The organism is Aquihabitans sp. G128 (assembly GCF_019048865.1).
In the GTDB taxonomy this organism is placed as follows: Bacteria; Actinomycetota; Acidimicrobiia; order Acidimicrobiales; family Iamiaceae; genus Aquihabitans.
Genome location: NZ_CP077604.1, coordinates 1,027,126 through 1,483,479 on the forward strand (window position 1 = coordinate 1,027,126; position 456,354 = coordinate 1,483,479).

421 protein-coding genes, 4 tRNA genes, 1 other RNA gene and 17 pseudogenes (2 of these 443 cut by a window edge) are annotated in these 456,354 nt (G+C 73.3%); 203 read left to right on the top strand and 240 right to left on the bottom strand.

All coding sequences use genetic code 11. From position 1 onward, the window contains the following. Positions 1–1,109, top strand: the 3' portion of a protein-coding gene (locus KSP35_RS04780; protein ID WP_216999396.1) for an AMP-binding protein. The gene continues 391 nt to the left of window position 1, outside the view; 1,109 of the gene's 1,500 nt are visible here — the last part of the coding sequence; its start codon lies off the left edge, out of view; its stop codon occupies positions 1,107–1,109. On the opposite strand, the gene KSP35_RS04785 is transcribed toward KSP35_RS04780, so the two are convergent. Next, entirely contained in the window at positions 1,015–2,334 is a 1,320-nt protein-coding gene (locus KSP35_RS04785; protein ID WP_216999398.1) for a DivIVA domain-containing protein, read from the bottom strand. The genes KSP35_RS04780 and KSP35_RS04785 overlap by 95 nt on opposite strands. 175 nt (positions 2,335–2,509) lie before the next feature. On the opposite strand from KSP35_RS04785, the gene KSP35_RS04790 reads away from it, so the two are divergent. Next, a complete protein-coding gene (locus KSP35_RS04790) occupies positions 2,510–4,195 on the top strand; it encodes a hypothetical protein (protein ID WP_216999400.1) in 1,686 nt (561 codons plus the stop codon). A 24-nt stretch (positions 4,196–4,219) separates the two neighbouring features. On the opposite strand, the gene KSP35_RS04795 is transcribed toward KSP35_RS04790, so the two are convergent. From KSP35_RS04795 to KSP35_RS04835, 9 genes are all read right to left on the bottom strand, one after another. Beyond that, entirely contained in the window at positions 4,220–5,062 is an 843-nt protein-coding gene (locus KSP35_RS04795) for a HEAT repeat domain-containing protein (RefSeq protein ID WP_216999402.1), read from the bottom strand. A gap of 36 nt (positions 5,063–5,098) precedes the next feature. Beyond that, the gene (locus KSP35_RS04800) at positions 5,099–6,040 is read right to left on the bottom strand and encodes an aminoglycoside phosphotransferase family protein (RefSeq protein ID WP_216999405.1); all 942 of its coding nucleotides are present in this window, start codon (positions 6,038–6,040) and stop codon (positions 5,099–5,101) included. A 49-nt stretch (positions 6,041–6,089) separates the two neighbouring features. After that, entirely contained in the window at positions 6,090–7,328 is a 1,239-nt protein-coding gene (locus KSP35_RS04805) for a cytochrome P450 (RefSeq protein ID WP_216999407.1), read from the bottom strand. A gap of 7 nt (positions 7,329–7,335) precedes the next feature. Then, complete coding sequence (locus KSP35_RS04810) at positions 7,336–8,466, bottom strand: nitronate monooxygenase family protein (RefSeq protein WP_216999409.1); 1,131 nt, start codon at positions 8,464–8,466, stop codon at positions 7,336–7,338. A gap of 55 nt (positions 8,467–8,521) precedes the next feature. After that, a complete protein-coding gene (locus KSP35_RS04815) occupies positions 8,522–9,739 on the bottom strand; it encodes a cytochrome P450 (protein ID WP_216999411.1) in 1,218 nt (405 codons plus the stop codon). Continuing rightward, entirely contained in the window at positions 9,736–10,365 is a 630-nt protein-coding gene (locus tag KSP35_RS04820) for a TetR/AcrR family transcriptional regulator (protein WP_216999413.1), read from the bottom strand. Before KSP35_RS04820 ends, KSP35_RS04815 begins: the two co-directional genes overlap by 4 nt. 176 nt (positions 10,366–10,541) lie before the next feature. Continuing rightward, positions 10,542–13,430 (bottom strand): arylsulfotransferase family protein, encoded by a 2,889-nt coding sequence (locus tag KSP35_RS04825; RefSeq protein WP_216999415.1) that lies wholly within the window; start codon positions 13,428–13,430, stop codon positions 10,542–10,544. A gap of 225 nt (positions 13,431–13,655) precedes the next feature. Continuing rightward, a complete protein-coding gene (locus KSP35_RS04830) occupies positions 13,656–15,335 on the bottom strand; it encodes a DEAD/DEAH box helicase (protein ID WP_216999417.1) in 1,680 nt (559 codons plus the stop codon). Positions 15,336–15,617: 282 nt separating this feature from the next. Then, a complete protein-coding gene (locus KSP35_RS04835; RefSeq protein WP_216999419.1) occupies positions 15,618–15,842 on the bottom strand; it encodes a hypothetical protein in 225 nt (74 codons plus the stop codon). 133 nt (positions 15,843–15,975) lie between these two features. Here KSP35_RS04835 and KSP35_RS04840 point away from each other — a divergent pair, with 133 nt between their 5' ends. The 3 genes from KSP35_RS04840 to KSP35_RS04850 all read left to right on the top strand — a co-directional run bounded on the left by KSP35_RS04840 (position 15,976) and on the right by KSP35_RS04850 (position 19,031). Further along, entirely contained in the window at positions 15,976–17,481 is a 1,506-nt protein-coding gene (locus KSP35_RS04840) for an AlkA N-terminal domain-containing protein (protein WP_216999421.1), read from the top strand. A 92-nt stretch (positions 17,482–17,573) separates the two neighbouring features. Beyond that, positions 17,574–18,047 carry a nuclear transport factor 2 family protein gene (locus KSP35_RS04845; protein ID WP_216999423.1) on the top strand — a complete coding sequence of 158 codons (474 nt, stop codon included), beginning with the start codon at positions 17,574–17,576 and terminating at the stop codon, positions 18,045–18,047. Positions 18,048–18,128: 81 nt separating this feature from the next. Beyond that, the gene (locus KSP35_RS04850) at positions 18,129–19,031 is read left to right on the top strand and encodes a 1,4-dihydroxy-2-naphthoyl-CoA synthase (RefSeq protein WP_216999425.1); all 903 of its coding nucleotides are present in this window, start codon (positions 18,129–18,131) and stop codon (positions 19,029–19,031) included. A 4-nt stretch (positions 19,032–19,035) separates the two neighbouring features. Here KSP35_RS04850 and KSP35_RS04855 read toward each other — a convergent pair whose 3' ends face one another. From KSP35_RS04855 to KSP35_RS04865, 3 genes and pseudogenes are all read right to left on the bottom strand, one after another. Further along, positions 19,036–20,697, bottom strand: coding sequence for an EAL domain-containing protein (locus KSP35_RS04855; RefSeq protein ID WP_216999427.1), 1,662 nt, complete (start codon positions 20,695–20,697; stop codon positions 19,036–19,038). Between the two features lie 61 nt (positions 20,698–20,758). After that, positions 20,759–21,658: a 5'/3'-nucleotidase SurE gene (locus KSP35_RS04860; RefSeq protein WP_216999429.1), complete on the bottom strand. Its 900-nt coding sequence runs from the start codon at positions 21,656–21,658 to the stop codon at positions 20,759–20,761. Between the two features lie 145 nt (positions 21,659–21,803). Next, a pseudogene (locus KSP35_RS04865) lies at positions 21,804–23,520 on the bottom strand (amidohydrolase family protein). A gap of 103 nt (positions 23,521–23,623) precedes the next feature. Between KSP35_RS04865 and KSP35_RS04870 the strand changes: the two are divergent. Both KSP35_RS04870 and KSP35_RS04875 read left to right on the top strand, forming a co-directional pair. Further along, positions 23,624–24,190: a TetR/AcrR family transcriptional regulator gene (locus KSP35_RS04870; protein WP_216999431.1), complete on the top strand. Its 567-nt coding sequence runs from the start codon at positions 23,624–23,626 to the stop codon at positions 24,188–24,190. Positions 24,191–24,240: 50 nt separating this feature from the next. Then, positions 24,241–25,317 carry a M14 family metallopeptidase gene (locus KSP35_RS04875; RefSeq protein WP_216999433.1) on the top strand — a complete coding sequence of 359 codons (1,077 nt, stop codon included), beginning with the start codon at positions 24,241–24,243 and terminating at the stop codon, positions 25,315–25,317. Between the two features lie 20 nt (positions 25,318–25,337). Here the strand turns inward: KSP35_RS04875 and KSP35_RS04880 are convergent, their stop codons facing one another. Both KSP35_RS04880 and KSP35_RS04885 read right to left on the bottom strand, forming a co-directional pair. After that, the gene (locus KSP35_RS04880; RefSeq protein WP_254126991.1) at positions 25,338–27,215 is read right to left on the bottom strand and encodes a carboxyl transferase domain-containing protein; all 1,878 of its coding nucleotides are present in this window, start codon (positions 27,213–27,215) and stop codon (positions 25,338–25,340) included. A 579-nt stretch (positions 27,216–27,794) separates the two neighbouring features. Next, positions 27,795–28,442 (bottom strand): RNA polymerase sigma factor, encoded by a 648-nt coding sequence (locus KSP35_RS04885; RefSeq protein ID WP_216999437.1) that lies wholly within the window; start codon positions 28,440–28,442, stop codon positions 27,795–27,797. A gap of 113 nt (positions 28,443–28,555) precedes the next feature. Here KSP35_RS04885 and KSP35_RS04890 point away from each other — a divergent pair, with 113 nt between their 5' ends. Beyond that, on the top strand, positions 28,556–29,272 hold the full coding sequence (locus tag KSP35_RS04890; RefSeq protein WP_254126992.1) for a PIG-L deacetylase family protein: 717 nt from the start codon (positions 28,556–28,558) through the stop codon (positions 29,270–29,272). Positions 29,273–29,282: 10 nt separating this feature from the next. Here the strand turns inward: KSP35_RS04890 and KSP35_RS04895 are convergent, their stop codons facing one another. Further along, positions 29,283–30,596 carry an alpha/beta hydrolase gene (locus KSP35_RS04895; protein WP_216999441.1) on the bottom strand — a complete coding sequence of 438 codons (1,314 nt, stop codon included), beginning with the start codon at positions 30,594–30,596 and terminating at the stop codon, positions 29,283–29,285. Between the two features lie 58 nt (positions 30,597–30,654). On the opposite strand from KSP35_RS04895, the gene KSP35_RS04900 reads away from it, so the two are divergent. Further along, complete coding sequence (locus KSP35_RS04900) at positions 30,655–35,094, top strand: EAL domain-containing protein (RefSeq protein ID WP_216999443.1); 4,440 nt, start codon at positions 30,655–30,657, stop codon at positions 35,092–35,094. A gap of 37 nt (positions 35,095–35,131) precedes the next feature. Here KSP35_RS04900 and KSP35_RS04905 read toward each other — a convergent pair whose 3' ends face one another. Further along, positions 35,132–35,962 (bottom strand): GntR family transcriptional regulator, encoded by an 831-nt coding sequence (locus tag KSP35_RS04905; protein WP_371748675.1) that lies wholly within the window; start codon positions 35,960–35,962, stop codon positions 35,132–35,134. Between KSP35_RS04905 and KSP35_RS04910 the strand changes: the two genes are divergently transcribed. The 4 genes from KSP35_RS04910 to KSP35_RS04925 all read left to right on the top strand — a co-directional run bounded on the left by KSP35_RS04910 (position 35,947) and on the right by KSP35_RS04925 (position 39,981). After that, positions 35,947–38,223, top strand: coding sequence for an aconitate hydratase (locus KSP35_RS04910; RefSeq protein ID WP_216999447.1), 2,277 nt, complete (start codon positions 35,947–35,949; stop codon positions 38,221–38,223). The genes KSP35_RS04905 and KSP35_RS04910 overlap by 16 nt on opposite strands. Next, positions 38,223–38,747, top strand: coding sequence for a hypothetical protein (locus KSP35_RS04915; protein WP_216999449.1), 525 nt, complete (start codon positions 38,223–38,225; stop codon positions 38,745–38,747). The genes KSP35_RS04910 and KSP35_RS04915 overlap by 1 nt, the downstream gene beginning before the upstream one ends. 70 nt (positions 38,748–38,817) lie before the next feature. Next, positions 38,818–39,432 (top strand): hypothetical protein, encoded by a 615-nt coding sequence (locus tag KSP35_RS04920; RefSeq protein ID WP_216999451.1) that lies wholly within the window; start codon positions 38,818–38,820, stop codon positions 39,430–39,432. Positions 39,433–39,513: 81 nt separating this feature from the next. Continuing rightward, positions 39,514–39,981: a hypothetical protein gene (locus KSP35_RS04925; RefSeq protein WP_216999453.1), complete on the top strand. Its 468-nt coding sequence runs from the start codon at positions 39,514–39,516 to the stop codon at positions 39,979–39,981. Here KSP35_RS04925 and KSP35_RS04930 read toward each other — a convergent pair. Then, entirely contained in the window at positions 39,978–41,396 is a 1,419-nt protein-coding gene (locus KSP35_RS04930; protein WP_254126994.1) for an HAD-IB family hydrolase, read from the bottom strand. The genes KSP35_RS04925 and KSP35_RS04930 overlap by 4 nt on opposite strands. Positions 41,397–41,571: 175 nt before the next feature. On the opposite strand from KSP35_RS04930, the gene KSP35_RS04935 reads away from it, so the two are divergent. After that, positions 41,572–42,636, top strand: coding sequence for a hypothetical protein (locus KSP35_RS04935; protein ID WP_371748957.1), 1,065 nt, complete (start codon positions 41,572–41,574; stop codon positions 42,634–42,636). Positions 42,637–42,643: 7 nt separating this feature from the next. Here the strand turns inward: KSP35_RS04935 and KSP35_RS04940 are convergent, their stop codons facing one another. Then, the gene (locus KSP35_RS04940) at positions 42,644–43,372 is read right to left on the bottom strand and encodes a sulfite exporter TauE/SafE family protein (protein WP_216999457.1); all 729 of its coding nucleotides are present in this window, start codon (positions 43,370–43,372) and stop codon (positions 42,644–42,646) included. A 260-nt stretch (positions 43,373–43,632) separates the two neighbouring features. Between KSP35_RS04940 and KSP35_RS04945 the strand changes: the two genes are divergently transcribed. From KSP35_RS04945 to KSP35_RS04960, 4 genes are all read left to right on the top strand, one after another. Continuing rightward, positions 43,633–44,583, top strand: a complete 951-nt coding sequence (locus KSP35_RS04945; protein WP_216999458.1) for a LysR family transcriptional regulator — start codon at positions 43,633–43,635, stop codon at positions 44,581–44,583. A gap of 148 nt (positions 44,584–44,731) precedes the next feature. Next, positions 44,732–46,000 carry a citrate synthase gene (locus KSP35_RS04950; RefSeq protein ID WP_371748678.1) on the top strand — a complete coding sequence of 423 codons (1,269 nt, stop codon included), beginning with the start codon at positions 44,732–44,734 and terminating at the stop codon, positions 45,998–46,000. A 291-nt stretch (positions 46,001–46,291) separates the two neighbouring features. Then, on the top strand, positions 46,292–47,254 hold the full coding sequence (locus KSP35_RS04955; protein WP_216999469.1) for an RDD family protein: 963 nt from the start codon (positions 46,292–46,294) through the stop codon (positions 47,252–47,254). A 1-nt stretch (position 47,255) separates the two neighbouring features. Beyond that, positions 47,256–48,056: a rhomboid family intramembrane serine protease gene (locus KSP35_RS04960; RefSeq protein ID WP_216999471.1), complete on the top strand. Its 801-nt coding sequence runs from the start codon at positions 47,256–47,258 to the stop codon at positions 48,054–48,056. Between the two features lie 6 nt (positions 48,057–48,062). On the opposite strand, the gene KSP35_RS04965 is transcribed toward KSP35_RS04960, so the two are convergent. The 3 genes from KSP35_RS04965 to KSP35_RS04975 form a co-directional block, all read right to left on the bottom strand. Next, positions 48,063–49,043 (bottom strand): NAD(P)H-quinone oxidoreductase, encoded by a 981-nt coding sequence (locus KSP35_RS04965; protein WP_216999473.1) that lies wholly within the window; start codon positions 49,041–49,043, stop codon positions 48,063–48,065. A 41-nt stretch (positions 49,044–49,084) separates the two neighbouring features. Then, the gene (locus KSP35_RS04970; protein ID WP_216999475.1) at positions 49,085–50,227 is read right to left on the bottom strand and encodes an acyl-CoA dehydrogenase family protein; all 1,143 of its coding nucleotides are present in this window, start codon (positions 50,225–50,227) and stop codon (positions 49,085–49,087) included. Positions 50,228–50,311: 84 nt separating this feature from the next. Beyond that, positions 50,312–52,987, bottom strand: a complete 2,676-nt coding sequence (locus KSP35_RS04975) for a GNAT family N-acetyltransferase (RefSeq protein WP_216999478.1) — start codon at positions 52,985–52,987, stop codon at positions 50,312–50,314. 54 nt (positions 52,988–53,041) lie between these two features. Between KSP35_RS04975 and KSP35_RS04980 the strand changes: the two genes are divergently transcribed. The 4 genes from KSP35_RS04980 (at position 53,042) to KSP35_RS04995 (ending at position 56,865) form a co-directional block, all read left to right on the top strand. Then, on the top strand, positions 53,042–54,466 hold the full coding sequence (locus KSP35_RS04980; protein ID WP_216999480.1) for an RNB domain-containing ribonuclease: 1,425 nt from the start codon (positions 53,042–53,044) through the stop codon (positions 54,464–54,466). Positions 54,467–54,544: 78 nt separating this feature from the next. Continuing rightward, entirely contained in the window at positions 54,545–54,844 is a 300-nt protein-coding gene (locus KSP35_RS04985) for a putative quinol monooxygenase (protein WP_216999482.1), read from the top strand. Between the two features lie 66 nt (positions 54,845–54,910). Further along, entirely contained in the window at positions 54,911–55,810 is a 900-nt protein-coding gene (locus tag KSP35_RS04990; RefSeq protein WP_216999484.1) for an FhaA domain-containing protein, read from the top strand. Then, the gene (locus KSP35_RS04995; protein ID WP_216999486.1) at positions 55,807–56,865 is read left to right on the top strand and encodes an LCP family protein; all 1,059 of its coding nucleotides are present in this window, start codon (positions 55,807–55,809) and stop codon (positions 56,863–56,865) included. Before KSP35_RS04990 ends, KSP35_RS04995 begins: the two co-directional genes overlap by 4 nt. A 16-nt stretch (positions 56,866–56,881) precedes the next feature. Here KSP35_RS04995 and KSP35_RS05000 read toward each other — a convergent pair whose 3' ends face one another. Continuing rightward, the gene (locus tag KSP35_RS05000) at positions 56,882–57,562 is read right to left on the bottom strand and encodes a M15 family metallopeptidase (RefSeq protein ID WP_216999488.1); all 681 of its coding nucleotides are present in this window, start codon (positions 57,560–57,562) and stop codon (positions 56,882–56,884) included. Between the two features lie 35 nt (positions 57,563–57,597). Between KSP35_RS05000 and KSP35_RS05005 the strand changes: the two genes are divergently transcribed. Beyond that, a complete protein-coding gene (locus tag KSP35_RS05005) occupies positions 57,598–59,388 on the top strand; it encodes a helicase HerA-like domain-containing protein (RefSeq protein ID WP_216999490.1) in 1,791 nt (596 codons plus the stop codon). A gap of 23 nt (positions 59,389–59,411) precedes the next feature. Then, on the top strand, positions 59,412–60,149 hold the full coding sequence (locus KSP35_RS05010; RefSeq protein ID WP_216999492.1) for an SDR family oxidoreductase: 738 nt from the start codon (positions 59,412–59,414) through the stop codon (positions 60,147–60,149). 41 nt (positions 60,150–60,190) lie between these two features. Here the strand turns inward: KSP35_RS05010 and KSP35_RS05015 are convergent, their stop codons facing one another. Then, positions 60,191–61,108, bottom strand: coding sequence for a ribokinase (locus tag KSP35_RS05015; RefSeq protein WP_216999494.1), 918 nt, complete (start codon positions 61,106–61,108; stop codon positions 60,191–60,193). A gap of 31 nt (positions 61,109–61,139) precedes the next feature. Between KSP35_RS05015 and KSP35_RS05020 the strand changes: the two genes are divergently transcribed. The 10 genes from KSP35_RS05020 (at position 61,140) to KSP35_RS05070 (ending at position 71,257) form a co-directional block, all read left to right on the top strand. Then, the gene (locus KSP35_RS05020; protein WP_216999496.1) at positions 61,140–62,102 is read left to right on the top strand and encodes a nucleoside hydrolase; all 963 of its coding nucleotides are present in this window, start codon (positions 61,140–61,142) and stop codon (positions 62,100–62,102) included. A gap of 85 nt (positions 62,103–62,187) precedes the next feature. Then, the gene (locus KSP35_RS05025) at positions 62,188–64,524 is read left to right on the top strand and encodes an arylsulfatase (RefSeq protein WP_216999498.1); all 2,337 of its coding nucleotides are present in this window, start codon (positions 62,188–62,190) and stop codon (positions 64,522–64,524) included. 443 nt (positions 64,525–64,967) lie between these two features. Then, positions 64,968–65,180: a hypothetical protein gene (locus KSP35_RS05030; protein WP_216999500.1), complete on the top strand. Its 213-nt coding sequence runs from the start codon at positions 64,968–64,970 to the stop codon at positions 65,178–65,180. After that, a complete protein-coding gene (locus tag KSP35_RS05035) occupies positions 65,180–65,833 on the top strand; it encodes a response regulator transcription factor (RefSeq protein ID WP_216999501.1) in 654 nt (217 codons plus the stop codon). Before KSP35_RS05030 ends, KSP35_RS05035 begins: the two co-directional genes overlap by 1 nt. 130 nt (positions 65,834–65,963) lie before the next feature. Beyond that, positions 65,964–66,719 (top strand): hypothetical protein, encoded by a 756-nt coding sequence (locus tag KSP35_RS05040; protein ID WP_216999503.1) that lies wholly within the window; start codon positions 65,964–65,966, stop codon positions 66,717–66,719. Positions 66,720–66,789: 70 nt separating this feature from the next. Further along, the gene (locus tag KSP35_RS05045; RefSeq protein WP_216999505.1) at positions 66,790–68,058 is read left to right on the top strand and encodes a sensor histidine kinase; all 1,269 of its coding nucleotides are present in this window, start codon (positions 66,790–66,792) and stop codon (positions 68,056–68,058) included. Then, a complete protein-coding gene (locus KSP35_RS05050; protein ID WP_216999507.1) occupies positions 68,046–68,690 on the top strand; it encodes a response regulator transcription factor in 645 nt (214 codons plus the stop codon). The genes KSP35_RS05045 and KSP35_RS05050 overlap by 13 nt, the downstream gene beginning before the upstream one ends. Continuing rightward, complete coding sequence (locus tag KSP35_RS05055) at positions 68,690–69,502, top strand: DUF4097 family beta strand repeat-containing protein (RefSeq protein WP_216999509.1); 813 nt, start codon at positions 68,690–68,692, stop codon at positions 69,500–69,502. Before KSP35_RS05050 ends, KSP35_RS05055 begins: the two co-directional genes overlap by 1 nt. A gap of 887 nt (positions 69,503–70,389) precedes the next feature. After that, entirely contained in the window at positions 70,390–70,806 is a 417-nt protein-coding gene (locus KSP35_RS05065; protein ID WP_216999511.1) for a nitroreductase family deazaflavin-dependent oxidoreductase, read from the top strand. A gap of 55 nt (positions 70,807–70,861) precedes the next feature. After that, a complete protein-coding gene (locus tag KSP35_RS05070; protein ID WP_216999513.1) occupies positions 70,862–71,257 on the top strand; it encodes a DUF2237 family protein in 396 nt (131 codons plus the stop codon). Positions 71,258–71,284: 27 nt separating this feature from the next. Here KSP35_RS05070 and KSP35_RS05075 read toward each other — a convergent pair whose 3' ends face one another. The 3 genes from KSP35_RS05075 to KSP35_RS05085 all read right to left on the bottom strand — a co-directional run bounded on the left by KSP35_RS05075 (position 71,285) and on the right by KSP35_RS05085 (position 74,090). Further along, entirely contained in the window at positions 71,285–73,510 is a 2,226-nt protein-coding gene (locus KSP35_RS05075; RefSeq protein WP_371748958.1) for a heavy metal translocating P-type ATPase, read from the bottom strand. Positions 73,511–73,608: 98 nt separating this feature from the next. After that, complete coding sequence (locus KSP35_RS05080; RefSeq protein ID WP_216999517.1) at positions 73,609–73,809, bottom strand: hypothetical protein; 201 nt, start codon at positions 73,807–73,809, stop codon at positions 73,609–73,611. Continuing rightward, positions 73,806–74,090 carry a metal-sensitive transcriptional regulator gene (locus KSP35_RS05085; RefSeq protein ID WP_216999519.1) on the bottom strand — a complete coding sequence of 95 codons (285 nt, stop codon included), beginning with the start codon at positions 74,088–74,090 and terminating at the stop codon, positions 73,806–73,808. The genes KSP35_RS05080 and KSP35_RS05085 overlap by 4 nt, the downstream gene beginning before the upstream one ends. 87 nt (positions 74,091–74,177) lie before the next feature. Here KSP35_RS05085 and KSP35_RS05090 point away from each other — a divergent pair, with 87 nt between their 5' ends. Continuing rightward, complete coding sequence (locus KSP35_RS05090) at positions 74,178–74,849, top strand: NAD(P)H-binding protein (RefSeq protein ID WP_216999521.1); 672 nt, start codon at positions 74,178–74,180, stop codon at positions 74,847–74,849. A 95-nt stretch (positions 74,850–74,944) separates the two neighbouring features. Continuing rightward, positions 74,945–76,108 (top strand): MFS transporter, encoded by a 1,164-nt coding sequence (locus KSP35_RS05095; protein WP_216999523.1) that lies wholly within the window; start codon positions 74,945–74,947, stop codon positions 76,106–76,108. A 45-nt stretch (positions 76,109–76,153) separates the two neighbouring features. Here KSP35_RS05095 and KSP35_RS05100 read toward each other — a convergent pair whose 3' ends face one another. The 3 genes and pseudogenes from KSP35_RS05100 to KSP35_RS05110 form a co-directional block, all read right to left on the bottom strand. Then, on the bottom strand, positions 76,154–76,936 hold the full coding sequence (locus tag KSP35_RS05100; RefSeq protein ID WP_216999525.1) for an EAL domain-containing protein: 783 nt from the start codon (positions 76,934–76,936) through the stop codon (positions 76,154–76,156). After that, positions 76,921–77,853 (bottom strand): GGDEF domain-containing protein, encoded by a 933-nt coding sequence (locus KSP35_RS05105; RefSeq protein ID WP_216999527.1) that lies wholly within the window; start codon positions 77,851–77,853, stop codon positions 76,921–76,923. Before KSP35_RS05105 ends, KSP35_RS05100 begins: the two co-directional genes overlap by 16 nt. A 101-nt stretch (positions 77,854–77,954) precedes the next feature. Then, positions 77,955–79,908 (bottom strand): annotated as a pseudogene (locus KSP35_RS05110) (M13 family metallopeptidase). A 361-nt stretch (positions 79,909–80,269) separates the two neighbouring features. On the opposite strand from KSP35_RS05110, the gene KSP35_RS05115 reads away from it, so the two are divergent. Next, complete coding sequence (locus KSP35_RS05115) at positions 80,270–80,914, top strand: exopolysaccharide biosynthesis protein (protein WP_216999529.1); 645 nt, start codon at positions 80,270–80,272, stop codon at positions 80,912–80,914. Positions 80,915–80,957: 43 nt separating this feature from the next. On the opposite strand, the gene KSP35_RS05120 is transcribed toward KSP35_RS05115, so the two are convergent. The 5 genes from KSP35_RS05120 to KSP35_RS05140 form a co-directional block, all read right to left on the bottom strand. After that, on the bottom strand, positions 80,958–81,416 hold the full coding sequence (locus KSP35_RS05120) for a hypothetical protein (protein WP_216999531.1): 459 nt from the start codon (positions 81,414–81,416) through the stop codon (positions 80,958–80,960). Between the two features lie 44 nt (positions 81,417–81,460). After that, positions 81,461–82,540 carry an alanine/ornithine racemase family PLP-dependent enzyme gene (locus tag KSP35_RS05125; RefSeq protein WP_216999533.1) on the bottom strand — a complete coding sequence of 360 codons (1,080 nt, stop codon included), beginning with the start codon at positions 82,538–82,540 and terminating at the stop codon, positions 81,461–81,463. Beyond that, positions 82,537–83,670: a DUF1611 domain-containing protein gene (locus KSP35_RS05130; RefSeq protein WP_216999535.1), complete on the bottom strand. Its 1,134-nt coding sequence runs from the start codon at positions 83,668–83,670 to the stop codon at positions 82,537–82,539. Before KSP35_RS05130 ends, KSP35_RS05125 begins: the two co-directional genes overlap by 4 nt. Before the next feature lie 169 nt (positions 83,671–83,839). Continuing rightward, a complete protein-coding gene (locus tag KSP35_RS05135; RefSeq protein ID WP_216999537.1) occupies positions 83,840–85,582 on the bottom strand; it encodes a glycoside hydrolase family 15 protein in 1,743 nt (580 codons plus the stop codon). Then, positions 85,579–85,755: a hypothetical protein gene (locus tag KSP35_RS05140; RefSeq protein WP_216999539.1), complete on the bottom strand. Its 177-nt coding sequence runs from the start codon at positions 85,753–85,755 to the stop codon at positions 85,579–85,581. Before KSP35_RS05140 ends, KSP35_RS05135 begins: the two co-directional genes overlap by 4 nt. A gap of 107 nt (positions 85,756–85,862) precedes the next feature. Here KSP35_RS05140 and KSP35_RS05145 point away from each other — a divergent pair, with 107 nt between their 5' ends. Genes KSP35_RS05145 through KSP35_RS05155 form a run of 3 tightly spaced genes read left to right on the top strand, consistent with a single transcriptional unit; the run spans position 85,863 to position 88,049 of the window. After that, on the top strand, positions 85,863–87,269 hold the full coding sequence (locus KSP35_RS05145) for an NAD(P)/FAD-dependent oxidoreductase (RefSeq protein ID WP_216999541.1): 1,407 nt from the start codon (positions 85,863–85,865) through the stop codon (positions 87,267–87,269). Next, positions 87,266–87,880, top strand: coding sequence for an SDR family NAD(P)-dependent oxidoreductase (locus tag KSP35_RS05150; protein ID WP_216999543.1), 615 nt, complete (start codon positions 87,266–87,268; stop codon positions 87,878–87,880). The genes KSP35_RS05145 and KSP35_RS05150 overlap by 4 nt, the downstream gene beginning before the upstream one ends. After that, complete coding sequence (locus KSP35_RS05155) at positions 87,771–88,049, top strand: SDR family oxidoreductase (RefSeq protein WP_254126996.1); 279 nt, start codon at positions 87,771–87,773, stop codon at positions 88,047–88,049. Before KSP35_RS05150 ends, KSP35_RS05155 begins: the two co-directional genes overlap by 110 nt. On the opposite strand, the gene KSP35_RS05160 is transcribed toward KSP35_RS05155, so the two are convergent. Further along, positions 88,042–88,632, bottom strand: coding sequence for a shikimate kinase (locus KSP35_RS05160; RefSeq protein ID WP_216999547.1), 591 nt, complete (start codon positions 88,630–88,632; stop codon positions 88,042–88,044). The two genes, KSP35_RS05155 and KSP35_RS05160, sit on opposite strands and share 8 nt — an antisense overlap. Positions 88,633–88,907: 275 nt before the next feature. Between KSP35_RS05160 and KSP35_RS05165 the strand changes: the two genes are divergently transcribed. Further along, entirely contained in the window at positions 88,908–89,603 is a 696-nt protein-coding gene (locus tag KSP35_RS05165) for a GAF and ANTAR domain-containing protein (protein ID WP_216999549.1), read from the top strand. 44 nt (positions 89,604–89,647) lie between these two features. Here the strand turns inward: KSP35_RS05165 and KSP35_RS05170 are convergent. Next, positions 89,648–89,999 (bottom strand): annotated as a pseudogene (locus tag KSP35_RS05170) (hypothetical protein). 103 nt (positions 90,000–90,102) lie between these two features. On the opposite strand from KSP35_RS05170, the gene KSP35_RS05175 reads away from it, so the two are divergent. From KSP35_RS05175 to tatB, 5 genes are all read left to right on the top strand, one after another. Continuing rightward, complete coding sequence (locus KSP35_RS05175) at positions 90,103–91,023, top strand: trans-aconitate 2-methyltransferase (protein WP_216999552.1); 921 nt, start codon at positions 90,103–90,105, stop codon at positions 91,021–91,023. Positions 91,024–91,136: 113 nt separating this feature from the next. Next, positions 91,137–91,475, top strand: a complete 339-nt coding sequence (locus tag KSP35_RS05180; protein ID WP_216999554.1) for an STAS domain-containing protein — start codon at positions 91,137–91,139, stop codon at positions 91,473–91,475. A gap of 40 nt (positions 91,476–91,515) precedes the next feature. After that, positions 91,516–92,322, top strand: coding sequence for an alpha/beta fold hydrolase (locus KSP35_RS05185; protein ID WP_216999556.1), 807 nt, complete (start codon positions 91,516–91,518; stop codon positions 92,320–92,322). After that, positions 92,319–92,948: an alpha/beta hydrolase gene (locus KSP35_RS05190; RefSeq protein WP_216999558.1), complete on the top strand. Its 630-nt coding sequence runs from the start codon at positions 92,319–92,321 to the stop codon at positions 92,946–92,948. Before KSP35_RS05185 ends, KSP35_RS05190 begins: the two co-directional genes overlap by 4 nt. Positions 92,949–92,992: 44 nt before the next feature. Beyond that, positions 92,993–93,238, top strand: a complete 246-nt coding sequence (tatB, locus tag KSP35_RS05195) for a Sec-independent protein translocase protein TatB (RefSeq protein WP_216999560.1) — start codon at positions 92,993–92,995, stop codon at positions 93,236–93,238. A gap of 99 nt (positions 93,239–93,337) precedes the next feature. Here the strand turns inward: tatB and KSP35_RS05200 are convergent, their stop codons facing one another. Then, on the bottom strand, positions 93,338–93,769 hold the full coding sequence (locus KSP35_RS05200; RefSeq protein ID WP_216999562.1) for a VOC family protein: 432 nt from the start codon (positions 93,767–93,769) through the stop codon (positions 93,338–93,340). 153 nt (positions 93,770–93,922) lie between these two features. On the opposite strand from KSP35_RS05200, the gene KSP35_RS25605 reads away from it, so the two are divergent. The 13 genes and pseudogenes from KSP35_RS25605 (at position 93,923) to KSP35_RS05255 (ending at position 103,200) form a co-directional block, all read left to right on the top strand. Then, on the top strand, positions 93,923–94,045 hold the full coding sequence (locus KSP35_RS25605) for a hypothetical protein (RefSeq protein ID WP_371748691.1): 123 nt from the start codon (positions 93,923–93,925) through the stop codon (positions 94,043–94,045). Between the two features lie 103 nt (positions 94,046–94,148). Further along, positions 94,149–94,451: pseudogene (locus KSP35_RS25610) on the top strand (hemerythrin domain-containing protein); the annotation flags it as partial. 181 nt (positions 94,452–94,632) lie between these two features. After that, positions 94,633–95,100, top strand: coding sequence for a hypothetical protein (locus tag KSP35_RS24025; RefSeq protein WP_254126998.1), 468 nt, complete (start codon positions 94,633–94,635; stop codon positions 95,098–95,100). Between the two features lie 95 nt (positions 95,101–95,195). Continuing rightward, on the top strand, positions 95,196–96,143 hold the full coding sequence (locus KSP35_RS05210) for a TIGR03557 family F420-dependent LLM class oxidoreductase (protein ID WP_216999566.1): 948 nt from the start codon (positions 95,196–95,198) through the stop codon (positions 96,141–96,143). Positions 96,144–96,202: 59 nt separating this feature from the next. After that, complete coding sequence (locus tag KSP35_RS05215) at positions 96,203–97,405, top strand: PP2C family protein-serine/threonine phosphatase (protein WP_216999568.1); 1,203 nt, start codon at positions 96,203–96,205, stop codon at positions 97,403–97,405. A gap of 48 nt (positions 97,406–97,453) precedes the next feature. Next, positions 97,454–98,194: a PIG-L deacetylase family protein gene (locus tag KSP35_RS05220; protein ID WP_216999570.1), complete on the top strand. Its 741-nt coding sequence runs from the start codon at positions 97,454–97,456 to the stop codon at positions 98,192–98,194. Then, positions 98,184–98,762 carry an SAM-dependent methyltransferase gene (locus KSP35_RS05225; RefSeq protein WP_216999572.1) on the top strand — a complete coding sequence of 193 codons (579 nt, stop codon included), beginning with the start codon at positions 98,184–98,186 and terminating at the stop codon, positions 98,760–98,762. The genes KSP35_RS05220 and KSP35_RS05225 overlap by 11 nt, the downstream gene beginning before the upstream one ends. Continuing rightward, complete coding sequence (locus tag KSP35_RS05230; protein WP_216999574.1) at positions 98,759–99,838, top strand: glycosyltransferase family 2 protein; 1,080 nt, start codon at positions 98,759–98,761, stop codon at positions 99,836–99,838. The genes KSP35_RS05225 and KSP35_RS05230 overlap by 4 nt, the downstream gene beginning before the upstream one ends. Beyond that, the gene (locus KSP35_RS05235; RefSeq protein WP_216999576.1) at positions 99,745–100,449 is read left to right on the top strand and encodes a hypothetical protein; all 705 of its coding nucleotides are present in this window, start codon (positions 99,745–99,747) and stop codon (positions 100,447–100,449) included. The genes KSP35_RS05230 and KSP35_RS05235 overlap by 94 nt, the downstream gene beginning before the upstream one ends. A 94-nt stretch (positions 100,450–100,543) precedes the next feature. Beyond that, positions 100,544–101,017: an ATP-binding protein gene (locus tag KSP35_RS05240; protein WP_216999578.1), complete on the top strand. Its 474-nt coding sequence runs from the start codon at positions 100,544–100,546 to the stop codon at positions 101,015–101,017. Between the two features lie 72 nt (positions 101,018–101,089). Beyond that, complete coding sequence (locus KSP35_RS05245) at positions 101,090–101,449, top strand: STAS domain-containing protein (protein WP_216999580.1); 360 nt, start codon at positions 101,090–101,092, stop codon at positions 101,447–101,449. Between the two features lie 220 nt (positions 101,450–101,669). After that, positions 101,670–102,131: pseudogene (locus tag KSP35_RS25615) on the top strand (Type 1 glutamine amidotransferase-like domain-containing protein); the annotation flags it as partial. Positions 102,132–102,459: 328 nt separating this feature from the next. Beyond that, positions 102,460–103,200, top strand: coding sequence for a dienelactone hydrolase family protein (locus tag KSP35_RS05255; RefSeq protein ID WP_216999583.1), 741 nt, complete (start codon positions 102,460–102,462; stop codon positions 103,198–103,200). Between the two features lie 14 nt (positions 103,201–103,214). Here KSP35_RS05255 and KSP35_RS05260 read toward each other — a convergent pair whose 3' ends face one another. Further along, the gene (locus KSP35_RS05260; RefSeq protein ID WP_216999585.1) at positions 103,215–103,739 is read right to left on the bottom strand and encodes a GNAT family N-acetyltransferase; all 525 of its coding nucleotides are present in this window, start codon (positions 103,737–103,739) and stop codon (positions 103,215–103,217) included. Between the two features lie 79 nt (positions 103,740–103,818). Here KSP35_RS05260 and KSP35_RS05265 point away from each other — a divergent pair, with 79 nt between their 5' ends. Both KSP35_RS05265 and KSP35_RS05270 read left to right on the top strand, forming a co-directional pair. Continuing rightward, positions 103,819–104,334, top strand: coding sequence for a pyridoxamine 5'-phosphate oxidase family protein (locus KSP35_RS05265; RefSeq protein WP_216999587.1), 516 nt, complete (start codon positions 103,819–103,821; stop codon positions 104,332–104,334). A gap of 46 nt (positions 104,335–104,380) precedes the next feature. After that, the gene (locus KSP35_RS05270; protein WP_216999589.1) at positions 104,381–105,535 is read left to right on the top strand and encodes a winged helix DNA-binding domain-containing protein; all 1,155 of its coding nucleotides are present in this window, start codon (positions 104,381–104,383) and stop codon (positions 105,533–105,535) included. A 21-nt stretch (positions 105,536–105,556) separates the two neighbouring features. Here the strand turns inward: KSP35_RS05270 and KSP35_RS05275 are convergent, their stop codons facing one another. The 4 genes from KSP35_RS05275 to KSP35_RS05290 are packed head-to-tail and all read right to left on the bottom strand — an operon-like array spanning position 105,557 to position 106,782. After that, the gene (locus KSP35_RS05275; RefSeq protein ID WP_216999591.1) at positions 105,557–105,835 is read right to left on the bottom strand and encodes a DUF6199 family natural product biosynthesis protein; all 279 of its coding nucleotides are present in this window, start codon (positions 105,833–105,835) and stop codon (positions 105,557–105,559) included. Next, complete coding sequence (locus KSP35_RS05280) at positions 105,832–106,104, bottom strand: hypothetical protein (RefSeq protein WP_216999593.1); 273 nt, start codon at positions 106,102–106,104, stop codon at positions 105,832–105,834. The genes KSP35_RS05275 and KSP35_RS05280 overlap by 4 nt, the downstream gene beginning before the upstream one ends. Before the next feature lie 47 nt (positions 106,105–106,151). After that, a complete protein-coding gene (locus KSP35_RS05285; RefSeq protein WP_216999595.1) occupies positions 106,152–106,505 on the bottom strand; it encodes an aminopeptidase P family protein in 354 nt (117 codons plus the stop codon). Then, positions 106,498–106,782, bottom strand: a complete 285-nt coding sequence (locus KSP35_RS05290; protein ID WP_216999596.1) for a DUF1543 domain-containing protein — start codon at positions 106,780–106,782, stop codon at positions 106,498–106,500. Before KSP35_RS05290 ends, KSP35_RS05285 begins: the two co-directional genes overlap by 8 nt. 231 nt (positions 106,783–107,013) lie before the next feature. Here KSP35_RS05290 and KSP35_RS05295 point away from each other — a divergent pair. Further along, positions 107,014–107,851 (top strand): annotated as a pseudogene (locus KSP35_RS05295) (alpha/beta fold hydrolase). Between the two features lie 48 nt (positions 107,852–107,899). Here the strand turns inward: KSP35_RS05295 and KSP35_RS25620 are convergent. The 7 genes from KSP35_RS25620 to KSP35_RS05330 form a co-directional block, all read right to left on the bottom strand. Continuing rightward, positions 107,900–108,496, bottom strand: a complete 597-nt coding sequence (locus tag KSP35_RS25620; RefSeq protein WP_216999598.1) for a hypothetical protein — start codon at positions 108,494–108,496, stop codon at positions 107,900–107,902. Between the two features lie 84 nt (positions 108,497–108,580). Further along, positions 108,581–109,432, bottom strand: a complete 852-nt coding sequence (locus KSP35_RS05305; RefSeq protein WP_216999600.1) for a patatin-like phospholipase family protein — start codon at positions 109,430–109,432, stop codon at positions 108,581–108,583. Positions 109,433–109,543: 111 nt separating this feature from the next. After that, positions 109,544–109,921, bottom strand: coding sequence for an iron chaperone (locus KSP35_RS05310; protein WP_216999602.1), 378 nt, complete (start codon positions 109,919–109,921; stop codon positions 109,544–109,546). Between the two features lie 72 nt (positions 109,922–109,993). Beyond that, the gene (locus KSP35_RS05315; protein WP_217002124.1) at positions 109,994–111,139 is read right to left on the bottom strand and encodes an RNA polymerase sigma factor; all 1,146 of its coding nucleotides are present in this window, start codon (positions 111,137–111,139) and stop codon (positions 109,994–109,996) included. Between the two features lie 26 nt (positions 111,140–111,165). Further along, positions 111,166–111,573 (bottom strand): YciI family protein, encoded by a 408-nt coding sequence (locus KSP35_RS05320; RefSeq protein WP_216999604.1) that lies wholly within the window; start codon positions 111,571–111,573, stop codon positions 111,166–111,168. A 429-nt stretch (positions 111,574–112,002) separates the two neighbouring features. Beyond that, positions 112,003–112,380, bottom strand: coding sequence for a hypothetical protein (locus tag KSP35_RS05325; protein ID WP_216999606.1), 378 nt, complete (start codon positions 112,378–112,380; stop codon positions 112,003–112,005). 160 nt (positions 112,381–112,540) lie between these two features. Then, complete coding sequence (locus KSP35_RS05330) at positions 112,541–114,688, bottom strand: EAL domain-containing protein (RefSeq protein ID WP_371748959.1); 2,148 nt, start codon at positions 114,686–114,688, stop codon at positions 112,541–112,543. Between the two features lie 554 nt (positions 114,689–115,242). Here KSP35_RS05330 and KSP35_RS25625 point away from each other — a divergent pair. After that, positions 115,243–115,467: pseudogene (locus tag KSP35_RS25625) on the top strand (MBL fold metallo-hydrolase); the annotation flags it as partial. 109 nt (positions 115,468–115,576) lie between these two features. Beyond that, entirely contained in the window at positions 115,577–116,575 is a 999-nt protein-coding gene (locus tag KSP35_RS05335) for a hypothetical protein (protein ID WP_254127001.1), read from the top strand. 156 nt (positions 116,576–116,731) lie between these two features. Here KSP35_RS05335 and KSP35_RS05340 read toward each other — a convergent pair whose 3' ends face one another. After that, a complete protein-coding gene (locus KSP35_RS05340; protein ID WP_216999610.1) occupies positions 116,732–117,229 on the bottom strand; it encodes a pyridoxamine 5'-phosphate oxidase family protein in 498 nt (165 codons plus the stop codon). Positions 117,230–117,415: 186 nt separating this feature from the next. Here KSP35_RS05340 and KSP35_RS05345 point away from each other — a divergent pair, with 186 nt between their 5' ends. Then, the gene (locus tag KSP35_RS05345; RefSeq protein WP_216999612.1) at positions 117,416–118,906 is read left to right on the top strand and encodes a cryptochrome/photolyase family protein; all 1,491 of its coding nucleotides are present in this window, start codon (positions 117,416–117,418) and stop codon (positions 118,904–118,906) included. 38 nt (positions 118,907–118,944) lie between these two features. Here KSP35_RS05345 and map read toward each other — a convergent pair whose 3' ends face one another. Beyond that, positions 118,945–119,697 (bottom strand): type I methionyl aminopeptidase, encoded by a 753-nt coding sequence (gene map / locus KSP35_RS05350; protein WP_216999614.1) that lies wholly within the window; start codon positions 119,695–119,697, stop codon positions 118,945–118,947. Positions 119,698–119,823: 126 nt separating this feature from the next. Between map and KSP35_RS05355 the strand changes: the two genes are divergently transcribed. The 4 genes from KSP35_RS05355 to KSP35_RS05370 all read left to right on the top strand — a co-directional run bounded on the left by KSP35_RS05355 (position 119,824) and on the right by KSP35_RS05370 (position 122,592). Then, entirely contained in the window at positions 119,824–120,375 is a 552-nt protein-coding gene (locus KSP35_RS05355; protein WP_216999616.1) for a TIGR03086 family metal-binding protein, read from the top strand. 72 nt (positions 120,376–120,447) lie between these two features. Beyond that, complete coding sequence (locus tag KSP35_RS05360) at positions 120,448–121,047, top strand: class I SAM-dependent methyltransferase (RefSeq protein WP_216999618.1); 600 nt, start codon at positions 120,448–120,450, stop codon at positions 121,045–121,047. Positions 121,048–121,166: 119 nt separating this feature from the next. Continuing rightward, the gene (locus KSP35_RS05365) at positions 121,167–121,625 is read left to right on the top strand and encodes an SRPBCC family protein (protein WP_216999620.1); all 459 of its coding nucleotides are present in this window, start codon (positions 121,167–121,169) and stop codon (positions 121,623–121,625) included. Positions 121,626–121,770: 145 nt separating this feature from the next. Continuing rightward, the gene (locus KSP35_RS05370; protein ID WP_371748699.1) at positions 121,771–122,592 is read left to right on the top strand and encodes a MarR family transcriptional regulator; all 822 of its coding nucleotides are present in this window, start codon (positions 121,771–121,773) and stop codon (positions 122,590–122,592) included. A 19-nt stretch (positions 122,593–122,611) separates the two neighbouring features. On the opposite strand, the gene KSP35_RS05375 is transcribed toward KSP35_RS05370, so the two are convergent. Together KSP35_RS05375 and KSP35_RS05380 are read right to left on the bottom strand one after the other, a co-directional pair. Then, entirely contained in the window at positions 122,612–123,100 is a 489-nt protein-coding gene (locus tag KSP35_RS05375) for a hypothetical protein (protein ID WP_216999624.1), read from the bottom strand. A gap of 101 nt (positions 123,101–123,201) precedes the next feature. Continuing rightward, positions 123,202–123,639, bottom strand: coding sequence for a VOC family protein (locus KSP35_RS05380; RefSeq protein WP_216999626.1), 438 nt, complete (start codon positions 123,637–123,639; stop codon positions 123,202–123,204). Between the two features lie 175 nt (positions 123,640–123,814). Here KSP35_RS05380 and KSP35_RS05385 point away from each other — a divergent pair, with 175 nt between their 5' ends. Together KSP35_RS05385 and KSP35_RS05390 are read left to right on the top strand one after the other, a co-directional pair. Continuing rightward, the gene (locus KSP35_RS05385; protein WP_216999628.1) at positions 123,815–124,249 is read left to right on the top strand and encodes a hypothetical protein; all 435 of its coding nucleotides are present in this window, start codon (positions 123,815–123,817) and stop codon (positions 124,247–124,249) included. Continuing rightward, positions 124,246–124,470: a hypothetical protein gene (locus tag KSP35_RS05390; protein ID WP_216999630.1), complete on the top strand. Its 225-nt coding sequence runs from the start codon at positions 124,246–124,248 to the stop codon at positions 124,468–124,470. Before KSP35_RS05385 ends, KSP35_RS05390 begins: the two co-directional genes overlap by 4 nt. A 58-nt stretch (positions 124,471–124,528) precedes the next feature. On the opposite strand, the gene KSP35_RS05395 is transcribed toward KSP35_RS05390, so the two are convergent. Next, a complete protein-coding gene (locus KSP35_RS05395; RefSeq protein WP_216999632.1) occupies positions 124,529–125,098 on the bottom strand; it encodes a dihydrofolate reductase family protein in 570 nt (189 codons plus the stop codon). A gap of 379 nt (positions 125,099–125,477) precedes the next feature. On the opposite strand from KSP35_RS05395, the gene KSP35_RS05400 reads away from it, so the two are divergent. Continuing rightward, a complete protein-coding gene (locus KSP35_RS05400; protein ID WP_216999634.1) occupies positions 125,478–125,846 on the top strand; it encodes a hypothetical protein in 369 nt (122 codons plus the stop codon). 32 nt (positions 125,847–125,878) lie between these two features. Here the strand turns inward: KSP35_RS05400 and KSP35_RS05405 are convergent, their stop codons facing one another. Further along, complete coding sequence (locus KSP35_RS05405) at positions 125,879–126,238, bottom strand: hypothetical protein (protein ID WP_216999636.1); 360 nt, start codon at positions 126,236–126,238, stop codon at positions 125,879–125,881. A 409-nt stretch (positions 126,239–126,647) separates the two neighbouring features. Here KSP35_RS05405 and KSP35_RS05410 point away from each other — a divergent pair, with 409 nt between their 5' ends. Beyond that, a complete protein-coding gene (locus KSP35_RS05410) occupies positions 126,648–126,980 on the top strand; it encodes a hypothetical protein (protein ID WP_216999638.1) in 333 nt (110 codons plus the stop codon). Between the two features lie 162 nt (positions 126,981–127,142). On the opposite strand, the gene KSP35_RS05415 is transcribed toward KSP35_RS05410, so the two are convergent. Beyond that, complete coding sequence (locus KSP35_RS05415) at positions 127,143–127,484, bottom strand: hypothetical protein (RefSeq protein ID WP_216999640.1); 342 nt, start codon at positions 127,482–127,484, stop codon at positions 127,143–127,145. 298 nt (positions 127,485–127,782) lie between these two features. Between KSP35_RS05415 and KSP35_RS05420 the strand changes: the two genes are divergently transcribed. Both KSP35_RS05420 and KSP35_RS05425 read left to right on the top strand, forming a co-directional pair. After that, complete coding sequence (locus KSP35_RS05420; protein WP_216999642.1) at positions 127,783–128,082, top strand: hypothetical protein; 300 nt, start codon at positions 127,783–127,785, stop codon at positions 128,080–128,082. Between the two features lie 247 nt (positions 128,083–128,329). After that, positions 128,330–128,716 (top strand): hypothetical protein, encoded by a 387-nt coding sequence (locus KSP35_RS05425; protein ID WP_216999644.1) that lies wholly within the window; start codon positions 128,330–128,332, stop codon positions 128,714–128,716. Positions 128,717–128,755: 39 nt separating this feature from the next. Here KSP35_RS05425 and KSP35_RS05430 read toward each other — a convergent pair whose 3' ends face one another. After that, positions 128,756–129,298: a hypothetical protein gene (locus tag KSP35_RS05430; protein ID WP_216999646.1), complete on the bottom strand. Its 543-nt coding sequence runs from the start codon at positions 129,296–129,298 to the stop codon at positions 128,756–128,758. A 152-nt stretch (positions 129,299–129,450) separates the two neighbouring features. Between KSP35_RS05430 and KSP35_RS05435 the strand changes: the two genes are divergently transcribed. Further along, positions 129,451–129,828: a hypothetical protein gene (locus KSP35_RS05435; RefSeq protein WP_216999648.1), complete on the top strand. Its 378-nt coding sequence runs from the start codon at positions 129,451–129,453 to the stop codon at positions 129,826–129,828. Here the strand turns inward: KSP35_RS05435 and KSP35_RS25630 are convergent. The 8 genes from KSP35_RS25630 to KSP35_RS05475 form a co-directional block, all read right to left on the bottom strand. Next, positions 129,808–130,224 (bottom strand): VOC family protein, encoded by a 417-nt coding sequence (locus KSP35_RS25630; RefSeq protein WP_371748703.1) that lies wholly within the window; start codon positions 130,222–130,224, stop codon positions 129,808–129,810. The two genes, KSP35_RS05435 and KSP35_RS25630, sit on opposite strands and share 21 nt — an antisense overlap. Before the next feature lie 53 nt (positions 130,225–130,277). Then, a tRNA-Val gene (locus KSP35_RS05445) sits at positions 130,278–130,354 on the bottom strand. 48 nt (positions 130,355–130,402) lie between these two features. Then, positions 130,403–133,933: a DNA polymerase III subunit alpha gene (gene dnaE / locus KSP35_RS05450; RefSeq protein WP_216999652.1), complete on the bottom strand. Its 3,531-nt coding sequence runs from the start codon at positions 133,931–133,933 to the stop codon at positions 130,403–130,405. Positions 133,934–134,066: 133 nt separating this feature from the next. After that, on the bottom strand, positions 134,067–134,462 hold the full coding sequence (locus KSP35_RS05455; RefSeq protein ID WP_216999654.1) for a response regulator: 396 nt from the start codon (positions 134,460–134,462) through the stop codon (positions 134,067–134,069). Beyond that, complete coding sequence (locus tag KSP35_RS05460; protein ID WP_216999656.1) at positions 134,459–136,576, bottom strand: ATP-binding protein; 2,118 nt, start codon at positions 136,574–136,576, stop codon at positions 134,459–134,461. Before KSP35_RS05460 ends, KSP35_RS05455 begins: the two co-directional genes overlap by 4 nt. A 271-nt stretch (positions 136,577–136,847) precedes the next feature. Next, positions 136,848–137,054: a hypothetical protein gene (locus KSP35_RS05465; protein ID WP_216999658.1), complete on the bottom strand. Its 207-nt coding sequence runs from the start codon at positions 137,052–137,054 to the stop codon at positions 136,848–136,850. Between the two features lie 784 nt (positions 137,055–137,838). Continuing rightward, positions 137,839–138,384, bottom strand: coding sequence for a proteasome activator (locus KSP35_RS05470; RefSeq protein ID WP_216999660.1), 546 nt, complete (start codon positions 138,382–138,384; stop codon positions 137,839–137,841). Next, positions 138,385–139,482, bottom strand: a complete 1,098-nt coding sequence (locus tag KSP35_RS05475; protein WP_254127003.1) for an alkaline phosphatase family protein — start codon at positions 139,480–139,482, stop codon at positions 138,385–138,387. Between the two features lie 116 nt (positions 139,483–139,598). Here KSP35_RS05475 and KSP35_RS05480 point away from each other — a divergent pair, with 116 nt between their 5' ends. Then, entirely contained in the window at positions 139,599–140,042 is a 444-nt protein-coding gene (locus tag KSP35_RS05480) for an Rrf2 family transcriptional regulator (protein ID WP_216999664.1), read from the top strand. 15 nt (positions 140,043–140,057) lie between these two features. Here KSP35_RS05480 and KSP35_RS05485 read toward each other — a convergent pair whose 3' ends face one another. The 22 genes and pseudogenes from KSP35_RS05485 to KSP35_RS05585 form a co-directional block, all read right to left on the bottom strand. Continuing rightward, positions 140,058–140,978, bottom strand: coding sequence for an RluA family pseudouridine synthase (locus KSP35_RS05485; protein ID WP_216999666.1), 921 nt, complete (start codon positions 140,976–140,978; stop codon positions 140,058–140,060). Between the two features lie 10 nt (positions 140,979–140,988). Then, positions 140,989–141,558 (bottom strand): signal peptidase II, encoded by a 570-nt coding sequence (gene lspA / locus KSP35_RS05490; RefSeq protein ID WP_254127004.1) that lies wholly within the window; start codon positions 141,556–141,558, stop codon positions 140,989–140,991. An 11-nt stretch (positions 141,559–141,569) separates the two neighbouring features. After that, on the bottom strand, positions 141,570–142,259 hold the full coding sequence (locus KSP35_RS05495; protein WP_216999668.1) for a TraR/DksA C4-type zinc finger protein: 690 nt from the start codon (positions 142,257–142,259) through the stop codon (positions 141,570–141,572). Positions 142,260–142,371: 112 nt separating this feature from the next. Continuing rightward, entirely contained in the window at positions 142,372–143,964 is a 1,593-nt protein-coding gene (locus KSP35_RS05500) for a hypothetical protein (protein ID WP_216999670.1), read from the bottom strand. Between the two features lie 70 nt (positions 143,965–144,034). Continuing rightward, on the bottom strand, positions 144,035–144,598 hold the full coding sequence (locus KSP35_RS24030) for a hypothetical protein (protein ID WP_254127005.1): 564 nt from the start codon (positions 144,596–144,598) through the stop codon (positions 144,035–144,037). Positions 144,599–145,097: 499 nt separating this feature from the next. Beyond that, positions 145,098–145,166 (bottom strand): annotated as a pseudogene (locus tag KSP35_RS25635) (hypothetical protein); the annotation flags it as partial. Positions 145,167–145,223: 57 nt separating this feature from the next. After that, positions 145,224–145,475, bottom strand: coding sequence for a YggT family protein (locus KSP35_RS05510; RefSeq protein ID WP_216999672.1), 252 nt, complete (start codon positions 145,473–145,475; stop codon positions 145,224–145,226). Positions 145,476–145,478: 3 nt separating this feature from the next. Then, positions 145,479–146,084 carry a cell division protein SepF gene (locus KSP35_RS05515; RefSeq protein ID WP_216999674.1) on the bottom strand — a complete coding sequence of 202 codons (606 nt, stop codon included), beginning with the start codon at positions 146,082–146,084 and terminating at the stop codon, positions 145,479–145,481. A gap of 56 nt (positions 146,085–146,140) precedes the next feature. Next, a complete protein-coding gene (locus KSP35_RS05520) occupies positions 146,141–146,827 on the bottom strand; it encodes a YggS family pyridoxal phosphate-dependent enzyme (protein WP_216999676.1) in 687 nt (228 codons plus the stop codon). After that, a complete protein-coding gene (locus KSP35_RS05525; protein WP_216999678.1) occupies positions 146,824–147,465 on the bottom strand; it encodes a polyphenol oxidase family protein in 642 nt (213 codons plus the stop codon). Before KSP35_RS05525 ends, KSP35_RS05520 begins: the two co-directional genes overlap by 4 nt. 22 nt (positions 147,466–147,487) lie before the next feature. Then, positions 147,488–148,624 (bottom strand): cell division protein FtsZ, encoded by a 1,137-nt coding sequence (gene ftsZ / locus KSP35_RS05530; RefSeq protein WP_216999680.1) that lies wholly within the window; start codon positions 148,622–148,624, stop codon positions 147,488–147,490. Between the two features lie 160 nt (positions 148,625–148,784). Beyond that, complete coding sequence (locus KSP35_RS05535) at positions 148,785–149,600, bottom strand: cell division protein FtsQ/DivIB (RefSeq protein WP_216999681.1); 816 nt, start codon at positions 149,598–149,600, stop codon at positions 148,785–148,787. Next, positions 149,597–150,541, bottom strand: coding sequence for a UDP-N-acetylmuramate dehydrogenase (murB, locus tag KSP35_RS05540; RefSeq protein WP_216999683.1), 945 nt, complete (start codon positions 150,539–150,541; stop codon positions 149,597–149,599). The genes KSP35_RS05535 and murB overlap by 4 nt, the downstream gene beginning before the upstream one ends. Beyond that, complete coding sequence (gene murC / locus KSP35_RS05545; RefSeq protein ID WP_216999685.1) at positions 150,538–151,968, bottom strand: UDP-N-acetylmuramate--L-alanine ligase; 1,431 nt, start codon at positions 151,966–151,968, stop codon at positions 150,538–150,540. Before murC ends, murB begins: the two co-directional genes overlap by 4 nt. Beyond that, positions 151,961–153,067 (bottom strand): glycosyltransferase, encoded by a 1,107-nt coding sequence (locus KSP35_RS05550; RefSeq protein WP_216999687.1) that lies wholly within the window; start codon positions 153,065–153,067, stop codon positions 151,961–151,963. The genes murC and KSP35_RS05550 overlap by 8 nt, the downstream gene beginning before the upstream one ends. Further along, positions 153,067–154,284: a putative lipid II flippase FtsW gene (gene ftsW, locus KSP35_RS05555; RefSeq protein WP_216999689.1), complete on the bottom strand. Its 1,218-nt coding sequence runs from the start codon at positions 154,282–154,284 to the stop codon at positions 153,067–153,069. Before ftsW ends, KSP35_RS05550 begins: the two co-directional genes overlap by 1 nt. A 110-nt stretch (positions 154,285–154,394) precedes the next feature. After that, complete coding sequence (mraY, locus tag KSP35_RS05560) at positions 154,395–155,453, bottom strand: phospho-N-acetylmuramoyl-pentapeptide-transferase (RefSeq protein WP_216999691.1); 1,059 nt, start codon at positions 155,451–155,453, stop codon at positions 154,395–154,397. Beyond that, the gene (locus KSP35_RS05565) at positions 155,450–156,895 is read right to left on the bottom strand and encodes a UDP-N-acetylmuramoyl-L-alanyl-D-glutamate--2,6-diaminopimelate ligase (RefSeq protein WP_216999693.1); all 1,446 of its coding nucleotides are present in this window, start codon (positions 156,893–156,895) and stop codon (positions 155,450–155,452) included. Before KSP35_RS05565 ends, mraY begins: the two co-directional genes overlap by 4 nt. Before the next feature lie 4 nt (positions 156,896–156,899). Then, positions 156,900–159,158, bottom strand: a complete 2,259-nt coding sequence (locus tag KSP35_RS05570) for a penicillin-binding protein 2 (RefSeq protein WP_216999695.1) — start codon at positions 159,156–159,158, stop codon at positions 156,900–156,902. Then, positions 159,155–159,655, bottom strand: coding sequence for a hypothetical protein (locus KSP35_RS05575; RefSeq protein WP_216999697.1), 501 nt, complete (start codon positions 159,653–159,655; stop codon positions 159,155–159,157). Before KSP35_RS05575 ends, KSP35_RS05570 begins: the two co-directional genes overlap by 4 nt. Next, positions 159,652–160,620: a 16S rRNA (cytosine(1402)-N(4))-methyltransferase RsmH gene (gene rsmH, locus KSP35_RS05580; protein WP_216999698.1), complete on the bottom strand. Its 969-nt coding sequence runs from the start codon at positions 160,618–160,620 to the stop codon at positions 159,652–159,654. Before rsmH ends, KSP35_RS05575 begins: the two co-directional genes overlap by 4 nt. A 55-nt stretch (positions 160,621–160,675) precedes the next feature. Next, entirely contained in the window at positions 160,676–161,053 is a 378-nt protein-coding gene (locus KSP35_RS05585; RefSeq protein WP_216999700.1) for a division/cell wall cluster transcriptional repressor MraZ, read from the bottom strand. A gap of 883 nt (positions 161,054–161,936) precedes the next feature. Between KSP35_RS05585 and KSP35_RS05590 the strand changes: the two genes are divergently transcribed. Further along, the gene (locus KSP35_RS05590) at positions 161,937–162,833 is read left to right on the top strand and encodes an IS481 family transposase (protein WP_254126950.1); all 897 of its coding nucleotides are present in this window, start codon (positions 161,937–161,939) and stop codon (positions 162,831–162,833) included. Here KSP35_RS05590 and KSP35_RS25200 read toward each other — a convergent pair. The 5 genes from KSP35_RS25200 to KSP35_RS05615 are packed head-to-tail and all read right to left on the bottom strand — an operon-like array spanning position 162,830 to position 166,286. Beyond that, positions 162,830–163,522: a hypothetical protein gene (locus KSP35_RS25200; protein WP_216999702.1), complete on the bottom strand. Its 693-nt coding sequence runs from the start codon at positions 163,520–163,522 to the stop codon at positions 162,830–162,832. The genes KSP35_RS05590 and KSP35_RS25200 overlap by 4 nt on opposite strands. Further along, the gene (locus KSP35_RS05600) at positions 163,513–164,604 is read right to left on the bottom strand and encodes an enolase C-terminal domain-like protein (RefSeq protein WP_216999704.1); all 1,092 of its coding nucleotides are present in this window, start codon (positions 164,602–164,604) and stop codon (positions 163,513–163,515) included. Before KSP35_RS05600 ends, KSP35_RS25200 begins: the two co-directional genes overlap by 10 nt. Then, complete coding sequence (locus tag KSP35_RS05605) at positions 164,601–165,098, bottom strand: HNH endonuclease (RefSeq protein ID WP_216999706.1); 498 nt, start codon at positions 165,096–165,098, stop codon at positions 164,601–164,603. Before KSP35_RS05605 ends, KSP35_RS05600 begins: the two co-directional genes overlap by 4 nt. A gap of 49 nt (positions 165,099–165,147) precedes the next feature. Then, positions 165,148–165,414 (bottom strand): hypothetical protein, encoded by a 267-nt coding sequence (locus KSP35_RS05610; protein ID WP_216999708.1) that lies wholly within the window; start codon positions 165,412–165,414, stop codon positions 165,148–165,150. Continuing rightward, a complete protein-coding gene (locus KSP35_RS05615) occupies positions 165,411–166,286 on the bottom strand; it encodes an ROK family protein (RefSeq protein WP_216999710.1) in 876 nt (291 codons plus the stop codon). Before KSP35_RS05615 ends, KSP35_RS05610 begins: the two co-directional genes overlap by 4 nt. Positions 166,287–166,393: 107 nt before the next feature. On the opposite strand from KSP35_RS05615, the gene KSP35_RS05620 reads away from it, so the two are divergent. The 4 genes from KSP35_RS05620 to KSP35_RS24045 all read left to right on the top strand — a co-directional run bounded on the left by KSP35_RS05620 (position 166,394) and on the right by KSP35_RS24045 (position 171,481). Continuing rightward, complete coding sequence (locus KSP35_RS05620; RefSeq protein WP_254127006.1) at positions 166,394–167,392, top strand: MoxR family ATPase; 999 nt, start codon at positions 166,394–166,396, stop codon at positions 167,390–167,392. Between the two features lie 5 nt (positions 167,393–167,397). Continuing rightward, entirely contained in the window at positions 167,398–168,564 is a 1,167-nt protein-coding gene (locus KSP35_RS05625) for a DUF58 domain-containing protein (protein ID WP_216999712.1), read from the top strand. Then, the gene (locus KSP35_RS05630) at positions 168,561–170,918 is read left to right on the top strand and encodes a DUF3488 and transglutaminase-like domain-containing protein (protein WP_216999714.1); all 2,358 of its coding nucleotides are present in this window, start codon (positions 168,561–168,563) and stop codon (positions 170,916–170,918) included. The genes KSP35_RS05625 and KSP35_RS05630 overlap by 4 nt, the downstream gene beginning before the upstream one ends. 245 nt (positions 170,919–171,163) lie before the next feature. After that, on the top strand, positions 171,164–171,481 hold the full coding sequence (locus tag KSP35_RS24045) for a GNAT family N-acetyltransferase (RefSeq protein ID WP_254127190.1): 318 nt from the start codon (positions 171,164–171,166) through the stop codon (positions 171,479–171,481). 1 nt (position 171,482) lies between these two features. On the opposite strand, the gene KSP35_RS05640 is transcribed toward KSP35_RS24045, so the two are convergent. The 4 genes from KSP35_RS05640 to KSP35_RS05655 form a co-directional block, all read right to left on the bottom strand. After that, the gene (locus KSP35_RS05640) at positions 171,483–171,890 is read right to left on the bottom strand and encodes a DUF3040 domain-containing protein (RefSeq protein WP_216999715.1); all 408 of its coding nucleotides are present in this window, start codon (positions 171,888–171,890) and stop codon (positions 171,483–171,485) included. Positions 171,891–171,993: 103 nt separating this feature from the next. Continuing rightward, the gene (gene dinB, locus KSP35_RS05645) at positions 171,994–173,184 is read right to left on the bottom strand and encodes a DNA polymerase IV (RefSeq protein ID WP_216999723.1); all 1,191 of its coding nucleotides are present in this window, start codon (positions 173,182–173,184) and stop codon (positions 171,994–171,996) included. 134 nt (positions 173,185–173,318) lie between these two features. Next, complete coding sequence (locus KSP35_RS05650) at positions 173,319–173,807, bottom strand: NUDIX hydrolase (RefSeq protein ID WP_216999725.1); 489 nt, start codon at positions 173,805–173,807, stop codon at positions 173,319–173,321. A gap of 29 nt (positions 173,808–173,836) precedes the next feature. Beyond that, positions 173,837–174,568: a polyprenol monophosphomannose synthase gene (locus KSP35_RS05655; protein ID WP_216999727.1), complete on the bottom strand. Its 732-nt coding sequence runs from the start codon at positions 174,566–174,568 to the stop codon at positions 173,837–173,839. A 160-nt stretch (positions 174,569–174,728) separates the two neighbouring features. Between KSP35_RS05655 and KSP35_RS24050 the strand changes: the two genes are divergently transcribed. From KSP35_RS24050 to KSP35_RS05675, 5 genes are read left to right on the top strand one after another with little or no spacing between them, the layout of a single operon-like run. Next, a complete protein-coding gene (locus tag KSP35_RS24050; RefSeq protein ID WP_254127007.1) occupies positions 174,729–174,965 on the top strand; it encodes a hypothetical protein in 237 nt (78 codons plus the stop codon). Beyond that, entirely contained in the window at positions 174,962–175,783 is an 822-nt protein-coding gene (locus tag KSP35_RS05660; protein ID WP_254127008.1) for an inositol monophosphatase family protein, read from the top strand. The genes KSP35_RS24050 and KSP35_RS05660 overlap by 4 nt, the downstream gene beginning before the upstream one ends. Positions 175,784–175,840: 57 nt before the next feature. Next, on the top strand, positions 175,841–176,521 hold the full coding sequence (locus KSP35_RS05665) for a response regulator transcription factor (protein ID WP_216999731.1): 681 nt from the start codon (positions 175,841–175,843) through the stop codon (positions 176,519–176,521). An 8-nt stretch (positions 176,522–176,529) separates the two neighbouring features. Continuing rightward, positions 176,530–178,023, top strand: coding sequence for a HAMP domain-containing sensor histidine kinase (locus KSP35_RS05670; RefSeq protein WP_216999733.1), 1,494 nt, complete (start codon positions 176,530–176,532; stop codon positions 178,021–178,023). Continuing rightward, on the top strand, positions 178,020–178,604 hold the full coding sequence (locus tag KSP35_RS05675; protein WP_216999735.1) for a GerMN domain-containing protein: 585 nt from the start codon (positions 178,020–178,022) through the stop codon (positions 178,602–178,604). Before KSP35_RS05670 ends, KSP35_RS05675 begins: the two co-directional genes overlap by 4 nt. A 9-nt stretch (positions 178,605–178,613) precedes the next feature. Here the strand turns inward: KSP35_RS05675 and KSP35_RS05680 are convergent, their stop codons facing one another. Continuing rightward, positions 178,614–179,669, bottom strand: coding sequence for a 6-phosphofructokinase (locus tag KSP35_RS05680; RefSeq protein ID WP_254127009.1), 1,056 nt, complete (start codon positions 179,667–179,669; stop codon positions 178,614–178,616). A gap of 42 nt (positions 179,670–179,711) precedes the next feature. Between KSP35_RS05680 and glpK the strand changes: the two genes are divergently transcribed. Beyond that, positions 179,712–181,208: a glycerol kinase GlpK gene (glpK, locus tag KSP35_RS05685; protein WP_216999737.1), complete on the top strand. Its 1,497-nt coding sequence runs from the start codon at positions 179,712–179,714 to the stop codon at positions 181,206–181,208. Between the two features lie 208 nt (positions 181,209–181,416). Here glpK and KSP35_RS05690 read toward each other — a convergent pair whose 3' ends face one another. Then, entirely contained in the window at positions 181,417–182,064 is a 648-nt protein-coding gene (locus tag KSP35_RS05690) for a hypothetical protein (RefSeq protein ID WP_216999739.1), read from the bottom strand. Between the two features lie 104 nt (positions 182,065–182,168). On the opposite strand from KSP35_RS05690, the gene KSP35_RS05695 reads away from it, so the two are divergent. The 3 genes from KSP35_RS05695 (at position 182,169) to KSP35_RS05705 (ending at position 184,623) form a co-directional block, all read left to right on the top strand. After that, on the top strand, positions 182,169–182,756 hold the full coding sequence (locus KSP35_RS05695; protein WP_216999741.1) for a TetR/AcrR family transcriptional regulator: 588 nt from the start codon (positions 182,169–182,171) through the stop codon (positions 182,754–182,756). A 179-nt stretch (positions 182,757–182,935) separates the two neighbouring features. Then, positions 182,936–184,084, top strand: coding sequence for a PQQ-binding-like beta-propeller repeat protein (locus KSP35_RS05700; protein WP_216999743.1), 1,149 nt, complete (start codon positions 182,936–182,938; stop codon positions 184,082–184,084). A gap of 32 nt (positions 184,085–184,116) precedes the next feature. Further along, the gene (locus KSP35_RS05705; protein ID WP_216999745.1) at positions 184,117–184,623 is read left to right on the top strand and encodes a DinB family protein; all 507 of its coding nucleotides are present in this window, start codon (positions 184,117–184,119) and stop codon (positions 184,621–184,623) included. Between the two features lie 7 nt (positions 184,624–184,630). Here KSP35_RS05705 and KSP35_RS05710 read toward each other — a convergent pair whose 3' ends face one another. From KSP35_RS05710 to KSP35_RS05720, 3 genes are all read right to left on the bottom strand, one after another. Further along, positions 184,631–185,068, bottom strand: a complete 438-nt coding sequence (locus KSP35_RS05710; RefSeq protein WP_216999747.1) for a hypothetical protein — start codon at positions 185,066–185,068, stop codon at positions 184,631–184,633. Continuing rightward, positions 185,065–185,706 carry a hypothetical protein gene (locus tag KSP35_RS05715; RefSeq protein WP_216999749.1) on the bottom strand — a complete coding sequence of 214 codons (642 nt, stop codon included), beginning with the start codon at positions 185,704–185,706 and terminating at the stop codon, positions 185,065–185,067. Before KSP35_RS05715 ends, KSP35_RS05710 begins: the two co-directional genes overlap by 4 nt. Positions 185,707–185,847: 141 nt before the next feature. Further along, complete coding sequence (locus tag KSP35_RS05720) at positions 185,848–187,023, bottom strand: aminotransferase class I/II-fold pyridoxal phosphate-dependent enzyme (protein ID WP_216999751.1); 1,176 nt, start codon at positions 187,021–187,023, stop codon at positions 185,848–185,850. 92 nt (positions 187,024–187,115) lie between these two features. On the opposite strand from KSP35_RS05720, the gene KSP35_RS05725 reads away from it, so the two are divergent. After that, a complete protein-coding gene (locus KSP35_RS05725; protein ID WP_216999753.1) occupies positions 187,116–187,622 on the top strand; it encodes an inorganic diphosphatase in 507 nt (168 codons plus the stop codon). A 120-nt stretch (positions 187,623–187,742) separates the two neighbouring features. On the opposite strand, the gene KSP35_RS05730 is transcribed toward KSP35_RS05725, so the two are convergent. From KSP35_RS05730 to KSP35_RS05780, 11 genes are all read right to left on the bottom strand, one after another. Beyond that, entirely contained in the window at positions 187,743–188,705 is a 963-nt protein-coding gene (locus tag KSP35_RS05730) for an ROK family protein (RefSeq protein ID WP_216999755.1), read from the bottom strand. Further along, a complete protein-coding gene (locus KSP35_RS05735) occupies positions 188,702–191,272 on the bottom strand; it encodes a hypothetical protein (protein WP_216999757.1) in 2,571 nt (856 codons plus the stop codon). Before KSP35_RS05735 ends, KSP35_RS05730 begins: the two co-directional genes overlap by 4 nt. A 101-nt stretch (positions 191,273–191,373) precedes the next feature. Continuing rightward, entirely contained in the window at positions 191,374–191,781 is a 408-nt protein-coding gene (locus KSP35_RS05740) for a hypothetical protein (RefSeq protein WP_216999759.1), read from the bottom strand. Then, a complete protein-coding gene (locus KSP35_RS05745; RefSeq protein ID WP_216999761.1) occupies positions 191,778–193,010 on the bottom strand; it encodes an ArsA family ATPase in 1,233 nt (410 codons plus the stop codon). The genes KSP35_RS05740 and KSP35_RS05745 overlap by 4 nt, the downstream gene beginning before the upstream one ends. Then, positions 193,007–193,459, bottom strand: a complete 453-nt coding sequence (locus tag KSP35_RS05750) for an SRPBCC family protein (protein WP_216999763.1) — start codon at positions 193,457–193,459, stop codon at positions 193,007–193,009. Before KSP35_RS05750 ends, KSP35_RS05745 begins: the two co-directional genes overlap by 4 nt. A 5-nt stretch (positions 193,460–193,464) precedes the next feature. Further along, on the bottom strand, positions 193,465–194,028 hold the full coding sequence (locus KSP35_RS05755; protein ID WP_216999765.1) for a hypothetical protein: 564 nt from the start codon (positions 194,026–194,028) through the stop codon (positions 193,465–193,467). Then, positions 194,025–195,152, bottom strand: a complete 1,128-nt coding sequence (locus KSP35_RS05760; RefSeq protein WP_216999767.1) for a glycosyltransferase family 4 protein — start codon at positions 195,150–195,152, stop codon at positions 194,025–194,027. The genes KSP35_RS05755 and KSP35_RS05760 overlap by 4 nt, the downstream gene beginning before the upstream one ends. Beyond that, a complete protein-coding gene (gene queG / locus KSP35_RS05765; RefSeq protein ID WP_216999769.1) occupies positions 195,149–196,321 on the bottom strand; it encodes a tRNA epoxyqueuosine(34) reductase QueG in 1,173 nt (390 codons plus the stop codon). Before queG ends, KSP35_RS05760 begins: the two co-directional genes overlap by 4 nt. Before the next feature lie 33 nt (positions 196,322–196,354). Beyond that, a complete protein-coding gene (locus KSP35_RS05770) occupies positions 196,355–196,594 on the bottom strand; it encodes a hypothetical protein (RefSeq protein ID WP_216999771.1) in 240 nt (79 codons plus the stop codon). 66 nt (positions 196,595–196,660) lie between these two features. Continuing rightward, positions 196,661–198,175 (bottom strand): NYN domain-containing protein, encoded by a 1,515-nt coding sequence (locus tag KSP35_RS05775; protein WP_216999773.1) that lies wholly within the window; start codon positions 198,173–198,175, stop codon positions 196,661–196,663. After that, the gene (locus tag KSP35_RS05780) at positions 198,094–198,345 is read right to left on the bottom strand and encodes a hypothetical protein (RefSeq protein ID WP_216999775.1); all 252 of its coding nucleotides are present in this window, start codon (positions 198,343–198,345) and stop codon (positions 198,094–198,096) included. The genes KSP35_RS05775 and KSP35_RS05780 overlap by 82 nt, the downstream gene beginning before the upstream one ends. A gap of 118 nt (positions 198,346–198,463) precedes the next feature. On the opposite strand from KSP35_RS05780, the gene KSP35_RS05785 reads away from it, so the two are divergent. From KSP35_RS05785 to KSP35_RS05820, 8 genes are all read left to right on the top strand, one after another. Beyond that, the gene (locus KSP35_RS05785; protein WP_216999777.1) at positions 198,464–200,143 is read left to right on the top strand and encodes a DEDD exonuclease domain-containing protein; all 1,680 of its coding nucleotides are present in this window, start codon (positions 198,464–198,466) and stop codon (positions 200,141–200,143) included. A gap of 82 nt (positions 200,144–200,225) precedes the next feature. Continuing rightward, positions 200,226–201,182 carry an ABC transporter ATP-binding protein gene (locus KSP35_RS05790; RefSeq protein WP_216999779.1) on the top strand — a complete coding sequence of 319 codons (957 nt, stop codon included), beginning with the start codon at positions 200,226–200,228 and terminating at the stop codon, positions 201,180–201,182. Further along, complete coding sequence (locus KSP35_RS05795; protein WP_216999781.1) at positions 201,179–202,033, top strand: ABC transporter permease; 855 nt, start codon at positions 201,179–201,181, stop codon at positions 202,031–202,033. The genes KSP35_RS05790 and KSP35_RS05795 overlap by 4 nt, the downstream gene beginning before the upstream one ends. Before the next feature lie 62 nt (positions 202,034–202,095). Next, the gene (locus KSP35_RS05800) at positions 202,096–203,286 is read left to right on the top strand and encodes a sensor histidine kinase (protein ID WP_216999783.1); all 1,191 of its coding nucleotides are present in this window, start codon (positions 202,096–202,098) and stop codon (positions 203,284–203,286) included. Continuing rightward, positions 203,283–203,906: a response regulator transcription factor gene (locus KSP35_RS05805; RefSeq protein ID WP_216999785.1), complete on the top strand. Its 624-nt coding sequence runs from the start codon at positions 203,283–203,285 to the stop codon at positions 203,904–203,906. Before KSP35_RS05800 ends, KSP35_RS05805 begins: the two co-directional genes overlap by 4 nt. 30 nt (positions 203,907–203,936) lie before the next feature. Then, a complete protein-coding gene (locus KSP35_RS05810; RefSeq protein ID WP_216999787.1) occupies positions 203,937–204,704 on the top strand; it encodes a hypothetical protein in 768 nt (255 codons plus the stop codon). A gap of 17 nt (positions 204,705–204,721) precedes the next feature. Further along, positions 204,722–205,000, top strand: a complete 279-nt coding sequence (locus tag KSP35_RS05815) for an Lrp/AsnC family transcriptional regulator (RefSeq protein ID WP_216999788.1) — start codon at positions 204,722–204,724, stop codon at positions 204,998–205,000. A 346-nt stretch (positions 205,001–205,346) separates the two neighbouring features. Beyond that, on the top strand, positions 205,347–206,243 hold the full coding sequence (locus KSP35_RS05820) for an IS481 family transposase (RefSeq protein ID WP_254126793.1): 897 nt from the start codon (positions 205,347–205,349) through the stop codon (positions 206,241–206,243). A 57-nt stretch (positions 206,244–206,300) separates the two neighbouring features. Here the strand turns inward: KSP35_RS05820 and KSP35_RS05825 are convergent, their stop codons facing one another. The 4 genes from KSP35_RS05825 to trpD form a co-directional block, all read right to left on the bottom strand. Next, entirely contained in the window at positions 206,301–207,611 is a 1,311-nt protein-coding gene (locus KSP35_RS05825) for a DUF445 domain-containing protein (RefSeq protein ID WP_216999789.1), read from the bottom strand. 71 nt (positions 207,612–207,682) lie between these two features. Beyond that, positions 207,683–208,972 carry a hypothetical protein gene (locus KSP35_RS05830; RefSeq protein ID WP_216999790.1) on the bottom strand — a complete coding sequence of 430 codons (1,290 nt, stop codon included), beginning with the start codon at positions 208,970–208,972 and terminating at the stop codon, positions 207,683–207,685. A 107-nt stretch (positions 208,973–209,079) separates the two neighbouring features. Then, positions 209,080–210,378, bottom strand: a complete 1,299-nt coding sequence (locus KSP35_RS05835; RefSeq protein WP_216999791.1) for a hypothetical protein — start codon at positions 210,376–210,378, stop codon at positions 209,080–209,082. Positions 210,379–210,523: 145 nt separating this feature from the next. Then, the gene (gene trpD / locus KSP35_RS05840; RefSeq protein ID WP_216999792.1) at positions 210,524–211,585 is read right to left on the bottom strand and encodes an anthranilate phosphoribosyltransferase; all 1,062 of its coding nucleotides are present in this window, start codon (positions 211,583–211,585) and stop codon (positions 210,524–210,526) included. 191 nt (positions 211,586–211,776) lie between these two features. Between trpD and KSP35_RS05845 the strand changes: the two genes are divergently transcribed. Continuing rightward, positions 211,777–212,772 carry a GlxA family transcriptional regulator gene (locus tag KSP35_RS05845; protein ID WP_371748724.1) on the top strand — a complete coding sequence of 332 codons (996 nt, stop codon included), beginning with the start codon at positions 211,777–211,779 and terminating at the stop codon, positions 212,770–212,772. Between the two features lie 83 nt (positions 212,773–212,855). Further along, positions 212,856–213,506: a DJ-1/PfpI family protein gene (locus tag KSP35_RS05850; protein ID WP_216999794.1), complete on the top strand. Its 651-nt coding sequence runs from the start codon at positions 212,856–212,858 to the stop codon at positions 213,504–213,506. Between the two features lie 94 nt (positions 213,507–213,600). Here the strand turns inward: KSP35_RS05850 and KSP35_RS05855 are convergent, their stop codons facing one another. The 8 genes from KSP35_RS05855 to KSP35_RS05890 all read right to left on the bottom strand — a co-directional run bounded on the left by KSP35_RS05855 (position 213,601) and on the right by KSP35_RS05890 (position 221,739). Next, positions 213,601–214,698 (bottom strand): hypothetical protein, encoded by a 1,098-nt coding sequence (locus KSP35_RS05855; RefSeq protein ID WP_216999796.1) that lies wholly within the window; start codon positions 214,696–214,698, stop codon positions 213,601–213,603. Between the two features lie 284 nt (positions 214,699–214,982). Then, positions 214,983–216,152 carry an acyl-CoA dehydrogenase family protein gene (locus KSP35_RS05860; RefSeq protein WP_216999799.1) on the bottom strand — a complete coding sequence of 390 codons (1,170 nt, stop codon included), beginning with the start codon at positions 216,150–216,152 and terminating at the stop codon, positions 214,983–214,985. Between the two features lie 20 nt (positions 216,153–216,172). After that, positions 216,173–216,676 carry an N-acetyltransferase gene (locus KSP35_RS05865; protein ID WP_216999801.1) on the bottom strand — a complete coding sequence of 168 codons (504 nt, stop codon included), beginning with the start codon at positions 216,674–216,676 and terminating at the stop codon, positions 216,173–216,175. A gap of 22 nt (positions 216,677–216,698) precedes the next feature. Further along, complete coding sequence (locus KSP35_RS05870) at positions 216,699–217,244, bottom strand: hypothetical protein (protein WP_216999803.1); 546 nt, start codon at positions 217,242–217,244, stop codon at positions 216,699–216,701. Further along, a complete protein-coding gene (locus KSP35_RS05875) occupies positions 217,241–219,871 on the bottom strand; it encodes a hypothetical protein (RefSeq protein WP_216999805.1) in 2,631 nt (876 codons plus the stop codon). The genes KSP35_RS05870 and KSP35_RS05875 overlap by 4 nt, the downstream gene beginning before the upstream one ends. 278 nt (positions 219,872–220,149) lie before the next feature. Next, positions 220,150–220,380, bottom strand: a complete 231-nt coding sequence (locus KSP35_RS05880) for a WhiB family transcriptional regulator (RefSeq protein WP_216999807.1) — start codon at positions 220,378–220,380, stop codon at positions 220,150–220,152. Positions 220,381–220,561: 181 nt separating this feature from the next. Further along, positions 220,562–221,158 carry a DUF3501 family protein gene (locus KSP35_RS05885; RefSeq protein WP_216999809.1) on the bottom strand — a complete coding sequence of 199 codons (597 nt, stop codon included), beginning with the start codon at positions 221,156–221,158 and terminating at the stop codon, positions 220,562–220,564. A gap of 161 nt (positions 221,159–221,319) precedes the next feature. Continuing rightward, positions 221,320–221,739: a rubrerythrin family protein gene (locus KSP35_RS05890; protein WP_216999811.1), complete on the bottom strand. Its 420-nt coding sequence runs from the start codon at positions 221,737–221,739 to the stop codon at positions 221,320–221,322. 238 nt (positions 221,740–221,977) lie between these two features. Between KSP35_RS05890 and KSP35_RS05895 the strand changes: the two genes are divergently transcribed. The 9 genes from KSP35_RS05895 to rnpB all read left to right on the top strand — a co-directional run bounded on the left by KSP35_RS05895 (position 221,978) and on the right by rnpB (position 232,696). Beyond that, the gene (locus KSP35_RS05895) at positions 221,978–223,693 is read left to right on the top strand and encodes a glycerol-3-phosphate dehydrogenase/oxidase (protein ID WP_216999814.1); all 1,716 of its coding nucleotides are present in this window, start codon (positions 221,978–221,980) and stop codon (positions 223,691–223,693) included. 157 nt (positions 223,694–223,850) lie between these two features. After that, positions 223,851–224,654 (top strand): ABC transporter ATP-binding protein, encoded by an 804-nt coding sequence (locus KSP35_RS05900; RefSeq protein ID WP_216999816.1) that lies wholly within the window; start codon positions 223,851–223,853, stop codon positions 224,652–224,654. A 3-nt stretch (positions 224,655–224,657) separates the two neighbouring features. Then, entirely contained in the window at positions 224,658–227,180 is a 2,523-nt protein-coding gene (locus tag KSP35_RS05905; RefSeq protein ID WP_216999818.1) for an ABC transporter permease, read from the top strand. 169 nt (positions 227,181–227,349) lie between these two features. Then, positions 227,350–228,882, top strand: coding sequence for an FAD-binding oxidoreductase (locus KSP35_RS05910; RefSeq protein WP_216999819.1), 1,533 nt, complete (start codon positions 227,350–227,352; stop codon positions 228,880–228,882). Next, the gene (locus KSP35_RS05915) at positions 228,879–229,274 is read left to right on the top strand and encodes a TIGR04086 family membrane protein (protein WP_216999821.1); all 396 of its coding nucleotides are present in this window, start codon (positions 228,879–228,881) and stop codon (positions 229,272–229,274) included. Before KSP35_RS05910 ends, KSP35_RS05915 begins: the two co-directional genes overlap by 4 nt. Before the next feature lie 7 nt (positions 229,275–229,281). Further along, the gene (locus KSP35_RS05920; RefSeq protein WP_216999823.1) at positions 229,282–230,721 is read left to right on the top strand and encodes an FGGY-family carbohydrate kinase; all 1,440 of its coding nucleotides are present in this window, start codon (positions 229,282–229,284) and stop codon (positions 230,719–230,721) included. 119 nt (positions 230,722–230,840) lie between these two features. Beyond that, complete coding sequence (locus tag KSP35_RS05925) at positions 230,841–231,557, top strand: ferritin-like domain-containing protein (RefSeq protein ID WP_216999825.1); 717 nt, start codon at positions 230,841–230,843, stop codon at positions 231,555–231,557. Next, a complete protein-coding gene (locus KSP35_RS05930; RefSeq protein WP_216999827.1) occupies positions 231,557–232,270 on the top strand; it encodes a hypothetical protein in 714 nt (237 codons plus the stop codon). Before KSP35_RS05925 ends, KSP35_RS05930 begins: the two co-directional genes overlap by 1 nt. A gap of 43 nt (positions 232,271–232,313) precedes the next feature. Next, an RNA gene (rnpB, locus tag KSP35_RS05935) (RNase P RNA component class A) lies at positions 232,314–232,696 on the top strand. Between the two features lie 300 nt (positions 232,697–232,996). Here rnpB and KSP35_RS05940 read toward each other — a convergent pair. Next, positions 232,997–233,305 carry a tyrosine-type recombinase/integrase gene (locus KSP35_RS05940; RefSeq protein WP_217002137.1) on the bottom strand — a complete coding sequence of 103 codons (309 nt, stop codon included), beginning with the start codon at positions 233,303–233,305 and terminating at the stop codon, positions 232,997–232,999. Positions 233,306–233,956: 651 nt separating this feature from the next. Here KSP35_RS05940 and KSP35_RS25205 point away from each other — a divergent pair. The 5 genes and pseudogenes from KSP35_RS25205 to KSP35_RS05960 all read left to right on the top strand — a co-directional run. After that, positions 233,957–234,433, top strand: a pseudogene (locus tag KSP35_RS25205) (type I restriction-modification system subunit M N-terminal domain-containing protein); the annotation flags it as partial. Between the two features lie 70 nt (positions 234,434–234,503). Further along, positions 234,504–235,472, top strand: coding sequence for an N-6 DNA methylase (locus tag KSP35_RS24060; protein ID WP_254127011.1), 969 nt, complete (start codon positions 234,504–234,506; stop codon positions 235,470–235,472). Next, positions 235,465–236,661 carry a restriction endonuclease subunit S gene (locus KSP35_RS05950; RefSeq protein ID WP_216999831.1) on the top strand — a complete coding sequence of 399 codons (1,197 nt, stop codon included), beginning with the start codon at positions 235,465–235,467 and terminating at the stop codon, positions 236,659–236,661. Before KSP35_RS24060 ends, KSP35_RS05950 begins: the two co-directional genes overlap by 8 nt. Next, entirely contained in the window at positions 236,658–239,759 is a 3,102-nt protein-coding gene (locus KSP35_RS05955) for a type I restriction endonuclease subunit R (RefSeq protein ID WP_216999832.1), read from the top strand. Before KSP35_RS05950 ends, KSP35_RS05955 begins: the two co-directional genes overlap by 4 nt. A 22-nt stretch (positions 239,760–239,781) precedes the next feature. Then, positions 239,782–240,819, top strand: coding sequence for an SIR2 family protein (locus KSP35_RS05960; protein WP_216999834.1), 1,038 nt, complete (start codon positions 239,782–239,784; stop codon positions 240,817–240,819). Positions 240,820–241,017: 198 nt separating this feature from the next. Here the strand turns inward: KSP35_RS05960 and KSP35_RS05965 are convergent, their stop codons facing one another. Next, positions 241,018–241,848 (bottom strand): toll/interleukin-1 receptor domain-containing protein, encoded by an 831-nt coding sequence (locus KSP35_RS05965; protein ID WP_216999836.1) that lies wholly within the window; start codon positions 241,846–241,848, stop codon positions 241,018–241,020. A gap of 204 nt (positions 241,849–242,052) precedes the next feature. Further along, positions 242,053–242,997 carry an aminoglycoside phosphotransferase family protein gene (locus tag KSP35_RS05970; RefSeq protein ID WP_216999838.1) on the bottom strand — a complete coding sequence of 315 codons (945 nt, stop codon included), beginning with the start codon at positions 242,995–242,997 and terminating at the stop codon, positions 242,053–242,055. 165 nt (positions 242,998–243,162) lie between these two features. Between KSP35_RS05970 and KSP35_RS05975 the strand changes: the two genes are divergently transcribed. From KSP35_RS05975 to KSP35_RS05990, 4 genes are all read left to right on the top strand, one after another. Continuing rightward, positions 243,163–243,474, top strand: coding sequence for a hypothetical protein (locus KSP35_RS05975; RefSeq protein ID WP_216999840.1), 312 nt, complete (start codon positions 243,163–243,165; stop codon positions 243,472–243,474). 48 nt (positions 243,475–243,522) lie between these two features. Further along, on the top strand, positions 243,523–244,887 hold the full coding sequence (locus KSP35_RS05980; RefSeq protein ID WP_216999842.1) for an MFS transporter: 1,365 nt from the start codon (positions 243,523–243,525) through the stop codon (positions 244,885–244,887). A gap of 222 nt (positions 244,888–245,109) precedes the next feature. Next, positions 245,110–245,742: a YcnI family protein gene (locus tag KSP35_RS05985; protein WP_216999844.1), complete on the top strand. Its 633-nt coding sequence runs from the start codon at positions 245,110–245,112 to the stop codon at positions 245,740–245,742. Positions 245,743–245,871: 129 nt separating this feature from the next. Next, positions 245,872–246,816, top strand: coding sequence for an MBL fold metallo-hydrolase (locus KSP35_RS05990; protein WP_216999846.1), 945 nt, complete (start codon positions 245,872–245,874; stop codon positions 246,814–246,816). On the opposite strand, the gene KSP35_RS05995 is transcribed toward KSP35_RS05990, so the two are convergent. From KSP35_RS05995 to KSP35_RS06005, 3 genes are read right to left on the bottom strand one after another with little or no spacing between them, the layout of a single operon-like run. Then, positions 246,757–247,329, bottom strand: a complete 573-nt coding sequence (locus tag KSP35_RS05995; protein ID WP_216999848.1) for a hypothetical protein — start codon at positions 247,327–247,329, stop codon at positions 246,757–246,759. The two genes, KSP35_RS05990 and KSP35_RS05995, sit on opposite strands and share 60 nt — an antisense overlap. 14 nt (positions 247,330–247,343) lie before the next feature. Continuing rightward, on the bottom strand, positions 247,344–248,057 hold the full coding sequence (locus tag KSP35_RS06000; protein ID WP_216999850.1) for a zinc ribbon domain-containing protein: 714 nt from the start codon (positions 248,055–248,057) through the stop codon (positions 247,344–247,346). Continuing rightward, positions 248,058–250,208, bottom strand: coding sequence for a transglycosylase domain-containing protein (locus KSP35_RS06005; protein ID WP_216999852.1), 2,151 nt, complete (start codon positions 250,206–250,208; stop codon positions 248,058–248,060). A gap of 121 nt (positions 250,209–250,329) precedes the next feature. Between KSP35_RS06005 and KSP35_RS06010 the strand changes: the two are divergent. After that, positions 250,330–251,073, top strand: a pseudogene (locus KSP35_RS06010) (TIGR03621 family F420-dependent LLM class oxidoreductase); the annotation flags it as partial. Between the two features lie 541 nt (positions 251,074–251,614). Next, entirely contained in the window at positions 251,615–253,807 is a 2,193-nt protein-coding gene (locus KSP35_RS06015; RefSeq protein ID WP_216999854.1) for a bifunctional diguanylate cyclase/phosphodiesterase, read from the top strand. 141 nt (positions 253,808–253,948) lie between these two features. On the opposite strand, the gene KSP35_RS06020 is transcribed toward KSP35_RS06015, so the two are convergent. Beyond that, positions 253,949–256,099, bottom strand: coding sequence for an alpha-galactosidase (locus tag KSP35_RS06020; protein WP_216999856.1), 2,151 nt, complete (start codon positions 256,097–256,099; stop codon positions 253,949–253,951). Between the two features lie 159 nt (positions 256,100–256,258). Then, positions 256,259–258,436, bottom strand: a complete 2,178-nt coding sequence (locus KSP35_RS06025; protein ID WP_216999858.1) for a glutamine synthetase III — start codon at positions 258,434–258,436, stop codon at positions 256,259–256,261. Between the two features lie 270 nt (positions 258,437–258,706). Between KSP35_RS06025 and KSP35_RS06030 the strand changes: the two genes are divergently transcribed. The 4 genes from KSP35_RS06030 (at position 258,707) to KSP35_RS06045 (ending at position 262,941) form a co-directional block, all read left to right on the top strand. Next, positions 258,707–258,780 (top strand) — tRNA-Val (locus tag KSP35_RS06030). Positions 258,781–258,929: 149 nt separating this feature from the next. Next, positions 258,930–261,308 (top strand): bifunctional diguanylate cyclase/phosphodiesterase, encoded by a 2,379-nt coding sequence (locus tag KSP35_RS06035; protein ID WP_216999860.1) that lies wholly within the window; start codon positions 258,930–258,932, stop codon positions 261,306–261,308. Positions 261,309–261,378: 70 nt separating this feature from the next. Continuing rightward, positions 261,379–262,227, top strand: coding sequence for a TauD/TfdA family dioxygenase (locus KSP35_RS06040; RefSeq protein ID WP_216999862.1), 849 nt, complete (start codon positions 261,379–261,381; stop codon positions 262,225–262,227). 417 nt (positions 262,228–262,644) lie between these two features. Continuing rightward, complete coding sequence (locus KSP35_RS06045; protein ID WP_216999864.1) at positions 262,645–262,941, top strand: hypothetical protein; 297 nt, start codon at positions 262,645–262,647, stop codon at positions 262,939–262,941. 453 nt (positions 262,942–263,394) lie between these two features. Here the strand turns inward: KSP35_RS06045 and KSP35_RS06050 are convergent, their stop codons facing one another. Then, on the bottom strand, positions 263,395–263,685 hold the full coding sequence (locus KSP35_RS06050; protein ID WP_216999866.1) for a hypothetical protein: 291 nt from the start codon (positions 263,683–263,685) through the stop codon (positions 263,395–263,397). A gap of 147 nt (positions 263,686–263,832) precedes the next feature. After that, entirely contained in the window at positions 263,833–264,351 is a 519-nt protein-coding gene (locus KSP35_RS06055; RefSeq protein ID WP_216999868.1) for a DUF523 domain-containing protein, read from the bottom strand. Positions 264,352–264,400: 49 nt separating this feature from the next. Here KSP35_RS06055 and KSP35_RS06060 point away from each other — a divergent pair, with 49 nt between their 5' ends. Continuing rightward, positions 264,401–265,105 carry a sigma factor gene (locus KSP35_RS06060; protein ID WP_216999870.1) on the top strand — a complete coding sequence of 235 codons (705 nt, stop codon included), beginning with the start codon at positions 264,401–264,403 and terminating at the stop codon, positions 265,103–265,105. Here the strand turns inward: KSP35_RS06060 and KSP35_RS06065 are convergent. The 5 genes from KSP35_RS06065 to KSP35_RS06085 form a co-directional block, all read right to left on the bottom strand. Continuing rightward, positions 265,083–267,206, bottom strand: coding sequence for a helix-turn-helix transcriptional regulator (locus KSP35_RS06065; RefSeq protein WP_216999872.1), 2,124 nt, complete (start codon positions 267,204–267,206; stop codon positions 265,083–265,085). The genes KSP35_RS06060 and KSP35_RS06065 overlap by 23 nt on opposite strands. Before the next feature lie 156 nt (positions 267,207–267,362). Then, a complete protein-coding gene (locus KSP35_RS25640; protein WP_371748735.1) occupies positions 267,363–267,761 on the bottom strand; it encodes a hypothetical protein in 399 nt (132 codons plus the stop codon). A 279-nt stretch (positions 267,762–268,040) separates the two neighbouring features. Next, positions 268,041–268,268 carry a hypothetical protein gene (locus KSP35_RS06075; protein WP_216999874.1) on the bottom strand — a complete coding sequence of 76 codons (228 nt, stop codon included), beginning with the start codon at positions 268,266–268,268 and terminating at the stop codon, positions 268,041–268,043. Positions 268,269–268,424: 156 nt separating this feature from the next. Continuing rightward, positions 268,425–268,901 (bottom strand): NUDIX hydrolase, encoded by a 477-nt coding sequence (locus KSP35_RS06080; RefSeq protein WP_216999876.1) that lies wholly within the window; start codon positions 268,899–268,901, stop codon positions 268,425–268,427. A 26-nt stretch (positions 268,902–268,927) separates the two neighbouring features. Then, positions 268,928–269,698, bottom strand: coding sequence for an inositol monophosphatase family protein (locus KSP35_RS06085; protein WP_216999878.1), 771 nt, complete (start codon positions 269,696–269,698; stop codon positions 268,928–268,930). 65 nt (positions 269,699–269,763) lie between these two features. Here KSP35_RS06085 and KSP35_RS06090 point away from each other — a divergent pair, with 65 nt between their 5' ends. The 3 genes from KSP35_RS06090 to KSP35_RS06100 all read left to right on the top strand — a co-directional run bounded on the left by KSP35_RS06090 (position 269,764) and on the right by KSP35_RS06100 (position 271,901). Next, the gene (locus KSP35_RS06090; RefSeq protein ID WP_216999880.1) at positions 269,764–270,339 is read left to right on the top strand and encodes a hypothetical protein; all 576 of its coding nucleotides are present in this window, start codon (positions 269,764–269,766) and stop codon (positions 270,337–270,339) included. 104 nt (positions 270,340–270,443) lie between these two features. After that, positions 270,444–271,139 carry a uridine kinase gene (locus KSP35_RS06095; RefSeq protein ID WP_216999882.1) on the top strand — a complete coding sequence of 232 codons (696 nt, stop codon included), beginning with the start codon at positions 270,444–270,446 and terminating at the stop codon, positions 271,137–271,139. A gap of 126 nt (positions 271,140–271,265) precedes the next feature. Continuing rightward, positions 271,266–271,901, top strand: a complete 636-nt coding sequence (locus KSP35_RS06100; protein WP_216999884.1) for a hypothetical protein — start codon at positions 271,266–271,268, stop codon at positions 271,899–271,901. A gap of 211 nt (positions 271,902–272,112) precedes the next feature. Here KSP35_RS06100 and KSP35_RS06105 read toward each other — a convergent pair whose 3' ends face one another. Together KSP35_RS06105 and KSP35_RS06110 are read right to left on the bottom strand one after the other, a co-directional pair. Beyond that, on the bottom strand, positions 272,113–272,757 hold the full coding sequence (locus KSP35_RS06105; RefSeq protein ID WP_216999886.1) for a response regulator transcription factor: 645 nt from the start codon (positions 272,755–272,757) through the stop codon (positions 272,113–272,115). Further along, the gene (locus KSP35_RS06110; protein WP_216999888.1) at positions 272,754–274,025 is read right to left on the bottom strand and encodes a sensor histidine kinase; all 1,272 of its coding nucleotides are present in this window, start codon (positions 274,023–274,025) and stop codon (positions 272,754–272,756) included. The genes KSP35_RS06105 and KSP35_RS06110 overlap by 4 nt, the downstream gene beginning before the upstream one ends. A 320-nt stretch (positions 274,026–274,345) precedes the next feature. On the opposite strand from KSP35_RS06110, the gene KSP35_RS06115 reads away from it, so the two are divergent. Beyond that, positions 274,346–274,519 carry a hypothetical protein gene (locus tag KSP35_RS06115; protein ID WP_216999890.1) on the top strand — a complete coding sequence of 58 codons (174 nt, stop codon included), beginning with the start codon at positions 274,346–274,348 and terminating at the stop codon, positions 274,517–274,519. A gap of 123 nt (positions 274,520–274,642) precedes the next feature. Next, on the top strand, positions 274,643–276,268 hold the full coding sequence (locus KSP35_RS06120) for a YdiU family protein (RefSeq protein WP_216999892.1): 1,626 nt from the start codon (positions 274,643–274,645) through the stop codon (positions 276,266–276,268). A 30-nt stretch (positions 276,269–276,298) separates the two neighbouring features. Here KSP35_RS06120 and KSP35_RS06125 read toward each other — a convergent pair whose 3' ends face one another. The 7 genes from KSP35_RS06125 to KSP35_RS06155 form a co-directional block, all read right to left on the bottom strand. After that, entirely contained in the window at positions 276,299–278,773 is a 2,475-nt protein-coding gene (locus KSP35_RS06125) for a hypothetical protein (RefSeq protein WP_216999894.1), read from the bottom strand. 71 nt (positions 278,774–278,844) lie between these two features. Beyond that, positions 278,845–278,917: transfer RNA gene (locus KSP35_RS06130), tRNA-Ile, on the bottom strand. 93 nt (positions 278,918–279,010) lie between these two features. Further along, positions 279,011–279,086, bottom strand: a tRNA-Asn gene (locus tag KSP35_RS06135). A 69-nt stretch (positions 279,087–279,155) separates the two neighbouring features. Continuing rightward, positions 279,156–280,484 (bottom strand): RNA polymerase sigma factor RpoD, encoded by a 1,329-nt coding sequence (gene rpoD, locus KSP35_RS06140; RefSeq protein WP_216999896.1) that lies wholly within the window; start codon positions 280,482–280,484, stop codon positions 279,156–279,158. Next, positions 280,477–282,243, bottom strand: coding sequence for a DNA primase (dnaG, locus tag KSP35_RS06145; RefSeq protein ID WP_216999898.1), 1,767 nt, complete (start codon positions 282,241–282,243; stop codon positions 280,477–280,479). The genes rpoD and dnaG overlap by 8 nt, the downstream gene beginning before the upstream one ends. A 127-nt stretch (positions 282,244–282,370) precedes the next feature. Beyond that, on the bottom strand, positions 282,371–283,522 hold the full coding sequence (locus KSP35_RS06150) for a TerC family protein (RefSeq protein ID WP_216999899.1): 1,152 nt from the start codon (positions 283,520–283,522) through the stop codon (positions 282,371–282,373). A 182-nt stretch (positions 283,523–283,704) separates the two neighbouring features. Next, positions 283,705–284,739 (bottom strand): TerC family protein, encoded by a 1,035-nt coding sequence (locus tag KSP35_RS06155; RefSeq protein WP_216999907.1) that lies wholly within the window; start codon positions 284,737–284,739, stop codon positions 283,705–283,707. 148 nt (positions 284,740–284,887) lie between these two features. Between KSP35_RS06155 and KSP35_RS06160 the strand changes: the two genes are divergently transcribed. The 3 genes from KSP35_RS06160 to KSP35_RS06170 are packed head-to-tail and all read left to right on the top strand — an operon-like array spanning position 284,888 to position 286,993. Then, positions 284,888–285,775 carry an RDD family protein gene (locus KSP35_RS06160; protein WP_216999909.1) on the top strand — a complete coding sequence of 296 codons (888 nt, stop codon included), beginning with the start codon at positions 284,888–284,890 and terminating at the stop codon, positions 285,773–285,775. 52 nt (positions 285,776–285,827) lie between these two features. Then, positions 285,828–286,625 carry an RDD family protein gene (locus KSP35_RS06165; RefSeq protein WP_216999911.1) on the top strand — a complete coding sequence of 266 codons (798 nt, stop codon included), beginning with the start codon at positions 285,828–285,830 and terminating at the stop codon, positions 286,623–286,625. Next, on the top strand, positions 286,622–286,993 hold the full coding sequence (locus tag KSP35_RS06170) for a tRNA-binding protein (protein ID WP_216999912.1): 372 nt from the start codon (positions 286,622–286,624) through the stop codon (positions 286,991–286,993). Before KSP35_RS06165 ends, KSP35_RS06170 begins: the two co-directional genes overlap by 4 nt. A 107-nt stretch (positions 286,994–287,100) precedes the next feature. Here the strand turns inward: KSP35_RS06170 and recO are convergent, their stop codons facing one another. Together recO and uppS are read right to left on the bottom strand one after the other, a co-directional pair. After that, the gene (gene recO / locus KSP35_RS06175; protein WP_216999913.1) at positions 287,101–287,811 is read right to left on the bottom strand and encodes a DNA repair protein RecO; all 711 of its coding nucleotides are present in this window, start codon (positions 287,809–287,811) and stop codon (positions 287,101–287,103) included. Between the two features lie 10 nt (positions 287,812–287,821). Next, a complete protein-coding gene (gene uppS / locus KSP35_RS06180) occupies positions 287,822–288,598 on the bottom strand; it encodes a polyprenyl diphosphate synthase (RefSeq protein ID WP_217002141.1) in 777 nt (258 codons plus the stop codon). Between the two features lie 66 nt (positions 288,599–288,664). Here uppS and KSP35_RS06185 point away from each other — a divergent pair, with 66 nt between their 5' ends. The 4 genes from KSP35_RS06185 (at position 288,665) to KSP35_RS06200 (ending at position 293,369) form a co-directional block, all read left to right on the top strand. Continuing rightward, positions 288,665–289,759 (top strand): YihY/virulence factor BrkB family protein, encoded by a 1,095-nt coding sequence (locus KSP35_RS06185; RefSeq protein ID WP_216999914.1) that lies wholly within the window; start codon positions 288,665–288,667, stop codon positions 289,757–289,759. Between the two features lie 106 nt (positions 289,760–289,865). Further along, positions 289,866–291,020, top strand: a complete 1,155-nt coding sequence (locus KSP35_RS06190) for a hypothetical protein (protein ID WP_216999915.1) — start codon at positions 289,866–289,868, stop codon at positions 291,018–291,020. Between the two features lie 55 nt (positions 291,021–291,075). Beyond that, on the top strand, positions 291,076–292,971 hold the full coding sequence (locus tag KSP35_RS06195; RefSeq protein ID WP_216999917.1) for an ATP-dependent DNA helicase: 1,896 nt from the start codon (positions 291,076–291,078) through the stop codon (positions 292,969–292,971). After that, positions 292,968–293,369: a hypothetical protein gene (locus tag KSP35_RS06200; RefSeq protein ID WP_216999919.1), complete on the top strand. Its 402-nt coding sequence runs from the start codon at positions 292,968–292,970 to the stop codon at positions 293,367–293,369. Before KSP35_RS06195 ends, KSP35_RS06200 begins: the two co-directional genes overlap by 4 nt. Before the next feature lie 40 nt (positions 293,370–293,409). Here the strand turns inward: KSP35_RS06200 and era are convergent, their stop codons facing one another. The 4 genes from era to KSP35_RS06220 all read right to left on the bottom strand — a co-directional run bounded on the left by era (position 293,410) and on the right by KSP35_RS06220 (position 297,348). Continuing rightward, the gene (gene era / locus KSP35_RS06205; RefSeq protein WP_254127013.1) at positions 293,410–294,252 is read right to left on the bottom strand and encodes a GTPase Era; all 843 of its coding nucleotides are present in this window, start codon (positions 294,250–294,252) and stop codon (positions 293,410–293,412) included. Positions 294,253–294,414: 162 nt separating this feature from the next. Then, positions 294,415–295,782, bottom strand: a complete 1,368-nt coding sequence (locus tag KSP35_RS06210; RefSeq protein ID WP_216999921.1) for a hemolysin family protein — start codon at positions 295,780–295,782, stop codon at positions 294,415–294,417. Positions 295,783–295,870: 88 nt separating this feature from the next. Next, the gene (ybeY, locus tag KSP35_RS06215; protein ID WP_216999928.1) at positions 295,871–296,428 is read right to left on the bottom strand and encodes an rRNA maturation RNase YbeY; all 558 of its coding nucleotides are present in this window, start codon (positions 296,426–296,428) and stop codon (positions 295,871–295,873) included. Continuing rightward, positions 296,425–297,348, bottom strand: a complete 924-nt coding sequence (locus KSP35_RS06220) for a PhoH family protein (protein ID WP_217002144.1) — start codon at positions 297,346–297,348, stop codon at positions 296,425–296,427. The genes ybeY and KSP35_RS06220 overlap by 4 nt, the downstream gene beginning before the upstream one ends. A 138-nt stretch (positions 297,349–297,486) precedes the next feature. Here KSP35_RS06220 and KSP35_RS06225 point away from each other — a divergent pair, with 138 nt between their 5' ends. Beyond that, positions 297,487–298,044: a hypothetical protein gene (locus tag KSP35_RS06225; protein ID WP_216999930.1), complete on the top strand. Its 558-nt coding sequence runs from the start codon at positions 297,487–297,489 to the stop codon at positions 298,042–298,044. 95 nt (positions 298,045–298,139) lie between these two features. Here KSP35_RS06225 and KSP35_RS06230 read toward each other — a convergent pair whose 3' ends face one another. Beyond that, the gene (locus tag KSP35_RS06230) at positions 298,140–298,382 is read right to left on the bottom strand and encodes a helix-turn-helix domain-containing protein (protein WP_216999934.1); all 243 of its coding nucleotides are present in this window, start codon (positions 298,380–298,382) and stop codon (positions 298,140–298,142) included. A 345-nt stretch (positions 298,383–298,727) separates the two neighbouring features. On the opposite strand from KSP35_RS06230, the gene KSP35_RS06235 reads away from it, so the two are divergent. From KSP35_RS06235 to KSP35_RS06285, 11 genes are all read left to right on the top strand, one after another. Beyond that, entirely contained in the window at positions 298,728–299,387 is a 660-nt protein-coding gene (locus KSP35_RS06235) for an RcpC/CpaB family pilus assembly protein (RefSeq protein WP_216999936.1), read from the top strand. Beyond that, a complete protein-coding gene (locus tag KSP35_RS06240) occupies positions 299,384–300,697 on the top strand; it encodes a hypothetical protein (RefSeq protein WP_216999939.1) in 1,314 nt (437 codons plus the stop codon). The genes KSP35_RS06235 and KSP35_RS06240 overlap by 4 nt, the downstream gene beginning before the upstream one ends. After that, entirely contained in the window at positions 300,694–301,989 is a 1,296-nt protein-coding gene (locus tag KSP35_RS06245; protein WP_216999942.1) for a CpaF family protein, read from the top strand. Before KSP35_RS06240 ends, KSP35_RS06245 begins: the two co-directional genes overlap by 4 nt. Continuing rightward, the gene (locus KSP35_RS06250) at positions 301,986–302,867 is read left to right on the top strand and encodes a type II secretion system F family protein (protein ID WP_216999945.1); all 882 of its coding nucleotides are present in this window, start codon (positions 301,986–301,988) and stop codon (positions 302,865–302,867) included. Before KSP35_RS06245 ends, KSP35_RS06250 begins: the two co-directional genes overlap by 4 nt. Next, the gene (locus tag KSP35_RS06255) at positions 302,864–303,769 is read left to right on the top strand and encodes a type II secretion system F family protein (RefSeq protein ID WP_216999948.1); all 906 of its coding nucleotides are present in this window, start codon (positions 302,864–302,866) and stop codon (positions 303,767–303,769) included. Before KSP35_RS06250 ends, KSP35_RS06255 begins: the two co-directional genes overlap by 4 nt. Positions 303,770–303,822: 53 nt before the next feature. Further along, positions 303,823–304,044: a hypothetical protein gene (locus KSP35_RS06260; RefSeq protein ID WP_216999951.1), complete on the top strand. Its 222-nt coding sequence runs from the start codon at positions 303,823–303,825 to the stop codon at positions 304,042–304,044. A 1-nt stretch (position 304,045) separates the two neighbouring features. Next, positions 304,046–304,987 carry a hypothetical protein gene (locus KSP35_RS06265; protein ID WP_216999953.1) on the top strand — a complete coding sequence of 314 codons (942 nt, stop codon included), beginning with the start codon at positions 304,046–304,048 and terminating at the stop codon, positions 304,985–304,987. 16 nt (positions 304,988–305,003) lie between these two features. Beyond that, a complete protein-coding gene (locus KSP35_RS06270; RefSeq protein ID WP_216999955.1) occupies positions 305,004–305,411 on the top strand; it encodes a hypothetical protein in 408 nt (135 codons plus the stop codon). Positions 305,412–305,477: 66 nt separating this feature from the next. Then, positions 305,478–307,367, top strand: a complete 1,890-nt coding sequence (locus tag KSP35_RS06275) for a hypothetical protein (protein WP_216999957.1) — start codon at positions 305,478–305,480, stop codon at positions 307,365–307,367. Then, complete coding sequence (locus KSP35_RS06280) at positions 307,364–308,368, top strand: LysM peptidoglycan-binding domain-containing protein (protein ID WP_216999959.1); 1,005 nt, start codon at positions 307,364–307,366, stop codon at positions 308,366–308,368. The genes KSP35_RS06275 and KSP35_RS06280 overlap by 4 nt, the downstream gene beginning before the upstream one ends. A 471-nt stretch (positions 308,369–308,839) precedes the next feature. Continuing rightward, the gene (locus KSP35_RS06285; protein WP_216999961.1) at positions 308,840–309,313 is read left to right on the top strand and encodes a hypothetical protein; all 474 of its coding nucleotides are present in this window, start codon (positions 308,840–308,842) and stop codon (positions 309,311–309,313) included. A gap of 3 nt (positions 309,314–309,316) precedes the next feature. Here the strand turns inward: KSP35_RS06285 and KSP35_RS06290 are convergent, their stop codons facing one another. Continuing rightward, positions 309,317–310,177 carry a PmoA family protein gene (locus KSP35_RS06290; RefSeq protein WP_216999964.1) on the bottom strand — a complete coding sequence of 287 codons (861 nt, stop codon included), beginning with the start codon at positions 310,175–310,177 and terminating at the stop codon, positions 309,317–309,319. Continuing rightward, complete coding sequence (locus KSP35_RS06295) at positions 310,174–311,253, bottom strand: Gfo/Idh/MocA family protein (protein ID WP_216999967.1); 1,080 nt, start codon at positions 311,251–311,253, stop codon at positions 310,174–310,176. The genes KSP35_RS06290 and KSP35_RS06295 overlap by 4 nt, the downstream gene beginning before the upstream one ends. 192 nt (positions 311,254–311,445) lie before the next feature. Between KSP35_RS06295 and KSP35_RS06300 the strand changes: the two genes are divergently transcribed. Genes KSP35_RS06300 through KSP35_RS06315 form a run of 4 tightly spaced genes read left to right on the top strand, consistent with a single transcriptional unit; the run spans position 311,446 to position 314,169 of the window. Then, positions 311,446–311,880, top strand: a complete 435-nt coding sequence (locus KSP35_RS06300; protein ID WP_216999969.1) for a hypothetical protein — start codon at positions 311,446–311,448, stop codon at positions 311,878–311,880. Between the two features lie 23 nt (positions 311,881–311,903). Continuing rightward, complete coding sequence (locus KSP35_RS06305; RefSeq protein WP_216999972.1) at positions 311,904–312,368, top strand: hypothetical protein; 465 nt, start codon at positions 311,904–311,906, stop codon at positions 312,366–312,368. Then, positions 312,365–313,078 (top strand): hypothetical protein, encoded by a 714-nt coding sequence (locus tag KSP35_RS06310; protein ID WP_216999975.1) that lies wholly within the window; start codon positions 312,365–312,367, stop codon positions 313,076–313,078. The genes KSP35_RS06305 and KSP35_RS06310 overlap by 4 nt, the downstream gene beginning before the upstream one ends. After that, positions 313,075–314,169, top strand: coding sequence for a serine hydrolase domain-containing protein (locus KSP35_RS06315; RefSeq protein ID WP_216999977.1), 1,095 nt, complete (start codon positions 313,075–313,077; stop codon positions 314,167–314,169). Before KSP35_RS06310 ends, KSP35_RS06315 begins: the two co-directional genes overlap by 4 nt. Before the next feature lie 5 nt (positions 314,170–314,174). On the opposite strand, the gene KSP35_RS06320 is transcribed toward KSP35_RS06315, so the two are convergent. The 8 genes from KSP35_RS06320 to KSP35_RS06355 all read right to left on the bottom strand — a co-directional run bounded on the left by KSP35_RS06320 (position 314,175) and on the right by KSP35_RS06355 (position 323,763). Then, positions 314,175–314,672: a DUF4395 domain-containing protein gene (locus KSP35_RS06320; protein WP_216999980.1), complete on the bottom strand. Its 498-nt coding sequence runs from the start codon at positions 314,670–314,672 to the stop codon at positions 314,175–314,177. Positions 314,673–314,695: 23 nt separating this feature from the next. Beyond that, a complete protein-coding gene (locus KSP35_RS06325) occupies positions 314,696–315,019 on the bottom strand; it encodes a hypothetical protein (protein WP_216999982.1) in 324 nt (107 codons plus the stop codon). A 47-nt stretch (positions 315,020–315,066) separates the two neighbouring features. After that, positions 315,067–317,682, bottom strand: a complete 2,616-nt coding sequence (locus KSP35_RS06330; protein ID WP_216999984.1) for a DNA translocase FtsK — start codon at positions 317,680–317,682, stop codon at positions 315,067–315,069. A 74-nt stretch (positions 317,683–317,756) separates the two neighbouring features. Then, positions 317,757–318,923, bottom strand: a complete 1,167-nt coding sequence (locus KSP35_RS06335; RefSeq protein WP_216999986.1) for a M28 family metallopeptidase — start codon at positions 318,921–318,923, stop codon at positions 317,757–317,759. Positions 318,924–318,993: 70 nt separating this feature from the next. Further along, positions 318,994–320,655, bottom strand: a complete 1,662-nt coding sequence (locus KSP35_RS06340) for a ribonuclease J (protein ID WP_216999987.1) — start codon at positions 320,653–320,655, stop codon at positions 318,994–318,996. Continuing rightward, on the bottom strand, positions 320,655–321,542 hold the full coding sequence (gene dapA / locus KSP35_RS06345; RefSeq protein ID WP_216999990.1) for a 4-hydroxy-tetrahydrodipicolinate synthase: 888 nt from the start codon (positions 321,540–321,542) through the stop codon (positions 320,655–320,657). The genes KSP35_RS06340 and dapA overlap by 1 nt, the downstream gene beginning before the upstream one ends. A 436-nt stretch (positions 321,543–321,978) precedes the next feature. After that, positions 321,979–323,124 (bottom strand): ferritin-like domain-containing protein, encoded by a 1,146-nt coding sequence (locus KSP35_RS06350; RefSeq protein ID WP_216999993.1) that lies wholly within the window; start codon positions 323,122–323,124, stop codon positions 321,979–321,981. Between the two features lie 27 nt (positions 323,125–323,151). After that, positions 323,152–323,763: a TetR/AcrR family transcriptional regulator gene (locus KSP35_RS06355; protein ID WP_216999996.1), complete on the bottom strand. Its 612-nt coding sequence runs from the start codon at positions 323,761–323,763 to the stop codon at positions 323,152–323,154. 205 nt (positions 323,764–323,968) lie between these two features. On the opposite strand from KSP35_RS06355, the gene KSP35_RS06360 reads away from it, so the two are divergent. Further along, complete coding sequence (locus tag KSP35_RS06360; RefSeq protein ID WP_216999999.1) at positions 323,969–324,448, top strand: TetR/AcrR family transcriptional regulator; 480 nt, start codon at positions 323,969–323,971, stop codon at positions 324,446–324,448. A 31-nt stretch (positions 324,449–324,479) separates the two neighbouring features. Further along, a complete protein-coding gene (locus tag KSP35_RS06365; RefSeq protein ID WP_217000002.1) occupies positions 324,480–324,944 on the top strand; it encodes a universal stress protein in 465 nt (154 codons plus the stop codon). Between the two features lie 24 nt (positions 324,945–324,968). Here the strand turns inward: KSP35_RS06365 and KSP35_RS06370 are convergent, their stop codons facing one another. Further along, entirely contained in the window at positions 324,969–325,811 is an 843-nt protein-coding gene (locus KSP35_RS06370; RefSeq protein ID WP_217000004.1) for an SURF1 family protein, read from the bottom strand. Between the two features lie 110 nt (positions 325,812–325,921). On the opposite strand from KSP35_RS06370, the gene KSP35_RS06375 reads away from it, so the two are divergent. Beyond that, entirely contained in the window at positions 325,922–326,698 is a 777-nt protein-coding gene (locus tag KSP35_RS06375) for a DedA family protein (protein ID WP_217000007.1), read from the top strand. Between the two features lie 79 nt (positions 326,699–326,777). Then, the gene (locus KSP35_RS06380; RefSeq protein ID WP_217000010.1) at positions 326,778–327,377 is read left to right on the top strand and encodes a hypothetical protein; all 600 of its coding nucleotides are present in this window, start codon (positions 326,778–326,780) and stop codon (positions 327,375–327,377) included. Between the two features lie 36 nt (positions 327,378–327,413). Here KSP35_RS06380 and KSP35_RS06385 read toward each other — a convergent pair whose 3' ends face one another. The 3 genes from KSP35_RS06385 to KSP35_RS06395 are packed head-to-tail and all read right to left on the bottom strand — an operon-like array spanning position 327,414 to position 331,275. Further along, entirely contained in the window at positions 327,414–329,297 is a 1,884-nt protein-coding gene (locus KSP35_RS06385) for a hypothetical protein (protein ID WP_217000013.1), read from the bottom strand. Next, complete coding sequence (locus KSP35_RS06390) at positions 329,297–329,464, bottom strand: hypothetical protein (RefSeq protein WP_217000015.1); 168 nt, start codon at positions 329,462–329,464, stop codon at positions 329,297–329,299. The genes KSP35_RS06385 and KSP35_RS06390 overlap by 1 nt, the downstream gene beginning before the upstream one ends. Continuing rightward, the gene (locus KSP35_RS06395) at positions 329,464–331,275 is read right to left on the bottom strand and encodes a carbamoyltransferase N-terminal domain-containing protein (protein WP_217000018.1); all 1,812 of its coding nucleotides are present in this window, start codon (positions 331,273–331,275) and stop codon (positions 329,464–329,466) included. Before KSP35_RS06395 ends, KSP35_RS06390 begins: the two co-directional genes overlap by 1 nt. Positions 331,276–331,392: 117 nt before the next feature. On the opposite strand from KSP35_RS06395, the gene KSP35_RS06400 reads away from it, so the two are divergent. From KSP35_RS06400 to KSP35_RS06410, 3 genes and pseudogenes are all read left to right on the top strand, one after another. Beyond that, entirely contained in the window at positions 331,393–332,229 is an 837-nt protein-coding gene (locus KSP35_RS06400) for a hypothetical protein (protein WP_217000020.1), read from the top strand. 197 nt (positions 332,230–332,426) lie between these two features. Continuing rightward, a complete protein-coding gene (locus KSP35_RS06405; RefSeq protein ID WP_217000022.1) occupies positions 332,427–332,786 on the top strand; it encodes a YciI family protein in 360 nt (119 codons plus the stop codon). A gap of 10 nt (positions 332,787–332,796) precedes the next feature. Beyond that, positions 332,797–333,970 (top strand): annotated as a pseudogene (locus KSP35_RS06410) (RNA polymerase sigma factor). Here KSP35_RS06410 and KSP35_RS06415 read toward each other — a convergent pair. Next, positions 333,971–334,684: a GAF and ANTAR domain-containing protein gene (locus tag KSP35_RS06415; protein ID WP_217000025.1), complete on the bottom strand. Its 714-nt coding sequence runs from the start codon at positions 334,682–334,684 to the stop codon at positions 333,971–333,973. A 142-nt stretch (positions 334,685–334,826) separates the two neighbouring features. Between KSP35_RS06415 and KSP35_RS06420 the strand changes: the two genes are divergently transcribed. Next, on the top strand, positions 334,827–335,513 hold the full coding sequence (locus KSP35_RS06420; protein WP_217000028.1) for a DUF6629 family protein: 687 nt from the start codon (positions 334,827–334,829) through the stop codon (positions 335,511–335,513). Between the two features lie 68 nt (positions 335,514–335,581). Here the strand turns inward: KSP35_RS06420 and KSP35_RS06425 are convergent, their stop codons facing one another. Next, a complete protein-coding gene (locus KSP35_RS06425) occupies positions 335,582–338,458 on the bottom strand; it encodes an EAL domain-containing protein (RefSeq protein WP_217000030.1) in 2,877 nt (958 codons plus the stop codon). 133 nt (positions 338,459–338,591) lie between these two features. Here KSP35_RS06425 and KSP35_RS06430 point away from each other — a divergent pair, with 133 nt between their 5' ends. Beyond that, on the top strand, positions 338,592–339,764 hold the full coding sequence (locus KSP35_RS06430) for a YihY/virulence factor BrkB family protein (RefSeq protein ID WP_217000033.1): 1,173 nt from the start codon (positions 338,592–338,594) through the stop codon (positions 339,762–339,764). Positions 339,765–339,803: 39 nt separating this feature from the next. On the opposite strand, the gene KSP35_RS06435 is transcribed toward KSP35_RS06430, so the two are convergent. Continuing rightward, on the bottom strand, positions 339,804–341,438 hold the full coding sequence (locus tag KSP35_RS06435; protein WP_217000036.1) for a long-chain fatty acid--CoA ligase: 1,635 nt from the start codon (positions 341,436–341,438) through the stop codon (positions 339,804–339,806). Positions 341,439–341,553: 115 nt separating this feature from the next. Between KSP35_RS06435 and KSP35_RS06440 the strand changes: the two genes are divergently transcribed. The 3 genes from KSP35_RS06440 (at position 341,554) to KSP35_RS06450 (ending at position 343,768) form a co-directional block, all read left to right on the top strand. Continuing rightward, positions 341,554–342,267 (top strand): DedA family protein, encoded by a 714-nt coding sequence (locus tag KSP35_RS06440; protein WP_217000039.1) that lies wholly within the window; start codon positions 341,554–341,556, stop codon positions 342,265–342,267. A gap of 4 nt (positions 342,268–342,271) precedes the next feature. Next, complete coding sequence (locus tag KSP35_RS06445; protein ID WP_217000042.1) at positions 342,272–342,961, top strand: DedA family protein; 690 nt, start codon at positions 342,272–342,274, stop codon at positions 342,959–342,961. A 168-nt stretch (positions 342,962–343,129) separates the two neighbouring features. Beyond that, positions 343,130–343,768, top strand: a complete 639-nt coding sequence (locus KSP35_RS06450) for a permease-like cell division protein FtsX (protein ID WP_217000045.1) — start codon at positions 343,130–343,132, stop codon at positions 343,766–343,768. A gap of 23 nt (positions 343,769–343,791) precedes the next feature. Here KSP35_RS06450 and dapB read toward each other — a convergent pair whose 3' ends face one another. Both dapB and KSP35_RS06460 read right to left on the bottom strand, forming a co-directional pair. After that, positions 343,792–344,577, bottom strand: a complete 786-nt coding sequence (dapB, locus tag KSP35_RS06455) for a 4-hydroxy-tetrahydrodipicolinate reductase (RefSeq protein ID WP_217000048.1) — start codon at positions 344,575–344,577, stop codon at positions 343,792–343,794. Beyond that, the gene (locus KSP35_RS06460) at positions 344,577–345,107 is read right to left on the bottom strand and encodes a hypothetical protein (RefSeq protein WP_217000051.1); all 531 of its coding nucleotides are present in this window, start codon (positions 345,105–345,107) and stop codon (positions 344,577–344,579) included. The genes dapB and KSP35_RS06460 overlap by 1 nt, the downstream gene beginning before the upstream one ends. 264 nt (positions 345,108–345,371) lie before the next feature. Here KSP35_RS06460 and KSP35_RS06465 point away from each other — a divergent pair, with 264 nt between their 5' ends. Further along, a complete protein-coding gene (locus tag KSP35_RS06465; protein WP_217000054.1) occupies positions 345,372–346,286 on the top strand; it encodes a DUF664 domain-containing protein in 915 nt (304 codons plus the stop codon). On the opposite strand, the gene KSP35_RS06470 is transcribed toward KSP35_RS06465, so the two are convergent. From KSP35_RS06470 to KSP35_RS06490, 5 genes and pseudogenes are all read right to left on the bottom strand, one after another. Next, positions 346,210–347,562, bottom strand: a complete 1,353-nt coding sequence (locus KSP35_RS06470; RefSeq protein ID WP_217000057.1) for a pitrilysin family protein — start codon at positions 347,560–347,562, stop codon at positions 346,210–346,212. The two genes, KSP35_RS06465 and KSP35_RS06470, sit on opposite strands and share 77 nt — an antisense overlap. Positions 347,563–347,698: 136 nt before the next feature. Continuing rightward, positions 347,699–350,156, bottom strand: a pseudogene (locus KSP35_RS06475) (polyribonucleotide nucleotidyltransferase). 248 nt (positions 350,157–350,404) lie between these two features. After that, on the bottom strand, positions 350,405–350,668 hold the full coding sequence (gene rpsO / locus KSP35_RS06480; RefSeq protein WP_217002145.1) for a 30S ribosomal protein S15: 264 nt from the start codon (positions 350,666–350,668) through the stop codon (positions 350,405–350,407). Positions 350,669–350,818: 150 nt separating this feature from the next. Further along, positions 350,819–351,964: an alpha/beta fold hydrolase gene (locus KSP35_RS06485; protein ID WP_217000060.1), complete on the bottom strand. Its 1,146-nt coding sequence runs from the start codon at positions 351,962–351,964 to the stop codon at positions 350,819–350,821. An 88-nt stretch (positions 351,965–352,052) separates the two neighbouring features. After that, complete coding sequence (locus KSP35_RS06490; RefSeq protein ID WP_217000064.1) at positions 352,053–353,003, bottom strand: bifunctional riboflavin kinase/FAD synthetase; 951 nt, start codon at positions 353,001–353,003, stop codon at positions 352,053–352,055. Positions 353,004–353,558: 555 nt separating this feature from the next. Between KSP35_RS06490 and rsgA the strand changes: the two genes are divergently transcribed. Further along, a complete protein-coding gene (gene rsgA / locus KSP35_RS06495; RefSeq protein ID WP_254127015.1) occupies positions 353,559–354,305 on the top strand; it encodes a ribosome small subunit-dependent GTPase A in 747 nt (248 codons plus the stop codon). A 78-nt stretch (positions 354,306–354,383) separates the two neighbouring features. Then, positions 354,384–356,060 carry a class I adenylate-forming enzyme family protein gene (locus KSP35_RS06500; protein WP_217000069.1) on the top strand — a complete coding sequence of 559 codons (1,677 nt, stop codon included), beginning with the start codon at positions 354,384–354,386 and terminating at the stop codon, positions 356,058–356,060. Between the two features lie 526 nt (positions 356,061–356,586). Here the strand turns inward: KSP35_RS06500 and KSP35_RS06505 are convergent. From KSP35_RS06505 to KSP35_RS24075, 6 genes and pseudogenes are all read right to left on the bottom strand, one after another. Continuing rightward, positions 356,587–358,050: an MFS transporter gene (locus KSP35_RS06505; protein WP_217000071.1), complete on the bottom strand. Its 1,464-nt coding sequence runs from the start codon at positions 358,048–358,050 to the stop codon at positions 356,587–356,589. A 56-nt stretch (positions 358,051–358,106) separates the two neighbouring features. Next, a complete protein-coding gene (locus KSP35_RS06510; protein ID WP_217000073.1) occupies positions 358,107–358,913 on the bottom strand; it encodes an enoyl-CoA hydratase/isomerase family protein in 807 nt (268 codons plus the stop codon). A 10-nt stretch (positions 358,914–358,923) separates the two neighbouring features. Then, positions 358,924–359,694, bottom strand: a complete 771-nt coding sequence (locus tag KSP35_RS06515; RefSeq protein ID WP_217000075.1) for an SDR family NAD(P)-dependent oxidoreductase — start codon at positions 359,692–359,694, stop codon at positions 358,924–358,926. A 231-nt stretch (positions 359,695–359,925) separates the two neighbouring features. Next, positions 359,926–360,162: a DUF3072 domain-containing protein gene (locus KSP35_RS06520; RefSeq protein ID WP_217000078.1), complete on the bottom strand. Its 237-nt coding sequence runs from the start codon at positions 360,160–360,162 to the stop codon at positions 359,926–359,928. 68 nt (positions 360,163–360,230) lie between these two features. After that, positions 360,231–360,933: pseudogene (locus KSP35_RS06530) on the bottom strand (SDR family NAD(P)-dependent oxidoreductase). 103 nt (positions 360,934–361,036) lie between these two features. Continuing rightward, positions 361,037–361,384, bottom strand: coding sequence for a DUF1990 family protein (locus KSP35_RS24075; protein WP_254127016.1), 348 nt, complete (start codon positions 361,382–361,384; stop codon positions 361,037–361,039). A 299-nt stretch (positions 361,385–361,683) separates the two neighbouring features. Here KSP35_RS24075 and KSP35_RS06535 point away from each other — a divergent pair, with 299 nt between their 5' ends. The 4 genes from KSP35_RS06535 (at position 361,684) to KSP35_RS06550 (ending at position 364,646) form a co-directional block, all read left to right on the top strand. After that, positions 361,684–362,394: a TetR/AcrR family transcriptional regulator gene (locus KSP35_RS06535; protein ID WP_217000088.1), complete on the top strand. Its 711-nt coding sequence runs from the start codon at positions 361,684–361,686 to the stop codon at positions 362,392–362,394. A 62-nt stretch (positions 362,395–362,456) separates the two neighbouring features. Then, entirely contained in the window at positions 362,457–363,689 is a 1,233-nt protein-coding gene (locus tag KSP35_RS06540; RefSeq protein WP_254127017.1) for a serine hydrolase, read from the top strand. Between the two features lie 109 nt (positions 363,690–363,798). Continuing rightward, positions 363,799–364,176 (top strand): TraR/DksA C4-type zinc finger protein, encoded by a 378-nt coding sequence (locus KSP35_RS06545; RefSeq protein WP_217000091.1) that lies wholly within the window; start codon positions 363,799–363,801, stop codon positions 364,174–364,176. Next, positions 364,173–364,646 carry a hypothetical protein gene (locus tag KSP35_RS06550; protein WP_217000094.1) on the top strand — a complete coding sequence of 158 codons (474 nt, stop codon included), beginning with the start codon at positions 364,173–364,175 and terminating at the stop codon, positions 364,644–364,646. Before KSP35_RS06545 ends, KSP35_RS06550 begins: the two co-directional genes overlap by 4 nt. Positions 364,647–364,753: 107 nt before the next feature. On the opposite strand, the gene KSP35_RS06555 is transcribed toward KSP35_RS06550, so the two are convergent. The 4 genes from KSP35_RS06555 to KSP35_RS06570 form a co-directional block, all read right to left on the bottom strand. Further along, a complete protein-coding gene (locus tag KSP35_RS06555; RefSeq protein WP_217000097.1) occupies positions 364,754–365,938 on the bottom strand; it encodes a hypothetical protein in 1,185 nt (394 codons plus the stop codon). Positions 365,939–366,219: 281 nt separating this feature from the next. After that, positions 366,220–366,618, bottom strand: a complete 399-nt coding sequence (locus tag KSP35_RS06560) for a hypothetical protein (protein WP_217000100.1) — start codon at positions 366,616–366,618, stop codon at positions 366,220–366,222. After that, positions 366,618–369,749 (bottom strand): DEAD/DEAH box helicase, encoded by a 3,132-nt coding sequence (locus tag KSP35_RS06565; protein ID WP_217000103.1) that lies wholly within the window; start codon positions 369,747–369,749, stop codon positions 366,618–366,620. Before KSP35_RS06565 ends, KSP35_RS06560 begins: the two co-directional genes overlap by 1 nt. A 196-nt stretch (positions 369,750–369,945) precedes the next feature. After that, positions 369,946–371,070 carry an AI-2E family transporter gene (locus tag KSP35_RS06570; protein ID WP_217000106.1) on the bottom strand — a complete coding sequence of 375 codons (1,125 nt, stop codon included), beginning with the start codon at positions 371,068–371,070 and terminating at the stop codon, positions 369,946–369,948. 104 nt (positions 371,071–371,174) lie between these two features. On the opposite strand from KSP35_RS06570, the gene KSP35_RS06575 reads away from it, so the two are divergent. Continuing rightward, positions 371,175–372,854, top strand: a complete 1,680-nt coding sequence (locus KSP35_RS06575) for a wax ester/triacylglycerol synthase family O-acyltransferase (RefSeq protein ID WP_217000109.1) — start codon at positions 371,175–371,177, stop codon at positions 372,852–372,854. 87 nt (positions 372,855–372,941) lie between these two features. Next, complete coding sequence (locus KSP35_RS06580; protein WP_217000113.1) at positions 372,942–373,928, top strand: patatin-like phospholipase family protein; 987 nt, start codon at positions 372,942–372,944, stop codon at positions 373,926–373,928. 10 nt (positions 373,929–373,938) lie between these two features. On the opposite strand, the gene KSP35_RS06585 is transcribed toward KSP35_RS06580, so the two are convergent. Together KSP35_RS06585 and KSP35_RS06590 are read right to left on the bottom strand one after the other, a co-directional pair. After that, positions 373,939–374,577, bottom strand: a complete 639-nt coding sequence (locus KSP35_RS06585; protein WP_217000115.1) for a hypothetical protein — start codon at positions 374,575–374,577, stop codon at positions 373,939–373,941. 16 nt (positions 374,578–374,593) lie between these two features. Then, positions 374,594–376,114 (bottom strand): long-chain fatty acid--CoA ligase, encoded by a 1,521-nt coding sequence (locus KSP35_RS06590; RefSeq protein WP_217000118.1) that lies wholly within the window; start codon positions 376,112–376,114, stop codon positions 374,594–374,596. 349 nt (positions 376,115–376,463) lie between these two features. On the opposite strand from KSP35_RS06590, the gene KSP35_RS06595 reads away from it, so the two are divergent. Continuing rightward, complete coding sequence (locus KSP35_RS06595) at positions 376,464–377,432, top strand: phosphotriesterase (protein WP_217000120.1); 969 nt, start codon at positions 376,464–376,466, stop codon at positions 377,430–377,432. Between the two features lie 10 nt (positions 377,433–377,442). Here the strand turns inward: KSP35_RS06595 and KSP35_RS06600 are convergent, their stop codons facing one another. Further along, positions 377,443–377,691 (bottom strand): hypothetical protein, encoded by a 249-nt coding sequence (locus KSP35_RS06600; protein ID WP_217000123.1) that lies wholly within the window; start codon positions 377,689–377,691, stop codon positions 377,443–377,445. Between the two features lie 186 nt (positions 377,692–377,877). Between KSP35_RS06600 and KSP35_RS06605 the strand changes: the two genes are divergently transcribed. After that, positions 377,878–378,618, top strand: coding sequence for a TetR/AcrR family transcriptional regulator (locus KSP35_RS06605; protein ID WP_217000126.1), 741 nt, complete (start codon positions 377,878–377,880; stop codon positions 378,616–378,618). Positions 378,619–378,624: 6 nt separating this feature from the next. On the opposite strand, the gene KSP35_RS06610 is transcribed toward KSP35_RS06605, so the two are convergent. From KSP35_RS06610 to KSP35_RS06625, 4 genes are all read right to left on the bottom strand, one after another. Continuing rightward, a complete protein-coding gene (locus KSP35_RS06610; RefSeq protein WP_371748759.1) occupies positions 378,625–379,446 on the bottom strand; it encodes a sulfurtransferase in 822 nt (273 codons plus the stop codon). Positions 379,447–379,474: 28 nt separating this feature from the next. Continuing rightward, positions 379,475–379,780 (bottom strand): hypothetical protein, encoded by a 306-nt coding sequence (locus KSP35_RS06615; RefSeq protein WP_217000134.1) that lies wholly within the window; start codon positions 379,778–379,780, stop codon positions 379,475–379,477. Between the two features lie 45 nt (positions 379,781–379,825). Then, positions 379,826–381,361 (bottom strand): glycosyltransferase, encoded by a 1,536-nt coding sequence (locus KSP35_RS06620; RefSeq protein WP_217000137.1) that lies wholly within the window; start codon positions 381,359–381,361, stop codon positions 379,826–379,828. Positions 381,362–381,444: 83 nt separating this feature from the next. Continuing rightward, positions 381,445–382,518, bottom strand: coding sequence for a DUF2855 family protein (locus KSP35_RS06625; protein ID WP_217000140.1), 1,074 nt, complete (start codon positions 382,516–382,518; stop codon positions 381,445–381,447). Positions 382,519–382,681: 163 nt separating this feature from the next. On the opposite strand from KSP35_RS06625, the gene KSP35_RS06630 reads away from it, so the two are divergent. The 6 genes from KSP35_RS06630 (at position 382,682) to KSP35_RS06655 (ending at position 386,750) form a co-directional block, all read left to right on the top strand. After that, positions 382,682–383,734, top strand: coding sequence for an LLM class flavin-dependent oxidoreductase (locus KSP35_RS06630; RefSeq protein ID WP_217000142.1), 1,053 nt, complete (start codon positions 382,682–382,684; stop codon positions 383,732–383,734). Between the two features lie 131 nt (positions 383,735–383,865). Next, positions 383,866–384,021 (top strand): GPGG-motif small membrane protein, encoded by a 156-nt coding sequence (locus tag KSP35_RS06635; protein ID WP_217000145.1) that lies wholly within the window; start codon positions 383,866–383,868, stop codon positions 384,019–384,021. Further along, a complete protein-coding gene (locus tag KSP35_RS06640) occupies positions 384,018–384,239 on the top strand; it encodes a hypothetical protein (RefSeq protein ID WP_217000148.1) in 222 nt (73 codons plus the stop codon). Before KSP35_RS06635 ends, KSP35_RS06640 begins: the two co-directional genes overlap by 4 nt. A 113-nt stretch (positions 384,240–384,352) precedes the next feature. Continuing rightward, positions 384,353–384,865: an RNA polymerase sigma factor gene (locus KSP35_RS06645; RefSeq protein ID WP_217000152.1), complete on the top strand. Its 513-nt coding sequence runs from the start codon at positions 384,353–384,355 to the stop codon at positions 384,863–384,865. Continuing rightward, the gene (locus KSP35_RS06650) at positions 384,865–385,563 is read left to right on the top strand and encodes a hypothetical protein (RefSeq protein ID WP_217000154.1); all 699 of its coding nucleotides are present in this window, start codon (positions 384,865–384,867) and stop codon (positions 385,561–385,563) included. Before KSP35_RS06645 ends, KSP35_RS06650 begins: the two co-directional genes overlap by 1 nt. Next, complete coding sequence (locus tag KSP35_RS06655; protein ID WP_217000157.1) at positions 385,563–386,750, top strand: serine/threonine-protein kinase; 1,188 nt, start codon at positions 385,563–385,565, stop codon at positions 386,748–386,750. Before KSP35_RS06650 ends, KSP35_RS06655 begins: the two co-directional genes overlap by 1 nt. A gap of 99 nt (positions 386,751–386,849) precedes the next feature. On the opposite strand, the gene KSP35_RS06660 is transcribed toward KSP35_RS06655, so the two are convergent. Continuing rightward, a complete protein-coding gene (locus KSP35_RS06660) occupies positions 386,850–387,059 on the bottom strand; it encodes a DUF6458 family protein (RefSeq protein ID WP_217000160.1) in 210 nt (69 codons plus the stop codon). Between the two features lie 159 nt (positions 387,060–387,218). Continuing rightward, positions 387,219–388,346 carry a phosphotransferase gene (locus KSP35_RS06665; protein ID WP_217000162.1) on the bottom strand — a complete coding sequence of 376 codons (1,128 nt, stop codon included), beginning with the start codon at positions 388,344–388,346 and terminating at the stop codon, positions 387,219–387,221. Positions 388,347–388,450: 104 nt separating this feature from the next. Between KSP35_RS06665 and KSP35_RS06670 the strand changes: the two genes are divergently transcribed. Further along, positions 388,451–390,955 (top strand): excinuclease ABC subunit UvrA, encoded by a 2,505-nt coding sequence (locus KSP35_RS06670; protein ID WP_217000165.1) that lies wholly within the window; start codon positions 388,451–388,453, stop codon positions 390,953–390,955. Here KSP35_RS06670 and KSP35_RS06675 read toward each other — a convergent pair. Both KSP35_RS06675 and KSP35_RS06680 read right to left on the bottom strand, forming a co-directional pair. After that, positions 390,940–392,166 (bottom strand): HAMP domain-containing sensor histidine kinase, encoded by a 1,227-nt coding sequence (locus tag KSP35_RS06675; RefSeq protein WP_217000168.1) that lies wholly within the window; start codon positions 392,164–392,166, stop codon positions 390,940–390,942. The genes KSP35_RS06670 and KSP35_RS06675 overlap by 16 nt on opposite strands. 1 nt (position 392,167) lies before the next feature. Continuing rightward, positions 392,168–392,848: a response regulator transcription factor gene (locus tag KSP35_RS06680; RefSeq protein WP_217000171.1), complete on the bottom strand. Its 681-nt coding sequence runs from the start codon at positions 392,846–392,848 to the stop codon at positions 392,168–392,170. A gap of 114 nt (positions 392,849–392,962) precedes the next feature. Here KSP35_RS06680 and KSP35_RS06685 point away from each other — a divergent pair, with 114 nt between their 5' ends. After that, positions 392,963–393,415: a hypothetical protein gene (locus tag KSP35_RS06685; protein ID WP_217000173.1), complete on the top strand. Its 453-nt coding sequence runs from the start codon at positions 392,963–392,965 to the stop codon at positions 393,413–393,415. A gap of 63 nt (positions 393,416–393,478) precedes the next feature. Here the strand turns inward: KSP35_RS06685 and KSP35_RS06690 are convergent, their stop codons facing one another. Continuing rightward, entirely contained in the window at positions 393,479–394,597 is a 1,119-nt protein-coding gene (locus KSP35_RS06690; protein ID WP_217000176.1) for a hypothetical protein, read from the bottom strand. A 68-nt stretch (positions 394,598–394,665) separates the two neighbouring features. Further along, positions 394,666–395,124 (bottom strand): SRPBCC family protein, encoded by a 459-nt coding sequence (locus KSP35_RS06695; protein ID WP_217000180.1) that lies wholly within the window; start codon positions 395,122–395,124, stop codon positions 394,666–394,668. Between the two features lie 177 nt (positions 395,125–395,301). On the opposite strand from KSP35_RS06695, the gene KSP35_RS06700 reads away from it, so the two are divergent. Next, a complete protein-coding gene (locus KSP35_RS06700; RefSeq protein WP_217000184.1) occupies positions 395,302–397,077 on the top strand; it encodes a bifunctional diguanylate cyclase/phosphodiesterase in 1,776 nt (591 codons plus the stop codon). 216 nt (positions 397,078–397,293) lie between these two features. On the opposite strand, the gene KSP35_RS06705 is transcribed toward KSP35_RS06700, so the two are convergent. Together KSP35_RS06705 and KSP35_RS06710 are read right to left on the bottom strand one after the other, a co-directional pair. After that, on the bottom strand, positions 397,294–399,084 hold the full coding sequence (locus KSP35_RS06705; RefSeq protein WP_217000187.1) for a PrsW family intramembrane metalloprotease: 1,791 nt from the start codon (positions 399,082–399,084) through the stop codon (positions 397,294–397,296). A 401-nt stretch (positions 399,085–399,485) separates the two neighbouring features. After that, positions 399,486–402,431, bottom strand: a complete 2,946-nt coding sequence (locus KSP35_RS06710; RefSeq protein WP_254127018.1) for a vitamin B12-dependent ribonucleotide reductase — start codon at positions 402,429–402,431, stop codon at positions 399,486–399,488. A 629-nt stretch (positions 402,432–403,060) separates the two neighbouring features. Between KSP35_RS06710 and KSP35_RS06715 the strand changes: the two genes are divergently transcribed. Beyond that, positions 403,061–403,567 carry a MarR family winged helix-turn-helix transcriptional regulator gene (locus tag KSP35_RS06715; protein ID WP_217000191.1) on the top strand — a complete coding sequence of 169 codons (507 nt, stop codon included), beginning with the start codon at positions 403,061–403,063 and terminating at the stop codon, positions 403,565–403,567. Positions 403,568–403,627: 60 nt separating this feature from the next. Here the strand turns inward: KSP35_RS06715 and KSP35_RS06720 are convergent, their stop codons facing one another. After that, positions 403,628–405,937, bottom strand: coding sequence for a molybdopterin-dependent oxidoreductase (locus tag KSP35_RS06720; protein ID WP_217000194.1), 2,310 nt, complete (start codon positions 405,935–405,937; stop codon positions 403,628–403,630). A gap of 37 nt (positions 405,938–405,974) precedes the next feature. Here KSP35_RS06720 and KSP35_RS06725 point away from each other — a divergent pair, with 37 nt between their 5' ends. Beyond that, positions 405,975–406,712, top strand: coding sequence for a pyrimidine reductase family protein (locus tag KSP35_RS06725; RefSeq protein ID WP_217000196.1), 738 nt, complete (start codon positions 405,975–405,977; stop codon positions 406,710–406,712). A 581-nt stretch (positions 406,713–407,293) separates the two neighbouring features. Here KSP35_RS06725 and KSP35_RS06730 read toward each other — a convergent pair. The 3 genes from KSP35_RS06730 to KSP35_RS06740 all read right to left on the bottom strand — a co-directional run bounded on the left by KSP35_RS06730 (position 407,294) and on the right by KSP35_RS06740 (position 409,916). Further along, positions 407,294–408,817, bottom strand: coding sequence for an LPXTG cell wall anchor domain-containing protein (locus KSP35_RS06730; RefSeq protein WP_217000199.1), 1,524 nt, complete (start codon positions 408,815–408,817; stop codon positions 407,294–407,296). Positions 408,818–408,973: 156 nt separating this feature from the next. Then, positions 408,974–409,456, bottom strand: a complete 483-nt coding sequence (nrdR, locus tag KSP35_RS06735) for a transcriptional regulator NrdR (RefSeq protein WP_217000201.1) — start codon at positions 409,454–409,456, stop codon at positions 408,974–408,976. 55 nt (positions 409,457–409,511) lie between these two features. After that, positions 409,512–409,916: a LysM domain-containing protein gene (locus tag KSP35_RS06740; protein ID WP_217000204.1), complete on the bottom strand. Its 405-nt coding sequence runs from the start codon at positions 409,914–409,916 to the stop codon at positions 409,512–409,514. A 212-nt stretch (positions 409,917–410,128) separates the two neighbouring features. Between KSP35_RS06740 and lexA the strand changes: the two genes are divergently transcribed. After that, positions 410,129–410,761 carry a transcriptional repressor LexA gene (gene lexA, locus KSP35_RS06745; protein WP_217000206.1) on the top strand — a complete coding sequence of 211 codons (633 nt, stop codon included), beginning with the start codon at positions 410,129–410,131 and terminating at the stop codon, positions 410,759–410,761. A gap of 51 nt (positions 410,762–410,812) precedes the next feature. On the opposite strand, the gene KSP35_RS06750 is transcribed toward lexA, so the two are convergent. The 17 genes and pseudogenes from KSP35_RS06750 to KSP35_RS06830 all read right to left on the bottom strand — a co-directional run bounded on the left by KSP35_RS06750 (position 410,813) and on the right by KSP35_RS06830 (position 427,170). Continuing rightward, positions 410,813–411,523 carry a hypothetical protein gene (locus tag KSP35_RS06750; protein WP_217000209.1) on the bottom strand — a complete coding sequence of 237 codons (711 nt, stop codon included), beginning with the start codon at positions 411,521–411,523 and terminating at the stop codon, positions 410,813–410,815. Next, positions 411,520–412,587, bottom strand: coding sequence for a succinyl-diaminopimelate desuccinylase (dapE, locus tag KSP35_RS06755; protein WP_254127019.1), 1,068 nt, complete (start codon positions 412,585–412,587; stop codon positions 411,520–411,522). Before dapE ends, KSP35_RS06750 begins: the two co-directional genes overlap by 4 nt. After that, positions 412,584–413,474, bottom strand: coding sequence for a hypothetical protein (locus KSP35_RS06760; RefSeq protein WP_217000212.1), 891 nt, complete (start codon positions 413,472–413,474; stop codon positions 412,584–412,586). The genes dapE and KSP35_RS06760 overlap by 4 nt, the downstream gene beginning before the upstream one ends. A 69-nt stretch (positions 413,475–413,543) precedes the next feature. Then, complete coding sequence (locus KSP35_RS06765; protein ID WP_217000215.1) at positions 413,544–414,647, bottom strand: pyridoxal phosphate-dependent aminotransferase; 1,104 nt, start codon at positions 414,645–414,647, stop codon at positions 413,544–413,546. 12 nt (positions 414,648–414,659) lie between these two features. Then, positions 414,660–415,691 carry a 2,3,4,5-tetrahydropyridine-2,6-dicarboxylate N-succinyltransferase gene (gene dapD, locus KSP35_RS06770; protein ID WP_217000218.1) on the bottom strand — a complete coding sequence of 344 codons (1,032 nt, stop codon included), beginning with the start codon at positions 415,689–415,691 and terminating at the stop codon, positions 414,660–414,662. Positions 415,692–415,753: 62 nt separating this feature from the next. Continuing rightward, entirely contained in the window at positions 415,754–417,208 is a 1,455-nt protein-coding gene (gene hflX, locus KSP35_RS06775; protein WP_217000221.1) for a GTPase HflX, read from the bottom strand. Beyond that, complete coding sequence (gene dapF / locus KSP35_RS06780) at positions 417,205–418,116, bottom strand: diaminopimelate epimerase (RefSeq protein WP_217000223.1); 912 nt, start codon at positions 418,114–418,116, stop codon at positions 417,205–417,207. The genes hflX and dapF overlap by 4 nt, the downstream gene beginning before the upstream one ends. Before the next feature lie 61 nt (positions 418,117–418,177). Further along, positions 418,178–418,402 carry a hypothetical protein gene (locus KSP35_RS06785; RefSeq protein WP_217000226.1) on the bottom strand — a complete coding sequence of 75 codons (225 nt, stop codon included), beginning with the start codon at positions 418,400–418,402 and terminating at the stop codon, positions 418,178–418,180. Between the two features lie 40 nt (positions 418,403–418,442). Beyond that, positions 418,443–418,883 carry a hypothetical protein gene (locus KSP35_RS06790; RefSeq protein WP_217000228.1) on the bottom strand — a complete coding sequence of 147 codons (441 nt, stop codon included), beginning with the start codon at positions 418,881–418,883 and terminating at the stop codon, positions 418,443–418,445. A gap of 29 nt (positions 418,884–418,912) precedes the next feature. Continuing rightward, positions 418,913–419,692 carry a phytanoyl-CoA dioxygenase family protein gene (locus KSP35_RS06795; RefSeq protein ID WP_217000230.1) on the bottom strand — a complete coding sequence of 260 codons (780 nt, stop codon included), beginning with the start codon at positions 419,690–419,692 and terminating at the stop codon, positions 418,913–418,915. 68 nt (positions 419,693–419,760) lie between these two features. Further along, positions 419,761–420,750, bottom strand: coding sequence for a tRNA (adenosine(37)-N6)-dimethylallyltransferase MiaA (miaA, locus tag KSP35_RS06800; RefSeq protein WP_217000232.1), 990 nt, complete (start codon positions 420,748–420,750; stop codon positions 419,761–419,763). Further along, entirely contained in the window at positions 420,743–422,539 is a 1,797-nt protein-coding gene (locus tag KSP35_RS06805; RefSeq protein WP_217000234.1) for a hypothetical protein, read from the bottom strand. The genes miaA and KSP35_RS06805 overlap by 8 nt, the downstream gene beginning before the upstream one ends. Then, a complete protein-coding gene (locus KSP35_RS06810) occupies positions 422,536–423,006 on the bottom strand; it encodes a pyridoxamine 5'-phosphate oxidase family protein (RefSeq protein WP_217000236.1) in 471 nt (156 codons plus the stop codon). Before KSP35_RS06810 ends, KSP35_RS06805 begins: the two co-directional genes overlap by 4 nt. A 51-nt stretch (positions 423,007–423,057) precedes the next feature. Further along, complete coding sequence (miaB, locus tag KSP35_RS06815; RefSeq protein ID WP_217000238.1) at positions 423,058–424,512, bottom strand: tRNA (N6-isopentenyl adenosine(37)-C2)-methylthiotransferase MiaB; 1,455 nt, start codon at positions 424,510–424,512, stop codon at positions 423,058–423,060. Positions 424,513–424,626: 114 nt separating this feature from the next. Next, a pseudogene (locus tag KSP35_RS06820) lies at positions 424,627–424,884 on the bottom strand (stage V sporulation protein S); the annotation flags it as partial. Between the two features lie 233 nt (positions 424,885–425,117). Further along, entirely contained in the window at positions 425,118–426,149 is a 1,032-nt protein-coding gene (gene recA / locus KSP35_RS06825; RefSeq protein ID WP_254127020.1) for a recombinase RecA, read from the bottom strand. Between the two features lie 271 nt (positions 426,150–426,420). Beyond that, positions 426,421–427,170 (bottom strand): sulfite exporter TauE/SafE family protein, encoded by a 750-nt coding sequence (locus KSP35_RS06830; protein WP_217000244.1) that lies wholly within the window; start codon positions 427,168–427,170, stop codon positions 426,421–426,423. 71 nt (positions 427,171–427,241) lie between these two features. On the opposite strand from KSP35_RS06830, the gene KSP35_RS06835 reads away from it, so the two are divergent. The 3 genes from KSP35_RS06835 to KSP35_RS06845 all read left to right on the top strand — a co-directional run bounded on the left by KSP35_RS06835 (position 427,242) and on the right by KSP35_RS06845 (position 430,411). Then, complete coding sequence (locus tag KSP35_RS06835) at positions 427,242–428,129, top strand: LysR family transcriptional regulator (protein ID WP_217000247.1); 888 nt, start codon at positions 427,242–427,244, stop codon at positions 428,127–428,129. Positions 428,130–428,256: 127 nt separating this feature from the next. Beyond that, positions 428,257–428,793 carry an RNA polymerase sigma factor gene (locus tag KSP35_RS06840; RefSeq protein ID WP_217000250.1) on the top strand — a complete coding sequence of 179 codons (537 nt, stop codon included), beginning with the start codon at positions 428,257–428,259 and terminating at the stop codon, positions 428,791–428,793. Beyond that, positions 428,783–430,411, top strand: coding sequence for a hypothetical protein (locus KSP35_RS06845; protein WP_217000252.1), 1,629 nt, complete (start codon positions 428,783–428,785; stop codon positions 430,409–430,411). Before KSP35_RS06840 ends, KSP35_RS06845 begins: the two co-directional genes overlap by 11 nt. A gap of 120 nt (positions 430,412–430,531) precedes the next feature. On the opposite strand, the gene KSP35_RS06850 is transcribed toward KSP35_RS06845, so the two are convergent. From KSP35_RS06850 to rimO, 4 genes are all read right to left on the bottom strand, one after another. Next, positions 430,532–431,821, bottom strand: coding sequence for a competence/damage-inducible protein A (locus tag KSP35_RS06850; RefSeq protein ID WP_217000255.1), 1,290 nt, complete (start codon positions 431,819–431,821; stop codon positions 430,532–430,534). Positions 431,822–431,930: 109 nt separating this feature from the next. Further along, complete coding sequence (locus KSP35_RS06855; RefSeq protein ID WP_217000258.1) at positions 431,931–434,339, bottom strand: immune inhibitor A domain-containing protein; 2,409 nt, start codon at positions 434,337–434,339, stop codon at positions 431,931–431,933. Between the two features lie 203 nt (positions 434,340–434,542). Then, complete coding sequence (locus KSP35_RS06860; protein ID WP_217000260.1) at positions 434,543–435,163, bottom strand: CDP-alcohol phosphatidyltransferase family protein; 621 nt, start codon at positions 435,161–435,163, stop codon at positions 434,543–434,545. Continuing rightward, positions 435,160–436,479, bottom strand: a complete 1,320-nt coding sequence (gene rimO / locus KSP35_RS06865; protein WP_217000263.1) for a 30S ribosomal protein S12 methylthiotransferase RimO — start codon at positions 436,477–436,479, stop codon at positions 435,160–435,162. The genes KSP35_RS06860 and rimO overlap by 4 nt, the downstream gene beginning before the upstream one ends. A gap of 76 nt (positions 436,480–436,555) precedes the next feature. On the opposite strand from rimO, the gene KSP35_RS06870 reads away from it, so the two are divergent. The 4 genes and pseudogenes from KSP35_RS06870 (at position 436,556) to KSP35_RS06880 (ending at position 438,763) form a co-directional block, all read left to right on the top strand. Next, the gene (locus KSP35_RS06870) at positions 436,556–437,434 is read left to right on the top strand and encodes a hypothetical protein (RefSeq protein ID WP_217000266.1); all 879 of its coding nucleotides are present in this window, start codon (positions 436,556–436,558) and stop codon (positions 437,432–437,434) included. Beyond that, a pseudogene (locus tag KSP35_RS25645) lies at positions 437,431–437,868 on the top strand (galactokinase family protein); the annotation flags it as partial. The gene KSP35_RS06870 and the pseudogene KSP35_RS25645, both read left to right, overlap by 4 nt. A 382-nt stretch (positions 437,869–438,250) precedes the next feature. After that, complete coding sequence (locus KSP35_RS25650; protein ID WP_371748960.1) at positions 438,251–438,466, top strand: hypothetical protein; 216 nt, start codon at positions 438,251–438,253, stop codon at positions 438,464–438,466. A 102-nt stretch (positions 438,467–438,568) separates the two neighbouring features. Then, positions 438,569–438,763 (top strand): hypothetical protein, encoded by a 195-nt coding sequence (locus KSP35_RS06880; RefSeq protein ID WP_217000271.1) that lies wholly within the window; start codon positions 438,569–438,571, stop codon positions 438,761–438,763. 408 nt (positions 438,764–439,171) lie between these two features. On the opposite strand, the gene KSP35_RS06885 is transcribed toward KSP35_RS06880, so the two are convergent. Together KSP35_RS06885 and KSP35_RS06890 are read right to left on the bottom strand one after the other, a co-directional pair. Next, positions 439,172–439,861: a helical backbone metal receptor gene (locus tag KSP35_RS06885; RefSeq protein ID WP_217000274.1), complete on the bottom strand. Its 690-nt coding sequence runs from the start codon at positions 439,859–439,861 to the stop codon at positions 439,172–439,174. Then, positions 439,861–440,532, bottom strand: a complete 672-nt coding sequence (locus KSP35_RS06890; RefSeq protein ID WP_217000277.1) for a PH domain-containing protein — start codon at positions 440,530–440,532, stop codon at positions 439,861–439,863. The genes KSP35_RS06885 and KSP35_RS06890 overlap by 1 nt, the downstream gene beginning before the upstream one ends. Before the next feature lie 67 nt (positions 440,533–440,599). On the opposite strand from KSP35_RS06890, the gene KSP35_RS06895 reads away from it, so the two are divergent. Both KSP35_RS06895 and KSP35_RS06900 read left to right on the top strand, forming a co-directional pair. Next, positions 440,600–442,705 carry an ATP-dependent helicase gene (locus tag KSP35_RS06895; protein ID WP_217000280.1) on the top strand — a complete coding sequence of 702 codons (2,106 nt, stop codon included), beginning with the start codon at positions 440,600–440,602 and terminating at the stop codon, positions 442,703–442,705. A 32-nt stretch (positions 442,706–442,737) separates the two neighbouring features. Continuing rightward, positions 442,738–443,226 carry a DUF2505 domain-containing protein gene (locus KSP35_RS06900; RefSeq protein WP_217000283.1) on the top strand — a complete coding sequence of 163 codons (489 nt, stop codon included), beginning with the start codon at positions 442,738–442,740 and terminating at the stop codon, positions 443,224–443,226. A 23-nt stretch (positions 443,227–443,249) separates the two neighbouring features. On the opposite strand, the gene KSP35_RS06905 is transcribed toward KSP35_RS06900, so the two are convergent. Together KSP35_RS06905 and KSP35_RS06910 are read right to left on the bottom strand one after the other, a co-directional pair. Beyond that, positions 443,250–444,044 carry a PaaI family thioesterase gene (locus KSP35_RS06905; RefSeq protein WP_217000285.1) on the bottom strand — a complete coding sequence of 265 codons (795 nt, stop codon included), beginning with the start codon at positions 444,042–444,044 and terminating at the stop codon, positions 443,250–443,252. Then, positions 444,041–444,823 carry an exodeoxyribonuclease III gene (locus tag KSP35_RS06910; RefSeq protein WP_217000288.1) on the bottom strand — a complete coding sequence of 261 codons (783 nt, stop codon included), beginning with the start codon at positions 444,821–444,823 and terminating at the stop codon, positions 444,041–444,043. Before KSP35_RS06910 ends, KSP35_RS06905 begins: the two co-directional genes overlap by 4 nt. 72 nt (positions 444,824–444,895) lie before the next feature. Here KSP35_RS06910 and KSP35_RS06915 point away from each other — a divergent pair, with 72 nt between their 5' ends. Continuing rightward, complete coding sequence (locus KSP35_RS06915; RefSeq protein WP_217000292.1) at positions 444,896–445,525, top strand: DsbA family protein; 630 nt, start codon at positions 444,896–444,898, stop codon at positions 445,523–445,525. A 66-nt stretch (positions 445,526–445,591) separates the two neighbouring features. Here KSP35_RS06915 and KSP35_RS06920 read toward each other — a convergent pair whose 3' ends face one another. Beyond that, positions 445,592–447,133 (bottom strand): S1 RNA-binding domain-containing protein, encoded by a 1,542-nt coding sequence (locus KSP35_RS06920; protein WP_217000295.1) that lies wholly within the window; start codon positions 447,131–447,133, stop codon positions 445,592–445,594. A gap of 128 nt (positions 447,134–447,261) precedes the next feature. Here KSP35_RS06920 and KSP35_RS25655 point away from each other — a divergent pair. Continuing rightward, positions 447,262–447,878, top strand: a pseudogene (locus KSP35_RS25655) (HAD-IA family hydrolase). Positions 447,879–447,906: 28 nt separating this feature from the next. On the opposite strand, the gene KSP35_RS06935 reads toward KSP35_RS25655, so the two are convergent. The 3 genes and pseudogenes from KSP35_RS06935 to KSP35_RS24085 all read right to left on the bottom strand — a co-directional run. Continuing rightward, positions 447,907–448,347 (bottom strand): limonene-1,2-epoxide hydrolase family protein, encoded by a 441-nt coding sequence (locus KSP35_RS06935; RefSeq protein WP_217000303.1) that lies wholly within the window; start codon positions 448,345–448,347, stop codon positions 447,907–447,909. 86 nt (positions 448,348–448,433) lie between these two features. Then, positions 448,434–449,984, bottom strand: coding sequence for a DNA polymerase (locus KSP35_RS24080; protein WP_254127021.1), 1,551 nt, complete (start codon positions 449,982–449,984; stop codon positions 448,434–448,436). Positions 449,985–450,378: 394 nt separating this feature from the next. After that, positions 450,379–451,113: pseudogene (locus KSP35_RS24085) on the bottom strand (5'-3' exonuclease H3TH domain-containing protein); the annotation flags it as partial. 480 nt (positions 451,114–451,593) lie between these two features. Between KSP35_RS24085 and glmS the strand changes: the two are divergent. Further along, positions 451,594–453,408, top strand: a complete 1,815-nt coding sequence (gene glmS / locus KSP35_RS06950) for a glutamine--fructose-6-phosphate transaminase (isomerizing) (protein WP_217000308.1) — start codon at positions 451,594–451,596, stop codon at positions 453,406–453,408. Positions 453,409–453,477: 69 nt separating this feature from the next. Here glmS and KSP35_RS06955 read toward each other — a convergent pair whose 3' ends face one another. Together KSP35_RS06955 and KSP35_RS06960 are read right to left on the bottom strand one after the other, a co-directional pair. Then, entirely contained in the window at positions 453,478–454,062 is a 585-nt protein-coding gene (locus KSP35_RS06955) for an ANTAR domain-containing response regulator (protein ID WP_217000311.1), read from the bottom strand. Between the two features lie 34 nt (positions 454,063–454,096). Further along, complete coding sequence (locus tag KSP35_RS06960) at positions 454,097–454,390, bottom strand: hypothetical protein (RefSeq protein WP_217000314.1); 294 nt, start codon at positions 454,388–454,390, stop codon at positions 454,097–454,099. 653 nt (positions 454,391–455,043) lie between these two features. Here KSP35_RS06960 and malQ point away from each other — a divergent pair. Continuing rightward, positions 455,044–456,354, top strand: partial view of a 4-alpha-glucanotransferase gene (malQ, locus tag KSP35_RS06965; protein WP_254127022.1) — the 5' portion only. It continues 30 nt past the right edge of the window; only the first 1,311 of its 1,341 coding nucleotides appear in the window; the start codon lies at positions 455,044–455,046; its stop codon lies beyond the right edge, outside the window.

A 456,354-nucleotide genomic window follows, 5' to 3' on the forward strand; every position in this document is an offset into this window, starting at 1 on the left:
ACTGGCTGGCATCGGCACCGGCCGGTCCGCCGGCGGACGATCGGCCGATCCCGCCGAACCTGCTCTTCACCTCGGGCACCACCGGCACGCCCAAGGCCACCGAGCTGCCGCCCAACGTCTTCCCCCGGCGACGGTCGTGGGCCGGGTTCGTCGAGGCGCTGGCCGCCAACCGGTTCGTGGGCAGGGGCCGCCACCTCGTGGTCGCTCCCCTCCACCACACCGGTCCGCTCAACGCGGTGCGGGCCCTCGCCGTGGGCACGCCCATCGGCGTGCTCGACCGGTTCGACGCCCGTCGCACCCTCGACGCCATCCGCGCCTGGGAGATCGGCTCCACCACGCTGGTCCCCACCCACCTCTCCCGCCTCGCCGCCCTGCCGGCGGACGTGCGCTCGGCCGCCGACACCTCGACGCTGCAACTCGTCTTCCAGACCGGCGCGTCGTGCCCGGTCGACGTGAAGCGGGCGATGATCGAGTGGTGGGGCCCGGTGCTGCTCGAGGCCTACGGCGCCACCGAGGTGGGCGTCACCTCCGCCATCACCAGCCAGGACTGGCTGGAGCACCCGGGCTCGGTGGGCCGGGCGGTGCCGCCCTACACCGCCGTGGTGGTCGACGACGCCGGCGACGAGGTGGAGCCCGGCGTCGAGGGACGCCTCTGCTTCCGCGACGCCACCGGGCGCGGCATCGTCTACCACGACGACCCCGAGCGCACCGCGGCAGCCCACGTGGCGCCGGGCGTGTTCACCCTCGGCGAGATCGGCAAGGTCGACGCCGACGGGTTCGTCTACGTCACGGACCGCTTCGCCGACATGGTGGTGACCGGCGGCGTGAACGTCTACCCGGCGGAGATGGAGCAGGTGCTGATCGCCCACCCGGCCGTCGCCGACGTCGCCGGCATCGGCGTGGCCCACCCCGACCTGGGTGAGCAGCTCGTGGCCCTCGTCGTGCCCGAGGACCCTGCTGCCCCGCCGTCGCCCGAGGCGCTGCAGGCCTGGTGCGAGGAGCGGCTCTCGCGCTTCAAGTGCCCGCGCCAGGTCCGCCTGGTCGCCACGCTCGACCGCAACCCGCTCGGCAAGCTCGACAAGAAGGGCCTGCGCGTCCAGCACGGCTGACGTGCCCCACGGCGCGCCGCCGCGCCGGCCCCCGTGGTCGGGCCGGCGCGGCGTCGGCGGTGCCGTGGATCGTGGGGCACGAGGGCCCGGGGCTCAGCCGGCCTCGGACGCCTTGGCCGTGGGCTCGTCGTCCGCCTCGGCCGCGTCCTGGTCGGCCACCAGGCGGGGGGGCGAACATCTCGGTCCGGCCCAGCTCCACCGGAGCGGTGCGGGCCCGGTCGTCGAGGACCTTCTGGGCCATCGTCGTGAGGGCCTGCAGCCCGTCGGCGGCCTTGGCCTCCTCGGTGCGGAGGTTGTCGAGGTCGTAGCGGGCACCGGCCAGCAGGTCGGCCACGTGGAGGCGGGTCTTCTCGTCGGCCTCGGCGAGGTGGTCGGTGGCCCGGGCCTCGGCGTCGGCGATGGTGCGCTGGGCCTCGGAGCGAGCGGCCTCGAGGACCTCGGCGGCCTTGGCGCGGTCGTCACGGGCGGCCGAGAGCCGGGCCTGCGACCACTCCTCGGCCTGGGCCCGCACCTTGGCGGCGTAGGCGTCGGCGGCCTCGGCGGTCCGGCTGGCGTCGGACTTGGCGGCGGCGAGGACGTCGTCGGCCTGGCCGTTGGCCTCCGCCAGCAAGCCCTCGGCCTCGGCCTCGGCCCGGGTCAGGATCCGCGAGACGCGGTCGCCCACGTCCTCCCACCGGCCGGTCTTGGCCTGCTCGAGCTCCCCGGCGGCCTCTTCGCGGAGCCCCTCGGCCTCGGCACGAGCGCTGGCCAGGAGCGCGTCGGCAGCCTCCTGGGCGGCCGCGATGGCGGCCGCGGCTTCGTCCCGAGCGGTCTCGCGGGCCACCTCGGCCTCGGCCTGGGCCTCGGTCACCAGGTCGTCGGCCTGGCGGCGGGCACCGGCCAGGATCTGCTCGGTCTCCTCGTCGACATCGACGGGCTCGCCCCGCTCGTCGTCCACCCGGCGGAGGTCTTCACGGGCCTGGGTGAGCTCGGCGACGAGGAGCTGGTGCTCGTGGCGGGCCGCCGCCACCTCCTGCTCGGCGTCGCGGAGCATCTCCTCGGCCTCGAGCTTGGCCTCGGCGATGATGTCCTCGCGCTCGCGGCCGATGTCGGCCATCGATCCCGTGCCGCCCGCCGCGGCCTCCTTGGCCACCCGGGCCAGGAAGCGGTCGACGGCCGCCGGGTCGTAGCCCTTGCGGGCCTGCGGGAAGGTCTGGCTGGTGATCTGTTCGGTGGTGAGGGTCACGGGTGCAGCTCCAACGGCGTCGTCGGGATGCCCCCCGGCACCCCTCTCGTCCGATGCGATTCGCCGCCGATGTCCGGTTTCCTCCCTGACCCGTGCGGATTCCGCCACGCACCGTGGCCGCGGCCACGCCGCCACCTCGCCTCGGGTCCGGGCCGGTGCCGGTACGGTCGCCGACGTGGGGGACCCGGGAGCGGCCGATGGGCGGGGCGGGCGGGTGCGGTTGGTCTCGGTGGTCGGGCACCTGGTGGTGGCCGTCGGGGTCACCGCTCCCCTCGCCTGGCACCTGGGCCGGCTTCCGCTCGGCGCCGAGCCCGTGGCCACGGTGCCGCAGCTCAACCTCTGGACGCTCCGCTGGACCGCCGACCGGGCGCCGCACCTGCTGTCGGGCTGGTGGGACGCGCCGATCTTCTGGCCCCAGCGGGGCGCCTTCGCCTTCAGCGAGCCCCAGCCCCTCACCGGCCTGGCCTACGCCCTGGCCCGCCCGGTCTTCGGCACGGTCGGCGGCTACTCGTTCCTGCTCCTCGCCACCCTGGCCCTGAACGGCATCGCCGGCGCCGCCCTCGCCCGCCGCCTCGGGGCCACGACCGTGCCGGCCTTCCTCGCCGGCGGCCTCGCCCAGGCCCTCCCGTTCGTGTTCGACCAGCTCGGCGTGCTGCAGCTCACCGCACTCTGGCCCCTGCTGGCCGCCACCTCCAGCTTGATCGCCTGGCTGGGCGAGCCCCGCCTGCGCCACGCCCTCCTGCTCGGTGCGTCCCTGGCTGCAGCGGTGGGGACGTGCGGCTACCACGCACTCCTCTTCGGCCTCTGCCTCCTGGCGGTGGCCCCGCTCGTGGTGCGGTGGGCGTGGCGGGCCGACGCCGGCGCTCGGCTCGGCAGCGCCGCCGCGGGGGTCGGGGTGGTGCTGCTGCTCGCCGGCCCGGTCGCCCTCGGCCAGCAGGAGCGCCTGCGAGGACGCCGCTGGCGGGCCGACACCATCCTCGCCGGCTCGGCCTCGTGGCACGAGTGGCTGCCTTCGGGCCCGTACTGGCCGGGCTGGCCCCTCGTCCTCCTCGCCACCACGGGGACCGCGCTCGGCCTCGCCGACGGCCGCTCCGGCCGTTCGGAGCGCACCTCCGTCACCGGCGGGGCACCGACGCCTCCGGGCGCCGATAGGCGGTCGGGGACCGTGGTGCTGCTGGTGCTGGCGGTGACCTCGTTCCTCGCGTCGCTGGGGTCGCGCCTCAGCGTGCTGGGGTGGCGGCCGTGGCCGCTGCTCGTCGACCACCTCGACGCGGTGGCCCGGCTGCGCTCGCCGTTCCGCGCCGTGGCCGTGACCCAGGTCGCGCTGGTCGGCCTCGCGGTCCCCGCCGTGGGCTGGCTCTGGGATCGCCGCCACGCGGCGGTCCGAGCCGGCGCGCCAGCGGCCGTCGCCCTGGCCGTGCTCGCCGCCGGCACCGGCAGCGGCCCGCTCGTCGAGGCCGCTCCTCCCCCGGGCCGCTGGGCCGCCTGGCTCGCCGCCCACCCCGACGGCACCCCGGTCGCCTTCCTGCCCTTCGCGCCCGGCCCCGCCGTGGAGGACTTCGCGCCGACCACCACCCGCATGCTCCAGGCCCTCGACACCGGCCACCCCATGGTCAACGGGTACTCCGGCTTCTTCCCCACCGGCCACGACGACCTCCGCGCCGTGCTCGCCGGCTTCCCCGACGGCAACAGCACCACGGCCCTCCAGGTCCGCGGCGTCCGCTACGTGGTGGTCGACACCGCCACCTTCGACCGCTTCGACCAGCGCGCCGCCCGAGACCTGGGCTTCACCACCGTCCTCCACGACGCCGACGCCCACCTCCTGCACGTGCCCGACCGCCCGAACGAGGCACCGGGCTGACCTCTACGGGCCGGTCGCCGCAGGTCAGGTCCGAGCGTCGGGCGCGCAGGCGACGAGCGCGGCCTCCAAGAGGTCGACGTCGACGTCCCACCAGCCCACCAGCCCCTCGAGCGCGGGCCGCAGCGCCGGGTCAGCCGCCTCACGAGCAGCCTCGACGGCGAGGCGGCCCACCGCCTCGGCTTCGAGGTCAGCCTGGATCGCCGACACCAGGCCGGGCACGTCGCGGCGGACGAGACCGATCAGCGCCTCGGCATGCGTGTCGTCGTCACCATCGAGGAGGCGGGCCTGCAGGGCGGCGCGCACCTCGGGCCCATCGGCCGCCAAGCGGGAGCCCAGGCCGAAGGTCGCCCAGTTGCGAACCTCGGCGTCCGGATCGGTCGTGAGCTCGAGGAGCGCCCGCAGCACTGGATCGCGGGCATCGAGCACCGCTCCTTCGCCCACGAGCGAGGGCAGGGCGCGGGCGACGGAACCGCGGACGCGGAAGGACGGGTGGTCGACCAGGGCCAGGAGCGGTTCGAGCGCAGCCTCGTCCCCGAGGAAGCCAAGGGCGGCGGCGGTCGAGTCGATCACCAGCGGGTCGGCCTCGCCGCCCCCGAGCAGCGCGAGCAGGCGCGGCACGCTCGTCGAGGCGAACGGCGAGCCGTCCGCCTCGCCGAGGCGGCCGAGCACGTCGGCGCCCAGGGCTCGGGCTTGGGGGCGGGCGTCACCCAGCAGGTCCGTGGCGCGGTCTCGGATGCCGGCGGTGCCCCGGTGCTGCAGCTCGGCCACGCAGCCGTCGTAGACCTCGCGGTCGTCGCCGGCCAGCAGGTGGACGGCCAGGGCGTGGGCCACCAGCTCGTCGTCGGAGAGGTCAGCAGGCCCGGTCACGGCCGCCGAGGCTACCGACCGCGCCGTCCACCGCGGTCAGCGCTCGTCGTCGAGGAGGAGGGTGCGAAGGGTGTGGCGGGCGACGGCGCGGAGGGGGTTGGTGGTGGTCGAACCGGCGAGGAGGGCGACGGCGAGGCAGAGGGCCCAGGCCTCGGCGCGCCGCCACGTGTCTGGGTCGATGCCGGCACCGGCCCAGATGGCGGCGCCCGCGGCCGCGGTGCGGAACGCGGGGCGAGCGGCGGCGGGCAGCAGCGGCCAGGCCACCGAGAGGTCGGTGGCGGGGTCCCCAGCGGTGAGGTCGCCGAAGTCGAGCACGCCGCTCAGCACGCCCCCGTCCACCAGCAGGTTGGCGAGGTGGAGGTCGCCGTGGATCCACTGCGGCGCGCGATCCCAGGCCGGCGTGCCCACCAGCGCGGCCCAGCGGGCCTCGACCATCGACCGGTCGACGCCCGGCCCGAGGGCGAGGCCCTCCGCCGCGATCCGATCCAGCCCTTCGGCCAGCTTCACGGAGCGGTCCGCCAGGGGCACGCCTCGGTACGGGTTCGCCGGGGCGTCGACCGGCGCGCCGCGGTGGAAGGCGGCGAGGAAGCGACCCAGCCGACCGGCGGCGTCGAAGGGGTCGGCGATGGTCGACCGGGCGGCGATGGCGCCCGGCAGCCAGGGCCCGACCGACCACGGCCACGGGTATCCGCAGCCCGCCACCCCGGTGCGCAGGGGCGAGGAGGTGGCCAGGCCGCCGTCGGCGACCGCCGGCAGGTCGGCGAGGAGCTCGGGCACCCAGCGCTGCTCGTGGCGGACCAGCGCCACGCCTTCGGTCCGCCTCGGCAGGCGAGCCGTCAGGTCGGACCCCACGCGGAACACGGTGTTGTCCCAGCCCTCGGCCACCCGCTCGACCGGCAGACCCGCCAGGTCCGGGTGCTGCTCCGCCAGCAGGGCGCGCACCAACTGCGCGTCGAGCTGCAGGGGCCCCGCCGTCACGTCCACCCTCCGAGGATGCCAGACGCCGGGGCCCGAGCCGTGTGGCCGCTCAGTACTTGACCGGGAGGCCCTTGATGCCGTTGAGCCAGGCGCTGCGGAGGCGGCGGGGCGGTCCCAGGGCGGTGATGTCGGGCAGGTGGTCGGCGATGGCGTTGAACATGAGGTCGATCTCCATCTTCGCCAGGCTGGCGCCGATGCAGTAGTGGGCGCCGCCGCCTCCGAAGCCCACGTGGGGGTTGGGGTCCCGGAGGATGTCGAAGGAGTGCGGGTCGTCGAACACGGTCTCGTCGTAGTTGGCCGACGAGTAGCAGATGCCCACCCGCTGCCCCTTGGCGATCTTGACGCCGTGCAGGTCCTGGTCCTCCGTCGCCGTGCGCTGGAACAGCACCACCGGCGTGGCCCAGCGCACGATCTCATCGGCGGTGGTGCTCGGCCGCTCGCGCTTGTAGAGCTCCCACTGGTCCGGGTGGTCGAAGAACGCCTGCATGCCGTGGCTGATGGCGTTGCGGGTGGTCTCGTTGCCGGCCACCGAGAGGATCAGCACGAAGAAGGCGAACTGCTCCGAGCTGAGCGACTCGCCGTCGAGGTCGGCGGTCACCAGCTTGGTGGCGATGTCGTCCATGGGGCACGCCTTGCGCTCCTCGCCGAGGCCCATGGCGTAGCCGAGGATCTCGGCGGCGGCGACGGCGGGGTCGATGTCGTACTCGGGGTCGTCGTAGGCGATCATCTGGTTCGACCAGTCGAAGATCTTCCTGCGGTCGTCCTGCGGGAAGCCCACCAGGTCGGCGATCGCCTGGAGGGGCAGCTCGCAGGCGATGTCGGTCACGAAGTCGCCGGTGCCCTTGGCCTTGGCTTCGGTGACGATCGACAGGGCGCGGGCGCGCAGGGCGTCCTCGATCTTGGCGACGGCACGCGGGGTGAAGCAGCCGCGAGACACGATGCCGCGGACCTTGGTGTGGCCCGGGGCGTCCATGTTGAGCAGCATCAGCTTCTGGACCTCGCGCTCGTCGGGGCCGACGTCGGCCCCGAACTTCACGATGGCGGTGTTCTCCTCGGCCGACCACCCGGTCTTGGCGCAGGAGATGGCCTTCACGTCCTCGTGGCGGCTGACCACCCAGAAGCCGCCGTCGTCGAAGCCCGACTCCTCGCGGGTCTGCGGGTTCCAGAACACCGGAGCGGTCTGGCGGAGCGAGGCGAACTCCGGGAAGGGGACGCGTGAGGCATAGAGGTCGGGGTCGGTGAAGTCGAACCCCTGGGGTACGGCGACGGCGTCGTGGACATCGGTCATGGGGTGCTCAGGCCTCCAGGCTCTGGTTCATCAGGGTGCTCATGCGCTCCATGGCGTCACCGCACTCGCTGACCATGTCGAAGATGACGTCGCGGGTGGGGCGGACCTTGTCCATGCGGCCGACGATCTGGCCCACCGGGTTGAACTGCACGTCCTTGGCCTGGTCGGGGTACTTGTGGCCGCGCTGCACGGCGTTGGAGGTGACCATGAACTGCATCGGCATCCCGAGCGGCTTGGGGTTGCCCTCGGCCTCCCAGGCGTCGGTCCACTCGTTGCGGAGCATGCGACAGGGCTTGCCGGTCCACGAGCGGCTGCGCAGGGTGTCCTTGCTGGTGGCGTCGAACAGGCTCTGCATCTGCGCCGGCGGCACGTCGGCCTCCTCGACGGTGAGCCACAGCGAGCCGGTCCACACGCCCTGGGCGCCCATGGCCAGCGCAGCGGCCATCTGGCGGCCGCTGCCGATCCCGCCGGCGGCGAGCATCGGGGTGTCGCCCAGCACGTCGAGGATCTCGGGCCACAGGACCATCGAGCCGATCTCGCCGGTGTGGCCGCCGCCCTCGGTGCCCTGGCCGATCACGATGTCGACGCCGGCGGCCTTGTGGCGAGCAGCCTGCGCCGCCGAGCCGCATAGGGCGGCGATGAGCTTGCCCTTGCTGTGCACGTTGTCGATGACGTCGGCCGGCGGGGTGCCGAGGGCGTTGGCGAGCAGGGCCACCTTCTCGTGGGAGAGGGCGATCTCGGCCTGCGGTCCGGCGATGGCGGTGCCGAAGCCGATGAGCTCGCGCATGCGCTCCTCCTCCGGCAGCTCGGGCACGTCGTGGTCGGCCAGCAGCTTCTGGACGAACTCCCGGTGGTGGTCCGGGATGAGGGCCTTGAGCTCCTCCTCGAGCTTGTCGGCGTCGGTGGCGCCCATGCCCTCGTACTTGCCGGGGATCACGATGTCGACGCCGTAGACGTGGTCGCCGATGTGCTCGTCGATCCAGTCGAGCTCGACCTCGAGCTGCTCGGGGGTGAAGCCCACGGCGCCGAGGACGCCGAGGCCACCGGCCTTGGAGACGGCCACGACGACGTCGCGGCAGTGGGTGAAGGCGAAGATCGGGAACTCGATGCCGAGCTTCTTGGCCAGGTCGGTCTGCATGTCGCGTGTCTCCAGAGAAGGGTGGGGTTGGTGGACGGGGTGGGGCTCGGCCGGATCAGCCGTTGAGCTTGACGGGCAGGTGCTTGATGCCGTTGACGAAGTCGCTGCGCATGCGCTTGTGGGGCCCGTCGGCGGCGACGTTCGGGAAGCGGCGGACGAACTCGCGCACCATGACCTTGATCTCGGCGCGGGCCAGGTTGGCGCCCAGGCAGAAGTGGGCGCCGCCGCCGCCGAAGGTGAGGTGGTCGTTGCCCTGGCGACGGGGGTCGAACGTGTCGGGGTCGGCGAAGTGCTCGGGGTCCCGGTTGGCCGCGGCGTAGTAGATGACCACCTTCTCGCCGGCCTTGATCTCCTGGCCGCCGACCACGGTGTCGACCGTGGCGGTGCGGCGGAAGTTGTGGATGGCGGCCCCCCAGCGGAGGAACTCCTCGGTGGCCGAGCTCCAGAGCTCGTCGTCGTCGATGTTGGCGGCGAGGTCGGCCATGACGTCGGGACGCTCCAGCAGGACCTGCAGCGAGTGGGCGATGAGGTTGCGGGTGGTCTCGTTGCCGGCCACGCAGAGCAGCACGAAGAACATGTTGAGCTCTTCCTTGCTGAGCCGGTCGCCGTCGACCTCGGCCTGCACCAGGGCCGTCATGATGTCGTCACGAGGGTTCTCGAGGCGATCGGCCACGATGGCGTCGCAGTAGGCGTAGATCTCCGCGGCGGCGATCTGGCCGTCCTCTTCGGAGGTGCGGAAGTCCTCGTCCTGGAAGCCCACGAGGCGGTTGCTCCAGTCGAAGACCAGGTGCCGGTCCTCGTTGGGCACGCCGATCATCTCGCAGATCACCTGGAGCGGCAGCTCGGCCGCCACCTCTTCGACGAACTCCACCTCGTCGCGCCCCTCGATGCCGGCGATGATCGCCGCGGCCTTCTCGCCGATGTGGTCGACGAGGCGGTTGATCATGCGGGGTGTGAACCCGGCGCTGACCAGGCGCCGGTAGCGCGAGTGCTTCGGCGGGTCCATGTTCAGCAGGGTCATGCGGATCAGCTCGAGGGCCTCGGGCTCGTGGTCCACCAGGAAGGTGGAGCCCAGCTCGGTGCTGAAGGTGGTGTGGTCTCGGCTGATGGCCCGCACGTCGTCGTAGCGGGTGACGGCCCAGAAGCCGGTGAACTCGGGGTGCTCGTGCCAGTGGGCGGGGGCCTCGCGGCGCAGCAGGTCGAACTGGTCGTACGGCACCTCCTTGGCCCAGGTGTCCTCGAGGAGGTCGATGTCGTTCAGGGAGAGGCTCACGGGGTGGTGGTTCCTTCGGTCTGGGGAGCGGACGGGAGGTCGAGGAGGCGGCGGAGGCCGTCGACGACGAGCTGCTGCGGGACGACGGCGGGGTCGATCCGGTACTGGAAGGCGAGGCCGATCAGGAGGGCGATGACCTGGGCGGCGAGGTCGGGGGCCGGGGCGGGCAGGGCGAAGCCGAGCTCCACCGACCAGTCGGTGAGGCCGCCGGCCAGGCCGTCGCGCATGACCTGGAAGCGCTCGGCGCCGACCACGCCCAGCTCGGGGTCGCGCACGGCGTGCAGCCAGAGCTCGAACTCGAGCAGGAGCCAGGCGTCGCCGCTCTCGCTGTCGCGCCGGACGATGCCGCCCCACAGCGCGCCGAAGCGGCTGTCGAGGTCCCGTTCGCCCTCCAGGCTGGCGGTGAGGTCGGTGATGGTCTGCTCGATCCACTGCTCGAGCAGGGCGACGAGCAGGCCCTCCTTGCCCCCGAAGTGGTCGTAGAGGGCGCCGGTGGTGCGGTCGGCGGCGGCGGCCACCGCCTCGGCGGAGCTGGCGTGGAAGCCCTTGCGGGCGAAGAGGTCGGCCGCCGCGCTCAGCAGCTGGGCGCGCGTCTCGGCCCGTCGTTCCTCCTGCGTGCGCCCCATCGCTGCGCAACGTACATCAGCGACCCAACATATGTCGAGCATCCGATGTAAGTTCGGTCACGTCCGGCGTGCGCCGTCCGGTCGCCAGCCCATCCGCTGGCGGGTGGCCGCCACGGCCGGCCCGGCGCGCCTCGACCCGCCCCGGAGGGCGGGTCGAGGCGGAGCGGACGGCGACCTCAGCCGATGTAGAGGCGCTCCATGGCCGCGCCAGGGGCGTACCAGAGCACCGAGGCCGTGCCGCCGGCCCCGACGAAGTCGCCGATCAGCGGCTGGTACCCGGCGGCGAGGGCGCCGTTGCCCGATGGCGTCGTGCTCGTGGGATCGAACGTCCAGAGCGAGGGCGCGGCGCCCGGCGTCCAGCTGAGGACCCGATCGTTGGGCCCAGCCAGGACGTAGCCCGTCCCGGGATCGGTGCTGGTGACGGTGCTCGACGTGTGGGCGCCCGAGGCGTCGAAGGACCAGAGGAAGTCGGCGCCGGGGCCGGGCGCGGAGAAGAGGAGCTCGTCGCGCTGCTCGGTCCCGGTGAAGTTGCCGACGAGCGGCGAGAACGTGCCGTTGACGGTGACGGGCAACGATCGCTGGCCGGTGGTCCCCACCGGGCCGCCGACGGTGAGCCACAGGGCGTCGCCGGCCGAACCGGGTCCGTAGAAGAACACGTCGCCCAGCCCGTCGCCGTCGAAGTCGCCGCTGACGGGCTGGTAGGTGCCGTTGATGGTGACCGAGCGGCTGGTCCGCTGGGGGCCGCCGCCCGCCGCCCAGGTGAACCGGTCGACGCGGTCCGGCGCCGTGCCCGCGGCGTACCAGAGCACCTCGTCGTAGCGGCCGCCGTAGTTCAGGCGCTGGTCGAGCACGACCGGCTTGGTCACCACCGTCGGCACGGTCACCGCCCCGGTAGCGATGACGGGCGCCCCCGTCCGAGCGCCGAGGTCGAACCGCCAGAGGTAGGCCGTGGGCTGGCCCGGCTGCCAGAACAGCACCTCGTCGCGGTCGTCGCCGACGAAGTCCCCGACCAGCGGGGTGTAGGTCCCGCTGATGGCCGGCAGGGCGAGGGAGCTGAAGCCGCCCTGCCCGTCCGCGACGTGGAGGAAGTCCCCGCCCGAGCCGGGCCGGTAGTAGAGGACGTCGTCGTTCCGGCTGCCGCCGAAGTCGCCCACGAGCGGGCGGTAGGTCTCGGTCACCGGGGGCGCCGCCGCCTCGGTGAAGGCCGTCGTGGCCCGGGCCGTGGTGCTGCGCCCGAGCAGGGAGGCCGTGGCGTCGAGCGCCTCGACGGCCACGTAGGCGGGCCGACCGGTGATGGTCGCCGTCGTCTCGAACCCGGTCCGGGCCACCGTGGCGACCGGTGCCAGGGTCCCGGGCGACGCCCCGGCCAGGATCCGCCACTGGGTGGCCCGGGTGTCGCCGTTCCAGCTCATGGCCACCGCGGTGACGACCCCGGACGGCCGCGTCGCAGCCACGGGCCGTTCCGCCGGCGCGCCGGTCCACGGGAACCGGAACTGCCGGTAGGTGCCGACGCCGGTCAGGGTGGCGTCGAGGCGCACCGCCCCGGCGGCGTCGTACTCGGTGATGGTGCCCAGGCCTCCCCAGGCCACCAGCTCGTGTCCGCCCGGGAGGCCCTGCATGGAGCCCTGCGTCGGCCCGAACAGCGCCGGGGTCCGGATGAGCTTCTTGGTGTAGGTGGCGGTGCCGGTCGCCGGGTCGAGCGTCACGACGGCCGCTCGCGACGGGCCGTTGCGCCGCACCCCGTTGTCGAAGTAGCTGTAGGACCCGCTCCCCCGGGCGGAGAAGTCGTGGGGGAAGTCCGGACCGGTGATGGCGTTGGGCTCGCCGACCAGGTTCGGGAACGAGCTGTGCTTGCCGCCGAAGCGCCACTCGATGTTCCCCGAGGTCCGATCGATCTTGTACAGCGACGACGTGATCCGGGACGACAGCAGCACGTCGCCGTCGTCGTCGAGGTCGATGGAGTTGCTGTGGAAGTAGTCCACCAGCTGACCGTCGATGGGCTGGTAGGCGTCGCTGAGCGGCACGTGGTCGAGGCTGTGCCACTCCCAGAGGACCTGCCGGGTGCTGAGGTCGACCTCCTGGAGCACGGCTTCGAGCACCGTGCTGCCGGGGGTGCAGCCGACCAGCGGGGCCACGCCGCTGCACAGGAGCGGGTTGTAGGCCATCACGTAGGCCGAGTCGTGGTCGGTGAAGCGGATGTCGTGGACGTCGGCCTGGTAGCCGTTGCCCGCATCGATGCGGGCGACCTCCCGGTAGCTGCGGTCGGCCACGATCCACGAGCCCCGGTAGCTGCCGGGCCCGTAGGGGGCGTCGCCCTCGAACCAGACCAGGGACGGCTGGCCGCCGACGGTGTCCACCTGGAGGTTGCCGGCCAGGTCGACGTCGGGCTCGGGCTTGAACCAGACCGGCTCCCCGGCGTCGTCGTAGATCATCACCCCGGCAGCGGAGTCGGCGCCGGCGCTGGGCGTGGCCATCAGGTACCCGGGTGCGGTCCCCGAGGCGGCCTGGCCGATGGTCACGCCGGGCGGGCGCAGGTCGGGCCGGCTGGCGTAGGTGGGCGCTGCGGCGGACCGGGTGCCGTTGGTGGCGACCCCGGGGGCGCCCTGCTCGTCGGCGAACAGCTGGGGGCCGGGGTGCGGGGCCGGGGTGCCGACGGTGAAGGTGTAGCTCGAGCTGGAGGCGCCGGACACGGTGGCGCCCGAGGTCACGGTCACCGTCTCGCCGGGAGCGAAGGGCGACGTCGGCGTGAACGCCACGCCCCGCCCGTCCGGCAGCGCCGCGGTGGCGCCGCGGTGGGGACCGCTGCGGCTACCGGTGGCGCTGATCGGGCCGATGGCCGCCGCCGGCGCGCCGGTGATGGTGACCGCGGTGGCCGGCGAGGCGGTCGCCGACCCCGGAGCCGGGATGGCGACGGTGGCGCCCGGCGCCGGCGCTGCGGCGCGCAGCGGTGCCGGAACGGCACCGACCACGCCGGGTCCGACGAGGCTGCCGACCACCACCGCGGCGGCCGCCACCGCCACGGCCCCCGACCGCTTGCCCGTGCCCCGCTCGCCCCGTGCTCGCATCTGCGCTCCCCTGCCCGGCGTCCCCCTGCGGACCGCGTGGGCGGACCGTAGCCGTGGGGGCCGCGGCGACCGGGGAGCTCGATGGCCAACCCGCCGAACGGGTGAGCTCGACCGCCGGTCCTCGGCGCCCGAGCGCGGCTCGACCCGCCCCGGAGGGCGGGTCGAGTCGACGTGGGGGGGCTCCGGACCGAAGCGGAGGCCGGGCCGGCTGGAGCCGGCGACGGCTCAGCCGCGGCGCTTGGCGGCCGGCGGGCGGGGCTTGCCGCTCCGGCGCTTCTTGGCCGGGCCGGCGGGGATGCCGGCGTCGACCAGCGACTCGCGCTTGGCCTTGCGGCGGGAGGCGCCGCTGGGCCGCACCTTGCCGGACCCGGCGAGGGCCCGATCGAAGGCCTCGCCGTCGGCCTGCTCGGTGCGGGCGGGGCGGTCGGCGCGCTCCTTGGCCTTCGCTGCGGCTCGCGCCTTGCGCTCCGCGCTCTCGGCCTCGCCGAAGCGGGCCTCGCGGCGCTCGGCCCGGTTGGGGCCGCCGCTCCGGGCCTTGTCGCTGTTCTTCGACGACCACGGCGAGGCCAGATCGGCGCCGTCGTCGGAGCGCTCGACGCGAGCCGGGCGCTCGCTGCGGGCGGGGCGGCCGGTGCTGCGTTCGGCGGCGGGCCGGTTCGACGGACGCGACGGCGACTCGGTGCGGAAGCGGGCGTCGGGGCGGCTGCGCCGGGCGTCGCCGTCGGCGCGGCGGCCACGCTGGTCGTTCGACTTGGGGTTGTGGCTCGACGCCGACTTGAAGGTGGCGTGGCCCTCGGGCAGCCGGGTCACGTCGGGCTCGCGCAGCTCGCCCTCGAGGCCGGCGAGCTTGCGCAGCTTGGCGGCGTCTCGCTTCTGGGCGATCGGGACCAGGGCCACCACGGTGCCGGTCTTGCCGGCGCGGCCGGTGCGGCCGGAACGGTGGATGTAGTCCTTGTGGTCCGCCGGGATGTCGAAGTGCACCACGCACAGGACGCCCTCGACGTGGATGCCGCGGGCGGCGACGTCGGTGGCCACGAGGGCCTTGACGGCCCCGCGGTGGAACTCGTTGAGCGCCCGCTCGCGCTGGCCCTGGCTGCGGCCGCCGTGGATCGGGGCGGCGGACACGCCGGCCTGGGCGAGTTGCTTGGCGATGCGGTCGGCGCCGTGCCGGGTGCGGGAGAAGACGATGGTGGGACCGGTGCGCTCGATGATCTCGGCGGTGAGCTGGGCCCGGCCCGGGCGCTCGCTGGCCCAGAAGTGGTGGACGACGTCGCCCGTCTCCTCGTCGGCGATCTCGTGGACGACCGGGTCCTTCTGGTACCCCTTCACGAGGGCGTCGATGGCGCCGTCGAGCGTGGCCGAGAACAGCAGCGTCTGGCGGTGCTCGTTGGCCATGTCGAGGATGCGGCGGACGTCGGGGAGGAACCCCATGTCGGCCATGCGGTCGGCCTCGTCGACCACCGCGAAGCGCACGTCACGGAGGTCGCAGGCGCCGCGCTCGATGACGTCGAGCAGGCGGCCGGGGCAGGCGACGACGATGTCGACGCCGGCGCGGAGCTGCTTGATCTGGGGCTCGATGCCGGCCCCGCCGTAGACGGCGAGGACCCGGAGCTCGCCGCCGAGGGCCCGCAGCTCGTCGGCCACCTGGATGGCCAGCTCTCGGGTGGGGGTGAGCACGAGGCCCTTCGGGCGCTTCGGCGCCGCCCGGGGCACGCGGGCCACCATGGGGATGCCGAAGGCGATGGTCTTGCCGGACCCGGTGGGGGCCTTGCCGCACAGGTCCCGGCCGTAGAGGGCGTCGGGGATGGTGGCGGCCTGGATGGGAGAGGGGGTGTCGATGCCGCGCTTGGCGAGGCGGCGCGCGATCTCGGCGGGGACGCCGAGCGAGTCGAAGGTGACGGACATGGAGGTGGCTCCTCAGCGCCCCGGGGGGGCGCGGATCTCGAGTTGGGGGTGCAGGGGCGGGGCCTCGACTCGGGGTCGAGGTCGACAGCCATCTCCCGCTCCTGTCGACCCCAGGGGCCGACGGGCCCACGCTGGGCCTCGGGTTCGCCTTGCGGCGTCCCCTCTCGAGATCGCTGTCCGATCGGGCCGGCGGACCGGCCCTGATCGACCCGGCGACCCTAGCAGGGCGAACGCCCGTTCCGGCAACTCCTGCAAGCAGGCCAGCTCAGCGGCCTGCGATGCTCACCCGGCGTCGACGTCGGGGTGGTCGAGGAACCAGCCGTCGAGCGCCCGGTTCCAGCGCACCACCTGGTCGGCGGTGAGGCTGTGGGCGTTCTCCTCGGTGTACACGAACCCGCACGTGCGCACGGCGTGGACGTAGGCCGGGTGGACGCCGGCCCGCTCCATCGCGTCGGTGAGGGTGCGGGAGACGTCGGCGGGCCCGGTCTTCGGCTCGTCGTCGATCATGGGCGCCAGGCTACGCCTGCGGTCCGCCGACGACGGGGACCTCGGGTCGTCGGGGCCGAGAGCCCTTGCCCGGGACGGCGTGCGTGTCCGATGCCCGCCAGTCGCGTGGCCGGCCAGAGGGCAGGATGGCCCCGTGATCGACGACGAGGAGCGCTGCTACCGGGCGGTGCAGGCCAAGGACGCCCGCTTCGACGGCTGGTTCTTCGTCGCCGTCACCTCCACCGGGATCTTCTGCCGGCCCAGCTGCCCGGCCACCACCCCACGGCGGTCGAACGTCCGCTTCTTCCGCACCGGGGCCGCCGCCCAGCAGGGCGGGTTCCGCGCCTGTCGGCGCTGCCGACCGGACACCGCCCCGGGCTCGCCGGAGTGGGACCAGCGAGCCGACCTGGCCGGCCGGGCCATGCGCCTGGTCAACGACGGCATGGTCGACCGGGTGGGGGTGGCCGGCCTGGCCAGCCGGCTGGCGGTGAGCGAGCGCCACCTGCACCGGGTGCTCGTCGCCGAGCTCGGCGCCGGACCGCTGGCGCTGGCCCGGGCCCGTCGGGCCCAGACGGCTCGCCTGCTCGTCGAGACCACGGCGCTGCCGTTCGCCGAGGTGGCCTTCGCCGCCGGCTTCGCCAGCATCCGCCAGTTCAACGACACCGTCCGGGAGGTGTTCGGCACCACCCCCACGATCCTGCGGGCCGACCGGCGCACGGCGATCCTCCGCGGCCGCGCGGGCGTGCCGGACCCCGGAGGATCGGGCTCCCCGGCGTCGCCGTCGGGGGCCGCCACGCCGATCCGGCTGCGCCTGGCCACCCGGACGCCGTTCGCCGGTCCCGAGGTGCTCGGGTTCCTGGCGCTGCGGGCCGTGCCCGGCGTCGAGGTGGCCGAGGCCGACGGCACCTACCGCCGGGTGCTCGACCTGCCCCACGGCCCGGCGACGGTGGCCCTCTCCCCCGCCCCCGACCACGTCGACGCCCGGCTGGTGCTCACCGACCTGCGCGACCTCGGGCCGGCGGTCGAGCGGTGCCGGCGCCTGCTCGACCTCGACGCCGACCCCGAGGCCATCGACGCGCTCCTCGGTGCCGACCCCTGGCTCGGGGGCCTGGTGGCCAGGGTGCCCGGCCGCCGCAGCCCTGGCGCCGTCGACGGCGCCGAGCTGCTGGTGCGGGCCATCCTCGGCCAGCAGGTGTCGGTCCCGGGCGCCCGCACGGTGGCCGGGCGGTTGGCGGCGTCGCTCGGTCGACCGCTCCCGGGTGACCTGGCGGACGCAAGCCTCACCCACCGCTTCCCCACCGCCGAGGCCATCGCCGCCATCGACCCCGCCGACCTCCCGATGCCGCGCGCTCGGGGCCGAGCGCTCGCCGCCGCCCTGGGGCGCGTGGCCGACGGTGCACTGGTCCTCGATCCCGGCTCGGACCGGGCCGAGGTGGAGGGCGGGCTGCTCTCGGTGCCCGGCATCGGTCCGTGGACGGCGGCCTACGTCGCCCTCCGGGCCCTCGGCGACCCCGACGTGTTCCTCCCCACCGACCTCGCCGTGCTGCGCGGCCTCGCCAACGTCGGCGGGCCGACCACCGCTCGGGCCGCCACCGAGGTGGCCCGTCGGTGGCGGCCGTGGCGCAGCTACGCGCTGCACCACCTGTGGCCGGCGTCCTGACCCTTCCGACCGTCCGGCCCGGTTTCTGACGGTGTGTCAGAATCGCCCGGCAGGCCGGCACAGGGGCGGCCGCCGACACCCAGGGGATCCACGTGGACGCCAACGACCTCGTCACCTACCGCGAGCTCGAGGAGCTCAAGTACCGGTACTTCCGGGCCCTCGACCACAAGGACTGGGACCTGTTCGAGTCGGTCTTCACCGACGACGCCACCGCGTCCTACGGCGGCCGGGTGTCGTTCACCGGCCCGGCCGACATCGTCGCCTACATGCGCGAGAACCTGGGCCCGACGATGATCACGCTCCACCAGGTCCACCACCCGGAGCTCACCGTGGACGGGGACGAGGCCACCGGCACGTGGTCGCTCCAGGACCGGGTGATCATGACCGAGTACCGGTTCCTGCTCGACGGCATGTCCACCTACGAGGACCGCTACCGCCGCGGCGAGGACGGCACGTGGCGCATCTCCCACACCGGCTACGAGCGGGTCTTCGAGCACATGGTCAGCTTCGACGACGTCCCCAGCTTCAACCTCACCTACAACAAGTGGGCCCCGCCCGGCGCCTGAGGCCGGTGGATCCCCGCCGGCCCCGAGGGGTGGGCTAGACCGGTCGGCGCCCTCGCCGACCCCACCCTGACGGAGCGACCCATGGTCTCGGAGCTGTTCGACCCCACCGCGTGGAAGGCCGTGCCCGGGTTCGAGGACCTGGTCGACATCACCTACCACCGGGCGGTCGACGTCGGCGTGGTGCGGATCGCGTTCGACCGGCCCGAGATCCGCAACGCGTTCCGCCCGGGCACCGTCGACGAGCTCTACCGCTGCCTCGACCACGCCCGCATGAGCTCCGACGTGGGCTGCGTGCTGCTGACCGGCAACGGCCCCTCCCCCCGCGACGGCGGCTGGGCGTTCTGCTCCGGCGGCGACCAGCGCATCCGAGGCAAGGACGGCTACCGCTACGCCGAGGGCGACACCGCCGAGACCATCGACCCGGCGCGCTCGGGTCGGCTGCACATCCTCGAGGTGCAGCGCCTCATCCGCACCATGCCGAAGATCGTGATCTGCCTGGTGCCGGGGTGGGCCGCCGGCGGGGGCCACAGCCTCCACGTGGTCTGCGACCTCACCCTGGCCAGCCGCGAGCACGCCGCCTTCCGCCAGACCGATGCCGACGTCGCCAGCTTCGACGGCGGCTTCGGCTCGGCGTACCTGGCCCGCCAGGTCGGGCAGAAGTTCGCCCGGGAGATCTTCTTCCTCGGCGACACCTACACCGCCGAGGACGCCCACCGGATGGGCATGGTGAACCGGGTGGTCGACCACGCCGACCTCGAGGCCGAGGGCCTCGAGTGGGGTCGCAAGATCCTCGGCAAGTCCCCCACCGCCCAGCGCATGCTCAAGTTCAGCTTCAACCTGATCGACGACGGCCTGGTGGGCCAGCAGGTGTTCGCCGGCGAGGCCACCCGGCTCGCCTACGGCACCGACGAGGCCGCCGAGGGCCGCGACTCGTTCCTCGAGAAGCGCGACCCCGACTGGTCCCCGTACCCCTGGCAGTTCTGAGCGCTCAGAGCCCGGGCTCGGGCACCGCCCGGCCGAACAGGTAGCCCTGCCCGAGGGGGCAGCCGAGGTCGGCCAGGGTCATGGCCTGCCGCTCGGACTCGACGCCCTCGGCGATGACCTGGAGGCCGAGCCCCTCGGCCAGGCCCAGCACCGCGTCGACGATGGCCGCCGACTGCGGGTCGTCGTCGACGCCGGCCACGAACGTGCGGTCGAGCTTCAGCCCCGACACCGGCAGGTGGCGGACGTAGGTCAGCGACGAGAAGCCGGTGCCGAAGTCGTCGAGCCAGATGGGGCAGCCCAGCGCCCGCAGGCGCCCGACCTCCGCCCGGCCGGTGCCGTCGGGCAGCAGCTCGGTGCTCTCGGTGACCTCGATGTGCACGGCCGACGCCGGCAGGGAGGCCCGCTCGAGCGCCTCGGCCACCACGCCGGTGAGCTCGTCGTGGATGAGCTGGGAGCCGGCGACGTTGATGCCCACCCAGGTGCGGTCGCCGAGGGCCCACCGCACGCCGGTGCGCCGGATGGACTCCTCGAGCACCCAGCGGCCGATGGGCATGATCAGCTCGGTCTCCTCGGCGCGGCCGAGGAAGAGCGACGGCGCCAGCAGCCCTCGCTCGGGGTGGTCGATGCGCAGGAGCGACTCGTGGCCCACGATCCGCCGGGTGCGGAGGTCGACGATCGGCTGGTAGTGCACGGTCAGCCAGCCGGCATCGAGGGCGTCCTGGATGAGCTGGTCGGTCTCCTGGCGCCGGAGCCGACCGCCGAGGCCGTCGTGGAGGTTGTGGCGCTCGACCAGCTCGGTGCGGCGCCGTTCGACGGTGACGTCCTGCACCTGCACCAGCCACCCGGGCTCGGCGCCGGGGGTGAGGTCCGGCTCCGGCTCGAGGTCGAGCGGCGAGAGGGTCAGCCGACCCCACCGCACCGCCCCCTCCGGGGTCCGGAACCGCAGGTCGAGCGGTCGGGTGACCCGTCCGCCCCATCCGGTGTTGGCCATCTGGGCCACCAGCGGCCGGTCGGGCTCGTGGACCCAGCGGCGCCAGTCGGTGCCTTCCAGTTCGGCCGGCGCTCGCCCCAGCAGGGCGGCCATGGACCGGTTGACCAGCACGGCGCGGTGGTCGAGGTCGACCACTGCGGTGGCCGCCGGGGAGCTGGCCAGCGCGGAGCGGAACCGGCGCTCGCTGAAGCGGAGCTGGTTGCGGGCCTCGACGCGGCTGGTCACGTCGCGGATGGAGCTCTGGACCTCGACGATCTCGCCCGTGTCGGGGTCGAAGATCGGCCGGCTCATGGTCTCGGTCCAGATCCAGGTGCCGTTGGCGCCGCGCGAGCGGCACACGAAGCAGGTGGGGGCGGCGTGGCCGGTCCCGAGCCCGTCGGCCATCGCCTGCTGGGTCCGCGCCCGGTCGTCCGGGTGGACCAGGTCGATCACCGAGGTGTCGATCAGGTCCCTGGCGTCGTAGCCCAGCACCGCGGCCACCGACGGCGAGACGTAGGTGATGCGCCCCATGACGTTGGCCCGGATGACCAGGTCGGTGGCGTTGGTGGCGAGCAGCCGGTAGCGGCGCTCGGATTCCGCGAGCGCTTCCTCGGTGAGGTACAGCTCGCGCTGCAGGTCTGCGTCGTTCGTGGGTTCTGCTGAGGAGGCGATGGCCAACCCGCCCGGTTCGTCCATGGTCCAGAGGTTGTTCGCCACGTTACGTGCTTTTCCTGCTGCTGACCGTGATCTTCCGGTCTCAGGGGTTGGCGGAAACGGGCGACAAGGTGGCGAAGCCGGCCGTGAACTCCGTGATGTCGCCCGCGGCCTCGTCCGCCGGGTCCGTCCCGCTGCAGTCCTGGGTGCCCTTCAGGGCGTCGCCGGCCTTGCCGTCCAGGTCGGTCTCGGTCTCCACCAGGTCGCGGACCTCGCCCGTGGCGCACGACGGGACGTTGAGGTTGGTGACCGCCGCCGGCTCGTCGCCGGCCTCGATGGCCTCGCGGTGCTGCTTGACCCAGTCGAGGACGAACGGCACCGCCGCGTCGTAGTCGACGGGCTGGCCCAGCCCGGAGCTGGTGGCCAGGGCGGGCACGCCGCGGGCGACCGCGGCCCGGGCCGCGCCGACCGTGCCCGAGGCGTTCACGAGCGGGCCGAGGTTCTGGCCCTCGTTGATGCCGGTGATGACCAGGTCGGGGTCGAGGCCGAGGTCGTCGTAGGCCGCCCGGATGGTGTCGGCGGGGAACCCGTCCACGGCCTTGGCGGCGAACCCGCTCTTCAGCTCGACGTCGGACACCGCGAGGGTGCCCTCCGTGGTCTTGCCGCCGGTGCCGCTGCGCTGGTCGAGCGGGGCGACGACGGTGACCTCGACGTCGTCGAGCGTCTGGAGCCCGTCGACCAGCGTCGAGATGCCCTCGGCGGAGTAGCCGTCGTCGTTGCTCACCAGGATCTTCAGCGGCTCGGACGCCGGAGCGGCGGTGGTGGTGGTGCTGTCGGTGGGACCGGCGGCCGTGGTGGTCGATCCGGCGGGCGCCGCTTCGGTGGTGGTCGCGGCCTTGGCGTCGCTCCCGTCGGAGCTGCACGCCCCGAGCAGGAGCAGGGCGGCCGCCGCGAACGGGGCGAGGGCACGGGTGGCCGGGCGGTGGTGGTGCAGGACGGTCATCGGGGAGCCTCCGGGAGGTGGGTCGGGTGGGCGACGGAGCGGGGGCGTCGCGGTGTCGGTTGGAGTGGGTGGACGAGGCGCGCGGACGCCGGAGCGCAGCGCCTGAGGCCGAGCCGGGCTCGCCGGGCCCGGGCGGGCCGGATGGTCAGCGGGCGCCGCGGAGGAGCCGGCCGGGGTGCTCGCCGGTGGCGACGCCGTCCTGGAACGTGACCGCCCCGGACTTCACGGTGGCCAGGTAGCCCTGGGCCTGCTGGAGCAGGCGGCGCCCGCCGGCCGGCAGGTCGGCGTGGACCCGGGGCGGGTCGAGGCGGAGGCCCTCGAAGTCGATCACGTTGACGTCGGCCACCATGCCCGGAGCCAGCACGCCGCGGTCGCCCAGGCCGTAGAGCGCAGCCGTGTCCCGGGTCTGGCGGGCCACCACGAACTCCAGCGGCAAGCGGTTGCCCCGTGGCCGGTCGCGCACCCAGTGGGTGAGCATCCACGTGGGCATCGACGCGTCGCAGATGGTCCCGACGTGGGCGCCGCCGTCGGCCAGGCCGAGCACGGCGGCGGGGTGCAGCAGCATCTCGCGTGGAGTCGGAGTGGCCGTCGCTGTAGTTGAGGATCGGCAGGTAGAGCAGGCCCTGCCCGCCGTCGGCGAGCATGGCGTCGAGCGCCACCTCCAGCACCGAGCGCCCGCTGGCCGCCGCCACCGAGGCCAAGGTGTCCTCGGGGCCCGGCTCGTACTGCGGCGGGTCGCCCAGCAGGTACGTGTTGTGCGCGGCGTGGGCGAGCTGCTCGGCGGTGGCCGGATCGGGCTCCCACCCGAGCACGGCGGCGCGGCCCTCGGCCGAGCGGAGGCGGGCGACCTTCTCCACCAGCGGCCGCCCAGCCAGCTCCTGGTAGGCGGGCACCGCGTCGAGGAAGGAGTAGGTGGTCTCGAAGCCCGACAGCAGGCCGGTGGGCCGGCCGGCCACCTGCGGGACCAGGCGCACGCCGTCGGCGGCCGCCGCGGCCGACGCGCCGAGCATCTCGCGCCAGAGCTCCGGGGCGGCGTCGACCTGGAGCATGGCGAAGGTGACGGGGCGGCCCACCCGCTCGGCGAGGCGCCGCATCCAGTCGACCTCCTTCATGGGGGCCACGATGTCCTCGCCGGCCACCCCGGTGGGCGCCAGCTCGAACACGCCGGTGCCCAGCTCACCGAGCACCTGGCCGATCCCGAACAGCTCGTCCTCGGCGGCGTAGGTGCCGGGCACCGGCTCGCCGTCGATGGCCCGGTGGGCGATGGTCCGGCTGGTGGAGAAGCCGAGGGCGCCGGCCTGCACGGCCTCGCGCACGATGGCCGCCATGGCGGCGATGTCGTCGCTCGACGCCGGCTCGTTGCGGGCGCCGCGCTCGCCCATGACGTAGGCCCGCACCGCACCGTGGGCGATCTGCGTGCCCACGTCGACGGTCCACTGCCGCCGGTCCAGGGCGTCGAGGTAGTCGGGGAACGTCTCCCAGTCCCACGTGAGGCCCTCGGCCAGCGCCGAGCCGGGGATGTCCTCGACGCCCTCCATGAGCCCGATCAGCCAGTCGTGGCTGTCCGGCTTGGCCGGCGCGAAGCCCACCCCGCAGTTCCCGGTGACGAGCGTGGTGACGCCGTGCCACGAGCTGGGGGCCAGCTCCTCGTCCCAGGTGGCCTGGCCGTCGTAGTGGCTGTGGATGTCGACCCAGCCCGGGGTCACCAGGGCGCCGTCGGCGTCGAGCTCGCGAGCCCCGCGACCGGGCACCTCGCCCACGGCGGTCACCCGCCCCCGGTCGATCGCGACGTCGGCCGTGCGCGCCGGCGCACCGGTCCCGTCGACCACGTTGCCGCCGCGGATCACCAGGTCATGGCTCATGGTTCCCCTTCTCGCCGATCCCCTGAGCGGCGCACGCTGAACAGATTACGAGATCTGTACAGTTGTGGCAATGGTCACGAGCTCGGGGCGCGAGGCTGCACGCGTGCCCACCACCGAGGAGCAGCTGCTCCACGCCGCTTCGGAGTGCATCCGCCAGCAGGGCATCCGGCGCACCACCATCGAGGAGGTCGCCCGGGTGGCGGGTGTGTCTCGCGGCACCGTCTACCGCTACTGGCCGACCAAGGAGGCGCTCGTCGCCGCCGCCTTCAGCCGGGCCACCGCCGAGTTCGTCCAGGAGAGCGTGGCGGTGATCGACGCCGAGCACACCCTCATCGACCGCATCGTCGCCAACGCCAACCTGGTGCGCACCTACGTGCCCGACCAGGCGCTGCTGGGCCTCGACGAGACCGAGCCGGAGACCGTCGCCCTCCTCCTCACCCGCGACCTCCCGCTCCTGATGGTCCCGTGGATCGAGCTGTGGGTGCCCTACCTCGAGGCGGCCCGCGACGCCGGCGAGGTGCGGGCCGACCTCGACGTCCGCCGCGCCGCCGAGTGGCTGCTCCGCGTCCTCGTCACCACCGTGACCACCCCTGCCGTCACCGTCGACCTCGACGACCCGGACGACCTCGCCGCCTTCCTCCGCGCCCACCTCGTCGCCGGCCTCGCCTGACCGGGGCTGGTCCCTGCGGGTGGAAGGAGGGATCGGTAGCGTTTCGGGGCATGAGCGTGGGCGAGGGACTGGCGGCGGGGTACGACGCAGCGAGGGCGCGGTTCCTGGCGGCGGCCGATGCCGCAGGCGCCGTGGTGCAGAGCCACCCGTTCCCCGACCGGGGCCCGTCCGGGGAGGAGCTGGCGGTCGACGTCGCGTGGCTGGGACCGGCCGACGCCGCCGACGTGATCGGCATCGTCTCGGGCACCCACGGGGTGGAGGGCTTCGCCGGCTCGCTGTGCCAGTCGCGCTGGCTCGAGGCGCACGGCCGGGCCCTGCTGCCCGACGGCACCGCGGTGCTGCTCGTCCACGCCATCAACCCCTACGGCTTCGCCTGGGTCCGCCGGGTGAACGAGGACAACGTCGACCTGAACCGCAACTTCGCCGACTTCGACGACCCCCCGGCGAACGCCGGCTACGACGAGCTGGCCGAGGCGCTGGACCCGCCGTCGCTGTCGCCCGAGGCGCTGGCCGTGGCCGACACCGCCCTGCTGGAGTACGCCGGCGCCCACGGCATGGACGGCGTGCAGGCGGCGGTCAGCGGGGGCCAGTACCACCACCCGACCGGCATCTTCTACGGCGGCAGCGGCCCGGTGCGGTCGCACCGGCTCCTGCGCGAGCTGGTCCGGACCCGCCTGTTCGACGCCCGCCGGGTGGTGCTGCTGGACCTGCACACCGGCCTCGGCGAGCGCGCCGAGGTCGAGCTCATCTCCCACGCCGTCCCCGGCACCCCCGACTACGAACGGGCGGTGGCCTGGTGGGGCGACCGCGTGGCGTCGAACACCGCCGGCGACTCCGTGAGCGCCGACCTCGCCGGACAGTGGATGGCGGCGGCGGAGGCGTGGCTGGCGCCCATCGAGGTCACGTCCATCGCCCTCGAGTGGGGCACCGTCGACTCGATCACCGTGCTGCAGGCGCTGCGGGCCGACAACTGGCTCCACCACCACGGCAACCCCACCGGTCCGGAGGCCGACCCCATCAAGGCCGACCTCCGCGCAGCCTTCGCCCCCGACGACCCCGAGTGGGTCGCCGCCGTCTACGCCTGCTTCACCACGGTCCTCGACCAGACCTTTGCCGCGCTGGCCTGACCGGTCGCCGCGCCCGCGACCTACCAGGGGTCGATGCCGGGCCGCTTCTTGCCGGTCCGGGGCGCCGGGGGCGGGGCGGCCGCGAAGGCGGCGAGGACCCGGTCCCGCGTCTCGGCGGGGTCGATGACGTCGTCGATCTCCAGGTGGGCTGCCAGGTTGAGCGCTTGGCCGTGGCGGTAGGCCGCCTCCACCATGTGGTCGAAGGCCGCCTGGCGCTCGACGGGGTCGGCGATGGCCTCCAGCTCAGCCCGGAAGCCCAGGCGGACCGCACCCTCGAGGCCCATCCCGCCGAACTCGCCGGTGGGCCAGGACACCACCGTGACCGGCGCCTTGAAGCTGCCCCCGGCCATGGCCATGGCGCCCAACCCGTAGGCCTTGCGCAGCACCACGGTCACCAGCGGCACGCTCAGCGAGGCGCCGGAGACGAACAGGCGTGAGAATCGCCGCACCTGGGCGGTCTCCTCGGCCTCGGGGCCCACCAGGAAGCCCGGCGTGTCGCACAGCGAGAGCACCGGCAGGTCGTGGCCGTCGCACAGCTGCAGGAAGCGCGCCGCCTTGTCCGCCGCCGGCGCGTCGATGGCCCCGCCCAGCACCGCAGGGTCGTTGGCGATCACCCCCACCGCCTTGCCCGCCAGGCGGACCAGGGCGGTGACGATACCGGTGCCGTACCCCCGCCGCAGCTCCAGCACGGAGCCCTCGTCGGCCAGGCCGTCGATCACCCGCCGCACGTCGTAGACGGTCTTGCGGTGCTCGGGCACGACGTCGCGCAGGGCCTCGGGGTCGGGCACCGGCCCTGCGGCCACCGGGCCCTGGAAGTACGACAGGTACTGCTTGGCGACGGCCACCGCCTCGGCCTCGTCGGCCACGGCCACGTCGACCACGCCGTTGGCCACCTGCACGTCGATCGGGCCGACCTCCTCGGGCCGGAAGACGCCGAGGCCGCCGCCCTCGATCATCGCCGGGCCGCCCATGCCGATGTTGGCGTCGGCCGTGGCGATCACCACGTCGCAGCAGCCCAGCAGCGCGGCGTTGCCGGCGAAGCACCGGCCGGCCACCACGCCGACCAGCGGCACCAGGCCGGACAGGCGGGCGAAGTGCTCGAAGGCCCGGGTGTCGAGCCCGGCGATCACCGGCACGTCGGTGTCGCCCGGCCGCCCGCCGCCACCTTCGGCGAAGAGCACCACGGGGAGCCGCAGCCGCTCGGCCAGCTCGAAGAGCCGGTCCTTCTTGTGGTGGTTGCGCTGGCCCTGGGTGCCGGCGAGCACCGTGTAGTCGTAGGCCGCCACCGCGCAGCGGGCCGCCTCGGCGCCCACCTGGGCGGCGTTCACGGTGCCGATGCCGGTGATCAGGCCGTCGGCCGGCGTGCGGGCCTGGAGGTCGTCGCGGCTGCGCCGGGCCTCCTGGGCGGCGAAGGCGAAGCCGCCGTACTCCTGGAACGAGCCGTCGTCGCACAGGTCGGCGACGTTCTCGCGGGCGGTGCGCTGGCCCCGTGCGTGGCGCTTGGCCACCGCCTCGGGGCGGGCGTCGTCGGCCAGGAGCGACCGGCGCCGCCGCAGCTCTGCCAGGTCGGCCCGCTCCCCCGCTACAGCCGCTTCTGCCGCCTGCCCGCCGGCCGCCGGGTCCTCGACGCCCACCGGGCCCAGCACCAGGAGGGCCTGCCCGGCCACCACCGCGTCGCCCTCGGCCACCGCCACCGACACCACCCGGCTGCGTGCGGGGGCGGTGACCGGGTGCTCCATCTTCATGACCTCGAGCACCACCACCGGCGCCCCGGCCTCCACCACCGCCCCCACCGCCACCGGCAGCCCCGCCACCGTGGCCGCCATCGGGCTGGCGATCGCCGTGGCGGCTTCGGTGCGGGGCGTCTCGGGCTCGGCCATGGCGGTCAGGACTACCACGCCCGCCATCGGCCCCTGGACGACGGGGCCACCCCGGCGCGACCAGAACCCCGGGCTGGGACACTGGTCGCCCTCGCCGTCCCCCACCGACCACGCACGCGACCAGAACGACCCACCGCCGTTCTGGTCGCACACCGAGCGCACCGCGAGCCAGCCGCACCGCCCCGACGCGACCAGAACCCCGGGCTGCGACACTGGTCGCCCTCGTCGTCCCCCACCGACCACGCACGCGACCAGAACGACCCACCGCCGTTCTGGTCGCACACCGAGCGCACCGCGAGCCAGCCAACCACCCCGGCGAGACCAGAACCCCGGGCTGGGACACTGGTCGCCCTCGTCGTCCCCCACCGACCACGCACGCGACCAGAACGACCCACCGCCGTTCTGGTCGCACACCGAGCGCACCGCGAGCCAGCCAACCACCCCGGCGAGACCAGAACCCCGGGCTGGGACACTGGTCGCCCTCGTCGTCCCCCACCGACCACGCACGCGACCAGAACGACCCACCGCCGTTCTGGTCGCACACCGAGCGCACCGCGAGCCAGCCGGACCGGCGGGGCGGCGACCGGTCGAGGCGGCTCAGCCGGCGAGCGGGAGGTCGAGGGCCGGGTCGGCACGGCGGGCCAGCTCGTCGACGACGCAGGCCCGGCCGCGAGCCAGGCGGGAGCGGACCGTGCCGACCGGGACCCCGAGCACCTCGGCGATCTCCGGGTACTCGAGGTTGCACAGTTCGCGGAGCACGACCGTCGACCGGTACGCCTCGGGCAGGGCGGCGAGCACGTCGTCCACCAGCAGCCGGTCGGCCACCGCTGCGCCCACCTCGCGGGCCGGGTCGGTGGGCTCGACCACCGCGCCGTCGAGCTCGGGCAGGCCCACGATCGGGCGTCGGCGGCGTCGGCGGAGCTCGTCGAGGCAGGCGTTGGTGGCCACGCGGTAGGTCCACGTGGACAGGCGGGACCGGCCGTCGAACCGGGGCAGGCCCCGGACCACGGCCAGGAGGGCCTGCTGGGTGGCGTCCATGGCATCGGCCTCGTTGCCGGCGATGCGACGACAGACGTTGGTGATCACCGGCTCGACGCGGCGGAGCAGCTGGTCGAGCGCCCGCCGGTCACCGGCCTGGGCGGCCCGCACCAGAGCCGCCTCGTCCAGGCCTCGCACGGCGCGGGCGTCGAGCGCGGACGCTGCCGGACACGGGGCAGGCGGGGCGAGCAGGGTGGTGCAGGTCATGGCTCGATCCTCCGGCGGCACAGCCGGTGGCGCCGCTGGGGGATCCCCCCAGGTCCTCCTGGGCGCCCCCCACCGTGCCAGGCTGCGACCGTCGCCGAACCAGGAGGAGCGCCGTGGCCAAGCTCGAGATCGTGCCCGAGGACTGGGAGCGGGCCCTCGCCGTCGTCGCCCACCCCGATGACCTGGAGTACGGGGCCGCCGCCGCCGTGGCCCGGTGGACCGACCAGGGCAAGGCCGTCAGCTACCTGTTGGTGACCTCCGGCGAGGCGGGCATCGACACGATGGCGCCCGACGAGTGCGCCCGGGTGCGCCAGGACGAGGAGCGGCGCTCGGCGGCGCTCGTGGGCGTCGACACCGTCGAGTTCCTCGCCCACCCCGACGGTCTCGTGGAGGCGTCGATCGCCCTCCGGCGCGACCTCGCCACCGCCATCCGCCGCCACCGGCCCGAGGTCGTCCTGTCGATCAACTTCCGCGACTCCTGGGGCGGCCCCAGCTTCAACCACGCCGACCACCGGGCCACGGGCGTCGCGCTGCTCGATGCCGTGCGGGACGCCGGCAACCGCTGGGTCTTCCCCGGAGCGGGCGGCGAGCCGTGGAGCGGCGTGCGCTTCGCCCTCTTCAGCGGGGCCCCCGATGCCACCCACGGCGCCGACGTCACGGCGACGGTCGATCGGGGCATCGCCTCCCTCCGGGAGCACCGGACCTACCTCGAGGCCCTCGATCCCGGCAGCACCGACGACCCCACGGCCTTCCTCCGGGCCAACGCCGAGGCTGCCGGCCCCCGGCTCGGCGTCGCCGCCGCCGCCACCTTCGAGCTGATCGCCCTCTAAGCGGTCCCGCTCAGCGCGTGGCCTCGGCGGTGTCGGCGGTGTCGGCGGTGTGGCCCTCGCGCACGCGGACGGCCTCGAGGAAGCGGTGCACGGCGCCGGACGAGTAGATGGTGCGGGGCGAGTCGAACACCTCGAAGGCGTGCTGGGCGCCGGGCAGCTCCGCGTAGGCCACCGGCTGCTTGGACTCGGCGCGGAGCATCGCCACGAACGAGCGGGCCTGCTCCACCGGCACGAGGCCGTCGTTGGTGCCGTGGACCACGAAGAACGGCGGGGCGTCGGGGCCCACCCAGCTCATGGTCGACGCCTGCTCCCAGCGGTCGCGGTCGTCAGCCAGCTTCGACTTCAGCACCACGCGGGCGAGCATGCCCTCCATCGACGCCAGGCCGGTGCCGTCGCGGTTGGTCCAGTCGTAGACCCCGTAGAACGGCACCGCCGCCCGGACCGAGGTGTCGGCCTCCTCGAAGCCGGGCTGGAACTCGGGCTCGTTGGCGCTGAGGGCGGCGAGCGAGGAGAGGTGCCCGCCCGCGGAGCCGCCGGTGATGCACACGAAGTCGGGGTCGCCGCCGTGGTCGGCGATGTTGGCCTTGACCCAGGCGATGGCCCGCTTCACGTCGACGATGTGGTCCGGCCACGTGGCCCGGGGGCTGAGGCGGTAGTTGATCGACACGCAGACCCAGCCCCGGTCGGCCAGGTGGGCCATGAGCGGCATGGCCTGCTGGTCCTTGTTGCCGATCACCCAGCCGCCGCCGTGCACCTGGAGCAGCACCGGCGCGCCGGCGTCGAGCGGCAGGTCGGGGCGCTTCCAGATGTCGAGCTGGTTGCGGCGGCCGGCGTCGCCGTAGCTCAGGCTCGGCCCGCTCACGTAGCCCTTGCGCCAGTTGTGCAACGGGCCCTGCACCAGCCGGCGGCGGGTGAGCTCGACCTCGGGGTGCGGGGCCATGGGCGACTCGCCCTCGTCGAGCTCGTCGCCGAGGCCCTCCTCCAGCGCGTGGTCGAAGACCTCGCCCGCCTGCATCGACGTCTTCCAGACCTCCCGGAGGGCGTACCAGGAGGCGGCGGAGAGGCCGAGGCCCAGCCACCCCTCCTTCGACCGCAGCGCGCCTCGCTTGACGAAGCCGGCGGTGGCGAGCGCCTGCCAGCCGATCACGTGCAACGGGAGCTCCGAGGTGAGCCACCCCGGGAAGAAGGTGAAGGTGCCCACCCGGCCGCGCCGCCCGAACGGCTTGCGGGCGTTGGCCGTGTTGAGCGCCCCGGCGGCGGACACCGCCAGGAAGCGCCGGCCGGTGCGCTGGACGTCGTCGGTGGTCCGGGGTGCTCGGGTCATGGGAGCCATTCTGTTCGCTCGCCTACCCTTCGCGCCCATGGGGTGGAGGAACCGAACGATGGCGGCCCACGGCACGGCGGTCGCGCTGGCCCTCGCGCTGGTGCTCGCCGCCTGCAGCTCCGGCGACGGCGGGAGCGACGCGGCTCGACCCACCCGCACCACGAGGACCACCGCAGTGCCCGACCGCCCGGCACCGCAGCCCGGACGACCGGCGCTCGATCGGCTCTCGGTCTCCACCAGCGGCCGCCCCCGCGTGGTCGACGCGAAGGGCAACACGGTCACCCTCCGGGGCGCCAACCTCAACGCCCTCGGCGACTACTACCAGGACGACCCCGACCTGCCGCCGGTGGAACCGCCGACCGCGGCCGACTGGGACGCGATGGCCGCCCACGGCTTCGACGTGGTGCGCCTGATCGTGCACTGGTCCAAGCTCGAGCCCACCCGTGGGGAGCTGGACCAGGCCTACGTTTCCCAGATCCGCCAGGCCGTCCGCTCCGCCGGCGCCCGCGGCATCTACACGGTGATCGACTTCCACCAGGACGCCTGGGGCAAGTACATCGCCAGCCCCAAGGGCACCACGTGCGGGCCGGGCACCGAGCCCGCCATCGGCTGGGACGGCGCCCCGGAGTGGGCCACCATCACCGATGGCGCCGACACCTGTCGCCCGACGGGCTCCCGCGAGGGCGCACCGGCCGTGAAGGCCGCCTTCGCCAACTTCTACCGGAACACCGACGGCATCCGCGACGCCTACGCCGCCACCGTCACGAAGGTCGCCAAGGCGTTCGCCGACGACCCGATGGTCGCCGGCTACGACCTGTTCAACGAACCGAACAAGGTGCTGAAGGACAACGACGAGAGCTCGGCGCGCTACACCGACCTGCTCGACAGCCTCATCACGGGCATCCGTGCCGCGGAAGAGGCGGCCGGCGGCTTCCCGCACCTCCTCTTCCTGGAGCCCATCGTGCTGTTCCCGCTCGGTGGCACCATGCCCACCGAGGACCTCGTGGACGACCCGAACATCGTGTTCGCCCCGCACAACTACGCCGAGGTCATCGTCGACATCCTGTCGGTGGAGCAGACCTTCTCGATCAGCGCCAGCGCCGCCGAGGACCGCGGCTGGCCGCTGTGGATCGGCGAGTACGGCGTCTTCTCGAAGAGCCCGGACGACCTGGACGTGCTGCGCCGCTTCGCCGCCGAAGAGGACCGCCGCCTCGCGGTGGGCAGCGCCGAGTGGCAGTGGCGCCAGCGCTGCGGCGACCCGCACAGCATCGGGACGCCGGGTGGCGCGCCCGGTGACCCGCAGATCCACCTCAACGTGACCCGCTGCCCGGCCGACACCGACGACGGCCCGAACGACGAGCTCTTGGCGGTGGTCGGCCGGGCCTACGCCCCGCGCCCCCGGCGAGACCACCAAGGTGGTCTCCGGCCCGGACGGCCGGTTCGCCATCGAAGGCGAGGCGGGCACCGATCCCGGCGGCCGCCTCGTGGTTTGGGTGCCCGGCAGCATCGGCGTCGCTCCGGAGGTCGACGGCCTCGCAGGCGTGAAGACCACGAAGGTGCGGGGCGGCGCTTACGTCGAGGCCACCGCCACCGGCGGGCACTGGTCCCTGGCCCTCGGTGCCGCGCCCTAGGGGACCGGGCCCCGGCCGCGTGGCCGGCGCGGTGCTGCCGAGGGCGCACGAGGTGGGCCGAAGGTGGGTTCGGGAACCCCGAACCTTCACCGGGGCAGCCCTTCAGGCCTCGGCTCCGGCGGCCGAAGGAGGTGGTGGCTCGGGAGGGGGTCACCATCACCATGCAGCTCGACCGGCCCGCCGGCTGGACCAACCCGCAAGCCACCGCCGTCGCCCGGCAGGCCGCCCGCCCGACCGGCCGGACCGCCCCGCGCCCGACGCCGCCGATCGCCGCCGGCGTCCTCGCCGCGAGCGTCCTCGCCTCCCTCGCCGCCGTCCTGGTCCCCGGTGCACCCGGTCGAGGGCCGGGGATGCTGGTCGCCCTGGCCGCCACCGTCGCGGTCGCCCTCTCGGTCCACCGGCGCCGGCCCGCCACCGCGCCGGCCTGGCTCCTCGTGGCCGCCGGGCGGCTGCTCTCGGCGGCGGCGGGGCTGGACCGACCGGGCCGGGCCGTCGACGGCTCGACGGCGCCGCACCTGCTCAACGCCGTCGGGTTCGCCCTCACCGCATGGGGCCTCGTGGTCCTGGCCCGCCACCTCACCCGCGTCTGGGACCGGACCCGTTGGATCGACTCCTGCGTCGTCGCCCTGGCCATCGGCCTCGCCGGCAGCGCCGCGCTCGCCCACCCCCACCTCGGGGCCGGCACCGGGTGGCTGGGCCAGTGGCTCACCCCGCTCCAGCCGGCGGTCGACCTGTTCCTGGTGCTCCTCGCCACCCGGTCGATCCTGGCCGTGCGATCCCGCCCCCTCGTCCTCCGGCTGCTCCTGGGGTCGCTCGTGGCGCAGGCGGTGGGCGACCTCGGCGTCCGGTGGCTCGCTCCGGCGGGCCTGGGCCTGCCGGCCCGGACCGGTACGGCCACGACCATCGTCGCGGCCGCGCTGCTCGGCGCGGCCGCCGCCCACCCGGGCATCGCCACCACCCCGAGGAGCACGGTGGCGTGGCGCCGGCTCGGCGTCGTGCGCTTCGCGGTCCTGGTGGCCAGCTCGGTGCTGCCCCTCGCCGTCCTGGTCGGCCTCGCCGCCGCGGACCGGTCGTCGACCGCCGTCGTCGCCTACCTCGCCACGGGAGCGGCCGTGATCGGCGTCCTGGTCCTGGTGCGGGTGAGCGGCCTGGTCTCCTACGCCGACGCCCTGGCCGACGATCGCCACCGCTCCCGCTTCGAAGCGCTCGTCGAGAGCTCCCACGACGCGGTGGTCGTGGTCGACCGCTCCGGGCTCGTCGGGTGGGCCTCCCCCGCCGTCACCGCCGTGCTCGGTCCGGCTCCCGACGAGGTCGCCGGCCGACCGCTCGACGCCCTCGTCGGCCACCGAGCCGCCAACGAGCTGTCCGGGTCGCTCGATCGCCTCCGCTGGACGGTGCGCGGCACCACCGTGGACGTCCGCTTCAGCCTGGACCCGGAGCCGGGCACCGACCGGGAGCGCAGCATCGAGGGCGTCGCCACCAACCTGCTCGACGACCCGGCGGTCGAGGGCGTGGTGGTGGTCGTCCGCGACGTGACCGATCGCATGGAGCTGGAAGCCCAGCTGCTCGACCAGGCGTTCGTCGACCCGCTCACCGGCCTGGCCAACCGGGCGCTGTTCCGCGACCGCGTCGAGCACCGCCAGGCCCGGGTGCGCGACGGCGACGGGCGCGGACCGGCCGTGCTGTTCGTCGACCTCGACGACTTCAAGGTGGTGAACGACAGCCTCGGCCACAGCCGCGGCGACGAGCTGCTCGCCATCGCCGGCCGGCGCATCGCCGAGGCCCTCGCCCCGGGCGACACAGCCGCCCGGCTCGGCGGGGACGAGTTCGGCGTGCTGCTGGAGGACACCACCGAGGCCGAGGCCCACCTGGTCGCCGACCGCATCCTCCAGCTGCTCGCCGTGCCGGTGCTGCTGGGCGACTTCCCGGTGGCCGTCGAGGCCAGCATCGGGGTGGCGCTCGCCCGCTCGGCGGCCGAGACCGCCTCGATCCTGCTGCGCAACGCGGACCTCGCCATGTACGAGGCCAAGCGCGAGGGCAAGGGCCGGGTCCACCTCTTCCACGAGGAGCTGCACGAACGAGAGCTCCGGCAGTTCACCTTCCGCACCGAGCTCGGCGCCGCCCTCGATCGGGCCGAGCTCTCGGTCGTCTACCAGCCGATCGTCGACATGGACACCGAGGCGCTGGTGGGCGCCGAAGCCCTGCTCCGCTGGCACCACCCCCTCCACGGCACGATCAGCCCGCTCGACTTCATCCCCGTCGCCGAGGCCACCCGGGCCATCGTCCCGATCGGCCGCTGGGTGCTGCAGGTGGCGTGCGAGCAGCTGGCCGAGTGGACCCCGACCCTGGGGCCTCTGTCGATGGACGTGAACGTCTCGGCCGTCCAGCTCCTCGACCCCGGCTTCACCGACGACGTGGCCGCCGTCCTGGCCGCCACCGGCGTCGCCCCCGAGCGGCTGGTGCTGGAGCTGACCGAGTCCATCCTGGTCCAGGACGCTCGCGCCGCCCACGACGTGCTCGACGGGCTCCGGGCGCTGGGCGTCCGCCTCGCCATCGACGACTTCGGCACCGGGTACTCGTCGCTGGCCTACCTGCAGAACTTCCCGATCGACATCGTGAAGATCGACCGCACCTTCGTGAACCAGCTCGGCCACGACGGACGCAGCCGGGCCCTGGCCCAGAGCATCATCGCCATCGCCGGGAGCCTCGGGATCGACACCATCGCCGAGGGCATCGAGACCTCCGAGCAGGCCGCTGCGGTCTCGGCGCTCGACTGCCTGCGCGGCCAGGGCTTCCACTACAGCCGCCCGGTCGAGCCCGCCGCGTTCCTGGCCCTGGCCCACGCCACCGCCGCCGTCGTCGACTGACGGGCGACACCGACACCGACACCGGTGCCGCAGGCGGCTACTCGACCAGTCGGAGGCCGCCCGGGGCGATGGACGCCGCCGGCGGGTGGGCCAGCTCGACGATGAACTCGGTGCGGTGGGCGGGGAAGACGTACTCGCCGAGCAGCACGGGCGCCCCGTCGGCGTCGACGGTGGTGCGCTGGCAGACCAGGACCGGGGCGCCGACGGGCACCGCCAGCAGGGCGGCGTCGTCGGCCGACGCGGCGTCGGCACCGATCACCTGCGTGGCGCCGCCGAAGGCGATGGGCAGGAGGTCGTAGAAGGACCGGGCCGCCACCAGCTCGGGGGTGAGCTCCGCCCCGAGCGCCTCGGGGCACCAGACCGTCACCCGGGCGAACGGCTCGCCGTCGGCCAGGTTCACCCGCCGCACGTTGAGCACGCGGTCGACGCCCAGTGCGGCACGGACGTGGGCTGGCGCCCGGACCACCGCGAAGTCGAGGATCCGTCGCTCCGACACCCGCCCCTCGGCCTCGAGCTGGGCCTCGATGGTGCCCAGCCGGGCCAGCGGCTGGCGCACCGCCTCGCCGGCCACGAACCACCCGAAGCCCTGCCGGGCATCGACCAGGCCCTCGGCCCGGAGGGCCTCCAGGGCCTTGCGGATGGTCACCCGGGAGGCGCTGTACGCTCCCGAAAGCTCGGATTCGGACGGCAGCAGCCGCCCAGCGGTGAACTCGCCACCCTCCACCCGTCCCCGGAGGTCTGCGGCGATGTCGCGGTACCGGATCGTGCGCACTTGTCTCATAGTTGTATGCTTTGCCTGGCGGCGCAAGCAGCCCCGCCGGAACCGACCCCGAAGACGCTGAGGTGAGCCTGATGGCCGTGACCGCATCCACCCCGATCGAGCTCGTCGAAGCGGTGTACGCCAAGCTCGCCGACCGCGTGGCCACGGGCCGCGAGCGCCTCGGCAAGCCGCTCACCCTCACCGAGAAGATCCTGGTCAACCACCTGCGCGACGCGCAGGACGGCGGCCTCGAGCGGGGCGTCAGCTACACCGACTTCGACCCGGACCGCGTGGCCATGCAGGACGCCACCGCCCAGATGGCCCTGCTGCAGTTCATGACCGCCGGCCTGCCGGAGGTCGCGGTGCCGTCCACGGTGCACTGCGATCACCTGATCCAGGCCAAGGTCGGCGCCCAGATCGACCTCGGCGTGGCCATCGACACCAACGCCGAGGTCTACGACTTCCTCGAGAGCGTGTCGGCCAAGTACGGCATCGGCTTCTGGAAGCCGGGCTCGGGGATCATCCACCAGGTCGTGCTCGAGCAGTACGCCTTCCCGGGCGGGATGATGATCGGCACCGACAGCCACACCCCGAACGCCGGCGGCCTCGGCATGGTGGCCATCGGCGTGGGCGGCGCCGACGCCGTCGACGTGATGACCGGCTACCCGTTCAACGTGCGCTTCCCCAAGGTCATCGGCGTGCACCTGACCGGCCAGCTCTCGGGCTGGAGCTCGGCCAAGGACGTCATCCTCGAGGTGGCCCGCATCCTCACCGTGAAGGGCGGCACCGGCGCCATCGTCGAGTACTTCGGCCCCGGCGCCGAGACCATCTCCTGCACCGGCAAGGCCACCATCTGCAACATGGGCGCCGAGATCGGGGCCACCACCTCGGTCTTCGCCTACGACGACACCATGGACGCCTACCTGCGGGCCACCCGCCGCGAGGCCATCGCCGACGCCGCCAAGGGCGCCGCCGCCGACCTGCGCCCGGACCCCGAGGTCTACGCCGACCCGGCCAGCTACTACGACCAGGTCATCGAGATCGACCTGGACGCCCTGGCGCCCCTGATCAACGGCCCCCACTCCCCCGACTACGCCCACAAGGTCTCCGAGATCGGCGCCACCGCCACCGAGAAGGACTGGCCGCTGGAGATCAGCGCCACCCTCATCGGCTCGTGCACCAACTCGTCCTACGAGGACATCACCCGGGCCGCCTCCATCGCCCGCCAGGCCTCGGCCAAGGGCCTCAAGGCCAAGACCAAGCTGCTCATCACCCCCGGCTCGGAGCAGGTCCGCGCCACGATCGAGCGCGACGGCCTCCTGGCCGACCTCGAGGCCATCGGCGGCGAGGTGCTGGCCAACGCCTGCGGCCCCTGCATCGGCCAGTGGTCCCGGCCCGACATGGACCCCGGCACGGTCAACACGATCGTCAACTCCTACAACCGCAACTTCCCGAAGCGCAACGACGGCTCGGCCAACACGCTGAGCTTCGTGACCTCGCCGGACACGGTCATCGCCATGGCGCTCGCCGGCCGGCTCGACTTCAACCCGGTCACCGACACCCTGACCACCGAGGACGGTGAGGAGGTGCTGCTCGACGAGCCCGTCGGCATCACCCTCCCGGAGGCCGGCTTCGACCCGGGCGAGGACACGTTCGTGGCCCCGCCCGCCGAGCGGTCCGACGTCGACGTCGTGGTGTCGCCCACCTCGGACCGCCTCCAGCTGCTCGAGCCCTTCCCGGCCTGGGACGGCAACGACTTCGTCGAGCTCCCGCTGCTGCTCAAGGCCTACGGAAAGTGCACCACCGACCACATCTCCATGGCCGGCAAGTGGCTGAAGTACCGGGGCCACCTCGAGAACATCTCCGGCAACCTCTTCGCCGGCGTGATCAACGCCTTCACCGAGGCCGACGGGACCGGCAAGGACCCCATCGACGGCGAGACCCGCACGTACCCCGACATCGCCAAGCACCTCCACGAGGCCGGCGTCTCCTGGGTCGCCGTCGGCGACGAGAACTACGGCGAGGGGTCGTCGCGCGAGCACGCCGCCATGGAGCCCCGCTTCCGGGGCGCCAAGGTCATCCTCGTCCGGAGCTTCGCCCGCATCCACGAGACCAACCTCAAGAAGCAGGGCGTGCTGCCGCTGACCTTCGCCGACCCGAGCGTGTACGACCAGATCGAGGAGGACGACAAGCTGTCGTTCCTCGGCCTCGCCGACCTGGAACCCGGCAAGCCGGTGTACTGCGAGATCGTGAAGCCCGACGGCACCAAGGTCGCCTTCGAGGGGCTGCACACCATGAACGACGAGCAGATCGGCTGGTTCCGCGCCGGCGGCGCCCTGAACATCATCCGGGCCCGGGCGGCCCACTGATGGCGGGCAAGCGCAACCCCTCGTCGTCCTCGGCCACCGCCGCGCCGGCGGCGGCCGACGGCACCACGCCGGTCGACCCGAACGTGGCGCTCTTCGCGTCGTACATGAAGGCCGACGCCCAGAAGGAGCGCGACGCCAAGAAGGCGGCCCGCGAGGCGCGGCAGGAGGCCGAGGCGGCCCAGCAGCTCGTGGCGGCCAAGGACGCCGCCGCCGCCGAGGTCAAGCGCCTCCGCAGCCACGAGGGCGTGAGCGCCGAGGAGCGCGCTGCGGCCGACGCGGCCTACAAGGCGGCCCTCGCTGCCGTCGTGGCCGCCGAGACCGGCGCCGCCCCCGCCTGGGCGCCCCCGCCGCCCGAGCCGGAGCCCGAAGCCGCTGCCGACACCGACGCGGCCGAGACCGATGCGGCCGACGAGGCGGAGCCGTCCAGCGACGCCGACGGCGAGGCCGACCCCCAGGCCCCCAGCGACGAGCCGGTGGCCCATGCCGAGGCGCCCGCCGAGGGCGACCCGGCCACCGACGCCTAGCCTCCGGGGTGCTCCTGCGCCGCGTGGCGCGGTCGCTAGGTTCCGGGCCTCGGCGGCCGATGGAGGACCCATGCCCACACGACGGACCACGCGGATCGGCCTCCTGGTCGCGCTCCCCCTGCTGCTCGGCGCCTGCGGGGTGTCGACCCGCGACGGCGGCGCCGCCGCGTCGGCACCGCTGGGCGGGTCCGGCTCGGCTGCGCCCGCCACCACCTCGACGGCACCCGCGCCGGACGGCGGGACCACCGGCCCCACGTCCACCACCGTCGAGCGCGGCCTCAACCCCACCCAGCGCCAGATGGCCGCCACGATGACCAAGACCTACACCGACCTCGGCCTCGACCCCGATGACGCCCGGTGCCTCGGCGAGGCCATCGCCCGCGACTACGGCGACGTCGACCAGGCGAAGGTCCTCGACCTCATCTCCTCCTGCGGCATCAGCACCTCGGACCTGGCACGGATCGCCGGCGAGATGGGCGCCACCACCCCCGCCGACGGGGCCAAGGCCGGCCTCACCGCCTCGCTCGAGAGCCAGGGGCTGTCGGAGGAGGACGCCACGTGCGTCGCCGACGCCTTCGTCGCCGAGCACGGCGTCGACATCACCGCCGCGCAGGATCCGGCCGTCGTGAAGGACCTGCTCGAGGGGTGCGACGTCGACCCGTCGGACCTCCGGCCCGGTGGCTGACGTCCCGGCACACCCCCGTCGACCTCGCCCATCGGGGCCATCGCGCCGACCTCGCTCCCTGGCGGGGCTTAGGCTGACCCCGTGACCAAGTCCGGACGAATCCCCCACCTGCTCGCCGCCTGCGCCCTGGCCCTGGTCGTCGCCGGCTGCGGCGTCGACGCCAAGGACAGCAACGTCAGCAGCAACACCACGCTGCCGAAGGTCGACCTCCCCACCACCACGGTCGACAAGGGCACCGACACCACCGAGGCGCCGGACGACACCACGACCACCGCGCCCGAGGACGAGACCACCACCACCGCCGACAAGGGCAGCGACTCCACGGTGACCATCCCCTCCGGCATGGAGGAGACGTTCAAGACCCAGCTCGAGTCCGGCTTCAAGGCCGCCGGCCTCACCGACGAGCAGGCCAAGTGCCTCGCCGACTCCTACGTCAAGGAGTTCGGCACCGACGTCGGCTCGTCGAGCGACTACACCAAGATGCTCGACCTGTTCACCAGCTGCGGCGTGTCCCCCTCGGACCTCGGCGGCTTGGGCGGCGGCAACTAGTCCCGACCGGGGCGGCGGTCGACCTCGGCATCGGGGTCGCCCTTGTAGCTGGCGGGCAGCGACCGGGCCAGCTCCTCCGGGGTCGGTTCCCGCCGCTCGCGCGCCTCGGCCGGCAGCAGGTCCACCAGGGCGTCCATGATCCGAGTGGTGTCGGCGTCGGCGCTGCGGTAGCGCAGGTCGACCGGGTGGCCCACGCGGGCCCGGACCGTGGGCGGGTGGCCGATGGCGAACACGTCCGGTGTGCGGGCGTTGCGCGGCCAGACCTTCTCGGTGCCCCACAGGCCGATCGGGATGATCGGCGCCCGGGTCTCGGCGGCCAGCTTGGCGGCGCCCCAACGGCCCTTGAGCTCCGGATCGAAGAACGCCCGCCCGCGCGGGATGGTCCCCTGGGGCATGAGGGCCACCACCTCGCCGGCCCGCAGCGCCTCGGCTGCGGCGGCCAGCGGCTCGTCGGAGCCCGAGCCCCGCTCCACCCGGATGCCGCCCAGGGCGGCGGTGATCTGGCCGACCACCGGAGCGTCGAAGACCTCCTTCTTCCCCAGGAAGCGGACGGGCCGGCCCACCCGGGCCATGACCATGCCGATGGCGAGCGGGTCGAAGTACGAGCGGTGGTTGCCGACGATGATGGCCGGGCCCTCGGCGGGGATGCGCTCGACGCCCTCGATGTCGAAGCGGACCCACGGGAACAGCTCGGGGCGGGCGAGCATCTGGATGGCCCGCTGCGGCTCGAGCCCGGCGAACTTCGGGACGCCGGCGGGCACGTCGAAGAACTGGCTGGGCCACCGGCGCAGCGCCGCCACGATCCGCAGCCGGGGGTCGGGGTTGACCGCGGTCGGGAACTTCACCGCGGAGAGCAGCGGGAGGTCGTAGATGGAGTCGGAGTAGGCGTAGCTCTTGGCCACGTCGACGCCGTTGCGCTTGGCCCACTCGCGCACCGCCGCGAGCTTGCCGGGGCCCCACACGAAGAACCCGTCGACCGAGCCGTCGTAGCGACCGGCGTCCTCGCCGTACCGGGTGGCCAGCACGTCGTCGACGCCCAGGGCGTCGGCCAGGGGCTTCACCAGGTCGTACGGCGACGTGGTGGCCATGACCACCTTGCGCCCCTCGGCGTGGTGCTTGGCGATGAGCGCCTTGGCGAACCCCGGCACCTCGTCGACCAGGCGGTCGGCGGCCAGCCGCCCGGCCTCCTGGACCAGCGAGCGGTCCCAGCCCGCCGCCGCCCGGGCCATCTGGCGGGTCACCAGCATGCTGGGCAGGGTCTCGCCCACCACGTCGAAGAACTTGAACACCAGGCCCTCGCCGGGGATGGACCGGTCCGGCAGGACGCCGACCCGCTTGAGCATGGTCGAGAACATGGGCCCGCTCGCCCCGGTGAGGAGCGTCCGGTCGAGATCGAAGAAGGCGGCGTCGGTCACCGGACCGACACTACGGGGACCGCCGGAGCGAGGCTGGCCGAGCCGTGCCCGGGTCCGGTCCCGCACTTTTTGACGGGTCGTCAGATCCGGGGCACGCTGCCGATCCGACCCACCCCCGGAGGCTGCCGTGCCGCACCCGCTCGATGAGTTCCCGATCCACCAAGCTCCCCTCTCCATGGCCGAGGTGGTCACGTCCGACCGCAACGCGTACGACCGCTACTACTTCAACGCCCACGGCCGCACCGGTGACCCCTTCGCCCTGTTCGGCATCGGCTACTACCCGAACCTCGGCGTGGTCGACGGGTACGTCACGGTCCGCACCGGCGACCGGCAGCTCACCGTCCGGGCCTCCGACGCCCTGGACCTCCAGGACCGCCTCAACCCCGAGGTCGGCCCGTTCAAGATCGAGGTGATCGAACCGCTCCAGGAGCTGCGGTTCACCTGCACGGCCGACGACCACGGCGTGGGCTTCGACCTGCACTGGCGGGGCTCGTTCCCCGCCGTCGACGAGGTGCCGCACCTCTGGAAGACCAACGGCACCGTGGTGCTCGACGCCCAGCGCTTCGCCCAGGTGGGCACGTGGGAGGGCGAGCTGCGGGTCGACGGCACCACCCACGCCGTCACGCCCGGCACCTGGCTCGGCACGCGAGACCGCTCGTGGGGCATCCGCCCCGTGGGCGAGCCCGCCGGCCCCGGCCGCGCCGCCGCCGAGCCCATCGAGGGCTTCTGGTGGAACTACGTCCCGCTGCGCTTCGACGAGTTCGCCCTCGTGGTCATCGTGCAGGAGGACCCCGACGGGCACCGCGTGCTCAACGACGCCGTGCGCATCTGGCCGGCCGAGTCGGGCAAGCGCCCGGAGCAGCTGGGCTGGCCCCGCATCGACGTGCACTACACCTCCGGCACCCGCATCCCCGAGGGCGCGACCATCCACCTCACCGAGCCCGACGGCACGCCGCTCACCCTCGAGATCGAGTGCAAGGGCTACGTCGCGCTCAACGCCGGGACCGGCTACGGCGGCGACTCGTGGACCCACGGCGGCTGGAAGGGCCGCGACTGGATCGAGGGGGTCGACATCGACCTCACCGACCCGGGCGTGGCCGCCATGGTCCCGTTCGGCCTGCTCGACCACGTGGCCCGCGCCACGATCGACGGCAAGGAGGGCTGGGGCCTCTTCGAGCTCGGCACCTTCGGCCGCCACGACCCCTCGGGCTTCGCCGACTACGGCTCCGTGGCGCCGTAGGGCACCGCTACGCGAAGACCGCGACCAGGGTGACCACGGCGGTCACGGCCAGCAGGCCCAGCACCACGCGGGCGAACTGGTCGCGGTCGATGCGGTAGGCGAGGCGGTGGCCCACGCGGTCGCCCACCAGCAGGACCGGGATCGACGCCGCCGCAGACCACCACCCGGTGGCCGTGGTGGCGCCCGACACCAAGATCAGGGGGATGGCCGCCAGGTCGCAGGTCGCGAAGAAGGCGGTGGTGGTGGCGCGGAAGCGGTGCTGCTCGGTGCCGGTCGCCTGCAGCAGCACGATGACCGGGGGTCCCCCGGTGCCCAGGCTCCCGTTGAGCAGGCCCGACAGCACGCCCGCCGCCACCTGCGTGCGGGGGGCGGTCGATGCCCGCCGGTAGCCCCCGGCCAGCACCGCCACCATCGTCAGGACGACCACCGCGAGGGCCACGCGCAGCGGGTCGTCGGGGAGCAGGCGCAGCCCGACGACACCGATCGGCAGCCCGAGGGCGGCGCCGAGCAGGAGGCGGCGCAGCTCGGGACGGTGGACCTGGGCCCGCAGCCCGTGGGCCATCTTCCCGCTCGACACCAGGCCGGCGAGCATGGCCACCGCCACCGCGTCCTTGGGCCCGACGACGAGCGACGCCAGGGGCACGCAGAGCAGCGCGAAGCCGAAGCCGGAGACCTGCTGGACCACCGTCGCCAGGAAGACCGCGCCGCACACCCCGGTCACCACCGCCCACGTCACCCCCGCACGCTACGGGCGCCGCGCCCCGGGGACCGCACGGGATCGCCGCCGTCTGCGCCGGCGGCGGGGGCGAAAATGGAGAAGGACCGGCCAGGGGAGGCCGGTCCTTCATCGGTCTGATCGGCAGGGGAACCGATCGACCCGTCGCTCGAGGCCCGGAGGGGGACCGGTCGCCTCGGCGGTCTTGATTGGCTCCACCCTCTCCCGATCGGTGCGATCTGTCCAACAGTTGTTGCCGATACCTGCCATCATGTCGGGCGATGGACCTCCGCCAGCTCGCCGCCCTCACCGCCGTCGCCGACCACCACAGCTTCTCGGCGGCCGCCCGGGCGCTGCACACCGTGCAGTCGAACGTGTCCACCCACGTCGCCCGCCTCGAGCGCGAGGTGGGCGCCACCCTGGTGCACCGGGCCAGCGGCCAGCTCACCGAGGCCGGGGAGATCGTGGTGAGCCGGGCCCGCCGGATCCAGGCCGAGCTCGACGCCCTCGTGGCCGACGTCGCCTCCTCGCTGGGCGAGATCTCCGGCCAGGTCCGGCTGGGCATCATCGGCACCACCGGCCGGTGGCTCCTGCCGCCGCTGCTCGCCGCCATGGCCGAGGCCCACCCCAAGGTCAGCCTGGTCACCATCGACGCCACCACCACGTCGCTCATCCCGCAGCTGGCCACCGGGCGCCTCGACCTCGCCATCGTGAACCTCCCGGTCACCGACCCCGACGTCGCCGTCGACGAGCTCTTCGAGGAGGAGCACGTGGTGCTCGTGCCCGGCCAGCACCCGCTCGCGGCCCACGACCGCCTCTCGCTCGCCGACCTCGCCGGCACCCCCCTCCTGCTGGAGCCCCCGGGCACCGGCTTCCGAGACGACCTCGACGACGACGCCGCTCGCGTCGGCGTCACCCTGCAGCCCCAGGCCGAGGTCGACGGCATGCGCCTGCTGGCCTCGCTCGCCTACCAGGGCTACGGCGCCGCCATCCTCCCCGCCAGCGCCATCGTCGAGTGGACCGACGGGACCTGGAAGACCATCCCGCTCGACGGCACGTCACACCGGGCCGTGGGGCTGGCCACGCCGCGCCGCGGCCGCCTCTCGGCCCCCGCCCGGGCCACCGTCGACCTCGTGCACCGCCTCGTGGCCACCCAGGTGCCGAGCCGCCAGGGCCTGCACGTCACCACCGCCGCGGCCGCCGACGATGGCGCGGGCGTGTCGCGCACGTGAACCCTCACCTGCATCGACGGCCCTTCTCGGCCGGTCGGTGCGGGGGTGCCGGCCGGACCGGTACCATCCGAGGCGTGCGAGGTGCCGGCGATCTCCGGTGACGACACGGACACCGCGCGCTGACGACGACGAGGAAAGAGCAGCAGACGTGTCCGAGAGCGTGACGATCACTGACAACCGCAGCGGGGACTCGGTCGAGATCCCCATCGTCGACGGCGGCGTCGACGCAGGAGCTTGGAAGAAGCTCCTGGGCAACATCTGGTTCGCGGACGTCGGCTTCACGCAGACCGCCGCCACCCAGTCCGCCATCACCGAGCTCGACGGCGAGGCCGGCATCCTCCGCTACCGGGGCTACCCGATCGAGCAGCTGGCCGAGAAGTCGACCTACCTCGAGGTGGCGTACCTCCTGATCTACGGCGAGCTCCCCACCACCGAGCAGTACGAGGCGTGGAAGCACGAGATCACGTACCACACGTTCATCCACGAGAACGTGCGCAAGCGCTTCATGGAGGGCTTCCACCACGACGCCCACCCCATGGGCATGCTCGTCTCGGCCGTGGCCGCGCTGAGCACCTTCTACCCGGAGAGCAAGAACATCGCCGACGAGGAGGTGCGCAACAAGCAGATCGTGCGCCTCATCGCCAAGATGCCCACCCTCGCCGCCGGCGCCCACCGCTTCAGCGTCGGCATGCCGTTCGTGTACCCGGACAACCGCCTGAGCTTCGCCGAGAACTTCCTGTCGATGATGTGGAAGATCGCCGAGCCGCACTACGAGGCCGACCCGGTCCTCGCCAAGGCGCTCGACGTGCTGTTCATCCTCCACGCCGACCACGAGCAGAACTGCGGCACCACCGCCATGCGGGTGGCCGGCTCCAGCCACACCGACCCGTACTCCGCCACGGCCGCAGCTGCGGCCGCCCTCTACGGCCCCCGCCACGGCGGCGCCAACGAGGCGGTCATCAAGATGCTCAACGAGATCGGCTCGGTCGAGAACGTGCCGGCCTACGTCACCGCCGTCAAGGAGGGCAAGGGCCGCCTCCAGGGCTTCGGCCACCGGGTCTACAAGAACTTCGACCCCCGGGCCACGATCATCAAGAAGATCGCCTACGACGTCTTCGAGGTCACCGGCAAGAACCCGCTGCTCGACATCGCCCTGAAGCTCGAAGAGGTCGCCCTGGCCGACGACTACTTCATCAGCCGCAAGCTGTACCCGAACGTCGACTTCTACTCGGGCCTGATCTACCAGGCCATGGGCTTCCCGATCGAGATGTTCACCGTCCTCTTCGCCATCCCCCGCACCGCGGGCTGGCTGGCCCACTGGCAGGAGCTCCTCCAGCAGGACCAGAAGATCGCCCGGCCGCGCCAGCTCTACACCGGTGCCGCCGAGCGCGACTACGTGGGCATCGAAGGCCGCTGAGCCAGGTCCCCCCCGCCGCCCCCTCCCCCGCCCGGCCCCCAGCCGGAGCCGGGTTGGGGCCCGGGCCCGGAGCGGCCGTCCCGCGCCCCGGACCCCTGGGCGTGGGGGCAGCCCGCCGCTCCCCCGCCACCGTCGCCGCCCACCTGGGGCCCAGCACCCGGGCCCCCGGCGCCGTGGGCGCAGCCGACCTGGGGCCCACCGAGCTGGGGCCAACCGAGCTGGGGCGCGCCGGCGTGGGGCGCTCCCGCCTGGGGCCAGGGCGGCGCCTGGTCGGCCCGGCCGGCGGGCCCGGTGGCCGACCGGGGCCCGCGGCTCGGCGCGCGGGTCCTCGACTCCATCGCCGCGCTCGTCCTGGTGATCGCCGCCCTGGTGGTGCTGGGTGACGGCGAGCGGCCCTACGCCGGCCTCGCCATCGCGTGGTTCGTCGTCTGGGCCTACGACGCGCTGACCACCGCGTGCCTCGGCGCCACGCCCGGCAAGCTCCTCGTGGGCCTGAAGGTCGTGGCCCTCGACCAGACCGGTCGGGTGCCGCCCGCCACGGCCGCCAAGCGGGGCGCCGTCGACGCCGCCTTCACCGTGCTGCCGGTCATCGGCTGGGGCATCTGGTTGAGCTCCACCCTCACCGGCGCGCTCGGCCGCGGCGTCGCCGATCGGGCGGCGGTGACCATGGTCGTGCCCAAGGCCACCGCCCTGCCCATCGCGTCAGCCGACCTGGCCGGCTACGCCGACGGTGCCCGGGCGCCGCGCCGCTCCCGGTTCGGGCGCGTCGGCGACCTCGACGTGCGGGCCCGCGCCCGGCTCCGGCGGTTGGTCGACGCCCCGCTCCTCGCCGCCGCCATCGGGCTGCTCGCCCTCGCGGTGAGCCTCCCGTTCTCCACCGCGCTGCTGATCGTGGGCAGCTCGGTCGCCTGGGTCGTGCTGTTCGTGCTCGACGAGACCCGTCGGGTCCACCGCACCGGCACCACCGCCGGGCACCGGCTGGCCGGCCTGGTGATCCGCGACGGCCGCACCGGGCAGCCCCCGAGCACCGGCCGCTCCTTCGCTCGCGCCCTCGTGCTGGGCCTCACCCTCTACGTCCCGCCGCTGTGGCTGATCCTCGGCCTGCCATCGGTGCTGATGATCCGGTTCGGCGAGACGGGCCGGGGCCTCCACGACCTCGCCGGCGGCACCTGGGTGGTGGCCGACCCCACGCTCGACCCGGAGCTGCAGCGGCAACGGTCGATGCGGATGCGACTCGGCCAGGCGGCCACCTGACGTGGCCCTCCCCCTCCGCGACGACCTCCCCACCCGCCGGTTCCCGTGGGTCACCCTGGCCCTGATCACCATCAACGTGGTGGTCTTCCTGTTCGTCCAGCCGTCGGCGTTCCAGAACCCGCCCCACGGCGACACCACCTCGTTCCGCGAGCTCGAGCGCCAGCGTGACGCCAACTCGTTCATCTTCACGTGGGGGGCCGTGCCGTGCGAGCTCCTCTCGGGCGAGCGGCTGGCCGACGGGCCGAGCGGCTGCCGCACCACGCCGCCCGTGTCGCTGCCCACCGACAAGTCCGTCTACGCCACCCTCCTGACCTGCATGTTCCTGCACGGCGGGGTGGAGCACATCGCCGGCAACATGCTCTTCCTCTGGGTGTTCGGCAACAACGTCGAGGACCGGTTGGGCTGGGCGCGGTACCTCGCGCTCTACCTGGTGGGCGGGGTGGTCGCCACGCTCGGGTTCGCGGCGTTCAACCAGCACACGTCCGAGCCGCTGGTGGGCGCATCGGGGGCCATCGCCGCCGTCATGGGCGCCTACCTCGTCTTCCACCCGAAGGGGCGCATCCTCACGGTGATCGCCACCGCCGCGTTCCAGGTGGTCTACGTCCCGGCCATCGTGGTGCTGGCCCTCTTCTTCGTGACCCAGTTCGCCACGCCCGACAACGAGGTCGCGTGGGAGGCGCACGTCGCCGGCATGGTCTTCGGCGTGGTCGCCGCCTTCGCGCTCGGCCTGCTGCCCTCGGTCCGCCGCCAGGCGGCGCTCGACCGGGCCGACGTGGCCCTGCGCGCCGGCGCCGACTTCTGAGCGGCGCTAGAGGTCGATGAGGACCTTGCCGATGCTGGCGTTGGTCTCGAGGTGGGCGTGGGCGGCGGCGATCTCGGCCAGCGGGTAGCGGCGATCGATCACCGGCCGGATCCGGCCCGCCTCGATGGCGGGGACGACCTCGGCGCCGAAGCGCTGGGTGGCGGCCACCTTCTCCTCGAGGCGCCGCGCCCGCAGCACGGTGCCCAGCAGGTGCGCCCGCTTCGGCAGCAGGGACCCCAGGTCGATGGTGGTCTTGCCGCCGCCCATCACCCCGACCTGCACGATGGTGCCGCCAACCCGCAGGGCGGCGATGTTGCGGGGCAGGTAGTCGCCGCCGATCACGTCGAGCACCGTGTCGACCCCTCGGCCACCGGTGGCGTCGGCCACCGCATCGACGAAGTCGGCCGACCCGTAGTCGACCACCACGTCGGCGCCCAGCGCTCGCACGGCGTCGACCTTGCCGGCCGAGGTGGTGGTCACCACGCAGGCGCCCATGGCCTTGACGATCTGGACCGCCATCGACCCGACCCCGGACGCACCGGCGTGCACGAGCGCCCACCCGCCGGGGGCCAGGCCACCCTGGACGACCAGCGCGTCGTGGGCGGTGATGCCCACCTCGGGCAGCGCCGCGGCATCGGCCACGCGGACGCCGTCGGGCACGCGCAGCAGCTGCCGCTCGTTCACGGCGATGCGCTCGGCGTAGGCGCCGCCGCTGACGATGGCCATCACCTCGTCGCCCACCGACCAGTCGGCCACCCGGCTGCCCACCGACGCCACCCGACCCGACAGCTCCATGCCCGGGATCTCGTGCTCGCGCTTCGGGCCGGGCTCGGGGTAGTAGCCGCGGCGCTGCAGCAGGTCGGCCCGGTTGAGGGCGGTGGCGACGATCTCGACCACCACGTCCTCCGGGCCGGCCTCGGGCTCCGGGACCTCGGCGATGGTGAGCACGTCCGGTTCCCCGTAGCTCGTGAGCACGACAGCACGCATGCCGGCGACCCTACCCACGCCCCACCGGGCAGCCCCCCGGCTCAGGCCCGGGGCAGGCCGAGGGCGCGGTCGCCGAGGATGGTGCGCAGGATCTGGGTGGTCCCGCCCATGAGCGTGTACGCCGGGGCGTAGGCCAGCCCGCGCGCCACCCGCTCGTGGAGGCCCGCCGCCTCCGAGCCGCCGGGCTCCAACGCCTGGGCGGCGGGGCCGAGGACCCGCCCGCAGAAGGCCGCCACCCGCTGCTCGTGCTCGGTGCAGAACGTCTTGGTGGCCGCCGAGAACGCCTTCGGCGCCTGGCCCAGCACCTCGCGCAGCACGAGGAGCCGGCCGAGGCGGTACGCCGACTCGAGCGCTGCCACCTCCTGGCGGACCCGGGCGTCGGCGGTGTCGGCGAGCGGCAGGCAGTCGAGGTAGAGGCGCCGGTTGCTCACCAGCCGGTCGATGCCGCCGCGCTCGTGCTCCATCTGGCGCATGACCTGGCGGAAGCTGTCGTTGGGCCGGCCGACGAGGTGGTCGCCGGGCACGGCGACGTCGTCGAAGAGCACCTCGCAGAAGTGGTCGTCGCCGGTCTGGTCGACGATGGGCCGGACCTCGATGCCCGGTGACCGCATGTCGACCACGAACTCCGACAGGCCGGCGTGGGGCGGCGCGTCGGGATCGGTGCGGGCGACCAGGTAGCACCAGTCGGCGTGGGCGGCCCCGCTGGTCCAGACCTTGGCGCCGGACACCCGCCAGTCGCCGGGCGAAGCGGCGTCGGGCGTGGCCCGCGTGCGCAGCGACGACACGTCGGAGCCGGCGTCGGGCTCGCTCATGCCGATGCACCACATGGACGTGCCGGCGAGGATGCCCGGCAGCCAGCGCGCCTGCTGCTCGGGCGTGGCGAACTGGAGCAGCGTGGGGCCGATCTGGCGGTCGGCGAAGTAGGCCGTCGCGAGCGGCGCACCCTCGGAGATGAGCGCCTCGAAGACCACGAACCGCTCGAGCATCGAGCGACCGCCGCCACCCACCGAGGTCGGCCAGGTCATGCCCAGCCAGGACCGCTCGGCCAGCTCGAGGGCGAAGTCGGGATCGTGGCCGATGAGCCACCCGTCCTCCCGATGGCGTCGGCGGGCCGCGGCGACCCGCCCCACCGCGGTGGCCTCGGCCGCCAGGGCCTGCAGGTCGCTGCTCAGCTCGAAGTCCACGTGCGGCGATCTCCTCGGACGCCCACGAGGGTCGGGCGGCCAGCGCCGAACACTGCCACATGTGCCTTGCGGGCACGGCCGCGCTCAGAGGCGGCGGACCGGGGGGCGGGTGTCGGGGGTGAAGGGCTGGAGGCCGATGCGGACGTCGGTGATGGCGGCGGAGCCGGCGACGACGAGGACCGGGTTGAGGCGCACGTTGGCGATCTCGGGGACGGCGTCGGCGAGGCCGGCGAGGCGGACCAGCAGGTCGGCCAGCGCGGCGCGGGCCCGCGGGCCCTGCTCGTCGAGCAGCGGGCCGACGACGGAGGCATCGATGAGGCGCTCGGCGTCGGCGTCGGTGAGCGGCAGGATGCGCATGACCTCGTCGGCCACCCGCTCGGCGGTGGAACCGCCGGGCCCCAGGGTGAGCACGTCGCCCAGCACGGGGTGGCGGAACAGGCCCACCCGGCACTCGGCGCCCTCGGGCACCATGGCCTGCACCACCGCCGGGTGCATGGCGTCGCCCAGCACGGCGCTCATGCGGCGGTAGGCGTCGCGCACCTCGTCGTCGCCGTGGACGTCGAGCGAGACGCCGCCGGCCTCGGTCTTCGAGAGCCGCTCCAAGCCGGAGGCCTTGAGGGCGATCGGGTAGCCGAGCCGCCGAGCGGCACCGACGGCCTCGTCCTCGTCGTCGGCGAGGGCCTGCGCCACCGGCTGCAGCCCGACGGTGGCCAGCAGGGTCGCCGCCTCCAGCGGGTCGAGCCAGCGGCGGGTCGTCGGGGGCTCGAGCGGCCCGTCGACACCGACGGCCGGGGGCGCCGGCGGGGCGGCGTCGTCGAGCCAGCCGGCCACCAGCTCGCAGGCCAGCTCGAGGCCGTCGGGGTCCAGCACCGGCAGGGTGCCCAGGGGCTGGGCCCGCCAGGCGGCGTAGGACGCGACCCGTCCGAGCGCGAGGGCCGCTTCCTCGGGGAACGGGAACTGCGGCACCCGCGTGTGGTCGCCGGTGAGCGTGCTCGGGCCGTGCTGGCCCAGGAGGCAGGCGACGGTGGTCACCGCACCGGGCCGGGCCGCGGCCTCGCGGATGGCGGTGCCGACCTTCTTGTAGTGCGTGGTCACCGCCGGGGCGTAGATCACCAGCACCGCGTCGACGTCGGGGTCGGCGTAGACGGTGGCGAGGGCCTCGGTGAACTGCTCGGGCACCGCCTCGTTGGACAGGTCCACCGGCTCGGCCGGCACCAGGCCGCTGGCCTTGAGGGCGTCGACCGCCAGCCAGGCCGGCCCCCAGGAGTTGGTGACCACCGCGACCCGGTTGCCGGCCGGCAGGGGCTGGTTGGCCAGCACGCCGGCGGTGTGGAACATCTGGGTGAGGTTGTCGACCCGGATCACGCCGGTCTGCTCGAGCAGGGCCGCCGCGGTGGCGTCCGGCGGCCAGCCCTCCGGCTCCACCCACCGGTCCCCCGCCGCTCCGCCGACCTTCACGGCCACCACCGGCTTGCGCTGGGACAGGGCGCGAGCGGTGCGGGAGAACTTCGACGGGTTGCCGAAGGACTCCAGGTAGAGCATGGCGACGTCGGTCTCGGGGTCGTCCTGCCAGTACCGGAGGAGGTCGTTGCCGGAGACGTCGGCCTTGTTGCCGACGGCGACGAACGACGAGATGCCGAGGCCGACGTGGCGGGCCCCGTCGATGATGGCGGCGCCGATCACCCCGGACTGGGCCATCAGCCCGATCCGCCCCGGGATGGGCTCGACGCCCACGAACGTGGCGTGCATGCGCACGGCCGGGTCGGTGTTGATCACGCCGAGGGCGTTGGGCCCGATGAGGCGCATGCCGTGGCGGCGGGCGTAGGACACGAGCCGGGCCTCGGCCAGCTCGCCGGCGGCGTCGGCGTCGGCGAAGCCGGAGGACAGCACGATGAGGCCCTGGACCCGCTTGACCGCGCACTCCTCGACCACCCGCAGCACCTGCTCGGCCGGCACGCAGATCACCGCGAGGTCGAGCTCGCCGGGGACGTCGAGCACCGAGCGCCAGGCCCGCACGCTCGCCACGAAGGTGGCCTCCTGGTTCACCGGGTACACCGGCCCGTTGAACCCCCGGTTCACCAGCTGGTGGAAGACCTGGTGGCCCAGCGTGCCGGGCTCTCGGGAGGCGCCCACCACCGCGATCGACGTGGGCTTCAGGATGCGCTCCACCGAGCGGGCCTCGGCGGTGGCGGCGCGCACCTCGATGGCGGCGAGGGCGGCGGGCGTGGGCTCGATGCCCAGCTCCACCTCGATCACGCCCTCCTCGAAGTGGCTGCGGGCGGTGAAGCCGGCCTGGGTGAAGACCCCGAGCATCTTGCGGTTCTGGGGCAGCACGGAGGCGGTGAAGCCCGAGATGCCCACCTCGCGGGCCGCGGCGGCGAGGTACTCGAGCAGGACGGTGGCCATGCCGCGGCCGTGGTGGTCGTCGTCGATGAAGAACGCGACCTCGGCGTCGGACCGGGCCCGGTGCCGGTCGTAGCGGGCCACGCCCACCAGGTCGTCGCCGATCAAGCCCACGAAGGCCATGCGGTCGACGTAGTCGACGTGGGTGAAGCGCTCGACGTCGCGCTCGGACAGGCGCGGCCGGGGCGAGAAGAAGCGGAAGTAGATGCTCTCGGGCGACTGGCGCTCGTGGAAGGCCAGGATGCGCTCGGCGTCGTCGGGCCGGATGGGCCGCACCGCCATGGTCCCGCCGTCGGACAGCACGACGTCGGCCTCCCACCGCTCCGGGTAGTCCGGCTCCTCGGGCGACTCGGGCATGGCGGTCACGCTACCGACCCGGTCCCGACCGTGGGACCGGGTAGAACGTCCGGCGTGGTCCTCCGACGCTTCCGCGCCCCTTCCATCCCCAGCCTCGACTTCGGCGCGATCCGCGCCGAGCTCGGCGTGCCGGGCCCGTTCCCGGCCGAGGTCGAGGCCGCCGCGGAGGCCGCGGCGGCCGAGCCGCACCTGCCCGACCACGACGCCACCGACCTCGAGCTGGTCACCATCGACCCCGCCGGATCGATGGACCTGGACCAGGCGGTGGCCATCGCGCCGGCCGACGGGGGCGGGTGGCGGGTCTCCTACGCCATCGCCGACGTGGCCTCCTGGGTGGCCCCCGGCGGCCCGGTCGACGTCGAGGCCCGGGCCCGCACGCAGACCTTCTACCTGCCCGACGGGCGCACCCCGCTGCACCCGCCGGCCCTGGGGGAGGCTGCCGCGTCCCTGCTCCCGGACGGTCCCCGGCCGGCGGTGCTCTGGACCATCGACGTCGCCGCCGACGGCACCACCCGCGCCATCGACGTCCGGCGCGCCGTGGTGCGGAGCCGCGCCCAGCTCACCTACGCCGGCGTGCAGGAGGCGCTCGATGCCGGGACCGCGCCCGAGGCGATCCGGGCGTTCCCCGACCTCGGCCGCGCCCTGCTCGCCGACGCCCGCGCCCGCAACGCCATCGAGCTGGGGCTGCCCGAGCAGGAGGTGGTGGCCACGCCGGACGGCCACTGGACCGTCGAGCTCCGGGGCGACCTCGCCATCGAGCAGTGGAACGCCCAGGTCTCGCTGCTGACCGGGCGCGCCGCCGCGTCGCTCATGCTCGGCGCCGGCATCGGCATCGGCATCCTGCGCACCCTGCCCACGCCGGACCCCGAGAGCTTCCCTCGGCTCCAGCGGGCCGCCCGCAGCCTCGGCATCGACTGGCCCGACGGCGCCCACCCGGGTGCGGTCCTCGCCGCCCTCGACACCAGCCGGCCCAAGCACGCGGCCTTCGCCGACCTGGCAGCCGAGCTGCTCCGCGGCGCGGCCTACACGGCGTTCGACGGTCCGCCACCCGCGGATCCCGGCCACGCCGGCGTCGGCGCCCCGTACGCCCACGTGACCGCACCGCTGCGCCGCCTCGTCGACCGCTTCGGCACGGAGGTGTGCCTGGCCGTCGCCGCCGGCACCGAGGTCCCGGCGTGGGCCAAGGACGCCCTGCCCCAGCTGCCCGAGTTGATGGCCGCGGGCGACAGCCGCTCGCACAAGGTCGACCGCGCGGTGGTCGACGCCACCGAGGCGTTCGTGCTGGCCGACCGGGTGGGCGACACCTTCCCGGCATCCGTGGTGGAGTCCGGCAAGGACTACGGCACGGTCGCCATCGAGGACCCCGCCATCCGGGCCCGGTGCGACGCGAAGCGCCTGCCGCTGGGCGAGGAGATCACCGTGCGCTGCACGACGGCCGACGTCGCCGCCCGCACGGTGCGGTTCGAGCGCATCGCCTGATCGCCGGGACGGGGTGCCCTCACCCGATGGTGGGCACCGCCTAGCCTCGGCGGGTCCACCCCTTGGAGGTACGAGCGCATGATCGTCGTCGCAGGCCACCTGGCCGTCAACCCGGAGCACCGTGACGCCGCCCTCGCGGCCATCGCCACCGGCGTCGCCGCCACCCGGGCCGAGCCCGGTTGCGTCGACTACCGCTTCTCGCCGGACCTCGAGGACGAGAACCGCTTCAACCTCATCGAGCAGTGGGAGAGCGAGGAGGCCATGAACGAGCACCTCGCCACCCCGCACCTGGCCGAGTTCATGACCGCGATCGTCCCGTGCCTGCTCGGCGCCGAGATCATCCGGCACGACGTCTCGTCCTCCGCACCGCTCTTCTAGCCCCGAGCACCCCGAGCCCAAGCTGCCCACCCCAACCCGCCTCCCCCTCGCCGCCAGGCGGCCGCCGTGCTGGTGAACGTCGTCGTCCTGGTGCTGTTCGCCGTCGTCGGCTTCGTCGGCTCGCGCGCCGTGCGCCGCCCGCAGCAGGCGGCCCAGGCGGCGTCGGTCGCCCGCGCCGTCGGCGGCACGCTCGGTGCCCGCAAGGGCCTGAGCGCCCCCGAGCTCCAGCGCGCCTGCTTCTCGGAGATGGTGCGCCACGTGCGGGTCACCCGCCAGGGTCGCACCCACGCGCCGTCGAGCTACGTGCTGCGCCTGCACCCGGACGACCTCGCCATCGTCGACGAGGGCCGGCGGTGGTTCACCCAGGGCCTGGTCGGCGCGCTGCGCCAGGCCGCCGCCGACAACGGGTGGGTCGTCGACGGCGCCACCGAGATCGCCTACGAGCCCGACCCGTCGCGCCGGCCCGGCGTGCCCGCCGCCCTGGCCGTCGCCCCCGAGGAGCCGGCCGGCGCCGCGCCCTCGGGTCCGCCTCCCGCGCCCACCGCGGTGGCCGGCGGTCCCGTCGCCGCCTCCGGGCGGGGGCTGGCCCTGGTGCGCAGCGACACCGGCGAGCGGATCTCCCTCGGCGCCGAGGTGGTCACCATCGGCCGGTCCCGCGACCGGGCGGTGATGGTCGACGACAGCCGGGTGAGCCGAGCCCACGCCCACATCGAGCCCCGCAAGGGCGGCTGGGCCCTCATCGACGACGGGTCCGCGAACGGCACCCGGGTGAACGGCCAGGACCTCCCCAAGAGCCGGCCGTGCACGCTGCGCGTCGGCGACGTCCTGGCGTTCGGACCGGTGGAGCTCAAGGTCGTGCCCGGTGGCGCGCCCACCGGCGCAGCCGGCACGCGCGCCCTCGACGACAGCGACCGCAACCGCATCTCCGGCGAGGTCCTGCCCCCGAAGCGCGACGGCGGCCGATGACGCTCGCCCTCTTCGCCCTCGTGGGGCTCCTGCTCGGCGTCGGTGCCGAGCGGCTGATCGGTCCCGGCCGCGACGCCCAGGACGCCGCCCTCGGCGGTGCACCCGCTCCGCCGCGCCGGCGTCGGCGGTCCAAGCGGCGGATCCTCGGCTTCGGCTCGCTGGTCGTGGTGGTGCTGCTGCTCGCCGGGACCATCGGGGGCTACCTCTGGGCCAAGTCGGTGTTCGACAAGATCGAGAAGGTCGACGTCTCGGCGCAGCTCGGCCACGGCAGCAACGGCACCAACTACCTGCTCGTCGGCTCCGACAACGGGCGCACCGCCGACGACCAGCGCGCCGGCGTGAGCGGCGCCCGGTCCGACACGATCATGGTCCTCAACATCAAGGACGGGAAGGCGAAGATGCTCTCGCTGAACCGGGACCTGTGGGTCGACAACCCCCGGACCGGCCAGAAGGGCCGCATCAACGCCACCTACCAGGACGCCGACGGCCAGGCCGATCCCGGCAACCTCATCACCGCCGTCACGCAGAACTTCGGGATCCCGGTCGACCACTACATCGAGATCGACTTCGTGTCCTTCGGCGGCCTCGTCGACTCCTTCGGCGGCATCGACGTCAACTTCCCGAACCCGGCCTTCGACCTGGCGTCGGGCCTCAACCAGCCCGAGGCCGGCCTCAAGCACCTCGACGGCGCCCAGGCCCTGGCCTACGTGCGCTCACGCCACTACACCGAGGTCATCGACGGCAAGAACGTCCAGGACCCCACCAGCGACCTCGGCCGGGTGCAGCGCCAGCAGGTGTTCCTGCGGGAGATCATGAGCAAGGCGGGCAAGAAGCGGAACCCGTTCACGCTGCTGTCGGCCGCCTCGAAGATGTCGAACGGGCTCCGCATCGACGACGACATGTCGATGCTCGACGCCGCCCGCTTCGCCTGGAGCATGGGCAAGCTCAACCCCGAGACGGTGGTGCTGCCCACCACGCCGCGCACCACCAGCGGCGGCGCCGCCATCCTCGACGTCGGCGACGGTGCCGACGCGGTGCTGGCCCAGTTCCGCTGACCAGCCCCCGCCGCGGTCAGTGCCCCGATGCGGAGAAGTGCTGGTGGTCCTTGGTCGACGACCACGAGCCGCCCCAGCCCCAGCCGATCGCGGCGAAGGCCTTGGTGGTGGCGTCGCCGGCGTGGACCATGCCGGGAGCACGGACCGAACGGTCCTTCCAGGGCCGGCCCGACGGCGGCAGCACGGTCCCGCCGGGCGTGACGTACGGGTTCTGCACCGGGTTCAGGTCGATGGCCGTGCCGTAGGCGTGCTCGGACCAGCCGCTGCCGCCGGTGACCTTGCGGCAGTTGAACGCCGAGGTGTTGTTGGCCGCCATGCTGTCGTCGTCGCTGCTGCCGTAGGCGGTGACGGGGTGGATCCGGCGGATCGGGAAGCGCTCGGCGTAGAGCCGGCCGAACACCTTCGCCACGTCGGCCGCCTCGGCCCGGGCCACGACCAGGTCGCCCGTGTGGCGCTCGCCGTCGTAGCCCCAGTAGGCCACCCACACCCGGCGCAGGCCCGACGGGCCCACGGGGCAGCCCGCCCGCCAGCTCGACCCGAGGTCCTCCGCGGTGACGGTGGCGATGCTCGACGTGTACGCCGGCACCGTGGCTCCCTTCGGGGGCGGGGTGCCGGTGGTGGGGTCGAGGCAGGCGGCGAGGAGCACCGAGAGGGCCGCGGCCACCACCAGGGGTTGCCGCAGGGGTCCACGTCGCATCGGGCCAGGGTAGGGCCGCACTACGGTCTGCGCCCATGACCGACCCCGCCGCCGGCACCGCTCCCCCCGACGAGTTCGCCGCCCGCATCGCCGTCGCCTACGCCGCCGAGGGCTCCACCATCGACATCGGTCGGGCCGTGCACGACGGCACCGCCTTCCCCGGAGCCGTGGTGCAGGTGCCCACGGCCATGTGCAACCGCCACGGGCTCATCGCCGGTGCCACCGGCACGGGCAAGACCGTCACGCTCCAGCTCCTGGCCGAGCAGCTGTCGGCCCAGGGCGTGCCGGTGTTCACCGCCGATGTGAAGGGCGACCTCAGCGGCCTCGTGAAGCCGGCCACGCCGGGCGACAAGATCACCAAGCGGGTCCTCGAGCTCGGCCTCACCTACACGCCCACCGGCGCACCGGTGCAGTTCTGGGCGCTGGGCGGGCAGGGCTCGGGCGTGCCCGTGCGGGCCACCGTCAGCTCGTTCGGCCCGCAGCTGCTGGCCAAGGTGCTCGGCGCCAACGAGACGCAGACCTCGTCGCTGGCGCTGGTCTTCTACTACGCCGACCAGCAGGGCCTGCCCCTGCTCGACCTCGTCGACCTGGTCGACCTGCTCAAGTACCTCGTGGGCGACGAGGGGAAGGCCGAGCTCAAGACCATCGGTGGCCTCTCGAGCGCCACCGCCGGGGTGCTGCTGCGCAAGCTGGTGGAGCTCCAGCAGCAGGACGCCGAGCTCTTCTTCGGCGAGCCGGAGGTCACCATCGACGACCTCATCCGCACCGCGCCCGACGGCCGGGGCGTCATCAACTGCCTCGAGCTGGCCGCCGTCCAGGACCGGCCCAAGCTCTTCTCCACCTTCCTCATGTGGCTGCTGGCCGAGCTGTTCGAGCACCTCCCCGAGGCGGGTGACCTCGACAAGCCGAAGCTCGTCTTCTTCTTCGACGAGGCCCACCTGCTCTTCGACGACGCCCCGAAGGCGTTCGTCGACCAGGTGGCCCAGACCGTCCGCCTCATCCGGTCCAAGGGGGTGGGCGTGTTCTTCATCACGCAGCTGCCCGACGACGTGCCCGACGTGGTGCTGGCCCAGCTCGGCAACCGGGTCCAGCACGCGCTCCGTGCGTACACGCCGCGGGATGCCAAGGCGCTCAAGGCGGCGGTGTCGACCTATCCCAAGACCGACGACTACGACCTCGAAGAGGTGCTGACCCAGCTCGGCACCGGCGAGGCCATCGTCACCACCCTGGCGGAGAACGGGGCGCCCACGCCGGTGGCCTGGACCAAGGTCCGCCCGCCGCAGAGCCAGATCGGTGCCGTCGATCCCGCCGAGGTCCTCGCCCTGGCCCAGGCCAGCGATCGCTGGGCCACCTACGCCACCGAGATCGACCGCCCCTCCGCGCGCGAGCAGCTCGCCGCCAAGATGGGCGTCACCCTGCCCGCCCCCGCCCCCGCCGCACCGCCCTCGGCGCCCGCCGCACCGACGGTCGCGGCCGAGCCCACCGCGCCGGTGGGGGCCGAGCCGCCGGTCGTGCGCCCCGACCTCCCCCCGCCGCCGGCCTCGGCCTACCCGGCCGGCCAGCCCAGCCCGGGCGACCTGGTGCGGGACTCCGGCGTCCGGGACGACAGCTTCGACGTCGAGGTGTCCGCCACGCCGGCCGAGCCCAAGGCCACGAAGGCCAACGCCGGCTCGAAGCCCATGCGGCGCTCGGACCCCGATCCCATCAACAAGCGCCAGAAGGACGACGGCGGCGTCGTGACCGACTTCCTCAAGTCCCGCGAGGGCCGGGCCACGGTGAACAACGTCGTCCGGGGCGTCTTCGACCTCCTCAAGAAGAAGCGCTGAGCCCGGCGGGCCAGACTGCCCGCATGGACGTTCGCTACGACGGCAAGGTCGCCCTGGTCACCGGGGCCTCGAAGGGCATCGGCAAGGCCGTCGCCGCGGAGCTGGTGGCCAGCGGGGCCTCGGTGATGCTCTCCTCTCGCAAGGCCGACGCCCTCGAGGCCGCCGCCGCCGAGATCGGTGGCGACGTCGCCTGGTTCGCCGCCAACGCCGGCGAGCCGGAGGCCGCCGCGTCGTGCGTGGCCGCCACCCTGGAGCGGTTCGGGCGCATCGACGTGCTGGTGAACAACGCCGCCACCAACCCCTACGCCGGGCCCACCATCGACATCGACGTGCCCCGCTTCGACAAGACCGTCCAGGTCAACCAGCGCGGCCCGCTGGTGTGGTCCCAGCAGGTGTGGACCCGGTGGATGGCCGAGCACGGCGGCGTGATCCTCAACGTGGCGTCCATCGGCGCGCTCTCGGTCGAGCCCACCATCGGCATCTACAACGGCACCAAGGCGGCGCTCGTGCACCTCACCAAGCAGCTCGGCGCCGAGCTGGCGCCGGGGGTGCGGGTCAACGCCGTGCTGCCCGGCCTGGTGAAGACCGACATGGCCCGGGCCCTGTGGGAGCGGGGCGAGGAGGCCATCGCCGCCCACGTCCCGCTGCGGCGCCTCGGCGAGGTCGACGACATCGCCAAGGCGGCCGCCTTCCTCTGCTCCGATGCTGCGTCGTGGATCACCGGCACGACCCTCGTGGTCGACGGCGGCATGGTCCTCTGACCTGCAGCCGCTGATCGAGCGGCCGACCAGCCCGTCCGGACTCAGTCGAGCTCGACGTCGTAGGGCATGGCGGCGACGGTGCCGACGCGGGTCACGGCGATGGCGGCGGCGCGGTTGGCCCGGTCCAGGGCGGGCTCGAGGGGCAGGCCATCGGCGAGGCCGGCGGCCAGCACGCCGAGGAAGCAGTCGCCCGCCCCGGTGGTGTCGACCACGTCAGCCACCACGCCGGCGAGGCTGACCTGACCGCCGGGGCCGGCCGCCGCGACGCCCCGGGCGCCGAGGGTCACCACCACGGTCTGGCGCAGGGCCCCGCCGCCGGCGCCGCTGGCGTCGTGGCCGGCGATGGCGAGGGCCTGGCCGATGGCGGCCACCGCGTCGGTGGCCTCCTCCCCCACGCCGGCCAGCTCGGCGGCCTCGGCCTGGTTGAGCACCACGACGTCGGCCGACGGCACGAGCGAGCGACCGGCTCCGAGCGGTGACGGGTTGAGCAGGCAGGTGGCCCCGACCGCCCGGGCCGCGTCGAACGCCGCCCGCACGGCGTCGACGGGGACCTCGAGCTGGGCGACCACGACGTCGCCCGCCTCGATGGCGAGGCCGGGACCGACGGCCAGCGTGGCGTTGGCGCCCGGGTCGACGGTGACGGTGTTGGCGCCATCGGCCGCCACCACGATCAGCGCGCTCCCGGTGGCGTGGTCGAGCGCCGTGCCCACCCCGCCCACGTCGATGCCCTCGCCGGCCGCCAACGACGCCAGCCACCGGCCGTCGTCGTCGTCGCCCACCCGCCCCACCAGGGCGACGTCGGCGCCGACGCGCACGGCCGCCACCGCCTGGTTGAGCCCCTTGCCGCCCGGCGCGGGAGCCACCACCTCCCCCAGGATCGTCTCGCCGACGTGGGGGTGGCGGGCCACCCGCCAGCCCCGGTCGACGTTCAGGCTCCCGATCACCCACACCCTCGACATGGTCCCAGCATGGCGCCTGTACGGTCGGCCGATGACCGAAGCCGCCCGCCCCCGGATCCTGATCGACTGCGACCCCGGCCACGACGACGCCATCATGCTGGTCTGCGCCGCCGCCTACGCCGACGTGGTCGGCGTGGTGACCGTCGGCGGCAACGTCGCCCTGGAGCACACCACCCGCAACGCCCTGGCCATCGCCACGCTGCTCGACTGGGACGTGCCGGTGCACGCCGGGGCCGACCGCCCGCTGCTGGCCGAGCAGGTCACCGCGCCCGAGGTCCACGGCGAGAGCGGGATGGGCGGCACCACGCTCCCCGAGCCCGATCGCGAGGTCGCCGGCTACGACGGCATCGGCTTCCTGATCGAGTCGGCCCACGCCGAGGAGGGCCTCTGGCTGGTGCCCACCGGCCCGCTGACGAACGTGGCGCTGGCCATGCGCTGCGACCGCAGCTTCTCGAGCCGCCTGGCCGGCATCTGCCTCATGGGCGGCGGCGCCGAGGGCGGCAACATCACCAGCGCCGCGGAGTTCAACGTGTTCGCCGACCCCGAGGCGGCCGCCATCGTCTTCGGCGCCGACTGCCCGGTGCGCATGTGCGGGCTGGACCTCACCCACCAGGTCACCGGCGACGCCGCCTACGCAGCCCGCCTGCGCGGCATCGGCGGTCCTGCCGCCACCCTCGTGGCCGAGGTGGTCGAGGACGAGCTGGCCAACTTCGGCCGCTACGCCACCAACACCGAGAGCCCGCCGCTCCACGATCCCGTCGCCCTCCTGGCCGTCACCCACCCCCACCTGTTCGCCGGCACGGTCACCCCGATCGAGGTGGAGACCGGCGGCCACCTCAGCCGCGGTGCCACCGTCGTCGACCGCCGCCTGGTCACCGCCCAGGGCACCGCGCCCGGCGCCACCCTCGCCGAGGTGCGCACCGAGTGGGTCCACACGGTCGACGGCCCCGCCGCCCTGGACCTCATCGCCGACGCCTGCGCCCGCTGGGCCTGACCGGTCCGGGCTACGTTGCGGGGCCGGACCTGACGAGGCGTCAGGACCGGCGCGACAGCGACCGCAGACCCAGGGGACGACGGGCATGAGCGACGACACCACCGGCACCGGCGGGCCACGGCCGGCCGGCCCCTACGAGGGCTTCGGCGGCAAGGTGGGCAACACGTTCGCCGGTTCCGAGAGCTGGTGGCCCGAGCGGCCGACCCCCGGCCCGGACGCCCCGAACGTGGTGGTGGTCATCGTCGACGACCTCGGCTTCGCCGACCTCGGCTGCTACGGCTCGGAGATCCCGACGCCCAACATCGACCGCCTGGCGGCCGGCGGCGTGCAGTTCACCAACTTCCACGTGACGCCGATGTGCTCGCCCACCCGCGCGGCCCTGCTCACCGGCGTGAACCCGCACCGGGCCGGTGCCGGCCACGTGGCCAACTCCGACCCCGGCTTCCCCGGGTACGCCGCCGAGCTGGCCGCCGACGTGGCCACCGCCGCCGAGGTGTTCCGCGACGCCGGCTACCACACCATGGCGATCGGCAAGTGGCACCTGACCAAGGACGCCGACCTCTCCGACGCCGGCCCGCGGCACTCGTGGCCGCTCCAGCGCGGCTTCGACCGCTACTACGGCGTCCTCGACGCCTTCACCAACCTGCACCACCCGCACCGGCTGGTGCAGGACAACCACACCGTCGAGCTCGACCAGTACCCCGACGGCTACTACGTCACCGACGACCTCACCGACCGGGCCATCGGCTTCATCCGCCAGCAGAAGGCGTCGAACCCGAGCCAGCCGTTCTTCTGCTACTTCGCCCACATCGCCGTGCACGCACCGCTCCAGTGCAAGGAGTCGGACCGCCTCAACCACGCCGGCAACTACGACGCCGGATGGGACGCGCTGCGCCAGGCCCGCCACGAGCGCCAGGTCGAGCTCGGCCTGCTGCCCGAGGGCACGCCCCTGCCGCCGCGCAACAGCGAGGAGGGCGACGACGTCACGCCCTGGGCCGACCTCGACCCCGCCGACCAGGCCCTGTTCGCCCGCTACATGGAGGTCTACGCCGCCATGGTCGACAGCGTCGACCAGTCGGTCGGCCGCCTCTACGCCGCCCTCGAGGAGCTGGGCGAGGCCGACGACACGATCTTCCTCTTCCTCTCCGACAACGGGGCCTCTCGGGAGGGCGAAGCCGGCGGCACCACGTCGTACTTCCGCTCGCTCGTCTCGAAGAACGTCAAGGACCTGGAGGACCGCCAGTTCGACCGCGACCGCCTCGAGCTGGCCGGCGGCCCGCGGGCGCTGGTGCACTACCCCCGGGGCTGGGCCATGGCGTCGAACACGCCGTTCCGGCTCTACAAGATCAACACCCACGCCGGTGGCCACTCAGTGCCGCTCATCCTCCACTGGCCGGCCGGCCAGCGCGACCCCGGCCGACGCGACCAGTGGTCCCACGTCACCGACCTCCTGCCCACCCTCTGCGAGCTGGCCGGCGTGCAGCGCCCCGACGTGCGGGGCGGCATCGCCCTCCAGCCCCTCAACGGCACCAGCCTCGGGCCGGTCCTCGCCGACGCCGGCGCGGCTCACGCCCGCGGCCCGCAGTACCTCGAGATGGCCGGCCACCGCGGCTACTACGACGGCGACTGGGAGGTGGTCACCCGCCACCAGGAGCTGACCGAGTTCGGCCTCCACGAGTGGGAGCTCTACAACCTCGCCGACGACCGCACCGAGACCCGGAACCTGGCCGCCGAGCATCCCGAGCGGGTGGCCGAGATGGCCGCCGGCTGGGAGGCCGCGGCCCGGGAGAACCAGGTGTACCCCCTCGACGAGGGCAGCCGGCTCCGCTACGTGGTGCGCCCGCCCTACGAGGTGCCGCTCCAGCAGCCGGTGCGCATCGTGGCCGGCACCCACACGTTGGAGCGCTACCGCTCGCAGCAGCTGATCCAGTGGCGGTCCTTCGACGTCGACGTCGAGCTCGACCACGCCGCCGGCGACCAGGGCGTCCTGGTCTCCCACGGCGACCAGGGCGGCGGCTACGCCCTCTACGTCGACGACGACGGCGAGCTGGTCTTCGTGCACAACGGCTACGGCGAGGTGCGGGAGCTGCGCTGCGGCCCCGTGCCCGACGGCGCCCGGCAGATCCGCCTCGCCGTCACCGCCCCGGGCGGCTGGCGCTGGAACGTGGCCGTCTCCGTCGACGGCGCCGAGGTGGGCACCAGCGACGACCTCGTGATGCTCGGCGCCATGGCCCCGTTCGAGGGCATCAACGTCGGCATCGACCGCCGCTCCCCCGTCTCCTGGGAGCTCGCCGAGCGCCACGGCACCTTCCCCTGGACCGGCCGCCTCGTGGCCGTCACCTACACCCCCGGCGAGCCCGCCCCCGACGCCGGCACCCGCTTCCTCGACCTCCTCCGCGAGATCGGCATGCGCTACGAGTGAGGCGCGTCCGCCGGCGCGTTGCCGAGACCAACCGGACGCGCCCGCGGACGCGTGGCGAGACCAACCGGACGCGCCCGCGGACGCGTGGCGAGACCAACCGGGCGCGCCCGCGGACGCGTGGCGAGACCAACCGGACGCGCCCGCGGACGCGTGGCGAGACCAACCGGGCGCGCCCGCGGACGCGTGGCGAGACCAACCGGGACGCGCCCGCGGACGCGTCGTCAGCACCAGCCTGGCGCGCCCGCGGACGCGTCGTCAGCACCAGCCGGACGCGCCTGCGGGACGCGTCCGTCCCACACTGCGGAGCCAGGCCACCACACCTCGTGAGCTGCTCCCTTGCGTCGGGTGCACACCCACATGGGGGACAAACCGCCGTTCTCGGACATCGCCCGTTCGGGTAGCCACCAACCGTTCCCCCCACCCCTCAGCTAGGAGCGGTTCCCATGAGCGATCCGACCGACGACCAGGTGAGCGACGCCACGCGGTCCACCGAGACCGACGACGAGCAGGTCCACAGCGGCGCCGATCGCGAGCCCACGCCCGAAGAGGAGGCCGCCGCCGACGCGCTGCCGCCCGTCGACCCGGCCGTGGCCGAGAGCTACCAGCACCAGAACGAGGTCGGGGCGGACGTCCAGGGCGAAGGCCAGATCGACTGATGGCCGACAACCCCCGCCCCCGGGTCGCCGTGGTGAACGACTACGAGGTCGTGGTGGCCGGCCTGGCCAGCATCCTCGCCCCGTTCGACGACCGGATCGACCTCGTCGACGCGTTCTTGATCGACGAGCCCATCGACGGGCCCGTCGACCTCGCGCTCTACGACACCTTCGGCCGACAGGGCCTCGAGGAGGTCCAGCTCGCCAAGCTGCTGGGCCGCCCCGAGGTCCACCGCGTCGCCGTCTACTCGTTCAACTTCGACGACGATGCCGTCGGCGCCGCCCTCGAGGCCGGTGCCGCCGGGTACCTGTCGAAGGCCACGCCCGCCAAGGAGCTGGTCGACCAGCTCGAGCAGCTCGCCAAGGGCGAGCAGGTGGTCAGCGGGCCCCACGGCCCGGGCCGCTCGCCCAAGGAGGACCGGGGCTGGCCCGGCCGCGACCTCGGCCTGTCCGAGCGCGAGGCCGAGGTCGTCGCCCTTGCGGCGCTCGGCCGGCGCAACGCCGACATCGCCGAGGCGCTCTTCGTCAGCGTCGACACGGTGAAGACCCACCTGGCCCGGTCGTTCCGCAAGCTCGGCGTGCACAACCGCACCGAGCTCTCGGCGCTCATCCACCGCCGCCAGAGCTTCCGCCGCCTGCTCCCCGACGGCGAGTAGCGAGCCCCACCCCTCGTACCGGGCTGGGACCTGGTCGCTCCGGCCGCCAGGTCCCAGCCCGGTTCGCGCCGGTGGTGGGCAGGTCGGCCGGTCGCCATCGCCGGAGGCCGCGGCCGGTAGCGTCGTGGGGATGCCCGAACCCACCTCGACCGCTCCGCGAGCCGGCGACCGGCCCCGGATCGGGCTGCTCCAGTGCGGCTACATCCCCCCGTCGCTCGTGCCCGCCCACGGCGACTACCCCGAGGCGTTCGCCGCCCTCCTGGCGCCCCACGACGTCGACCTGGTGACCTACGACGTCCAGGCCGGTCCGGTGCCCGCCACCACCGACGAGTGCGACGGCTGGATCGTCTCGGGGTCGGCCAGCTCGGCCTACGAGCCCCTGGCGTGGATCGGCGCCCTCGAGGGCTACCTGCGTCGCCTCGTCGAGGACGAAGCGCCCACCGTCGCCGTGTGCTTCGGCCACCAGGTGCTGGCCCAGGCGTTCGGTGGCCGCGTCGCCAAGTCGCCCGCCGGCTGGGGCGTGGGGGCCCACGACTACGAGCTGGTGGGCCCGGCGGCACCGTGGATGGACCCCCCGGCGAGCGGCTCGGTCCGCCTCGTCGCCAGCCACCAGGACCAGGTGGTGGAGCTGCCCGCCGACGCCGTCCTGCTGGCCCGCACCGACCACTGCCCCGTCGCCGCCTACGCCCTCGGCTCGCGCATGCTGGCCATCCAGCCGCACCCCGAGTTCACCACCGCCCTCTCCGGCGAGCTGATCGAGCTGCGTCGCGAGCGGATCGGCGCCGCGGTCGCCGACGCCGCCGAGGCGTCGCTCGACGAGCCGCTCGACCAGGCCACCGTGGCAGCGTGGATGGTCGCCTTCCTCCGCCAGGGCCACCAGGGGTAGGGACAACCCCACCCGCACGACGCCGGGCGGCAGGATGGCCGGGCGGCCCCCGTCCCCGTACGGTCGACCCATGACCTCGAGCGCGCCGATCCTCACCCGGGCCTACCGGCCCGTCGTGTCGTCGGCCACGTGGCGGGCCACCGCCAAGGTCTTCCTCGACCTGCCCGTCGTCTGGGCCACCGGTCTGGCAGTGCTCATCCCCGCCGTGGTCGCCGTGCCCACCGCGATCGTCTTCCCGGTGTCGCTCGCCTTCGCCGTGGTCAGCCTCGTGGGCAACCGACTCGCCGCCCGCTGGGACCGCCAGCGCCTCGCGGTCTTCCTGGACCTCGAGCTGCCCAGCCCGTGGCGCCCCCGCACCGGCGGTCCGTGGAAGCGCTTCACGGGCGAGCTGGGCGACGGCGCCACCTGGCGGGCCCTCGCCTACCGGGCGGCGGCGATCCCGCTGGCCGCCGTCGCCGGGCTCCTCGTGCTGGTCGCCTGGTCGGTGCCGGTCACCGCGCTCACCGCCCCGGCCTGGGTGTGGTTCCTGCCGAAGGACCGGATCGACCTGGGGCCCCTGCACCTCACCGGCCTCGCCGGCGCCCTCCCCGCGGTGCTGCTCGGCGTCCTGCTGGTGCCGGTCGCGCCGGTGCTGGTGGCGGGCGTGGCCCACGTCGAGCGCTGGGTCGGCCGCCTCCTGCTGGGCCCTCGGGGCGAGGCGGCGCTGGCCGAGCGCATCGAGCAGGTGGAGACCAGCCGGGCGCGCGTGGTCGACGCCGCCGAGGTCGAGCGCCGCCGCATCGAGCGCGACCTGCACGACGGCGCCCAGCAGCGGCTGGTCGCTCTGGCCATGAACCTGGGCATGGCGAAGGAGAAGTTCGCCACCGACCCCGCCGCCGCCCAGGCGCTGGTCGAGGAGGCCCACGCCGAGTCCAAGCGCGCCCTCGTGGAGCTGCGCGACCTCGCCCGCGGCCTGCACCCGGCGGTGCTCACCGACCGCGGCTTGGGCCCGGCGCTCTCCGCCGTGGCCGCCCGCTCCCCCGTGCCCGTCGAGGTGCGGCTCCACCTCGCCGCCCGTCCCGACGCCACTACCGAGGGCATCGCCTACTTCGTGGTGTGCGAAGCGCTGGCCAACGTGGCCAAGCACAGCCAGGCGGCCCACGCCACCGTCACCGTCAGCCGGGTGAGCGGCCGCCTGGTGGTCGAGGTCACCGACGACGGCATCGGCGGCGCCGACCTCTCGGGCTCCGGCCTGGTGGGCCTGCGCGATCGCGTGCAGGCCGTCGACGGCTGGCTCCAGGTCCTCAGCCCTCCCGGGGGCCCCACCACCATCCTCGCGGAGCTCCCATGCGCATCGTGATCGCCGAGGACGCCGTCCTCCTCCGTGCGGGCATCACCCGCTTGCTCGCCGACGCCGGCGAGGAGGTGGTGGCCGCCGTCGGTGACGCCACCGGCCTCCTCGAGGCCGTCGTCCGGCAGCAGCCCGACCTGTGCATCGTCGACGTGCGCATGCCGCCCACCCACACCGACGAGGGCATCCGCGCCGCGGTGGAGATCCGCCGCGACCACCCGGGCGTCGCCGTGCTGGTGCTGTCGCAGTACGTCGAGCAGGAGTACGCCGCGGAGCTGCTCGCCGACAACACCGAGGGCGTGGGCTACCTGCTCAAGGACCGGGTGGCCGACGTCGGCGACTTCGTCGCCGCGGTCCGCCGCGTCGGCTCGGGCGGCACCGCCCTCGACCCCGAGGTCGTGTCCCAGCTGCTGGTGCGCTCCCGGCGGCGGGACCCGATCGCCACCCTCACCGATCGCGAGCGGGAGGTGCTGGCGCTCATGGCCGAGGGCCGCTCGAACGTGGCCGTGGCCGAGGAGCTGGTGGTGAGCGCGGGCGCCGTCGAGAAGCACGTCCGCAACATCTTCACCAAGCTCGACCTCCCGCCGGACCCCGACGACCACCGCCGCGTCCTCGCCGTGCTGCGGTACCTGGGGTCCTGATGCGCCGCCTCTCGCTGCTGCTCGGCGCCGGCTGCACCCTCGTCTTCCTGGCCTACGGCGTGTTCTTCCTCGTCGACTGGCTGGCGGTGGAGCACAAGACCGAGACCCGCACCTTCGCCGCGGTGCCCACGGTCCACCTCGACGTCGACGGCGGCGGCGCGGTCCGCGTGGTGGGCGACGGCGGTGACCGCATCCGCGTCGACCTGCGGTGGCGAGAGGGCGTGCAGCGCGCCTCGGTGAGCGCCCGCCTCGACGGCGATCGCCTCGTCGTGCACACCGGGTGCCCGGCGCTGGTCAACGCCTTCTGCATCGCCGGCGCCACCGTCCACGTCCCGAAGGGCACCGTGGTCGACGGCGGCGGCTCCAGCCCCATCCAGGTCCTCGACGTGGCCGGGCCGGTCGACCTCGGCGTCTCGAACGGCTCGGTGCGCATCGAGGGGGGCCGGGGTGACGTGGAGGTGCGGGGCGACAACGGCGAGGTGACCGTGGTCGGCGGCCAGGGGCCGCTGCGCCTGAGCACCGACAACGGCAGCATCACCACCGACGCGGTGCGGGCCGACCGGGTGGACGCCCGCACCGACAACGGACGCATCCGCCTGGACCTGGCCATCGCCCCGAGGTCGGTCGTGGCCCGTGCCGACAACGGCGGCATCACGGTCCTCGTGCCCGACGACGGCCAGCCGTACGCGGTGTCGGCCCGGTCCGACAACGGGTCGGTCGACACGCCCGTCGCCACCACCACCGACGCGGCTCGCACCATCGACGCCGCCGCCGACAACGGCTCCATCTCGGTGCGCTACCGCCCGAGCTGAGCGCTCCCCCGCCACCGGACGCAGCGGTCCGCAGGCGACGTGGGGCGTCGCAGGCGAGGGCCTAGGTTGTCACCCGATGGAGATCGACGACCGACGCACGCCGGACGACGAGCTCGGGGCGCAGGTGGCGGCCGGACGAGATGCCACCATCCACGACGCCGGGCCGGGGCGGGTGCTGCGGCGGACCCCCACCGAGCGGGACCTCAGACCCGAGGCCGAGGTCATGGAGCACCTCCGACAGCAGGGCTACCCGGTGCCCGAGGTCTTCCGGGTGGGCCCGGGCGAGCTGGTGCTGGAGCGGATCGCCGGTCCCACGATGCTCGAGGACCTGGAGGCGCACCCGTGGCGGGCCCGACGCCACGCCCGCACGCTGGCCGACCTCCACACCTCGCTGCACGCCCTGCGCGCGCCGACGGGCCTGCGGCCGCACCCGGTGGCGGGCCACGCCGTGCTCCACCAGGACCTGCACCCCGGCAACGTGATCCTCGCCCCGTCCGGCCCGGTGGTGATCGACTGGACCAACGCCCGGGAGGGCGCCGCCGAGGCCGACGTGGCCCTCTCCTGGGTGCTGATGGCATCGTTCGAGCTGGACCAGGACCCGCCCACCGGCTCGGCGCTGCACCGACTGGCCACCCGGGTGGAGCGGCGGGCGACGCCGTGGATCCGCCGTCGGCTCGTCCGCGCCTTCCTGCAGGCGAGCGGCGTCGAGGCAGCGGCACGCCTGCCTGCCGGCCACCGCGAACCACCGGCTGGCCGATCGCTCGGTGCGGCCCGGGGAGGCGATCGCCATCCGGGCCATGCTCGATCGGGAGCGCTACGGCTGAGCGGCACCGCACCCACCTGCGGAGCGGGCATGCTGGGCCCTCCTGCACCAAGAGGAGGGCCCCGTGGCCGACGACAACCGAGACTTCAACGCCAAGATCATCGACGAGTTCCGCGCCAACGCCGGCCAGGTGGGCCCGCCGTTCGAGGGGGCGCCGCTGCTGCTCCTGCACAGCACCGGGGCCAAGTCGGGCCAGGAGCGGGTGCACCCGATCGTGTACCAGCCCGTCTCCGGCAGCTGGGCCGTGTTCGCGTCGAAGGCCGGTGCCCCCGACAACCCGGCCTGGTTCCACAACCTGGTCGCCAACCCCGATGCGTCCATCGAGGTCGGGGCCGACACCGTCGCCGTCCGGGCCCGCGTCCTCGAGGGAGACGAGCGGGAGGCCGTCTGGTCCAAGCAGAAGGAGCTCATGCCCGGCTTCGCCGAGTACGAGGCCTCCACCACCCGGACCATCCCCGTCGTGGTGCTCGACCCCGCCTGAGCCCCGGCGGCGGCCATGCGCCGGGCCACCGCGCCGGGGGTGCGAGACTCGCCCGATGGTCGAACGCAACGTGCTGGGTGGCGAGCTGGAGCCGTGCGGGACCGACCCCGTGACCGGCTTCTACCGAGACGGCTGCTGCAGCACCGGCCCGGAGGACCTGGGCAGCCACACCATCTGCGCGGTGGTCACGGTGGAGTTCCTCAGCCACCAGCGCAGCATCGGCAACGACCTGTCGACCCCCATGCCCCAGTACCGGTTCCCGGGCCTGGTCCCGGGCGACCGGTGGTGCGTCACCGCGGCCAACTGGCTGCGGGCCCACGTCGACGGAGCCGCCGCCCACGTGGTCCTGGCCTCCACCCACGAGCGGGCCCTCGAGCTGGTCCCGCTCGAGGTGCTCCAAGAGCACGCCGTCGACGTGCCCGGCGACGCATCGTTCCTCGACGGCCTCTGAGCTCGGCTCCCGGGGCGACGCTGCCGCTCAGGCCGGCCGGTCGGTGCGGAAGCGGAACAGCCGGAGGCTGTTGGCCACCACGAAGACCGACGACGCCGCCATCGCCACCCCGGCCAGCATCGGGTTGAGGAGCCCGGCCGCAGCCACCGGGATGGCGGCCACGTTGTAGGCGAAGGCCCAGACCAGGTTGGCCTTGATGGTGCGCAGCGTGCGGCGGCTGAGGCGCACGGCGTCGACCGCCGCCCAGAGGTCGGCGCGGACGAGGGTCAGGTCGGCCGCCTCGCGGGCGACGTCGGTCCCGGTCCCCATGGCGAGGCCCAGGTCGGCCTGGGCGAGGGCGGCGGCGTCGTTCACGCCGTCGCCCACCATCGCCACCCGGCGGCCCTCGGCCTGGAGCCGCACGACCTCGGCCACCTTCTCCTCCGGCAGCACGCCGGCCACCACCCGGTCGATGCCGACCTCGGCGGCGACCGTGGCGGCCACCGAGGCGTTGTCGCCGGTGAGCAGGACGGGGCTGAGCCCGAGGGCTCGGAGGCGGGCGATGGCCGCCGCCGAGCTGGGTCGCACGGTGTCGGCCACCACCGCCACCACCCGGACCTGGCCGTCCCAGCCCACCGCCACCGCGGTGCGGCCCTGCTCCTCGGCATCGCGGTGGGCGGCGGCCAGCTCGTCGGGGACGACGAGGCCCTGGTCCGCCAGGAAGCCGGGCCGGCCGGCCACCAGCGCCGAACCGCCGACCACGCCCGACACGCCGAGGCCGGCGGTCGATCGGAAGCCGTCGACGGCGAGCCGGTCGGCTTCGGGCACGGCATCGCGGATGGCCCGGGCGATGGGGTGCTCGCTGGCGGCCTCGAGGCTGGCCGCCAGGACCCGCGCCCGGGCGGCATCGGTGCCGTCGGCGACCACCAGGTCCACGAGGGCCATCTGGCCGGTCGTGACGGTGCCGGTCTTGTCGAGGACGATCGTGTCGATGCGCTGCGTGGCCTCGAGGACCTCCGGGCCGCGGATCAGCACGCCGAGCTGCGCGCCCCGGCCGGTGCCCACCAGGAGCGCCGTCGGGGTGGCCAGCCCGAGGGCGCAGGGGCAGGCGACGATGAGCAGCGCGACGGCCGGGGTGAGGGCGCCGGCGAACCCGGATCCGGTGCCGAGCCACCAGCCGAAGGTGGCGACGGCGAGGGTGATGACCGCGGGGACGAACACCGCCGCCACCCGATCGGCGAGGCGCTGCACCTGGGCCTTGCCCGACTGGGCGTCGGCCACCAGCTTGGCCATGCGGGCGAGCGTGGTGTCGCTGCCCACCCGGGTGGCCCGCACCACCAGCCGCCCGCCGGCGTTGACGGTGGCCCCGGTGACCGCGTCGCCCGGGCCCACCTCGGTGGGCACCGACTCGCCGGTCACCAGCGAGCCGTCGATGGCCGAGGTCCCCTCGTCGACGATGCCGTCGGTGGCGACCTTCTCTCCCGGACGGACCACGAAGCGGTCACCCACCACCAGCTGGTCGACGCCGATGCGCTCCTCGCGACCGTCGCCGTCCAGGCGCACGGCCTCCTTGGACCCCAGGTCGGCCAGGGCGCGCAGGGCGTCGCCGCCGCGCCGCTTGGCCCGGGCCTCGAACCAGCGACCGGCGAGCAGGAACAGGGTGGTGGCGCCGACCACCTCGAAGTAGAGGGCGGTGTCGGCGTGGGCCCGATCGGCGGTGAGGGCGAAGTCGTGGCGCATGCCGGCGACGCCCGCACTGCCCCAGAACAGGGCCCAGAACGACCAGGCGAAGGCGGCCAGCACGCCGACCGAGACGAGCGTGTCCATGGTGGACGACCCGTGCCGCAGGTTCGTCCACGCGGCGCGGTGGAACGGCGCTGCGCCCCAGGTGGCCACCGGGAAGGCCAGCATCAGGCTGAACCACTGCCAGTTCGTGAACTGCAGGGCGGGCACCATGCCCATGGCGATCAGGGGCACGCTCAGGACGCCCACGACCAGCACGCGGTGGCGCAGGTCGTCGACGCTCCCGTGGTCGTGGTTCTCGTGCTCGCTCCCCTGCCCGGAGCGATCCTCGGGCCCACCGCCGGACAGGACCGGCTGCGGCACCCAGGCCTGGTACCCGACGCCCTCGATGACCTCGATGGCCTGCTCGGGCCCGAACGCCGCAGGCGCGGTCACCTGCGCCGTCTCCAGCGCGTAGTTCACGGTGGCGGTGACGCCCTCGACCTTGTTCAGCTTGCGCTCGATCCGCGCCGCGCACGAGGCGCACGTCATGCCGCCGATCTCGAGGTCGTGGACGACCTCGAGGGCGGGGCCCGGGTCCGCCCGGTCGGCCTCGGCCGGGCCGGCCACCGTGGCGGTGGGGCGGTCGATCACGAGCCCATCCCCTCCATGTCGTGCGCGCCCGGAGCCACCGTGGTCGAGGTGCTGGTGGGGTGACGTTCACGCGAGGGGGCCGGATCGCTGCCGAGGGCGCTGCCGGCGACGAAGGCGCCGCCGAAGGCCACGAGCAGCACGGCGGCGAAGGCCGCCAGGCGGGCCCGGGCACCTTCCGGGACCACCGAGCGGGTCACGACCGCACCAGGCGGGCGATGGCCGCCTGGGCCTCGGCCAGCTTCTCGTCGAGGGCGGCGTCGTCTCCCTGGCGGGCGGCGTCGGTGACGCAGTGGGCGAGGTGCTCGTCCAGCAGGTTCAGCGCCACCGACTGCAGCGCTCGGGTGGCCGCCGAGACCTGGGTCAGGACGTCGATGCAGTACTGGTCCTCCTCCACCATGCGGGCCAGCCCCCGGACCTGGCCCTCCACCCGCCGGAGCGCGTTGAGGTGCTTCTGCTTCTCGTCGGAGTACCCAGCCATGGCCGCCAGGGTACCCCCTAGGGGTAGAACGACAACCCCCAGGGGGTATTCGGACCGGCGTCCGACCCAGCCCGGTACCGTGGGCCCGTGCTCGTCACCATCCTCGGAGCCCACGGCGCCATCGCCCGCCACCTCACCCGCTCGCTCGCGGCGGTGGGCGACCAGGTGCGAGGTGTCGTGCGCAACCCCGACCACCACGCCGACCTCGTCGCCGATGGTGCCGAGCCGCGCGTGTGCGACCTCGAGACCGCCGACGACGCCGCGATCGACGCCGCGCTGGCGGGCAGCGACGTCGTGGTGTTCGCCGCCGGCGCCGGTCCGGGCAGCGGCGCCGCCCGCAAGGAGGCGCTCGACCGCGACGGGGCCATCCGCGCCGCCGACTCGGCGGTGCGGCTCGGCATCGCCCGCTTCCTGGTGGTGAGCGCCATGGGCACCGACGACCCGCCCGCCGACGACGAGGTCTTCAGCGTCTACCTCCGGGCCAAGGCCGATGCCGACGCCGCGGTCCGCCGCGCCGGCCTCGACCACACGATCGTGCGCCCCGGCGGCCTCACGGACGACCCGCCCACCGGCCACGTGGCGCTGGCCCGCCACGTGGCGCCCGGCTCGGTGCCCCGAGCCGACGTCGCCGCCGTGCTCGCCGCCCTGGTCCACGACCCCGCCTCGGCCGGCCGGACCGTGGAGCTGGTGGGCGGAGACGTCCCGATCGCCGAGGCCGTCGCCGCCCTCGCGGGCTCGGTCGAGCCCGATCGGGGCTGACCATCGCCGCAGCGCGGCTGGTCCCGGCCTCGGCGTCGAGAGCCGCGGCCACCATCGTCGTCGGGCGCACCCTCCGGGGGTTCGCCGACGGCTTCGTGAGCGTGCTGCTCGCGCAGTACCTCACCACCCTCGGCCTCTCGCCGCTCGAGATCGGCGCCATCGTCACCGCCACCCTCCTGGGCTCCGCGGCGCTCACCCTCGCCTTCGGCCTGACGGCCCACCGCACGAGCCTGGCCGGCCTGCTCGTGGCGGCCTCGGTGGTCATGGCGCTCACCGGGATCGGCTTCGCGACCGTCACCGCGTTCGTGCCCCTCCTCCTGGTGGCCCTGGTGGGCACCCTGAACCCGTCGGCCGGCGACGTCAGCGTGTTCCTCCCCACCGAGCAGGCCCTGCTCGCCGAGGAGGTCGATCCGGTGGAGCGGCCGGCGCTCTACGCCCGCTACAACGTCGGCGGCACGCTGGCCGGCGCGCTGGGCGCCCTCGCCTCGGGCGGGCCCGAAGCCGTGGCGAACCGGTTCGACTGGGACGTGGCCACCGCCCTGCGGCTCGCGTTCCTCGTCTACGTCGCCGTCGCGGCCGTGATCTTCGTGCTCTACCGCCGGCTGCCCCGGGTCGCCCCCAGCGTCCCCCCGTCCGCTGCCGACGGACGGCGATCCCCGCTCGGGTCGTCGAAGCGGACCGTGCTGGGCCTCGCCGCGCTGTTCAGCCTCGACTCGGCGGGCAGCGGCTTCGTGGTGACGTCGCTCCTGGTGCTGTGGCTGCACCTGCGCTTCGACCTGTCGGCCGGGGTCACCGGCACGGTGTTCTTCGCCTCGGGCCTGCTCGGCGGCTGTTCGCAGCTCCTCGCCCCGCGGCTGGCCCGGCGCTACGGGCTGGTGCGGACGATGGCGTTCACCCACGTGCCGGCCAGCGCGCTGCTGGCGCTCACCCCGTTCGCGCCGTCGGGCGGGGTGGCCATCGCCCTGCTCCTGGTGCGGGCCCTCTTCGCCCAGATGGACGTCCCGGCCCGCCAGGCCTTCGTGATGGCGGTGGTGCCGCCGGAGCACCGCGCTGCCGCGTCGAGCGTCACCAACGTGCCCCGGAGCCTGGCCTCGGCCACCACGCCGCTGCTCGCCGGCGCGCTCCTGAGCCGCTCGCACTTCGGGTGGCCCCTGGTGATCGCCGGGCTCACCAAGCTCAGCTACGACCTGCTGCTGCTGGCCCGGCACCGCCACACGCCCACCGACGAGGCCCGGTCCACGACCTCGTCCCCCGCCTGACCGACTCCGGCTGCCTGCCGGATCGATCGCCTCGGCGACCGTCGTTCAGGCCGGGCCCGGGACCTCACGGCTGGCCCGCACCAGCTCCGCGATGCCGGCCGCCGGCTGGGGGCGAGCCAGCAAGTACCCCTGCCCTCGGGTGCAGCCGAGCTCCATGGCTGCCAAGCGCTGGTTCTCGGTCTCGATGCCCTCGGCCAGGGTGGACACCCCGATGGCCTCGGCGATGGCCACCACCGCGCTCACGATGCCGCGGAGCACCGCCGTCTCGCGCGAGTCGCCGCTCTCGCGGATCAGGCTGGCGTCGAACTTCAGGAAGTCGACGGGGAACGAGGCCAGCCGGCCGAGGGAGGAGTAGCCGGAGCCGAAGTCGTCGATGGCGATGCGCACGCCGGCGGTGCGCAGCTCGGTGAGCTGCGCGATGGCGTCGGCGAAGTTGCGGGCGATCGCCGTCTCGGTCAGCTCGAGCACGAGGTGGCGAGCGGCGATGCCCGCCCCCTCGACGGCCCCGAGCACGTCGTCGACCAGGGTGCCGGCGGCGAAGTGCTCGGCGCTGATGTTCACGCTCACGCCGAGGGGCAGCCCGGCACGCTCCCACCCGGCGCACTGCCGGGACGCGTCCTGCAGGGCCCAGCGGCCCATGTCGACGATGGCGCCGGTCTCCTCGGCGATCGGGATGAACGCTGCCGGGGTGAGGAAGCCCCGGGTGGGGTGGTTCCAGCGCATGAGCCCCTCGACGGCATCGATCACGCCGGTCGCGAGGACGACGATGGGCTGGTAGTGCAGCTCGAGCTCGCCCTCGCGCTGGGCCCGGCTCAGGCCGCCGACCACCTCGAGCCGCTGCGCGCCAGCTCGCGCAGGCTCGGGGCGAACACGTGGCTGCGGGCCTTGCCCGTCCGCTTGGCGGCGTACATGGCCGTGTCGGCGTCGTGGATGAGGTCGGCGGGACCGGTGTGGTCCGGGCTGGCGAAGGCGATCCCGATGCTGGCCGACAGCGGCAGGGCCGTGCCGGCGACGTCGAACGGGTCGGCCAACACCTTCTGGATCCGGGCCGCCACCGCCTCGGCCCGGGCGACGTCGCCCGACTCGACCACGATCACGAACTCGTCGCCGCCGTGGCGCGAGAGCAGGTCCGACGGCCGGGTGGCCCGCTGCAGCCGGTCGGCCAGGTCCCGCAGCAGCTGGTCGCCCACGGCGTGGCCCAGCGAGTCGTTGACGTTCTTGAAGCCGTCGATGTCGATGAACAGCAGCCCGACCTCGGTGCGTCCGGACGCTCGGTGGAGCTGGTCGAGGTGCTCGAGCAGCTGCACCCGGTTCGGGAGCCCGGTCAGCGCGTCCCGGCGGGCGTGCTGCCAGGAGGCCTCGGCCACCTGGGCCCGCTCGACGTCGCGGTCGCGACGCTCGTTGATGTCCCGGAAGAAGACGACCAGGCCCTGCTCGTCGGGGAAGGCGCGGATCTCGAACCAGGTCTCCAGCGGGTCGTAGCGGTAGGCGTCGACGATCGCCGGCTCGCCGGTGGCCGCAGCGTGGAGGTACTCCTTGCCCAGCAGGCTGTCGTGCACGTCCGGGAACTCCTCCCACACCGACCGGCCGAGCAGCTCGTCCGCCGGGCGGCGCAGCAGCCGGGCGGCGCTCTCGTTCAGGAACGTGAACCGCCACTCGGTGTCGAGGCAGTAGACGGCGTCGCTGGTGACGGCCAGGGCGAATCGCGCCAGGTCCCCGATCGACCGGTCACCTGGAGCTGCCATCGGGACCTCCCTCCTGGTTCGCCGGGCGCGGCCCGGCGACCCCGGTCGTTGCCAAGGGGTTCGCCGTGCGCCCCGCCCGCGCCTTCCTCACCGGTGGCCGGTCACCAGATGTCGACCCGCTCGGCCGGGTCGAGCCACAGCGCGTCCTGCTCCTCGACGCCGAACGCCGCGTGGAACCCGTCGATGTTGCGCACCACGGCGTTGCACCGGAACTCCGGCGGCGAGTGCGGGTCGATGGCCAGCAGGCGCACGACCTCCTCGTCGCGGGACTTGGTGCGCCACGCCTGGGCCCACGACCAGAAGAAGCGCTGGTTGCCGTCGAGCCCGTCGACCACCCCTGGCTCGTCCTCGCCGACCGCCAGGCGGTAGGCGGCGTAGGCGATGGCCAGGCCGCCGAGGTCTCCGATGTTCTCCCCCACGGTGAAGGCGCCGTTGACGTGGTGGCCCGGGGCCTGCTTCGGCTCGAGGGCGTCGTACTGGGCGATCAGCGCCGCGGTCCGCTCCTCGAACGCCGAGCGGTCGGCGTCGGTCCACCAGTCGTTGAGGTTGCCGTCGCCGTCGTAGCGCGAGCCCTGGTCGTCGAAGCCGTGCCCGATCTCGTGGCCGATCACCGCGCCGATGGCCCCGTAGTTGACCGCGGCGTCGGCCTCGGGGTCGAAGAACGGTGGCTGGAGGATGGCCGCCGGGAAGACGATCTCGTTCATGAGCGGGTTGTAGTAGGCGTTCACGGTCTGGGGGCTCATGAACCACTCGTCCCGGTCGACCGGCTGGCCCACGCGGGCCAGCTCGCGGTCGACCTCGAAGGAGGCGGCGCGGCGCAGGTTGCCGATGAGGTCGCCCGGTCGGACCTCGAGCTTCGAGTAGTCCCTCCAGGAGTCGGGGTAGCCGACCTTGGGGGTGAACTTCTCCAGCTTCTCCAGCGCCCGGGCCCGGGTCTCGTCGGTCATCCAGGCCAGGTTCGAGATGCTCTGCCGGTAGGCCTCGATGAGGTTGGCCACCAGGTCCAGCATCTGGGCCTTGGCATCGGCCGGGAAGTGCTCGGCCACGTAGAGCTTGCCGAGGGCCTCCGAGAGGGCGGCCTCGACCACGCCGACGCCTCGCTTCCAGCGGGCCCGCAGCTCGGTGGTGCCGCTGAGGGTGGTGCCGTAGAAGGCGAAGTTCTCCTCGACGAACGGGCTGCTGAGCAGGGCGGCGGCGTCGTGCACGAGGTGCCACCGGAGCCAGGCCTTCCAGTCGTCGAGCGGGACCTCGGTGAGGGCAGCGGCGAGGCCGGTGAGGTAGCTCGGTTCGCGGACGATCACGCGGTCGAGCAGCGTGGCGGGCGCCCCGAGACCTTCGAGCCAAGCCGACCAGTCGACGGCCGGAGCCAGCGCCTCCAGGGCGCTGCGGTCGTGGAGGTTGTAGGTGGCCTCGGCGTCGCGGTCCTTGACCTGGTCCCAGTGGTGCGAGGCGAGGCGGGTCTCGAGGGCCACGGCGCGCCGCCTGGTCCTCGGCGTCATCGGCGCCGGCCAGCGCGAGCAGCCGGCCGACGTGGCCCTGGTAGGCCTCGAGGATCGGCGCGAACTGCTCTTCGCGGTAGAACGCCTCGTCCGGCAGGCCGAGGCCGCCCTGGGCGAGGTACACGGCGTAGCGGTCGGACTCGCGGGCGTCGGCGAAGACCGCCACCCCGAAGGGGCCCGGCACGCCGGAGCGCCCGAGCTCGCCCAGCAGGCGCAGCAGTCCGGCGGCGTCGGCGACGGCGTCGATGGCGGCGAGGTCGTCCTCGATGGGCGAGAGCCCCAGGGACTCGATGTGGTCCTCGTCCAGGAAGCTGGCGTAGAGGTCGCCCACCTGCTGGGCCTCGCTGCCCGGGGCGGCCTCCTGCTCGGCCAGGCGGTCGAGCAGGGCGCGGACGGCCAGCTCGGACTCGTCCCGCAGCCGGTGGAAGGCGCCGTCGCTGGCCCGGTCGCCCGGGATCTCGGCGGTGGCCAGCCAACTGCCGTTCACGTGGCGGAAGAGGTCGTCCTGCGGCCGGACGTCGTCCACCACGTGCTCCAGATCGATGCCCGAACCCATCTCGCCAACCCTGCTTCCTGCTCGCGTCGTCGCTGCGCTGCCGACCCTACCGAGGTCCGGCGAGGGCGCGGTCGACCCGCCGCGAACGGTGGTCGCCGGTGGGCGCGTCAGCCGGCGGCGTCGTCGTCGCGCATGGGGCCGACGGGGTGCCCGGACGGGTCCCGCAAGAAGGCGAGGTCGCCCACGCCGTCGACGTGCACCGGTCCATGAGCACCACCTCGCCGGCGGCACCGCCCGCGCACCGAGCTGTGCGGCCCGGGCGACCTCGGGACCGCCCCCGACCCACGTTCGCGGAGGCCGGGGGCCGGGCCCGGCAAGCGGTCATGGGTCGCCAGGCGACGAGGAGGGTAAGGAACCGGCCATGACGGCCATCATCAAGCGGCGAGACGCCCGCAACCGCTTGCGAAGGGCCGCTCGCCGCGGGGTGAGCCACGGGCTCGAGGAGTGGCTGGAGGGCGACGAGCCCACCACGCTCGGCACCCTGAACGACGCCTTCGGCGAGAAGATCCTGGCGGCCGCCTGCCTGGCCCTGATGGCGCCGTCGGCGTTGCCGATCCCCACCGGCGGCGCCACCCACGTGTTCGACGTGATCGCCTTCCTGTTCGCCGTGCAGATGGTGGTGTCGCGCAAGAAGGTCTGGCTGCCGGTCAAGTGGCGCAAGCGGGAGCTCGGGAAGGGCACCAAGAAGGCCTTCCGCCTGCTCATCCGCTTCGTGAAGCAGTGCGAGCGGATCTCGAAGCCCCGCCTCCGGTGGATGCTCACCAGCCGGGTGGGCGAGTCGCTGCTGGGCATCGCCATCACCGTGCTGGTGGTGGGCGCCTTCATCAGCCCGCCGTTCTCCGGCCTCGACACGCTGCCCTCGCTCGCCGTGGTGGTCATCGCCCTCGGCATCCTCCTCGACGACGGGCTCTTCGCCATCGGCGGCCTCGTCATCGGCGTGGCCGGGCTCGGCCTCACCATCGGGCTCGGCCTGCAGGCCAGCCACCTGTTCGGCACCCTCTTCTGATCGGGCCGGCCGCCGGAGCCGGGGCGGCGCGCCGCGACGGCCCTCAGCGGCGGTCGGTGCGGAGGGGCTCGACCACGGCCACGTAGGCCGCGAGTCGGTCGGCCAGCTCGAAGCAGAGCTCGGGGTCGCCGAGGTCGGGGTCGATCCAGGCCTCGGAGAGCCGGCACCACCCCTTGCGGCCGAGGAAGGGCCCCGCCACCGCATCGGGCCCGAGCTCCTCCCGCCAGGAGGCCTCGGCCGCCACGAGGGGACGCAGCCCAGCGGCGTTCTCCCGGTCGTCGGGGTGCTCGAGGTGGAAGCCGACCTCGATGGCGAGCACCTCGGCCCCGGGGACGTGCTTCGCCGAGACCACCTGCGCCTCGTAGTGCGCTCGCGGGCACTCGTCGAGGTCGAACCACGCCTTGAGGCCCCAGCGTCGGGCCTGGGTGCGGAACGAGCCCAGCTCCGGCGGGACCAGGCCCCGCACCGCATCAGCCACCTGGTCGAACACCCCGAGCTCCACCGGTGCAGTCTGGCGGACCGGTGGCGGTCGGCGCCCGAGGTCGTTCAGGAGCCGGCGGCGGCTGCGCCGACGACCACCGTGGCCACGAACGGCGACGTCAGCGCCCGCACGAGGGCGCCGTAGCCGAGGCCGAACGTGAGCTCGTCGCCGGGCGCGAGCTCGTGGTCGCCGGCATCGAGCACGAGGTGGTCGCTGCTGGCACCCAGGATCGTGGTCCCGGGCGGCGGGACGAGGCCGTCGGGATCGACGTCCTGGCGACCCAGGGCGACGATCACCTGCCGGATGGTCCCGCTGCCGAGCCGCACCGGACGGTCGCCGAACGCCGTCTGGGCGAGCGAGCCCCACGGCTGCACGGGCTTGCGCTGGGCCTCGATGACCTCGGCGACGAGCGCGAACGCATCGAGGTGGAGGCCGGGGATTGGGGTCCGCTCGAGCGGTTCCGTGCCCAGCAGGATCGACTCGCCGAGGCGCAGATCGTCGATGCGCCCCACGTCCACGGTGTCGAGCGCCCACGCCAGGTTGGCCGAGTTGCCGCCGGAGACGACGGCCAGGGGCCGCCCGATCTCGACCTCGACCTGCTCCACCAACCGGGAGAGCTCGTCCATCTTCGCCTGGTCCGGCACCACGCCGCTCTGGCAGGCCAGGTTGGTGCCCAGGCCCTGGAGCACCAGTCCCGGCAGCTCCCCCACCCGGCGCGCCGCGTCGACGACGTCGACCGCAGCCAGCCCCTCACGGAGGTCGCCCAGCTCGACCATCAGCACGATGCCGTGCGACACCCGGTGCCGCTGCGCGGCGGACGAGAGCGCGGCGAGCACCGCGGCCTCGGTGTTCAGGCTCACGTCGGCCTCGCGGACCACGGCCTCGGCCTGGCTGGCCATGGGCGAGCGGATGAGGGTGAGCGGTGCGGCGATGCCCGCCGAGCGCACGCGGGCGAGGTTCTCGATCCGGGAGTCGCCGAGGCCGTGGGCCCCGCCACGGAGCATGGCGGCGGCGATGTCGGGGGACCCCAGGGCCGCCTTGGTCACGCCGGTGGCGCGGATGCCGAGCGGGGCCAGCCGATCGACGAGCACCCGGGTGTTGGCCGCCACCTTGTCGAGGTCGACCTCGACGCGGGGCGCGGTCACCGCTCGCTCAGGGCCCGTCCCGCACCGAGCTCGGGGAAGGCCAGCAGCACCATGTCGACCAGGCGGTCCAGCGGCCGCGTGAGCGGGTCGGTGGCCGGGATGCCGAGCTCGAGCTCGTGGTCGTCGATCGCGCCGCTGATCTCGTCGTCGGTCATCAGCTCGTGGTTGATGGTGATGCCGATGACCTTGGTGTCGGCGAAGGCCTCGATGAGCGCGACCTCGCTGGCGGCGGTGGGCATGGCCACCATCGGGAAGTCGCCGAGCACCTCGCGCTTGGGGGCGTGCTGGACGATCACGCCGGCGGGGCGGCTGCCGCGGAGGATGTGGGCCGAGGTGAGGTAGGCGGGGTGGCTCAGCGCGCCCTGGCCCTCGACGACGATCACGTCGGGGTCTTCGCCCTCGAAGGCCGCCACGACCTGGGCCTCCACCTCGCCCGAGCAGAACTGGGGCACCAGGGCGTCGAGGGCCACGCCGTACTTGCCGCCCTGGATCAGCGTCGTCTGGCCGGTGCCGACCATGACGGCCTTGATGCCCTGGGCGTTGAGCGCCTGCACCAGCAGGGTCGCGGTGGTCCGCTTGCCGATGGCGCCGTCGGTGCCGAGCACGGCGATGCGCGGGCACGTGACGTCGAAGATGCGGCCGGAGAAGAGCTTGAGGTCCTTCTTCTCCTTGGGCCGACGCACGTCGGTGATGGTCACCCCGGCCAGGAGGCTGGCGGCCACGAACTCGGCGTCGTCGTTCAGGAACTCGTGCAGGCCGTTGATCACGTGCATGCCGCGGGAGATGCCGTCGAGCAGCACCACCCGCTGCGCCGGCGAGAGGAGCCCGTCGGCCGGGGCCACGCCGCAGATCAGGAAGTCCGGCACCCGGCCGGCGTGGGCGATGGCCTCGGCGAGGTCGCGCAGCACCGGGATGCCGTTCGGCGTCCCGTCGAGGAAGGCGCCAGCGTCGGCCCCTGCCTGGTGGCTGTCGATGACGCTGAGCACCTGGTACTTCTCGGAGTGGCGCACCAGGCCGTTGGCGGTCTTGCCGTCCTGCTCGCCGAACTGGCCCTCGCAGTAGACGACGGCGGTGGTGCCGGTGGCCGGGCGCGCGGCGGTACTGGAAGCGGTGGGGAACAGCGGGGACATGGCACTCCTCTGAGCGGCTCAGAGGAGGCGACGGGATCGTGGCGGGGCCGGTGGGGCCCAACGGTCAACGAGGCGTCTTCCCTGGGTGCCGGCAGTGTTGCCAGCACCTGAAGGGTACCTGCCGGGCCCCGGAACCCCGCGATGCGGCGTGCGGGGGCGACCGGCGACCTCAGGCCGGGCCGTGGCGGTCGAGCAGGACCATGGCCCTCGCGGCCTCGGTGTGGGACCACACGAGCGGCACGTTCCCGAGGCCGGCGCCGGTCCGGGCATCGACCTCTTCGGGCTGCAGCGGGCCCAGCAGGGCGAGCATGGCGTCGGTCCGGTCGCACGCCTCCCGGTAGCGCCCGACCACTGCCAGGGCGCTCACCGCCCACCAGCTGGCGGGGACGAACGCCCCCTCCCCCGGGCTGAACCCGTCGTCGACCCCTGCGTCGTAGCGCCGGAGGAAGGGGCCGTCGCCGAGGACCTCGATGGTGGCGTCCACGAGGCGGGCCGCACGGGGGTCGTCGGCGTCGAGCAGGCCGTAGACCACCGCGAGCAGCCCCGAGGCGTCGTGGTGGTCGTCCCCGTAGGCCTGCGGGAGGCTGCCGTCGTCCCGGAGCGCTCCCAGCACGCGGGCGCGGACCGCCTCGGCGGCAGCGGTCCACGTGCGGATCCGGCCGGCCCAGCGAACCCGGTGGTGCCGTCGCGCCAGCTCGGCCGCCCGGTCGAGCGCCAGCCAACGGCCGATGTCGGCCGAGAGGACCTCGGCCGGGCTCCGCAGCTCCCAGATGCCGTTCGTGGGGCCGGGCACGTGGAGGGCCCGCTCGGCGAAGGCCCGGACGATCGACCAGTGGGCGGCCGTGAGGCCGTCGCCGGCGTCGTCGAACGCGACCATCGACTCGAGGACGAGGCCGAGCACGTCGTGCTGCACCTGGCCGGCCGCCCCGTTGCCGAGGCGCACGGGGCGCGACCCCCGCCAACCGGAGCGGCCGACGAGCTCGCGCTCCGAGGGCACGTCGCCGCCCCGAACGTCGAACACCGGCGACTCCAGCAGGCGGGCCGGGCCCAGCGCGCCGAGGAAGCCGAGCAGCGAGGCGGCGGCCTCGTGCTTGCCGAGCAGCGATCCCACCCCGACCGCCTGGGCGCTGTCTCGCAGCCAGCAGTAGCGGTAGTCGAACTGGCGGTCGCCGCCCACCACCTCGGGCAGGGAGGTCGTGGGGGCCGCCACGATGGCCCCGGTCGCCACCGTCGTGCAGGCGGTGAGCACGGCGAGGGCGCGCTCGCCCAGGTGGGGGTGGTGCTGCGGGAGCGTGCAGGTGTCGGCGAACTCCTCCGCCGACGTGATCGCCGCGAGCACCTCGGCGGCGGCAGCCTCGAGCGTGGGCGGGTCGGCCACGTCCACCGCGACCACGAGCCCCCTCCATCGGTCCGGGACGGCGTGCAGGCTGGTGCGAACGGTCGGGCCGTCCACCACCGAATCGCCGTCGCCCGCCACGGCCACGCGGTGGCCGCCGAGCTCCGCCACGAGGTCGTCGGCCCACGCGGCCGCCGGCCCCTCGATGTCGCCGAGCGCGAGGTGGTGCTCGATGGCCACCGGCCCGCTCGCGCTGCGGGCGAGGCGCACGAGCACGCTGCCCGTCTCGCCGCGGATCAGGCCGTCGAGCAGCTCGACGTCGTGGCCGTCGATGCGCACGGTGGAGCGCAGGCCGGGGCCAGCGACGTCGTTCGAGCGCGACACGGCCGTGGCCCCCACCCAGGTGGCCGAGGGGCCATCGACGTCGAGCAGCTGCCACAGCAGAGGTGGGTCGTCGACCTGCGGCGCGCACCACCAGTCGATGGCACCGTCGTGGCGCAGCAGGGCGCTGCTCCGGCCGTCTCCCAGCAGGCGATGGTCCTCGATCGGCGGGTGCTCCCCGTCGCGGCCGGTCACCGCTCGAGGTCGGGCCCCGCCTCGGCGAGCTCCTCGAACCCCACCGCCAGGCGGGGCTCGTGGTCGGCGATCCAGACCAGCTCGGGCCGCTCCCGGGGGAGCACGAGCAGCTCGCCGGGCAGCTCGCCAGGTCGGTGGTGGGCAGCGGCGGGGGCCTCGCGCAGGTCGATCACCGGACCGACGTACCCCGCCGCCGTGGGTCCCGGAACCGCTGCCGCCCTCGAGCCGCCTCCCCACCATCGATGGTCTGCCGGACGAGCCGTGCGGGGATGGGGGCACGATGGAGCAGTACGACGTGGTCGTCATCGGGGCCGGTACCGCAGGCGAGTCGATCGCCCGGAACGTGGCCGAAGGCGGGCGCTCCGTCGCCCTGGTCGAAGCGAACCGGGTCGGGGGCGAGTGCCCGTACGTCGCCTGCACCCCGGGGAAGGCCATGTTGCGCGCCGCGCACGTGCGCCACCTCGTCCGCCACGCCGCCGAGGTCGGCGCGGTCTCCGCACCGCTCACGCTCGACGCCGAGCGCTACGCCTATGCCGCGGCGGTGGAGCGGCGGGACGAGAAGAGCTCCCATCGCGACGACGAGGGGGCGGCCGACTCGGTCGAGGCGTCCGGCGTGACCCTCGTGCGCGGCCGGGGCGTCATCAGCGGTCCCGGCGTGGTGGCGGTCGACGGTCGGGAGCTGGGGTTCACCGACCTCGTCATCGGCAGCGGGACCAGCGCCGTCCGCCCCGAGATCGACGGCCTGGGGGACGTGCCCACATGGACCAGCGACGAGGCGCTCAGCTCCTCCGAGCTGCCGGCCTCGCTCCTCGTCCTCGGGTCCGGCGCGGTCGGCTGCGAGCTGGCCCAGATCTTCGCCCGGTTCGGGACCACGGTGACCGTCGTCGACAGCGCCGACCGGTTGCTCCCCAGCGAGGAGCCGCAGATCTCGGAGATCCTGCGGGGAGCGTTCGACGACGACGGCATCGCCGTCCGCTTCGGCATCTCGGCCCAGCGCGCCGAGGCGACCGATGCGGGCGTGGCCGTCACGTTCGACGACGGGACCACCATCGAGGCCGAGCGGCTGCTGCTCGCCGTGGGTCGCCAGCCCAAGACCGACGGGCTCGGCCTCGCGACGATCGGGGTCACCGCCGAGGACGACGGCACGCTCTCGACGGGACCGGACGGACGGGTGGACGGCCAGGAGCACGTCTGGGCCGCCGGCGACGTGACCGGTGTGGCCCCCTACACCCACACGGCGAACTACCAGGCCCGGATCATCACGGCCAACCTCCTCGGCGGCACGGCGACGGCGAGCTACGCCGCCATCCCCCGCTCGGTCTTCACCGAGCCGGCCGTCGGCTCCGTCGGCCGCACCGTCGCGGCCGCGAGCGACGAGGACCTCACCGTCGTCAGCACGTGCGCCGACCTCACCGAGACGGCTCGCTCCGGCACCGACGGCCTCGACGCCGGCGCCATCGTCCTGGTGGCCGACCCGGCACGTCGGGTCCTCGTCGGTGCCTCGGCCATCGGCCCCGAGGCCGACCACTGGATCAGCGAGGCGGTGCTCGCCATCCGGGCGGAGGTGCCGCTCGACGTGCTGGCCGACGTGGTGCACGGGTTCCCGACCTACCCCGAGGCCTACGAGCTGGCCGTCCGCCAGCTCCTCGAACAGCTCGACGGCGAGGCCGGGGACGGCGGGTCGTGATCGAGAGCGAGGCCCGACCGCTGGCGGGCCGGGTGGCCCTGGTGACCGGTGCCGGCAGCGGCATCGGCGCCGCCACGGCCATCCGCCTGGCCCGGGCCGGCGCCGACGTGGCGGTCAACGTCCACCGGCCCGGGAGCGGCGACGCGACCGTGCGGGCGGTCGAGGAGCAGGGCCGACGCGCGATCCAGGTGGTGGCCGACGTCGGCGAGGAGGCCGACGTGGCTGCGCTGTTCCGGACCGTCGAGGCCGAGCTGGGCCGGGTGTCGGTGTGCGTCAGCAACGCCGGCACCCAGGAGCAGGCCCCGTTCCTGGAGCTCGAGCTGGCGTCCTGGCGCCGCCAGCTGTCGGTGAACCTCGACGCCACGTTCCTGGTGGGCCGGGCCGCCGCTCGGTCGATGGTCGGCCACGGCGGCGGGACCATCGTGAACGTCACGAGCGTGCACGAGCACACGACGTTCCCCGGGCTATGCGGCCTACTGCACGGCGAAGGCGGGGGCCGGCATGCTCACCCGAGCGATGGCCCGGGAGCTGGCCTCGGAGGGGGTGCGCGTGGTGGCGGTCGCTCCCGGCGCGGTGGCGTCAGGGGCGAACGAGGATGCGGACGACGGTGATCCCGAGGAGCTCCGCCGCACCCTGGAGGGCATCCCCGCCGGGCGGCTGGCGCGGCCCGAGGAGGTGGCCGACCTGATCGCCTACGTGGCCTCGCCCCAGGCGGCGTACATCACCGGGACCACGATCGTGATCGACGGCGGGCTCGAGCAAGAGGTCTCGATCAGCTGACCCCACCGGCGCCGTGCTCGCGGAGGGCCGCTTCGACGGCAGCCGCGAGGTCCTCCGGGGCTCGGCTCTCGACGTCGAGCACGAGGTCGGCCAGCGACGAGTAGGTCCGGTCCCGCTCGGCCGCCTGTTCCTCCAGCACCGGCAGCGGGTCGTCGCCCAGGAGCGGGCGGTGGTGGGAGCCCGAGCGCTCGATGCGGGTCGCCAGCTCCAGGGGGTCGGCCCGCAGCCACACGGTGAAGGCGTCGGCGCCGGCCAGCGAGGCCAGCACGAGCTCGTCGTCCACCGCGCCGCCCGGCATGGCCAGCACGTCCGGCCCGCCGACGGTCAACAGGTGCACCACGATGTCGCGCTCCAGCGGGCGGTAGGCCGCCTCGCCGCCGCGCTCCCAGAGCTCGTTGACGGTCAGCCCGGTGCGCTCGTGGACCTCGACGTCGACGTCGACCAGCGGCCGACCGAGGTGGGCGGCCACCAGGCGGCCGACCGTGGTCTTGCCGGAACCCATGAGGCCCACCAGGACCACGTGGTCCGGCGAGGACGGGGCCGGGCCGGTGCGACGCGGGTCAGGCCGGTCGGGGCTCGCCACGGTCAAGCCACCGCCGCCGGGTGGGGCGTGGGCCAGGGGTTCGGTCGAGCCATCGTGATCTCCGTTCGGTCGTCGCCCGTCCCCTCTCTTCCCCCTGGCCCGCCGGCCCGGAACCCGCTGCGCATCGCCGCTGGTCCGAGCGGCGACGGCAGCAGATCGTTGGCACGCACCGGTCGGACGCCGGCTTTCGTGGGCCGCCGCCGGGCGCCGCTAGCTTGAGCGGCCTGCCGTTGTCCTTGAGACCACAGGGATGGCTCCGTCTAGGAGGCCATGTCTTGGGATCGGACCCGCGCCCAGCCGCGCTCATCGAGCTGTCGAAGATCATCGTCTCGGAGCGGCCGCTCCGCGAGACGCTGTCGCACGTCTCCGAGGTCATCACCGCCGCGCTCCCTGCCGCCTTTGCGGGCATGACGCTGATCGACGAGCGGGGCCAGCCGGTCACCACGGCCTACACCGACGAGGACTCCCCGGAGATCGACGCCGCGCAATACCGGACCGACGCCGGGCCCTGCCTGGATGCCTGGCGGCTCGCCCACGCCGTGCGCATCGCCGACACCGCCGCCGACGGCCCCTACGAGGCGTTCTGCGCCGCCGCCGTGGCCCACGGCATCCGGAGCACGCTCTCGGTGCCGCTCTGCGCGTTGGACGAACCGCTCGGCGCGCTGAACCTGTACTCCCACGAGGTCGACGCGTTCAGCGACGACGACGTGGAGCTGGCGTTGCAACTGGTGGAGGTGGCGGCGGTCGTCCTCGTCAACGCCCGGGCGTTCTGGGGCGAGCGGGAGCTGAACCTCCAGCTGAACGACGCGCTCAGCTCTCGAGCGGTCATCGAGCAGGCGAAGGGGATCCTCATGGCCCGCAACGCCACGCTCGACGCCGATGCCGCCTTCGACGTGCTCCGCAGCGCGTCCCAGCGCGAGAACGTGAAGCTCCGCGACATCGCCGAGCGCATCGTCGCCAGCCGCGCCTGAAGGAGCGGCGGGTTGCCACGGCCGTGCCGCATCGGCCGGTCGGCTCAGCCGCTCACGGCATCGAGGTGCTGGAGGAGGTCGTGGGCGGCCAGCTCCACGTCCTTGTGACGCCACTCGGCGGCGCGGTACACGCAGGCGATCAGGCCCGAGCGGTGCACCCGGCGCAGGTCGCCGCACACGAACGCGTACCGCGCCTTCGTCTCGTCGTTGGCACCGTCGGTGAGGCCGAGGTGCCAGGAGGCGTACGCCTCCCACGAGTGGCGCTTCGAGGTAGGCGTTCTGCGCCTCGGCGTCGGGCTGCACCTCACCCCAGTCACTGTCGAGGACGTACTGGCGGCGGTCGATGAGCCCACGCACGTGCTCCACCGCCTCGGCGTTCACCGCATAGGAGGCCATGGGCTCGCGCTACCCGGGTCGCCGCCGGCCAGACCCGCCCCCTTCCTTGCTGCTTCCGCAAGAGCCGATGCGTGCGGCGATGTCGCCCTCTACCGTGACCGCCATGGCTGCACAGGACCACGAAGACCAGCACGAGCACGAGCACCAGGCGGCGCACGAGCACGGCCACGTCCACCTCGACGAGGCCGACTGGGAGCGGTGGGCCGGGCAGGCGGAGCGGGAGGGCGAGGTGCTGCTCGACGTGGTGACGAAGGCGGCCAGCTGGGCCTCGGACCTGCGCGGCACCGCCGTCGGCCCCGTGCGCCACGTGGTCGACGTCGGCTCCGGGCCCGGGGTGGGCAGCTGCGAGCTGGCTCGGCTCTTCCCGGCCGCGACCGTGACCGCGGTCGACGGCTCACCGGCGATGCTGGAACGGGCTCGGGGGCGGGCCGAGCGGCTCGGGCTCGCCGAGCGGGTGACCACCCACCAGGCCGAGCTGCCCGATGGCTTGGAGGGGCTGGCTCCCGCCGACCTGGTCTGGGCGTCGATGTCCCTGCACCACGTGGGCGACGAGGTGGCCGCCCTCGCCGCGCTGCGGAGGCTCCTCGCGCCCGGCGGCCTGGTCGCCATCGCCGAGATCGCCGAGCCGCTGCGCGTCCTCCCCGACGACCTGGGGATCGGCCGGCCCGGCCTCGCCGATCGGCTCGACGCTGCCGGCTCCCGGTGGTTCGACGAGCTCCGCCGGGGGCTGCCGGGGGCCAAGGCCGCCAACTCGCTCCCGGCCTTGGTGGCCGACGCCGGCTTGCGCATCGTGGGATCCCGCATCGCCCAGGTCCGCCTCGACCCACCGCTCGCCGACGACGCCCGCCGCTTCGTGGCCGACACCGTCGACCGGTCCCGCCAGCAGTGGCAGCGCCACCTCGACGCCGACGACGTCGCCGCCCTCGAGGTCCTCGTCGATCCCGGCGACGAGCGCAGCGTCCTGCGTCGCCCCGACGTGTTCGTGCACGCCTCGCGAGAGCTCGTGATCGCCGCCCCGGCCTGACCGCCGCACCCGCCCGGCGCGCACGCGGCGCAGGCCGCGGCGGGCGGGCCTACCCTGTGCGGTCGGTGGAGCGGGCCACCGAACCAGAGGTTCCTGCACCCGAGAGGAAGACGATGGCCGAGACCGAGGGGCAGCCGGCGAACGAGGCGTTCCACGTCGCGACGCACCGCACCGGCTTCACCGAGACCGTCACCGTCACCGGCGAGCTCGACCTCGCCACCGCGCCCGCCCTCGCCGCTGCGGTCTCCGAGGCCATCGCCGCCGGGGTCGGCAAGATCGTGCTCGACGCCTCGGGCCTCACCTACATCGACTCCATCGGCATCAGCCTCCTCGTGCGGGCGTGGAACGAGATGAAGGGCCGGGCCACGATGCCCGTCGTGGTCACGAACCTGCAGCCCAACGTGCGCCGCGTCCTCGAGGTCTGCGGGATCGTCAACCTGGTCACCGAGTAGGCGGCCTCCGGATCCCCCGGCGGGGTGGCACCATGCACCGGTGCTCGTCCCGTCCGGTTCCGCCCGCATCGCCTACGACGCCGAGGGAGCAGGAGCACCGGTGCTGCTCCTGCACGCCGGCGTCACCGACCGCCGCAGCTGGCGCCCCCTCGTCGACCACCTCGGCGGAGGGTTCCGCACCATCGCGTACGACCGGCGCGGGTTCGGCGAGACCACCTACGACCCGGAGCCCCACCGCGAGGCCGACGGCGCGCTGGCGGTGCTCGACGCCGAGGGCGTCGGTTCGGCCGCGGTGGTCGGCGCATCGAACGGCGGCCGCCGAGCCATCGACCTTGCCCTCGCCGCCCCCGACCGGGTCGATGCCCTGGTGCTGATCGGCGCCGGGGTCAGTGGCGCCCCCGAGCTGGAGGTCGCCGCGCTGGCGCCGGACGTGCAGGACCTGGTGGCTCGCTACGAGGCCGCCGAGGAGGCCGGCGACCTCGACCTGGTGAACCGGCTCGAGGCCCACGCCTGGCTCGACGGCTGGACCGCCCCGGAGGGACGGGTGGGCGAGCCCGTCCGGGCCCGGTTCCTTGAGGCGAACGACATCGCCCTGCGATCGCCCGACCCCGGCCCCGAGGACCCGGTCGTGCCGGCCTGGGACCGCCTGGGCGAGATCACCGTCCCCACCCTCGTGCTGTGCGGTGAGCACGACGTGGTCGCCGTTCCGGCGGCCGAGCACCTGGCTGCCCACATCCCCGGTGCCCGCTACGAGGTGCTCGCCGGCACCGGCCACCTTCCCCACGTCGAAGGCCACCCGGAGGCCCTCCGCCTGATCACCGAGCTGCTCGAGGCGGTCGGCCCATGACCGGCGAGGGCGAGGGCCGCGGCACGATCGGGCTCGGTCCCGGCGGCGCCAGCGGCGAGCTCGCCGGCCTCGTGCAGCCCTTCCGGCTCCTGGCGCGCACCCGCCGCCTGCACGGCGCGCCGCGTGGCCACGGCTCCCGGGTGGTGGTCCTGCCCGGCCACAACTTCGGCGACGGCACGACGGCGGTGCTGCGCCGCTACCTCGCCGGGCGGGGCCACGACGTCTCCGGATGGGGCCTGGGCCGCAACGACCACGACGCCCGCACCATGGTGCAGCCGATGATCGCCGAGCTCGATCGACGGGTCGACGAGGGCGCCACCGGCCGGGCGGCGCTGGTGGGCCAGAGCCTCGGGGGGTTCCTCGCCCGAGAGGTCGCCCGGCACCGGCCCGACCTCGTGTCCCGGGTCATCACGCTGGGCAGCCCGCTCTATGCCCCCACCTCAGCCTTGCCCATCACGGTGCCGATCACCGCCCTGTGGAGCCGCTCGGACCACGTGGTCCCGCCGGGCTGGACCACCGACGACGGCCCCACGGTCGAGCTGGTCGAGGTCCGCAGCACCCACTTCGCCATGGGCTTCGACCCCGACGTCTGGCTGGTGGTGGCGGACCGGCTCGCTCGCGCCTGACCTGATCGGTCATCCGCCGCCGCCACCGGCTCCGAACTCCCTGCGTGTTCAACGTGGGCGGTCCCGAGATCGTGGTCATCCTGGTCGTCGCCCTGCTGATCCTCGGGCCCGACCAGCTGCCGAAGGCCATGCGCACCGTCGGAAACGTGATGGAGCAGGTCCGCCGGGTGTCCGGCGGGTTCCAGGCCGAGATCAAGAAGGCCATGGACGCCGCCACCGCCGAGGAGCCGGCCGCCAAGCCCGCCACGGAGCCCCGCCCCGAACCGCAGTCCGAGCCGACCTCCGCCTGACCCGCTCGGGGTCCATCTGCCCGCCGAACCCACCGAGCTCCGGGTGCGCGGCCCGTGCAGGCGAGGGCTTCAGACCCGGGGCTTGGCGCAGGGTGGGGCTCAGCCGAGCGGGGCGGTGAGCTCGATGTTGATGTCGTCGGGGTCCTGGAACGAGAGGATCGCCATGCCGGCGTCGGCGAGGTCGTTGATCTCGCCCCGCTCGATGCCGGCGCCGTCGAGGGCGGCGGCCGCCGACTCGAGCTCGCTGCGGTCGGCCACGGCGAAGCTCACGTGGTCGAGGCCGGTGTGCTCGGAGTCGAACGCCTGCGGGCCGACGGGGCGGAGCCCGAAGAGGGTGCCCTGGGGCGTCTGGTAGACGGTGCCGCCGTAGAACTGCTCCGGCGATGCGCTCACCCCCGGCTCGTCGGCGTGGTCGGAGGCGTCCACGGCGGTCGGCCAACCGAACACCTGGTCGTAGAAGGCCTTGGACCGAGCGATGTCGGTGACGGTCAGTCGGACGTGGGCGAAGCCGTTGCTGTTCACGAGTGCCATGGAGCTGCACTACCCGTGGCCGCGACCGGGACCCCACCCGATGTTGAGGGGCCTGCCGACCGGAGGCGGCGGCCGACCTAGGGTCCGGTCGTGTCCGATCCACGCGGGTGACCCTGGTGGGAGCGAGCAGCGCTGCTGGCGATCGTCGTGCTGGTGGCAGCAGCGGTGGTGCTGGTGGCGTCGGGCGAGGGGGCCGCAGGTGGTGGCCTCATCGGGGGCGCGCTGGCGATGGCCGCCAACCTCGCCGTCCAGCGACGGCGGGCGTCCCGCGCCTGACGGTTCGCGCACCTGACGGGAGGCTGGGCAAGATCACCCGAACGGAGCACGGGTCGGGGGTCACATCGGGTCCGTGCGGCGCTCGCTCGGGTAGCTCGACCGCATGGATGCCATCACCCTGCTCAAGGACGACCACCGGACCGTGGAGAAGCTCTTCAAGCGCTTCGAGAAGGCTGGTGACGGCGCCTACGCCGACAAGCGCCAGATCGCCGACCGGATCTGCGAGGAGCTGTCGAAGCACGCAGCCATCGAGGAGATGCTCTTCTACCCCGTCACCCGCGCCACCGTGCCGGAGACCGAGGACATCGTGCTCGAGAGCCTCGAGGAGCACCACATCGTCAAGTGGGTGCTCTCGGAGATCGACGACCTCGACCCCCACGACGAGCGCTTCGACGCCAAGGTCACCGTCCTCATCGAGAACGTGCGCCACCACGTGAAGGAAGAGGAGGAGGAGTACTTCCCGCAGGTCCGCGAGGAGCTCGGGCGCAAGGCCCTGGCCGAGCTCGGCGATGCCATGGTCGACGCCAAGAAGACGGCGCCGACGCACCCGCACCCCCGCGCCCCCCGACACCCCTCCCGGCAACGTCGTGGCGGGCACCGCGGCCGGCGTGGTCGACAAGGTGACCGACACCGTGAGCGGCCTGGCCCAGGGCTCGCTGGCCGTCGCCCAGGACGTCATCGCCAAGGTCAGCGGGTCGAAGACCAGCGCAAAGGCCCCCAAGGGGAGCTCCGTCGCCCGCAAGACCGCCACCAAGGTCCGCTCCGGCGCCAAGGAGACCGCCGACAAGGCCACCAAGGCGACGGCCAAGGCCAAGCGCACCGGCGAGGCCACCACCAAGGCCACCACCGCTCGGGCCAAGGCCACCGCCAAGGCCGCCACGTCCGGAGCCAAGGGGACGGCCACCTCGGCCAGGAAGGGCGCAGCCCGCACCACGACCGCGGCCAAGCGCAGCGCCAAGCGCACCGCGACCACGGCGAAGGGCGCCGCCAAGACCACCAAGGCATCCGCCAAGCGGGCCGGCACCAACACCCGCAAGGCTGCCGCCTCGCGCTGATCCTGCCGGGCCGACGGGACGAGAGCTCCCGTCGGCCGGCGACGATCACCCGGAGGGTGGGTCGGCCCCGGCCCCACCTCGGGTAGCCCCCGGCCATGGCTGAGATCGGGTACTTCCTGTCGGGTGAGGAGCACGGGCCCAACGCCCTGCTCGAGCAGGCAAAGGGGGCCGAGGCCCACGGCTTCTCGTCGGTCTGGATCTCCGACCACTTCCACCCCTGGCTCGACGAGCAGGGGTCGAGCCCGTTCGTGTGGGGCGTGATCGGCGCCATCGCCGCCACGACCTCGCTGCAGGTGACCACCGCGGTCACGTGCCCGACGATGCGCATCCACCCGGCGATCGTCGCCCAAGCCGCCGCCACCGCCTCCCTGCAGCTCGACGGCCGCTTCCGCCTGGGCGTCGGCACGGGCGAGGCCCTCAACGAGCACGTGCTGGGCGATCGGTGGCCCGGCGCCGACGAGCGCATCGACCAGCTGCGCGAGGCCATCGAGGTCATGCGGAAGCTCTGGACCGGTGAGCAGCTGTCGTTCGAGGGCGATCACTACGTGGTGGACCGGGCCCGCCTCTACGACCACCCGACCGAGACCATCCCGGTGCCGATCTCGGCGTTCGGCCCGAAGGCGCTGGACCTCGCCATCGAGGTCGGCGACGGCTTCGTGACGGCCTCCCCCGACGGCGACTCCCGCCAGCGCTACCAGGACGAGGGCGGCACGGGGCCGACCATGGCCGGGGTGAAGGTCTGCTGGGGCGCCGACGAGGACGAGGCGGCGAAGCTCGCCCACCACCTGTGGCGCAACGAGGGCGTTCCCGGCGAGCTGGCCCAGGAGCTGCCCATGCCCGGGCACTTCGCCCAGGCCAGCGAGCTGGTCACCGTCGAGGCCATCAAGGACTCGCACGCCTGTGGCCCCGATCCGGAGCGCCACGTCGAGATCCTCAAGGAGTACCTGGATGCCGGCTTCGACGAGGTCTACGTGAACCAGATCGGGCCCGACCAGGAGGGCTTCTTCGAGTTCTTCGAGTCCGAGGTCCGGCCTCGCCTCTGAACGGGTGACCGGAGGCGAGCCAGCCGGTCGCCCGCCACGGCGGCACCTAGGGTGCAGCGATGGCCGACGACGGTGGACGAACGAGCGATGCGTCGCTGCTCGCCGCGATGACCGGTCTGCTCGACGAAGCCCGCCGGCTGGCCCCCCATCGGCTGCCCGGCCTGATCGCGTCAGCGGCCGAGCAGCTCGGCGCCCGCGAGGCCCGGGTGTGGCTCTCCGATCCCCAGCAGCGGATCCTGGTGCACGTGCCCCACAGCGACCAGGCGGTGCAGCTGCCCGAGCAGCCCATCGATGCCTCGAGCGCCGGGCGGGCCTACTCCCACAGCGAGACGGTGGCGGCCGAGGACGAGGGCGTCACGCACCTGTGGGTGCCGCTCATCGATGGCGTGGACCGGATCGGCGTGCTCGAGCTGGTCGTGGCGGACCTCGGCGAAGCCGGGCGACGCCGCTTCGAGCACCTGGCGGCGGTGGCCGCCGCCGAGATCATCACGCGAGGCCAGTACAGCGACACGTTCACCCGCCGACGAAGGCGGCGATCGATGTCGCTGGCCGCCGAGCTGCAGTGGCAGGAGCTGCCGCCCACCAGCTTCTCCACCGCTGACGTGTCGGTGGCCGGCATGCTCGAGCCGGCGTACACCGTCGGCGGCGACACGTTCGACTACGCCCACGGCCCCGACCGGATGGACCTCGTCATCCTCGACTCCGTGGGCCACGACCTCGGGTCGAGCCTGATCTCCACCCTCGCGCTGGCGGCCTACCGCAACGCCCGTCGGGCGGGCGGCGACCTCGCCGACGCCGCCCGCCTCATGGATCGCGCCATCCAGGAGCAGATCGGCCGCGGGCGCTACGCCACCGGCCAGCTGGGCCGGCTCGACACCCGGACCGGCGTGCTGCGCTGGCTCAACGCCGGCCACCCGCCGCCCCTGCTGGTGCGACGCAACCACATCGCCGAGCTGGCCTGCCGCCCGCGCCTGCCGTTCGGCATCGGGCACATGGAGCCGGACCGGGTGTGGGAGATCGCCGAGGACCAGCTGGAGCCCGGCGACGGGGTGCTCTTCTACACCGACGGCGTCATCGAGGCCCAAGCCCTCGGCGGCGAGGACTTCGGCCTCGACCGGCTCATCGACTTCGTGAGCAAGGCCGTCGCCGCCGACCTCGGCCCGGCCGAGACGGTCCGCCGCCTCTCGAACGCCATCCTCGACTTCCACGGCGGCCACCTGCGCGACGACGCGACCAGCTTCCTGGTGGTGTGGACGCCCTGACGCCCGGCGCCGGGTTCTGCACGGAGGTGCGGGGGATATGCACCCGCGGTGACCGTGCGTTCGGAGACCCGCCCCGGTGATCCGGCGACCAGCGCGTTCCCCGTCCAGGCCCCGGTCGACGAGGCCACGTGGCGCCGCTGGGCCGCCCGCATCCCGCTCGCCGATCCGGCGGCGGGCCCGGTGTTGGTGGTCGCCCCCCACCCCGACGACGAGACGCTGGGCTGCGGCGGCCTGATCGCCGACCTCTGCCGGCGAGGGGTCGACGTCGCGGTCGTGACCGTCACCGACGGCGAAGGGTCCCACCCCGGCAGCCCCGGCCTCGCCGAGCTGCGACACGGCGAACAGGCTCGGGCCCTGGCGCACCTGGGGGTGCCGAGCCCGACCCGCCGCCTCGGCCTGCCCGACGGCTCGGTGCACGCCCATGCCGACGACCTCGTCGCCCGGCTCCGTGAGCTCGCGGCGGGGGCCTCGCTGGTGGTGGCGCCGTGGTCCGAGGACGGCCACACCGACCACGATGCGTGCGGCCTCGCCGCCATCTCGGCGGCCGCCGCGGTCGGCGCCGAGGTCTGGGCGTACCCCGTGTGGGCCTGGCAGTGGGCCCAGGACCACGAGCTCGACGGCCTCGACTGGGTGGGTCACGAGGTCTCGTCGAGCGCCCGGCAGGCGAAGCAGCGGGCGGTCGCGTGCTTCGCGTCGCAGACGACCGGGATGCTCGGCGCCGTCATCGTGGGCCCCGAGGCGCTCCCCCGCTTCGAGCGGACCGTCGAGGTGTTCGCCCGTGTCGGTTGAACCGTGGAGCGCCGAGGCGTTCGAGCAGCGCTACCAGGGCGACGCCGACCCCTGGGACTTCGCCGGTTCGCCGTACGAGCAGGGTCGCTACGCGTCGATCCTCGCGTCCCTCGGTCGGCCCTCGTACGGCCGGGCCTACGAGCCGGGTTGCTCGGTGGGTGAGCTGACCGCGCTGCTGGCGCCGCGCTGCGCAGAGCTGGTCGCCACCGACGTGTCGGCCACCGCCGTGGACCGGGCCCGAGCCCGCTGCCGCGATCTGGCCGGGGTGACGCTCGCGACCGGGTCGGTCACCGATGCCCCGCCGGCGCCGCTCGACCTCGTCGTGTTGAGCGAGGTCGGCTACTACCTGAGCACCGTCGAGCTCGCCGAGGTCGCCGGTGCGCTCGGCGCGGCCCTGGCTCCCGGCGGCGAGCTCGTCGCCTGCCACTGGCTCGGCGAGAGTCCCGACCACCAGCTCCACGGCACCACCGTCCACCGGGTCCTGGCCGACTCGCTCCCCTCGCGGCTCGCCCGCACCCGCCACGTGTCGGCGCCGGGGTTCACCATCGACCGCTGGACCGCGTCGTGAGCCCCGGCGGGTGGTCGGTGGGCGTGGTGGTGCCGGCGCGCAACGAGACCGCCACCATCGAGGCCTGCCTGGCTTCGATCCTCGCTGCACCGCTTCCCGCCGGGTCGGACCTCTGGATCGTGGTCGTGGCCGACGGCTGCGACGACGACACCGCCGGACGGGCCCGGCGGGCCCTCGGCGCGCGCGGCGAGGTCGTCGTGGTCGCCACCGGGAACGTCGGTGCCGCTCGCCGCGTGGGCGCACGCCGTGCGCTCGACCACCTCGACCAGACCCAGGGGCGGCCCCCGGAGCGCACGTGGCTGCTCACCACCGATGCCGACAGCACGGTGCCCGGCGCCTGGATCGAGGCCCACCTCGGCCACGCCGACGCGGGTGCCGAGGGCGTGGCCGGGACGGTGGCGGTGGCGTCCTTCAGCGAGCACCCCACCTCGGTGCCCGACCGGTTCGCCGCCGAGTACGTGCTCCACCCCGACGGCACCCACCCCCACGTGCACGGCGCCAACCTCGGCGCCCGCGCCGACGCCTACGTCGCCGTCGGGGGGTGGGCCCCGCTGCGCACCGGCGAGGACCACGACCTCTGGAACCGGCTCCGGGCCGGAGGCGCCGCCCTCGTCACGACGATCGAGGCGCCGGTGACCACGAGCGGCAGGCGGACGGGCCGTGCCCCGTCCGGCTTCGCCGCCCGCCTGCTCGAGCTCGCCCCGGCGCCCGTGGCGGTCGAAGCGCCGGACCTGGTCGGCTCGTGGCGCGCCGCGACGACCTCCACGCCCTCGTCGCATCGGGAGACCTCGACCTCCCGCCCCTCGGCGGCGGCGCCACCGCCGAGCGGTGGGCCGCGCTCGCCGCCATCGCTCGCCGTGACGTCTCCCTGGGGCGGCTCGCCGAAGCCCACGCCGGCGCGTGCCAGATCCTGGCGGAGGCGGGCCGATCGGCGCCCCCTGGCCAGACCTTGGGCGTGTGGGCGTCGGAGCACCCCGCCCACGTGGTGCGCGCCGAACGCACCGGACACGGCCTCCGGCTCACCGGGTCCAAGGGCTTCTGCACCGGTGCCGGCATCGTCGACGCCGCCCTCGTGACGGTCCCGGCGAGCGACGGTCCCCTCCTGCTCCTCGTCGACCTGGCCGACCTGGGCGAGGACCAGGTCTCCCTGGACGACTGGCGGACCCCGGCGCTCGCCGACACCCGCACCGCCACCGTGACCTTCGACGGGCTCGTCGTGGGCGAGGACGCCGTGCTCGGCGGGCCCGGCTGGTACCTCGATCGACCGGGCTTCTGGCTCGGAGCCGTGGGCCCCGCCGCCTGCTGGGCCGGCGCCGCCCAGGGCCTGGTGGACCACGCGGCGGACCACCTCGGCGACGACCCGCACCGCCTCGCCCACCTCGGCGCGCTCACCGCCGCCTCCTGGGACCTGGACGCCATCCTCTCCGCCGCCGGCGACGCCGCCGACAGGGGCGGGCACGATGTCGACGGCGCGCGGCGGCTGGCGCTCACCGTCCGCCACCTCGTCGACGACCGCTGCGAGGATGTCCAGCGGCGCTTCGAGCGGGCCCTCGGACCGCGCGCCCTCGCGGGCGATGCCGCCGTCGCCGAGCGCCATGCAGCCCTCACCCTGTACCGCCGGCAGTGCCACGCCGAGGCCGACCTCGAGGCGCTCGGCCGCATCGCCCGCGCCCGACCGGCGTCGTGAGCGATGGTCGCTCGCCCTTGCGGGTGGTTCGCGGGTCGACGTGCACCGCCGGGGTAGGCGAGGCAGCGACGGCCACGACGGAAGCCCGAGACCGATGGATCGCCTAGCCGAGTACCGCTACGAGAGCGCCGCCGAGGCCGCCGCCATCCGCACCTCGCTCCGGGAGACCGTCGCCATGGCCGGACTGTCCGGTGAGCGGTGCGACGACGTCGCCCTGATGGCCAGCGAGCTCATGGCCAACACCCTCCGCCACACCGACACCCCACAGCCACGGCTCACGCTCGATCGAACGGGAGAGCAGCTGCGGGTCACGGTGACCGACCGGGACTGCTCGCACCCCGCACCGCTGCCCCAGGACCCCAGCCGCTCCGGAGGGAACGGGCTCCGGATCATCGACGTCCTCGCCGATCGCTGGGGCACCCGTCACCACGACGGCCTCGGCAAGTCGGTCTGGTTCACGATCGCGCTGCCCGCTTGGGCCGCCCCGCCGGCGCAGCGGCCCCGAGGCGCGAGGAGCGAGGAGCGAGGAGCGCCGAAGAGGATCGACCGGACGCTCGCCACGGACTGATGACGTATCGTCTCCGAGGCCGGTGAAGCAGCCGCTGGCATTCCCGCTGAGGAAGCCCGTCCCGGAGGACCCATGGCCAGCTCCGAGTCCCGCCCCTTCGCCGCCGAGCTCGACCGATCCGGGTCGACGCTGACCGCCTACCTCAGCGGTGACCTCGACCTCGTGGGCGCGCCCCTCTTGGTCGAGGCGATGCAGGGCGCCGTCGACGAATCCGTCCAGCGGGTGGTGCTCGACCTGTCGACGCTCACGTTCTGCGACAGCCTCGGCCTCCGGGCCATGCTCACCGTCAACCAGCAGGTGCTCGACCGCGGCGGCGAGGTCGTGCTCCAGGACCCCAGCCGGACGCTGCGCCGCATGCTCGCCGTCACCGGCATCGACACGGTGCTGGCGGTGCAGGGCATCACCGAGGACCCCAGCGGCGGAGCCCCCTGACCGTCGAGGAGACCGGCCTGCGCTTTCGGGCCCAGGGTGTCGAGAGCCGGCTGCCAGGGCTGCCGACGACGGTCCGCCGGCTGTTCGTCGTGGCCGGGATCGACCAGGTGCTAGCCATCTACGGCCCCGCCAAGCAGCCGGACCGCCCCGACCGATCTGGCCCGATCGCGGTCAGCGGGGTAGGCCGGCGCCACCTCGCCACCCAACGCACGGAGCCCCCATGACCGGACCCGTCCGCACCGACGCCGTCCTCTTGTCGAACTCCTCGGACGACGACGACACGCTCTACGGCTACGCCGGCGAGGCCATCCGGGAGGCGGTCCGCGGCCGACGCGTCACCTTCGTGCCCTTCGCCCTCGCCGACCTCGAGGCGTATGCCGCCAAGGCCCGTCGGGCGTTCGCGGCCTTGGGCATCGAGCTGGTGTCGGCGCACGATGGCCGCGACGCCGCGCAGGCGATCCTCGAGGCCGAGGTGCTCATGGTGGGCGGCGGCAACACCTTCCGGCTGCTCGGCGCGCTGCTGCGCCTCGGCGTCATCCCGGAGGTCTCGGCCCGGGTGACGGCGGGGCTCACCACCTACCTGGGGGCATCGGCGGGCACGAGCATCGCCGGGCCGACCATCCGCACCAGCAACGACATGCCCATCCGCCACCCGGCCACCCTCGACGCCCTGGGCGTGGTGCCGTTCCAGATCAACGCCCACTACGTGGACCCGGACCCCCGTTCGACCTTCCGGGGCGAGCACGCGACGAGCGCCTCGAGGAGTTCCTCGAGGACAACGACGCCACCATCCTCGGCCTGCACGAAGGCTCCTACCTCCGCGTCGCCGACGGCGCCGCCACCCTGCACGGCCGGGGGCGGCTCTTCGACCGCTCGGCGACGACCGACCTGGCCGACGGCCACGTGCTCCGCTTCGCCGACCTGGCGCCAGCCCGCTTCGACGTCGGCGGCTGGAGCTCGCCGCTCGCCGCCGAGTGGGCCGCGCACTGACCGCCGCTACCGTCGCCCCCATGCCCACGATCGACCTCGAGGTGCCCACCCCCGACGGCACCGCCCCCGCCTCGCTGCACGTGCCCGAGGGCGACGGGCCCTGGCCCGGCGTGCTGCTGTACCCGGATGCCGGCAGCACGCGCCAGGTGTTTCGCGAGCTGGCCGATCGGTTGGCCGGCCTCGGCCACGCCGTCCTGCTGCCGGACGTCTACTACCGGGCCGGGAGCTACGAGCCGTTCTCGATCGCCACGGTCTTCACCGACCCGGGCGAGATGGCCCGGCTGGCCGAGCTGGCCGGGGCCCTGACCCCGGCCCGCGCCGCTGCGGACGCCAGGGCCTTCGCCGACCTCCTCGACGACCGCCCCGAGGTGGCCGACGGCCCGATCGGCACCACCGGCTACTGCATGGGCGGACGGCTGTCGCTCACCGCGGCCGGCACGCTGGGAGGTCGGGTGGGGGCGGCGGCGTCGTTCCACGGCGGCCGCCTCGCCGTCGTCGGTGATCCCGGCAGCCCACACCTCGGGGCGTCGACCACCCGGGCGGTGGTCTACGTCGCCGCCGCCCGGGACGACCCCCACTTCGACGGCGCCGAGGCCGCCCGCCTGCACGAGGCGTACCTGGCCGCCGGCGTCGACCACACCATCGAGACCTACGCCGGCGCCCACGGCTTCGCCGTCCCCGACAACCCGACCTTCGACGAGGCCGCCTCCGAGCGCCACTTTCAGGCCCTGGCGGCGCTCTTCGACGCCCACCTGGGCTGAGCCCGGCGGACGGGTCAGAGGTCGCGCCGCAGGACCACGAAGTGCAGGTCGTCGCGCTGGGGGATGCCGAAGCGCTCGTCCCCGTAGGGGAAGGGGTGCGTCTCGCCGGTTGGCTGGTACCCACGCCGCTGGTAGAAGGCGATGAGCTGGTGGCGCTGGGCGATGACGTCGAGGTCCATCGACCGGCAGGACCAGGGGCCGCGGGCCAGGTCCTCGGCGTGGGCCAGCAGCGCCGAGCCCACCCCGCCCGCCTGGCGGGTGGGGTCGACGGCGAACATGCCGAAGTGGGCCTCGGCACCCGACCGCACGACCTGCATGCAGCCGAGCAGCTCGCCGTCGCGCTCGGCCAGGAGCACGGTGCCGTCGAGATCCGTGACGGCGGCAGTGACCATGGCGGCATCGGTGCGCTGGCCCCGGAGCAGGTGGTGCTCGGTGGTCCACCCCGCCGTGCTGGCCTCGCCCCGGTACGCCGAGGTCACCAGCGCGACGACGGCGTCGACGTCGGCGACCTCGGCCGGGCGGATGGTGAGGTCGGTCACGGCGCGAAGGTAGCCAGGCCGCCGCCCGAAGCACGAGCCGATGAGCCCGCCGGCACGACGGCGTCTGCATCGATGAACGATGGACGATCGGGAGAAGAAGACCATGGCTGCCCTCACCGACGACGACCGCCGCGACCTCGCGGCCCAGGCGCGGCGGATCGTCGCCGCCAACCGCTACCTCACGCTGTCGACCGCCGACGCCGACGGCCGCCCCTGGGTGACGCCGGTGTACTTCACCCCGGAGGACGACCACCGGTACCTGTGGGTCTCCTCCCCCACGGCCCGCCACTCGCGCAACATCGAGGCTCGCCGTGAGGTCGCCTTCGCCATCTTCGACTCGACCGTGGGCATCGGGCACGGTGAGGCGGTCTACGTCGACGCCACCGCGGCGCTCGTGGCGGACGACGAGGTCGACGCGGTCACGGCCACGTTCACCGCTCGCTACCCCGAACTGGCGAGCACCACCGTCGACGACCTGCGGGGCCCCGGCCTGCTGCGGCTGTACCGGGCGGTGGCCACCGAGACCTCGGTGCTGCTCCGCGGCGGCGACCCCAGGAACGCCCACGGGATCGACACCCGGATCGTCGTGCCCTGACCGCAGGTCGGCCAACGGCGCAGCGCTCGCCGGTCATGATGGCGGCGTGCGACACGTCGGTGACGAGGAACGACGGGCCCGGCTGGCGGTCCGCCACGCGCTGGCCTCGGCGGCTCGGGTCGCCACGCCGGAGGACGCCGTCCGCGCCATGACCGTGCTGCACGCCACCGAGCCGGCGACGGTCTACCTGTCGACGTGGGCCCGGTGCGCCACGGTGACGCCGGCCGAGGTCGACCGGTCGCTCTACGTCGACCGGACCCTCGTCAAGCAGCTGGCCATGCGGCGCACCCTGTTCGTGTTCCCGCTCGACCTCCTGCCCGCCGTGTGGCCCAGCGCCTCCGCCCGGGTGGCCGGCACGGAGCGGGCCCGCATGGCCAAGGATGCGGTGGCCGCCGGGCTGGCCGACGACGGCGACGCCTGGCTCGACGAAGCCCGGGCCGCCGTGCTGGCCCTGCTGGCCGAGTCCCCCGACGGGCTGCCCGCCACCGAGGTGCGCCAGGCCATCCCGATGATCGACGTCAAGGTCGGCCCTGCCGGCGCGGTCTGGTCGGCCTCGAGGGTGCTGACCCACCTCGGCGCCACCGGCGACATCGTCCGGGGCACCAACGCCGGGGGCTGGCACACCTCCCGGCCTCGCTGGACGCGCATCGAGCGCTGGCTCGACGCCGTGCCCGACCCGGTCGCCTCCCCCGCCGATGGCTACCGCGAGCTGGTGCGGCGCTGGTTGCAGACCTTCGGCCCCGGCACCGAAGCCGACCTCGTCTGGTGGCTCGGCTCCACCAAGGCGGTCGTGCGCGCCGCCTTGCTCGCCCTGGACGCCGAAGCGGTCTCGCTGGACGGCGGCGGGCAGGGCTGGCTGCTGCCGGACGACCTCGCCGAGCCTCCCGATCCGGGTCCGTGGGCGGCGCTGCTGCCGGTGCTCGACCCCACGATCATGGGTTGGAAGGACCGTGACTTCTACCTGGGTCCCCACCGCGAGCAGCTCTTCGACACCCGGGGCAACGCAGGGGCGACCGCCTGGGTCGACGGGCGAGCGGTCGGCTCCTGGGTCCAGGACGAGGCCGGCGTCGTGCAGCTGCGACTGCTCGAGCCGGTGTCAACCCGGGCGCAGGACGACCTGCAGGCCGAGGCCGACCGGCTGACCGCCTGGCTCGGCGGCTTCCGCGTGGGGTCGGTGTACTCATCACCGGCGATGCGCTGACCAGCCGGCGGGCTCGGGTGCCTAGAGCTTGCTGATCCCGTTCACCAGGGCGGCGACGCCGAAGCAGAAGGCGACGGCACCGATCAGCCGTTGCAGGCCGAAGCCGAGGTCGCTGGGCTCCATGGCGTCCGGGTTCTTGTAGAACCGTCGGTTCAACCGCCACAGCGCCTGCGGGCGCACCACCTGGACGCCGGCGATGGCCATCATGAACAGGCCGACGCCGATCAGCAGGGCACCGTTGCCGCTCCCGCTGCCCCCGCCGCCCGTCCCGGCGGCCAGGATCGCCGCGACCACGCTCACGACCCCAGCGCAGCCAGCGCGTCGTCGTTCGCGGCCGAGAAGACGATGGCGCCGAGGACGAACCCGATGATCATGGCGACCACGGCGAACGGGAGGGCGTAGCGGGCCAGCGGGTCGCCCTTCCGCCAGCCGACCGCCGCCAGCACGATGGCCACCGGGCCGAAGAGGATCGGGAAGAACAGGATCGAGATCGCCCCGAAGACGAAGGCGAGGATCGTGCAGACCCGCGCGGTGCTGGCGCCGTTCTGGACGGTGGTGGGCTGAGCCATGGGGGTCTCCGCTCGTCAGGCCGGATCCGTCTCCGGCTGCCCGGCTCCTACCCCGCCCGTCGCCCCGGCCAGACCGCTGCCGCACCCCGCTCGGAGGTGGAAGAGGGCCTGGGCGAAGCCCGCAGCAGCCCCTGCTCTCCCTCGGTGCAGGTGCCCACCGACCGATTGCGCCTCGACCCGGGCAGCACGGAGTGCGGCCCCGACCGCACGATGCGCTTGTGCCGGTGGCGGCGGACCCCGAAGAGCTCGGCAGCCAGGTCTCGGATGGCATGGCTGGCGGCCTTGTCGGTGGTCCCGGGCCGGATGATGCCGCGGTCCTCGACCGCGACGAACAGCTGCTCGGCCTGGGCCTGGGCGTCGAGCAAGCGGGCCCGGCGCTCGGACTCGTCGTGCTCAGTCACCGGGCTCGTAGGTGGGGTCGAGGTCGACCACGTCGCCCGTCGCGCCGTCGGGCGAGGGGGTGGCGGCGATGGCATGGCCGTCGACCTGGTCGATGCGCACGATCGCATCGACGTGGCACCTGCCCTTGCCCTGCCACTTGGCCCGGCCCCGCTTGCGCACGTCTCGCACGTCGTCGCCCACCACGAAGACCACCTCGTGGTCCTCGCCGATCCGGCCCGGCGACAGGTCTCCCCCGAGGTACACCGCGTAGAGGTCCATGGCCGTCCCTTCGTCCATCGGGGCCGGTCCGATCCGGTCCGAGCCCGCCACGGTAGGGGCGGCGCCGCCGCCCTCCGGCCGAGCCGCCGCGACGGCCGGCGGCAGGCCCGGGCGTGGGCAGGAAGGGACCGAGCCTCCGCGTCCGATCACCCGGAGGGCGGAGCGAGCTCCACAGCGACCTGGGTACGACACCCGAGCGCCCGCACGGGCGCACCGCATCGAAGCGAAGCAGATCGAAGGAGCCACCCCATGGCCGAAGTCGTCGCCCACTCCGGGATCCTGACGGACACCAAGGTCCACGTCGAAGACACCGGGGGGCCGGGCCGACCGGTGGTGCTGATCCACGGGTGGCCGCTGTCGGGCGCCTCGTGGAGCGAGCAGGTGCCCGTCCTCCAGCAGGCCGGCTACCGGGTGGTGGCCTACGACCGACGGGGCTTCGGCCAGAGCGACCAGCCCTGGCGCGGCTACGACTACGACACGCTGGCCGACGACCTCGAGGGCGTGCTCTCCGAGCTCGACCTGCACGACGTGACGCTCGTGGGCTTCTCCATGGGCGGCGGCGAGGTGGCCCGCTACGCCACCAAGCACGGCGTCGGCCGGCTGCACAGCGTGGTGTTCGCCGCCGCGGTGCCCCCGTACATGCTCAAGACCGACGACAACCCCGACGGGCCGCTCACCAAGGAAGCGGCCGCCGACATGACCAAGGACCTCACCGAGGACGAGGACGCCTTCTACGACGGCTTCACCACCGACTTCTTCTCGGTCGACGGCGTCCTGAAGGTGACCGAGGGCCAGCGCCAGGACGCGCTGGCCCTGACCAAGCAGGCCGACAAGAAGGCGGCGCTGGCCTGCATGGAGTCCTTCGGCACCACCGACTTCCGCGACGACCTGCCCAACGTGACGGTACCGACCCTCGTCATCCACGGCGACGGCGACGGCACGGTCCCGTTCGAGGGTTCGGGCAAGCGGACCCACGAGGCCATCACCCACAGCGAGCTGGTCGTGGTGCCCGACGCCCCCCCACGGCCTCAACGTGAGCCACGCCGAGGCGTTCAACCAGGCGCTGCTCGACTTCCTCGCCAAGTAGCCCCTCGCCGGTCGGCCGGCGGGGCGTCGTCCCCGCCGGCCAGGACGCTCAGCGGTCCGGCGCCCAGTTCAGCCACCCATCCCCGGTCCCGGCCGCCAGGTCCTGCAACCGCACGCGGACCGATGGCGGCAGCTGCGCAGAGCGGTGCGCCCCCAGTCGTCCGATGAGCGCTCCTTGGACATCGAGCACGTCGGTGCGGAGGTCGCTCGGCGGGCGTCGGACCCGCGGCACCCAGCCGTGTGCGGGAACCACCTCGACGTGATCGCCCTCGCGCAGGAAGGCCGCTTCGCTCGGCAGCCGCCACAGCTCCCACCAGGTCCCGGACCCTCCGCCGGCGCCCCAGGAGGACGATTCGGTGCACGTAGCACCGGGGAGCGACCTCCGAGGCTCCATGATCGGCCCCTCGAAGTCGCTGGACGGGCCGGCCTCGTCCCAGGTCCACCGGCCACCGGTGCGGTGGAACCGGTGGGTCATCACGGTCAACCTCGCCCGCTTGTCCCGACGAGCCGCCGCGACCAGAGCCTCGTCGTCCAGGACGTGCCAAGCCAGGAGCTGCCAGCGGTGCCGTCGGGACGGGCGGGCGCCCACCTCCAGGCGCCCGGCTTCGAGCGCTGCCAGCGCCGCCGAGGCGATCTCGGCTTCCATCGCCCGACGGCGTTCCACGTCCGCGCTCCGCACGGTTCGGACCCTAGGAGGGACGCCCGGTGCTGGCCGAGTGCGTTCCCGGGCTCAGGGTGCGGTGGCGTGCCCTGCCGACCAGAGCTCGGCGACACCGGCTGCGGCGTCGAGGCCTTGCCGACGGCCCTCCTCGACCGCCGGGCCCCGGCGGCTCGGGTCGAGCACGTTGTCGCCGATGCGGGCGAGCGCGGCGTCGTCCGCCGAGACGACCACCACGGCCGCTCCGTCGGCACGGAGCCGCCCGACCTGGTCCTCGAGGCCCGAGGTCAGGCCCGGGGCCATGGGCGTCAGCACGAGGATGCGATCGTGGCCCGCCGCCAGGTCGGCGTTGGCCGACGAGCGCACGCCGCCGTCGAGGTACCGACGGTCCCCGATCGTCACCGGTGGCCAGATGCCCGGCACTGCGCAGCTGGCGGCCACGGCGTCGACCAGCCCGACCCCCGACGCGGCGTCGAAGGTCCGGAACCGGCCCGAGGACGCGTCGACGGCGGTGAGCACCACCGGCTGGGCCGGCCATGCATCGGTCGGCAGGCGGGCGACGATGACGTCCCGGCGCAACGCCTCGGCCACCGTCGCGGTGGCCAGGGCCCGGGCGCCCACCCGGGCGCGACGCTCGTCTGCCGGGATCGAGCGGTTGGCGAGGACGGTGAAGAGCTCGATCATCAGGTCCATGTCGAGCTCCGCCGCGATCTCCGCCGAGTGGGCCGACCGCTGCGCGGCGGCGAGCTCGTCCAGGTCGCCGGTGGTGATCTGCGCGGCGACGGTGGCCCCGGCCGACGTCCCCACCACCAGGTCCGCCTCGCGCACGTCGACCCCGGCCTCCAGCAGGCCGGAGACCGCGCCGAGCTCCCAGGCGATGCCGGTCACGCCACCGCCGCCGAGCACCAAGGCCCTCGTCGTCATCTCGAACCCCCTCGTCGACACGGCCCCGCGGCCCGGCCGGAGCTTAGGGACGCCTCGACCGAGCCCGGGGCGTGCGCAGCACGCCGGTGTCGATGCGGGGCTGGCGGCGAGCTACCAGCCGGCGCCGGTGGCCTTGAACTCCTCCAGGCGGGCCTTGATGAGCCGCTTGAGGAGGGGCACCGGGAGCTTGGTGTCGTACGGGAGCTTGATGAAGCCCTCCCCCGCCTCGTAGCCGGCTTCCTCGACCGCCTCGATCTGGGTGGCGAAGAAGCGGGTGGGGAACCGGAGGGAGCAGTGCTGCTTGTACGACTGGAGCATCAGGAGCCGGGTGCCGTCCTGCACGAAGGCGGGGTTGTTCCACTGGAGCACCTCCTCGGCCTTCGGGAGCCCCTTGGCGCACAGCTCGCGGAGGGTGGCGAGGTGCTCGACGGCGGCATCGGGGAGCTGGGCGTAGTAGTCGGCGAGATCGGCGCGCTTCGGAGATGGCATGGAGCGGGACTCTACGGACCTCGGCGCCGCCGGTCCTCGATCCTCCCGGCGACGGCGTCGACGGCGGGCCCGTCAGCCTCGCCGGGCCCGGCCGAGCCGGGCTGCCTGGCGGGCGAGGTGGTGGCGTTCGGCCAGGTTGGACGCCACGCGAGCGGCCTCGGCGTAGAGCCGGGCTGCGGTGGCCGGGTCGCCGGCCCGCTCGTGGAGGTGCGCCGCCGCGGCCGCGTACCGGGGCAGGGCCGGGTCCAGGTCCGCCAAGGCGGCGAGGCCGGCGGCACCCCCGTCGGCCTCGCCCACCGCGACGGCCCGGTTGAGGGCCACCACCGGGCTGCCGGTGAGCCGCAGGAGCTCGTCGTACCAGCTCACGATCTGCACCCAGTCGGTCTCCTCGGCCACCAGTGCGTCGGCGTGCAGCGCGGCGATGGCCGCTTGGGCCTGGTACTCGCCGAGGCGCTCACGCCCGAGGGCGTCCTGCAGGATCGCCACGCCCTCGGCCACGAGCGCCGTGTCCCAGCGGGAGCGGTCCTGCTCCGCCAGCGGCACCAGGCTGCCGTCCGGGCGGGTGCGGGCCGGGCGCCGGGCGTGGTGGAGCAGCATCAGCGCGAGCAGGCCGGCGGACTCCTCGTCACCGGTCAGCGCCACCAGCTGCCGGCTCAACCGGATGGCCTCGGCGGCCAGGTCGACCTCGCCGCTGTAGCCCTCGTTGAACACCAGGTACAGCACGCGCCGCACCGTCGCCAGGTCGCCCGGCGCCCCGAACCGGACGTCGGCGATCGTGCGCTTGGCCCGGCTGATCCGCTGGGCCATGGTCGCCTCGGGCACCAGGTAGGCCTGGGCGATCTGGCGGGTGGTCAGGCCGCCGACGGCGCGCAGGGTCAGCGCGACGGCCGACGTGGGCGACAGCGAGGGGTGGGCGCACAGGAAGAAGAGCTGGAGCGTGTCGTCGACCTGCTCGGTGGGGCCCGGCGGCGGCTCGACCTCCACCCGCTCCTCGCGGGCTCGGCGGGAGGCCGCCGAGCGCTGGGCGTCGAGGAACTTCCGCCACGCCACCGTGACCAGCCAGCCCTTGGGGTCGTCCGGCTGGCGCTCGGGCCACGCCCGCGTGGCCTGGACGAGCGCCTCCTGCACGGCGTCCTCGGCGGTCGCGAAGTCGACGCCGCGCCCCACGAGGACGTTGATCACCGCCGGGGTGAGCTCGCGAAGGAGCCGCTCGTCCAGCGCACCTCGGTGCGCAGCCGGTCCGGTCACTCGGTGACCGTCGGGGCCGACCCCATGAAGGGCCGCAGCTCCAGCCACTCGTGGATCGGCTCGCCCCCGGCCCCGGGTGCGGCCGACAGCTCGGCGGCCAGCTCGAGGGCCCGGTCGTAGCTGTCGACGTCGATGGCCATCCACCCGGCGATCAGGTCCTTGGTCTCCGCGAACGGCCCGTCGGTGACCGGAGGCCGGCCCTCGCCGTCGGAGCGCACCCAGGCCCCCTCCGAGGACAGCGCCTGGCTGTCGACGTACTCCCCCTGGTCACGGAGCCGGTCGGCGAAGTCCTCCATGTACTGGAAGTGCGCCTGGACCTCGTCCGGGGTCCACTGGTCCATCGCCACGTCGTTCACCGGCGCCGGGGCCCCTCGGTAGTGCTTCAGCAACAGGTACTTCGCCATCTCGGTCTCCTCGGTCTGGTCCGGCCACGGTGGCCGCTCCACCCCGGGGACGGAGCGAGCGGCCCGTTCTCGACATCTCCCTCGACATCTTCTCCGAGAACCTCCGCCTGCGCTCCGGGGTGGCCGGTCTCGCCCACCTCTCGCGCCGGGGTGCGATGCTGGGCCGGTGCCCCCGGACCGCTCCGCGCCTCGCCTCGACCGATCGCAGCTTCCGGCCGAGTTCACCCCGGAGACCGTGCGGGCCATGGGCATGCGCACGGCGCGACTGCTGGCCCGACCAGGCAACGGCATCCTCGACCCGAGCGAGCAGCAGGCGTTCACCGCCGCGCTGCGCGAGGTCCTGCAGTCCTCCACCGACCGCCTCGGCCAGACGTCCCGGCGTGGCCGCCACGGCGGCCCGCCCGACCTCGACCCGGACCTGCGCCGTTCCTACCAGCGGACCCAGCGGCGGCTCGAGGCCCAGGCGGGCGCGCCCGCCAGGCGTTCCCGCAGCTCACCGACGGCTGGGACGCCGAGGCGCCGACGACGCCCGAGCTCCCGGCCCCCGTCGAGGTCGAGCCCGAGCCAGAGGTCGGACCCGACTCCGGCGCCGGTCCCGAGGTCCACGATCCCGACGCCTCCGCCGACGCGCCGGGAGACGACGTGTCGATCGGGACCTTCGAGGCCGAGATCGCCCAGACCTCCGACATGATGGACATCCTCGAGCAGATCGCCGGGATCCAGCAGCAGCAGCTCGACCACCAGCGCTCGCAGCTGCTGAGCGAGACGCGGGGTCTTCTTCGCCCTCGCCGTCTCGGTGGCCGTCATCGTGGCGGGCATCGCGCCGCTGGTGCAGGCATCGCCACACGAGCGCCGGCTGATCCTGCTGTGGACGGCCCTGGTCTGCGTGGTCGCCGGGTGCGGCTACGCAGCGGTCCGCGCCGTGCAGTCTCGACCCGACTGACCGAGCCGGAGCCCGCTGAGCCCCTCAGGGCGTGGGGTCTGGTGCCGGCACGAGGTCGGCCAGGGCCCGCTGGTCGGCCTCGATGCGTTCGAGCAGCTTGCGGGCGGCACCGGCCAGGCCGTGCTCGGCCCGGGTGAGCGGCGGTCCGCCGGCGCGCCGGGCCGTCTCCACGAGCTGGGCCCGGACCCGGGGAGCGATCGCGTCCTCGAGCCCGACCAGGAGGCGTTCGAGGTGGGCCCCGGCCTCTCGCCGATCGAAGCCCCACCGGCCCGAGTAGCGCCGGTCCGAACGGGCCCCCGGCGGACCCGACGGCACGAGGTCGGTGGCGACGACGTGGGCCGCCACGGTGGGCGTGATGAGCACGACGGACCACTGGTCCCGCAGCGGGTGCGCGTCGGCCAGCTCGACGACGGTCAGGCCGTCGACGGGCGGCCCGCTCCCGGCGAAGCCGACCACCACGGTCGCACCGGCGCCGGCGAGCCGTTCGTAGCGCGCCGCCATCGGTGCGAAGTGGCGGGCGTGCTGGAACATCGTCACCAACGTCGCGTCGGCGCCGGCCGCTTCGGCCAGCTCCTCGATGACGTGGGAGAAGACGAGCAGCGTCGCCCGGCTGGTCACCTGCGGAGGACCGGACGGCGGGGCGAGGGCCGGGTGCCGGCCGACGACCAGCTCGACCTGGCGCGCCCGCTCCGCCTGCAGGCGTTCAGCGACGGCCTCGGCGGTCATCGGACGGGCGAAGAGGAAGCCCTGCGAGTACTGGCAGCCCAGCGCCCCGACCTGGTTGGCCTGGTCCTCGGTCTCGATGCCCTCGGCGACGATCTCGAGGTCGAGCTCGTGGGCCAGCCCGGAGATGGCGGTGACGATGGCGCGGGTGTCGGCCCGGTCGAGGTCGGCGATGAACGACCGATCGATCTTGACGATGTGGATGGGGAGCCGGCACAGGTAGCTGAGCGACGAGTAGCCGGTGCCGAAGTCGTCCAGCGCGAGGCGGATCCCGCGCCCGTCGAGGGCCGCGAGGACCTCGCCCGCAGCCCCGGAGTCGTCGATGAACACGCTCTCGGTCACCTCCAGCACCAGCGATCCAGGAGCCATGCCGGTGCGATCGAGGATCGCCGACACCTCGAGGTCGAACCCGGCGTCGAGCAGCTGCCTGGCCGACATGTTCACGGCCAGGTCCAGATCGAGGAGCGGGTCCTCGGCCAGCCAGCGGGCGTGGTCGCGGCACGCCCGCTCGAGGATCCAGGCACCGAGCTCGCCGATGAGCCCGCTCCGCTCGGCCACCCGGATGATGGTCGGCGGTGGGATCGGGCCTCGGGCCGGGTGCGTCCAGCGCACCAGCGCCTCCACCCCGGCGGTGGTGCCGTCCGGGGTGTGCAGGATCGGCTGGTAGTGCACCTCGATCTGGTCCTCGGCCAGGGCCCGGCGCAGGTCGTGCTCGAGCCGTTGCAGGTCCATGGTGCGCAGCGCCTCGCGCATGTCGACGACCTGGTGGCCGCTCCCCCCTCGGCGCTTCACCTGGTACATCGCCATGTCGGCCTCGACCACGAGCTGCTCGGAGATGGCCGATCCGGGGCCGGCGTAGGCGATGCCGACGCTGGCGGTGATCGTGATCGGAGCCTCGACGCCGGCCAGGAGGAACGGCTCGGCGAAGACCTCGGTCACCCGCACGGCCAAGCCCTCCGCCTCGGCCACGTCGACCAGGTCCTCGCAGAGGAACACGAACTCGTCCCCGGACACGCGGGCGAGCGTGTCCCCGGCTCGCACCAGCCCGTTCAGGCGGCGGGCGACCGCGATCAGCAGGTCGTCGCCGGCCCGATGCCCGTGCGTGTCGTTGACGACCTTGAACCGGTCGAGGTCGGCGAACAGGACTGCTGCGGTCGCGTGCGAGCGACGCGCTCGCTGGGCCGCCTGCTCGATCCGCTCCTGCAGCAGGTGGCGGTTGGGCAACGAGGTCAGGTGGTCGTGGAGCGCCCGGTGCTGGTACTGGTCGCGGCTGCGCCGAGCCTCGTCGCGGGTCCGGGCGTTGAGGAGGTACGCGGTGGCCACGTCGGCGAGCGTCTCGGCGGTGGCCAGCTCGTCGTCGTCCAGGGCTCCGGGCTGGTCGCGGTACAGGTCGAGCGCGCCCAGGCACCCGTCCTCGTGGCGCAACGGGATGGTGAAGACGGCTCGCAGGCCGGCGGCGAGCGCCTCCTCGGCGAACCGGGGGGAACTGCTGGTCGGAAGCCAGGTCGGGGATGGCGATCAGCTCGCCGAGCTCGTAGGCCGCAAGGCACGGGCCCTCGCCGGCCTCGCCCTGGGCCTGTTCGAACCGTCGGGCCGCCTCATCGGAGGCGGCGATGTAGTGCGGCTCCTTGTCGATGGCGATGAGGGTCACCCCGGCGCTGCTGACCGGCAGGACCTCGACGATCCGGTCGACGAGGTGGTCGAGGATCGACTGGATCGGAAACTCCGTGACCATGGTGTGGGCGAACTCGGCGAGCACCGCTGCGAAGCGCCCTTGGTCGACCGCCATCAGCTGCGTGCCTGGGCTTCGGCCGCGCGTGACCCCGTGCGCTCGCTTGCCACCATGGGGATCCCTGCTCTCCGGCCGTCGATGTGCTCAGGAGAAGGGTGCGTCAGGCCCGCCTCTCGGCGCTGCGTACCCCCCCCGATCGCCGGTCCAGTCCCGGTTCCGGACGAGGTGACCGCAGCGCCGAGTGGTCTGGTGGCACCTCTATGCTCCGGCCATGACGGGAACCCGGGCGGGCATCCAGTGGCTGAACCACGCCGGCTTCGCCGTGCGCTCCGAGGCCGGGAGCTGCCTCGTGGTCGACCCGTGGTTCGCGGGTGACGCGTTCAACGGGTCGTGGCGACTGCTCAGCGAGACCCGCACCACCATCGACCAGCTGGCGGACTGCCGACACGTCTGGCTCTCCCACGAGCACCCCGACCACTTCTCACCGGCTGCGCTGAAGGCCTTCCCCGAGGAGCAGCGCCGGCAGATGACCGTCTGGTACCAGGACACCCGCGACGGCCGGGTGCTCGAAGTTCTGCCGCTCGCTGGGCTTCCAGGTGCGGGCCATGCCCGCCGGCCAGGCCTTCGAGGTCGCGCCGGGCATCACCGCCACGTGCGGGCCGGTCGGGACCGACTCGTGGCTCCACCTCGTGGTCGACGGCACGTCGCTGTTCAACGTCAACGACTGCGAGTTCGCCATCTCGGGGGAGCTCGAGGGGATCGTCAGCCGGCTCGGTCGGGTGGACCTGGTGCTGCAGCAGTTCAGCTACGCCAACGGGATGTCGAACCCCGACGAGGTCGAGGCCCGCCTGCGCCACGCCGACAGCAAGCTGGCCCGCTTGGCCCGGACCATCGAGGTGGCCCGTCCGCGGGTGGTGATCCCGTGCGCCAGCCTCGTGTGGTTCTGCCACGAGGAGAACGACTACCTCAACGACTCGGTGGTCGGCGTGGACCGCGCTGCGGCAGCCATCGAGGCGGCGGGAGCCGAGGCCGTGGTGCTCTACCCCGGGGACGGGTGGGAGCTGATGGCCCCGCACGACAACGCCGAGGCGTGCGCCCGCTACGCCGAGGACGTCCGCCGCAGCGAGGATGCCCCGCGCGTCGCTGCCAAGCCGGTCGCCGACGCCGAGCTCCTCGAAGCCAGCCGCACCGCCCAGGTGCGCATCAAGGCCAAGAACCAGCTGTGGGCCATGCGGCCCTTCGCCCGGACCCGCTACCTCCGGCCGGCGGTCCTCCGCGTGCCCGGTTCACCGATCGGGACCTTCACCTACGACATGTTCCACGGCCTGCGCCCGGCACCGGGCGCCGCCGAGGTCGACCTCGAGCTGTCCGGCGAGAGCCTCCTCTTCTGCCTCCGCCACGAGTTCGGGATGAACACCCTCCTCGTCAACGGCCGCTTCACCGAGGCTCGGCCCGGTGGCCTGCTGCGGATGCGCCTGCAGTTCTCGCCCTCGATGCGCAACAACCACGGCCAGTCGTTCCCACGGGTGTTCCTCGAGCGTCGGTTCGTGCTCATGGAGCTCCGCCGGCTGCTCACCAAGAGCCGACGGTCGCTCGCCGCCTGACCCCGGCCGCCGGCCCCACCGAACCGTCACCGACCGCCGACCGGTGACGGGTGGCGAGCTGGTCCGGAGCGGATGCCAACCCTGCCCGCCTGCGCTGGTGGAGAGCTCGACCAGGCCGTACGGCGCACGTTCGCTGAGGCACGGGACGCAACGCCGTCAGCCCTGCTGGCGGCCCTCGCGCTCACGGTAGAGCTCTTCGACGGCAGTGGGCAGGGTCTGCTCGAAGTCGATGAGCTTGGCCCAGGTTGGGGTCACCACGATGCGGACCATGCCGTCGTAGAGCGACCGCACCTCGGCCTCCCACGCCACGCGCTGCTCGTCGGACATCTCGTAGGTGCCGTTCATCTGCAGGAACTCCTCCGGGATCCCCTCCACCTCGTCGAGCTCCACCCGGCCGCGGATCAAGAGGATCTTGGGCGGGTGGGACTCGGTGTCGATCGTGAGGGCGACCTGCGGGTTCTGGCGCAACGACGCCAGCTTGGGGGCGTTGGTGGGCGTGCACAGCACGACCTCGGACCCGTTCCAGCTGAACGCGATGGGCACGTTCCGGGGCGTGCCGTCGGTGGCCACGTAGGCCAGCCGGGTCAGGTCCCGGGCCAGCAGCTCCTGGCTGTAGGGACGTTCCAGGACCTCGGTGATCTCGTCGGCATCCATCGTGGGCTCCTCGGGTCGCTCGGGCGCCGGGTGCGCCTCGCACCCCTGGGACGGAGCTCCGAACGCATCCTCGACACGATCCGCGAAGAAGTTCGAGATCGTCCGGAAGGGCGGTCGACAGGAGCGGGCCGTCCGCTCGGCGCGGTGCCGCGCACGAGGCTCGAGCGGTGCGGGTAGGGGCCCGGCGTGTCGCGCACCGTGTGGGTCCTGGGTGATCAGCTGAACCGGCAGATCGGCGCGCTGGCCGATGCCGTGCCGGGCGAGGACCGGGTGCTGCTGGTCGAGAGCAGGGCCAAGCTCGACGGAGCCCGGCACCGCCAGCGCACCCACCTCGTGGTGACGGCGCTGCGCCGCTTCGCCGCCGAGCTGGCCGACGCCGGCTTCGAGGTGGACCTCCGTCCGGCGCCCACGCTGGCCGACGGCCTGGCCGCCCACCGCCGCGAGCACCGATCGGACGAGGTGGTGGCCACCGAGCCCAACTCCTGGGCAGCCCGAGCGCTGCTCGAGCGTGAGCAGGTGGCCACCGTGCCGTCGGACCAGTTCCTCTGCCACCCCAGCGAGTTCGACGCCTGGGCCGACGGGCGCGGCGCCCGCCGCCTGCGCATGGAGGACTTCTACCGCTGGCAGCGCGAGCGGCTGGGCTACCTCATGGACGGCGACCAGCCCGTCGGCGGGCGCTGGAACTACGACGCCGAGAACCGGGAGCCCCCGCCGTCGGGCAACCCGTGGCCCGACCCCGTGCGCTCCCGACTCGACGACGTCGACCGCGAGGTCCTGGCCGCCATCGGCCCGGCCGGCTTCGGCGAGGATCCGGTCGGCTGGTGGCCGACGAGCCGACGCCAGGCCCTGGCCCGCCTGCGCCACGCCGTCGAGGTGGTCCTGCCGGTGTTCGGTCCCCACGAGGACGTCATCGTCGAGCGCAGCTGGCACGTGGCGCACAGCCTGCTCAGCCCGGCGCTCAACATCGGGCTCCTCCTCCCGGGCGAGGTGGCCGACGCGGCCGAGGCGGCCCACCGGGCCGGCGACGTGCCCATCGCCTCGGCCGAGGGGTTCATCCGCCAGGTCATCGGGTGGCGGGAGTACGTCTGGGGCACCTACTGGCGCTCGATGCCCGGCTACCCCGACCGCAACGCCCTCCGCGCCCGGGCGCCGCTGCCACCGGCGTTCCGGGACCCGACCGCCACCGAGATGCGCTGCGTCCGCCACGCCGTCGAAGGCGTCCGGGACCGGGGCTGGGTGCACCACATCCAGCGGCTCATGGTGCTGGCGAACCTGTCGACCCTTGCGGGCGTCACTCCCCGGGAGGTGGTGCGGTGGATGACCGACTCGTTCGTCGACGGCGACGAGTGGGTCATGCTCCCGAACCTGATCGGCATGGGCCTGCACGCCGACGGCGGCCAGATGGCCACCAAGCCCTACGTCTCCGGCGGTCGCTACCTGGCTCGCATGACCGACCACTGCAAGCCCTGCCGCTTCGACCCGACCAAGCGGACCGGGGACGACGCCTGCCCGTACACCACCCTCTACTGGGACTTCCTCGACCGCCACCGAGACCGCTTCGGCCCCAACCCGCGGATGGCCCAGGCCGTGCGCGGCCTCGACCGCCTGTCGGACCTCCCCGAGGTCCGCATCCGCGCCCGCCAGGTGCGCCGCGCCCTCACCGACGGCACCCTCTGACGCCCGACGCCCGACGCCCGACGGCCGTCGGGTCGCGGTCAGGCGGCCGAGGCGGTGAGGACCAGCGGGTGGCCGTCGGTGATCACGACGGTGTGCTCGAACTGGGCCACCAGCCCACCGTCGTCGGTGAGGAGGGTCCAGCCGTCGTCCCCCTCGACCGTGTGGGTGGCACCCATGGCGAGGAACGGCTCGATCGCCAGCACCAAGCCCTCCCACAGGATCGTGCGGTCCGACCGGTCCTCGACGCTGGACACGTTGGGCGACTCGTGGATCGACCGGCCGACGCCGTGGCCCAGCAGGTCGGCCACCACCGTGAAGCCGTGGCGGCGGGCTCGACGCTCGACGACCCGACCGACGTGGCGCAGCGGCGCCCCGGCCACCGCGGCCGCCATGGCATCGGCCTGGGCCAGGCGGGTGGCATCGAGCAGCTCCACCGCTCGCTCGGTGGCGGTGCCCACCGCCGTGCTCGCCCCGGTGTCGGCCCAGTAGCCGTCGAGCTCGGCCGAGACGTCGATGTTCACGAGGTCACCGGACCGCAGCGGGCGGAGGCGGGAGGGCACCCCGTGGGCGGCCTCGTGGTTCACGCTGATGCAGGTGCTGCCCGGGAAGCCGTAGGCCAGCCGCGGCGCCGAACGGGCCCCGGTCGCCCGCAGCAGGCCACGCCCGATGGCGTCGAGCTCGCCCGTCGTGATCCCGGGCTCGACGGCGGCGAGCATGGCGTCGCGCACGTCGGCCACCACCCGTCCAGCCGCCGAGAGCCCCGCCAGGTCGTCCACGTCGTCGATCGTCATGTCCGCAACGCTACCGACGCGCTCCTGCCTCTCGTTCTCCCCGCGCTGCGACCGCGGTGCCCCGGAGCGGCTCGGCGGATGCCCGGACCACTTGCCCTCGGCGACCCGAGGAAGGAGCCTGGGGCGATGGACGAGACCGCCAGCAGGTACCGCCGGGTGGCCGACCCCTTCGACGCGATCGTCCACGCCGTGCCGGACGGCGCGTGGGATCGGCCGGCCCCCTGTGCGGGGTGGGTGGCCCGAGACGTCGTCCTCCACCTCGCCGAGTGGGTCCCGGCGTTCTTCGCTGCCGCCGATGGCCCGACCCTCCCGGCCGCGCCTCCCGGGGCCGACCCGATCGAGGCCTGGACGGCGCTCGACGCCGCGATCCGGGCGGCCCTCGAGGACCCGACCGTCGCCTCTGCCTCGATCTCGCACCCGCACGCCGGGACCCACACGTTCGCCGAGGCGATCGACACCTTCGTCCGCGAAGACGTGATGCTGCACACCTGGGACCTGGCCCACGCGGTCGGCGAAGAGGTGACGCTCGATCCCGAGCTCGTCCACGAGTCGCTCCTGAAGCTCGAACCGATGGACGAGGTGCTGCGCGCCAGCGGCCACTTCGGCCCCAAGGTGGAGGTGCCCGACGACGCCGACGAGCAGACCCGGCTGCTCGCCTTCGTGGGCCGCCGACCCTGACCGGCCCTGGCGTCCAGGGAGCGCCGCGCACCACGCCCCGCCGGATGCCTCGCCGCCCCTAGGGTCGGTGTCGTGGAACCCGTCGAGCAGGCCTACGGGGCCATGGCGGAGCGCTACATCGAGGCCTTCGGCCACCGTGACCAGGTGCACCCCGGCGACCTCGCCCTGATCGTGGGGCACCTCGGAACGCTCGTCGGGCCGGTGCTCGACGCGGGCTGTGGCCCCGGGCACCTCACCGCCCACCTGCGCTCGCTCGGCGTGGCGTCGACCGGCATCGACCTGGTGCCGGCGTTCCTGGACCACGGGCGCGCCGCCGATCCCGACGGGCGCCACGTCCAGGCCTCGATGCGGCGGCTCCCCCTCGCCGACGGGTGCGCCTCCGGGCTCCTGTCCTGGTACTCGCTGATCCACCTGCCGCCGGACGAGCTCGATCCCGTCCTCGCCGAGCTCCGCAGGGTGCTCGCTCCGGGGGCCACGGCCGTCGTCGGGTTCTTCCCGGGCGCCTCGCTCGAGCCCTTCGACCACAAGGTCGCCACCGCCTGGTCCTGGCCCGTCGACGACCTCTCGGCCCGCCTCGACCAGGCGGGCTTCGCCGAGCTCGAACGCCGCCAGGAGCCCGCAGGGGTCCACGGCCCTCGAGCCCACGCCGTCCTCGTCGCCACCGCGACCTGATCCGACGACCGAAGCGGCCGCCAGGCGAGCGTGGCCCGTACGGGTGATCACCGCCGCGGCGTGACCGAACGCCGCCCCCGCGGGCAGAGGGACGCGACCCCTTCGAGGAGAGCAGCCCCATGGCTACCGTCCACCACACCATCGCCCTGCCGGTCTCGGCGGTCTACGGCGCCCTGACCACGCCGGAGACCTATCCGCACTGGCTGGTGGGCTGCCGGGACATCCGCTCGGTCGATGCCGCCTGGCCTGCACCCGGCTCGAAGTTCCACCACCGCGTCGGGCTGGTGGGGCCGATCACCCTCGCCGACAACACCAAGGTCCTCGAACGGGTCGACGACGAGGTGCTCAGCCTCGAGGTGCGGGCGCGCCCGTTCGGGCGCGGGCGGGCCACGTTCACCCTCGCCGCCGGCACCGACCCCAGCTCCACCGTCGTGGAGCTCGACGAGGTCCCGATCGGCCTGCTCGCCCCGACCAAGCCGCTCGCCGACCCGCTGATCAGCCGCCGCAACGAGCGCTCGCTGTCGAACCTTGCGGCGTACCTCGAGCGCGGCGAGTCGCAGGCCGACACGCCAGGCTGAGCCCCGGTTCGGCGTCGACCCGCCGTGGTGGGCCGACCGGTCCGGCCCCGCTCGGTGGCGTCGACGCGATGAGTTCCGCGCCGGTCGGGCGTCCATGATCGTGAGCGCTCACCAGGAGCGCTCGGATCCGAGGAAGAGGTCGACCATGAACCCGATGGCACGCCAGATGTTCGAGCTCGTCGAGCCCATCGGGGTCATCCCATACTCGGCGGACGAGCCCAACGAGACGATGTTCGCGCTGGGGTTCACCAACTACTGGGACACCTACTTCGCCGGCCGGGCGGCCCCGCTGGGGCTCGTCGCCGCCGAGGTCGTCGATGCGCTCTTCTACAACTTCGGGCCGGGCGAGGTTGCCCGCCACATCCCGAAGGTGTGGGACACCACGACGCCGGAGGCGGCGATCGCCGCCCGCCGGGACGGGTGCGCCCAGGCTCTGCGGCGGATCCTCGGGGACCGGCTCGACACCCCAGAGGTCGCCCGGGCGACGGACCTGCTGCTGCAGGCGGCGGTCAGCGCACCGGTCGAGGGCCGGCCGATGTACGCCGCCCTGCGCACGATCCCGGCCCCCGACGAAGTGGTGGCACGCCTGTTCCACGCCGCCTCGCTGCTGCGCGAGCACCGGGGCGACGGCCACATCGCCGCCCTCATGGTCGACGGGATCGGCGGCCTCGAGGCCCACGTCCTGCTGGCCCTCGACATGGACGTGCCGGCGAAGAGCTTCGGACGCATCCACCACCTCCCGGACCCGCTGCTCGACGAGGTCATCGACGGGCTGCGCCAGCGGGGCCTGATCGGCGAGGACGGGTGGCTCACCGACGCCGGCCACGCCGTGAAGGACCGCATCGAGGATCGCACCGACGACCTCGCCGCCCTGCCCTACGAGGCGCTCGCTCCAGCCGAGCTCGCCGAGGTCGTGGACGTGCTCGAACCGCTCGCTGCGCTCCTGGTCGCCGCCCAGCCCTGGTGAAGACCGGATTCCGGCGGCGCTACCCGTCGATGCGCTGGTAGCTGAGCCGAAGGTCGTCCTCCCACGGCGCGCCGTCGCGCGACATCGTCCCCTGGGCTTCGAGGCTGGTGCCGTCGGCCCCGATGGTGAGGACCATGCGCTGGGCGAAGCCGGCCTCGTCGCGGTGCCAGCTCACCTCGCCGTCGGCCACCTCGACGTCGTACCGGCGGGAGATGTCGCGCTCGTCGAAGTAGATCATCGTGAAGGTGCCGGCCGCGTCGTCGGACCCGATGATCGCCAGCCCGTCGGGCACCTGCGGCTCGTCGATCTCGGAGCGCATCAAGAGGAACGCGCCGCCCTCGTGCCACTCGAACGACGTCCGTCCGTGGAAGGTGACGCCGGGGACGAGCGGGTGCGTGCCGGTGGTTCGCCACGCCCCCAGGAGCGGGGCCAGCGGCGCCAGGGCCGGGTTGGGTCGCTGCGCAACGGGACCGATCGGCGTCGTAATCGGCCCGATGGTTCCACACACCCGCCAGGGCTGCCCGTGCTCGTCTGGCGGCGGGCGGGACACCGCCGATCGCTTCGACCTCGGGCGGCCCCCGACCCGGATCGGCCCGGCGTCGCTCCGGCTCAGCCGAGCGCCTCGGCGAGGCCGACGAGGATGCCCTCGGGCCCGCGGAGGTAGCAGAGCCGGTAGGCGTCCTCGAACTGGACCACCTCGGAGCTGACCAGCTGCGCGCCGTGGGGAGCGAGCCGGGCGAGGGTGTCGTCGAGGTCGTCCACGGCGAACATGACCCGGAGGTAGCCCAGCGCGTTCACCGGCGCGTTGCGGTGGTCGGCGACCACCGCTGGTGCGAGGAAGCGCGACAGCTCGATCCGGCTGTTCCCATCCGGCGTGCGCAGCATGGCGATCTCGACGCTCTGGTCGCCCAGGCCGGTGACGCTCCCGGCCCACTCCCCCTCCACCATGGCTCGCCCCTCGAGCTCGAGGCCGAGCTCGACGAAGAACCCGATCACGGCATCGAGGTCCTCGACGACGATCCCGACGTTGTCCATCTTCAGCGCCATCCGCCGAGGCTACGAGGGTCTCGAGGCGTCAGGTCGGCGTCCTGCTTGCCACCGGCGGATCCCGGCCGTCCGCTCGACGGTGACCGCACCCACCTCCCAGCCGTGGGGCGGAGGCGGGTCCGGCCGCGCCGACGCCGGCTGACCGACACCGGGGTCCGTCTGGCATCCTCGGTCGATGGGCGATCCCGGATCGGCGACGCAGCTCCGAAGTGGCGCGACCGTCGTCACGAGGCAGCAGGTGGCGGGACGAGCGGTGTGCCGCGAGGTGCCGTGGCCGCTCGTTCGCGTGCGCGTCGACGCCGACCAGATCGACGTGCGATGCCTGGGATCGGCCTGGAGGCTCCGGCAGGAAGCGGTTCGAGGCTGCATCGTCGTGGCGAACCCTCGCTCGCTGCACGCATCGGTTGCGGTGGCGCTGGTCGAAGGCGGCTTCTGGGACCGGCTCCTCACCAGCCGACGACTGCTCAGGACCCTCGAGGCCCACGGCTGGCCGATCCAGATCGAGGGTCTCCCGAACCGTGAGCAGGTCCTGTCCGCTGCCGTTCCCGTCGCACGATCGGACGAGGTCGCTCCGATCCGCGACCCGCGCCGCGCGAGGATCGACCCATGAGCTGGAACACCGTCGAGCGCGGGTTCCTCGCCGACGGTTCTGCGTGGCGGATCGAGCGGCGCACGCTCGTCCTGCCCGTCCCCAAGAGCTCCGCCGTGCTCCCCATCCAGCTGAGGTCGTACCGCTGGTTGCTCGTCGACTCGGCCGGTCGGACCGCGGTCCGCGGACGATCCCGGGATCGCCACCAGCTCGAGGCCGAGATCGGGTCGATCGAGGCCTGACCACTGCCGCAGCGCGGCTGCCACGGCGCGCCGGCACCACGGCCCGGAGCGGCTGCGGTCAGGTCGAAGGAGCGGTCGGCCGGAACCGCATGGCGACCGTGCCCGACGCGAGCTCCTGGCGGTCCACCAGCTCGAGCTGGATGCGCTCACGGAGACCGCCGAGCAACGTCGGCCCGTGCCCGGCGAGCACCGGCTGCACGAGGAACTCGTACTCGTCGATCAGGCCGAGGTCGGCCAACGCGAGCGGGAGCGTCACACCGCCCACCCAGAGGCCTTCGCCCGGTTCCTGCTTGAGCTGCCGGACCGCGTCCCCCAGGTCGCCCTGCACCAGCTCGGCGTTCCAATCGACCCCGCTCAGCGTGCTCGACACGACGTGCTTCTCGGCCCGGTCGATGCTCTCGGCGAAGGGGACCTCCCACTCGTCCATCCAGTCGGGCCACGGTCCCGAGGCCGGCCGCCGCCACGCCGACTCCATCATCTCGTAGGTCACCCGGCCGAGGATCAGGGCGTCGGCCCGTTCCATCTCGGCGGTCCAGTACCGCATCGACTCCTCGTCGGGAGGCATCCCGGCCTCGTGGTGGCAGCAGCCATCCAGCGTGACGTTGATCGAGTATCGAAGTGGTCGCATGTCGCTGCTCTCTGTCGCGGTGGCCCGGTGCGTCCACCGGACCCTCACCCGACGCCGGCCGGCACCCGTTCTCATCGGTGCCGTCCAAGCGGTCCGGGGACGACAGGATGCCAGCCCGGCGGGGGCCACGAGCGCCGGTCGCTTCGGCCGCCCGACCGGGCCGTTCGACCGTCGCCGCCCTGGGCCCCGCCGTGCGGTTCAGCTACTGCCGGCACCCCGAACGTGTGATCTGGCGCCGGCCCGCCCCGGCCAGATTGCCCTGCTCAGGGGGTGCGTGGGAGGGTACCGAAGCGTCCTCTTCTGGACGCCAGTCGCGGCCTTGGGAGGGGTGCTCGGGACCATGTCCGACACGAGTGGCACGAGCGGAAACCTTGCCGATGTGCTCGAACGCCGACTGGTCGAACGGGAGCGGCTCGAGCGCCAGCGGCGCGAGCTGCGCGCCAAGGGCGCCACGACGGCGGAGCTCGAAGCACGGTTCCTGCTGAAGGGCTCCGACTTCCGCTTCGGCCTGGCCCAGGCCGACGCCGGCGACCGCGAGCTCTGGGTCGGGCTGATCACGATCGCTGGCCGCCCCTACCGCCTCGAGGAGGTGGAGGGCACGCTCGTGCTGCACGGGGGGCCGCACCACCACATCACCACCGTCGCCGAGCTGGCGGCCGCCATGCGCAGCCGCGACTGGACCCCGGCACCCAAGCGGTGGCCGACCTGGGAAGGTCCGTTGTCGGCCGAACCGGCGCCGTCGAACTGACACCCGCCGGCCGGCGGCCGGGCCGGGCGCAGTCAGCTGGCCGACGCGTCCGGGGGTCCGGCGGGCGCGGCCACCAGGCCGGCCTGCTCGACGAGGTCGCCGAGCGTGATGCCCTCGGCCTTCACCTCGACCCAGTCCGCGGCCCTCGCTGCAGGGATGAGGAGGTCGACCTCGGACCGCCGTGACAGGAACTCGCCCAGCTCGGCGAGGTCGGCGCCCCGCATGTCGACGTCGATCCGATCCGACAGCCGGACGGGCGCCGGCTGGTCGAACGGCTCCAGCGTGACGGCGTCCTTGCTGCACGCGCACCAGCACTCGCCGGTGTCGTGGATGTAGATCACGATGCAGCTCGCCGATGTCGGGCACACCGTCGCGCAGTTGCAATCACCCATGGTTCCCGCTCCTCGTTCCTCGCCCTGCCTTGCCTCGGCAACCTAGCAACGCGCATCCACGGGCGTCGGCGCTCGCTCGCCGGTCGAGGCCGAGCCGTCGGATGCCCGGTCTCGGGCTCCGGGACCGTGCGCTGTGGCGCGCTCGCCCGGATGCCGACTGCGCCGGGACCTCGACGACCGGGAGGTCGCCGATCGTCGCTGCGAGGCGGGCGCGTGCCCACCTGCCCCAGCCTCCACCCGGCCCGGCCTGCGCGCACCCGGACCTGGCCAGCGACCGTTCGCAAGGGCTCGCCGCACCCGACCAAGGTGGGGCTGCGGCCAGCGCTCGAGCAGGAAGGCCTTCGCCGGGCAGCCTTGCCGGAGACGGCGATCCGGCAGACTGCACCGCGACGATCCGAGCGGGGGCCCCATGGCGAACACGACGAACGACCGGATCGACGGGGAAGCGACGGTCGTCGTCGATGCGGACGCCCTCCCCGTGCACGACCCGGCGTTCGGGTACCTCGAGCTCCCCCGGACCCTGTCCTGGTGGCGGCGGCGCAGGCGAAGCATCAGCTACCCGTCCGTCGGCGACGTGGTCAACCTCCGGGTCGACGTCCGGACGGCCGGCACGGGCCGCCTCACGGACCTCGACGGCACGCTGATCCAGACCGTGCCCCTGGTGCGGGGCAGCAACGTGGTCCAGATCAGGCGGCCGGACGCCCGACGGGACGAAGCGGTCCCCCGCCGCACCCCATCGTGAGCCCCTCCGGGCCGGCGCCTTCCGCTGCCAGCCGGCCGAGCATCGCCTGCGGTGGGCGCCGTAGCGGCTCTCAACTGAACCAGTGTGCCATCGGAGGGGTCCGGTCCCCGGGGCAAGCAGGCCACTGCCCGGCACCCCGACGCAGCGCGGGTTGGTCCTCGCTCACGACGAGCAGTCGACCCGCGTTCCGAGGAGCTCGATCCGCCGGACGCAGATCGTCTCGAAGGCCACGCATCCCGAGGTGCCGATGTAGGAGTCACCGACCTGTGGGTCGAGCGGGTGATCGCTGCCCGAGTAGGGGCTCGGCCGTTGGGCCAGCGACGCACGGGTGACGATGCAGACCTCCCGTTCACCGATGAGGGCACGCCGTGCCTGGTAGCTGCCCAGCACGAGCACCCCCGGAACCAGTGGCAGGGCGAGGCCGACCAACCAGCGCCGAGAGCGGCGGCCTGGTGGGGTCACCGTCGTCGGATGATGGGGCAACCTGTCCGCGACGTCGTCCACCGAACGAAGGTACTGCGGCGCGCCTCGCCATCCTCGGGCAGCGTCCGCAGGTGCGTCCTGGGCGATCGCCATGCCCGGCCAGTCCCTCGGCGACACCTCCGCGAGCAGCCACGCTCGTGAGGAACGGTGCCGGGCGCCACCCGCTGGCGAGAGGCCACCCCGGCGACCTGCCGCCAGTAGCCTTCGAGCCTTCGTTCGCACTCGACTGGTCGGGGATGGGATGGTGCCTCAACCACGCGAGCAGGCCACGATCCTCGGTTGCGCGATCGCCGGGGTCGTGGTCATCGGCTCCCTCGGGGTGACGATCGCCCTGCGGTCGCCGAGCCACCGGACGTTGAGCCTGGCGTTCTCTGCCCCGTACGTCGTCTTGCCGATCATCTCCACGATCGGGGCCCGCCTCGCCCCCAGCCGACGCCGTGGGGTGGTCACGGCGACCGTCCTGCCCTGGCTGGCGCTGGTCCTCGTCAGCAAGCTCGGCGCCATGACCGTTTCCGTCCTCGCTGCGCAGGGCTGCCTCGTCCTGCTCTGCGTGAGCGGGGCCACCCTCGCCCAGAGCATCGCCCAACGGCCCTCCCCGGGCCGCCCCGCCTCGAGCTGACTGCGCCCCGCCGTCGACGGGCAGTCGATTGCTGGAGTGGGCACCCAACGCACGCATGACCTGCGGGCTGGTCGGTTGAGCAGCGCGCGGGCAGCAAGGGCCGCGGAGTCGACGAGCAAGACTGCACCGTCCCCTACCGGCACTTTCGCGACACCACCCACACCGGCTGGTGCAGAGGGGTCGTGCGCGTGCCCGGCTCAGCAACATCGCGGCTCCTTTCCGCATAGCTCTGAGATCATGGTCGCCCATGAACACAAAGACCGCAGAGCAGATCGCCGAGGTCGTCGAGCACGCTCGGCGTCGGCCCGGGATGTACGGGCTGAGCACCCACGGGGAGGCGACGTCATGGATCTACGGCATCGACGTAGGGACCGGGCTCTTCCCCGGACGGGAGATGACCGAGTGGCTCCACTCGGATGGCGACGCGAAGTGGGGCGGCAGGGGCGGGGCCGGCTGGGACTACCGAGTGGCACGAGTCGCCTTGTGGGGCCAACTGGATCCTCCTGCAGGGCAGCCTGTGGACTTCACCCCTGCCGATGAGGCGATCATGCGAAACGCGGTGCTCGACTTTGCGTTGGCGTGGCTTCGCGAACCTGCTGGCTCTTCGGACCAGGTCGAGCCGGGTGCCCCGTAACGCCGGGTCAGACACGCAAGCCCTGCACGTTCGTCTTGGTCACTGCCGGGGGGAAAGGTTCTCGAGCCACTCGTCTGCCTCTGCGTGGCTCCGCAGCCGCACGAACTCGAGGTGATCGAGGGCCGGTGAGGCCATCGACCGGCTGTAGCGATCCTCGTACTTGTCGTGCTGGGTCCAAGCCCAGCGGATGATCGATTCGGGGTGCCAGACCCAGAAGTTCGTCAGGGGCTCGCGATTGCCGTTCCACAGGCGCTCGCGGCGAACGGTCCGCCGCAGGGTCCGGCCGATTACCTGGCGCATGACGGCCGAGCGCGGGAGGTCCAGCCACACGACGGTGTCGGCCCGGGCCCAGACCGGACCGTCCACGACCACCGTCCGGTAGTTCCCATCGACCACCCATCGCTCGGCATGGGTGATCGCATCGACGCGGTCCACGAACTCGTCAGGGTCGATCGATTGCCAACCGGCGAGGTGGTGGATCGCGTCGAGCTCGATGCAGGGCGCATCGATCACCGCAGCGATCCGTCGGGCCAGGCTGGACTTGCCCGACCCGGCGTTCCCGACCACCGACACACGCTGCACGTGGTCCATCCTCCCCGACCGCGTGGCCCTGCCGAGAACGCGGATCGGTGTCCAGGTCTGCGACGGTCGATCGGCTCCCGGCGCGACCCACCGCAGGCCGGCACTTCGCCAAGCCGCCACGCCATCGGCCCACCGGAGTTCGGAAAGAAGGGATGGAAGAGATCTGCGATGCTTCCGCGGTGGACGATGTCGTAGCGGTCGAAGTGACGCTGGAGGATGGCGAGCATCGCTTCTTTCTGACCTTCGGGCGGCTTCACGACTCGGTCGACCCAGAGCCACTCGAAGCGCTGGTCTTGGCCAGGTGTTCGAGGTTCGCACTGGGCGGGGAGGCGGTGACCGCTCGCGTCTGCTGGACGCTGCAGGCCGCGAGCAGCGAGCCCTACTTCTACGAGTGCCTCTCGGAGATCACGGCCCGCCGTGCGGTGTTGGCGGGAAGCGACGAGCACTGGCAGGAACGCATTCGCCAGGAGATGGATGACGGTCGCCACCTCTTCTACCTCGGCAAGCCGCTACCGCCTGGTGCGTCGTGACGAGTGCCACCTAAGGCTGCGTCGAGGACGTGCGACGCCGATCACTCGAGGCAGATGCAGAAGGGGTGACCGGCCGGATCGAGTAGCACGCGGAAGGAGGCCGGACCGTTGCTCGTGCTTGGAGGCGCCCAGTCCGAGCAGCTCTTCCTCTGCGACGTCGAGATCGTCGACGAGCACGTCGACGTGCATCTGCTGGGGCCGGTCTTGACCAGGCCAGACCGGCGGGGAGTACGAATCCACTCGGTGGAAGGAGATGGCCGCGCCGTCACCGCCGCGAACGGCCGAGGCACACACGTTGTCGCTGCGAGGTGGGCAATCCGCACCGTGCGTCCCCCGGGGCGAGCACCGACCGCACGCCGCTGACGTGGGGCGCACTCGCACGAGGAGCGAGCCCACCCCGAAAACGAAGCTGACCTGCGGGGTGAACCGCAGGTCAGGTGCCGGGGCGATGGTGGGCCATGAGGGAATCGAACCCCCGACCTCCTGCGCGTCATGCAGGCGCTCTAGCCAACTGAGCTAATGGCCCCGGGACGGACGAAGGTAGCAGAGCCACCCCGTCGGCTGGAAACCCGGTTCAGAGGATGGCGCCGCTGCCCAACAGCACCCGCAGCTCGCCGATCAGGCCGTGGCTGGTGTCGACGCAGAACTGCTCCGGGAGGCGCAGGACCTTGTCCTCGCCGAGGTGCAGGAACACCTGCGACTCGCCCGGGAAGCGGGTCAGCAGGCCCTTGAGCTCGTCGACCGTGCCGGCGTCGAGCCGGTGCGGGGCGACCTTGAGCCGCAGCGGCGGGGCGCCGTCGCTGACGCCGTCGAACACCTCGACGTCCATGGCGATGAACTTGGGCGTGTCGTCGCGCTTGTCGACGCGCCCCTTCACGATGAGCACGGCGTCGTCGGCGAGCTGGTGGCCGATGTCGGTCATGGTCTTGGGGAACACCATGACCTCGATCGAGGTCTGCAGGTCCTCCAGGGTGAAGACGGCCATGAGGTCGCCCTTCTTGGTCCACTTGCGCTGCAGGCCGTTGACCACGCCACCGATGGTGCGCATGGCGCCGTCGTCGAGCTCGGCCAGCTCGGCGATGGTGTTGTCGACCTTGCGGCGCAGCGCGGCCTCGGCCCCCATGAGCGGGTGGTCGCTCACGTAGAGCCCGAGCATCTCCTTCTCGAAGGCCAGCTGCTCCTTCTTCTCGAAGCGCAGGTCCGGGATCTTGGCCCGCTCGTCGAAGCTGGCGCCCGCTCCCCCGTCGTCGAGGTCGCCGAAGAGCGTCATCACGCCCATGTCCCGCTCCTTGCGACGGGCGATGGTGTTGTCGACGATCTGCTCGAAGACCGCCAGCAGGCCCCGGCGCGGGTGGCCGACGGAGTCGAAGCCGCCGGCCTTGATGAGCGACTCCAGCGTCTTCTTGTTGAGCACGGTCATGTCGACGCGCTCGCAGAAGTCGTAGAAGTCGGCGAAGTCGCCGTTGGCCCGGCGCTCCTCGACGATCTTCTCCACCAGGGCCTCGCCCACGTTGCGCACGGCGGAGAGCCCGAAGGGGATGACCTCGGTGCCGTCGTCGAGGCGGGCGGCCACGAAGTCGACGTCGGAGCGGTTCACGTCCGGCACCAGGACCTGGATGCCCATGGTGCGGCACTCGTTCAGGTAGACCGCCGCCTTCTCCAGGCTGGTCTTCACGCTGGTGAGCAGCGCCGCCAGGTACTCCACCGGGTAGTGGGCCTTGAGGTACGCCGTCTGGAAGGTGACCACGCCGTAGCCGAAGCTGTGGCTCTTGTTGAAGGCGTAGTTGGCGAAGCCCTCGATGTTGTCGAACAGCGGGGTGCCCAGCTCGCCGAAGCCGGCGCTGGTGCAGCCCTCGACGAACTTCGAGCGCTCCTTCGCCATGAGCTCGGGCTTCTTCTTGCCACAGGCCTTGCGCAGGTTGTCGGCCTCGGCCAGGGAGTAGCCGGCGAAGCGCTGGCTCACCCGCATCACCGACTCCTGGTAGATCATCAGGCCGTAGGTGTCGCCGAGCAGCTCCTCGGCGGCGGGGTGGAAGTACTCCACCGGCTTGCGGCCGTTCTTGCGATCGGCGTAGTCGTTGTGCATGTTCACCGACATGGGGCCCGGCCGGTAGAGCGCGATGAGCGCCGCCACGTCCTCGAAGCAGTCCGGGGCCAGCGAGCGCATGAGGGCGCGCATGGCGCCGCCCTCCAGCTGGAACACGCCGATGGAGTCGCCGCGGCACAGCATCTCCAGCGTCTTCTCGTCGTTCAGCGAGATGTTGTCGATGTCGAGGTCGACGCCGCGGAAGCCCTTCACCAGCTCGAGCGCGCCGGAGATGACGTCGAGGTTGCGCAGGCCCAGGAAGTCCATCTTGAGCAGGCCCAGCTCTTCGACCACGTTCATCTCGTACTGGGTGACCACCGGGGCGTTCTCGATGTCCTGGCCGGCCAGCGGCTTGCGCTGGATGGGCAGGTACTCGGTGAGCGGGTCCTTGGTGATCACCACCGCGGCGGCGTGGATGCCGTCCTGGCGGCGCAGGCCTTCGAGGCCCTTGGCCACGTCGATGACCTTGCGGAGGTCTTCCTCCTCCTCGTACATCTTCCGGAGGTCGCCGGCCATCTTGTAGCCGTCGGCGAACTTCTCGTTGGGCTCGAGGCAGGCGTAGAGCGGCGTGTCCCGGCCCATGATCAGCGGCGGCATGGCCTTGGCCACCTTGTCGCCCACCGCGTAGGGGTAACCGAGCACGCGTGCGGCGTCTCGCACCGCGGCCCGGGCCTTGATGGTGGAGAAGGTGACGATCTGGGCGACGTGGTCCCGGCCGTAGCGCTCCGCCGCGTAGCGGATCATCTCGTCCCGGTAGCGGGAGTCGAAGTCCATGTCGATGTCGGGCATGGAGATGCGGGACGGGTTGAGGAACCGCTCGAACAGCAGGTCGTACTTGATCGGGTCGAGGTCGGTGATCCAGAGCGTGTAGGCCACCGCGCAGCCGGCGGCGGAGCCACGGCCCGGGCCGACGCGGATGTTCAGGTCCCGGGCGTGCTTGATGAGGTCCCACGTGATGAGGAAGTACGAGCTGAAGCCCATGTTCCCGATGACCTCGAGCTCGAAGGCGAGCCGCTCGACCGCGGCGTCCGGCAACGGGTCGCCCCAGCGCTTCTTGGCGCCCTCGAAGGTGAGGTGGCGCAGGTAGGCGGCGTCGTCCTCGAAGCCCTCGGGCAGCGGGAAGTTCGGCAGCAGCGGCTTGCCGAACTCGATCTCGACCTCGCAGCGCTCGGCGATCCAGAGGGAGTTGTCGCACGCCACCTCGACCTCGGAGAAGAGGTCGCGCATCTCGCGGGCGGACTTCAGGTAGTGGTCGTCGCCGTGGAACTTGAACCGGTCGGGGTCGCTCATGAGCGAGCCCGTCTGCACACACAGCAGGGCGTCGTGGGCGACGGCGTCCTCGCGGTGGGTGTAGTGGCTGTCGTTGGTGGCCAGCAGCGGTGCCCCGATCCGCTTGGCGATGTCGAACAGCTGGGGGTTGGTGCGGTGCTGCTCGGGGATGCCGTGGTCCTGGATCTCCACGAACAGGTTGTCGCGCCCGAAGATGTCCTGGAGGCGGCCGGCGGCCTTGAGCGCCGCCTCCTCGTCGCCCCGCAGGAGGTGCTGGAGCACGTGCCCGCCGAGGCAGCCGGTGGTGGCGATGATGCCCTCGGAGTGCTGGTCGAGCAGCTCCCAGTCGAGCCGGGGCTTGTAGTAGTAGCCCTCCATGAAGGCCCGGCTCGAGAGCTGGATCAGGTTCCGGTAGCCGGCGTAGCTCTCGGCCAGCAGGGTCAGGTGGTAGTAGAGCTTCTGGCCGCCGCCGGCGTCACCACCGGTGTCGTCCACCCGGCCCCGGCGGCTGGGCCGCTCGAGCCGCGAGTCGTGGGCCATGTAGGCCTCGGTGCCCAGGATCGGCTTGATCCCGTTGGCCTTGCACGCCTTGTAGAACGGGAGGATCCCGTACATGTTGCCGTGATCGGTGATGCCGATCGCCGGCTGGCCATCGGCCGCGGCGGCGGCCACGACCTCGCCGACACGGGCCGCACCATCGAGCATCGAGTACTCGGTGTGCACGTGCAGGTGGGTGAACGAGTCGCCCACGACGACATCCTTCCGACAGGCGTTCCAACGGTTTCCACAGGTGCTCCACAGGGGTTGTCCCCGATCTGTGGATGAATCACAACGCTGTGTTTTCGACGGTACCACCCGTCTCCGCGGAAGGCGCCCCGAAGGGTCAGTGCGGCAGGACGGGTGCGCCGATCCAGCGCTCGAGGGCGACCTGGAGCTCCTGCGAGCGCAGCGGCTTGGTCAGGTAGTCGTTGAACCCGGCCGACAGGGCGATCTCCCGATCGCCGTCCATGGCCCGGGCGCTGAGGCCGATCACCGGCACGTGGGGCGTGCCGTGGGCCAGCTCGTTGGCGCGGATGTTCGCCGTCGCCTGGTAGCCGTCCATGTCCGGCATCATCACGTCCATCAGCACCGCGTCGAAGCGGGTGTGGAGGCAGGCGGCGACGGCGTCGCCGCCGCCGTCGACGATGTCGACCACGTAGCCGAGCTTCTTGAGGGTGCCGGCGGCGACGACCTGGTTGATCTTGTTGTCCTCGGCGACGAGGACCCGGTGCACGTTCATGGCTGGGCAACCTTCTGTTGGTGGCCCGATCCCGGTGGCACGGGAGCGGGGTTGGTGACGAGCGCGTCGACGATGCGGCGCAGGAGGTAGGAGTTGCGGACGGGCTTGATGAGCACCGACTCGATGCCGGCGTCGTGGGCGGCCTGGCGGGAGAGGTTGGCGGCGGAGGAGAGCAGCAGGATCGCCGCCCCGGCGGTCGGCCCCTGGCAGCGCAGCACCCGGGCCAGCTCCATGCCGTCCATGCCCTCCATGCGGTGCTCGATGATGGCCAGGGAGTAGACCTCTTCAGGCGTCCCGCTCCAGGCGAACTGGTGCAGGGCCTCCTCGGCGGTGGCGGCCTGGTCCACCACGAAGCCCCAGTTGTGGAGGCTGTGGGCCAGCACCGCCCGGTTCACGGCGTTGTCGTCCACCACGAGGGCCCGCAGGCCCACGAGGGCGGCCAGTCCCTTCTCGGTGGGCTGCATGGAGCCGCGGGGCAGCGGCAGCGTGATGCGGAACACGGTGCCCACGCCCTCCTCGCTGGCCAGCTCGATGGTGCCCTGCTGGAGCTCCACCAGGCCCGTCACGATGCCGAGGCCGAGGCCCGTGCCGCCGAACTTGCGGGTGGTCGACTCGTCCAGCTGCGAGAACGGCTCGAACAGCCGGGCCTGGGCGTCCTTCGGGATGCCGATCCCGGTGTCGATCACCAGGAACGCGACCGCATCGGGATCGTCGCCCTCGGCGGGCATGGCCTGGATGGTGACCGAGCCCTCGTGGGTGAACTTCACCGCGTTGTTGGCCAGGTTGAGCAGGATCTGGCGGAGCCGGACGGGATCGCCCCGGCGATGGGTCTCGAGGCCGGGCTCGCAGTAGGCGTAGAGCTCGATGCCCTTCCGGCGGGCCGAGTCGCCCACGATCATGGCGACGTCGTCCACCAGGTCGGCGAGGTCGAGGTCGATCTCCTCGAGCTCGACCTTGGCGGCCTCGATCTTCGAGAAGTCGAGCACGGCGTCGATGAGGCCGAGCAGCCCCTCGGCCGAGGTGGCCACCCCGACGGCCAGCTCGCGCTGGTCGGCATCGAGCTCGGTGTCGAGCAGCAGCCCGGTGAGGCCGATGACCGCGTTCATCGGCGTGCGGATCTCGTGGCTCACGTTGGCCAGGAACTGCGACTTCAGCGTCGAGGCCAGGATCGCCTCGTCCCGGGCCAGGGCCAGCTCGGCGCCGAGGGTGTTGTTCTCGGAGATGACCGTCAGGTGCAGCAGCACGCTCAGGGTGAGCACGCCGATGGTGATCCAGGTGAGCTCGGCCGCCACCGGCTGGCCGGTGACCTGGCGGATGGTCGTGCCCACCACGATCAGGACCGAGAGCCCCGGCGCCGAGAGCAGCAAGATGCGGGCCCGCTCCGGGATCGGCATGGGCTCGGCGCCGGTGATCGGCAACCAGGACCGGACCGCCGCGATGGCGATCGCCGCCAGGCCGGCGGTGGTGGCCAGGTCGACGGCGTGGTGCAGGGCTGCGTCCTGGGGCTGGAGGTTGCTGGCCGCGCTCGACAGCAGCGACAGCGCACCGGTGCCGCCCAGCAGCACCACGCTCCAGCGGCCGAGGCGGGGCAGGCGGATGATGGCGAAGACCACGATCGACAGCAGCAGGACGTCGGCCAGCGGGTGGGCCAGCAGCTGGGCCCGATCGAGGGCGTCGAACCCCCGGGCGGCCTCGAACGCCGGCGGCATGACCACGACCCAGCTGGCGAAGAGGATGCTGGCCGTGAGGGTCAGCCCCTCAGCGAGGTAGCGGACCTTGGCCACGGTGCGGCGGGGAAGCTCCAGGCGGAAGGCGATGCCCAGCGTGAAGCACAGCGTGGCGGCGAGCGACGCCACCACGCCGAACGACAGGGGGGCGGTACCCCCGTCTCGGTAGGCCTCCCACACCGGGCGGGTCGAGTGCCCGACGCACCACAGGGCGGCGCCCAGGCCGAGGGCGCCCCAGGAGAGCCGGAGGCGGGTGCCGCCGGCCCGCCACACCGCGCCTGCGCACAGGCCGGACGCCAGCGCCGCCGCCACCACGGGCGGGCCGCCCCGGAACGGGCCGCCCCCCAGGACCAGGGCCACCACGGCGACCACGCCGGCGGTGGCCATCGTGGGCCACGGGACGTGGGACCAGGCTCGACGGGCCGTGGGCGGTGCTGGGGACAGCGAGCCGAGCAGGCCGACGCCGACCGCCCGGTCTGCCTCCTCGCGCGTCCACAACTTGGCTGCCACAGAGCCTGTTTCGACCACCTCGCGCCGCTTCTGTACGCCCGAATCCAGCAATGAGCCGTTCGGCCCAGCCCGATCACCCGTTTGGTGCGACATCGGTCACACCGTTCACCCGTCCGGGCGGTGCCGATCGACGGCGGGCCGGAGCGCCTCAGCCGGCCGAGACGGTGGTCAGGACGGGCTTCGAGCCCTCGCCGATGGTCACGTAGGAGGCGCTGTCGGCAGCGAAGGAGATGGCTTCGCCCTGGGCCTCGGTCCCGGCCGGCGCCTTGCACCGTGTCGCGGTGTCGGCGAGGGCCTCGGCCAGGGGCTGGTCGCGGGCCACGGGGTAGAGCCAGGCACTGTCGTAGGTGCGCACGGCGATGGCCCCCCCGGTCGGGCGCCAGCGAGGCACCGGTGACGATGCCCTTGCCGTCGACGCCGGCGCCGAAGGTGCCGACCTGGACGGCCTCGGCCTCGCCGCCGCCCTCGGGGGGGATCGACCCGCAAGATGCGCGACGGGTGCTCCCACTTCGTCAGGAGGTAGATCGACCCGTCGGTGTCGGCCAGCACGGCCTCGATGTCGACCGGCCCGTCGGGGTGGGTCACGTCGATCGCCTCGGCCGTGACCTCGGTGGCCCCCTCGTCGGGCACCGGCACGCGGTAGACGCGCGTGGTCGAGCGCTTCTTCAGGTTGTCGCCCACGTCAGCGATCCAGAGGTGGGGGTCGCTCCCCCGCTCGATGGTGAGGTCCTCCCAGTCGACGGCCTCGGCGCCCCGCACCGCCACCGCCTGCACCGACCCGTCGGCGGAGATGCCGAAGATGCGGGCCGAATCGCCCGAGTCGTTGTGGACCCAGGTCCGCCCGTCGGTGGCGACCACGCCGGACACCTCATCGAGGTCGGGATCGGCGATCGGTGTGCCGGGCCTCGCCGTCAGGCTGCCGGCACACGCTGCGGCCACCAGGCCCGTGCTGGCGGCGGGCCGGGTCGTCGTGGTGGTGCGCGCCGCCGCGGTGGTGCTGCTCCGAACCGACGCCGAGCCCGTGCTCGGGGCACCGCCGTCGCTGGCGCTCCCGCTGCAGCCGGCGGCGAGCAGCAGGGCGACGAGCGCACCGACGCCGGCACCGGCCGGCACTGACCGACGCCGGGGGCGCCGGCGCGTCACAGGTAGGTGCCGGGACGGGCGTCGCCGTCGCCCGCGCTCGCCATGCCGGGCTGACCACCGCCGGGACCTCCCCCGCCGGGGCCGAGCTGGCGGCGCATGTCCTCGAGCTGGTTGCGCGCCGCCATCTGCTGGGCGAAGAGGGTGGCCTGGATGCCGTGGAACAGGCCCTCGAGCCAGCCCACCAGCTGGGCCTGGGCCACGCGCAGCTCCGCGTCGGACGGCTGGGCGCCGCCGAAGGGGATGGTGACCCGCTCGAGCTCCTCGCGCAGGTCCGGCGACAGCGCCGTGCCGAGCTCCTGGACCGACGTGTCGTAGATCTCCTTGAGGCGGGTGCGGGCCGGGCCGTCGAGCTCCGCGGTGCGCACCTCCTCGAGCAGCTGCTTGATCATGGAGCCGATCCGCATGACCTTGGCCGGCTCCTCGACCGCCTCGCGGCGCTCCTCCTCGGCCGGTTCGACCGTGGCGCCGTCGGCGCCCGGCTCCACCAGCTCGCCGCGGGCGACCTCGGCCTCAGGGGTGGTCGCGGGCTGGGCGTCGGACATTCAGGCTTCTCCTACGAGCAGGGGGACGTACATCTCCGCCGGGGTCAGGGACCCGTGGCGGCCGATCAGGTTGAACGGGCCGGTGTCGGCCACGTCGTTGTAGGACACGGGCTCGCGCGCCACGAGGGCGACGTCGCCGAGGCGCTCGCGGGCGGCGTCGGTGACGCGCTCGCCCCACCAGCCCTCCTCGACGGTCTCCTCGCGGAGGCGGACCCAGCCGGTGTCGCTGTGGTGCACCCTCGCCGCCTCGGCCAGCGCGATGGCGCGGCCGGGTCGGGCGTGGAGCCAGCGGAACCGGCCCTCGCCCGACTGGAAGGACACCTGGGCGGCGACGTCGGGGTGCAGCTCCACCAGGTTGTCGCCGACGTCGACCTGGCCGTGGTCTGCCGTGATGACGAGCGCCGCGCCACGGGGCAGCTCGGCCAGGATGTCGCCCACCAGGCGATCGACCGATCGGAGCTCTGCGTCGTAGTGGTCGGCCAGCCCGTACTCGTGGGCCACCTTGTCGATCCCGTCGTAGTACGCGTAGACGAACGGCTCGCCGGCCCTGAGCGCCCGACGCACCTCGACCACCAGGGTCGACGGCACGCGGTAGCCGTTGAAGCGCACCTCGGAGAGGTGGGCCCCGCTGAACCCGGAGCTGACGAACTCGGCCTTGGTGACGATGCAGGGGCGCTGCGAGCAGAAGGCGGCGTTGGGCTGGAACGCGTGGGGGTCGATCCGCTTGCGGGCATCGCCGTCGGGGGTGCTCCACCGCAGGATGTTGAGGACCTCGTGGTCGACGGCCACCCGGTAGCCCACCACCCCGTGCTCACCGGGCGTCAGCCCCGTGGCGATGGACGTGAGGGCCGTCGCGGTGGTGGACGGCGAGACGCTGGTGATGCGGCTGCCGGCCATGCCCGCCAGGGTGGGCGCCAGGTGCAGGCGCTCCTGGAGCTGGTCCCAGCCGAGGCCGTCGAGCACCAGCAGCACCACCTGGTCGGCCTCCAGGGCGGCATCGGGCAACCAGGACGGCGGCTCCACGGAGCCGTCGAGCAGCGCCGGCACGATGTTGGAGATGCACGCTCCCGCGTAGTCGGGGAGCACAGGCTTGTCCACGACGGTCCTTTCGACGGTCCGCCGACAAGCTACCGCCACCGTCGTGGCCCGCCGCGACCGCCCTGCGGCCACCATCGCCGGGGGGGACGCTCCGCCCTCCCCGTAGACTCGGCCCGGTGAAGGTGTCCACACGTGGTGACTATGCCTCCCGGGCACTGCTCTCGCTCGCGCTCCACGACGACGGCACGCCCACCTCCGTGCGCGACATCGCCGATCGCACCGCGCTCCCCCAGCCCTACCTGGAGCAGATCCTCCTGGCCCTCAAGGGCGCCGGGCTGGTGCGATCCAAGCGGGGCGTCGGCGGCGGCTACGTGCTGGCCCGGCCGGCCGAGGAGATCACCCTCGCCCAGATCGTGAGCGCGGTCGACGGGCCCATCGCGGTGGGCGACTTCGGCGAACCGCACCAGAACGGTGCCTGCGACCACGAGGGCCAGTGCGTCCTGCTGGCGGTCTGGGACAACGTCGGGGAGCACATGCGCCGGCTGCTCGAGGGCCGCACGCTGGCCGACATCGCCAACATCGCCCGGGGCGAAGCCGCCTGGCCCGAGCCCGTGGGCTGAGCCTGGCGGTCCCGGTCAGCTGACCTGGGCGAGCACCGCTTGCAGGTCCGGCGGCAACGGCGCCTCGAAGCTAAGGTGCTCGCCGGTGACCGGGTGCTCGAAGCCGAGCTGCTCGGCGTGCAGGAACGGCCGGGGGGACGGCAGCGACTGGCGCACGCCGTTGTAGCGGTCGTCGCCCACCACCGGGTGGCCGATGGCCGACAGGTGCACGCGGATCTGGTGGGTCCGGCCCGTCTCGAGCCGGCACGTCACCAGCGACGTGGGGGACGGCTCCTCGAAGCCCTGCTCCACCTCGTAGCGGGTGCGGGCCTCCTTGCCGTTGGCCGTGACCGCCATCTTGGTGGGGTGCTTGGGCGAGCGGCCGATGGGCGCGTCGACCACGCCACGGGGCGAGTCGGGGTGGCCCCACACCAGGGTGCGGTAGCGACGCTCCACGGTGCGGGCCGTCAGCTGGGCCACCAGGTCGGTGTAGGCCTCGGCGGAGCGAGCGACCATCAGCAGGCCCGACGTGCCGCGGTCGAGCCGGTGCACGATGCCGGGACGCTCGGGGTCGCCCACCGAAGCCAGCTCCGGGAAGCGGTCGAGCAGCGCGCTCACGACGGTGCCGTGGACGTGGCCGGCTCCGGGGTGCACCACGAGCTCGGCCGGCTTGTCGATCACGATGACGTGGTCGTCGACGTGGACGATCGGGAGGTCGATGTCGGGTTCGGCCTGCGGCAGGTCCGCCGGCACGGGCGCCGGGACCTCGATGGCCACCTGCTGGCCGGCGTGGAGCCGATCGGCCCCTCGCGAGGCGACCACGTCGTCGGCGCGCACCCCACCGGCCTTCACCAGGTCGGTGGCCTCGGTGCGGCTGATGCCCGTGAGCATCGCCACCACGCGGTCGATGCGCTGCCCGTCGAGCGCAGCCGGAACCTCTTCGTGCAGGACGTCCATCAGGGGGCGATCACGGTGCGGGTGCCCGGAGGCTGGCGAGCACCAGCAGTCCGGCACCGACCACGATGGCGGCGTCGGCGAGGTTGAAGACGGGCCACCACTGCAGGTCGACGAAGTCGATCACCGCACCGTGCAGGAAGCCGTCGTCGCCGCGGAAGGCCCGGTCGGCCAGGTTGCCGATGGCACCCCCGGCGATCAGGCCGGCCGCGACCGCGCCGAGGCGGAAGCGGCTGGTGTAGCCGAGCGAGAGGCCCACGACCACGACGATGGCCAGGACCGAGATCCAGGGCCCGAGGCCCTTGCCGCTGCCGAGGCTGAATGCGGTGCCGGTGTTGTACGCCAGGTTGAACCGCAGCGACCCGACCACGTCGACCACGCTGCCGTCGTCCAGCCGGTTCAGGGCCCAGTGCTTGGTGAGCTGGTCGAGCAGGACCACGACGACGCCCACGGCGCCGACGAGGCCGAACTGGCGGGGACCCGGTCCCCGGGTGCCGTCGGGCGCCTCGACCTCGGGCGCCGACGCGTCGTCGGGCTCCGGCGCGGTGGCGGGGTCGTCGTCGGTGGGCTCTCGTGCTTCCACGGCGGGATCGGTCACCGGCGGCCCAGGCCGCCCGTCTTGTACTGGACCTGCACCCGCGCCCACGGGATGGCCTCGAGGCGCTCGGCGGGGATCGGGTCCCCGGACGCCTCGCAGATGCCGTAGGTCCCGAGGGGGAACTTGGCGAGGGCGTGGTCGATCTCCTCGACAGCGGCGCGGGCCTGCGCCGACAGGGCGAGGTCCCGCTCCCGCTCGCTACTGAGGGTGTCGCCCTCGCCGCCGTCCTCGTCGAACTGGGCGTCACCGGACTCGAAGTCGGCCACGAGGGCGTCGGCCTCGGCCTGCAGGCTGTCGGCCTGGCGCACGTAGGTGGCCCGCTCGTCGCGCAGCGCCTGCTCCTGGGCCTCGAGCCACTTGGCCGGGAACGGCGACCGGGCCTTCGCCTGCGTGCCGGCGGGCGCTGCCGCCTTGGTCGCAGCGGCCTTCTTGGCGGGAGCCTTCTTGGCAGGTGCCTTCTTGGCAGGTGCCTTCTTGGCGGGCGCCGCCTTCTTCGCCGGAGCCTTCTTGGCGGCGGCCGCCTGCTTGGCCGGGGCCCGGGTGCCGGCCGCCTTGGCCGGGGCCTTCTTGGCGGGAGCAGCCTTCTTGGCGGGGGCCTTCGTGCTCGTTGCCTTGGCAGCCGCCTGCTTGGCCGGGGTGGTCCGCTTGGCTGCTGCCGGCTTGGCCGAACCGTTCGTCTTCGCCACAGGAGTCCTTTCCAGCCACGGGTTGCCGGATCATACGGCAACCCCAGGGAGCGGTCAGGGTACTCCAGGCCGGCGGGCCGTCCGTGGGGAGGGGCGTCCGGGCGGGCGGCGTTCAGTCCTGGATGGTCACCGAGGACCGACGGCGGCCGAGGAACGTCCGCACCCGCGCCACGCCGTCACCCTCCGCCGCTGCTCCCCCGTCGCCGTCGCGCTCGTCGCCGTCAGCGGCCGCTGCCTGCTCGGGCTCGGCGCCGTCGTGGCGCACGCCGCTCCAATCCCATGCCGACGGCTCGTCGGCGTCCCAGCCCTCGTCATCCGGGCCGGTGATGGCCACGGGAGCGACGTCCGGGCGGTCGACCTCCGACGTGTCGACCGACGGCGCGGCCGGATCGACGTCGGGCTCGGGCAGGGTCCAGTCGAAGAGGTCGGGGTCGCCCTCGAGGTCTTCGGCCGGGTGCGGCGCGTGGTGCGCGCTCGGCGCGGCCGGCTCGTCGAGGTCCCCGAGGTCCAGGTCGGGCACCTCGGCCACGAACAGGTCGTCCTCGTCGTCGGCGGCCCCGGGCGCCGGGGCCAGCGGTGCGTCGGCGTCTTCGGGCTCGTCCTCGAGCACGAGGTCCGCTCCGTGGACGGTCCCGGGCGCCTCTGCCGGCTCCTCGTGGGGTGCGGCGACGCCGGGCGCGACGTCGTCGTCGAGCGTGAGGGACGGTCCGTCGTCCACGTCCTCGCCCTCTTCACCATCCACGGCGTCCGCCTCGGGCAGGTGCCACTCATCGACCTCGACCGCCGCCGGGGCGGGGCCGTCGTCGGGCAGCTCGGCGAACAGCTCGTCGTCGCCCGCCTTCGACCCGCCCTCGTCGTCGAGGTCGAGCCCGTCGTCTGCGGACGGGCCGGGGTCGACCTCGGACCACGCCGCCCAACGTGCTTCCTCCTCGGCCAGCTCGGCGTCGTCGATGTCGAGCGACACCGCCTCGGCGGCCGCTGCCGGAGCGGCATCGGCTCCAGCGGGCCCGTCGGCATCGGCCGCCACGTCCCTGCTGCTGCGACGAGGTGCGGGCGGCGGGACCGGGCGGCCCTCGCGGTGGGCGGCGATGGCATCGAGCACCGCAGCACGGTGGCGGCCGCCGCGCTCGCGGGCCTCGACGACCGACAGCTCGTCGGGCTCCAGTTGGGCCAGCAGCGGCACGATCTGCGACACCCAGAGGGTGTCGTACTCGGCGATCGGGAAGACCGGCAGGCCATCGCCGGGACCGTCCGCAGCGTGCTCGACGCGAGCCGCCGGCGTGGAAGCGGCGACCCGAGCGGCGCGCGAGGCCTGCCGCTCGACCGCCGGCTCCTCGGCGACCGTCGACCCCTCGGTGACCACCGGCTCGGCGGTGTCGGGCTCCTCGACCGCAGCAGCCTCGACCGGCTCGGTGGACGAGGCGGCCGCTGCCGGCTCGACCTCCTCGGGCCGCTGGTCCCAGGCGTCCTCCGCGTCGGCCGCCGGCGCGGCACCGGAGGCGAGCTCACGGAGGGGCTCGGGCTCGTCTCGGCCGGCCTCCTCGGGCGTGCTGCCGATCCACCGTGCCGCCCACAGGAGCAGCATGGAGACGACGGCGAGCGCCATGGCCGCGTAGATCAGGGCGAAGCCGCCACCGACCACGAACCAGGTGACGATCAGGATTGCTGCGACGACGACCGCAAGGGCGCTGAGGAGTATGACCACAGCCCGTTGGTTCGCCGTGCGGTGGCGCCGCTCCTGCCCTGCGGGGCCCGGAGGTGGGCGCCGGCCGAGATCAGCGGCGCTTGCCGAAGCGCCAGCCGCGCTTGTCGTCGTCCTCGAACATGGCGGCGCCATCGGTGGGGAACTGCTCGCGCGGGCCCAGGGGCTCGTCGTCGGCCATGGCCTTGCGCAGCTCCGCCAGGAAGGCGTCTTCCTCGCCACCACCGGACGCACCGCCGGCCGGCGCCTGCGCGGCGGCCGAGGGGGCGGGAGGCGGCGGATCGATGCCGAGCTCCACGGCCGACACCGGCGCGGTGGGCGGACCGGCGTCCGGGAGGTCGTTGGTGCCGGGGGCGGCGTGGTCGACCTCGGCGAACTGCAGGTCCGGTGCCGACGGCGCCTCGTCGATGACGACGGCGGCCTGCTCGGGTGCGGGGACGCGCTCGGGCTCGGGCTCCGGCTCGACGGCCGGGGCCGGCTCGGGCTCCGGGGCGGCCTCGAAGGCCGGGACCTCGGGGTCGAGCAGCACGGGGGTCGGGGCGAGGCGGAAGCCGGCCGGGTCGTCGAGGAGCCGCTGGAGCTCCCCGATGGTGCTGCCGAGCTGGCTGCGCTGCTCCTCGACGTGGCGCTCGAGCACGGTGACGTCGGTGCGGAGGGCCTCGCGCGCTCTCCAGCTCGCCGATCTCGGCGGCGAGGCGATCGTGGGCCGCCCGGCGCTCGTCCTCGATCTGGCTGACCAGCCCGGCGTGGGCGTTGGCGGCGGCAGCTTCGGCCTCGGCGTTGAGCTTGGCGGCGCGCTCCTGGGCGTCGCTCAGCAGCTTGGCGGCGTCCTCGCGCGCCTCGCGCACGGCGGCGTCGGCGGTGCGCTGGGCCAGGACCAGGGTGCGGCGCACCTCCTCCGCGGTCTCGTCCTCCGACGGCCCGCTGGGGGCGTCGTGGGCGACCGGGGCCGGAGCGGGGGCCGGGAGGTCGGCCAGCCGGGCCTGGACCCGTCGCTCGACCTCGGCCTCGAGCTCGGCGGCGCTGGGGCCCGAAGCGGACGGCGCCGCCTTCGACTGGTCGAGCGCCTGGGTCAGCCGAGCTTCGACCTTGGTGGCCATGGCCACGGCCTTGTCGAGGAAGTCATCGACCTGCCCCCGGTCGTAGCCCTTGCGCGTCTCGGTGAACTCGGCCTGCTCGAGCAGGCGCTTCAGGGTCAACTCCATGGGCGGGAGCCTACCCCCCTGGCTCGGCGTGGTCCGGAGCGGGACCCCGCCCCGCGGTCAGAGCAGGCCGCGGATCACGAACAACACCAGCAACACGAGCGTCACGGAGATGTCGATCTGGGGACCGCCGGGAGACCCGAGGGGTGGGATGACCCGACGGACCGGGTCGAGCACGGGGTCGGTGACCCGGCGCAGGAGGGTGAAGAGCTGGTCCCCCGGGCTGCCTGGCGCCAGCCGGAACCACGAGAGGACGATGACCCCGACGATGACCAGGATGTAGAGCAGCAGCAGCGCCCTGACGACGGCCACGACTCAGGTGTCGTAGCCGCGCTCGTGGAGGCGCCGACGCTCTTCCTGGGACACCTCGACGTTGGTCGGGGTCAGCAGGTACACCTGGTTGTCCAACCGCTCCATCTGCCCGCCGAGGCCGTAGCAGAGTCCGCTGGCGAAGTCGATGAGCCGACGGGAGAGCTCGCGATCGGCGGACTGGAGGTTCATCACGACCGGCTGGGTGTTCTTGAACTTGTCGGCCACCTCCTGCGCCTGGTTGAACGACGCCGGCACCACGAGGTGCGGCTTGGCGTTCGGCGTGACCGCGATGGGCCGCACCACCTGGGGCCGGGGGCGGGTGGACATGGAGGAGGGGGTGACGGTCTGGCCGGTCACGGGGGCGGACTCCCGAAGGTCGTTGGTGCGGGCGATGGGGCGGACGGCCCCGATGGCCGAGGGCTCGTCGGGATAGGCCGACACCGGGGTGACGGTGGAGACGTTGGACTGCGGTTGCGGCTGGCGCTGGGGCTGCTGCGGCTGGCGGTCCCGGGCGGTGCTGCGGTCCGGCTCGTCGTCGTAGCCCGCGTGGTAGTCGTCGTACTCCGCGTCGTCACCGAGCCCGAGATAGACCATTGCCTTGCGCCACATCGGCCGAAGCCTACCGGCTCGACCCTCGGCGACGGGGACGGGGCTCGACCGGTGCCCTACGTGGGCTCTCGCGGTGGTCGAGGCCCGAAGAGGGCGCTGCCCACCCGGATCATGGTGGCGCCCTCGGCCACCGCCGCCTCGAGGTCGCCGGACATGCCCATCGACCTCACCGGGAGGTCGAGCCGGTCGGCGAGCGAACGCAGCTCGGCGAACCCGGCGCGGGCGGCCTCGGCCGGCCCGGTCCGGCCCACCGTCATGAGCCCCTGCACGTCGAGCCCGAGGTCCCCGAGGCGGGCGACCAGCTCGGGCGCCTCGCCGGGCGCGCACCCGCCCTTCTGCGGCTCGTCGGACACGTTCACCTGCACGAGCACCGCTGCGCCCGGGGCCCGCTTGGCGATCTCGGCGCCGAGGTCGAGCCGATCGACCGACTGCCACAGGGCCACGACCCCGGCCAGCGAGCGGACCTTGTTGCGCTGGAGGCGGCCGATGGCGTGCCAGCGAACCGCCTCGAAGCCTGCCTCGGCCACCACCGGGGCCTTCGCCGCCAGCTCCTGGGCGTAGTTCTCGCCCAGGTCGACGAGGCCCGCCGCGGCGGCGGCGACCGCGAGGTCGGGGCCGAAGCCCTTGGTGACCGCCAGCAGCCGCACCCCGCCGGGGTCCCCGCCGGCGTCGGCCACGCGCGCCCAGAGCTGTTCGACGCGAGCTCGGATCGACGCGGCGTCGGTGGGCCAGGGCGCGGTCACGGCTCGAGCCAGGCCACGAGCGCTTGGCGGGAAGCGTCGGCCCGAGCGCGGTACGACCAGTGGTCCGGGCTGCAGGCCGTGCAGATGCCGCAGTCGGTGAACGTCAGGCCCAGGCGCTCGCAGGCCGTGCGCACCCCGGCCGAGACGTCGAGGGCCGGGGTGCCCCAGCCGGTGCGGGCGTGGACCGTGGGGCCGTAGCGCTCGGCGACGCGGGCCAGGTCCGCACGCCCGAACTCGTAGCAACGGGCGCGGATGCACGGTCCGAGGACCGCGGCGTACGGAGGCGCGCCCGCTGTGACGAGGGCGTCGGCCGCCGCCTCGATGACCCCCTCGACCAGCCCTCGCCAGCCGGCGTGCACCACGCCGACCCCGCCGTCGGCCACCAGCAGGATCGGCGCGCAGTCGGCGGTCTGCACCGCGATCGGCGCGCCGGGCGCGACGGTGACGGCGGCATCGGCCTCGGCGCCGGCGTGCTCGCCAGGGTGGCGCACGGTGACGACGCCGGCGCCGTGGACCTGGCGCAGCCAGGTCCACGGGGCGTCGATGATGGCGGCCCGCCGGGCGGCGAGGTCGGCGGGCTCGACCCGGAGGGCGAGGTCCCCGTGGCCCCGATCGGTGGCCAGGTAGGCGACGGTCACGCAGGGCCCGCGGCGGGTCGGGCTACTTCAGGAACGACGGGACGTCGAACTCGTCGTCGCCGTCGGCGGGGCCGTCGTCGTCGCCGTCGGGGCCGAACAGGTCGGCCGACCGCGACGGACGCTCCGGGCGGGCCGAACGGGGCTCGGGGTCGCCGGGCGCAGCGGGGGCGGCGGCGGCGGGGCGGCGGCCCTCGCGGCCGGTCTTCTCGTCCCACCGGTCGAAGCCGGCGGCGATGACGGTGACCCGCACCTCGTCGCCCATCTCGTCGTCGATCACGGTGCCGAAGATGATGTTGGCGTCCGGGTGGGCGACGCCGTGGATGACCTCGGCGGCCTCGTTGACCTCGAACAGGCCGAGGTCGCTGCCGCCGGCGATGGAGAGCAGGATGCCGCGAGCGCCCTCGATGGAGGCCTCGAGCAGCGGGCTGGAGATGGCGGCCCGGGCGGCGCTGAGCGCCCGACCCTCGCCCGTGGCGTGGCCGATGCCCATGAGCGCCGAGCCGGCGTTGCTCATGATCATCTTCACGTCGGCGAAGTCGGTGTTGATCACGCCGGGGGTGGTGATGAGGTCGGTGATGCCCTGCACGCCCTGGAGGAGGACCTCGTCGGCCATCTTGAAGGCGTTGATCATCGAGGTCTTCTCGTTCGACACGGTGAGCAGCCGGTCGTTCGGGATGACGATCTGGGTGTCGACCTTCTCCTTGAGCTTCTGGATGCCGGCCTCGGCCTGCACCGAGCGCCGCCGCCCCTCGAAGGCGAACGGGCGGGTGACCACGCCGATGGTGAGGGCGCCGATGGCCTTGGCCATCTCGGCGATCACCGGGGCCGCACCGGTGCCGGTGCCGCCGCCCTTGCCGGCGGTGATGAACACCATGTCGGCCCCCTGGAGGACCTCCTCGATCTCCTCGCGGTGCGCCTCGGCGGCCGCTCGGCCGACCTCGGGGTCGCTGCCGGCGCCGAGGCCACGGGTGAGCTCTCGCCCGATGTCGAGCTTGATGTCGGCGTCGCTCATGAGCAGCGCCTGGGCATCGGTGTTGACGGCGATGAACTCGACGCCCTTGAGCCCGGCGTCGATCATGCGGTTGACGGCGTTGACGCCGCCGCCGCCGACGCCGACGACCTTGATCACCGCCAGGTAGTTCTGCGGGTTTCCGGCCATGGGGGTTACCTCCGAGAGGACAAGGGTTGGCCGAGGCGAGCGGATGCCCGGTCGGCGGACTGGCAGAGCGTGGTGGACGCAGCAGGGCGTGGGCCCAGGGCCTCGACGACACCCTTGACCTGAGGTCGAGGGTTGTGTGAACCTCGACGGGATCGTGACATTATGCCTCAGGCCCCTTCTTGCGGGTCAAGGCTGCGGCGCCGGGGACCGTCACGTCGATGGTGGCGAGGGTGCGCCGGTCCGCTTGCTGGAGCAACCCGAGCACGGCTTCGGACTTCGCCCGCAGCCGCGTGGCGCCCCCCAGGTCAACCCGGATCCCGTCGTCGAGGAGCAGGCCGTAGCCGCCCTCCACCAGCAGGCCGCGGTCGACCTGCGAGCGCAGCGGGACGGGGAGGTCGGCCAGCAGCGCCACCAGCGGGCGGCGGGCCGCCGGCAGGAACGAGCCGGGCCCCTCGATGGGGTCGGGCCCGGCCGTGGGGAGGCCGAGGGAGCCGCCGGTGGCCGAGCCGAGGATGCGGCCGTCGCGGTCGACGAGCACGGCGCCCGGGCCGTCGCCCGCCACCGCGACGGCGACGCGCTCGGTGACGTCGATGGCGACGGTGCCGGGCCAGTGGCGGACGACGGTGGCGTCGGCCACCCACGGCAGCTCCTCGATGCGCCGCGTGGCCGCACCGAGGTCGACCGAGGTCATCGCCCGGCCGGTGGGGATCCCGGCGCGGGTCCGCACGGTGTCGGCGCCGCTGTGGGTGGCGCCCGCCACGCGCACGTGGTCGACGTCGAGGGCGGTCGACCGGGTGAGGCCGACCGCAGCGAGCACCAGCACGGTGACGACGGCCAGCGCGAGGAGGCGGCGGAGGCGACGGCGGCCCCGGTCGCGTGCCACCTCGGCGCGCCGGGCGGCGAGGCGGGGGTCGATGAGCGGGCTGGCCTCCGGCGCGCTCGGCGGGCCGCCGCGGGTGAGCAGGCCCGAGCTCACGCAGGATCCGCCATGGGGCCGAACCCGACGAGGCGGGTCTCGGGGTGGAGCACGGTGCCGGAGCTCAGGTGCACGCGGCGGCGGACCTCGACCATGAGGTCCCACACGTCCTGGGCTCGACCGCCGGGGTCGGCCTGGATGAAGTTGGCGTGCTTGGTGGACACCTCGGCGGTGCCCACCCGCAGGCCCTTGGCGCCCGCGGCGTCGATGAGCCGCCCGGCGGAGTCGCCCGGCGGGTTGGTGAAGACCGAGCCGGCGTTCTGGCCGCCGGGCTGGTTGGCCCGCCGCCAGCGCACGATCTCGGAGATCTCCGCCTCGGCCGCCTCGACGTCGCCGGGCGCCAGCTCGAGCTCGGCCCACGCGACCACCTGGTGGGCCGCCACCGCGGACGAGCGGTACTGGAGCTCGAGCGCGGCGGTGGGCACCGCACCATCCTTGTTGGCTGCGAGGTCCACGACGCGGACCCTCACCAGCGAGGCGGCCACGTCGGAGCCGTGGCCGCCGGCGTTCATCCGCACCGCGCCGCCGACGGAGCCGGGCACGCCGACCGCCCACTCGAAGCCCGTGAGCCCGGCCGCCGCGGTGCGCCGCGCCACCACCGGCAGGAGGGCGGCGCCGCCGGCGCGCACCGTGGTCCCCTCGATGGCGACCTCGGCGAAGGTGCCGGCGAGCTGGACGGCCAGCCCGTCGAAGCCGGTGTCGGCCACGAGCAGGTTCGAGCCCTTCCCCACCACCAGCACGGGCAGGGCTCGGCGCCGGGCGACCTCGGCGGCGCGCTGGAGCTCGTCGTCGCTGCCGACCGTCGCGAGCCAGCGGGCCGCGCCGCCCACCCGGTAGGTGGTGAGCGGCGCCAGCGGTGCGTGCGGCACCACCAGGTCGCCCAGCTCGGCCGCGACGACGTCGTCCGGATCGAGCGGGACCGGCCCGCCGGTCGAGCTCACGCCGGGGCGGCGGCGGCGAGGGCCGCCACCAACCGGGGACCGAGGGTGGAGACGTCGCCGGCGCCGACGGTGAGGCACAGGTCCCCGGGGCGCAGCACCTGGGAGGCCCAAGCCGCCGCGTCGTCGAGCGTGGGCACCCAGGCGACCTCGGCCCACGGCCGTCGGTCGAGCACGGCGTCGACCAGGGTGCGGCCGCTCACACCGGGCAGCGGCGCCTCGCCGGCGCCGTAGACGTCGGTGACCGCGACGACGTCGCCGAGGGCCAGGGCGGCCCCGAAGTCCTCGCCCTGGTCCCGGGTGCGGGTGTAGCGGTGCGGCTGGAAGACGACCACCACCCGGCCCCAGCCCGCCTCGGCGGCCGACGCCACGAGGGCGCGGACCTTGCCCGGGTTGTGGGCGTAGTCGTCGACCACCGTCACGCCGCCGGCCTCGCCCACCACCTGGAAGCGGCGCGCCACGCCGGCGTAGGCCGAGAGGGCGGCGACGCCGTCGGCCACCGGCACGCCGAGCGTGGCGGCGGTGGCGATGGCCACCGCCGCGTTGCGGGCGTGGTGGCGGCCGGGGGTGCCGATGGCGACCGGCCCCACCTCGACCCCGTCGACCGTCAGCCCGAAGGTGGTGGTGAGGTGGTCGATGGCGACGTCGTGGATCCGGTAGCGGGCCTCGGCGGACTCCCCCACCGTCACCGAGCCGTGGGCGGTGGCCAGGCGGAGGGCCCGCTCGTCGACGCCGACGGCCACCCGCGGGTCGTCGATGCAGACGATCCCGGTGGCCGCCTCGGCCAGGAAGCGGTCGAACCCGGCTTCGATGTGGTCGATGGTGCCCCAGTGGTCGAGGTGGTCCTCGTCGACGTTGGTGACCACGGCGGTGGCGGCGCCGAGCTCGAGGAACGAGCCGTCGCTCTCGTCGGCCTCCACCACGAACGACCCGGTCGCCCCACCCCAGCGGGCGGCGTCGCCCAGCCCGACCGGCACCGCGCCCACGAGGAACGACGGGTCGGCACCGACGCCGTCGAGCAGCGTGGCGAGCATGGCGGTGGTGGACGTCTTGCCGTGCGTGCCGGAGACGGCCACGGTGGGTCGGGCCGAGCAGATGGCGGCGAGGATGGCGGCCCGATCGACGAGCTGCTGGCCGGCCGCCGTCGCCGCGGCGAGCACCTCGGCAGTGGGTTGGAACGCCGTCGAGTGGGCCACCACCTGGGCGTAGTGGGCCGCCGCGACGGCGAAGAGGTCTCCGGGCTCGACCACCTCGGGACGGACGCCGGCGGCCTCGAGCTTGGGCCAGGCGCCGGTGCGGTTCGTGTCGGAGCCGGTCACCTGGTGGCCCATGGCCGCCAGGATGATGCCGATGGCGCTGATGCCGGCACCACCGATGCCGACGAGGTGGATGGCCCGCGGCGTGGACAGGTCGACGACGGGCTCAGCCACGGGCTGCGGCCTCGACCACCGCGGCGGCTCGCTCGGCGGCGTCGACCAGCGCCGCCTCCCGCAGGGCCCGCGACATGGCGGCGAGGCGCTCGGGATCGCCGAGCAGCGCGTCGAGCTCGGCTTCCAGCCGGTCGGTGTCCAGCTCGGCGTCGAGCACCACCACCGCGCCGCCGAGGGCTTCGACCCCCTGGGCGTTGGCGAGCTGGTGGTCCCGGGTGGCGATGGGCAGCGGGACGAGCACCGACGGCAGGCCGGCGGCCATCAGCTCGAACACCGAGCCTCCGGCCCGGGTGACGGCCAGGTCGGCGGCGTCCAGCAGGAGGTCCATGCGGTCCTCGTAGGCCACCGCTTGGTACACGAGCCCGCCCTCGGGCGGGACCGGCGCCTCGAACGAGGCGAAGTCGCGCTTGCCGATGACGTGGCGGATGGCGAGGTCGGAGCGGTGGGCCCAGCGCGCGGCCAGGCCCTGCACCGCGACGTTGATCTTGCGGGATCCGAGGGACCCGGCGAACACCGCCAGGACCGTGCGGTCGGCGGGCAGGCCCAGCGAGGCGCGGGCCCCGGCGGGATCGGGGTGCTCGGCCATGGCTCGGATCTCGGGCCGCAGCGGGTTGCCGGTCACCGTGGCGCGGGGCAGGTCGGTGCCCTCGAACGAGACGGCCGAGGCGGTGGCGAAGCGGCGCAGGACCCGGTTGACCGCTCCCGCCTTCTTGTTCTGCTCGAGCAGCACGAGCGGGACCCGGCTGAGCACGGCGCCGACCCCGCAGGCGAAGGAGGCGTAGCCGCCCAGGACCACCACGACCTCCGGGCGGTGCCGGCGCACGAGGCGCACGCCACGCACGAGGGCCTTCACGAGGTCGAGGGCGGCGGCGGCGTTGGCGGGGGTGAGCCGACGCTGGATCCCACGCCCGGGCAGCACGTCGACCGTGAAGCCGGCGGCCGGGACGATCTCGGCCTCCGGGCCGCGCTCGGCCCCCACGAAGTGGATGGTGGCCGGATCGTGGCCGGCCGCCACGAGGGCGCGGGCCACGGAGATGCCGGGCAGGAGGTGGCCGGCGGTGCCGCCGCCGGCGACCAGCAGCCAGGTGCGCTCCGCCATCAGCCGGCGATCCGAGCGAGCTCGCGGTCGCCGGCATCGGCGGGGTGGCGAGCGATGTTCAGGAGCATCCCGACCGCGGCGAGGTTCACGACGAGCGCCGAGCCGCCCGAGGAGATGAACGGGAGCGGCACGCCGGTGATGGGCATGGCACCGATGACGGCGCCGATGTTCATGATCGCCTGCACGATGATCCAGGTGGTGATGCCGACCGCCACCAGCATCGAGAACCGGTCCTTGGCCCGCGCTGCGGCCAGGGCGCCGACGGCGGCCACGGCGACGAAGAGGACCACGACGGTGAGCGCCCCGACCAGGCCGAACTCCTCGCCGATGACCGCGAAGATGAAGTCGGTCCAGGCGTACGGCAGGTAGCCCCACTTGACCGTGGAGCGGCCGAGGCCGCGGCCGAAGATGCCGCCGTTGGCCATGGCCACCATGGACTGGACGCCCTGCTGGCCGATGCCGGTGGGCGCCTTCATGGGGTCGAGGAAGCTGAGGAAGCGCTTGCGGCGGAAGGTGGTGCCGGCCACGAACAGCGTGGCGGCGGCGGCGCCGATGCCGGTGGCGAGGGACAGCGGACCGAGGCGCACGCCGGAGACGAGCAGCATCACCAGCACGATCGCCGCCACGATGATCGTGGTGCCCAGGTTGGGCTCGGCCATGATCAGCGCCGCCACGACCGCGAGGTAGGCGATCACCGGCGCCAGCGTCCAGCGCCAGTCGTCGATGTGGTCGGTGCGCCGGGCCAGGAGGTCGGCCACGAAGAGCAGCAGGGCGAACTTGGCGAACTCCGACGGCTGGATGACCACCGGTCCGGCACCGAGCCAGCGGGTGGCGCCGTTCACGGTGATGCCGATGCCGGGGACCAGCACGAGGAACAGCAGCCCGATGGCGATCAGCAGCCAGGCCCGGGCGAAGCGGCGCCAGAAGTCGATGGAGATCAGCAGCGTCGCCGCGAGGGCGACGAGGCCGACCACGGTGAACGTGGCCTGGTCCTTCACGTACATCCACGGCGCGCCGGTCTTCTTGACCGACACCACCGACGACGCCGACATCACCATGACCAGGCCGATCATGTTGAGCACGGTCACCAGCGAGGCCAGCACCCAGAAGGTGCCGGTGGCCACGCCGGGCACGACCATGCGACGCCGCGCGAAGAGGCCGGAGCGGCCCTCGGCGTGGCGGTCGCGCAGGCTGGGGTGCACGAGGGTGGAGGTCATCGGGACCCCCCGTGGCGACCGGCAGCGAGCATCGGACCAGCGTGGCCGATGGCGCCACGCCGATCGCGGACGCCGGGAGATCCCTGCACGGGCAACGCCTCAAGCACCGGTCACGACCCCGCAGACCCCGGAAGGGTGGTGAAGTCGGCGTAGAAGAGGCCGAGCGCCAGGGCGGTGGCGAGGCCGGCGATGATCCAGAAGCGCACGATCACCGTGGTCTCCGGCCAGCCGTTGAGCTCGTAGTGGTGGTGGATGGGCGCCATGCGGAAGACGCGGCGCCCGAACGTGCGGAACGAGAACACCTGGATGATCACCGACAGCGTCTCGACCACGAACAGCGCCCCGATGATGGGCAGCAGCAGGTTGGTGCTCAGGGTGAGGGCCAGTCCGGCGAGCGCGGCACCGATGGCCAGCGAGCCGGTGTCGCCCATGAAGATCTTGGCCGGGTGCGCGTTCCACCACAGGAAGCCGGTGCAGCCGCCCAACATGGCCGCCGCCACCACCGCCAGGTCGAGGGCGTGCTCGATGTCGTAGGTGCCGGGGTTCCGGAACGCCCAGAAGCCGATGATGGTGAAGGCGGCGAAGGCGAACAGCGACGACCCGGCGGCCAGGCCGTCGAGCCCGTCGGTGAGGTTCACCGCGTTGGTCATGGCCATGATCAGCAGCACCGACCACACCACGAAGCCCACCCGGCCGAAGTCGATGTCGAGCAGCGACGAGTTGGCGAAGGAGTCGTACCGCGTGAACGAGAGCGTCGTGTGCACGCCCGTGAAGGCCACGCAGGCCCACCCGAACGCCACCGCCACCGCCAGCAGGCCCAGCACCTTCATCCGCTTGTTGAGCCCGAGGTTGCGGGCGCGGGTGATCTTGATCCAGTCGTCGAGGAAGCCCACGAGGCCGGCGCCCACCACCAGCAGCAGCACGAAGATGCCCGAGCGGGTGTAGAAGACCCGGCTGCGCAGGTGGGCCACCGTGTAGCCCACGACGGCGCCCACCACGATGGCGATGCCGCCCATGGTGGGCGTGCCGGCCTTGGTCTGGTGGCCCTGGGGGCCCTCCTCGCGGATGGGCTGGCCGATGCGGTGCGCCCGCAGCCAGTCGATCAGGAAGCGGGTGAAGACGAGCGACACGGCCAGGCTGAGGCCGCCGGAGACGAGCAGCGCGATCATCGGCCATCCCCCGCCGAGGCGGCGACCAGCGCTTCGCGCAGGACCTCGCGGTCGTCGAAGGGCGTCACGATCGAGCCGATGGTCTGGGTGGTCTCGTGGCCCTTGCCGGCCACTAGCACCACGTCGCCCGCCTCCGCCGAGGCGACCGCCATGCGGATGGCCTGGCGCCGATCGGGCTCGATGCGGAGGTCTCGGGGGTCGTCCATGCCGTCGTGCACCTGGGAGATGATCGCAGCCGGATCCTCCCCGCGGGGGTTGTCGGTGGTGACAACCACCACATCGGCCAGCCGGGCCGCCACCTCGCCCATCATCGGGCGCTTGGCGTGGTCCCGCTCGCCGCCGGCCCCGAACACCAGGACCACCCGGCCGTCGCCCGCGAGCTCGCGAGCCGTGAGCAGGAGCTGCTCGAGGCCGTCGGGCGTGTGGGCGTAGTCGACCACGGCGAGGTAGGGCTGGCCGACGTCGACCCGCTCGAACCGGCCGGCCACCGTGCCGGCGGTGGCCAGGCCTCGCGCCACGTCGGCGGGCGTGACGCCGAGCGCCGCGGCGGCGGTGGCGGCGGCCAGGGCGTTGGAGACGTTGAAGCGGCCGGCGAGGTCGAGGTGCACGGCGGCGCCCCGCCAGGTGAACGTGGAGCCGTCGGGCCCGAGGACGAGGTCCTCGGCGTCGTCGAGCGAGTAGCCGACGCTCGGCACCTCTGCGGCGTCGCGGAGCAGCCGGCCGTGCGGGTCGTCGAGGTTGAGCACGGCCAGCTCGCAGCGGTCCGGCTCGAACAGGCGGGCCTTGGCCTGGAAGTAGGACGCCATGTCGCCGTGGTGGTCGAGGTGGTCCCGGCTCAGGTTGGTGAACACCGCCACCCGGAAGTGGGTGCCGTCGACCCGGTGCAGGTCCAGGGCGTGCGAGGACACCTCCATGGCCACCGCCGCCTTGCCCTCGTCGGCCATCTGCGCCAGTCGGTCCTGCAGCTCCGGGGCCTCCGGGGTGGTGCGGGCACCGGTGAGGGTGCCGATCAGCCCACAGGGCCGCCCCGCGGCCTCGAGGATGGCGGCGAGCAGGTGGGTGGTGGTGGTCTTGCCGTTGGTGCCCGTCACGCCGACCACGGCGAGGCGGTCCGACGGGCGGCCGGCCAGCTCGGCGGCCAGCGGGCCCATGGCCGCCCGGGCCGATCCGGTGCGCAGCTCCGGGACGCCGAGGCCCAGCGGCCGCTCGACGAGCAGGGCGGCGGCGCCCGCAGCGACCGCATCGGGGGCGTGGTCGTGGCCGTCGTGGACGGCACCCACCACGCAGCAGAAGAGCGAGCCGGCGGTCACGGCGCGCGAGTCGTGGGTGGCCCGGCTGAGCTCGACGTCGGCCTCGGCGGGCGCGTCGGGCGGGAGGACGAGGGAGAGGTCGCGGAGGCCGGGGCGGTCGACGACCGCGGCCACCAGTTCGGAGATGCGCACCCCGTCAGCCTTGCGTGGTCTCGCGCTCGGGACCGGGATCCTCGGCGTCGATCTCCCGGGCGGAGGCGCTGAGCTCGGGCACGGCGGCCCGAGAGGCCTGCACCAGGGCCGGCGGCGGGATCTGCTCCTTGCGGAGGGCGAGCGACGCCAGCTGGGAGAAGACGGGGGCGGCCACGTCGCTGCCGTAGATCGAGGAGCTGGGCTCCTGGACCGTGACGATGATCGACAGGTCGGCGCCGGCCACGAAGCCCACGAAGCTCGAGGCGTAGTGGTAGCGGCCGGCGGCGTCCTGGTAGGCGTCGGCCGGGTCCAGGTGCGGGCCCTTCTGCGGGATGCGAGCGGTGCCGGTCTTGCCGGCCGCCTCGTAGCCCTGGATGGCGGCGGGCTTGCCGGTGCCGTCGCTGACGACCTTGGTGAGCATCCCGGTCATCTGGGCGGCCGTGTCGGCGGAGACCACGCGGCGCCGGGCGGAGGCCGGCGTCTGGAGCTTGCCGCTGCCGTCGTCGGTGGCGGCCACCAGCTTCGGGGCCACGTAGACCCCGTCGTTGGCGATCACGTTGTAGGCGCTGAGCATCTGCAGGGCGGTCACCGAGATGCCCTGGCCGATCGGGATGGACCCGATGCTGGTGCCCGACCACTTGTCGACCGGGAGCATGATCCCGGCGACCTCGGAGGGCAGGCCGCTGCTCTGGCCGAAGCCGAAGGCCCGCAGGTACTGGTCGATCTTGTCCTTGCCCAGCTGCCGGGCGATCTTGATCGTGCCGATGTTCGACGAGGTCACGAGGATGTCCGTGGCCGACCACGCCTCCTCGGGGTGCGGGTCGTGGTCGGTGAAGTCGTGGTCGGCGATGAGCAGGTGGTCGGGCACCGAGAAGGTGGTCTCCGGGGTGATCTCGCCCTCCTGGAGGGCGCCGGCGAGGGTGATCATCTTGTTGACCGAGCCCGGCTCGAACACGGTGGAGACGGGCTGGTTGTCGCCGGTGGCGGCGATGGTGCCGTCCTTGCCCCGCGAGACCGAGGCCATCGAGAGGATCTCGCCGGTCGAGGGGCGGCTGATCACGGCCATCGCCTGCTGGGCCCCGGTGGCCTCCACCTGGTCGACCAGAGCCTGCTCCGTGGAGTACTGGAGCGACTGGTCGAGCGTGAGGTAGAGGCTGGTGCCAGGCTTGGCGGGGTCGAGCTTCTGCTGGCTGCCGGCGATGGTGCCGCCGCCGACGCCCTTCTCGAAGGTGAGCTTCCCGGGCGTGCCGCGCAGCTGGTCCTCGTAGGCCTTCTCCAACCCGGTGGACCCCTGGTGGCCGTCGGCGTCGGCGGTGCCGTTGGCGAAGGTGCTGCCGACGATCCCGCGGGCGAGGCCCTCGCTGGGGTTTCGCCGCACGTACTGGTCCTCGAACGTGATGCCGGGGAGCTTGAGCTTGCGGGCGCGGTCCGCCACCGCGTTCGAGACCGTCGGGGCCAGCAGCTGGTAGCGGTTGCCCTTCGACAGCTTGGCCAGCAGGGTGGCTTCGGGGATGCCGAGGATGGGCGCCAGCGCCTCCGCCGTCGCCTTGGGGTGCTCGACCGCCTGCGGGTCGGCCACCACGTCGGGCATCGGCACCGAGAGGGCGAACGCGACGCCGCTGCGATCGAAGATGCCGCCCCGAGCGGCGGGGAGGATGCGGTAGCCCTCCCGCTGCTTGGCGCCGTAGGCCACCCACCGCTCGCGGTCGGTGATCTGGAGGTCGGTCAGCTTGGCGCCGAGGCCGCCGGCCACCGCGACGACCGCCAGGACGAAGCCGATGAGCCGACGGTGGGTGCGCCGCCGCACCAGCTCGGGGTGCACCGGCACCGCCAGCGGCTGGAGGGGACGACGGGACGGGCGCGGCGCGTGGTCGATGGCGCCCCGGCGACCGGTGGCCAGGCCGCCGATGGCCCCGAGGGCGCTCGCGCCAGCGGCCGCCGCGGAAGGCCGGCGACGGGCCGGAGCGGGGCGGGAGGTGAGCGAGCGGTGCTCGGGCCGGGCCGACGCAGACGCCCGGACCGGGCGGTCCGAGCGGACCGGACGGGCCGAGGCGGTGCGGGCCGAGGCGGTGCGGCGGGTGGAAGCCGCGGCGGTGCGGCGGGCGGGAGCCGGGCGCGCCACGGCGCCCTGCGAGCCCCGGGGGGCGGCGGGGCGGCGGGTGCCCGTGGACCCGGCGGCGCGGCCCGACGTGCGGGGTGCGGGGCGGGTGGTGCGGGGGCCGAAGAACTCGTCGAGGTCGTCGAAGTCGTCCCGCTCGGTCATCGCTGGCCAGCCGTCCCCTCGTCGGTCGCCGAGGCGAGCTGGTCGCCGGTGCCGGCGGGGGTGGTGGTGCCGTCCGGATCGGCGTCGGTGCCGGTGCTGGTCGAGTCGTCGGCCGAGCTCGAGCCGTGCGACTCCGGCGCGATCCAGGGCGACGGGCCGCCGTCGACCATCCCCTGGTCCTCGGCGGCCTCGGCGATGCGCACCGGCGACTGGAGCTCGGCCAGGCGGAGCTGCTCGCGCTGCAGCGCCTGCTTCTCGGTGCGGATCTCGCCGTTCACCTCGTCGAGGTGGGACTGGCCGCTCACCAACATCGAGTGGGCCATGGCGGCCACGAAGAGGGCACCGAAGACCAGCACGACCGACAGGGCGAACCACACGCCGGTGCGGGCGCGACGGGCAGGTGCGCGCACCACCCGGAGGTCGGGGCGGTAGCTCGGCGCGGGCGACGCCGGGTGGGAGCGGGGCGTCGGGCGGGGGGCACGAACGGGACTGGTCATCTCTGGTCCTCGACGGGTCGGGCGGGCAACTTCTCGACCGCACGGAGGCGGGCGCTGGCAGCACGGGGGTTTCGGGCGGTCTCTTCGGCGGTGGGGGCCCAACCGCCTCGCTTGAGCAGGCGGGCCTCGGCCACCGCGCCGCAGACGCAGGGCAGGCCGGGCGGGCAGGTGCAGCCGCCGTCCTCGGCGCGGCGGAAGCGCTCCTTCACCAGACGGTCCTCGCCGGAGTGGAAGGTGATGGCCAGGACCCGGCCGCCGGGCACGACGACGTCGATGGCGGCGTCGAGGGCGGGTGGGATCACGTCGAGCTCCTCGTTGAGCGCGATGCGCAGGGCCTGGAAGGTCCGCTTGGCCGGGTGGCCGCCCTTGCGACGGGCCGGGGCCGGGATGGACTCGACCACGAGGGCGCTGAGCTGGGCGGTGGTGGTGACCGGCCGGGCGTGGACGATGGACCGGGCGATGCGGGTGGCGAAGCGTTCATCGCTGTAACGGCGGAGCAGCGACGCCAGCTCGCGCTCGTCGAGGCCGTTCACCAGGTCCGCCGCCGTGCGGGGCCGGGTGGTGTCCATCCGCATGTCGAGCGGGGCGTCGTTGCGGTACGAGAAGCCCCGCTCGGGCCGGTCGAACTGCGGCGACGAGACGCCGAGGTCGAACAGCACCCCGACGATCGGTTGGCTGGCGGCGCCGGCCGCGGCGACGACGGTCGCCAGCTGGTCGAAGCGGGCATGGACTGCCGTGGCCCGGTCGCCGAACTCGGCGAGTCGGGCCTGCGCTGCGGCCAGGGCGAAGGGGTCCTGGTCGAGACCGAGGATCCGGAGATCCGATCGGGCCTCGAGCAGGGCCGCCGCGTGGCCGGCGCCGCCAAGGGTGGCATCGACGATCGTGCCGCTGGGCACCGGAGCGAAGAGCTCCAGCACCCGGTCGAGCAGCACGGACTCGTGGACGAAGGGCCGCGGGTCGGTCATCGCCGGCCGACCCGCGGGAGCTGGGGGTGCGAGGAGGGAGCAGGGCACGGCGTGCTCACAGCCCCTCGAACCCGTCGAAGAACAGGTCGGCGTCGTCGAAGGTGGCCTCTTCGGCCTCGAAGGCCTCCGCCGACCAGATCTCGATCGTCTCGATGGCGCCGGCCAGCACGATGCGCTCGCCGAGCCCGGCCCGGGCCTTGAGCTCGGGCGGGATGACGAAGCGGCTCTGCTTGTCGATGGTCACCGGGGTGGCCGACATCGAGAGGCGCTTCCGGGTGCGGGGCGCCACCACCCCGCCGGGCTGGCTGGCGGCGAACTCGGCCAGGACGGCGTCGAAGCCGCTCGGCGTCCAGAGGTTCAGGTACTCGTCGCGGTGCGGGCGCAGGAGGCCGGTGACGTCGAACGCCCCCTTGAGCGCCGAGGGCAGGACCACGCGGCCGCTGCTCTCGAGCTTGAGCCGGAAGACCCCCCCGGAACGGGGCGTGGCCGTACGCAGGAAGGGTCGGCGTCGCCGCCGCCTCCACCGGTGCTGCCGCACCCCCGCTCACCCCATGCTCTGCCATCTGGACCCAGAGTAACCCAATCACCTCCTCGTGCCTAGAGAACAGCCGTTCGATCTCCACCGCCGTCCGCCCCCGCCCCACCACGCACCGTGAGCCCCACCCGCCCCCATCCGCCCACCCACCCGGGCCCTCCCGAAACCCCCCGCAACACCCCCTCGAACTTGTGGGCCGAGAGCGCCGAAAACGGCAGCCTCAGCCCACAAGTTCCGGGCTGGGCCGGACACCCCCGCAACACCGCCTCGAACTTGTGGGCCGAGAGCGCCGAAAACGGCAGCCTCAGCCCACAAGTTCCGGGCTGGGCCGGACACCCCCGCAACACCGCCTCGAACTTGTGGGCCGAGAGCGCCGAAAACGGCAGCCTCAGCCCACAAGTTCCGGGCTGGCCGGACACCCCCGCAACACCGCCTCGAACTTGTGGGCCGAGAGCGCCGAAAACGGCAGCCTCAGCCCACAAGTTCCGGGCTGGGCCGGACACCCCCGCAACACCCCCTCGAACTTGTGGGCCGAGAGCGCCGAAAACGGCAGCCTCAGCCCACAAGTTGCCGGGGTGCGGAGGTGGAAGGGCCCGGGGCGTTGCCGGGTGGGCTCGGGTGGGGCTAGGTGTAGTGACCACGGACCTTGTTGACACCGGTCCGAGCATGAAGTGAGCCCCCCTGGGCGAGTGTGGAGCTGTCTAGGACCCACGCTCGAACCAGGAGGCTCGAAGTGCACGGTAACGCTCGGCTCACGCCCGTTGGCCGGCTCACGTTGGTGATGCGGATCGAATCTGGCCGACCAGTCGCCCATGTGGCTGCGGAGATGGGGATCTCCCGCCCGACCGCGTACAAGTGGTGGCGGCGGTGGCAAGACGACGGCGAAGCCGGCCTCATCGACCGTTCGAGCCGGCCCCGGTCGTGTCCGCATCGCAGCCCCGTCGAGCTCGAGTCCGCAATCGAGGACCTCCGGCGGACACTGAAGCTCGGTCCGGTGCGCATCGCCGCCCGGCTCGGGGTCCCGGCGTCGACGGTCCACCGGGTGCTGTGTCGGCTCGGTCTGAACCGCCTCGCGTGGATGGACCGGCCGACAGGTCGGGTGATCCGTCGCTATGAACGGAGCGTGCCGGGCGAGCTGGTGCATGTCGACGTGAAGAAGCTTGGCCGGGTTCCCGACGGCGGCGGTTGGCGGGTCCACGGCCGAGAGAGCCGCCCGAACCGCAAGCGTGGCCCAGGATGGGACTTCATCCACTCAGCGGTCGATGACCAGTCCCGGCTCGCCTACAGCGAGATCCACCCTGACGAGAAGGCCGACACCTGCGTCGCGTTCTGGCGCAGGGCGAGAGCCTTCTACGCGGACCACGGCATCGATGTCACCGGGGTCATGACCGACAACGCCAAGGCGTACCTCTGCGCCCGCTTCCAAGACGCGATCGGCGAGGCCGGTGCTCGGCACTGGTCGATCCCGCCCTACTCGCCTCAGATCAACGGCAAGGTCGAGCGGTTCAACCGCACCTTCCTAGACGAGTGGGCCTACGTGCAGCCCTGGCCGGACAACGCCACCAGAACCGCAGCCCTGGACGACTGGCTCCACCTCTACAACCATCACCGGCACCACACCGCCGTCGGCGGCCCACCCATCAGCCGCGTCAACGACCTACCGGGTCACTACAGCTAGGGGTGGAGGCGGAGGCGGGCGAGGAGGGCGCCGACGATGGCCTCGGGGGCGACGGCGCCGAGGCCGGTGCCGGCATCGGCGAGCTCGACGACGAGGGCATGGCGCTCGGCGGCGGGGAGGGCCAAGACGGCCACCAGCGGCTCGGGGTCCCAGCGGTGCAGGACGGCGCACTGGAAGCGGGCGCCGGCTCGGGTGCGGCGCTGGGAGATGCCGACGACCTTGGCGTCGCCCAGCACCACCTCGCCGGGCGCGAGGCCGGCGAAGCACACCAGGCCGGAGTGCGGGGTGCGGACCATGGGCCCGTCGTGCACCCGGGCGTCGCGGAAGCCGAGGTCGTGCAGCGCGCCGGCCCAGGCCGTGCCGAGCCAGAGGGCGGCGCAGCTCACGTCGTCGGTCCAGCGGGGGTCGTCGTGCGGGAGGATCACGTCGATCCACGTCACCGCCCCCGGTTCGAGCCAGACGGCCCCTCCCCCGCTGCGGCGTCGCACGACCTCGACGTCGGCGGCCGCGGCGGCGACCGGGTCGACCACGTCCCACCGCTGGGTGCTCCCGAGGGCGATGGCGGCGCGGGTCACCTCGAACCACCAGACGGCACGGGCCGCGGGCTCGGGGATGGCCCGCTCGTGGAACTCGGTGGCCGACCCGGCGTAGCGGGCGACGGGCCACCGGCCGCCGATGGTCACCGGCACCGCAAGGACCGATCGACCGCCACGGCGTCGAGCCGCTCGGGGATCGGGGTGACGCCGATCCCGGGACCGGCCGGCACGAGCAGGTGCCCGTCGGCGTCGACCTCGACCTCCTCGGTGAGCTCGTGCTCGACGTAGCGGCTCGACGGGCCGAGGTCGGTGGGCAGCGTGCACGCCGGGAGGGCGGCGAGCGCCGCGGCCGCCGCCCGGCCCACGCCGGTCTCGAGCATGCCCCCCACGAACACCCCGCAGCCGGCGTCGAACGCGGTGCGGGCCAGGTCGGCCGCGACGTCGAGCCCACCCACCCGCCCCGGCTTGAGGTTCACGATCGAGCCCGCCCCCACCGTGAGCGCCGTCTCCAGGGCGCCGAGGGAGGTGATCGACTCGTCGAGGGCGATCGGCACCCCCACGCGCTTGGCCATGGCCGCCGAGGTGAGCAGGTCCTCGGCCGGCGCCGGCTGCTCGACGTAGGCGAGGTCGGACTCGGCCAGGATCGAGAGGGAGCGGTTGTCGAGGGAGCCGTTGCCGTCGACGGCGAGGGGCAGGTCGGGCCAGGCGGCGCGCACCGCCGCCACCGCTGCGAGGTCGGCCGGGTGCGGCGTCACCTTCAGCTTGACGAGGGCGACGCCCGCCGCGACGTGCTCGGCCACCAGGGCGAGCAGGTCGTCGATCGCCTCGGCGCGGCCGACGACCGCGGTGACCGCCACCCGTTCGCGCGGTCGGCCGTGCGCCGCACCCAGGTGCTCCACCAGGCGGCGGCCCCGACCTCGCAGGGCGGCGTCGAGGCGCGCCGTGGCGAGCGCTGCGGTGGCCATCGGGTGGCCGACCACGCCGGCGTCGCGGCCTTCGAGGGCGGCCGGCACCAGCTCCTCGAGCAGCACGGCCCACGCGCCGGCGGTGTGCTCGCCGGTGTAGGTGGGCCGGGCCAGCGCCGAGCACTCGCCCCACCCGGACGTGCCGTCGGCCAGCCCGGCGCGGACCAGCACCAGGTCGCGGACCGCTTCTTCGCCGTGGGCGGATCGCAGCGGCTGCCGCAGCGGCACCCGGACCCGGACCAGCTCGACTTCGACCAGGGGCTCGCTCACGCGGCGATGGGCAGCCAGGGCCGCCACTGGTCGGGGACCTGCCCGACGGCGACGGTGACCCACGAGAGGCGGCGGGGCTGGGTGGGCGGGCGGCGCAGGGAGAAGCGGGTCTCGGGCAGGAGCCGGTCGGCCTTGTCGACGTTGCAGGGGCGGCACGCGGCCACCACGTTCTCCCAGCAGTGCTGGCCCCCGCGGCTCTTGGGCACCACGTGGTCGAGGGTCTCGGCCTTGTCCCCGCAGTACTGGCAGCGGTGCTCGTCGCGCAGGAACACGCCGCGACGGCTGATGGGCAGGTCCCGGGACCGGCTCACCTTCACGACGGACCGGAGCCGGATGACCGAGGGCACCTCGAGGGCCAGCCGCTCGGCGTGCAGCCACAGCCCGGAGCCGTCGAGCGCGTCGGCCTTGTCGGCCAGGACCAGCACCACGGCCCGACGGCCGGTCACGACCGCCAGCGGTTCGTAGGTGGCGTTGAGCACGAGCGCTCGGACCATGCCGGGAGGCTACCGGTCCGGAACCCTCGGGAGGCGGCGATCTCGGGGCCTAGGAAGGGGTGCGGCCGAGGTGGCCGAACTCCCGGCACCACCCCAGGTAGACGACGACGTCGTGCGGCTCCGGCTCGCGGTCGCTGCCGTACTGCGTCTCCAGCCGGAAGCGGAGGTAGTCCGGGTCCGGCAGCGGGAGGAACGGCGGTCGTCGCCACCAGCCGGGGCGGGCGAGGCGCGCTGCCTGCTGGGCGGCCACCGGCCACAGCGCCGGGCGCCGGGCGAGGCCGACCAGCACGGCCAGCCAGAAGCGCGGCGAGGTCATCGGACGCCGACGTCGTGGCCCAGCGCGCGCCACGCCACCGCGGCGGCGCCCACCAGCGGGCCGGCGTCGCCGAGCCCGCCCGGGCGGATGGTGGTGCCCCGGGCGTGGGCGATGCAGGCCGTGCGGTCGATCTCGGCCTGGGCGGCTACGAAGAAGGCGTCACCGAAGCCGAGGGCGACCGAGCCGGCCACGCACGCCAGCTGCAGGTCGAGCAGGCTGGCCACCGATCCGACCGCCCGGCCCACCAGCGTGCCGGTGCGTCGACGGACCTCGGCCGACGCCTCCTTGGCCGGCTTGCCGGTGGTGGCGGCGATGGCCGTGCCCGAGGCCTCGGCCTCGAGGCAGCCGTGGGCCCCGCACGCGCAGAGCCGCCCGTCGGGCACGACGTTCATGTGCCCGATGTGGCCGGCGTTGCCGCCCGTGCCGTCGAGCAGCCGGCCGTCGAGGACGATCCCGCCGCCCACGCCGGTGCTCACGACCATGGCGACGTAGTCGTGGTGGCCGGCGGCGGCGCCGATCCAGCCCTCCCCCAGCGCCAGGGCCTTGGCGTCGTTGTCGACCCAGGTGGTCAGCCCGGTGTGGGCGGCCAGGCGCTCGCGCAGCGGGAACTCCCGCCACTCGCCGATGTTCAACGGCGAGACCGTCTCGCCGCCGGCGCTCATCGGTCCGCCGCAGCCGACCCCGCACCCGGCGACGTCGAGCCCGGACTCGGCCCGGACCTGGTCGACGAGGGTGGTGAGGGTGGCGAACAGGCCCTCGCCGCCGTCGCCCTCGGTGGGCACCTGGCGGCGGGCGACCACGGCTCCTGCGGCGTCGACCACCGCCGCCGCCATCTTCGTCCCGCCGATGTCGACGGCCAGCACGTGCTCCACGCCGGAAGCATGGCACGCACCCCACCGCCCGCCCGAAGCCGCCCGCGCACCGCTCGTGGCGCCAAGTACCCTGACCCCTTCTCGCCCCCGACCAGGATCGTGCACAGGTGTCCAACCAAGACGCTGCTGGGACCCCGGCGGAGCGGCCGGCCAGCTTCGCCGGCCTGCATCGGGCCATCAGCGACAACATCGGCCTGGCCATCCAGGGCAAGGACGACGCCATCGACCTCGTCCTGCTCTGCTTGATCGCCGAGGGGCACCTCCTGGTCGAGGACGTCCCCGGGGTCGGCAAGACCACCCTGGCCAAGGCCCTCGCCACGTCCATCGACTCCCCGTTCGGGCGGGTGCAGTTCACGCCCGACCTGCTGCCCACCGACGTCATCGGCGTCAACGTGTGGGACCGGGCGGCCAACCGCTTCGAGTTCCGGCGTGGCCCCGTGTTCGCCAACATCGTCCTGGCCGACGAGATCAACCGGGCGTCGCCCAAGACGCAGTCGGCCCTGCTCGAGGCCATGGCCGAGGGCCAGGTCACCGTCGACGGCGTCACCCACGAGCTGCCGCCGCCGTTCATGGTCATCGCCACCCAGAACCCGATCGAGCACGAGGGCACCTACGCCCTGCCCGAGAGCCAGCTCGACCGCTTCCTGATGCGGATCTCCATGGGCTACCCGGCCCGCGACGCCGAGCTCCAGATCCTGGAGACCCACGGCGAGGACGACCGGCTCGGCCAGCTGCGACCGGTGCTCACCGCCAGCCAGGTCAGCGGCCTGGTGGCGGCGGCCCGCACCGTGCACGTGGCCGCGCCGTTGCAGGGCTACCTCGTCGACCTGGCCGAGGCGTCGCGCCGCCACCCGTCCACCGCGGTGGGCATGTCGCCCCGTGCCACCCTCGCCCTGCAGCGGGTGGCCCGGGCCCGGGCCGCCACGCGAGGTCGGACCTTCGTGGTGCCCGACGACATCAAGGAGCTCGCCGTCCCCGTGCTGGCCCACCGGATCCTCCTCACCCCCGAGGCCCAGGTCGGCGGGACCACCGCCACCGACGTCGTCCTCGACCTCCTCGACCGCGTGCCCCTGCCGGCGCCCCAGCCCGCCGACACGGTGGCCTAGCGATCGTGATCACCCGGTCCGGCACCGCGCTGGCCGTGGCTTCGGTCGCGGTGCTGGTGGCCGGCCGCGTCTTCGGGCTGCCGGAGCTCTACCTGATGGGGGCCACCGGCCTCGTGCTGGTGGCCGCCGCCGTCGTCCAGGTGCGGCGCCCGGTGCCGCGCCTCGACGTGGAGCGGGTGGTCCACCCCCGTCGCGTCCACCTCGGCGGACAGAGCCGGGTGGAGCTGCGCATCACGAACGTCGGCCAGCGCCGGGCCCCGGTGCTCACGCTGCACGACCCGGTGGCCGGCACCATCGGCGCACGGGTGTCGCTCGCGCCCCTGGGCCCCGACGACCGCCAGGCGGCGAGCTACCGGCTGCCCACCGAGCGGCGCGGCCTGGTGCGCGCCGGTCCCCTGCAGGCCGAGCGCACCGACGCCTTCGGCCTGGCCCGCCGCCGCTTCCCGGTGGCCGAGCAGACGGCGCTCACCGTGCTGCCGGCCATCGAGCCGCTGGTGGGCCTGGCCGCCGGCGGGGGCCTCGACGATCCCCTCGCCGGCGTGGCCCACCCGGTGCTCGGCAGCGCCGGCGACGAGGACTTCGCCACGCTGCGGCCCTACGTGGTGGGCGACGACCTGCGCCGCGTGCACTGGGCGTCGACGGCACGCAGCGGCGACCTCCTGGTCCGCCAGGACGACCCGCCGTGGCAGGGCCACCTCACCGTGCTGCTCGACGCTCGCGAGGGACGCCTGAACCACGACCGGTTCGAGCAGGCGGTGTCGGCCGCCGCCAGCCTGCTGCACGCCGTGGCCGCCCGAGGCGACCGCGCTCGGCTGGTGATCACCGACGGCGTCGACACCGGGCTGGTCGATGCGCGGGCCGGGCGGGACACGCTGCTGGAGCGCCTCGCCCTGGTCGAGCGCCACCCGGGCGAGCGGCTGCCCGAGGTCGCCGCCGACGGCCGGAGCCGCACCGGCGGCCTCGTGCTGGTCACGGGCGCGCCGGACGCCGCGGACCTCGCCGCCCTGGCCGCGCACCGCTCCCGGTTCGCCAGCGTCCGGATCGTCAGCATCGCCGACCACCTCGCGGCCCCGGCGGGCCGGGCCGGCGCCCCCGACCTCGTCCCGGTGCCGCCGGGCGGCTCGTTCGCAGCGGCCTGGTCGGCTGCCCTCCGCCCGGCGGGCCGATCGTGACCGCCACCGCCGTCCGCCCCGCCTCGGCCGCCCCGGCCGGTCGCCAGCCGAACGGCGGCGGCCCGAAGCCGGCGCGGGGCGCCGCCGCCCGCATGCCGGCAGCGGTCAGCGAGACCGCGCTGCTGCTGGTGCACCTGAGCGTGGTGCTGGGCTTCTCGCGCCTCTACGAGGAGGGCTCGTTCGCCCTTCCGCTGGCCACGTTCGTCGTCGGCGCCCACGTCTTGGCGGTGGTGGCGCGCCGTCGGCGGGTGCCGGCCCCGCTCGTGGCGGTGCTCGCCGTCGTCGGCGGGGCCCTGGCCGCCACCTGGATCCTCTTCCCGGCCACCGCCCGCTACGGGCTCCCCACCACCGAGACCTGGCACGCCGCGCAGGACGCGCTGCGGCTCAGCCGGGCCCAGTTCGACGAGGTGGCGGCGCCGGCGCCGGTCACCCCCGGCTTCCAGCTCACGTCGGGCCTGGCGCTGTGGGGCGCCGTGTGGTTCTCCGACTGGGCGGCCTTCCGGCTCCGGGCCACCATCGAAGCCGTGGCGCCCCCGGCGGTGCTGTTCACGTTCTGCGCCATGCTCGGCTCGGGCGACCACCGCTTCTCGTCGGCCGCGGCGTTCACCGGCGCCGTGCTCCTCTTCGTGGCCAGCCACCGGGCGCTGCGAGCCCAGCTGGACCAGGCCTGGCTGACCACCTCACCGGTCACCGGGCCGCGCGCCATCCTGCGCGCGGGTGCCGCCCTGGCCGTGGTGGGCCTGGTGGGCGGCGCCGTGGTCGGGCCCCACCTGCCGGGCTCCGGGTCCGACCCGCTGGTCAAGTGGCGGGCCGACAACGGGAGCCGCGGCGACCGCACCACCGTCAGCCCGATCGTCGACCTCCGCAAGCGCCTCGTGAACCAGACGAGCACCCCCCTCTTCCAGGTGCGGGCCGACCGCAAGGCCTACTGGCGCCTGACCTCGCTCGACATCTTCGACGGCCAGATCTGGCGCAGCAGCAACCCGGTGGAGGAGGCCGACGGCCGGCTCGACCGCGCTGCGCCCCGCATCGAGCAGACCCGTCGCAACCGGCAGCACGTGACGGTCCAGGACCTGGCCACCACGTGGGTGCCGGTGGCGTACCAGGCCCGCGAGCTCGAGGACGCGAGCGACGACATGAGCTGGGACTCGGGCTCGGCCACCCTGGTGATCGACGAGCTCGACGACGGCACCGACGTGACGCCGGCGGGCCTGGACTACACGGTCGTCTCCGAGACCCCCGTCTTCGAGGCCGACGCCCTGCGGGCGTCGGGCGACGGCCAGCCCGACGCCATCAGCGATCGCTACCTGGACCTGCCGGCCGGCTTCCCCGGCCTGGCCCGCGAGGCGGCCCGCGCCGTCACCGCCGGGCTCGAGGGCCGCTACGACCAGGCCCTCGCCCTCCAGGACTGGTTCCGCAGCCGCTTCACCTACTCCCTCGACGTGCCCGCCGGCCACAGCGACAGCGCCATGGTCGACTTCCTCGAGTCCCGCACCGGGTACTGCGAGCAGTTCGCCGGCACCTACGCCGCCATGGCCCGCTCGCTCGGCATCCCGGCCCGGGTGGCGGTGGGGTTCACGCCCGGCGATGCGGTGAAGGGCAAGGCCGACACGTACCAGGTGCGCGGGCGCCACGCCCACGCCTGGCCGGAGGTCTACTTCGCCGGCCTGGGCTGGGTGCCCTTCGAGCCCACCCCCGGCCGCGGCATGCCCGACACCGAGCAGTACACCGGCGAGCGGGAGCAGCAGGCGGCGCCCGACATCACCATCTCCACCACCAGCACCACCACCACGGCGCCCGGCCCCACGGCCAGCTCCACCGTCCCCGGGCCGACGGCGCCCGCCACCACCGTGCCCCGCACCGCCGCCACCCCCACGACGGCCGACGACGGGTCGAGCTCCGGCCCGAGCCGCACCGTCCTGGCAGCCGTCGCGCTGGGGGTGCTGGCGCTGGCCTGGCTGCTCGCCCTCCTGCTCGCACCGGTGGTCCGCGCCCGCCGGCGCCGGCCGGTCGACCGGGCGGCCGCAGCGGTGCTCGACGGCTGGCAGGCGGCGCTGGGACCGGTCCGGTGGCTGACGGGCCTGCACCCCCACGCCGCCGAGACCCACGACGAGTTCGCGCGCCGGGCCGGCCCCGGCCTCGGCAGCCAGGCCGGCCCGTTCACCGCCCTCGCCAGCCTCGCCACCCGGGCGGCCTGGGACCCGTCGGGGTCCAGCCCGGCCGCCGCCGACGAGGCCGCCTCCATCGCCGACGCCCTGCGCCAGGAGGCCGTCGGCCGCCAGAGCACCGCTAAGCGGGTCCGGCGCCGCCTCTCCTGGCGCGAGGCCTTCGGCCGCCCCCGCCCGGCCACCTGAGCCGCCGCGGGCCGGCCCCCACCCCGTCGGCGAACGGGGCGGAACGCGCTCGCCGCGGCGGCCGCACGGCTGCCAGGCTCCGGCCATGCGGATCCGCCGGGCCGGCCCCGACGACCTCGAAGCTCCTGACCCGCCTGCGGCTGGCGTTCCTCGCCGACCACCGGGGCACCGACCCCTCGACGTGCTCCCCGGCGTTCACGGCGCGCACCGCCGGCTGGCTGGCCGAGCGCACCGAGTCCGGGCGCCTGCACACGTGGTTCGCCGAGGTCGACGACCGGGCCGTGGGCCTGGCGTCGGTGGTGCTGCACGACCTCCCACCGCGTCCAGAGGAGGAGCGGACCCTGGTGGGCCACCTGCTGCACGTGTGGGTCGACCCGGCGCACCGCCGCCTCGGCATCGGCCGCGCCCTGACCACCGCCTGCCTGGCCGCCGGGCCCGAGCTGGGCGTGCGCGCCTTTTCCCTCCACGCCACCGAGGACGGGAGGCCGCTCTACGAGCAGCTCGGCTTCGAACCGGTGCCGACCTGGATGGAGCGGCCCGGACCGCCCCCGCAGGGGCGGTAGGTCAGGCGTCGGGGCTGGTGCCGTCGGCCTCGGTGTCGCGGCGGGCCCGGCCCTTGAAGCGCTCGGAGGTCGAGCCGAGGTAGTCCCGCAGGCCGCCGGTGCGCAGCGAGCGACCCAGCTGCTCCATGCCGGCCCGGCCCATCTTGCGGAGGCTGCGCTCGAACCAGAGGGCGGCGGCCAGCATGACCACGAAGGCCCCGAAGGCGACGAGGAAGTTCGTGGCGGTGGCGAGGGCCACGACGAGGACGACCACGCCAGCAGCGAAGGCCGCCCCGGCCCACTTCATCTGGCGGAGGCAGTGGGCGTAGATGGAGTGGTTGCCCATCTCCCCGGCCAGGTGGGGGTCGTTCGCGTAGAACTGCTGCTCGATCTCCTGGAGGATTCGCTGCTCGTCCTCGGAAAGCGGCACCTTGCAGACCCCTTCGTGCCCGCCGGGCGGGCTCCCGGCTGTGGGCCAGTCTCGCACAGCCACCTCCGGGCAACAACGCGTGCCGCCCGAGAAGTCCGTTTGATCAGCCGCCCGGGCGAGGGCGGGGCTCGGCGCGCCCGCCGGCCTCGTCCGGGCCCCACTGCTGCTGACCTCGGCGAGCGATGCGGAGCCCGTCGGGGCCGGCCAGGCTGGCGGGGCCGACCGAGCGAGCGCCGAAGCGGGCGCGGATGGCGTCGACGGCCGCTTCGGCCGCCGTCCACTCGGCGGTGCCGGCCCGCACGGGCCCGTCGTCCTCCGGCGCCGCCAGGTCGTCGAAGGAGAGCTGGCGCACGGCGCCGTCGTCCAGGCCGCTCACGCTGAGTCCGAGGAGCCGGACCCCCGGCGCCGGGTCAACCGCGTCCAGCAGCGTGCGGGCCACCCGGCCGACCTCGCGGGCGGAGTCGGTGGCGCCGGCGATGGTGGCCGATCGGGTGATGGTCGTGAAGTCGCCGAAGCGCACCTTGATGGTGACGGTCCGCCCGGCCACCCCGGCCGCCCGGAGGCGGGTGGCGACGGCGTCGCTCAGGCGCAGCAGCTCGAGGCGCAGCGACTCGGGGCGGTGGTGGTCCCGGGCGAAGGTCTCCTCGTGGCCGATCGACTTCGGTGCCTGGTCGGGTTGCACCACCCGGTCGTCGATGGCGTTGGCCAGCGCGTGCAGGTGGCGACCCGACGAGGCGCCCAAGGCGCCCACGACGGTGGCCTCGGGCAGGGTGGCCAGGTCCCCGATGGTCCGCACGCCCAACCGCTCGAGCCGGGTGAGGGTGGCGGGCCCCACGCCCCACAGCGCCTGCACCGGGAGCGGGTGCAGGAAGGCCAGCTCGCGCTCGGGGTCGACCACCACCACGCCCCGGCCGGGCCGGGTGCCCTGCCGCGACGCCCGCGGCTTGGCGGCCTGCGAGGCCAGCTTCGCCAGGAACTTCACCCGGGCCACGCCCACGGTGCAGTGGAGGCCTTCGGACTCGAGCACGCTCGCCCGCAACGCCGCCGCGATCTCCGGGCCGGTGCCGTGCAGGCGGCGGGCGCCGGAGACGTCGAGGAAGGCCTCGTCGAGCGAGATCGGTTCGACCAGGGGGGTCATGGCCCGGAACAGGTCCATGACCCGCGCGCTCACCTCCCCGTAGTGGGCGTGGTCGCCGGCGAGGAACACCGCGTGCGGGCAGAGCCGCTTGGCCCGTACCGACGGCATGGCGCTGTGGATGCCGTAGGCCCGGGCCTCGTAGGACGCGGCGGCCACCACGCCCCGCTCCCCCCGTGCCACCCACCACCACCGGCTGGCCCCGCAGCTCCGGGTGCCGGAGCAGCTCGACCGACGCGAAGAACGCGTCCATGTCGACGTGGAGGATGGCGGGGTCCGCTCCGTCGGCCACCTCAGTGCAGGGCGGAGACCCGCAGGTCGCGCGGGTCGGTGCCGTCGATCCGGTAGCGGAACGAGCGGTTGCCGTCCCAGCGCTCGCCCAGCCAGGCGTGCAGTGGATCGCGGACCCAGAGCGGCGAGTGCGCCAGGTGGCCACCGCAGAGGTCCGGCGCCACGTAGCAGGCGTCGACCACGATGCCGTCGGGGTCGTCGACCACAAGCTCGCCGGCGACGTCGGTGGCCACGTGGACCTCGACCTTGAGCAGCCAGCCCAGGTCCGGGGCCTCGGCCTCGATCTCGTAGATGGGCCCCTGCCAGGCCGCCACCACCAGGCCCGTCTCCTCGGCGACCTCTCGGGTGAGGCCCTCGATGACCGTCTCCCCCCGGTCGACCACGCCCCCGGGGGTGGACCAGTCGAGGCGGCCGTCGCGGCGGCGGTTCTGCACCAGCAGGACCCCGGTGGGCCCCTCGATCACCCCGCCGGCCACCTGCCACGTCCGCATGGGGCCAGTCTGCCAGCGATCGGTGCGGGTCAGCGCCGCCGGCGGAGGCGGTTGACGCGGTCCCGCACGCCCCACCGGGTGACCAGCACGAGGGCCTCGGTGACGATGTTCGGCGACATCTTGGAAACGCCCAGGGCGCGGTCGCGGAAGGTGATCGGGATCTCGGTGATGGTCCCGCCGGCCTTGGCGACCTCGTAGGCCATCTCGATCTGGAACCCGTACCCGTCGGCCCGGACCCGGTCGAGGCCGATCTTCTCGATGATCGACCGGCGGTACGCCCGGAAGCCGGCGGTGGCATCGCGGACGGGCAGCTTCAGCATGAGGCCGATGTAGCGGTTGCCCCACTGCGACAGGAGGCGCCGGTTCCGGGGCCAGCCCGGCACCGCCCCACCAGGCACGTACCGGGAGCCGATGGCCAGGTCGAAGCCGCCCTCGCCCACCGCGGCCACCAGCTGGGGCAGGACGGCGGGGTCGTGCTGGCCGTCGGCGTCCATCTCGATCAGGACGTCGTGGCCGTGGTCCAGGCCCCACGTGAAGCCCGCCCGGTACGCCGGGCCGAGGCCCGACTTCTGCGTGCGGCGGAGGACGTCGATCTGGCCCAGCTCCTCGCCGGCGGCGGCGGCGAGGTCGGCGGTGCCGTCGGGGCTGCCGTCGTCGACCACCAGCACGTGGGCGTCTGGCACCGACACCCGGATCCGGCCCAACACGTCACGGATGTTCTCCGCTTCCTGGTAGGTGGGGAGCACGACGAGGGCAGGCATCGGGCGCTCACTCTACGCAGGCCCCGCGCGCCCGAAGGTGACGGCCCGGCTGGAGGGCGGGACCGGGCCAACCCGTACCATTGGGCCATGGCCGAGAACCGACCGATCCAATCGGCGCTGCCCTCCACGGGGGGCCCGGGCCCTCGCCCTCGCCTCCATCGTGCTCGCCGGGATCTGCGGCGGGCTGATCGGGTGGAAGGTCACGGTCCTGCAGGTCGACGACCCCGGCGCCCTCGCCGGCGTGGGCGGCCTCGTGGGTGCGGTGATCGGTGCCGGCGGCGTCGGCGTGGTCGCCGTGCTGGTCCTCCGGGCCATGGGCGAGTGGAACACGATCGTCGAGACCGGCGACCCGGCGGCGGCCCGCCGCGCCGAGCAGGCCCGACGCCGGCGCTCGTGACCGACCCGACCCCCACCGACCTCCCGACCGACCCGCGCCAGCTGCTCGCGCTGGCCCGCCCGCTCGCCGAGGAGGTCGCCGCCCGCCTGGTGGCCTCGCTCGACGGCGCCGGGCCTGCCGTCACCTCGAAGTCCACCGCTACCGACCTCGTCACCGAGCTCGACACCTGGGCCGAGGCGTTCCTGACCGAGCGGTTGCTGGCCGCCCGCCCCCACGACGCCGTGCAGGGCGAGGAGGGGGCCGACGTGACCGGCACCAGCGGCGTGACCTGGTCGATCGACCCCATCGACGGCACCGTCAACTTCGTGCACGGGCTGCCGGGGTTCTGCGTCTCCATCGCCGCCAAGGTCGACGGCCGCCCGGTCGCCGGGGTCGTGGCCTCGCCGCTGCACCGCGACGTGTTCACCGCCACCCTCGGTGGCGGCGCCTTCCGCAACGATCGGGCCATCCACGTGGCCGAGCCGGCGTCGGTGGCCCGGTCGGTGGTGGGCACCGGCTTCGGGTACGACCCGGATCGGCGCCGCCGACAGGCCGAGGTCCTCACCCGGGTCCTGCCCCGGATCGCCGACATCCGCCGGGGCGGCGCCGCAGCCGTCGACCTGTGCTCGGTGGCCTGCGGCCGCCTCGACGCGTACTGGGAGGTCGGCCTCAACGACTGGGACCACGCAGCCGGCGCCCTGGTGGCCGCCGAGGCGGGAGCCCGGGTCGGTGGCCTGGCCGGCGAGGCCCCGTCGGAGCGCTTCATCGTGGCTGCGCCGCAGGTCATCTGGGACGACCTCGTGGCCCTGCTCGCCGAGGCGGGCGCCGACGCCGTCTGAGCGAGGTCGGCCGGGCGTGCCGCGCCAGCCGGGTGCCGCTCCCCTACGCTGCCCCGGGTGGGCACCAGGATCCTGAGCGTTGAGGACGACGAGCGCATCCGCACCGCGGTGCGGCTGGCGCTCGAGGACGAGGGCTGGACCGTGGACGAGGCGGAGAACGGCGAGCAGGCGCTCGCCCTCTTCGCCCAGCGCCCCACCGACGTCGTGCTGATCGACATCATGCTGCCCGACATCGACGGCTTCGAGGTGTGCCGGGCCATCCGCCGCAGCTCCGACGTGCCGATCGTGATGGTCACCGCCCGTGACGACACCCACGACGTGGTGGCCGGCCTCGAGGCCGGCGCCGACGACTACCTGACCAAGCCGTTCGCCCCCAAGGAGCTCTCGGCTCGCATCCGCGCCCTGCTGCGCCGCGTCCGCACCTCCGACACCGTCAACCCGCACCTGCGCTTCGGCGACCTCGAGATCATCCCGGATGAGGGCGTCGTCCGCCGGGGCGGGCAAGAGGTGCACCTGACCAAGACCGAGTTCAAGCTGCTCGTCGAGCTGGCCAGCACCCCCGGCAAGGTGTTCAGCCGGGAGACCCTGCTCGACAAGGTGTGGGGCTACGACTACTTCGCCGACGGTCGCCTGGTCGACGTGCACGTGCGCCGCCTCCGCACCAAGGTCGAGGGCGACCCCGCGAACCCGCGCCACGTGGTCACCGTCCGCGGCCTCGGCTACAAGCTCCAGACCTGAGCGTGGCGGTGACCGAGCTCGTCGTCGACCCTGCGGTCGCCGCCACCGCCCGGCGGCCCTGGTGGCGCCGGGTCGCCGCCCCCCGCCTCGGGCTGCGGGCGCGCATCACGCTGGCGTTCACGCTCAGCGCGGCGCTCCTGTCGACCCTGTTGGCCGGCACCACGTGGGCCCTCACCCGCGAGAACATCGTGAACCAGCGCGAGAGCTCCGCCACGCGCCAGGCCTTCCGCAACGCCAGCGTCATCGGCGGGCAGCTCGGCCGGGACGGCGAGGTCGACGACGACCAGCTGCGCGACGCCATCAGCAACCCGGAGAGCGACAGCCCCTCGAGCGCCCTGGTCCGCGACCGCACCGGCAACTGGACCTACCAGTCCACCGCCTTCGACGAGAAGGCCCTCCCGCCCTCGCTGCTCAGCATGGTGGAGAAGGGCCAGCCGGCCCGGATGCGCATCGACATCGACGGCACCCCGGAGCTGGTCATCGGCATCCCGCTCTCCGACGTCAACGGCCTGTACTTCGAGTTCGTGTCCCTGTCCGACACCCAGTCGGCCCTGGAGTCCCTGTCGGCCTCCCTCTTCGGCGCCACCCTCGTCACCGCCCTGGCCGGGGCCGCGCTCGGCTGGTGGGCGAGCCGGCGCACCCTCCGGCCCCTGGCCGACGTCTCGGTGGCGGCCGAGGCCATCGCCGGCGGCCGCCTGGACACCCGCCTCGGCGCGGTCGACGACCCCGACCTGGGCGTCCTCGTCACGTCGTTCAACCACATGGCCCAGGTGCTCGAGGCCCGCATGGACCGCGAGGGCCGCTTCGCGTCCGACGTCAGCCACGAGCTGCGGTCGCCGCTCATGACCCTGTCGGCCTCGATCGAGGTCCTCGCCTCCCGGCGCGACGAGATGCCCGACGCCTCGGCCCAGGCTGCGGTCGACCTCATGGTCGCCGACGTCGCCCGGTTCAAGCAGCTCGTCGAGGACCTGCTCGAGATCTCCCGGTTCGACGCCGGCGCCGCCCGCCTCGACCTCTCCGAGATCCGGCCCGGCGAGCTGGTCACCCAGTCCGTGGCCTGGTCCCAGGATCCCGACCTGCCCATCGAGCTCGACAGCGAGCTGGCCGGGGTGCTGATCCGCGCCGACAAGCGCCGCCTCGTCCGGGTGATCGCCAACCTGCTCGACAACGCCCGGAAGTACGGGGGCGGCGCCACCCGCATCGAGCTCCGACGCCTCCCGGCCGGCGTGCAGATCGCCGTCGAGGACAGCGGGCCCGGCGTGCCCCTCGAGGAGCGCGACCTCGTCTTCGACCGCTTCTCCCGCGGGGCCGGCTCGAACCGGCGCGCCGGCAGCGAGGGCGTGGGCCTCGGCCTGTCGCTGGTGAGCGAGCACGTCGCCCTGCACAAGGGCCGGGTCTGGGTGGAGGACCGCCCCGATGGCGAGCCGGGCGCCCGGTTCGTGGTGGAGCTGCCCGTGGCCTGGGACGAGGTCATCGAGCCCGACGACCCGGACGTGCCGTGACCCGCCGCCTGCCTCGCCTCCCCCGCCGATCGCCTGCGCTCGCCGCGCTGGGCGCGGCGCTCCTGGTCCTGACCGTCGTGGGTGCGGCGTGCGGCGTGCCGCTCGACGGTGAGCCCCGCGCCATCAACCGCAGCACCACCACCACCCAGACCACGCTGGCGCCGAGCGCCGATCCGAAGGCCAAGACGGTGTCGCTCTACTTCCTCGACGACGACCACCTGGTGGTGCAGACCTTCCCGGTCGACGGCGATCCCGACCTCAAGACGGCCATCGGCCTCGTGCTGTCCACCACCAAGCCCGCCTCCCCCCTCACCAACCGGATCCCCACCGGCACCACGCTGCGCAAGGTCGAGGTGGTGCGGTCCGAGGCCCGGATCGACCTGTCCGACGAGATGAACGACATCAGCGGCCTCACCCAGAAGGAGGCCTACGCCCAGATCGTGTTCACCGCCCTCGAGTTCCCGGCCATCAAGAGCGTGAGCTTCTCGATCGCCGGCAAGCCGGTCGACGCGCCGACCGACAACTCGAACCTGCCCGTGGTGACCGCCGACGACTACGAGGCGCCGCTCAGCCCGCGCTGAGCCGCTCGCTCAGCCGTGGCCGCCCCGGTCCGGGTGCGGCGGGTGGAACAGGGCCCGGTCCCGAAGGAGGTCGGCGTCGACCTGCTTGAGGTGGCCGATGGCGTCCTCGACCGGGACCCGGACGATGTGGTTCTGCTGCAGGGCGACCATCGTGCCGAACGCCCGGGCGGCCACGGCATCGACCGAGGCGATCCCGAACCGGGTGCCGAGCACCCGGTCGAACGCCACCGGCGAGCCGCCCCGCTGCACGTGGCCGAGGACGGTGGTACGGGCATCGATGCCGGTGCGGTCCTGCACCTCGGCAGCCACCAGGTGGCCGATGCCGCCGAGCACCTCGTGGCCGTAGGAGTCGACGTCGGCCTTGCGGACCTCGAGGGTGCCGGGCTCGGGCCGGGCCCCTTCGGCGACCACGATGATCGTCGCCCACTTGCCGTGGTGGTGGCGGGCGACGATGCGCTCGCTGACCTCGGCGATGTCGAAGGGCACCTCGGGCACCAGGGTGATGGTGGCGCCGCCCGCCAGCCCGGCCCACACCGCGATGTGGCCCACGTGGCGGCCCATCACCTCGACCACCAGGACGCGGTCGTGGCTCTCGGCGGTGGTGTGCAGCCGGTCGATGGCGTCGGTGCAGATCTGCACCGCGGTCTGGAAGCCGAACGTCATCTCCGTGAGGGCGATGTCGTTGTCGATGGTCTTCGGGACGCCGACCACCGGGATGCCGTCGCGGTGCAGGTCCTTGGTGACGCCCATGGTGCCCTCGCCCCCGATGGCCACGATGGCGTCGAGGCCGTGGCGGGCCACCGCCGCGCCCACCTGCTCGGCGCCGTCGGGCCGCTGGTACGGCTGGTCGCGCGACGTGCCGAGGATGGTCCCGCCGCGAGGCAGGATGCCGCGGCAGCGAGCGACGTCGAGCGGCTCCCACCGATCCTCCAGCACCCCGCGCCAGCCGTCGTGGAAGCCGATGACCTCGCCGCCGTGGTCGACGTCGGCCGCGCGCACCGCCGCCCGGATGACGGCGTTGAGCCCCGGGCAGTCACCGCCGCCGGTGAGGATCCCGATGCGCATGCTGACGCACCCTACCGACCAACCTCGGTAGCCTCGCCCGCCATGGCCGTCGTCATCGCCCTCGATGCGGGCACCACCGGGGTCCGCGCCTTCGCCGTCGACGAGTCGGGCCGCTCCGTCGGCTACCGCTACCGGGAGTTCCGCCAGCACTTCCCGAAGCCCGGTTGGGTCGAGCACGACGCGGACGAGATCTGGGGCGCCATCGTCGGCACCACCGCCGAGCTCATCGCCGCCCTCCAGCAGCCCGTCGCCGCCATCGGCATCACCGACCAGCGCGAGACGGTGGTGGCGTGGGACCGCCGCACCGGCCGCCCGCTGCACCGGGCCATCGTGTGGCAGGACCGCCGCACCGCCGCCCGCTGCGACCAGCTCGAGGCCGAGGGCCGCCTGCCCCTGGTGCGCGAGACCACCGGCCTGGTGCTCGACCCGTACTTCTCGGCCAGCAAGCTCGAGTGGCTGTTCCGGGAGGGCGGCGTGGAGCCGGGGCCCGACGTCGCCGTCGGCACCATCGACTCGTGGCTGCTGTGGAACCTCACCGGCGGCGAGGTCCACGCCACCGAACCGTCGAACGCCAGCCGCACGATGCTGCTCGACATCCGCACCCTCGAGTGGTCACCCGAGCTGTGCGACCTCTTCGGCGTGCCGGCGGGCGCCCTCCCGGAGGTGCGGCCCTCGAGCGGTCGCTTCGGGGTCACCCACGAGCGCTCCGGCCTCCCGCCCGGCATCCCGATCTCCGGCATCGCCGGCGACCAGCAGGCGGCGCTCTTCGGCCAGGCCTGCTTCGCTCCGGGCGCCACCAAGAACACCTACGGCACCGGATCCTTCGTGCTCATGAACGTGGGCGGTGCGTGCCCCGACCCCGTCGACGGCCTGCTGACCACGGTGGCGTGGAGCATCCCCGACGGCAGCGGCGGCACCCGCACCGACTACGCCTTCGAAGGCGCCATCTTCTCCACCGGCTCGGCCATCCAGTGGCTGCGCGACGGTCTGGGCATCATCGGCGAGGCCAAGGAGGTCGGCCCGCTCGCCGCCTCCGTCGACCACACCGACGACGTCTTCTTCGTCCCCGCCTTCACCGGCCTCGGCAGCCCCTGGTGGGACCCGTACGCCCGGGGCACGCTCGTGGGCGTCACCCGGGGCACCACCAAGGCCCACCTGGCCCGTGCGGTGGTCGAGTCCATGGTGTTCCAGACCCGCGACGTGGTCGACGCCATGGTGGCCAGCTCGGGCCACCCCGTCGCCGACCTGCGCGCCGACGGCGGCGCCTCGGCCATGGACCTCCTCCTCCAGCTCCAGGCCGACCAGCTCCAGGTGCCGGTGCGCCGCCCCCAGGTCCAGGAGACGACCGCCCTCGGGGCCGCCTACCTCGCCGGCCTGGCCGAGGGCGTCTGGAGCTCCACCGACGACATCGAGGCCAACTGGGCCCTCGACGCCGAGTTCACCCCCGCCCCGGCCGCCGACCGCGCCGCCGTCGACCGCCACCACGCCCGCTGGCTCGAAGCCGTCGCCCACGCCCGAGGCTGGGCCCCCAAGACCTGACCGGCCCCTCCCCCACGAACCTGTCGCACTTCCCCGACGCCAGCGTCGACAACTGCGACAGGTTCGGCGGAGTGCGCGCCACCCCCACGAACCTGTCGCACTTCCCCGACGCCAGCGTCGACAACTGCGACAGGTTCGGCGGAGTGCGCGCCACCCCCACGAACCTGTCGCACTTCCCCGACGCCAGCGTCGACAACTGCGACAGGTCTCAGGCTGGTGGGACCTCGGCCCAGCGGAGGGCGACGATGCGGGCGAGGGCTTCGAGCTCGCGGCGCTCGCGGTCGCGCCAGGCGATGCGGTCGCGGCCGGCGACGATGGCGAGGCCGACGTCGGTCAGCGGCGTCCAGATGACGTCGCTGGACCCGGCGTCGGACCCGCCCAGCGACGCGGCCGAGCTGGCGCCGTGGACGAAGGCTGCCAGCCAGTCCTGGCTGGGGGCCCGGTCGCCGGCGGCGAGGGTCACGTTGGCCTCGAGGTCGACCACTGCGGTCCAGGCTGCCGAGAGCGACCGGGGCGCCTGGTCGCGCACGACGGCGAGCAGGCCCTGGCGGTCGTGGGCCTCCACCAGCTTGGCGGCGGTCTCGAGCGTGGCCCGGCGGGGATCGTGGCCGTCGGGCCCGACGGAGCGGACCTCCTCGACCTGCACGCCGTCGACCTGGCGGACCTCGGCGACCAGGAGGTCGACCAGGGTCGCGTCGGGCAGCTGGACCACGAGCTCGTCGACGGCCTGGCCGGCGCCGGTCTCGAGGATCTCGATGCCGACGACGTCGCCCTTGACCGCGCCGATGCGGCTGGCCACGGCGCCCAGCGCACCCGGGCGGTCGGGCAGCCAGACGCGCAGCACGTAGCTCTCCATGTCGGCGACCCTAGGCGCCACATGTGAACGGATCGTTTCTCCGTCGCCGCGAGACCGCTCGGGTACTTGACCGATTGGTCAAGTCCCCGTACCGTGCCCGCCCGATGGACCGCCGGCTGACGCAACGAGGTGAGGAGCGTCGCCGGCAGCTGATGGCCTACGCCGCCGATCGCTTCGCCGACAACGGCTACCACCCCACCTCGGTGGCCGAGATCGTCGAGGGGCTGGGCGTCGGCAAGGGCGTCTTCTACTGGTACTTCGACTCGAAGGAAGAGCTGCTGCGGGCCATCCTGGCCGACGGCCAGCTCGACCTCCGCCGGCGCCAGCGGGCCGCCATCGCCGGGGCCGAGGGCCCCATGGAGCGGATCGAGCGCGGCATCCGCGCGTCGATCGAGTGGAGCCTCGAGCAGCGGGTGTTCTTCCGCCTCTTCCAGTTCGCCGCCACCGACGACCGCTTCGCCGACAACCTGCGCAAGGGCGAGCAGGTCGCCGTGCGCGACGCCGCCAAGCACGTGGCCGATGCCATGGCCGCCGGCGAGATCCCCGACCGGGACCCCGTGCTGCTGGCCCACGCCATGCTCGGCGTCACCACCCACCTCGTCCAGCTCGACCACCGCGGGCTGATGAAGGCGACCCCCGAAGCCATCGACAGCTGCGTCGCCTTCTGCCTGGGTGGCATCAGCCGGGTCTGAGCTCGCGCTCGCCGCTTCGCCCGGGCCGCTCGCCTGGAGGCTCGGGTCGCTCCTGGTGTCGGAACTGATCGGTGGGGTGGGGACGTCTCGGTCGGCATGGAGACGTGGGCGGTCGCAGTGCGGTCGGACCGATGGCGGGAGGCGCGATGAGGCGGTGGGGCGCGATCTCGGTGGGGCTGGTGGTCGTCGCGCTGGTCGGGTACCTGGCGTTGCGGGACGTGCCGCTGCACCTGGCCGCGCCGACCGTGGCCGACCAGGGGTGCGGCAACGGGGCGCCGGGTGGGTTGGTGGCGCTCGACGGGCGGACCGGGGCGCTGCGGTGGTCGGAGCGCATGGGGGCGGCGGACCAGCTGCTGGCCTCGACGGGCGCCGTGGTGGCGCCGGGCGGCGACGACGTCCGTGCCGTCTCCCCCACGGACGGGTTGCTCGGGTGGTGCGGGGAGATGCGGTCCGGGAACGGGCTCGACGCCGTGCTGGTGGGAGACTCGATCGTCGCCGTGACCACCGAGGGGATCGTGGCCCGCAAGGCGCGAGACGGCGGCGTGGCCTGGCAGCGCCCCGGTGAGTGGTTCCAGCTGACGGCGTCGGGCGACGTGGCCCTCGCCGCTCGCATCGACGGCAAGGCCCTGGTGACCGAGGCCCTCGACCCCACCACCGGCGCCACCCGCTGGACCCGAGAGGACCTCACCCTCACGGTTCCGGAGCAGGACCCGTCGCCCACCTACGGGGATGCCGGCACCGGCCTGACCTACCTCAACACCGGGCGCGGCGTCGTGGCCGTCGACCGTCAAGGCAAGGACCGCTGGCGGTCCTCGGCCGGCGAGCTGCGCCACGTCTCGGCATCGGGCATCGTGCTGGCCCGCCCGGGCACGTCCCCCACCGCCGTCGCCAGCGACCTGCGGCTCGTGGTGCTCGATCCGGCGACCGGCGCCGAGCGCTGGAACCGGGTCTTCCCCGCCGAGGGGGTGGCGGCGTTCGACGACGTCCTCGTGGTGCAGGGCCGCTCGGCCAGCGACCCCGGCGACCCGGCCCCGACCCGCTTCACCGCGGTGCGCGCCTCGGACGGTTCCCGGCTCTGGACCCGCACCGTCGAGGCTGGCTTCGGCGCTCGAGCGGTGGGCGACGTCGTCCTGGTGGAGCGCCTCTTCTCCGGCGGCGTGGTCGCCCTCGACCAGCGGACCGGCAGCACGGTCTGGCGGGCCGACCCCGGCAACCCCGGTCGCAGCCGGGAGTTCCGGGACCACGGCGGCCTCGTCGACGCCGCGTCGGACCCGTCGACCGGCACCGTGTTCCTGCTGTACCGAGCCGACGTCCCCTACCGGGACTGACCGGCCCCAGCACGCCGGGCATGCTGGGGCCCATGACGTGGACCGCGCCGGAGCCGCCTCCCCTGCCCGACGGCCCGCTGGTGGGCGCCGAGCGGCCGATCCTCGAGGCGTTCCTGGCCGACCAGCGCCACGAGCTGCTGAAGGCCTGCGCCGGGCTCACCGGCGAGCAGCTCGCCACCGCCGCGCAGCCGCCGTCGAACCTCACCCTGCTCGGCCTGGTGCGCCACCTGGCCAAGGTCGAGCGCATCTGGTTCCGCCTGCGGGTCGACGCCCAGGACGTGGGGCCCCTCTACGACCCCGACCTCGGCAAGGACCACGACTTCGAGGCGCTCGACCCCGCCCAGGCTCCCGACGCGCTCGCGACCTTCGCCACCGAGTGCCGCCTGGCCGACGACGCCGCCGCCCGGTACCCGCTCGACCACACCATCGAGGTGCACGGCGAGCCGATGTCGCTGCGGGTGGTCTACGTGCACATGGTCCACGAGTACGCCCGCCACCTCGGCCACGCCGACCTCCTCCGCCAGGCCCTCCTGGCCTGACCGCGCCTCAACCGCTCGGGCACATGCCCGCCGCCAGGTCGTGGTCGAGCCGCTTCGCCGAAGCGACCACCGCGGCCGTCCGCTTCGGCACGGCCACCTCGCCCTCGAACTCCGTCGTCCACGCCAAGTTGCGTTGGACGAGGTAGTGCATCGCTGGGCCGTAGACCCCGTAGCGGACATCGCGCATCCCGAGCGACAACATGGCCACCATCCCGTTGACGAGGTCAGTTGGCCGATCGGCCTGCACGAGCTTGGTGAAGTTCAGATCCTCGCCGTGAGCTCGCCGGTCGGCCATGCCTCCCTCGATGGTGACCACGGCTTCCACGGCATCGCACGTGGCAGCCTTGGCGCCGAGCCCGATGGCCGGACCATGGGCGCTGCGGTCGACGGAGCAGCTGCACGTGAGCAGCCCGACCAAGAACGCGGCAGCGATGACGCTCCTCACGGCCGTCCGACCCTGGTCGCGCGAGCCGGCTCGGGCGGCCCCGGCATCGGAGCCATCGAGCCGGGGGGCCGATCGCCCGGGTCGTCCGGTTCACCACCTTCGACGACCAGCACGCTCCCTCGACCTGCCGGTTCCGTCGCCGCCCTGTTTGCCGTCGAGTCGACGGAGCCGAGGCGGCAACCGACGGACTTGTTGGTCCAGTTCTTGTTGTAGACGCCGTGGCTGATGATCGTGAGCGCCAGGCAGTTGTAGTTGTTCTGCGCATCGAACAACGCGCCCTTCAGATCCCAGGGGTCGCCGTAGATCCACCCGTGGATCTTGTTGTTGACATCGGTCTGGTCGAGGCACACGGCAAAGGCACAGATCGAGAACCTGGGAGCCTTCCCGTACGCCCACATCCCCGCCATCACACCGTCGATCCCAAACAGCTTCCAGGCCTGCATGAGCGCGCTCCGCGGGCTGCGGTAGATGTTCAGCGAGCCTCGCTGGGCACCCGTCTCGATGACGACGCCATGCGTGTCTCCGAGCTTCCAGGTCACCGCGGGAGTCGGCAGACAGGCGGTGGCGCTGACGGAGAGCACCGCAGCAGCGGCAACCAGCGTCACCAGGTGCCGGGCTGGACGGGCTGGACGGAACACGAGGGAGCCTCCTCGGGGGACGACGCCGGCGCACCGCGATCTGCGGCAGCCCCGCCCGGGAGTGCTACGTGACGGTAGCGACGACGGGGATCCCTGTCAACGGCTCCCGCACCTCCGATGGGCGCACCCGGCCAGGACCACCTAGGAGAGCTTGGTCAACGCCTTCTTCAGGTTGCGGACGCCCTGGTGGATGCGCTGCTCGTTCTCGATGAGGGCGAAGCGGACGTGGCCGTCGCCGCCCGGACCGAAGCCGACGCCGGGCGAGGTGGCCACCTGGGCCTCGCGCACCAGCATCGAGGCGAACTCGATGCTGCCGAGCTCGCGGTAGGGCTCGGGGATCGGCGCCCAGGCGAACATGGTCCCCTGGGGCGGGGTGATCTCCCAACCGATGCGGTTGAGGCCGTCGCAGAGCGCGTCGCGCCGGGCCTGGTAGATGGGCTGGACCTCTCGGGGGTGGCCGGGGTCCTCGTTGAGCGTCACGGTGGCGGCGATCTGGATGGGCTGGAAGGTGCCGTAGTCGAGGTAGCTCTTGAGCTTGGCCAGGGCCTGCACCACCTCGGCGTTGCCGACGAGGTAGGCCACCCGCCAACCGGCCATGGAGAACGACTTGGTCATGGAGTAAAGCTCGACGGCGCACTCCTTGGCCCCCTCGGCCTGCAGGATGCTCGGCGGCTCGTAGCCGTCGAAGCCCAGCTCGGCGTAGGCGTTGTCGTGGACGACGATCACGTCCTTCTCCCGGGCGAAGTCGACCACCCGCTGGAAGAAGTCGACGTCGACGCAGGCCGTGGTGGGGTTGTGCGGGAACGACAGCACGATCACCCGCGGCTTGGGCCACGAGTACTCGTAGGCCTCCTGGATGTTCTCGAAGAAGTCCTGGTCGGTGCCCATGGGGATCTCGCGCACGTCGGCGCCGGCGAGGTGCGGGCCCCAGATGTGGATGGGGTACGACGGCGACGGCACGAGGGCGGCGTCTCCGGGCTGCAGCAGCACCCACATCAGGTGGCTGAAGCCCTCCTTGGCGCCGATGGTGGAGATGATCTCGCGCTCGGGGTCGAGGACGACACCGAAGCGGCGGAGGTAGAGGTCGGCCACCGCCTCGCGCAGCTTGGGGATGCCGCGGCTGGAGCTGTAGCGGTGGTTGCGGCTGTTGTGGGCCGCCTCGCTGAGCTTCTCGACCGCCACCGCCGGCGACGGCAGGTCCGGGTTGCCGAAGCCCAGGTCGATCACGTCGACCCCTTTCCGGCGGGCCTCCACCTTCAGCCCGTCGATGATGGTGAAGACGTAGGGCGGCAGGTTCGTGATCCGGCGGAACTCCATGGGGCCACGGTACGCGCCCCCTCCGCAACGGCCGGGCATGGGATCGCCGTCCGAGGTGGGGCCGGTCGCCGGGGGCCTGCCATGCTGGGCCCATGACCGATGGCGAGGCCTACGTGCCCGTGGTGGTGGAGATCCCCCGCGGCAGCCGCAACAAGTACGAGATCGACCACGAGACCGGCGAGATCTGGCTGGACCGGCGGCTGTTCTCCGCCACCGTCTACCCCGCCGACTACGGCTACGTGGACCACACCCTCGGCGAGGACGGCGACCCGCTCGACGCCCTGGTCATCATGGAGGAGCCCACCTTCCCCGGCTGCCGGGTGCGGGCCCGCCCGGTGGGCGTCTTCTGGATGGAGGACGACGCCGGCCCCGACGCCAAGATCATCTGCGTCCCCCACGGCGACCCCCGCTGGGACCACGTCCAGGACATCGACCAGCTGCCGGACCACCTCACCGACGAGATCGAGCACTTCTTCGAGGTCTACAAGCAGCTGGAGCCCGGCAAGTTCGCCAACGTCAAGGGCTTCGAAGGCCGGGCCAAGGCCGAGCAGGAGATCGCCGAGTCCCTCGACCGGGCCAAGGGCACCAGCTTCGCCTGACGGGTCCTCGGCCACGGCACGTTCGCCAACGTCAAGGGCTTCGAAGGCCGGGCCAAGGCCGAGCGGGAGACCGCCGAGCCCCTCGACCGGGCCGAGGGCACCAGCTTCGCCTGGCGAGGTTCAGGTGCGGGCGGAGGCGAGGAGGGCGGCGCCCCAGGCGCCGGCGCGCTCACCGAGGGCCGCCTGCACGATCGGGACCGGCTCGCGGTGGTCCGCGCCCATCACCAGCTCGGCGTAGGCGGCGCGGATGGGGTCGAGCAGCAGGTCGCCGGCCTCGGCCAGGCCACCGCCGATGACCACGATCTCGCTGTCGAGGATGTTGACCAGGTTGGCCACGCCGAGGGCCACCCACCACGCGAACCGGCGGACCACGGCGAGGGCCTCGTCGTCGCCCTCGGCGGCCGCCGCCGTGACGTGCTCGCCGCGCACCGACTCGGGGTCTCCCCCGGCCAGCTCGACCACGCGGCGGGCGACGCCGGCCACCGCCGCCTCGCGTGCCAGCCAGCCCAAGCCCGAGCCCGAGGCGTAGCGCTCCCAGCAGCCTCGCCGGCCGCACGGGCACAGGGGGCCCGACGGATCGACCACCATGTGGCCCGGCTCGCCGGCGTAGCCGTGCGCGCCGCGCAGCACCTCGCCCTTGACGGTGATGCCGGCACCGATGCCGGTGCCGAGGGTGACGGTGACGGAGTGGTTGGCGCCGCGAGCGGCGCCCTTCTCGTGCTCGGCCCAAGCGGCGCACGTCGCGTCGTTGTCGACGACCACCGGGATGCCCAGCCGCCCACCGAGCACCTCGGCGAAGGGCAGGTCGATCACGCCGGGGATGTTGGGGCCGTAGCGCAGGGTGCCGGTGCGGTCGACGAGGCCGGGGGCACCCAGGCCGAGGGCCACCACCGGGCCGTCGACCCGCCCGATGAGGTCCTGGGCGAGGGCGACGAGGCTGTCGACCACCGCGTCGGCCCCGTGGGCGGTGGGGACCTTGTCCATCACCACCGGGCTGTCGGCGGCGGGATCGGCGACGAGGCCGAGGAGCTTGGTGCCGCCCAGGTCGAGCCCGCAGACCAGGCCGGTCCCGAGGTCGCTCACGCCGCCGCGTGGACGCCCACGCGGTCCGCACCGAGCCCGGCGGCCCAGTCGGCCACGGCGGCGCGATCGCTGATGACCACGACCTGCACGGCGCCGGCGATGCCGGCGAGGCGATCGAGGACCCGGGTCACCTCGGCGTCGTCGAGGACCGGGAAGGGGTCGTCGAGCACCAGCGGCACCGAGCCGCCGGGACCGACGGAGCGGACGCGGGCCAAGCGGCTGAGCAGCTCCCACTCGACGTCGTCGACGAGGGTGCTGCGATCGATGGCCGCGGCGGCCGCCGACACCGAGGCCTCGCGGTCGCTCGCGGCGCCCAGGGCGGCTTCGGCCTCGGCGAGGGCCGCGGCGGTGGTCTGCTCCGCGCCCGCCACCTCGGCGAGGGCGGCCTCGGCGACGCTCACCCGCTGGCCGGCGTCGGCGACCAGCGATTCGGCGCCCGACGAGCCCTGGTGGGCGGTGATCGCGGCGGTCGCATCGTCCACCGCGGCCCGGCAGCGGGCGAGGTCGGCCTCCGCCTCGGCGACCCTGGCCATGGTGGCCTCGATCTGGGCGTTGACGTCGACCGAGGCCTCGGCCTCGGCCGCGGCGAGCGCCGATGCGGCCTCGCTCTCGGCCCGGGTGTGGTCGGCGAGCTCCTGCTCGAGGGTGGCGAGCCGCTCGGCAGCCCCGGAGAGCCGGACGACCTCGGCCTCGGCCTCGGCCACGGTGGTGCGGGCCGACTCGACCTCGGCCCAGCGGGCCTCGCGGAGGGTGAGCGCCGCCGCTTCCTCGGCGGCATCGCCCGGCGCCGGCACGGGCTCGGCCAGCTCGGGCAGCGGCTCGAGGTCGGGCAGCTCGGTGACGCCCCTGCGCTGGGCGGCACGCAGGTCGTCGACCGCGGTGTCGAGGGCCGAGATGGCCTTGGTGACGTCGGTGCGCTGCGCCTCGGCGGCGCGCTCCTCGGCCAGGTAGGCCTTGGCGAGCAGCTCGACCTCTTCGCGCTCGTGCGGTGCGGGGCCGACGTCGATGCCGACCGCGGTGAGGCGCTCGGCGAGCAGGGCGAGGGCGCCCTCGTCGGCGGCCACGGGCTCGCGGAGGTTGCGCAGCTCGTCCTCGGCCTCGGGCCCGGTGGCCTCGTGGCCGAGCAGCTCGGCGACCCGGGGCGCCACGGCGTCGCGCCGCTGCAGCAGCTCGGCGCGGCGGCGGGCACGGTCGCCGGCGCCGGGCAGGGTGGTGAGCTGGCTCTCGGCGTGGCCGAGGTTGTTGCGGGCGGTCTCGAGGATGGCCCGGTTGGCGGGGCCCACCCCCCGGCTCGACGAGCTCATCATGTAGTCGGCGTAGGTGGAGAACCCGAGGCGCTCGAGCACCCGGCGCTCGTCGGAGCGCAGCTCCTCGAGGCGCTTGCGGGCCCGGCTGCCACCGAACCGCCCTTCGGAGCGGTCCTGGGCCTCGAGCACGGCGGTGTGCGAGGTCTCGACCTTGGCGATCTGCTCGGGGGTGAGGACCGGCTGGTTGAAGTCGGACTCGGCCTCGATGACGGAGCGACGGGCGGCGGCGACCCGCTCCTCGGCCTCGCGCTCCTCGCGGGACACCCCCGCCTCGAGGGCGCTGATCTGCTGGTGCAGGTCGCGCCACGTGTCGGCCAGGGCCAGCGCGGCGACGACCGGCGGCGCGTCCGAGGAGGCGCCGAGCAGCCCGTCGAGCGCCTGGGCGACCGATTCGCTGCCGCCTTCGCCCATGGCCGCCTCGAGGCGGGCCAGCTCGACGCGACGGCGCTCGAGGTCGGCGAGCCGCCGGCTCACCGGCGACTCGTCCCGGTCGGGGTCGGCGTCGGCCGCGGCCTGCTCGGCAGCCGCCAGGCGCTGGCGGGCGGCCTCGGCGACCCGAGCGGGGTCGACCAGGGTCTCCGAGCCCGAGCGGGCCTCCTCGACGGCCGCCGCGGCCTGGGTGGCGGCGGCGATGGCGGCCTGGCGCCGAGCGCGGGCGGCCTCGAGGCGGTCGTTGGCGCGGTTGCGCTCCTGGATCACGCCCTCGCGGGCGTTGACGGCCTCGGCGAGGGCCACCTCGGCCTGCTCGCACGCGCCGCGGGCGCCCTGCAGCTCGAGCTCCAGCCGGCTGCGCTCGGCGCCGGCTGCGGCGATGGCGTCGCGTGCCGGGCCCTCGCCCCGCTGCAGCTCGCCCAGCGTGGCGGCGGCGCGGTCGCGCTCCTCGACGGCCCCGCCCAGCGCGGCACGGTGGCCGTCGAGCTGGGCCGCCAGGTCGTCTCGATGGCGGCGGGCCTCGGCGTGGGCGCGCACGGCCTCGGCCAGCGCCGGGTCGTGGCCCGGCAGGTCGGCGGCGGTGACGACGGTGGGCACCGACTCGTCCAACCCGAGCAGCGCCAGGGCGTCGTCGTCGAGGTCGAAGCGGATGCCGTGGGCGTCGAGCTCGCCGGTGGCGGGCAGGCCGCGCCCACCGGCGAGTCGTCCGAGGACGTCCAGCAACCAGGCCCGGCGAGCGGGATCGAGGCCCCGGACCACCGTGATCTGGGGATGCAGCTCGACCGGGGCATCGCTTCCCGCGGCGTCACGCACATGGAGGACCTTCATCGCACCTCAGTCTCGTCGCCGCCCGGTTGGCCAGAAGCGGGCGGTTGAAGCCTCGACGGTACCCGATGGCCGGTGAATCGGACAGGACACCCAGGCCAGGGCTAGGACACGGGGATGCGCTGGACGGGCGGCTCGTCGCCGTCGTCGTCGGCGTCTCCGCCCCCCTCGTGGCCACCCGCCCACGGCTTGGCGGGACCGGCGGCGCGGGACAGGCGGGCCGCCACGTCGCCGACCGAACCGAGCAGCCCGACGAGGCCGCCGAGCGCCTTGGGGTCCTCGACGAGGTCGTCGGCGACGTCGAGCAGGGCTCGGGACGCTGCGATGACCTCGCGGGCCGCCCGCTGCAGGTGCTCGACGCCGGCCTGGACCCGCGGGTCGCCCTCGGCGAGGTCGCGCAGCCGGCCGAGCGGGTCGTCGGCTGCGCCGTCGCCGCCCCACCCGTCGTCGTCGAGGTCGTCGTGGAAGCCGAGGTCGTCGTCGCTCGGATCGTCGTGGTCGCCCGGGGTCATCGTCCGGCCCCGGCGCGCCGTGCGACCCGCCCGCCGGCCGACGAGCGGGTTCGGTCACGGTCGGCGTCGCCGGCGAAGGTCACGTGCAGGCGGCCGTCGCGCAGCGAGGCCGCCCCCACGGGACGGCGGCGCAGCGAGTCCGGGAGCAGCAGGGCGCGACGGTGGCTGCCCACCCGGATGAGCAGCTCGTCGTCTCGGCGACCCAGCTCGAGGTCGTCCTTGTCGGCGAACGGCAGCTCGAGCACCAGCTCGTAGCCGCTGCCCTTCTTGACCACCTGCAGGGGCTCCCCCGGGTGCAGCACCTCCGACGGGTCGAGGTCGCCGTAGAGGCCGGCGCCGAAGGCCCGGAGGGCCTCGATGCCCACCAGCTCGTCGGCGGCCAGCTCGGCCCGGAGGATCGGCAGCGGGGCGAAGCCCTCCTCGATGGCGGTGAGGTGCTCGGCGTGGCGGGCCTTCCACGGCTCGAACCAGGGGTCGGAGATGGCCTCGGGCAGCAGCCGGTTGGCGACCACGGCATCGACCCGGTAGCCGAACAGCGAGAGGTAGGTGTGGGTGCGGCGGGCCTCGGCCACCACCAGCCGCTCCGGGTTGACCACCAGCCGCACGCTGGTGCGCTCGGTGTCGCAGAGCAGCTCGCGCACGCCGTCGAGGCGGTCGTAGAACTTCGACGCCGAGCCGAACACGTCGTCGCCGGGCGTGGGCAGCCCCGCCACCCGACCGAGGATGGGCGACACCACCTTGTTGAGCTTGCGGCTCATCGGGAAGACGCGGTCCATGTACCAGCGCAGGATCTCCGGCAGCGAGAGCAGCCGGAGGGTCTCGGCCGTGGGGGCGCAGTCGACCACCACCACGTCCCACTCGCCGCTGTCGGCGTAGCCCTTGATGTCGCTGAGGCTGAAGATCTCGTCGAGCCCCGGGATCACCGCCAGCTCCTCGGCTTCGATGGCCGCCACGCCCGCCCACTCGAAGACCTGCATGAGCCAGGCCTGGATCTCCACCCACGTGTCCTCCATGCGGGCCTGGGTGTCGAGCTGCTGGCCCCAGAGGTTCGGCGCGACCTCGACCGGGTGGTCGCCCAGGGCGACGTCGTAGGCGTCGGCCAGCGAGTGGGCGGGATCGGTGCTGAGCACGATGGTGCGCAGGCCGGCGTCGGCGCAGCGGAGGGCGCTGGCGGCCGCGGTGGTGGTCTTGCCGACGCCGCCCTTGCCGGTGAAGAGCAGGACCCTCACGGGGCCGACGGGCCGTCCAGGCCCTCGACGCGGGCCTTGAGCTCGTTGAGGGCGGTGTGCATGATCCGGCCCTGGGTGCGGCGCTTGACGAAGCCGGGCAGCGGCACGATCAGCTCCGCCTCCAGCTCGTAGGTGACGGCGGTGGCGTCGCCCTCGGCCTGCATCTCGTAGTGGCCGTCGAGCTTGCGGACGATGTCGCCGTCGGTGAGCTTCCAGGCCACCCGAGCCGGGTCGCTGTGGTCGTAGCCCAGCGTGTACGAGGTGGACCGGCCCATGCCGGCGGCCCGGTACCGCACCGAGGTGCCCCGGCCCTGGTCGTCGGTCTCGAGCACCTCGATCGACTTGAGGTCCTTGGCCCACTCCGGATAGGTGGGGAAGTCGAGCAGGACGGCCCGGATGGTCTCCAGGGGCGCGGCGATGGTGGTGTGCTCGGTGACGCGGTCGGCCATGGAGGTCATTGTGGCCTAGAACGCCGACCCGGACCGTCCGGAAGCGGCCGGGGCGGGAACACCCCGTGCCGCGACCCCCACACCGGCAGCAGGCCGATGCCCCAGAGCCAGGCGAGCATGGCGAACGGCGGCTGCACGGTGGCCACGCTGGCCACGGCGATGGCGATCTGCGCGAACCACAGGCCCAGCAGCACCCGGCGCACCGCCTTGGGACCGGAGCCGGTCAGGTAGAAGAGCCCGGCCATGTCGACGACCTCCTCGCGGCTGCGACCGACCCCGCGGAGGAAGCCCACGGCGAAGGCCAGGCACCCGCCGAGGAACAGCACGCCGGACACCACCAGGTTGGCGAGGTCGGTGGCGTCGTTCTCCCACAGCGACGCCACCACGGTCACCGCGAGCAGCAGCAGGGTGCCGGCCAGGTCGAGCTTGAGGATGCCGGCGCCCGGCGCGTTCGACCAGGGCGAGCCCTCGACCTCGACGATCGGCGGGCGGCGGGGCCCCTGCGGCCTGGGCGCCGGGCTGGCGGTCGCGGGCTCCGGCTCGATGGCGTCGGCGGCGTCGTCGATCACGGTGCTCCCATCGATCCCAGGGCGTCGGCCAGCCGCGCGGCCAGCACGTCGTAGGAGAACTCCGCCTCGGCCCGGGCTCGCGAGGCGAGGCCCATCTCCCGGCGGCGGTCGGGCTCGGCGAGCAGCGCCCGCAGCGAGGACGCCAGCTCGTCGACCGAGGAGGGGTCCTGGACGACCAGACCGGTTCGGCCGTCGACGACCGCCTCGTGGGCGCCGCCGCTGCGCCCGGCCACCTGGGGCACGCCGCACGCCGCGGCCTCGACGAACACGATCCCGAAGCCCTCCTGCTCGAGGCCCAGCCAGCGGTTGCGACACGCCATGGTGAAGACGTCGGCCGCGCCGTGCAGCAGCGGCAGGAGGTCGTCGTCGACCCGGCCGAGGAGCCGGACCGGCGCCCGCGTCTGGCCCACCAGCTTCTGCAGCCGGACCAGGTCCCGTCCCGTGCCGCCGATGAGCACCTCGAGGTCGGGGCGGTCGGGGGCCAGCTGGGCGGCGGCCCGGATGAGCACGTCCATGCCCTTGCGGGGCACGAGGCGGCTGACGGACACCACCAGCTGGGCGCCCGGCGCGACGCCGAAGCGCTGCCGTGCGGCGGCGTGCTCGGCGGCATCGAGGGGACGGAAGCGGTCGGTGTCGACGCCCGGCGGCACCAGCACCACGGGCAGGGCCTGGTCGGCCGCCCGCTCGCCCTCGTCGGCCGGGTAGCCGCCGGCGGCGATGACGAGCTCGGCGCCGCGCAGGACCCGAGCCAGCGCGTGGCGGGGCCCGGGCACCCGACCCGGGACCGTCACCTCGGCGCCGTGCAGCACCACGCCGTAGGGCCGGCCGAGGCTGGGGCCGAGGTGCCCGACGGGCAGCGCCGGGTCGAGCAGGATCAGCTCGGCGCCCACCTCGTCGGCGAGGGCGAGGATCCGCTTCCGCAGCGACGGCGTGGGCAGCAGCACCTTCTCGGGCGTGCGGACGATCCGCAGCTCGGTCGCGGCGTCGAAGGCCTCGGCGCCCTCGTAGGGCGTGGTGAGCACCGTGGCCTCGTGCGCAGGCAACCGGCGCCACAGCTCCCACAGGTACGACTGGATGCCGCCGATCTTCGGAGGGAAGTCGTTGGTGACGAGGAGGTGCTTCACGACGCTCGCGGGGTGGGAGACGGGAGGGGCTCGGCCGGGGCGGCCAGCTCGGCTCGGACCTCGGGGTCCCGATCTTCGCTCACCGCCACCAGCAGATCGTCGCACCCCAGCCGCCGGGCCGACCACACGGCTTGGGCCCGCACCACCGGGTGGGGGTGCCCGAGCGCGGCGTGCAGCGCAGCGCGCACCTCGGGCTCGGCCCCGTCGCCGACGTTGCCCAGCACCACGAGCGCGTTGCGGCGGAGGTAGGCCGGGTCCCGGTCGGGGAAGTACCAGCGGCCGTGGCGGTCGAGCAGCTCCTCGTCCGTGGCGGCGAGCAGGGCCAGCACCCGGACCCAGGCCTGCGACGGGTCGCCGACCGGCACGGCCTCGCCCCGGCCGCCGGGCTCGGCGCGGCGCAGCTCCCGCTTGTTGGGCGGGCACACCTCCTGGCAGTCGTCGCAGCCGTAGATGCGATCGCCCAGCGCCACGCGGTGCTCGCGGGGGAACGGGCCCTTCACCTGCAACGACCACGAGAGGCAGCGGCGGGCATCGACGACGCCGGGCGCCACGATGGCGCCGGTGGGGCAGGCCGTCAGGCACCGCTCGCAGCCGCCGCACCCGTCGACCACCTCCACCTCGGCCGGGAGCCCGGCGATGGCGTCCGGGCCGGCGTCGGTCAGCACCGACCCCAGGACGTACCAGCTGCCCCGGCCGGGCAGCAGCAGGTTGGCGTTCTTGCCGAACCAGCCGAGGCCGGCGCGCTGCGCGGCGGCCCGGTCGACCAGGTGGTTCTGGTCCGACAGCACCACCGCCCGGTGGCCGGCGGCGCGGAGCGGCACGGCCATCGCCTCCAGGCCGCCCAGCAGCCGGGCCTGGTCATCGGCCCAGACGTAGCGGGCCACCCGGGCGACCGGCCCCGGCCCGTCCGGCGGCTCCGGCGGGTCCCGGTGGTAGGAGCAGGCGGCCACGAGGAGCGTGCGGGCGCCGGGAAGGGTGGCCGAGGGATCGGTCGACCGGACCGGGTTCCGGTACGTGAACTGCATGGACCCGTTGAGCCCGGCGGCCTTGCGCTCCTCGATGGCGGTGCGGGCTGCGGTGAACACCGCGGCCGAGCACGCCCCCACCACGTCGAGCCCGGCGGCGCGGCCGACCGCGGCCAGGTCCTCGTAGCGCAGCGGGCGGGTCACCGGACCATGCTCGCAGGCGGGACCGGTGCGCCGTCAGCCGGTGCGACGGCGGTGGCGCAGCGGCGGGGCGAGCCCGGCGACGTCCAGCTCGCGCAGCGCACGGGCCTCGGCCAGGTCGACCACCACCGGCGTGCTCGCCTCCATCCCGCAGAGGAAGGTCACCACGCAGTCGGCGCACGCCTCGGTGTGCTGCAGCGCGCACTCGTCGCAGTCGATCGACAGGGCCTCGGGCGGGCCGGGGTTCGATTCGGGAAGGGAGCCGGCAACGGCCATCGGGACCTCCAGGTGGGTGAGGTCCGATCATCCCCACCCCCAGTGACAACGAGGCCCGCCCGCTCCTCAGCGGCCGGCGGCGGCGAGGAAGGCCGCCGACGAGAGGACCGCGGCCCCCTGTCGGCGGGCGTCGTCGGCCACCTCGCCGTCCGACGACACCACCACCACCGGCTGGTGGGCCGGGAGCAGCCCGAGCAACGCGGCGATGGCGTCGTCGGCGGTGGTGCCCGAGGCCGAGAACCGCACGCGGATCGACCGGCTGGCGGTGGGCGCCACCGCGTCGTCCTGCCCGTCGAAGACCACTGTGACGTCGCCACCGGAACGGGCGCGCACCTCCTCGAGCAGGGCCACGGTGCGTCGTCGCTCCTCCTCCGGGGCCAGCCCCTGCCACGCCGATCGGGCGAGGTTGTAGCCGTCGACCACCAGGACCGCCTGGCCGGACGCGACGAGGTGGCGATCGGCCTCGGCCGAGCCGGCGAACGCTCCCGGGGGCAGTGGGGGCTGCGCCCGTCGGTGCTCGGGGCGGGCGCGCTCGCCCGAGCGCGCCGACCGGGGTGCGCCACGCCGGGCCCGGCGTGCGCCGACGGGCGTCGCATCCGGCGGCGGCCACCGTCCGTCCGAGCCGTCGTCGCCCGCCCCCGGAGCGGCCAGGGCCTCGGCGACGCCGGCCAGGGCCGCCGAGAGGTCGGCTGCCGCCCGGGCCGCGGCGCCGACCGCGTCCCGCGCCGCCCGCCGGTCGAAGGGTTCGGACCGGTCGGACCCGTCGGCCGGCGCCGGTCGGGCCGCCGCCGCGGGACCGCCCGGAGCAGTCGGCACTGCAGGCACCGGCACGGCCGAGGGTGCTTCGCGGTCGCCCGATGGCGGGCTCGTCGCCCGGCGGGCTGCGGCGAGGTCCGCCTCGGCCGCCACCAGGGCGGAACGAGCGGCCTTCAGGTCTCGGCGGGTGGCGGCGAGCTCGGCCTCGAGCCGCTTCTGCTCCCGCACCGCGGCGTTGCGCTCCTCCCCGAGCCGGGCCCGGTCCGCCGCATGGTCGGCGGCCGCCTCGGCCCTCCCCGTCGCCATCGCGTCGGCGAGCTGCACCTCGACCCGCGAGCGAGCGGCCTCGGCCGCCTCGGCGCGCTCCTTCCACCGGGCGGCGGCGGCCTCGGCGCCGTCCCGCTCACGGCGCAACCGAGCCTGGCCACGGCCGTGGTCGTGGTCGTCGACGGCCACCGCCAGCGACGGGTCGTCCTCCCAGCCGATGGGACGCTGCAGCCAGAGCCAGCCCGCTCGGCCGACTTCGGCCTCGGACGCCGCCGCAGCCACCCGCCCGCGGAACGCCTCGTCCTCGTCGATCGCCCGGCGGATGATGGCGTAGGCCGCCGCCGAGAGCCGGCTGAAGCCGAGGACCGTGCGCAGGCCCGACGGAGCGGGGAGGCGCGGCTCGGCCAGCTCGCCGTCGCGCGCCACCTCCACCGCGAGGCGGCAGGCGTCGCGCAGCAGCTTCGGGTCCGGGGCGATCAGCCCTCCGAGGCGGCCTCGGCGGAGGCGGAGGCCGCCGCCTCGGCGTCGAGCACCTCGACCTTGCCGGCGGTGCCGCACCAGCGGCACTCCACCGACTCGATGCGGTCCTCGAGCACCTGCTCGTCCTCGACGTGCAGCTCACCGCCGACCGTGTAGTGGTGGAAGGCGGTGGTGCGACGGGTGGACGTGACGTCGAAGCGGGTCAGGTTCCCGCAGGACGTGCACCGGTAGCGGACGAGGTTGGACACGGCGGCCACGCTACCGGTGGAGGCCGATCGCGAGCACCTCCCGGCGCTCGGCACGGGCTCGTGGACGACGCCGAAGAGAACGCTTGTTCGCAGAACGGATGTTCGGTACGGTCCCTCCATGCAGGCCAGCTTCGACGACCTCGGCACCCCCCTCCACCAGGTCACGTTCTGCGTCCTGGACCTCGAGACCACGGGCGGCACCGCCGCCGACGGGGGGATCACCGAGATCGGCGCGGTGAAGTACTGCGGCGGCGAGCAGCTCGGCACCTTCCGCACGTTCGTGAACCCCGGCCACCTCATCCCCCGCCAGATCACCGTGCTCACCGGCATCAGCCAGCGCATGGTGGACGAGGCGCCGCCGCCGGAGGTGGTGCTGCCCACCTTCCTCGAGTTCCTGGGCGATGCGGTGATCGTCGGCCACAACGTCCGCTACGACCTCGGCTACCTGAACGGCGCCATGGAGCGCACCGGGCGGCCCAAGCTGGCCAACCGGGTGGTCGACACGCTCGGGCTGGCCCGCCGGCTGGTGCGCGACGAGGTGCCGAACTGCAAGCTCGGCACCCTGGCGGACCGCCTGCGCCTCGAGCACCGGCCGAGCCACCGCGCCCTCGACGACGCCCTCGCCACGGCGGACCTCCTCCACCTCCTGCTGGAGCGGGCCGGCCGCCTCGGCGTGTGCGGGCTCGACGACCTGATCGACCTCCCGAAGATCGACGGGCACCCCCAGGCCGCCAAGCTCCGCCTCACCGACAAGCTGCCCCGCAGCCCCGGCGTCTACCTGTTCCGTGACGCCGCCGGCCGCACGCTCTACGTCGGCAAGGCGTCGAACCTCCGCACCCGGGTGCGCTCCTACTTCTCCGGCGACGAGCGCAAGAAGGTGGGCCAGCTGCTCCGCGAGACCGAGCGGATCGACCACGTCGTCTGCCCCAGCCCGCTGGAGGCGGCGGTCCTCGAGGTCCGGCTCATCCACCGCCTGGAGCCGCGCTTCAACCGCCAGCTCACCACCTGGCGCCGGTACGTGTACCTCAAGCTCACCGACGAGCGGTTCCCCCGCCTCTCGGTGGTGAAGGCCATCCGGCCTGACGCCGCCCTGTACCTCGGGCCGCTCCCCTCCACCAAGGCGGCGCGCCGGGTGGCCGAGGCCATCGAGACGGCGATCCCGCTGCGACGGTGCTCGGGCAACCCGGGGCGCCAGCTCCGCTCGGGCCCGTGCGCCGACGCGCAGCTCGGCGTCGCCGCCTGCCCGTGCGACGGCCAGCTCAGCGAGGAGGCCTACGCCGTCACGGTCGCCACCGTGCGCCGGGGCCTGCTGCACGACCCGTCGGTGCTGCTGGTGCCGCTCGAGCAGAAGATGCACGCCCTCGCCCAGGCCGAGCGCTTCGAGGAGGCCGCCGACATGCGCGACCGGGCGGCCGCGCTCACCGCCGCGCTGCGCCGCCAGCGCCGGTTCGACGCGCTGCGGGGCGCCGGGCGCGTGGTGGTCGAGCTGGGCGGGCGATCGGGTGCCGAGCTCGACCACGGCCGGCTGGTGCGGGCGTGGCGCATCGACCGCACCGGCATCGTCGCGCTCCCCCTCCCGCTCGACCTCGACCCGGCGGCACCGGACTCGCTCTCCGCGCCGCTCGGCGACGATCCCTCCGGCCCCGGCCTGCCCGTGCCCAAGGCCCTCGCCGACGAGCTGGCCTGCGTCGCCGCGTGGATGGACAAGGAGGCCGCCCGCATCCGCGTCATCCACTCCGACCGGGGCTTGGCCTCGGCGTACCCCGCCCTCCCCTCCTTCGAGCCCCTCCCCCGCTGATGACGGGCCTCCACCGAACGGTGGAGGCCCGATCCACCACAGCGTCGTTCCCGGCCGGCGACGGCGGGCGCACGCTGGTGCCATGACCCCGGAACCGGTGATCGAGCTCGAGTCCCTGACCAAGCGCTACGGCGACCACGAGGCGGTGCGCGGCATCGACCTGTCGATCTCGCGAGGCGAGGTGTTCGCCCTGCTGGGCCCGAACGGCGCCGGCAAGACCACCACGGTCGAGATCCTCGAGGGCTACCGCACGGCGACCAGCGGCACCGTGCAGGTGCTCGGCGCCGACCCCGCCACCGCCGGCGACGACTGGCGGGCACGCGTGGGGATCGTGCACCAGGAGACCAAGCTGCCCGAGGACCTCACCTGCGCCGAGCTGGTCGAGTTCCAGGCGCTGCTCTACCCGCGGCCCATCGACCCCGCCGAGGCGCTGCGCCTCGTGGGCCTGGAGCCACAGCGCGGCCAGCGGTGCAGCACGCTCTCGGGCGGGCAGCAGCGGCGCCTCGACGTCGCCCTCGGGATCATCGGCGACCCGGAGCTGATCTTCCTCGACGAGCCCACCACCGGGCTCGACCCCGAGGCCCGTCGCCAGGCGTGGGAGCTGGTCGAGCAGCTCATCGGCTCGGGCAAGACGGTGCTGCTCACCACGCACTACCTGGAGGAGGCCGAGCGCCTGGCCGACCGGCTCGCCGTCATCGTCGGTGGCCGCATCGTGGCCGAGGGGACGCCGGCGTCGCTCGGCGGCCGGGGCGAGGCCGAGACCACCGTCTCGTTCCGGCTCACCGGCGGGCTGGGCGACCCACCGGCGCTCGACGGCCTCGAGGTGGGCCCCGCCACCGCCGACGCGGCCCCCTTGGTCCGGGTCCGCACCTGGCGCCCCACCGAGGTGGTCGGCCTGCTCGCGGCCTGGAGCCGCGACGCCGGCAGCGACGAGCTGCCCGAGCTGGCGGTCACCCGCCGCTCGCTCGAGGACACCTACCTCGCCCTGGTCGCCGAGCACGGCGACCCATCCCCCGCCGACCTGGAGGCAACCCGATGACCGACGTGACCGTCCCGCACCCCGGGGCCGGCGCGGCACCCGTCGTCGACCCCTCGTGGCGCCGCACCGTCCGCCTCGGCGTCCTACTGGGCCGCCTGCAGCTCAAGGAGTTCTTCCGCTCCCGGGCCGCCCTCATCTTCGGCCTGCTGTTCCCGGTGATGCTGCTGGTGCTGCTGGCCTCGGTCTTCAACGAGACCATCAAGGGCACCGGCGGGGTCACCGTCGCCCAGTACATGACCGCCGGGGTGCTGGCCATCTCGATCGCCACCGCCGGCTTCTCCAACCTGGCCAACACGGTGGCCGTGCAGCGCGACACCGGCCGCATCAAGCGGTGGGCCGCCACCCCGATGCCGGTGGGCTCCTACCTCATCGGCCTCTTCGTGCGGACCCTGGTGATCGCGGTGGCAGGCACGGTCATCCTGCTGGCCATCGGTCTCGGCTTCTACGGCCTCCACCTCCCCGACTCCCTCGTCGACTGGGCCATGTTCGTGGCCGTGTTCGTGCTCGGCGTGGCCAGCACGTCGCTGCTGGGCATCGCCTTCTCCCGCCTGTGCAAGAACGGGGAGAACGCTCCAGCGGTGGTCACGCCGCCGTTCCTCGCCCTGCAGTTCATCTCCGGGACGTTCCTCGACTTCACCGACCTGGCGACGCCGCTCAAGGTGGTGGCATCGATCTTCCCGCTGCGGTGGATGGCCCTCGGCATGCGCTCGGCGTTCCTGCCCGACGGCTTCGCCGCCCACGAGACCGGCGGCAGCTGGCAGCGACCGATGGTGCTGACGGTGCTGCTCGCCTGGACCATCGGCGGCTTCTTCCTCGCCCGGGCCACCTTCAGCTGGCGGGAGCGGTCGTGACCGCGGTCGAGCGGATCCGCCACGCGGCTGACGGCGGCTGCGGCGTGGACGAGGATGGCACCATGACCGACCAGGGCTGCGCCACGGGCGACGCCTCGCCCCACGCCTGGGAGCGGGTGGCGTGGGCCTGGCACCTGTTCATCCCCGTGCTGCTCTGCCTCAGCCTCGTGGCGGCGCTGGGCGACCCGGACCTCTCGGGCGGCGGCAAGGTCTTCGTCGTCGGCATCTCGGTGCTGATGGTCAACTGGTACGTGGCCCTCCGGCCCGACCTGGCCCGCAACCGGGGGGCACAGCGGCGCTCGATCACCTGGGGCCTCGGCTCGGTGCTGCTCTGGCTGCCGCTGGTGCTGGTCCACCCCGCCTTCTTCCTGGTGCTGACCGCGCTGTTCTCCACCATCTTCGCCAACGTCGAGCTGCGACCGGCGTCGTGGCTGGCCGGGCTGCTCGGCATCGAGATCGCGGTGGCCAACCTCCGCTACGGCGACCCCACCCCGGGCGAGGCGGTGTTCACCCTCGTGTGGGCCATGGCCATCGTGCTGGCCGCCATCACCTTCGCCCGCTGGATCCACGGGATCATCGACCAGAGCCGGGACCGCAGCGACCTCATCGCCCAGCTCGAGTCCACCCAGGCCGAGCTGGCGGCGGCCGAACGGGAGGCGGGCGTGGCGGCCGAGCGCAGCCGGCTCACCGGCGAGATCCACGACACCCTCGCCCAGAGCTTCACCAGCATCGTGATGCTGCTGCAGGCCGTCGAGGCGGGGCTGGCGCCCGATGCCACGGCTCGCCGCCAGGTCGAGCTCGCCATCGACACCGCTCGCTCGGGCCTGGGCGACGCCCGCCGCCTCATCGCCGACCTGGCGCCCGAGGCGCTGGACGCCCGGACGCTCCCCGACGCCATCGAGCGGGTGGCCGACCGCTTCAGCGCCGAGACCGGCGTGGCCAGCACCGTGGCGGTGACCGGCGAGCAGCGGAAGCTCCCGCCGACCGTCGAGGTCGCGCTGCTGCGGGCGGCCCAGGAGTCGCTGGCCAACGTGCGCAAGCACGCATCGGCCACCGCGGTGACCATCGCGCTGCGCTACGACGGCGAGGTGACCCTCCAGGTCGACGACGACGGCACCGGCTTCGACCCGGCCGACCCGGTCGCCGGCTTCGGCCTCCGGGGCATGCGGGACCGGCTGGCCACCGTCGACGGGCGCGTGCAGGTCGACTCCGAACCGGGCCACGGCACCCGCGTCCTGGTGGCCGTCCCGTGATCCGCGTCCTGATCGTCGACGACCACCCGGTCGTGCGCGAAGGGCTGGCGGGCATGCTGGCCACCGAGGACGACCTGGAGGTGGTGGGCCAGGCCGCCGACGGGCTCGAAGCGGTGCGCCTCGCCGCCGACCTGCGGCCCGACGTCGTCCTCAGCGACCTCCGGATGCCCAACCTCGACGGCGTCGGGACCATCACCGAGATCGCCCGGGTGGCGCCCGCCTCCCACGTCCTGGTGCTCACCACCTACGACACCGACGCCGACATCCTGCGCGCCGTCGAGGCCGGCGCCGCCGGCTACCTGCTCAAGGACACGCCCCGGGCCGTGCTGGTGGACGCCATCCGCGCCGCCTCCCGAGGCGAGACCGTCCTCGCCCCGGCCGTGGCGGCCCGGCTCGTCCGGCGCCTCCGGGACACCCATGAGGCCCTGACGGCCCGCGAGATCGACGTGCTGCACGTGGTGGCCAGCGGCGCCAGCAACGCCCAGGCGGCCGCCAAGCTCCACATCGGCGAGGCCACGGTGAAGACCCACCTCCTCCACATCTTCACCAAGCTCGGCGTCGAGGGGCGCACCGCAGCGGTGACCCGGGCCATGGAGCTCGGCATCATCCCCGCCCCCTGAACGGGGCGGGACCCCCGGTACCCTTGGCCGATGGAGTGGTTGCTGGTCGCCCTCATCGCCATCCTCTGCACCGCCACCACCCTGGCGTGCATCGTGGCCCTGATCGCCCGCAACCGGGTCAACCGCCACCACCGCGTCGACCCCGCGGTGCCCACCGACGCCCCGCTCACCTGGCTCGTCGACCCGCGTGCGCCCGCCAAGCTCCACCGCCGGCTGGCCAAGGTCGGCACCAGCACCACCGCGGTGGCCGACGACCTCCGCCCCACCGGTCGCAAGGCCCGCAAGGTGGAGCCCTCGCCGCTGGTGGCCACCGCCGAGGACTTGCGCGCCCAGGCCGTGCTGCTCGACCGCCAGGTCGCCCGGCTCGCCGTCCTGGCCGCCGGGGCCCGTCGCGGCCCGCTGCACCAGCTGGGACGGTCCGTCGACGACGTCGAGGCGGCCGCCGCCCGCCTCGTGGCGCTCAGCACCCAGGTGCGCACCCCGCGGGGCCTCAGCGCCGACGACGGCACGCTGGCCGACATCACCGCCCGGGTCGACCGCCTCGCCGAAGCGCACCAGGAGCTGGTGGAGCTCGACCGGGGCAACGGCCTGCACGACCGCCCGCTCGCCGCGCCACCCCTGGTGCGCACCCCGGAAGGCGGAGCGCGGAGCCCCCTCCCGCCCCCGCCTGCCCCTCGCCCTGCCACCAGGCCGACGGCGGCCGCTCCGCCCAGCCCCGGTCCCGCCGACGACACCCGGGTCGCGCCGCAGACCGAGCCGCCGCAGCCCCAGACCTGGCCGCCGACGCCCAGCAGGTAGCCGGGTAGCCTCCGGCCATGGTCCACGCCTTCGTGTTGCTCAAGGCCGAGCCGGCCCAGATCGCCGCCCTCACCAGCGCCCTCACCGAGGTCGACGGGGTGGCCGAGGTGTACTCCGTGGCCGGCGACGTCGACCTCATCGCCATCATCCGGGTCCCGCACCACGACGACCTCGCCGAGGTCGTCACCCGCCACATCTCGTCGCTCCCCGGCATCGTCGAGACCCGCACCATGATCGCGTTCAAGGCGTTCAGCCAGCACGACCTCGATGCCATGTGGGACCTCGGGGCCTCCTAGCCGCTGACATCCCTCCGGGCGCCCAGCCGCCCACGCCACGAGGTCTTGCTCCTCGGCCAGGGCCTCGGAGAAGGGCCACCCCACCGTCCTTCCCGCTCCTGGCGCCTCCTTCGTCGGCGCCGGGCCGCTCGGGCCCAGGCAAGGCGTTCAGCCAGCACGACCTCGACGCCATGTGGGACCTCGGCGCCCCCTAGCTGTAGTGACCACGGACCTTGTTGACACCGGTCCGAGCATGAAGTGAGCCCCCTGGGCGAGTGTGGAGCTGTCTAGGACCCACGCTCGAACCAGGAGGCTCGAAGTGCACGGTAACGCTCGGCTCACGCCCGTTGGCCGGCTCACGTTGGTGATGCGGATCGAATCTGGCCGACCAGTCGCCCATGTGGCTGCGGAGATGGGGATCTCCCGCCCGACCGCGTACAAGTGGTGGCGGCGGTGGCAAGACGACGGCGAAGCCGGCCTCATCGACCGTTCGAGCCGGCCCCGGTCGTGTCCGCATCGCAGCCCCGTCGAGCTCGAGTCCGCAATCGAGGACCTCCGGCGGACACTGAAGCTCGGTCCGGTGCGCATCGCCGCCCGGCTCGGGGTCCCGGCGTCGACGGTCCACCGGGTGCTGTGTCGGCTCGGTCTGAACCGCCTCGCGTGGATGGACCGGCCGACAGGTCGGGTGATCCGTCGCTATGAACGGAGCGTGCCGGGCGAGCTGGTGCATGTCGACGTGAAGAAGCTTGGCCGGGTTCCCGACGGCGGCGGTTGGCGGGTCCACGGCCGAGAGAGCCGCCCGAACCGCAAGCGTGGCCCAGGATGGGACTTCATCCACTCAGCGGTCGATGACCAGTCCCGGCTCGCCTACAGCGAGATCCACCCTGACGAGAAGGCCGACACCTGCGTCGCGTTCTGGCGCAGGGCGAGAGCCTTCTACGCGGACCACGGCATCGATGTCACCGGGGTCATGACCGACAACGCCAAGGCGTACCTCTGCGCCCGCTTCCAAGACGCGATCGGCGAGGCCGGTGCTCGGCACTGGTCGATCCCGCCCTACTCGCCTCAGATCAACGGCAAGGTCGAGCGGTTCAACCGCACCTTCCTAGACGAGTGGGCCTACGTGCAGCCCTGGCCGGACAACGCCACCAGAACCGCAGCCCTGGACGACTGGCTCCACCTCTACAACCATCACCGGCACCACACCGCCGTCGGCGGCCCACCCATCAGCCGCGTCAACGACCTACCGGGTCACTACACCTAGCCGCTGGCATCCCTCCGGGCGCCCGGCAGCGGAGCGGCGGCGGCAGCAGCAGCAGACCTAGAGGAGCTGGGTGGCGAGGTGGATCAGGAGGCCCACGAGGCCCCCGACCACCGTGCCGTTGATGCGGATGAACTGCAGGTCCCGGCCCACCTGGAGCTCGATGCGGCGGCTGGCGTCGTCGGCGTCCCAGCGGGCCACGGTGCCCGAGATCAGGTCGGCCACCTCGTCGCGGTACTGGTCGAGCACGTAGAGCACCGTCCGCTCCACCCAGCCGTCGATCTTGGCCCGCAGCTCGGCGTCGGTCTCGAGGCTCTGGCCGAGGCGGACGATCCCGGCCTCCAGCTTGGCCCGCAGCTCGCTGTCGGGATCGGCGCTGGCGGTGATGAGCGTGGCCTTGAGGTCGGTCCACAGCGTGGAGGTCCACGCCCGCAGCGCCGGGTGGGCCAGGAGCTGGGCCTTGAGCTCCTCGCCGCGTGCCTCCATCTCCGGCGACGTGCGCAGCTTGACCGCGAGCTCGCGGATGCGGTCGTCGATCTGGTGGCGGACGTCGTGGTCGGGGTCGGCGGCCACCTCGTCGAGGAACTTCCGGCCGCCACCGGTGAGGCGGGCGACGATCCGCTCGTCGACCGCGTCGGGCACCCACCAGGGGGACTCCTTCTCGACGCGGGCCCGGATGGTGTCGGTGTTGCGGTCGAGGAACTTGGCCGTGGCCTCGATCAGCGATTCGACCAGGACCTGGTGCTGGCCGTCGGCGATGGCGGCGTCGAGCACCTTGGCGGCCAGCGCGGCGGCGGGCACGTCGGCCACCCGCTCGGTGACCATCTGCTCCACCACCGGGGCCACGTCCTCGTCGCGCAGCACCTCCACCGCAGCCTGCACGGCATCGCCGGCGTTCTCGCCGAGCTTGCGGGCGTTCGTGGGGTCGGCCAGGTAGGCGCCGATGCGGTCGGCCACGCCGACCGAGCGGATCTTCTCGGCGATCACCGGGCCCGAGAGGAAGTTGCCCTGGACGAACGTGCCCAGGCCCTTGCCGATGTCGTCCTTGCGCTCGGCGATGATCGCCGTGTGCGGGATGGGCAGGCCCAGCGGGTGGCGGAACAGGGCCGTCACCGCGAACCAATCGGCGAGGGCGCCGACCATGGCGGCCTCGGCGAAGGCCTCGACGTAGCCGGCGAGGGTGTTGTCCGGGAACTGGCGAGCCACCACGAACACCACGGCCGCCAGCACCAGCAGGCCGGTGGCCAGCAGCTTCATCTTCCCGAGGGCGCCGGCCCGCTGCTGATCATCGGCTGATCCGCCAGGCGTGGCGTCGCTCGCCGGGCGCACCGCAGGGGCCGGCACGGACGGGAGGCGATCGGTGAGCGACATCGGGGCCATCCTTACCCCGACGGGTGACGGCTCGTGCCCCGCCAGGAGTCACACACCGCCGCCTGCGCTGGTCAGCGGTAGTAGCCGACGACGTCGACGACCACGTCGGTGGCCAGGCTGGCCGAGACCTGCACGAAGGCCTGGGCGTCGAGGGCCGACACCGCGGTGAACCGGCCGGCGTCGCCGCCCCAGACCATGGTGTTGGCCTGGGGCTTGGCCACCCCGTTGGCCCACACCGTCAGGTTGCCACTGCCGGTGCTGGCGTTCACCACCAGCACGGTGAGCAGCGCGGCGGTCGCTCCCACCGGCACGCCGCTGGCGTTGGCCTTCAGGTCGAGGGACCGGGCGGCGTTCGGGCTGAGGGGCTTCTTCGTGCCCACCGCCGGCAGGGTGCCGCTGCGGGAGTCGTAGATGCGGGCGGGAGCCGGCAGCACGTGGAACGAGCCGGCGGTGTTCGCGCCGCCGAGCTTCCGCCACGTGCCCGGCGTGCCGCTGGCCAGGCACAGCCAAAGGTCGTCGCGGTCGTGCACGATGGCGCCCTTCGTGCCCGGGGTGCTGCGCTGGGGCGGCGGGTCGAGGGTGAACGGCGGGTCGAGCACCAGGTGCTGGCGGCCCGACCCGACGCGCAGCCCCAGCAGCGACCCGTACAGGGTGGCGCCCGTGTCGACGTTGCTGACCGCTACGCCCGTCCCCGTGCCGGACGAGGAGCCGAACACCAGGACGCCGGGCCCGCCGCCGAGGGCCTCGACCGCCACCCCCGCAGCCGGGCCCTCGGTCCGCACGTGGAGCCCGCTCCCTCCCCCCTCGGTGAAGATGGCCGTGCCCTCGCCGGTCGTCACCGCGATGCCGTCGCCGGCGCCCAGGGCCTTGACGGCCACCGCGGCGTAGCCCGACGAGCTGGCCTCGACCCCCAGGGCGTAGCCGCTCCCGCTGTGGCGAGCGAACACGCCGTAGGCGCCGGCGGTGCCGGTGGTGCCGTAGACGCCGCTCGCCGCCGCGGTGTCGGTGGAGCCCGACACGCCGTCGCCGCCCAAGCCGGTGCCCAGCACCCCGGGGCTCCCGCTGCCGGCCACCGTCGCGGCGGCAGCGGGCGACGCGGCCAGGCCGGCGAGAGCGGCGCCCCCGGCCACGGCACCGGCCGCCACCATGCCCGCTCGCCGCAGGGCGGCCCGCCGGTCGAGCACCTCGGGCGCCGCCGAGGCGGGCCCGTCACCGGCCCGGTCTGCGGTCGGCGGGGTGGCGGCCCCGGCTGCGGTGGGCGCCGACCGGTCTCGGTCGACGAGCGCCCGGAGGCGGGCGACCTCGGCGACGAGGTCGGCGACGGTGGCTTCGAGCGGGGAGCTGGCGGGGGCGTGGTCCATGGTGCGATCGGACCACGGAGCCGTCCGCCGATCCACGGTCCCCGCCACTCATCGACCCGCCGCCGGTACTCAATCCCGCGAGCGGCCGCCGACCGATCCTGCGCCGGTCAGCGGTAGTACCCCACCACGTCGACCACGACGTCGGTCGCCAGGTTGGCCGAGACCTGGATGCGCGCCTGGGCATCGAGGGCCGACACCGCGGTGGCGGTGAACCGGCCGCCACTCGGGCCCCACACCACGGTGTTGGCCTGGGGCTTGCCCACGCCGGCCGCCCAGACCGTGGCGTTCCCCGCTCCTGCGGGTGCGTTCACCAGGAGCACCGTCAGCAGCGCCGCGGTGGCCCCCGCCGGCACCCCGCTGCCGTTCGCCTTCAGGTCGATCACGCGCGCCTGGTTGGCGACCAGGGGCGCCTTGGTCCCGACCTGGGGCGAGGTGCCCGGCCGCGAGTCGTAGGTGCGGGCCGGCGCCGGGAGCACGTGGAACGCGCCGGCCGTGGTCGTCCCGGAGACCTTGCGCCACTTGCCCGGTGCGCCGCCCTCGACGCAGTACCAGAGGTCGACCTGGGTGCTGACGAGGCAGCCCACCTCGTAGAGGTCGCTCCGCTGCGGCGGGGGCGTGCTGGTGCCGCCGCCCAAGCGGATCTGCGCCCGGTCCGAGCGGGCCACGACCCCGTGCAGGAAGCCGTCGAACTGGGCGGCGGTGTCGGCGATGCTGTAGATCCCGAAGCTGTTGCCCGTCCCGCTGGGCACCTGGACGAAGACCCCGGCGCCGTTGCCCTGGTTGCGGACGTCCAGTGCGGCGCTCGCGGAGTTGGCCGCGACGTGCACGCCGCCGCCCTCGAAGCGCCCGGCGACCTGGCCGATCGTCGCCGCCACGAGCGCCGGGCCCTGGTCGAGATTGGTGACCTTGGCCGTCGCCACCACGGGGCCGCTGCTCTCGGCGCCGAAGGCCTGCCCGGTGGTGCCGTGGCGGGCGAAGACGCCGTACGCGTCAGCGGTCGACGTCGCGCCGTAGACCCCGCTCGCCGAGGCGGCGTTGGTGCTGCCGCTGACCCCGTCGCCCCCGAGCCCGGTGCCCACCACGCCCGGGCTGCCGGAACCCGTGACGGTCGCCGCCGCCGCCGGGCTGGCGGACGCTCCCACGATCGCCACGCCGCCGGCCACCGCCCCGGCGGCCACCGCGCCGGCGCGCTTCAGCGCGGCGCGGCGTCCGTAGACCGGCTGGGCCGCCGCGTGGCGGCCGTCGAGCGAGGTGGGAGCCACTGCGCCGCTCGTGGCCTCCGCGGCGATGGCGGGAGCGGACGCCGCCGGCGGCGCCCCCTGCGCCTCGACCAGCGACCGGAGTCGGGCCAGCTCGGCTCGCAGCTCGGCGACGTCGGTGGCCAGGTCGGCAGGGGTGTGGTCCATGCGCCGATGGGACCACGGCCCGGCCAGTCCGACCACCGTGACGGGCACTCATCGCGCTCGGTGCGGTACTCAATTCGCCGCCGAGCGCTGGTGCCCCGCTCGGTGCACGGGTGGACGGCCGGCGTCGAGCGCCCGGAGCCCGGCTTCAGAGGCCCGCGGCGCGAGCGGCCTGGGACTCGGCGATGACCGTCTCGAGGGCGGCTGCGGCCTTGCCCTCCACCAGCGAGGCCCGGGCGGCGTCGACGCCGGAGGCGATGTCCTCGACGATGCCGGCGGCCACCAGGCCGGCGGCGGCGTTGAGCGCCACGATGTCGGCCTGGGGCCCGGGTTGGCCGCCCAGCACCTGGTGGGCGAGGCGGGCGTTGGTGTCGGCGTCGCCGCCGCGCAGGTCGTCGAGCGTGCCGCCGGCCAGGCCCAGGGCCTTCGGGTCGACCTCGTACGAGCGGACCTCGCCGTCGCGCAGCTCGTGCACGGTGGACGTGGTGGTGATGGTGAGCTCGTCCAGCCCGTCGTGGCCGTAGACCACGAGGGCTCGTTCGGCGCCGTTCGCCGCCAGCACCTGGACCATGCGCTCAGCCATGGCAGGGTCGGCCACGCCGGTGACCTGCCGACGGACGCGAGCGGGGTTGGCGAGCGGGCCGAGGAAGTTGAACACCGTCGGCACGCCCAGCTCCTTGCGGGTGGGGCCGGCGTGGCGCATGGCGCCGTGGAAGCGGGGCGCGAAGCAGAACCCGAAGTCGACGGCATCGACGCAGCGGGCCACGCCCTCCGGGCCAAGGTCGAAGGCCACGCCCAGCGCCTCGAGCAGGTCGGCGGTGCCGCAGGCCGAGGACGCAGCGCGGTTGCCGTGCTTGCACACCCGGCCGCCGGCGCCCACCACCGTGAGCGCGGCGAGGGTGGAGACGTTGATGCTGTGGCTGCGGTCGCCGCCGGTGCCCACCAGGTCGATGACCCCCTCGGGCCGGGCCAGCACCACCGGAGCCGAGCGGTCGACCATGGCCGACACCAGCCCGGTCAGCTCCACGACGGTCTCGCCCTTCATGCGCAGGGCCACGATGAAGCCGGCGATCTGGGCCGACGTGGCGTTGCCGTCGAGGATCTCGGCCATGGCCGCCGCCGCCTGCTCGGCGTCGAGGTCCCTCCGGCTCGTGAGGGTGCCGAGCACCCCCGGCCACCCGCCCAGCTCGTCCAGCGTCACCCCGGTCATGGCCGCCAGCATGGCAGACCCCCTTCCCCGCCCCCGTCGAGGTTGCCGCCCGGCCCGCTCCCCCGCCCACCGACCCCCGAACTTGTGGGCCGACGCTGCCGGAAACGGCGCTGTGGGCCCACAAGTTGCGGGGAGGGGTGGCAGGGATCGTCAGGATGTTGGCATTGCGGACAGCTCCGACGGGGCGCACCATGGGCGACGTGAGCGAACGACGCAGCGTGGTCCTGGTGGCCTTCGACGAGATCCAGCTGCTGGACCTGGCCGGGCCGGTGGAGGTGTTCGACACCGCCACGCGTATCCTGGGCGACGGGCGTCGCGACCGAGCGGGCTACGACGTGCGCATCGCCACGCCGGGCGGCGCGGCCGTCACCAGCTCCAGCCGGGTGACCGTCGCCGCCGACGTCGACCTGGCGGCTGTGGCCTCCGAAGGCCTCCGCTTCGACACGCTCCTGGTGGTGGGCGGCGCCGGGACCCGCGACCCCGGCACGCTCGACGTCCTCATCGGCCCGGTGCGGGCCTTGGCCGATCGGGCCGATCGCATCGCCTCGGTCTGCACCGGCTCGCTGGTGCTGGCCGCAGCGGGCCTGCTCGACGGGTACCGGGCCACCACGCACTGGCGCTGGTGCCACCGGCTGGCCGCCCACCCGCTCGTCGAGGTGCTGCCGGACCAGATCTACGTCCACGACCGCGACCGCTGGACGTCGGCCGGCGTGACCGCCGGGATCGACCTGGCGCTGGCTCTCGTGGAGGCCGACCACGGGCCCGAGCTGGCCCGTGAGGTCGCCACCTACCTGGTGGTGTTCGCCCAGCGGCCTGGCGGCCAGGCCCAGTTCAGCGCCCAGCTGCGGGCCCAGTCGGCCCGCACGCCAGCAGTGCTGGAGGTGCAGCGCTGGCTGCCGGACCACCTGGCCGACGACCTCACCGTCGAGCGCCTGGCCGACCGGGCCGGCATGAGCCCCCGCTCCTTCGCCCGCTCGTTCAAGGCCGAGACCGGCACCACCCCGGCCGCCCACGTCGAGGAGCTCCGGGTGGAGGCGGCCCGACGCCTCCTCGAGAGCACCGACCTCACCGTCGGCGCGGTGGCCCGATCGGTCGGCCTGCGCCACGCCGAGACCCTCCACCGGGCCTTCGGTCGCCGGCTCGGCACCACCCCCGCCAGCTACCGCCAGCACTTCGCCCGCGCCTGAGCGCTCGTCCGACCGCTTCGCCCCCGACCCGCTCGACCCACCCTCACCACCCGCACCGCACGACCCCACCCAGGAGCACCACCATGCAGATCGCCATCGGCCTCTACCCCGGGTTCACCGCCCTCGACGCCATCGGGCCGTACCAGGTCTTCACCCAGGTCCCCGATGTCGACGTGGTGCTGTGCGCCGAGCGCACCGGCCGCCTCTCCGACGACAACGGCCTCCTGCACCTCGACGTCGAGCACACCTTCGCCGAGGTCACCGACCCCGACCTCCTGCTGGTGCCCGGCGGGTTCATCACCCGCAAGCTGGCGCGCGAGCGCGACCCGATCGTCGAGTGGGTGGCCGCCACCCACCCGAGCACCACGTACACCACCTCGGTGTGCACCGGCGCCCTGCTCCTCGGCGCCGCCGGCGTCCTCGAGGGCCTCGACGCCACCACCCACTGGTCGGCCTACGACGAGCTGGCCAGCTACGGCGCCCAGCCCACCGAGCAACGGGTGATCCAGCAGGGCAAGGTCTGGACCGCGGCGGGCGTCTCGGCAGGCATCGACCTGGCCCTCACGCTGCTGGCCGAGATCTGGGGCCCCGAGCTGAGCCAGGCCGTCCAGCTCGGCATCGAGTACGACCCACAGCCGCCGTACGACGCCGGCTCCCCCACCAAGGCCGACCCCGAGATCCTCGACCTCGTCCGCGCCGTCTCCGCCCAGCGCGAAGCCGACGTCCTGGCCTGACGGCCTGCTCAAGCGCCTCCCTCCCCCCCGAACTCGTCGCAGTTCCCCGACGCCCCGGTCGACAACTGCGACACGTTCGAGGGGTGGACCCTGGTCAGGGGGTGACGGCCAGGACCTCGAGGGGGCCGGCGGGGCGGAGGTCGACCACCTGCCAGGCGGGCGACACGTGGGCGAGCCGGACCGAGAGGTCGGCCGCGGCGGCGGCGTCGGGCGCCACCACGGTGAGCGAGCCGCCCTCGCCACCGGCGCCGTTGACCTTCCAGCCGTTCGCCCCGGCCGACCGGGCGACGTCGATGGCGGCGGCGTGGGCGGCGCCGACCAGGTCCGGGTGCAGGGCGCCCTGGGCGTCGGTGGCCGCTGTGAGGACGCGGGCCCAGTCGTCGACCGAACCCCCTTCGAGCGCAGCGGCCGCCTCGGGGGCCAGCGCGGACAGCCGGCCGAGGGCCGAGCGCGCCGCGTCGTGGGTCGGGCCCCCGTAGCCGACCATGGCGTCGATCACCTGGGCGTGCACCGCCGAGGAGTCGTGCGGGCCGAAGACCACCGTCACCAGGCGCTCCCCCAGCTCGGCGACCGTGTCGTCCGCCAGCGCCACGGACCGGTGGCGCACGTCGGGGTACGGGCCGATCGCCAGGAGCCCGCACCCGCCGAGCGCGGCCGCCCACTGGTCCTGGACGCCGGACTCGCGCCGTGCGCGGTCGGTCTCGACGGCGTGGGCGGCGGTGGCCAGCTCCGCGGCGGAACGCCTCCGGCCGACGAGGGCGTCGAGGGCGGCCAGCACGGCGACCACCACCGAGCCCGACGTGCCGAGCGAGGCCCCCGCCGGGACGGCCGAGGTGATGTGGAGCTCGACGGAGCGACCGGCGGGCAGCGGCACGTCCTCGAGCACCGACGCCACCGCGTGCTCCAGCAGGGGCTGGCGCCCCGGCACCGGCCACCGCCAGCCGCGGTCGGGTGACGGCCCGGCCCGGTAGTCCTCGAAGAGCAGGGGCGCCACGATGCGCACCGGCCCCAGCCCCGGCCCCGCGACCCCGTCGACGAACGCCGCCTCGACCACGACCGCAGGCCCCACCGCCAGGTGGCACACCACCCCCGGCGACCCGAACCACGTGTCGGTCCACCCCCCGACATCGCCCACCCGCACCGGCGCCCGCACCACGACCCGCCTCGCGCCATCGCCCGGCTCCCCCGTCATCCCCCCCACCCTGCCAGACCCCCCACCAACCCCCACGCCCCAGCCGAGGCGCGTCAGCGAGCAAAGCGAAGCCGTGGGGTGGTCTGGGGGGTTGGGGTTCCCGAGCGGAGCGAGCCCGGGGGGTGTGGGGGGGCGGAGCTTGCGGAGCCCCCCACGATCTGAGGGGCCGGCTCCGCCGGACCCTCAGCGAGCGAAGGCAGCCCGGCGTCAGCCGGCCGATCGAAACTCGGGCGAACGGAGCGAGCGCAGCGAGCGCAGCGAGCGAGTGAGCCCGAAGACCCCCCCTAGTCCCACCACAGGTCGTGGGCGAGGACGCCGCGGGCGATGAGGCCGAGCTGGACCTGGCTGGTGCCCTCGACGATGGTGAGCTGCTTGGCGTCGCGGTAGTACAGCTCGGTCATGTGGTCCTTCATGTAGCCGGCGGCGCCGAGCATCTGGAGGGCGACGCCGGAGGCCTTCACGGCGACCTCGCTGGCGTAGTACTTGGCCATCGACAGCTTGGGGACGAACTCCTTGGTGTACTGGCCCCGGTCGGCCATCCACGCCGCCCGGTAGGTCAGGAGGCGGGCGGCCTCGATCTCGGTGGCCACCTCGGCGATCTGCCACTGGATGCCCTGCATGTCGGCGATGGTCTTCCGGAACGCCGCCCGTTCCTTGACGTACTCGGTCGCGTACATGAGCGCGCCCTCGGCCAGTCCGATGCCCCGGGCGGCGACGATCGGGCGCATGGAGTTGAGGCCGTGCATGGCGAGCTGGAACCCGCCGACCTCGCCGATCAGGTTCTCGGCGGGCACGCGGACGTCGGTGAGCAGCAGCTCGCCGGTGTCGACGCCGCGGACGCCCATCTTGCGGTCGACCGAGGGCACGTCGACGCCGTCCCAGTCGCGCTCGACGATGAACGCGCTGATGGCGTCGTGGTTGCGGGCGGTGACGTCGTCGGAGGTCTTGGCGAAGACGGTGTACCAGTCGGCCTGCGCCACGCCGGAGATCCAGCACTTGTTGCCGTTGAGCACCCACTCGTCGCCGTCGCGCACGGCCTTGGTGCGCATGCCCATGACGTCGGACCCGGCCTGGGGCTCCGAGAGGCAGAACGCGCCGCGCTTGGAGCCGTCGGCGATGGGGGCGATGTACTTCTCGTTCTGCTCGCGGCTCCCGGCGATCATGACCGGCCCGGTGGGCAGGCGGGTGAGCAGCAGCATCAGGGCGGCGGTGTTGGAGTACTTCGCCACCTCTTCGATGGCCAGGGTGAGGCCCAGGATGCCGGCGCCGGAGCCGCCGAGGTCCTCCGGGATGCAGAGCCCGAGCAGGCCGGCGTCTCGGAAGACCTCGAAGAGGTCTTGCGGGTACTCGCCCGACTCGTCGATCTCGCGGGCTCGCGGCTTGACCTTCTCCTGGGCGATCTTGCGGCAGGTGGCCTGCAGCTCCTGCAGCTCTTCGGGCAGTTCGAAGTCCATGGCCGGACCGTACCCGGCGCTCAGAGCTCCAGGACCATCTCCACCTGGCTGATGCGGGGATCGGGCTCGTAGGGCATGGAGGTGCCCGTGGAGCTGAAGCCGGCCTGCTCGTAGAACCGACGGGCGTACTCGTTGCGCTCCACCACCCAGAGCCGCAGCCGGGTGTGGCCACCGCTGACGGCCCACGCCGCCACGGCGTCGATCAGGGCCGTGGCCACGCCGATGTCGCGGTAGCCGGGAGCCGACCAGAGGCCGACGAGGTTCACCACGCCGCTGCGGTTGGCGTAGGCGCCGACCAGGCCGATGGGCTCGGCGCGCTCGGCCTCGTCGGCCTCGGCGAAGAACGTGGCCTGCAGCGGGCCCGAGGCGTTCGCAGCCGCGGAGCTGGTCCAGTGGTCGTCGTCGTGGGCCTGGGCGCGCGCCAGCGTGGTGGTGGACTCGCCAGGGGCATCAGCCAGCGCCGCCAGGCGCGTGGCCCGCAGCACGGGCCCCTCGTCGGGTCGGATGCGGCGGACGGCGAGCATCCGCGGAGGCTAGGCGACGGCTTCAGGTCTCCGGCGCGCTGCGGTGGCTGGCCGTGGTGTCGCGGGCCCGGCGGCGGAGGGCCCAGACCTCACGGGAGGTGGGCAGCTCCTCGGGGCGGATGGCCAGCACGGACCGGAGCCGCAGCAGCTCCGTGCCGGCGGTGCCGAACGCCCAGCACGCCCCGAGCAGCCCGACGAGCGGCCAGGGGGTCGCGAGGTCGGCGGCGACCGCCGACCGCAGGGCGACGGCGATGGCGATCGAGCCGAGCAGGACGATGGTCGGCGCCGTCGGCCGGCGGACGAGCTCGACGTCGGCCCGCACGGAGAGCAGCGCACCCAGGCTGGCCACCACCCCGAGCCAGGCCAGGAAGCCCCCGGGCCGGCCGCCGAGCCCGCCGCCGCCCGAGGTGGCCAGCGTGGTCCCGCCGACGAGCAGGGCCGGGAGCACGCCCCCGATGCCGACCGCCGCCTGCCACGCCCAGCGGCGGTTGCCGCGCTCCGCCTGGCGCCACAGCTCGGCCTCGAGCGCCGCCTCGGGACCCTCGCTCGCCGTCGATCCGGTGCTCACGATGCACTCCTCTCGGCCAGCAGGCCGACCTGGCCGAAGGCATCGTCCACCACCACCTGGTCACCCACGCGGGCCAGGTCCGCCCCTCGGAGGCGCTCGTCCTGGGCGAGGGCGGTGACCGAGCCGTCGACGTCGACCCGCACCAGCAGGTCGCCGCTCACGAAGAGGGCGCCGTCGCCCACCACGTCGGGGACGACATCGGAGGTCGGCCGCACGTAGACGTCGTCGGCCTGGGCATCACCCGCCAGGAGCTCGTCGACGGTGGCCCGCACCGACTCGTTGCCGCCGGTCGCCTTCTGGCCGGCGATGCGCACCCAGCGGTCACCCTCCTGGCGGAGCACCTGGCCGTCGGCGACGACGAGGAGCGCGCCCGAGCGCGTCCGCACCACCGTCGAGGGTGCCGTGTTCGGCGAGACCGCAGCCGGCAGCGGCTGGCCGCCGACCGTCGCCCGGTCGAGCACGTCGTCGGGCGAGCCGCCGAGGATCGTCGGGGGCTGCCCGGCCGAGGTGGCGCCGAGCCAGGTGGCGTCCTCCGGCACGTCGGCGACGCGGTCGACGCGCCCGTTCTGGTGGACGTGGCCCACCCAGCCGTCGTCGGTGAGCGCCCACGCCCCGCCCTCGCCGTCGCCGACGGCCACCGTCAGGTCGCCCGGGAGGGCGATGGGCACGGGGTCACCCACCGGTCGGTTGATCTGGTAGCCGTCCTCGGCGTACCCGAAGGTGGTCCCCTTCGCGTCGAGCGGCAGCGGCAGCCCGCTGCCGAACTGGTCCTGCTCCTCGGCGAGGGCCGGGGCCTCGGTGGTGCGCAGGGCCGGGGCCACGCGGGGCCCGGGCTCGGCGCAGTCGGCCAAGCTGCCGAGCGAGGTGAGGCGGGCGATCGGGTCGTCGAGCTCCAGCAGGCGACCGCCGGCGGCGAGCAGGAGCCGGCCCCGGTCGCTCACGGCCAGGCTCGACACGTCCTCGACGCGGTGCGCCAGCCGCTCGACCTTGCCCTTGGCATCGAGGTGCACGAGGACGTCGCCGGACTGCACGCCGCCCAGCGAACCGCCGGCCTGGGCCACCAGCCAGAGCCCGCCGCGGCCATCGCCGGCCACGGGCCCGATCGACCCGAGGGTGTTCGGCGCCAGGCCGCCGCCGGGCGTGCCGCAGGGCCCCCGTGCGTCGAAGACCATCCGACCGGCCACCGGGTCGACCAGTCGGGTGCCTTCCACCACGAACAGCGGCCCGTCGTCGCCGGCGACGATGGCCTGGGCCCCGGCGGGGGTCGGCAGCTCGCCATCGCCGTCGCCGACGTCGCCGATCCTGCTGGCCGGCACGCGCTCGTAGGTGCCGGACCCGCTGTGCGGCTGGAACCGCCAGACGTGGCCCTTGCGGTCGGCGGCGAAGCCGTCGGCGCAGCACCCCTGGCCGAGCTCGTCCCGCAGGTCGTACACGCTGGCGCGGCCGGAGCCCTGGGCCACGACCCAGCGCCCGACGACCTGGCTGATCGGGGTGTCGCCGGTGCCGACGCTGAAGCGCGCTCGCACGCGCCCGTCGTCGATCGACCAGGCGAGGTCGCGCTGGTCGGCGCCGTCGTCGGGGTCGACGGCCGGGCTCGAGATGGCGCCCGGGCGCTCGCCGTCCCACCAGGCCACCAGGGTGTTGAAGCCGACCGAGCGAGCCGGCGCACCATCGACGGCGACCTCCGTGCCGTCGGCCAGCACGGTGAAGGGCCCGTCGCGGCCGGGCGCGGGCGCTCCCCGCCGACGGCCACCGCCGCCAGGGGGACCAGGGCCACCACGCTGAGGGCACGGGCCCAGGTGGGCGACCAGATCGTGGCAGCCAGCCCGGCGGCGACGGCCACGACGCCGGCCGCGGCCACCAGGGCCGGCGTGGCGGTGGCCGACCCCAGGTCGAGGCGGGTCACGTGCAGGAGGGCCCCGAGCAGCCCGGCGCCCCCCGAGCACCAGGGCCGGGAGCGCCCGGCGGGCCCCGAAGGCGGCCGCCACCAGCCAACCCAGGACCACCAGGCCGACGACGATCGCCGTGCGGCCCGGGCCGAGGAGGCTGGTGCCGCTGGCGACGGTGGTCGGCCCGTCGAGCGATCCACCGGGCCGGGGCACCACCCGAGCGCGCCACGGTGCGAAGAGCAGCAGCACGCCCACGCCGGTGGCCACGACCGACGCCAGGGCCAGCAGGTCCCCACGGGGGCTGGAGGGCCGGACGAGGTGCTGGCGCAGGCGCGCGGTGAAGGCGGCGGACTCGGCGTCGGTGAGCGGTTCCTCGACGGCGTCGCGCGGGAAGCCGAGCGTGGGGACGTCGACCTCGCCCGGCAGGCCGACCGCCGAGCCCACGAGGGCCGCGGCACCGAGCAAGCCCAGCGCCCGACCGGTGCTCAGGAACGGGAGGGGGTCGCTCGATGACCGCTCCACGATCAGGGTGCCGATGGCGGCCAGCGCGCCCGTGGCGGCGGTGAGCCCCGGCGCCGAGGAGACGTCAGCCCGCCGCAGCGGGACGAGCAGCGCAGCGAGCAGGGCGGCGAGGGCAAGGAGGCCGGGGTGGCCGAGGCGGAGCAGTCCCGCCGGCCCGTCGACGGGATCCCGCCAGGGCGCCAGCACCGAGAGGGCGAGGATGGCCGCACCCGCCATGGCGAGGCGCTCGGTGCGGTGGGGAGCCGTGGGCAGCGAGGGCCAGGCGGCGACGGACCGGAGCAGGTGGCGCTCGGCCGGGGTGCCCCGATCCGCGCCGGGGGGGTCGACGGGGGGTTCCGGCTGGCCATGGCGCTCCGACGGTGCCCGCGCCGCGATCGTTCCAAACCGACACCGATCCACCCGGACGTGGGACGGCGTGCCGGTCAGGCCGGCGGGCGAGCACCCGCCGTGGCCTCCGCCCGGACCGGGCGGTCCGGTGCAGGCGACGGGGAAGGTCAGGCCGTGCGGCGACGCTGGCGGATGATCCGCCGGCGCTCCCGCTCGGTGCAGCCGCCCCACACGCCTTCCTTCTCCCGGCGGGTCAGCGCGTACTCCAGGCACGCGCTCTGCACGGGGCACACGGCGCACACGCGCTTGGCCGCTTCGGCATCCTCGTCGGTCTCGGCGTAGAAGGTCTGGGGGTCCAGACCGTGGCACGCCGCCTTGTTGCGCCAGGAAAGGTTCATGTTCGGAGGGTCGCTCCCTCGACGGGCGGTCGGATGACGACGGTGGCCTCGGCTGGCCCCGCCTGGGGGTCGTGCGCTGGCCGGATGCGGGAGAACGAGCCCGGTCCGGGGGCGAACGAAGGGCCGAGTATGGTCGCCCGCCCCCCGGGGTGTCCACATGATCTTTTCGGCGCCCGGGGCGTCACCCGACCAGGTCGGCCACCAGCTCTGCGACGTTGTCCCCGTTCAGAGGGGTTTCGTAGACATAGTCGGGGTGATCGAGGACCAGCGACACCGGACGGGACCGGAACAGCTCGACCTGGTTCGGGGTGAGCGAGAAGTGCACGTAGTGCACCGCCGCGGTGATCTCGTCACGGGTGAGCTGCTTCTCGTGCTCGGGGTCGACGGTGCAGCGAACCCAGTCGGCGTCATCGCCCTCGCCGAGCCGGAAGACGACGCTGCGCTCGATGCCCACCAGCTTCGGCAGCCAGGTCCGCAGCTCGTCGTCGGTGGTCAGCTCGATGAAGAGGGTGGCGGCGAGGTGCCCGGGCTCGGGGATGAGCGGGTTGTAGATGTCCAGCTCGGTCCGGATCCCCTCGTCGGTGAAGATCTTCTCGGCCCGGGCCATCTCCTGGATCTGGAACCGGATGGTGTCGCGGTTCTCGAACAGCAACGTCACCACCGGCCCGACCCCGATGCGCCGCCGCTTCTTGAGGGCGATCACCTCCGTGCGGAACGCCGTGCGGCCGCGCTCGTACTCGCGCAGGTCGGCGATGTCGTCCAGGGTGAGCTTGCTCATCTCGGCGCTCCTTGGGGGCGGGGGCGGGGGCGGGGCCCGATGGTCGGCCGCCGGGGTCCCCGACGCAAGCGGGGGGACCCGGAGGTCCCCCCCGCTCATCGGGTGTTCGCCGGTCGCCCCGGTTCCAGGGGCGAGGACCGGCGGGAGGTCAGCCGGTGGGGCTAGGAGACGTTCTCGAGCCCCTTGGCGAAGCGGCCGGCGTGGGACTTCTCGGCGCGGGCGAGGGTCTCGAGCCACTCGGCCACCTCGTCGAAGCCCTCCTCGCGGGCGGTCTTGGCGAAGCCCGGGTACATCTCGGTGTACTCGTAGGTCTCGCCGGCGATGGCCGACTTGAGGTTGTCCTCGGTGGGGCCGACGGGCTCGCCGGTGGCCGGATCGCCGACCTCGGCGAGGAAGTCGAAGTGCCCGAACGCGTGGCCGGTCTCGCCCTCGGCGACGGAGCGGAACAGGGCGGCGACGTCGGGGTAGCCCTCGATGTCGGCCTTCTGGGCGAAGTAGAGGTAGCGGCGGTTCGCCTGGCTCTCGCCGGCGAAGGCCTCCTTCAGGTTCTCTTCGGTCTGGGAACCCTTGAGCTCAGCCATGTCGGGTGGCCTCCTTGTGGTGGTGGGTGTGGTGGACGCCGGGACACCGGCGGCCGGGGCTCACCCACGACGAGGTCGTGGACCCGGTCGCAGCGCTCGCACCCGCGGACGGTACCGCCGGTCGCCGCCGTCAACACCCGTTGCGCGGCAGGGGCAAGCCACGTTGATGCACCGAGTGAAGGGTCCCGAACGTCCGCCCGGGTGGGGTTGGCGAGGGGGTCGGCCGTAGGATCGGCCCATGCCTCGACGTCCCCACCTCGCCGGAGCCCCCCCGATGATCGGGCCGGGCTGGTTCGACCGCGAGGACGCCCTCCGTCGCCTGGCGGACGACCCGTTCGACGTGCTCGTCGTCGGCGGCGGCATCACCGGCGTGGGCGTGGCGCTCGACGCCGCCTCGCGTGGCCTCCGCACCGCGCTGGTGGAGCGCGGCGACTTCGCCTCCGGCACCTCGTCGAAGTCCTCGAAGCTGGCCCACGGCGGCCTGCGCTACCTCCAGCAGGGCGAGATCCGACTCGTCTACCAAGCCCTCCACGAGCGGCAGCGGCTGCGGCACAACGCGCCGCACCTGGTGAAGCTGCTCCCGTTCCTGCTCCCGGTGCTCACCGGCAAGGGCAGCGTGATCCCGAAGAAGCTGTCCCGTGCGCTGGGCATCTCCATGTGGATGTACGACCTCACCGGCGGCGCCCGCATCGGCAAGCTGCACGAGCGCATCTCCGCCGAGGAGACGCTGGCCCACATGCCGACGCTGCCCGAGGACAAGCTCGCGGCGTCGTACCTCTACTACGACGCCACCGTCGACGACGCCCGGCTCACCCTCACCGTCGCCCGCACCGCCGCCATCGAGTTCGGCGCCGTCGCCGCCAACGGGGTCAGCCTGGTGGGCATCGACAAGGACGCCAAGGGCCAGGTCCAGGGCGCCACCGTCCTCGCCGACGGCGAGGAGATCCGGGTCCGCTGCCGGGCCGTGGTGAACGCCGCCGGCGTCTGGTCCGACGAGGTCCGCCACCTCGACGAGGGCGTCGACCCCGACTCCATCCGTCCCGCCAAGGGCATCCACATCACCGTGCCGTGGGGGAAGGTCCGCAACGACGTCGCCGTCGTGGTGCCCGTCCCGCAGGACAAGCGCTCGGTGTTCGTCGTGCCGTGGGGCGACCTCACCTACATCGGCACCACCGACACCGACTACGACGGTCCCCTCGACGACCCCGCCTGCACCGAGGAGGACGTCGACTACCTGCTCCGCGCCATGAAGTTCACCGGCATCACCCGCGCCGACGTCGTCGGCACCTGGGCCGGCCTGCGCCCGCTGGTCAAGAGCAAGGGCTCGGGCAAGACCGCCGACCTGTCCCGCCGCCACAAGGTCAACCCGTCCGAGAGCGGCGTGGTCACCATCACCGGCGGCAAGCTCACCACCTACCGGGAGATGGCGGCCGACACGGTCGACGCGGTGGTCGAGCACCTCGGCTCGGCCATCGACGGCGTGGCCAAGCGCTCGCGCACCAAGAAGCTGCGCCTCCGCGGCGCCGAGGGCTACGACGCCCTCGCGCTCGACGCCGACCCGGTCATCGCCCACCTCGCCAACCGCTACGGCGGCGAGACCGCCACCGTGCTGGCCCTGGCCGATGCCGACCCGAGCCTCCGCGAACCGCTGGTGGAGGGCCTGCCCTACATCCGGGCCGAGGCCGTGTACGCCGTGCGCTACGAGATGGCCCGCAGCGTCGACGACGTCCTCAGCCGCCGCACCCGCGCCCGCCTCCTGGCCCGTGATGCCTCGGCTGCGGCGGCCGGCGACGTGGCCGACCTGATCGCCCCCATCCTCGGGCTCACCGCCGACGAGGCGGCCGAGCAGGCGGCGACCTACCGGGCCGCCGTCGAGCTGGAGCGCACCCAGGCCGGCCTGCCCGAGACCGCCCTCGAAGCCGTGTCGCTCGGGGAGGACCTGCTCGCTCCCTGAGCCACCGGGCCGACCCTGAGGTGGCCCACCCTCACCCCTAGGGGTGGGGGCAACCCCACCCCTCGACGGGTGGTGGTCGGATCGAACCGGACACCGCGCTCCTTCACGCTGGGACCTGTCGCCACACCGGCGGCGCTCCCGTTCCGAAGGACCCGCGATGCACACCCAGACCACCGCCCCTCCCCCGCCCCACACCTCCACCCCGCCCCGCCGCGGCGGTCGCCCCGCCACCCCGCCCGGCGTGGCGGCCCGGGTCGTCGACGCCGTCAAGACCTACGGCTCCGGCCCGACCGCCGTCCACGCCCTCGCCGGGGTCAGCCTCGACGTGCCCGCCGGCCGCTTCCTCGCCGTGATGGGGCCGTCGGGCTCCGGCAAGAGCACCCTCATGCACTGCCTGGCCGGCCTCGACACGCTGACCTCGGGCCACGTGCTCATCGGTGACGCCGACCTGGGCGCCCTCCGGGAGAAGCAGCTGACCCGCCTGCGCCGCGACCGCATCGGGTTCGTGTTCCAGGCGTTCAACCTGATCCCCACCCTCACCGCCCGCGAGAACATCGAGCTGCCCGCCCGCCTCGCCGGCCACCGCCCGGACGAGGCGTGGTTCCGCCAGGTGGTCGACACCGTGGGCCTGGCCAACCGCCTCGGCCACCGGCCCAGCGAGCTCTCCGGCGGCCAGCAGCAGCGCGTGGCCGTGGCCCGTGCCCTGGCCACCCGGCCCGAGCTGATCTTCGCCGACGAGCCCACGGGCAACCTCGACTCCCGCACCGGCACCGAGATCCTCAGCTTCCTGCGCGAGGCCGTCGAGGCCCTGGGCCAGACGATCGTGATGGTCACCCACGACCCGGTGGCCGCGACCTTCGCCCACGACGCGGTGATCCTGGCCGACGGGCGCATCGTCGACCACGTCCCCGCCCCGACCGTCGACTCGGTCCTGGACCGGCTCAAGGCCTTGGGGGACTGAACGATGCGCAAGGTCACCCTCAGCAACCTCCGCGCCCACAAGCGGCGCCTCGTCTCCACCTTCGCCGCCGTCGCCCTCGGCGTCGCCTTCCTCGTGGGCGTGCTCGTGCAGACGGCCACCCTGCAGACCGGCTTCGACAAGCTGTTCGACACCGAGTCGGCCAGCGTCGACGCCGTGGTCCGCAGCGACCGCACCCTCAGCGACCAGATGGACGACACCATCCGCCCCCGCATCGACGGCGGCCTCGTCGACCGGGTCCGGGCGTTGCCCGGCGTGGCCGACGCCCAGGCCGACGTGCGGGGCAAGGCCACCATCATCGGCAAGGACGGCGACGCGCTCGGCGGATTCGGCCCGCCGACGCTGGCCATGACCTGGATCGACGACCCGGCCCTCAACCCCTACCGGATCGCCTCCGGCCGTGCCCCCACCGGGCCCGACGAGGTGGCCATCGACGCCACGTCCGCCGACAAGGGCGACCTCGCCCTCGGCGACACCGCCACGATCCTCACGCCGGACCCGGTGCAGGCGACCATCGTCGGGCTCGCCCACTTCGGCGACCAGGACTCCCAGGCCGGCGTGACCGCCACCATCTTCAGCCCGTCCGGCGCCCAGGCCCACCTGGCCGGCGGTGCCGGCACCGTCGACCGGATCCTGGTCGACGCCGAGCCCGGCACCAGCCAGGCCACCCTCGTCCACGAGATCGAGCGCGTCGCGCCGAAGGACACCCAGGTCATCACCGGCGAGGCGTTCCGCCTCGAGAACCGCGACGCGGTCGACGACGTCATGGGCTTCCTGCGCCCGGCCCTGCTGTCCTTCGCGGTGATCGCCCTGCTGGTGGCGGCGTTCAGCATCTACAACACCTTCGCTATCATCGTCGCCCAGCGCACCCGGGAGGCCGCCATGCTGCGGGCCATCGGGGCCACCCGGGGCCAGACCCTGCGGGCGGTGCTGGTGGAAGCCCTGCTCGTGGGCCTGCTGGCCTCGGCGGCCGGCGTCGGCATCGGCATCGGGGTGGCAGCGCTGCTCGGCAAGGTGCTGAGCAGCGGCGGCCTCTCGGTGGGCAACGGGCTCGAACTGGTGCCCGCCACGCTGCTCGGCTCGATCGCCCTCGGGACCGTGGTCACCGCCCTCTGCGCCCTCGGCCCGGCCGTCCGGGCGTCACGGGTGACGCCGATGGCGGCCCTGCGCGAGACCGCCGTCGACCGCACGGGCGCCACGTTCGGCCGCCTGGCGCTCGGCGGGCTGCTCAGCGCGGCAGCCGTCGGCCTGGTCCTGCACGGCACCACCAGCGAGAGCATGGCGTCCGCCGCCGGCGGTGTCGGGGCGGCGGTCGTCGCCCTCGCCGTGCTCGGACCGGCGTTCGCCGGCCCGGTCGGCCGCTTCCTCGGCTTCCCGCTCCGGCTGCGGGGCGTCACCGGCGACCTCGCTCGCCAGAACGCCGTGCGCAACCCCCGGCGCACGTCGTCGAGCTCGACCGCCCTCATGATCGGGGTGGCGGTGGTGGCGCTGTTCACGGTCATCGGCGCCTCGCTGCGCTCCAGCCTCGACCACACCATCAACACCAGCTTCGGCGGCGACCTGGTGGCCACCGCCGGCACCGGCGACGCCACCTTCGACCCGAGCATCGCCCGCTCCATCGCCGACCTGCCGCAGGTGAGCGGGGCCGCCGGCTTCGGCGACGCCCCCATGCGCATCGACGGCAAGGACGAGCTGGTGGGCGTCAGCGACCCGAAGCAGGTGGCCAAGGTGCTCGACCTCGGCGTCACCGACGGCCGCATCGAGGACATGACCGGCGCCTCGCTGGCCGTGTCGACCAAGGAGGCCGAGGACAACGGCTGGAAGGTCGGCTCCAAGGTGCCGTACCAGTTCCTCGACGGGACCAAGGGCGACGCCACGGTGCGGGCCATCTTCGCCAACACCGACTTCGCCCCGGACCTCCTGGCCGACACGACCTTCACCCAGGGCCACGGCGCCCCCGTGGAGGACTTCATGGTGGCCGTCGCCCTGAAGCCCGGCGTGAGCCTGGAGCAGGGGCGCTCGGCGGTGGAGGACGCCGTCAAGTCGGTGCCCACGATCGACGTGCAGGACAAGCAGGAGTTCGCCGACGCCATCGGCGCCCAGGTCAACCAGATCCTGGTGCTGGTGTACGGCATGCTCGCCCTGTCGATCGTCATCGCCCTGATCGGCATCGCCAACACGCTGTCGCTCTCGACCTTCGAGCGCACCCGGGAGCTGGGCCTGCTGCGGGCCATCGGCCAGGGACGGAGCCAGACCCGGGCCATGGTCCGCTGGGAGTCGGTGGTGATCGCCGTCTTCGGCACCGCCCTCGGGCTGGCCACCGGCATCGTCGGGGCGTGGGCCCTGGTCCGCTCGGCCGGCGGCGGCGAGCTCTCGCAGTTCGCCATCCCCGTCGGCCAGCTCACGGTGGTGCTGGCCCTCGGCGCCCTCGCCGGCGTCGGCGCCGCCCTCCGCCCCGCCGCCCGCGCCGCCAAGCTCGACCCCCTCCAGGCCATCGCCACCGCCTGACCACATCGAGCTCGGCCCCACCCACCCCCCCAACGAACTTGTCGCAGTTGTCGACCCGGGCGTCGGCCAACTGCGACAAGTTCGGCGTGGAGGGGTCATCGGGTCTCGGGCCCGGGTCGCGTCTGGGCGGCCCGGGCCCGATCGCGTCCCCGGCCTACGATCGGCGGCGATGACCGCCGTCACGTCCACGCCCGGCTCGCCGCCCCCCGGTGCGCCCACCCCGCCGATCGCCATCGCCGGGGACCCGGCCGGGGCCACCGGCCACCTCACCGCCCCGATCGTGCTGCTGGGCGACGACTTCCTGGCCGACCTGGCCGACGCCTGCGCCGACGTCCGGCTCGACCCCGGCGCGCGGGCCGAGGCCAGCCGCGACTGGTGGCCGCTGGCCATGGTCTGGGCGACCGACGGCGAGGTCGGCCAGGTGGCCGGCGCCGTGGCCCGCCCCACGTCGGTCGACGAGGTGGCCAACGTGCTGCGGCTCTGCAACGAGGCGCGAGTCCCGGTCACGCCGGCCGGCGGGCGCTCGAGCGTGGTGGGCGGCACCATCCCCGTCCACGGCGGCGTGGTGCTCGACCTCACCGAGCTGTCCGGCATCGGCGAGGTCGACGGGCCGTCCGGCCTGGTCGAGGTGTGGGCCGGCACCTTCGGCGACGCCTTCGAGACCGAGCTGCAGGCCACCCACGGGCTCACCGTCGGGCACTGGCCGCAGTCGATGAGCCTGTCGACCGTGGGCGGCTGGCTGGCCTGCCGCGGCGCCGGCCAGCTCTCGAACCGCTACGGCAAGATCGAGGACATCGTCATCGGCCTCGAGGTCGTGCTGGCCGACGGCCGGGTGGTCCGCACCGGCGGGCAGCCCCGCCAGGCCGTGGGACCGGACCTCACCCAGCTGTTCGTGGGCGCCGAGGGCACCCTCGGGGTCATCACCCGGGCGTGGCTGCAGGCCTTCCCCGCCCCCACCCACACCGCCCGCTCGGCCTACGGCTTCAGCTCGTTCTCGGCCGCCCTCGACGCCATGCGCCAGGTCATCCAGCGAGGCGCCCAGACCGCGGTGCTGCGCCTCTACGACGGCATCGAGTCGCAGCGGAACTTCGGCGTCGACCCCTCGGTCAACGTGCTGCTGGCCTACGACGAGGGTGATCCGCTCATCGTCGATGCCGGCATGGCCGTGGTGGCCGACGCGTGCGCCGCCGCCGACCGCCTCGACGACTCGCTGGTGGAGACGTGGTTCGGCCACCGCAACAACGTCGATGCCCTCGAGGCGCTGATCTCGAAGGGCTTCGTGGTGGACACCATGGAGATCTCCGCCCCGTGGAGCACCCTCGACGCCATCTACGACGCGGCCACCACCGCCATCAGCGCCGTGCCCGGCACCATGGCGGTGTCGGCCCACCAGTCGCACTCCTACGTGACCGGCGCCTGCCTCTACTTCACCTTCGCCGCCCGGGTGGAGCCCGCCGAGCGCGACGGCTACTACGCCGCGGCGTGGGACGCCGGCACCCGCGCCGTGCTGGCCAACGGGGGCTCGCTCAGCCACCACCACGGCATCGGCCTCAACCGGGCCCGCTTCGTAGCCGACGCCCTGGGCGACGGGCTCGGCGTGCTGGCCCAGCTCAAGGCCGCGCTCGACCCGAACGGCATCTGCAACCCCGGCAAGCTCGGCCTGCCCGACCCCTTCGGCGCGGTCCGCTGGCCCGCTCCGTGAAGGTCGACCTCCTCACCGCCGCCCGAGGCGCGGCCGCCGGGACCTTCCTGGCCGTGCCCGCGGCACTGGCCAACGTGGTGCTCTCGGCCCAGGACGCCGACGACCGCTCGGCCGTCCTCTCCATCGTCACGCTCCTGGTGCTCCTGCTCGGCTTCGTGCTGGCCGGCTTCGCAGCCGGGCGCCTGGCCACCTTCGAGCGCGCCCGCCACGGCACCGCCGCCGCCCTGATCGTCTTCGTGCTGATCGAGGTCATCGCCGTGCTCGGCCGCCTCGACCGGGGCGACGGCGTCTCGCTCGGGTCCATCCTCTTCACCGGCCTGCTGGCCGCTGCCGCCGGCGCCGCCGGCGGCACCCTCGGCGCTCGCCGCCCCGTCACCCCTTCCGAACCGTGAGGACCGCATGAAGCTGCTCGTGATCGACGTCGGCACCAGTGGGGTGCGCGCCGCCGTGGTGGAGCCGGGCACCGGCGTCACCCACAGCCACCGCCAGGAGGTGCTGCCGTCGTCCCCCGCCCCCGGCCTGGTGGAGTTCGACGCCACCGAGCTGGCCGCCGGCGTGCTGGCCGTCGCCCGAGACGCGGTGGCCGAAGCGGGCGGCGTCGACGCCGTCGGCATCGCCAACCAGCGCGCCTCGACCATCGTGTGGGACCGGGCTACCGGCGAGCCCGTGGGCCCCGGCCTCGGGTGGCAGGACCTGCGCACCATCGTCGAGTGCCTCACCCTGGCCGGCCAGGGGTTCCGCATGGCGCCCAACGCCTCGGCCACCAAGGCCTCGCACCTGCTCGACCTGGCGGACCCCGACCGGACCCGGGACCTGTGCATCGGCACGGTGGACTCGTGGGTGGCCTGGACCCTCTCCCAGGGCGAGGTGCACGTCACCGACGCCAGCAACGCCGCCCTGTACGGGTTGCGGGTCGAGGACCAGACCGACTGGCACGACCCCATCCTCGAGGCGCTGCGCATCCCCCGGTCGGCGCTGCCGACGGTGGTCGACTCCATCGGCACCATCGGCGAGGCCACCGCGCTCGACGGCGCCCCGCCCATCGCCGGCATCCTCGGCGACCAGCAGGCCTCGCTGCTGGGCCAGGGCTGCGTGCTGCCCGGCCAGGCCAAGATCACCTTCGGCACCGGCGGCATGCTCGACCTCTGCCTCGACGGGCGCCCGAGCTTCGCCACCCAGGGCGAGGGTGGCACCTTCCCCATCGTGACCCGGGGCCAGGGCGGCCGGCGCCGCTGGGGCCTGGAGGCGGTGATGCTGGCCGCCGGCACCAACGTCGAGTGGCTGCGCGACGACCTCGGCATCATCGACTCGGCCGAGGCCTCCCACGAGGTCGCCGCCGCCTGCGCCGACAGCGGCGGCGTGGCCTACGTGCCCGCCCTGCTGGGCCTGGGCACCCCCACGTGGGACTACGGCGCCCGTGGCGCCCTGCTGGGCATCACCCGGGGCAGCGGCCGCCCCCAGATCGTGCGGGCCGTGCTCGAGGGCATCGCCCAGCGGGCCGCCGACCTGGTCGAGGCGGCCGAGACCGACGGCGGCCTGGCCATCCCCACCCTGCGCGTCGACGGCGGCATGTCGGCCAACCCGACCTTCGTCCAGGCCCTGGCCGACGCCACCGGCCGACCGGTGGAGGTCTCGCCCGAGCGAGAAGCGACCACGCTCGGCGCCGCCCACGCCGCCGGGCTCGCCCTGGGCGCCTGGTCCGGCGACGACGACATCGCGGCCACGTGGGCGCCCACGGAGGTCGTCGAGCCGGTCGGCAGCTTCGACCGCGAGCGGTGGGCCGACACCCTGAAGCGGGCTGCGGCCTGGTTCCCGGAACTGTCCGCCATCTCGTTCTGATGAGCCCTCGACACGACGTGGGCCGCTCACTTGGACTCGGACCACTCGCGATGACCACACTTCCCGCAGGAGAAGTGACGATGTCGGGGCCAGCGCGCCCCGATCCAGGAGGAACACGCGTGCCGATCGACAAGCCGGAGGCCGTCCCGACCACCCGACGGACGTTCCTGACCCGCGCCGCCCTCGCCGGCGCGCTGGTCGCCGTGGGCACCACGGCAGGACCGCTCACCAGCCTCCTGCCCGCCGGCGCCCAGTCCGCCGGCGACGCCCCGGAGCTCGACGACGCCCAGTTCGCCACGCTCACCCTCCCCCTCGAGCTGGCTGCGGTCCAGGTGTACCTGGAGGCGCTGTCGAACCCCGCCGTGGGCGACAGCTGGCGCGAGCAGTTCCGCACCTTCCAGACCCACCACCAGGCGGTGGTCGACACCCTCACCACCCTCCTGCCCACCACGCCGGCCCCGCCCGAGCCCGAGCCCGACAGCGACGTGCTCGACGGCACCGGCGCCACCGTGAAGGCCGCCGCCGACGAGAAGGCCGTGCTGATCGCACTGGGCGAGCTCGAGGACGTGCTCGCCGCCACCCACCTCTGGGCCCTCGGCGGCATGCAGGACGCCACCACCTCGAAGACCGTGGCGCAGGTCCTGGCCGTCGAGTCGCAGCACGCCGCCGCCCTCGGGCGGGCCGCCGGCACGCCGCTCGCCGAGCTCACCCCGCAGGTCGCCACCACCGACGGCGCCCGCACCGCCACCATCACCGAGCTCACCAACGCCACCTCCACGACGTTGGCGCCCACCACGACCACCGAAGCCACCACCACCACGGAGGCCGGGAACTGATGTCGCAGGACCAGCCCACCACCACCAGCCGTCGCAACCTGCTGCTGGCCGGCACCGTCGGCGCCGGCGCCACGTTCTTCCTCGCCGCCTGCGGCAAGAAGGACGGCCCGCCCGCCGGCCTCTCCGGCACGCCGGCTTCCAGCACCAGCTCGCCGCCGACGGTGCCCACCACGGTGCCGAGCGCCACGGCCGTCGAGAACGACGCCATCCAGCTCCGCACCCTGCGCTCGATCGAGCTCCTGGTGGCCCGGGTCTACGCCGGCAACAGCTCCCAGATCAGCGACCCCGAGCTGTCCGCCGCGGTCAAGCGCTTCGGCTCGGCCCACGCGTCGGCCGCCAAGCTGCTCACCGACGCCATCGACGAGCGTGACAAGGACGACATCGTCGACGACGCCACGGCCAACGAGTACCTCTCGGAGAACCTGGTGAAGCCCCGCGTGGCCCAGTTCACCGACGACGCCTCGATCCTCGACTTCTTCCACGACCTCGAGAGCGCCCTCACGGCCACCTACATCAACGCCGTGGGCATCTTCACCACCGCCGAGTGGCGCCAGCAGGCCATGCTCCTCGCCGCTGCCGACGCCCGCCGCGTGACGATCCTGGCCGACGGCGGCAAGGGCGCCATCCCGGAGGACCCGCTGTACCCGGGCACCGACCTCGTCCCCGGCGACGCCTTCCTCGGCCCCAAGAAGGCCCAGGCCGAAGGCAGCTGATCCGAGCTGCCGATCGCCCGCCGCCTAGGCTCGCCGACGACGGTGAGTCGGCCGGGTGACCGCGGCTTCCGCTCTGCTCCGGCGGGTCGGTGGTCGAGGAAGGTCGGGGCTCCACAGGGCGACGGTGCTGGCGAGAGCCAGGTGGGGGCGACCTCACGGATCGGGCCACAGAGAAACAGTCCGCCGATGGCTGGAGCGATCCAGCACAGGCAAGGGTGAAACGGTGCGGTAAGAGCGCACCAGCGGCCGGAGCGATCCGGTCGGCTCGGCAACCCCCACCCGGAGCAAGGTCGAACAGAGGGCAGGCTGCCCGCCGCTCCTCCCCCGGGAGGAACCCTCAGGTGGACCGCACAGATGGATGGTCACCGAACCGGACCCCCGAAAGGGACCGGGGAACAGAACCCCGCCTACAGGCCGACTCATCGTCACCCCACCTCTGACCGGGGGGAAACGTCCCTAACCGGCCGAAGCGTTTAGCGAGGAGTCCGCACCGGCCTACGCTCACGGTATGAACGACGCTGATCGCTGCCCGGTCTGTGGCGGCTCCGATGTGTCCGTGCTCGCGAACGACGAGATCCTGGGCAACCACCTTCCGGTAGGTGTCGACGGGAACCCAGCGAAGAGCTACGGGCGATGCATGGACCGGGATTGCACGGCCGAAGTCGTCCGTGATGCTGGCGGCACGATGCCGTGGCGGGAGCTCCCTCCACTCGCCCCGCCCGGGCTCTAGCCGCTCAACTCATCGCTGTCGCTCGGTGGAGCGAACACCGCCTCGACCGCCGCCCGGGTCCGGTCCTCAGAGTCCGGCCACAAGTGGCTATAGGTGTCCAGCGTTTCCGAGGCTGACGCATGGCCGAGCCGCCCTTGGACCACCTTCACCGATTCCCCGTAGCGGATCAGCGCCGACGCGTAGAAGTGGCGCAATGCGTGGAAGCCCGTCCCCGGCTCGAGGCCGACCGACTTCGCCACCGGGCGCCAGACGTCGGAAAAGCGGGTCCGCCGGAGCGCCGCGCCCTGGCCGTTCGAGAAGATCAGACGGTCGTCGCCCGCGAGAGGTACCGAACCCCGCCCACGCGTACAGACGGCTTGCGATGCACCCGAGCGCCCTGCTCATCGCGCTGCTGTGGAACGTTCAGCTCATGTGTCGCTATGCAGGGACGCTTCCCATGACAGACCCCGACGTAGGCCGCCGGCGTGCCGTCGAGCTAGCAGGAGATGCCGCTTCGTGGGTGCCCCGTACCGCCACGGCGGTCGGGGCCGTGATCGTGGCGGTTCGGCATTACCCAGCGCCGGCGGCGCCGCGAAGCCCACCAGACGGACCATTCGCGGAGCCGCCAACTTCGATGGCGACGACCAAGCTCCAAATGCTGATCCCCTGTCGGCGAAGGTGCCAGACTCCGGCAAGGATGGACGATCGTGGCTAACCCTTCAGAGATACGCCGCTGGGCACTCGAAGCCGGGTATGAGGTGGGAGACCGCGGTCGCCTGCCTGCGGCGGTGGTGGGGGCGTGGAACGCCGACCACCCTGACGACCCCCTCGTGGAGGAGGTCGAGACGGCGACGGTTCCTGCCGTCCAAACAGCGCGCCCCAAAGTGGGCTCAGCGACGCCAAGGCGGGCGACCGGGGAGCGACCGCCACGAAGCGCCAGGAGCCTGGAGGTCTTCCTTTGGGAGGCGGCCGACAAGATGCGTGGCAACCTCGAACCCGCTGAGTACAAGCACGTTGCGCTGGGTTTGGTATTCCTCAAGTACGTCTCCGACGCCTTCCAGCAGCGACATGCCTTCCTCGTGGACGCAACGGCAGACGAGACGTCCGAGTACTACGTGCCCAACGAACGTCGGCGCGAGGCAATCATTGAGTCGCGCGACGAGTACACAGCGGAGAACGTGTTCTGGGTGCCTCCTGAGGCTCGATGGGATTCGATTCAGGGGCTTGCCAAGCAGCCCAACATCGGGGTGCTTCTCGATAATGCTATGGATGCGATCGAGAAGGAGAACCCAACGCTTCGAGGTGTCCTTCCCAAGACCTATGCCAAGGCAGAGATCGACAAGCGACTCCTCGGTGAGCTTGTTGATCTGATCGGCAGCATTGGATTCACCGAGGTTGACCACGGCTCCGATGACGTACTCGGCAGGGTATACGAGTATTTCCTCGGTCGATTCGCCGCAGCCGAAGGCCGGAACGCCGGCGAGTTCTATACCCCCCCGATCCATCGTCCGGCTCCTTGTGGAGATGATCGAGCCCTTCAAGGGGCGGATCTACGACCCCTGCTGCGGCTCCGGCGGCATGTTCGTTCAGTCGGCCGAGTTCCTGGCCGCGCATGGCGGCGGTCGAGACGACCTCGCCATCTATGGCCAGGAGTTCGTCGCAGCGACCTGGCGCCTTGCCAGGATGAATCTGGCCCTGCGAGGGATCGAGGCCAATCTCGGCACACACTCGGCTGAAACATTTCACCGAGACCTGTTCCCAGATCTGCGCGCTGACTTCATCCTGGCCAACCCTCCTTTCAACAAGGACGACTGGTTCACGGAGACACTCCGGGAAGACGTCCGTTGGAAGTTCGGCGTTCCACCGACCTCCAACGCCAACTTCGCGTGGGTGCAGCACATCGTTCACCACCTAGCTCCGTCGGGAGTCGCAGGTCTTGTCCTCGCGAACGGATCTCTGTCGTCAACGCAGGGAGGCGAGGGGCCGATCCGTCAAGCTCTGGTCGAAGCGGATCTCGTGGATTGCATCGTGGCGATGCCCGAGAAGCTGTTCTTCAATACCGGCATACCCGTGTGCCTCTGGTTCATCACGAAGAACCGTGCTTCGGGATCTGGCCGGGATCGCCGCGGGGAGGTGCTTTTTATCGACGCTCGTGGGCTCGGCCATATGGAGACCCGAACGGTCCGGGCGTTTGACGACGATGACATCGCCCGTGTCGTGACCACGTATCAGGCCTGGCGCGGCAAGGATGCCGACCTCGTGTATGAGGACGTGGCTGGCTTCAGTAGGGCCGTCCCTATCGAAGAGATCGCCGAGCATTCCTTCGTACTGAACCCCGGCCGGTACGTAGGTGCCGAGCAAGCACCAATCGACACCGAGCCCACCGACGAGAAGATTACCCGCCTCCGATCCCTAATCCTGGCCGAGTTCGACGAGGCAGATCGACTGGAGAAGATGATCCGAAGCCGTCTTGAAGGGATGACGGGTGTCTGACGACACCTATGCCTCCCTCGGAGAGGTGCTCGAGCTGGTGATCGATCGTCGCGGGATCACCCCATCAAAGCTCGGCGGGCAATGGACAACGGCCGGCGTCCCGGTCATATCGGCGGTTCACGTGAAGCGCGGTCGAGTCCTTGACGACGTCCACCGCTTCGTCGATCGGCGAACATACGAGCGATGGATGCCCACACCGTTAAGAGCAGGCGACGTCCTCCTCACGTCAGAAGCTCCGCTCGGCGAGGTGGCCTTCGTCAACAACGACCTCGAGGCAGGTCTAGGCCAGCGCTTGTTCGGCCTCCGCGGCCAGGAGAGCGCTCTCGATGGCCGGTATCTCTACTATGCGCTCCGCTCGGACCCTGTGCAGAGCCAGCTTCGCGGACGCGCGACTGGCACGACCGTCAGTGGCATCCGCCAGTCAGAACTTCTCAAGGTCAAGATCAGGCTCCCTCCGCTTCACCGCCAGCAGGCGATCGGCCGGATGCTTGGGACGTTGGATGACCGCATTGATTCAGACCTACGCCTGGCGACCCTTGCAGAGCAGTTACTCACCGCGTTAATCGGTGCCGCTCTGCCAGATACTCCGACCGTAACGTTGTCAGCGCTGGTATCCGTTTCTCGAGACATGGTGGATCCTGCGAATTGGGGATCGATGGAGGTCGACCACTTCTCGATACCCGCCTTCGATACCGACAGACTGCCGGCGCGGAGCGCTGGAGCGGAGATCAAGAGCGGTAAGTTCGCTCTGACCCAACCCAGCATCCTGCTGTCACGCCTCAACCCAAAGACGCCGCGGCTATGGCATGCCGTGCCGAACAACGAAGTCGCAGCGGTGTGTTCCACCGAATTCCTAGTCTTGACCCCTCAGGACGGCGCCACGCTCGCCGACGTTTGGCTGGCATGTTGCGACCCAGTCTTTCTCGAAGTGATGCAGGGCAGGGTTACGGGTACATCTGGAAGCCACCAACGCGTGCGTCCTGACGACGTCCTGTCGCTCGAGGTGGTCGATGCGCGACATCTCTCCGAGCAGCTCCGAGCAGAAGCCACCGATCTGCTGCACCTTGCACACCACCGACGCACTGAGGCTAGAGCGCTTGGTGTGCTCCGTGATGTCCTCCTTCCAGAACTCCTGTCGGGACGCTTCCTCGCTCCCGCTGGAATGAACCACGAGGAAGAGTCGGAATGACCGAGGGCATCAGCGAGTCAGTCGTGGAGGAGGCCTGCCTCGAATGGTTTCGGGACATGGGTTACGCGACGGTGTCCGGCTCTGAGATCGCGCACGGTGTTCAGAACGAAGAGCGAGGATCGTGGAGTGATGTGATCTTGGTCCAGCGCTTGCGCTCCGCTGTGGAGCGCCTCAATCCCAGCCTCCAACAGGAGGCGATTGAGGCCGTCGTCGCAACCATCGTCCGACCGGAGACGCAAAGTCTGATAGCGGAGAACTTCCGTCTACATCGCTGCCTGACAGAAGGAATCACGGTCGATAGCCGAGCAGACGGCGGCGAGGTCCGGTACAGCCTCGCATGGGTGATCGACTTCGACCATCCGGAGCAAAACGACTGGCTCGTTGTCAATCAGATGACCATCACCGAGCTCGGCGGAAAGAGTCGGCGACCGGACGCTGTTGTGTTCGTCAACGGATTGCCGCTCGCAGTGCTCGAGCTCAAGAATGCTGGTGGGGAAAGCGCAACTGTAAAGGGGGCTTGGCAACAAATTCAGACGTACCGCCACGACGTTCCCAACCTATTCGCATCGAATGTGGTCTGTGTGGCCTCGGACGGGCTTCAAGCTCGCGTTGGTTCCTTTACAGCAGGCTGGGAGCACTTCGCGCCATGGAAGACGATCGACAGTCCTCAAGTTGCGGTAGGTCGCCCGGAACTCGAAACCCTGGTGCGAGGGGTGTTTCACCACGCTCAGTTTCTCGACATCCTTAGGCATTTCGTCCTTTTTTCTGATGAGCCGAGCGGCCTGATCAAACGTATCGCGAAGTATCACCAGTTCTGGGCGGTAAATGCAGCAGCCTCATCGGCGATTAGGGCTGCCGGACCCTCAGGCGACCGACGCGGCGGGGTGATTTGGCATACGCAGGGTTCCGGCAAGAGCATCGAAATGGTGCTACTAGCTGCGAAGCTCGCTCGCTCCCCTGAGATGGAAAACCCGACGCTTGTGTTCATCACGGATCGCAACGACCTTGATGATCAGCTGTTTGGAGAGGTCTTCAGCCCAGCCCGCATCCTTCCGGAGAATCCAGTCCAGGTGTCGAGTCGCGCCGAGCTCCGTTCGGTCCTCGATCGTTCCTCCGGTGGCATCGTGTTCACGACGATTCAGAAGTTTGCGCCCGATGTCGCCGGCGATGCTCACCCGAGGTTGACCGAGCGCCGGAACGTGGTGGTGATCGCGGATGAGGCACATCGCAGCCAGTACGACTTTCTGGATGGCTTTGCTCGACACCTTCGAGATGCGTTGCCCAATGCCACCTACCTCGGCTTCACCGGCACGCCGATCGAGTCCGGGGATAGGTCGACGGGCCAAGTGTTCGGCGACTACGTGGACGTCTACGACCTCACGCGGGCTGTTGAGGACGGGGCGACCGTCCCGATCTACTACGAGTCTCGCCTCGCGCGTGTGGGACTCGTCGAGTCAGCTCTAGACGAGATGGATGCCGCTCTCGCTCAGGTGACAGAGGGACAGGAGATCGACGAGGCCGAGCGGGCGAAATCCAGATGGTCTCGTGTGGAGGCGATAGTTGGGTCGAGCCAGCGACTTGATCTCGTTGCGGCAGACATCGTGAGCCACTGGGAGGCGAGGCGCGCCGGCTTGATCGGCAAGGCGATGATCGTATGCATGAGCCGCCGCATCTGCGTCGAGCTCTACGAACGGCTCGTCACCCTCCGCCCTGACTGGCACGACGACGATCCGGCCTCCGGCGCAATCAAGGTAGTTATGACCGGGTCTGCTGCTGACCCCCTTTCCTTTCAGCCGCACCTCCATTCCAAGGAGATCCAAAGGTCGATCAAAGCGCGGGCCAAGGATCCGAACGATCCGTTGGAGATCGTCATTGTTCGCGACATGTGGCTGACAGGCTTCGATGCTCCACCGGTCCATACGATGTACGTCGACAAGTACATGCAAGGAGCGGGCTTGATGCAGGCAATCGCTCGCGTCAATCGGACGTTTCGCGACAAGCCGGGCGGTCTGATCGTTGACTACATGGGCATCGCCCACAAACTCCGTGAAGCTCTCGCTGCGTACTCGCCCTCCGATCAGGAACAAGCAGGAGTGCCGATCGAGAAGGTCGTCGACTTGCTGCGCGAGAAGCATGACGTCTGTTCCGGGATCCTTCACGGTCACCCCTGGTCCGCAGATCCGGGGTTGTCCGCCGGGAACCGGCTACAGGAACTTGCCGGCGCGACCAACTTCGTCCTTGCTGACCCTGACCGTAAGCGCCGATTCCTCGACGAGGCGCTGGCACTTGTCAAGGCGTTCGCGCTGGCAGGAGCTCGGGACGAAGCGATTGCTCTTCGAGATGACGTTCGATTCTTCGCCGACATTCGTACGGCGGTCATCAAGCTCGAGGCTGCGGACGGCGGAGCGAGATCCATGTCGCGGGATGGCGTCGAGGTTGATACAGCTATCGCGCAGATCGTCTCGGAGGCAGTCGCGGGTCGCGACGTAGTCGATATCTACACAGCCGCTGGTCTTGCACGGCCAGATGTGTCGGTCCTATCGGACGAATTTCTGGACCAACTCGCCACGAGCGACAAGCCTCACCTGCAGATCGCGGCGTTGCGACGGCTTCTTGAGGACCAGGTGCGCTCGGTTCGACGCACCAGTGTCGTTCAAGGTCGGCTGTTCTCCGAACTCCTCGAGGAGGCGATCAACCGATACACGAATCGAGCGCTCTCGACCGCCCAGGTCATCGCGGAGTTGGTCGAGATCGCCAAGCTCATGCGAGCCGCAGGTCAACGGGCAGCGGACCTCGGACTGAGTGCCACCGAGGTGGCGTTCTACGACGCTGTGTGTCAGAACGACACAGCGATCCTCGAGCTCGGCGACGAAACCCTGAAGACAATCGCGCGATCTCTCGTGATGACAATTCGCAACTCGGCCACCATTGACTGGGCCGTCAAGGAGTCCGTGCGCGCTGCGATGCGTTCGAGAATCCGACGTCTTCTTGCTCGCTATGACTACCCACCCGACAAGGAGGCGCGCGCCATTGAGCTGATTCTGGAGCAGGCTGAGCTCGCAGCCAGGGACACCGACGCAGAATGGCCCGCGTCGTGATGGCTGCGAACGGGCGGCGACCGTGAACGACTCACGCGATGACGAGTTCGACGAGTCGCTGCGGCTGGAAGGGCCGCTGGTTGTGGCAGACGTAGAGCTCGATCCCGCGGATGCACTGTGGTCACTCGATGAGGAGAGCTACAAGGCGAAGGCACTCGACTGGCAGGACGAGCGGAGAGCAGCCCACGAGCAACGCCTGGCCGAAATCCTCCAGTTCAAGGCCAACGGAGAGCGCTACAGCGCGCTGATGAAGGCAATTGAGGAGTCGCAGGTCGTTCCGTTCGTGGGGGCCGGTCTCTCCGCGCCATGTGGCGCAGCCACCTGGGGCGAGCTCATGCAGCAGCTGATCGACCACCTCAATACTCCGCTCGAGTCTGCTTCCGCCCTTCTAAGTGAGGGCCGCTTCGAGGAGGCGGCGGAGGCGATCGCAACGGCGCTGGGAGAGCCGCTCTTCCTGGAGCGCGTTCAGGCGAACATTGGATTGGCGCGCCATCTCCGAGGGGCGGTTCGTCATTTACCGACCATCTTCGACGGTCTCACGATCACCACCAACCTCGACCGCATCCTGGAGAAGAGTGATACGGCCTTCGGCTCGCCGTACGCCGACATCTTCTACCAGGCGATTCCGGACGCGTTCCAAGACCTTGTTTCTCAGAACCACCACATGTTGCTCAAACTCCATGGTGACGAGTTGATTGCTGAGACCTGGGTTCTGCGGTCGAGCCAATACGACGAGCGATATGGTCCGATGGAAGCGCCGGACCTCGAACGCCCGTGGCCAAGTGCGCTGGCCTGGGTCTATCGGGTGAAGTCAGTTCTCTTCATCGGCTGCAGCCTGTCGGTCGACCGCACTGTTCGAGTCTTCGAGGCGGTGATTGCTAAACATGGCGCAGTCACGGTTCCGAGTCACTACGCGTTTCTTCCACGCCCACTCGACGACGTCACCTGGGATGAGCGCGAGCTTCTGCTGGCCGAGCATCGGATCTACCCGATCTGGTACCCGCACGGAGATCATGAGTGCGTGGAGTCGCTGATTTTCGGCCTCATGGAGCGCGACTAGACGAAATTCCCTCGACTGGGGATGGCGCTATCCGACCTCAGGGAATCAATGTCAATGCCCTTTCGACGGCTCTGGGGAGCTGTGACGACCCGGGCTGGGAGCCGGCCGGCAAACGGCTGACTCCGACCAGCTTCCGACACCTGCTGCCGCCCGGCGGCGATGAGGCGCGAGCCAGGGATCGGTAGGCCGAGCGTCTCGCTAGAACATGCGTAGCGGGGCCCAAGCCATCAATAGAGTCTTTTCCCCGACCGTCGAGAAATCAATCGTGACCTCTTGCTTGTCGCCTGAGCCGCGTAAGTCGAGCACAGTCCCAACGCCCCACTTCTTGTGCACGACCCGATCGCCAGGCTTTAGCTCGCTGGCGGGATTCCCATCAGCCCAGCGGCCCGCAATTTCCCACACGGCGTCGGCGTCGATCACGTACCCACGCTCGCTCCGCGACGGAGCCGAGGAGCTGAGCATGGCCTCGATGCCTTCGAGGCGGTTGTCCATAGCAACGAGTACATCCTCCGTTGAGGGAGGAGGCGGGGCTTCGTGGGTCGGCTCCGGAAGTTGGTCGAGCCGCTCACTGAACGCGGGCCATGCCGCCCCAAACGCAAGCTCGAGAATGTGGGACTCCACTTTCGCTTCCCCGAGCAAGTCGTTCAGATCCGCAACCAATCTGTAGGTCCCATCTTTGTCAGCAGAAACCGAATTGAAGTGCTGTAGCGGGCTTCCCACCTGGCCGGGAGTCACGCCTATGAGAAAGGGAATGACCCGCGCTCTTCCGAGCTCGCGGGCGATCGCTCCCGTCTCGAAGTGAATCCAACGGCTGTCCAGGTTGTCCTCCGTCAGCACGGCGACACAGAGCTCGTAGTGACCGAGAACCTCGCTGAGCTCATCGAACCAGCGAGTGCCACTGCGAATTGAGTCGCTCGAGAGCCAGGGGCTCACCATCTGAAGAGCTCGCGGCAAGAAGTCACTGAGTGCCTTAGCCGCTTCATGGGATCGGACCCCCGACCAACTGACGAAGATCGGCATGCGTTCCATCGTGCGAGGCTAGCTAGCGGTGCGCGGACAGTCCGCGAGCGACCCGGAATGGGCGAGAAGCGACGAGAAGTGACCGGCAGGAAATCAGCGGCTCAGCGGCCAGATTCCGAGGAACCCGCAGGTCACTGCTCCCCCGCTGACCGATCCCCGCCTACAGACCGGCTCACCGTCACCACACCGGCCTGACCGCCTGCAGGTTCCAGGTCAGCGGGCGGTGGCCGCGATGACGTCCGCAGCGTGGAGCATCTGGCGGCCGAACGGCTGGAGGCCGACCTCCTCGCACACGAGGCCGGTGGAGACCCGTTCCAGCACGCCCCACTCCCAGATGGCGGTGGCGTCGAGGCCGGTGCGGGCCGCGAGCACGCGAGCGCGGTCGAAGGGGTCGCCCTGCAGCAGCTCCACCGGGTCCTCGCGCAAGAGCACGCCGAGGTCGCACTCGGGCTCGGCCCGCACGCCGTCGGGGTCGACCAGCTTGAAGCCGTCGTCGGCCTGCAGCGCGTTCCACTGGTGCACGTCGCCGTGGACGAGGACGGCCCGCTCGTCGTCGTGGGCGGCGACACGTCGCTCGGCGCAGGCCAGGGCATGGGCGACCGCCGCCTCCGAGCAGGGCCGTCCCAACCGGTCCCAGCGCTCGACGATGCCCGCAGCGATCTCGCCGGCGCGCTCGGCACCGCTCGGGAGGGCGAGCCCGGCGGGAACGGGGCGCCACAGCGCCGTAGCCGCGTCGGCGAGCACCTCGAGGCGACGGCCGAGCGGCAGGTCGAGGTCGCGCAGCGACGGGCCCAGGCGCTCTACCAGCAGGGCGCCGAGCGCCTCGTCGTGGCGCAGGAGGCGGGCGCAGCCCTCGCCCTGCGCCTGGCGCAGCACGGTGGCCTCCCGCTGAGCCGCTCCGCCCGCTCTCGGGACCACTACCTTCAGGACCGCCCGTCCGCCTCCTTCCAGGTCAACCGGAGCGACGAACCCCTCCGTGGCGTCGGGGAACGGCGAGCCGATGACCAGGCCCCACCGACCAGCCAGCTGGGCCAACCGGGTCGGCAGCTCGTCGAGCCAGGCTTCGGCGCCCACGGCGATCGCCTTCCGGCGCACGGGGTCGGGCAGCGCCGCCAGGCTCGGGCTCGATGGTCGATCGTCACCGGGGACAGGGGGCACCGGACGAGCGTGGCACCGCCGCGCAGCGACCTCGCAGCGACCTCGCAGCGAGTTCGCCTTGCCCTGCACCGCTCGACCGGCTCGGCGCTCGGGTTGTCGCTGCGAGGTGGGCACGTGGACCGGCCCGGCTTCTGACGGTGGCGAGCCTGCGGGTAGGCGTCGAGCATGGGCGTGTTGGAGCGGTGGGACCGGAAGAACCAGGAGACCCTCGAGTACCACGAGGACCAGCGGCGGGAGGGGCCGAAGGGGCCCAGCGGCTGGCAGTGGGCTGGCACCTTCGGGGCCATGGCGGTACTGCGGCAGGTGCTCGACTCGGCGCTGGGGTTCGGGCCGACCATGGCCGTCCTGGTGACCTTGGCAGTCGTGCTGCTCGTGATCGGTGGGATCACCGCCCACCGCCAGCGCCAGCGCTGGCAGGCCCACCGGTCGGGCCGCAGCGCCCCAGCCCAGGGCTCGGAGCCCCGCTCCGCCTCGTAGCGGGGCCGGCGACCGGGGACGACCAGGCGGGTCCCTAGGGTTGGCCGCATGGCGGTCGACCTCCAGGCCCCGCCTCCACCCCGGGCGGCCCGTGCGGCCGTTGCCGCGCTGTTCTTCACCAACGGTGCGCTGTTCGCCTCGGCGGTGCCCCGCTACCCGGAGATCAAGGCCGACCTAGGGCTGAGCAACGGGGCGCTGGGGGCGGCGATCGCCGCCTTCCCGCTCGGCGCCCTGCTGCTGGGGCTCACCGCCACCGCCCTGGTGGGACGGTTCCGCTCTCGACGGGTGGCGGTGGTGGGCATCCTCGTCCTCGGGGCGGTGCTGGCCCTGGTCCCGTTCGCACCGCGCTGGGGCCTGCTGGCGGCCGTGCTCTTCGTCGCCGGTGGCATCGACGCCGTGGTCGACGTGGCGCAGAACGCCCACGGGCTCCGCGTCCAACGCCGCTACGGGCGCTCGATCGTGAACGCGCTGCACGGCCTGTGGAGCGTGGGCGCGGTGGTCGGCGGCCTCGTGGGCGCCGCCCTGGCCGGCCTCGAGGTCCCGCTGCCAGCCCACTTCATCGGCGCCGCAGTGGTGGCCGGAGCGATCGCCCTGGTCGCCGACCGCCACCTGCTCCCCGGCCCGGACGACCGGGAGCGGGTGCCCGGCCTGGAGGCCGCGGACGCGTCCGCGGACGCGTCCGGCACCGAACCCGCGAGCCCTCCCGACGCGTCCGCGGACGCGCCCGCCATCGGAGCCGAGAAACGACCGGACGCGTCCGCGGACGCGTCTGGCGGCGACATCGAGGCCTCCCCCGCCGTGGTCGCCGGCGGGCTGCGCACGGCCGACCGGGCGGTGCTGCTCGGTCTGCTCGCCCTCGGCCTGCTCGCTGCCTGCGGGGCGTCGGTGGAAGACGCCGGGTCGTCGTGGGGCGCGGTGTACCTGCGCGACGAGCGGGGTGCCTCGGCTGCGGTCGCCGGCCTGGCCTTCGTGGCCCTGCAGTCGGCCATGACCGTCGGCCGGCTCACCGGCGATCGGCTGATGGACCGCTTCGGTCAGCGCGCCGTCGTCCGCACCGGCGGGCTGGTGGCGGCGATCGGCATGGGGGCCGCGCTGCTGGTGCCCACCACGGCCACCACCCTGCTCGGCTACGTGGCCGCCGGCCTCGGCGTCGCCACGCTCATCCCGGCCGCCATGCACGCCGCCGACGAGCTCCCCGGACTGCCCGCCGGCCTCGGCCTGACCGTCGTGAGCTGGATGCTGCGGGTGGGCTTCCTGCTCTCGGCGCCCCTCGTCGGCGCGGTGGCCGATGCCACCAGCATCCGGGTCGGCCTGGCCAGCGTGGTCCTCACCGGCGTGGCGATCGTCGCCCTGAGCCGCACCCTCGCCCGCCGCCCGGCTGCGTCGAGCGCCCCCGCCTCGGCCGTCGCTTGAGGCGGTCCGCCACCGTCGGCGGCGCCACGGCGGCGACAGCGAGGGGACAGGACCGGGAACCGGAACGGCGGCCCAGGCGACCGATGGGCGATCCGCCGAGGACGAGCCTCGGCCCGACCAAGGAGCGCTCCCCTGCCCACCTCACGCCTCGCCGCCGCCACCGGCCTCGTCACCGCCGCCCTGCTCGCCGTCGCCACCCTCGCGGCGCCCGCCTCGGCCCACGTGACCATCCCCGACCCGGGCACGAAGGGCGGGTTCTCGATCGTGACGTTCAGCGTGCCCAACGAGCGCGACGACGCCGGCACCACCAAGGTCGAGGTGCAGCTGCCCAAGGACAGCCCGCTGCCGTTCGTGTCGGTGCAGCCCAAGCCGGGCTGGACCGCCAAGACCACCATGCGGAAGCTCGACAAGCCCATCGAAGCGTTCGGCGACTCCTACGACGAGGTCGTCGACACCGTCACGTGGTCCGGCGGCCAGATCGAGGCCGGCCAGTTCGACACGTTCTCGCTCTCGGTCGGCCCGCTGCCCGACGACGTCGATGCCCTGGCCTTCCCCACCATCCAGACCTACAGCAGCGGTGAGGAGGTCGCCTGGATCCAGGCCACGCCGGCCAACGGCGAGGAGCCCGAGCACCCGGCGCCGACGCTGCAGCTCGTCGCCGGCGAAGCCGAGGGCACCGACGGCGGCGTGGCCACCACGACGACCGCCAGCTCGTCGTCCAAGGCCACCACCGATGACGGCGACGACCGCGACGACGGCACCGACCCCGTGGCCATCGCCGCCCTCGTCGTGGCCGTGCTGGCCGCGCTCCTCGGCGCCGGCGCCCTGCTCACCGCGCGGTCGAAGGCCGCCTGACGGCCGGGCTCGCCCGGAGGCGGCGCACCTCCTGCGGCTTTCGCGGCGAACGGGCGTCTGCCCCGGGCGATCCGGGCGCAGACTGTGGTGCGCCGCCGACGGGAGCGGCCGGCACCAGGGAGCGCCACCATGACCGACACCACCGAGACCGCCGCCACCACCGGCCCCGACGGGCCGATCGCCACCCCGGCCGGCGAGCGCTCGGCCCGCTGGCAGGTGGGCGAGGTCACCATCACCGCCGTCGTCGAGAGCGAGACCGCCGGCATCCCGCCGGCGTTCATGTTCCCCGACGCCGACGAAGCACTGATCCTGGGCCACCCGTGGCTGGTGCCCACCTGGGCCGACGCCCAGGGCAACCTGGCCATGCGGGTCCAGGCCTTCGTGCTGCAGGTGGCCGGGCGCACCATCGTGCTGGACCCGTGCGTCGGCAACGGCCGCCAGCGCGAGGTGCCGTGGTTCAGCGACCTCCGGACCCCGTTCCTCGAGCGCCTCGTCGCCGCCGGCATCGACCCGGGCTCGGTGACCGAGGTGCTCCACACCCACCTCCACGTCGACCACGTGGGCTGGGGGACCCGCCGGGAAGGCGACGCCTGGGTGCCGACCTTCCCCGCCGCCACCTACCGCTACGTCGATGGCGAGCTGGCCTGGCTCAGCAGCCGGGACGACGACGATGCCCGCCGCATCCACGCCGACAGCGTGCAACCGATCCTCGACGCCGGCCTGGCCGAGTCGGTGGCCGTCGACGCCGACCTGGGTGACGGGCTGCGCTTCGCCCCGACCCCCGGCCACACGCCCGGCCACGTGTCGCTGTGGATCGAGTCGGGCGACGCCGTCGCCTTGGTCACCGGCGACACCATCCACCACCCGTTCCAGCTGGCCGAGCCGGCGGTGGCGTTCGTGTCCGACGACGACGTCGCCCTCGCGCGGACCAGCCGCGACGACGTGCTCGCCGAGGCTGCCGCCCGCTCGGCGCTCGTGCTCGGCACCCACTTCCCCACCGAGCCCGTCGGTCGCCTAGCGCCCGACGGCGAGGTCTGGCGCTTCGAAGCGGCGCCGGGCGAGCCCGTCGGCTGAACCCGGATCCGGGCCCTGGGCCGGGCCGAGTTCGCGCCAGGTGGGCAGGTCGAGGCGCCCGTCCTGGAGCAGGCGCTGGCGCTTCGCCGGGTCCCGCAGGTCGAAGAGCCGGTAGGCCCAGATCGCCACGCCGACGCCCACCAGCTCCAGGAACAGCGACACCCCGAGGTGGGAGATCTCCGGGATCTGCCCCGGCGCGAAGGACAGGCCCGACACCGGCCACCAGAAGCTGTCGACCCGCGTGAAGGAGCCGTCGAGCACGAGGTGGCACATGAGGCCGATGGGCACGCCGAGGGCCCGACGCCGCACGAGCCGCCGGTTCCGGGTGGCCAGCATCACCACGCCCAGGATGCCGACGGCTCCGACGACCGAGTGCAGCAGGCGGGGCCCGCCGAGCGCGGCCTCGACGAGCGGGAGCAGCGCACCCAGGACCACCGTGCGGTAGTCGATGGCGGGGCTGCGGAAGACGATGGCGACGAGGACGACCGAGGTCGCCACGAACCAGACGAGCACCGGGGACGACCGGCTCAGGGCACGAGCAGGCGCCCGCACTCCTCGCAGTGGGTGACCTGCTCCGGGTGCTTCCGGATGCGGGCCGCCTCCACGGCGGAGAGCGTGAGGTGGCAGCCGCCGCACTGGGTGCCGATGAGCTTGGCGACGCCGATGCCGCCCCGCCCGCCCCGCAGCGAGGTGTACTCCTGCAGCAGGTCCGGGTCGACCTGGGCGGCGGTGGCCGCCCGGGCGGCGGTCTCCTTCTCGAGCTCGGCGGCCAGCTCGGCCTCGGCGGCGATGAGGCGGACCTCGGCGTCGGCCAGCACCGTGCGGCGCTGCTCGAGCGTGGTGGCCAGCGCCGCGAGGCGGGCGTCGATCGGCTCGATCTGCTCCATGATCTCGAGGTCCTGGTCCTCGAGCTGGGTGACCCGGCGCCCGAGGGCGTCGATCTCCTTGGTGAGGTCGTTGAGCTCGCCCGCCGCGGTGACCGAACCGCCGTAGAGCGTGTCGTTGACGCTCTTGCGCTTGGCGTTGACGGTCTCGATCTCGTCGTCGAGGCGCTTCTGCTGGCGACCGAGCTCGTCCCGGGCGGCCTGCTCGGCGGCCGCCTCGGCCTCGACCGCCGCGAGGGCAGCGGCTGCGGCGTCGCGCTCCTCGCGTGCAGGGAGCTGCTCCATCAGGTGCAGGATCTGGTCGAGCCGGGTGTCGTGGCTCTGGACCTCGAGCAGGGTGTCGAACGTGCTGGTCATCTAGTTGCCTCCAGCAGGCACGGTACCGAGCGTGCCCGGGGTGGCGGTGGTGGGGGTCTGCGTCGTGGGCGTGAAGCCGGGCAGCGTGGTGGGCGTGGCGCCCGTCCCGCCCGTGCCGCCACCGCCGCCGCGGTTGGTCCGCGGGGTGCGCCGGGTGGTCCCCGACCCGCCGCCGGAGCCCCCGACCTCGTTCGGGATCTTGCCCACCGACTTGCCGCTCCGGGTGGGGTCCGCCGGCGTGAAGTCGACGACGGGCAGGCCGGCGTAGAGCAGCGAGTAGTAGCGGCCCCAGGTCAGCGCCGGGAACTTGCCGCCCGTGGCGCCGCGCAGCTCGGCGTTGGAGTCCAGGCTGATGTTGCCGTCCTTGGCGCCCATCCAGACCGCGGTGGCCAGGCGGGGGGTGAAGCCCACGAACCACACGTCGGTGGAGTCGTTGGTGGTGCCGGTCTTGCCGGCGGCCGGCTGGCCGCCCTCGATGGCGGCGTTCTTGCCGGTGCCGCGCACGACGTTGTTCAGCAGGACCTGGTCGACGAGGCGGGCCGACTGGATGCTCATGACCCGCTCGGGCTTGGCCTGGTGCTGGTAGAGGGTCTTGCCGTCCCGGGAGACGATCTTCTCGATGTAGTACGGCTCGTTGCGGACCCCGTCGTTCGCGAAGGTGGCGTACGCCGAGGCCATCTGCAGCGGCGAGACGTCGGAGGTGCCGAGCGGCAGCGACGGCACGGCGTCGAGCTTGCTGGTGATGCCGAGCTTGCGGGCCATGGCGACCACGTTGTCGATCCCGGCCACCTGGCCCAGCCGCACGAACCCGCAGTTCGAGCTGACCTGGATCATGGTGGTGATGGTGCCGGTGCCGGCCTTGCCGGTGGACGGCGAGTAGAGCTTGGTCTGGCCCGGGAACTTGAACGTGCACTTGCCGCCGCTGACGGTGTCGCTCGGGACGTAGCCCTGCTCGAGCAGCGTGGCCAGCACGATCGCCTTCATGGTCGATCCCACCTGGCGGCCGGCGAGGGCGATGTTGAACTGGACCTTGTCGTAGCCGGGGCCGCCGAGCAGGACCTTGACCGCACCGGTGGACGGCTCGACCGAGGCGATGGCCTGGGTGCCGATGGTGGGCTGGCCGGTCTTCGGGTTGATCACCTGGAAGGTGCCGTCGCCCAGGTTGCCCGGCATGGTCTCGTCCCGGGCCTGCTTGGCCTTCTCCTGCATCGCCGGGTCGTAGGTGGTGTACACCGAGATGCCGCCCTCGTAGACGGCCCGGTTGCGCTCGGCCTCGGTGCCGCCCAGGCCGTACTTCGGGTCGCTCAGCAGCTGCTGCTTGACCTCTTCGACGAAGTAGTCGTACGGCGGCTTCGGCTTGTTGGCCACCGTGGGCAGCGGGACCGCTTGGTAGAACTTGACCTCGTCCTCGGTCAGCTTCTTGGTGGCCACGAGGCGCTTGAACACCAGGCTGCGCTGCTTGAGCGCCACCTTCGGGTTCTTGAACGGGTTGTAGTAGTTCGGGCTGGAGATGAGCGAGGCCAGCGTGGCGCCCTCGGCCCAGTTCAGGTCCTTGACGCTCTTGTTGAAGTAGTACTCCGAGGCCGCCGCCACGCCGTAGGCGCCGCCGCCGAAGTAGACGCTGTTCAGGTAGTACTCGAGGATCTCGTCCTTGGACATCTGCTTCTCGAGCTCGACGGCGAGGAACGCCTCGCGGAGCTTGCGCTTGATGTCCTGCTGGTCGCCGACCAGCGAGTTCTTGACCACCTGCTGGGTGATGGTGGAACCGCCCTGGCTGACGCCGCCGGTCTCCAGGTTGGCGTTCACGGCCCGCAGGATCGACCGGATGTTGACGCCCTTGTGCTTGTAGAAGTTGGCGTCCTCGGTGGCGAGCACCGACCAGCGCACGGTGTCGGGGATGTCCTTGAGCGAGATCACAACCCGGTTCTGCGGGTCCTCGCGGTTGGTCATGGTCCCGAGCCGGGAGCCGCTGGCGTCGAAGATGTAGGACCGCTCGGCGAGGGGCTTGAGGGCGAGGGTCTGGTGATCGGACTTGTGGGCGCTCACCAGGTTCGCGACCTGCGGGCCGATGACGGCCAGCGAGGCCGCCATCACCCCGATGAGCGCCGCCATCACGACGACGAACCGGATGAAGCGCTTGAGGACAGACACGGCACGGCGATGGTACTGCGCCGGGCCGAGCGCCTGGGTGGCAGGCCGCCGTCACCCGGGCGGCCGACGGTAGGGTCACCGCAGCCCGCACCCGCCGCCGAGCACCCGAGGTCCACCACCCATGTCGCACCCCCGTCCGTTCCGGTTCGGCGTCCAGATCGCCACGGCGGGCTCGGCCGCCGAGTGGGTCGCGTCGGCCCGCCGGGCCGAGGAGCTCGGCTACGACACGCTGTTCATGCCGGACCACTTCGGCGACCAGCTGGCCCCCGTCCCGGCCCTGATGGCGGCGGCCTCGGCCACCACCGACCTGCGCGTGGGCGCCCTGGTGTTCGACAACGACTACAAGCACCCGCTCGTGCTGGCCAAGGAGCTCGCCACCATCGACGTGCTGTCGGGCGGCCGCCTCGAGATCGGCCTGGGTGCCGGTTGGATGCGCAGCGACTACGAGGAGTCGGGCATCGCGTACGACGCCCCCGCCACCCGGGTGGACCGCTTCGAGGAGGGCCTCCAGGTCATCCTCGGGTTGCTGGGCCCGGACCCGTTCACGTTCGCCGGCGAGCACTACCAGATCACCGCGCACAACGGCCTGCCGAAGCCGGTGCAGTCGCCGCGGCCTCCGGTCATCATCGGCGGCGGCAAGAAGCGCATGCTCGAGCTGGCCGGGCGCCACGCCGACATCGTGGGCGTGAACCCCACCATCCCCAACGGCGCCGTCGACGCCGATGCGGCCAAGAACGGCACCGCCGAGGAGACCGATCGCAAGCTGGCCTGGATCCGCGCTGCGGCCGGCGACCGCTACGGCGACGTCGAGATCAACCTGCTCAACTTCGGCTGCTTCGTCACCGACGACCGCGAGTCGCTCGTGGAGCAGTTCGCACCGGCGTTCGGCATCAGCCCCGCCGAGCTGCTCGAAGTTCCCCCACGCGCTCGTCGGCACCGTCGAGCAGATCACCGAATCGCTGGAGGCTCGCCGGGAGCGCTGGGACGCCAGCTACATCGTGATCCAGCAGGACGCCCTGGAGGCCATGGCCCCCGTCGTGGCGAAGCTTCGAGGGACCTGACCAGCTCCCGGGCGGACGGTCGGCGCAGGGGAGGATCGATGGACCGGAGCGGATTGGCCGACGAACCTTCCTCGGAGCGCGAGCTCGCCGGCCTGCACGCCCCGGATCGGCGGCTCGACCTGGCCTTCGCCGCGGCGCTCGCCATCCCGGCGGGCTCGTACGTCAGCTGCCTGTACGACGGGTCCGGGCCGACCCGACCGCCGCTGCTGGCCGATCGGCTCCACGACGTCCACTGGCTCCAGACCGAGGACCACCCCCTCAGCTACGTCGACCCGGAGCACCACCTCCGCATCCACCAGGCCTGGCTGACGGCGTGCCAGGGCGCCGAGCGCATGGGCCGGGCGCGTGCGGACCTGCCGGCCGCTGCCCGAGGTCGAGGCCGGCAGCCCCGAGGCCGCCGCCGGGCGCTGGTACGACGTCGACATCCTCGACCTCACCGGGGTCGACGGCGTCGACGCCGTGGTGGTCCAGCTGGTCGCCGCGCCGGCCGACGCCGACGTCCAGCTGCCCGGGGAGGTGACGGTGCCCCCGTCGTGGTTCCGGGGCACCACCAGCTTCCGGTTCCGCCTGTCGGCCGAGGGACGGATCCAGGGTGGCACGCTCAACGTCGACGAGGTGCTCGGCCGCACGCTCCCCGAGCTGCTCGGCACCGGCCTCGAGACGCTGATCCATCCCGACGACCTGCCGGCGGCCCGCCGGGCCTGGTCGCGGATCACCGGCACCACCGATCGAACCCCGCCCTGCCGCCAGCGCATGCTGCTGGCGGACGGCACCTGGCGGTGGTTCGAGTCGATGAGCTGGAACGTGCTCGACGTGCCCGACCTGGGCGTGGTGATCGCGGAGTTCCGCGACATCGACGAGCAGGTGGAGGCCGAGCGCATCCAGCACCTCGCCACCCGGGCCCACCAACGCATGGTGACCGTCGTCGACGAGGTCGACGACATGATCATGGTCGGCCGGCTCGACGTCGGGCTGGTCTACGTGAACGAGGCCGCCGCCGAGCTCGTCGGCCCGGATGCGGTGGGCCAACCGCTCCGGTCGCGGATGCGACCGGCGCTGGCCGCGTTCGCCGGTGCCGTCATCGAGCCGGCCATCCGGCGCAACGAGCGCTGGACGGGCGACATCGACGTCCTCGTCGGCGGGGAGCCGCGGACCATGGCCACCACGGTGACCCCGGTGGTCGAGGACGACGGCAACGAGGTGTACTTCGGCGTGGTCATGCACGACGTGACCGAGGCGAGGCGCCACGCCGAGGAGCTCGCGGTGCTGGCCCGCCGGGACCCTTTGACCGGCCTGCCGAACCGGCTGGCGCTGATGGAGCAGCTCGCCGAGCTGCTCGAAGGCGACCCCGACACGGTCATCACCATCGACTTCATCGACCTGGACAACCTCAAGGTCGTCAACGACGGCCTGGGCCACAGCGCAGGCGACCAGCTGCTGCGTGCGGTCGGCGCAGAGCTGCTGGCCCAGCCCGGACGGATCGTCGCCCGGTTCGGCGGTGACGAGTTCGTGGTGGTGCACGAGGGCCTCAGCGAGGTCGAGGCCGCCCGGTCGGCGCGCACGCTGTTGAGCGCCATCGAGGCGGTCACCGTGGTGGGCGTGTCCAGCCACATCTCGGCCAGCGTCGGGGTGGCGTCGTGCCGGCGGGGCGACCTCGACCCCGAGAGCGCCATCCGCGACGCCGATGCGGCGATGTACGTGGCGAAGCGCACCGGCCGCGCTCGGATCGTGGCCTTCGACGACACCATGCGCCAGGTGGTGGCCCGGCGGTTCTCGATCGAGTCGGGGCTTCGGGAATCGCTGTCCGACGGGAGGCTCGACCTGCACCTCCAGCCGGTCATCGACCTGGTCCACGGCGACGTGGTCAGCGGGTACGAGGCGCTGGCCCGGTGGCCGCTCGCGGCGCCCAGCGAGTTCATCCCGATCGCCGAGGAGTCCGGGCTGATCCTGCCGCTCGGGCGCTGGGCCCTGCACCAGGCCCTCGGTGCGCTGAACCGGATCGCGGCGATCTCCCCGGCGCTCGGCGAACAGCGGATGGGCGTGAACGTGTCCGGGCACCAGCTCGTCGAGCCGGGCTTCGCCGCGATGGTCATCGACGCCCTCGCCGAGCACGCGGTGAACCCGGAGCACCTGGTGCTCGAGCTCACCGAATCGGTGCTCATCGACTCCCGGGACGAGATCGACGACGTGCTGCGCCGGCTGCGCGACCACGGCGTGTCGCTGGCCCTCGACGACTTCGGCTCCGGCTACTCGTCGCTCGGCTACCTGCGGCGCTACCCGATCGACGTCCTCAAGCTCGACACCAGCTACACCCAGGCGCTGCTCACCGACCACGGCACCCGGATCATCGCCGAGGGCATCATCACCATGGCCAGCCGGCTCGGCCTGCGTGTGGTCGCCGAGGGCGTCGAGACGCCGGACGAGCTCGAGCTGGCCCGGGACCTCGGCATCACGTGGGCGCAGGGATACCTGCTGGGCCGCCCCGAGCCCATCGATGCCGTCGTCGAGGGCCTGCGCGCCGCCCACCCGCCGACCTGACGGGCTGGCGGGGCCGCTGGCCGGCGGATGGGGGGGAACGGACGAACGTCGCCGCGACTGGTGCCCCCTCCCCCGGCGAACGCATGCCTCCTCGTTCATATAACCGCTCAGGCATGCGTCGTGGACCGCCGTTTCCCCTGGTCAGGGGCCAGGTAGGTCAGACGGGCGCCGATTGGCGCAGATTCTGCGCAGAATCGACGCCAATCCCCTCCCGTGCGACCTAGGCGCGTGAGGGAGAGGACGGTGGCGACGGGCGGGTCGCCCGCCGGCCACGCCACCCGGCCGTCGACCAGCGTCCACGTCCGGTCCTCCGCTCGGCCCGGCGTGAGGTCCTCGACCGCCCATCCGGACCCGAGGTCGAGGTGATCGAGCACCAGGTCCGGACCCGCCCCGGCATCGTCGGGCAGGCGGTAGAGGAACACCACCGAGCGGCTCCCGTCCTTGGCCGAGAACGCCACCGCAGCCCGGCTCGACCCCCCCGGCGACACCAGCCGGTGCTGGTCCCCCCTGCTGCACCAGGTCGCGCACCCGGTGGTAGGCGTCCACGGCCTGGCGCCCCACCGCCCACTCCTCGTCGGTCACGGCCCGCAGGTCGACGTCGAAGCCGAACCGCCCGCTCATGGCCACGGCGCAGCCGAACGGGAACGGCCGTGCGCCCCACCGGGTCACGTGCGCCGCCACGACCGACGCCGGGAGCAGGTGCGACGCACCCCACTGGATGCGCACCCGGTCGACGGGGTCGGTGTTGTCCGACGTCCACAGCTCGTTGAACCAGCGCAGCGTCCCGAGCTCCGACCGCCCACCGCCCGAGGAGCACAGCATCACCTCCACCTCGGGGTGTCGGCGCCGGACCTCGGCCATCACGTCCCACGCCGCCTGGACGCGGTCCATGGCGAGGTGCGACTGCCGGTCGCCCGCCAAGGCCACCGACCCCGGCTCGGTCACGTCGCGGTTGGCGTCCCACTTCAGGTAGCTGATGCCCGTGTGCTCGGTGAGCACCCGGTCGACCACGCCCACCACGAACGCCCGCACCTCGGGCTGGAGGAGGTCGAGCACCAGCTGGTTGCGCTCCTCGCGCCGCTCCCGCCCCGGCTCGCCGATCACCCAGTCCGGGTGGGCCTCGTAGAGCTCCGAGACCGGGTTCACCATCTCCGGCTCCACCCACAGGCCGAAGCGCAGCCCCTGCTCGAGGGTGTGGTCGATGAGCGGCTGCAGGCCGTCGGGCAGCTTCGAGCGATCGACGTCCCAGTCGCCCAGCGACGTCGTGTCGTCGTTGCGCGGGTACCGCGACCCGAACCACCCGTCGTCGAGCAGGAAGAGCTCGCCGCCGAGCTCGGCTGCCCGATCGACCTGGGCGCGCAGGCCCGCCGGGTCGAGGTCGAAGAAGACGGCCTCCCACGTGTTCACCACGGTCGCCCGCAGCTCGGTCCCGTCTGGCACCACGTGCTGGCGGGCGAAGTCGTGCAGCGAGCGGCTGGTGGGCCCGATGCCGGCGTCGGACCACGTCCACAGAGCGGCGGCGGAGGTGAACCGCTCCCCCGGGCCGAGCACCCGCTCGGCCCCCCGGAACTGCTGGCCGGCCACCAGCCGCAGCTGGGCGTGGGCGGCCAGCTCGGCGTCGAAGCGGACGTCGCCGCCCCACTGCACGGCGCAGGCACCGACCTGGCCGGCGGTCTCGGTGGCCGGCCCGTCGGGTGCGAGCAGCGCGAGCGACGCCCGGTGCAGCGACGAGCGCAGCCCGCCCGCCGAGGCGACCACCTTCGTCCCCGGCGTCAGCCGCTCGGTCGTCTCCTGCCACTCGGCCGCCCAGCCGCCGCCCCAGTGCGTGAGGTGCGGATCGCTCCCCGAGAACGACGGCGCAGACGCAGCCGCCCGGTGGACCGTGAGGTCGCCCTCGCCGCGGTTGGCCACCTCCACCCACTGCTCGATGAGGTCGTGCTCCGGCCAGGTGCGGAAGCACAGCGAGACGAGGAGCGGCGCGACCCGGTCCCGCAGGTCGATGCGGACCACCTCGCCGTGGTCGTGGCCGTCACGGGTGAGCCCCTCGAACACCAGCCGCGTCGACGTCGCCCCGTCGACCTGGGTCACCCGCAGCGCCGGCTCCCGCAGGACCTCCTCGCCGAACGTCGGGTACGCCAACGGGTACAGCGCCACCGGCAGCTCGGGTCGGCGAGCGGCCACGCCCGCCCCGAAGGCGATCTGGTGGAGCCGCCCGTCCTCGCCGACCGCCAGCACGAGCCCGGTGCGCCCGGCCTCGATCACGATCACGTCCACGTCCCGGTCCCCCGACATGGCGTCGGACCGTAGCCCCGCCCGCAGGGACCACCCGCGGCTGCGCCGCCGAGCTGCCTGCACCGCTGGCCGGACCGCCGACCCCCGCACCCCAACGGTGCCGGAGCCGACGGCCGAGACCAGGCGGCGGGCCAGGCGGGCCCGCCCGGCCGAGGGGGCTCAGAGGATGAAGAGCATCTCCTGGTAGGTCGGCAGCGGCCACAGGTCGTCGGCCACGAGCGACTCGAGCTCGTCGGCGGCCACGCGGACCGCAGCCATGGCCGGCAGCAGCTCGAGGCCGGCGTGGGTGGCCTCGGCCTCCACCGAGTCGGCCCCGTCGTGGCCCAGGGCACCCTTCAGCGCCGCGATCCCGCCGCGCAGCGCCTGGATCGACGCCGACACGCCGTCGAGGTCGCTGGTGTCGACCTCGACGTCGAGCGCCTTGAGGCTGGCCAGGTTGGTGGCCAGCTCCGTCTGGTAGCGCAAGGCGGCGGGCAGCACCATCGTCGACGCCATCTCCAGGGTGGAGCGGGCCTCCACGCCGATGCTCAGGGCGTACTGCTCCATGGCGATCTCGTAGCGGCTGTGCATCTCCCGCTCGCTGAACACGCCGTAGCGGCTGAACAGCTCGAGCGCCTCGGGGGTCACGAGCTGCGGCAGGGCGTCGAGCGTGGTGCGCAGGTTGAGCAGGCCCCGGGCCTCGGCCTCCACCTGCCAGTCCTCGGAGTAGCCGTCGCCGTTGAAGACCACCGCACCGTGGTCGGTGATGATCGCCTCCAGCACCTTCTGGACCGCGACGTCGAAGTCGGCGCCGTCGGCCATCGACGTCTCGATCTCGGTGGCGATGTGGTCGAGCGCCTCGGCCAGCATGGTGTTGATCGTGACCATCGGTCCGGCGATGGACTGCAGCGAGCCGGGCGCCCGGAACTCGAACCGGTTGCCGGTGAAGGCCATGGGGCTGGTCCGGTTGCGATCGCCCGGGTCGGTGGGCAGCACCGGGAGCGTGTCGGCGCCGATGATGATCGTGCCCTTCTCCTTGGAGCTGGTGGCCCCGCCCTTCGCAACCTGGTCGAACACGTCGGCCAGCTGGTCGCCCAGGAAGATCGAGATGATCGCCGGCGGGGCCTCGTTGGCACCGAGGCGGTGGTCGTTGGTGGCCGAGGCCACCGAGCAGCGCAGGAGGCCGCCGTACTTGTGCACGCCCCGGATGACCGCGGCGCAGAACACCAGGAACTGGGCGTTCTCGTGGGGCGTGTCCCCGGGGAGCAGGAGGTTGCCCTCGCTGGCGTTGCCCAGCGAGAAGTTCACGTGCTTGCCCGAGCCGTTGATGCCGGCGAAGGGCTTCTCGTGGAAGAGGCACTCCATGCCGTGCTTGTTGGCCACCTTCTTGAGGGTGACCATGAGCAGCTGCTGGTGGTCGGCAGCAACGTTCGAACGCTCGAACATGGGGGCGATCTCGAACTGGCCGGGGGCCACCTCGTTGTGGCGGGTCTTGGCCGGGATGCCGAGCTTGAAGAGCTCCCGCTCGCAGTCGAGCATGAACGCCAGCACCCGGTCGGGGATGGCGCCGAAGTAGTGGTCGTCGAACTCCTGGCCCTTCGGCGGCGCGGCGCCGAAGAGGGTGCGACCGCTGTTGAGCAGGTCAGGCCGGGAGAACACGAAGCTGCGGTCGATCAGGAAGTACTCCTGCTCGGCCCCGGCGAAGGACACCACGGCCTCGGGCTTGGCGTGGCCGAAGAGCTTCAGCACGCGCTCGGCCTGGGCGGCCATGGCCTGCTGCGAGCGCAGCAGCGGCGTCTTGTGGTCGAGCGCCTCGCCCGTCATCGACACGAACACCGTGGGGATGCACAGCGTGTTCCCGTTGGGGTTCTCGAGGATGTAGGCGGGGCTGGTGACGTCCCAACCGGTGTAGCCCCGGGCCTCGAACGTGGCCCGCAGCCCGCCGTTCGGGAAGCTCGACGCATCGGGCTCGCCCTGGGTCAGCGTCTTGCCGGCGAACTCGGCGATCGAGGCGCCGTCGTCACCCGGCTCGAAGAAGCTGTCGTGCTTCTCCGCCGTCAGGCCGGTGAGGGGGTAGAAGACGTGCGCGTAGTGCGTGGCCCCCTTCTCGAGCGCCCAGTCCTTCATGGCCGAGGCCACGATGTCGGCCACCGCCGGATCGAGCGCCTTCGACCGCTCGATGGTGGCCATCACCGACTTGAAGACCGGCTTGGGCAGCCGCTTCTGCATGACGGCCTTCGTGAAGACGTTCTGGCCGAACACCTCCCCCGGCGTCTCGTCGGTCGAGAAGAACGCCTCCGGGGACCGGTGCTCCTTCACGTTCTCGATCGCCTGCAGCCGTGCCTTGCTCCCACTCATGTGCGCTTCCCTCTCGGTCGGTGGGCCCACCCCTGGGCCGGCCCCGACCGTACGGAGCACGAAAGTCCGCAACGTTTCCCCACCGTGACCACCCGAAGATGTCCCCCACCCGCCCCGATCCCGCCCTGCCTCCGCCCGACACCGGCAGACCCCACCGAAGTCGTTGCACCTTCGCACCGCATGCGTGCAGACGTGCAACGACTTCGCGGTGGAAGCGGGGCCGAACGCGTGGAGCCGTGCGGCACGGGCCAGGTAGGGTCGCCCCCTTCCGGGCGCATAGCTCAGTTGGCTAGAGCGCTGCCCTTACAAGGCAGATGTCGGGGGTTCGAGTCCCTCTGCGCCCACCGGTGCCGCTGACCCGCCGCGGCCGCCCGATCACGCGACGTGGCCGCAGGAGGTCGCCTACGGGCTAGCGTCCCTGGTCCACCCCGTTCGATGACCGAATGGAGGTGGTTGGGCTGTGGCGGAGTCCCTGCGAAGCCGATGGGCTGCGGTGCGCACCGCCTTCGGCGCGGCCCTGCCACTGCCCATCGCCGTCGACGGGCACCACGACCTGACCGAAGAGCAAGCGGACACGCTGGCGGTGCGCCGCATCCGCGTCTCCTGGCTGCTCGCCCCGCTGGCCAACGTGCTCCACCTGGCCAGCATCGTGGTGACGGGCGTGTTCCTGCTCCCGGCCGGCACCGGGTGGTTCGCGCCCGCATGGACGATCGCCATGTCGGCCGTCGCGCTCAACTCCATCCGGGTCTGGCTGCCGCGAGCCCTCGGGCCCATCTCCCCGGCCGAGGCGACCAACCGCGGCCTGCAGCTCGAGTCGCTCACCTTCGCGGTCCTGTACGCGCTCGTGATCTGGCGGGCCGTCCCACTGGTGTCGCACGACCAGGCCGTGCTGCTCGTGGCCACCTTCGCCGGCGTGTTCGGATCCGGCGCCATCTGCCAGTCGAGCGACACGTCGCTCGGCCTGACCTGGGTGTGGGGCCACACCGTGACCTGCGGCGTGGCCTTCCTGTCCCTGCGCCAGCCGATCTACGACCTCGTCACCCTGCAGCTCGTCGTCTACGCCCTGGCCCTGACCCTGGCCATCGTGCAGCTCTCGAACACCTTCGAGCGGTGGTGCCGAGCGGAGATCACGGCCGACGCCGAGCGGTCCGTCGTCCGCCTGCTGCTCGACGACTACGAGGGGGGCGCCCGCGACTGGCTCTGGCAGACGGACGGCGCCGGCACCCTGGTCTCGGTCTCGGCCCGCTTCGCCCGGAGCGCCGGCCGCCCGATCGCCGCGATCGAGGGGCAGCGGCTCCTGGACCTGCTCGCTGCGCTCGCGCCGCCCAGCCCCGACGGTGCGGCGGTCGGGGAGCCGAGCCCGATCGACCGCCTCGCCGCCGCCCTCCGTGGCAGGACCCCGTTCCGCGACGTGGTCGTGCCGGTCTCGGTCGAGGGCGCCACGGCCTGGTGGTCGCTCTCCGGGCACCCAGCCGAAGGGGACGGCCGAGCAGGCGGCGGCGGTTGGCGAGGCGTGGCGAGCAACGTCACCCAGGACCACGAGCAGCAGCGCCAGATCCTCCGGCTCGCCACCATCGACCCGCTCACGGGCCTGGCCAACCGCAACCGGTTCCGCACGGCGCTCGACGAGCTCGTGTCGCAGCGGGCGCCCGAGCGCCAGATCGTGCTGGCGTTCCTCGACCTCGACGACTTCAAGGCGGTCAACGACACGCTCGGCCACGTGGCAGGCGACGAGCTGCTCGCCGCAGCTGCGGTGCGCCTGCGCAGTGCCGCCGGGCCCCAGCACCTGTGCGCCCGGCTCGGCGGCGACGAGTTCGCCGTGCTGGTGAGCGTGCCGATGGACGACCCCGGGGTCCACGACCACCTCGAGGGGCTCGTGGCCGCGCTGCGCCAGCCGTTCACCGTGGCGGGCCTGCAGGTCGCCATCCGCGGCAGCCTCGGCTACGCCGCGATCCCGAGCGATGCCCACGGCCCCGACGACCTCGTCGTGCACGCCGACCTGGCGCTGTACGAGGCGAAGGCGCAGGGTCGAGACACCCTCCGACGGTTCGAACCGGCGCTCGCGGCCCGGGCCCAGCGGCGGGCCGTGGTGCTGCAAGACCTCGACGGTGCCCTCGAGCACGACGAGCTCCGGGTCTGGTTCCAACCGCAGGTCGACCTCCGCACCGGCGCCGCCACCGGGGCCGAGGCGCTCCTGCGCTGGGAGCACCCCGAGCGCGGCCTCTTGGCCCCGGGCGAGTTCATCGCCGTCGCCGAGGAGACCGGCCTGATCGTGCCCATCGGCGAGCTGGCCCTCCGTCGATCGCTCGAGGTGGCGACCTCCTGGCCGACCGCCCTTCGGCTCGCGGTGAACGTCTCGCCAAAGCAGCTCACCTCGCCGGACTTCGTGCGGCGCTTCCTCGCGGCGGTGGACCGCTCCGGCATCGACCCCCAGCGCGTGGAGGTCGAGGTCACCGAGACCGCGGTGGTGGAGCCTGCGGCTCGAGGGGTGCTCACCGAGCTCCGCCACCACGGCCTCGGCCTCGCCGTCGACGACTTCGGGACGGGGTACTCGTCCCTCGCCACGTTGGGCGAGCTGCCGGTCACCGTCCTGAAGATCGACCGAGCGTTCGTGGCCGCCCTCCAGCCCGACCCGGGTCACGCCTCGCAGGTGCTCGTCCAGGCCATCATCGACGTCGCCGCTGCGCTCGAGATCGCAACCGTCGCCGAAGGCGTCGAGACCGAAGAGCAGGCGGACATCTTGCGGTCGCTCGGCTGCCCCACGGCTCAGGGCTTCCTCTGGTCACCGGCGCTCCCCGCAGAGCAGGTCGAACCGCTCCTCTCCGGGCGCGCCGGTCCGGACCTCGGGCGTCGCCGCGTGGAGCGGAGGTAGGGTCCGGCTCCGTCCACGTAGGAGGGAGAGCCGTGGCCCGAGCCACCACCAGCACGACGGCTCGTCGGTCGTGACGGGCCTGGCCATCGAGCGGACCGACGGGCCGTTCGGAGCCGTCGTGCGCGGCCTGGACCTGCGGGAGGCGCCGGACGGCGCCCTCGCCGAGCAGCTGCGCGAGGCGTGGCTGGAGCACCAGGTGCTGGTGTTCCCGGACCAAGAGCTCGACCTCGAGCAGCTCGAAGCCGTGGCCGAGGCCTTCGGGCCCATCGGTGAGGACCCGTTCTTCCGTCCCATCCCCGGCCAGCCCCACGTGGTGGCGCTCACCCGGGAGGCCGACGAGACCACGCCGCTGTTCGCCGACGTGTGGCACTCCGACTGGAGCTTCCTCCCGACCCCGCCCGCCGGCACGCTGCTCTACGGCGTCGACATCCCGCCCGTCGGCGGCGACACCCTCTACGCCGATCAGCACGGCGCCTACGAGTCCCTCCCGCCCGACCTGCGCGAGCGCATCGAGGGACTGGTGGGCATCCACTCGGCCCAGCGCGGCTACGCGAAGCAGGGGCTCTACGGCGATCGGGACGAGGGCCGATCGATGGCCATCGTCGCCTCCGACGACGCCCTCGCCACCCAGCCCCACCCGCTCGTGCGCACCCACCCCGAGACCGGCCGCAAGGCGCTCTACGTGAGCCTCGCCTACACCATCGGCATCGAGGGGCTCGATGACGATGCCGCCAACGCGCTCGTCTTCGAGCTCATCGCCCACGCCGCCCGGCCCGAGCACGTCCATCGCCACCGCTGGGCGCCCGGCACCGTGGCGCTCTGGGACAACCGGTGCCTGCTCCACTGCGCCACCGGCGGCTACGAGGGCCACCGCCGCGAGCTCCACCGCCTCACCATCGCCGAGCGCCCCACCACCTGATCGGGGCACCCGCCCGATCACGCCCGCCGGCTCGGCACGCCCACCGGTCGCTCGTGTGCGGAGCCGTAGTCGCTGGAACGTCTGCTCACCAGGCGCGCCTCGCGAATGACGCTCGCGCACGCCATCCCTAGGTTGGTCCCACCACCGTCCCAGGGACCCGATTAGGCGTACGTCTGTTCGATGGAACGTGGTTCCCATTCATCGTATGGTGTCAGCAATCCTGATCCCGGAATCTTGATTCCTGACTTACGAAGACGGTCTTTCGTTCCAAGATCTCCACATCGAAGTACCGCTACGTGGCCGCTTGATTGCGGCCAACGCCGACCGCTTGACATCACCTGACTGCACAGCCCCAGCCCCGCCCTCACGAGCCGCCTCATGCCTACGTTGACGCCACGCCAGCAATATTCCAAGTCGTTGTTCAACAGCTATCACCGGCTCTCTGTTGCGATGGTGCTCGCCGACCGCCCAGAGGAGCTGTGGGACCGATCCAGGGTCATGTCTGCGGCGTCCGTGCCAGCAACCGCCGCACACAACGAGCTGGCGCTCATGGCCGGGCTCCACTTGCTGAATCGGATCGAGAGCGGACGGCAGGTCTACTTCACCGTCCGGGAGTCGGATCCGTTCTGGCGGTACATCCGAGCGCTCAGCGAGCGCGAGGCTCCGGCGCAAACACCCTCGGCCGATCAGCTTGAGGTCGTCGGAGATGCCTAGAGCTAGTCAGGCTGATCCGCAGTCTGAGCGGAGCCTCCGAGCAGTCATTTGGGTAATCGTTCTCGGCGTCCTCGCTAGCCGGATCGCCGTTGAGACGGAGAACGTCGGTCCCAGCGGCAGCGACGTCGTCGAATGGATCCAGGTGTTCCCGTGGCCGACGGCACTGGCCCCCATCTGGGTTGCCTGGCTCATCTGGCTCGCTCGCGAGGCTCAGCCTCGTCGTGGGCAGGATGATCCAGGTGGTGTCCGGCGACGCACCTTCCGCTGGTTGTTGCCCATGATTGCTGCGGGAGGGGTCTTCGCTACCAGCCTCAACCTTCAAGGGTTCGCGTGGCTCTTCTCGGCTCACTCGGTAGCAGCCATCGGGACACGCCTCGCCGCATGCGGCGCCCTTGACGTTCGCGCCGCCGAGAGGGCACGCCCGGCTCGAGACCACAATGGGCTGCGCCTCGTTCACGCAAGACGGCGGTCCCTGGCCTCCGCGACGGCCGAGTGGGCAACGAACCAGCTGCCCGGCAGCGGCGGAGCCGAGCGCGTCGACATTTCCATTGCCCTCCTCGTGATCCTCGTCGGTTGGATTGCACTGACCTTTGTCGGCGCAGGGGCTGTGCAAGCCGCTGCTGCTGAGGTGCCGATGCCGCGCCAGGCCGTTTCTTTGGTCGTCTCGACGTCAGTCGCCGTGGCGACGACCACGACCGCAGCCACCCAGACGACCCCCTCGACCACCTCGACCACCTCGACCACCGACTACGAACCTTGCAACGACACGTACCCGGACTGCGTTAGCGGAGGTTCGTAGGCCCGTGGGCCGGCGCCCGTGCTCCGTGCATGCTCGCCCCAAGTCGGAGCACATCGCCCGTGTAGCGAGCCGACGGGCCCCCACGCCCGCCGTCAGCCCGGCAGGCGGCCGGCAGCGACGTCCTCCTCGGAGACCACGTCGACGCCGGCCGCTCGCAGGGCCGTGGCGGTCAACCCCTCGCCCGGGACGAGGGTGCGCGAGAACGTCCCGTCGTAGACCTCGGCGCTGCCGCAGCTCGGGCTGCGGGCCTTCAGCACCGCGCCGACCACCGCTCGCTCGGTGGCCAGCTCGACGGCCACCTCGGCGCCTCGGCGGTACTGCTCGGTGACGTCGTCGCCGACCACGGTGACCACCCGGCGTACGCCATCGGCGGCGCGGACCACCTGCTCAGCGGCATCGCGCGGCGTCGGCAGCCCACCGGCGACCTCCGGGCACACCTCCACCAGCTCGTAGCGATCGGCCAGCGCATCGACCGCGGCGCGGGGGCTGGCGGCGCCACGGTGGTTGCACGCCACGCCGAGCAGGCACGCCGACACCAGCAGCGCAGGCCGGTCCGCGCGGCCACCGGATGGTCCCCGATCCGGCGCCTCGGGAGCGGTACCGTCAGCCATCGCAAGAACGTACCGGGCACCGGCCCGGTACGGACCCCCGGGAGGGTGCATGACGGGCCCTCGCCCCACGGTCGACGAGCGAGAAGCGGTCTTCCGCCGCCACCTGCGCGCCCTGGGCGACGCCCCGCTGCTCACCGCCGGCGAGGAGCTGGCCAAGGCGGCCACCGTGGCCGATGGCCGCGAGGCGGAGATGGAGCTGGCCGGCCTGGTCGGCGCCCCGGTCCCGGACCTCGAGGCCTCGGGCGTGCTGCGCCAGCGGGTGCGCGACGGTGAGGCGGCCCGCGCCGCGCTGATCGCCTCCACCCGTCGCCTGGTGGTCTCGCTCGCCCGACGCCACGGCGGCGACGGTGACCGCAGCGCCGTCTTGCTGGCCGCCGGCGACGACGCCCTGTCCCGTGCGGTCGACCGCTACGACCCCACCGGCGGCCTCCCGTTCAGCGCCTTCGCCCGCTGGTGGGTGGAGCGGGCCATGCGCGAGGTCGAGCGCCACCCCACCACCGTCGCCGCCGGCCCCACGGGCCCCACGCCGGTCGACCCCACCTTGCTCACGGCGCTCGGCCACCTCCACGAGGACGACTGCCGCGTGGTGGAGCTGCGCCTCGGCCTCAACGGCGGCCCGGCGCTGTCGGCGACCGAGACCGCCCGGGTCCTCGGAGTCGAGCAGGAGCGCGAAGAGGAGCGCGAGCTGCGCGCCTTGGCCAAGCTGCGCCACCCCTGCACCCCCGGCGACCTCACCCACCTCCGCCAGCTCTGACGCGCAGCGAGCCATCGGTCGCGGCCCGCGCCAGCAGACCGGGCCGCCCCGAGACGCCGAGCTTGCGGTAGACGGCGCCGAGGTGGTTCTCGACCGTCCTCGGGCTGATGAAGAGCTGGTTGGCGATGTCGCGGTTGGTGGCTCCCTCGGCGGCCAGCCGTGCCACCTGGAGCTCCATGACCCCCAGCAGCTCCGCAGTGGGCCTGGTGCGGTCGCTGGTGCCGCCGGCCGCCGCCAACTGGTCCTCGGCGCGACGTCGAGGCTCGACGGCGCCGACCCGCCCGAAGAGCTCGACGGCGCGCGCCAGGTGGCGACGTGCCTCGGCCCGGCGCTTGGCCCGCCGCAGCCGCTCGCCCCAGAGCTGCTCGGTGACCGCCTGGGCGATCCGGTTCTCGGTCCGGGCCAGCGCTTCGGCGGAGCGGGCGAAGTGGACCACCGCCTCGTCGACGTCGGTGGCGAGCATCGCGAGCACGCGCTCGTGCACGCCGACGTTCCACGCCCCGTGGACGGCCGCCCGCTCGGCCAGCACCGGCAACAGGGCTCGGGCCGCGTCGAGCTGACCCGTGCGGATCAGCGCTTCGGCCTCATCCACCTCGAACTGGGCGAAGGTGGTGTTCTCGGGTCCGAGGCGCGCCCGCAGCAGGGCGAACTCCGCCGCGGCTGCCTCCGGCCGGTCGTGCACCAGGTTGACCCGGGCCCGCGCGGCCCGGGCCGCCACCTCGCCGGCCAGGCTGCCGCCGGCCAGGAGCTCGTCGGCCAGCTGGGCGACGAGCTCCTCGTCGCCGGCCACCGCCGCGGCGATCGCCACGGTGTCGCGGCCGACCAGGCCGAGCCCGGGCTGGCCCGTCTCGGCCGACAGCGCCACCGCCTCTCGTCCGGCGGCGATGCAGTCCTGCAGGTCGATGCCGTAGGTGGCGAGGGCGCGAGCCCCGAGCACCGAGACCAGGGCCCCGGCGGCGCAGTTCGCCCGCACCGTCGCCTCCACGGCGTCCAGCAGGTCCGCCGCCTCGGCCCGCTGGTCGGTGAAGCTCAGGTACGGCACCACGACCTCCACGAGGAACGGGCCGGCGACCACGCCGCCCTCGGCCCGCAGCAGCTCCGGCCAGACCGCCACGTGGCGGGCCGCCCCCTCGACGTCTCCCTGCACGAACCGCCCGATGCCGTAGGCCACCTCGGCGTACCACCGACCGGGCGTCGGGGCGTCCGAGGCCAGCTCCCACATGCGCTCGGTCAGCGGCGGGACGGTGAACGGCGCTTGGGACAGCACGGCGCGCATGGCTTCACCCAGCAGCTCGGCCACCGCGACCGGTTCCTGGTCGCCGAACGCGGCGTCGGCCTCCTCCGCCAGGGTCCGAGCCCGGTCGAGGTCCTCGGCCGCCGTGGCCAGCCGGACGTCGATGCGCCTCGCCTCGATCCCGGCGCCGACGGTGGCGTCGGCAGCGCGGGCCTGCTCGAGGAGGTCGGCCGCCCAGCGCACCTCGCCGGCGACGAGCGCGCTGCGGGCGGCCGCGACGAGGTGGTCGGCGACGTCGGCGCCGCGGTCGGCCAAGCGGGCCGCCTCGACCCACCGGCGCGTGGCGGTGACCGGCGCACCTCGTCGTCGAGCGTCCTCCGCCGCCACGCCGAGGGCCCGGGCCAGCTCGGCATCGGTCCCGGTGGTGGCGGCGGCCCGGTGGACCAGGCCCCGGTCGGAGGACGCTCCCTCCACCGCCGCAACGGCGAGGTGGGCGCGCCGCAGCACCGGACCGGACAGGCTGTCGACCACGGCCGTGCGGGCCAGCGGGTGGCTGAAGCGGACCTGGCCCCCGCTCAGGTCCACCAGCCCGGCGACCTCGGCGGGCTCCAGGGCGGCGAGGTCCAGGTCCAGCTCGCCCAGCGCGGCGGCGACGGTGGCGGTCGAGCTGGCCCGCTCCACCGCCACCACGGCGAGCGCTCGGCGCGTCGGCTCCTCGAACGGCGCCAGCTGCTCGCGGTAGAGGGCGGCGATCTCGGCGGGGAGCCGGAGCCGCTCGGGCACCGGCCGGACCCCCGTGCGCTCGTCGGGATCGAGGGTGGCGGCGAGCTTCTGGGCGAGCAGCGGGCTGCCGCCGGCCACGGCCACGATGGCTTCGCGCGCCCTGCGACCGGACCCCGCAGCCCTCGGCGATCCGGTCGATGGCGGCGTCGTCGAGCGCGCCCAGCTCGATGGCGCCGGGGCTCGGGTGCTCCGGCCGGGCGGCGGTGACCACGACGACGGCATCGTCGGCCACCCGGCGGCTCAGGAAGTCGACGGCGAGCTGGGTCTCGGTGTCGATCCACTGGAGGTCGTCGACCACGACCAGCACCGGAGCCTCGCGGGCCATGGCCGAGAAGGTGCCCAGCGCCCCGAGCGACACCGCCAACCGGTCGACCGGTGCCGACCCGTCCAGCAGGGCCAGCGCCGTCCGGAGCGCCCGGCCCTGCGGGCCCGGGAGGCGGTCGAACAGGTCGAGGCGCTCGAGGCACAGCGACGACAGGCCCGCCCACGGCAGGTCGCGCTCGGCGGCCGAACCGGTGGCGCGCACGACGGTGGCCCCCCCCGCTCGACCGCTGCGGCGGCCACCCGCTCGAGCAGCGTCGTCTTGCCCGACCCGGCCTCGCCGACGATTGCGGCGGCCCCGCCCCGGCCGGCGGCCAACCCGTCGAGCAGCGCGAGCAGGTGCGCCAGCTCCTGGTCCCGGCCGATCAGCGGCGCAGCGTCGGGCGGTTCGGGGGGGGACCGGCGCGTTCCGCGCGCCAGTCGACGGGGCGGGGTTCGGGGGTGAGGTGGTCGTCAGGGGGCACGGTGCCGCGGTCCGAGCTTCGGCGAGGTGCGAGACCTTACAAGTTGCGCCTGCCCCGAAAGCCCACGGCGGGGCGGCGGCGGCCGGGCGACACCTCGACCGCCTCCGGGTGGGGTCGCGCGTCGCCGACCCGCTCAGCCGTCGGTGCCGGCGAGCCGGATGCACCCCAGGTCGTCCACGACCAGCGAGCGACGGCCATCGTGCGTGGTGCGGAGGAAGTCCTGTTCCAGGATCAGCGGCAGCGCGTCCAGGACCGGCGACGGGATGGCACCGGTGGGCAGGGTGCGGGGCCCGACGGCGAGGCGGTACGCGCCGAGGGCGTCGAGGGGGACGGCGAACGTGCCGAGCCCTTCCAACCGCACGACGACCACCTCGTCCGGGGGGGACGGCCTCCCCCTCCGTCCCCTCGGACCAGCCCGCTGGCCCCGCACCCTGCTCCACGAGGAGGACGGTACGGCGGTGTGCCCGAGCTGGGAAGGCCTGCGAGCGGCAGAGCGGGGTCGGAGCGGGACCGCAGCTCAGCGGTCGCGACGCTCGATCAGCTCGAGGGCCGTCGCGGTCTCGTGCTGGAGCTCGGGCAGCTCGGCCCGCGGGAACCAACGGACCTCGGTGATCTCCGGCGAACCGGGCCTGGCGGTGGCCGGATCGACCCCATCGGCCGGTCGAGCGCGGTAGACGACGTCCACCCGCTGGGGCTCGGCATCGACCACCACGGTGGGCTCCCCCACCAGCTCGACGGCCAGCTCCACCTCCTCGAACACCTCGCGGCGGGCGGCGTCGTCGCTGTCCTCGCGGCGCTCCAGCAGGCCGCCCGGCACGCCCCAGTGGCGGCGGTACACCTGCCGCACCAGCAGCAGGGCGCCGTCCTCGCGCTCGATGAAGCACATGGCCCCGACCGTGAACGACGGCGACACGGTCCGCACGATGCGCCGCCGAGCCCAGGTGGGCAGGCGCTGGTACACCTGCAGCAGCAGCACGTGGAGGCGGTGGCGCACGCCCCGACGCTAGCTGCGGGCGGTCCTCAGGCCGACCCGCCGTGCTCGGGGTGCAGGCGGCCGAGGGCGGCGTGCAGGTCGCCGGTGGCGCCCGCGACGGGGATCCGCCGAGCGCCGTGCTCGAGCACGACGAGGTCGCGACCAGCGGCGTCGGTGACGGTGGCGCCGGCTTCCCGGCACACCAGCGTGGCGCCGAGGTAGTCCCAGACGCCGAGCTCGTCGGTCGTGGCGTCGAGGAAGCCGTCGAGGGTGCCGTCGGCGACGGCGCAGAGGTCGAGGGCGGCGGCGCCCAGGGCCCGGTACTGGGCCCATCCGCCGTGGCCCGCCGGCACGCCGTTGAGGCCGACGATCGCCTCGCCGAGCGCCGTGCAGCCCGAGGCGCGGATGGGCTCGCCGTCGCGCCGGGCCCCGGCGCCCCGGCGGGCGGTCCAGCGGGTGCCGTGGCGCAGGTCGACCACCAGGGCCACGGCGGGGCCGTGCTCGTCGACCGCGCAGAGGCTGGTGGCCCACCAGCTCAAGCGGCGGGACGCGTTGGTGGACCCGTCGAGCGGGTCGAGCACCACCGTCACCGCCCGCTCGGGCCGGTGCCGACCGCTCTCCTCGCTCAGCACCCCGAGCCCTGCGTCGTCCAGCACCGCCACCGCGGCGGCGTCGGCAGCGAGGTCGCTGTGGTGCTGGCCGTCCCGGGTGCCGGCCTCGCCCCAGTCGGGCGTGGCGGCGAGGGCCTGGGCGATGGCGGCGGCGGCATCGCCGAGGGCGGCGACCAGGTGGTCGGCGCGCTCGATCGGGGCTGGCATATCCAGGACCGTAGCGGCGCATGGCAGGCTGTCGGAGCCCTCCGTCCCCCACTCCAGGAGCACCCGTGGCGGTCATCGACGTCGCCGGCTTCGTCGCCGATCTGAAGGATCACGCCGTGGACCACGGCTTCCACGTGCACGACGAGCGCCACTTCGTCGAGACCTACTCGCTGCGCCAGGCCTGGGAGGTCGACCTCCACCCGGAGGACGCCTGCGGCGGCCCGCTCGACCTGCACCTGGCTCTCGAGATCGACCCCCGCGTGCTGCTCTCCTTCGAGGACCTCGTCCTCGAGCTCGACGACGAGGACGCCGACCCGCCGGACCTCCACCGGTTCCCGCTGCACTTCACCTGGGGCCTGCCGCCGCTCCCCCACGGGCCCGACCTGCTCATCCTCGCCACCGACCTCGCCGGGGTCGGCGGGCCCGAGCTGCCCCTCGAGGTCTCCGCCATCGACTCGTTCGCCTCGGTCACCGACGGCGCCGACCGCACGGTGGGCATCGTCGGCAAGGTCGAGGTCTCGCTGGCCAGCGTCTACGTCGGCCAGCAGGACCTGCTGTGCGACGTGCTCGACCGCTGCCACGCCGTCAGCGCCTACCTCCTCGACCGGGCACCCGCCTGGCTCGGCGACTCCGCCTACTGAGCGCCGGCTCCTGAACGGGCGTCCACCACCGGCGGTCGGGGGCGTGTCGGCTACCTGAACGGCAGGCGTGCGCCGCCCGCCCGCACCTGGCACCATGACCTTCCGTGCCCCCGCAGCCGGATCCCCGCCCCCTGGTCGCCGAGGTGGTGCTGCTGGCGGGGCCGAGCGGGTGCGGCAAGACCTACCTGGCCCGCAGCGTCGGCCTGCCCATCGTGGCCCTCGACGACTTCTACCGGGCCGGCACCGACCCCGACATGCCCCGCACGCCGGACGGCGTCGTGGACTGGGAGGACCCGGCGAGCTGGGACCCCGACGCCGCGGTGGCCGCCCTGGCCGAGCTGTGCCGGGCCGACCGGGTGGAGGTGCCCACCTACGCGTTCGGCGAGGACCGCGCCATCGGCTCCCGGACCATCGAGCGCGAGGGCTCGCCGATCATCGTGGCCGAGGGGATCTTCGCCGCCGAGCTGGTGTCACCCCTGCGCCAGGCCGGCCTCCTGGCCGACGCCCTGCTCATCCACGAGGGCCGCTGGACCACGTTCGCCCGGCGCCTCGTCCGCGACCTGCGCGAGGGCCGCAAGGCACCCTGGTACCTCGTCCGACAGGGCTGGACCAAGACCCGTTCGGAACCGGCGGTGGTGGCCCACCAGTGCGCCCTCGGCGCCCGCCCGGCCAGCAAGCCCGAAGCCCGCGCTCGCCTCACCGGGCTCGCCGACCGCCGGCCCGTCGCCCTCGACGGCCCGAGCGAGGTCGGTGCGGACGGTGCGGCGACGGCGATCCGTCCCGCCGCCGGCGCGGCCTGAAGCGCTTCGGGGCGCTCCGCACCAGGTCAGCGCGGTCGCGCGGGGTACTAGCACCATCGACCACTGGTGGGCCCGACCGGGATCGGGAGACGGTGTCGGCACCAACCCACCCGGAGGTCCCACCCCATGCGCACCCGCCCCCTCGCCACCGTCCTCGCCGTCGTCGGCGTCGGCTGCCTCGGCTTCACCGCCATCGCCGCCGCCAACGCCGTCTCCACCAACCCGGCGCCCGCCCCGGTCGTGAAGCGGGCGTTCCTGCCCGCCGCCAAGGAGGCCAAGGCGTCCAAGGCCAAGGGCCGCGACCACGCCGAGGACGACGCCACCACCACCAGCACCACGGTGGCCACCACGGTCCCCGCCACCACCCCCACCACCATCGACGACCACGGCGGCGATCGCCCCGACGGGGTCTCCGACGACCCGGCCGGCCACGACGCCGGTGACGACCACGGCGGTGCCACCGGCGGCCACGGCGCCGACGACGGCTCCGGCCACGACGTGGGCGACGACCACGGGGGCAGCACGCCCACCACCGCCGCCCCCGCCACCCCCACCACCATCGACGACCACGGCGGCACCTCCGGCGGCGGCCACGGCGCCGACGACGGCTCCGGCCACGACACGGGTGACGACCACGGCGGCACCTCGGGCGGCGGCTCCGGCTCCGGCAAGGGCGGCTCGGGCAAGGGCGGCTCCGACGACGGCTCCGGCCACGACGCCGGGGACGACCACGGCGGCGGCGGCCACGGCAGCGACGACTGATCGCTCCCGACCGCCGGGCCGGCCGGACGGGCCCCGGGCCCACCGGGCCTGCCGGACGGGCTCCGAACCCGACAACCCGACAACCCGCCCACCCCACTCGACCTTTGGGTCCCACACCCCCGTCGACGGGCGTGTGGGACCCAAAGTTCGTCTGGTGGCGGGGTCAACGATGGTGGCCAGGGGTCTCCCCGGTGGGAGCCGAACGGAGCGGTCAGCCGGGCGACTCGGGCGGGAGGTGGTCTCGGGCCCAGAGGGCGGCCTGGGTGCGGTCGGTGACGCCGATGCGGCTGAACACGTTCGTCAGGTGCGCCTTCACCGTCCGCTCGGTGATGCCCAGGCGGCGGGCGATGAGCTTGTTGGCCAGCCCCTCGGCCACGAGGCGCAGCACCTCGACCTCGCGGTCGCTGAGCTTGGCGCCGCCGCTCCCGGCGCCTGGCCTGCCCCGCTGGCGGTCGAGCAGGACCCGAGCGGCCTTCGGATCGAGCGGCGAGCCGCCGCCGTGGGCGGCCCGCACGGCGTCGAGCACCTCGTCGGGTGCTGCGTGCTTGAGCACGTAGCCCACGGCGCCGGCGTCGAGGGCGGCGAGGATGCGCTCCTTGTCGGAGAACGAGGTGAGGACCACCACGGCGACGTCGCCGTCGGCGGCGGTGATGGCCCGGGTGGCCGCCACCCCGTCGAGCCCCGGCATGGACAGGTCCATGAGGACGACGTCGGGCGCGACGGACCGGGCGAGGGAGACCGCCTCCTCACCGTCGGCCGCCAGGCCCACCAGCTCCAGGTCGTCGGTGGTGGCCAGCAACTGCTCGAGCCCGCCGCGCACCACGGCGTGGTCGTCGGCGATCAGGACGCGGATCACGAGCGGGCTCCGATCGGGGCGGTCAGGCGGATGGTGGTCCCGGTGCCGGGCTCCGAGGTCACGGTGAGCTCCGCCCCGGCGTCGAGCGCCAGGCCGGCCAGGCCGGCGAGGCCGAGGTGGCCGCCCTCGGTGCCGGGCGCGACGGTGGCGTCGAAGCCCCGGCCGTCGTCGGTCACCACGACCTCCAGCGACCCGCTGGCGGACGTCGCCCGGACCAGCACCGAGGAAGCGGCGGCGTGCGAGACCACGTTGCGCAGGGCCTCCTGCACGGTGCGGTAGGCCAACCCGGCGGGGGCTTCCGGCACCTGGTCCACGAGGCCCGAGGTGTCGAGCTCGACGGCCAGCCCGGTGGCACGGGATCGGCCGACCAGGTCGGCGAGGGCCGGGCCGAGGCCCTCCTGGGCCAGGTCCGGCGGATAGATCTCCACCAGCAGCGTGCGAAGGGCCTCGATGCTCGACCGCACGGTCTCGCCCGCCGACTCCAGCTCCGCAGCGGTCGCGGCGCCATCACGGCGACTGGCGGCGGCGAGCGCGTAGGACACCCCGGCGAGGTCCTGCACCACGCCGTCGTGCAGGTCCTGGGCGATGCGGCGGCGCTCGCGCTCGGAGGACGTGAGCGCCCGGTTGAGTAGGTCCTCGCGCTCGAGCTGCCGCTGCCGCAGGCGCCGCGCCAGGGACCAGGCCAAGGGGATCTGCACCAGCTCCAGCACGATCAGCGAGCCGAGCGTCACCGGGGCGAAGCTGCGCCAGATGCGCGACCCCGACGCCGACACCGTCTCGTAGCGGAAGTACGCCTCGAACAGCACCACCGTGCCGTCGGGCGTGCGCAGCGGCAGGTACACCTCGAGCAACTTGCCCTGGGCGCGCTCGAACCGGTTCTCGGGGCGCTGGAGGTCGCTCACCTCGGCCTCGACCTTGGCGTCGCGCATGGCCTCCCGCTCCTCGTCGCCGAGGTCGTACCGGGAGCCGATGAGGCGCGACTCGTCGGAGTAGAGGATCGTCCCGTCGGCCCGCCACACCTTCACCCGCACGAGGGTGTCGTCGAGCACCTGCTCGCGGACCACGTCGTCGAGGGCCGCCACGGCGCTGGACCGCCGAGCGAGGATCCCGTCGGTGAGCACCGGCTCGACCAGCGCCTGGCCCTTGACGAGGGACTCGGAGCGGGCGTCGAGGGTGGCCTCGCGCTGGCCCACCCGGCGCGAGGCGATGGACACCGCCAGGCCCACGATGAGCAGCGCGGTCAGGCCGGCGAGAGCGAACTGCAGCACCGGTCGAGCGACGATCCCCCACCCGTCCCGCCGCCCCCGTGCCATGCCCCGACGCTACCGGCCCCCGCGAAAAGGGGTTGACGGGTTCGTCCGGTTCGTCGCATCCTTGAACCCGTGCTGATCACCCGCTTCCACTGAAGCCACCCCCGCTCCACGCCCGAGGCCTCGCCCGGTGGAGCCCTGGGATCCCCGGATGCGTTCGATCCGGTCCCGTGCCAGACCCGTTCCGGTCGGCCGATCAGCACGAGTGATGACCGCGGCTCCCGTCGTGGCGATGCGCTGCTGGCCCGCCTGCCGCGACCGCGAGAGGAAGAGCCCCCATGCCATCCCCCAAGCCCAAGCCCACCCGTCGCACCCAACCGTCGAAGCGCCCGCCGGCAACCCGCCGCACGGCCGAGCACTCACCCCGTGAGCTCGCTCGCCCGCTGCGGGCCAGCCGCCCGGAGGTGAAGTCCATCGACCGGGGCTTCAACCCCGGGTTCCGCCGGCGCTAGCCAGATCCCCTACCTGGGACCCTGCTCCCCCGTCCGTCGGCGTCAGGCGGCCGGAGGGAGCGCCGGCTCCGGGTCCGCCCGCGTCAGGCGGGGCCGGAGCCGACCCCCGGTAGCGTCGACGCCATGTCGACCACCCTCCCCACCGAGGTCCGCGCGCTCGACGGCCTGCCGTTCGACAACCGCTTCACCCGGGACCTGCCGGCCGACACCGAGGTGTCCCTGCGCCGCCGCCAGGTCCACGGGGCGGCCTTCAGCCGCCAGGAGCCCACCCCCACCGCCGCGCCCCGCACCATCGCGTGGTCGCCCGAGGTGGCCGAGCTGCTCGGCCTCGACCCCGAGGTCTGCGCCTCCGACGACTTCGCCGCCGTCTTCGCCGGCAGCCGCGTGCCGGCCGGCGCCGACCCGTTCGCCGCCTGCTACGGCGGTCACCAGTTCGGGAACTGGGCCGGCCAGCTCGGCGACGGCCGGGCCATCGCCCTCGGCGAGATCACCACGCCCCGTGCCGGCCACCAGACCCTCCAGCTCAAAGGCGCCGGACCGACGCCCTACTCGCGCACCGCCGACGGCCGCGCCGTCCTCCGGTCGTCGGTCCGCGAGTTCCTCTGCAGCGAGGCCATGCACCACCTCGGCGTGCCCACCACCCGGGCCCTCTCGCTGGTGGCGACGGGCGACCTGGTGGTGCGCGATGTGCTCTACGACGGCAACCCGAAGCCCGAGCCCGGCGCCGTCGTGTGCCGCGTGGCCCCGTCGTTCACCCGCTTCGGCACCTTCCAGCTGCCGGCGAGCCGCGACGACGTCGAGTTGCTCCGCGAGCTCGTCGCGTTCACCATCCGCACCGACTTCCCCCACCTCGGGGACGACGGTGCCACCCCGCTGGCCGACCTGGTCCCCACCTGGTTCGCCGAGGTGGGCCGCCGCACCGCCGAGACCGTCGTGCACTGGATGCGGGTGGGCTTCGTCCACGGCGTGCTCAACACCGACAACCTGTCGATCCTCGGGCTCACCATCGACTACGGCCCCTACGGCTGGCTCGAGAGCTTCGACCCCGGGTGGACGCCCAACACCACCGACGCCGGCCAGCGCCGCTACCGCTACGGCACCCAGCCCCAGGTCGTGCACTGGAACCTGCTCCAGCTGGCCAACGCCCTCGCCCACCTGGTGACCGACGTCGAGCCGCTCCAGCGGGCCCTCGATGCCTACGGCGAGGCCTACCAGGTCGGCTTCGAGGCGATGATGGCCGAGCGCCTCGGCTGGGGCGCCTGGCAGGACGGCGACCGCGAGCTGGTCGACCAGCTCTTCGAGGCCATGCAGGCCACCGAGACCGACCAGGTGCTGTTCTTCCGGGACCTCGCCTCGGTCCCCGTGGCGGCCGACGCCACCGACGACGACCGCCTCGCCGCCCTGGCCGACGCCTTCTACGCGCCCGCCGAGCTGGTCGGCGACGTGCGGGCGACGGTCGCCACCTGGTTGCGGGCCTGGGCCGAGCGGGTGCGCACCGGCGGCGTGACCGACGATGCCGAGCGCCGCCGCACCATGGACGCCGTCAACCCCCGCTACGTGCTGCGCAACTACCTGGCCCAGGAGGCCATCGACGCGGCCGAGGCCGGCGACGAGTCGCTGGTGCTGGAGCTGCTCGACGTGCTGCGCACCCCGTACGCCGAGCAGCCCGGCCGCGAGCGCTTCGCCGCCAAGCGCCCCGAGTGGGCCCGCCACCGCGTCGGCTGCTCGATGCTCTCCTGCAGCTCCTGAGCCCGCCGATCGCCGCGTGGGGTGCGGCGCTCAGCTGGCCGGTCGGCCCTCGAGCCGGGCCACCTCGGCCGAGGTCCCGCTGGCGAACGTGGCCAACGTGATCTTGCCGTCGGCGCCGATGTCCATGGCCCACCAGGGGGCGAGCTCGGCCGACGGCCAGGTCTTCACGCCGTCACCGTCGAAGGCCACGTCGAGCTTGCCGGCAGTGGTGAACCGCAGGGCCACCGCGCCGGCGCCGGCGCTGCCGGCCACGACCACGCGGCCCTGCAGGTCGAGGTCGGCGGCATTGCCCTGGGTCGAGATCGACGTGGACGTGCCGGTCGCGGTTGCGGTGGCCTGGGCCACGCCACCGGACCCGTAGGTGGGGTCGAAGCCGCCCGTCGCGGTGTAGCGGACGGCGAGGACCACGGTGTCGTTCCTGGCGTCCTGGCCCCAGCCGACGACGATGGGCTTGCCATCGGCCCCCACGAGGACGGTGTTGGGGACGAAGAGCCGGTTCGGCAGCGGCCGGCCCGCCTCCGGCCCGAAGGTGGCGTCGTTGCTGAGGTCGGCCTTGATGCGGCGCAGGCCGTTGGCGGCCACGACGTACACCCGGCCCTGCGCGTCGGCGGCCGACATCCAGGTCACCGCAGCGTCGTAGGTGCCTGCTGGGGCCAGGTCCCGCTGCGCCGTCACCGTCCCGCTCGGCGACACCTTGAGCAGGCGCGGCGCCGGGTGCGGCGTCGTCACGTCGTTGACCCGCTGCTGCCCGACCGCCACGATCAGGCCGCCGTCCGCCGTGGCCGCCGCCGAGGTCGACCACGAGATCGGCGAGCTCGGCTCCTCGGCCTGCGCCGGCGGCGTGGGCAGTGCGAGCCGACCGCCGGTGCCCCACGTGGTGAGCCGGGTCCCGTCGGCGCGGTAGCGGACGGCGACCGGCGACGTGCCGCTCACCAGGGCGGTGACGGTGCCGTTCGGGCCGGCGACCAGGGTCGGCGGGTTGGTGCGCCAACTGGTCTGGGTGACGCCGACCTGGTCGCTGACGCCGCCGGTGCCGAAGGTCGTGTCCAGGGCACCGCCTGCGGTGAAGCGCACCAGCCGCACCCGCTCGCCCGTGGTGACCACGGCCAGGACGACCCGCCCGTCGGGCAGGACGAGGGCCCGCTCGGGTCGGACCGCAGTGGGCCCGTCCTGCGCGAGGTCGACGGTGCCGCCGGTGCCGAATCCCGTGGCCAGGTGACCGCCCGCGTCGTAGGCGGTCACCCGCAGCGCGACCTGGTCGTGGACGGTGATGAGGGCGACCCCGGCCCCGACGGGCGCCAGGATCCCGAGACCGCTGGTGGCCGGCGTGCCGAGGCCGGCGCTCGCGGCGAAGCCGGGGACCGATGCCCCGCTGGGCAGGCTGCTCGACGACCCGTCGACCACCAGCGAACCGGCCGAGCCGTACGAACCGTCGGCCGACCCCGCAGGTGTGGCTCGCACCAGGCGGACGCCGCCCACCCTCGACGCGTCGACCGTCGACCAGCCGACGACGGTCCCGCCTGCGGCATCCACGGCGATGCGGTCGAAGCGGGCATCGGCCGGGACGGTACCGCCGGACCACGGCGCCGGCAGCGAGGCCAGGCCGCCGGTGCCGAAGGCGGCATCGAGCTGTCCGGCCGCCGTGATGCGCGACACCCGGGCGCCGCTGGCCTCGGACCACGCCACGGCCACCGTGCCGCTCGGGCCAGAGGCCAGCGCAGGCACGCGATCGGCCGGCGGGGTGCCGCCACCGGGGACGAGTGCGGTGCCGTGCGAGCCGTCGTCGTGCATCGGCAGGACCTGGCCGCCAGCCGCCGACACCCAGACCGAGGAACCGGCCACCACGACGGTGCCGAGGGCACCCCCGGTGGGCGTCGCGGTCCCGTCGCCGTCGAACGTGGCGTCGAGCAGGCCGGCGGTGGTGTAGCGGATCAGGTTGGCCCCGAAGGCCACGAGCAGCCGGTTCTGGGCATCGACGGCGTAGCTCTGGGGCGGAAGCTGGATGAAGCCCCCGGCGTACCCGGTGACCTCGCCGCCCGTTCCCCAGGCGGTGACCTTCTGGCCGGTGGCCGAGAGCCGCGTGGCGACGAACGTGTTGGGCGCCTTCGGCGAGCCCGTGTAGATGACGAACACGGCGATCACCCCACCGTCGGCGGTGGGCAGCAGCTGCCCTGCGCCACGGACGGCGGCCCGCCCGCCGGTACCCCATGCGAGGTCCGGGGAGCCGTCGGCGAGGAGGCGCCGCACGGAGGTGGTCGTGGTGATCTGGCCGGTGCCGGGGTCGACGGTGTCGGCCGACGCCGCCACGTAGGTCGTGCCGCCGGGACCGGGTGCCACGGCAGCCGCCGACGAGCGGTCGGGAGCTTGCACCGAGAAGGTGCGCGGCTGGCCACCGTTCCACGCCGAGTCCGGGTCGGTGGGCTGGCACGCTGCCAGCCCCGCCACCACGGCGAGTGCCGCCGCTCCCACCACCACCCGCCGGAACGACCGCGTCCGAGCTTCCACCTGATCTCCCCTGTCGCCGAGGCCACGCCGCGACCGCCCGGGCGAAGCGCCGCCGAGCGTAGCGGCACGAGTGGGGCCGGCGGGGATCGAACCCGCAACCTGAGGATTATGAGTCCCTTGCTCTGACCATTGAGCTACGGCCCCGAGAGCCGCCGATCGTAGGCGCTCGCCCGACATCGACGGACCCTCGAACGACGAAAGCCGGCCCTTGCGGGACCGGCTCACGTCGCTTGCTGGTGGCTCGGAGGGTGGGGCTCGAACCCACGACCCGCTGATTAACAGTCAGCTGCTCTGCCAGCTGAGCTACCTCCGAATGCGCTGTGCGAACTTAGCAGCGGCACCCGGCGGCCACGAACCCCGAAACGGTGATCGGGGCGAGGCCTCAGTCTCCGTCGAGGTAGTCGCGGAGCTTCTGGCTGCGGTGCGGGTTGCGGAGCTTGGCGAGGGTCTTGGCCTCGATCTGGCGGATGCGCTCGCGGGTGACGCCGAACTCCTTGCCCACCTCTTCGAGGGTGCGGGCCTGCCCGTCGTCGAGGCCGAAGCGCAGCCGCACGACCTGCTTCTCGCGGTCGCTGAGCTCCGACAGCGCCTCGATCACGGCGTCGCCGAGCATCTTGCGGGCGGCCATCTCGGCCGGGGCGTCGGCCTGGGTGTCCTCGATGAAGTCCGACAGGTTGGAGTCGTCGGTCTCGCCCACGGGCGAGTCGAGCGACAGGGGGTCCTGGCTGATCCGCATGATCTCGCGGACCCGATCCGGCGTCATGTCCACCTTGTGGGCCAGCTCGTCGACGGTGGGCTCGCGCTCGAGCTCCTGCATCATCTGGCGCTGGATGCGGTGCACCTTGTTGATGCTCTCGACCATGTGCACCGGGATGCGGATGGTGCGGGCCTGGTCGGCGATGGCCCGGGTGATGGCCTGGCGGATCCACCACGTGGCGTAGGTGGAGAACTTGAAGCCCTTGGTGTAGTCGAACTTCTCGACCGCCCGCATGAGGCCGAGGTTGCCTTCCTGGATGAGGTCCAGGAGCTGCATGCCACGGCCGACGTAGCGCTTGGCGATGGACACCACGAGGCGGAGGTTGGCCTGGATGAGGTCGCTCTTGGCCCGCTCGCCGTCGCGAGCCGTGCGCTCCAGGCGCTTGCGGTCGACGAGGGCCAGCTCGGCGATGCGACCCGCGGCCTCCAGCTCGGCGAGGCGCACGCCGGCCTGGCCGCCGGCCTCGATGCGCCGGGCGAGGGTGACCTCCTCGGGCCCGGTGAGCAGCGCGACCCGGCCGATCTCCTTGAGGTACACCCGAACCGGGTCGGCGGTGCCGCCGCTGCCGGCGTTGGCGTTGGTGCGGCCGGCGTTCACGAGGCGCAGGCGACGGCGGGGACCGTCCTCGCCGTCGTCGTCCCGAGCGAGGTCGATGCCGCCGAGCGGGTCGGCCAGCACGGCAGCGAGGTGGGTGGCGCTGTCGACCTCGGCCTGCTCCTCGTCGGTGAGCGGCTCGGGGCCGAGCTCCACGAGGGCGACGGACTCGTCGAGGGCGATGGAGTGGCGGGCCAGCTCGGTGCGGAGCCACTCGAGGTCCGCGTCGAAGCGCTCGACGTCGAGCGCCAAGACCTCGCACACCTCTTCTTGTGTGACCGTCCCCTGGTCTCGGCCTCGAACCAGCAGCTGTTCCCAGGCTGTGGGGTCGAGGCGAGGGGAGGTGGCTCCGTCATTCATGAGGGTCCTCCGCCCGTTGTGCCAGCCAGAGTAGCAACTCATCTTCGCGTTGCCGGTCGGGAGGCGCGTCCGGTCCGACCGCTTCGAGCTCGGTCTTCAGCCAGCCGATGGCGGTGCCGTAGGGCGCCGGGTCGGCCGCGGTGCGGAAGTCGCGCTCGAGCTCGCGGAGGGCGACGAGCGCGGTGTTGCGGATGAGCATGCGGCGCACGTCGCCGGGCTCGGCCTCGGACTCCTCGACGGCGAGGCGGGCGAGGTGCTCGGCGACGAACGGGTCGGCCGCTTCGGTGGCGGCGTGGAAGTCGCCGTCGGCCTCCTGGAGCGCCCGCAGCACGGCGCGGTGGGACTCGTCCTCGAACAGGACCTCGTCCAACAGCGGGAGCATCTCCCCCGGGTTCGCCACCGCCAGGCGCAGGCCCTCGGTCTCGGGCGTGTCGGCCCGTCGGCGGCGCGGCTTGGCCGCCTCGACCCGGACGACGGGCCGGATGCGACCCGACCGCAACGACGAGCGGAGCCGGTCCGGGTCGAGCTGGCAGCGGCTGGCCACCGCCATCACGTACTGGTCGCGCACGAACTCGCTGGGGTGCTCGACGATGGCGGCGAGGGCGGACTCGGCGGCCTTGGCTCGCCCCTCGGGCGTGCGCAGGTTGGCGCCGTCGAGGATGCGCTCGACGCGGAAGCCCAGGAACGGGGTGGCCTTCTCGACGGCCTCGCGCAGGCGGTCGGGGTCGGAGCGGGACAGGTCGGCAGGGTCGGCGCCGGGGGGCAGGGCGGCGACGGCGACCTCGACCTCGTGCTTCTTCTCCCACTCGTACACCCGCTCGGCAGCGGCCTGGCCGGCGGCATCGGGGTCGAAGGCGAGCACCAGGCGGGGCGCCAGGAGCCGCAGGGCCCGGACGTGCTCGTCGGTGAGGGCGGTCCCGCAGGTGGCCACGGCGCGGTCGAGGCCCACGTGGGCGAAGCCGATCACGTCGGTGTAGCCCTCGCAGATGATGACCTCGTTCTCCCGCACGGCCTCGGCCTTGGCCCAGTTGAGGCCGTAGAGCACCTTGCTCTTGCGGTAGAGCGCGGTCTCGGGGGTGTTCTTGTACTTCGGCGGCCGCCCCTCGGGCATCATCCGCCCACCGAAGCCGATCGGGTCGCCGGACGAGTCGAAGATCGGGAACAGGATCCGGCCGCGGAAGAAGTCGTTGGTGCCGCCGTTGCGGGTCTCCACGCCGAGCCCGGCGTCGCGCAGGGTCTTGGGCGGGTACTTGAGCGCCCGCACCAGCTGGCTCCAGTCGTCCGGCGCCCACCCGATCCGGTACTTGCGCACCGCAGCGCCATCGAGCCCCCGCTCGCGCAGGTAGCGGCGGGCGGCGCCGGCATCGGGGGCGGTGAGCAAGCGGTCGTGGTACCAGTCGACCGCGGCGGCCATGGCCTCCCGCAAGCGGCCGCGCGCCTCGCGCCGCTCGCCCTCGTTCTTGTCGGTGTAGCGCAGCGCGATGCCGAACTTGCCGGCCAGCTGCTCCACCGCCGCCTGGAAGTCGAGGTGCTCCATGTCCCGCACGAACGAGATCGCGTCACCGCGGACCTGGCAGCCGAAGCAGTAGTAGACGCCCTTCTCCTGGCTGACCGAGAACGACGGCGACTTCTCGCCGTGGAACGGGCACAGGCCCATCCAGCTCGTCCCCTGCTTCTTGAGCTGGGTGTGGGCGCTGATGACCTGCACGATGTCGGCGGTCTCGCGGACCCGGACGACGTCTTCGTCGACGATGCCCATCAGCCCGGCGCGCCGGGGTCCACTGCGGGGTCGGCAGGGGTCCGGGGCGTCATGGGCCGGACGGTACCAGCGCCCGGACCGGACGAGATCAGCGGTGGCCCACCGTCACGTCCGGCCCGGGACCGGTTCAACCCTTGGGCTCGGCGGGCCCGCCGGGACCGACCGGCTCGGCCTCCCCGGTGGGGCCGACGGGCTGGTCGTCGTTCGGGCCGTCGGCCCACTCGTGGGCCCCGTCGCCCACCGGGCCGGGCATGTGGGCGGCGATCGTCTGCGGGTCCCGCTTGTCGGCGATGAGCGAGGCCACCACCGTCACGAACAGGATGCCGAAGATGATCCCGAGCGACAGGAACGTCGGGAAGTGGAAGTCGGCCGAGGGGAACTCGAACTGCTCGGCGGAGAAGGTGAGCAGCATCTTCACGCCCACGAAGCCGAGGATGCCGCCCAGCCCGTAGTGCAGGTAGCGGAACTTGTCCTGCATGCCGCCGAGCAGGAAGTACAGCGCCCGCAGTCCGAGGATGGCGAAGGCGTTCGAGCTGAAGACGATGAACGGGTCTCGGGACACGCCGAAAATGGCCGGCACGGAGTCGATGGCGAACACGACGTCGGTGGTCTCCACCATGATCAGCACCGCGAACAGGGGCGTGGCGAGGCGCTTGCCGTTCTTCAGGGTGAAGAGCTTCTGGCCGTCGAGCTCGTCGGTGGAGGGCACGACCTTGCGCACCGCCCGCAGCACGATGCTCTTGTCGGGGTCGACCTCGGTCTCCTCTTGGAAGGCCAGCTTGTAGGCCGTGTAGAGGAGGATCAGGCCGAAGATCGCCAGGGTGACGGTGAAGCTCTCGATGAGCGCCGACCCGGCGAAGATGAAGATCGCCCGCAGGATCAGGGCGCCGAAGATGCCCCAGAAGAGCACGCGGAACTGGTACTTCTTCGGCACGGCGAAGTAGCTGAAGATCACCGCCCAGACGAACACGTTGTCGACCGACAGGCTCTTCTCGAGCAAGAAGCCGGAGATGTACTCACCTGCCGCCTTGCCGCCGTTCTGGTCACCGCCGATCAGGTAGATGACGCCGGTGAAGGCGATGCCGATGCTGATCCAGATGGCCGACTCGATGCCGGCCTCCTTGTAGGAGATGTCGTGCGGCTTGCGGTGCACGAGCAGCAGGTCGACCACGAGCAGGGTGACGATGAACGCGACGAGCGCACCCCACTCCCACAGGTGGATGTCGAGGTCGACGAACTTGTCCGTCGACGAGGACGCAGCGAGCAGGGACGGGAACATGGGGAAGGGGATCTCCGGCTGAGTGGAAGGACGTGCACATCAGCCGGGAGTCTCTCCGCTCCTCCTGTTCGGAGAAGCCTGCCGCCCCGGGCCACATGAGGTGACCGTGTTGACGTGGCGGCTGTTGGGGATACTCCCCCCCCGGTCCGACCACCTTACCCCGTGGTAGCCGCGATCCAGACCTATCGGTCCAGGTCAGGCTCGGGTTCCGGCTCCACCGAGCCCCCGTCGGCCAGCGCGGCGGCGTCGTCGCGCTTGTCCGCGGCGAGCGACGCGAAGATCGTCACCACCAGCACGACCACGATCACCACCAGCGACAGCCACGTCGGGGGGTGCCAGCCGGCGAAGTAGCCGAGCAGCATCTTGGCGCCCACGAAGGCCAGGATCGCCCCCAGCCCGAGGTTGAGGTAGCGGAACTTGTCCTGCATGCCGCCGAGCAGGAAGTAGAGCGACCGCAGGCCGAGGATGGCGAAGGCGTTCGAGCTGAACACGATGAACTGCTCGTGCGACACCGCCAGCACCGCCGGCACGGAGTCGACGGCGAACACGACGTCGGTGGTCTCCACGATGATCAGCACGGCGAACAGCGGGGTGGCCAGCCGCTTGCCGTTCTCGATGGTGAAGAGCTTCTGGCCGTCGTACTCGGTGGTGGACGGCAGCACCTTGCGCACCACCCGCAGGACCGGGTTGCTCTCGGGGTGGACCTCGGCGTCGTCGTGGAAGGCGATCTTCCACGCCGAGTAGAGCAGCACCACGCCGAACACCACGAGGACGACCTCGAACCGCTCGATCAGGGCGATGCCGGCGAAGATGAACACCGCCCGCAGCACGAGGGCGCCGAAGATGCCCCAGAAGAGGGTCCGGAACTGGTACTTCGCCGGGACGGCGAAGTAGTTGAAGATGACGGCCCACACGAACACGTTGTCGATCGACAGCGACTTCTCGAGCAGGAAGCCCGAGATGTACTCCCCCGCCGGCTGGCCGCCGTGCCACAAGAAGATGACGCCGGTGAACGCCACGCCGATGGAGATCCACACGGCCGACTCGATGGCCGCTTCCTTGAAGGTGATGACGTGGGCGTCGCGGTGGACCAGCACCAGGTCGGCAACCAGCAGGACCGTGATGAGCACGATGAGCGCGGCCCACTGCCAGAGGTGCACGTCGAAGTCGGCGAAGTTGCCGGCGCGGTCGCTGGCGGCGAGGACGTTGGTGAGCATCGGGGCGGGCCTCCGGCCCGTCAGGTGCTTAGACGGCAGGAGCTGACCCGCTCCGGTCTACCCGCTCGGGGGGCCTGCCCCCTCCCACCGCCTTCGGACGCGGCCCAGGTCACCCCCTTCGCACCGGGTGCTCACCTAGTCTTCCGCCGTGACCTACGCCCAGCCCCAGGCAGACCCCACCGGCGTCGTCGGCCGGCGCATCGGCGCCTACGCCCTCGACTTCCTGCTGATCGGCATCTTGTCGGTCGCCCTCATCTACCCGCTGTTCTCCTCGGCGTCGAAGACCGTCGACGGCGACCGCTACCGCTGCTCGTCGCAGAGCTTCGACGACAACAGCACCTCGGTGTCCGACGGGGAGATCCCCATCGACTCCTCGCTGTGCTTCGACCTCGGCGACAAGGTGCACTACATCCCCGACGGCGACACCAGCGGCTTCACCTCCAAGGCCTACGGCATCGGCTTCGGCCTCCAGCTGGCGAACCTGGTGGTGCTCCAGGGCCTGGTGGGCGCGTCGGTCGGCAAGCTCCTGCTCGGCCTGCGGGTCATCCGCCAGGACGGCAAGAAGGCCGGCATCGGTTGGGCCTTCCTGCGCTGGATCCTCCTCTTCGTCGACCAGTTCTGCTGCTTCCTGCCCGGCGCCATCCTGGTGTTCACCACCAAGGGCCACCGGCGCATCGGCGACATGGCGGCCAGCACCTTCGTCGTGCGGGCTCGCGACGTCGGCACCCCGCCGCAGGTCCCGGGCGTCACCTCCGGCTACGGCACCCCGGGCTACGACCCCCGCGGCGGCTACGGCGCGCCGGGTGGCTACGCCGCTCCGGGCGAGTCCGGTGGATCGTGGCCGGCGGGCCCGGCCGCCGGCGCCACCTGGGGCACGCCCGCCGCCTCGGCGCCGAGCGCACCGTCGGCCCCGGCCGGTGGCGCGGGCCCCACCTGGGACGCCGGGCGGAACGCCTACATCCAGTACGACCGCGAGCAGGGCGCCTGGGTGCAGTGGAACGACGGCGCCCAGGCCTGGCTCCCGATCGACCAGTAGCCACGACGAGAGCGGGCGGGACCGTGGATCGAACCGAACGAGCGACACGCTGATGGCGCACCGCGCCGGAGACCCCACCGACGTCGTCGGCAGCCGCGTGGCGGCCTACCTCCTCGACGGGCTCATCCTCACGCTGGTGTCGGTGGGCGTCGGGGCCTACCTCTTCTTCAGCGTGCTGGTGGGCTCGCCCATCGGCACCGTCGACTGCGCCCCCTCGACGGCCGAGTCGAGCCGGGGCGTGGTCCGCCAGCCCGACCAGCCCGCCATCTGCTGGGAGTCCGGCGACCGGGTGCGCTACGTGCCCGTCGACGATGAGCGGCCCCTGTTCGCCAAGTTCTACGCCGCCTCGCTGGCGGTGACCGTGCTCTACAACATCGTCCTGCAGGGCCTGACCGGGGCGACGCTCGGCAAGCGGGCCCTCGGCCTGCGGGTGGTGCGCGCCGACGGCACCAACGCCGGGCTGCTGCGGTGCTTCGGGCGCACCCTGCTCCTACCGGTCGACGCCGCGTGCTGCGGCCTCGTGGGCTTCCTGGTGTCGCGCAGCTCCCGAGGCCATCGCCGCCTGGGTGACATGGTGGCCGGCACCCTGGTCATCTCGAAGGCCGACCAGCACGCCATGATCCTGGCCCGCTCGGGCGCCGCCCTGCCCGACCGGGCCACGCTGGCGGCCGCGGCGTGGACGGCTCCATCGGCCCCGCAGACCCCGGCGTTCGGCTCGACGCCGCAACCCGGGGCCGACGCCCCCACCTGGGACGACGCCCGCCAGGCCTACATCCAGTTCGATCGAGAGCTCGGCGCCTGGATGCAGTGGAGCGACACCACCGGCGCCTGGCGCCCCATCGACACATGACCGGCCCCCACGACCCCACCGAGCTGCCGGCCAAGGAGGCCGTGGGCGCGGAAGACCTCTTCGCCATCGACCTGCGCGTGGGCCGGGTGCTCGCGGTGGAGCCCTTCCCCGAGGCCCGCAAGCCGGCCTGGAAGTTGACCGTCGACTTCGGCCCGGTGGTGGGCGTGCTGCGCACCAGCGCCCAGGTCACCAACTACGCCGAGGACGAGCTGGTGGGCCGACAGGTGGTGGGGGCGGTCAACCTCGGGAACCGCCGCATCGCCGGCTTCGAGAGCCAGTTCCTGGTGCTCGGCGGCCTCGAGCCCGACGGCACCGTCCGCCTCCTGGCCCCCGACGCCGACCTGCCGCCCGGCGCCCCCGTGGCCTGAGCGACCGCAGCGTCGCTGGGCAGCGCCCGTCGTCCGGTGCACCTCACCGGGTCCGCTACCTACGAATAGCAGGAGGGAGCCGAAGGGCACGCGCTTGCTGGGGCCGGTCAGTCGAGGAGGCCGACGGAGCGGAGGCGGCGCTCGAGGTGGTGCTCCATGACGCGGGTGGCGAGGTTGTCGACCTCGTGGGTGGCCGGGGAGCTCTCGGCCTCCAGGGCCAGCGCCAGGCGACCGCCGAGGATCTGCTGGAGCAGCTCCACGGCCTGGGGCGACACGCGGGTGCCGCGCCGGTGCTCACCGCAGAGCAGCCCACCCTCGGTGGGGTCGAACGACACCAGGCCGTCGGGGGTGTCGCACACCACGCAGCTCTCGACCTGGGGGCGGAAGCCCTCGAGGGCCAGGATCTTCCAGTGGAAGCCGGCCACCACCAGGGCGCTGTTCTTGGCGGCGACGGTGCGCAGCGCCCCGAGCAGCATGCGGTACAGGTCGGGGTTGGGCTCGCGCTCCAGGCTCAGCTGGTCGACGGCCTCGAGCATGGTCACGGCGCGGGTCAGCCGATCGAGGTCCTCGCGAATGGCCTTGAAGTGGTCGATCGACTCGGCCTGGGTGACGATGTCGAGCTCCCGGCCCTCGTAGAGCTGGAGCGCCACATGGCTGGTGGGCTCGAGGCGGGCCCCGAACTTGCTCTTGGTCTTGCGGACGCCCTTGGCGACGGCGCGCACCTTGCCGTGGCGCTCGGTGATGAACGTGACGATCCGGTCCGCCTCACCCAGCTTGTAGGTGCGCAGGACGATGCCCTGGTCTCGGTAGAGCGCCACGTCCGGCGGCTCAGCCCGAGCGCACGCCGCCGAAGCGGCGCTCTCGGGCCTGGAACTCGCGGATGGCATCGGCGAGGTGCTGCTTGCGGAAGTCGGGCCAGAGCACGTCGGTGAAGACCAGCTCGCTGTAGGCCAGCTCCCACAGCAGGTAGTTCGACGTGCGGAACTCACCCGAGGTCCGCACCATGAGCTCCGGGTCGGGCATCGTCGGGTCGTACAGCCGGGCCCGGATGGCCTTCTCGTCGATCTTCTCGGGCTTCACGCCGTCGGCCACCAGCTGCTTCACGGCGTCGACGATCTCGGCCCGGCCGCCGTAGTTGAAGGCGATCGTGAAGGTGAGGCCGGTGTTGTCCTTGGTGAGGTCGGTGGCCCAGTCGATGCGGTTGCCGACGCCCCGGGGGACCCGCCAGTCGCGGCGGCCGATGAACTGGATCCGCACGTTGCGGGCGTGCAGGTCCTCGGCGTGGCGGTCCAGGATGCCCTTGTTGAAGCCCATGAGGTAGCGGACCTCGTCGGTGGGGCGCTTCCAGTTCTCGGTGCTGAACGCGTAGACGGTGAACCAGTCGAGGCCGAGCTCGATGGCGCCGTCGAGGGTGTCGAACAGGGCCTCCTCGCCGGCGGCGTGGCCCTGGGTGCGCTTCAGCCCCCGCTGGGTGGCCCACCGGCCGTTGCCGTCCATGACCGCGGCCACGTGGCGCGGGATCCGGGAGGGGTCGATGCCGGTGAGGTCCACGGCTCGCAACCTATCGCCCGACCTCCTCGCCCCCGAGGCATGCCCGGCCGTCATCGTCAGCGGCCCCGGCGGTCTGCAGCGGTGGGGTATGGACGTCACCCCAACGGGAAGGACTGGGCCATGAACGAGAAGCTGCGAGCCCTCGGACGGCGTTGGCCCTGGTTGGGCCGGGCGCTCGACGTCCAGGACCGCGTGGGCGAGATCAACGGCGGGTTCGCCGCTTCGGCCATCACCGTCTCGGTGTTCATCGCCATCTTCCCGCTGCTGCTCGTGGCCATCGCCGTGGTGGGCTTCGTGGCCCACGGTGACACCGAGGTCACCGGCAAGATCATCGACAACCTCGGCCTCACCGGCACGGCCGCCCAGACCATGCGCGACGCCATCGGCCGCGCGTCCGACAGCCGCCAGGCCGCCTCGATCGTCGGCCTGCTCGGGCTCGCCTGGTCCGGCTCCGGCGTGGCGGTCGCCCTCCAACAGGGCGTGCGAGCCCCGTGGCAGGAGCGGTCCGAGGGCATCAAGGATCGGCTGCTCGGCATGGCCTGGCTGGTGGTGGCCGGCATCGGCTTCGCCGCGGTGCTGGCCCTCGGCGGCATCCTGAACTTCCTGCCCGACCAGGTCCCCGTGGCCCTCGCAGCGCTCGGTGCCATCGCCGTCGGGCTGCTCGCCGAGGTCGGCCTGTTCTGGTGGATGTTCTGGGGCCTCGGCACCCGGCGGGTGCCGGCACGCGACCTGCTCCCCGGGGCCATCGTGGCCGGCGTGGGCTTCGAGGTGCTGAAGCTGGTGGGGACCATCTACGTCCCCCAGCTGGTGGCGAAGTCGTCGTCGCTCTACGGGCCGCTGGGCGTCGTGTTCGCCCTCCTCGCCTGGCTGGCGATCTTCGCCAAGCTGATCGTCTACACGTCGACGCTCAACGCCGTCCGCTACGAAGCTCGCGAAGGCACCGTCGAGGTGCCCATCCGGGTCCCGCGCATCCCGGCCCGCACCCCGGTCGCCACCACCCGCGGCGGCATCATGCTCGATGCCACCGACGACGCCGACCCTGCCGTGCCGTCACCGGTCGAGGGCAGCGCCGCCGAGGTCCACGCCTACGACGAGCTCTCGACGGTGGAGCAGCTCCAGCTCGAGTCGGCCCGGGTCGAGGCCAGCCGGGTGGGGGCCGGCGCCGAGCAGAGCGTGCAGGCCGAGGACGCCGAGCACTCCCCCGCCGGCTCCTAGCCCCCGGGCCGGTTGAGCACCGGTTGCTCAGGCCGGCCCGTCCGGCCGTCCGTACCTTGCGAGGGTGCCCTCCATCCGGGAGGGCCGAGCACCCGAAGCAGGCCCCATGTCGCTCCCCGCACCCGCCCGAGGCCTCGCCTTGGCGCTCGCCACCCTGGCCACGACCCTGGTCCCCGCTGCGGCTGCGCACGCGGCGCCTGCGCCGCCGGCACCCGAGCCTCGGGTGACGCAGGGGCCCGAGCCGTACTACTTCGACGAGCAGTACGGCGCGGCCTACGACGTCAACGGCAGCTACACCCCCGTGGTCGGCGACTTCGCCGGCACCAGCGCCACCGACGACATCCTCTGGTACGCCCCCGGGACCGGTGCCGAGCAGGCGTGGACCTCGTTCGGCGACGGGCAGTTCACCAAGCAGGTGGCGCCCCAACCCGTGAACGGTTCGTTCACCCCCCTCGTGGGCGACTTCGGCGGCGACCAGCGCGACGACATCTTCTGGTACGGCCCCGGAGCCGCCGCCGACCGGCTGTGGATCAACACCGGCAACGGCACCTTCGCCTTCACCTCGTACGTGGTGAGCGTGAACGGCACCTTCACCCCGTCGGTCCTGGAGAACGGGACGGCCCGCAGCGACATCGTCTGGTGGACGCCCGGCGCCACCGTGGTCCCGGTGTGGTCCTTCCCGGGGGCCAACGGCACCCACGTGGCGCACAACCTCACCCCCGCCAAGGGCACCCGCCCGGTCGTCGGGCACTTCAGCACCGACCACCTCGACGACGTCTTCTGGTACGGACCCGGCGCGGTGAAGGACAGCCTCTCCGTCCACGACGCAGCGATCGGCTCGTTCACCACCACCCCGCAGGGCATCAGCGGCAGCAGCTACAAGCCGGTCGCGGGTGACTGGGGCGCCCAGGGCGATGGCATCGAGGACATCCTCTGGCTGACGCCCTCGGGGGCCAGCCCGCTCTGGGTGAGCAAGGGCAACGGGACCTGGACCACCACCAAGTTCCTCGACGTCCCCCACGACGCCACCGTGGTGCCGTTCGTCCCGGGTGGCGGCTGGACCACGGCGTACCTCTACCGCCCCGGCACCACCAGCGACGTCTTCTACGACGCCCTCCCCACCGCGGAGACCCGGCCGGTCGCCGGCACCCACGTCATCAGCAGCGGCTACCGGCCCATCGTCGGGCGCTTCAGCGCCGACCACCTCGACAACGTGTTCTGGTACAAGCCGGGCCCGGCCCCGGAGTACCTCTGGCGCTGAGCCGTGGAGCCCGCCGGTCCTCCGGGGCCGGCGGGGCGACCGGTACCCTCGGGCGGTGCCTGCCGCCGATCGCTCCGTCGCCGCCCTGGGTCGGCTGGCCGATGCCACGCCGGGCGGCGAGCGGCGCAAGCCCCAGGACGAGATGAGCGCGGCGGTGGCCGACGCCATCGGGAACAAGCGCCACCTGCTGGCCCAGGCCGGCACGGGCACCGGCAAGAGCTGGGCCTATCTGGTCCCGGCGATCCTGTCCGGGAAGCGCACGGTCGTGGCCACCGCCACCAAGGCCCTCCAGGACCAGCTGGCCGGCAAGGACCTGCCGTTCCTGCAGGAGCACCTGGGCCGCGAGTTCGACTTCGCGGTGCTCAAGGGCCGCTCGAACTACGTGTGCCAGCAGCGCATCGCCGAGATCTCCGGCGGCCAGCAGATGGCGCTCGACGGCCTGGCCGAGCGGGCCTCGCCCACCGAGCTCGCATCGCTCAAGCTCTGGGCGGCCACCACCCCCACCGGTGACCGCGCCGAGCTGCTGGCCGAGCCGTCGCACCAGGCGTGGGGGGCGGTGAGCGTCTCGGCGCAGGAGTGCCCCGGCGCCAAGCGCTGCCCCAAGGGCGACGTGTGCTTCGCCGAGCTGGCCCGCCGCAAGGCCGCCGACGCCGACGTCGTGGTGGTGAACCTCCACCTGCTCGGCCTCGACCTGGCCACCGACGGCGCCGTGCTGCCCGAGCACGAGGTGGTCGTCGTCGACGAGGCCCACCAGCTCGAGGACATCATCTCCGACACCTGCGGCTTCGAGCTCTCCGCCGGGCGCTTCCAGAACCTGGCCCGCTCGGTGCGGGCGATCCTCGACGATCCCGCCACGTCCGACGACATCGAGACCTCGGCCAGCCTCCTCGCCGCCGTGCTGAGCGAGCACGTCGGCCGCCGGCTCAAGGGCGCCCTCGACCCCGCCATCGCCGATGCCCTGTCGCTGGCCCGGGCCCGCCTCGACCGCGTGGCCAACGCGCTGCGCGCCATCCCCGACGACGCCGGCGACGACGTCGCCACCCGCAAGACCCGGGCCGTCCAGCTGACCACCGGCCTCATGGTCGACGTCGCTGCCGCCGGAGAGGTGCCGGCCACCTCGGTCGCCTGGGTGGAGGGCCCCGACCACAACCCCAAGCTCCGGGTGGCGCCCATCGACGTCGCCGAGCTGCTGCGGGCGGCGCTGTGGGACCGACGTCCGGCCATCCTCACCAGCGCCACCCTCCCCGACGGCATGGCGGAGCGGCTCGGCCTCACCCCGACCGACCACGACGAGATCGACGTCGGCAGCCCCTTCGACTACGAGCACCACGGCCTGCTCTACTGCGCCGCCCACCTGCCGGACCCGCGCGAGCCCGGCTTCGAGCCCGGCATGCACGACGACCTGGTGGCGCTCATCGAGGCCGCCGGCGGGCGCACGCTGGCGCTGTTCACGTCGTACCGGGCCATGGACGCCGCCATCGAGGCGGTGCGACCTCGGGTGTCGGGCCCCATCCTCGGCCAGCGCGACCTGCCCAAGCCGGCGCTGGTGGCCGCCTTCACCGAGGACGAGTCGGCCTGCCTGTTCGCCACCATGGGCTTCTGGCAGGGCATCGACGTGCCCGGCCGCACCCTGTCGCTGGTCACCATCGACCGCCTCCCGTTCCCCCGCCCGGACGAGCCGCTGCTCCAGGCCCGGCGCGAGCGGGCCAAGGCCGATGCCTTCCGCCTCATCGACCTGCCCCGGACCTCGATGATGTTGGCCCAGGGCGTGGGCCGGCTCATCCGCAGCGCCACCGACGAGGGCGTGGTGGCGGTGTTCGACCCCCGGCTGGCCAAGGCCAAGCGCTACCGATGGGACCTGCTCAACGCCCTGCCCCCGCTGCCGCGCACCAAGGAGCGGGCCGAGGCCGAGGCGTTCCTGCGTCGGGTCACCGCCGAGGCCCCGGCGTGAAGTGGTTCAGCCGGGCGGCCGCCCGCCGCCGCGCCCGGGCCGGGAGCCCCGAAGACGAGTTCGACCCGTTCGCCGCCGCGCCCGTCCCCGAGACTGCCGCCGAGGCGGCCGGCGACGACGCCCACCGGGCCCAGCTCAGCGAGCTGGCCCACGCCCTCGACGCCTTCGCCGACGTGCTCCGCCTCGATCGGGCCCGCCCCGAGGACCAGGCCGAGCTCCGCGACGTGGCCGGCATGGCCCGCATGCTCAGCGTGCGCCCCCACGGCCGGATCGACGAGCTGGCCCTCACCGACCGCGTGCCGCACCTGGTGGAGCCCGACGACCACGCCACCAAGAGCCCCTACGGCCACTACCAGCTGCGCATCGACCGCGCCGCCGACGCCCTGCGAGCCGACTGACGATCGAGCGGGTCGCCCGGGCGGGTCGACCAGTGGCGGCTCAGTACCCGAGGCGCTCGAGGGCCTTGGGGCGGCGCTGCCAGTCCTTGTCGACCTTCACGAACAGCTCGATGTAGGCACCGGGCGGGAGCTGCGAGCGCACGGCGATGCCGACCGCCTTGAGCACGGCACCCTTCTTGCCGATCACGATCCCCTTCTGGGAGTCGCGCTCGACGAGGATCTCGCAGCGGACGCGGGGCCAGTCCCACTCGGTGACCCGGGTGGCGACCGAGTGCGGCACCTCGTCGCGGGTGACCGCCAGCAGCTGCTCGCGCACCAGCTCGGCCACCCAGAACGCCTCGGGCACGTCGGTGACCATGTCGTCGGGGTAGTACGAGGGGCCCTCGGGCAGCCGATCGATGATGGTCTCGAGCAGCTCGGGCACGCCGTCGCCGGTCTGGGCCGAGATCGGGAAGTACTCGTCGCCGCCCTCGAGCTGCTCGGCGGCCTTGGTCAGCTGGGCCAGCACCTCGGTGGGCGGGGCGAGGTCGGTCTTGTTGACCACGATGATGGCGTTGCGCGGCACCCGGGAGGCCACCCACTTGTCGCCCTTGCCGATGGGGGCGGTGGCGTCGACCAGCAGGCACACGACGTCGACGTCCGGTATGGCGCTGGTGGCGGTCTCGTTGAGGCGCTCGCCCAGCAGCGTGCGGGGGCGGTGGATGCCGGGGGTGTCGACGAACACGACCTGGGCGTCGGGCCGGGTGAGCACGCCGCGCACCTGGGTGCGGGTGGTCTGCGGCTTGTCCGAGACGATGGTGACCTTCTGCCCGAGGATGGCGTTGAGCAGCGTGCTCTTGCCCACGTTGGGGCGGCCGACGAGCGTGACGAAGCCGGACTTCACGCCGTGCTCCCCACGAGGCGACGGGCAGGCGCGAGCGGGCGGCGACGAGCGGAGGACGGGCAGAGCGAGGTGGTCAAGACGAGCTTTCCTGGTACAGCGGTCCGCCCAGGGTACTCGGCGACCTCCGAAGCGCCTGCGGCCGCTGCCGCAGGCGAGCGAGGTTCAGTCGCCGTTGCGGTCGGCCCTGGCGCGGTCGCGTTCCTTGTCGCGCGAGCGGCGGTCGTCGGCGTCGTCCTCGTCGGGCACCACGAGCGGCTCGACCTTGTCGATGCGGACCCGCATGATGCGCCGGCCCTGGACCCGCTCGACGGTGAGGCGCACGCCCTCGCACTCGGCGACGTCGCCCACCACGGCGATGCGGCCCAGCTCGGCCAGCACCAGGCCGCTGACGGTGTCGAAGTCGCCCTCGGGCAGCTGGACGTCGAGGAGGTCGTTGGCGTCGTCGATGGTGAGGCTGCCGCTGACCCGCACGCCGCCGCCGGCCACCGGCTCGATGCGGGCGTCCTCGATGTCGAACTCGTCGACGATCTCGCCCACCAGCTCCTCGATGAGGTCCTCCAGCGTGACCAGGCCGGCGGTGCCGCCGTACTCGTCGATGACCACGGCCATGTGGAACTGGTTGGCCTGCATCTCGCGGAGCAGCTCGGCCACCGGTTTGGTCTCGGGCACGGCCCGGGCCGAGCGGACCAGGTTGGCCACCGGCTCGTCCTCGCGCCCGTCGCGCTCGGCGCGCATGAGGTCCTTGGCGAACACCAGCCCGATGACGTCGTCGATGCCCTCGCCCAGCACCGGCAGGCGGCTGTAGCCGTTGAGCAGCACGACCTCCATGACGTCGGCCACGCGGAACTCGTGGGACACGGTGACCATGTCGGGCCGGGGCACCATGACCTCGCGCACGACGGTGTCGCCGAACTCGATGATGCTCTCGATGAGGCGACGCTCGTCGTTGTCGATGGCCTCGGACTCGTGGGCCTCGGCGGCCACCGCGAGCAGCTCCTCCTCCGAGACGAACGGGCCCTGCTTGAGGCCCTTGCCCGGCAGGATCACGTTGGTGACGCCGATGAGCGCCCGGGAGACCAGCCGCAGCGGGGCGAGGTCGACCAGCAGCTTCACCGGCCGGGCCGAGGCGAGCGCCGCCCGCTCGGTGTGCTGCAGGGCCCACGTCTTGGGCGCGGCCTCGGCGAACACGAAGGTGATGACGACGTTGACGAACGTGGCCACGGCCACGCCCAGCCCGCCGAAGAGCCGACCGGAGACCACCCCGGTGAGGGTGGCCTGCACGATCTGGCAGACCAGCACCACCAGGAGGAGGGCGTTGATCCAGCGCTCCGGCGCCTGCACCAGGTACAGCAGGGCGTTGGCCCCGGGGCGCCCCTCCTCGGCCAGGCCGGCGGCCTTGGCCTTCGAGATGCGCACGATCGCCGTCTCGGCCACCGCGGTGGCGATGGCGATCAGCAGCAGCACGACGATGGCCGCGATGAGCCACACGTCGATGGTCTCGAACTGGGTGGCCAGCACCCCGCCGCTCACGACCGACCTCCCCGCCCGAGGCGATCAGGTCCGGCCCCGCGCACCTCGGTGCACGGGGCCCACGGACTGCCGGGGTCGGTGGGCCCGTTCACGAGGCGCTCCGGTGGTAGCGGGCGAGCAGCTCGCGCTCACGGGCCTGCATCAGTGCGGTCTCCTCGGGTTCGGCGTGGTCGTGGCCGAGCACGTGCAGGATGCCGTGGACGACGAGCAGGGCGATCTCGTCGTCGTAGGTGCCGGCGTGCTCGGGGGCGTTGCGGTCGGCGACGAGCGGGCAGATCACGACGTCGCCCAGCAGCAGCGGCACGTCGGACGGCGGTTCGCGGTCCGGACCGGTGGTGGAGCCGTCGGGCGAGCGGCCCACGGTGATCTCGTCGTCGTCGATGGGGAAGGCCAGCACGTCGGTGGGGCCCTGCTGGCCCATGAACGTGCCGTTGAGCTCGGCGATGGTGGCCTCGTCGACGAAGAGCAGCGCCAGCTCGGCGTCGCCCTCGACCCCCTCGGCCTCCAGCACGCCGCGAGCCAGGGCCTCCCAGCGCACGACGTCGACGGGGCGCTCGTCCTGCTCGTCGGTGACGAAGACCTCGAGGGTGCCCTCGTCGGCCCGGCGCCGCTTGCGGGGGCCGGTGGGCGGTGCGGGGCGGATCACGAGCGGTCCGAGCCCTGCTTCGCCGCGCCGTCGCGCTCGTAGGCGTCGACGATGTCGGCCACGATGCGGTGCCGGACCACGTCTCGGCCGGTGAGGCGCACGAACCCCAGCCCATCGATGCCCGACAGGACCTTCTCGAGGCCGCCGAGGCCCGACCGACCGCCGGGCACGTCGACCTGCGTGGTGTCGCCGGTGATGACGGCCTTGGAGCCGAAGCCGATGCGGGTGAGGAACATCTTCATCTGCTCGGGCGTGGTGTTCTGCGCCTCGTCCAGGATGATGAACGCGCCGTTGAGGGTCCGTCCCCGCATGAACGCCAGCGGGGCGACCTCGACGGTGCCCCGCTCGAGCAGCCGGGCGGCGGCCTCGCTGTCGACCATGTCGTGCAGGGCGTCGTAGAGCGGGCGCAGGTACGGGTCGACCTTGGCCATGAGGTCACCGGGGAGGAAGCCGAGCCGCTCCCCCGCCTCCACCGCCGGGCGGGTGAGGATGATGCGGTCGACCTGCTTGGCCTGCAGCGCCTGCACGGCCATGGCCACCGCCAGCCAGCTCTTGCCGGTGCCGGCCGGGCCGATGCCGAAGGTGATGATGTTCTCGGCGATGGCGTCGATGTAGGCCTTCTGGCCGCTGGTCTTGGGGCGGACCCGACGGCCCTTGGCCGCCTTGAGCACCTCGGTGGTGAACACCTCCGACGGGCGCTCGTCGGCCTTCACCATGTCGATGGTGCGGGCCAGCAGCGGGGCGTCGACCACCTGGCCGGCCTGGAGGATCTTCACCAGCTCGCCGAAGAGGCGACCCACGAGGTCGGCCTCCTGCCCGTCGATGCCGACCTCGTTGCCGCGCACGTGGATCTCGGCGCCCGGGAAGGCGGCCTCGACCATCCGGAGCAGTTCGTCTCGCTCGCCGAGCAGGGGCCCCATGAGGTGGTTGCCGGGGACGTGGATGGTGAGCTGCGTGGTGGTCAAGGTGTGCTTTCGGAAACGGTGTGCCGGAACAGCGTAACGCCGCCCGGTCCCCTACCCGGTGGGATTGCCCTCCCACCGCTACGGTTCGGCGCCATGACCCCGACCGACGCGGACGGCGGGCCGGACCGCTTCGACGACGACCTGCGGGCGCTCACCGACCACCAGCGCGCCACCGATGCCGCCGCCGAGCGCCGCCGGGAGGCTGCGCTGCGAGCGCAGTCGGGCGAGGCGGGCACGTTTGCCGGCGTGCTGGCCGACCTGGGCGAGCGCGAGCAGCAGGTGGCGGTGGCCACCGTGACCGGCCGGGTGCTGCGCGGGGCGATCCGCACCCTGGGCACCGACTTCGTGGGCCTGCGGGGCCTGGGCGGCGACGGCGCCCTGGTGGCCACCGGGGCCATCACCGCCGTGCGACCCGAGCCGGGCAGCGCCCCCACGGTGGGCGACCGGCCGGTGACGCTGGGCCGCACCCTGGCCGGCGTGCTCGCCGACCTCGCACCCGAGCGGCCCTACGTGACGCTGCACACCTGGGCCGGCGACGCCGTGGCCGGCCACCTGCGCCACGCCGGCGTGGACGTGCTGGAGCTGCGCACCGACGCCGGCGCCACCGCCTACGTGCCGACCGCCATGGTCAGCGACCTCGTGCTCCCCTGACCCACTCCGCCGGGAGATCACGAGGCGCCGACCGGCTCCCGACCACCGGGCGTCCCTGCGCCGGTGGACGGGAGCGGCCGAGCGGCCGTCGAGCTTCAGTCGGCCTCGGGGGCGGGAGCCGAGCCCACGACCTCCGGGTACAGGTGCTCGAGGGTGCCCGGGGCGATGCGGCTGCTGTCGATGAACGTGTCGACATCGGCCTGCTTGAGGCGGATGACCCGGCCGAACCGGTAGCCGGCGATCTGGCCCTCGTCGATGAAGCGGTAGAGCGTGCGCGGGGTGATGCCGAGGTACTTCGCCGCGTCGGCGGTGCTCAGCCATTGGATTGGAGTGGACATATGGGTCACCCTAGACGCCACGGGTCCTTTCATGTGGCGATGGCCCACCTTTGCCCCTCCGAACCCTTCGCAACCGGAGCCTTCACTCGGGTACCGGCCGCATCGCCTTGCAGGAGGCCCACCCCGATCCTGCCACCGTTGAACCGGTCGAGAGCGGACATACCCTGCCAGACCGACCAAACGGGACACCTTCGGTGTCTTCTCACCCTTTTCTTGTCGTTGCAGGCGGTCTAGGGTCCCGGCACCGCTCGATCGCCGAGCGGTCGCCCGACGTGGCGAACGCAGGGAGGCGGCCCCCTGTCCACCGAAGCCATCCCCGACGAGCGTGATCGTCCCGCACGGGACGTGCGCCCGTCGCTCCCCCACCGCACCATCCGCCCGCGCGTCGGGCTCCCCGGCAGCCGCTCGGTCGTCGGCGGCCTGCTCGTGGCCCTCGCGGCCCTGGGCACGTGGTGGGTCGCCACCGGAGCCGGGGCCGACCCGGTGCCGCGCTACGTCGTCGCCACCCGGCTGATCGGCCCCGGCGAGCGCCTCACCGCCCAGGACCTCGGCTGGTCCTCCGTGGGGCTCCCCGCCCGCCTGCGCGCCCAGGCCTTCGACGATCCCGGGGACCTCGTCGGGACCGTCGCCCTCGGCCCCATCGACGAGGGCGAGCTGGTCCAGTCGGGCGCCATCGAGGCGGTCGGGCCCGGCACCGTCCGGCGCGAGCTGTCCTTCGCGGTGGAGAGCGACTGGGCCGTCGACGGCACGCTGCGTCCCGGCGACCGGATCGACGTGTTCACCACGTCCGGCGAGGGGGAGGGTGCCACCTCCGAGCGCGTGCTCGCCGGCGCCACCGTCCAGGCCATCTCGTCGTCCGGCGGCGACGGCCTGGGCGAGCAGCGGGGCCAGACCATCACCGTCGCCGTCGCCGATCCCGACGTCGTCGCGGCCACCGTCACCGGCAGCCGGGCCGACACCGTCACCGTCGTCCGGGTCACCGGGGTGCACCGAGGCGGGCGATGAGCGACCGGTTCACCGTCCTCGGCCTCGCCCACGTGCGGTCGGCCTGGTTCACGGAGGTGGCCCGCTGGTCGACCGCGGGGTCCATCCCGGTGGACTTCGTGAAGTGCCTCACCCCCGAGGAGCTGCGCACCCGGGCGGCGAGCGGCCGGGCCTTCTCCGCCGCGCTGCTCGATGCCCGCCTCCCAGCGGTCGACCGCGACCTGCTCTCGCTGCTGCAGGACCACGCCATCCCCTCGCTCGTGGTGGCGGGGCCGGACGATCCACGCGGCTGGGACCTGCTCGGCGCGGCCGCCGTGCTCGCCGAGCCCGTCTCGCCCGCCGCCCTGGTCGACGCGCTCGGCGCCCACGCCCACCCCATCGACGGTCTCGCCGGCGACGCCGCCGTGGACCCGGCGGACCACGCAGGCACCTCGGCGTGGCGCGGGCGGCTGGTGGTCTGCTGCGGCCACCCCGGCGCCGGCACCTCAACGATCGCCTCGTCGCTCGCCCAGGGCTTGGCCGACGACCCCCGCTATGCCGGCGACGTCGTGCTCGCGGACCTGGCCCGGCGCGCCCACCAGGCCGTCCTGCACGATGCCCGCGACGTGGTCCCCGGCCTCCAGGAGCTCGTCGAGGCCCACCGCACCGGCCGCCTCTCCCCGGAGGAGCTGCACCACCTGGCGTTCGACGTGCCCAGCCGGGGCTACCGCCTGGTGCTGGGCCTGCGACGCCCACGCGACTGGGTGACCATCCGGGCTCGGGCGTTCGACGCGGCGCTCGAAGGCCTGCGCCGCTCGGCCCGCCTCGTGGTCGTCGACGGCGACAGCGACCTGGAGGGCGAGGCGGAGACCGGCTCCTTCGACATCGAGGATCGGAACCACATGGCACGAGCCAGCCTCGGCGCCGCCGACCTGGTGGTCCTCGTGGCGACGCCCACCGCCACCGGCGTCCACGCCCTGGTCAGCCAGCTGCACGACCTCCGCGCCCACGGCGTGCCCGGCGGGCGCGTGCTCGTGGTGGTCAACCGGGCTCCCCGCACGGCCCGCGCCAGGGCCGAGCTCACCCGGGTCGTCGCCGCGCTCGGCGGCGGAGCCGATCGGGGCGAGCCGGCCGCCGGCCCGGTCTACGTGGTCGAGCGTCGCGGCGTCGACCAGCTCCATCGAGACGTCGCCCGCTTCCCCGCGGCGCTCACGGGTCCACCCACCCGGGCGGTGCGCGACCTGCTCGATCGACTGCCGGCGCGCGCCTCGGACGCCATGGCCCACGAACCGCAACGGATCGCGCCGGGCTCGTTGGGTCGCTGGGCTCCGGACGCGGAGGCCACGTCGTGACCGAGCCCTCGCCGCTGGCCGAGATCGAGGCGGCGGTGCAGGCCCAGGCCCGCTCCCTCGCCCTCGACACCCGCCGCGACCCCGATGCCCTGCGGACCCTGATCCAGCAGGCGGTGGACCAGTGGTCGATCGACCACAAGCGAGGCATCCGAGCCTTCGACCTCGCCGATCCCCAGTCGCTCGTCGAACGGGCGGTGCGCAACCTGACCGGCTACGGCCCCCTGGAGCCGCTCCTGGCCGATGACGACGTCTGGGAGATCATGATCAACGCTCCGGCGGAGATCTTCGTCAAGCGCCACCGCGGCCCAACCGGCTACCACGACGAGGTCTTCCACGACGACGCCCACGTCGGTCGCACCCTCACCAAGGTGCTGGAGGACGCGTCGAGCGCCCACCGGAAGCTGGACCCCACCGAGGGCCTGCAGGACGCCCAGCTCGACGACGGGTCACGGCTCCACATCGTCCACGGCGACATCGGCCGTGGCGGGCACGTGATGGTCAACATCCGCAAGTTCACCAACGTGGCCTTCCGGGACCTCGACCAGCTCGTGGCGCGGGACATGCTCAGCCGCCCGGTCGCACGGTTCCTGGCCGCTTGCGTGCAGGCCCAGGCCTCCATCGTCTTCGCCGGTGCGCCGGGCTCGGGCAAGACCACCCTGTTGTCCTGTTGCTGCGCCGAGCTCGACCCGAGCCTGCGGGTGGTGGTGGCCGAGGAGGTCTTCGAAGCCGACATCCCTGTTGCCAACGTCGCGAGCATGCAGACCCGTCCGGCCCGAGCCGATCGCCCGGCGGTCGACCTGCGCCGGCTGGTCGCCGGCTTCCTCCGCATGGCCCCCGACGTCGCCATCGTCGGCGAGGTGCGCGACCGGGAGGCCCTGCCGCTCCTGCTGACCCTGTCGTCCGGGGTGAAGGGGTACACCACCATCCACGCCGGCTCGGCCCGCCAGGCGCTCACCCGCCTGCGGTTCATCTGCCAGCTGGCCGACGACCACCTGCCGATCTCGGCCCTGAACACGTTGGTCACCGAAGCCGTCGACCTGGTGGTGCACTGCGGCCGGACGCCCGCCGGCCCGCGCGTCACCGAGGTCGTCGCCGTCGAGGACCTGGCCGGTGGGGCCGAGGCCACCCAGTTCACCGCCACCGACGTCTTCGGGCGCGACGAGCCCGGGGCGCCGCTGCGCTGGTCGGGCCAGGTCCCGGTCCGGATCGAACGCCTGCTCCGCAACGCGGGGATCGACCTGCACCTGCTGTTGGACGACCTGGACGCTCCGGGCACCGAGGCCCTCCGGTGATCGCGCTCGTCCTCACGGCGTCGGCGGCCTACGGGGTCCACCTCTTGTGGACCGCTCGGGCCAACGGGTGGACCGGCCTGGCACCCAGCCCCGCTCCCACCTCCCGACGCACGGCGGCAGGCGCGGCGCGGCGTTGGCTCGTGCAGGCCGGCCTCGACGAGGTGTCGGTGGCCGAGTTCGGCGCCGTGACCGCGGTGGTGGCGGTGCTGGGAGGCCTCCTCACCTTCTCGATCTTCGGGTCGCCGGCCCCGGCGCTGGTCGCCGCCATCGGCGGTGCGGCCGCGCCGCTCGCGGCCTACCGGAACCAGCGCCGCCGCCGGCGAGAGCTCGCTCAGGAGGCGTGGCCACGGATGATCGAGGAGATCCGGATCCTCACCGGCGCGGTGGGACGATCCATCCCGCAGGCGCTCATCGAGGCGGGCAGCCGCGCCCCCGAGGAGCTGCAGAGCGCGTTCGCGGCGTCGCGGCGCGAGTGGGCCATCACGACCGACTTCGCCCGCACCATCGCCGTCCTGAAGGACCGATTGGCCGACCCGACGGCCGATGCGGCGTGCGAGACGCTGCTCGTCGCCCACGAGGTCGGCGGGGCCGACCTCGACTCGCGGCTGGAGGCGCTGGCGCAGGACCGCATCGCCGACGTCCAAGGCCGCCGCGACGCTCGAGCCGAGCAGGCCGGTGTGCGCTTCGCCCGCCGATTCGTGCTCATCGTGCCCTTCGGCATGGCCCTCGCCGGCATGTCGGTCGGGAACGGTCGAGCGGCCTACCGGGCGCCTGCGGCCCAGCTGGTGGTCCTCGTCGCCATGCTGCTCGTCCTGGCCTGCTGGACGTGGGCGGGCCGCATCATGGCGCTGCCCGAGGAAGAGCGGGTGTTCCCGTGAAGCCACCGCTCGTCGCCGCCTTCGTGCTGCTGTGGACCGGCTCGACCCTGCTCCTCTCGGAGCGGCGTTGGTTCGCCCGCAACCGCCTCGACGACCGCCTCCGGCCGTACCTGCCCGGCGGCTGGTCGGGCCCAGCCCGCACCGGGATCCTCTCGGTCGAGTCGTTCCGTGAGGTGGTGGGGCCGCTCGCGACGGCGGTCGGTGATCGGCTCGGCCGCATCTTCGGCGTCCACGACGACCTCGCGACGCGGCTGTCCCGCGTCCACAGCCCGCTCGACGCCACCGCGGTCCGGGTGCGCCAGCTGACCTGGTCCGTGGCCGCGCTGTTCGCCGCCGTGGCGTCGGCCCTCGTCCTGCGCCCGCCCGGCGCCCTGGCGACCCTCTTCGTGGTGGGAGCCCCGCTGCTCGCCTTCCTCGTCCTCGAGCAGCAGCTCTCCACCGCCTCCACCCGCTGGCAGCGGCGGCTCCTCCTCGAGCTCCCGGTGGTGAGCGAGCAGATCGGGATGCTGCTGACCGCCGGGTTCTCCCTCGGTGCCGCCCTCGCCCGGGTCAGCGAGCGCGGCACGGGTGCGTGCGCGCAGGACCTGGCTCGCGTCGGCGAACGGGTGCGCCAGGGCCTCTCCGAGGCCGACGCGCTCACCGAGTGGGCCGACCTCGCGGACGTGCCGGCCGTTCGGCGCCTCGTGGGGGTGCTGTCGCTCAACCGGGAGACCGGCGACCTCGGCCACCTCATCGCCGAGGAGGCCCGCACCATCCGGCGCGAGGTCCAACGCCAGCTCGCCGCCCAGATCGACCGGCGCGCCCAGCAGGTCTGGGTCCCGGTCACGGTCGCCACGCTCGTGCCCGGAACGCTCTTCCTCGCCGTGCCCTTCTTCGACGCCATGCGCCTCTTCGCCAGCTGACCCGTTCCGGCTCGCTCGCTCCTTCCCACCCGCTTCCCACCACTGGAGACCCGATGTACCCCGCCCTGCTCACCCTCGCCCTCTCCCTGCACGTCCGCGCCTCCGGAGCCCTGCAACGCCTGCACCGCTCCGAGCGCGGCGAGGGCGTGATCTCCGCCGCCATCGCCGTCCTGGTGATGGCCTTCCTCGGCGTCGCCATGTGGATCGCCTTCAAGGGCCTCTTCGCCAGCACCACCGAGAAGACGGGCAACCAGGTCAGCCAGATCGGCAACTGAGGTGGTTCGGCGCGACCGGGCCCGCTCGCCCCGCCGCGGCGAGAAGGGCACCGGGCTGATAAGCACCGCGGCGGCCACCCTCGTCTTCCTGTGCTTCCTGCTGGCTGCGGTGCACCTCCTCGTCGGGCTCTACGCCCGGTCGACGGTGGAGGCGGTGGGCTACGACGCGGCGAGAGCCGTCGCCGCCCGGACGATCGACCACCGGGATGCGAGCCAGCTGGCCGCTGCCGAGCAGACGGCCGAGGAGCAGGCGCGAGCCCTCCTCGGACCGATCGGTCGTGACGCACGGTTCCGGTGGTCGATCGACGAGGACGCCGTCCGCCTCGACCTCTCGGTCCGGGTGCCCGGCGTCCTGCCCAGCTCGCTCTCCACGGCCGGGGGGGCCGCGACGGCTCGACCGACGGTTCGTGGTCCGGATCGAGGCGGAACGGTGATCGCGCACCACCCGCGCCCGCCCGTCCGAGCTCGGTGCGCGTCCCCACCTGGCCGAACGAACCGGCGCGTGGGCGACGCCGGCCTCGCCGGAGGCGTCGAGGTCATCCCCTTCGGCGTGCTGATCTTCGTCGTCGGCACCCTGGTGATCGCCAACGCCTGGGCCGTGGTCGACGCCAAGCTGGCGGCCACGTCCGCTGCCCGGGAGGCTGGCCGCGCCTACGTCGAGGCCCCGGACCGGCCCACGGCCGAAGCCCGCGCTGCGGCTGCCGCTCGGGAGGCGTTCGCCGGCACCGGGCGGGACCCGGCTCGGATGACCCTCCGGGGCGGAGCGCCGGCGTTCCACCGCTGCGCCGTCGCCGAGCACGAGGTCGCCTACGTCGTGCCGGCGCTGACGGTGCCGTTCGTCGGCGGGTTCGGCCACGGCATCACCGTTCGAGGGCGGCACCGGGAGCTCATCGACCCGTTCCGGGCCGGTCTCGGGGCGGGGGCCGGCTGTGCGGGCGGCTGAGCGGGACGAGCCAGGCGTGCGAGGCGAGCGAGGCAGCGTGCTGATGCTGTTCCCTGCGGCCGTGCTCATCGTGATGCTGCTCGGGGCCATCGCGGTCGATCGAGCGGTGATCTTCGGAGCCCAGCGAGAGCTGGTCGCCACCGCGCAGGCCGCCGCAAGCGACGCTGCGGCGGCCGGCATCGACGTCGCGGCCGTCCGAGCCGGCGGCTCGCTGCGCTACGACCCCGCTCGCATCGATGCCGCCGTCCAGCGATCGGTGGCCACGCTGGGCGCCGGGACCACGGCGTCCTGGGACCTGGTGGGCACCGACGTGGTCGTGCGCCTCACGCGTGCCGTGGACCTGGTCTTCACCAAGGCCGTACCGGGCGCCGACGACCGCGTGGTCGTCACCGCAACGGCACGGGCCTCGCTGGTCCGCTCCTGATGCTCCCCGAGATGCACGCCCGAACGAACCCTTGTGTTGTTTCCATGCTCTTCCTACGGTGGCGGCATGAGCGGATCGATCAAGGTGGAGACGAGCCTCGAAGGCGACCGGCCCGTGGTGGTCAAGTCGGCGCTCGATGGCCAGGGGGCCGACCAGCTCGCCCGTGAGGCCGACCGCCTCGAACGGGGTCGCCACCGCGGGGTGGTCGAGCTCCTGCACGCCGATCCCGAGCGGTTGGTGCTCGCATGGGCGGGGCAGCAGACCTTCGCCCTCGTCCGCCCCGATCCACGCGAAGCGGCCGCACTGCTCGCCGCGGTCGCCGCCACCGTCGCCGACCTCCACGAGGTCGGCCTCATCCACGGTCGCCTGACCCCGGACCACGTCCTCGTCGGGGGCGACGGGCGCCCCCGCGTCGGAGGCCTCCGCGGCTGCGGTCCGGCCGAGCCGCAGGCGCTGCCCACCGACGACGTCGCCGACGTGGGTCGGCTCATCGACCACTTGCTCAGCTCCGGGCTCGAGCTCGAGCCCATCCCCGACCGCAGGTGGGGGCGCCGTCGGACCGGAAGCACGGACCGGCGAGCTCTCCTCGCGATCGCAGACCGAGCCACGCAGGAGGACCCGGCCCAGCGCCCCACCGCTCGCAGCCTCGCCCTCATGATCGCCGACGCCGTGCCGGGCGCCCGACTCTCCCCGCCACCCTCGTGGACGCCGGCGACGCCGTCGCTCGCCGCCGACCTCGGTGGTCCGGCCCCCGTGCCGCAGGCCTTCCGCCCGGCCCCTCCGTGGGCCGTCGACCACCCACTCCCCGGGCAGCGTCGGCCGGAGGACGTCCCCCTCGCCGCCGGCGAAGAGGTCGCCGGCGACCAGGAGCCGACCGTGGTGCCGGCCGGAGGCGACCATCAGCAGGACATCGCGGTCGAGGCGGCCCCCGACGACCGGACCGACCGGGACGTCGAAGGGGCGCCCGACGAGGCGTGCTCCGTGGGAGGCGAGGGTGCTGCTTGCGACCACGCGCACGTGTTGACCGCCGACGTCCTGCCTGCGCCTGGTGCCCCCATGGCGAGCGCCCACCCGGCACCCGCCGCGCCGCCCTGGCCATCGGGCGCGGACGAGGCATCGATCGGTGCAACCGCTCGCAGCGGGGCCGGGGCGCCCGACCCGGCACGCACGGCCAGCTCGCCGGAGGCGGGGACCGAAGCCGAGGTACCGCCGTCGCCGTTCGATCCCGCTCCCCCCACGCCGTTCGGCCCGGCCCCGTCCGCGACCTTCCTCGGGATGCGGATCGAGCCGGGCGATGATCGCCCCGCCCCTGGCGGCGGAGGCGCTGGGCTCCCGCTCCGGACCGGTGACCGCCACCCGGCCCCACAGCACGGACGACGACCGCGCCGGCAACCACGTCCGGCCCCCTCGCCGTCGGTCAGCGGGCGGCGATCCCGGCTGCTGGTCGGCGCGGCGGCGGTGGCCATCGCGGTCGTCGCGCTCGGGTGGTGGATCAGCGGCCAGGAAGAAGGCGATCGCCTGCGCCCTGCGTCCGCCGAACCGTCCCCGACGAGCGCGGAGGTGACGACGAGCACCTCGCTCAGCCCTTGCGTCGCCGTCGCCGCCCCCGCAGCCGACGTCGATGGCGACGGCTGCGCCGAGCGCTTCCACATCGCCGGCACCACCATCGAGGTCGACGGGGAGCGGTGGGCGCTCGGCCAGCCGGGAGACCACCTCAGCTTGGGCGACTGGGACTGCGACGGCCGCGCCACGCCGGGCCTGGTCCGACCGTCCACCGGGGAGGTGTTCCTCTTCGCCCGCTGGCCCGATGGCAGCGGCTCGCTGACCGCCAGGCCCGTGCTGACCCGGGCCCACGCCACCGCCCTCGTCACCACCGACGAGGACCGCTGCAGGGCGCCGGCGCTCCGCCTCGACGACGGGCGCACCGTGGCCATCGACGTCCCGTCCGACCGATGAGCCACCCCAGAGGCGAGCGCGCCTGGGTCCGAGCGGTCGGCACCGTCGCGCCGGTCGTCGTCGCGGTCGCGCTGCTCCACCACCTGGGCCGCGGTGCGCTGGCCCTGCCACCGGTGCGATCCGCCGAGGCGCTCGCTGCTTGGGCCTCCGGCACGGACCCGCTGACCGTGGCGCTCGTGGTGCTGCGCCTCGCCGTCCTCGGCGCCGCGTACCACTTCCTGGCCACGACCGTCCTCGCCCTGCTCGGGCACGGGCTGCGTCGTCCGTCGCTCGTCCGCCTCGCCGAGCGGAGCACGCCGAGGCTGCTGCGCCAGGCCCGCAACCGCTCGCTCGGCCTCGCCCTCACCCTCGGCGCCGCCCTGGTCGGCCCGATTCCCCCAGCCTCGGCCGCGCCCCATCCCGTCGGCGGCGCCGCCGAGCCTGCGGTCCCGGCCGACCAAGGTCGAGCGACCCTGCGGCGCTTGGAGCCGGCGAGCCCCACGCGCCCTGGGGAGGCAACGCTCCGACGCACCGACGCAGGAAGCCCCAGAAGAGCGGCGGACCCGGAACGCCGTGGCGACGGGACCGCCGTCCTCCGCCGCCTCACCCTCACGCCGAAGGTCAGCGCAGAGCGCAACGAGACGTCCGGTCGTGCGACCCTCCGCCGGATCGGTCCCGCCGACGAGGACGAGGGCCCGCAGGCCGCACCAAGCACCTCGGCGGCCGGGAGCTCAGCCGCCCGGTCGACTGCGTCAGCCCATCGGGTGCAGCCCGGCGACCACCTGTGGGCCATCGCCGAGGCCACCCTCGCCGCCTCGTTGGGCCGGCCGCCCACCGATGCCGAGATCGATCCCTTCTGGCGCCAGGTCGTCGCCGCCAACCCCCAACTCGCCGACCCCGACCTCCTCCACCCCGGTGACACCATCTCGGTCCCGGCGCTGTCCGTCCCGGCGCGAGCCCCGGCCGCGGCGCCCCACCCCACGCCCAGGACCAGCACGGTCACCCTCCGCCCGGCCCCCTGACCGCAACGCTGCTCGCAGACCCGCCGTGTTCCGTCCAACCACCACCAGAAGCGCTCTGCCCGGTTCCGGCCGCGAAGCCCGCTCGCCACCGCCGGCGAATGCGACCGAGGGGCTTCCGCCGTGCTCTGGTACGTGGATCGCCGCGCCTCGGCCCGCAGGGCTCCGACACCCAGCCCGGGCGCCGGACTCGATCCGCAACCGAAGCGGTGACCCTGCGCCTTGGTCGCGACTTGCGCCGCTATCCGAAGCCAGGCGCGAGCAGGCCGTTCGAGCGGCCCTTCGGTCGCAGGGGTCCACGATCTCGAGATCGCCGTTCGGTCCAGTCCTTAATGTCTGTTTCATAGCCTTCCATTGCATGTGCATGCGTTGTGCGGTTCACTGCAGCTCGTCCTCTGGTCCCACGTCGGGATGCAACGAGGACTTCTGGACCCTCACGCCACTGGCCTACAACTCGTGAACAGGAGCACCGCAATGACCGCACGACGAACGAACCCCGCTTACCGGTGGACGAAGGTGGTGCCCGTCCTCCTCGCTGGCTCGCTGACCCTGCTGGCCTGTGGCAGCAAGGCCGGGAGCACCACCGTCAAGCTCCAGGGGCAGCGCTCGGCAGGGACGGTGCCCCAGTCGCAGATCGACGAGCTGACCAAGGACGGGCGGGTGGGCGTAGCGGATGCCGGCGGGCACGAGCTCGAGGGGCTCAGTCTCGACGTCGCCGAACAGCGGGGACGGATCCGCAAGGTCGCCGACCGGATGGCGGTGGCCAAGCGCAACCTCACCGAGGTCGAGGCCCGAGCCTTCATGTTCACCGAGCCCGTGCCGGTCACCGACGATGCCACCGGCAGGGTCGTCGGCTACTGGGCGGACCGCTACTACCCGCTCGCCGAGTTCGACGCGGCCCGGCCGGCCCAGGAGCGGATCGTGGCGCGGGTGATCGCCGGCTCCTAACCCTCAGTCGGCCCAGGCGTGCCAGGCGGCGTCGAGGCGGTCGACGGGCCAGTGGCCGTCGTGGACCAGGGCGCGGTGGCGGACGCGGAGCGATTCGCCGGCGGCCAGCTCCAGGGGGCCCTCCCAGAGGAAGGCGGCGTTGCAGAAGTTGGTCCAGTCGCCCTCGCCGTAGCCGTCCCAGGTGGTGCCGTACCAGGGCACCGGGTGGCGCACGTTCCCGGGGTGGTCGAAGATCGCCAGCCCGGCCGGAGCGTTCGCTCCCCCGGTGGTCACCGTGCCGGCCACGTCGCACCAGCGGCCCGGCACGCCCACCAGACGGTCGTTGCGGGAGCCGTCGGGCAGCAGCAGCGTGGTGTCCACCAGCTCGTTGGTGCCCCGGATGGTGAAGCCGCCGTAGCCGCCCCACGTCGTGTACTCGGTGCGGTCGAGGCGGACGGCGTCGGTGGCGGTGAGGGTGGTGTCGAGGTCGATGGCGTAGGCGTCGGCCTCGAGCGGCACGTGGGTCAGGGTCAGCTGCTGCACCAGGGCCACGGTTTCGCGATCGGGGCGGGTCCAGCGCAGCTCGCCGCTCAGGGCCACCTGCCCGTCGGGGCCGTGGGTGACCTCGGGGCGCTCGTCGTGGCGCAGGACGCCGTAGGGCGGCATCTCCTCCCAGAAGTTGTCCTCGTCCAGGTACTTGATGGTGAACCAGAGGCCGTGGTGCCAGAAGTGGTCCTCGGGCTCGTTGCAGGTCAGCACGTGGCCGGCCGGCGTGGCCACCGGGTGCAGGTGCGGGCGCTTGCGGTCGGCCCAGGTGTAGGTCCACCGGTCGGCGACGGTGACGTCGAGGTCGGTCCAGGCGGGCTCGTTCGCTTCGGTGCTCACGGGGCCCACCCTGCCAGCGACGGGTCGTCCTCGGCCAGGGGCAGCGCCACCTCGCGGTCCTCGCGGCTCGACGTGTAGAGCGCCGTCACCAGCTCGAGCATGAGCCGGGCGTCGGCCAGGGTCACCGGCAGCGGGCCGCCGTTGGCCCGGGCGTCGGCGTAGCGCTCGAACTGGCCGATGTAGTCCTCGGTGCCGGGCACGTGGGCGTCGACCACGGCCGCCACGGCGTCCTCGTGGCCGGGGGCGGCGGTGAAGGTCCAGGGGTCGAAGCTGTTGGTGTACGGGTCGGTGCCGGACTCGGCGGTGAGGTGCTCGAAGGTGAAGCGGTGGCGGCTGAGCTCGGGCACCGAGCCCAGGGTGGCCGACAGCGTGGCCAGGGCCCCGTTGGCCCAGCGCAACGTGACCACCGCGGAGTCCTCGGTCTCGATGTCGTTCACCAGGGTGGCGGTGCGAGCCCACACCGCGGCGGGCGGGCCCAGCACCTGCACGGCCATGTCGAGCAGGTGCACGGCGTGGCCGAGCAGCACGCCGCCCAGCTCGGTCTCCCAGCGGCCCCGCCACGGCGCTGCGTAGTAGTCGGCGCCCCGGCGCCAGGCGAGGTCGATGTTGGCCACGAACGGGCGGCCGGCCACGCCCTGGTCCACCAGGGCCAGCAGCTTCTGCAGGCCGTTGCCGAACCGGTACTGGAACACCGGCATGACGTGGTGGCCGGTCTCGGCGGCGATGGCGGCCAGCTCGTCGACCTCGCGCACCGAGGCCACCAGCGGCTTCTCGCAGATCACGTCCTTGCCGGCCCGGAGCGCCGCCTCCACCTGGGCCCGGTGCTGGCTCGGCGGGGTGCAGAGGGCCACCACGTCGACGTCGCCGGCGGCCCAGATGGCCTCCGGGTCGGTCTCGGCCCGCACGCCCTTGAGCCAGCCGGCCACCTCGGTGGCCCGCTCGGCGTCGACGTCGCACACCGCCACCACCCGGAACCGCTTGCGCAGCTCGTGGAAGGCCAGCACGTGCATGCGCCCGATGCCCAGGCCCACCACCGCCACCCGGATGCGTTCGTCAGGCCCCTCGGCGTCGCTCACCCGGCCAGCATGCCCGACCGGCCGGCCGGCCGAAGGCTCACCGATTCGGTCGCCGCGCCCCGTGTGGGGGTTATGCAACCCTTTGTCGGAATCAAACACCGTGTTGACACGCGAAACAACTTGAGATACACCATCGATGCTCTCGCGCTCCCTGAACGGGCGAGATCCGCTTCCCCAAACCCGGAGGTTCACATGGCAGCCTTGAAGAGGCGAGCACTGGCGGGCGCCGCCGCTGTCCTCGCACCGATCTGCATCCAGTCACCAGCTCAGGCCGGTGGCGGCATCGACTATCAGGGCGGCTTCGCTGGCAAGGTCGACAGCGCCGGCGGCGTCGACTACTTCGAGACCGTGCGTTGTGACAGTGACGGCCTCAGCGTCGGGATCGCTGTCGACAGCTTCACGTCTCCGGACAACCGCCTGATGGTCTTCCAGCCGTTGAACTCCTACAACTGGAACTACCAGATTGGCGGCGGCACGGCATACGTCAGCGAGGGCGACAGCTCGAACATGGCCCTCGGCAACCACTGCTGGCGGTTCGCCATCAACGTCACGCCCGGCCGGGACACCAACGGCTTCCTGTCGCCCGGCTATGGCAACACCAGCTTCGACGGACAACTCAAGTTCTGATCGCAACAGAGGAGAAAGAAGCCATGCGCGCCTACGCACGAAAGCTGGCCCCAGTCGGGCTCCTACTCATGTCCACCACAGCCCTCGTCGCCTTTCGCAGCTCAGATGACGGCCCTGATCGCTTGGGTCTCAAGCGGTACAACGCAACTGCGGTCGCTGCCGTGCCCGGTGACACGCCACAGTCAGACGCCGCCGTGGCGGTGGTGATGGAGGTCCGGTCGATCTGCCAGCAGCTGCACGCCTACGCAGAGAGCGGGACTCAGGCGAAGGTCGTGTACGAACAGCTCGACGCCTCGGCGGCTGCGGCGCGCGCCGCGGCGCATCGCACCGGTCGGCCGGTCGACGTCACCGCCTTCGCGACGTTCGCAAAGACCTTCATCGACGATGCAGAGCAGGCCGGTGACCCCAGCCGAGCCGAAGAGTTCATCAAGTCCGAATGCGATCCGGCACAGGACTATGACATCCCGGTTCTCGCCGAGGACCGGTGAGCCAGCGCGGGGTGCGCCGATCCGCCCTACTCGAGCGGTGGACCGAGCGCAGCCACGAGATCAACGCGATCACGGTGGATCCCGAACCTCAAGCAGCAACGTTCCACGCCCGCGATCACGACGGAGAGTGGTGGCATCGACATCGCTTCGTGGACGGCGAGACCCTTGCATGGGAAGAGATCGAGGCGACTTCAGCATCGATCTGGCATGGATCGCGTGATCTCATCGATCTCGTGACGGCGAGGCCCGCATTCGATCCTGGTTGGTCGATGATCTCCGGGAGCTGCCGGACTCCGCTGCCACCACTGGATTGCCTTGGCACGTTCGGCGATCGAGGCGCAATCCTGCCGGAGGTACGGGCCCGGGCGACCTGGACATCGAGGTGCATCGCCCCCGGAGGCGACCAGGTGATGTGGCGAACGATCGTTGACGACATCCAGATCCGGAACGTGCTCTCCGGCCATGCAGCCGAGGGAGAACCGATCTTCACCTTCCCCGCTCTTGCCTACCTGGACCTCCGCCAAGGCGCTGACCCGCTCGACCTCTTCGAAGCAGGTGGGAGCATCGAGGGCGACCTGGATGACCTCCTCTTCATCTCGGGCTGTGTTGGGAACAGCGCCTGGCGTCGGCATTGGGCCTTGGGGGCTGATGAAGCAGCGTGCCTGCGCGGGTTCCTCCTCTCGCACCCCGGCGCAGGAGGAGCCGGTTGATCCGCGTCGCCAAAGACGAGCTCGAAGACGGGGCGCTGTGCCGATGGCTCCACGAACAGTGCGAGGCAGCCACGTTGTTCACTGGTGCGCAGGTTCACGTGTGCAAGGCCCAAGAGGTGCTTCTCGATCGCTCCTTTGGCACCACGGCAGGAGCGGGCAAGCTCGTACCGTCGAGTGCCTTCCGCATGTACTGCACCGCGAAACCGGTACTCGTCGCTGCGCTGGAGTTCGCTCGACGGCAGGGTGTGCTGCGACTCGATGATCCGCTCGGGGCGTTCGTCCCGTCTGCAACCGGTCCGCTTGGCGACGTCCGACTCGAGGCGCTGCTCGATCACCAGCTCCCGTTGGGGACGCCCTCCGGCTTTGCCGCCGTGGTCTCACCCTTGCACGAGAGGCAGGCTCGCCTCATCGATGCCGCTCAGGCGGCGGTCGCTGCGGGAGGACCGGCAACCTACAGCGAATACCTCGCTTGGGAGCTCCTGGCCGTTGCGCTGCAACGCGCAAGCGACGGACTGCACTGGGCCGACAGTGTCCGCGCCGCATGCCGAGAGCTCGGCACAGACCACAGCGAGCTACTGCTCGACGATCGCGACTTCCAGCGAGCGCACGAAGCAGGCGGCTTGGAGTGCAACGTCTCAACTCGCCGCGGAGCCTCCCTGCCATTGCTCGGTGAGATCTCTCCTGTGCTGTGGTCCCGCTTCGAAGGCGCCAGCTTCGGAATCGCCTCCAGCATCCGCTGCTTGACCGCGCTGATCCACCACGCCTTCGTACTCTCACCCACGGACCGCCATGCGAAGCCTGCCGCCGTCGTCGCGGGCTATGGACCAGCAAGGCGGAAGCTGCACATCCGGGCTGGGCTGATGGCCGGGACCTCGACGATCGGTGTCAGTGACCTGTGGCCCGAAGACCTTCTTGGACACACCGGCTTGGCCGGAATGAGCCTCGTAGCGGGCTCACCGAGCCTGGGACTGACCTTCGGCGTCCACCTGAACGGTCTGATGGATCTGCAGACGACCGATCGATACGTGCGGCCGTTGGTGTCATCAACGCTGCACGCTGACCTGCTCGCGACAGGTCATCTTGCGATCTAACCCGCTCAGGCCACCGGCGCCGGGTGGCGGAGGGAAAGGTCGTTGCAGGCTTCGCAGACCTCGGGCGGGATCACGCCGGCCTTCATGAGCAGGCCGAAGGCCTTGCAACCGAGGCAGAGGGCGAAGACCGACTCGAGGGTGGCGGCCACCACGATGAAGGCCAGCAACACGGTGGTGACGGCCTCGTTGCCGAAGCCGAAGTGGGCGATGGCGGCACCGCCGGTGAACGTGGCGCCCACGGCCTGGGCGAAGCGCTTGGGCGGGCCGGGCACCAGCTTGGGCTCGAACGGTAAGGCGGGCGTGAGCACCCGGGTCACGAACTGGCCCCACGGGCTGAGCGTGGGACCGGTGAGGGCCCGAGCCACGAAGCCGTAGGCCAGCAGGGCGATGAGCCACCGCTGGTCGGTCACCAGGATCCCGAGGGTGAACAGGACCACGCCGCCCGCCACCAGGCGGGCCGACACCTCGTTGACCGGGTTGGGGAACGTGAACAGCTTGCCCATGGCCCAAAAGCCTACCGGTCAGGTCACGAATCGGCGCTCGATGCCCGGGCCGCGCCCAGCAGGTGGTTCACGTGGGCGTCGAGCTGCTCGGCGGCCCGGTCCAACTGGTCCGGCAGCGGGGTGAGGGCGACGCCGGGGAGGTCGAGGTTGCGCCACCACGACGGCGTGCCGTCCATGGGCGAGTGCGACGTGGCCCGGCACGCCGAGCACCAGGCCCACGAGGCGCCGAGGCCGCCGGCCTCCCGGAACCAGAGGTGCACCGCCACCTGGCCGCAGCGCGGGCAGGTGAGCGGCAGGTGCAGGGTGAGGTCACCGGCCAGGGCCCGGACGGGCAGGCCACCGACCACCGCTCCGGCGGCGGCGTCCCACCCGCCGGCCGGCTCCGGGGGTGGGCTCAGAACGAGTCTTCGGTGGGCGCGGCGACGGGAGCGCCGGCGGGGAGGTCGTCTCCCCCGCCGCCCTGGCCGCCGCCGTCGAGCTCCTCGGGCGTCATGAGGACCTCGCGCGCCTTGGACCCGGTGGACGGGCCCACCACGCCGCGCTCCTCGAGCTCGTCCATGAGGCGACCGGCGCGGGCGAAGCCCACCCGGAGCTTGCGCTGCAGCATCGAGGTGGAGCCCAGCTGGCTGCGGACCACCAGCTCGGTGGCCTGGGCCACCAGATCGTCGTCGCTGTCGCCACCGGCGGAGCCGGAGCCGCCGCCGGAGCCCGAGCCGAGGCCGGGGGCGCCCGAGGCGTCGTCGTCGGAGCCCTGCACGTCCGGGGCGTAGACCAGGTCCGGCGTCTGGCGCTTCCAGAAGGCCGCGATGTTGCGGACCTCCTCCTCGGTGACCCACGAGCCCTGCACCCGCTGGGCGACCGACGACGACGGGCCGAGCAGGAGCATGTCGCCCTTGCCCAGCAGCCGCTCGGCGCCCGTCTGGTCGAGGATGACCCGGGAGTCGGTGGCGCTGGAGACGGCGAACGCCAGGCGGGCCGGCACGTTGGCCTTGATGAGGCCGGTGATGACGTTGACCGACGGGCGCTGGGTGGCGATCACGAGGTGGATGCCCACGGCACGGGCCATCTGGGCGAGGCGGCAGATGGACTCCTCGACGTCTCGCGCCGCCACCATCATGAGGTCGGCCAGCTCGTCGATGACGACGAGGATGAACGGCATGCGCTCGTAGGTGGTGACCGACTCGGCGTCGGGGCCGAGCAGCTCGGCGTTCGGGTCGTTGAGGTCACCACGGTCGAAGGCGGCGTTGAAGCCGGTGATGTCGCGGAAGCCGCACTCGGCGAGCAGGTCGTAGCGCCGCTCCATCTCCCGCACCGCCCAGGCCAGCGCGTTGGCGGCCTTCTTGGGGACGGTGACCACCTCGGTGAGCAGGTGGGGCAGCTTGTTGTACTGGCCCATCTCCACCCGCTTGGGGTCGACCAGGATCATGCGGACCTGATCGGGCGTGGAGCGCATGAGGATCGAGGTGAGCAGCGAGTTGAGGCAGCTCGACTTGCCGGCGCCGGTGGCGCCGGCGATGAGGATGTGGGGCATGGCGGCCAGGTTGGCGAGGATCGCCTTGCCGTCGATGTCCCGGCCGATGGCCACCTCCAGCGGGTGGGTGGCGGCGCGGGCCTCGGCGCTCATGAGGATGTCGCCGACGGTCACCAGCTGCTTGCGCACGTTGGGGATCTCGACGCCGATGGCCTGCTTGCCGGGGATGGGCGCCAGGATGCGCACGTCGGGCGTGGCCATGGCGTAGGCGATGTCCTTGTGCAAGCTGGTGACCCGGGCGACCTTCACGCCGGGGCCGAGCTCGAGCTCGAACCGGGTGACGGTGGGGCCGACGGTCATGCCCACCAGGCGGGTCTCCACCCCGTGCTCGGCGAGGGCGTGCTCCAGCCGGCGGCCGGTCTCCTCCACCGCGGTGCGGTCGACGGCCTGGCTGCCCGAGCGGTCGAGCAGCTTGGACGGGGGCAGCTTCCAGTTCGACGGCTGGGTGCCGGGCGGCAGCGAGATCTCGAGCTGCTCCGGCGGCACGTCGGGATCGGGCACCGGCACGGCGGCCTTCGGCTTGCGGGCCCGCTTGGGCGCAGCGGCGGGTGCGTCCGGGTCGACGTCGGTGTCCTGGTCGTAGAAGCCGGGAGCGATGCCGGTGGGCTCGACGCCGTCGCGCAGGTCGATGGCCGGCCCGGTGAAGGTGAGGTCCTCGCCGTCCGCCTCGGCGGCGTCGGACTGGCCGCCGATCTGGAACAGCTGGCCCACGGCGCGCCGGGCGGCGCCGCCCACCGGGCGGGCGCCCTTGGCCACCCCGCCGGCGGCGCTGCCGACCACGGCGCTGATGGTGGTGCGGGTGACCACGAGGGCACCGGCGAAGCCGATGGCGGCGAGCAGCAGCCCGGCGCCGACCTGGCCGAGGGCGCCGTGGAGCGGGCCGCCGATGACGGCCCCGACGTAGCCGGCGCTGTCGGCCACTGCGTCACGACCGGCGCCGAGGTCCGGGGCCTGGCGGAAGAGGTGCAACAGGCCCATGCCGGCCACGGCCAGCAGGAACGAGCCGAGGGCGAGGCGGGCGAAGGGGTGATCCACCTGGTCCAGGTCGACCTCCTCGGCCACCAGGGTGGGATCGTCGGGATCGGCCTCGGGCGGGGCGGGGGCGCCGCGCACCAAGAGGACGCCGAGGGCCACCAGCACCGGCGGGGCCAGCACGCGGGCCGCCCCGAACAGGGTGCCCATGAGCGTGGCCATGCCGCGGCCGGCGGGTCCCCCGGCGCGGCCGTAGACCCCGAGGCCGGCGACCAGGCCCACCACCACCAGGAGCAGGCCGGCGAAGTCGGCCCCGTGGCCCCGGCTGGCGGCGGCCAGCGACGCCAGGACGCGGGACGTGACCGACGGCTTGGGCGGCGGCGCGGCGGCCTTGCGGGCGCGCGGGGCGGCCGTCGGCTTGCGGGCCGGAGGGCGCTTCGAAGTGGACCGGGCAGCCGGCTTCTTCTTGGCCCCCGACCCCTTGGGGGTCCGTCGGGTGGCGGTCACAGTGCCAAAACGGTACCAGTGCCCCCCTGACAGAACCAGGGAGGGTCGCCCGAGCGCTGCGGCCCAGGAGGACCTCAGTTCGCCGCCAGGAACCCGTCGCAGGGGCCGTGGGTGAGCACCGACACCAGGTTGGCGGCGTTGCCGATGACCAGGCTGACGTCGCTGCTGTCGAAGGCGCCGGCGCCGTCGGCCACGATGCGGTGGAAGTCGTCGCGGGCCTTGCTCACGGTCGCCTGGTCGGCGCTGGAGAAGCGGGCCCGATCGGCCCACGCCCGGTCGACCACGGCGTTCAGGGCCTGGGCGTCGGCGAAGGTGGCCAGCGGGAGGCCGCTCACGTAGGCGATGTTGCTCGCCCGGTCCGCCAGCGAGCGCACCACCCGGCCGCCCATGGCGGCCTGCTCGGCCAGCTTGTCGCGGTCGACCACCGAGGCCTCGTCCTGGGCCGTGTGGTAGCAGGGCCCGGTCGAGTCGGTGAAGAACACCGTCGGGATCTTCGCCGCCGTGAACGACACGTGGTCGCTGCGGCCCTGGCCGAAGATGATGCTCAGCAGCGAGGTCTGGAGCACCTCGGGCTCGAGGTCACCGGTGACCAGCTGGGTCAGCGCCGAGCCGCCGGTCTCGGTGCCCAGGGCGAAGGTGCTGGTGCGCAGCGACGGCAGCAGGTTGGCGCCCTGGATGTCGTAGTTGACGTAGGCCTTGATCTTGCTCAGCGGCACGATCGGGTGGGCGGCGTAGTATCGCGACCCCACCAGGCCGTCCTCCTCGCCGTCCCACAGGGCGATGATCACCGAGCGGCGCCCGGGGTTCGCCGCCAGGTTCCGGGCGATGTCGAGCGCCACGGCCACGCCGCCGGCGTTGTCGGTGGCGCCGTTGCAGATGTGGTCCTTCGGGTCCGACGTGCGGCAGTCGGTGCCGAGGTGGTCGTAGTGGGCGCCGACCATGACGTACTCGCCGGCCTTGTCGGTGCCGGGGATGACCGCCAGCACGTTCGCGCCGCCCGGGTACTTCTGGGTGTAGGCGGCGTCGCCGGAGGCGCCGGGGCGGATGCCGGTGGCGATCGGCTCGAGCGAGTCGAGCAGGAAGCGGGCGGTGACCAGCGAGCCGGGGCTCAGGTTGTCGCGGCCGCGCACCTGGTCCGACGACAGGCGGTTGACATCCGCCGGGAGGCACCCGGCCAACCCGGCAACGGCGACCGCCAGGGCCACCACCGCCACGACCTTGCGCGTCCAGCTGCTGCCCATCGCCCTACCTCGTCCTGCTCGCCGGTCCCCTGCTGCGGACCGTAGCCCCAGGGGACCGGCGCGGACCGGACTAGAGCGACATGACCACCGGGACGATCATCGGGCGCCGCTTGGTGCGGTCGCTCACGAACTTGCCGGCGGCCTTGCGGACCACCCGCTGGAGCGACTCGACGTCGTCGTCGCCCTTGTCGAGCGCGTTCTGGACCAGCTTGGCGATGTGCTGGCGGCACTCGTCGATGAGCTCCTCGGCCTCCGGGGCGTAGACCCAGCCCTTGGTGATGACCTCGGGGCCGTTGACGATGGCGCCGTCCTCGTGGTCGACGGTGACGATGACCACCACCACGCCCTCCTCGGCCAGCACCTGGCGGTCGCGCAGCACGCCGTGGCCGACGTCGCCCACGATGCCGTCGACGTAGGTGTAGCTGGCCGGGACCTTGCCGTCTCGCTTGAGGCCCTTGTCGGTGAGCTTCACGCGGTCGCCGTCCTCGCACACGAGGATGTTCTGGTCCTTCACGCCCATGATCCGGCCCAGCTCGGCGTGGGCGACCATGTGGCGGTACTCGCCGTGGACCGGCACGAAGTACTCCGGCCGCACGATCGAGAGCAGCGTCTTGAGCTCCTCGGACTTGGCGTGGCCGGTGGCGTGCACGTCGTGCAGGCCGGAGTGCACCACCCGCACGCCGAGGCGCACCAGGCCGTCGATGACCTTGGTGACGTTCATCTCGTTGCCGGGGATGGGGTGCGACGACAGGATCACGGTGTCCTGGTCGGTGAGCTTGAGCCAGCGGCTCTCGCTGGAGGCCATGAGCGCCAGCGCCGACATGGGCTCGCCCTGGCTGCCGGTGGAGATGACGCAGACCTTGCCCGGCTCCATGTCCTTGACGTCCTCGATGTCGAGGAGCTTGTTGTCGGGGATCTTGAGCAGGCCCATGTCCTTGGCCAGGCGCACGTTCTTCTTCATCGACAGGCCGAGCGTGGCGACCACGCGGCCCTGGGCGATGGCGGCGTCGGCGATCTGCTGCACGCGGTGCACGTGGCTGGCGAAGCAGGCGGTGATGATGCGCCGGCCCTCGTTGGCGGCGAAGAGGTCGGTGAGGACCTTGCCCACCGACCTCTCCGAGCGGGAGTGGCCCGCTTGGTCGGCGTTGGTGCTGTCGGAGAGCAGGAGGCGCACGCCCTCGTTCTGGGCGATGGCGCCCATGACGCCGAGGTCGGTGAGGCGGCCGTCGACCGGGGTGAGGTCGAGCTTCCAGTCGCCGGTGTGCAGGATCGTGCCCTGCGGCGTGTGGAAGGCGGTGGCGAAGCCGTGGGGCACCGAGTGCGTGACCGGGATGAACTCGCAGTCGAACGGGCCGAACTTCCGGCGCTCGTTGTCCTTGACCACCAGCAGCTTGGTCTTCTTCATGAGGCCGGCCTCGTCGATCCGGTTGGAGGCGAAGCCGAGGGTGAGCGCCGAGCCGATGATCGGGAACGACAGCTCGCGGAGCAGGAAGGCGAGGGCGCCGTGGTGGTCCTCGTGGCCGTGGGTGACGATGCAGCCGACGATGTCGTCGCCCCGCTCGATCAGCCAGGAGAAGTCCGGCAGCACGAGGTCGACGCCGAGCATGTCGGCCTCCGGGAACATCAGCCCGCAGTCGAGGAGCATGATCTTGCCGTCGATCTCGATCGCAGCGCAGTTGCGCCCGATCTCACCGAGGCCACCGAGGAAGGTGACCGAAACAGGGTTGGGCATCAGAGTTCGTATCCGAGTTCTTCGAGAACGGAGGTGGCGGCCTCGGCGGTTCCCGCAGGGGCGGGGCCGAGCGGGAGGCGACACTCCCCTGCCGGTACGCCGAGCACCCCCATGGCGACCTTGACGGCCTGGGAGAACACGCACGTGTCGCTGTTCATGTATCGGTAGCTGGCGAGGAGCCGGGCGTTGATCTCCCGGGCCGAAGCGACGTCGCCCTTGGCGAACGCGGCGAACATCTCCTGCTGCTGGCGACCGGTCCAGTGGCTGGACACGCCGACAACGCCGACCGCACCATAGGCGGCGAAGGCCAGGCTGAGCGGTTCGTCGCCGCTGTAGACCTCGAACCCGTCGGGCGCGTCGGCGATCACCTGGGCGGTGACCTCGGGCCGGCCGCCGGCGTCCTTGAGCGCCACGATGGTGGGCACCTCGTGGGCCAGGCGCAGGATCGTCTCCGGTTCGAGGCGGCGACCGGAGCGGCTGGGGACGTCGTAGAGCATCACCGGCAGGTCGCTGGCCGCCGCGATGGCGCGGAAGTGGAGGTCGAGCCCGGCCTGGCTGGGCTTGTTGTAGTACGGCACCACGGCGAGCACGGCGTCGACGCCGACCTCGGCCGCGGCACGTGTGACCTCGATGCTGTGGGCGGTGTCGTTGGTGGTGGAGCCGGCGATCAGCGGCACGTCGACCGCAGCCCGCACCGTCCGGAACAGCTCGATGCGCTCGGCGTCGGTGAGCACCGCGCTCTCGCCGGTGGTGCCGGCGAGGACGAGGGCGTCGTTGCCGTGGTCGACCAGCCACCGGGCGAGGGTGGCGCACCCCTCCACGTCGAGCGAGCCGTCGGCCCGGAACGGGGTGACCATGGCGGTGGCGACAGTTCCGAACCTCGCCATCAGCGGGCCTCGGCAGACGTTGCAGACATGGCTCCGACCCTAGTTGCGGGCACCTCGGCGCCCTCCCCCAATGGCCGAGGCGAGCGGCTCGAGTGGTTCGGACGGCCGGACGAGCTCTCGATCGGGGGAGGGGTGAGCGAGAGCCCGCCCAGCCATCCGTTCCCGCCGCTCCGATGCCATCCCGCCCGCCGGCACCGGAGCTGGACCGGTGGAGCTGGTCGAGCCGCGGTGACCGTACGGCGGGTCCGTTGCCCAGGGCATGAGCAACGACTGCTCATTGCTCGGCGGTGGGCGTTCAGGAAGGCGTCAGCCGGCGCCACACCCCCGCTGACCTGGGTCGGGACGCGACCGTGGGGCCGCACCGGGTGGTGCGGCCCCACGGTCGTGGTTCCCCTGCGAGCGGTTGCTCAGGCCATCGGGCCCTCGCGAACGGGCGTCAGGCCGTCATCGACGACGTGGACTCCGACAGCTCGGCGGTGCCGAGGGCGAAGGACTCGTACTCGTCGCTCGTGTCGGTGAGGTCCTCGAACTGGATCACGCCCAGCTCCTCGAACTTGTGGCGCAGCCAGCCGTCGTTGCGGTCGAGCAGGCCCAGCTTCTTGCAGTTCGGCACGATCTTGGTGAAGAGCATCTGCTGGAACAGCAGGCGGTTGGGGTTGTCGAGCAGCAGGGGCAGGACCTCGCGGGGCTTGAGGCCCATGCGCTCCCACACCTCCTGCTGCATGAAGCGGTCCCGCATGCGCACGGCGGCCTCGAAGGCGAACTCCTGGCGCTCCATCATCTCGGCGTCGCTCAGGTCCGCGTAGTACTCCTTCAGCGACAGCACGCCGAAGGCGACGTGGCGGGCCTCGTCGCTCATGACGTACCGCAGCAGCTTCTTGAGCAGCGGCTCGGTGGTGAGCTGGTGCATGAAGCCGAAGGCGGCCAGGGCCAGGCCCTCCACCATGATCTGCATGCCCAGGTAGGTCATGTCCCACCGGGAGTCCTCGATGACGTCGTCGAGCAGCAGGCCCAGGTGCGGGTTCAGCGGGTAGTGCCCGTTCAGCTTGGTGTCGAGGTACTTGGCGAAGACCTCCACGTGGCGGGCCTCGTCCATCACCTGGGTCGGCGCGTAGTACTTGGCGTCGATCCACGGGACCGTCTCGACGATCTTGGCGGTGCAGATGAGCGCGCCCTGCTCGCCGTGCATGAACTGGCTGAGGCTCCAGTTCTGGAACTCCATGCCGAGGTGGGCCCAGTCGTCGTCGTTCCACTTGGCGAACGGGGTGTGGGAGAGGTCGATGTCGCCGAACGTGCCGAGGGCCATGTTGTCCCGGGCCACCTGCTCCTGGTCGACGACGGTGTCCCACGGCAGGTCGGTCTCGCCGTTCCACATCGAGACCTTGGCCTTCTCGTAGAGCTTGTTGAGCGCCGGCCGGCTGCCCTTCTCGTAGTCCCAGGTGAAGATGGCGTCGGCGTTGTCGTGCACGGCCTTGATGGACTCGTGCTGGTCAGAGGCCGACACGGCGAGGATGGCCTCGAGGTCGTTCAGGTCCTCACGGCCGATGAGCGCTTCGTTGGACGAGCTCGTGTTGGTGGACATGGGTGGCTCCTTGTGACGGTGGTTCAGCTAGCAGAAGGCGGGGGCGACGAAGCTGGCCACCAGGTGGCGGGCGTCGTCGACGTTGGCGAGGTCGGTGGAGGGCGGCGGGTTGAAGACGAAGGTGATGAACAGGCGGGCGCACCACTCGGCGGCCCAGGCGGCGCGATCGGCCGGCACGAAGCGCTCGAGGTGCGGGGCCAGCGCGGCGGCAGCGGCCCGGTAGACCACGTCGACCTGGTTGAAGCCCAGGAACGGCAGGAGCAGCTCCGGCTCGTGCTCGACGATGAACTGGGCCGCGTCGTGGTCGTGCAGCAGCCGTGACGCCACCACCAGGCCGCGGGTGAGCGCATCGGGCAGGTCCTCGGCGGCGTCGATGACCTCGACCACCGCTTGGCGGTAGGCCTCGACCTCACGCAGGGCGAGCGCCTCGAAGAGGTGGGCCTTGCCGCCGGGGAAGGCGCGGTAGACGGTGGCCCGCGAGCAGGCGGCCTCCTTGGCGACGTCGGCCAGGGCGGTCTTGCCGACGCCCCACCGGGCCACCAGCACGAGGGCGGCGTCCAGGATGCGCTCGGTGACCTCGCTGGTCTCGGCCGGGACCCGCAGGTCGACGACGTCCTGCGCTTCGGTGCCGATGGCCATGGGTGAGACACTAAGAAGGAATGTGTCTCATCGTCAACCATCTCTTCCTGTGACATGGGCCATGGGCGCGAGCGATGGGCGGCCGAGACCTAGCGTGGCGCCGTGATCGAGGACGTCCGCAGCCGGCTGCTGGCCGCCACCGTCGCCTGCCTCGGTCGCTTCGGCATCGCCAAGACCACCGTCGACGACGCGGCGGGAGGCCGGGGTGTCCCGCGCCACCGTCTACCGCCACTTCCCCGACGGCAAGGACCAGCTCATCGCCGAGGGCATCACCTGGGCCGTCGGGCAGTTCTTCGCCGAGCTGGCCGTGGCGGTGGCCGACGCACCGGACTTCCCGACGCTGCTGGAGCAGGCGCTGCGCCACGCCCACCGCGCCGTCGAGGAGCACGTGGTGCTGCAGAAGGTGCTGGAGACCGAGCCGGAGCGGCTCCTCCCCCAGCTCACCCAGTCGGCCCCCCAGGTGCAGGCGGTGCTGCGCGACTACCTGGCCGAGCGGCTGGAGGCCGAGGCCGTCCGCCCCGGCGTCGACCGGGCCGAGGCCGCCGACTGGCTGGCCCGCATGGGGCTCTCGTTCATCCTCGCCGAGGGCCGCTGGGACCTCACCGACCCGGCCGACGTGCGCCGCCTCGTCCGCGGCGAGCTGCTGGTGGCCATCCTCCAGGACCCCGGCGACCCCAACGGCTGAGCGACCGGGCCGCTGTGCGAGCATGGCGCCCATGTCGACCGTGCTGCTGACCACCGACGGATCGGACCTCGCCCTGGCCGCCATGGCCAAGGGCGTCGAGCTGCTGGGCCGCGAGCACCGCTTCCTGGCCCTCTCGGTGGTGCCGCCGGCGTTCGCGCCCTCGGCGGCCATCGGCCCCATGGACAGCCACCCCATGGTGGCCGACCCGGCGCTCGAGGACGCCCTCGAGGAAGAGGACCGGGCCGAGAGCACCGGCGAGCTGGCCCAGCTCAACGAGGTCCTCGAGGTCTCGGCCGAGGCGCTGGTGGAGACCGGCGAGCCCGGGCCGGTGATCTGCGAGGTGGCCGCCCGGATGGGGGCCGACGTGGTGGTGGTGGGCTCGCACGGCCACGGCTGGCTCCAGCGGGTGCTGATCGGCTCGGTCAGCAAGCACGTGCTCCAGCACGCGCCGTGCCCGGTGCTGGTGATGCGCCTCGAGGACACCGAGGAGGGCTGACCCCCGCCGGTCAGGTCTCGTGGTTCAGGCCTCGTGGGCGGCGTCGAGGCGCGGGTCGCCGGGTACCGGCTCGTCGTCCGGGTCCGGGCCGTCCAGCTCCGCCTCCAGCGCCTCCTTGTCGATCTCCCGGGCCCGCCGCCGCAGGATCAGCGGGTAGAAGACCACCGCAGCGAGGCTGAACGCCGCCCACTGGAAGGCGTAGGAGAGGTGCGGTCCCTCGTCGAGCTCGGGCTGGGGCACCGGGGCCGGGTAGACGTGCTCCTCGGCCGGCTTCTGGGTCTGGAGCTGCAGGAAGACCGGGAGCAGGTCCTCGGGGACCTGCTGGTCGAGCCGGGCGAGGTCGGCGCGGGCCAGGTTGGTGAGGGTGCCGGTCTTCGGGTCCCGGGGGCCGAAGCTGCCCCGGGTCTCGCTGGGCTGCACCAGGCCCACCACCGTGACCGTGCCCGACGGCGCCCGGTACTGGGCCGGCACCGCCTCGAGCTGGCCGCTGTTGGGGATCCACCCGCGGTTGACCACCACCGTGGTGCCGTCGCCCTCCTGGAGGGGCGTGAGGATCCAGGAGCCGGGGGCGCCGTCGCGGCTGCGCGAGCGGACGAGGACCTCCTGGTCGGCCAGGTACGTGCCGGTGGCCCGGCCCCGCCGGAACTGCAGGCCACCGGCCTCGTCGTCCTGGCCCACGGAGATGAGCCGGTCGACGTCGGCCACGGGCTGCGCCGTGCGGTCGGTGACCTTGGCGTTGCGCTCGCGCTTCTGGTGCAGGCGATCGAGCTGCCAGGAGCAGGCCCAGAGCATCGCCGCCACCATGGCCACCACGAAGACGTGCGACAGGATCCACTTGGGGCGGAGGGCGAAGCGATACCGCGACATCGTGGGCCAACCTAGGACCGCCGCTCCCCCCGGCCGTAGTCGGCAGCCGGTCGGCCACTACCTTGGCGGGTTCGCCACCGGGGTCGACGGCCCCCAGCACGAGGAGCTCCGTGACCACCGCCCTGCTGTCCTCCGCCGCCCGCCCCGACGACGAAGGCCACCCGATGGTGCTCGCCGGCGTCTCGGACTTCGTGACCGGAGACCTCACCGAGTGGGTCGTCGGGGTCATCGCCGCCATCGGCTACCTCGGCGTGGCCCTGCTGGTGGCGGTCGAGAGCCTGTTCCCGCCGATCCCGTCCGAGGTCGTGCTCCCCGCTGCCGGGTTCGCCGCCGCCGACGGCCAGGCCAACCTCTGGGGCATGGTGGCCGCCGCCACGCTCGGCTCGCTGGTGGGGGCGTGGGCGCTCTACCTGCTCGCCGCCGCCATCGGCGAGACCCGCCTCCGGGCGCTCACCGTGCGCCACGGCCGCTGGCTCGGGGTGAAGCCGCACGACCTCGATCGGGCCAACGCCTGGTTCGACCGCCGCTCCACCCACGCCGTGCTCATCTGCCGGTGCATCCCGCTGATCCGCTCGCTGGTGTCGGTGCCCGCCGGGTTCCGCCGCATGCGGGCCCTCCCCTTCACCCTCTACACGCTGATCGGCAGCCTGGCGTGGAACCTGGTGCTCATCGGTGCCGGCTATGCGCTGGGCGACAACTGGGAGCAGGTGGGCGAGCACGTGAGCCGCCTCCAGTACGTGGTGGTCGCCGGGCTCCTCGCCGCCATCACGTGGTGGGCGTGGACCCGGCTGCTCTCCCCCACCCACCGGGCCCGCCGCGCCCTGGAGGAGGCCGAGATCGCCGCCATGGAGCCCCAGGCCGACCGGGTGCTCGACGCCACCGACTGACCGGGCCCGACCGCTTCGTCCGTTTCACCGCGGGCGCCGACGGGAACCACGACGGACCGAACCCCCGTCCGAAGGCGCCATGCACCCCACCTCCTCCCGCTCCCCCCGACGCCTTCGGGCCGGGGCCTCCGCCGTCGTCGGTGGTCTGGTCCTGCTGCTCGTGGCCGTGGGGCTGGTGGCGGCGGTGACCTGGGCCCGCCACGACGGGGACGACGACCTGTCGACCGACCTGGCCGACCCGTGCTCGCTCGTCTCGCAGCCGACGCTCGACCGGCTGGCCCCCGGCGCCACGAAGGAGCCCTCCGCCAGCTCCGGCGGCCGGTCGAAGGAGCTCTCGTGCGCCGTCGACCTGACCGCGTCGCCCGACGGGTTCCGCGGCGACCTCGCCCTGGACGTCGCCGTCGACGGGGGCGGGCAGTACGACGCCGCGTGGCGGAAGCGGCGGTGCGCCGACATCGGGGCCGTGCCGGAGGAGGCGGCGCCGGGCCACCGATCGTGCGTGGTGGTGCAGCCGTTCGACGGGCTGGAGAGCCGCATCGACGCCTACGCCTGGGTCGATGACGCCTACGAGGTGCACGTGGCGTACCAGCTGGTGGAGCCGAAGGACCTGCCGGCGTCGGCGGAGGCCGACGTGCGGGCGCTCCTGGCCGCCGGGCTCGCCTCGCTGCCGACGTCGTAGCCGGCCTCGCGACCGGGAGAGGACAGACGGGTCCAGCTAGTGGGCGAGGGCCCGGATCTGCGGGCGGAGGTCCTGGTAGATGCGCTCGGCCACGAGGCGGGCGCCCTCCTCGTTCTGGTGGACCAGGCCCAGGAAGACCGGCGGGCTGTCGTCGTCGAACAGGTGGCGCAGGTCGGTGACGTGGCCGACGAGGCCCGCCGACATCGCGTCGAGCGCCTGGCCGATGGGCGAGGCCATCAGCTGCTCGGTGGGGATCCCGTCCAACCGCTCGTAGGGCCGGAGCTGCTCGGCGCTCGAGAGGGCGTCGGCCTGCAGGAAGTAGGCGGTTCGGACGCCGGCTTCCTTCGCGAGGGCGTCGGCCTCCTTCTGCACGCGGAGGTACCGGGCCGCTGCAGCCCGGCCCGCCGCCGGCCCGATGGTCGAGCGCAGGAAGGCGTCGGAGTCCTCGCTGATCGCCTGGAGCTCGGCCGGGATGATGGTCGACAGCTTCCGATCGGGGTCGGGACCCTTGAGGTAGTCCGCGGCCAGCTCGGCCATGACGTCGTTCCAGCCGTTGTAGAAGACCAGGAGGTCCGGCGCCTCCTCGGTGCGCAGGCTCTGGGCCACCTCCCACTCGGTCTCCAGCTGGAACGTGTAGCCGTCGTGGCTGACATTGGTGACGTCCAGGGCGATGTGGTCCTCTTCTTGCGCGAGGCGCACCAGCTCCGACGCGATCGTGTGGTCGTCACGCTGGCCGGTGCCGAAGGCGGCCGACCCGCCGCTGAACCAGAGCGTCGCCCGCTTGCAGTCGCAGCGCCGGGGGCGCAGCGTGGCCCTCCGGCCGTTCCGGATGTTCACGTACTCGGTGGACTTGGTGCCGTTGATCACGTGCTCGCCCTCGTCGACCTGGAGCTGGTCGGCGAACGACGAGCCGGCGTACGCCGGCAGCTGGCTGTACTGCAGGGCCATCTCGGTGGCGAAGATCTGGCGACCGACCGAGCCGGGGCCGGCCGTCGGGAGCGGTGCGGTGGTCCCCGCGGCACCCACGGCGCCAGGTGGGAGGTCCGGGCCCGCCGGATCCCCGCTGCGACGGACGAGGGCCACCGCCACCAGCGCGACCGCGGCCACCAGCGCCAGGCCGCGGATGGTCCGCCCCCGGCGCACCTGCGGCGCGGTGCTGGTGAAGGGCCGGCGTGCGTCCTGGCGGGCGTCACCCACCGAGGTTCCGGTCGGGGTCCAGCTCGAGCCGCTGGCCGAGCGTCGGCGCAGCGCGCGCAGCGCCCGCACCGCCGCGCCCGGCAGGTACAGGACGACCAGGGCGACCAGGAAGAGCGCCACCGCCACGATGGCGCCGGCCACCGCGGACGTGCCTCGGGCGAGGGCGGCATCGACGGCCGCCACCGCGCGGAGCCCGTGCGCCTCGGCCTGCACGGCGGCCAGGGCGACGACGATCGCAGCCAGGACCACGATGGTGGGAGCGCCTCTGGCCCACGCCACGCCGGATGCCACCAGCACGCCGGCGGCGAGCGGCACCACGGTCCGGCTGCGCACCGGCCACCCGGGGAACGGCCGCCACTCGACCAGGGCGGCGTCGGCGGCGACCAGGACGGCCACCAGGACCACCGCCGGCGTGGCGCCGACGATCGGCACGCCCACCGCTGCCGCAGCGAGCATCGCCACCGGCCGCAGCGCAGCCCGTCCGAGCGACCGCTCGTCGACGTCCGCACCGGTCCAGCCCACCCGGAGCGCCACCTCGGCGGCGACGAGGACCGCAGCGCCCCCCGCCACCGTGCGCCAGTCGCGACCGCCGAAGTTCCAGACCCTGGCCAGCCCGACCGCCGCCACCACCACGGCCGCTGCAGCCCGCCACCCCACGCCGGGGCCGGCGGTGCGGCGGCGCTCGGTGGCGGCCCACGGATCGGTTCGGGTGGAGGCCGCCATCAGAAGAGCGTGTAGGTGACCACGGGGACGGCCACGTGGGCCGTGCTGCTGAGCGCCGTGGCGACGACCAGGACCAGGATCAGCACCGGGATCCACCAACGGCCGGAACGGACCGCGAAGGCCCCCAGGTCCACCAGGAAGCGCCCGGCGTGGCGGATGGCGAGCATCAGTTCCGCACCGCGGCGGGCTCGACGGTGAACCGGCCCAGCACCAGCAGATCCAGTTCGGTGTCCTCGAAGCAGCGGACGGCATCGGCCGGGGTGCGCACCAGCGGCTCACCGGCCCGGTTGAACGAGGTGTTGATCAGCACCGGGCAGCCCGTCCGGTCGTGGAACGCCTGCAGCAAGGCGTGGAAGGCCGGGTTCCGCTCGGCATCGACGGTCTGGAGGCGGGCGCTGCCGTCGACGTGGGTGCAGGCCGGGATGGTCGAGCGGACGGCCCCCAAGCGTTCGGCGAACGGCGCACCGGGGGCGGGCCCGACGGCGGCCACCCGCTGGTCGGGGTGCACCGGAGCCGTCACCGTCATGTAGGCGCGATCGCCGGAGCCTGCGAACCAGCGGTGCCGCTCCTCGGCCAGCACCGCCGGGGCGAAGGGCCGAAACCCCTCCCGACGCTTGACCGAGGCGTTGATGCGGCCGACGTTGGCGGCGTCTCGCGCGTCGCCCAGGATCGATCGGTGGCCCAGCGCCCGGGGCCCGAACTCCATGGCGCCCTGGAACCAGCCGACCAACGCGCCGCCGTCGATCCGGGCGGCGACCTCACGGCACAGCGACGCGTGGTCGCCGTGGTCGGTGTGGGCGACCCCGTTGGCCTCCAGCCACGCCTGCACCTGGGCATCGTCGTACGCCGGGCCGAGCAGGGCGCCGGACATGCCGTCGATCCCGTGGCGCTCGGGCCGGGGGTGGTCGAGCACCTGGTGCCAGGTCCAGAGCGCCGCACCCAGGGCGCCGCCGCCGTCGCCGGCGGCGGGCTGCACCCAGAGGTCGTCGAAGCCGGCCCGCTCGACGAGCCGCTCGTTGGCCACGCAGTTGAGGGCCACGCCACCGGCGAGGCACAGGTTCCGCTCGCCCGTGAGGGCCCGGGCGTGCCGGCCCATGCGCACGATCGCCTCTTCGAGCACGGCCTGGATCGACGCCGCGATGTCGGCGTGGCGCTCGTCGAGCGGCTCGTCGGGGTCGCGCGGCGGACCGAGCAGCTCGGCCAGCCGGGGCCGCACCATCCGAGCGCCGGCGCGGTAGTCGAACCACCGCTGGTCGAGGCGCAGCGAGCCGTCGTCGGCGACGTGGACGACGTGCTCGCGCAGGTCCGCCTCGTAGCGGGGCGTCCCGAACGGGGCGAGCCCCATGAGCTTGTACTCGCCGTCGTTGACCTCGAAGCCGCAGTACGCCGTGAAGGCGGAGTACAGGAGCCCGAGGGAGTCCGGGAACCGCACCTCCTCGTGGAGCTCGATCCGGTGCCCGGCCCCCCAGCCGACCGAGCTGGTCGCCCACTCGCCGACGCCGTCGAGCACCAGGATCGCCGCCCGGTCGAACGGCGACGGGTAGAACGCCGACGCCGCGTGGCTCTGGTGGTGCTCGCTGAAGTGCGTTCGCAGCCCGGTGTGGCCCAGGCCCTGGAGGAGCTTCTCGAGGCGGTAGCCCACCCACAGCTTCCGACCGGACCACGAGCGCACCGCCCGCGCCAGCTGCGGGAAGCCGCGCGGCCCGACGCCGGCGTGGGTGGTCAGGACCCGGTCGTAGGCCGACAGGGGCTTCTCGTAGAACGCCACCCGATCCAGGTCGCCCGGCCCGACCCCGGCGTGCTCGAGGCACCAGGCGATGGCATGGCGGGGCAGCGACGGGTCGTGCTTGCGACGGGTGAAGCGCTCCTCCTCGGCGGCGGCGACCACCACCCCGTCGACCACGAGCGCAGCGGCGGCGTCATGGAAGTCCGCGGAGACGCCCAGGACCACGCCCTGACCGCTCCTCTCCCCATCCACGGGGCGAAGGTACCATCCGTGCTCGCCCCCGATCCGGTCGCGTAGGTTCGCCCCGTGGGGGTACGGAACGGTCGATCCAGGACGGATCAGCGGCGGCGTCGAGCGCCGGTCCACGCCGTGGCCCTGGCCCTCGTCCTGGTGCTGGTGGCCTGCAGCGGCGGCAGTGGAGGAGGCAGCGACGACCGCCGCGCCAGCCCGACGAGGCCGCTGCGCACGGCGCCCCTGTCCGGCCGCACCTTCTGGTTCGGCGACGCCGACGGTTCCCTGTTCGAGGTCGAGCTCGACCGGGCCAGCGTGGTGCGGTCCGGCGATCGAGCCTCGCTCGTCGTCACCGGTCGGGCGCGCAACCTCTTGACCACGCCGGGCCGGTTGCGCCCCACCGCGAGCGCCGACCTCGGCTCCTCGTCGGTCCGAGCGACGGGCGGGGTGTCGGGCGAGGTCGCCGGTTCGGCCTCGGAGCCGTTCCGCTTGACCGCCGCCGGGGTGCCGGCCTCCCTGCGCCCGACGTCGGTGACGCTCACCTTCGGGCCCGCCAGCACCAACCAGGTGGTGGTGCCGCTGGGGGCCGGGGCGTTCACCGCCGACGCACCCCTCGCCGGCGTGGCGGGGACGGCCGAGCTGGACGTGTCACCCGGCGTGACCCTCCGCCTCCGCTCCTCGCTCCTGTACCCCCGCTACGAGAGCGGACGCAAGGGCCAGCACCGCTTGTGGATCGCCACAGAAGCCGACGCCGCACCCGTCGAGCCGGCCTACGTGCCGGGCCTGCACCCGTCGCTCGAGACGCCCGACGGCACCGTGCAGAGCATCGGCGACCAGTACATCCTCGATCCCCACACCGAGTTCGTGGAGCAGGCGATCATCGAGGGCCCGATCGCCGGGCGATACACCTTGTCCGTCCTGGAGATCACGACCGGCACCACGTCGTCGGCCACCTTCGTGGTCCCGGACCGCTGAGTCCAGCCGGCAGTCGTCCGCCGCCCAGACCGACGATCAGCACCGGTGCTCGCTCCACCCGCCGACGAGCTGCGGTGCACCACGGCCGGGCTCCCAGCGACCATCCTTCCGGGGCGGAAAAAGGTCCTGGCCGACGGTCGATCTCGGCCGACCCCGTTCGACCTCTGGGCACCGACACCGAACACGAGGAGCAACCCATGCAGTACGTGCTGTTGATCTACCAAGGCGAGACCCCGCTGCCGGGCACGGAGGCCTGGGACGGCCTGTCCGAGGCCGAGCAGCAGGCGGTCTACGCCGACTACGGCAAGCTGAACTCGAACCCTGCGGTGACCCCCGGCCTCCCCCTCGGCCTCCCGGCCGACGCCACCACGGTCGTGGTGGAGGACGGCAAGGCCCTCACCACCGATGGGCCCTTCGCCGGCACCAAGGAGGCCATCGGCGGCTGGTTCGTCTTCGAGGCCGACGACCTCGACGCCGCCCTCGAGGTGGCCGCCACCGTGCCCGCCGCCCGCCTCGGCGGGGCCGTCGAGGTCCGCCCGGTGGCCACCTACTGGTGACCCGCACCCGGTGACCTCGCTCGACCAGGTCTTCCGGGAGCACTGGGGCAGCGTCCTCGCGGTGCTGATCGGCTTCCTCGGCGACTTCGACCTCGCCGAGGAGGCCACCCAGGACGCCTTCGCCGCGGCTGCCGCCCAGTGGCCCGCCGACGGCTGGCCCGACCAGCCCCGGGCGTGGCTCATCACCACGGCGCGCCGGCGCGCCATCGACCGCACCCGCCGCACGCAGAACCTGGCCCGGAAGACCGAGCTGCTCAAGGCCGAGCAGCAGACCCACGAGGGAGCAGGACCGGTGGTCACCGAGTTCCCCGACGAGCGCCTGGAGCTGATCTTCACCTGCTGCCACCCGGCCCTGGCCGTGGAGGCTCAGGTGGCGCTCACGCTCCGCTCGCTCGGCGGGCTCACCACCGAGGAGATCGCCCGGGCCTTCCTGGTCCCCGAGGCCACCATGGCCCAGCGCCTCGTGCGGGCCAAGCGCAAGATCCGCAACGCCGCCATCCCCTTCCGCGTCCCGCCCCGGCACCTGCTGGCCGAGCGGCTCGCCGCGGTCCTGGCCGTCGTGTACCTGATCTTCAACGAGGGGTACGCCGGCCGGGAGGACCTGGCCGGCGAGGCCCTCTGGCTCGGCCGCTCGCTCGCCGAGCTGCTCCCCGACCAGCCCGAGGTGCACGGCCTGGTGGCGTTGATGCGCATCACCGACTCGCGGCGCGACGCCCGCACGGTCGACGGCGAGCTGGTGCTGCTGGCCGACCAGGACCGCACCCGGTGGGACCACCAGGAGCTGGCCGACGGCCGCGCCGTGCTCGACCGGGCCATCGCGCTCGGCGGCGGGGGGGCCGTACGTGCTCCAGGCCGCCATCGCGTCGCTGCACGCGGAGCAGCCCACCGACTGGCCGCAGCTCGTGGCCCTCTACACGCGGCTGGCCGCCCTGACGGGCTCGGCGGTGGTCGAGCTGAACCGGGCGGTGGCGGTGGCCGAGGTGGACGGGCCCGACGCCGGGCTGGCCATGCTCGGCGCGCTGGCGCTCGACGGCTACCGGTACCTGCCGGCCACCCGGGCCGACCTGCTCCGCCGCCTGGGCCGCGATGCCGAGGCCCGAGCCGCCTACCAGCAGGCCCTCGAGCTCACCACCGACGAGGTCGAGCGCCGGTTCCTCGAGCGCCGCCTCGCCGACCTGGCCTGATCAGGCCCTGGGGCCCGCCGGAGGGGGCGGTTGCGACTCGATGATCTGGGTGGCGACGTCGCGCAGCTTGATGTTCAGGCGCTGCGACGCCCGGCGCAGCAGGTCGAACGCCGCGTCCTCGTCGATCGAGTCACGGGACATGAGGATGCCCTTGGCCTGCCCGATGAGGTCCCGGCTGCGCAGGCCCTCCTCGAGGGTCTGCTGGGCCCGGGCGCTCTGCAGCGCCACCGCGGCGTGGGCGGCGAAGATCGACCCGATGGCGATGTCGTGGTCGCCGAACGCATCCAGCTCGGCCGAGTAGAGGTTGAGGGCGGCCAAGGTGCGGCCCCCGGCGAAGAGGCGGAACGCCAGGATGCTCTGGACCCCGGTCTCGGCGTGCGCCTGGGCGGCGAGCTCGGGCCAGCGTGACTCCTCGGAGAGGTGCCCCACCAGGAACATCTCCTGGTCCCGGATGGCATCGAGGCACGGCCCCTCCCCCGTCTCGGTCTGCAGGGCGCCGAACCGGGCCGGCACCTCGTCGCTCTGGGCCACCGGCGTGATGACCCCGCCCTCCACCAGGTCGATGCCGGCGTGCTGGCAGTGCGGGATGGTCTCGGTGGCCATCACGATGATCCGGGCCAGCGTCGCCGGGACGTCGTGCTCGGCGAGCAGCGCCCGCGACACGGCGGCGAACTGCTCGGCGAGGTCGACCTGGCCGGGCTCGGGATCGGGCATCAGGGGTCCGAACCTACGGGGTGGCCGGCCCGAGCGGGGAAGGACGCCCGGTCGACCCCGGCGATCACCCGTTCCGGGGGTGGGGACCGGGACGTCCGGGTACGCCAGCAGCCGTGCCTGCCCGACGCTCGGAGCCGTAGCGATGTGCTTCTCCCCGCAGGCCGACCTGGCCGCCGGCGTGTTCGTCGGCCTGGTCGGCATCGACGCCGCCCGACACGTCCGGCGTCGGGACCAGGCGGCCCTGGCGGCCCTGCCCCTGGTGCTCGCCGGCCACCAGTTCGTGGAGATCGCCGTCTGGCGGGGGCTCGAGACGGGCGACCGCACCGGGGCGTGGCGCCCGGCCATGTTCGCCTACCTGGTGGTGGCCTTCGTGGTCGTCCCCGTGCTGGTGCCGGTGGCCGTCGCCGCCCTCGAGCCCCGAGCCCACCGCCGACCGTCGATCGCCTTCGTGGCGCTCGGCGCCGTGGTGGCCGCCGCCCTGCTCCACGGCATCGTCGAAGGCCCGGTCGACGCCCGCATCCAGGGCCACCACATCGACTACCGCGTGCACCTGTGGGGCGGCGGCTTCCTGGTCGTGCTCTACCTCGTGGCCACGTGCGGCGCCCTGCTCGCCTCGCACCACCGCGACGTCCGGCTCTTCGGCGCGGTGAACCTCGTGGCCGCCGTCGGCCTCATCGTGCTGGACCAGCGCGGCTTCATCTCGCTGTGGTGCGCCTGGGCGGCCATCACGAGCACCGCCATCGCCTACCGGCTCCGCCTCGACGCCCTGGACGAGCAGGCGCCGGCGAGGGCCACGGCCGGCTCCCAGCGGTCGCCCGGCGGGGCCTGACCGTCGCTGGGGCCGGCGGCGTGCGCCGGGAGCCTCGACGTCGGCGTGATGGCAGGGGGAGCTCGTCATCAGTGCGGCGAGCCGGTGTGCGCGGCGAGGGACCCGCGGAGGTCGGCGAGCGCGTGCTGGTCGACCTCGATGCGCTGGACGAGTCGCCGCGTCTTGGCCGCCAGGGCGTACTCCTCTCGGGTCAGGTGTCGACCGGTCGCCTGTCGAGCGACCCGGGTGAGCTGCGCACAGAGGTCGGGATCGAGCTCGCCGTCCAAGGCGGCGACCACCCGGAGCAGCTGCGCGCCGGTCGTGCACCGATCGAAGCCCCAGCAGCTGGAGAACCGCCGTCCGTCTCGCGCCGCGGAGGTCTCGTCGGGGTCGGTGAGCTCGTTGGCCACGACGTGGGCCGCGAGGGTCGGTGTGACCAGGAGCGAGGTCCACTCGTTGCCGAGCGGGTGGGCGGCATCGAGCCCGAGGACCACGGGATCGCCCTCGCGGGGGTGGTCGAACCTCGGCCCCGGCCCGGCGTAGCCCACCACGACCGTCATGCCCGTCCGGGCGAGCTCCCGGTAGTACGAGACCATCGGCTCGAAGTAGGCCCAGCGCTGGAACATCGTCACCAGGGTCGCCCCCGGCCCCGCAGCCTGGGCGAGCTCCTCGATGACCTTCGAGAGCACGGTCAGCGTCCGCTTCGAGGTGACCTCGGCGAGCGGCGGAGGGTTGCTCGGCGGTTGCCCCTTCGGCCCGCCGACGAGGCGGTGCGCTCGTTCGGCCGCCAACCGCTCGCCGATGACGTCGGCGGGCACGGGCTCGGCCAGGAGGAAGCCCTGGGAGTAGTGGCAGCCGAGCGCATGCACCTGGTTCGCCTGGTCGATGGTCTCGATGCCCTCGGCGACGATCTCCAGCTCGAGGTCGTGGGCGAGCCCGGCGATGGCCGAGACGATCGCCTTGGTCTCCGGGTGGTCCAGGTCGGCGATGAAGGACCGGTCGATCTTCACGATGTGGATCGGCAAGCGGCACAGGTAGCTCAGCGACGAGAATCCGGTGCCGAAGTCGTCGAGCGCCAGCCGGATGCCCCGCTCGTCGAGCGCGGCGAGGACCCGGCCGGCTGCGCCGTCGTGGTCCACGAAGGTGCTCTCGGTGACCTCGAGGACGAGCGACGTCGGCGCCATGTCCGTCGCATGGAGGATGTCCACCAGGCCCTGTTCGAACGCCGGGTCGAGGAGCTGTCGGGCCGACACGTTGACCGCGAGGTCGAGGTCGAGCTCCGGGTCGACGCCGAGCCAGGCCCGATGGTCGCGACACGCACGCTCGAGGATCCAGGCGCCCAGCTCGGCGATCTGGTTGCTCTGCTCGGCGACCCAGATGACCGTTGCCGGCGGGATCCAGCCCCGGTCCGGGTGCTCCCACCGAAGCAGGGCCTCCACCCCGGCCGTGGCGCGGTCGGGGGTGTGGGAGATCGGCTGGTAGTGGACGTCCAGCTGGTCGTTCTGCAGGGCGACCCGGAGGTCTTGCTCGAGCCGGTGGAGGTCCACCGTGCGCATCGCGGCGCGCATGTCGATGATCTGGTGGCCGCTGCCCCCTCGACGCTTCACCTGGTACATCGCCATGTCCGCCTCGACCACCAGCTGGTCCGAGATCTCCGCGCCCGGTCCGGCGTAGGCGATGCCGACGCTGGCGGAGATGGACACGGGTCGCTCGACGCCCGTCAGCACGAAGGGCCGGTCGAAGACCTCGTTCACCCGGCTGGCGAGCCGCTCGGCGTCGGTCTCGTCGGACAGGTCCTCGCACAGGAAGACGAACTCGTCACCGGAGACCCTGGCGAGGGTGTCGCCCGAGCGCACGAGCTCGCTCAGCCGCCGAGCGACCGACACCAGCAGCTCGTCGCCCGCCCGGTGGCCGTGGCTGTCGTTGACGACCTTGAAGCGGTCGAGGTCCGCGAACAGCACCGCAGCGGTGCTGTTCGATCGCCGTGCCCGCTGGGCGGCCTGCTCGATCCGCTCCTGCAGGAGGCGCCGGTTGGGCAAGCCCGTCAGCGGGTCGTGCAAGGCGATGTGCTGGTGTCGGTCGCCGATGGCCCGCACCTCCTCGCGCGTCCGCACGTTCAGGAGGTACGCGGTCGCGACGTCGGCGAGGGTCTGGGCCGCTGCCAGGTCCTCCGTGTCCAACCCGCCCGGGGCGTCGCGGTACAGGTCGAGCGCACCGAGGCAGCCGTCCTCGTGCCGCAGCGGCAGCGTGCACACCGCGTGGAGCCCGGCGGCGACCGCCAGCGGAGCGAAGCGCGGGAACCGGTCGTCGACCGAGAGGTCGGCGACCACGACGGCTCGCCGTGAGGCGTACGCCGCGATGCACGGGCCTTCACCCACGTCGGACTGCAACCGTTCGAACCGCAGGGCATCGTCGTCGGATGCCGCGATGAAGTGGGGCTCCTTGTCGACGGCGATCAAGGTGACCCCGGCGCCCGTGATCGGGAGCAGCTCGACGATGCGGTCGACCAGGTGGTCGAGGATCGACTGGATGGGGAAGTCGGTGCCCATCGTGCGGGCGAACTCGGCCAGCACCCCGGAGAACCTCGCGTGGTTCATCGGCCGCCGTCCGCCGGGCCGGTGACCTCGGGCGACCCGAAGGTCTTCGGACGCCGCCAGGCCTCGACGCACGCCGAAGACGGCGACGTCTGCGCTGTCGGTCGGTGGTGAGCCGATCGCTTCGATGCTGCCATGACGCTCCCAGCTCTTCGCCAAGCGTCCGCACGGTCGCGAACGGTGTTGGCGCGACCGGGGTCTGGGGTTGCGCACGTCCCCCGCCTGGGGTGACAGCGGGTCCCTACCCCACCGTCGCCGATGACATGTGGGCCCCCTCGCCCAGGCTCCACGCCGGTCGGCTTGCCTGCCCGGTGCGAGGAAGGTGACGATGCCGGCGCTGTCGCCGGAGGTGACCGTTGCGAGATCGAGCACGACCCGGGGGCGTGGGCATCAGTCCCACCGAAGCTTCGGCGACCTCACCTGCCGGCATCAGCCGTTCGGGTGGAACGACCGGGATCGGGCCCCCAGGCTTCTGCACCACCGGCACCGGGGGCACGGCGCCGACATGGCCAAGCCGAGCGGTCCCGAGTCCCTGGTCACCGGAGCCGTGGCGGCGTTCGCACTGGTGCGGTCGGCCGGGGCCCTCGCGCAGCCTTCGCCGAGGCCGGCGCCCCAGTCGACGGTCGAGGCCCGTTCCGCTCGCCGAGCGGCCGGCACAGAGGGCGAGGAGCAGACCCCGGCCGAGGCGCGTGCCGTCGCTCGGGAGCCTGGACACGGGCGGCACGCCGATCGGGCGGGCGAGATCCCGGCCGAGGGGTGGAAGGACATCGGCGCTCGCGTCCTGAAGGAGGCGAAGGCCGACAACGTGCCGCTGCTGTCGGCCGGCGTCGCCTTCTACGCCCTCCTGTCGCTCTTCCCGGCCTTGGTCGCCATCGTGTCCATCTACGGCCTCGTCGCCGACCCGTCGGAGGTCTCTCGCCAGCTCGCGTCGATCACGCAGGCCATGCCCCGCGACGCCGCCAACCTCTTGGTCGACCAGGCGCGGACGGTGGCCGGCACGCCGGGCGGCAAGCTCGGGCTGAGCGCCGGCATCGGCATCGTCACGGCGCTGTGGAGCGCATCGTCCGGCATGAAGTGGCTGCTGACCGCCCTCAGCCTCACCTACGACGAGCCCGAGGATCGGAAGTTCGTGAAGCTCCGGGGCACCGCGCTGCTCCTGACCGTCGGCGCCGCCGTGGCGTTCGTCGTGAGCCTCGGCGTCATCGCGGCGGCACCGGCGCTCGCCCGCAGCCTGGGGCTCGGCGACGTGGGCGCCATCGTGTTCACCGTCCTGCGCTGGCCCTTCCTCGGCGCGCTGGTCGTGATCGGCTTGGCCGTGGTCTACCGGTACGGACCGAACCGAGACCCGGCCAAGTGGCGCTGGGTGTCGTGGGGCTCCGGCGTGGCGGCCGCCGTCTGGCTCGTGGCGTCTGCGGGGTTCGCCCTCTACGCCGCGGTCGCCGGGAAGTTCGCCGCCACCTACGGCTCGGTGGGCGGGGTGGTGGTCATGATGCTCTGGCTCTACCTGACCGTCTTGTCGATCCTGCTCGGCGCCGAGCTCAACGCCGAGATGGAGCACCAGACGGCGAAGGACACCACCGTCGGGCGCCCCCGCCCCCTGGGCGAGCGAGGCGCCACCATGGCCGACGAGGTCGGTGCGCCCGCCCACCCCGACGCCGTCGCCGCCTCCGCAGGCTGAGGGCGACGCCAGGGCGGACCGAGCGGCCCCACGCCCGGTTCAGGCCTCGGGGATGACGTAGTCCTTGAACTGGTCGCGGAGGTCCTTCTTGGAGAACTTGCCGACGCTGGTCTTGGGGACCTCGTCGATGAAGACGACGTCGTCGGGGGTCCACCACTTGGCGATGCGGCCGTCGAGGAACTCGAGCACGCCGGCCTTGTCGAGCTGCTCGCCCTCGCGCACCACCACGAACGCCACCGGGCGCTCCTGCCACTTGGGGTGGTGCATGCCGACCACAGCGGCCTCGGCCACCTTGGGATGCGCCATGATCTCGTTCTCCAGCTCCACCGACGAGATCCACTCACCGCCGGACTTCACGACGTCCTTGGTGCGATCGACGAGGCGCAGGTAGCCCTCGGCGTCGAAGGTGGCGACGTCGCCGGTCTTGAGCCAGCCGTCGTCGGTGAAGGACTCGGGCGAGCGGGGGTCGTCGTAGTACTCCTTGGCGATCCACGGCCCACGGGCCTGGAGCTCACCGCGGCTCTCGCCGTCCCACGGCACCGGCTCGCCGGTCTCCTGGTCCTGGATGCGCAGCTCGACGCCGAGCAGGGGCAGGCCCTGCAGGGCGCGGACGTCGGCCAGCTCGTCCTCCGGCCGGTCGGCGAAGGTGCTCTTGATGGAGCCGACGGTGGCCACGGGGCTGGTCTCGGTCATGCCCCACGCCTGGTAGATCGGCAGGCCGAGCTGCTCGCGGAACGCCTCCGACAGCGCCTTCGGCACCGCCGAGCCGCCGCACGGGATCACCCGCAGCGCCGAGGTGTCGCGACCCTTGAGCGCCGGCAGCACGCCCATCCAGATGGTGGGCACGCCGGCAGCGACGGTCACGTGCTCCTCCTCGATGAGGGTGGCGAGGCCGTCCGGGCTCAGGTCCGGGCCGGGCATGATCAGCTCGGCACCGCAGGCCACCGCGGCGTGGGCCAGGCCCCAGGCGTTGGCGTGGAACATGGGCACGACCGGCAAGATGCGGTCGGACTCCCGGGCGCCGAAGCCGTCGGCGAACTGGGCCGCCATGGTGTGCAGCACCGTGGAGCGGTGGCTGTAGACCACGCCCTTCGGGTTGCCGGTGGTGCCGCTCGTGTAGCACATCGATGCCGCCTGGCCCTCGTCCTCGACGTGCCACTCGACCGGCGACGCCGCCGCCAGCAGCTCCTCGTAGTCGTGGACCTCCATGCCGGCGGGTACCGCAGCGGTGGTGTCGAACGGGCCGCCGTCGTCGGTCACGACGATGTGGCGGACGGTGGTGAAGGTGGGCAGCAGCGGCCAGAGCAGGCCGGCCACCGTCTTGTCGACGAAGATCACCTCGTCCTCGGCGTGGTTCACGATGTAGGTGACCTGCTCGGGGAACAGCCGGAGGTTGAGGGTGTGCAGGACCCGACCGCTGCAGGGCGCCGCGAAGTAGAGCTCGAGGTGGCGGGCGGTGTTCCAGGCGAACGTGGCCACGCGGCCGTCGGCGGAGATGCCGAGGGTGTCGAGGACGCCGCCCAGGCGGCGGGTGCGCTCGGCCCACTCGCCGTAGGTGATCCGCACGCGGCCGGTGGGCAGCGCCGTGACGATCTCCTTGTTCGGGAACAGCTGCTCGGCCCGCTGGAAGAGCATCGGGAGGGTGAGCGGGTAGTCCTGCATCAGGCCCTGCATGGCGGTGGATCCCCTTGGTTCGGTGGGCGGTGCAGCGAACCTAGTTGGGTCGACCGGCGCACGCAGCGGGGCTGGCGGGTCGGGCCCACCGCCGTCGCCTGCCAAGCTGTCTCCCTTGTCCGAGGCTGCGCTCCCCCACCCCGAGCCCACCGCGGGCCCCGCCAGGACCCACCCCGGCCCGCCCAGCAAGGCGGCGCGCAACGTGGTGGTGGGCCTGCTCATCGCCTTCGTGGTGGCGTCCAACCTCGGCAACATCTTCCTGTCGGTCCTGGTCAACGACCGACCGCTGCTCTTCATCGGGCTGAACGCGCAGAACCGGAACCTGGCCCTGGCCTCCGGCGGGCTCAGCGCCTGGTCCTACTACCTGGTCGGCTTCCTGCGCCTGGTGGGCCCCGACCCGCTGTTCTTCCTCCTCGGCCGGTGGTACGGCGACGCCGCCATCCGCTGGATGGAGCGCAAGGCGCCCGCCTACGGCCAGGTGATCCGGCAGCTGGAGACCTGGTTCGACCGGGCCCGCCTGCCGATCGTGGCGTTCGCTCCCAACAACTACGTCTGCCTGTTCGCCGGTGCCGCCGGCATGTCGTGGGGCGCCTTCGCCCTCGCCAACGTCTTCGGCACCATCGTCCGCCTCGCCCTGATCCGTGCCTTCAGCAGCGCGTTCGAGGGTCCCCTCGGGTCGCTCAAGGGCTTCATCGGCGAGTACCGCTGGCCGCTGCTGGCCCTCTCGGTCGTCCTCGTGGGGGCCACCTTCCTCCTCGACCGCAAGGGCGGCCGGGACGGGATCAGCGACCTGGTCCACCTGGACGAAGACATCGCCGAGCACGAGTGAGCCGGTGACCGCCGCCGTCCGCACCCGACGGCTGGAGCCGCCGACGCCGTGGCAGCGCAACGCCACGTTCGGGATCATCGCCACCACCATCGTCCTGGGCTACCTGGGCGATGCCCTCAGCGGGCTGCTCCTCGGCCGCCACCCGCTCACCATGATCCTGCTCAACGCCAAGCCGCGGTACCTCGTGCTCACCGTGAACGAGCTGGACCCGTGGACCTACTACCTGGTGGGCACGTTCCGGCTGCTGTGCACGAAGCCGCTCGTCTGGCTGATCGGCGGCTGGTACGGCGACCGGGCGGTCGGCTGGGCGGAGCGCCGGTCCACGCGCGGCGCCGGCGCCATCCGCTGGGTCGAGCGCCACTTCGGCCGCTACGGCTGGGTGGTCATCGCCATCACGTCCAACAACGTGGTGTGCCTGCTCGCCGGCTCGGCCGGCTTCTCGCTCATCTGGTTCATGGTGCTGGCCGTGGCCGGGACCCTCGTGCGCCTCTGGATCTTCGCCCAGGTCGGCGACGTGTTCTCCACCTACATCGCCGACGTCGTCGGGTTCATCGGCGACCACCGGGCGCCGATCGTGGCGCTCAGCGTGGCCGTGGTGGCCGGCGGGCTCTGGTGGCAGCACCGCTCCGGCACCTCGAGCCTCGACGACCTCGCCAGCCTCGAAGACGCCGTCGACGACGAACCGGAGCGGTAGCGTCTCCGACCGGTTCCGCCGCGGTGGTGCGGCCGAGCGACGGAGGCGGCGGTGAGGCGAGCACGACGACTGGCAGGAGGCGCAACGGCGGCCATCGCCCTCCTGGCGGCATGTTCGGGAAGCGGGGGCCACGTCGACGCCGCCAGGGCTCCGCTCGAGGCGTGCGCCGTGCTGCAGGTGGCGGCGCCGGCCTCCCTGGCTGATGACGAGAACCCTCGACCGACCGTGGGCGATGCGCTGGCCAGCGGCTTCCGCTCCCTGGGGAGCGGCGTGGTGATCGTGTTCCTGGACGCCGCCACCCCCGACCGGCTCGAGCCCCTCGCAGCCTCCATCCGCCGGCGTCCCGGCGTGGTCACTGTGCTCCTCGTCGACAGAGACGACACGTTCGCCGAGTTCAAGCGGCTCTTCGCCGGCAACGACCGGATGCTCGCCAACGTGACGGCGGCCGACCTGCCCACGAGCGTCCAGGTCGTCACCCGTTCACCGGCGGCCGCCGAAGACGTGGCCAGCTGGGCCGAGCGCCAGCCTCACGTCTACGAGGTGGTCCAGCCTGCTGACGAGGCGAACCGGCTCCCGCTGATGAGCGCCATGATCTCGATCGAGGACCGCCGGGCGTGGCGGACGGCCGCCGGCCGGCTCGATCGCGTGGAGGGCCGGCCGCGGTGGGCCCTCGACGCCGCCGCGACGCTGCGAGACCTGCTCGAACGCGGCCCGCAGGTCGCCGCCGACCCCGATTCAGCCACCCGCGCCCTGGGGGTGCTCCCCGGCCTGGCCCACGCCGCCGAGGGCTGCGGCCCACAGGGTTGAGCGGCGGTCCACCGCACGCCCCTCTAGAGGTCGAGCAGGGCGTCGAGGCCGATGGTGAGGCCGGGGTGGTCGGCCACGCGCTTCGCGGCCAGCACGACGCCGGGCATGAAGCTGCTGCGGTCGTAGGAATCGTGGCGGATGCTCAGCGTCTGGCCGGTGGTGCCCAGCAGCACCTCCTGGTGGGCGACCATGCCGCGCATCCGGATGGCGTGGACGTGGATGCCGGGGGCACCCTCGCCCCCACGGGCGCCTGCGACGGTGTCGGTGGTGGTCGGGTCGGGAGCCCAGTCGCTGCTGGCGGCGGCCATCCGCTCGACGGTGCGCATGGCGGTGCCCGACGGCGAGTCGACCTTGGCGTCGTGGTGGAACTCCAGCACCTCAGCCGTCTCGAACCACGGAGCCGCCAGCTCGGCGAAGCGCATCATGAGGATGGCGCCGATGGCGAAGTTGGGGGCGATCAGGCAGTTGCTCGCGTTGAAGGTGGCCCGGAACCGCTCTCGGTCCTCGTCGGTGAAGCCGGTGGTGCCCACCACGGCGTGGACGCCCTCGGCGGCGCACCACGCCAGGTTGCGGCGAGCTGCTTCCAGGTGGGTGAAGTCCACCATCACCTGCGGCCGCTCCCCGAGGTGCTCGGCCTTGCCGGCCACCTCCAGGTCGATGTCGAGGCCGGCGACGGTGCGCAGCGGCTCACCGGCCGCGCCGGGGTCGACCGCAGCCACCAGCTCCAGCTCCGGGTCCTCGGCCACGGCCCGGCACACGGTGGCCCCCATCTTCCCTGCGGCGCCGAACACGCCGACGGTGATCGCCATCAGGCGCTGGGCGCGGGCGGGCCGCCGGCGTCGGTGATCGTCGGCGGCACCACGGGCGGGGCGGTGGGCATGGGCGGCACCTCGAGCGGTGGGACCGGTCCGGGCTCACCCGGCGACGGCGGCACCGGGGGTGCGGGCGGCGGGCCAGGCTCACCGGGCGACGGCGGCCCGGGCGGACCGGGGGGCGCCGGCGGCTGAGTCGGCGGCGGCGGCGGGCTGGAGGGAGGCGGGCCCGACGGTGGGGCGGGCGCCTCGGCCGGGGCAGGGGGAGGCGGGGCCGGCGGCTCGGGCTCGTCCTTGCCGCCCAGCTCGCCGTGCTCGGCCTCGTGGGCCTGGAGCTCGGCGGTGATGCGGGCCAGCTCACCGGGTGCCTTGCCCTCGTCACGACCGGTCTGGCCGGCGTAGTACCAGGCGCCGAGGTCGCGCAGGAGCCCGTCGGCCTTCTTCTTGGCCTGGACCTCGTCGATCTTGTCCTGGCCCTGCTTCAGCGTCTGCTCGGCCTGCGCCTTGACCTTGTCGAGGAACCCCATGGTCCGCTCCTTGTGTCGTCCGACAGCGCACCGTCGCGCCCGTCCCGCCAGTGTGGCGCAACGACGTGGGCGGCGCGGACCACCGGCGGCACCAAACCCCGCCGGTCGTCCGGTGGTCGGCCGATAAGGTCCCGGCCGAACGGTCGCGACCTGCCGGCCCGCTGCGGCCTGGGTCCCCGTCCTCCCGGCGGCGACGCTTCCGGCGCGCCGCCCCGGCCCCTGCCGCCCGGCGGGCCGACCACCCCTCCCTGGAGCACCCACCTCGTGACGAGCACCATCCGGCACCTCACCTTCGACTGCCGCGACCCCTTCACCCAGGCCCGCTTCTGGGCCGCCGTCCTCGGCTACACCGACCACCCGGACGACCCCAACCACCCCGACGACCCCGAGGCGCTCATCGTCGACCCCCGGGGCCTGCACCCCGGCCTGCTCTTCATCCCCGTCCCCGAGCCGAAGGGCCTGAAGAACCGCCTGCACCTCGACCTGGTTCCCGACGTCCGTCGCGACCTCGAGGTGGAGCGCCTCCTGGAGCTGGGCGCCACCCTCGTGGACGACCACCGCAAGCCCGACGGCACCGGTTGGGCCGTGCTGGCCGACCCGGAGGGCAACGAGCTCTGCGTGGAGCGGTCGAGCGCCGAGCGGCCCGACCAGTCCGAGCCGGTCGACACCGGCCTCCGGCCCATGCCCGCCGGGTTCCACACGTCCGGCGAGCGGGCCATGCTCGAGGCGATGCTCGACTGGTACCGAGCCGGCGTGGTGGCCAAGGTGGCCGACGCCAGCCACCACGTGGCCACCGCGACGCCGCTGCGCTCCTCCTCGTCGATCGCCGGGTTGGTCAAGCACCTGGCCCTGGTGGAGGACAGCTGGTGGGCCGAGGACTTCGCCGGCCTGCCGGAGGCCGACTGGTACGCCGGCGTCGACTGGGACGCCGATCGGGACTGGGAGTTCCACACCGTCGACGACGAGCCGCTGGCCTTGCAGGTCGAGCGCTACGAGGCGGCCTGCCAGCGCGGTCGGGAGATCGCTGCCGGGCGCGACCTGGACGAGATCGGAGCCGACACGTCACGCCGGGAGTTCAGCCTGCGCTTCGTCTACCTGCACCTCATCGAGGAGACCGCTCGCCACCTCGGCCACCTCGACGTGCTCCGGGAGCTGCTCGACGGCACCACCGGCGAGTAGCCACCCCGGGCCGCCTTGCCGCAGGAGCGGTCAGCCGCCGAGGTCGTGGTCGGTGAGGGGGGCCGACCCCGCAGACGGCGGGCTCGGCGGCCAACAGGCGCTCGGCCACCGCGTGCACGTCGGCCCGGGTGACGGCGCGGAGCTTGGCCAGCTGCTTCTCCAGCGGGATGACCTCGCCCTTGGCGCAGACGTGGTTGCCCAGCCGAGCCATGACGCTGCCGGAGTCCTCGAGGCCGAGGAGGGACGCGCCCTCCAGGTAGCCGAGGGCCACCTCCCACTCGCGCTCGGTCACGCCACCGGCCACCATGCCCGCCGCGGTCTCGAGGATCAGCTCGCGGACCTCGGTGGCCCGCTCGGGGCTGGTGCCCGCGTAGGCCACCACCGAACCGGCGTCGCTGTAGGACGCCAACGACGAGAACACCGAGTACGCCAAGCCGCGCTCCTCGCGGATCTCCTGGAAGAGGCGGCTGGAGAGCCCGCCGCCCAGGATCTGGTTGCAGACGCTGAGGGCGTAGCGGTCGGGGTCGTCGGCGGCGATGCCGTCCCAGACCACGGCCACGTGGGCCTGCTCCAGCGGGCGGCGCAGCAGCGCGGTGCGCTGCACGGGCGTGGCCACCGCCGGGGCCACCCGGGCCGGCCGCTCGCCGATGGTGCGAGCCGGGAACCGCTCCCCCGCCGCCACCACCTGGGCGTGGTCGACGGCGCCGGCGGCCACCAGCACCAGGTTGGCCGGGTGGTAGTGGCGATCGAAGAAGCCGGCGATGGCCTCGCGCTCCATGGCGTCGATGGTCTCGAGCGACCCGAGGACCTCGCGGCCCAGCGGGTGGTCGCCCCAGAGCGCCTCGTGAGCGAGCGACAGCACGCGGTCGTCGCCCTCGTCCTCGGCGAGGTGCAGCTCCTCCAGGATGACCTGGCGCTCGGACTCGACGTCGTCCTCGTCGAAGGCCGGCGACGTGACGACGTCGGCCAGCAGGTCCAGCCCGACCGCCGCCGCCGCCGCCGGGACCCGGGTGTAGAACGCGGTGTGCTCGTGGGCGGTGTGGGCGTTGAGCTCGCCGCCGACGGCCTCGATGGCCTCGGAGATCTCGCGCCCGCTGCGCTCCTCGGTGCCCTTGAACAGCAGGTGCTCGAGGAAGTGCGACGCGCCGGCCAGCTCGGCCACCTCGTCACGCCCGCCCACGCGCACCCAGCAGCCGAAGCTGGCCGAGCGGGCGCCCGGGACGTCCTCGGTGACGACGGTCAGGCCGGACGGGAGGTCGGTTCGTTCGATGGTCACAGCGCGGTTCGTCTCCAGGGTCGGGCCGGCGAGCGGCCCGGAAAAGGGCGACGGCCCCGGTCGACGTGCGACCGGGACCGTCTGCTCCACTACGGGTCCGGCACCTCAGCGCGAGGGGCCGGAGGGTTGCTGGTGCTCAGCGACGGCCGCCGCCGCGGCGACCGCCGCCACGACGCTCGCCGCCACCGGAGCGACCGCCACGGTCGCCGCCGCCACCGCCGGCCGGGCGCTCGGCGCCGGGACCGAGGTCACCGAACTCCTCACGGATCTCGGCGTCGAAGGAGTCCTCGAAGGACACGGCCTCGCGGGCCGGGCCGGAGGACGCCGGGGCGTCGTCGCTGGTGCTGCTGCTGCGCTCGGACCGCTCGGGGCGCTCCGACCGCTCGGGGCGATCGCTCGACGAGGACGAGCCGCCGCCGCCGGCGGGCACGAGGGGCGTGACCGGGGTGAGGCTGACCTTGCCGTTGGGGTCGACGTCGTCGACCTTCACGTCGATCTGCTGGCCCAGCTCGAGGACGTCCTCGACCTTCTCGATGCGCTTGCCGCCACCCATCTTGGAGATGTGGACCAGGCCGTCACGGCCCGGGAGGATGTTGACGAAGGCACCGAACTTGGTGATGTTCACCACGCGGCCCGGGTACACGGCGCCGACCTCGGCGGTGGGCGGGTTGAGGATGAGCCGGATCTGGCGCTCGGCCTCGGCCACCTTGTCCATGTCGGACGAGCCGATGGAGACGGTGCCCATCATGCCGTCGTCGTCGACGGAGATGTCGGCGCCGGTCTCGGCCTGGATGGCGTTGATGACCTTGCCCTTCGGGCCGATGATCTCGCCGATCTTGTCGATCGGGATCTCGAAGCTGATGATCTTCGGGGCCGAGGCGCCCACCGTCTCGCGGGGCGGAGATGGTGGCGTTCATGACCTCGAGGATCTCGAGCCGGGCCACCTTGGCCTGGTCGAGCGCCTTGGCCAGGACCTCGGCCGGGAGGCCTTCGATCTTGGTGTCGAGCTGCAGGGCGGTCACGAACTCGCTGGTGCCGGCGACCTTGAAGTCCATGTCGCCGAAGGCGTCCTCGGAGCCGAGGATGTCGGTCAGGGTGACGAAGTTGTCGCCCTCGGAGATGAGGCCCATGGCGATGCCGGCGACGGCGGCCTTGATCGGCACGCCACCGTCCATCAGCGACAGGGAGCTCGAGCACACCGACGCCATGGAGGTGGAGCCGTTGGAGCTCATGACCTCGGAGACGAGGCGGAGGGCGTAGGGCCACTCCTCCAGGCTCGGGACGAGCGGCAGCAGGGCCCGCTCGGCGAGCATGCCGTGGCCGACCTCGCGGCGCTTCGTGCCACCCATGCGGCCGGTCTCGCCGTTGGCGTAGGGCGGCATGTTGTAGTGGTGCATGTAGCGCTTCTTGGTGACCGGGTCGACGGTGTCGAGCATCTGGTCCATCTTCGGCAGGCCCAGGGTCAGCACGTTGAAGACCTGGGTCTCGCCCCGCTGGAACAGGCCGGTGCCGTGGGCGGTGGGGACCAGCCCGACCTGCGCCGAGACGGGCCGGAGGTCGGTGACGCCACGGCCGTCCATGCGGACGCCCTCGTCGATCACCCGGCGGCGGATGATGGACTTGGTGAGCTCCTTGAAGGCGCTCTTGACCTGGCGGGACTGGCCCTCGAGGGAGCCGCCCTCACCGGTGAGGGCGGCGACGACCTCGGCCTTGACGGCGTCGGTGGCGGCGTTGCGCTCGGTCTTGTCGGTGATCTTGCAGGCGTCGTCCAGCTTGGAGCCGGCGGCCGCGGCCACGGCGGCCTCGACCTCGTCGCTGTAGTCGATCTGGTTCTCCCAGGCGATGGCCGGCTTGCGACCGGCCTGGGCGACGAGCTCGTTCTGGAGGGCGAGGGACTCGGCGATCCAGACCTTGGAGGCCTCGATGCCGCCGGCGATGACCGCCTCGGTCACCTTGGGGGCGCCGTCCTCGTAGTAGCTCCAGGCCTTCTCGGTGCCGGAGGCCTCGACCATCATGATGGCGATCTCGCCGTTGACCTCGCGGCCGGCGATGACGATCTGGAAGGTGGCCTCGTCCTGCTCCTCGAAGGTCGGGTACGGGATCCACTCGCCTTCCTGGGAGTAGGCCAGGCGCACGCCGCCGATGGGGCCCTCGAAGGGGAGGCCGGTCAGCATCAGCGAGGCCGAGGCGGCGTTGATGGCGATGACGTCGTAGGGGTTGACCTGGTCGGCACCCATGACGGTGATCACGACCTGGGTCTCGTTGCGGTAGCCCTTGGGGAACGACGGGCGCAGGGGCCGGTCGATGAGGCGGCACACGAGCACGGCGTTGTCCGACGGGCGGCCCTCCTTGCGGAAGAACGAGCCGGGGATCTTGCCGGCGGCGTAGGCCTTCTCCTCGACGTCGATCGTCAGGGGGAAGAAGTCGGTGCCCTCGCGGACCTCCTTGGCGCCGTTGGCGGTCGAGAGGACCTGGGTGTCGCCCAGGCGGGCGACGACGGCGCCCTGCGACTGCGGGGCGAACGTCCCGGTCGACAGGGTCAGGGTCTTGTCGGTCCCCGAGATGGGGGCGGACACGGTGATGGCTTCAGCCATGGTTTTCTCCTCTGGAGCACGGTTGCTCCGTGAAGGCGATCCCGGATGGCCAGCTCCCAGTCGGTGACCTCCCGGCCCCGGAGCGGGACGAGCGATCGGCGACTGACAACTGACCGGCGATGGGACCGCCGGGGTTGTGGTCTTGCGTGGCGGCACGCGCCGCCGGGTGGGCTTTGCACCCGCGGCCGAAGCCATGGGAAAACCCCACGAGCGGCCCCGAAGGGCCGCTCGTGGCAGAGCTTGCTACCTCAGCGGCGCAGGCCGTGGGTGGCGATGATCGTCCGGTACCGCTCGACGTCGTTGTTCTTGACGTAGTCGAGCAGGTTGCGACGACGGCCGACCAGCATCAGCAGGCCGCGCCGGCTGTGGTGGTCCTTCTTGTGCTTCTTGAGGTGCTCGTTGAGGTGGTTGATGCGCTTCGTGAGAAGGGCGATCTGCACCTCGGGGGACCCGGTGTCGGACTCGTGGAGGCGGTGCTCCTCGATGACGGTGGGCTTCTGGCGATCGATGATCTCTGACAAGGTGGGGTTGTCCTCTTGGGTGTCTGACCCGGCTCGAGGGCCCGCAGCGCACGGCTGCCTGGTGACGAGCGGATGTGCCCCGAATGGGCACGGTCGACCACGCTAGCGGCGAACCCCCGTTCGTGTGAAGTCCGGACGGGCTCAGCCGGGCACGTCGACGTGCCAGCGGTACCGGGGCTTGCGCGGCCCGGGGACGATGGCATCGGGGTCGAACGGCGGGGTGAGGCCCAGCACCACCGCGTCCTCGTCGTAGAAGGCGGCCTCGATCTCGTCGATCGGCGCGTCGGGCGCCAGGCCCACCTTGGCGAAGTCGCGGTCCCGGGCGGCCCGGCTGTCGGGGTGGTCGAACATCTGGCGCAGGATGGCGGGCAGCGTCTCGGGGTCCTTGAGCAGCCACGAGTGGGTGCCGCCCTCGACCACCACGACCATGCCGCCGGAGAGCTTGGCCGCGCTGCGGGCGGTGGCGAGCGGGACCACGATGTCGCGATCGCCGTGGATGGCCACCACCGGCACGCCGGCGGCGCCGAGCTTCTGCAGCATCCACTTGGACGACTTCGAGCGCAGGATCGAGATGCCGGGGCCGGCCAGGTGGAGCGGGTGGCGCACGTGGTGGGCGAAGGTGGGCATGGCGAGGTGGCCGAACTTCAGCGCCTGGCGGGGGTCGCGGACGAAGGGCACGGTGCTGAGCGAGTCGGCCATGAGGATGGCCCCCACCCCGGCGAGCAGGAACGGGTTGAACCGGCTGAGGGCCACGATGCGGTCCCACGGCTCGCCGACGATGGCGTCGAGCAGGATCACGGCGAGGGCTCGCTCGGGCTCGCGGGCCGCCAGCTCGGTCACGAGGCGTCCGCCCATGGAGTGGCCGGCGAAGATCGCCTGCTTGATGCCCAGCTCGTCGACCACCCGGCCCACCAGCTTGGAGTACTCCTCGAAGTCGGCGCCGCCGGTGGGCAGGCCCTGGGTGGAGCCGTGGCTGGCGGAGTCGATGGCCACCACCTTGAAGCCGGCCGCCACGATGCGGCTGAGGCACTGGGCGTAGAGCATGCCCTCGGCGGTGAAGCCGTGGATGAGCACGATCGGCACGCCCCGGCCGCACACCGACACGCCCACCCGGTGGCCGTCGGCCAGCGAGATCTGGTGGCGGGCCAAGCGGGGCAGCTCGCCGGCGACGGTGTCGGGGCCGGGCCCGTAGACCGAGCCCGTGGTGGTGTCGGAGGAGAGGACGTCCAACCGGCCCGGCGCCCCCGCGGACGGCGAGGTGGCCCCCTTCTTGCGCCTGCTCACCATGTCCGTGCCCCTCGTCCCCAACACCAGCGTCTCCTCGGAAGTCTGTCCCACGGGCAGACCCCCGCCGGACCATCCCATGACGGAGGCGTCAGGTGGCCAGCAGCGCCCGGGTCTGGGCGACGTCGGCCTGCATCTGCGCGACGAGCGGCTCGACGCCGTCGAAGCGCACCTCGCCCCGGAGCCGCTGCACGAAGCGGACCTTGACCGCCTCCCCGTAGAGGTCGCCGGCGAAGTCGAGCAGGTTGCACTCGAGCAGCGGTGCCCCCTGGGGCCGGTCGTAGAACGTGGGCCGGTGGCCGAGCGACATGGCGGTGGCGTGCACCGTGCCGTCGGCTCGCTCGAACCAGCCGGCGTAGATGCCGTCGGCCGGGAGCTGGATCTCGTCGGGGATCACCAGGTTGGCGGTGGGGAAGCCGAGCTCGCGGCCCCGCTTGTCGCCGTGCTCGACGGTGCCGCGCACCTCGTGGGGCCGGCCGAGCAGCGCCGCGGCGGCGGCCACGTCGCCGTCGATCAGGCGCTTGCGGATGGCGGTGGACGACACGTTCTCGACCGCCTCGACGCCGTCGGGGCCCACCAGGCCGAGGCCCTCGACGGTGAAGCCGCGCGTGGCGCCCATCTCGTGGAGCAGGGCGACGTCGCCGCCGCGCTTGTGGCCGAAGTGGAAGTCCTCGCCGACCACCACGGCGCGGGCGCTCAAGCAGCCGACCAGCACGTCGTCGACGAACTCCTCGGCGGTCTCGGCGGCCCGCTCGGCGTCGAAGCGGATGACGTAGGTGGCGTCGACCCCGGTGGCGGCCAGCAGCTCGAGCTTCTGGTCCAGGTCGCAGAGCAGGCGGGGCGCCGACTCGGGCCGGACGACGGTGGCCGGGTGCCGGTCGAAGGTGACCACCACGGTCTGCAGGCCGCGCGCGGCGGCGAGCTGGCGGACCTGGCCGATGACCACCTGGTGGCCGAGGTGCACGCCGTCGTACGCGCCGATGGTGACCACGCTCGGGTCCATCGGGGTGGGGCACGGACCGCTGCCGTGGATGACCTGCACGCCGTGGACGCTACGGACGCCGGGCGCCGCGAGCCAACTCCCTTCCCCGGCTCTGCCGTGGCCGGTAGCGTGGCCGGGTTCCGATCGCCGAGCCGCCAGGAGGATGAAGCCGATGTCTGCCGCTCGCTCCACCTCCACCGCGCGCTCGTAGCCACCTCGGTCCGGGCGCGAACCCCCGTGCCCGCTCGGCGCCCGCGTTCGGCGCCTGCACCGAAGGTCTCCTCGTGAACACCAGCACCACCCCGGTACCTCCCCTGTCCGCCTACGGGTGGGACGACCACTGGTCGGCCCGCTACGACGACTTCCTCGCCTCCCCCGCCGCCCTCGACGTCGTGGAGCCGCAGCCGGGCCGCGTCATCCGCCACGACGGTGCCGGCCTCATGGTGGCCCTGGCCGACGGGCCCGTCCGGGCCATGTTCGGTCCGCCGGTGGCGCTCCCGCCCGCGGTGGGCGACTGGGTGGTGCTCGACCGCCACCGCACGCCCCAGGCCACCCTCCCCCCGGGACTCCCTCCTGCGCCGGCGCGCCGCCGGCGGCGAGGGCGAGCAGGCCCTGGTGGCCAACGTCGACGTCGTGCTCATCGTGTGCGGGCTCGACCGACCGGTCCGCCTGGGCCGCATCCAGCGGACCATGACGCTCGCCAACGACGCCGGGGCCGAGTCGATCGTCGTGCTCACCAAGGCCGACAAGGTCGGGCCCGAGGTGCCGGCGCTGGCCGAGGTCACCGTGGCCGAGGTGGACGAGGCGCTCGACGTGGTCACGCTGTCGGCCCGCGGCGGGTGGGGCATCGACGACCTGCTGGCTCGGGTGGGCACCCGCACCGTCGCGCTGATCGGCGAGTCCGGCGCCGGCAAGTCGACCCTCGTCAACGCCCTCGTGGCGGGTGAGGTGGCCGCCGAGGGCGACGTGCGGGCCGGCGACTCCAAGGGCCGCCACACCACCACGTCGCGCGAGCTGCACCTGCTGGCGAGCGGCGGGGTCCTGGTGGACACGCCCGGCATCCGCGAGGTCGGCACGTTCGCCGACGCCCAGGCGGTGGCCGAGACGTTCCCCGACATCGAGGAGCTGGTCGAGCAGTGCCGGTTCAACGACTGCGCCCACGAGACCGAGCCGGGCTGCGCGGTGCGGGCAGCCGTGGAGGACGGCACCCTCGACGCCAAGCGGCTCGCCAACTGGCGGGCCCTGGAGGCGGAGGCGGCGTCGGCTGCGCTGCGGTCGGACCCGTTGGCCTACCGACGGGCGAACCGCCAGTTCGGCAAGATCGGCAAGGAAGCGGTCGAGCAGAAGCACAAGCGCCGCTGACGGGCCCGTCACCGACCTGACGGGGCGTCAGGTCGAACGGCTTGACCCGACGGTCGGTTCGCGGTTGGCTCCCCCACCGTGACCCTCAGCTACGACGACGCCGCTGCCCAGCTCACCGCACCCGGCGAGCGGTACGAGACCGAGCAGATCGAGGTGCGAGGCGTGGCCTACACCGCCTTCAAGGGCGTGCCGGCCAGCCTGCGGGACCTCTTCGACCTGACCCGGGGCTACGGCGCCACCCCGTTCCTGGTCTACGAGGACGAGACGTACAGCTACGACGAGGTCTACGCAGCCGCCGACGGCCTGGCCGCCGTGCTCCAGCAGCGCTACGGCGTGGCCAAGGGCGACCGGGTGGCCATCGCCATGCGGAACTACCCCGAGTGGATCATGACCTACCTCGCCACGCTGTCGATCGGCGCCGTCGTGGTGTCGATGAACGCCTGGTGGACCGCCGACGAGCTCGACTACGGGCTCGAGGACTCCGGCGCCAAGGTGCTCGTGGCCGACGTCGAGCGGGTGGAGCGCACCCGCGAGTCCGCCGCTCGCCTGGGCGTGGCCACCATCGGCGTGCGCCTGGGCGACACCGCGGCGAGCGGTGCCGTCGACCGGTGGGACGACGTCGTGGCCACCGGCGTGGTGCCCGAGCGGGTGGAGATCGGCCCCGACGACGACGCCACCATCCTCTACACCTCGGGCACCACCGGCCGGCCCAAGGGCGCGGTGTCCACCCACCGGGCGGTCCTGCAGGCCCTCATGGGGTTCAGCTGCAAGGTGGCCATCGACTCGCTGCGCCGCCCCGCCGAGGGCTCGGGCCGCACCGGCTCGCCGGTGTTCATCCTCATCGTCCCGCTGTTCCACGTCACCGGCAACGTGCCCGTCTTCCTGGGCTCGCTGGCCTCCGGTCTCAAGCTGGTGATCATGCACAAGTGGGACCCGGGCCGAGCGCTCGAGCTCATCGAGCGCGAGAAGGTCACCAACTTCGTGGGCGTCCCCACCCAGAGCTGGGACCTGCTCGAGCACCCCGACTTCGCTAAGTACGACACGTCCTCGCTCGCCTCGGTGGGCGGCGGCGGCGCCCCCGCCCCGCCGCAGCTGGTGAGCCGGGTGTCGAACAGCTTCAAGGCCGCCAAGCCCAACATCGGCTACGGCATGACCGAGACCAACGCCTACGGCCCCGGCAACAGCGGCACCGACTACGAGACCCACCCCACCAGCACCGGGCGGGCCACCCCCATCCTCCAGATCGAGATCCGCGACGCCCAGGACCAGCCGGTGCCGGTCGGCGAGCGGGGCGAGATCTGCATGAAGGGCCCGAACCTCATCCGTGGCTACTGGAACCGCCCCGAGGCCACCGCCGAGACGTTCGTCGACGGCTGGCTCCACACCGGCGACCTCGGGCGGGTCGACGACGAGGGCTTCGTCTACATCGAGGACCGGGCGAAGGACATGATCCTGCGCGGTGGGGAGAACGTGTACTCCGCCGAGGTCGAGGCCGCCATCTACGAGCACCCGGCCGTCTACGAGGCCGCCGTCTTCGGCGTGCCCCACGAGCGGCTGGGCGAGGAGGTGGCGGCGGCCATCGTGCCCCGGCCCGGCATGGACATCGACCCCGACGAGCTCACCGCCTTCCTCAAGGCCCGCATCGCCGGCTTCAAGGTCCCCACCAAGGTCATGACCTTCACCGAGGCCCTCCCGCGCAACCCTGCCGGCAAGATCCTCAAGCGCGACCTCCGCGACCAGTTCGTCAGCGACTGACGTTGCTCGCTCGCCGGGCTCGCCCGGCTGAGCCGGATGGCCGGGATGCTCGGCGCAAGGCTGGTGCACCTGTGCTCATGTGTGCACAGGTGCACCAGCCTTCGCCCCATCCTGAGCGGGTCGATGCTCACGTCCTCGATCGGACCGGGACCGCCGGGTCGCTCAGGGTTCTGAAGGGCGCGCCGACGGCGGAGCCGAGCCTTGGGCTGGTCGCAGAGCTCTGGGCGCTCGCTTCGGCTGACCGTTCGTCCGCTTCGGGCGGTTGGTGGTGGGGTGCGCTCCGAGGTTCGTGCACTTGACCGCGCTGAGAAGCGTGAAGTGCACACACCTTGCGGCAACTGACCGCTCTGGGCGGATCTGCGCAGCATCAGCTCAGGCGATAGGGACGCAGCGAGGAAGCACCTCAACCCGGCCCGAGACGAGGTCGTGGCGGGCCAGCATGAGCACCAGACCCAGGCAACCGCGCCCCGGCGCGTTGGGCACCCCCCAGGGCTCGAGCGGCGCAGCTGATAGGCGACGCTGCGGGTCAGGCTGGGGTGTGCTGGGGGACGGAGGTGGGGAGGCGGCGGGAGGCGGCGAGGGTGGCCAGGGCCACGGCGAGGGCGGCGGCGAACACCACCGCCGTCCCGCTGCTGACGGCCCAGCCGCCGGCGTCGCCGAAGGCGATGATGCTGCCGCCGAGGCCGGTGCCGACCGCCACGCCGAGGGTGTCGGAGAGCTGGAGGGCGGCGCTGGCGGCGCCCTCCTCACCGGGCGCGGCGGCGCCGAGCACGGTGACCGAGAGCGGCGAGTAGGCCAGGCCCATGCCGAAGGCGCCGACGCCCCAGGCCACGACGCCGAGGAACACCGGCAGGCCGAGCGCCACGCCCAGCATGAGGGCGATGCCGGCGCTGATGATCACCAGGCCCGCCCCGACGAGGCGACGCGGGCCGTGCTGGTCGATCAGGCGGGCCTGGATCCAGGAGGCGGTGCTCCAGGTGATCGAGCCGGCCGAGAGCGCCAGCCCGCCGACCCAGATGGCGGCGCCCCGGCCGTCGGTGATGGCCAGCGAGACGTAGGCGTCGCCGGCGAAGAACGCGCACGTCAGCAGGCCCCGGACAGCCACCGTGGCGGGGACGCCGGGGGCCAGCCGCACGGTGCCCGCCGGGACCAGGCCCACGAAGGCCCACGCCGCGAGCGGCAGGCCCACGACCCCCAGGGGGATCGCGGCGGCGAGCGGGGCATCGGCCGTGGCGGCCAGCACGGCGCCCACGCCGAGCACCAGCAGGAGCACGAGCCGCAGGCGGCGCCGATCGTCGGCGGCCACCACCGGGTCGGTCACCGGGCGCACGCCGTCGACGAGCTCCACCGGCGAGCCCAGGGCTCGCAGGGCCGGCACCGCCATCACCCCGGCGACGAGGACGATGGGCAGCAGCCCGAGGAAGACCAGGCGCCAGGTGAAGGCGTGCTCGACGACGGTGGCGATGCCCGGCCCGACCAGGCCGGGGACCACCCACGCGGTGGAGATGGTGGCGAACATGCGGGGGCGGAGCGCCGCCGGGTAGCCGCGGCCGATGGCGGCGTAGGCCACGGCCGGGATGGCCCCGGCGCCGAAGCCCTGGGCCAGGCGGCCGGCGACCAGCATCGGCATCGACTGGGCGGCGCCGCCGACCACCAGCCCGATGGCGAAGAGCACGAGGCCGGCGGCATACGGCAGCGCGAGCCCCCGCCGGTCGGCGAGCTGCCCCGAGACCACGATGCCGAGCAGGCTGGCCAGGAAGAAGCCGCTGAAGACCCAGCCGTAGAGGCCCAGGCCACCCAGGTCGTCCTTCACGTCGGGCATGACCGTGGCGATGGCCAGCGACTCGAAGGCCACGAGCGTGATGGTCAGGACGAGGCCGACCGTGAGCCCCCGCCGCTCGGGCGACCAGAGACCGCCGACCCCCGGTCCGGCGGCGCCGCCGGCATCGACCGTCGGATCGACGGCGGGATCGGGGGCGGCCAGGGTCACCGGTCGACTCTACAAACCGTTGAAGCAGCCGGAGGTGTCCAAACCCGCGGCGTCGGTCACATCGGCTGCCACTCGGGCGGGCGCTTGTCGACGAACGCCGCCATGGCCTCGCCGAAGTTCCCACCGAAGGAGCCCAGCGCCTGGGTCCGGTTCTCCAGCTCCATGGCGTGGCGCAGTGACGGGGCATCGATGGCGGCGTGCAGGCCGGACTTGGTGAACTCGAGGCCGAACTCGTGCTGGCGGGCGACCTGTCCGGCGAGTGCCAGGGCCCGGTCGAGGTCCTCGCCCTCCGGCGCCAGCTCGTTGAGCATGCCGAAGGCGAAGGCCTCGTCGCCGCTGAAGTGGCGGCCGGTGAGCATGAGCTCGGCCGCTCGGGTGGGCCCGACGGCGCGGGGCAGCAGGTAGCTCACCCCGACGTCGCACGACGACAGACCGACATTGATGAAGACGGCACCGAACTTGGCGCTCGCCGTGGCCACCCGCAGGTCGGCCGCCAGGGCCAGGGCCAGCCCGCCGCCCACCGCCGGGCCGTGGACCGCGGCCACCACGGGCTTGGGGCACTCGTGGACGGCGAGGATCGCCTCGGCCACGTGCTGCTGGGTCCGGTAGATCTGGCCGACCGGGCCCCGGCCCTGGGCATCGGGCGCGGGGTCGCGGGCCCCGCTCAGATCGGTGCCGGCGCAGAACCCCCGGCCCTCACCGGTGAGCACCACCACCCGGGCGGCACGCTCGTGGCGCAGCACCGCGAACGCGGCCTTGAGGTCGGTGAGCAGCGTCACCGACAGGGCGTTGAGCCGATCGGGCCGGTCCAGGGTGACGACGGCGATGCCGTCGTCTCGCAGCTCGGTGCACACGGTGGTCACGGGTGGCTCCTCAGTGGGTGGTCTGGCCGCCGTCGACGACGAGGCACTGGCCGGTCATGAAGCTCGACGCATCGCTGGCCAGGAAGGCGGCGGCGGGCACCAGCTCGTCGGGCTGGCCCATGCGGCCCATGGGCTGGCCGGCGATCATCAGCTGCTGGAACTCCGGCGGGTTGTTGCGCACCATGTCGGTGTCGATCACGCCGGGCGCCAGCGCGTTGACCCGGATCTGGTGGCGGGCCAGCTCGGCGGCCATCGACCGGGTCAGCGACATCACGGCGCTCTTGCCGGCCAGGTACATGGCCATGCCCTGGCCGCTGGTGAAGATGCCGCAGCTCACCAGGTTGATGACCGCGGCGTGGTCGCTGGCGATGAGGTGGGGCAGGGCGTCCTGCACCAGGAACAGCCCGGCCCTCACGTTGGCGTCAGTCGACTTCTGCCACGCCTCGGCCGTGATCGACCCGATGGGCTGGGTCAGGGCGTTGGCGGCGTTGTTCACCACCACGTCGATGCCACCGAAGCGCTCCACGGTGGCCGCCACCAGGTTCGACAGCGCATCGAGGTCACCGACGTGGGTGGGCACGGCCAGCGCCGTGCCGCCCTCGGCTTCGACCTCGGCCACCGTGGCGTCGCACGCCTCGGCCTTGCGGCTGGCCACCACGACGTTGGCGCCGAGGGCGGCGAAGCCCAGCACCATGGCCCGCCCGATCCCGCGGCTGCCGCCCGTCACGACCACCGTCCGCTCGGTCAGGTCGAACCGGCCCAGGAGCTCGTCACGTCGCATGGTCGGATGATGCCACGACCGTCGCCGTTGCGACCGTTGGACCGCACCAACCCCTCGAACTTGTCGCGGTTGGCCGACACCACGGTCGACAAGTGCGACAAGTTCCGGGGGTGCGGCCGATCACGTCGCCCGCCACCCTCGCCGACCACCACGAACCCGTCGCAGTTGGCCGACACCACGGTCGACGACTGCGACAAGTTCCGGGGGTTCGAGGGTTCGACGTTCGACGAGTCAGGTGGTGCCGCGGCCGGTCTCGTCTTGGAGGGCGTCGATGCGCTTGGAGGCCTCGGCCTTGGTGAGGTCGGTGGTGAAGGGCTCGCCGGCCTGGTCGCTGAGGGTCTTCAGGTAGCTGGCCTGGGCGCCGGTCATCGGCTCGTCGCCGGTGGTCCAGTCGTCGGGGTCCTTCTCGAGGTTGGAGCCCTCGAGCTTGGGGTCGATCTCGGGAAGCTGCTGCTGGGCGTCGGTCATGGAGGACGACTACCCGAACACCCGTTCGGAGATGGTCACCCGAAGGGTCGAACTCGCTCTGGCGACGGTCAGCGGAGGTTGAGGCCGCCGTCGACCACGATGACCTCGCCGGTGACGTAGGTGTTGGTGGCGAGGACCAGGGCGAGCTCGACGATGTCAGCGGGGGTGGCGCTGCGCTTCATGGGGGCCATGGCGCCGACGGCGGCGTGGATGTCGTCCCAGTCCTCGGTCCAGGGGGTGGCCACCAGGCCCGGGGCGATGGCGTTGACGCGCACGTCGGGACCGAGGGCGTTGGCCAGCAGGTGGGTGAGGTGGTTGAGCGCCGCCTTCGACGAGGCGTACGGCACCGAGCTGCCGGTGGGGCGGACGCCGGCCAACGACGTGATCATCACGACGTTGCCCTGCTGCGCGCAGGTGCGGGACGGCCACCCGGGTGAGCTCCCACGTGCCGAAGACGTTGGTCTCGAAGATCTCCCGCCACACCTCCAGCGAGGCGGCGTCGAGGTCGCCGTGCGGGATCGACCGGGTGGTGCCGGCGTTGTTGACCAGCACGTCGAGCCGGCCCCACCGCTCGATGGCGGCGTCGACGAGGCGCTGGGGCACGCCGGGCTCGGCGATGGAGCCCTGGACGTACAGGGCGTCGGGCAGCTCGGCGGCGATGCGCTCCCCCGCCTCGACCGACCGCACCGAGTTGAGCAGGACCGACGCCCCGTGGTCGGCGTAGTGGCGGGCGATGGCCTCGCCGATGCCGCTGGTGGACCCGGTGATCAGGGCGACCTTGCCGGCGAGCTGAGCGGTGGCGGGGGGGCATGGCGGGCTCCTGGGTCGGGGCGGTGGGCGGCCGTCAGCGTGCCACGCGCTCGGCGGCGTCGGGTCAGGGCCGCACGGCAGCGGCGACGGTGGCGAGGTACCGGCGGGCGAAGCGGCGGGGCAGCGGGGCGAACACCGGCTGGAGGAAGCGGTGGCCGGGCAGGGCGATGTGGGCGGTGGCCGCCACGACGGCCCACACGGTGTCATCGGCGCGGTGCTCGACGGCGAAGGCCTCCTCCCCCACCTCGGCGTGGCCGGGCAGGCTGGCGTAGGCGAAGGCCCACCGGCGCGGCTCGTCCACCACCGCGGCGATCCGGTTGGCGGCGACGACGGTGAGCGGGCCGAACCGCAGCGCCACCAGCACCGTCGTGTCGGCCTCCGCCGTGGCGTCGGCCGGCCACACCGTGGCCACGGCTCGCTGCGGGGCCAGCGACCGGAAGCAGGAGACGGCGCGCGAAGTCGGCGCGGCCGCGACCCACCTCTCGCTCCTCGTGCACGTCGGCCCGGGCTGCTGCGTCGGCGTCGAGGAGCAGGCCCACTGGCCCATAGGTGGGTTCGGCGGCCCCGGCGACGGCGAGCAGGCGAGCCGCCCGGTCCGCCGAGAGGCGGCCGATGGCGAGGGTCGGGAGCACGGGCACCCCGCCTACCTACCCGGCCGACCAGCCTCGAGATCAGAGAGCGGTGCTCTCGGAGCGGCCTAGGGTGGCGGGCGTGGACGAGCCGACGGGGAAGCGGGCGAAGGCGCGGGCGGAGCTCACGGCCAGCATCAAGGAGGTCGCGGGACGGCACCTGGCCACCGACGGGCCGAGCGGGCTGTCGCTGCGAGCGGTGGCGCGCGAGCTGGGCCTGGCTTCGTCGGCCGTGTACCGGTACTTCGCCAGCCGCGACGAACTGCTGACCGCCCTGATCATCGACGCCTACGACAGCATCGGCGAGGCGGTCGAGACCGCCGAGCGAGCGGTCGACCGGGCCGACCACCTCGGCCGCTGGCTGGCGGCCAGCGGTGCCGTGCGGCGCTGGGCCCTCGACGACCCCAACCGCTACGCCCTCGTCTACGGCACCCCGGTGCCCGGCTACCAGGCCCCGGTCGACACCATCGCCCACGCCACCCGTGCGGTGGGCGTGCTGGCCGCCATCGTCGTCGACGCCGCCGCAGCAGACGCCCTCGACCCGGCGGCCGTGGGCACCACCGCTCCCCTGCCCCCCTCGGTCGAGCAGGACCTGGCCGCCGCCATCGACCTCCTCTTCCCGGGCGTCGCCCCGCCGGTGGTGGCCCAGGCGATCGTGGTCTGGAGCGCCACGTTCGGCATGGTCAGCTTCGAGCTGTTCGGCCAGTACCAGAACGTCATCTTCGACCGGGATGCGTTCTTCGCCCACAGCGCGACCGGCCTGGGCCGCTCGCTCGGGCTCCGCTCGCCCTGAGCGCGGGGTACGGTCCCGGCCGGACTTGACCGCCGGGTCAGGGCGCGGAGGAGGACGAGGCGATGGCGCAGCTGCAGGTCGAGGTCGAGCCCGGTGAGGTCGGCTTCGACGCCGCCCGGCTCGGGCGGGTCGACACGGCGTTCCAGCGCTACGTCGACGACGGCAAGCTGCCCGGATGGCTCATCGCCGTCACCCGCCACGGGAAGCTGGCCCACCTGTCCACCTACGGCCACCGCGACATCGAGGCCGACCTCCCCGTCGAGGCCGACACCCTCTTCCGCATCTACTCGATGACCAAGCCGATCACCTCGGTGGCGGCGATGATGCTCTACGAGGAGGGTCGCTTCGCCCTGAAGGACCCCATCTCCCGCTGGCTGCCCGAGTTCGCCGACCTCCGGGTGTACACCGGCGGCGGCAGCGACGCCATGGAGACCGAGGCCGCCACCGAGCCCATCCGCGTCTGGCACCTGCTCACCCACACCGCCGGGCTCACCTACGGCTTCCACCGGGCCCACCCCGTCGACGGCGCGTACCGCGACGCCGGCTACGACCTCGGCGCCCCGAAGGGCGCCACGCTGGCCGATGCGTGCGCGGTGTGGGCCGGCCTGCCCCTGCTGTTCCAGCCGGGCACCGAGTGGAACTACTCGGTGGCCAGCGACGTGCTGGGCCGCTTCGTTGAGGTGGTCTCCGGCCAGAGCCTCGACGCCTTCTTCCAGGAGCGCATCCTCGGCCCGCTCGGCATGGTCGACACCGCCTTCTCCGTGGCCGACGACCAGCGCCACCGCCTCGCCGGCCTCTACGTGCCCGGCGCCGAGCAGCGGGCCACGCGCTTCGACGAGATCGGCCCCGTCGCCCACAGCACCCCGGACTTCCTCTCCGGCGGCGGCGGGCTGGTGTCGAGCGCGGCCGACTACCTGCGCTTCGTGGGGCTGCTGCGCCGCGGCGGCGAGCTCGACGGCGTGCGGCTGCTGTCGAACCGGACCGTCGCCTACATGACGCAGAACCACCTGCCCGGCGGCGTCGACCTCGAGGAGTTCGGCCGCCAGCTGTTCTCCGAGACCACCTACGACGGCGTGGGCTTCGGCCTCGGCTTCGCCGTCACCCAGGACGCGGTGAAGAACCGCGTGCTCGCCTCGGTGGGCGAGTACACGTGGGGTGGCGCGGCGAGCACCACCTTCTGGGTCGACCCGGCGGAGGACGTCACAGCGGTGTTCCTGACCCAGCTGCTGCCCTCGAGCACCTGGCCCATCCGCAGCCAGCTGAAGGCGCTGGTGCTGCAAGCCCTGGTCGACTGAGGCCACGTCAGGGGGCCGACGACGCACGTCACCCGCCAAAGGTGGGGAAAGCGGACGCGAAAGCGGTAGGTTCCCCGCTCCCCGAACGTTCGAAGAGGTAGTCCCAGGCATGTCCAGCTCGCTCACCGTCGCCCAGCACCGCGCCCACCTCGACCAGCTCCGGACCGAGACCGAGGCGGCCATCGCCATCCTCGAGGCCACCTACGAGGAGCTCGACCCGGCCGAGGCGGCGAGCGACGTCGGTGCCGGCGAGGACGAGGGCGGCTCCGAGGGCGACCTCACCCGCTTCGAGCGGGACCGCATCCGGGCCCGCATCGCCGAGGACAACCTGTTCCTCGAGGTCATCGATGCCGCCAAGAAGCGCGCCGAGACCAAGGACTGGAAGACCTGCAGCCGCTGCGGCAACCCCATCGGCGACGCCCGCCTCGAGGCGCTCCCCGCCACCGACCTCTGCGTCGTCTGCAAGGCCGACCGCGCCAGCTGGTGACCGACCCGGTCCCCGGCGCCGGCGCCCTCCCGGTGCGCCGCAGCTACCTGGTGGACACCGACCGGCTGACCGCGGTGGTGGTCGAGGTCGACCCGAGCCGTGAGCCGGCGGCGCTCGCCGTGCTGCAGGCCGGGCTCCACGAGGCGCCCGAGGGCCACCGGCTGGTGTTCGGCTGGGACGTCACCACCGCCGGCCTGGGCGCGTGGGTGGGCGACCAGCGGGTGCGGGTGAAGGTGTGGCCGGCCCTGGTGGACGACGCCGGCACGGTCACCGAGGACGACCCCGACGACCCCGAGGCCGACGTGCTGTGGGTGGACTTCGACCCCATCGCCGACCGCACCGCGCTCGACGACCTGGTGCGGGTGGGCCGCCTCGTGGTGGCCGGCCCCGACGCCGGCCCCGTCCCCCTCGTGGTCGACCTCGACGGCGAGGCCGTGGCCGAGGCCCTCGCCCGCATCGTCGACGCCTGAGCGCCGCTCCGCACCGGACCGGGCTGGATCCCGGTCGCCCGGGCGACCAGACCCCAACCCACTACGCCGTGGTTGCCCGTCACCCGGCGGCGACAGACCGCCTCAGGTCAGGCGCCGTGGGCGTGGTCGCAGGCGGTGGTCTCGCCGGCCTTGACCTGGCCGGCGCCGATGCCCTCGAGGGCGGCGAACGGGCCGCACGGGTGCTTGGTGATCCACACGTGGATCATCGGGACCGGCTTGAGCTTGCGCAGCGGCGGCCGGCAGGTGCCGCCCACCGAGGTGATGCCGGCCACGCGGGGCGGGTCGGTGGCGGAGTAGCAGAGGTCGTCGTGGATGTGCCACTGGGTGAGCGACCCGCCCAGGTCGGGCACGTCGTCGAGCGTGGAGCCCGGCGCCAGCATGAACATGGCCGAGACCAGCTTCCGGCCGCCGTTCGGCTCGACCTGGTAGACGAGCGACTCGGGCCGGTCGGGGTCGAGGACGTGGCCGTCGTCGAGGTAGGCCCAGTTCACGAAGTGCTCGTGGCCGGTCATGGAGTCGTGGATCGACGAGAAGCCGTCGGCCTCGGCGGTCTTCACGTCGGCGTACTTGGGGAGCCGGTCCAGCGTGATGGCGATGAGGTTCTCGGCTCGCGCCTGCTGCTGCGGGGTCACGCCCGCCACGCCGGACAGGTCGATGGGCTTGGTGGGGTCGTACGGCGTGGTGGCGGCCTCGGCGCCGGCGGCGTGGCGGTGGCCGGCGCTGGCCCCGGCGGCTTCGGTGCCCCCGTGGCTGTGGCCGGCGGTGCCCTCGGCGTGGACGTGGGTGCCGGACTGGACCATGCCGAGCATCGCCAGGGCCACCACGCCGACGCCGAAGCCGTTCAGGGCCAGCCGGGTGGGGTGCGGGCTGCGGGCGCCGGCCACGAAGGTTCGGAGCGTGAGCACGACGGCCGCCGCAGCCAGGGCGGCGGCCAGGAAGTCGGGCCACTGGATGCCCTCGACCTCGCCGAGGCCGTCGATGAACCCGATCCCACGCGTCTTGGCCAGCACCCAGCCACCCACGGCGGCGGCGCTGATCAGCAGGCCCACCACCGCGACCGAGCGTCGGCGGGCCACGAGGGCGAGGGCGCCCCACCCCAGCTGCAGCAGGGCCAGCACGGCGAAGGTGCGAGCGGCCGCCTGGTGCTCGCTGTGCACGCCGATGGCCGCGGCGTGGATGGCGCCGCCGCCGAGCGAGGCGAAGCCGGCGAGGGCGAGCGGCCCGAAGGCCGGCCGGGCCGAGGGCACATCGGTGGTGCTGGTGGTGGCCATGGGAGTCCCCTGCTGCTGCGACGTCGGACCGGAGCCTAGGACCAACCCCGCCCTCCGAACCGGTGCGAACCCCGGGCGGCCCCGGCGACCGGGACCGCCGCCAAGACCCGAGCACGAGCATCTGGCCGCAGCAGCAGCCGTCCTCTGCGCGACGGCGACGCGACCGAAGCCCGGTCGCGATCCTCTGGTCGCACGGCCTGTCCCCAGGGAGCCGGAACCTCGGCCGGAACCGGATCGCGGCCCGTTGGGCGAAGGGCGCGGCCGCCGGCCGGCACGCAGTGCTACTCGTCGTCGGTGGGGTCGAGCTCGGGGAGGGCGAGGAGGCCCGAGCCGGCCGCCAGCGCGGTGGCGAGGTGCGAGGCCCGCTCGACGACCGCAGCCAGGTAGTGGCCGGCGGCCTGGCCCTGGCCGTGCAGCGGCGGGTCGCCCAGCGAGCGCAGGAGCATGGTGGGGTCGGCTGCCGGGACGATGGGCCGCGGGTCGGCCAGCTGCGGCACGGGGCGCCACAGGTCGACCGGCTTGGGCTTGTTGGCGCCGTTGCCGCCCCGACGGCGGTTCTGCTGCTTGCGCCGGCCGTTGCCGCCGCCGCCCTGGCCACCACCACCGCCGCCGTTCTGGCCACCGCCGTTGCCCTGGCCGCCGTTCTGGCCGCCGCCGCCGTTGCCGTTGTTGCCGCTCATCAGGTGTCTTCTTCGGTGAGGAGGGTGTCGGGGCGCAGGCCGAGGGCCAGCCGCAGCTGGTCCGGGTCGAGGTCCGACATGGAGCTGGACTTGGGCAGGACGAGGTCGGCGATGTGGCGCTTGCCGGCCACGACCTCCTCGACCCGCTCGTCGACGGTGCCCGGGCAGACCAGGCGGTGCGAGATGACCGTCTTGGTCTGGCCGATGCGCCAGGCCCGGTCTCGGGCCTGGTCCTCGACGGCCGGGTTCCACCAGCGGTCGTAGAGCACGACGTGGTTGGCGCCGGTGAGGTTCAGGCCGGTGCCGCCGGCCTTGAGCGACAGCACCAGGGCGCCCGGGCCCTCGAGGGCCTGGAACTCCTCGATCATGCGGTCGCGGGCACCCCGGGCGAGGCCGCCGTGGTAGCAGGAGATGGGCACGCCGGTGACCCCGGTGAGGTGGTCGGCCAGGCGCATGCCCCACTCGGCGAAGTGGGTGAAGACCAGGATCCGCTCCCCCGCCGCGAAGACCGTGTCGACGATCTCCTCGAGGCGGTTGAGCTTGCCGGAGCGACCCGCCAGCGGGGCGGTGTCGTCCTTCTGGTACGCCGCCGGGTGGTTGCAGATCTGCTTCAGGGCGGTGATGGCCGCCAGGATCGCGCCCTGCTTGGGCTCACCGCCCACCTGCGACGCGCCGACCACCAGGCTGTCGAGCACGGCCTGGTAGAGGCCGATCTGCTCGGGCGTCATCATGCAGTGGTCGAGCTCGTCGATCCGGTCCGGCAGCGTGGCGGCCACGTCGGGCTCGCTCTTGGTGCGGCGGAAGACGAGCAGGCCGTTGAGGGCCCGCAGCGCAGCCTCGCCCTCACCGGAGAGCTGGGCGATGAAGGCGGCGCGGGGCCCGACCAGGCCCGGGTTGCAGAAGTCGAGGATGGCGTGGAGGTCGCCGAGGCCGTTCTCGATGGGCGTGCCGGTGAGGGCGATGCGGCTGGCGGCCGGCAGCTTGCGGAGCTGCTGCGAGGTGTCGTTGGCCGGGTTCTTGATGACCTGGGCCTCGTCGAGCACCAGGCGGCCCCAGCTCACCGCGGCCAGCGCCTCGACGTCTCGCACGGCGGTGCCGTAGGTGGTGATCACGACGTCGGCGCCATCGATGGCCCGAGCGAGGGTCATGCCCGACTGACGCGACGCCCCGTGGTGCACCAGGACCTTCAGCCCCGGGGTGAAGCGCTCGGCCTCGCGGGCCCAGTTGCCGACCACGGCGGGCGGCGCCACCACGAGGGCGGTGCCCCGTCCGGCGGTCTGGGCGAGGTGGGCGAGCATGGTGGGCGTCTTGCCCAGGCCCATGTCGAGCGCCAGGCAGCCGCCCAGCTCGGCGCTGTCGAGGAACCCCAGCCAGGCCAGGGCGTCGGCCTGGTAGGCCCGCAGCTCGCCCTCGAAGCCCTCGGGCGTGGTGGTGGGCTCGGCCGGGACCGACGACGCCTTGTCGAGCAGGTCGGTGGCCCAGCCCGCGCCCTCGACCCGCAGGCCGCCGGCGAGCAGCGTGCCGTCGAGCCCGACCGATGCCCGCAGGATCTCGGCCCCGGTGAGCTTCGTCTGGTTGGCCCGCTCGGCCAGCGCGGCGGCGGCCTCCTTGAGGTCGACGTGGTCGAGCTCGACCCACTTGCCGTGGGAGCGCACCAGCGGCCGGGCCTCGTTGGCCAGCCGGGTGATCTCCTCGGCGGTGAGCTCGACGTCGTCGAACAGGATCGACCAGCGGACGTTCGAGAGCTGCTGGGCGCCGACGACGGAGTCGCCGGTGGGCTCGGTGAAGAGGCGCAGCCCGGCCGACGGCTTGCGCCGGGACAGGGCGGGCACGCGGAGCTCGAAGCCGGCGGCCTCGATGGCGGTGCCGCTCACGGTCATGAGCTCCCACGCCTCGTCCTGGCTGAGGTACACCTGGCCGCGGCGCTGGGCACCGGGCCGGAGCAGCGCCGGCAGGATGCGCTCGAGGCGGACCAGCTCGTCGAGCAGGTGCTTGGTGGCCTTGCCGTCGGCGATGGCCGCCTCGATGGGCAGCAGGCCGCCCTCGACGCCGGGGCCGAGCACCGAGAGGAACCAGGCGTTGCCCTTGTCGGGCGGCTCGAGCTGGACGACCAGCTTGGAGCGGACGGGGCCGGTGGCGGGCTTGGCCCAGCGGTCGAGGCGCTTGGACACCTCGGCCCCGGCGGCGACCGGCGCCACGAAGTGCGAGCCGTCGAGCCGGGTGACCACGGCCTCGGCCACCGCGCCGGTGGTGTTGGTGTGCGGCGGCGGCGCGGGCAGCTCGAGCATGCCGGCGGCCTTGGCGGTGATGGCGTGGACGACGGCGCCCATGAGGTCGAGCGTGACCACCCGGGGGTCGGCCTTGCCGCTGGCGAGGATGGTGACCGGGCCGGGCATGGCAGCGGTGAGGTGCTCCAGCACGGACTCGTCGACCAGCGCCGGGGCCCAGCGGACGCCGAGCTCCATGGTGCGGCCGTCGGGCCGCTTGGTGCCGGGGAGGGTGGGCACGACGGCGCCCCGGGCGACCAGGCGCACGGCGGCGACGGCCACCCGACCGAGCCAGGCCACGCTGGCGCCGACGCCCTCGCGACCGAGGCCGGCGCCGACGGCCACCAGCCAACCCAGGGCGTCCTCGACGGGGATGGCCAGCGCCGCAGCGCGCGCCCCCGACGGCAGCGGGACCGCCGCGTGCTGGGTCCAGCCGACGGCGGGGCCGCCGATGGACTCGAGCCGGTCCGAGAGCTCCTCGGGGGTGGCCGGGGCGGTGCCGGGGCCGGCGGCCCAGACCACGACGTTGCCGGCCTGCCACGACGCCTGCAGGCGCACCTCGCCGGTCGGGTCGGCGGCGGCGATGGCGGCCACCACCGACGAGCTGTCGCCGACCTTGGTCAGGAGGTCGTAGGCCGCCTCGAGGCGGGCCAGCTCGGACTCGAAGTCGGCGACGACCTGGGTCCGCTCCGGCCCGTCGAGCCGGCGGACGACGTCGAGGTGGTCCTCGGTGGTCTCCAGCAGGTCCTCCAGCGCCCAGCGCCACGCTCGGGGGTCGGCTTCGAGCAGGGCGAGCTGGCTCGCGGTGGCGTTGCCGTCGGCAGCGGCCCAGGCCGCGGCTTCGAGCGTGTGAACGTCGGTCATGAGGTGTGCGGCACTCCTGCGCCGTCGGCCCGCCACCCGCGAAGGAGGAAGGAGGTTCATCCGGATTGGTGGCATCTCCGGTGGGGCCTCGAACCAGGCCACCACCACCGTCTCCCGGACGGGACGCCGCTTGGTGACATCCTACCGGACGCGGGCACGCTCGGTGGTCATCGGCGGGCCCGGCCGCCGGTCCCGCTCAGGTGAGGGCCACGTCCGGCCCGGTCGCCACATCACCGTCGCCGTCGCCGGGCTCGTCCTCCGAGGGGTGCTCGCGCTTCCAGATGGCCACCGAGTCCATGGCGATGGCGGTGAACGGCACCGCCAGGAGGGTGCCGACGAAGCCGAACAGCGCGGTGCCTGCGGTGATCGAGAGCAGGATCACCACGGGGTGCATCGAGAGCGCCTTGCCGTAGATCCAGGGGGCGAGCAGCTCGTTGTCGAGCTGCTGGACGACGAGGGCCACGATGGCCACCACCACCGCTTGGGCCAGGCCGGCCGAGGCCAGGGTGACCAGCACCGCGAGCACGCCGGCCACGGTGGCGCCCACCAGCGGGATGAACGCCGCCGCGAACGTGAGCAGCATCACCGGCACCACCAGGTGGGCACCCGCGAAGAACATGGCGCCGCCGATCACCACCGCCTCGAGGATCCCGAGCAGCGCCGCCCCGCGCAGGTACCCGCCGAGGGTGACCCAGCTGGCGTTGGCCAGCTCCTTGGCGTGCGGTCGTCGCCTCCGGGGCACCAGCCCGGTCATCCAGCGCTGGAACTCCGGGCCGTCCTTGATGGCGAAGAAGGTCAGGACCAGCGAGAGGATCAGGCTCACGAGCGCCTCGATCACCAGGCGGGCACCCCGGGCGATGGTGTCGGTGGAGTTCTCCAGCGTGGTCTTGCTGCGCTTCGTGAGGTCGTCCTTGAAGTCCTCGACGTCCTTGCGCTTCACGTCGAAGGCGCTGTCCTCGACGAGCCAGTCCTCGATCTGCTGGGTGCCCTTGTCGATGGTGGTCCCGAAGTCGCTGAACTCGTGGACGACCGGCGGCACCACCGCCATGACCAGCCCGGCCACCAGCACGAGGAAGCCGACCAGGACCGAGGCCGCCGCCAGCGCCGGCGGCCACCCCCGGCGCCGCAGCCAGTTGCCCGGCACGGCCAGCACCCGGGTCAGGAAGAGGGCGGTGATGACGGGGAACAGGACGATGCTGAGCTGGGTCAGCAGCTCGAGGACGAGCTTCGAGGCGTAGCCCACCACGATGGTGCAGGCGGCGTAGGCCGTGAACCGCAGGATGGCGGGGTGCGGCCGCCAGCTGGCGGCGGGGGCGTCCATGGGTCCCCCGGTCTACCCGACCGGGCGACATCGCCCGGCCGGGAACGGCCGCGGCGATGGACCGCGGGTCGGTGTGATGTGACGTCGGGCATAGGGTCAAGGACATGAAGCGACTGACCGGACTGGACGCCGGGTTCCTCTGGATGGAGACGCCCTCGTCGGCGATGCACGTCTCCGGGCTGGCCATCTACGACCCTGCCGGCCTGCACGCCGGCGGCACCTTCGGGATCGAGAACGTGCGGGCGATGGTGCGCGGCCGCCTCCACCTCGCCCCGCCCTTCCGCCAGCGGCTGGTCGACGTGCCCCTGCAGCTCCACTTCCCGCTCTGGATCGAGGACCCGAACTTCTCCCTCGACAACCACATCCGCCACGTCGCGGTGCCGGCGCCGGGCGGCGTCCGGGAGCTGGCCGAGCTGGCCGCCGAGCTCAACGCCACGCAGCTCGATCGCAGCCGGCCGCTCTGGGAGATGTGGTACATCGAGGGCCTCGAGGGCGGCCGGGTGGCCACGCTCACCAAGGTCCACCACGCCGCCATCGACGGTGCTTCGGGCTCGGAGATCACCGTCGCCCTCTTCGACCTCTCCCCCGAGGTCACCGAGTACCCGCCGCCGGACGAGCCGTGGATGCCCGACGACGTGCCGTCGGACCTCGAGATGCTGCGCTACGCCACCGCCTCGCTGGCCCGCCAGCCGCTGCGGGTGCTCAAGGCCCTGCGCCGCACCGGCCGCGCCGCCCTCAACGTCACGTCGCTGGCCCGCGGCGAGGGGTCGGGCCTGGCGCCTCTCCCCTTCACCGCACCCGCCACGTCGATCAACGGCGCCATCAGCGCCCGCCGCTCGGTGGCGGTGTCGTCCCTCTCGCTGTCGGACGTGAAGCGGGTGAAGAACGCCTTCGGGGCGACCGTCAACGACGTGGTGCTCGCCCTCTGCGCCGGGGCCCTGCGCCGCTACTTCGCCGAGCGGGGCGAGGACGTCGACGGGCCGCTGCTGGCCATGGTCCCGGTGTCGGTGCGGTCCGAGGACCAGAAGGCCGACATGGGCAACCAGGTGTCGTCCATGTTCACGACGTTGGCCACCGACGTCGCCGATCCCGTCGCCCGCCTCCGGTCGATCCACGAGGGCATGCAGGGCGCCAAGGAGCAGCACCGGGCCATCGGCGCCGACACGCTCACCGACTGGGCCGAGTTCGCGGCGCCGGCCGTGTTCGGGCGGGCCATGCGGCTCTACGCCCGCATGGGCCTGGCCGACCGCCACCGGCCGGTGTTCAACCTCACCATCTCCAACGTGCCGGGCCCGCCGTTCCCGCTCTACTCCGCCGGCGCCAAGCTCGAGGCCAACTTCCCGCTCGGCCCGATCTTCGACGGGGCCGCGCTCAACATCACGGTCATGAGCCTCGAGGACAGCCTCGACTTCGGCATCCTCACCTGCCCCGACGTGGTGGACGACGTGTGGTCCATCAGCGACGGCCTCGCGGCGAGCCTCCACGAGCTGCTCGCCGCCGCCGAGCTCCTGGAAGAGGAGGCCATCGCCGTCGGCACCGCCCCCTCGCCGCCTGCGACGGAAGCGTCCGCCCCGAAGGCGCCGGTCAAGGAGGCACCCGCGAAGAAGGCGCCCGCAGCGAAGAAGGCACGCGCGGCGAAGGAGGCACCCGCGGCGAAGAGGGCGCCGGCGAAGAAGGCACCCGCCAAGAAGGCGCCCGCAGCGAAGAGGGCGCCGGCCAAGAAGGCCGGCACCAAGCGGGCGTCGGTCGCGAAGCGGGCACCGGCGAAGCGGGCCGGCGGCTGAGCGCTCCGAGGCGGCCGTCGCTCGCCGGTGGGGCACCAGCGCCCCGGAAGCGTGGTGGGGGCTCGATCCGGGGGTAGACAGGGGCGCATGGCGCGCGCCGGGTTGGTGCTGGGTGCCGGTGGGCTGACGGGGCAGGCGTACCACGCCGGCGTCCTGGCGGCGCTCGAGGCCGAGCTGGGTTGGGACCCCCGGTCGGCCGAGTTGGTGGTGGGCTCATCGGCCGGTTCGCTCACCGGTGCCGCCCTCCGCCTCGGCGTGCCGGCCCACGACCTGGCGGCCTCGGCGCTCGGCACCGAGCTCTCGGCCGAGGGCGCCTTCCTGGCGGCCTTCGACCAGGAGGGCCCCGAGATCCCGCCGTTCGACGCCCGGCACGCCCTGCACGGCTGGCGGCTGCCGTCGGTGGGCCTGCTGGCCCGCACCGTGCGCCGTCCCTGGGAGTTCCGCCCCAGCGCGGCGGCCGCCACGTTGCTGCCCGCCGGCTTCGTCGACATCACGGGACCGGCCGACACGTTGGCCCCGCACCTCGGCACCGAGTGGCCCGACGGGCTGTGGATCTGCGCCGCCCGCCGTTCCGACGGCGCCCGGGTGGCCTTCGGCCGCGCCGGTTCGCCGCCCGCACCGCTGGGCCGGGCCGTGGCGGCGTCGTGCGCCATCCCCGGCTACTTCTCCCCGGTCGAGATCGACGGCGTCGAGTACGTCGACGGGGGCGTGCACTCCCCGACCAACGCCGACATCGTGCGGAACGAGGGCCTCGACCTGGTGATCGTGTCGTCGCCGATGTCCGCCGCCCACGGCCGCATGCGCGGCGCCGATGCCGGCATCCGGTGGGCCCTGCACCGCCGCCTCGACCTGGAGGTCCGCCGCCTGCGCCGGGCCGGCGCCGAGGTGGTGCGCATCGAGCCGAAGAGCTCGACGCGGACCGTGATGGGCGTCAACGCCATGGCCGACGACCGCGCCGGCGAGGTGGCCGACGCCGCCCGCTCCGACACCGCCGCCTACCTCGCCCTCCCCCGCGTGGCCGCCCGGCTGGCCGCGCTGCCGCGCAACGCCCGGCCCCGCATCCCCGCCCGCTGAGCGGGCCCGGTCACGAGCCGGCCGAGCCGGGCAGCCGCTCGTCAACGTAGGCCGCCGCCTCCGCCGGGGTGAGGCCCCACGCCTCCACCAGGCCGGCCTCCAGCACCGAGCGGTACGCGGCCGACGGCGGCGCCTCCTGCACGTCGGCCCGCGTCCAGGCTGCGGTGAACGTCACCGCCGGATGGCCGTCGAGCAGGCCGAGCGGGACGACGGTGTCGTACCACCCGGTGCCGGTCGAGCACGGCCGGCCGGTGGCGATCGCCTCGGCCAGCGCCGGCGGAAGCGGGCCACCCGTGGGCCGCCGCCCCTCCTGGGCCAGCACGTCGGCGAACTGGCCGGCGGCGATCAGGTACCCCCGGCCGAGCGTGCCGGCCCTCGGGTGGCGGTGGTGGTCGAGGAAGGCGACGCCTCCGCCCCAGGTCGGGCTGGCCCCGTGGAAGTAGGCGTCGTGCGGCACCTCGACCCGCCGCACGGCGAGCGGCGGGCTGGCATCTCGGCAGCCGGGGTTGGTGTGGCTCGAGCCCACGGGCGAGCCGCCGAGCAGGTAGCAGTCGAACCGCTCTCGGCCCAGGTTGGAGCCGTAGCTCACGTACCAGAGCGGCCCGAGCCCACCCTCGGCCCGCACGTCGGTGCGGCCATCCACGGCCACGGGACGAGCGACCGCCTCAGTCGCGCAGCTCGGTCTTCAGGATCTTGCCGGTGGGGCCCTTGGGCAGCTCGGCCACGATGCGCACCTCGCGGGGGTACTTGTACGCCGCGAGCTGCTCCTTGGTGAAGGCGATGACCTCCTCTGCGGTGGCCTCTGCGCCGGGCTTGAGGCTGATGACCGCCACCACCTCCTCGCCCAGGCGGTCGTCGGGCTTGCCGATCACCGCGGCCTCGGCCACGGCCGGGTGGGCGAACAGCACCTCCTCGATCTCCCGGGGGTACACGTTGAAGCCGCCCCGGATGATCATGTCCTTCTTGCGGTCGACGATGAAGAAGTAGCCGTCGGCGTCGCGGTAGCCGAGGTCGCCGGTGTGGAACCAGCCGCCCCGCATGGCCTCGGCGGTGGCCTCGGGCTTGCCCCAGTAGCCCTTCATCACGTTGTGCCCACGGATCACGATCTCGCCGATGTGCTCCTCGCCCCGGGGCAGCTCACCGTCGTCGCCGTCGACGATGCGGACCTCGACGCCCCACATGGGGCGGCCGATGGACAGCACCCGGCGGTGCTCGGCGCTCTCGTTGAACGTGGCGATGGCTGAGGTCTCCGAGAGGCCGTAGCCCTCGAGCACCACCACGCCGGGGAACTTCTCCTCGAAGGCCCGGATGATCTCGCCGGGGATGGCGGCGCCGCCCGAGATGCCCACGCGCAGCGCCGAGAGGTCGTAGGCCGAGGTGTCGGCCTGCAGCAGCGCGACGTACATGGTGGGCACGCCGAGGAACACGGTGCAGCGCCGGTCCTGCATGGCCGTCAGCACCGGCTCCAGCTCGAAGCGGGGCACCAGGACGATGGTGCCGCCGAAGCGCACCGCGGTGCTGAGCACGCTGGACAGGCCGAAGACGTGGAAGAGGGGCAGGACCGCGAGGGCGACGTCGTCCTGCTGGTAGCCGAACAGGTTGCCGCCGGTGGTGGCCGCCATGAAGAGCTGGAAGTGGGTGAGCTCGGCGCCCTTGGGCCGTCCGGTGGTGCCGCTGGTGTAGAGCAGCACCGCGGTCTCGTCCGGGCTCAGCGGGGCGATGTCCCGCGTGTCCTCGCCCAGGTACAGCTCGTCGAAGGCCAGCGTGCCGTCGGGCCGGGTGTCGTCGCCGGGGAGGGTGACCGCGTAGGTGCGGACGTCGCCCACCTTCGCCGCGGCCTGGGCGGCCTCCGCGCCCATCGGAGCGAAGGTCACCAGGACCTTGGCCCCGCTGTCGCGCAGGTGGTACTCGACCTCGGGCAGGCGCAGCAGCGGGTTGAGCGGCACCAGCACCAGGCCGGCCTTCAGCGCCGCGAAGTAGGTGAACACGAACTGCGGCAGGTTCGGCAGCTGGACCGCCACCCGGTCCCCCGGCTCCAGGCCCAGCGCCAGCAGGCTCGACGCCACCCGTCCGGACAGCTCGTCGACCTGGCCGTAGGTGAGCGAGATCTCCCCGAGGTGCAGCAGCGGCTTCTCGGGCGTGCTGTTCGCCGACTCCCGCAGGATGGTGGCCAGGTTGAAGCTCAAGGGACCCTCCGGTCTCACGGTGGCAGGCGCATCACCGTACGCCCGGTCGGCCAGCCGGCCACCGAAGCGCCCACCCCGGACCCCGCCCACCTCTGCCCCACCTGGAACTTCGGGTCCAGGACCAGCGCGCGCACGGGCCTGAGACCCGAAGTTCGCCGGGATCGGCCGACCCACCCGCAACTTTGGGTCCAGGACCGGCGCGCGCAGGGGCCTGGGACCCAAAGTTCGAGGGGGAGTGGGGCCGAGGGCTCGGCCACGGTCGGCGTCGGCGCGCTCCCAGCACGCCGGTGCGCGACCGGCTACACACGGGAGCGCGCACCACCCATCCACCGTCGAAGGGGACGACCAGATGACCGAGCTCCAGACCGCCCGCGGCCCGATCGACACCGCGGACCTGGGCCGCACCTACATGCACGAGCACGTCTTCGTCCTCACCCCCGACGTGCAGCAGAACTTCCCCGAGGAGTGGGGCGACGAGGACGAGCGGGTGGCCGACGCGGTGGCCAAGCTCACGGCGCTGGCCGACCAGGGCGTGCGGTCGATCGTCGACCCCACGGTGGTGGGCCTGGGCCGCTACATCCCCCGCATCCAGCGGGTGGCCGAGCAGGTGCCGCAGCTCAACATCGTGGTAGCCACCGGTTGCTACACCTACGGCGACGTGCCCTTCTTCTTCCACCACCGGGGCCCGGCGGTGGGCATGGAGGAGCCGATGGTGGGGCTCTTCGTGGGCGACATCACCGACGGCATCGCCGGCACCGGCGTGCGGGCCGGCCTGCTGAAGTGCGCCATCGACGAACAGGGGCTCACCGCAGGGGTCGAGCGGGTGATGCGGGCCGTCGGCCAGGCCTCGCTGGCCACCGGCACGCCGATCACCGTGCACACCCACCCCGGCACCGAGACCGGCTCGATCGTGCAGCGCGTGCTGTGCCAGGAGGAGGGGGTGGCGCCCGAGCGCATCGTGCTCGGCCACAGCGGCGACAGCACCGACGTCGACCACCTGAGCACGCTGGCCGACGCCGGGTTCGTCCTGGGCATGGACCGCTTCGGCATCAACCTGGCCATCACGTTCGAGGAGCGGGCCGACACCGTGGTGGAGCTGTGTCGCCGGGGCTACGCCGAGCGCATGGTGCTGTCCCAGGACGCGGCCTGCTACATCGACTGGATCGACCCGGCCATCCGACCGGCCCTGCCCCAGTGGCACTACCTCCACATCCACGACGAGGTCCTGCCGTACCTGCGCGAGCAGGGCGTGACCGAGGAGCAGATCACGACCATGCTCGTCGACAACCCCCGCCGCTACTTCGAGGGCGGGGCCTGAGGCGGCGTCCTCAGCCCTCCTCGGGGATCTCCTCCCACCACTGGCACCACCAGTCGGCGCCCACGAGGATGCGCAGCTTCTGGTGCCAGCAGTACGACAGGTCCGCCGTGGGCTCGAGGTAGTAGAGGCAGTTGTCGCAGCGCTCGTCGCCGGAGGGCTTGCCCTTCAGCACGGCGTTCGAGGACAGGATCCGCAGCTCCATGGCGAGCTTCTCGTCGATCTCTTTGGGCTCCGGCGGAGGGATCACGTAATCGGACATGGGGCGAACGTATCCAGCTCCCGGCCCCGCAAGGGACCCGTCTGACCTGCGGGAACCGTGCCTAACGTCGAACGTGGGGCGGTCGGCGCTCCTGCACCTACGTCCGTAGACTCGGCGGTCCCACCGTCGGCAGACCAGGGTGGGTCCGCCAGGGAGCGACCGATCGACCACCCCGGAGGTGCTGCCGTGACCAGCCAGGAACCACCGCCGCCGCGCCGACGCGCCATCACCCGTGACGCGGTCCTGGCTGCCGCCCTGGTGGTCATCGACGAGCAGGGCCTCGACGGGCTGACGATGCGCCGTCTCGGGGCTGCCCTCGGGGCCGACCCCATGGCGGCCTACCTCCACTTCGAGAACAAGGCGGCGCTGCTCGACGCCGTCGTCGACCACCAGGCCGCCAAGCTGGCCGGGCCCGCCGCCTCGGTCCCCGCTGCAGCAGCGGGCGCCACCGGCCCGGCCGACGTCGTGGCGCTCATCGTCGGGCAGGCCCAGCACTACCGCCGCGTGCTGCTCGACCACCCGAACCTCGCGCCGCTGCTGGTCAGTCGCCCGCTCCCCCAGGCCGACGCGCCGGAGATCCTCGTCGGCGGGGTGGCGCTCCTGGGCGCCATCGGCTTCGACGACGCCGACATCCCCGTCGCCCTCGATGCCCTCGTGAGCTTCTCGCTCGGGTTCGTGCTCCAGGAGGCGTGCCGGTCCCAGAGCCGGGCGGCCATGGGCCGGTCCTTCGCGGACCAGCAGGGCGAGCTGGTCGATCGCCTCGCCGGCCTGCCGCAGGACACCACCCTGGCCCGCAAGGTGGTGGAGCGGCGCCTGGCCGACGACGCCTCCGACGAGGAGTTCGAGTCGGGCATGCGGGCGCTCATCCACGGCCTGCGGCTCGGCCTGGGCCGCTCGGCGCCGCCCGACGTCGCACGCGTCTGCTGATCGCCGTCAGGGCGCGTCGCCGGTGGCCACCGGTCGATCCGTGTGGCTGTACTGCGACCACGAGCCCGGGTAGAGCCGGCCCCCGCCGACCCCGGCGTGCTCCATGACCAGCAGGTTGTGGCAGGCGGTCACGCCGGACCCGCAGTAGGAGACGACGTCGGGGCCCGTCGCCGGGGTGATGCCCACCGCCGCCAGCCGGTCACGGAGCTCGGCCACGGAACGCAGCCGGCCGTCGGGACCGAGGTGGTCTCGGCACGGCAGGCTGCGGGCACCGGGGATGTGGCCCGTGCGGGGGTCGACGGGGTCGGGCCCGCCGGCGAACCGTGCGGCGTCTCGGGCGTCGACCACCAGGTTGGCCGGGTCGGTCGCGTCGTCGATGGTGGCGAGGCGGTCGGCGGGCCAGGGCACGGGCGTGAACGTGGCCGGCGCCACCACCCGCTCGCGCCCCTCGAGCGGGCCGTCCCATGCGGTGAGGCCACCGTCGAGGAGCGCGGCGTCGTGGCCGATGGCTCGCAGCATCCACACCAGGCGGGAGGCGATCACGCCGCCGGCGTCGTCGTAGGCCACGACGGTGGTGCGGTCGCCGATGCCCGCTCGGCCGAGGCCCTCGGCGAAGACCTCCGGCGTGGGCAGCGGGTGGCGGCCGTCCTCCGGGCCAGCCTCGGCCGACAACCACCGAGCCAGGTCGATGAACACCGCGCCGGGCAGGTGGCCCCGGTCGAAGGCCTCCCGGGCCGAGCGCCCGTCGAGGTAGAAGCGCACGTCGGCCACCACCAGGTCGGCATGGCCGCCCTCGGCGAACGACCGGTCCACCACCGGCGGGATCATCGGACGGGCTCGAGCGGTTCGGCGGGCATCACCAGATCGACGCTACGCGGCGACGCCGGCCGGCGGCGCTGCGGTGGCGACGCCGCCGGGCCGCACGGTCAGCGGTTGGGCCGCTCGGGCGGGCCAGGCGCCAGGCGGCTTCGGCCACGGCGATCGCCTCCTCGGCCGAGGCCCAACGGACGTCGTCCACCGGGCGGTGCGAGAGGTAGGCCCGCCAGTGCCGACCCGCGGCGCCGTCGGTGTGGAGCACCTGGGCGATCAGCCAGGCGCCGTGGAAGCCGTAGAGGTGCTCGGAGAAGTCCTTGGTGGGCACCCATCGCAGTCGGCCGGTCACGTCGCCGAGCATGCCCGACCCCACTGACATCGAGCAGCCGGGCGCTCAGCGGCGGGCGTGGCGCTCGCGGCCCTGGGCGTAGGTGGCCTCGAAGCGGGGAACGAGGCCGTCCCAGGAGAGGTTGGCGCGGGCGTGGGCCCGGGCGTTGGCGCCGCGACGGGCGATCTCGGCCGGGTCGTCGGCCACCTGGGCGAGCACCTCGACCAGCGCGTGGTGGTCGTCGGGCGGCACCAGCCAGCCGGTGGGGCGGTCTCGGTCGAGGTTGACCATCGACAGGAGCCCGCCGCTGGCGCACGCCACCACCGGCAGGCCGACCGCCATGGCCTCCAGCGGCACCTGCGGGTACGGGTCCTCGACGGAGGGCACCACCAGGACGTCGCACGCCGCCAGCCCGGCGGGCAGGTCGTCGTGGCCCCGCCAACCGGTGAAGTAGATGTCGTCGGCGCCGACCTGCTGGGCGACGGTGAACGGGTGCTCGCCCTCCCACTCCCCCGGGTGCCCGCCCCAGACCACCAGCGAGACGGGTCGGGCGAAGCGGTCGCGGGCCTCGGCGAAGGCGCGGATGAGCGCCGGCACCCGCTTGAAGTCCAGGAACCGCCCGACGTAGAGCAGCACCGTGGCATCGTCGTCGACCCCGAGCAGGCGGTCGAGGTCGGCCTCGTCGTAGGCGATCGTCCCCGGAGGCCCGGTCTCGGTCCACCCGTGCGGGTCGCTGACCAACGCCCGTCGGAACACCTCGCGCCGAGAGCCCGGGCCACGGCCCTGCGGGCGGAAGCGCTCGATGTCGACGCCGTTCGGGATGGTCGTCACGTGGTCCGGGTCGATGCCGAACATCGAGATGGCGCTCTCTCGGTTCTGCGGCGACACGGTGATGACGTGGTCGGCCACCAGCGCCTGGCGCTGCAGCCGGGCGGTCCAGAACTCGCCGTGGATCCACGATCCCCAGCGGGTGGCGCGCAGGAGGTCGACCTGGGCGGGGTCGAGCCCGTCCTCCAGCTCGGCACCGGCTGCGGAGGCCACCGCCTTCGGCATGGTCGCCAGGGTCTCGCCGAGCGCAGCCGCCAGCGTCGCCCGCTCGTCGATGGCGGCGACCAGCTTCATCTCGGTGCCGTGCAGGTGCACCACCATCGGCGTGCCCGGCCACCCGCGGTGCACGGCGTCGAGCTGGGGCGTGAGGTGGTGCAGGTGGAACACGTCGGCGTCGTCCGCCCGGGCGCCCTGCAGCGGCGGCTCCCACACGGCGGCGAGGTGGCCGGCGAGCTCCGGCGGCACCGCCGCCAGCACCACGTCGGGCACGCCCACCCGATCCTCGTACGAGGGGTGCATCGGCAGCGGAGCGGCGATGGCGTCGCCGCCGGCAGCGAACCGGGCTGCGGCTTCGGTCGAGTCGAGGTGGTGGACGTCGAGCCCGGCGAAGAACGTGGGCGCGTGGGTCTCGTCGCCCTCGACGCCCAGCGAGCCCACGGCCAGCGACACCTCGCGCCCAGCGCGGGCCAGCGCCGGGCTCAGGTAGCGGACCACGTAGGCCGAGCCGCCTCGCGGGTAGAAGAGCAGGCCCATCACCACGCGTCGATCGTCCATGTGGGCCCGACCCTACGAGCGGATCCTCCCGTTCACCCCCGGTGCGACCAGCGTTCACACGCCGCCGAGCGGCGGCCGCGGCCCTAGAGCTCGATGACGAGGCCTCGCCGCGGTGCCACCGAGCCGGCCAGCGTCTCGAGCCAGGCGGCCTGCAGGCCCTCCGGGCCGTGGCCGACCTCGACGTCGACCCAGCCGGCCACCACGGGCGCGAAGCGGCCCCAGGCCTCGGCGTGGCGGTCCTCCACGCCGTCGGGGCCCCAGTCGGCGTGGCGCTTGCGCATCTGGTCCGGGGCGAAGAAGAACGCAGGCGCGGCACCTGGCAGCGCCGCATCGGCGGACAGGTCCGGCGCCGCATCGTGGTGGGCGGCGCCCACCACCGCCGAGTGGACCGGCGCCACCCGCTCGTGGACGGCGCGGCGCAGCGCCGCGTCGCCGGCGATGTCGACGTACACCGCCGCGGCCGGCGCCAGGTCGCCCACCTCGTCGTACGTCAGCACCTGGTCGTAGCAGCCCAGGCTCTCGGTGAACGCCCGGTTGGCGGCGCTGGTGAGGCCCACCCGGTGGACGCCGTCGAGCAGGAACGCCGTCCCGTAGGCGGTCTTGCTCGACGCGCTGCTGAGGATGACCACCTCCGCGCCGAAGCACCGGTTGTCGAGCAGGAAGTCGGCCAGCATGAAGCTGGTCATGAACAGCGGGCGGTAGAGGACCTGCAGGTCCTCCTGGTCGGCGGCGTAGGCCGGGTCGGCCGTGGTGGTGGTGAGGCCGTTGTACGGGCTGGGCAGGTGCTGGCGGTGTGCGCTGGCGTCGCGGAAGCCGTGCTCGTCGACCTTCGCCGGCTGGACCAGCAGGTGGCTGCTGGTGGGGAGGTACCCGTAGAGCCGGGTGCCCTCGGCGACATCGTCCACCGTGCTCCGCTCGACGGTGGCGAAGCCCCACAGCGGCACGCAGCCCTGCACCCGGCCGTCGACGTCGGCCGCGGGGAAGAAGTCCCAGTACCTCATGGCTTCGCCGAAGACGGCGTAGGTGACGTTGTTGGCGCTCATGCCCACCCGGTCCACCCGCAGGAGGACCTGCCCGTCGGCCGGCTCGAACGGTGGGGCCGCCGCGACCGTCGTGCGGGCGAGGTCGGCGCGGTCGACGGTCAGGTCCCAGGTCATGGCCGTGGTCTAGCCGCCTCGCTCGCTCGTCGCTGGTCCGAGGAATGCCTCCCGCCCCAGCACGGTTGCAACCGAAGCAGTTGATCCGTCAACTACCTTGCGGGCTCGCCGGACGGCGGACCCGCCCGACGAACGATCGGCCCCGGGCCGAAGAGGAGCACCCATGCAGGTCGGCATCGACAGCTTCGCCGCCGTGGTCTCGGACCCCGACACCGGGGTCACCCTCAGCGCCGCCGACCGGTTGGCCAACCTCCTCGAAGAGGTCGAGGCGGCCGACCGCGTCGGGATCGACGTGTTCGGCATCGGTGAGCACCACCGCAAGGAGTACCTCGACTCGGCGCCCACCCTGATCCTGGCGGCCGCCGCCGCCCGAACCGAGCGCATCCGCCTCACCAGCGCCGTCACCGTGCTCAGCGCCGATGATCCCGTCCGGGTGTTCCAGCAGTTCGCCACCCTCGACCAGCTCTCGCGCGGCCGGGCCGAGCTGGTGGTGGGCCGGGGCTCGTCGGTGGAGGCCTATCCGCTCTTCGGCCACGACCTGCGCGACTACGACTCCCTCTTCGCCGAGAAGCTCGGCCTCCTCCTCCAGCTGCGCGAGGAGACGAACGTGACGTGGTCCGGCCAGCACCGCCCGACGCTCACCGGCCAGGGCGTCTTCCCCCGTCCGTTCCAGGACCAGCTGCCCATCTGGCTCGGCGTCGGCGGCACGCCGGAGTCGTTCGCTCGGGCCGGGCTGCTCGGCCTGCCGCTCATGGTGGCGATCATCGGCGGCACGTTCGAGCGCTTCCGCCCCCTGGTCGACCTCTACCGCGAGGCCGGCCGCCAGGGCGGCCACGCCCCCGAGGACCTGCGGGTCGGGGTGCACGCCTTCGGCTTCGTGGCCGACACCGACCAGGCGGCGGTCGATGCCACCTGGCCCGGCTACGCCCGCCTCATGAGCACCATCGGGCGCGAGCGGGGCTGGGCCCCGCCCAGCAAGGCCCAGTACGAGGCGGCGTCAGGCCCCGGCGGGGCCTACCTGATCGGGAGCCCCGAGAGCGTCGCGGCCAAGGCCCACCACGTCGACGAGGTGCTCGGCGGCGTCGACCGCCTCACGTTCCAGATGACGAACGTCGCCCTGCCCCACGCGTCGATGCTCCAGAGCATCGACCTCCTCGGGGCCGAGGTGGCTCCCCGCATCCGCGCCGATGCCGAGGCGGTGCGCGCCGGCGCATGAGGCCGGCGTCGGGGGACGTTCGACGACCCGTCGGGGATACGGGAGCGCGCCCCATCGGGGTGGTTTCACCCGATGACGTGGTTCACCCGATCTGACGAACACCGCGGCGGGTGCCGGGTACGGATGCGGTCGTGAACGCAACCATCCTCTGGGTCATCGCCGTCATCCTCGTGATCGTCGGCATCGTGCAGCTCCTCCAAGGCCAGCTCATCTTCGGCATCGTGCTGATCGTGCTCGGCTGCCTCGTCGGACCCGGCGGGGTCTCGGTCTTCCGCACCCGCCGATGAGCGCCGTGCTCCAACCCGCGCCGGGCGAGGGGCGACCGCCGGCGGAAGCGCTCGGCGCCTTCGAGCGGACCCGGGCGGCCCTCGCCCGGGCGACGACCGCCCGGACCGCGCCGGCCGCTGCCCCCTCGGCCCTGTCGTCCGAGCTGCGCAGCAGCGTGCTGCTGCTGCTCGCCGTGCTGACGGTGCCGCTGCTGCTGCTGGCCGCAGCGGCGCGCTAGCCACGGCCCTCGCCACGTTGCGGCGAGCCCGTGGCGTGCGCGCGCCGCGAGCGTCAGCCCTGAGGGCGCACCACCGCTAGGTTCCGCCCGGATGGACCGGGGGGGAACCGACGGTGCCGTCGGGACCCGTCGACTCGCACGGCGCCCCCACGGCCGACGACGCCTTCCGGGCGCACGCCCCACGGGTGCTGGCCTACCTGCAGGGCCAGCGCGTGGCCGAGCCCGAGGACCTGCTCGGCGACGTCTTCGTCCAGGTCGCCCGCTCGATCGGCTCGTTCCAGGGCGACGAGCACCTCCTCCGCCGCTGGATCTTCACCATCGCCCGCAACTGCGTGGTCGACGACCGCCGCCGCCGCTCCCGTCGGCCCGAGCTGGCCGACGCCCCCGTCCCCGATCGGCCGGTCGACGAGGTCGGCGTCACCGACCCGGACCTGGTGCGCGCCCTCGCCGGCCTCACGCCGGACCAGCGCGAGGTCATCGGCCTCCGGTTCGTGGCCGACCTCCCGCTGGAGGACGTCGCCGAGATCACCGGCCGACCCGTGGGGGCCGTGAAGTCGATGCAGCACCGGGCGTTGGCCGCCCTGGCCCGTACCCTCGAAGCCGACGACGGCGCAGGTGAGCGGTGATGGACGACGACGCAGAGCTGATCGAGCGCCTGCGGGCCCTGGGGTCCCACCCCGTCGACCCGGAGCTGGCCGCCTCCGTCCAGGCCCGCATGGCCGACGCGGTCGGTGACGGCACCGAGGACGGTGACGGTGACGCCGAGGAGGGGTCGGTCGCCCCCGTCCTCCCGCTGCGCCGCACCCGGCGCCGGGCCGTGGCCGCCGCTGTGGCAATCGTGGTCCTGGGCGGAGGGGGCGCGGCAGCGGCGAGCGGCGGCCTGCCCGGGCCGGCGCAGCGGACGGTCCACCGCATCCTCGGCCACGTCGGCATCGACGTGCCCGACCGCGACCGCGGCGCCCGCCCCGCTCCACGGCCGACGCCGCCCACGACCACCGCTCCCGGCGCGCCGACCTCGACCGTGCCGCCCTCGTCGAGCTCGACCTCGTCGTCGAGCACCTCCACCTCGAGCACCACGAGCACGAGCACGTCGACCACTGCGCCAGGGTCGACCACGACGACCACGCCCGGCTCCCCCACCACCGCTCGACCGACCCCGACCACCGCACCGCCCACCACCACCGCCGGCACCCCCACCACGCGCCGCACCCCCACCTCGGCGACGCCGGCCACCCCGGCCACGCCCGGCGGCAAGGGCCAGCCCGCCACCCCCGCCACGCCTGCGAACCCTGCAGGCCCCGGCGGCGGGCACGGAACGGCCTGATGGCCGAGGACGAACCCGCCCACGGGCCGCTCCTCGCCGGTCGCTACCGCGTGGGACGCCTGCTCGCCGCAGGCGGCATGGCCGACGTGCACTGCGGCCACGACGAGCGGCTCCACCGAGACGTCGCCATCAAGGTCCTCCGGGCACCCGCCGGCGGGGCGCTCGCAGACGACGCCACGGCTCGGCATCGCTTCGCCGCCGAGGGCCGGACCGTGGCGCGCCTCGCCCACCCTCGCATCGTGACCCTCTTCGACGCCGGCGAGGACGGCGAGGCCGCCTTCCTCGTCATGGAGCTCCTGTCGGGAGCCACCTTGCGCGATCGGCTGGGCCGAGGTCCGCTGGACGAGACCGAAGCGGTGCAGGTGCTCGACGACGTGCTCGGGGCCCTGGACGCTGCGCACCGGGCCGGGATCATCCACCGCGACATCAAGCCGTCGAACGTGCTGGCCGACGTGGACGGCGGGTGGAAGGTTGCCGACTTCGGCATCGCTCGCTCCTCCGGGCCCACCCCCGACCAAGACCTGACCCAGACCGGTTTGGTCGTGGGGACCCCGCGCTACCTCGCACCGGAGCGGTTGAGCGGCCAGCCGGCCTCCGTGGCGAGCGACCTCTACAGCGTGGGCGTCCTGCTCGGCGAGGTCATCGGCGACGGACCGCAGCGCTCTCCCCGGCTGGCCGCGATCGCCTCGCGAGCGACCGCTACCGATCCCCGGCAGCGGTTCGCCAGCGCCGCATCGATGGCCGACGCGATCCATGGGCGCGAAACCGTCGCGACGGTCGCAGCGCTCGCCGCCGCCACGACGCCGACCCTCGCTGCGCCCGCCGCGGACGGGACCACCGTCGTGGCAGCGCCGCCCCCCACGCAGGTCCTGCCGCTCGCCACCCGCCTGCCAGCGGATCGCCGGAAGCGCCGGGTGGCCGTGGCCGCGGCGATCGCCGTCCTGGCGGCCGGAGCCGTCGCGATCGGCCTCGCCGATCGAGGACCGTCGTCGACACCGCCGCGCTCGGACCAGGCCCCTGCGTCGTCCACCACCACCCTCACGACCGTGCCGGCGTCGACCACCACGGCCGTCCCACCCACCACGGTGGCACCGACCACCGTCGCCGTCACGACGGCGCCGGCACCCCCGGCGACGAAGGCGCCGAAGCCCCCCAAGGGGAAGGGCAAGGGCAAGCCGAAGGGCTGAGGCCTGGCGCGCCGCTGCCCCCGGCCGTCGGCAGCGGGGGCAGCGGGGTCAGCGACCGCAGCGGCCGTTCACCGGTGACCGGTGACCGGCGGACGGCGATCAGTAGGCGCGGGGCGGGGCCTCGCGGACCTCGGTCACGACCCGGCGGCGGGTGGCCATCTGGATGAGGCCGATCACGAGGCCGACCGCGGCGGCGATCATCAGGATGAGGCCCACCATGCGGAGGTCGACGTTGTCGACCTGGTCGGCCACCGCGTAGCGGAGGATGGCGCCGATGGCGCCGATGAGGATGCTGGCACCGATGGTCATGGGGAGCTCCTGGGCTGGGGGACGGTGTGTCCGATCCGTACCCGTGCGCCCCGGCCAGATGTGGCCCGGCGGCAGAAGCGACCCTTCGGTGGATTTGGGCGCGAAGCCGTACCGCAGCAGGGGTTCGCAGCGTCCGCCGGCCTCGACCGACGCCGACCGTCAGGTGCCGATGACGGCCTGCGCGTCCAGGTCGAGGGCGTGGCGCGAGTGGCGGCCGGCCATGGTGAGGAACATCTGGTCGCCCCGGTCGGTGCGCTCCACGAGCATCGACGCGGCCACGGCCATGATCAGGCCCAGCCAGGTGCCGCGCCGGTAGTCGTGCCAGCAGCGCTCCCAGTCGTAGCCGGCCACGCCGGCGGCCACGAGCCCGTCGTGGTAGCCGCGCACGAGGGCCTCCTCGTGCTGGCGGCGGGTCTCGGCCTCGAGCCCGGCGCCGATGAAGTAGGCGACGTCCTGCAACGGCGGCCCGTGGGTGACCGTCTGCCAGTCGACGACGGCGATGGGCGTGCCACCGGGGCTCGGGTCGAAGAGGAGGTTGTCGAGCCGGTAGTCGCCGTGGACGATCGACCACGGCTCGGTGTCGGCGAACAGGTAGGCCTCGAGTCGACCGAAGAGCTGCCCGCCGGCCTCGTGGACCTCCGGACCGAGGTCGTCCCGGTAGCGGTCGAGGAACCCCTCCCAGAGGGTGGGGAGCAGCATCAGCATGAACTGCTGGCTGGTCGCCCGGTCGCGGTGCAGCCACTCCAGCTCGGCCAGCGACGCGTCGCCCCAGCGCGGCGCGTGGAGGCGCACCAGCTCGTCGACCGCCACCTCGGCCACCTCGGGCGAGCAGCCGGCCAGCTGGTCCCCCTGCTCGGCCGGGGCCAGGTCTTCCAGCAGCAGCACGAAGCTGGCGGTCTCGACGTCGATGTCGGCGTGGAACACCGCCGGCGTGCGCATCGGCAGGTGCGGGGCGAGCTGCTGGTAGAAGCGCACCTCGTTCTCGTAGCTCCGCAGCGAGAGGGCGGTGGCCCGGCTGGTCTCGTCGGCGGCAGGGAGCTTGGCCACGATCGACGAGGGGGCGGCCGTGGCGCCGTCGAAGGTCAGCCGGAGTCGCACGCTGTCGCACATCTGCCCGGTGCCCACCGGCTGCTGCTCGACGGCGGTGACGGAGCGATCGGGCTCGAGCGCGCCGCCGGCGCGGAGCGCGGCGGTCACCCACTCGGCGGTGAGCAGCTCCGGCGCGTCGGCGATGGGCAACTCGCCCACGCCTCCAGCCGGTGGCGCGCCGATCTGGTCGAACGGCATGGCGGTGTCCCCTGTGCTCGCCGGTCCCTGTCCGGCGAACCTAGCCACGCACCGCTCGGCCTGCTGGCCTGGTCCGGTCGGAGGCCAGCGGGTAGGGCCGGGCTGTGGAAGACCGCAGCGATCCGTTCGTGCACGTCCGTGGGGCCAGCGAGCACAACCTCCGCGGCGTCGACGTCGACGTCCCCCGAGACGCGCTCGTCGCGTTCACCGGCGTGTCGGGGTCGGGCAAGTCGTCGCTGGCGTTCGGGACGATCTACGCCGAGGCGCAGCGCCGGTACTTCGAGTCGGTGGCGCCGTACGCCCGGCGCCTCCTGCAGCAGGTCGGCGCGCCCCACGTCGAGGAGATCACCGGGCTGCCACCGGCCGTCGCCCTGCAGCAGCGCCGCAGCGCCCCCAGCTCGCGCTCCAGCGTCGGCACCATCACCACGCTGTCGAACCTGGTGCGGATGCTCTTCTCGCGCGCCGGCACCTATCCCGCCGGTGCGGCGCGCCTCGAGGCCGAGGCCTTCTCGCCCAACACCGCCGCAGGCGCCTGCCCCGAGTGCCACGGCCTCGGCGTGGTCCACGACGTGACCGAGGAGCTGCTGGTCCCGGACCCGTCGCTCAGCATCAAGGACGGCGCCATCGCGGCGTGGCCGGGCGCGTGGCAGGGCGCCAACCTGCGCAGCATCGTCATGGGGCTCGGCATCGACGTCGACGTGCCGTGGCAGGACCTCGACGAGGCCGACCGCGACTGGCTGCTCTACACCGACGAGCAGCCGTCGGTGCTCATCAAGCCCCAGCGAGATCGCATCGACCACAGCTACCAGGGGAAGTTCTGGAGCGCCCGCAAGCACGTGATGCACGTCCTCGCCGACTCCACCAGCCAGCAGATGCGGGACCGGGCCCTGCGCTACGTCGAGAGCCTCCCCTGCCCCACGTGCCACGGGAGCGGCCTCGCACCGGCGGCCCTGGCCGTCACCTTCGCCGGTCGCACCATCGCCGAGGTCAACGACCTCCCGTTCGCCGCGCTGGTGGACCTGCTGCGGCCCACCGCCGAGCTGGCCGAGGCCGGTGCCGCCACGTCGTCGGCCGGCTCGGGCGAGGCCACCGAGGTCGCGGTGCGGATCGCCGCCGACCTGGTCGCCCGGCTCGAGGTCCTGCTCGACCTCGGGCTCGGCTACCTGGCCCTCGGCCGTCGATCCACGACCCTCTCCCCGGGCGAGGCGCAGCGCCTGCGCATCGCCACGCAGCTGCGCTCCGGGCTCTTCGGCGTGGTCTACGTGCTCGACGAGCCGTCGGCCGGCCTCCACCCCGCCGACGCCGAGCCGCTGCTCGACGTGCTCGACCGGCTCAAGGCCGCCGGCAACTCGCTGTTCGTGGTGGAGCACGACCTCGACGTGGTCCGCCGCGCCGACTGGATCGTCGACATCGGCCCCGGCGCCGGCGAGGGCGGCGGCCACGTCCTCTACAGCGGACCGGTCGCCGGCCTGGAGGCGGTCGAAGCGTCGGTGACGGGCCAGCACCTCTTCGGGCGGGTCGCCCCGCCCGACCTGCAGCCGCGCCCGCCCAAGGGGTGGCTGTCCCTGCGAGGGGTGGCCCGCCACAACCTGCGCGACCTGGACGTCGACCTGCCGCTGTGCGTGCTCAGCGTCGTGACCGGCGTGTCGGGGTCGGGCAAGTCGACCCTGGTCTCCCAGGTCCTCGCCGACCTGGTGCGGGGCCAGCTCGGCATCACCGCCGACGCTGAGGACGCCGACGAGCGCGTCGAGCACCACGGGTCGGTGCGCAGCGTCGAGGGACTGGACGCGTTCGATCGCCTGGTCCAGGTGGACCAGCGGCCCATCGGTCGCACCCCTCGCTCCAACCTGGCCACCTACACCGGGATGTTCGACGCGGTCCGCAAGCTCTTCGCCGCCACCGACGAGGCGGTGGCGCGGGGCTACGGGCCGGGCCGGTTCTCCTTCAACGTGGCCGAGGGCCGCTGCCCGACCTGCCAGGGCGAGGGCTTCGTCGCCGTCGAGCTGCTCTTCCTGCCCGGCACCTATGCGCCCTGTCCCAGCTGCCACGGCGCCCGCTACGCCCCCGACACGCTCGAGGTGACCTACCGCGGGCGCTCGATCGCCGACGTCCTGGCCCTCTCCGTCGACGAGGCCGCCACCTTCTTCGCCGACGTCCCGGCGGCCGCGCGCAGCCTCGCGGCGCTGCGCGACGTCGGGCTGGGCTACCTCCGGCTCGGCCAGCCGGCCACCGAGCTGAGCGGCGGCGAGGCGCAGCGCATCAAGATCGCCACCGAGCTGCAGCGCGCCCGCCGGGGCCACGCCCTCTACCTGCTCGACGAGCCGACCTCGGGCCTGCACCCCGCCGACGTCGTGCTGCTGCTCGCCCAGCTCCACCGGCTGGTCGAGGCCGGGAACACCGTCGTGCTCGTCGAGCACGACCTGGCCACGATCGCCACGGCCGACTGGGTCATCGACCTCGGGCCGGGGGAGGCGACGCCGGCGGGCACGTCGTGGCCACCGGCACCCCGCTCGAGGTCTCCCAGGCCGACGGCAGCGCCACCGCCCCGTACCTCGCCCGGCACCTCGCCCGCTGACCGGAGGGCGGCCGCCGCTCACCGCGGGACGTAGAGCTCGAAGCGGGCTCGGCGGGGGTCGACCAGTTCGAGGCGTCCGCCGATCGACTGGGCGACGGTGCGGGCCAGGGCCAGCCCGACGCCGCTGCTCGCCGCACCCGACACGTGGCGCTCGAAGATGGCCCGCTCCAGGCCGGGAGCGACGCCCGGCCCCCCGTCGGCCACGCTGACCACCAGGTGGGATCCTGCGAGCCGGGCCGTCACGTGCACGGCGCCGGCACCGTGGTCCCTCGCGTTCTCCACCAGGACGTCGAGGACCTGGGCGAGCGGCCCGGCGGCCACGGGCTCGTCGGCGTCGGCGGGATCGACCTCGACCACCAGCTCGCGACCGACGGGGGCGAGCAGGAGCGTCCAACGCTGCTCGACGTCGTCGAGCAGCGTCCGCAAGGGCGAGCGGTCCAGGTCGACCAGCGGCACCGAACGGGCCAGGGCCAGCAGCTCGGTGATGGTCGCGTCGAGGCGGTCCACCTCGGCGAAGGCGTCGCGGAGCGCCGGCGCCATCTCTGCGGGGTCGCCCATGGCGGCCTCCTCCAGCCGCACGCGCAGCGCGGTGAGCGGTGTGCGGAGCTGGTGGGACGCGTTCGACGAGAACTCCCGCTCGCGTCGCACCAGCTCGGCGATCCGCCCGCTGCTCGACGACAGCGCCTCGCCGACGGCGTCGACCTCGGTGATGCCGACCGGGGTGACCGTGACCGAGAGGTCCCCCGCCCCCAGGCGATGCGAGGCGACCGCCAGATCATCGAGCGGGCGCCCGAGGCGGCCTGCTTCGCGCACGGCGAGCACGACGGCCACGGCGATGCCGGCCAGCGCCAGACCCGCCACCACCAGCCAGGCCCGCACGGCGCGCTCGTCGGCCTCCCGTGCCGAGGCCACCACCGTGATCCGGAGACCGGCCGCCGTGACGACCTGGGCCTCGATGGTCCGACCTCCGGGACGGGCACCGACCGTCGTCGGTCGTCCCGAGCGGTTCCGCACGACCACCAACCGGTCGGGCTGCGATGCCGCTCGCACCGCGGCCGCCGGGATGGCCCCACCGCCCTCGCTCGGTTCCCCGATGGCGAACCCGATGGCATCGGCCTCCCGGTCCAGCGACCGGACGGCCTGCTCCCGGACGAGGTGCTGGGCGATGATCCCGAGCGGGATGCCGAGGACGGCGACGCCGACCACGATGACCGCCAGGAAGGCCCGGAGGAGGCGGCGGCGCACGTCAGGCCCGCTCGTAGCGGAAGCCGACGCCCCGCACGGTGGTGATCGGCCCGGCAGCCGTCGGCTCGCCCCCATCGGCGTCGATCTTGCGGCGGAGCCAGGAGACGTGGACGTCGAGGGTCTTGGTCGAACCGAACCAGTGCTCGTCCCAGACCTCCTCCATGATCCGCTCCCTGGTGACCACGCTCCCGGCGTTGGCCACCAGCAGGGCGAGGAGGTCGAACTCCTTCGGGGAGAGCGAGACCTCGTGGCCCGAGACCCACACCTGTCGGGCGGCGACGTCGACGCGGACCGGGCCCTCGACGAGCTCGCCGTCGTCAGGCACCCGACGGAGGTTCGCCCGCACCCGGGCGAGCAGCTCGGCCAGCCGGAACGGCTTGGTCACGTAGTCGTCGGCCCCGGCGTCGAGACCGAGGACGGCATCGAGCTCCTCGGCCCGTGCGGTCAGCATCACGATGGGCACGCCGGCGTCGGCCTGTCGGACCCGTCGACACACCTCGACCCCGTCGATGCCCGGGAGCCCGACGTCGAGGACCACGAGGTCCACCCCGCCGCGGGCGAACCGCTCCAGCGCCGCCTCGCCGGTCCGCGCGGCGTGGACCTCGTGGCCGTCGCGGCCGAGCGCTCGGGCCAGCGGCTGGGCGATGGCCTCGTCGTCCTCGACGAGCAGCAGGCGGGCCATGGCCGGGAGCGTACGGCGCGGCCCGGTACGGGACCGGCGGATCGCCGGAGGCTTTGCCGAACCTTGACCCGGGCTTGGCGAACCGGTGGCGAGGCCGTCCGTACCGTCCGCCCCATGGACACCACGCCGACCTCCCACCCCGACCACAACCACACCGCCCGAGGAGCCGGCGTCGTCGGCCTCGCGGCCATCGCCCTCGTCCACCTCCTCGACCTCCAGGGCAAGCTCACCGAGACCCCCTACCTCGGCTACGCCTACATCGCCCTGATCGTCGGCTGCGTGGTGGCCGCCGCGATGCTGGTCCGGGGCGACGTGCGACGCGGCTGGCTGCTCGGCGGCGGGCTGGCCGCCGCCACCCTCGTCGGCTACGTGGTCAACCGCACCGTCGGGATGCCCTCGGCCACCGAGGACATCGGCAACTGGCTCGAGCCGCTGGGCCTGGCCTCGATCTTCATCGAGGGCTGCGTCGCCGCCCTGGCCGCCGGCGAGCTCGTCGCCCTCCGCTCGCACGGCGCCACCACGGCGTCGAGCCGAGGTGACGCCGAGCGCCGCCCTGCCCGGGTCTGACCCCATTGGTGGCGAGCGCCACCGGTCGGGGGCGGTCGCTCATCGGGTGCCCACGGTCGCCGGTCAGGGCCGGATCGGGGCCGCCGCCTGGACCTGCAGCGGGGCGATCGGGGTGCCGTCGCTCCACTCGCCGTTCGAGCGGTGCTCGGGCGTGTCTCCGAGCGCCTCGGCCGCTGCGCCCTCGTCCCCTGCCGCCGCTGCCCGCAGGGCGTCCCAGACCTTCCAGCAGAAGTTCCAGTCGTAGGCGTCGGCCTTGCCCTTCGGCGCGGCGCAGACCCCGTGCTTGGCCAGCAGGGCCGGTGCCCCGTGGCGATCGGCGACGGTGGCCACGAGGCTCTTCCGCTCCTCGGGGATGTGGCCGAGCAGGGGGAACACGGCGTTGCAGCTCGAGTCGGCCTTGCCGGGCTCGGCGAGCACGCCCTGCGCACCGGAGTGGCACTCGAGCAGGACCGTCGACGGGATGCCGGCGAGCGAGTCGTCGAGCGACGGTTCGCCGTCGCCGTCGAGCCCGCTGTCGTGGGGGTCGTCGAGGAAGATGGCGGTCGGCTTCGGGAGGTCGAGGTCCCGCCAGCGGTTCGCCAGGTCGGCCGTGAGGATCCCGCCGAAGGAGAACCCGAAGTAGGACGCCCCGTGGTCGACGTCGGGCTGGACCCGGCTCGGGTCGGCCCGCAAGAAGTCCAGTGCGCCGCGGATCCCGGCCAGCGCCGAGCGGATGCACGGCTCGATGTCGTAGGGCCCGGGGCACGGCGTCGCCGTGCCGGTCTGCCAGCGGGGGTAGACGACGATGCTGCCGCCCAGGACGGTGTGGCGGATGAGCTCGTACATGGTCCCGTAGCCGGAGAACTCGTAGTAGCCGTGGAGCACGACCGCCACCGGCGCCGCCTTCGGGCGGGGCCCCACCGGCTCGAACACGTACCAGGCATCGGCCCCGGTGCCCCCGGAGCTGACCCGCCAGTCGTCGTGGGCCAGCGCGCTGCTGCCGGGCCCGGACGTGGCCTGGGCCGGCTGGCTGGGCCGGCCCGCCACCGCCGGCACGGTCGACGGCGGCTGCGCAGGGATCGTGGTCGTGGTGCTCGTCGTCGACCGGTCCGCCGCGCTCACCGAGGTGCTCGAGCCGCGGCGGCCGTCGCTGCCCGAGCAGCCAGCCAGCCCGACCAGGAGCGAGAGGGCGGCCGCCGCCATCCGGGCCCCACGCCGGCCGGCTCCGGTGGTCCGCAACCGCGACCGGTCGGCGCCGCCCGCTCCAGCCATCAGGCCTCGAGGGCGGCGGCGAGGCGCTCGAGGGTGGTGCTCATGGTCTGGCGGTTGCGGCCGGCGCGGTCGTCGATGCCGGAGGTCTTGGCGCTGAACTCGAGCGCCGACTCGGGCCGGAGGTCGTCGGTCCACTCGGTGACCCGGCTGCCGCCGTCGACGGGCTCGATGCGGTAGCCCCACGTGGCGTAGTGGAAGTCGAACATCCGGCACTCGAAGGCGAAGGAGCGGCCGGGCTCGGCCTCGATCACGGTGGCCTCGGTGACCCACTCCTTGTCGCCGTTGCGGTTGTGGCCGTCGAAGGTGGCCCCGACCACCGGGCCGTCGGAGCCGTCGTGCCACTCGCAGCGGTGGCACTCCTCGGACCACTCCCCCATGCGGGTCACGTCGGAGATGGCGGCGTACACCGCCTCCGGGTCGGCGGCGATGGCACGGGAGATCTCGATCCGGTCGGTCACCACTGCAGTCCAGCACCTCGGACCCCGGGCGCGCCGCCAAGGAGCGGCAGACGTGCCGCCGCATGCAGCGAACCGGACGAAATGGACATCCAGCCCCTAGGGTGAAGGCACCAGGTCAAGCAGCCGGCCGGGGCCGATCAAGGGGATCCACGGATCCCCGCAGCGGAAGCGGACGCCATGTCGAGCCCGAGCGAACCCCGTCGCGAAGACCTGGCGCGCTTCGAGGCCATCGCCCGCCGCTCCTCCGACGTGGCCGTGTTCTTCGACGGTGACTTCACCATCCGGTGGGTGAGCCCCGCCGTGCGCGAGGTGTTCGGTCTCGACGACGTCGCCCTGGTGGGCGCCCACGGGCTCGACCTCATCCACCCGGAGGACCGCGACGGTGTGCTGGCCACCTTCGTGGACCAGCTCCAGACGCCGGGCGACCACGTGCAGGTGGCGTTCCGGATGGTCGACGGCCGAGGGCGCGAGCGCTGGGTCGAAGAGGTCGCGACCGATCTGCTGGCCGACCCCGAGGTCGGGTTCGTGGTGGGCAACCTCCGCGACGTCACCGATCGCATGGAGGCCCACGCCGAGCAGCTCCGCGCCGCGATGCTCGATGCCCTGACGGGGCTGACCAGCCGGGACCAGCTGTTTACCCTGCTGCGCGCCGGGAACGCCGCAGGCGGTGCGCTGGTCTTCTTCGACGTCGTGGACCTCTGCGACGTGAACAACTCCCTGGGCCCCGCAGCCGGCGATGCGCTGCTGGTCAACGTGGCGCGCCGGATCGAGGCGACGCTGCCGGACGGGTGCACCTTTGCCCGCATCGGCAACGACCAGTTCGCCGTCCTGCGGCCCGGGAGCGCCGGTCTCACCGACGCGCTCGAGGTGGTGCAGGCCATCCGGACCGGGCTCTCGACCCCGTTCGCCATCGGCGCCGACGACGTGTTCGTCTCGGTGTGCTTCGGTGCCGCCCACGACCACACCGCCACCGGCGACGACCTGGCTCGGCAGGCGGACATGGCGCTGTACCAGGCGAAGCGCCAAGGACCCGACGAGCTGGTGGTGTTCGAGCCGGGGCTGGAGCGGAGCTCCCAGGACCGCGTCTCCCACGCCGCTGCGCTCAAGCTGGCGCTGAGCGGTGGCGGGGTGGTGCCCTACTACCAGCCGGTCGTGGAGCTCAGCTCCGGCCGGGTGGTGGCCGTCGAGGCCCTGGCCCGCTGGGACCACCCGGACCTCGGCTTCGTCTCGCCCGAGACGTTCATCCCGGTCGCCGAGGCCAGCGGCCTCATCAGCGACCTCGGCGCCCAGGTCCTGCTGCGAGCGTGCACCGACGCCGCTCGTTGGATGGCGGGCGGCCGGCGGCTCCAGGTGGCGGTCAACGTCTCGGCCGTGCAGCTGACCGACCCCGGCTTCGTCGACCTCGTCGCGGCGGTGCTGGCCTCCACCGGCCTCCCGCCCGAGCGCCTGACCCTCGAGATCACCGAGACCTCGGCCCTCCGGGACCTCGACGCGGCCATGGCCGGCCTGGTGCTGCTCGACCAGCGTGGCGTCCTGCTCTCCGTCGACGACTTCGGCACCGGCTACTCGTCGCTCGTGCTGCTGGCCCGCCTGCCGGTCGGGGCCGTCAAGATCGACCGCTCCTTCGTCGACGGCCTCGGCCACGACGAGCGCATGGCGCAGATCGTGGCCGGGACCGTGGCGCTCGGCACCGCCCTGGGCTTCCACACCGTCGCCGAGGGCATCGAGCGCCCGGACCAGATCGAGGCCCTGGTCCGCATGGGCTGTGCCTTCGGCCAGGGCTTCCACTGGAGCCCCGCCGTCCCCGCTGCGGACGTGCTTCCCCTGATCGACCACATCGAACGCACCGCGGGCCACGGAGGGCGCCCTGCCGACGCGGTGCGCCTGACCCCTGGCTGCGGTCCGGCGTCGGCCGCGCGGCAAGCCGTCGACCACCTCCCCCAGGACCGCTGAGGATCACCCCCCCTCTGACCCTGCTGTCACGTCGGGCCCGGCGAACGACGAGTGCCCGGCGAACGACGAGGACCCGGTGCCGAACCACCGGGTCGTCCTCTCACCTCAGTTCCAGCCAGCGCCCAGAGGCGCTTCGCTCCGCGGTGAGATCGCGAGGAGCGTCGGTGGAGATCGCGGCGGTGACATCGCCGCGACGGTCGACACCGCACGGGTTCGTCAGAGGGAGCGCACTCGGGTGACCTCGGCACGGGCGTGCTCGACTGCCGGGGTGGGTTCGCCGCGGTCTCGGGCGATGGCCTCGGCGAGGTCGTGGGCGGCTTCGAGGACGTGGCGGGCGACCTTGCGGTCGTGGTGGCCGCGGACGGTCTTCTTGAGGTGCTTGCGTTGGGCGTGGTGGTTCAGCGCCATGGCCTCGGCCTCGTCCTCGGTGAGGATCCCGGCGGCGACCTCGGGGGCGAGGAGGTCGTGCATCCAGGTCTTCTCGGTGGACGATGCTTCCCGGGCGACGAAGATCACGGTGGCCACCGAGGCGACGATGACGAGCGGGATGACGACGAAGATCCCGAAGGTGTCGTGGATCAGGTTCCCGAGGGCGCCGGCGTCGTCCCAGACGCCGTGGAAGGCCATCGCAGCGGCCATGGCGAAGAGGCCGTGGCCGAGCCGTCGGCCTTCGACGCCACGCCCGAGGACCCAGTAGAGCCCGGTGCAGAAGATGGCCGAGAACAGGGCGTGCGACACCACGCCCGACGCGCCTCGGACGACGACCATCTGCAGCACGGCGACCGGCTGGTTCGTCCCGAAGTGCTGGCCGGCGCCCTGGTACACGTAGAGGACGTCCTCGGAGACCTCGAAGCCGAGGCCGATGAACGCCCCGATCACGAAGGCGTCGTAGGCGTTGCGAACCAGGCGCGGGGCCAGGCCGAGCAGGATGACGAGCCCGAGCGCCTTCGAGGTCTCCTCGGTGAACGGGGCGGTGAGCCCAGCTCCCCAGTCGGAGGCCCAGGCCTGCCCGAACAGCTTGGCGTACAGGGTCAGCACGGCGTCGTTGACGGTGATGGCCAGGAAGAACGTGGCCGGCACCGCACCCCAGAGGAAGCCGGCGGCGAGCAGCTTCGGCGCTTCGGAGGTGAAGCGGTCCCGGTGGTGGAGGAACAACACCCACGGCACGGTGTAGATGCCGAACAGGATCGTGCCGGCAGCGAGTGCACCGCCGTAGTTGGCCACGCTCCCCTCGTAGACCCGGACCAGGTGGACGACGCCGCTGCCGACAGCCCACACGTAGAGCCAGAACAGCGGGTTGCGGAGCTGCACGAGCCGGAACGGCTCACCCCAGCCGGAGGCCTCGATCGCCGCCTCCTGCGCCGTCGGGGCGACCGGGGTGTCGTCGATGGTGGCGGTCACGATGCCGCGCCTTCGTAGGTGACGCTGGCGATGGCCGCTTCGATCTCCGAGGCTCGTGCGGCGTACGCGCCGGAGCCGCCGGTGATGGTGATCGTGACCCCGGTCGTGGTCGGCCCCCCCTCGATCCCCGCCGACGGTGAAGGCCACGAACCGGGCGTCGCCGGAGGCGGAGGTGACGGTCTCGGACACCCCGGTGATGCCGGACGAGGTCGTGACGCTCTGGTGGGCGCTGGTGACCTTGAAGCCTTGGTCGTCGGCATCGCCGGACCGGTCGTGGAGCCGGTTCAGCTGCGCCAGCAGATCGGTCGACGTTCCGTCGAACGGTCCCCGCTGCACCCGGATGGCGACACCGCCGCCGGCGACGAGGGCCACCGCATCGGCGGGGAGCCCCGTGCTCGGTTCGTCGTCCAGGCGGATGCCGCTCAGCAGCTCCCAGCCGACCGGCGGGACGAACGTGACCCCGTCGCCCATGTCGATCACGTCGCCGGCCTCGACCTCGTCGTCCCAGCCCACCGCCTCGTTGACCGCAGGGACCACCGCGGTCATCAGCAGGATGATCCCGAGCACGACCGCCGCCGGCACGAAGGCCCGCCGGTCCAGCCCCAACCAGCGATGCTCCACCGGCACGTGACCGGCTCTCGTCGAGGGGGCCTGCCTGCCTGCTGCATCCACGGCGGTGCTCCACGCGCTGGTCGATGTCCGAAACGTCGGAAGGTAGCAGCGCCGCGAAGCCCTCGCCCCGGCCCGGTCCGGCTGCGGCCAGAGCGAAGGTGGGTCAGGCCCGCCGCAAGCGTTGGTGACGCTCAGGTCGGCGGCGAGGGCTCCGGTCGTCCCTCGATGCCGGCGGCGAGGAGCCCGACCACCTCGGCAACGCAGGTGGCTCAGACCTCTGACGTCGATGCTGCCACGACCGAGTCCCGCTGACCTGGGCACGAGGAGGGCCCGGTGCCGAAGCACCGGGCCCTCCTCTCACCTCGTGGTTCAGCGGGCGCCCGGAGGCGCTGCGCTCAGCTGCAGCCGCTGGTGCTGCCGCAGCTGGGGCAGGCGTGGCAGGAGCCGGCCCGCTGCATCTGGACGCCGCACTGCATGCAGTACGGGGCGTCGGAGTGCTGCACCGCCGGCTTGACCTGCGGCGGGGTGTGGTTGTGGGCGTGGTCCGACAGGTCGGTGACGCCGGCCCGGTCGAGCAGGCTGGGCTGGGCGTCGGCCGCCTTGGCCTCGGCCTCCTCCTCGAGCGTGATGGCCAGCTCCGAGGCCGACGGGATCGACTTCGGGTCGGCGACCAGGTCGTGGCCCATGCGGTTCTCGACCACGGTCTCCTCGACGCCCGGCAGGGTGGGCTGGGTGCGCTCCGAGACGGAGAGGATGCCCAGCTCCTGGCGCTCCTCGAAGGTGAGGTAGTCCAGCGCCAGCCGGCGGAAGATGTAGTCGAGCAGCGACGAGGCGATGCGCAGCTCCGGGTCGTCGGTCATGCCGGCCGGCTCGAAGCGGGTGTTGGTGAACGCCTCGACGAAGGCCCGCAGCGGCACGCCGTACTGGAGGCCGTAGCTCAGGCTGATGGACAGGGCGTCCATGATCCCGGCCAGGGTGGAGCCCTGCTTGGCGACCTTGAGGAACACCTCGCCGGGGCGGCCGTCGGCGTACTCGCCCACGGTCACGAAGCCCTTGCAGTCGGCCACCCGGAACTCGAAGGTCTTCGAGGTGCGGTTGCGCTCGAGCTTGGTGCGGGTGGGCACCTTCTTCTCGACGATGCGCTCGACGATCTTCTCGACGACCCGCTCGACCTCGACGATCTGCGGCTCGGCGGCCAGCACCGAGGCGACCGCCTCGGCCACGTTGGTGGCCGGGCCGTTGACGTCGGCGTCGCCCTTCTTGGCCATGGCCAGCGGCTGGGCCACCTTGCAGTTGTCGCGGTAGATGGCGACGGCCTTCACGCCGAGCTGCCAGGCCTCGATGTGGAGCTGCTCCACGTCCTCGACCGAGACGTCCTCGGGCATGTTGACGGTCTTGGAGATGGCGCCGGAGATGAACGGCTGGACCGCCGCCATCATCCGCACGTGGCCCATGTAGTGGATGGGGTTGTCGCCCATGGAGCAGGCGAACACCGGGATGTGCTCGGCGGCCAGGTGCGGGGCGCCGAGGATGCTCTTCTCGACGTCGATGTAGTCGACGATGTCGGCGATCTGCTCCTCGGTGTAGCCGAGGCGGTGCAGGGCACGCGGGATCGTCTGGTTGACGATGGTCATGTTGCCGCCGCCGACCAGCTTCTTCATCTTGACCAGGCCGAGGTCGGGCTCGATGCCGGTGGTGTCGCAGTCCATCATCAGGCCGATGGTGCCGGTGGGCGCCAGGACCGAGGCCTGCGAGTTGCGCACGCCGAACTGCTCGCCGAGCTCGCACGCCTCGTCCCAGGACTGCTGGGCGGCGGAGAGCAGCTCGGCCGGGACCAGCTCCTCGTCGATGCCGGCGGCGGCCTCGCGGTGCATGTTGAGCACGCGGAGCATGTGCTCGCTGTTCTCGCTGTAGCCGGCGAACGGGCCCATGCGGGCGGCGGTGCGGGCGGAGGTGGCGTAGGAGTGGCCGGTCATGAGGGCGGTGATCGCCCCGGCCCAGGCCCGGCCCTCGTCGGAGTCGTAGGCGAAGCCCATGGCCATCAGCAGGGCGCCGATGTTGGCGTAGCCGATGCCGAGCTGGCGGAACTTGCGGCTGGTGTCGCCGATGGGGCCCGTGGGGTAGTCGGCCCGACCGACCAGGATCTCCTGGGCGGTGAAGATGACCTGCACGGCGGCCTTGAAGCCCTCGACGTCGAACGTGTCGTGCTCGTCGACGAACTTCAGCAGGTTGAGGCTGGCCAGGTTGCAGGCGGAGTCATCGAGGTGCATGTACTCCGAGCACGGGTTCGAGCCGTTGATGCGCCCGGTGTTGTGGGCGGTGTGCCACTTGTTGATGGTGGTGTCGAACTGCATGCCGGGATCGGCGCACTCCCAGGTGGCCTGGGAGATCTGGCGCATGAGGTCGCGGGCCCGGATGGTCTTCTTGATCTCGCCGTCCTTGACGCCCCGGAGGTGCCAGTCGCCGTCGGCGACCACGGCCTCCATGAACTCGTCGGTGACCCGGACCGAGTTGTTGGCGTTCTGGTACTGGATCGAGTGGCTGTCCCGGCCGTCGAGGTCCATGTCGAACCCGGCGTCGCGCAGGGCGCGGGCCTTGTTCTCCTCACGGCTCTTGCACCAGATGAACTCCTCGATGTCCGGGTGGTCGACGTCGAGGATGACCATCTTGGCGGCGCGGCGGGTCTTGCCACCGGACTTGATGGTGCCGGCCGAGGCGTCGGCGCCGCGCATGAAGCTGACCGGGCCCGAGGCGGTGCCGCCGCCCTTGAGGTACTCGACCGAGGAGCGGATGCGGGAGAGGTTCACGCCGGCGCCCGAGCCGCCCTTGAAGATGGTGCCCTCTTCCCGGTACCAGTTCAGGATCGAGTCCATGGAGTCGTCGACCGAGAGGATGAAGCAGGCCGAGGCCTGCTGCGGCACGCCCTCGACGCCGATGTTGAACCAGACCGGCGAGTTGAAGGCGGCCTTCTGGTTGACCAGGAGGTGCTTGAGCTCGGCCTCGAAGGTGGCGGCCTCGCGGTCGTCGACGAAGTAGCCGCCCTCGATGCCCCAGGTGGTGATGGTGTCGGCCACCCGGTCGATGACCTGCTTGAGCGAGGACTCCCGCTCCGGCGTGCCCAGCGTGCCCCGGAAGTACTTCTGGGTGACGATGTTGGTGGCGTTCAGCGACCACGTGGTGGGGAACTCGACGTCGAGCTGCTCGAAGGCCACCGAACCGTCGCGGAAGTTGGTGATGCGGGCGTCGCGCCGCTCCCAGGTGACCTCGTCGTAGGGGTGGACGCCCTCGGTGGTGAAGGTCCGCCGGATGTCGATGCCGGTCTGTTCGGGGGCCATGGCCATGTGGGAGCGCTCCTGTGCGTCTGAGGTCTGGGGGTCGTTGTCTGGGGTCGGGAAGGTGCGCAGGGTCATCCGCGCGGCTGGGCGGACTCGCCCAGCTTCGCTGCTGGAACCGCTACCCACTACCTGTGGTGGTCATGGGGTCCCCTAAACCCGGATCACCACAAGATGTAGAGGTGCACTACAGCACGGTAATTACACCGGTGTCAACGGTGGCGCCAGAAAACCTCGGGACCCCTGGACGGCCTCGGAGCGCGGGAGGTCAGCGCCCTCTTCCGTGCTCGGCTGGCAGCGAGCGACGGACGGTCAATGGCCAGGTCGAAGGGAACGGGCGACCTCCAGAGGCCTCCCCTGCTCCCTCACGTTCAAAGCCCCGCTGCCGGCCGAAGCCGGCCCCCACGGAGCTCCCACACCACTTGTTCCGACCAACCGTCCGACGCTCGCTGCTACCGGGTGCCAACCTACGGCGCCTGGTCTGTGGAACGGAAGGGGAACAACCCTGTGGATTACGCGGGGATTTCCCCGCCGTTCATCCACACGCCCGTGGACCGCCGCAGAGCGTGGCGAGAACCGGCGCAGCGTACGGCGCGTGGGCTACGGAGGAGCCGATGTCGTCCGGTAGGTTGACCCCGATGGATCCCGCCGGCGACGCCGCCGCCCCGATGCTGGCCGACGATCGGCTCACCGCCATGGGGCTGCTCGTGGAGACCGCCGCCGGGGTCACCGACGTGTTCGAGCGCGAGCTCGAGGGCCTGGGCATCTCCGGTTCGGCCTTCGAGGTGATGATCCGCCTCGCCCGCTCCCCCGAGCGCCGCCTGCGCATGACGGAGCTGGCCGCCCAGTCGACCCTGACCAACAGCGGCCTGACCCGACTCGTCGACCGCCTGGACCAGGCCGGGCTGGTCACGCGGGAGCCGTGCGAGACCGATCGGCGGGGCTTCTTCGCCATCCTCACCCCGGCCGGCCTGGCCAAGCTGGGCGGGGTCCTGCCCTCGCACCTGCACACCGTCGACCGCATCCTCACCGGGGTGCTCGACCCCGACGAGCTCGACGTGCTCCTGCGGGCCCTGCGCAAGGTGCGGGCCGTGGTGAAGCCCACCAGCGACCCCGCCGTGGCCGCCGCCGTCGCCGACGGCTGAGCGGATCGGCCCGCCACCCGGGGGCCGCGGCCGGGGCGTCGCCGGGGCGAGATGTCCGGCTCAGGCGGGCACCGGCGCCCGGGCGGCGCCGGCCACCGGCGAGCCGGTCCCGGCCGGCGAGACCGTCACCGGGATGCCGTTGAGCACGGCGTTGCCCGACAGCTCGTCCACCAGCCGCTCGTCGGCCACCACGTTGCTGTTCACACCGGCGTGGCGCCCGGCCACCCCCAACCGGCTGCCGGGCAGGTCGTGGCCCCAGCCGTGCGGGAGGCTCACCACGCCGGGCCGCACGCCGTCGGTCACCTCCACGGGCGCCTCCAGCGAGCCCACCCGACCCGAGAGGGTGGCCAGCTCACCGTCGACCAGCCCCCAGCGCTCGGCATCGGTCGGGTGCACGTGGAGCGTGCAGCGCGGCCGCCCCTTCACCAGCACCTCGACGTTGTGCATCCAGGAGTTGTTCGACCGGAGGTCCCGCCGGCCCACCAGCACGGCGTCGGGGACGGGCCGATCGAGGGCGGCCAGGAGGCGGGGCAGGTCGGCCAGGAACGGCTCGGCGTCGAGCTCCACCAGGCCGCTCGGGGTCCGCAGGACGTCGGGGAGCCGCGGGGCCATCGGGCCGAGGTCCACGCCGTGGGGCCGGGCCTCCAGCACGTCGAGGCTGAGCGGCGGCACGCCGGGTGCGACGTCGTCGGTGCGGGCGCCGAAGGCGTCGCCGTAGGGCCCGGTGCGGACGAGGAGGTCGACGAGGCGAGCTGGCCCGGTCCGGGGCGCCACCCCCTCGAGCAGCTCCTCCGCGGTGCGGCCGTGGACCGGGCCGTGCTCGTCGGCCACGGCCTGCTGCGCGAGGGTGCTGGCGACCAGGTCGTCGACGAGTGCCGGGTCGGCGCCCGCACCCAGGCCCTGGGCGATCAGGGCGAGCTTGGCCAGGATCTGCCACTCGTCGGGCTGGCCGTCGTCGAGCGGCAGCACCGCTGGGGACCAGTTGGCCACGTTGCGGATGGCCAGCTGGTTGAAGACGACGTCGTAGTGCACCTTCTGCAGGGCGCTCGGCGGCGGCAGGACCACGTCGGCGTGGCGGGTGGTCTCGTTCAGGTAGATGTCGACGGCGACGTAGCAGTCGAGCAGGCCCAGGGCGGCGTCGAGCCGGCCCGAGTTCGGCGTCGACAGCACCGGGTTGCCCGCCACCGTGACGAGGGCGCGGACCTGGCCCTCGCCGGGCGTGTCGATCTCCTCGGCCAGGCAGGAGACGGGCAGCTCGCCGAGCGACTCGGCCAGCCCCCGCACCCGGCTCTGGTGGCGACCGACCCTGATGCCCCGGCCGAAGCGGGGGGCGCCCCGGGTGTTCGACGAGGCGGCGGCGGCCCGGTTGAACATGGCCCCGCCCGGGCGGTCGAGGTTGCCGGTGACCACGTTGACCACGTCGACCAGCCAGCTGGCCAGGGTCCCGAACTCGGCGGTGGTGGTGCCGATGCGGCCGTAGGCCACCGCGCGGGGCGCGTCGGCCAGGTCTCGGGCCAGCTCGCGGATCTGGTCGGCGCCGATGCCGACGGAGGCGGCGACCGCCTCGGCGGTGAACGGCGCGAGGGCCTCGACCACCTCGGCGATGCCTCGGACCCACTCCCCCGCCGGGCCGGCGTCGATGCGGTCGGTCTCGGCCAGGGTGGTGACCACGGCGGCGAGCAGCAGCGCGTCGGTGCCGGGCCGGATGGCCAGGTGCACGTCGGCCTCCTCGGCCGTGCGGCTGCGGCGGGGGTCGACCACCACGACCTTGCCTCCCCGCTCGCGGATGGCCTCGATGCGACCGGGCCAGTCGGGAGCCGTGGCCAGGCTGCCGTTCGAGGCGTAGGGGTTGGCGCCGAGGATGAGCAGGAGGTCGGTGCGGTCGAGGTCCGGCAGGGCGAGGGTCAGCGAGCCGCCGAACAGCCAGGCGTTGGCCAGCTCCTTGGGCCGCTGGTCGACGGTGCTGGCGGAGAAGACGTTCCGGGAGCCCAGCGCCCGCAGGAGCGGCTTGAGGTAGAGGGTGCCGGCGAGGTTGTGGGAGTTCGGGTTGCCGAGGTAGGTGGCCACCACGTCACGGCCGTGCTCGGCGAGCAGCGGCGCCAGCAGCCGCTCGACCTCGGCGAAGGCCTCGTCCCACGAGACCTCCACCAGCTCGCCGTCGCGGCGCACGAGCGGGCGGCGCAGGCGGTCGGGGTCCTCGTGGAGCTGCCGCAGGGTGGAGCCCTTCGGGCACACGTAGCCGTGGCTGAACACGTCGTCCCGGTCACCCCGGATGCGGGTGACCCGCTCGTCGACGACCCGCAGCTCGAGGCCGCAGGTGGCCTCACAGAGCGGGCAGGTGCGATAGGCGGTGCGCTCGGTCCCGGACATGGGCCAATGCTGCCAGGGCGACCGCTACCGTGCCCGCGTGCGCCAGCTCCTTCCCGTCCCCGCCGCCGACGTCGACCCCGCAGCGGCCCACGCCGCGGCCGCCCGCCCGGCGCCCGAGGGTCGGCCGTGGGTGCTCGCCAACATGGTGGCCAGCGCCGACGGCGCCACGGCGGTCGAGGGACGTTCCGAGGGCCTCGGCGGGCCTGCCGACAAGGCGGTGTTCTCGGCGCTGCGGTCGGTGGCCGACGTCATCCTCGTGGCCGCCGGCACGGCTCGGGCCGAGTCCTACGGCCCGCCCCGCACGCCCGCCGACCGCCGGGCCGAGCGCGAGGCGCGCGGCCAGGCGCCGTACCCGCGCCTCGCCCTGGTGACCCGGTCGCTCGACCTCGATCCCACCAGCGCGATGTTCACCGAGGCCACCGCGCCGCCGGTGGTCTTCACCGTCACCTCGGCCCCGACGGCACGGCGCCAGGCGCTCGACGGGCTGGCCGAGATCGTCGACGTCGGCGACGACGGCGTCGACCTCGCGGCCGCGCTCGGCTGGCTGGCCGATCGCGGCGTGGCCACCGTGCTGTGCGAGGGCGGGCCGAGCCTGAACGGCCAGCTCCTCGCCGCCGGCCTGGTCGACGAGCTCGACCTGACCACCTCCCCGTTGCTCGTCGGCGGCGACAGCGCCCGGGCCGCCCACGGCCCCGACGGCGAGCCGCTCGACGTCGAGCTGGCCCACCTCTGGGAGGCCGACGGCGTCCTCTTCGCCCGCTACGTCCGGGCCTGACCGCCACCCGCGCCCGACCGGCGCCCTCGCCCGGCCGGCGCCAGCGGACCGTCGGCGCCACCGACCGGGCCGTCCCGCCCCAAAGGGGGACCGATCGCGACCAAAGCCCTCGGATGAGCCTTTGGTCGCAGCCGCAGCCTTCCACCGACGACCAGCGCGACCAAAGGTGGCGGCGGCCGTTCTGGTCGCACCACGGGTCGGCCGCGCCCTCCCGCACCGATCGCGACCGAAGCGGGCGAAGCTCGCTCTGGTCGCAAGCACCGCCCCGCATCGACACCGACCGCGACCAAAGGTGGCGGCGGCCGTTCTGGTCGCACCACGGGTCGGCCGCGCCCTCCCGCACCGATCGCGACCGAAGCGGGCGAAGCTCGCTCTGGTCGCAACCACCGCCCCGCATCGACACCGACCGCGACCAAAGGTGGCGGCGGCCGTTCTGGTCGCACCACGGGTCGGCCGCCCTGCGCGCAACGGCTTGCCGTGGTTCACCGGGCCGGGCACCGCGGCCCGGGCGCGACCGTGCCCCGGCCGCCCGAGGGCGACCGGGGCACGGATCAGGCGTGCGGGTGGGTCAGAGCCTGCGCTCAGGCCGCACCGAGCTGCCGACGGCGGAGCACCAGGACCGCACCGCCCAGCAGGACGAGGGCCCCACCGGTGAGCAGCAGGGGCTGCGTGTTCGAGCCGGTGCGGGGCAGCGCTCCGGCGCTGGTGCCGCCCGTGCCGGAGCCGTTGTTCGTGCCCGTGCCGGCGACGGCCGGCGGAGCGGTCGTGCTGCTGGTGTTCGGGAACGCCGTGGTGCTCGAGGCACCCAGCACCGTGGTGGACGTCGTGCTCGACGGGGCCTCCGTGGTGGAGGTGGTCCCGACGACCGTGGTCGACGTGGTCGGCTCGATGGTGGTCGACGTGGTGGTCGGCTCCGTGGTCGAGGTCGTGGTCGGCTCGGTGGTCGAGGTGGTCGACGTCGTCGTCGGCTCGGTGGTCGAGGTGGTCGACGTGGTCGAGGTCGTGGTCGGCTGCGTGGTCGACGTGGTCGACGTGCTCGTCGAGGTGGTGGTCGACGTGGTCGACGTGCTCGTCGAGGTGGTGGTCGACGTGGTGGTGGTCGACGTCGTGGTGGTGGCGATCGGGTCGGCGAAGGTCACGGTCACGCCGGGTGCGGCCGACGAGTTGGTGGTCTGCACGCCGGTGGCCGTGCCGATGACCCACGAGGAGCCACCGCCGCCACCGCCGCCGCCCTTGCACCCGGTGTTGGCGCCGCTGCCGGCTGCGCCGCCGACGAAGCCGCCACCGCCGCCGCCGCCGACCACGTTGACCGACACGCCGCCGGACCCGTTGGCCGAGGTGCCGCCCGACGACGAGCCGCCGGCGCTGTTGACGCCGCCGCCGCCGCCGGCGCCACCGTTGGCGTTGTTGCCGGAGTCGCCGCCGTTGGTGCCGTTGGCGCCCGAGGGGCCGCCGCCGGTGCCGTTGGCCGAGGTGCCGGCGATGCCGCCGCCACCGCCGTTGCCGGCGCGGGTGCCGGCGCAGTTGCCGCTGGCGCCGCCGCCGCCACCGCCGGCCACGACGAGCTGCGTGCCGCCGCCGCCGGTGCAGGTGCCGCCGAGGCAGACCGCCGAGGCGCCGCCGCCGGCGCCGCCGCTGCCGCCGTCGGTGTCGAAGATGGTGTTCTGGCCGCGCCCGGCGCCGCCGCCCAGGCCCCAGCCCGGCGTGGTGGCGTTGTTGGCGAAGTCACCGCCGGCAGCGCCGGCGCAGCCGACCACGGCGGAGATGGTCTGGCCGGGGGTGACGGCGATGCTCGAGACGGTGACGAAGCTGCCGAGGCCGCCCGTGCCCTTCTCGCCGCTGGACTGGTTGCCGCCCTGGCCGCCCTTGGCGCCGATGGCGCTGACCGACATCGAGAACACGCCGGCGGGGACCACCGTGGACTGCACGGAGCCGCAGGCGCCGGGCGGGTTCCAGATGGTCACGGCGCCGGCCGGCGCCGAGGTGCCGACGAGAGCGACGCCTGCGCCGATGGTGAGCGCCAGGGCGCCCGTGACCGCCATGGCGATGCGGCGGGCCCGAAGCCGCACCGCCCCGCGTGCCGTCTGCCGCGCTGATCCCGTCATCTGCATCTCCCCGAAGTTCGTGCCTGCACCGCCAAGGCGGGTCACCCGATGGGTGACATCTGGCTCACCCTAGACCACGGCGCGTGATCCGAGCGAACATTCGACTTCACTCCGCAGCCAGGCGGCCGACGAGGTCGACCCCGCCCGGCGGCCGGCTCAGTGCCGCTTGGGCTCGGTGGCCTTGGTGAGCGCCGAGTGGGTGAGCTCGGTCAACTCTCGCTCGAAGTCGGCGAGGTCGTCGAACTCCTTGTAGACGCTGGCGAAGCGCACGGCCGCCACCACATCCAAGTCGCGCAGGCGCTCGAGCACGGCTCGGCCGACCTCCTCGCTCGGGACCTCCGGCCCCTCCAGGCGGAGCGACTCCTCCACCGCGCCCGCCAGGTCGTCGAGCTGGCCGGCATCGACCGGGCGCCCCTTGGTGGCCGCAGCCAGACCAGCGACGACCTTGGCCACGTCGTAGGGCTCACGGTCCCCGGAGCGCTTCACCACGAGCAGGGGCACCTCTTCCAGCCGCTCGAACGTGGTGTACCGCCGCTGGCACGCCAGGCAGGCCCGGCGTCGGCGGATGGACGTGCCGTCCTCGCTCTGGCGCGAATCGACCACCTTGTCGTCGAAGCTCCCACAGGCCGGACAGCGCACCCGGCGACGCTACCGCGCCGCGACCACCGGTCCGACGGTCGGCCCGAGCCTTGGCTCAGGAGGGGATGACGAGGCGATCGCCCGGCGCGATCGCTGTGCCGCCGTTGGCCTCGGCCAGCTGGTCGACCAGGGGCCGCACGTCCCCGGTGGGACGGAGGCGACGGGCGATCGACCACAGCGTGTCCCCCGCTCGCACGGTGACCGTGCGGGCGCCGGCCGCCGGTGCGGTGGCGGCGGCCGGCGTGGCCGGAGCCGCCGCCGAGAAGGCGCCGCGGCCGATGGCGACGAAGCCGACCATGAGGAGGACCGTGACCGCCACGAAGGCGGCGATCGCGCCCGGCGTCACCAACGGCCGGGCCGGGGCGGGGCGAGCGGAGCGGCCGCCCTGCAGGACGCGGAGCTCGGGCCGGGGGGCGCCGGCGGAGGCGGGGAGGCGGTGGGGTTCGAGGATCGCAGCCATGGTGAGCAGTCTCCGCAGGGGGTCTGACAGTTTCGACGGACGAACAACCGTTCCACGAACGGGTGTTCTGGGGAGCAGGATAGCCACGAACACCCGTTCCCCGTCAACCCCGTGCCGAACAGATGTTTGCCCGAACACCTGCGCGATGCTACGGTCCCGATCGACCACCTGTTCGCCCCGTCCCGGGGCGGCCTCGAACCCGGGAGGCCCCAATGGCCGAGCAGACCCTCACCGCCCGCCAGCGCCAGATCCTCGAGTGCATCGACACGGCCATGCGCGAGCGGGGGTACCCGCCGTCGGTCCGCGAGATCGGCGAGAGCGTCGGCCTCGGGTCGCCCTCCACCGTGCACTCGCACCTCTCCACGCTCCAGCGCCTCGGCTTCCTGCGCCGGGACCCCACGAAGCCCCGCGCCATCGAGGTCCGGTGGGACTCCGCCTCCGGCGCCGCGGTCGAGCGTCGGCCCGTCCGCCACGTGCCGCTCATCGGCGACGTCGCCGCCGGCACCGACGTGCTGGCCCAGGAGAACGTCGAGGAGGTCATCCCTGTGCCGGCCGACCTCACCGGGGACGGTGAGCTGTTCATGCTGCGGGTCCGGGGCGACTCCATGATCGACGCCGGGATCCTCGACGGTGACCTGGTGGTCGCCAAGTCCCAGACCGAGGCGGCCAAGGGCGACATCGTCATCGCCGGCATCCCCGGCGAGGAGGCCACGGTCAAGACCTACAGCCGAGACGGCGACAAGGTGGTCCTGCTGCCGTCGAACCCCCGCCTCGACCCCATGGTGTTCTCGCCCGAAGAGGTCCAGATCTTCGGGCGGGTCGTGACGGTCATGCGCAAGCTCTGACCGTCCGCCGGGCCGGCCGGATCGCCCCGGCCGGCCCGGTTCCTCGCTCCCTCAGCCGCCCAGCACCTCGTGGAGGGCGGCCGCCGCGCCAGCCGCCTCCCGATCCAGGTCGAGGCCCAGGTCGTGGCGGACCGTGAGCGTGGCCAGCGAGCGGCCCCGCCACACGGTGAGGTGCTGGTAGAGCGTCACCACGTCCGGGCCCCGGGTGTGGTCCTCCACCGCGAACCAGTCGACCGCAGCAGCCGGCCCGCTCGGGTCGGCGGCGGCGAACACGTGCAGCGGATCCGGCCGCGCCTCGGGCCGCACCGGTCGGGCCTCGATCCAGCCGGCCACCACGTCACGGTCGGCCCAGTTCGCCCGCCACGTGGCCTCGAGGGCCTCGGCACCACGTTCCTGCCACACGGCACGGTGCGCGTCGGCACCGGTCGCGCCGTCATCGGCGAAGCGCTCCAGCCGGAGCACGGCCAGGACCTGGCCCTCCCGCCGCCGCCAGGCCCGTCCCCCGTCGAGCGCCACGAGCCGACGCTCGGCGCGGACCGCAGTGAGCGCGTCGGCGGCCGGGCCCGACGCATGGGGCTCGACCTCCTCGACGTTGTTGAGCATCGGGACCGCCACCCAGCCCCGCCCCAGCGCGCCCTTCGGCAGGGCCAGCGCCTCCAGGTCGGCCTGGGCGGCGGCGTCCCACCACGGCTGCTCCCCCGCCGGGCCGCTACGCCGTTGCGACCCGGGCGCGGCGCCGGCCCGGGAGCGCCGGAGCCTCACGGCCCGGTGCGCAGCAGCTCGTCGAGGGCCGCGAACGACCGCTCGATGGGCTCGCGATCCACCCGCTCCTCCGCGGTGTGGGCGATCAGCGCGTGGCCGGGCCCGTAGTTGGTGGCGGGGATCCCGTGCTCGGCGAAGCGGGCCACGTCGGTCCAGCCGAGCTTGGCCTCGACCGTGAGGCCGTTGCGCTCGATCAGGGCGGCCAGCACCGGGTGGTCGAGCGACGGGGCGGCGGCCGGAGCGACGTCGACCACCTCGACCTCGTCGCCGTCCTCGAGGGCGGGGGCGAGCACCGCCCGGATGGCCGCTTCGGCCTCGGCGGGGCTCCGGTCCGGCGCGAAGCGGTGGTTCAGGGTGACCGTGGCCAGGTCCGGCACCACGTTGCCCGACACGCCGCCGGTGACCCCGACCGCCTGCAGCGCCTCTCGGAACCGGCAGCCGTCGATCACCGGCTCCCGGGTGGGGTGGGCCTCGACCGCAGCCAGGACCCGGCCCAGCTTGTGGATGGCGTTGCGGCCCATCCAGGGCCGCGCCGGGTGGGCCCGCTTGCCGTGCAGCGTGACCTGGAGGCGCATGGTCCCCTGGCAGCCGGCCTCGATGGCGGCGTCGGTGGGCTCGCCGAGCAGGGCGACGTCGGCCTCCAGCAGGTCGGGGCGGTCGCGGAACAGGTGGCCGAGGCCGTTGTGCACGGCGGCGACCTCCTCCCCCGCGTAGAACACGTAGGTCACGTCGACGGCCGGCTCGCTGACGGTGCGGGCCAGCTCGAGCATGACCGCCACGCCGGCCTTCATGTCGGTGGCGCCCAGCCCCCAGAGGGTGTCGCCCTCGATGCGTGGCGTGGCGTTGTCGCCGTTGGCCGGAACGGTGTCGGTGTGGCCGGCGAACAAGACGCGCACGGGGCGGTCGAGCGTGGTCCGTGCGACCAGGTTCAGGCCCACCCGCTCGGTGGTCAGCCAGGGGACGGCGCGCAGCTCGGCTTCGAGCCACCCGACGATCTCCGCTTCGGCGTGGCTCTCCGAGGCGATCGCGACGAGGTCCCGGGTGAGGGCGAGGAGGTCGGTCACGACGACGTGGGTCCCGGGGCGGGCGGCCAGCCGCCATCGGTGGCCGGTGGCGCGGGATCGGCGGGGGGCGGCGTGGGCGGCACCCAGCCCGGGGCGGTGCCGGGAGGGGCGGTGGGCGGAGGGGCCCAGCCGCCGGGGGCGGTCGGGGCGCCGGGCTGGGGCGTCGGCGTCCAGCTGCCGGGCGCCGGGGCGGGCGTCCAACCGGGTGCGGCGCCTGGCGCACCCGGAGCCCCCCAGGCGGGCGGGGCCGGCGTGCCCCACGTGCCCTGCGGGGCGCCCCAGCCGCCGGGGGCCGGCGGGTAGCCCAGGGTCGGCGGGCGCTTGGAGCGGCTGCGCCGGACCCCGCTGACGATGAGCAGCACCACGCCCACCACGAAGAGGATGAGGCCGCCCAGGATGCCGAGGCCCACGATCGCGAAGCCGTCGGTGGGGTCGCCGTCGCCGATGGCCACCTCTTCGCTGCCGAAGCTCTGCTGGTTGGCCTCCACGACGTAGCGCCCGGCCTGCTCGATGCGCAGCCGGCCGACCTTCTTGCCCTCGTGGTCGCCGAACTCGTAGGTGAGGCTCGAGGTCGGCGGGGTGATCTCGACCGGCCGGCCCTCGCTGGTGGTGATGCGCAGGGCGCCGAGGCCGTAGGCCGACGGGAACGAGGAGTCGTTGATGCCCGGGTACTCCAGGAACACGTCGTAGGTGCCGGGCTCGAGCTGCAGCGACCCGCCGTTGCGCACCGACGCCCGCTGGAGGCCGTCGACGGTGTCGGAGACGTGCTTGATGCCCAGCGCCACGCCGCCGACGCCGACCACGATGGCCAGCACGACCAGCAGGCCGCCGATCCAGAAGCCGACCTTGCCGGGCTTGCGTCGCGAGGGGTTGGTGGCCGCGGTCATGGCCGCCATTCTCACCGATCGCCGGGCCTGGTGGGCAACCCCTTGCCCGATCCGGCCGCGACCCGGCCGTCAGCCGAGGCGGTCGACCAGCAGCCGGATGCGCTCGGTGGGCTGCACGGCGGCGACGCGCACGTGGCCGGCACCGGCCTCGCCGTAGAACTCGCCGGGGCTCACCAGGGCGCCGCCCTCGACGGCGAGCCGCTCCGCCAGCGCCCACGCATCGCCGTCCGGCGCCGGGACCCAGAGGTAGAAGGCACCGGCGGGCATCGGGGCCTCGAGCCCGATGCGGGCGAACGCCTCGATCAGCAGCTCCAGACGCTCGCGGTAGCGCTCCACCTGCTCGGCCACGTGGCGGTGGTCGCGCCACGCCAGGGCCCCGGCCAGCTGCACCGGCCCGGGCGGCATGAACCCGGCGTGCTTGCGCACCTCCGACAGGTAGCCGACCAGCTCGGCGTCGCCGGCGTAGAAGCCGATGCGGGCGCCGGCGAAGTTCGAGCGCTTCGACAGCGAGTGCACGGCGAGCACGCCGTCGGTGCCGTGCTGCAGGATCGACCGGCTGGGGCCGTCCCAGGTGAACTCGGCGTAGCACTCGTCGGAAAGGACGGGCACCCCGTGGGTGCGGCCCCACGCGGCGGCAGCGCCGAGGTCGTCGAGGCCACCGGCCGGGTTGCCCGGCGTGTTGACCCACAGGCACAACGCCCGGGCGGCGTCGGCGGGGTCGATGGCTTCGAGCCGGAGGCGCCAGGCGTCGTCGACCGGCACCGGCACGGCCCGGCACCCGGCGAGGGTGGCGCCCATGGCATAGGTCGGGTAGCTGATGGCCGGGTACAGGACGGTGTCGCGCTCGGGCGTGCGCAGGCGCAGCCACTGGGGCATGCCGGCCACCAGCTCCTTGGACCCCACGCACGCCGCCACCTGCGTGGGGGCCACGCGCACGTCGAAGCGCCGCTCCAGCCAGCCGACGACCGCCTCGCGGTAGGCGGCGGTGCCCACCGACGGCGGGTACGCCCGGACCGCGTCGGGGTCCGACAGCGCCTCGTGCACCAGCGCGGGCGGCGGGTCGCACGGCGTGCCGATGGACAGGTCGATGGTGCCCCCGGGCACCGCTCGCGCCTTGGCTTCGAGGGGCTTGAGCCGGTCGTAGGGGTAGGGCGGGGGGACGAAGCCGGTCACGGGTCAGCGACCTCAGTCGTTGCTGTGGAGGTCGGCGTTGAGCGAGCCCCAGTCGACCGACTGCGAGAGGACCTCGACGGCACCGCTCACCGAGTTGCGGCGGAAGAGCAGGTCGTCACGGCCCGAGAGCGAGCCGGCCTTCACGACCTGGCCGTCGGGCTGGGTCACCCGGGTGCCGGCGGTGACGTAGAGCCCGGCCTCGACCGTGCAGCGATCGCCGAGCGAGATCCCGATGCCGGCGTTCGCCCCGATCAGGCAGCCCTCCCCCACCGACACGACCTCCTTGCCGCCGCCGGAGAGGGTGCCCATGATCGAGGCCCCGCCGCCGACGTCGGAGCCGGCGCCCACGATGACCCCCGCGCTGATGCGGCCCTCGACCATGGACTCGCCCAGGGTCCCGGCGTTGAAGTTGCAGTACCCCTCGTGCATGACGACGGTGCCGTCGGCCAGGTGGGCGCCGAGGCGCACGCGGTCGGCCTCGGCGATGCGCACGCCGCTGGGCAGGACGTAGTCGACCATGCGGGGGAACTTGTCGATGCCGAACACGGTGACGTGCAGGCCGGCCGAGCGCAGCCGCATGCGGGTCTGCTCGAAGCGCTCCACGGCGCAGGGGCCGTGGTTGGTCCAGACCACGTTGGTGAGCAGGCCGAACATGCCGTCGAGGTTCTGCGCCCGCGGCTGCACCAGCCGGTGCGACAGGAGGTGGAGGCGGAGGTAGACGTCGTGGGCGTCGACCGGGGGCTGGTCGAGGTCCTCGACGAAGGTCACGACGACGGCCCGGCGCACCCGGCGCAGCGCATCGTCCTTGGTGATGAGGTCGAGGTCGGTGCGCAGCGCGTTGAGGGCCTGGCGACGGTCGAGCTCGCGCGTGCCGGAACCGGTGTGGCCCAGCTCCTCGGCCAGGCGGAGGGCCCCCTCGGTGTGGCCCAGCAGGGGCTCGGGGTACCAGGTGTCGAGCACCCGTCCGTCGGCGGTGGAGTACGAGGCGATGCCCACGGCCCACGCAGCGCGGGCGGGGGCGGAGGTCGAGGAGGCGGCGGTCACGGGCGCCACCGTACCGGCCGAGGTCGGCGCACCCCTGCGGTCGGATGCCGAGCGCCGTCCGCTCAGCTGGCGACCCAGGGGGCGAGCTTGGCCGAGCCGGCCTCGTCGAGCCGGGCGGTGACCCGCATGCCGCCCTCACCGACCTCTTCGCCGAGCACCTCGCCCTCGCGGTGCACCTCGGCGAGCACGTCGCCCCGCTCGAACGGGATGAGCAGGTCGACCACGTTGGTGGTGCTGCGCAACCGGTCGCCCACGGTGAGCAGCAGCTCCTCGATGCCCTCGCCGGTGACCGCCGAGATGGCGACCGAGCCCGGGTGGCGGTCGACCAGCACCTTGATGTCGGGCGCGACGTCGGCCTTGTTGAAGACGATCAGCTCGGCGACCTCACCGGCGCCGATGTCTCCCAGCACGTCGTGCACGGCGTCGATGTGAGCCTGCGGGTCCGGGGCCGCGCCGTCGACCACGTGGACCAGCAGGTCGGCGTCGCCGGCCACCCGCAACGTGCTCTTGAACGACTCCACCAGCTGGTGGGGCAGCTTGCGCACGAAGCCGACGGTGTCGGTGAGGAGCACGGCCTCGCCGCCGGGGAGCTGCAGGCGCCGGGTGGTGGCGTCGAGCGTGGCGAACAGGCGGTCCTCGACCAGCACGCCGGCCCCGCTGAGCTGGTTGAGCAGGGTGCTCTTGCCGGCGTTGGTGTAGCCGACGATGGCCACCTGGCCGGCCCGGCTCTGGCTGCGCCGCTTGTGCTGGGTGTCCTGGTGGGCGGCCATCCCCCGCAGGTCGGCCTCCAGCTTGTGGATCCGGCGGGTGATGCGCCGGCGGTCGGTCTCGAGCTGGGTCTCGCCGGGGCCACGGCTGCCCACGCGGGCGCCGCCGCCGGCCGACATGCCGCCGGCCTGCTGCGACAGGCCCTGGCCCTTGCCGCGCAGGCGGGGCTTCAGGTAGCGCAGCTGGGCCAGCTCGACCTGGGCCTTGCCCTCCACGCTGGAGGCGTTCTGGGCGAAGATGTCGAGGATGACGGCGGTGCGGTCGAGCGCCGTGCGGCCCAGGAGCTTCTCGAGGTTGCGCTGCTGGGCCGGGCTCAGCTCGTCGTCGAACACGACGGTGTCGCAGTCGAGGGCGTGGGCCAGGTCCTTGAGCTCCTCGGCCTTGCCCTTGCCGAGGTAGGTGGCCGGGTCCGGCGCGCTGCGCCGCTGGACGATGCGGCCCACGACGTCGGCGCCGGCGGTGTCGACCAGGAGGGCCAGCTCGTCGAGGTCGAACTCGGTCTGGTCGACGTCGCCGCCGCCCAACGTCACGCCGACGATGATGATCTTCTCCCGGAAGGTCCGGTCGATGAGCGCGCCGGTGCCGCCGCCGTAGTCGCCGAAGGCGCCACGGTGGCTCTCCTCCTCGTCGCCCTCGGCATCGAGCAGGTCGGCGAAGTCGTCGACCTCGCCATCGGGCCCGAGGACCGGGCCGTCGAGCGCGCCGACGTCGAGGTCGCTCGGCACGGGGCCGTCGCTCCAATCGCTCATGCCGACACCCCTTCCGGCGCCCGGCGCTGGTCGAGCTCGAGGTTCAGCGCCTCGGGGACCTCGACCTCGCCGATGAACACCGTCGGGCCGTGCAGGACCATCGTGTCGCCCACCTCGACCACGACGTCGCCGCCGGGCATGTGCACGGTCACGGGCGAGCCGACCAGGCCCCAGTCGTACGCCGCTCGGGCCACCGCGGTGGCCCCGGTGCCGCACGCCTCGGTCACCCCGGCTCCCCGCTCCCAGACCTTCATGTCCATGGCATCGGCCTCACCGTCGGTGGGCGCCACGAAGTGCACGTTCATCCCGTCGGCGAACACCGACTCGTGGCTGGCGCCGGCGACGGCGACGTCGACCAGGACGGGGTCCGGGACGAGCAGCACCAGGTGGGGGTTGCCGAGGTCGAAGGTGGCCGACCGGGTGGCGTCCAGCCCCAGCGCCGAAGCACCGCGCTGCTCCACCTCGGCCTCGGAGACCTCGGGCACGCGGTCCTTGGTCGGGCCGGGGCGGGCCGGGCCCATGTCGACGGTGGCCACCGAGCGGTGCGGCTCGCCCTCGGGATCGGGCCCGAGGCGCACGGACCGCAGCCCGCCGTCGGTCTGGATGGCGAGGTCGACCTCGGCCTCGCCGCGGCGCAGCGCCTCCGCCTGGGCCAGGCAGCGGATGCCGTTGCCGCTCATCTCGGCCAGCGAGCCGTCGGCGTTCACCAGCGTCATCACCAGGTCGACCCCCGGCTGGCCCCACAGGCCGATGAGCAGGCCGTCGGCGCCGATGCCCCGGAAGCGATCGCACCAGGAGAACGCCCGCTCGACCCACGCGTCGCGCTCGCCGGCGACCACGGGGTCGTCGGTGAGGAACACGAGGAAGTCGTTGCCGAGGCCGTGGTGCTTGGTGAGGGAGAACGTCATCGTCCGACCAGTCTCGCAGCCGCAGCGCCCGTTGCCTCCCACCGTTTGCCCGGTGGCGGCCTCAGGTGGGACCGGTGGCGAACAGCTCGAGGTGCCCGCACGCCGGGCAGCGCAGCGCGGTGATGACCCACCGCTGCTTGCCGGCGCGCTTGGCGCCGCCGAAGACCCCGCGCTTGAGGGGACCCGGGATCCAGCGCGAGTACCCGTAGGACGACTGGCCCCCGTCCTCGACGAAGCCCTCCTCGAGCGGACCGGCCTGGCACTGGGTGCAGTGGAGCTCCGCCATGCCGTCGACCGTACCCGGCCCAACCGCCGGCGAGGCACCTTCAGGCGCGAAGGGCGGGGGCGGGGAGGCGGTGGACCCAGCGGCGCTGCCAAGGGGTCTCGACGGCGCGGGGGTGGTGTCGCTCGCGGACCCAGGCGACGGCGTCGTCGGGGGCGATCCCGCCCACCACGGCCAGGACGCAGAGGGCCAGGCCGGTGCGACCGACCCCACCGCCGCAGCCGACCTCCACCCGCTCGGCGTCGGCGCGGTCGTAGGCCTCACGCAGCGCGGTGAACGCCGCGTCGGGGTCGCGGGGCGCGCGGAAGTCGCCGCAGCGCACCCAGCGGTGCTCCCAGGGCAACGGCCCGGGATCGGCGCCCACGAGGTAGACGCCGAGGTCCGGCGCCGCTCGATCGCCGAGCCCCGCTCGCAGCCCACGGCCCCGCACGCGCCGACCGTCGGGGAGCTCGACCACCCCCGCCCCCTGCTCCCACGTCGCCACGCCGTCGACGTTACGGCGCTCGCCCCCGGTCACCCGTCGGCGGCGATCGCCGCTTCGATCGGAGACCGCTCCGGCTCGGGGCGGTCGGGGCGCAGACCGGTCGGGTCGGTGAAGGTCAGGCCGGGCTGGGCGAGGAAGCGGGGCCCGACGCCGTGGTTGGCCTGGGCGGCGTGCACCAGGAACGGGTGGCACAGGTAGACGTCGCCGGCAGCCCCCGTGGCGAGGGCGAGCGGACGCTCGTCCAGCTCGGTCAGGTGCGGCACCACGTCCAGGAACGAGCGGCCCGCCGCTCCCGCGGCGGCCAGCACCGGGGCGACGTCGCGGTGGGACCCGACGCGGATGCGGGTGGGCGCGTCGTCCGGACCGGTGTCGGACAACAGGACGAGGAGCAGCAGGGACCGGCCGGTGGAGCGGGCATCGAGCGACAGGACGCCGTCGCGCACGAACCCGGCGTCGGCGTGCCAGCCGGCGTCGCCGGGCTCGACCGCCACCGGGAAGCGCACCACCACCGTGCCGGACAGGAACGGGTCCGACCCCCAGCGCCCCGGCCCGACCAGCTGGTCGAAGGCGCCGTGCAGCGCGGCCGTGTGGCCCGCCTCGGCGAAGGCCGGCGTGCGGGGCGGGACCAACCGGACCGACGGCTCGGTCCAGGTCTCTGGCCGGTCGGGTGCTTCGGCCAGTTGTTCCCACAGCTCGGCCCGGCAGCGGTCGACCACGCCGCTGGGGATGGCCCTGCGGAGCGCGACGAAGCCGTCGCGGACGAACGCCTCCAGCTCGCCCCGGTCGAGCGGTCCCTCGCTGCGCAGCACGGGCCCACCTTGGCCTCCGGCGCCCGTCGGCCGCCACGCGGTTTCGCCGAGCGGGGTCGCACCCGCGATCAGGCGGGCTCGCCCCACAGGCGGGTGGCCTCGTCGAGCAACGCCGGGAGGGCGACCAGCGGGTCCTGGTCGGCGCCCAGCCAGGTGATGCGGGGATCGCGGCGGAACCACACCCGTTGGCGGCGGGCGAACTGGCGGGTGCGGGTGACGGCCTCGGCCAGGGCCGCCTCGAAGGTGGCCTCGCCGCGCAGGTGGGCCAGCAGCTCCCGGTAACCGAGGGCCTGCCCGGCGGTGTGGCTCAGCGGCGGGCCGTCGGCCAGGCGCTGCACCTCGGCGAGGAACCCGTCGGCCACCTGCTGCTGGTAGCGGCGCTCGATGCGAGCGGCCACCGTCGGACGCGGCAGCCACAGGCCGACGAGGTGCACGGGCGACGGGGGGTGGGCGTCGAAGCCGGCCCCGAACGAGGAGAACGGGCGCCCGCTGCCGAGGGTCACCTCCAGGGCCCGGAGCACCCGCCGCCGGTTCGACGGCTCCATCCGGCCGGCGCCGACCGGGTCGAGCTCGGCCAGGCGGGCGTGCAGCCCCTCCGTGTCCGGGTCGAGCGCCAGCTCGGCGGCGATGGCCGCGAAGCGGCCGGGGATCTCCAGGTCGTCGACGACGGCACGCAGGTAGAGGCCGGTGCCCCCCACCAGCAGCGGCCGCTTGCCCCGCTCGGCGATCCCGAGGAGCGCAGCGCGGACGGCGTCCTGGAAGGTGGCCACGTCGAAGGCCTCCCAGGGCTCCACGAGGTCGATCACGTGGTGGCGGACCTCGGCCTGCTCCGCCGCGGTGGGCTTGGCGGTGCCGAGGTCCATGCGCCGGTACACCTGCATGGAGTCGACCGAGACCAGCTCCACGTCGCCCCGGCGGCGGGCCACCTCGAGGGCCAGCGCCGACTTGCCCGACGCCGTGACGCCCAGGATCGCCAGGGGCGGTGCGCTGCCCGCCGGGACGACCGGTCGGCGGGCCGGTCCGGCAGCCGAGGCCGGGGGGCGGTCGACCTCAGGCATCGGCGTAGGTGGCGAGCGTGCGCTCCAGGTGGCCGAGGCTGTCGACGAGGCCGCCAGGGCGGGCGCGAGCCAGCCACGCGGCGCGCTGGCCCACGATCAGGTCGGCCAGCTCCGGTCGCAGCGCGGCCGGCGGCGGGCCGCTGCGGCCGAGCCGCCGGTGGGCCGCGTGGCGGGCCAACCCGATGGCCTGCAGCAGCTCGTCCCGCACGGTCTCGGCGTCGTCGCAGCCGGCCGTCGCGCCCGCCACCGACCGGGCGGCGTCGTCGAGCTGGTCGAGCAGCGCCCCCACCACGGGGAGGTCGACCGCCCCGGTGGCGAGCAGCGGCTGCTGGGGGAACAGCCAGGCCGCGAGCGGGCTGGCGTTGGCGGCCTTCTGGCCGGTCTCGGTCCAGAGGCCGCCGAGCAGCTCCAGGGCGCCGCCGAAGCCGTCGCCGCCCTCGAACGCGTGGCGATCGAGCACGGCGGCGACGTCGAGCGTGCGGTTCGACGCCGCGCACCACGCCACCGCGCCGCCGTGCAGGAGTGGACCGAAGGAGATCGACGGCGGGTGGTGGTGGCCGTTGTCGCCCCAGTCGGTGAGCAGGTAGCCTGCGGCCCCGTGCGAGGCAGCGACGTCGACGGCGTCGAGCTGGTTGGCGTAGGCGTTGGTGGTCCGACCGATCAGCGAGCTCCACGCCGAGGTCCCGGGCGCCACCCAGAACGGGAGGCCGGCCTCGGCCAGCGGGGCGACGTTGGCGGCGAAGCCGCCGCTGACGTCGAGGTCGATGCCGAGGTCGTGGAGCACGGCGGCGAACGCCCGCGGCACGTCGGGCCCCTCGTCGGCCGGGCGGGGCGCCTCGTAGCACCAGGCCACGGGGACGACCCCCTCCCCCAGCGACCGGGCCTCCTCGGGGTGGCGGCGCAGGACGTCGGCCCACACCTGCACCTGGTGGCCGTCGGCCACCAGCGGGTCGACCAACCGGTGGAGGTGTTCGAGGTACACGGCGCCCTTGCCCCGGTCGGCGCACGCCGCCGCGCTGGCGCCCCGGCCCAGCTCGAAGGTCTCGTCGCAGCCGATGTTGACCGACCGGCTGCGCACCTCGGCGAGCTGCTCGCGCAGCAGGCCCAGGGCGAAGGAGGCGTTGTCATCGGTCGGCTCCAGGACCGCAGCCGGGAAGCGCAGGCCCGGCACCACCTCGACGCCGTCGGGCGCCTCGGCCCGATGGCGGTAGGCGTCGTGGCGCAGCCACCGCTCGAAGTGCCCGAAGCAGTTGCGGTTCACGACCAGCTCGATGCCCGCCGCCGTGCAGCGGTCGTCGAGCCAACGCAGGTCCTCGGCGGTGATCGGCGACGCGTCCCGCCACACCGCCTCGTGGCCGAGGTGGGCGAACGTGTGCTCGACGTAGAGCTGGAACTGGTTGAACCGGGCGAGGGCCAGCAGGTCGACGAACCGCTCGAGGGTCGCCCGGGTGGGTACGCGGTCACGGCTCACGTCGAGCATGAACGCCCGCACCGCCAAGTCGGGGTGGTCCTCCACGCGCACCGCCACCAGGCGCCCGTCGACGGGCTGGGCCCGGAGCTGGTCGAGGAGCGCTTCGGCGTAGCGACGGCCCCGGTCGTCGGCGTGGGTGATGCGGGCGCCGTCGGCCTCGGTGGTGGTGAGCGTGAAGCCTTCGGCCGGCAGCGCGGGGTCCAGCGCCGCGGTGACCGTCAGGTCGGCGACGGCCGGGCCGAGCCCGAGCACCTCGAGCCGCCGAGGTCGGGGCACCAGCACGAGGCGGTCCGCCAGCTCCGGCCGGCCGGCGCTCACGGGGCCGCCGCCGGGTCGGACCAGGTCTCGTAGGCCGGCGGGAACACGCCGCGAGCTTCGTAGGTGGCCGACATCGCCCGGTCGACGGTGAGGGCGAACAGCGCCTCGTCGTCGCGCCCGACCTGGGCGGTGGTGGCGGCGCAGATGCGGGCGTGGAGCTCCGGTGACGGGTCGACCTCGGTGGCGCGACCGTGCACCACGAACTCGTCGTCCACCTCCTCCGGCGGGAAGGCGTGCAGGGCGAAGCGCCCGTCCCGGCGCAGGTCGGCGCACTTGGGCGACGCCTCGATGATGAACGCCCACAGCCCGCCGTCGACCACGACCGGGCAGATGGGGTGGAGGCGAGGCCCGCCGTCGGCGCGCACCGTGGCGAGGAAGCCGAGGCCCGGCCCGAACTGGGTCAGCAGCCGCTCGCCGGTGGCCGCGAGGTCGGGCGCGGCGTCGGCGAGCTCGCTCCAGGTGGCCATCGCCGGAGCGTACGGCGTGGACGTTCGACGATCCGCCGGTGCGGGGGTCGCTCAACCCGCCGAGACGGGGATGCGGGTGCGGTGGCGGGCGGGGGCGGTCACCGCCACCAGGTCGCCGCGGAGGAAGTGCGGTGCCGCGCCGGTGCAGAGCACCTCGGCGTAGGTGCCCACGCGCAGCGGCTGCTCGCTGGAGAAGTGGATCAGCTTGTTCTGGCGGGTGCGGCCGGTCAGCACCGACGGATCCCGCCGGGACGGGCCCTCGACCACGACTTCCTCGACCCGACCGATGCGGGCCTCGTGCTTGGCCAGCGCCGAGCGCTCCAGCACCACCTTGAGGCGGTCGAACCGCTCGGCCACCACCGCCGGGTCGACGAACTCGTCCACCAGCTCGGCCGCCTCGGTCCCGGCACGCGGCGAGTAGATGAACTGGTAGGCCGAGTCGTACTCGGCGGCGGCGGCCAGCTCGAGGGTGCGCTCGAAGTCGTCGTCGGTCTCGCCGGGGAAGCCCACGATGATGTCGGTGGTGACCGCCAGGTCCGCGATGGCCGCCCGGGCCGCGGCGAGCTTCTCGAGGTAGCGCTCGGCGGTGTAGCCGCGGTGCATGGCGGCGAGCACCCGATCGCTGCCCGACTGGACCGGCAGGTGCAGGTGTTCGCACACCTCCGGCGTCTCGGCCATGGCGGCGATGGTCTCGGGGCGCAGGTCCTTCGGGTGCGGGCTGGTGTAGCGGACCCGGCGGATGCCCTCGACGGCCCCGACCGAACGCAGCAGGTCGGCGAAGAGCGGCCGCACCCGCACGTCCTCACCGGCCTGGCGGCGGGCCAGGGTGAGGTCGCGCCCGTAGGAGTTCACGTTCTGGCCGAGCAGCGTCACCTCGGTGACGCCGTCGGCGGCGAGGCCGGCCACCTCGTCGAGCAGGCGGTCGTACGGGCGGGAGATCTCCTCGCCGCGCACGGCGGGCACGATGCAGAAGGCGCACGAGTTGTCGCAGCCGATCTGGATGGTGACCCAGGCGGTGTGGCCCTCGTCGCGCCGGGCGGGCATGGCCGAGGGGAAGAGCTCGTGGTCGTCGGCCACGGTCTCGGTGAGGATCTCGGTGAGCGGGCCCTCGGTGCGGCTGCGGTGCAGCAGCTCGGTGGCCCGGTGCACGTTGTGGGTGCCGAACACCAGGTCGACGTAGGGCGCCCGCTCACGGATGCCCTCCTGGTCCTTCTGGGCGAGGCAGCCGCTGACCACGATCTCCATGCCCGGGCGGCGGTCCTTGACCGACTTGAGGTGGCCGAGGGTGCCGTACAGCTTGTTGTCGGCGTTCTCCCGGATGCAGCACGTGTTCAGCACCACCACGTCGGCGTCCTCGACGTCGGTGGCCGCCGTCATCCCGTCGGCCTCCATGAGCCCGGCGATGCGCTCGGAGTCGTGCTCGTTCATCTGGCACCCGAACGTGCGGATCAGGTACGTCTTCGGCGCATCGGTGGCGTCGGGAGCGGCGGCGGGCAGGTCGGTCATGGCCCGACCACCCTACGGCTGCGGAGCGCGTGGCTCCGAGGTGGGATGGCCTCAGACGGCCCGGGACGCCGCGGCGGCGTCCATCTGGGCTTCGGTGGCGTCGCCGGCGATGGCGCGGTCTTGGATCCGGAGGCGGATGGCGGTGCGGCGCTCGCCGTCGATCTCGACCTCGGCGAAGGTCGGGACGCACACCAGGTCGATGCCGCCGGCGGCGACGTAGCCGCGGGCGATGGCGATGGCCTTGATGGCCTGGTTGAGGGCACCGGCCCCGACGACCTGGACCAGGACGCCGCCGCTCGAGCGCACGACGCCGGCCATGGCGCCCGCGACGGAGTTGGGGTTCGAACGCGTCGACACCTTCAGGGTCTCCAACGTCTCTCCAAGTACATCGAGGTCTGGCGGCACTGGCCCTCACTTCGACGGTTCGGTGTCCGATCCCTGCCCGGCTGATGCCCAGGTCAGGAAGTTCTCCGAGGGCCGAGCGGTCGTCGGCGGACCGCCCGCATCGACAGCGCCGAAAACGCCAAGAGCGCTCGGCCCAGCGGTCCGAACGCTCCTGACGGGTGTGGTTGAACAGGCGGCCGCCGAGGCGGCCGGGACGACGATCAGTCGAGGCTGATCGGCAGGTCGTCGTCCTCGGTCATGGCGTCGAGCGCATCGTCCTCGGCCTCGGGATCGACCCCGATGCCCATCTGGAGGCGGATCCGCTCGGAGACCTCGACCATGATCTCGGGGTTGTCGGTGAGGAACTGCTTGGCGTTCTCCCGGCCCTGGCCGAGCTGCTCACCCTCGTAGGTGTACCAAGCGCCCGACTTCTTGATCAGGCCCATGTCGACACCGATGTCGAGCAGGGAGCCCTCACGGCTGATGCCCTTGCCGTACATGATGTCGAACTCGGCCTGCTTGAAGGGCGGGGCCACCTTGTTCTTGACGACCTTGACCCGGGTGCGGTTGCCGACGATCTCGACGCCGTCCTTGATGGACTCGATGCGGCGGATGTCGAGGCGGACCGACGAGTAGAACTTCAGCGCCCGGCCACCAGGGGTGGTCTCCGGCGAGCCGAACATGACGCCGATCTTCTCCCGCAGCTGGTTGATGAAGATGCAGATCGTGTCGGTCTTGTTGAGGTTGGCGGTGAGCTTGCGCAGCGCCTGGGACATGAGCCGGGCCTGGAGGCCGACGTGGGTGTCGCCCATCTCGCCCTCGATCTCGGCCCGGGGCGTCAGGGCCGCCACGGAGTCGATCACCACGACGTCGAGCGCACCGGAGCGCACCAGCATGTCGGTGATCTCCAGGGCCTGCTCCCCGGTGTCCGGCTGGGAGATGAGGAGCTCGTCCACGTCGACCCCGATGGCCCGGGCGTAGATGGGGTCCATGGCGTGCTCGGCGTCGACGTAGGCGCAGATGCCCCCGTTGCGCTGCGCCTCGGCCACGACGTGCATGGCGAGGGTGGACTTGCCTGAGGACTCCGGGCCGTAGATCTCGACCACGCGGCCACGGGGGAGGCCGCCGACCCCCAGGGCCAGGTCCAGCGCCAGGGCGCCGGTGGGGATGGTCTCGATGCCGAGGGACGTCTTGTCCCCCATCTTCATGACCGAGCCCTTGCCGAACTGCTTCTCGATGCCGGCCAAAGCCATGTCGAGTGCTTTTTCTCGCTCCACGGTTCGTTCCTTTCGTCTTGCCACGACGGCGGTGCTGGTGAGGCTGCGTCGACCGCAGCGATCCGATGGCTGGACCATACGGAGGGGGTGTGACAGAACCGAGCCGCCGGTGTGGCTGATCGGGCGATCCGGGGCGACCGGAACGACAGGCATGGTATTTCGAACAGATGTTCGTGGCAAGGACCGAACGGGGATTTCTCCCCCGCCGACCCCGGAAACCCCCAGCGCAGCGGCCGGGGCCCCTCGGCTAGAGGTGCGGGCCCACCAGGAAGGCCAGGCCCAGGACCACGAGCACCAGGCCGTAGCCCCGCTCGAGGCGGGCGGCGTCGGTGCGCAGGGCCACCTTGGCGCCCAGGCCCGAGAGCGGGACCGAGCCGGCGGCGAATGCCAGCACCACCCGCCAGTCGAGGTGGCCCAGGGCCAGGTGCACCAGGCTGCCGGGCACGGCCATCACGGCGGCGACGGCGAGCGAGGTGCCGAAGGCCGGCTTGATGCCCAGGCCCAGGACGGCCACGAACAGCGGGGCCAGCAGGAAGCCGCCGCTGTTGGCGAGCAGGCCGGCCGCCAGCCCGGTCACCACGGCGACGGCGACGATGCGGCCGTGGCTGGCCTGGTCGGCGTCGTGGACCGCCTCGCCCGCCGGCGTCGCCAGCATGCGCACGCCGAGGGCCACGATCACCACGTCGGTCACCTGCACCAGGAAGCTGGCGTCGATCCACCGCGTGGCCATCGCTCCGAGGAACGTGGCGGGGAGCCCGGCGCCGAGCGACCAGAGCAGCACGTCCCGGTCGATGAGGCCGAGGGCCCGGTACCGGCGGGCGGCCACGAGCGTGCCGGGGACGGTGGCCGGCAGCGGGGCCGCCAGGGCGATCACCGGCGGGATGCCCAGGGCCACCAGGAACGGGGTGGCCAGGGCCGAGCCGCCCTTGCCGAGCAGGCCGCCGAGGAAGCCGATGCCGGCACCGACGAGGACGATCAGCAGGAGGTTGGCGGGCACGCCTCCCAGGGGACCACCGACCGATCCAGAAGTCCAAGACCAAGGACCGATGCAACACATAGGCTGTGCTTATGGACCTCCGCCAAGCCGCCTACGTCGTCGCCGTCGTCGACGAGGGCAGCTTCACCGCCGCCGCCGCGTCGATCCCGGTCAGCCAGCCCGCCCTCTCCCAGGCCATCGCCACCCTCGAGCGGGAGCTGGGCACGGAGCTGTTCCACCGCCTGGGCCGCCGCGTGCAGCTCACCGCCGCCGGCGAGGCCTTCGTGGTGCCGGCCCGCCGCATGCTCCGCGACGCCGAGGTGGCCCGTGCCGCGGTCACCAGCGTGGCCGGCCTCACCACCGGCCGGCTCGACATCGTCGCCCTGCCCACCCTCGTGGCGGAACCGCTCGTGGAGCTGGTCGGGCGCTTCCGCCGCGCCCACCCTGGGATCCTCGTGCGCATCGCCGAGCCCGAGGGCGCCGATGCCGTGGCCGAACAGGTGCGCAGCGGCGCCTGCGAGCTGGGCCTCGGCGACGTCGACGTCGCCGACACCACCCTGGCCACCGACCACCTCGGCGACCAGGAGCTGCTGGCCGTGCTCCCCCCGGGCACCCCGCTCAACGCCGATCGCCTCCTGCCCATCGGCCGCCTCGCCGGGTTCCCGCTCATCACCAGCCCCCGGGGCACCTCCACCCGCCGGCTGCTGGCGGCCGCACTGCAGCGCGCTGACCCCGACCTCGAGCCCAAGCTCGGCGTGGTCACCGAGCACCGCGAGGCCATCGTGCCGCTGGTGATGGCCGGCGCCGGCGCCGCCGTGCTGCCCGAGCCCATCGCCCGCGCCGCCGCCGCCCTGGGCGCGGTCGTCGCCTCGCTCGCCGTCCCCATCAGCCGACCCGTGATCCTCGTCCGCCGTGCCGGTCCGCTGTCCCCCGCCGCCGCCGCGTTCCGCCAGCTCGCCCTCGGCCGAGCCACCGGCTGACCAGCTCGAGGAGGTCGGGGCAGCGGTCGCCCGAGCAGGACGGCGACCCGGGCGGGCCGGTGGTGCAACGCTGCCCAGGGGCATCACGTCTGGATGGGGTGTGCGAACGGTGGGCTCAGGCGATCAGGTGACCGACGGCGGCGGGCTCGACGCCCGACGGCCGGGCGCAGCGGACCCGCCCGACGCAGTGGCCGCGCCGGTGGCGGTGGACGCCGAGGCGCTCTACCGGGCCGAGCACCAGCGGGTGGTCCGCCTGGCGTACCTGCTCACCGGTGACCAGGCGATCGCCCAGGAGGTGGGCCAAGAGGCGTTCGCCCGGCTCCTCCCCCGGCTGACCGGCACCCGGGAGCCGGCGGCCTACCTGCGCACCGTGACCGTGAACCTGTGCCGGGACCTCGGCCGCCGGCAGAGCACCGTGCGCCGCCACCCGCCGGCCCCGCCGACGACCTCGCCCGCGCCCGACCTGCCGAGGGACCTCGACGCCGTGTGGCAGGCCGTGCAGCGCCTCCCGCCCAAGCGGCGAGACGCCGTGGTCCTCCGCTACTGGGCCGACCTGTCCACCGACGAGATCGCACGCCTGCTCGACGTCCGCCCCGCCACGGTGCGCTCCCTGCTGCACCGTGGCCTCCACTCGCTGAAGGAGGTGCTCGCCGATGAGCGCTGAGCCCACCCCCGAGGAGGCCCGCCTGCAGCAGGCCCTCCGCGTCGCCGCCGATGCGATGCCGTCCGCGCCCGACGACTGGGCCGACGTGCTCGCCCGGTCCGCCGGCACCCACGTCCCGCTGGCCCCGGTCGCGGGCGGCCGGTCCGGTGGCGGTGCCCGCACCCGAGCGTTCGCGGTCGCCGCTGCGATCGTCCTCGTGGCGACGGTCGCCACGTTGGTCGGCCGGTCGGGCCACGATGCTCGCGACGGCGTCCGCGCCACCCCCGTCGACCGCGACACCGGCTGGTACGTGCCCGTCGGCCTGCCCGACGGCTGGTCGATCGGCCGCATCAGCACCCAGCCCGGCGTGATGGCCTGTCCGTGCGAGGTGACGGCGTGGGGCGATGCGGCCAGCGGCGACTTCCTCCTGCTGAGCGCGCGTCGGAGCGACGGAGACGCGCTCGACGCCGGCAACGTCGGGGTCGACCTGGGCGGCGGCGTGACCGGTCGGGGCCATGCCGGACCTTCGGGCGACGAGTACCTCCTCGAGTGGCAGCAGGACGAGGTCGTGCACGCCATCTCGTCCCGTGGCGTGCCCCGGGACGACGTCGACGAGCTGGCCGTTCGGCTCAGCCAGGGCGGCGCCGTGCCGGACCCGCCCGTTGCCGGCTGGGCCCGCACCTACCACCGGGCCGTCGACGGCCCGGTCGACCGCGCCGGTCTGGTGACCGTCCAGCTGCGCACGCCGGCCGGCCACGAGGGCCAGTACCTCCTGCTGCCGACGGGCACGGGCGCCCAGCAAGCGGTCGGCTCGCGCCCGATCGACCGCGACCTGGCCGGCCAGCCGCTGCCGGTGACCGAGCTGCGCCACCCCGTCGGCGACGACCGCACCGGGGTCCGCTACCTGGGCGAGTGGCCCGGGTCCGACGCCTTCGTGGCCAGCCAGGCCGACGGCCTCACCGACGACGAGGCCCGCCAGCTCGTGGCCGCCCTCCGGCCGGCGTCGACCGAGCGGTGGCGGGCCTTCCTCGACGATGCCGCCGGCCACGACGCCACCCTCGATCGCGCCGCCACCCTCGCCGACCTCTTCACCACCACCCACGCCACCGCCGACACGACCCCTCGCAGCACCCCGACCACCACCGCACCCTCTACCAGCGCGACCACCGCCACGACTGCGGTGACCCCGCCCGACTCGGATCCCGCCGCCACCGGCAGCACGACCACCACGCCGTCGAGCCGAGCCGGCATGGACCAGCTCGAGCTCGGATCGATCCCGGCCGACGTGACCGTCGCCAACGGGGAGGCGTTCACGATCGTGCTCACCGCCACCAACCCGACCGACGAGCCGATCGCACTCGGCGGCTGCTTCCCGTCGGGCGCCACGTGGCAGCTGGTCCGCGACGGGACGCCGGTGTCCTCCGGCGGGTACGCCCGCGACTGCACCGACCAGGGCGACGTCCTCGCCCCCGGCGCCACCCGACGGCTGCTCGGCCGGAGCGGCACGGGGTTCGAGCTCCACACCGCCGAGGGCCAGGACGGCATCGGCGCGCAGCTGGCCCCGGGCCGCTACGAGGCGGTCTTCCGCCTGACCGGGATCGACGAACCGGTGCGGGTGCCCGTCACCATCACCGGCTGACCCGACCGACGGCGAACCCGACGCACCCGAAGTGGTTGCACCTCTGCACGTCCTCGGTGCAGAAGTGCAACAACTTCGCTCGGTTCAGCGGGGCCGTTCGGTCGGCCGCGTGGCGGGCACTCAGGGGAAGGCGGTCTCGGAGGGGGCGGCGGCGCGGAGGGCGAGGAGGCGGCTGCGCAGGGCGCTGAGGGCGGTGATGACGGAGAACTGGCGGACCTGGAGGCGATCGCCGGGCAGCTTGACCTCGAAGGCCTCGGGACCGGCATCGCCACCGAACGGGCCGAGGTCCAGGCCGACGAACACGGTGCCGGCGGCGATGCCGTCGGCGTCCGGTCCGGGGCCGGCCACCCCCGTGACCCCGATGCCGACGTCGGACCCGAGCACCGAGCGGGCACCCGCCGCCATGGCCGCTGCGGCCTCGGCGGTGACCACGGGGCCCTCGGGCACGCCGAGGACCGAGAACTTCACGTCGGCGGCGTAGGAGACCACCGAGCCGCGGAACACGTCGGAGGCGCCGGGCACGTCGCAGATCCGCGACGCCATCAAGCCACCCGTGAGCGACTCGGCCACACCGAGGGTGAGCCCCCGCTCGCGCAGCAGGGCCAGCACCGCGAACTCGATGGTCTGGTCGTCGATGCCGAAGACGAGGTCGCCGAGGATGGCGCGCACCTCGGCCTCCTCGGCGGCGAGCAGCGCCGAGGCCTCGGCCTCGTCGGCGCCCTTGGCGGTGAGGCGGACCTTGATGCCCTCGATGCCACTGGCGAGGTAGGCGAGGGTGGGGTTGCCGGTGCGGTCGAGCTCGGCCACCCGGCCGGCCAGCCGCTCGGCCAGCCCGGACTCGCTCTCGCCCCAGGTGCGCAGCGTGCGGCTGACGATGGTGGCGGTGATCCCGGCCCGGCGGACCAGGTCCGGGAGGATCGCCCCCGCCATGATCACCTTCATCTCCGAGGGCACGCCCGGGGTGGCGTAGATGACCTTGTCGCCCACCGGGGCGATGATCCCCGGTGCGGTGCCGGGCTGCGGGTCGCGGATGGCGGTGGCGCCCACGGGCACCTCGGCCTGGCGCAGGTTGTTCATCGACATGCGGCGGCCGCGCGAGGTGAACATCGCCTCGATGTGCGCGGCGATGTCGTCGTCGAGCTCGAGGTCGACGCCCATGACCTCGGCGATGGCCTCCTTGGTGATGTCGTCCTGCGTGGGGCCGAGGCCACCGCAGACGATCACGGCGTCGCTGCGCTCCAGCGCCGCCCGCAGGGCCTGCACCATGCGGGGCTGGTTGTCGCCCACCTTGGTCTGGAAGTGGGAGTCGATCCCCACCAGGGCGAGCTGCTCGCCGATCCACGACGAGTTGGTGTCGACGATCTGCCCGAGGAGCAGCTCCGTCCCGATGGCGACGACCTCACAGCGCATGCCCGCACCCTACGCAGCAGCGCGCCGGGCGCGGACGAGGGCGGGCCCGGATGGGCCCGCCCTCGTCACCCGGCTGCGAGGCAGCCGGTGGCACCCGCCAGGCGGGGTGCTACTTGGTGGAGGACACCTTCACCGTGGTGCTGTTGGCGGCCTCGGCGGTGACGGCGATCTTCACGCCGTTCTTGGGCACCTTGACGCCCTGGTTGGGCTGGGCGGCGTACCACCACGTCTTGGAGTCGTCGAAGACGGGCTGGCCCGCCTGACCCCGGACGTAGCTGGCCCGGCCGTTGCAGTGCAGCGTCATCGAGTCGGCCTTCTTCTTGCTGAAGGGGGCGTCGTAGACCTGGATGCGGGTGCGCCAGGTGGTGCCGCAGATGTTGTTGATGGGCACCGGGCGGGAGTCGATGTTGAGGTTCCGTCCCTCGCCGGGGTGCTCGTTGGTGTTGTTGTCGGCCTGCGACCCGTCGAGGTACGTCAGCAGGATCCCGTCCTGGTAGGCGTAGTGCTCGACGAAGTTCGGCCGGTCGGGGAACCCGAAGTTGTACGGGCCGGTCTTCAGGTACTGGTCGTAGGAGACCGGCGAGCGCCGGGCGGCCACGTAGTAGTTCGGGTACGCCGCCTGCTCGGTGCCGGTGGTGATCCGGAACCCGTCGACGTCCCAGAAGTCGGCGCCGTTCTCGGCACCGTCGACCACGGAGACCCCGTTGGCGGTGAGGGTGATGTCATCGGCGAAGAAGCCGTCGAGCGCCACGCCGCCGTCGGTGAGGTACCAGAGCCGGAGCTTGGTGTCCTTGCCGGCGTAGGCGTCGAGCGGCACCTTCACATCCACCCACTTCCCCGCCGAGGTGCCGGAGATGGCGGGCTTCTTGGAGCCGTCCTTCACGAACGGCTTCCCGTCGGCGGTGCCGTCGAGGGTGGCCCACGTGGCGCCCCCGTCGGTGGAGGCCTGGACGTAGAGGTAGTCGTAGCCGGACTCGATGTCCCAGCGGCCCTTCATGCTCAGCGACACGCTGGAGAGCCCGGTCAGGTCGACGTCCTTGGTCAGCGTGTTGCTGAGGTCATCGCCGGAGTCGGACCACCACATGTGGGTGCCGGCGTACGGCTTGCCGTACTCCTGGGTCACGTCCTTGTCCGGGAGCGTCACCACCAGAGCCTGCGCATCGGCGGTGTTGTACTCCGACGGGCCGAGCTTCACGCTGCGGGTCTGGCCGGCGTTGACGATCTCGTAGTCGAGCCAGCCGAGCTGCAGCTTGTTCCAGGCCCCGAGGTCGCCGGGACGGGTGCCGATGCCCTGGTCGCCCTTCGCCGAGAGCCGGCTCTGGGCCATGAGGGTCCAGTACTCCTGGCTGTTGTCGCCGCCACCGGACGTGTCGTAGTCGTCGGGCAGGCCGAGGTCGTGGCCGTACTCGTGGACGAACACGCTGAGGCCGCCGTTCTCGGGCTGGATGGTGTAGTCGCCGACCCACAGGCCGGTGTTGCCGATCTGGGTGCCGCCCAGCTTGTTCTGGGCGGGACCGGTCAGGCCCTGGTCGGTGCCGTAGGCGTACCAGCGGTGGCTCCAGACGGCGTCCTCGCCCTGCTGGGGATCGCCGTCGGCCTGGTCGCCGCCGGCGTGGACGATCTGGAAGTGGTCGATGTAGCCGTCGGGCTCGTTGAAGTCGCCGTCGCCGTCGTAGTCGTAGCGATCCCACTCGTCGAAGGAGGCCAGCTCCGCGGCGATGTCGGCCTCGGTGCGCCCGGCGGTGCGCTGGCTCTGCTCCCAGGTGTTCACGGCGTCACGCACGAGGGCCCACGTGTTGTCGCACACGTTGTCCTCGCACGGATAGCCGTCGGACCGGCCGTAGCGGGCCTCGTTGTACGGGACCTTCACCCAGTTGGTGACGGTGCCGTCGACGCTGTAGCGGCCCGAGCTCTGGGCCTCGTAGTAGGTCTTCACCGATTCGCCGGTGGTGCCGAAGTACTGGTTCTGGAAGAACGACTGCGAGTAGTCGGCCCGCCAGACGGTGGAGTTGTCCGTCGTGCGGTCCGGCTCGGGGATCTTGTTGTGCAGCGGCCCGTCGAAGGTGGCGGGGCCCTCGATGTCGGGGTTGGTGTCCTGGTCGGGGTACTCGGGGTCGCGCTGGTCACCGAACTCGGCGAGGACCACGAAGATCTTGTCGGTGCGCTCGCGCTGGAGCTCGACGTACTGGCCGGTGGAGCCGGCGGCCTGCTTGCGCTGGGCGTTGGTCTTGGCCGGGGCGTTGTTCGACACCTTGACGACCTTGGAGCCGTTGCGGTCGACGGGCTTGGCCTTGCCCTGCAGCACGAGGTCGAGGCCGGCCTTGCGCAGCTCGCGCCGCTTGGCCTCGAGCGGGTTGGGCAGGTCGTCGACGGCGCCCTTCTGGGGCGTGTCCGCCGGTGGTGCGGAGGCCCGAGCGGGCGTGGCCGCTCGGGACGTGGGGGACGGCTTCGCCGCAGCGGATGCTGCGATGGAGCTGACGAGAGCCAGGCTGGCGAGCCCGGCGAGGGCCTTGCGCACGGTGGGAGCCTCCGCGTGTTCGGTTGAAGTGGGGGTTCCCCAACCAGCCCCAGCCCGGGCCGTTCCCGACGGGGAAGCTAGCCAACCGTCACACGCCTGTCGATGGGCTCTTGCGCGATCTGTCGAACGTCACCCCGATGGGGCACGCGATGTGCGCAGCGAGACGCCCTCTCGATCGACAGGTCGACCAGCGGGACAGGAGCTCAGACGACGGTGGTGCGATGCCCGAGGCGGGTGGCGGCGCCACGCCCGTCGAGCAGGTACTGCGCCCCGGAGGCCCAGGTCAGCGCCACCGCGGCCCAGAGCAGCACGACGGCGGCCAGGTGGTGGTCACCGGTGATCGGGAAGACCACGGCCGCGACCGCGAACTCCTGCACGACCGTCTTGACCTTGCCGAGCGTGCGGGCCGGCACGGCCAGGCCCTGGCGCCCGAGCTGGGCCCGGTACAGCGAGATGGCCACCTCGCGGATGCCGATGAGCACCACGGGGACCACCCAGAAGCGGCCGGCCAGCACCAGGGCGGTGAGCGCCCCCAGCACCAGCACCTTGTCGGCCAGCGGGTCGAGGAAGGCGCCCGAGCGGGTGGTGCCGTGGCGACGGGCCAGGCGCCCGTCGATGCCGTCGGAGAAGGCGAGGACGGTCCAGAACGCGGCGACCGGCCAGGTGGTGGGCTCCTCGACCATCATCACCAGCAGCGCCGGTGAGAGCACGAGCCGCAGGACGGTGACCACGTTGGCCGGCGTCAGCAGGGCACCGGGGCCGAACCGCTCGGACAGGACGAGCGGGAGCGTGCCGGGGAGCTGGGCTTCCTGGTCCAGGGTCAACGCGAGGCCTCGAGGTCGGGACCGAGCGCACCGGTCACGGTCAGGGTGGCGAAGGTACCAGCGGGCAGGTCCTCGGGCACGGAGATGACGCCGTCGATCTCGGGGGCCTCTCGATGGCTGCGCGCGACGCCGGGGGTGTCCACGAGGACTTCGACCTCGGAACCGATCAGTTCGTCACGTTTTCTCGCCGTGATCGCGTCCTGCAGCTCGCGGAGCTCGGCCAGCCGCTCCCCCACCAGCTCCTCGGGGACCTGGTCGGGCAGGTCGGCGGCGTAGGTGCCGTCCTCGGGCGAGTAGGCGAAGAAGCCGCACCAGTCGACCTCGGCCTCCTCGACGAAGCGGAGCAGCTCGTCGTGGTCGTCCTCGGTCTCGCCGGGGTAGCCGACGATGAAGTTCGACCGGAAGGCGGCGGTGGGCTCGCGCCGGCGGATGTCGTCGATGCGGGCGAGGAACTTGTCGCCGTTGCCCCAGCGCCGCATGCGCCGCACCAGCGGGGGCGAGACGTGCTGGAGCGAGAGGTCGAAGTACGGGACGCCCGTGGCGATGATGGCGTCGATCAGGCCGTCGGTGAGGTCCGACGGGTACAGGTAGAGGAGCCGGGTGCGCCGCACCCGCTCGGCCACCGCCTGCACCAGCGGGATGATCGAGCGCTCGCCCACGCCCTGGTCCCGGCCGAAGGCGGCCAGGTCCTGGGCCACCAGCACGATCTCGTCGGCGCCGAGCTGCTCCACCTCGTCGAGGATGGTGGCGATGGACCGGGAGCGCTGCGGGCCGCGGAAGCTGGGGATGGCGCAGAAGCCGCAGGCGCGGTCGCACCCCTCGGCCACCTTGACGTAGGCCCACGGCCGCGTGGACCGGGGGCGTGGCAGGTTCAGCAGATCGAAGGTGGGCAGCGACGGCTTGCGGCCGATGGACACCGCGGTCGCGGTGGCCGTGGCGCCCGCAAGGGCCAGGCCGCCGGCGGTGGGGGCCGGGCCGTGGTCGTGGCCGTGGTCGTCGAGCAGGCCGTGGCCGAATCCGGCCACCAGGTCGATCTCCGGCATGGCGTCGGTGAGCTCGTCGCCGTAGCGCTCGGCCATGCACCCGGTGACCACCAGGCGGGCGCCGGCGGCCTTCTGGTCGGCCAGGCCCAGGATGGTGTCGATGGACTCCTGCCGCGCCTCGCCGATGAAGGCGCAGGTGTTGACCACCAGCAGGTCGGCCGAGCCGGGGTCGTCGGTGGCGGCGAAGCCGTCGGCGCCGAGCTGGCCCACGAGCTTCTCCGAGTCGACCTCGTTCTTGGGGCACCCGAGGGTGACCAGGTGGTAGCTCGACATGGTCTCGCGAGGCTACCGCCCGAGCCCGGCCCGACTGCAGCCCGCGCCGTCGGGCTCCGCTACGTTCGGCCGCGCCATGGCTGACGAGAGCGAGCTCCGGGTCGATCCCCTCACCGGGGTGCAGGTCCAGGTCACCCGCAGCCGCCAGGCCCGGCCGAACCGCCCGGCCGACGGGTGCCCCTTCTGCGTCGGCGGCACCGAGGCGCCCGAGCCCTACGACGTGAAGGCCTTCACCAACCGCTGGCCGTCGTTCCCGGGCGACCGCTGCGAGGTGGTGCTCTACGCCCCCGAGCACGACACCCGCCTCTCGCAGCTGCCGCCGGCGCAGGTGCGCAAGGTGGTCGACCTCTGGGCCGAGCGCACCGAGGTCCTCGGCGGGCGACCCGACATCGCCTACGTGCTGGCCTTCGAGAACCACGGCGCCGAGGTGGGCGCCACCATCGCCCACCCGCACGGGCAGATCTACTCGTACCCCGACGTGCCCGCCCTGCCGGCCACGGAGCTGGCCCGCCTCGCCGAGGGGCACCAGCTCCTCGAGGACCAGCCCGAGCTGGTGGTGGTCGAGCGCGACGGCTGGCGGGCCTGGGTGCCGTCGGCGCCGATCTACCCCTACGGCATGCGGGTGGCGCCGCTGGAGCGGCGGCCGGGCCTCCCCTCGCTCGACGGCGCCGACCGCGACGCCTTCGGCTCGGTGCTGGCCGAAGCCCTCGCCCGGCTGGAGGGCGTGTTCGACCCGCCGATGCCCTACCTCTTCTGGATCCACCAGCGGCCCACCGACGGCGGCGACTGGCCGCAAGCGTGGCTGCACGTGGAGATCGCCGGGCCCCAGCGGTCGCCGGGCGTGCTGCGCTACGTGGCCGCCGCCGAGCTCGGCAGCGGCGCGTACCTCAACCCCGTGGTCCCCGAAGAGGCCGCCGCCGCGCCGCGCGCCGTCGACCTCGGCGGTGCGGGATGACGGCGACGGCTCCTTCGCCTTCGGGTGACCGGGGTCGGGTGGTCACGGCGATCGGGCCCGGGCGGGTCAACCTCATCGGCGAGCACACCGACACCACCGGCGGGCTGGTGCTGCCCCTGGCCATCGGGCTCGCCACCACCGTCAGCGGCGAGCGGGGCGGCAACGTCGTCCACCTCACCTCGGCCGAGCTGGCCGAACCGGCCGTGGTGCCGCTCGACGTGACCGACCCGGCGACGATGGCACCCGGCTGGGCCCGGTACGTGGCCGGCGTGGTGGCCGAGCTGCGCCCGGCGCACGGGTTCCGCGGCACCGTCTCGACGACGCTGCCCATCGGGGCCGGGCTGTCGTCGAGCGCGGCGCTCGAGGTGGCGGTCGCCCTGGCGCTCGGGTTCGAAGGATCGACCTTGGAGCTGGCCCGGCTCACCCAGCGGGCCGAGGTGCGGGCGTCCGGCGTCCCCTGCGGGATCATGGACCAGCTGGCCTCGGCCGCCGGGGTGGCCGGCCACGCGCTGCTCATCGACTGCCACTCCCTCGAGGTCACGCCCGTCGCCCTGCCGCCGGCTGTCGAGGTCCGCGTCGTGCACTCCGGCCAGGAGCGCGAGCTCGCCGGGTCGGCCTACGCCGAGCGCCGGGCGGCGGTGGAGGCGGCCGAGGCGGTGCTCGGGCCCCTTCGCCTGGTGACCGACCCGGAAGACGTCGATCGCCTCGACGATGCCGTGCTCCGGCGGCGGGCCCGCCACGTCGTCACCGAGAACGCGCGTCCTGGCCTTCGTGGCCGCGCTGGGTGCAGGCGACCTGGGGGCGGCCGGCGCGGCCATGGCCGCCAGCCACGCCTCCCTGCGCGACGACTTCGAGGTGTCGACCCCGGTGCTCGACGCGTTGGTCGACCGGCTGGCCGCCACGCCAGGCGTCCGCGGCGTGCGGCTCACGGGTGCCGGCTTCGGCGGGTGCGTCGTGGCGCTCACCGAGCCCGGCGCACTCGACGAGGGATGGCTGGCCACCGCCGCCGACGGCGCCCACGTCGTGGCCTGACCGTTCGCCGCCTTCACCTCGCCGGGTGATCGACCGGCCGAGAGGGTTCGTTCTCCGGCCCGCCGGGAACGGTGCCGGCACCCCCCACCTCTGGAGCAGGCCATGTTGCGCCTCACCGTCGGGCTCTGCGCCCTCGCCATCGCCGCCGCCACCGGTTTCGCCGCCCACGCCGGGACCGCTCTGCTCGCCGTCGGCGGCACGCTCCTCGTCCTCTCGTGGGTCGACCACGCCATCCCGGCGCGCAGCCTCACCGTGCGCAGCGCCCCCGTCGGCCGCAGCCGGCGCCGCACCGACTAGCCCCTCGCCGCACCCACCCCACCGATGACGCCCGGCCCGCACGGCCGGGCGTCGTCGCGCCGGGCCCGATGTCGGGGCTGACCAGGGCGTTCACCCACCCGAGTGATCGTTCGGGTTCGCAGTTCCAACCACCGGACGAGCGGGAAAGAGAGGCGACACCCACCCACTCCGCCGTGGTGGTCGGCTGCCCTGCTGGCCCGGCCACCACGCTGCGGATGGGAACCCCGGCGGGGGAAGCACCACCTCTCCGAACTTTGGGTCCGAGACCGGCGCGCACGGGTGTGAGACCCAAAGTTCGGCCAGGGGTCAGCCACCACCCCGAACTTTGGGTCCGGGACCGGCGCGCACGGGTGTGGGACCCAACGTTCGCCGAGGGAGGGGGCGGCACGGGCCGACGCGGCTGAGGGCTCAGCGGAGGGCGCGGTGGAGGCGGTGGACGGCGGCGGGGGTGCGGGCGCCCCACCAGAAGAGGTCCTGGCCGTCGACCTCGACCACCGGGGCGACGGTGGACAACTCGGCCAGGTGGGAGGGGCGGAAGGCGTAGGGCTCGCTCGGGGCGAGGACCACGTCCGGCGCGAGGGCCCGGACGGCGTCGAGCTCGACCTCGGGGTAGCGCGCCTCGGCGTCGGCCAGGACGTTGACGACGCCGAGGGCAGCGAGCACCGACGACCCGTACGTGTCGGCGGCGAGGCTCATCCACGGTCGACGCCAGATGGGCACGAAGGCCCGCAGCCCGAGCGGGGCCAAGGCCGGAACCGGTCCCCCACGTTCCGCGGTCGGCGGCACGACGCCGAGCTCGGCGGCCAGCGCGGCAAGGGCCGGCTCGACCTCCGCCGCGGTGCGCGGCGAGCAGGCGTGGACCGCGACGCCGGCCGCCACGAGCGCGTCGGCGTCCTCCCGACGGTTCTCTTCATCGCACACGACCACCAGGTGCGGGGCGAGCGCGGCGATGGCCGCCACGTCGGGGTCCTTCGTGCCGCCGACGTGGGCGAGCGACGGCTGCTCGCAGAACCGGGTGCACGCGACGGGGGTGATCCCCCACGCCAGCAGCGTCTCGGTCAGCGACGGGACCAGGCTGACGACCCGGAGCCGGGCCATCACATGCGGTCGAGCAGCTCGGCCTTCTTGCGCTGGTACTCGGCGTCGCTCAGCACGCCACGCTGGTGCAGCTCGGCCAGCTTCTCGATCTGCTCGGGGATGGACTGGGCACCGCCCTGCACCGCGGTGGGGTCGGTGGCCGCAGCGGCGGCCGCCGGCGCCGGGTTGATGCGGTCGAACTTCCGGTTCTCGTTGTGCTCCATCTGCACGTAGATCTCCTTCTGCACGATGGAGGGCTTGCGGATGTTCGAGAACGACTCGGTGCCACGCTCGCCGGCGGACTCGATGGCGAGGTCGCCCGAGCCGAGCATCCGCTCGAAGACCGACTGCTTGAAGAAGACGGTGTTGACCCGCTCGAGGGGGATCTCGACCCCCTGCTTCGACAGCACGCCGCGTCGGGTGACGATGCGGTCGCTGGTGAGCACGAACATCGTCGTGTTCCACACGAGGTAGGTCCACACGAACCAGGCGAGGGTGCCCACCACGGCGATGCCGGCGACGATGCTGAGCACCGACTTGGCCGAGCCGCTGTCGAGGGCGGCCAGCACGGCGATGCCGAACACCACGGCCACGAACAGCGCCAGCGCCTGCTTGGCGAGGAAGAACCAGTGGGGGCGCAGGTCGAGGACCAGCTCCTCCCGTTCGTTGAGGAGGTTGCGAGGGAAGGCCACGGCGGGAGCCTAGGACGAGACCAGGCCTCGGGACGGCGATGTGGGCCCGGCCCCTACGCTCGGCGCGATGGATCCGGAACGGCTGCTCGACGGGCTCGACCCCGCGCAGCGCCGCGCCGTGACCGCCACCACCCACCCCCTCGCCATCCTCGCCGGGGCCGGCTCGGGCAAGACCCGGGTGCTCACCCGTCGCATCGCCCACCGGTGCCTCACCGGCGACGCCGACGCCCGCCACGTCCTGGCCGTCACGTTCACCCGCAAGGCCGCGGCCGAGCTCGACACCCGCCTGCGCACCTTCGGCCTCCGCGACCTGCCGGCGGCCGGCACCTTCCACGCCCTGGCCTACGCCCAGCTGCGCACCGCCTGGGCCGGCGCCGGGACCACCCCGCCCGTGCTGCTCGACCGCAAGGGCCGGCTCCTCGCCCGCATCCTGGGCAACACCACCCGGGTGCGCCCCGGCGAGCTGGCCACCGAGATCGAGTGGGCCCGGGCCCGTCTCGTGGCCCCCGACGGCTACGTCGACGCAGTCCACCGCGCCGGGCGCCTCACCGCCGTCGACCCCGAGCGCATCGCCGACTGGTACCGCCGCTACGAGATCGACAAGCGCAAGCGCGGGATCATCGACTTCGACGACCTGCTGGCCCGGGCGGCAGACCAGATCGAGCGGGACCCGAGCTTCGCCGCCGCCCAGCGCTGGCGGTTCCGCCACCTCTTCGTCGACGAGTACCAGGACGTGAACCCGCTCCAGGACCGCCTGCTGCGGGCGTGGCTCGGCGACCGTCGCGACCTGTGCGTGGTGGGCGATGCCAACCAGGCCATCTACGGCTGGAACGGCGCCGACGCCGGCTTCCTGCTCGACTTCGAGCGCCACCACCCTGGGGCCGAGGTGGTCGAGCTGCGCGACTCCTACCGCTCCACGCCGCAGGTGCTCGCCGTGGCGGCCGCCGTGCTGGCCGCGGGGCGCGGCCCGGCGCGGCCGCTGGTGGCCCACCGCGGCGACGGCCCGCTGCCGGTGGTGGTCGGCTACCAGTCCGACGGCGACGAGGCCAACGGCATCGCCCGCGCCGTGCGCGAGCACCACGGCCCCGGCCGACCGTGGTCGGCCCAGGCGGTGCTGGTGCGCACCAACGCCCAGGGCACGGTCATCGAGGCCGCCTTCCGCCGCGCCGCCATCCCCTACCGCGTGCGGGGCGCGCACCAGTTCCTCGACGACCCCGACGTGCGCGACCTGCTCAAGCGCTTCGGCCGCCTGTCGGAGCCGCTGTCCACCACCCTGGCCGACCTCGACGCCAGCGTCGCCCGCCAGCGCGCCGAGCTGCTCGGCAGCGCGTGGGACGACGACCTCGACGACGACGCCCCGCCCCCGCTGGCCCGCGAGCTCCCCGACACCGCTGCCGGCCGGCGCCTCGGCGCGTTCGAACAGGTGGTGCGGCTCGGCAACGAGCTGCTGGTGCTGGAGCCGGCGGCCCGCACCGACGCGCTGCCCGGCTGGCTGCGCACGGTGCTGCTCGACGACGGGCCCGGCGCGGCCGACGCGGTCACCATCGCCTCCTTCCACGCCGCCAAGGGCCTCGAGTGGGACGTGGTGCACCTGGCCGGCGTCGAGGCCGGCTACGTCCCCATCAGCCACGCCCGCAGCCCCGAGGCCAAGCGGGAGGAGGAGCGGCTCTTCTACGTGGCCGTCACGCGCGCCTCCGATGTCCTCCGCTGCAGCTGGGCCAAGACCCGCACCTTCGGCTCCGACCCCGTCGACCGGGCGCCCTCGCCGTTCCTCGGTTGGGTCCGCGGCACGGTCACCGACCTGGGGCGCGCCGAGGCGGCCGCCCCCGTGCCGGAGCGGGCCATCGACCGGTCCCGCGCCGCGCTGGCCGAACCGCCGGAGGTCGAGCCGGACCCTGCGGTGCTCACCGCGGCGGTGGCCGCGTCGCTGCGTGCTTGGCGGGCCGAGCAGGGCCGCCGCGCCGGCGTCCGGCCCACCGTCGTGCTCTCGGACCGCGCCCTCGACGCGGTCGCCCGCAACCGCCCGAGGTCGAGCGCCGCGCTGGCCGAGCAGCCGGGCCTCGGTCCCCTCGCCCGGGAACGGCACGGGGCTAGGTTGCTGGCGATCGTCGCCGAACACCTCGGCGACGACGCCGGTCCGCCGGCGAGCACCTCGGTGCCCGCCGGCCGCTGATCGGCCAGGGGACCCACCGAGGACGGCGCCACATGCACTTCGAGCTGACCCAGCGCTACCGGTCGTCGGCCGCCGACGTCATCGACGCCTACGCCGATCCGGAGCTGTACCCCACCCTCGTCGGCCTGCCGAAGCTCGGCGGCCTCGAGGTGCTGAGCAGCGAGCGGACGGCCGACTCGGCCACGCTGCGCATCCGCTTCCGCTTCACCGGCCACCTCCCCGGCGCCGTCACCGCGGTGATCGACGCCGACAAGCTGACCTGGGTCCAGGAGACCAGCCACGACCTCGGGTCGGGCTCGACCACCTTCGTCCTGAAGCCCGACCACTACCCCGACCGGCTCAAGGCCTCGGGCACCTTCCGGGTGGTGGCCGACGGCGACGGCGCCCGCCGCACCGTCACCGGTGACCTCAAGGTGCGGGCCCCGCTGGTGGGCGGCAAGGTCGAGCAGGCCATCGTGTCAGGCCTCGAGGAGTACCTCACGGCCGAGGCGCCGGCCGTCGACGCCTACCTCGGCGCCTGAGCCACCGAGCCCCCGAGGCTTGCTCAGCGCTGCTCGGCCTGGCGCGCCTCGCGCTCGGCGATGATGTCGAGGAAGGCGCCGGGCTGCATGGAGATGAAGGTGCCCTTGGCGGTGGCGGTCAGGACGTCGCCGGCGTAGCAGGCGCCCTCCACGAAGATCTTGCGACGCTCGACTCCCACCAGGCGCCCCTCGAAGCGGAGCGCGGTCTGGAGCGGCGTGGGCCGCTCGTAGCGGACCGTCAGCGTGCCGGTCATGCCCGGTGCACCGGACAGGGACTGCGTGGCGCCGAGCACCTCGTCGAACGCGCAGGCGACGTAGCCGCCGTGCACGCACGCCGGCGGGCCCTCGTAGGCCTGGCCGAACCAGGCGTCGGCCACGATCACGCCGTCGACCTCGCGGATGGTGAGCGGCGGGGCCAGCGGGTTGCCGATGCCGATCATCGGGCTGTGGTCGTAGAGCGGGTCCTCCCGAGCACCGGCGTTGGCCGCCTCGCTGAAGCCGTAGAGCGTGCCCTGGTGGAAATCCTCGAACCGGGCGGCCGCGGCGGCGACCTCGGCAGTGGCGGCGGTGATGACCTCGATCGGCGCGTCGGTGGCCACCAGCCGGTCGGTGAGGAGGCGGCTGGCGTCGGCCAGGTCCTTCAGGGCCTGGCGCCGCGGCGACAGCTCGCCGGTGGACGAGGCCGCCTGCAGCCGCTGGGTGACCATGGAGAGGCGCTCGGGGTCGGCCTCGCCGGCCATCTTGGGCAGGTAGTCGGTGGACCACTTGGGGTCGTCGAGGAACGCCGGGCGCTCGGGCTGGTCGGGCTGGTCGGTCACGAGCGCTCCTCGTCGGCCAGGTCGACGATGACCGGCGCGTGGTCGGACGGCAGCTGGCCCTTGCGGGCGTTGCGGTCGATGGTGGCGAAGGTGACGCGGTCGGCCACCGCCTTGGTGCCCATCACCAGGTCGATGCGCATGCCCTCGTGCTTGTGGAAGCGACCGGCCCGGTAGTCCCACCAGCTGAAGAGCTTCGGCTCGGGCTGGACGAGTCGGAACGTGTCGACCAGGCCCCACGCCTCGAGCTCGCCCAGCGCGTCCCGCTCGGGCTGGCTGGTGTGGGTGGCGTCGACGAACTGCTTCGGGTCCCACACGTCGGCGTCGGTGGGAGCGATGTTGTAGTCGCCGGCGACGATCACGGGCCGGGCCGGGTCCTCGGCCGACTGCAGGCGGTCGCGCAGCTGGCCCAGCCACTTGAGCTTGTACTGGTAGTGGTCGTCGTCGAGCGAGCGACCGTTCGGGACGTAGGCGCTGGCGATGCGGATGCCGCCGCAGGTGGCCCACAGCAGGCGGGCGTCGGTGTCGGGGTCGTCCGGGCCGAAGCCGTTCACGGGGTCCTCGATGCCGACCCGGCTGAGGATGGCCACGCCGTTCCACCGGCCCTCGCCGTGGTGGACGCTCTCGTAGCCGAGGGACTGGAACGCCATGGCCGGGAAGGCGCCGTCGGCCAGCTTCGTCTCCTGGAGGCACACGACGTCGGGCTGCACGTCGGTGAGCCACTCCTCCACGCGGGTCAGGCGGGCCTTGAGGGAGTTCACGTTCCAGGTGGCGATGCGCACCGGGCCACCCTACCGGCCGATCTGGCGTCGGTCGTCGGGCTCCGCGACCGGTCACGGGCCTACGCTCGTCCCGTGGAAGCGACCTGCTGGAGCGACTACCTCTGCCCCTGGTGCTACGTCGGCCAGCACCGCGACGCGCTGCTCAGCCGGCTCGGCGTGACGGTGGTGCACCTCCCCTACGAGCTGCACCCGGAGATCGGGCCCGAAGGTCGGCGGGTGCGAGCCGACGGCCGCCTCGCCGCCACGTTCGACCGGATCGCCGCCGAGTGCGCCGAGGCCGACCTGCCCTTCCGCCGCCCCGAGCGGATGCCCAACACCCGCCGGGCCCTCGAGACCGCCGAGCTGGTCCGCCGCCACCACCCCGAGGCGTTCGCCGCCGTCCACCGAGGGCTCTTCGCCGCCCAGTTCGCCACCGGCGATCCGCTCGACGACGCCGACGTGCTCGACGCGATCGTGGCGGCGGCCGACGCGCCGGCCGACGCGGTCCGCGCCCTGGTCGACCGCGGCGAGGGCGCGCCGCTGGTCGACGACGCCATGGCCCGGGCGCGCGAGGTCGGCGTCTCGTCGACGCCGACGTGGGTGCTCGATGGTGGCTTCGTGGTGCCCGGCGCCCTGGATCCCGCGACCATGGAGCGATGGGTGACCAAGCTGGTGGCCCGCCACGACAGGGCGGAGCACCCCGGCCCTGACGTTCGGGCCTGACCCGAGGAGAGGGCCGGGCGCCGCAGCGCCCGACCCCCTACCAGCGAGGAGTGTGCGGGGTGGTGTTCAGGCCTTCTTGGCCGGGGCCTTCTTCGCCGGAGCCTTCTTGGCCGGCGCCTTCTTGGCGGGAGCCGCCTTCTTGGCCGCCGGGGCCTTCTTGGCGGGGGCCTTCTTGGCCGGAGCCGCCTTCTTGGCGACCGGAGCCTTCTTCGCCGGAGCCGCCTTCTTGGCCACGGGAGCCTTCTTGGCCGGCGCCTTCTTGGCGGGAGCCTTCTTGGCCGGAGCCGCCTTCTTGGCGACCGGAGCCTTCTTGGCCGGCGCCGCCTTCTTGGCCACGGCCTTCTTCGCAGGAGCGACCTTCTTGGCCACGGCCTTCTTCGCGGGAGCGACCTTCTTGGCCACCGCCTTCTTGGCCACGGCCTTCTTGGCGACGGTCGCCTTCTTGGCCACGGTCTTCTTGGCGGCGGCCGCCTTCTTGGCCGGAGCCTTCTTTGTCACTGCCATGCTGGGTGCCTCCTCGGCTGGTTGGTGCTCCCCGGCGGGGAGCCCGTCGTCGTGACGGTCTGTTGCTGAAGGTCCGGACGACACGTCGGGCACCACCACACCGGGGAGTGCGACGTCGATGCCCCGCCGGGGGGAATCGAAGGCCGTGACCACGAAGGTTCGGGTCTCGCCCACCGTCAGGACCTCACGGGCCTTGGTGGGAGCGGGATCCGCCATCGCCTTCAGCGGGATGTAGCACTGGGCACCGTCGGAGACGGCGTAGGCCCCGTGCGACGAGAACCGATCGACCGTGGCCTCCACCTCGCTGCCGACCGGGTGGTCGGTGACGAACTGGAGGAACGGCATCGGCTCGTTGATGGGGTCGGCGGCCTTGCCGCTGACCCGACGACGTCGGTTGCGCCCGGAGGAGGACGACGTCTCCGACACCGAGGTGTCGGCGATCTCGGTGGTCGCCTCGGCGACCTTGGGGGTGGATCCGCCACGGCGGCCACCGCCGCGCTTGCGGCCACCCGACTTGGCGGGTGCGGCCTCGGTCGACGGCTCGTCGACCGGGTCCGCGTCGGCGCCGACCGTCGACGGCTCGGCCTTCCCGCGACGGGCGCGGGGCGGCGGCTTCGACGGGACCGGCGCGGCGCCGAGGCGCTTGCTCGGCGTGCCCTTCGACTCGCGCGTGGCGCGCCGGCTGGTGGGCCCACGGACGGGGGTCCGCAGGACGAACACCCAGCCGACGTGGGGCACCGGCTTGCCACCGACGAGGCGACCCTCGTCGAAGAGCCAGTCGTAGGTGCCGTGGAACTCCTGGAAGGAGTCGTTGGAGAACACGGAGGCGCCGGCCTTGTCGGCGATCTGCAGGATGAACGCGTCACCCCGGCCGATCGCACCAGCCGGTGGGGACACCAGCTCGCCGTTCACGATGCCTGCCTCGAACTCCTCGCGCTCGCTGTCATCGATGCGGTGCCCGAAGGTGGCATCGACGACGACGGTGAGCGCGACATCTCCGTAGGCGTCGAGGAACGCTCGAACCGCCTCGTCGAGTTGGGCGAGGCTCGGAGCGGTCCGGCCCTCCGTGGCGATGTTGGATCCGTCGACGACGACGTGTTGCATGGCCATGTGGCTCCCAAGTCAAGCAGCTACCTGACGCGCAGGGGGGATCATGGTTCGGTGCACCGACGGGATCGTTGCTGCACAACGGTTCACGTCGCCCACGCGAGGGCGCCGTACCATCAGCAGCCGTGACCGTGACCGCAGCACTGTTCGACTTCGGCGGCGTGATCCTGTCGAGCCCCTTCGACGCGTTCGCCCGCTACGAGGTCGACCACGGCCTTCCCGTCGACTTCATCCGCGGCGTGAACGCCACCGATCCCGACACCAACGCGTGGGCGCAGCTCGAGCGCAGCGAGGTCGACCTCGACGGGTTCGCAGCGGCGTTCGAAGAGGAGTCGGCGCGCGCCGGGCACCGCGTGCCGGGGTGGGACGTGCTGGGCCTGCTCGCCGGTGACGTGCGCCCCGAGATGGTCGAGGCGGTGCGCCGCTGCGGCGAGCGCCTCAAGACCGCGCTGCTCACCAACAACGTCACCGGCCTCGAAGTTCAACCCGGCGATGGCCGAGATCGTCGCCCTCTTCGACGAGGTGGTGGAGTCGAGCGTCGTCGGCGTCCGCAAGCCCGACCCCGAGTTCTACGAAATCGCCTGCACCCGCCTCGGCATCGAGCCGAGCGAAGCCGTGTTCCTCGACGACCTCGGCATCAACCTCAAGCCGGCGCGCGATGGGCATGCAGACCATCAAGGTCGGCGACCCGGCCCAGGCCCTCGCCGAGCTCGAGGCCATCGTCGGCTTCCCCCTGGGCTGACGCCCGGGTCCGCAGGGATGGAGGGCGGCTACTTGTAGCCGGCGGCGATGTGGTCGAGCCACCACTGCGGGGCGGCGGCCATGAGCTCGGTGAAGTCGAGGTAGTCCCACCAGCGCGCCACCTTGCCGTCGGCGAGCTCCTGGACCGAGGTGAAGCGGAGGGTGTGGCTCAGCCCCTCCTCCCACGTCCACGTCTCGGAGTGCTCCGTCACGACGAAGCTGCCGCTGGCCACGATCGGGCCGTCGTGGAGCTCGTAGGCCAGCAGCGGCTCGAGCCCGATGCGCAGGCGGGCCTCGGTCTCGGCGGGGCCGAACGCGCCGGGGTCGAGCGCCAGGACCGGCACGTCGACGTAGTGGCCCTCGGGCGCCATGAGCGCACCGACGGCGGCGAAGTCGCGACGGCCGAGCGCCGCCCAGAAGGCCTCGACGACGGCGACGTTGGCGGCAACCTCTTCGGGGGTGGTGGTCATGGCGCCACGGTCTAGCGCGGCGCCCGTCGAAAAGCTGACGGACCGTCAGGTCACCGTCCGGGGACGACGAGCCTGCAGGCCGGTCGCTACTTGGCGGCGGCCCAGCTGTCGCCGAAGGAGAGGTTGACCTCGAGCGGCACCCGGAGCTCGGCGGCGCCGCGCATGACCTGGAGGGTGAGGGCGCCGATGTCGTCGTGCTCGGCGGCGGGCACCTCGAGGATGACCTCGTCGTGCACCTGCAGCACCACCCGGCTCTCGGCCCGGCGCTCGTCGAGCGCGTCGTCGAGGCGGATCAGGGCCACCTTGAAGATGTCGGCCGCCAGGCCCTGGATGCCGGCGTTCATGGCCTGGCGCTCCCCCGCCTGCTTGATGCCCCGGTTGCTCGACGCCAGCTCGGGGATGGGCCGCCGGCGGCCGAACAGCGTCTCGGTGTAGCCCCGCTCGCGGGCCTCGGCCACGGTGCGCTCCATGTAGGCCTTCACCGCCGGGAAGGCCGTGAAGTAGGCGTCGAGGATCTCGGCCGCCTCGGCCCGGGGGATGTTGAGGCGGGTGGCGAGGCCGTAGGCCTCCATGCCGTAGGCCAACCCGTAGGAGACCATCTTCGACTTGGCCCGCTGGGCGCCCGTGACGTCGCCCGGCTCCACGTGGAAGATGCGCGCCGCGGTGGCGGTGTGGATGTCGTCGCCGGCCTCGAAGGCGGCGATCAGCCCCGGGTCCTCGGCGAGGTGGGCGATGCAGCGCAGCTCGATCTGGTTGTAGTCGGCCACCAGCAGCTCGAAGCCCTCGGCCGGCACGAAGGCCTTGCGGAACTCCTTGCCCATCTCCGAGCGCACCGGGATGTTGTGCAGGTTCGGCGCGTCGGAGGAGAGCCGCCCGGTGCGGGCGACGGTCTGGTTGAAGGTGGCGTGGATGCGGCCATCGGCGGCGACCTCGGCCAGCAGGCCCTCGCCGTAGGTGGAGCGGAGCTTCTCCACCTCGCGGTAGCGGAGGAGGTGGTCGATGATCGGGTGCTGGCCCGACAGCTTCTCGAGCGACGCGGCGTCGGTGGAGTAGCCGGTCTTGGTCTTCTTGGTGGGCTCGAGGCCGAGCTCGTCGAAGAGGATCGTGCGCAGCTGCGGCGTGGAGTTCACGTTGAACTCCTTGCCGGCGTCCTCCTGGATGGCGGCGGAGAGCTCGACCACCTCGGCGCTGAGCCGGTCGGCCAGGCCCTGCAGCTCGGCCCGGTCGACGCCGACGCCGAGGTGCTCCATGCGCGCCAGCACCGCGACCAGCGGGGTCTCGAGCTCGTCGTGCAGCTTGCGAGAGCCCTGGGCGTCGAGGGCGGCGAGGATCGGGTCGACCAGGCGGTCGACGGCCAGGGCCCGGCGGCCGGCGAGCTGGCCCTCGTCGACGGTGCTCTCGTCGCCGCTGAGGTCGAGCTGGCCCTCGGGAGCGGCGTTGCCCACCGGCAGCTCGAGCTGGGCGTAGCGGCGCAGCACCTCGTCGATGGCGTACCGGGTCTCGGCCGGATCCAGCAGGTAGGCGGCGAGCGTGGTGTCGACGGCGATGCGCGGCAGCGGCCGGTCGGGCGACGCGGTGAGCAGGCTGCGCAGGATGGGCTTGGCCGGGTGGGCGGCGATGGGCCGGGCGGCCAGCACGCCCCAGGGCCTCGTCGACGGTCGGCTCGGCGAGCACGGTCGCAGGGAGCCACGCCACCTCGGCGCCGGCGCTGTCGACCACGAGGGCCAGCCCGTCCAGCGGCGTGCGACCCTCGACGCCGGACCACGTGGCGGCCACGGCCAGCACGCCGTCGTCGGTGGCGAGGCCATCGAGCACCTCGACGGCACGCGCCGCGTCGGCCACGTGCTCGACCTCGGCCTCCAGCACGTCGGCGTCGGGCAGCGAGCCGCCCAGGTCGGCCTTGAGCGCCTCGGCCAGCCGCTCGTAGAGGCTGCGGAACTCGAGGAAGTCGAAGAGGCTGCGGACCTCCTCGGTGTCGGGGTGCGGGTAGCCGATGTCGTCGAGGCCGATGGGCAGGTCGATGGCGCGGTCGAGCACCATCATCTCGACGTTGCCGCGCGCCTGCTGCTCGAACTCGGCGAGGTTCTGGCGCAGCTTGGGCGTCTGGGCGTCGACGTTCTCGAAGATGCCGTCGAGCCCGCCGTAGGTGTTGATCAGCTTGGCGGCGGTCTTCTCGCCCACGCCGGGGATGCCGGGCAGGTTGTCGCTCGGATCGCCGCGCAGCGCGGCGTACTGGACGTAGTCCCGCGGGTGCACGCCGGTGCGCTCGAGGATGCCGGCTTCGTCGTAGTTGGCGTAGTCGGAGACCCCGCGCTTGTTGTAGATGACCCGCACGTGGGGGTCCTCGACCAGCTGGTAGCTGTCGCGGTCGCCGGTGACGATGAGGACGTCGTCGCCGCGCTCCTTGGCCTGGGTGGCCAGCGTGGCGATGATGTCGTCGGCTTCGACGCCGGCCTTGTCGATGAAGGTGACCCCGAGGGTCTCGACCACCTGGCGCACCAGGCCGAGCTGCTGGCGGAGGATGTCCGGCGCCGCGGTGCGGCCCGCCTTGTACTCCGGGTTGCGCTCGTGGCGCCACGTGGGCTCGGGCCGGTCGAAGGCCACGGCGATGGCGTCGGGCTCGTGGTCGCGCACCAGGTTGATGAACATCGACGTGAAGCCGAAGACCGCGTTGGTGACCTGGCCCGAAGCCGTCACGAGGTCGGTGGGCAGGGCGTGGAACGCCCGGTAGGCCAGGGAGTTGCCGTCGATCAACATGAACCGCATAGGGGTCCGACACTACGGCGCCCCGCCCCGCCTCGTCACCGGCGGCAGGGCGGACCACCACCGAGCGGGTGGGAGCCCCGAACGACCGGACGGGAGCGGACGAGCGGGACGATCTTGCCCGATCTCGGGCAAGATCCTTGGCATCCCATCGCCGATCCCGGAGGATGTCGCCTCGTGGACGCACCCGATCCCATCGCCGACGTGGTCGCGCACCTCGCCCGCAGCACCCCGCTGCGGCCCGAGACGTGCCGGCGCATCGTCGAGGAGGTGGTGGCCGCCTTCCAGGAGCCCGTCGAGGACCTGCTCCGCCGCCGGCACCGCGAGCTGCAGGCCGCCGGCCTGGCCAACCCGGCCATCTTCGCCCTCCTGGTCCAGGAGCTGGCCCAGCGGCCGGTGGCTGCGCCCACCCTCACCGAGCGCCAGGTCCGGCGCCACATCTACGGCTAGCCGGGCTCCGCCGGCACCACGAAGGAGCAACCCATGTGCGGCATCGTCGGCTACCTCGGTCGCCAGCCCGCGGCCCCCATCCTCTTCGAGGGGCTCCAGCGCCTCGAGTACCGCGGCTACGACAGCGCAGGCATCGCGGTCGTCGGCACCTCCGCGCTGCGGGTCCACAAGGCGGCGGGACGGGTGGGCGAGGTGGCCGCCCGCGCACCGAAGCGGCTCGGTGGCAAGGTCGGCATCGGCCACACCCGTTGGGCCACCCACGGCGAGCCCACCGACGCCAACGCCCACCCCCACGTCGATGCCAGCGGCCGCATCGCCGTCGTGCACAACGGCATCATCGAGAACGCCTCGGAGCTGAAGGCCACCGTGCTCGCCGGCGTGGCCTTCGCGTCGGAGACCGACACCGAGGTGCTGGCCCACCTCATCGCCGCCCAGGACCACGACGAGCTGGAGGACCGGGTGCGCGCCGCGCTGCTGCTGGTGGAGGGGGCCTACGGCATCGCGGTGGTGGACCAGGACCAGCCTGACCGGATCGTGGTGGCCCGCAACGGCAGCCCCGTCCTGCTGGCGGTGGGCGAGCACGAGATGTTCGTGGCGTCCGACGCTGCGGCGGTGATCCGCCACACCGACCAGGTGGTCCACCTCGACGACCGGGAGCTCGCCGTGGTCCGCGCGGGCGGGTACCGCACCTTCACCCTCGACGCCGTGCCCACCACCAAGGCCCCGACCCGCACGCCGATCGTGGCCACGGCGTACGACAAGGGCGGCCACCGCGACCACATGCACAAGGAGATCCACGAGCAGCCGGTGGCGGTGGAGCGGGCGCTCGGTGGCCGGCTCGACCGCCGCTTCGCCACCGCCCACCTCGGCGGCCTGCGCATGGACCCCCGTGAGGTGCTCGCCCTGCGCCGGGTGAAGGTCCTGGGGTGCGGCTCCGCCTTCTACGCCGGCCTCGCCGGTGCGCTGCAGATCGAGACGCTGGCCCGCATCCCCGCCGATGCCGAGGCGGCCAGCGAGTTCCGCTACCGCAACCCGATCATCGAGCCCGACACGCTCTACGTGGCGGTGAGCCAGTCGGGCGAGACCTTCGACACCCTCGCCGCCGTGCAGGAGATCAAGCGCAAGGGCGGCACGGTGATCGGGGTCGTCAACACGCCCGGGAGCACCATCGCCCGGGAGTGCGGCGCCGGGATCTTCCTGCACGCCGGCCCCGAGGTGTCGGTGACCTCCACCAAGACGTTCACCTCCACCGGCGTGGCCTTCGCCCTGCTCGCGCTGCAGCTCGGGCGCACCCGCGACCTCGGGCCGGCCGACGGCGGCCGCATCATCGCCGCCCTCGACGCGCTGCCGGCGCAGATCCAACAGGTGCTCGACGCCGAGGCAGAGGTTGCGGCGGTGGCCGAGCGCCTGGCCGGCGCCGAGAGCGCCTTCTTCATCGGCCGGGTGCGGGGCCACCACGTGGCGCTCGAGGCGGCGCAGAAGCTCAAGGAGATCTCCTACGTCCACGCCGAGGCGTACCCCGGTGCCGAGCTCAAGCACGGTCCCCTCGCCCTCGTCAGCCCGGCCGTGCCGACCGTGGCCGTGGTGCCCGACGACGAGCTGTGGGAGAAGAACCTGTCGACCATCGCCGAGATCCGCGCCCGCAAGGGCCCGGTGATCGTGGTGACCGACTCGTCAGCCCCGGTCGACGGCGCCGACGCCGTGCTGCGCGTGCCGCGCACCGCCCCCGAGCTGGCGCCGCTGCTGCTGGGCATCCCGCTGCAGCTGCTCGCCTACCACTGCGCCCTGCAGCTCGGCCGCGACATCGACCAGCCCCGCAACCTGGCCAAGTCCGTCACCGTGGAGTGAGCGAGCCGCGGGCTGGCCGACCGGGCTGCCCGGCGACCGGTCGTGGACCGCGGCGGCGGACCGACGAGGTCAGGTGCCCGCAGGGGCGAGGTCGCCGTCGAGCACCCGCTGGGCCACGTGGCGCATGGTCTGGCGCTCCTTCATGGCGGTCTTCTGGATGAAGCCGAAGGCGGCGGCCTCGGTGAGGCCGTTGTGGTCCATGAGCTGGCCCTTGGCCCGGTCGACCACCTTGCGGGTCTCGAGCTGGTCCCCCAGCGAGGTGGCCTGGTCGTGGAGGGCCTTGAGCTCCTGGAAGCGCCCGAGGGCGACCTCGATGGCCGGGAACAGGTCGGCCTTTTGGAACGGCTTCACGAGGTAGGCGAGCGCCCCGGCGTCACGGGCCCGCTCGATGAGGTCGCGTTGGCTGAAGGCGGTGAGGATCACCACGGCCGAGCGGCGCTCGCCGGCGATCTCCCGCGCAGCCGACAGGCCGTCGAGGCCGGGCATCTTGATGTCGAGGATGGCGACGTCGGGGTTGTGCTGGCGGACCAGCTCGACGGCTTCATCACCTCGGCCGGTCTCGGCGACGACCTCGTAGCCCTCTTCTTCGAGGGTCTCCTTGAGGTCGAGACGGATGATCGCTTCGTCTTCGGCGATCACGACACGGGTGGGCACCGTTGCGCTCCTGTGTGGTTCCAATGTGGGGAGATCAGGTTCCGGCGGCGACGAGCCGGTCGAGCAGGTCGTCCTGGGCGGCTTCGAGCTGGCGGACCTCGGCGACCAGCTCGTCACGGTGGCGGCGCATGGCTTCCGCGTGGCGCTGGGCCTCGCGGTGCGCCTGCTCGGCCCCGGGCGTCTCGGAGACCAGGGCCCGGAGGCGGGCCTCGTCGGCGTCGTCGGCGAAGTGGGCGAGCTGCTCCTCGGCAACGGCGAGATCACGAGCGACGGCCTTCAGGCGGTCGGACACGTCTCGCAGACGCCGTTCGATGAGGGTGCGGCCCACGGTGGGCAGTCTAGGCCCGGGCCCCGGCTGCTCCGGGCCAGGCCACCAGGTGTGGCGGGAACCTCCGTTGGCGGGACACCCGGCGCCGCCGGGCACCGCCATGATGGACCCATGCCCGTGACGCCCCCCGATGCCGACGATCCGCAAGGGCTGGCCCCCTGGGGCATCGAGCCCGGCTACCTCGACGTGTTCGGCGGCTGGCAGGAGCCCGGGGCCGAAGCGGTGGCCCGCCTCCGGCGCGCCATGGGCGCCACCACCGACGATCCGGCTGAGCGCCCACCGACGCCGACCCCGCTCCAGGTGCTGCGCCCGGGCGAGCAGGTCTCCCCCGCCGGGCCCGCCTCGCTCGTGCTCGAGGATGGCACGCGGCTCGTGGTCGACGGCGCCACCCCGCCGGACCTCCCGCTCGGCTACCACCGCTTGGAGCAGGAGACCGTCCACGGCCCGGCGGTGGAGCACCTGATCGTGTCGCCGGGTCGGTCCGCCCTGCCCGCAGACCTGCGGACCTGGGGGGGTCACGGCCCAGCTCTACGCCGCCCGGTCGAGCGCCAGCTGGGGCATCGGCGACCTCGCCGACCTGCGCCGGCTGGTCGACTGGGCCACCGAGCGGGGCGCAGGCGTGGTGGGCCTCAACCCGCTGCACGCCCGACCCCGTGGCCCTGCAGCCCAACAGCCCGTACTCCCCCAGCTCCCGCCGCTGGCGCGACCCGCTCTACCTCACCATCGAGGACGTCCCCGGCGCCGACGCGCTGCCGGACCTCGCCGCCCTCGTGGCCACCGGCCGGGCCCTGTCGGACGGGGCTCGCATCGACCGCACCGCGGTGTGGGCCCACAAGCGCGGCGCGCTCGAGCAGCTGTGGGACCGGTTCGGCGGCGACCCGGCGTTCGACCGCTACCGCTACGAGCAGGGAGAGGACCTGGCCACCTGGGCCACGTACTGCGCCCTCGTCGACCACCACGGCACCGGTTGGCACGGCTGGCCCGCCGGCCACCAGGAGCCGGGCTCGCCCGCCGTGCAGCGCTACGCCGCCACCCACGAGCGCGAGGTGGGCTTCTGGGCCTGGCTCCAGTGGCTGCTCGACGAGCAGCTGCGCGCCAGCGGCGCCGCCGACGTGGTGGTGGCCGACCTGGCGGTGGGCTTCGACGCCGGTGGGGCCGACGCCTGGCAGTGGCAGGACCTGCTGGCCGAGGGCGTGCGCGTCGGCGCCCCACCGGACCTGCTCGGCCCCGACGGCCAGGACTGGGGGCTGCCGCCCTTCGTGCCGTGGAAGCTGCGCGACGCCGGGTACCAGCCCTTCGCCCGCACCATCCGCGCCGTGGCCCGCCACGCGCGTGGCCTGCGCATCGACCACGTCATGGGCCTGTTCCGCCTGCTGTGGATCCCGCCCACCATGGGCGCGGCCGACGGCGCCTACGTCCGCTTCCACGGCAAGGAGCTGCTCGACGTCGTGGCGCTGGAGAGCGTGCGGGCCGGCGCCCTCGTCATCGGCGAGGACCTCGGCACCGTCGAGCCGGGCGTGCGCGAGGTGCTGGCCGACGCCGGCGTCCTCTCCACCCGCCTGCTGTGGTTCGAGGACGAGCCGCCGGCCACCTGGCCCCGCCAGGCCATGGCCGCCGTGTCCACCCACGACCTGCCGACGGTGGCCGGCGTCTGGACCGGCGTCGACCTGGCCGACCAGCACGCCGCCGGGGTGACCGTGCCGGCCGACGGCGACGAGGAGATGCGCCACCACCTCCGCGCCGCCGGCCACGTCGACGACTCGGCCTCGGTGGAGCAGGTGGTGCTCGCCGCGCACCGCCGGCTGGCCGAAGCCCCGTCGGTGCTGGTGACCGCCACCCTCGACGACCTGCTCGGTGCCGAGCACCGCCCCAACCTCCCGGGCACCGTCGACGAGCACCCGAACTGGCGCATCCCCCTGCCGGTCCCCCTGGACGACCTCCCCGGCCACGACCGGGCCGAAGCC

Excerpts from the sequence above, each read along its gene's own strand:
- KSP35_RS04805 (WP_216999407.1), bottom strand. The coding sequence starts at position 7,328 with ATGACCGATGTCCACGACGCCGTCGCCGTACCCCAGGGGTTCGACTTC.
- KSP35_RS04810 (WP_216999409.1), bottom strand. The coding sequence starts at position 8,466 with ATGCAGACCGACCTGGCCAAGAAGCTCGGCATCGAGTTCCCGATCTTC.
- KSP35_RS04820 (WP_216999413.1), bottom strand. The coding sequence starts at position 10,365 with ATGGGGCGCACGCAGGAGGAACGACGGGCCGAGACGCGCGCCCAGCTG.
- KSP35_RS04825 (WP_216999415.1), bottom strand. The coding sequence starts at position 13,430 with ATGCGAGCACGGGGCGAGCGGGGCACGGGCAAGCGGTCGGGGGCCGTG.
- KSP35_RS04830 (WP_216999417.1), bottom strand. The coding sequence starts at position 15,335 with ATGTCCGTCACCTTCGACTCGCTCGGCGTCCCCGCCGAGATCGCGCGC.
- KSP35_RS04835 (WP_216999419.1), bottom strand. The coding sequence starts at position 15,842 with ATGATCGACGACGAGCCGAAGACCGGGCCCGCCGACGTCTCCCGCACC.
- KSP35_RS04850 (WP_216999425.1), top strand. The coding sequence starts at position 18,129 with ATGGTCTCGGAGCTGTTCGACCCCACCGCGTGGAAGGCCGTGCCCGGG.
- KSP35_RS04855 (WP_216999427.1), bottom strand. The coding sequence starts at position 20,697 with ATGGACGAACCGGGCGGGTTGGCCATCGCCTCCTCAGCAGAACCCACG.
- KSP35_RS04860 (WP_216999429.1), bottom strand. The coding sequence starts at position 21,658 with ATGACCGTCCTGCACCACCACCGCCCGGCCACCCGTGCCCTCGCCCCG.
- KSP35_RS04875 (WP_216999433.1), top strand. The coding sequence starts at position 24,241 with ATGAGCGTGGGCGAGGGACTGGCGGCGGGGTACGACGCAGCGAGGGCG.
- KSP35_RS04885 (WP_216999437.1), bottom strand. The coding sequence starts at position 28,442 with ATGACCTGCACCACCCTGCTCGCCCCGCCTGCCCCGTGTCCGGCAGCG.
- KSP35_RS04895 (WP_216999441.1), bottom strand. The coding sequence starts at position 30,596 with ATGACCCGAGCACCCCGGACCACCGACGACGTCCAGCGCACCGGCCGG.
- KSP35_RS04900 (WP_216999443.1), top strand. The coding sequence starts at position 30,655 with ATGGCGGCCCACGGCACGGCGGTCGCGCTGGCCCTCGCGCTGGTGCTC.
- KSP35_RS04910 (WP_216999447.1), top strand. The coding sequence starts at position 35,947 with ATGGCCGTGACCGCATCCACCCCGATCGAGCTCGTCGAAGCGGTGTAC.
- KSP35_RS04905 (WP_371748675.1), bottom strand. The coding sequence starts at position 35,962 with ATGCGGTCACGGCCATCAGGCTCACCTCAGCGTCTTCGGGGTCGGTTC.
- KSP35_RS04915 (WP_216999449.1), top strand. The coding sequence starts at position 38,223 with ATGGCGGGCAAGCGCAACCCCTCGTCGTCCTCGGCCACCGCCGCGCCG.
- KSP35_RS04920 (WP_216999451.1), top strand. The coding sequence starts at position 38,818 with ATGCCCACACGACGGACCACGCGGATCGGCCTCCTGGTCGCGCTCCCC.
- KSP35_RS04935 (WP_371748957.1), top strand. The coding sequence starts at position 41,572 with ATGGCCGAGGTGGTCACGTCCGACCGCAACGCGTACGACCGCTACTAC.
- KSP35_RS04945 (WP_216999458.1), top strand. The coding sequence starts at position 43,633 with ATGGACCTCCGCCAGCTCGCCGCCCTCACCGCCGTCGCCGACCACCAC.
- KSP35_RS04965 (WP_216999473.1), bottom strand. The coding sequence starts at position 49,043 with ATGCGTGCTGTCGTGCTCACGAGCTACGGGGAACCGGACGTGCTCACC.
- KSP35_RS04975 (WP_216999478.1), bottom strand. The coding sequence starts at position 52,987 with ATGCCCGAGTCGCCCGAGGAGCCGGACTACCCGGAGCGGTGGGAGGCC.
- KSP35_RS04985 (WP_216999482.1), top strand. The coding sequence starts at position 54,545 with ATGATCGTCGTCGCAGGCCACCTGGCCGTCAACCCGGAGCACCGTGAC.
- KSP35_RS04995 (WP_216999486.1), top strand. The coding sequence starts at position 55,807 with ATGACGCTCGCCCTCTTCGCCCTCGTGGGGCTCCTGCTCGGCGTCGGT.
- KSP35_RS05000 (WP_216999488.1), bottom strand. The coding sequence starts at position 57,562 with ATGCGACGTGGACCCCTGCGGCAACCCCTGGTGGTGGCCGCGGCCCTC.
- KSP35_RS05005 (WP_216999490.1), top strand. The coding sequence starts at position 57,598 with ATGACCGACCCCGCCGCCGGCACCGCTCCCCCCGACGAGTTCGCCGCC.
- KSP35_RS05010 (WP_216999492.1), top strand. The coding sequence starts at position 59,412 with ATGGACGTTCGCTACGACGGCAAGGTCGCCCTGGTCACCGGGGCCTCG.
- KSP35_RS05015 (WP_216999494.1), bottom strand. The coding sequence starts at position 61,108 with ATGTCGAGGGTGTGGGTGATCGGGAGCCTGAACGTCGACCGGGGCTGG.
- KSP35_RS05020 (WP_216999496.1), top strand. The coding sequence starts at position 61,140 with ATGACCGAAGCCGCCCGCCCCCGGATCCTGATCGACTGCGACCCCGGC.
- KSP35_RS05025 (WP_216999498.1), top strand. The coding sequence starts at position 62,188 with ATGAGCGACGACACCACCGGCACCGGCGGGCCACGGCCGGCCGGCCCC.
- KSP35_RS05030 (WP_216999500.1), top strand. The coding sequence starts at position 64,968 with ATGAGCGATCCGACCGACGACCAGGTGAGCGACGCCACGCGGTCCACC.
- KSP35_RS05035 (WP_216999501.1), top strand. The coding sequence starts at position 65,180 with ATGGCCGACAACCCCCGCCCCCGGGTCGCCGTGGTGAACGACTACGAG.
- KSP35_RS05040 (WP_216999503.1), top strand. The coding sequence starts at position 65,964 with ATGCCCGAACCCACCTCGACCGCTCCGCGAGCCGGCGACCGGCCCCGG.
- KSP35_RS05045 (WP_216999505.1), top strand. The coding sequence starts at position 66,790 with ATGACCTCGAGCGCGCCGATCCTCACCCGGGCCTACCGGCCCGTCGTG.
- KSP35_RS05050 (WP_216999507.1), top strand. The coding sequence starts at position 68,046 with ATGCGCATCGTGATCGCCGAGGACGCCGTCCTCCTCCGTGCGGGCATC.
- KSP35_RS05055 (WP_216999509.1), top strand. The coding sequence starts at position 68,690 with ATGCGCCGCCTCTCGCTGCTGCTCGGCGCCGGCTGCACCCTCGTCTTC.
- KSP35_RS05070 (WP_216999513.1), top strand. The coding sequence starts at position 70,862 with ATGGTCGAACGCAACGTGCTGGGTGGCGAGCTGGAGCCGTGCGGGACC.
- KSP35_RS05075 (WP_371748958.1), bottom strand. The coding sequence starts at position 73,510 with ATGACGTGCGCCTCGTGCGCGGCGCGGATCGAGCGCAAGCTGAACAAG.
- KSP35_RS05085 (WP_216999519.1), bottom strand. The coding sequence starts at position 74,090 with ATGGCTGGGTACTCCGACGAGAAGCAGAAGCACCTCAACGCGCTCCGG.
- KSP35_RS05105 (WP_216999527.1), bottom strand. The coding sequence starts at position 77,853 with ATGGCAGCTCCAGGTGACCGGTCGATCGGGGACCTGGCGCGATTCGCC.
- KSP35_RS05115 (WP_216999529.1), top strand. The coding sequence starts at position 80,270 with ATGACGGCCATCATCAAGCGGCGAGACGCCCGCAACCGCTTGCGAAGG.
- KSP35_RS05130 (WP_216999535.1), bottom strand. The coding sequence starts at position 83,670 with ATGTCCCCGCTGTTCCCCACCGCTTCCAGTACCGCCGCGCGCCCGGCC.
- KSP35_RS05145 (WP_216999541.1), top strand. The coding sequence starts at position 85,863 with ATGGAGCAGTACGACGTGGTCGTCATCGGGGCCGGTACCGCAGGCGAG.
- KSP35_RS05155 (WP_254126996.1), top strand. The coding sequence starts at position 87,771 with ATGCTCACCCGAGCGATGGCCCGGGAGCTGGCCTCGGAGGGGGTGCGC.
- KSP35_RS05175 (WP_216999552.1), top strand. The coding sequence starts at position 90,103 with ATGGCTGCACAGGACCACGAAGACCAGCACGAGCACGAGCACCAGGCG.
- KSP35_RS05180 (WP_216999554.1), top strand. The coding sequence starts at position 91,137 with ATGGCCGAGACCGAGGGGCAGCCGGCGAACGAGGCGTTCCACGTCGCG.
- KSP35_RS05190 (WP_216999558.1), top strand. The coding sequence starts at position 92,319 with ATGACCGGCGAGGGCGAGGGCCGCGGCACGATCGGGCTCGGTCCCGGC.
- KSP35_RS05200 (WP_216999562.1), bottom strand. The coding sequence starts at position 93,769 with ATGGCACTCGTGAACAGCAACGGCTTCGCCCACGTCCGACTGACCGTC.
- KSP35_RS05210 (WP_216999566.1), top strand. The coding sequence starts at position 95,196 with ATGGCTGAGATCGGGTACTTCCTGTCGGGTGAGGAGCACGGGCCCAAC.
- KSP35_RS05215 (WP_216999568.1), top strand. The coding sequence starts at position 96,203 with ATGGCCGACGACGGTGGACGAACGAGCGATGCGTCGCTGCTCGCCGCG.
- KSP35_RS05240 (WP_216999578.1), top strand. The coding sequence starts at position 100,544 with ATGGATCGCCTAGCCGAGTACCGCTACGAGAGCGCCGCCGAGGCCGCC.
- KSP35_RS05245 (WP_216999580.1), top strand. The coding sequence starts at position 101,090 with ATGGCCAGCTCCGAGTCCCGCCCCTTCGCCGCCGAGCTCGACCGATCC.
- KSP35_RS05255 (WP_216999583.1), top strand. The coding sequence starts at position 102,460 with ATGCCCACGATCGACCTCGAGGTGCCCACCCCCGACGGCACCGCCCCC.
- KSP35_RS05265 (WP_216999587.1), top strand. The coding sequence starts at position 103,819 with ATGGACGATCGGGAGAAGAAGACCATGGCTGCCCTCACCGACGACGAC.
- KSP35_RS05280 (WP_216999593.1), bottom strand. The coding sequence starts at position 106,104 with ATGGCTCAGCCCACCACCGTCCAGAACGGCGCCAGCACCGCGCGGGTC.
- KSP35_RS05290 (WP_216999596.1), bottom strand. The coding sequence starts at position 106,782 with ATGGACGAAGGGACGGCCATGGACCTCTACGCGGTGTACCTCGGGGGA.
- KSP35_RS25620 (WP_216999598.1), bottom strand. The coding sequence starts at position 108,496 with ATGGAAGCCGAGATCGCCTCGGCGGCGCTGGCAGCGCTCGAAGCCGGG.
- KSP35_RS05305 (WP_216999600.1), bottom strand. The coding sequence starts at position 109,432 with ATGACGACGAGGGCCTTGGTGCTCGGCGGCGGTGGCGTGACCGGCATC.
- KSP35_RS05310 (WP_216999602.1), bottom strand. The coding sequence starts at position 109,921 with ATGCCATCTCCGAAGCGCGCCGATCTCGCCGACTACTACGCCCAGCTC.
- KSP35_RS05320 (WP_216999604.1), bottom strand. The coding sequence starts at position 111,573 with ATGGCGAAGTACCTGTTGCTGAAGCACTACCGAGGGGCCCCGGCGCCG.
- KSP35_RS05325 (WP_216999606.1), bottom strand. The coding sequence starts at position 112,380 with ATGACGGCCACCGAGACGGCGAGGGCGAAGAAGACCCCGCGTCTCGCT.
- KSP35_RS05335 (WP_254127001.1), top strand. The coding sequence starts at position 115,577 with ATGCCCGCCGGCCAGGCCTTCGAGGTCGCGCCGGGCATCACCGCCACG.
- KSP35_RS05340 (WP_216999610.1), bottom strand. The coding sequence starts at position 117,229 with ATGGATGCCGACGAGATCACCGAGGTCCTGGAACGTCCCTACAGCCAG.
- map (WP_216999614.1), bottom strand. The coding sequence starts at position 119,697 with ATGACGATCGACGACGTGGACGACCTGGCGGGGCTCTCGGCGGCTGGA.
- KSP35_RS05355 (WP_216999616.1), top strand. The coding sequence starts at position 119,824 with ATGGACGAGACCGCCAGCAGGTACCGCCGGGTGGCCGACCCCTTCGAC.
- KSP35_RS05365 (WP_216999620.1), top strand. The coding sequence starts at position 121,167 with ATGGCTACCGTCCACCACACCATCGCCCTGCCGGTCTCGGCGGTCTAC.
- KSP35_RS05370 (WP_371748699.1), top strand. The coding sequence starts at position 121,771 with ATGAACCCGATGGCACGCCAGATGTTCGAGCTCGTCGAGCCCATCGGG.
- KSP35_RS05380 (WP_216999626.1), bottom strand. The coding sequence starts at position 123,639 with ATGGCGCTGAAGATGGACAACGTCGGGATCGTCGTCGAGGACCTCGAT.
- KSP35_RS05385 (WP_216999628.1), top strand. The coding sequence starts at position 123,815 with ATGGGCGATCCCGGATCGGCGACGCAGCTCCGAAGTGGCGCGACCGTC.
- KSP35_RS05390 (WP_216999630.1), top strand. The coding sequence starts at position 124,246 with ATGAGCTGGAACACCGTCGAGCGCGGGTTCCTCGCCGACGGTTCTGCG.
- KSP35_RS05395 (WP_216999632.1), bottom strand. The coding sequence starts at position 125,098 with ATGCGACCACTTCGATACTCGATCAACGTCACGCTGGATGGCTGCTGC.
- KSP35_RS05405 (WP_216999636.1), bottom strand. The coding sequence starts at position 126,238 with ATGGGTGATTGCAACTGCGCGACGGTGTGCCCGACATCGGCGAGCTGC.
- KSP35_RS05410 (WP_216999638.1), top strand. The coding sequence starts at position 126,648 with ATGGCGAACACGACGAACGACCGGATCGACGGGGAAGCGACGGTCGTC.
- KSP35_RS05425 (WP_216999644.1), top strand. The coding sequence starts at position 128,330 with ATGAACACAAAGACCGCAGAGCAGATCGCCGAGGTCGTCGAGCACGCT.
- KSP35_RS05435 (WP_216999648.1), top strand. The coding sequence starts at position 129,451 with ATGGAAGAGATCTGCGATGCTTCCGCGGTGGACGATGTCGTAGCGGTC.
- KSP35_RS05455 (WP_216999654.1), bottom strand. The coding sequence starts at position 134,462 with ATGAACGTGCACCGGGTCCTCGTCGCCGAGGACAACAAGATCAACCAG.
- KSP35_RS05460 (WP_216999656.1), bottom strand. The coding sequence starts at position 136,576 with ATGGCCACCGCCGGCGTGGTCGCCGTGGTGGCCCTGGTCCTGGGGGGC.
- KSP35_RS05470 (WP_216999660.1), bottom strand. The coding sequence starts at position 138,384 with ATGTCCGACGCCCAGCCCGCGACCACCCCTGAGGCCGAGGTCGCCCGC.
- KSP35_RS05485 (WP_216999666.1), bottom strand. The coding sequence starts at position 140,978 with ATGGACGTCCTGCACGAAGAGGTTCCGGCTGCGCTCGACGGGCAGCGC.
- KSP35_RS05515 (WP_216999674.1), bottom strand. The coding sequence starts at position 146,084 with ATGTGGCGCAAGGCAATGGTCTATCTCGGGCTCGGTGACGACGCGGAG.
- ftsZ (WP_216999680.1), bottom strand. The coding sequence starts at position 148,624 with ATGGCCGGAAACCCGCAGAACTACCTGGCGGTGATCAAGGTCGTCGGC.
- KSP35_RS05550 (WP_216999687.1), bottom strand. The coding sequence starts at position 153,067 with ATGGCGGAGCGCACCTGGCTGCTGGTCGCCGGCGGCGGCACCGCCGGC.
- ftsW (WP_216999689.1), bottom strand. The coding sequence starts at position 154,284 with ATGACCTCCACCCTCGTGCACCCCAGCCTGCGCGACCGCCACGCCGAG.
- mraY (WP_216999691.1), bottom strand. The coding sequence starts at position 155,453 with ATGATCGCGCTGCTCGTCTCCGGCGGCCTCAGCCTGGCCGTGTCGCTC.
- KSP35_RS05570 (WP_216999695.1), bottom strand. The coding sequence starts at position 159,158 with ATGACCGAGCGGGACGACTTCGACGACCTCGACGAGTTCTTCGGCCCC.
- KSP35_RS05575 (WP_216999697.1), bottom strand. The coding sequence starts at position 159,655 with ATGACCAGTCCCGTTCGTGCCCCCCGCCCGACGCCCCGCTCCCACCCG.
- rsmH (WP_216999698.1), bottom strand. The coding sequence starts at position 160,620 with ATGACCGACCCGCGGCCCTTCGTCCACGAGTCCGTGCTGCTCGACCGG.
- KSP35_RS05590 (WP_254126950.1), top strand. The coding sequence starts at position 161,937 with ATGCGGATCGAATCTGGCCGACCAGTCGCCCATGTGGCTGCGGAGATG.
- KSP35_RS05605 (WP_216999706.1), bottom strand. The coding sequence starts at position 165,098 with ATGGTCCGAGCGCTCGTGCTCAACGCCACCTACGAACCGCTGGCGGTC.
- KSP35_RS05610 (WP_216999708.1), bottom strand. The coding sequence starts at position 165,414 with ATGACCTCGCCGCGCTTCTGGCTGGCCGTGCTGGTCGGCCTCGCCCGG.
- KSP35_RS05650 (WP_216999725.1), bottom strand. The coding sequence starts at position 173,807 with ATGCGGACGTGGCAGGTGGCCGGCGGGGTGATCGAGGGGCCCACCGGG.
- KSP35_RS05655 (WP_216999727.1), bottom strand. The coding sequence starts at position 174,568 with ATGCCTGCCCTCGTCGTGCTCCCCACCTACCAGGAAGCGGAGAACATC.
- KSP35_RS05680 (WP_254127009.1), bottom strand. The coding sequence starts at position 179,669 with ATGCGCATCGGGATCCTCACCGGCGGCGGTGACTGCCCGGGGCTCAAC.
- glpK (WP_216999737.1), top strand. The coding sequence starts at position 179,712 with ATGGCCGTCGTCATCGCCCTCGATGCGGGCACCACCGGGGTCCGCGCC.
- KSP35_RS05690 (WP_216999739.1), bottom strand. The coding sequence starts at position 182,064 with ATGGAGAGCTACGTGCTGCGCGTCTGGCTGCCCGACCGCCCGGGTGCG.
- KSP35_RS05695 (WP_216999741.1), top strand. The coding sequence starts at position 182,169 with ATGGACCGCCGGCTGACGCAACGAGGTGAGGAGCGTCGCCGGCAGCTG.
- KSP35_RS05705 (WP_216999745.1), top strand. The coding sequence starts at position 184,117 with ATGACGTGGACCGCGCCGGAGCCGCCTCCCCTGCCCGACGGCCCGCTG.
- KSP35_RS05720 (WP_216999751.1), bottom strand. The coding sequence starts at position 187,023 with ATGGAGTTCCGCCGGATCACGAACCTGCCGCCCTACGTCTTCACCATC.
- KSP35_RS05725 (WP_216999753.1), top strand. The coding sequence starts at position 187,116 with ATGACCGATGGCGAGGCCTACGTGCCCGTGGTGGTGGAGATCCCCCGC.
- KSP35_RS05735 (WP_216999757.1), bottom strand. The coding sequence starts at position 191,272 with ATGAAGGTCCTCCATGTGCGTGACGCCGCGGGAAGCGATGCCCCGGTC.
- KSP35_RS05740 (WP_216999759.1), bottom strand. The coding sequence starts at position 191,781 with ATGACCCCGGGCGACCACGACGATCCGAGCGACGACGACCTCGGCTTC.
- KSP35_RS05750 (WP_216999763.1), bottom strand. The coding sequence starts at position 193,459 with ATGGCCGACCGCGTCACCGAGCACACCACCATCGCCGCGCCCCTGGAG.
- KSP35_RS05770 (WP_216999771.1), bottom strand. The coding sequence starts at position 196,594 with ATGGCCGTTGCCGGCTCCCTTCCCGAATCGAACCCCGGCCCGCCCGAG.
- KSP35_RS05785 (WP_216999777.1), top strand. The coding sequence starts at position 198,464 with ATGCAGGCCAGCTTCGACGACCTCGGCACCCCCCTCCACCAGGTCACG.
- KSP35_RS05790 (WP_216999779.1), top strand. The coding sequence starts at position 200,226 with ATGACCCCGGAACCGGTGATCGAGCTCGAGTCCCTGACCAAGCGCTAC.
- KSP35_RS05795 (WP_216999781.1), top strand. The coding sequence starts at position 201,179 with ATGACCGACGTGACCGTCCCGCACCCCGGGGCCGGCGCGGCACCCGTC.
- KSP35_RS05800 (WP_216999783.1), top strand. The coding sequence starts at position 202,096 with ATGACCGACCAGGGCTGCGCCACGGGCGACGCCTCGCCCCACGCCTGG.
- KSP35_RS05810 (WP_216999787.1), top strand. The coding sequence starts at position 203,937 with ATGGAGTGGTTGCTGGTCGCCCTCATCGCCATCCTCTGCACCGCCACC.
- KSP35_RS05815 (WP_216999788.1), top strand. The coding sequence starts at position 204,722 with ATGGTCCACGCCTTCGTGTTGCTCAAGGCCGAGCCGGCCCAGATCGCC.
- KSP35_RS05820 (WP_254126793.1), top strand. The coding sequence starts at position 205,347 with ATGCGGATCGAATCTGGCCGACCAGTCGCCCATGTGGCTGCGGAGATG.
- KSP35_RS05825 (WP_216999789.1), bottom strand. The coding sequence starts at position 207,611 with ATGTCGCTCACCGATCGCCTCCCGTCCGTGCCGGCCCCTGCGGTGCGC.
- KSP35_RS05830 (WP_216999790.1), bottom strand. The coding sequence starts at position 208,972 with ATGGACCACGCCCCCGCCAGCTCCCCGCTCGAAGCCACCGTCGCCGAC.
- KSP35_RS05835 (WP_216999791.1), bottom strand. The coding sequence starts at position 210,378 with ATGGACCACACCCCTGCCGACCTGGCCACCGACGTCGCCGAGCTGCGA.
- trpD (WP_216999792.1), bottom strand. The coding sequence starts at position 211,585 with ATGACCGGGGTGACGCTGGACGAGCTGGGCGGGTGGCCGGGGGTGCTC.
- KSP35_RS05845 (WP_371748724.1), top strand. The coding sequence starts at position 211,777 with ATGGGCGACGTGAGCGAACGACGCAGCGTGGTCCTGGTGGCCTTCGAC.
- KSP35_RS05850 (WP_216999794.1), top strand. The coding sequence starts at position 212,856 with ATGCAGATCGCCATCGGCCTCTACCCCGGGTTCACCGCCCTCGACGCC.
- KSP35_RS05855 (WP_216999796.1), bottom strand. The coding sequence starts at position 214,698 with ATGACGGGGGAGCCGGGCGATGGCGCGAGGCGGGTCGTGGTGCGGGCG.
- KSP35_RS05860 (WP_216999799.1), bottom strand. The coding sequence starts at position 216,152 with ATGGACTTCGAACTGCCCGAAGAGCTGCAGGAGCTGCAGGCCACCTGC.
- KSP35_RS05865 (WP_216999801.1), bottom strand. The coding sequence starts at position 216,676 with ATGCTCGCCGTCCGCCGCATCCGACCCGACGAGGGGCCCGTGCTGCGG.
- KSP35_RS05875 (WP_216999805.1), bottom strand. The coding sequence starts at position 219,871 with ATGGCGGGTGCGGCCATCCTCGCCCTCTCGGTGCTGGCGCCCTGGCGG.
- KSP35_RS05880 (WP_216999807.1), bottom strand. The coding sequence starts at position 220,380 with ATGAACCTTTCCTGGCGCAACAAGGCGGCGTGCCACGGTCTGGACCCC.
- KSP35_RS05885 (WP_216999809.1), bottom strand. The coding sequence starts at position 221,158 with ATGAGCAAGCTCACCCTGGACGACATCGCCGACCTGCGCGAGTACGAG.
- KSP35_RS05890 (WP_216999811.1), bottom strand. The coding sequence starts at position 221,739 with ATGGCTGAGCTCAAGGGTTCCCAGACCGAAGAGAACCTGAAGGAGGCC.
- KSP35_RS05895 (WP_216999814.1), top strand. The coding sequence starts at position 221,978 with ATGCCTCGACGTCCCCACCTCGCCGGAGCCCCCCCGATGATCGGGCCG.
- KSP35_RS05900 (WP_216999816.1), top strand. The coding sequence starts at position 223,851 with ATGCACACCCAGACCACCGCCCCTCCCCCGCCCCACACCTCCACCCCG.
- KSP35_RS05905 (WP_216999818.1), top strand. The coding sequence starts at position 224,658 with ATGCGCAAGGTCACCCTCAGCAACCTCCGCGCCCACAAGCGGCGCCTC.
- KSP35_RS05910 (WP_216999819.1), top strand. The coding sequence starts at position 227,350 with ATGACCGCCGTCACGTCCACGCCCGGCTCGCCGCCCCCCGGTGCGCCC.
- KSP35_RS05920 (WP_216999823.1), top strand. The coding sequence starts at position 229,282 with ATGAAGCTGCTCGTGATCGACGTCGGCACCAGTGGGGTGCGCGCCGCC.
- KSP35_RS05930 (WP_216999827.1), top strand. The coding sequence starts at position 231,557 with ATGTCGCAGGACCAGCCCACCACCACCAGCCGTCGCAACCTGCTGCTG.
- KSP35_RS24060 (WP_254127011.1), top strand. The coding sequence starts at position 234,504 with ATGATCGAGCCCTTCAAGGGGCGGATCTACGACCCCTGCTGCGGCTCC.
- KSP35_RS05955 (WP_216999832.1), top strand. The coding sequence starts at position 236,658 with ATGACCGAGGGCATCAGCGAGTCAGTCGTGGAGGAGGCCTGCCTCGAA.
- KSP35_RS05965 (WP_216999836.1), bottom strand. The coding sequence starts at position 241,848 with ATGGAACGCATGCCGATCTTCGTCAGTTGGTCGGGGGTCCGATCCCAT.
- KSP35_RS05975 (WP_216999840.1), top strand. The coding sequence starts at position 243,163 with ATGGGCGTGTTGGAGCGGTGGGACCGGAAGAACCAGGAGACCCTCGAG.
- KSP35_RS05980 (WP_216999842.1), top strand. The coding sequence starts at position 243,523 with ATGGCGGTCGACCTCCAGGCCCCGCCTCCACCCCGGGCGGCCCGTGCG.
- KSP35_RS05990 (WP_216999846.1), top strand. The coding sequence starts at position 245,872 with ATGACCGACACCACCGAGACCGCCGCCACCACCGGCCCCGACGGGCCG.
- KSP35_RS06000 (WP_216999850.1), bottom strand. The coding sequence starts at position 248,057 with ATGACCAGCACGTTCGACACCCTGCTCGAGGTCCAGAGCCACGACACC.
- KSP35_RS06020 (WP_216999856.1), bottom strand. The coding sequence starts at position 256,099 with ATGTCGGGGGACCGGGACGTGGACGTGATCGTGATCGAGGCCGGGCGC.
- KSP35_RS06025 (WP_216999858.1), bottom strand. The coding sequence starts at position 258,436 with ATGAGTGGGAGCAAGGCACGGCTGCAGGCGATCGAGAACGTGAAGGAG.
- KSP35_RS06055 (WP_216999868.1), bottom strand. The coding sequence starts at position 264,351 with ATGGCTGACGGTACCGCTCCCGAGGCGCCGGATCGGGGACCATCCGGT.
- KSP35_RS06060 (WP_216999870.1), top strand. The coding sequence starts at position 264,401 with ATGACGGGCCCTCGCCCCACGGTCGACGAGCGAGAAGCGGTCTTCCGC.
- KSP35_RS06085 (WP_216999878.1), bottom strand. The coding sequence starts at position 269,698 with ATGCCAGCCCCGATCGAGCGCGCCGACCACCTGGTCGCCGCCCTCGGC.
- KSP35_RS06100 (WP_216999884.1), top strand. The coding sequence starts at position 271,266 with ATGCGCACCCGCCCCCTCGCCACCGTCCTCGCCGTCGTCGGCGTCGGC.
- KSP35_RS06115 (WP_216999890.1), top strand. The coding sequence starts at position 274,346 with ATGCCATCCCCCAAGCCCAAGCCCACCCGTCGCACCCAACCGTCGAAG.
- KSP35_RS06120 (WP_216999892.1), top strand. The coding sequence starts at position 274,643 with ATGTCGACCACCCTCCCCACCGAGGTCCGCGCGCTCGACGGCCTGCCG.
- rpoD (WP_216999896.1), bottom strand. The coding sequence starts at position 280,484 with ATGAATGACGGAGCCACCTCCCCTCGCCTCGACCCCACAGCCTGGGAA.
- dnaG (WP_216999898.1), bottom strand. The coding sequence starts at position 282,243 with ATGGGCATCGTCGACGAAGACGTCGTCCGGGTCCGCGAGACCGCCGAC.
- KSP35_RS06150 (WP_216999899.1), bottom strand. The coding sequence starts at position 283,522 with ATGTTCCCGTCCCTGCTCGCTGCGTCCTCGTCGACGGACAAGTTCGTC.
- KSP35_RS06155 (WP_216999907.1), bottom strand. The coding sequence starts at position 284,739 with ATGCTCACCAACGTCCTCGCCGCCAGCGACCGCGCCGGCAACTTCGCC.
- KSP35_RS06165 (WP_216999911.1), top strand. The coding sequence starts at position 285,828 with ATGGCGCACCGCGCCGGAGACCCCACCGACGTCGTCGGCAGCCGCGTG.
- KSP35_RS06170 (WP_216999912.1), top strand. The coding sequence starts at position 286,622 with ATGACCGGCCCCCACGACCCCACCGAGCTGCCGGCCAAGGAGGCCGTG.
- uppS (WP_217002141.1), bottom strand. The coding sequence starts at position 288,598 with ATGACGGCCGGGCATGCCTCGGGGGCGAGGAGGTCGGGCGATAGGTTG.
- KSP35_RS06185 (WP_216999914.1), top strand. The coding sequence starts at position 288,665 with ATGAACGAGAAGCTGCGAGCCCTCGGACGGCGTTGGCCCTGGTTGGGC.
- KSP35_RS06190 (WP_216999915.1), top strand. The coding sequence starts at position 289,866 with ATGTCGCTCCCCGCACCCGCCCGAGGCCTCGCCTTGGCGCTCGCCACC.
- KSP35_RS06220 (WP_217002144.1), bottom strand. The coding sequence starts at position 297,348 with ATGGGGCCCCTGCTCGGCGAGCGAGACGAACTGCTCCGGATGGTCGAG.
- KSP35_RS06225 (WP_216999930.1), top strand. The coding sequence starts at position 297,487 with ATGACCCCGACCGACGCGGACGGCGGGCCGGACCGCTTCGACGACGAC.
- KSP35_RS06230 (WP_216999934.1), bottom strand. The coding sequence starts at position 298,382 with ATGTCCACTCCAATCCAATGGCTGAGCACCGCCGACGCGGCGAAGTAC.
- KSP35_RS06240 (WP_216999939.1), top strand. The coding sequence starts at position 299,384 with ATGAGCGACCGGTTCACCGTCCTCGGCCTCGCCCACGTGCGGTCGGCC.
- KSP35_RS06260 (WP_216999951.1), top strand. The coding sequence starts at position 303,823 with ATGTACCCCGCCCTGCTCACCCTCGCCCTCTCCCTGCACGTCCGCGCC.
- KSP35_RS06275 (WP_216999957.1), top strand. The coding sequence starts at position 305,478 with ATGAGCGGATCGATCAAGGTGGAGACGAGCCTCGAAGGCGACCGGCCC.
- KSP35_RS06280 (WP_216999959.1), top strand. The coding sequence starts at position 307,364 with ATGAGCCACCCCAGAGGCGAGCGCGCCTGGGTCCGAGCGGTCGGCACC.
- KSP35_RS06285 (WP_216999961.1), top strand. The coding sequence starts at position 308,840 with ATGACCGCACGACGAACGAACCCCGCTTACCGGTGGACGAAGGTGGTG.
- KSP35_RS06300 (WP_216999969.1), top strand. The coding sequence starts at position 311,446 with ATGGCAGCCTTGAAGAGGCGAGCACTGGCGGGCGCCGCCGCTGTCCTC.
- KSP35_RS06305 (WP_216999972.1), top strand. The coding sequence starts at position 311,904 with ATGCGCGCCTACGCACGAAAGCTGGCCCCAGTCGGGCTCCTACTCATG.
- KSP35_RS06320 (WP_216999980.1), bottom strand. The coding sequence starts at position 314,672 with ATGGGCAAGCTGTTCACGTTCCCCAACCCGGTCAACGAGGTGTCGGCC.
- KSP35_RS06335 (WP_216999986.1), bottom strand. The coding sequence starts at position 318,923 with ATGGGCAGCAGCTGGACGCGCAAGGTCGTGGCGGTGGTGGCCCTGGCG.
- KSP35_RS06340 (WP_216999987.1), bottom strand. The coding sequence starts at position 320,655 with ATGCCCAACCCTGTTTCGGTCACCTTCCTCGGTGGCCTCGGTGAGATC.
- dapA (WP_216999990.1), bottom strand. The coding sequence starts at position 321,542 with ATGGCGAGGTTCGGAACTGTCGCCACCGCCATGGTCACCCCGTTCCGG.
- KSP35_RS06350 (WP_216999993.1), bottom strand. The coding sequence starts at position 323,124 with ATGTCCACCAACACGAGCTCGTCCAACGAAGCGCTCATCGGCCGTGAG.
- KSP35_RS06355 (WP_216999996.1), bottom strand. The coding sequence starts at position 323,763 with ATGGCCATCGGCACCGAAGCGCAGGACGTCGTCGACCTGCGGGTCCCG.
- KSP35_RS06365 (WP_217000002.1), top strand. The coding sequence starts at position 324,480 with ATGTCGACCGTGCTGCTGACCACCGACGGATCGGACCTCGCCCTGGCC.
- KSP35_RS06370 (WP_217000004.1), bottom strand. The coding sequence starts at position 325,811 with ATGTCGCGGTATCGCTTCGCCCTCCGCCCCAAGTGGATCCTGTCGCAC.
- KSP35_RS06380 (WP_217000010.1), top strand. The coding sequence starts at position 326,778 with ATGCACCCCACCTCCTCCCGCTCCCCCCGACGCCTTCGGGCCGGGGCC.
- KSP35_RS06385 (WP_217000013.1), bottom strand. The coding sequence starts at position 329,297 with ATGGCGGCCTCCACCCGAACCGATCCGTGGGCCGCCACCGAGCGCCGC.
- KSP35_RS06390 (WP_217000015.1), bottom strand. The coding sequence starts at position 329,464 with ATGCTCGCCATCCGCCACGCCGGGCGCTTCCTGGTGGACCTGGGGGCC.
- KSP35_RS06405 (WP_217000022.1), top strand. The coding sequence starts at position 332,427 with ATGCAGTACGTGCTGTTGATCTACCAAGGCGAGACCCCGCTGCCGGGC.
- KSP35_RS06415 (WP_217000025.1), bottom strand. The coding sequence starts at position 334,684 with ATGCCCGATCCCGAGCCCGGCCAGGTCGACCTCGCCGAGCAGTTCGCC.
- KSP35_RS06420 (WP_217000028.1), top strand. The coding sequence starts at position 334,827 with ATGTGCTTCTCCCCGCAGGCCGACCTGGCCGCCGGCGTGTTCGTCGGC.
- KSP35_RS06430 (WP_217000033.1), top strand. The coding sequence starts at position 338,592 with ATGGCCAAGCCGAGCGGTCCCGAGTCCCTGGTCACCGGAGCCGTGGCG.
- KSP35_RS06435 (WP_217000036.1), bottom strand. The coding sequence starts at position 341,438 with ATGCAGGGCCTGATGCAGGACTACCCGCTCACCCTCCCGATGCTCTTC.
- dapB (WP_217000048.1), bottom strand. The coding sequence starts at position 344,577 with ATGGCGATCACCGTCGGCGTGTTCGGCGCCGCAGGGAAGATGGGGGCC.
- KSP35_RS06460 (WP_217000051.1), bottom strand. The coding sequence starts at position 345,107 with ATGGGGTTCCTCGACAAGGTCAAGGCGCAGGCCGAGCAGACGCTGAAG.
- KSP35_RS06485 (WP_217000060.1), bottom strand. The coding sequence starts at position 351,964 with ATGGTGAGCAGGCGCAAGAAGGGGGCCACCTCGCCGTCCGCGGGGGCG.
- KSP35_RS06515 (WP_217000075.1), bottom strand. The coding sequence starts at position 359,694 with ATGCGACGTGACGAGCTCCTGGGCCGGTTCGACCTGACCGAGCGGACG.
- KSP35_RS06520 (WP_217000078.1), bottom strand. The coding sequence starts at position 360,162 with ATGACCGACGCCCAGCAGCAGCTTCCCGAGATCGACCCCAAGCTCGAG.
- KSP35_RS06540 (WP_254127017.1), top strand. The coding sequence starts at position 362,457 with ATGGCGCAGCTGCAGGTCGAGGTCGAGCCCGGTGAGGTCGGCTTCGAC.
- KSP35_RS06545 (WP_217000091.1), top strand. The coding sequence starts at position 363,799 with ATGTCCAGCTCGCTCACCGTCGCCCAGCACCGCGCCCACCTCGACCAG.
- KSP35_RS06555 (WP_217000097.1), bottom strand. The coding sequence starts at position 365,938 with ATGGCCACCACCAGCACCACCGATGTGCCCTCGGCCCGGCCGGCCTTC.
- KSP35_RS06560 (WP_217000100.1), bottom strand. The coding sequence starts at position 366,618 with ATGAGCGGCAACAACGGCAACGGCGGCGGCGGCCAGAACGGCGGCCAG.
- KSP35_RS06565 (WP_217000103.1), bottom strand. The coding sequence starts at position 369,749 with ATGACCGACGTTCACACGCTCGAAGCCGCGGCCTGGGCCGCTGCCGAC.
- KSP35_RS06570 (WP_217000106.1), bottom strand. The coding sequence starts at position 371,070 with ATGGACGCCCCCGCCGCCAGCTGGCGGCCGCACCCCGCCATCCTGCGG.
- KSP35_RS06575 (WP_217000109.1), top strand. The coding sequence starts at position 371,175 with ATGAAGCGACTGACCGGACTGGACGCCGGGTTCCTCTGGATGGAGACG.
- KSP35_RS06580 (WP_217000113.1), top strand. The coding sequence starts at position 372,942 with ATGGCGCGCGCCGGGTTGGTGCTGGGTGCCGGTGGGCTGACGGGGCAG.
- KSP35_RS06595 (WP_217000120.1), top strand. The coding sequence starts at position 376,464 with ATGACCGAGCTCCAGACCGCCCGCGGCCCGATCGACACCGCGGACCTG.
- KSP35_RS06600 (WP_217000123.1), bottom strand. The coding sequence starts at position 377,691 with ATGTCCGATTACGTGATCCCTCCGCCGGAGCCCAAAGAGATCGACGAG.
- KSP35_RS06610 (WP_371748759.1), bottom strand. The coding sequence starts at position 379,446 with ATGATCCCGCCGGTGGTGGACCGGTCGTTCGCCGAGGGCGGCCATGCC.
- KSP35_RS06620 (WP_217000137.1), bottom strand. The coding sequence starts at position 381,361 with ATGGACGATCGACGCGTGGTGATGGGCCTGCTCTTCTACCCGCGAGGC.
- KSP35_RS06625 (WP_217000140.1), bottom strand. The coding sequence starts at position 382,518 with ATGACCTGGGACCTGACCGTCGACCGCGCCGACCTCGCCCGCACGACG.
- KSP35_RS06630 (WP_217000142.1), top strand. The coding sequence starts at position 382,682 with ATGCAGGTCGGCATCGACAGCTTCGCCGCCGTGGTCTCGGACCCCGAC.
- KSP35_RS06640 (WP_217000148.1), top strand. The coding sequence starts at position 384,018 with ATGAGCGCCGTGCTCCAACCCGCGCCGGGCGAGGGGCGACCGCCGGCG.
- KSP35_RS06650 (WP_217000154.1), top strand. The coding sequence starts at position 384,865 with ATGGACGACGACGCAGAGCTGATCGAGCGCCTGCGGGCCCTGGGGTCC.
- KSP35_RS06655 (WP_217000157.1), top strand. The coding sequence starts at position 385,563 with ATGGCCGAGGACGAACCCGCCCACGGGCCGCTCCTCGCCGGTCGCTAC.
- KSP35_RS06660 (WP_217000160.1), bottom strand. The coding sequence starts at position 387,059 with ATGACCATCGGTGCCAGCATCCTCATCGGCGCCATCGGCGCCATCCTC.
- KSP35_RS06665 (WP_217000162.1), bottom strand. The coding sequence starts at position 388,346 with ATGCCGTTCGACCAGATCGGCGCGCCACCGGCTGGAGGCGTGGGCGAG.
- KSP35_RS06680 (WP_217000171.1), bottom strand. The coding sequence starts at position 392,848 with ATGGCCCGCCTGCTGCTCGTCGAGGACGACGAGGCCATCGCCCAGCCG.
- KSP35_RS06685 (WP_217000173.1), top strand. The coding sequence starts at position 392,963 with ATGGACACCACGCCGACCTCCCACCCCGACCACAACCACACCGCCCGA.
- KSP35_RS06690 (WP_217000176.1), bottom strand. The coding sequence starts at position 394,597 with ATGGCGGCGGCCGCCCTCTCGCTCCTGGTCGGGCTGGCTGGCTGCTCG.
- KSP35_RS06700 (WP_217000184.1), top strand. The coding sequence starts at position 395,302 with ATGTCGAGCCCGAGCGAACCCCGTCGCGAAGACCTGGCGCGCTTCGAG.
- KSP35_RS06710 (WP_254127018.1), bottom strand. The coding sequence starts at position 402,431 with ATGGCCATGGCCCCCGAACAGACCGGCATCGACATCCGGCGGACCTTC.
- KSP35_RS06715 (WP_217000191.1), top strand. The coding sequence starts at position 403,061 with ATGGATCCCGCCGGCGACGCCGCCGCCCCGATGCTGGCCGACGATCGG.
- KSP35_RS06720 (WP_217000194.1), bottom strand. The coding sequence starts at position 405,937 with ATGTCCGGGACCGAGCGCACCGCCTATCGCACCTGCCCGCTCTGTGAG.
- KSP35_RS06730 (WP_217000199.1), bottom strand. The coding sequence starts at position 408,817 with ATGACGGGATCAGCGCGGCAGACGGCACGCGGGGCGGTGCGGCTTCGG.
- KSP35_RS06740 (WP_217000204.1), bottom strand. The coding sequence starts at position 409,916 with ATGGCTGCGATCCTCGAACCCCACCGCCTCCCCGCCTCCGCCGGCGCC.
- lexA (WP_217000206.1), top strand. The coding sequence starts at position 410,129 with ATGGCCGAGCAGACCCTCACCGCCCGCCAGCGCCAGATCCTCGAGTGC.
- KSP35_RS06760 (WP_217000212.1), bottom strand. The coding sequence starts at position 413,474 with ATGACCGCGGCCACCAACCCCTCGCGACGCAAGCCCGGCAAGGTCGGC.
- hflX (WP_217000221.1), bottom strand. The coding sequence starts at position 417,208 with ATGAGCGATTGGAGCGACGGCCCCGTGCCGAGCGACCTCGACGTCGGC.
- dapF (WP_217000223.1), bottom strand. The coding sequence starts at position 418,116 with ATGACGTTCTCCCTCACCAAGCACCACGGCCTCGGCAACGACTTCCTC.
- KSP35_RS06785 (WP_217000226.1), bottom strand. The coding sequence starts at position 418,402 with ATGGCGGAGCTCCACTGCACCCAGTGCCAGGCCGGTCCGCTCGAGGAG.
- miaA (WP_217000232.1), bottom strand. The coding sequence starts at position 420,750 with ATGCCTGAGGTCGACCGCCCCCCGGCCTCGGCTGCCGGACCGGCCCGC.
- KSP35_RS06810 (WP_217000236.1), bottom strand. The coding sequence starts at position 423,006 with ATGGCCACCTGGAGCGAGCTCGCCGACGCCGCGCCCGACCTCGCGGCC.
- miaB (WP_217000238.1), bottom strand. The coding sequence starts at position 424,512 with ATGACCGACCTGCCCGCCGCCGCTCCCGACGCCACCGATGCGCCGAAG.
- recA (WP_254127020.1), bottom strand. The coding sequence starts at position 426,149 with ATGGCTTTGGCCGGCATCGAGAAGCAGTTCGGCAAGGGCTCGGTCATG.
- KSP35_RS06835 (WP_217000247.1), top strand. The coding sequence starts at position 427,242 with ATGGACCTCCGCCAAGCCGCCTACGTCGTCGCCGTCGTCGACGAGGGC.
- KSP35_RS06845 (WP_217000252.1), top strand. The coding sequence starts at position 428,783 with ATGAGCGCTGAGCCCACCCCCGAGGAGGCCCGCCTGCAGCAGGCCCTC.
- KSP35_RS06850 (WP_217000255.1), bottom strand. The coding sequence starts at position 431,821 with ATGCGCTGTGAGGTCGTCGCCATCGGGACGGAGCTGCTCCTCGGGCAG.
- rimO (WP_217000263.1), bottom strand. The coding sequence starts at position 436,479 with ATGTCGAGCTACCACCTGGTCACCCTCGGGTGCCCCAAGAACGAGGTC.
- KSP35_RS06870 (WP_217000266.1), top strand. The coding sequence starts at position 436,556 with ATGGCTGACGAGAGCGAGCTCCGGGTCGATCCCCTCACCGGGGTGCAG.
- KSP35_RS25650 (WP_371748960.1), top strand. The coding sequence starts at position 438,251 with ATGGCCGCCAGCCACGCCTCCCTGCGCGACGACTTCGAGGTGTCGACC.
- KSP35_RS06880 (WP_217000271.1), top strand. The coding sequence starts at position 438,569 with ATGTTGCGCCTCACCGTCGGGCTCTGCGCCCTCGCCATCGCCGCCGCC.
- KSP35_RS06885 (WP_217000274.1), bottom strand. The coding sequence starts at position 439,861 with ATGGCCCGGCTCCGGGTCGTCAGCCTGGTCCCGTCGCTGACCGAGACG.
- KSP35_RS06895 (WP_217000280.1), top strand. The coding sequence starts at position 440,600 with ATGGATCCGGAACGGCTGCTCGACGGGCTCGACCCCGCGCAGCGCCGC.
- KSP35_RS06900 (WP_217000283.1), top strand. The coding sequence starts at position 442,738 with ATGCACTTCGAGCTGACCCAGCGCTACCGGTCGTCGGCCGCCGACGTC.
- KSP35_RS06920 (WP_217000295.1), bottom strand. The coding sequence starts at position 447,133 with ATGCAACACGTCGTCGTCGACGGATCCAACATCGCCACGGAGGGCCGG.
- KSP35_RS06935 (WP_217000303.1), bottom strand. The coding sequence starts at position 448,347 with ATGACCACCACCCCCGAAGAGGTTGCCGCCAACGTCGCCGTCGTCGAG.
- glmS (WP_217000308.1), top strand. The coding sequence starts at position 451,594 with ATGTGCGGCATCGTCGGCTACCTCGGTCGCCAGCCCGCGGCCCCCATC.